This window comes from Listeria sp. Marseille-Q6474 (genome assembly GCF_946902005.1).
In the GTDB taxonomy this organism is placed as follows: Bacteria; Bacillota; Bacilli; order Lactobacillales; family Listeriaceae; genus Listeria; species Listeria innocua.
Genome location: NZ_CAMPPS010000002.1, coordinates 57672 through 519044, shown reverse-complemented (window position 1 = coordinate 519044; position 461373 = coordinate 57672). Strand labels below are relative to the sequence as shown.

The 461373-nt window shown below is 37.2% G+C and carries 455 protein-coding genes, 22 tRNA genes, 3 rRNA genes, 4 pseudogenes, 1 riboswitch and 2 other annotated features (2 of these 487 running past the window's edge); of the genes and pseudogenes, 115 read left to right on the top strand and 369 right to left on the bottom strand.

What is annotated here, in order from left to right:
* The 7 genes from OC533_RS13365 to pflB all read left to right on the top strand — a co-directional run.
* Nucleotides 1-865 carry the 3' portion of a GGDEF domain-containing protein gene (locus tag OC533_RS13365; protein WP_010991712.1) on the top strand. 275 nt of this gene lie to the left of the window's left edge, so the window shows 865 of its 1140 coding nt (coding positions 276-1140); its start codon lies beyond the left edge, outside the window; the stop codon is at nt 863-865.
* Between the two features lie 20 nt (nt 866-885).
* On the top strand, nt 886-2013 hold the full coding sequence (locus OC533_RS13360) for a GGDEF domain-containing protein (protein WP_003769421.1): 1128 nt from the start codon (nt 886-888) through the stop codon (nt 2011-2013).
* Nucleotides 2010-3014, top strand: a complete 1005-nt coding sequence (locus tag OC533_RS13355; RefSeq protein ID WP_010991713.1) for a glycosyl hydrolase family 8 — start codon at nt 2010-2012, stop codon at nt 3012-3014. Before OC533_RS13360 ends, OC533_RS13355 begins: the two co-directional genes overlap by 4 nt.
* A gap of 18 nt (nt 3015-3032) precedes the next feature.
* A complete protein-coding gene (locus tag OC533_RS13350; protein WP_003763099.1) occupies nt 3033-3716 on the top strand; it encodes an EAL domain-containing protein in 684 nt (227 codons plus the stop codon).
* A 108-nt stretch (nt 3717-3824) separates the two neighbouring features.
* The gene (locus OC533_RS13345) at nt 3825-5468 is read left to right on the top strand and encodes an NAD-dependent malic enzyme (RefSeq protein WP_194323694.1); all 1644 of its coding nucleotides are present in this window, start codon (nt 3825-3827) and stop codon (nt 5466-5468) included.
* Between the two features lie 2 nt (nt 5469-5470).
* A complete protein-coding gene (locus tag OC533_RS13340) occupies nt 5471-6478 on the top strand; it encodes a serine hydrolase domain-containing protein (protein ID WP_194323693.1) in 1008 nt (335 codons plus the stop codon).
* Between the two features lie 208 nt (nt 6479-6686).
* Nucleotides 6687-8966, top strand: a complete 2280-nt coding sequence (gene pflB, locus OC533_RS13335) for a formate C-acetyltransferase (RefSeq protein ID WP_003769430.1) — start codon at nt 6687-6689, stop codon at nt 8964-8966.
* Nucleotides 8967-9010: 44 nt separating this feature from the next.
* Here the strand turns inward: pflB and OC533_RS13330 are convergent, their stop codons facing one another.
* The 26 genes from OC533_RS13330 to OC533_RS13205 form a co-directional block, all read right to left on the bottom strand.
* Entirely contained in the window at nt 9011-10276 is a 1266-nt protein-coding gene (locus OC533_RS13330) for an NAD(P)/FAD-dependent oxidoreductase (protein WP_194323691.1), read from the bottom strand.
* A 111-nt stretch (nt 10277-10387) separates the two neighbouring features.
* Complete coding sequence (locus OC533_RS13325; protein ID WP_003767560.1) at nt 10388-11071, bottom strand: zinc metallopeptidase; 684 nt, start codon at nt 11069-11071, stop codon at nt 10388-10390.
* 85 nt (nt 11072-11156) lie between these two features.
* A complete protein-coding gene (locus OC533_RS13320) occupies nt 11157-11753 on the bottom strand; it encodes a DUF1405 domain-containing protein (RefSeq protein WP_003763109.1) in 597 nt (198 codons plus the stop codon).
* 87 nt (nt 11754-11840) lie between these two features.
* Nucleotides 11841-12386, bottom strand: a complete 546-nt coding sequence (locus tag OC533_RS13315; protein WP_003769437.1) for a ReoY family proteolytic degradation factor — start codon at nt 12384-12386, stop codon at nt 11841-11843.
* A 31-nt stretch (nt 12387-12417) separates the two neighbouring features.
* Nucleotides 12418-13671 carry a tetratricopeptide repeat protein gene (locus OC533_RS13310; protein WP_194323689.1) on the bottom strand — a complete coding sequence of 418 codons (1254 nt, stop codon included), beginning with the start codon at nt 13669-13671 and terminating at the stop codon, nt 12418-12420.
* Nucleotides 13672-13801: 130 nt separating this feature from the next.
* Nucleotides 13802-15088, bottom strand: coding sequence for a 3-phosphoshikimate 1-carboxyvinyltransferase (aroA, locus tag OC533_RS13305; protein WP_033532898.1), 1287 nt, complete (start codon nt 15086-15088; stop codon nt 13802-13804).
* 13 nt (nt 15089-15101) lie between these two features.
* Complete coding sequence (locus tag OC533_RS13300; protein ID WP_185510765.1) at nt 15102-16205, bottom strand: prephenate dehydrogenase; 1104 nt, start codon at nt 16203-16205, stop codon at nt 15102-15104.
* Between the two features lie 20 nt (nt 16206-16225).
* Nucleotides 16226-17308 (bottom strand): histidinol-phosphate transaminase, encoded by a 1083-nt coding sequence (gene hisC, locus OC533_RS13295; RefSeq protein WP_194323687.1) that lies wholly within the window; start codon nt 17306-17308, stop codon nt 16226-16228.
* A complete protein-coding gene (aroH, locus tag OC533_RS13290; protein ID WP_003763119.1) occupies nt 17308-17682 on the bottom strand; it encodes a chorismate mutase in 375 nt (124 codons plus the stop codon). The genes hisC and aroH overlap by 1 nt, the downstream gene beginning before the upstream one ends.
* Entirely contained in the window at nt 17679-18776 is a 1098-nt protein-coding gene (gene aroB, locus OC533_RS13285; protein ID WP_194323685.1) for a 3-dehydroquinate synthase, read from the bottom strand. Before aroB ends, aroH begins: the two co-directional genes overlap by 4 nt.
* 2 nt (nt 18777-18778) lie before the next feature.
* A complete protein-coding gene (gene aroC, locus OC533_RS13280) occupies nt 18779-19945 on the bottom strand; it encodes a chorismate synthase (RefSeq protein WP_003763121.1) in 1167 nt (388 codons plus the stop codon).
* Nucleotides 19946-20148: 203 nt separating this feature from the next.
* Nucleotides 20149-20592, bottom strand: coding sequence for a nucleoside-diphosphate kinase (ndk, locus tag OC533_RS13275; protein ID WP_003763122.1), 444 nt, complete (start codon nt 20590-20592; stop codon nt 20149-20151).
* Between the two features lie 19 nt (nt 20593-20611).
* Nucleotides 20612-21577, bottom strand: a complete 966-nt coding sequence (gene hepT, locus OC533_RS13270; protein WP_010991723.1) for a heptaprenyl diphosphate synthase component II — start codon at nt 21575-21577, stop codon at nt 20612-20614.
* Nucleotides 21578-21587: 10 nt separating this feature from the next.
* Nucleotides 21588-22301 (bottom strand): demethylmenaquinone methyltransferase, encoded by a 714-nt coding sequence (gene menG, locus OC533_RS13265; RefSeq protein WP_194323682.1) that lies wholly within the window; start codon nt 22299-22301, stop codon nt 21588-21590.
* 22 nt (nt 22302-22323) lie between these two features.
* Nucleotides 22324-23091 (bottom strand): heptaprenyl diphosphate synthase component 1, encoded by a 768-nt coding sequence (locus tag OC533_RS13260; RefSeq protein WP_003763127.1) that lies wholly within the window; start codon nt 23089-23091, stop codon nt 22324-22326.
* A gap of 58 nt (nt 23092-23149) precedes the next feature.
* Complete coding sequence (gene folE / locus OC533_RS13255; protein ID WP_003767576.1) at nt 23150-23719, bottom strand: GTP cyclohydrolase I FolE; 570 nt, start codon at nt 23717-23719, stop codon at nt 23150-23152.
* Between the two features lie 225 nt (nt 23720-23944).
* Nucleotides 23945-24241: an HU family DNA-binding protein gene (locus tag OC533_RS13250; RefSeq protein ID WP_003769455.1), complete on the bottom strand. Its 297-nt coding sequence runs from the start codon at nt 24239-24241 to the stop codon at nt 23945-23947.
* A 392-nt stretch (nt 24242-24633) separates the two neighbouring features.
* Nucleotides 24634-25614 carry a tyrosine-protein phosphatase gene (locus OC533_RS13245; RefSeq protein WP_003769456.1) on the bottom strand — a complete coding sequence of 327 codons (981 nt, stop codon included), beginning with the start codon at nt 25612-25614 and terminating at the stop codon, nt 24634-24636.
* Between the two features lie 102 nt (nt 25615-25716).
* Nucleotides 25717-26733, bottom strand: a complete 1017-nt coding sequence (locus OC533_RS13240) for an NAD(P)H-dependent glycerol-3-phosphate dehydrogenase (RefSeq protein WP_003763132.1) — start codon at nt 26731-26733, stop codon at nt 25717-25719.
* A 22-nt stretch (nt 26734-26755) separates the two neighbouring features.
* Nucleotides 26756-28066: a ribosome biogenesis GTPase Der gene (gene der, locus OC533_RS13235; protein ID WP_194323680.1), complete on the bottom strand. Its 1311-nt coding sequence runs from the start codon at nt 28064-28066 to the stop codon at nt 26756-26758.
* A gap of 143 nt (nt 28067-28209) precedes the next feature.
* Nucleotides 28210-29355 (bottom strand): 30S ribosomal protein S1, encoded by a 1146-nt coding sequence (gene rpsA / locus OC533_RS13230; protein WP_003763135.1) that lies wholly within the window; start codon nt 29353-29355, stop codon nt 28210-28212.
* A 359-nt stretch (nt 29356-29714) separates the two neighbouring features.
* Nucleotides 29715-30389 carry a (d)CMP kinase gene (gene cmk / locus OC533_RS13225; protein ID WP_070753703.1) on the bottom strand — a complete coding sequence of 225 codons (675 nt, stop codon included), beginning with the start codon at nt 30387-30389 and terminating at the stop codon, nt 29715-29717.
* Between the two features lie 15 nt (nt 30390-30404).
* Complete coding sequence (locus OC533_RS13220; protein WP_003763137.1) at nt 30405-31367, bottom strand: asparaginase; 963 nt, start codon at nt 31365-31367, stop codon at nt 30405-30407.
* Between the two features lie 80 nt (nt 31368-31447).
* Nucleotides 31448-32179 carry a LysM peptidoglycan-binding domain-containing protein gene (locus OC533_RS13215; protein WP_185482243.1) on the bottom strand — a complete coding sequence of 244 codons (732 nt, stop codon included), beginning with the start codon at nt 32177-32179 and terminating at the stop codon, nt 31448-31450.
* A 320-nt stretch (nt 32180-32499) separates the two neighbouring features.
* A complete protein-coding gene (locus OC533_RS13210) occupies nt 32500-33903 on the bottom strand; it encodes a RecQ family ATP-dependent DNA helicase (RefSeq protein ID WP_194323678.1) in 1404 nt (467 codons plus the stop codon).
* Nucleotides 33900-34907: a helix-turn-helix domain-containing protein gene (locus tag OC533_RS13205; RefSeq protein WP_194323676.1), complete on the bottom strand. Its 1008-nt coding sequence runs from the start codon at nt 34905-34907 to the stop codon at nt 33900-33902. Before OC533_RS13205 ends, OC533_RS13210 begins: the two co-directional genes overlap by 4 nt.
* A gap of 155 nt (nt 34908-35062) precedes the next feature.
* On the opposite strand from OC533_RS13205, the gene OC533_RS13200 reads away from it, so the two are divergent.
* Nucleotides 35063-35287, top strand: coding sequence for a ferredoxin (locus OC533_RS13200; RefSeq protein ID WP_003763144.1), 225 nt, complete (start codon nt 35063-35065; stop codon nt 35285-35287).
* 41 nt (nt 35288-35328) lie between these two features.
* Here the strand turns inward: OC533_RS13200 and OC533_RS13195 are convergent, their stop codons facing one another.
* From OC533_RS13195 to OC533_RS13125, 15 genes are all read right to left on the bottom strand, one after another.
* Nucleotides 35329-35940, bottom strand: a complete 612-nt coding sequence (locus OC533_RS13195; protein WP_010991730.1) for an ECF transporter S component — start codon at nt 35938-35940, stop codon at nt 35329-35331.
* A gap of 189 nt (nt 35941-36129) precedes the next feature.
* Nucleotides 36130-36252, bottom strand: a riboswitch (FMN riboswitch).
* A gap of 129 nt (nt 36253-36381) precedes the next feature.
* The gene (locus OC533_RS13190; RefSeq protein WP_070753706.1) at nt 36382-36900 is read right to left on the bottom strand and encodes an acyl-CoA thioesterase; all 519 of its coding nucleotides are present in this window, start codon (nt 36898-36900) and stop codon (nt 36382-36384) included.
* A gap of 15 nt (nt 36901-36915) precedes the next feature.
* A complete protein-coding gene (locus OC533_RS13185) occupies nt 36916-38706 on the bottom strand; it encodes an ATP-binding protein (protein WP_194323674.1) in 1791 nt (596 codons plus the stop codon).
* Nucleotides 38707-38803: 97 nt separating this feature from the next.
* Nucleotides 38804-39520, bottom strand: a complete 717-nt coding sequence (locus tag OC533_RS13180; protein WP_003767595.1) for a response regulator transcription factor — start codon at nt 39518-39520, stop codon at nt 38804-38806.
* A 184-nt stretch (nt 39521-39704) separates the two neighbouring features.
* Nucleotides 39705-40439, bottom strand: coding sequence for a pseudouridine synthase (locus OC533_RS13175; protein ID WP_003763153.1), 735 nt, complete (start codon nt 40437-40439; stop codon nt 39705-39707).
* 2 nt (nt 40440-40441) lie between these two features.
* Nucleotides 40442-41038: an SMC-Scp complex subunit ScpB gene (scpB, locus tag OC533_RS13170; RefSeq protein ID WP_003763154.1), complete on the bottom strand. Its 597-nt coding sequence runs from the start codon at nt 41036-41038 to the stop codon at nt 40442-40444.
* A complete protein-coding gene (locus tag OC533_RS13165) occupies nt 41035-41784 on the bottom strand; it encodes a segregation/condensation protein A (RefSeq protein ID WP_003767599.1) in 750 nt (249 codons plus the stop codon). Before OC533_RS13165 ends, scpB begins: the two co-directional genes overlap by 4 nt.
* Before the next feature lie 15 nt (nt 41785-41799).
* Nucleotides 41800-43110: a diaminopimelate decarboxylase gene (gene lysA, locus OC533_RS13160; protein WP_003763156.1), complete on the bottom strand. Its 1311-nt coding sequence runs from the start codon at nt 43108-43110 to the stop codon at nt 41800-41802.
* A 179-nt stretch (nt 43111-43289) separates the two neighbouring features.
* Nucleotides 43290-44108, bottom strand: a complete 819-nt coding sequence (locus OC533_RS13155) for a purine-nucleoside phosphorylase (protein ID WP_003763157.1) — start codon at nt 44106-44108, stop codon at nt 43290-43292.
* An 18-nt stretch (nt 44109-44126) separates the two neighbouring features.
* On the bottom strand, nt 44127-45311 hold the full coding sequence (gene deoB / locus OC533_RS13150; RefSeq protein WP_185482245.1) for a phosphopentomutase: 1185 nt from the start codon (nt 45309-45311) through the stop codon (nt 44127-44129).
* A 28-nt stretch (nt 45312-45339) separates the two neighbouring features.
* On the bottom strand, nt 45340-46233 hold the full coding sequence (gene xerD, locus OC533_RS13145; protein ID WP_003763158.1) for a site-specific tyrosine recombinase XerD: 894 nt from the start codon (nt 46231-46233) through the stop codon (nt 45340-45342).
* A gap of 145 nt (nt 46234-46378) precedes the next feature.
* Entirely contained in the window at nt 46379-46837 is a 459-nt protein-coding gene (gene fur, locus OC533_RS13140; protein ID WP_010991735.1) for a ferric iron uptake transcriptional regulator, read from the bottom strand.
* A 241-nt stretch (nt 46838-47078) separates the two neighbouring features.
* Nucleotides 47079-48101 (bottom strand): FecCD family ABC transporter permease, encoded by a 1023-nt coding sequence (locus OC533_RS13135; protein ID WP_003763165.1) that lies wholly within the window; start codon nt 48099-48101, stop codon nt 47079-47081.
* The gene (locus OC533_RS13130; protein ID WP_003767609.1) at nt 48101-49126 is read right to left on the bottom strand and encodes a FecCD family ABC transporter permease; all 1026 of its coding nucleotides are present in this window, start codon (nt 49124-49126) and stop codon (nt 48101-48103) included. The genes OC533_RS13135 and OC533_RS13130 overlap by 1 nt, the downstream gene beginning before the upstream one ends.
* Before the next feature lie 101 nt (nt 49127-49227).
* Complete coding sequence (locus OC533_RS13125) at nt 49228-50169, bottom strand: iron-hydroxamate ABC transporter substrate-binding protein (protein WP_010991737.1); 942 nt, start codon at nt 50167-50169, stop codon at nt 49228-49230.
* A gap of 165 nt (nt 50170-50334) precedes the next feature.
* On the opposite strand from OC533_RS13125, the gene OC533_RS13120 reads away from it, so the two are divergent.
* Both OC533_RS13120 and OC533_RS13115 read left to right on the top strand, forming a co-directional pair.
* Nucleotides 50335-51159, top strand: coding sequence for an ABC transporter ATP-binding protein (locus OC533_RS13120; protein ID WP_010991738.1), 825 nt, complete (start codon nt 50335-50337; stop codon nt 51157-51159).
* A complete protein-coding gene (locus OC533_RS13115; protein ID WP_003769486.1) occupies nt 51149-52147 on the top strand; it encodes an NAD(P)/FAD-dependent oxidoreductase in 999 nt (332 codons plus the stop codon). The genes OC533_RS13120 and OC533_RS13115 overlap by 11 nt, the downstream gene beginning before the upstream one ends.
* 15 nt (nt 52148-52162) lie before the next feature.
* On the opposite strand, the gene timR is transcribed toward OC533_RS13115, so the two are convergent.
* From timR to OC533_RS13095, 4 genes are all read right to left on the bottom strand, one after another.
* The gene (timR, locus tag OC533_RS13110; protein ID WP_070753709.1) at nt 52163-52783 is read right to left on the bottom strand and encodes a macrodiolide transporter TimAB transcriptional regulator TimA; all 621 of its coding nucleotides are present in this window, start codon (nt 52781-52783) and stop codon (nt 52163-52165) included.
* Nucleotides 52783-53598: a macrodiolide ABC transporter permease TimB gene (gene timB / locus OC533_RS13105; RefSeq protein ID WP_194323664.1), complete on the bottom strand. Its 816-nt coding sequence runs from the start codon at nt 53596-53598 to the stop codon at nt 52783-52785. Before timB ends, timR begins: the two co-directional genes overlap by 1 nt.
* On the bottom strand, nt 53595-54482 hold the full coding sequence (timA, locus tag OC533_RS13100) for a macrodiolide ABC transporter ATP-binding protein TimA (RefSeq protein ID WP_003763173.1): 888 nt from the start codon (nt 54480-54482) through the stop codon (nt 53595-53597). The genes timB and timA overlap by 4 nt, the downstream gene beginning before the upstream one ends.
* Before the next feature lie 577 nt (nt 54483-55059).
* Nucleotides 55060-55617 (bottom strand): NUDIX domain-containing protein, encoded by a 558-nt coding sequence (locus OC533_RS13095; RefSeq protein WP_194323662.1) that lies wholly within the window; start codon nt 55615-55617, stop codon nt 55060-55062.
* Nucleotides 55618-55893: 276 nt separating this feature from the next.
* On the opposite strand from OC533_RS13095, the gene OC533_RS13090 reads away from it, so the two are divergent.
* Nucleotides 55894-56553: a 5-bromo-4-chloroindolyl phosphate hydrolysis family protein gene (locus tag OC533_RS13090; protein WP_003763175.1), complete on the top strand. Its 660-nt coding sequence runs from the start codon at nt 55894-55896 to the stop codon at nt 56551-56553.
* Complete coding sequence (locus OC533_RS13085) at nt 56531-57730, top strand: toxic anion resistance protein (protein ID WP_003769495.1); 1200 nt, start codon at nt 56531-56533, stop codon at nt 57728-57730. Before OC533_RS13090 ends, OC533_RS13085 begins: the two co-directional genes overlap by 23 nt.
* 46 nt (nt 57731-57776) lie before the next feature.
* On the opposite strand, the gene OC533_RS13080 is transcribed toward OC533_RS13085, so the two are convergent.
* The 10 genes from OC533_RS13080 to rnz form a co-directional block, all read right to left on the bottom strand.
* The gene (locus tag OC533_RS13080) at nt 57777-58520 is read right to left on the bottom strand and encodes a creatininase family protein (RefSeq protein ID WP_194323660.1); all 744 of its coding nucleotides are present in this window, start codon (nt 58518-58520) and stop codon (nt 57777-57779) included.
* A 12-nt stretch (nt 58521-58532) separates the two neighbouring features.
* A complete protein-coding gene (locus tag OC533_RS13075) occupies nt 58533-59141 on the bottom strand; it encodes a bifunctional 4-hydroxy-2-oxoglutarate aldolase/2-dehydro-3-deoxy-phosphogluconate aldolase (RefSeq protein ID WP_185510742.1) in 609 nt (202 codons plus the stop codon).
* An 18-nt stretch (nt 59142-59159) separates the two neighbouring features.
* Entirely contained in the window at nt 59160-60077 is a 918-nt protein-coding gene (locus OC533_RS13070; RefSeq protein WP_045553869.1) for a phosphotriesterase, read from the bottom strand.
* Between the two features lie 22 nt (nt 60078-60099).
* Entirely contained in the window at nt 60100-61368 is a 1269-nt protein-coding gene (locus tag OC533_RS13065) for a PTS ascorbate transporter subunit IIC (protein WP_160464507.1), read from the bottom strand.
* A gap of 15 nt (nt 61369-61383) precedes the next feature.
* Nucleotides 61384-61665, bottom strand: coding sequence for a PTS sugar transporter subunit IIB (locus OC533_RS13060; RefSeq protein WP_045553871.1), 282 nt, complete (start codon nt 61663-61665; stop codon nt 61384-61386).
* Nucleotides 61665-62108: a PTS sugar transporter subunit IIA gene (locus tag OC533_RS13055; RefSeq protein ID WP_153648715.1), complete on the bottom strand. Its 444-nt coding sequence runs from the start codon at nt 62106-62108 to the stop codon at nt 61665-61667. Before OC533_RS13055 ends, OC533_RS13060 begins: the two co-directional genes overlap by 1 nt.
* Nucleotides 62109-62125: 17 nt before the next feature.
* Nucleotides 62126-62875 carry a GntR family transcriptional regulator gene (locus OC533_RS13050; protein ID WP_194323658.1) on the bottom strand — a complete coding sequence of 250 codons (750 nt, stop codon included), beginning with the start codon at nt 62873-62875 and terminating at the stop codon, nt 62126-62128.
* Between the two features lie 187 nt (nt 62876-63062).
* Nucleotides 63063-64133: a DNA polymerase IV gene (gene dinB, locus OC533_RS13045; protein ID WP_194323656.1), complete on the bottom strand. Its 1071-nt coding sequence runs from the start codon at nt 64131-64133 to the stop codon at nt 63063-63065.
* Nucleotides 64134-64241: 108 nt separating this feature from the next.
* The gene (locus tag OC533_RS13040) at nt 64242-65033 is read right to left on the bottom strand and encodes an SDR family NAD(P)-dependent oxidoreductase (protein WP_003769499.1); all 792 of its coding nucleotides are present in this window, start codon (nt 65031-65033) and stop codon (nt 64242-64244) included.
* Between the two features lie 4 nt (nt 65034-65037).
* Complete coding sequence (gene rnz / locus OC533_RS13035) at nt 65038-65958, bottom strand: ribonuclease Z (RefSeq protein ID WP_185538903.1); 921 nt, start codon at nt 65956-65958, stop codon at nt 65038-65040.
* Between the two features lie 299 nt (nt 65959-66257).
* Between rnz and zwf the strand changes: the two genes are divergently transcribed.
* The 3 genes from zwf to OC533_RS13020 all read left to right on the top strand — a co-directional run bounded on the left by zwf (nt 66258) and on the right by OC533_RS13020 (nt 68454).
* Entirely contained in the window at nt 66258-67733 is a 1476-nt protein-coding gene (gene zwf, locus OC533_RS13030; RefSeq protein ID WP_003767646.1) for a glucose-6-phosphate dehydrogenase, read from the top strand.
* A 118-nt stretch (nt 67734-67851) separates the two neighbouring features.
* Nucleotides 67852-68283, top strand: a complete 432-nt coding sequence (locus tag OC533_RS13025; protein ID WP_160464505.1) for a YueI family protein — start codon at nt 67852-67854, stop codon at nt 68281-68283.
* Nucleotides 68284-68316: 33 nt separating this feature from the next.
* Entirely contained in the window at nt 68317-68454 is a 138-nt protein-coding gene (locus OC533_RS13020; RefSeq protein WP_262265268.1) for a hypothetical protein, read from the top strand.
* Here the strand turns inward: OC533_RS13020 and OC533_RS13015 are convergent.
* Together OC533_RS13015 and OC533_RS13010 are read right to left on the bottom strand one after the other, a co-directional pair.
* On the bottom strand, nt 68437-68922 hold the full coding sequence (locus OC533_RS13015) for a DUF6884 domain-containing protein (protein WP_194323654.1): 486 nt from the start codon (nt 68920-68922) through the stop codon (nt 68437-68439). The genes OC533_RS13020 and OC533_RS13015 overlap by 18 nt on opposite strands.
* Nucleotides 68895-69422 (bottom strand): GNAT family N-acetyltransferase, encoded by a 528-nt coding sequence (locus tag OC533_RS13010; RefSeq protein WP_010991744.1) that lies wholly within the window; start codon nt 69420-69422, stop codon nt 68895-68897. The genes OC533_RS13015 and OC533_RS13010 overlap by 28 nt, the downstream gene beginning before the upstream one ends.
* A gap of 689 nt (nt 69423-70111) precedes the next feature.
* Between OC533_RS13010 and ilvD the strand changes: the two genes are divergently transcribed.
* From ilvD to budA, 10 genes are all read left to right on the top strand, one after another.
* Nucleotides 70112-71806 carry a dihydroxy-acid dehydratase gene (gene ilvD, locus OC533_RS13005; RefSeq protein ID WP_003769508.1) on the top strand — a complete coding sequence of 565 codons (1695 nt, stop codon included), beginning with the start codon at nt 70112-70114 and terminating at the stop codon, nt 71804-71806.
* 18 nt (nt 71807-71824) lie between these two features.
* A complete protein-coding gene (ilvB, locus tag OC533_RS13000; RefSeq protein WP_033532888.1) occupies nt 71825-73546 on the top strand; it encodes a biosynthetic-type acetolactate synthase large subunit in 1722 nt (573 codons plus the stop codon).
* Nucleotides 73547-74038, top strand: coding sequence for an acetolactate synthase small subunit (gene ilvN, locus OC533_RS12995; RefSeq protein WP_003723150.1), 492 nt, complete (start codon nt 73547-73549; stop codon nt 74036-74038). It abuts the gene before it with no gap.
* A 97-nt stretch (nt 74039-74135) separates the two neighbouring features.
* A complete protein-coding gene (gene ilvC, locus OC533_RS12990; protein WP_003727977.1) occupies nt 74136-75131 on the top strand; it encodes a ketol-acid reductoisomerase in 996 nt (331 codons plus the stop codon).
* 158 nt (nt 75132-75289) lie between these two features.
* Nucleotides 75290-76828, top strand: coding sequence for a 2-isopropylmalate synthase (locus OC533_RS12985; RefSeq protein WP_003769513.1), 1539 nt, complete (start codon nt 75290-75292; stop codon nt 76826-76828).
* A gap of 1 nt (nt 76829) precedes the next feature.
* Nucleotides 76830-77882, top strand: coding sequence for a 3-isopropylmalate dehydrogenase (leuB, locus tag OC533_RS12980; RefSeq protein WP_045553877.1), 1053 nt, complete (start codon nt 76830-76832; stop codon nt 77880-77882).
* 1 nt (nt 77883) lies between these two features.
* Nucleotides 77884-79272, top strand: coding sequence for a 3-isopropylmalate dehydratase large subunit (leuC, locus tag OC533_RS12975; RefSeq protein WP_070753719.1), 1389 nt, complete (start codon nt 77884-77886; stop codon nt 79270-79272).
* Entirely contained in the window at nt 79259-79840 is a 582-nt protein-coding gene (gene leuD / locus OC533_RS12970) for a 3-isopropylmalate dehydratase small subunit (protein WP_010991749.1), read from the top strand. Before leuC ends, leuD begins: the two co-directional genes overlap by 14 nt.
* An 18-nt stretch (nt 79841-79858) precedes the next feature.
* The gene (gene ilvA, locus OC533_RS12965) at nt 79859-81127 is read left to right on the top strand and encodes a threonine ammonia-lyase (RefSeq protein WP_194323758.1); all 1269 of its coding nucleotides are present in this window, start codon (nt 79859-79861) and stop codon (nt 81125-81127) included.
* Between the two features lie 191 nt (nt 81128-81318).
* Nucleotides 81319-82038: an acetolactate decarboxylase gene (gene budA / locus OC533_RS12960; RefSeq protein WP_003769517.1), complete on the top strand. Its 720-nt coding sequence runs from the start codon at nt 81319-81321 to the stop codon at nt 82036-82038.
* A gap of 40 nt (nt 82039-82078) precedes the next feature.
* On the opposite strand, the gene OC533_RS12955 is transcribed toward budA, so the two are convergent.
* The 23 genes from OC533_RS12955 to OC533_RS12845 all read right to left on the bottom strand — a co-directional run bounded on the left by OC533_RS12955 (nt 82079) and on the right by OC533_RS12845 (nt 109522).
* Nucleotides 82079-84370: an SH3 domain-containing protein gene (locus tag OC533_RS12955; RefSeq protein WP_194323651.1), complete on the bottom strand. Its 2292-nt coding sequence runs from the start codon at nt 84368-84370 to the stop codon at nt 82079-82081.
* A gap of 184 nt (nt 84371-84554) precedes the next feature.
* The gene (locus OC533_RS12950) at nt 84555-85856 is read right to left on the bottom strand and encodes a pyrimidine-nucleoside phosphorylase (RefSeq protein ID WP_003769518.1); all 1302 of its coding nucleotides are present in this window, start codon (nt 85854-85856) and stop codon (nt 84555-84557) included.
* A gap of 130 nt (nt 85857-85986) precedes the next feature.
* On the bottom strand, nt 85987-86997 hold the full coding sequence (locus OC533_RS12945; RefSeq protein ID WP_010991752.1) for a substrate-binding domain-containing protein: 1011 nt from the start codon (nt 86995-86997) through the stop codon (nt 85987-85989).
* Nucleotides 86998-87076: 79 nt separating this feature from the next.
* Nucleotides 87077-87748 carry a deoxyribose-phosphate aldolase gene (deoC, locus tag OC533_RS12940; protein WP_003763218.1) on the bottom strand — a complete coding sequence of 224 codons (672 nt, stop codon included), beginning with the start codon at nt 87746-87748 and terminating at the stop codon, nt 87077-87079.
* A 62-nt stretch (nt 87749-87810) separates the two neighbouring features.
* Nucleotides 87811-88758, bottom strand: coding sequence for a sugar-binding transcriptional regulator (locus OC533_RS12935; RefSeq protein ID WP_194323649.1), 948 nt, complete (start codon nt 88756-88758; stop codon nt 87811-87813).
* A gap of 95 nt (nt 88759-88853) precedes the next feature.
* Nucleotides 88854-89270, bottom strand: a complete 417-nt coding sequence (locus tag OC533_RS12930) for a PTS sugar transporter subunit IIA (RefSeq protein ID WP_003769526.1) — start codon at nt 89268-89270, stop codon at nt 88854-88856.
* 16 nt (nt 89271-89286) lie between these two features.
* The gene (locus OC533_RS12925) at nt 89287-90282 is read right to left on the bottom strand and encodes an SIS domain-containing protein (RefSeq protein WP_194323647.1); all 996 of its coding nucleotides are present in this window, start codon (nt 90280-90282) and stop codon (nt 89287-89289) included.
* Nucleotides 90283-90304: 22 nt separating this feature from the next.
* A complete protein-coding gene (locus OC533_RS12920) occupies nt 90305-91369 on the bottom strand; it encodes an SIS domain-containing protein (RefSeq protein ID WP_194323645.1) in 1065 nt (354 codons plus the stop codon).
* Nucleotides 91370-91381: 12 nt separating this feature from the next.
* Complete coding sequence (locus OC533_RS12915) at nt 91382-92203, bottom strand: PTS system mannose/fructose/sorbose family transporter subunit IID (protein ID WP_194322679.1); 822 nt, start codon at nt 92201-92203, stop codon at nt 91382-91384.
* Nucleotides 92184-93002, bottom strand: a complete 819-nt coding sequence (locus OC533_RS12910) for a PTS mannose/fructose/sorbose/N-acetylgalactosamine transporter subunit IIC (protein ID WP_194323643.1) — start codon at nt 93000-93002, stop codon at nt 92184-92186. The genes OC533_RS12915 and OC533_RS12910 overlap by 20 nt, the downstream gene beginning before the upstream one ends.
* Nucleotides 93003-93024: 22 nt before the next feature.
* Nucleotides 93025-93492: a PTS sugar transporter subunit IIB gene (locus OC533_RS12905; RefSeq protein WP_003767690.1), complete on the bottom strand. Its 468-nt coding sequence runs from the start codon at nt 93490-93492 to the stop codon at nt 93025-93027.
* Nucleotides 93493-93511: 19 nt separating this feature from the next.
* Nucleotides 93512-94213 (bottom strand): GntR family transcriptional regulator, encoded by a 702-nt coding sequence (locus OC533_RS12900; RefSeq protein ID WP_194323641.1) that lies wholly within the window; start codon nt 94211-94213, stop codon nt 93512-93514.
* Between the two features lie 2 nt (nt 94214-94215).
* Nucleotides 94216-94947 (bottom strand): GntR family transcriptional regulator, encoded by a 732-nt coding sequence (locus OC533_RS12895; RefSeq protein WP_185484459.1) that lies wholly within the window; start codon nt 94945-94947, stop codon nt 94216-94218.
* Between the two features lie 167 nt (nt 94948-95114).
* Nucleotides 95115-96110, bottom strand: coding sequence for an aldo/keto reductase (locus tag OC533_RS12890; RefSeq protein ID WP_033532882.1), 996 nt, complete (start codon nt 96108-96110; stop codon nt 95115-95117).
* A 115-nt stretch (nt 96111-96225) separates the two neighbouring features.
* Nucleotides 96226-97920 (bottom strand): acetolactate synthase AlsS, encoded by a 1695-nt coding sequence (alsS, locus tag OC533_RS12885; protein ID WP_003769540.1) that lies wholly within the window; start codon nt 97918-97920, stop codon nt 96226-96228.
* Between the two features lie 186 nt (nt 97921-98106).
* On the bottom strand, nt 98107-99564 hold the full coding sequence (locus tag OC533_RS12880) for an ABC transporter substrate-binding protein (protein WP_003769542.1): 1458 nt from the start codon (nt 99562-99564) through the stop codon (nt 98107-98109).
* An 18-nt stretch (nt 99565-99582) separates the two neighbouring features.
* On the bottom strand, nt 99583-100554 hold the full coding sequence (locus OC533_RS12875) for a carbohydrate ABC transporter permease (protein WP_003767695.1): 972 nt from the start codon (nt 100552-100554) through the stop codon (nt 99583-99585).
* An 18-nt stretch (nt 100555-100572) separates the two neighbouring features.
* Nucleotides 100573-101502 carry an ABC transporter permease gene (locus tag OC533_RS12870; RefSeq protein ID WP_010991761.1) on the bottom strand — a complete coding sequence of 310 codons (930 nt, stop codon included), beginning with the start codon at nt 101500-101502 and terminating at the stop codon, nt 100573-100575.
* 112 nt (nt 101503-101614) lie between these two features.
* A complete protein-coding gene (locus tag OC533_RS12865; RefSeq protein WP_194323637.1) occupies nt 101615-103099 on the bottom strand; it encodes a response regulator transcription factor in 1485 nt (494 codons plus the stop codon).
* Nucleotides 103099-104838 carry a sensor histidine kinase gene (locus OC533_RS12860; protein WP_194323756.1) on the bottom strand — a complete coding sequence of 580 codons (1740 nt, stop codon included), beginning with the start codon at nt 104836-104838 and terminating at the stop codon, nt 103099-103101. The genes OC533_RS12865 and OC533_RS12860 overlap by 1 nt, the downstream gene beginning before the upstream one ends.
* A gap of 56 nt (nt 104839-104894) precedes the next feature.
* Nucleotides 104895-105506 (bottom strand): YesL family protein, encoded by a 612-nt coding sequence (locus tag OC533_RS12855; RefSeq protein WP_194323635.1) that lies wholly within the window; start codon nt 105504-105506, stop codon nt 104895-104897.
* 59 nt (nt 105507-105565) lie between these two features.
* The gene (locus OC533_RS12850; protein ID WP_194323633.1) at nt 105566-106870 is read right to left on the bottom strand and encodes a glycoside hydrolase family 125 protein; all 1305 of its coding nucleotides are present in this window, start codon (nt 106868-106870) and stop codon (nt 105566-105568) included.
* A gap of 3 nt (nt 106871-106873) precedes the next feature.
* Nucleotides 106874-109522 (bottom strand): alpha-mannosidase, encoded by a 2649-nt coding sequence (locus OC533_RS12845; RefSeq protein WP_194323631.1) that lies wholly within the window; start codon nt 109520-109522, stop codon nt 106874-106876.
* Nucleotides 109523-109786: 264 nt separating this feature from the next.
* Between OC533_RS12845 and OC533_RS12840 the strand changes: the two genes are divergently transcribed.
* On the top strand, nt 109787-112885 hold the full coding sequence (locus OC533_RS12840; RefSeq protein WP_194323629.1) for an alpha-mannosidase: 3099 nt from the start codon (nt 109787-109789) through the stop codon (nt 112883-112885).
* 67 nt (nt 112886-112952) lie between these two features.
* Here OC533_RS12840 and cspB read toward each other — a convergent pair whose 3' ends face one another.
* The 7 genes from cspB to OC533_RS12805 form a co-directional block, all read right to left on the bottom strand.
* On the bottom strand, nt 112953-113153 hold the full coding sequence (cspB, locus tag OC533_RS12835) for a cold-shock protein CspB (RefSeq protein WP_003723180.1): 201 nt from the start codon (nt 113151-113153) through the stop codon (nt 112953-112955).
* Nucleotides 113154-113439: 286 nt separating this feature from the next.
* Nucleotides 113440-114135, bottom strand: coding sequence for a phosphatase PAP2 family protein (locus OC533_RS12830; RefSeq protein WP_045552888.1), 696 nt, complete (start codon nt 114133-114135; stop codon nt 113440-113442).
* A 13-nt stretch (nt 114136-114148) separates the two neighbouring features.
* A complete protein-coding gene (gene dapF, locus OC533_RS12825) occupies nt 114149-115138 on the bottom strand; it encodes a diaminopimelate epimerase (protein WP_153648705.1) in 990 nt (329 codons plus the stop codon).
* 111 nt (nt 115139-115249) lie between these two features.
* Entirely contained in the window at nt 115250-118015 is a 2766-nt protein-coding gene (gene ileS, locus OC533_RS12820) for an isoleucine--tRNA ligase (protein ID WP_194323626.1), read from the bottom strand.
* Between the two features lie 52 nt (nt 118016-118067).
* Nucleotides 118068-118301, bottom strand: a binding site (T-box leader).
* On the bottom strand, nt 118298-118825 hold the full coding sequence (divIVA, locus tag OC533_RS12815; protein WP_003725769.1) for a septum site-determining protein DivIVA: 528 nt from the start codon (nt 118823-118825) through the stop codon (nt 118298-118300). Its footprint overlaps the feature before it by 4 nt.
* 94 nt (nt 118826-118919) lie before the next feature.
* On the bottom strand, nt 118920-119441 hold the full coding sequence (locus tag OC533_RS12810) for a transcription repressor NadR (RefSeq protein ID WP_003727955.1): 522 nt from the start codon (nt 119439-119441) through the stop codon (nt 118920-118922).
* A 4-nt stretch (nt 119442-119445) separates the two neighbouring features.
* Complete coding sequence (locus tag OC533_RS12805; RefSeq protein WP_194323624.1) at nt 119446-120552, bottom strand: IscS subfamily cysteine desulfurase; 1107 nt, start codon at nt 120550-120552, stop codon at nt 119446-119448.
* 131 nt (nt 120553-120683) lie between these two features.
* On the opposite strand from OC533_RS12805, the gene nadB reads away from it, so the two are divergent.
* From nadB to nadA, 3 genes are read left to right on the top strand one after another with little or no spacing between them, the layout of a single operon-like run.
* Nucleotides 120684-122138: an L-aspartate oxidase gene (gene nadB / locus OC533_RS12800; RefSeq protein ID WP_194323622.1), complete on the top strand. Its 1455-nt coding sequence runs from the start codon at nt 120684-120686 to the stop codon at nt 122136-122138.
* A complete protein-coding gene (nadC, locus tag OC533_RS12795) occupies nt 122135-122980 on the top strand; it encodes a carboxylating nicotinate-nucleotide diphosphorylase (RefSeq protein ID WP_185590448.1) in 846 nt (281 codons plus the stop codon). The genes nadB and nadC overlap by 4 nt, the downstream gene beginning before the upstream one ends.
* Nucleotides 122977-124077, top strand: a complete 1101-nt coding sequence (nadA, locus tag OC533_RS12790; protein ID WP_194323620.1) for a quinolinate synthase NadA — start codon at nt 122977-122979, stop codon at nt 124075-124077. The genes nadC and nadA overlap by 4 nt, the downstream gene beginning before the upstream one ends.
* Before the next feature lie 33 nt (nt 124078-124110).
* Here the strand turns inward: nadA and OC533_RS12785 are convergent, their stop codons facing one another.
* From OC533_RS12785 to OC533_RS12710, 16 genes are all read right to left on the bottom strand, one after another.
* Nucleotides 124111-124887 (bottom strand): RNA-binding protein, encoded by a 777-nt coding sequence (locus tag OC533_RS12785; protein WP_033837754.1) that lies wholly within the window; start codon nt 124885-124887, stop codon nt 124111-124113.
* Nucleotides 124888-125012: 125 nt separating this feature from the next.
* On the bottom strand, nt 125013-125303 hold the full coding sequence (locus tag OC533_RS12780) for a YggT family protein (RefSeq protein WP_003763260.1): 291 nt from the start codon (nt 125301-125303) through the stop codon (nt 125013-125015).
* A gap of 22 nt (nt 125304-125325) precedes the next feature.
* Nucleotides 125326-125784, bottom strand: a complete 459-nt coding sequence (locus OC533_RS12775; protein WP_003763262.1) for a cell division protein SepF — start codon at nt 125782-125784, stop codon at nt 125326-125328.
* 3 nt (nt 125785-125787) lie between these two features.
* Entirely contained in the window at nt 125788-126477 is a 690-nt protein-coding gene (locus tag OC533_RS12770; RefSeq protein ID WP_194323618.1) for a YggS family pyridoxal phosphate-dependent enzyme, read from the bottom strand.
* A gap of 120 nt (nt 126478-126597) precedes the next feature.
* On the bottom strand, nt 126598-127776 hold the full coding sequence (gene ftsZ / locus OC533_RS12765; protein ID WP_003769589.1) for a cell division protein FtsZ: 1179 nt from the start codon (nt 127774-127776) through the stop codon (nt 126598-126600).
* Between the two features lie 66 nt (nt 127777-127842).
* Nucleotides 127843-129123 (bottom strand): cell division protein FtsA, encoded by a 1281-nt coding sequence (gene ftsA, locus OC533_RS12760; RefSeq protein ID WP_003767733.1) that lies wholly within the window; start codon nt 129121-129123, stop codon nt 127843-127845.
* A gap of 364 nt (nt 129124-129487) precedes the next feature.
* Nucleotides 129488-130300 carry a cell division protein FtsQ/DivIB gene (locus OC533_RS12755; RefSeq protein ID WP_194323616.1) on the bottom strand — a complete coding sequence of 271 codons (813 nt, stop codon included), beginning with the start codon at nt 130298-130300 and terminating at the stop codon, nt 129488-129490.
* Between the two features lie 22 nt (nt 130301-130322).
* On the bottom strand, nt 130323-131414 hold the full coding sequence (gene murG, locus OC533_RS12750) for an undecaprenyldiphospho-muramoylpentapeptide beta-N-acetylglucosaminyltransferase (protein ID WP_262265267.1): 1092 nt from the start codon (nt 131412-131414) through the stop codon (nt 130323-130325).
* Nucleotides 131411-132778: a UDP-N-acetylmuramoyl-L-alanine--D-glutamate ligase gene (gene murD / locus OC533_RS12745; protein ID WP_010991778.1), complete on the bottom strand. Its 1368-nt coding sequence runs from the start codon at nt 132776-132778 to the stop codon at nt 131411-131413. Before murD ends, murG begins: the two co-directional genes overlap by 4 nt.
* Before the next feature lie 138 nt (nt 132779-132916).
* Complete coding sequence (gene mraY, locus OC533_RS12740; protein ID WP_070753739.1) at nt 132917-133891, bottom strand: phospho-N-acetylmuramoyl-pentapeptide-transferase; 975 nt, start codon at nt 133889-133891, stop codon at nt 132917-132919.
* Nucleotides 133892-133937: 46 nt separating this feature from the next.
* Nucleotides 133938-135413, bottom strand: a complete 1476-nt coding sequence (locus tag OC533_RS12735) for a UDP-N-acetylmuramoyl-L-alanyl-D-glutamate--2,6-diaminopimelate ligase (protein ID WP_194323614.1) — start codon at nt 135411-135413, stop codon at nt 133938-133940.
* Nucleotides 135414-135584: 171 nt separating this feature from the next.
* A complete protein-coding gene (locus tag OC533_RS12730; RefSeq protein ID WP_003769597.1) occupies nt 135585-137843 on the bottom strand; it encodes a penicillin-binding protein in 2259 nt (752 codons plus the stop codon).
* Entirely contained in the window at nt 137840-138202 is a 363-nt protein-coding gene (gene ftsL / locus OC533_RS12725; RefSeq protein WP_003723754.1) for a cell division protein FtsL, read from the bottom strand. The genes OC533_RS12730 and ftsL overlap by 4 nt, the downstream gene beginning before the upstream one ends.
* Before the next feature lie 16 nt (nt 138203-138218).
* A complete protein-coding gene (rsmH, locus tag OC533_RS12720) occupies nt 138219-139157 on the bottom strand; it encodes a 16S rRNA (cytosine(1402)-N(4))-methyltransferase RsmH (RefSeq protein WP_003769598.1) in 939 nt (312 codons plus the stop codon).
* 12 nt (nt 139158-139169) lie between these two features.
* On the bottom strand, nt 139170-139601 hold the full coding sequence (gene mraZ, locus OC533_RS12715; RefSeq protein ID WP_003763280.1) for a division/cell wall cluster transcriptional repressor MraZ: 432 nt from the start codon (nt 139599-139601) through the stop codon (nt 139170-139172).
* Nucleotides 139602-139804: 203 nt separating this feature from the next.
* Nucleotides 139805-141052 carry an MDR family MFS transporter gene (locus OC533_RS12710; protein ID WP_185561452.1) on the bottom strand — a complete coding sequence of 416 codons (1248 nt, stop codon included), beginning with the start codon at nt 141050-141052 and terminating at the stop codon, nt 139805-139807.
* Nucleotides 141053-141166: 114 nt separating this feature from the next.
* Here OC533_RS12710 and OC533_RS12705 point away from each other — a divergent pair, with 114 nt between their 5' ends.
* Nucleotides 141167-142939 carry an SgrR family transcriptional regulator gene (locus OC533_RS12705; protein ID WP_194323613.1) on the top strand — a complete coding sequence of 591 codons (1773 nt, stop codon included), beginning with the start codon at nt 141167-141169 and terminating at the stop codon, nt 142937-142939.
* Here OC533_RS12705 and OC533_RS12700 read toward each other — a convergent pair.
* From OC533_RS12700 to OC533_RS12685, 4 genes are all read right to left on the bottom strand, one after another.
* Nucleotides 142911-143297 (bottom strand): DUF3397 domain-containing protein, encoded by a 387-nt coding sequence (locus OC533_RS12700; RefSeq protein WP_003769601.1) that lies wholly within the window; start codon nt 143295-143297, stop codon nt 142911-142913. The two genes, OC533_RS12705 and OC533_RS12700, sit on opposite strands and share 29 nt — an antisense overlap.
* Nucleotides 143290-144195, bottom strand: a complete 906-nt coding sequence (locus OC533_RS12695; protein ID WP_194323612.1) for a 2-dehydropantoate 2-reductase — start codon at nt 144193-144195, stop codon at nt 143290-143292. Before OC533_RS12695 ends, OC533_RS12700 begins: the two co-directional genes overlap by 8 nt.
* Before the next feature lie 149 nt (nt 144196-144344).
* Nucleotides 144345-144518 carry a 50S ribosomal protein L32 gene (gene rpmF / locus OC533_RS12690; RefSeq protein ID WP_003726143.1) on the bottom strand — a complete coding sequence of 58 codons (174 nt, stop codon included), beginning with the start codon at nt 144516-144518 and terminating at the stop codon, nt 144345-144347.
* A gap of 91 nt (nt 144519-144609) precedes the next feature.
* Entirely contained in the window at nt 144610-145146 is a 537-nt protein-coding gene (locus tag OC533_RS12685; protein ID WP_003769603.1) for a YceD family protein, read from the bottom strand.
* 129 nt (nt 145147-145275) lie between these two features.
* Here OC533_RS12685 and OC533_RS12680 point away from each other — a divergent pair, with 129 nt between their 5' ends.
* The gene (locus OC533_RS12680; protein WP_194323611.1) at nt 145276-146451 is read left to right on the top strand and encodes a nucleotidyltransferase; all 1176 of its coding nucleotides are present in this window, start codon (nt 145276-145278) and stop codon (nt 146449-146451) included.
* An 82-nt stretch (nt 146452-146533) separates the two neighbouring features.
* The gene (locus OC533_RS12675; protein ID WP_194323610.1) at nt 146534-148774 is read left to right on the top strand and encodes an ATP-binding cassette domain-containing protein; all 2241 of its coding nucleotides are present in this window, start codon (nt 146534-146536) and stop codon (nt 148772-148774) included.
* Between the two features lie 45 nt (nt 148775-148819).
* Here OC533_RS12675 and OC533_RS12670 read toward each other — a convergent pair whose 3' ends face one another.
* The 7 genes from OC533_RS12670 to cyoE all read right to left on the bottom strand — a co-directional run bounded on the left by OC533_RS12670 (nt 148820) and on the right by cyoE (nt 153934).
* Nucleotides 148820-149860 (bottom strand): SepM family pheromone-processing serine protease, encoded by a 1041-nt coding sequence (locus OC533_RS12670; protein ID WP_010991039.1) that lies wholly within the window; start codon nt 149858-149860, stop codon nt 148820-148822.
* A gap of 14 nt (nt 149861-149874) precedes the next feature.
* On the bottom strand, nt 149875-150360 hold the full coding sequence (gene coaD, locus OC533_RS12665; RefSeq protein WP_003767763.1) for a pantetheine-phosphate adenylyltransferase: 486 nt from the start codon (nt 150358-150360) through the stop codon (nt 149875-149877).
* 2 nt (nt 150361-150362) lie between these two features.
* Complete coding sequence (gene rsmD, locus OC533_RS12660; protein WP_185482281.1) at nt 150363-150920, bottom strand: 16S rRNA (guanine(966)-N(2))-methyltransferase RsmD; 558 nt, start codon at nt 150918-150920, stop codon at nt 150363-150365.
* Between the two features lie 96 nt (nt 150921-151016).
* Nucleotides 151017-151298, bottom strand: coding sequence for a YlbG family protein (locus OC533_RS12655; protein ID WP_003726138.1), 282 nt, complete (start codon nt 151296-151298; stop codon nt 151017-151019).
* A gap of 30 nt (nt 151299-151328) precedes the next feature.
* Nucleotides 151329-151778, bottom strand: a complete 450-nt coding sequence (locus tag OC533_RS12650) for a YlbF family regulator (RefSeq protein WP_185618262.1) — start codon at nt 151776-151778, stop codon at nt 151329-151331.
* 47 nt (nt 151779-151825) lie between these two features.
* The gene (locus OC533_RS12645) at nt 151826-152881 is read right to left on the bottom strand and encodes a CAP domain-containing protein (RefSeq protein WP_003763300.1); all 1056 of its coding nucleotides are present in this window, start codon (nt 152879-152881) and stop codon (nt 151826-151828) included.
* A 147-nt stretch (nt 152882-153028) separates the two neighbouring features.
* Complete coding sequence (gene cyoE / locus OC533_RS12640; RefSeq protein ID WP_033532863.1) at nt 153029-153934, bottom strand: heme o synthase; 906 nt, start codon at nt 153932-153934, stop codon at nt 153029-153031.
* Between the two features lie 235 nt (nt 153935-154169).
* On the opposite strand from cyoE, the gene OC533_RS12635 reads away from it, so the two are divergent.
* Together OC533_RS12635 and OC533_RS12630 are read left to right on the top strand one after the other, a co-directional pair.
* On the top strand, nt 154170-155087 hold the full coding sequence (locus OC533_RS12635; RefSeq protein WP_003723941.1) for a COX15/CtaA family protein: 918 nt from the start codon (nt 154170-154172) through the stop codon (nt 155085-155087).
* Between the two features lie 109 nt (nt 155088-155196).
* A complete protein-coding gene (locus OC533_RS12630; RefSeq protein ID WP_185550582.1) occupies nt 155197-155940 on the top strand; it encodes a potassium channel family protein in 744 nt (247 codons plus the stop codon).
* A gap of 5 nt (nt 155941-155945) precedes the next feature.
* Here the strand turns inward: OC533_RS12630 and OC533_RS12625 are convergent, their stop codons facing one another.
* Genes OC533_RS12625 through OC533_RS12615 form a run of 3 tightly spaced genes read right to left on the bottom strand, consistent with a single transcriptional unit; the run spans nt 155946 to nt 158861 of the window.
* Nucleotides 155946-156587 (bottom strand): MOSC domain-containing protein, encoded by a 642-nt coding sequence (locus OC533_RS12625; protein ID WP_194323609.1) that lies wholly within the window; start codon nt 156585-156587, stop codon nt 155946-155948.
* A gap of 18 nt (nt 156588-156605) precedes the next feature.
* Entirely contained in the window at nt 156606-157223 is a 618-nt protein-coding gene (locus OC533_RS12620; protein WP_010991044.1) for a YcnI family protein, read from the bottom strand.
* 12 nt (nt 157224-157235) lie between these two features.
* Nucleotides 157236-158861, bottom strand: a complete 1626-nt coding sequence (locus OC533_RS12615) for a copper resistance CopC/CopD family protein (RefSeq protein WP_194323608.1) — start codon at nt 158859-158861, stop codon at nt 157236-157238.
* Nucleotides 158862-159007: 146 nt separating this feature from the next.
* Between OC533_RS12615 and OC533_RS12610 the strand changes: the two genes are divergently transcribed.
* Nucleotides 159008-159199 carry a hypothetical protein gene (locus OC533_RS12610; protein ID WP_003763311.1) on the top strand — a complete coding sequence of 64 codons (192 nt, stop codon included), beginning with the start codon at nt 159008-159010 and terminating at the stop codon, nt 159197-159199.
* Between the two features lie 60 nt (nt 159200-159259).
* Nucleotides 159260-159646: a large conductance mechanosensitive channel protein MscL gene (gene mscL, locus OC533_RS12605; RefSeq protein ID WP_185547743.1), complete on the top strand. Its 387-nt coding sequence runs from the start codon at nt 159260-159262 to the stop codon at nt 159644-159646.
* A gap of 57 nt (nt 159647-159703) precedes the next feature.
* Here mscL and OC533_RS12600 read toward each other — a convergent pair whose 3' ends face one another.
* The 5 genes from OC533_RS12600 to groES form a co-directional block, all read right to left on the bottom strand.
* Nucleotides 159704-160096 carry a hypothetical protein gene (locus tag OC533_RS12600; RefSeq protein WP_003769625.1) on the bottom strand — a complete coding sequence of 131 codons (393 nt, stop codon included), beginning with the start codon at nt 160094-160096 and terminating at the stop codon, nt 159704-159706.
* Nucleotides 160097-160140: 44 nt separating this feature from the next.
* Nucleotides 160141-160350 carry a hypothetical protein gene (locus OC533_RS12595; protein ID WP_070753749.1) on the bottom strand — a complete coding sequence of 70 codons (210 nt, stop codon included), beginning with the start codon at nt 160348-160350 and terminating at the stop codon, nt 160141-160143.
* Between the two features lie 289 nt (nt 160351-160639).
* Nucleotides 160640-161038: a hypothetical protein gene (locus OC533_RS12590; RefSeq protein ID WP_070753750.1), complete on the bottom strand. Its 399-nt coding sequence runs from the start codon at nt 161036-161038 to the stop codon at nt 160640-160642.
* Nucleotides 161039-161155: 117 nt separating this feature from the next.
* Complete coding sequence (groL, locus tag OC533_RS12585) at nt 161156-162784, bottom strand: chaperonin GroEL (protein WP_003767780.1); 1629 nt, start codon at nt 162782-162784, stop codon at nt 161156-161158.
* A 32-nt stretch (nt 162785-162816) separates the two neighbouring features.
* Nucleotides 162817-163101, bottom strand: coding sequence for a co-chaperone GroES (gene groES / locus OC533_RS12580; RefSeq protein WP_003726504.1), 285 nt, complete (start codon nt 163099-163101; stop codon nt 162817-162819).
* Between the two features lie 232 nt (nt 163102-163333).
* Here groES and OC533_RS12575 point away from each other — a divergent pair, with 232 nt between their 5' ends.
* Complete coding sequence (locus tag OC533_RS12575; protein ID WP_194323607.1) at nt 163334-164020, top strand: CPBP family intramembrane glutamic endopeptidase; 687 nt, start codon at nt 163334-163336, stop codon at nt 164018-164020.
* A 1-nt stretch (nt 164021) separates the two neighbouring features.
* Nucleotides 164022-164226 (top strand): annotated as a pseudogene (locus OC533_RS12570) (DUF4305 domain-containing protein).
* A gap of 26 nt (nt 164227-164252) precedes the next feature.
* Here OC533_RS12570 and OC533_RS12565 read toward each other — a convergent pair.
* Nucleotides 164253-164900 (bottom strand): redox-sensing transcriptional repressor Rex, encoded by a 648-nt coding sequence (locus OC533_RS12565; RefSeq protein WP_003722329.1) that lies wholly within the window; start codon nt 164898-164900, stop codon nt 164253-164255.
* Nucleotides 164901-165210: 310 nt separating this feature from the next.
* On the opposite strand from OC533_RS12565, the gene OC533_RS12560 reads away from it, so the two are divergent.
* Nucleotides 165211-167163, top strand: a complete 1953-nt coding sequence (locus tag OC533_RS12560; protein ID WP_194330339.1) for an ABC-F family ATP-binding cassette domain-containing protein — start codon at nt 165211-165213, stop codon at nt 167161-167163.
* A 24-nt stretch (nt 167164-167187) separates the two neighbouring features.
* Nucleotides 167188-168147 carry an alpha/beta hydrolase gene (locus tag OC533_RS12555; RefSeq protein WP_194323605.1) on the top strand — a complete coding sequence of 320 codons (960 nt, stop codon included), beginning with the start codon at nt 167188-167190 and terminating at the stop codon, nt 168145-168147.
* 76 nt (nt 168148-168223) lie between these two features.
* On the opposite strand, the gene tsaD is transcribed toward OC533_RS12555, so the two are convergent.
* From tsaD to OC533_RS12505, 10 genes are all read right to left on the bottom strand, one after another.
* Nucleotides 168224-169246 carry a tRNA (adenosine(37)-N6)-threonylcarbamoyltransferase complex transferase subunit TsaD gene (gene tsaD / locus OC533_RS12550; RefSeq protein WP_003769636.1) on the bottom strand — a complete coding sequence of 341 codons (1023 nt, stop codon included), beginning with the start codon at nt 169244-169246 and terminating at the stop codon, nt 168224-168226.
* A complete protein-coding gene (gene rimI / locus OC533_RS12545; protein ID WP_003763328.1) occupies nt 169243-169698 on the bottom strand; it encodes a ribosomal protein S18-alanine N-acetyltransferase in 456 nt (151 codons plus the stop codon). Before rimI ends, tsaD begins: the two co-directional genes overlap by 4 nt.
* Entirely contained in the window at nt 169695-170387 is a 693-nt protein-coding gene (gene tsaB, locus OC533_RS12540; protein ID WP_185500995.1) for a tRNA (adenosine(37)-N6)-threonylcarbamoyltransferase complex dimerization subunit type 1 TsaB, read from the bottom strand. The genes rimI and tsaB overlap by 4 nt, the downstream gene beginning before the upstream one ends.
* Nucleotides 170384-170845 carry a tRNA (adenosine(37)-N6)-threonylcarbamoyltransferase complex ATPase subunit type 1 TsaE gene (gene tsaE / locus OC533_RS12535; protein ID WP_003763333.1) on the bottom strand — a complete coding sequence of 154 codons (462 nt, stop codon included), beginning with the start codon at nt 170843-170845 and terminating at the stop codon, nt 170384-170386. Before tsaE ends, tsaB begins: the two co-directional genes overlap by 4 nt.
* 105 nt (nt 170846-170950) lie before the next feature.
* Nucleotides 170951-172084 carry a hypothetical protein gene (locus tag OC533_RS12530; protein ID WP_070753756.1) on the bottom strand — a complete coding sequence of 378 codons (1134 nt, stop codon included), beginning with the start codon at nt 172082-172084 and terminating at the stop codon, nt 170951-170953.
* 147 nt (nt 172085-172231) lie between these two features.
* Nucleotides 172232-172612, bottom strand: coding sequence for a hypothetical protein (locus OC533_RS12525; protein ID WP_003763337.1), 381 nt, complete (start codon nt 172610-172612; stop codon nt 172232-172234).
* A 95-nt stretch (nt 172613-172707) separates the two neighbouring features.
* Nucleotides 172708-173064, bottom strand: a complete 357-nt coding sequence (crcB, locus tag OC533_RS12520; protein WP_070753757.1) for a fluoride efflux transporter CrcB — start codon at nt 173062-173064, stop codon at nt 172708-172710.
* A complete protein-coding gene (crcB, locus tag OC533_RS12515; RefSeq protein WP_194322660.1) occupies nt 173054-173443 on the bottom strand; it encodes a fluoride efflux transporter CrcB in 390 nt (129 codons plus the stop codon). The genes crcB (OC533_RS12520) and crcB (OC533_RS12515) overlap by 11 nt, the downstream gene beginning before the upstream one ends.
* 106 nt (nt 173444-173549) lie before the next feature.
* Nucleotides 173550-174176 (bottom strand): GyrI-like domain-containing protein, encoded by a 627-nt coding sequence (locus OC533_RS12510; RefSeq protein ID WP_194323604.1) that lies wholly within the window; start codon nt 174174-174176, stop codon nt 173550-173552.
* Entirely contained in the window at nt 174173-175066 is an 894-nt protein-coding gene (locus OC533_RS12505) for an aminoglycoside phosphotransferase family protein (protein WP_194323603.1), read from the bottom strand. The genes OC533_RS12510 and OC533_RS12505 overlap by 4 nt, the downstream gene beginning before the upstream one ends.
* 132 nt (nt 175067-175198) lie before the next feature.
* Here OC533_RS12505 and OC533_RS12500 point away from each other — a divergent pair.
* Nucleotides 175199-175282: transfer RNA gene (locus OC533_RS12500), tRNA-Leu, on the top strand.
* A gap of 126 nt (nt 175283-175408) precedes the next feature.
* Here OC533_RS12500 and OC533_RS12495 read toward each other — a convergent pair.
* From OC533_RS12495 to OC533_RS12480, 4 genes are all read right to left on the bottom strand, one after another.
* Entirely contained in the window at nt 175409-176689 is a 1281-nt protein-coding gene (locus OC533_RS12495; RefSeq protein ID WP_194323602.1) for a helix-turn-helix domain-containing protein, read from the bottom strand.
* A gap of 592 nt (nt 176690-177281) precedes the next feature.
* Nucleotides 177282-178613 (bottom strand): multidrug efflux MATE transporter FepA, encoded by a 1332-nt coding sequence (gene fepA / locus OC533_RS12490; RefSeq protein ID WP_003769656.1) that lies wholly within the window; start codon nt 178611-178613, stop codon nt 177282-177284.
* Nucleotides 178614-178627: 14 nt separating this feature from the next.
* A complete protein-coding gene (fepR, locus tag OC533_RS12485; protein ID WP_010991061.1) occupies nt 178628-179212 on the bottom strand; it encodes an efflux pump transcriptional regulator FepR in 585 nt (194 codons plus the stop codon).
* 109 nt (nt 179213-179321) lie between these two features.
* Entirely contained in the window at nt 179322-180365 is a 1044-nt protein-coding gene (locus tag OC533_RS12480) for an alpha/beta hydrolase (protein ID WP_003763352.1), read from the bottom strand.
* 214 nt (nt 180366-180579) lie between these two features.
* Here OC533_RS12480 and OC533_RS12475 point away from each other — a divergent pair, with 214 nt between their 5' ends.
* The 3 genes from OC533_RS12475 (at nt 180580) to OC533_RS12465 (ending at nt 184851) form a co-directional block, all read left to right on the top strand.
* The gene (locus OC533_RS12475) at nt 180580-181794 is read left to right on the top strand and encodes an argininosuccinate synthase (protein WP_003769660.1); all 1215 of its coding nucleotides are present in this window, start codon (nt 180580-180582) and stop codon (nt 181792-181794) included.
* Nucleotides 181795-181797: 3 nt separating this feature from the next.
* The gene (gene argH, locus OC533_RS12470; RefSeq protein WP_194323601.1) at nt 181798-183168 is read left to right on the top strand and encodes an argininosuccinate lyase; all 1371 of its coding nucleotides are present in this window, start codon (nt 181798-181800) and stop codon (nt 183166-183168) included.
* 159 nt (nt 183169-183327) lie between these two features.
* Complete coding sequence (locus tag OC533_RS12465) at nt 183328-184851, top strand: BCCT family transporter (RefSeq protein WP_003769664.1); 1524 nt, start codon at nt 183328-183330, stop codon at nt 184849-184851.
* A 43-nt stretch (nt 184852-184894) separates the two neighbouring features.
* On the opposite strand, the gene OC533_RS12460 is transcribed toward OC533_RS12465, so the two are convergent.
* The 8 genes and pseudogenes from OC533_RS12460 to OC533_RS12425 form a co-directional block, all read right to left on the bottom strand.
* Nucleotides 184895-185092: a hypothetical protein gene (locus OC533_RS12460; protein ID WP_003767814.1), complete on the bottom strand. Its 198-nt coding sequence runs from the start codon at nt 185090-185092 to the stop codon at nt 184895-184897.
* Between the two features lie 3 nt (nt 185093-185095).
* Nucleotides 185096-185746, bottom strand: a complete 651-nt coding sequence (locus tag OC533_RS12455) for a class II aldolase/adducin family protein (protein ID WP_003767817.1) — start codon at nt 185744-185746, stop codon at nt 185096-185098.
* Nucleotide 185747: 1 nt separating this feature from the next.
* Nucleotides 185748-186680 (bottom strand): 1-phosphofructokinase, encoded by a 933-nt coding sequence (locus OC533_RS12450; RefSeq protein ID WP_003763361.1) that lies wholly within the window; start codon nt 186678-186680, stop codon nt 185748-185750.
* A 17-nt stretch (nt 186681-186697) separates the two neighbouring features.
* The gene (locus tag OC533_RS12445; RefSeq protein ID WP_070753765.1) at nt 186698-188047 is read right to left on the bottom strand and encodes a PTS galactitol transporter subunit IIC; all 1350 of its coding nucleotides are present in this window, start codon (nt 188045-188047) and stop codon (nt 186698-186700) included.
* A gap of 27 nt (nt 188048-188074) precedes the next feature.
* Complete coding sequence (locus tag OC533_RS12440; RefSeq protein ID WP_003763365.1) at nt 188075-188350, bottom strand: PTS sugar transporter subunit IIB; 276 nt, start codon at nt 188348-188350, stop codon at nt 188075-188077.
* Nucleotides 188351-188355: 5 nt separating this feature from the next.
* Entirely contained in the window at nt 188356-188823 is a 468-nt protein-coding gene (locus OC533_RS12435; RefSeq protein WP_033837769.1) for a PTS sugar transporter subunit IIA, read from the bottom strand.
* A 7-nt stretch (nt 188824-188830) separates the two neighbouring features.
* A complete protein-coding gene (locus tag OC533_RS12430; RefSeq protein WP_070753766.1) occupies nt 188831-190837 on the bottom strand; it encodes a BglG family transcription antiterminator in 2007 nt (668 codons plus the stop codon).
* A 178-nt stretch (nt 190838-191015) separates the two neighbouring features.
* Nucleotides 191016-192460, bottom strand: a pseudogene (locus tag OC533_RS12425) (PLP-dependent aminotransferase family protein).
* Between the two features lie 123 nt (nt 192461-192583).
* On the opposite strand from OC533_RS12425, the gene pdxS reads away from it, so the two are divergent.
* Both pdxS and pdxT read left to right on the top strand, forming a co-directional pair.
* On the top strand, nt 192584-193471 hold the full coding sequence (gene pdxS, locus OC533_RS12420) for a pyridoxal 5'-phosphate synthase lyase subunit PdxS (RefSeq protein WP_031674752.1): 888 nt from the start codon (nt 192584-192586) through the stop codon (nt 193469-193471).
* Nucleotide 193472: 1 nt separating this feature from the next.
* Complete coding sequence (gene pdxT, locus OC533_RS12415; protein ID WP_194323599.1) at nt 193473-194039, top strand: pyridoxal 5'-phosphate synthase glutaminase subunit PdxT; 567 nt, start codon at nt 193473-193475, stop codon at nt 194037-194039.
* Between the two features lie 38 nt (nt 194040-194077).
* On the opposite strand, the gene pta is transcribed toward pdxT, so the two are convergent.
* The gene (pta, locus tag OC533_RS12410; protein ID WP_003769680.1) at nt 194078-195055 is read right to left on the bottom strand and encodes a phosphate acetyltransferase; all 978 of its coding nucleotides are present in this window, start codon (nt 195053-195055) and stop codon (nt 194078-194080) included.
* A 319-nt stretch (nt 195056-195374) separates the two neighbouring features.
* Between pta and OC533_RS12405 the strand changes: the two genes are divergently transcribed.
* From OC533_RS12405 to OC533_RS12395, 3 genes are read left to right on the top strand one after another with little or no spacing between them, the layout of a single operon-like run.
* Nucleotides 195375-195602: a FeoA family protein gene (locus OC533_RS12405; RefSeq protein ID WP_003722363.1), complete on the top strand. Its 228-nt coding sequence runs from the start codon at nt 195375-195377 to the stop codon at nt 195600-195602.
* Nucleotides 195599-197593 carry a ferrous iron transport protein B gene (feoB, locus tag OC533_RS12400; protein ID WP_160464461.1) on the top strand — a complete coding sequence of 665 codons (1995 nt, stop codon included), beginning with the start codon at nt 195599-195601 and terminating at the stop codon, nt 197591-197593. Before OC533_RS12405 ends, feoB begins: the two co-directional genes overlap by 4 nt.
* Before the next feature lie 6 nt (nt 197594-197599).
* Nucleotides 197600-197782 carry a FeoB-associated Cys-rich membrane protein gene (locus OC533_RS12395; protein WP_003769684.1) on the top strand — a complete coding sequence of 61 codons (183 nt, stop codon included), beginning with the start codon at nt 197600-197602 and terminating at the stop codon, nt 197780-197782.
* A gap of 30 nt (nt 197783-197812) precedes the next feature.
* On the opposite strand, the gene OC533_RS12390 is transcribed toward OC533_RS12395, so the two are convergent.
* Nucleotides 197813-198667, bottom strand: coding sequence for a metallophosphoesterase (locus tag OC533_RS12390; protein WP_194323598.1), 855 nt, complete (start codon nt 198665-198667; stop codon nt 197813-197815).
* A gap of 219 nt (nt 198668-198886) precedes the next feature.
* Here OC533_RS12390 and OC533_RS12385 point away from each other — a divergent pair, with 219 nt between their 5' ends.
* Genes OC533_RS12385 through OC533_RS12375 form a run of 3 tightly spaced genes read left to right on the top strand, consistent with a single transcriptional unit; the run spans nt 198887 to nt 201635 of the window.
* Nucleotides 198887-199648 (top strand): DeoR/GlpR family DNA-binding transcription regulator, encoded by a 762-nt coding sequence (locus tag OC533_RS12385; protein ID WP_194323597.1) that lies wholly within the window; start codon nt 198887-198889, stop codon nt 199646-199648.
* A gap of 5 nt (nt 199649-199653) precedes the next feature.
* Nucleotides 199654-200796, top strand: coding sequence for an N-acetylglucosamine-6-phosphate deacetylase (nagA, locus tag OC533_RS12380; RefSeq protein WP_194323596.1), 1143 nt, complete (start codon nt 199654-199656; stop codon nt 200794-200796).
* A 41-nt stretch (nt 200797-200837) separates the two neighbouring features.
* Complete coding sequence (locus tag OC533_RS12375) at nt 200838-201635, top strand: alpha/beta fold hydrolase (protein ID WP_194323595.1); 798 nt, start codon at nt 200838-200840, stop codon at nt 201633-201635.
* A 71-nt stretch (nt 201636-201706) separates the two neighbouring features.
* Here OC533_RS12375 and manA read toward each other — a convergent pair whose 3' ends face one another.
* The gene (gene manA / locus OC533_RS12370; RefSeq protein ID WP_194323594.1) at nt 201707-202663 is read right to left on the bottom strand and encodes a mannose-6-phosphate isomerase, class I; all 957 of its coding nucleotides are present in this window, start codon (nt 202661-202663) and stop codon (nt 201707-201709) included.
* Between the two features lie 79 nt (nt 202664-202742).
* Nucleotides 202743-203474: an NADPH-dependent oxidoreductase gene (locus OC533_RS12365; RefSeq protein ID WP_185547757.1), complete on the bottom strand. Its 732-nt coding sequence runs from the start codon at nt 203472-203474 to the stop codon at nt 202743-202745.
* A gap of 122 nt (nt 203475-203596) precedes the next feature.
* On the opposite strand from OC533_RS12365, the gene OC533_RS12360 reads away from it, so the two are divergent.
* From OC533_RS12360 to OC533_RS12345, 4 genes are all read left to right on the top strand, one after another.
* Complete coding sequence (locus OC533_RS12360) at nt 203597-203827, top strand: helix-turn-helix domain-containing protein (RefSeq protein WP_045552854.1); 231 nt, start codon at nt 203597-203599, stop codon at nt 203825-203827.
* An 82-nt stretch (nt 203828-203909) separates the two neighbouring features.
* Entirely contained in the window at nt 203910-204665 is a 756-nt protein-coding gene (gene hemQ, locus OC533_RS12355) for a hydrogen peroxide-dependent heme synthase (RefSeq protein ID WP_185482306.1), read from the top strand.
* A 199-nt stretch (nt 204666-204864) separates the two neighbouring features.
* Nucleotides 204865-205632 (top strand): ABC transporter ATP-binding protein, encoded by a 768-nt coding sequence (locus tag OC533_RS12350; RefSeq protein ID WP_070024723.1) that lies wholly within the window; start codon nt 204865-204867, stop codon nt 205630-205632.
* Entirely contained in the window at nt 205619-207559 is a 1941-nt protein-coding gene (locus OC533_RS12345; RefSeq protein ID WP_185550555.1) for an ABC transporter permease, read from the top strand. The genes OC533_RS12350 and OC533_RS12345 overlap by 14 nt, the downstream gene beginning before the upstream one ends.
* 16 nt (nt 207560-207575) lie before the next feature.
* On the opposite strand, the gene OC533_RS12340 is transcribed toward OC533_RS12345, so the two are convergent.
* Nucleotides 207576-208409, bottom strand: coding sequence for a hypothetical protein (locus tag OC533_RS12340; RefSeq protein WP_185625433.1), 834 nt, complete (start codon nt 208407-208409; stop codon nt 207576-207578).
* Nucleotides 208410-208470: 61 nt separating this feature from the next.
* Here OC533_RS12340 and OC533_RS12335 point away from each other — a divergent pair, with 61 nt between their 5' ends.
* On the top strand, nt 208471-208932 hold the full coding sequence (locus OC533_RS12335) for a GNAT family N-acetyltransferase (RefSeq protein WP_194323593.1): 462 nt from the start codon (nt 208471-208473) through the stop codon (nt 208930-208932).
* 36 nt (nt 208933-208968) lie between these two features.
* On the opposite strand, the gene glmM is transcribed toward OC533_RS12335, so the two are convergent.
* The 9 genes from glmM to OC533_RS12290 form a co-directional block, all read right to left on the bottom strand.
* Entirely contained in the window at nt 208969-210321 is a 1353-nt protein-coding gene (gene glmM, locus OC533_RS12330; RefSeq protein WP_003763407.1) for a phosphoglucosamine mutase, read from the bottom strand.
* A gap of 257 nt (nt 210322-210578) precedes the next feature.
* The gene (locus tag OC533_RS12325; protein WP_010991076.1) at nt 210579-211937 is read right to left on the bottom strand and encodes a YbbR-like domain-containing protein; all 1359 of its coding nucleotides are present in this window, start codon (nt 211935-211937) and stop codon (nt 210579-210581) included.
* Nucleotides 211937-212758 (bottom strand): diadenylate cyclase, encoded by an 822-nt coding sequence (gene dacA, locus OC533_RS12320; RefSeq protein ID WP_003763411.1) that lies wholly within the window; start codon nt 212756-212758, stop codon nt 211937-211939. Before dacA ends, OC533_RS12325 begins: the two co-directional genes overlap by 1 nt.
* Nucleotides 212759-212932: 174 nt before the next feature.
* On the bottom strand, nt 212933-215194 hold the full coding sequence (locus tag OC533_RS12315; RefSeq protein WP_194322644.1) for a glycoside hydrolase family 65 protein: 2262 nt from the start codon (nt 215192-215194) through the stop codon (nt 212933-212935).
* 15 nt (nt 215195-215209) lie between these two features.
* Nucleotides 215210-216043 carry a DUF1189 domain-containing protein gene (locus OC533_RS12310; protein WP_003763415.1) on the bottom strand — a complete coding sequence of 278 codons (834 nt, stop codon included), beginning with the start codon at nt 216041-216043 and terminating at the stop codon, nt 215210-215212.
* Between the two features lie 27 nt (nt 216044-216070).
* Nucleotides 216071-216922, bottom strand: coding sequence for a sugar ABC transporter permease (locus OC533_RS12305; RefSeq protein ID WP_194323591.1), 852 nt, complete (start codon nt 216920-216922; stop codon nt 216071-216073).
* Entirely contained in the window at nt 216923-218230 is a 1308-nt protein-coding gene (locus tag OC533_RS12300) for a sugar ABC transporter permease (protein WP_003767867.1), read from the bottom strand.
* A gap of 87 nt (nt 218231-218317) precedes the next feature.
* Complete coding sequence (locus OC533_RS12295) at nt 218318-219577, bottom strand: extracellular solute-binding protein (RefSeq protein WP_003724548.1); 1260 nt, start codon at nt 219575-219577, stop codon at nt 218318-218320.
* A gap of 212 nt (nt 219578-219789) precedes the next feature.
* Nucleotides 219790-221565: a glycoside hydrolase family 13 protein gene (locus tag OC533_RS12290; RefSeq protein WP_194323590.1), complete on the bottom strand. Its 1776-nt coding sequence runs from the start codon at nt 221563-221565 to the stop codon at nt 219790-219792.
* A 244-nt stretch (nt 221566-221809) separates the two neighbouring features.
* Between OC533_RS12290 and OC533_RS12285 the strand changes: the two genes are divergently transcribed.
* Nucleotides 221810-222445 (top strand): CPBP family intramembrane glutamic endopeptidase, encoded by a 636-nt coding sequence (locus OC533_RS12285; protein WP_003763419.1) that lies wholly within the window; start codon nt 221810-221812, stop codon nt 222443-222445.
* Nucleotides 222446-222481: 36 nt separating this feature from the next.
* Here OC533_RS12285 and OC533_RS12280 read toward each other — a convergent pair whose 3' ends face one another.
* From OC533_RS12280 to OC533_RS12270, 3 genes are all read right to left on the bottom strand, one after another.
* On the bottom strand, nt 222482-223447 hold the full coding sequence (locus tag OC533_RS12280; RefSeq protein WP_003763422.1) for a LacI family DNA-binding transcriptional regulator: 966 nt from the start codon (nt 223445-223447) through the stop codon (nt 222482-222484).
* Nucleotides 223448-223585: 138 nt separating this feature from the next.
* Complete coding sequence (locus tag OC533_RS12275; protein ID WP_003769712.1) at nt 223586-223822, bottom strand: hypothetical protein; 237 nt, start codon at nt 223820-223822, stop codon at nt 223586-223588.
* Nucleotides 223823-224418: 596 nt separating this feature from the next.
* Nucleotides 224419-226242 carry an APC family permease gene (locus OC533_RS12270; RefSeq protein ID WP_003767874.1) on the bottom strand — a complete coding sequence of 608 codons (1824 nt, stop codon included), beginning with the start codon at nt 226240-226242 and terminating at the stop codon, nt 224419-224421.
* A 335-nt stretch (nt 226243-226577) separates the two neighbouring features.
* Between OC533_RS12270 and OC533_RS12265 the strand changes: the two genes are divergently transcribed.
* From OC533_RS12265 to OC533_RS12245, 5 genes are all read left to right on the top strand, one after another.
* Nucleotides 226578-226649, top strand: a tRNA-Glu gene (locus OC533_RS12265).
* A 154-nt stretch (nt 226650-226803) separates the two neighbouring features.
* Nucleotides 226804-226877 (top strand) — tRNA-Thr (locus OC533_RS12260).
* Nucleotides 226878-226886: 9 nt separating this feature from the next.
* Nucleotides 226887-226970 (top strand) — tRNA-Tyr (locus OC533_RS12255).
* 11 nt (nt 226971-226981) lie between these two features.
* Nucleotides 226982-227053 (top strand) — tRNA-Gln (locus tag OC533_RS12250).
* Between the two features lie 9 nt (nt 227054-227062).
* Nucleotides 227063-227135, top strand: a tRNA-Lys gene (locus tag OC533_RS12245).
* A gap of 93 nt (nt 227136-227228) precedes the next feature.
* Here OC533_RS12245 and OC533_RS12240 read toward each other — a convergent pair.
* Nucleotides 227229-227930, bottom strand: a complete 702-nt coding sequence (locus OC533_RS12240; protein WP_070753781.1) for a Crp/Fnr family transcriptional regulator — start codon at nt 227928-227930, stop codon at nt 227229-227231.
* Between the two features lie 489 nt (nt 227931-228419).
* On the opposite strand from OC533_RS12240, the gene OC533_RS12235 reads away from it, so the two are divergent.
* The gene (locus OC533_RS12235) at nt 228420-229121 is read left to right on the top strand and encodes a Crp/Fnr family transcriptional regulator (protein ID WP_194323589.1); all 702 of its coding nucleotides are present in this window, start codon (nt 228420-228422) and stop codon (nt 229119-229121) included.
* Between the two features lie 41 nt (nt 229122-229162).
* Here the strand turns inward: OC533_RS12235 and OC533_RS12230 are convergent, their stop codons facing one another.
* Genes OC533_RS12230 through OC533_RS12205 form a run of 6 tightly spaced genes read right to left on the bottom strand, consistent with a single transcriptional unit; the run spans nt 229163 to nt 234325 of the window.
* Nucleotides 229163-230062, bottom strand: a complete 900-nt coding sequence (locus OC533_RS12230) for a ketose-bisphosphate aldolase (RefSeq protein WP_185505225.1) — start codon at nt 230060-230062, stop codon at nt 229163-229165.
* Between the two features lie 16 nt (nt 230063-230078).
* The gene (locus OC533_RS12225; RefSeq protein ID WP_194323588.1) at nt 230079-230933 is read right to left on the bottom strand and encodes a class II fructose-bisphosphate aldolase; all 855 of its coding nucleotides are present in this window, start codon (nt 230931-230933) and stop codon (nt 230079-230081) included.
* Nucleotides 230934-230950: 17 nt separating this feature from the next.
* Nucleotides 230951-232042: a PTS fructose transporter subunit IIC gene (locus OC533_RS12220; protein ID WP_010991084.1), complete on the bottom strand. Its 1092-nt coding sequence runs from the start codon at nt 232040-232042 to the stop codon at nt 230951-230953.
* A 16-nt stretch (nt 232043-232058) separates the two neighbouring features.
* Nucleotides 232059-232370, bottom strand: a complete 312-nt coding sequence (locus OC533_RS12215; RefSeq protein WP_003763437.1) for a PTS fructose transporter subunit IIB — start codon at nt 232368-232370, stop codon at nt 232059-232061.
* 12 nt (nt 232371-232382) lie between these two features.
* Nucleotides 232383-232856, bottom strand: coding sequence for a PTS sugar transporter subunit IIA (locus OC533_RS12210; RefSeq protein ID WP_262265266.1), 474 nt, complete (start codon nt 232854-232856; stop codon nt 232383-232385).
* Nucleotides 232857-232867: 11 nt separating this feature from the next.
* Nucleotides 232868-234325 (bottom strand): BglG family transcription antiterminator, encoded by a 1458-nt coding sequence (locus OC533_RS12205; RefSeq protein ID WP_185512909.1) that lies wholly within the window; start codon nt 234323-234325, stop codon nt 232868-232870.
* Between the two features lie 194 nt (nt 234326-234519).
* Between OC533_RS12205 and OC533_RS12200 the strand changes: the two genes are divergently transcribed.
* The 3 genes from OC533_RS12200 to OC533_RS12190 are packed head-to-tail and all read left to right on the top strand — an operon-like array spanning nt 234520 to nt 237140.
* Entirely contained in the window at nt 234520-235422 is a 903-nt protein-coding gene (locus tag OC533_RS12200; protein WP_194323587.1) for an ABC transporter ATP-binding protein, read from the top strand.
* Entirely contained in the window at nt 235415-236650 is a 1236-nt protein-coding gene (locus OC533_RS12195) for an ABC transporter permease (protein WP_185562632.1), read from the top strand. Before OC533_RS12200 ends, OC533_RS12195 begins: the two co-directional genes overlap by 8 nt.
* 16 nt (nt 236651-236666) lie before the next feature.
* Nucleotides 236667-237140, top strand: a complete 474-nt coding sequence (locus tag OC533_RS12190; protein WP_194323586.1) for a GNAT family N-acetyltransferase — start codon at nt 236667-236669, stop codon at nt 237138-237140.
* Between the two features lie 607 nt (nt 237141-237747).
* Here the strand turns inward: OC533_RS12190 and OC533_RS12185 are convergent.
* The 3 genes from OC533_RS12185 to OC533_RS12175 form a co-directional block, all read right to left on the bottom strand.
* Complete coding sequence (locus OC533_RS12185; protein WP_194323585.1) at nt 237748-238395, bottom strand: GntR family transcriptional regulator; 648 nt, start codon at nt 238393-238395, stop codon at nt 237748-237750.
* Between the two features lie 221 nt (nt 238396-238616).
* Nucleotides 238617-239633 (bottom strand): PTS transporter subunit IIC, encoded by a 1017-nt coding sequence (locus tag OC533_RS12180; RefSeq protein ID WP_070753789.1) that lies wholly within the window; start codon nt 239631-239633, stop codon nt 238617-238619.
* Nucleotides 239634-239701: 68 nt separating this feature from the next.
* Complete coding sequence (locus OC533_RS12175) at nt 239702-240556, bottom strand: LysR substrate-binding domain-containing protein (protein ID WP_003767899.1); 855 nt, start codon at nt 240554-240556, stop codon at nt 239702-239704.
* A 105-nt stretch (nt 240557-240661) separates the two neighbouring features.
* On the opposite strand from OC533_RS12175, the gene OC533_RS12170 reads away from it, so the two are divergent.
* Together OC533_RS12170 and OC533_RS12165 are read left to right on the top strand one after the other, a co-directional pair.
* Nucleotides 240662-241669, top strand: a complete 1008-nt coding sequence (locus tag OC533_RS12170) for a YeiH family protein (RefSeq protein WP_003724569.1) — start codon at nt 240662-240664, stop codon at nt 241667-241669.
* A 55-nt stretch (nt 241670-241724) separates the two neighbouring features.
* The gene (locus OC533_RS12165; protein WP_003769741.1) at nt 241725-242366 is read left to right on the top strand and encodes a DUF1361 domain-containing protein; all 642 of its coding nucleotides are present in this window, start codon (nt 241725-241727) and stop codon (nt 242364-242366) included.
* Between the two features lie 49 nt (nt 242367-242415).
* Here OC533_RS12165 and OC533_RS12160 read toward each other — a convergent pair whose 3' ends face one another.
* Complete coding sequence (locus OC533_RS12160; RefSeq protein ID WP_003763449.1) at nt 242416-242733, bottom strand: nucleoside triphosphate pyrophosphohydrolase family protein; 318 nt, start codon at nt 242731-242733, stop codon at nt 242416-242418.
* A 198-nt stretch (nt 242734-242931) separates the two neighbouring features.
* On the opposite strand from OC533_RS12160, the gene OC533_RS12155 reads away from it, so the two are divergent.
* Nucleotides 242932-243108, top strand: coding sequence for a hypothetical protein (locus OC533_RS12155; RefSeq protein ID WP_003722274.1), 177 nt, complete (start codon nt 242932-242934; stop codon nt 243106-243108).
* 44 nt (nt 243109-243152) lie between these two features.
* Here OC533_RS12155 and OC533_RS12150 read toward each other — a convergent pair whose 3' ends face one another.
* The 5 genes from OC533_RS12150 to OC533_RS12130 form a co-directional block, all read right to left on the bottom strand.
* On the bottom strand, nt 243153-243452 hold the full coding sequence (locus tag OC533_RS12150; protein WP_194323584.1) for a nucleotide pyrophosphohydrolase: 300 nt from the start codon (nt 243450-243452) through the stop codon (nt 243153-243155).
* Nucleotides 243453-243558: 106 nt separating this feature from the next.
* Nucleotides 243559-243885: a thioredoxin family protein gene (locus OC533_RS12145; protein ID WP_003722276.1), complete on the bottom strand. Its 327-nt coding sequence runs from the start codon at nt 243883-243885 to the stop codon at nt 243559-243561.
* A complete protein-coding gene (locus OC533_RS12140; RefSeq protein ID WP_003769743.1) occupies nt 243882-244319 on the bottom strand; it encodes a flavodoxin in 438 nt (145 codons plus the stop codon). The genes OC533_RS12145 and OC533_RS12140 overlap by 4 nt, the downstream gene beginning before the upstream one ends.
* Nucleotides 244316-245365, bottom strand: a complete 1050-nt coding sequence (locus OC533_RS12135; protein WP_003724573.1) for a ribonucleotide-diphosphate reductase subunit beta — start codon at nt 245363-245365, stop codon at nt 244316-244318. Before OC533_RS12135 ends, OC533_RS12140 begins: the two co-directional genes overlap by 4 nt.
* A gap of 55 nt (nt 245366-245420) precedes the next feature.
* Nucleotides 245421-247712: a ribonucleoside-diphosphate reductase subunit alpha gene (locus OC533_RS12130; RefSeq protein WP_010991092.1), complete on the bottom strand. Its 2292-nt coding sequence runs from the start codon at nt 247710-247712 to the stop codon at nt 245421-245423.
* 534 nt (nt 247713-248246) lie between these two features.
* Here OC533_RS12130 and OC533_RS12125 point away from each other — a divergent pair.
* On the top strand, nt 248247-248588 hold the full coding sequence (locus tag OC533_RS12125) for a YxeA family protein (protein WP_003769747.1): 342 nt from the start codon (nt 248247-248249) through the stop codon (nt 248586-248588).
* Between the two features lie 157 nt (nt 248589-248745).
* Here the strand turns inward: OC533_RS12125 and OC533_RS12120 are convergent, their stop codons facing one another.
* From OC533_RS12120 to OC533_RS12075, 10 genes are all read right to left on the bottom strand, one after another.
* Nucleotides 248746-248931, bottom strand: coding sequence for a CsbD family protein (locus OC533_RS12120; RefSeq protein ID WP_003722282.1), 186 nt, complete (start codon nt 248929-248931; stop codon nt 248746-248748).
* Between the two features lie 94 nt (nt 248932-249025).
* A complete protein-coding gene (locus OC533_RS12115) occupies nt 249026-250075 on the bottom strand; it encodes a Gfo/Idh/MocA family protein (protein ID WP_010991093.1) in 1050 nt (349 codons plus the stop codon).
* A 22-nt stretch (nt 250076-250097) separates the two neighbouring features.
* Nucleotides 250098-251066 (bottom strand): sugar phosphate isomerase/epimerase family protein, encoded by a 969-nt coding sequence (locus OC533_RS12110; RefSeq protein ID WP_003724577.1) that lies wholly within the window; start codon nt 251064-251066, stop codon nt 250098-250100.
* A gap of 2 nt (nt 251067-251068) precedes the next feature.
* Nucleotides 251069-251791 (bottom strand): ThuA domain-containing protein, encoded by a 723-nt coding sequence (locus OC533_RS12105; protein WP_003763466.1) that lies wholly within the window; start codon nt 251789-251791, stop codon nt 251069-251071.
* Between the two features lies 1 nt (nt 251792).
* On the bottom strand, nt 251793-252533 hold the full coding sequence (locus OC533_RS12100; protein ID WP_112120281.1) for a sugar phosphate isomerase/epimerase family protein: 741 nt from the start codon (nt 252531-252533) through the stop codon (nt 251793-251795).
* Nucleotides 252534-252548: 15 nt separating this feature from the next.
* Complete coding sequence (locus OC533_RS12095) at nt 252549-253625, bottom strand: Gfo/Idh/MocA family protein (RefSeq protein ID WP_003769755.1); 1077 nt, start codon at nt 253623-253625, stop codon at nt 252549-252551.
* A gap of 74 nt (nt 253626-253699) precedes the next feature.
* On the bottom strand, nt 253700-254578 hold the full coding sequence (locus tag OC533_RS12090) for a helix-turn-helix domain-containing protein (protein ID WP_033837785.1): 879 nt from the start codon (nt 254576-254578) through the stop codon (nt 253700-253702).
* A gap of 68 nt (nt 254579-254646) precedes the next feature.
* On the bottom strand, nt 254647-255342 hold the full coding sequence (locus tag OC533_RS12085) for a Crp/Fnr family transcriptional regulator (protein WP_003769759.1): 696 nt from the start codon (nt 255340-255342) through the stop codon (nt 254647-254649).
* A gap of 252 nt (nt 255343-255594) precedes the next feature.
* Nucleotides 255595-256266 carry a Crp/Fnr family transcriptional regulator gene (locus OC533_RS12080; protein ID WP_003763477.1) on the bottom strand — a complete coding sequence of 224 codons (672 nt, stop codon included), beginning with the start codon at nt 256264-256266 and terminating at the stop codon, nt 255595-255597.
* Nucleotides 256267-256330: 64 nt separating this feature from the next.
* A complete protein-coding gene (locus OC533_RS12075; RefSeq protein WP_033837788.1) occupies nt 256331-256948 on the bottom strand; it encodes an MBL fold metallo-hydrolase in 618 nt (205 codons plus the stop codon).
* 131 nt (nt 256949-257079) lie between these two features.
* On the opposite strand from OC533_RS12075, the gene OC533_RS12070 reads away from it, so the two are divergent.
* Complete coding sequence (locus OC533_RS12070) at nt 257080-257469, top strand: VOC family protein (RefSeq protein WP_010991098.1); 390 nt, start codon at nt 257080-257082, stop codon at nt 257467-257469.
* Between the two features lie 25 nt (nt 257470-257494).
* Nucleotides 257495-257653, top strand: coding sequence for a hypothetical protein (locus OC533_RS12065; RefSeq protein WP_003763485.1), 159 nt, complete (start codon nt 257495-257497; stop codon nt 257651-257653).
* A gap of 44 nt (nt 257654-257697) precedes the next feature.
* Here OC533_RS12065 and OC533_RS12060 read toward each other — a convergent pair whose 3' ends face one another.
* The 6 genes from OC533_RS12060 to OC533_RS12035 form a co-directional block, all read right to left on the bottom strand.
* Nucleotides 257698-258627, bottom strand: a complete 930-nt coding sequence (locus tag OC533_RS12060) for a DUF561 domain-containing protein (protein WP_010991099.1) — start codon at nt 258625-258627, stop codon at nt 257698-257700.
* A 21-nt stretch (nt 258628-258648) separates the two neighbouring features.
* Nucleotides 258649-259872 carry an OFA family MFS transporter gene (locus OC533_RS12055; RefSeq protein WP_003739530.1) on the bottom strand — a complete coding sequence of 408 codons (1224 nt, stop codon included), beginning with the start codon at nt 259870-259872 and terminating at the stop codon, nt 258649-258651.
* Nucleotides 259869-261452: an acyl CoA:acetate/3-ketoacid CoA transferase gene (locus tag OC533_RS12050; RefSeq protein WP_045553940.1), complete on the bottom strand. Its 1584-nt coding sequence runs from the start codon at nt 261450-261452 to the stop codon at nt 259869-259871. Before OC533_RS12050 ends, OC533_RS12055 begins: the two co-directional genes overlap by 4 nt.
* A 229-nt stretch (nt 261453-261681) precedes the next feature.
* Nucleotides 261682-263049 (bottom strand): sigma-54 interaction domain-containing protein, encoded by a 1368-nt coding sequence (locus tag OC533_RS12045; protein ID WP_185325109.1) that lies wholly within the window; start codon nt 263047-263049, stop codon nt 261682-261684.
* 105 nt (nt 263050-263154) lie between these two features.
* Nucleotides 263155-264228, bottom strand: a complete 1074-nt coding sequence (locus tag OC533_RS12040; RefSeq protein WP_070753797.1) for a GGDEF domain-containing protein — start codon at nt 264226-264228, stop codon at nt 263155-263157.
* Between the two features lie 177 nt (nt 264229-264405).
* Nucleotides 264406-265167 (bottom strand): SDR family oxidoreductase, encoded by a 762-nt coding sequence (locus OC533_RS12035; protein ID WP_010991103.1) that lies wholly within the window; start codon nt 265165-265167, stop codon nt 264406-264408.
* Nucleotides 265168-265351: 184 nt separating this feature from the next.
* On the opposite strand from OC533_RS12035, the gene OC533_RS12030 reads away from it, so the two are divergent.
* Both OC533_RS12030 and OC533_RS12025 read left to right on the top strand, forming a co-directional pair.
* The gene (locus tag OC533_RS12030; RefSeq protein ID WP_194323754.1) at nt 265352-265915 is read left to right on the top strand and encodes a TetR/AcrR family transcriptional regulator; all 564 of its coding nucleotides are present in this window, start codon (nt 265352-265354) and stop codon (nt 265913-265915) included.
* 105 nt (nt 265916-266020) lie between these two features.
* Nucleotides 266021-266368 (top strand): DUF4870 domain-containing protein, encoded by a 348-nt coding sequence (locus tag OC533_RS12025; protein ID WP_003724594.1) that lies wholly within the window; start codon nt 266021-266023, stop codon nt 266366-266368.
* A gap of 41 nt (nt 266369-266409) precedes the next feature.
* Here OC533_RS12025 and OC533_RS12020 read toward each other — a convergent pair whose 3' ends face one another.
* From OC533_RS12020 to OC533_RS11925, 20 genes are all read right to left on the bottom strand, one after another.
* Complete coding sequence (locus OC533_RS12020; protein ID WP_194323583.1) at nt 266410-270720, bottom strand: SpaA isopeptide-forming pilin-related protein; 4311 nt, start codon at nt 270718-270720, stop codon at nt 266410-266412.
* Nucleotides 270721-270990: 270 nt separating this feature from the next.
* Nucleotides 270991-276411, bottom strand: a complete 5421-nt coding sequence (locus OC533_RS12015; RefSeq protein ID WP_194323582.1) for a SpaA isopeptide-forming pilin-related protein — start codon at nt 276409-276411, stop codon at nt 270991-270993.
* Nucleotides 276412-276591: 180 nt separating this feature from the next.
* Nucleotides 276592-280047 (bottom strand): MucBP domain-containing protein, encoded by a 3456-nt coding sequence (locus tag OC533_RS12010; RefSeq protein WP_194323581.1) that lies wholly within the window; start codon nt 280045-280047, stop codon nt 276592-276594.
* A 192-nt stretch (nt 280048-280239) separates the two neighbouring features.
* Nucleotides 280240-280716 carry a siphovirus Gp157 family protein gene (locus OC533_RS12005; protein ID WP_185543768.1) on the bottom strand — a complete coding sequence of 159 codons (477 nt, stop codon included), beginning with the start codon at nt 280714-280716 and terminating at the stop codon, nt 280240-280242.
* Between the two features lie 60 nt (nt 280717-280776).
* Entirely contained in the window at nt 280777-281517 is a 741-nt protein-coding gene (gene srtB, locus OC533_RS12000) for a class B sortase (RefSeq protein WP_194323580.1), read from the bottom strand.
* Nucleotides 281518-281520: 3 nt separating this feature from the next.
* Complete coding sequence (locus OC533_RS11995) at nt 281521-282300, bottom strand: ABC transporter ATP-binding protein (protein ID WP_185482328.1); 780 nt, start codon at nt 282298-282300, stop codon at nt 281521-281523.
* A complete protein-coding gene (locus tag OC533_RS11990; protein WP_194323579.1) occupies nt 282281-283270 on the bottom strand; it encodes a FecCD family ABC transporter permease in 990 nt (329 codons plus the stop codon). The genes OC533_RS11995 and OC533_RS11990 overlap by 20 nt, the downstream gene beginning before the upstream one ends.
* Complete coding sequence (isdE, locus tag OC533_RS11985; RefSeq protein WP_194323578.1) at nt 283260-284132, bottom strand: heme ABC transporter substrate-binding protein IsdE; 873 nt, start codon at nt 284130-284132, stop codon at nt 283260-283262. Before isdE ends, OC533_RS11990 begins: the two co-directional genes overlap by 11 nt.
* An 86-nt stretch (nt 284133-284218) precedes the next feature.
* A complete protein-coding gene (locus tag OC533_RS11980; RefSeq protein ID WP_194323577.1) occupies nt 284219-285940 on the bottom strand; it encodes an NEAT domain-containing protein in 1722 nt (573 codons plus the stop codon).
* A 12-nt stretch (nt 285941-285952) separates the two neighbouring features.
* The gene (gene isdC, locus OC533_RS11975) at nt 285953-286579 is read right to left on the bottom strand and encodes a heme uptake protein IsdC (RefSeq protein ID WP_003763505.1); all 627 of its coding nucleotides are present in this window, start codon (nt 286577-286579) and stop codon (nt 285953-285955) included.
* A gap of 215 nt (nt 286580-286794) precedes the next feature.
* Nucleotides 286795-287061, bottom strand: a complete 267-nt coding sequence (locus OC533_RS11970) for a DUF3116 family protein (RefSeq protein ID WP_010991114.1) — start codon at nt 287059-287061, stop codon at nt 286795-286797.
* A gap of 310 nt (nt 287062-287371) precedes the next feature.
* Nucleotides 287372-289177, bottom strand: a complete 1806-nt coding sequence (gene pepF, locus OC533_RS11965) for an oligoendopeptidase F (RefSeq protein ID WP_010991115.1) — start codon at nt 289175-289177, stop codon at nt 287372-287374.
* A gap of 72 nt (nt 289178-289249) precedes the next feature.
* Nucleotides 289250-290365 (bottom strand): competence protein CoiA, encoded by a 1116-nt coding sequence (locus OC533_RS11960; RefSeq protein ID WP_194323576.1) that lies wholly within the window; start codon nt 290363-290365, stop codon nt 289250-289252.
* Between the two features lie 126 nt (nt 290366-290491).
* Nucleotides 290492-291145: an adaptor protein MecA gene (gene mecA / locus OC533_RS11955; RefSeq protein WP_003763512.1), complete on the bottom strand. Its 654-nt coding sequence runs from the start codon at nt 291143-291145 to the stop codon at nt 290492-290494.
* A 221-nt stretch (nt 291146-291366) separates the two neighbouring features.
* Nucleotides 291367-291762 carry a transcriptional regulator SpxA gene (gene spxA / locus OC533_RS11950; RefSeq protein WP_003720569.1) on the bottom strand — a complete coding sequence of 132 codons (396 nt, stop codon included), beginning with the start codon at nt 291760-291762 and terminating at the stop codon, nt 291367-291369.
* Between the two features lie 319 nt (nt 291763-292081).
* Nucleotides 292082-293050, bottom strand: coding sequence for an ABC transporter ATP-binding protein (locus OC533_RS11945; RefSeq protein ID WP_003763514.1), 969 nt, complete (start codon nt 293048-293050; stop codon nt 292082-292084).
* Complete coding sequence (locus OC533_RS11940) at nt 293047-294123, bottom strand: ABC transporter ATP-binding protein (protein ID WP_003722316.1); 1077 nt, start codon at nt 294121-294123, stop codon at nt 293047-293049. The genes OC533_RS11945 and OC533_RS11940 overlap by 4 nt, the downstream gene beginning before the upstream one ends.
* Nucleotides 294124-294140: 17 nt before the next feature.
* Nucleotides 294141-295175, bottom strand: coding sequence for an oligopeptide ABC transporter permease (opp3C, locus tag OC533_RS11935; RefSeq protein WP_003763518.1), 1035 nt, complete (start codon nt 295173-295175; stop codon nt 294141-294143).
* Entirely contained in the window at nt 295175-296104 is a 930-nt protein-coding gene (gene opp3b / locus OC533_RS11930; protein ID WP_003763520.1) for an oligopeptide ABC transporter permease, read from the bottom strand. Before opp3b ends, opp3C begins: the two co-directional genes overlap by 1 nt.
* 277 nt (nt 296105-296381) lie before the next feature.
* Complete coding sequence (locus OC533_RS11925) at nt 296382-298061, bottom strand: peptide ABC transporter substrate-binding protein (RefSeq protein ID WP_003769807.1); 1680 nt, start codon at nt 298059-298061, stop codon at nt 296382-296384.
* Nucleotides 298062-298684: 623 nt separating this feature from the next.
* Between OC533_RS11925 and OC533_RS11920 the strand changes: the two genes are divergently transcribed.
* Entirely contained in the window at nt 298685-299026 is a 342-nt protein-coding gene (locus OC533_RS11920; protein ID WP_185500960.1) for a DUF3899 domain-containing protein, read from the top strand.
* 44 nt (nt 299027-299070) lie between these two features.
* Nucleotides 299071-299299: a binding site (T-box leader), on the top strand.
* Between the two features lie 66 nt (nt 299300-299365).
* Nucleotides 299366-300361, top strand: a complete 996-nt coding sequence (gene trpS, locus OC533_RS11915; RefSeq protein WP_031649509.1) for a tryptophan--tRNA ligase — start codon at nt 299366-299368, stop codon at nt 300359-300361.
* A 49-nt stretch (nt 300362-300410) separates the two neighbouring features.
* On the opposite strand, the gene OC533_RS11910 is transcribed toward trpS, so the two are convergent.
* The 5 genes from OC533_RS11910 to OC533_RS11890 all read right to left on the bottom strand — a co-directional run bounded on the left by OC533_RS11910 (nt 300411) and on the right by OC533_RS11890 (nt 305008).
* Nucleotides 300411-300827: an organic hydroperoxide resistance protein gene (locus OC533_RS11910; protein ID WP_003767979.1), complete on the bottom strand. Its 417-nt coding sequence runs from the start codon at nt 300825-300827 to the stop codon at nt 300411-300413.
* Nucleotides 300811-301263: a MarR family winged helix-turn-helix transcriptional regulator gene (locus OC533_RS11905; RefSeq protein ID WP_010991119.1), complete on the bottom strand. Its 453-nt coding sequence runs from the start codon at nt 301261-301263 to the stop codon at nt 300811-300813. Before OC533_RS11905 ends, OC533_RS11910 begins: the two co-directional genes overlap by 17 nt.
* 119 nt (nt 301264-301382) lie before the next feature.
* Nucleotides 301383-302624 carry a beta-ketoacyl-ACP synthase II gene (fabF, locus tag OC533_RS11900; RefSeq protein WP_003767983.1) on the bottom strand — a complete coding sequence of 414 codons (1242 nt, stop codon included), beginning with the start codon at nt 302622-302624 and terminating at the stop codon, nt 301383-301385.
* 202 nt (nt 302625-302826) lie between these two features.
* Nucleotides 302827-303765: a 3-oxoacyl-ACP synthase III FabH gene (gene fabH, locus OC533_RS11895; RefSeq protein WP_003769815.1), complete on the bottom strand. Its 939-nt coding sequence runs from the start codon at nt 303763-303765 to the stop codon at nt 302827-302829.
* Nucleotides 303766-303880: 115 nt separating this feature from the next.
* Nucleotides 303881-305008 (bottom strand): GW domain-containing glycosaminoglycan-binding protein, encoded by a 1128-nt coding sequence (locus OC533_RS11890; protein ID WP_194323575.1) that lies wholly within the window; start codon nt 305006-305008, stop codon nt 303881-303883.
* A 322-nt stretch (nt 305009-305330) separates the two neighbouring features.
* Here OC533_RS11890 and OC533_RS11885 point away from each other — a divergent pair, with 322 nt between their 5' ends.
* A complete protein-coding gene (locus OC533_RS11885) occupies nt 305331-305519 on the top strand; it encodes a YjzD family protein (protein ID WP_003763532.1) in 189 nt (62 codons plus the stop codon).
* Between the two features lie 89 nt (nt 305520-305608).
* On the opposite strand, the gene gpmA is transcribed toward OC533_RS11885, so the two are convergent.
* The 8 genes from gpmA to hemE form a co-directional block, all read right to left on the bottom strand.
* Nucleotides 305609-306298 carry a 2,3-diphosphoglycerate-dependent phosphoglycerate mutase gene (gene gpmA / locus OC533_RS11880; protein ID WP_194322628.1) on the bottom strand — a complete coding sequence of 230 codons (690 nt, stop codon included), beginning with the start codon at nt 306296-306298 and terminating at the stop codon, nt 305609-305611.
* A gap of 90 nt (nt 306299-306388) precedes the next feature.
* A complete protein-coding gene (gene clpB, locus OC533_RS11875; RefSeq protein ID WP_070753809.1) occupies nt 306389-308989 on the bottom strand; it encodes an ATP-dependent chaperone ClpB in 2601 nt (866 codons plus the stop codon).
* Nucleotides 308990-309136: 147 nt separating this feature from the next.
* Nucleotides 309137-309814 carry a Bax inhibitor-1/YccA family protein gene (locus OC533_RS11870; RefSeq protein ID WP_010991122.1) on the bottom strand — a complete coding sequence of 226 codons (678 nt, stop codon included), beginning with the start codon at nt 309812-309814 and terminating at the stop codon, nt 309137-309139.
* A gap of 111 nt (nt 309815-309925) precedes the next feature.
* The gene (locus OC533_RS11865) at nt 309926-310696 is read right to left on the bottom strand and encodes a Cof-type HAD-IIB family hydrolase (protein WP_194323574.1); all 771 of its coding nucleotides are present in this window, start codon (nt 310694-310696) and stop codon (nt 309926-309928) included.
* Between the two features lie 63 nt (nt 310697-310759).
* Nucleotides 310760-311545, bottom strand: coding sequence for a GNAT family N-acetyltransferase (locus OC533_RS11860; RefSeq protein WP_160464411.1), 786 nt, complete (start codon nt 311543-311545; stop codon nt 310760-310762).
* Between the two features lie 121 nt (nt 311546-311666).
* Entirely contained in the window at nt 311667-312011 is a 345-nt protein-coding gene (locus OC533_RS11855; RefSeq protein WP_003769825.1) for a hypothetical protein, read from the bottom strand.
* A gap of 153 nt (nt 312012-312164) precedes the next feature.
* Complete coding sequence (hemH, locus tag OC533_RS11850; RefSeq protein ID WP_185325114.1) at nt 312165-313094, bottom strand: ferrochelatase; 930 nt, start codon at nt 313092-313094, stop codon at nt 312165-312167.
* Nucleotides 313095-313100: 6 nt separating this feature from the next.
* A complete protein-coding gene (hemE, locus tag OC533_RS11845; RefSeq protein WP_185539018.1) occupies nt 313101-314153 on the bottom strand; it encodes a uroporphyrinogen decarboxylase in 1053 nt (350 codons plus the stop codon).
* 196 nt (nt 314154-314349) lie between these two features.
* Here hemE and OC533_RS11840 point away from each other — a divergent pair, with 196 nt between their 5' ends.
* Nucleotides 314350-314853, top strand: a complete 504-nt coding sequence (locus tag OC533_RS11840; RefSeq protein ID WP_262265264.1) for an antibiotic biosynthesis monooxygenase family protein — start codon at nt 314350-314352, stop codon at nt 314851-314853.
* 38 nt (nt 314854-314891) lie between these two features.
* Here OC533_RS11840 and OC533_RS11835 read toward each other — a convergent pair whose 3' ends face one another.
* Both OC533_RS11835 and OC533_RS11830 read right to left on the bottom strand, forming a co-directional pair.
* Nucleotides 314892-316115 carry an ABC transporter permease gene (locus OC533_RS11835; protein ID WP_003769835.1) on the bottom strand — a complete coding sequence of 408 codons (1224 nt, stop codon included), beginning with the start codon at nt 316113-316115 and terminating at the stop codon, nt 314892-314894.
* Entirely contained in the window at nt 316099-316851 is a 753-nt protein-coding gene (locus tag OC533_RS11830) for an ABC transporter ATP-binding protein (RefSeq protein ID WP_003763559.1), read from the bottom strand. The genes OC533_RS11835 and OC533_RS11830 overlap by 17 nt, the downstream gene beginning before the upstream one ends.
* 160 nt (nt 316852-317011) lie before the next feature.
* Here OC533_RS11830 and OC533_RS11825 point away from each other — a divergent pair, with 160 nt between their 5' ends.
* The 4 genes from OC533_RS11825 (at nt 317012) to prsA2 (ending at nt 319537) form a co-directional block, all read left to right on the top strand.
* Nucleotides 317012-317434 (top strand): HIT family protein, encoded by a 423-nt coding sequence (locus OC533_RS11825; RefSeq protein WP_003763560.1) that lies wholly within the window; start codon nt 317012-317014, stop codon nt 317432-317434.
* Nucleotides 317435-317463: 29 nt separating this feature from the next.
* Complete coding sequence (locus OC533_RS11820; protein ID WP_003720598.1) at nt 317464-317826, top strand: YtxH domain-containing protein; 363 nt, start codon at nt 317464-317466, stop codon at nt 317824-317826.
* Nucleotides 317827-318005: 179 nt separating this feature from the next.
* Nucleotides 318006-318545, top strand: coding sequence for a DUF3267 domain-containing protein (locus OC533_RS11815; protein ID WP_003763561.1), 540 nt, complete (start codon nt 318006-318008; stop codon nt 318543-318545).
* A gap of 116 nt (nt 318546-318661) precedes the next feature.
* Complete coding sequence (prsA2, locus tag OC533_RS11810; RefSeq protein WP_003768004.1) at nt 318662-319537, top strand: posttranslocation chaperone PrsA2; 876 nt, start codon at nt 318662-318664, stop codon at nt 319535-319537.
* Between the two features lie 89 nt (nt 319538-319626).
* On the opposite strand, the gene yhaM is transcribed toward prsA2, so the two are convergent.
* The 10 genes from yhaM to OC533_RS11760 form a co-directional block, all read right to left on the bottom strand.
* Nucleotides 319627-320568 (bottom strand): 3'-5' exoribonuclease YhaM, encoded by a 942-nt coding sequence (gene yhaM / locus OC533_RS11805; protein WP_070753877.1) that lies wholly within the window; start codon nt 320566-320568, stop codon nt 319627-319629.
* A 44-nt stretch (nt 320569-320612) separates the two neighbouring features.
* Nucleotides 320613-323336, bottom strand: a complete 2724-nt coding sequence (locus OC533_RS11800; RefSeq protein ID WP_194323573.1) for an ATP-binding protein — start codon at nt 323334-323336, stop codon at nt 320613-320615.
* Nucleotides 323333-324568 (bottom strand): exonuclease SbcCD subunit D, encoded by a 1236-nt coding sequence (locus tag OC533_RS11795; RefSeq protein WP_194323572.1) that lies wholly within the window; start codon nt 324566-324568, stop codon nt 323333-323335. The genes OC533_RS11800 and OC533_RS11795 overlap by 4 nt, the downstream gene beginning before the upstream one ends.
* A gap of 142 nt (nt 324569-324710) precedes the next feature.
* A complete protein-coding gene (locus OC533_RS11790; protein ID WP_003763567.1) occupies nt 324711-325064 on the bottom strand; it encodes a YlbF/YmcA family competence regulator in 354 nt (117 codons plus the stop codon).
* A gap of 81 nt (nt 325065-325145) precedes the next feature.
* Nucleotides 325146-326279 carry a DUF445 domain-containing protein gene (locus tag OC533_RS11785; protein WP_070753819.1) on the bottom strand — a complete coding sequence of 378 codons (1134 nt, stop codon included), beginning with the start codon at nt 326277-326279 and terminating at the stop codon, nt 325146-325148.
* 103 nt (nt 326280-326382) lie between these two features.
* On the bottom strand, nt 326383-327750 hold the full coding sequence (gene fumC, locus OC533_RS11780) for a class II fumarate hydratase (RefSeq protein WP_194323571.1): 1368 nt from the start codon (nt 327748-327750) through the stop codon (nt 326383-326385).
* Nucleotides 327751-327819: 69 nt separating this feature from the next.
* The gene (locus OC533_RS11775; RefSeq protein ID WP_194323570.1) at nt 327820-328614 is read right to left on the bottom strand and encodes an ABC transporter permease subunit; all 795 of its coding nucleotides are present in this window, start codon (nt 328612-328614) and stop codon (nt 327820-327822) included.
* Nucleotides 328611-329516, bottom strand: coding sequence for an ATP-binding cassette domain-containing protein (locus OC533_RS11770; protein WP_194323569.1), 906 nt, complete (start codon nt 329514-329516; stop codon nt 328611-328613). The genes OC533_RS11775 and OC533_RS11770 overlap by 4 nt, the downstream gene beginning before the upstream one ends.
* A complete protein-coding gene (locus OC533_RS11765) occupies nt 329516-329713 on the bottom strand; it encodes a PLDc N-terminal domain-containing protein (RefSeq protein ID WP_003763578.1) in 198 nt (65 codons plus the stop codon). The genes OC533_RS11770 and OC533_RS11765 overlap by 1 nt, the downstream gene beginning before the upstream one ends.
* 105 nt (nt 329714-329818) lie before the next feature.
* Nucleotides 329819-331963, bottom strand: coding sequence for a penicillin-binding protein 1A (locus OC533_RS11760; protein WP_003769860.1), 2145 nt, complete (start codon nt 331961-331963; stop codon nt 329819-329821).
* A gap of 323 nt (nt 331964-332286) precedes the next feature.
* Here OC533_RS11760 and OC533_RS11755 point away from each other — a divergent pair, with 323 nt between their 5' ends.
* The 3 genes from OC533_RS11755 to OC533_RS11745 all read left to right on the top strand — a co-directional run bounded on the left by OC533_RS11755 (nt 332287) and on the right by OC533_RS11745 (nt 335206).
* On the top strand, nt 332287-332712 hold the full coding sequence (locus OC533_RS11755; RefSeq protein WP_003768022.1) for a low molecular weight phosphatase family protein: 426 nt from the start codon (nt 332287-332289) through the stop codon (nt 332710-332712).
* 62 nt (nt 332713-332774) lie between these two features.
* The gene (locus OC533_RS11750; protein WP_003768024.1) at nt 332775-333644 is read left to right on the top strand and encodes a cation diffusion facilitator family transporter; all 870 of its coding nucleotides are present in this window, start codon (nt 332775-332777) and stop codon (nt 333642-333644) included.
* A gap of 257 nt (nt 333645-333901) precedes the next feature.
* Nucleotides 333902-335206 carry a hemolysin family protein gene (locus tag OC533_RS11745; protein WP_003769865.1) on the top strand — a complete coding sequence of 435 codons (1305 nt, stop codon included), beginning with the start codon at nt 333902-333904 and terminating at the stop codon, nt 335204-335206.
* A gap of 40 nt (nt 335207-335246) precedes the next feature.
* Here OC533_RS11745 and OC533_RS11740 read toward each other — a convergent pair whose 3' ends face one another.
* Nucleotides 335247-336125 carry a LysR family transcriptional regulator gene (locus OC533_RS11740; protein WP_003763592.1) on the bottom strand — a complete coding sequence of 293 codons (879 nt, stop codon included), beginning with the start codon at nt 336123-336125 and terminating at the stop codon, nt 335247-335249.
* Nucleotides 336126-336425: 300 nt separating this feature from the next.
* Between OC533_RS11740 and OC533_RS11735 the strand changes: the two genes are divergently transcribed.
* The 5 genes from OC533_RS11735 (at nt 336426) to OC533_RS11715 (ending at nt 342798) form a co-directional block, all read left to right on the top strand.
* A complete protein-coding gene (locus tag OC533_RS11735; protein ID WP_262265263.1) occupies nt 336426-337280 on the top strand; it encodes a sugar phosphate isomerase/epimerase family protein in 855 nt (284 codons plus the stop codon).
* A 69-nt stretch (nt 337281-337349) separates the two neighbouring features.
* Nucleotides 337350-339275 (top strand): FAD-dependent oxidoreductase, encoded by a 1926-nt coding sequence (locus OC533_RS11730; RefSeq protein WP_010991131.1) that lies wholly within the window; start codon nt 337350-337352, stop codon nt 339273-339275.
* 59 nt (nt 339276-339334) lie between these two features.
* A complete protein-coding gene (gene aroE, locus OC533_RS11725) occupies nt 339335-340204 on the top strand; it encodes a shikimate dehydrogenase (protein WP_194323568.1) in 870 nt (289 codons plus the stop codon).
* Between the two features lie 32 nt (nt 340205-340236).
* Nucleotides 340237-341445, top strand: coding sequence for an MFS transporter (locus OC533_RS11720; RefSeq protein WP_003769874.1), 1209 nt, complete (start codon nt 340237-340239; stop codon nt 341443-341445).
* A gap of 159 nt (nt 341446-341604) precedes the next feature.
* Nucleotides 341605-342798 carry an MFS transporter gene (locus OC533_RS11715; protein ID WP_160464398.1) on the top strand — a complete coding sequence of 398 codons (1194 nt, stop codon included), beginning with the start codon at nt 341605-341607 and terminating at the stop codon, nt 342796-342798.
* Nucleotides 342799-342843: 45 nt separating this feature from the next.
* Here the strand turns inward: OC533_RS11715 and OC533_RS11710 are convergent, their stop codons facing one another.
* The 4 genes from OC533_RS11710 to OC533_RS11695 all read right to left on the bottom strand — a co-directional run bounded on the left by OC533_RS11710 (nt 342844) and on the right by OC533_RS11695 (nt 345743).
* The gene (locus tag OC533_RS11710; RefSeq protein WP_194323567.1) at nt 342844-343908 is read right to left on the bottom strand and encodes a hypothetical protein; all 1065 of its coding nucleotides are present in this window, start codon (nt 343906-343908) and stop codon (nt 342844-342846) included.
* Complete coding sequence (locus tag OC533_RS11705) at nt 343908-344783, bottom strand: ATP-binding cassette domain-containing protein (RefSeq protein ID WP_003763607.1); 876 nt, start codon at nt 344781-344783, stop codon at nt 343908-343910. Before OC533_RS11705 ends, OC533_RS11710 begins: the two co-directional genes overlap by 1 nt.
* Nucleotides 344780-345169: a GntR family transcriptional regulator gene (locus tag OC533_RS11700; protein WP_003763608.1), complete on the bottom strand. Its 390-nt coding sequence runs from the start codon at nt 345167-345169 to the stop codon at nt 344780-344782. Before OC533_RS11700 ends, OC533_RS11705 begins: the two co-directional genes overlap by 4 nt.
* 91 nt (nt 345170-345260) lie before the next feature.
* A complete protein-coding gene (locus OC533_RS11695; RefSeq protein ID WP_194323566.1) occupies nt 345261-345743 on the bottom strand; it encodes a methylated-DNA--[protein]-cysteine S-methyltransferase in 483 nt (160 codons plus the stop codon).
* A gap of 145 nt (nt 345744-345888) precedes the next feature.
* On the opposite strand from OC533_RS11695, the gene OC533_RS11690 reads away from it, so the two are divergent.
* Together OC533_RS11690 and OC533_RS11685 are read left to right on the top strand one after the other, a co-directional pair.
* The gene (locus tag OC533_RS11690; protein ID WP_185510580.1) at nt 345889-346443 is read left to right on the top strand and encodes a bifunctional transcriptional activator/DNA repair enzyme AdaA; all 555 of its coding nucleotides are present in this window, start codon (nt 345889-345891) and stop codon (nt 346441-346443) included.
* Nucleotides 346444-346464: 21 nt separating this feature from the next.
* Nucleotides 346465-347334 (top strand): RluA family pseudouridine synthase, encoded by an 870-nt coding sequence (locus OC533_RS11685; protein ID WP_003763612.1) that lies wholly within the window; start codon nt 346465-346467, stop codon nt 347332-347334.
* Nucleotides 347335-347346: 12 nt separating this feature from the next.
* Here OC533_RS11685 and OC533_RS11680 read toward each other — a convergent pair whose 3' ends face one another.
* From OC533_RS11680 to OC533_RS11670, 3 genes are read right to left on the bottom strand one after another with little or no spacing between them, the layout of a single operon-like run.
* Entirely contained in the window at nt 347347-347739 is a 393-nt protein-coding gene (locus OC533_RS11680; protein ID WP_003769883.1) for a VOC family protein, read from the bottom strand.
* A 1-nt stretch (nt 347740) separates the two neighbouring features.
* Nucleotides 347741-348397, bottom strand: a complete 657-nt coding sequence (locus tag OC533_RS11675) for a DNA alkylation repair protein (protein WP_194323565.1) — start codon at nt 348395-348397, stop codon at nt 347741-347743.
* Nucleotides 348394-349278 carry an aldo/keto reductase gene (locus OC533_RS11670; protein ID WP_010991138.1) on the bottom strand — a complete coding sequence of 295 codons (885 nt, stop codon included), beginning with the start codon at nt 349276-349278 and terminating at the stop codon, nt 348394-348396. The genes OC533_RS11675 and OC533_RS11670 overlap by 4 nt, the downstream gene beginning before the upstream one ends.
* 385 nt (nt 349279-349663) lie before the next feature.
* On the opposite strand from OC533_RS11670, the gene OC533_RS11665 reads away from it, so the two are divergent.
* The 5 genes from OC533_RS11665 to OC533_RS11645 all read left to right on the top strand — a co-directional run bounded on the left by OC533_RS11665 (nt 349664) and on the right by OC533_RS11645 (nt 354891).
* Nucleotides 349664-350284: a DUF47 domain-containing protein gene (locus tag OC533_RS11665; RefSeq protein WP_003723380.1), complete on the top strand. Its 621-nt coding sequence runs from the start codon at nt 349664-349666 to the stop codon at nt 350282-350284.
* A 13-nt stretch (nt 350285-350297) separates the two neighbouring features.
* Complete coding sequence (locus tag OC533_RS11660; RefSeq protein WP_003763620.1) at nt 350298-351296, top strand: inorganic phosphate transporter; 999 nt, start codon at nt 350298-350300, stop codon at nt 351294-351296.
* Between the two features lie 191 nt (nt 351297-351487).
* Nucleotides 351488-352948, top strand: a complete 1461-nt coding sequence (locus OC533_RS11655; protein ID WP_112120266.1) for an ABC transporter permease subunit — start codon at nt 351488-351490, stop codon at nt 352946-352948.
* Nucleotides 352941-353666 carry an amino acid ABC transporter ATP-binding protein gene (locus OC533_RS11650; RefSeq protein WP_003768064.1) on the top strand — a complete coding sequence of 242 codons (726 nt, stop codon included), beginning with the start codon at nt 352941-352943 and terminating at the stop codon, nt 353664-353666. Before OC533_RS11655 ends, OC533_RS11650 begins: the two co-directional genes overlap by 8 nt.
* Before the next feature lie 76 nt (nt 353667-353742).
* Nucleotides 353743-354891 (top strand): pyridoxal phosphate-dependent aminotransferase, encoded by a 1149-nt coding sequence (locus OC533_RS11645; protein WP_033533890.1) that lies wholly within the window; start codon nt 353743-353745, stop codon nt 354889-354891.
* A 43-nt stretch (nt 354892-354934) separates the two neighbouring features.
* Here the strand turns inward: OC533_RS11645 and OC533_RS11640 are convergent, their stop codons facing one another.
* Entirely contained in the window at nt 354935-355564 is a 630-nt protein-coding gene (locus OC533_RS11640) for an HAD family hydrolase (protein ID WP_003763627.1), read from the bottom strand.
* A 172-nt stretch (nt 355565-355736) separates the two neighbouring features.
* Between OC533_RS11640 and OC533_RS11635 the strand changes: the two genes are divergently transcribed.
* Both OC533_RS11635 and OC533_RS11630 read left to right on the top strand, forming a co-directional pair.
* Nucleotides 355737-357029: an NCS2 family permease gene (locus OC533_RS11635; protein ID WP_003767704.1), complete on the top strand. Its 1293-nt coding sequence runs from the start codon at nt 355737-355739 to the stop codon at nt 357027-357029.
* Nucleotides 357030-357138: 109 nt separating this feature from the next.
* Nucleotides 357139-357405, top strand: a complete 267-nt coding sequence (locus OC533_RS11630; RefSeq protein WP_003763633.1) for a hypothetical protein — start codon at nt 357139-357141, stop codon at nt 357403-357405.
* Between the two features lie 40 nt (nt 357406-357445).
* On the opposite strand, the gene OC533_RS11625 is transcribed toward OC533_RS11630, so the two are convergent.
* From OC533_RS11625 to OC533_RS11615, 3 genes and pseudogenes are all read right to left on the bottom strand, one after another.
* Nucleotides 357446-357967, bottom strand: a complete 522-nt coding sequence (locus OC533_RS11625; RefSeq protein WP_003723656.1) for a type 1 glutamine amidotransferase domain-containing protein — start codon at nt 357965-357967, stop codon at nt 357446-357448.
* Nucleotides 357968-358130: 163 nt separating this feature from the next.
* A pseudogene (locus OC533_RS11620) lies at nt 358131-358456 on the bottom strand (hypothetical protein).
* Nucleotides 358457-358468: 12 nt separating this feature from the next.
* Nucleotides 358469-358660, bottom strand: coding sequence for a hypothetical protein (locus tag OC533_RS11615; RefSeq protein WP_003763635.1), 192 nt, complete (start codon nt 358658-358660; stop codon nt 358469-358471).
* 151 nt (nt 358661-358811) lie between these two features.
* Here OC533_RS11615 and OC533_RS11610 point away from each other — a divergent pair, with 151 nt between their 5' ends.
* Nucleotides 358812-359165 carry a PTS lactose/cellobiose transporter subunit IIA gene (locus tag OC533_RS11610; protein WP_003763637.1) on the top strand — a complete coding sequence of 118 codons (354 nt, stop codon included), beginning with the start codon at nt 358812-358814 and terminating at the stop codon, nt 359163-359165.
* Here OC533_RS11610 and OC533_RS11605 read toward each other — a convergent pair.
* The 3 genes from OC533_RS11605 to yjfP all read right to left on the bottom strand — a co-directional run bounded on the left by OC533_RS11605 (nt 359162) and on the right by yjfP (nt 361240).
* Nucleotides 359162-360037, bottom strand: coding sequence for a GNAT family N-acetyltransferase (locus tag OC533_RS11605; protein WP_194323564.1), 876 nt, complete (start codon nt 360035-360037; stop codon nt 359162-359164). The genes OC533_RS11610 and OC533_RS11605 overlap by 4 nt on opposite strands.
* A gap of 77 nt (nt 360038-360114) precedes the next feature.
* Nucleotides 360115-360423, bottom strand: coding sequence for a metal-sulfur cluster assembly factor (locus OC533_RS11600; protein ID WP_003763640.1), 309 nt, complete (start codon nt 360421-360423; stop codon nt 360115-360117).
* A 64-nt stretch (nt 360424-360487) separates the two neighbouring features.
* Nucleotides 360488-361240: an esterase gene (gene yjfP / locus OC533_RS11595; RefSeq protein ID WP_003769897.1), complete on the bottom strand. Its 753-nt coding sequence runs from the start codon at nt 361238-361240 to the stop codon at nt 360488-360490.
* Between the two features lie 150 nt (nt 361241-361390).
* On the opposite strand from yjfP, the gene OC533_RS11590 reads away from it, so the two are divergent.
* Nucleotides 361391-362203 carry a Cof-type HAD-IIB family hydrolase gene (locus OC533_RS11590; protein WP_003763644.1) on the top strand — a complete coding sequence of 271 codons (813 nt, stop codon included), beginning with the start codon at nt 361391-361393 and terminating at the stop codon, nt 362201-362203.
* Nucleotides 362204-362279: 76 nt separating this feature from the next.
* Here the strand turns inward: OC533_RS11590 and OC533_RS11585 are convergent, their stop codons facing one another.
* The 6 genes from OC533_RS11585 to OC533_RS11560 form a co-directional block, all read right to left on the bottom strand.
* Nucleotides 362280-363182: a YitT family protein gene (locus OC533_RS11585; protein WP_010991142.1), complete on the bottom strand. Its 903-nt coding sequence runs from the start codon at nt 363180-363182 to the stop codon at nt 362280-362282.
* A gap of 83 nt (nt 363183-363265) precedes the next feature.
* Nucleotides 363266-363628, bottom strand: a complete 363-nt coding sequence (locus tag OC533_RS11580; RefSeq protein WP_194323563.1) for a YisL family protein — start codon at nt 363626-363628, stop codon at nt 363266-363268.
* Between the two features lie 19 nt (nt 363629-363647).
* Nucleotides 363648-364496: a fumarylacetoacetate hydrolase family protein gene (locus tag OC533_RS11575; protein WP_185500943.1), complete on the bottom strand. Its 849-nt coding sequence runs from the start codon at nt 364494-364496 to the stop codon at nt 363648-363650.
* Nucleotides 364497-368204 carry a helicase-exonuclease AddAB subunit AddA gene (gene addA / locus OC533_RS11570; protein ID WP_194323562.1) on the bottom strand — a complete coding sequence of 1236 codons (3708 nt, stop codon included), beginning with the start codon at nt 368202-368204 and terminating at the stop codon, nt 364497-364499.
* Nucleotide 368205: 1 nt separating this feature from the next.
* Nucleotides 368206-371679: a helicase-exonuclease AddAB subunit AddB gene (gene addB, locus OC533_RS11565; protein WP_070753848.1), complete on the bottom strand. Its 3474-nt coding sequence runs from the start codon at nt 371677-371679 to the stop codon at nt 368206-368208.
* Between the two features lie 149 nt (nt 371680-371828).
* A complete protein-coding gene (locus OC533_RS11560) occupies nt 371829-372185 on the bottom strand; it encodes an IDEAL domain-containing protein (protein WP_077904838.1) in 357 nt (118 codons plus the stop codon).
* Between the two features lie 129 nt (nt 372186-372314).
* On the opposite strand from OC533_RS11560, the pseudogene OC533_RS11555 reads away from it, so the two are divergent.
* Nucleotides 372315-372593: pseudogene (locus OC533_RS11555) on the top strand (competence protein ComK).
* Here the strand turns inward: OC533_RS11555 and OC533_RS11550 are convergent.
* From OC533_RS11550 to OC533_RS11295, 52 genes are all read right to left on the bottom strand, one after another.
* The gene (locus OC533_RS11550) at nt 372594-372791 is read right to left on the bottom strand and encodes a hypothetical protein (RefSeq protein WP_031645307.1); all 198 of its coding nucleotides are present in this window, start codon (nt 372789-372791) and stop codon (nt 372594-372596) included.
* Entirely contained in the window at nt 372788-373021 is a 234-nt protein-coding gene (locus OC533_RS11545) for a hypothetical protein (protein WP_021496257.1), read from the bottom strand. The genes OC533_RS11550 and OC533_RS11545 overlap by 4 nt, the downstream gene beginning before the upstream one ends.
* 251 nt (nt 373022-373272) lie before the next feature.
* Nucleotides 373273-373809 carry a GNAT family N-acetyltransferase gene (locus OC533_RS11540; protein ID WP_021496258.1) on the bottom strand — a complete coding sequence of 179 codons (537 nt, stop codon included), beginning with the start codon at nt 373807-373809 and terminating at the stop codon, nt 373273-373275.
* A complete protein-coding gene (locus OC533_RS11535) occupies nt 373809-373988 on the bottom strand; it encodes a hypothetical protein (RefSeq protein WP_021496259.1) in 180 nt (59 codons plus the stop codon). The genes OC533_RS11540 and OC533_RS11535 overlap by 1 nt, the downstream gene beginning before the upstream one ends.
* A 239-nt stretch (nt 373989-374227) precedes the next feature.
* Nucleotides 374228-375154, bottom strand: coding sequence for an N-acetylmuramoyl-L-alanine amidase family protein (locus OC533_RS11530; RefSeq protein WP_119734956.1), 927 nt, complete (start codon nt 375152-375154; stop codon nt 374228-374230).
* A 2-nt stretch (nt 375155-375156) separates the two neighbouring features.
* The gene (locus tag OC533_RS11525; protein ID WP_031645670.1) at nt 375157-375390 is read right to left on the bottom strand and encodes a hypothetical protein; all 234 of its coding nucleotides are present in this window, start codon (nt 375388-375390) and stop codon (nt 375157-375159) included.
* Entirely contained in the window at nt 375387-375644 is a 258-nt protein-coding gene (locus tag OC533_RS11520) for a phage holin (RefSeq protein ID WP_031645669.1), read from the bottom strand. Before OC533_RS11520 ends, OC533_RS11525 begins: the two co-directional genes overlap by 4 nt.
* Before the next feature lie 20 nt (nt 375645-375664).
* The gene (locus OC533_RS11515) at nt 375665-376069 is read right to left on the bottom strand and encodes a hypothetical protein (RefSeq protein WP_012582418.1); all 405 of its coding nucleotides are present in this window, start codon (nt 376067-376069) and stop codon (nt 375665-375667) included.
* Nucleotides 376048-376491: a hypothetical protein gene (locus OC533_RS11510; RefSeq protein WP_003743972.1), complete on the bottom strand. Its 444-nt coding sequence runs from the start codon at nt 376489-376491 to the stop codon at nt 376048-376050. The genes OC533_RS11515 and OC533_RS11510 overlap by 22 nt, the downstream gene beginning before the upstream one ends.
* Before the next feature lie 36 nt (nt 376492-376527).
* Entirely contained in the window at nt 376528-376686 is a 159-nt protein-coding gene (locus tag OC533_RS11505) for a CD1375 family protein (RefSeq protein WP_012582417.1), read from the bottom strand.
* Between the two features lie 4 nt (nt 376687-376690).
* Nucleotides 376691-376969, bottom strand: a complete 279-nt coding sequence (locus tag OC533_RS11500) for a hypothetical protein (protein WP_050897660.1) — start codon at nt 376967-376969, stop codon at nt 376691-376693.
* Nucleotides 376966-378051 (bottom strand): BppU family phage baseplate upper protein, encoded by a 1086-nt coding sequence (locus tag OC533_RS11495; RefSeq protein ID WP_119734954.1) that lies wholly within the window; start codon nt 378049-378051, stop codon nt 376966-376968. Before OC533_RS11495 ends, OC533_RS11500 begins: the two co-directional genes overlap by 4 nt.
* Nucleotides 378048-379076, bottom strand: a complete 1029-nt coding sequence (locus OC533_RS11490) for a hypothetical protein (protein WP_070215599.1) — start codon at nt 379074-379076, stop codon at nt 378048-378050. The genes OC533_RS11495 and OC533_RS11490 overlap by 4 nt, the downstream gene beginning before the upstream one ends.
* The gene (locus OC533_RS11485) at nt 379073-380086 is read right to left on the bottom strand and encodes a phage tail protein (RefSeq protein WP_003740854.1); all 1014 of its coding nucleotides are present in this window, start codon (nt 380084-380086) and stop codon (nt 379073-379075) included. Before OC533_RS11485 ends, OC533_RS11490 begins: the two co-directional genes overlap by 4 nt.
* A gap of 12 nt (nt 380087-380098) precedes the next feature.
* A complete protein-coding gene (locus OC533_RS11480; protein ID WP_031644700.1) occupies nt 380099-380923 on the bottom strand; it encodes a phage tail family protein in 825 nt (274 codons plus the stop codon).
* 3 nt (nt 380924-380926) lie between these two features.
* Nucleotides 380927-385726 carry a phage tail tape measure protein gene (locus OC533_RS11475; RefSeq protein WP_071349214.1) on the bottom strand — a complete coding sequence of 1600 codons (4800 nt, stop codon included), beginning with the start codon at nt 385724-385726 and terminating at the stop codon, nt 380927-380929.
* A 4-nt stretch (nt 385727-385730) separates the two neighbouring features.
* Nucleotides 385731-386006, bottom strand: coding sequence for a Gp15 family bacteriophage protein (locus tag OC533_RS11470; protein ID WP_031644303.1), 276 nt, complete (start codon nt 386004-386006; stop codon nt 385731-385733).
* 32 nt (nt 386007-386038) lie between these two features.
* Nucleotides 386039-386470, bottom strand: a complete 432-nt coding sequence (locus tag OC533_RS11465) for a hypothetical protein (protein WP_023548513.1) — start codon at nt 386468-386470, stop codon at nt 386039-386041.
* A 49-nt stretch (nt 386471-386519) separates the two neighbouring features.
* Nucleotides 386520-387206, bottom strand: a complete 687-nt coding sequence (locus OC533_RS11460) for a phage tail tube protein (RefSeq protein ID WP_010991154.1) — start codon at nt 387204-387206, stop codon at nt 386520-386522.
* A 4-nt stretch (nt 387207-387210) separates the two neighbouring features.
* Complete coding sequence (locus OC533_RS11455; protein WP_010991155.1) at nt 387211-387582, bottom strand: hypothetical protein; 372 nt, start codon at nt 387580-387582, stop codon at nt 387211-387213.
* Nucleotides 387579-387896, bottom strand: a complete 318-nt coding sequence (locus OC533_RS11450) for an HK97 gp10 family phage protein (RefSeq protein ID WP_023548511.1) — start codon at nt 387894-387896, stop codon at nt 387579-387581. The genes OC533_RS11455 and OC533_RS11450 overlap by 4 nt, the downstream gene beginning before the upstream one ends.
* The gene (locus OC533_RS11445) at nt 387886-388251 is read right to left on the bottom strand and encodes a hypothetical protein (RefSeq protein WP_023548509.1); all 366 of its coding nucleotides are present in this window, start codon (nt 388249-388251) and stop codon (nt 387886-387888) included. The genes OC533_RS11450 and OC533_RS11445 overlap by 11 nt, the downstream gene beginning before the upstream one ends.
* A complete protein-coding gene (locus OC533_RS11440; protein WP_012951937.1) occupies nt 388251-388604 on the bottom strand; it encodes a hypothetical protein in 354 nt (117 codons plus the stop codon). The genes OC533_RS11445 and OC533_RS11440 overlap by 1 nt, the downstream gene beginning before the upstream one ends.
* Nucleotides 388605-388772: a hypothetical protein gene (locus OC533_RS11435; protein WP_172425835.1), complete on the bottom strand. Its 168-nt coding sequence runs from the start codon at nt 388770-388772 to the stop codon at nt 388605-388607.
* Between the two features lie 19 nt (nt 388773-388791).
* Nucleotides 388792-389664, bottom strand: a complete 873-nt coding sequence (locus OC533_RS11430) for a hypothetical protein (protein WP_031659979.1) — start codon at nt 389662-389664, stop codon at nt 388792-388794.
* 22 nt (nt 389665-389686) lie between these two features.
* The gene (locus OC533_RS11425) at nt 389687-390241 is read right to left on the bottom strand and encodes a hypothetical protein (RefSeq protein ID WP_071349215.1); all 555 of its coding nucleotides are present in this window, start codon (nt 390239-390241) and stop codon (nt 389687-389689) included.
* A 95-nt stretch (nt 390242-390336) separates the two neighbouring features.
* Nucleotides 390337-391380, bottom strand: a complete 1044-nt coding sequence (locus tag OC533_RS11420; RefSeq protein ID WP_069029850.1) for a phage minor capsid protein — start codon at nt 391378-391380, stop codon at nt 390337-390339.
* A gap of 4 nt (nt 391381-391384) precedes the next feature.
* Nucleotides 391385-392941: a hypothetical protein gene (locus OC533_RS11415; RefSeq protein WP_031645955.1), complete on the bottom strand. Its 1557-nt coding sequence runs from the start codon at nt 392939-392941 to the stop codon at nt 391385-391387.
* A gap of 14 nt (nt 392942-392955) precedes the next feature.
* On the bottom strand, nt 392956-394275 hold the full coding sequence (locus tag OC533_RS11410; protein WP_077950702.1) for a PBSX family phage terminase large subunit: 1320 nt from the start codon (nt 394273-394275) through the stop codon (nt 392956-392958).
* Nucleotides 394268-395008, bottom strand: coding sequence for a phage terminase small subunit (gene terS / locus OC533_RS11405; RefSeq protein WP_003731713.1), 741 nt, complete (start codon nt 395006-395008; stop codon nt 394268-394270). Before terS ends, OC533_RS11410 begins: the two co-directional genes overlap by 8 nt.
* Nucleotides 395009-395047: 39 nt before the next feature.
* Nucleotides 395048-395275 (bottom strand): hypothetical protein, encoded by a 228-nt coding sequence (locus OC533_RS11400; RefSeq protein WP_119734953.1) that lies wholly within the window; start codon nt 395273-395275, stop codon nt 395048-395050.
* Between the two features lie 416 nt (nt 395276-395691).
* The gene (locus tag OC533_RS11395; RefSeq protein WP_187992169.1) at nt 395692-396264 is read right to left on the bottom strand and encodes a sigma-70 family RNA polymerase sigma factor; all 573 of its coding nucleotides are present in this window, start codon (nt 396262-396264) and stop codon (nt 395692-395694) included.
* Between the two features lie 87 nt (nt 396265-396351).
* On the bottom strand, nt 396352-396507 hold the full coding sequence (locus tag OC533_RS11390) for a hypothetical protein (RefSeq protein ID WP_003722548.1): 156 nt from the start codon (nt 396505-396507) through the stop codon (nt 396352-396354).
* Between the two features lie 18 nt (nt 396508-396525).
* On the bottom strand, nt 396526-396939 hold the full coding sequence (locus OC533_RS11385) for a DUF2481 family protein (RefSeq protein ID WP_070277871.1): 414 nt from the start codon (nt 396937-396939) through the stop codon (nt 396526-396528).
* A 3-nt stretch (nt 396940-396942) separates the two neighbouring features.
* Nucleotides 396943-397347: a DUF1064 domain-containing protein gene (locus OC533_RS11380; protein WP_070277872.1), complete on the bottom strand. Its 405-nt coding sequence runs from the start codon at nt 397345-397347 to the stop codon at nt 396943-396945.
* Nucleotides 397292-397474, bottom strand: coding sequence for a hypothetical protein (locus tag OC533_RS11375; protein ID WP_061112210.1), 183 nt, complete (start codon nt 397472-397474; stop codon nt 397292-397294). Before OC533_RS11375 ends, OC533_RS11380 begins: the two co-directional genes overlap by 56 nt.
* 18 nt (nt 397475-397492) lie before the next feature.
* Nucleotides 397493-397972 carry a single-stranded DNA-binding protein gene (gene ssb / locus OC533_RS11370; protein WP_194330349.1) on the bottom strand — a complete coding sequence of 160 codons (480 nt, stop codon included), beginning with the start codon at nt 397970-397972 and terminating at the stop codon, nt 397493-397495.
* Between the two features lie 25 nt (nt 397973-397997).
* On the bottom strand, nt 397998-398207 hold the full coding sequence (locus OC533_RS11365; protein ID WP_031667970.1) for a hypothetical protein: 210 nt from the start codon (nt 398205-398207) through the stop codon (nt 397998-398000).
* Nucleotides 398204-398605, bottom strand: a complete 402-nt coding sequence (locus tag OC533_RS11360; protein ID WP_194330350.1) for a hypothetical protein — start codon at nt 398603-398605, stop codon at nt 398204-398206. The genes OC533_RS11365 and OC533_RS11360 overlap by 4 nt, the downstream gene beginning before the upstream one ends.
* Entirely contained in the window at nt 398602-398745 is a 144-nt protein-coding gene (locus OC533_RS11355; RefSeq protein ID WP_194330354.1) for a hypothetical protein, read from the bottom strand. The genes OC533_RS11360 and OC533_RS11355 overlap by 4 nt, the downstream gene beginning before the upstream one ends.
* A complete protein-coding gene (locus tag OC533_RS11350; RefSeq protein ID WP_085400858.1) occupies nt 398742-398987 on the bottom strand; it encodes a hypothetical protein in 246 nt (81 codons plus the stop codon). Before OC533_RS11350 ends, OC533_RS11355 begins: the two co-directional genes overlap by 4 nt.
* A gap of 189 nt (nt 398988-399176) precedes the next feature.
* Nucleotides 399177-399737: a DUF1642 domain-containing protein gene (locus OC533_RS11345; RefSeq protein ID WP_262265261.1), complete on the bottom strand. Its 561-nt coding sequence runs from the start codon at nt 399735-399737 to the stop codon at nt 399177-399179.
* Nucleotides 399734-400414, bottom strand: coding sequence for a hypothetical protein (locus OC533_RS11340; RefSeq protein WP_147732789.1), 681 nt, complete (start codon nt 400412-400414; stop codon nt 399734-399736). The genes OC533_RS11345 and OC533_RS11340 overlap by 4 nt, the downstream gene beginning before the upstream one ends.
* Nucleotides 400415-400426: 12 nt before the next feature.
* Entirely contained in the window at nt 400427-401371 is a 945-nt protein-coding gene (locus OC533_RS11335; RefSeq protein WP_262265260.1) for a site-specific integrase, read from the bottom strand.
* A gap of 10 nt (nt 401372-401381) precedes the next feature.
* Nucleotides 401382-402095, bottom strand: a complete 714-nt coding sequence (locus OC533_RS11330; protein ID WP_198491457.1) for an N-6 DNA methylase — start codon at nt 402093-402095, stop codon at nt 401382-401384.
* On the bottom strand, nt 402092-403024 hold the full coding sequence (locus tag OC533_RS11325; RefSeq protein ID WP_262265259.1) for a DnaD domain-containing protein: 933 nt from the start codon (nt 403022-403024) through the stop codon (nt 402092-402094). Before OC533_RS11325 ends, OC533_RS11330 begins: the two co-directional genes overlap by 4 nt.
* Before the next feature lie 19 nt (nt 403025-403043).
* Entirely contained in the window at nt 403044-403859 is an 816-nt protein-coding gene (locus tag OC533_RS11320) for a recombinase RecT (protein ID WP_010991173.1), read from the bottom strand.
* A gap of 2 nt (nt 403860-403861) precedes the next feature.
* The gene (locus OC533_RS11315; RefSeq protein WP_262265258.1) at nt 403862-404821 is read right to left on the bottom strand and encodes a YqaJ viral recombinase family protein; all 960 of its coding nucleotides are present in this window, start codon (nt 404819-404821) and stop codon (nt 403862-403864) included.
* A gap of 232 nt (nt 404822-405053) precedes the next feature.
* Nucleotides 405054-405242 carry a gp45 family putative tail fiber system protein gene (locus OC533_RS11310; RefSeq protein WP_061385621.1) on the bottom strand — a complete coding sequence of 63 codons (189 nt, stop codon included), beginning with the start codon at nt 405240-405242 and terminating at the stop codon, nt 405054-405056.
* 108 nt (nt 405243-405350) lie between these two features.
* Complete coding sequence (locus tag OC533_RS11305) at nt 405351-405566, bottom strand: hypothetical protein (RefSeq protein WP_023552473.1); 216 nt, start codon at nt 405564-405566, stop codon at nt 405351-405353.
* Nucleotides 405563-406096: a hypothetical protein gene (locus tag OC533_RS11300; RefSeq protein ID WP_119734951.1), complete on the bottom strand. Its 534-nt coding sequence runs from the start codon at nt 406094-406096 to the stop codon at nt 405563-405565. The genes OC533_RS11305 and OC533_RS11300 overlap by 4 nt, the downstream gene beginning before the upstream one ends.
* A gap of 85 nt (nt 406097-406181) precedes the next feature.
* Entirely contained in the window at nt 406182-406991 is an 810-nt protein-coding gene (locus OC533_RS11295) for a phage antirepressor (protein WP_049962100.1), read from the bottom strand.
* Between the two features lie 62 nt (nt 406992-407053).
* On the opposite strand from OC533_RS11295, the gene OC533_RS11290 reads away from it, so the two are divergent.
* Entirely contained in the window at nt 407054-407263 is a 210-nt protein-coding gene (locus OC533_RS11290) for a hypothetical protein (RefSeq protein WP_003747299.1), read from the top strand.
* A 102-nt stretch (nt 407264-407365) separates the two neighbouring features.
* On the opposite strand, the gene OC533_RS11285 is transcribed toward OC533_RS11290, so the two are convergent.
* Nucleotides 407366-407566 carry a helix-turn-helix domain-containing protein gene (locus OC533_RS11285; RefSeq protein ID WP_003747297.1) on the bottom strand — a complete coding sequence of 67 codons (201 nt, stop codon included), beginning with the start codon at nt 407564-407566 and terminating at the stop codon, nt 407366-407368.
* 172 nt (nt 407567-407738) lie between these two features.
* Here OC533_RS11285 and OC533_RS11280 point away from each other — a divergent pair, with 172 nt between their 5' ends.
* The 6 genes from OC533_RS11280 (at nt 407739) to OC533_RS11255 (ending at nt 411322) form a co-directional block, all read left to right on the top strand.
* A complete protein-coding gene (locus OC533_RS11280) occupies nt 407739-408224 on the top strand; it encodes a helix-turn-helix domain-containing protein (RefSeq protein ID WP_003747295.1) in 486 nt (161 codons plus the stop codon).
* 156 nt (nt 408225-408380) lie between these two features.
* Nucleotides 408381-408548, top strand: a complete 168-nt coding sequence (locus tag OC533_RS11275; RefSeq protein ID WP_020975175.1) for a hypothetical protein — start codon at nt 408381-408383, stop codon at nt 408546-408548.
* Between the two features lie 54 nt (nt 408549-408602).
* The gene (locus tag OC533_RS11270; RefSeq protein ID WP_119734950.1) at nt 408603-408821 is read left to right on the top strand and encodes a zinc ribbon domain-containing protein; all 219 of its coding nucleotides are present in this window, start codon (nt 408603-408605) and stop codon (nt 408819-408821) included.
* Between the two features lie 14 nt (nt 408822-408835).
* Nucleotides 408836-409441 carry a hypothetical protein gene (locus OC533_RS11265; protein ID WP_031648686.1) on the top strand — a complete coding sequence of 202 codons (606 nt, stop codon included), beginning with the start codon at nt 408836-408838 and terminating at the stop codon, nt 409439-409441.
* A gap of 64 nt (nt 409442-409505) precedes the next feature.
* Nucleotides 409506-410864, top strand: coding sequence for a recombinase family protein (locus OC533_RS11260; protein ID WP_026750224.1), 1359 nt, complete (start codon nt 409506-409508; stop codon nt 410862-410864).
* Entirely contained in the window at nt 410855-411322 is a 468-nt protein-coding gene (locus tag OC533_RS11255) for a competence protein ComK (protein WP_045553630.1), read from the top strand. The genes OC533_RS11260 and OC533_RS11255 overlap by 10 nt, the downstream gene beginning before the upstream one ends.
* Before the next feature lie 47 nt (nt 411323-411369).
* On the opposite strand, the gene OC533_RS11250 is transcribed toward OC533_RS11255, so the two are convergent.
* The 4 genes from OC533_RS11250 to OC533_RS11235 form a co-directional block, all read right to left on the bottom strand.
* The gene (locus OC533_RS11250) at nt 411370-411717 is read right to left on the bottom strand and encodes a helix-turn-helix domain-containing protein (RefSeq protein ID WP_003749261.1); all 348 of its coding nucleotides are present in this window, start codon (nt 411715-411717) and stop codon (nt 411370-411372) included.
* Nucleotides 411718-411823: 106 nt separating this feature from the next.
* A complete protein-coding gene (locus OC533_RS11245; RefSeq protein WP_185561393.1) occupies nt 411824-413722 on the bottom strand; it encodes a fructose-specific PTS transporter subunit EIIC in 1899 nt (632 codons plus the stop codon).
* A 1-nt stretch (nt 413723) separates the two neighbouring features.
* Nucleotides 413724-414647 (bottom strand): 1-phosphofructokinase, encoded by a 924-nt coding sequence (gene pfkB, locus OC533_RS11240; RefSeq protein WP_160464385.1) that lies wholly within the window; start codon nt 414645-414647, stop codon nt 413724-413726.
* A complete protein-coding gene (locus tag OC533_RS11235) occupies nt 414644-415396 on the bottom strand; it encodes a DeoR/GlpR family DNA-binding transcription regulator (protein ID WP_010991186.1) in 753 nt (250 codons plus the stop codon). Before OC533_RS11235 ends, pfkB begins: the two co-directional genes overlap by 4 nt.
* A gap of 215 nt (nt 415397-415611) precedes the next feature.
* On the opposite strand from OC533_RS11235, the gene pepC reads away from it, so the two are divergent.
* Nucleotides 415612-416937: an aminopeptidase C gene (pepC, locus tag OC533_RS11230; RefSeq protein WP_194323561.1), complete on the top strand. Its 1326-nt coding sequence runs from the start codon at nt 415612-415614 to the stop codon at nt 416935-416937.
* Here the strand turns inward: pepC and OC533_RS11225 are convergent.
* The 13 genes from OC533_RS11225 to ssuE all read right to left on the bottom strand — a co-directional run bounded on the left by OC533_RS11225 (nt 416934) and on the right by ssuE (nt 427116).
* Nucleotides 416934-417377 (bottom strand): DUF523 domain-containing protein, encoded by a 444-nt coding sequence (locus tag OC533_RS11225; protein WP_003763672.1) that lies wholly within the window; start codon nt 417375-417377, stop codon nt 416934-416936. The two genes, pepC and OC533_RS11225, sit on opposite strands and share 4 nt — an antisense overlap.
* Nucleotides 417378-417456: 79 nt before the next feature.
* Nucleotides 417457-418368 carry a pseudouridine-5'-phosphate glycosidase gene (locus OC533_RS11220; RefSeq protein ID WP_003770033.1) on the bottom strand — a complete coding sequence of 304 codons (912 nt, stop codon included), beginning with the start codon at nt 418366-418368 and terminating at the stop codon, nt 417457-417459.
* The gene (locus tag OC533_RS11215) at nt 418365-419483 is read right to left on the bottom strand and encodes a carbohydrate kinase (RefSeq protein ID WP_010991188.1); all 1119 of its coding nucleotides are present in this window, start codon (nt 419481-419483) and stop codon (nt 418365-418367) included. The genes OC533_RS11220 and OC533_RS11215 overlap by 4 nt, the downstream gene beginning before the upstream one ends.
* 131 nt (nt 419484-419614) lie before the next feature.
* Entirely contained in the window at nt 419615-420316 is a 702-nt protein-coding gene (locus OC533_RS11210) for a pseudouridine synthase (protein ID WP_003763678.1), read from the bottom strand.
* 71 nt (nt 420317-420387) lie between these two features.
* Complete coding sequence (locus OC533_RS11205) at nt 420388-421710, bottom strand: LLM class flavin-dependent oxidoreductase (protein WP_185520705.1); 1323 nt, start codon at nt 421708-421710, stop codon at nt 420388-420390.
* The gene (locus OC533_RS11200) at nt 421707-421973 is read right to left on the bottom strand and encodes a glutaredoxin family protein (RefSeq protein ID WP_003763682.1); all 267 of its coding nucleotides are present in this window, start codon (nt 421971-421973) and stop codon (nt 421707-421709) included. The genes OC533_RS11205 and OC533_RS11200 overlap by 4 nt, the downstream gene beginning before the upstream one ends.
* Nucleotides 421966-422961, bottom strand: coding sequence for an LLM class flavin-dependent oxidoreductase (locus OC533_RS11195; protein WP_070753855.1), 996 nt, complete (start codon nt 422959-422961; stop codon nt 421966-421968). The genes OC533_RS11200 and OC533_RS11195 overlap by 8 nt, the downstream gene beginning before the upstream one ends.
* Nucleotides 422958-423737, bottom strand: coding sequence for an amino acid ABC transporter ATP-binding protein (locus OC533_RS11190; protein WP_003768096.1), 780 nt, complete (start codon nt 423735-423737; stop codon nt 422958-422960). The genes OC533_RS11195 and OC533_RS11190 overlap by 4 nt, the downstream gene beginning before the upstream one ends.
* Nucleotides 423734-424441, bottom strand: coding sequence for an amino acid ABC transporter permease (locus OC533_RS11185; protein WP_033837819.1), 708 nt, complete (start codon nt 424439-424441; stop codon nt 423734-423736). Before OC533_RS11185 ends, OC533_RS11190 begins: the two co-directional genes overlap by 4 nt.
* A 13-nt stretch (nt 424442-424454) precedes the next feature.
* On the bottom strand, nt 424455-425171 hold the full coding sequence (locus OC533_RS11180; protein ID WP_003763687.1) for an amino acid ABC transporter permease: 717 nt from the start codon (nt 425169-425171) through the stop codon (nt 424455-424457).
* 21 nt (nt 425172-425192) lie between these two features.
* The gene (locus tag OC533_RS11175; protein ID WP_033533877.1) at nt 425193-426002 is read right to left on the bottom strand and encodes an amino acid ABC transporter substrate-binding protein; all 810 of its coding nucleotides are present in this window, start codon (nt 426000-426002) and stop codon (nt 425193-425195) included.
* 16 nt (nt 426003-426018) lie between these two features.
* Nucleotides 426019-426555, bottom strand: a complete 537-nt coding sequence (locus OC533_RS11170; protein WP_003763689.1) for a GNAT family N-acetyltransferase — start codon at nt 426553-426555, stop codon at nt 426019-426021.
* Nucleotides 426556-426570: 15 nt separating this feature from the next.
* Nucleotides 426571-427116 (bottom strand): NADPH-dependent FMN reductase, encoded by a 546-nt coding sequence (gene ssuE / locus OC533_RS11165; RefSeq protein WP_045553984.1) that lies wholly within the window; start codon nt 427114-427116, stop codon nt 426571-426573.
* 241 nt (nt 427117-427357) lie between these two features.
* Here ssuE and OC533_RS11160 point away from each other — a divergent pair, with 241 nt between their 5' ends.
* Nucleotides 427358-428257, top strand: a complete 900-nt coding sequence (locus OC533_RS11160) for a LysR family transcriptional regulator (protein WP_045553624.1) — start codon at nt 427358-427360, stop codon at nt 428255-428257.
* A gap of 26 nt (nt 428258-428283) precedes the next feature.
* On the opposite strand, the gene OC533_RS11155 is transcribed toward OC533_RS11160, so the two are convergent.
* The 15 genes from OC533_RS11155 to OC533_RS11085 form a co-directional block, all read right to left on the bottom strand.
* Entirely contained in the window at nt 428284-430236 is a 1953-nt protein-coding gene (locus OC533_RS11155) for a Na+/H+ antiporter (protein ID WP_185590516.1), read from the bottom strand.
* 129 nt (nt 430237-430365) lie between these two features.
* Nucleotides 430366-431964: an amidohydrolase gene (locus tag OC533_RS11150; protein ID WP_194323560.1), complete on the bottom strand. Its 1599-nt coding sequence runs from the start codon at nt 431962-431964 to the stop codon at nt 430366-430368.
* Nucleotides 431965-431967: 3 nt separating this feature from the next.
* The gene (locus OC533_RS11145; protein WP_003763696.1) at nt 431968-433209 is read right to left on the bottom strand and encodes an MDR family MFS transporter; all 1242 of its coding nucleotides are present in this window, start codon (nt 433207-433209) and stop codon (nt 431968-431970) included.
* A 199-nt stretch (nt 433210-433408) separates the two neighbouring features.
* Nucleotides 433409-434020 carry a hypothetical protein gene (locus OC533_RS11140; RefSeq protein WP_003763700.1) on the bottom strand — a complete coding sequence of 204 codons (612 nt, stop codon included), beginning with the start codon at nt 434018-434020 and terminating at the stop codon, nt 433409-433411.
* A 189-nt stretch (nt 434021-434209) separates the two neighbouring features.
* The gene (locus OC533_RS11135) at nt 434210-434740 is read right to left on the bottom strand and encodes an HdeD family acid-resistance protein (protein WP_003770059.1); all 531 of its coding nucleotides are present in this window, start codon (nt 434738-434740) and stop codon (nt 434210-434212) included.
* A gap of 14 nt (nt 434741-434754) precedes the next feature.
* Nucleotides 434755-435486, bottom strand: a complete 732-nt coding sequence (locus OC533_RS11130) for a glucosamine-6-phosphate deaminase (protein WP_185500932.1) — start codon at nt 435484-435486, stop codon at nt 434755-434757.
* Between the two features lie 43 nt (nt 435487-435529).
* Nucleotides 435530-436375, bottom strand: coding sequence for a Cof-type HAD-IIB family hydrolase (locus OC533_RS11125; RefSeq protein WP_194323559.1), 846 nt, complete (start codon nt 436373-436375; stop codon nt 435530-435532).
* A gap of 122 nt (nt 436376-436497) precedes the next feature.
* On the bottom strand, nt 436498-437805 hold the full coding sequence (locus OC533_RS11120) for a 6-phospho-alpha-glucosidase (protein WP_010991200.1): 1308 nt from the start codon (nt 437803-437805) through the stop codon (nt 436498-436500).
* 21 nt (nt 437806-437826) lie between these two features.
* Nucleotides 437827-439743, bottom strand: a complete 1917-nt coding sequence (locus tag OC533_RS11115; protein ID WP_194323558.1) for a BglG family transcription antiterminator — start codon at nt 439741-439743, stop codon at nt 437827-437829.
* A 15-nt stretch (nt 439744-439758) separates the two neighbouring features.
* Nucleotides 439759-440505, bottom strand: coding sequence for a carbohydrate deacetylase (locus OC533_RS11110; RefSeq protein WP_003763710.1), 747 nt, complete (start codon nt 440503-440505; stop codon nt 439759-439761).
* Between the two features lie 13 nt (nt 440506-440518).
* Nucleotides 440519-440833 carry a PTS lactose/cellobiose transporter subunit IIA gene (locus OC533_RS11105; protein WP_003763713.1) on the bottom strand — a complete coding sequence of 105 codons (315 nt, stop codon included), beginning with the start codon at nt 440831-440833 and terminating at the stop codon, nt 440519-440521.
* Nucleotides 440833-441189, bottom strand: a complete 357-nt coding sequence (locus OC533_RS11100; protein ID WP_003763715.1) for a PTS sugar transporter subunit IIB — start codon at nt 441187-441189, stop codon at nt 440833-440835. The genes OC533_RS11105 and OC533_RS11100 overlap by 1 nt, the downstream gene beginning before the upstream one ends.
* A gap of 18 nt (nt 441190-441207) precedes the next feature.
* Complete coding sequence (locus OC533_RS11095) at nt 441208-442509, bottom strand: PTS sugar transporter subunit IIC (protein ID WP_070753869.1); 1302 nt, start codon at nt 442507-442509, stop codon at nt 441208-441210.
* A gap of 154 nt (nt 442510-442663) precedes the next feature.
* The gene (locus OC533_RS11090; RefSeq protein WP_194323557.1) at nt 442664-445447 is read right to left on the bottom strand and encodes a YhgE/Pip domain-containing protein; all 2784 of its coding nucleotides are present in this window, start codon (nt 445445-445447) and stop codon (nt 442664-442666) included.
* Between the two features lie 33 nt (nt 445448-445480).
* The gene (locus OC533_RS11085; protein WP_003723817.1) at nt 445481-445951 is read right to left on the bottom strand and encodes an Rrf2 family transcriptional regulator; all 471 of its coding nucleotides are present in this window, start codon (nt 445949-445951) and stop codon (nt 445481-445483) included.
* Nucleotides 445952-446341: 390 nt separating this feature from the next.
* On the opposite strand from OC533_RS11085, the gene gadC reads away from it, so the two are divergent.
* Together gadC and OC533_RS11075 are read left to right on the top strand one after the other, a co-directional pair.
* Complete coding sequence (gene gadC / locus OC533_RS11080; RefSeq protein ID WP_033533885.1) at nt 446342-447865, top strand: glutamate:gamma-aminobutyrate antiporter; 1524 nt, start codon at nt 446342-446344, stop codon at nt 447863-447865.
* Between the two features lie 12 nt (nt 447866-447877).
* On the top strand, nt 447878-449272 hold the full coding sequence (locus OC533_RS11075) for a glutamate decarboxylase (protein WP_194323555.1): 1395 nt from the start codon (nt 447878-447880) through the stop codon (nt 449270-449272).
* Between the two features lie 8 nt (nt 449273-449280).
* On the opposite strand, the gene OC533_RS11070 is transcribed toward OC533_RS11075, so the two are convergent.
* The 24 genes from OC533_RS11070 to yugI all read right to left on the bottom strand — a co-directional run bounded on the left by OC533_RS11070 (nt 449281) and on the right by yugI (nt 461098).
* Nucleotides 449281-450795 (bottom strand): helix-turn-helix domain-containing protein, encoded by a 1515-nt coding sequence (locus tag OC533_RS11070; protein WP_194323554.1) that lies wholly within the window; start codon nt 450793-450795, stop codon nt 449281-449283.
* Between the two features lie 187 nt (nt 450796-450982).
* Nucleotides 450983-451066: transfer RNA gene (locus tag OC533_RS11065), tRNA-Leu, on the bottom strand.
* Between the two features lie 45 nt (nt 451067-451111).
* Nucleotides 451112-451185, bottom strand: a tRNA-Cys gene (locus OC533_RS11060).
* Nucleotides 451186-451205: 20 nt separating this feature from the next.
* A tRNA-Gly gene (locus OC533_RS11055) sits at nt 451206-451277 on the bottom strand.
* A 5-nt stretch (nt 451278-451282) separates the two neighbouring features.
* Nucleotides 451283-451354, bottom strand: a tRNA-Gln gene (locus OC533_RS11050).
* Nucleotides 451355-451385: 31 nt separating this feature from the next.
* Nucleotides 451386-451458 (bottom strand) — tRNA-His (locus OC533_RS11045).
* Between the two features lie 14 nt (nt 451459-451472).
* Nucleotides 451473-451546: transfer RNA gene (locus tag OC533_RS11040), tRNA-Trp, on the bottom strand.
* 7 nt (nt 451547-451553) lie between these two features.
* Nucleotides 451554-451637: transfer RNA gene (locus tag OC533_RS11035), tRNA-Tyr, on the bottom strand.
* 22 nt (nt 451638-451659) lie between these two features.
* Nucleotides 451660-451732, bottom strand: a tRNA-Phe gene (locus tag OC533_RS11030).
* A 4-nt stretch (nt 451733-451736) separates the two neighbouring features.
* Nucleotides 451737-451812: transfer RNA gene (locus tag OC533_RS11025), tRNA-Asp, on the bottom strand.
* Between the two features lie 6 nt (nt 451813-451818).
* Nucleotides 451819-451892 (bottom strand) — tRNA-Met (locus OC533_RS11020).
* A gap of 21 nt (nt 451893-451913) precedes the next feature.
* Nucleotides 451914-451989: transfer RNA gene (locus OC533_RS11015), tRNA-Val, on the bottom strand.
* 56 nt (nt 451990-452045) lie between these two features.
* Nucleotides 452046-452117: transfer RNA gene (locus tag OC533_RS11010), tRNA-Glu, on the bottom strand.
* 36 nt (nt 452118-452153) lie between these two features.
* Nucleotides 452154-452242, bottom strand: a tRNA-Ser gene (locus OC533_RS11005).
* A gap of 6 nt (nt 452243-452248) precedes the next feature.
* Nucleotides 452249-452324, bottom strand: a tRNA-Asn gene (locus tag OC533_RS11000).
* Nucleotides 452325-452334: 10 nt separating this feature from the next.
* Nucleotides 452335-452450, bottom strand: a 5S ribosomal RNA gene (gene rrf / locus OC533_RS10995).
* A 77-nt stretch (nt 452451-452527) separates the two neighbouring features.
* Nucleotides 452528-455459: ribosomal RNA gene (locus tag OC533_RS10990) — 23S ribosomal RNA — on the bottom strand.
* Nucleotides 455460-455631: 172 nt separating this feature from the next.
* Nucleotides 455632-455707: transfer RNA gene (locus OC533_RS10985), tRNA-Ala, on the bottom strand.
* A 46-nt stretch (nt 455708-455753) separates the two neighbouring features.
* Nucleotides 455754-455827: transfer RNA gene (locus OC533_RS10980), tRNA-Ile, on the bottom strand.
* A 129-nt stretch (nt 455828-455956) separates the two neighbouring features.
* Nucleotides 455957-457506, bottom strand: a 16S ribosomal RNA gene (locus OC533_RS10975).
* Together the 16S, 23S and 5S rRNA genes with 16 tRNA genes alongside form the textbook arrangement of a ribosomal RNA operon.
* 363 nt (nt 457507-457869) lie before the next feature.
* Nucleotides 457870-458628, bottom strand: coding sequence for a DeoR/GlpR family DNA-binding transcription regulator (locus OC533_RS10970; RefSeq protein WP_003722392.1), 759 nt, complete (start codon nt 458626-458628; stop codon nt 457870-457872).
* 104 nt (nt 458629-458732) lie between these two features.
* Nucleotides 458733-460085, bottom strand: coding sequence for a glucose-6-phosphate isomerase (locus tag OC533_RS10965; protein ID WP_070752544.1), 1353 nt, complete (start codon nt 460083-460085; stop codon nt 458733-458735).
* Nucleotides 460086-460187: 102 nt separating this feature from the next.
* Nucleotides 460188-460595: an NUDIX hydrolase gene (locus tag OC533_RS10960; RefSeq protein ID WP_003763729.1), complete on the bottom strand. Its 408-nt coding sequence runs from the start codon at nt 460593-460595 to the stop codon at nt 460188-460190.
* Nucleotides 460596-460744: 149 nt separating this feature from the next.
* Nucleotides 460745-461098 (bottom strand): S1 domain-containing post-transcriptional regulator GSP13, encoded by a 354-nt coding sequence (yugI, locus tag OC533_RS10955; RefSeq protein ID WP_003763730.1) that lies wholly within the window; start codon nt 461096-461098, stop codon nt 460745-460747.
* Between the two features lie 153 nt (nt 461099-461251).
* Between yugI and OC533_RS10950 the strand changes: the two genes are divergently transcribed.
* Nucleotides 461252-461373 carry the 5' end (the start) of a MalY/PatB family protein gene (locus tag OC533_RS10950; RefSeq protein WP_194322917.1) on the top strand. 1045 nt of this gene lie beyond the right edge of the window, so only the first 122 of its 1167 coding nucleotides appear in the window; its start codon is at nt 461252-461254; its stop codon lies off the right edge, out of view.

Here is a 461373-nt window from a genome sequence, read left to right as displayed (position 1 = left end):
TCCAGCTACTATCGCGTTAGTACTCATTGTGGCAGGAAAACTCTTTCTTGGTGATGCTCTCTTTGCCAATTTAATTTATGTGTTTTTAATTATTGGTTTTCACTTTGTTTGTATGGAAGTAGCTAAATTACGTCTTAGCTCTGTTCAAAAAGTAGTACTCGTCAAACTTAGCGCTATTCCACTAATGCTTATTTATTTACATCAAAAAATACATCTTACATATACAATACATGATGTGCCAGTTTGGACACTCTATTTCTTGGTTTCTTTTTTTATTACCTTTATTATTATTTCAGCGGCTTATTATATTGATACATCAAATAAGCTGATTTATGAATTGCAGCAATCGACTATTCTTGATCCACTTACCGGTCTAACAAACTTTCGTCACTTTGAAAAAACGTTCGAAGCTGCTTTTCACTATGCTACTTTAAAAAAATCGAACTTAAGTTTAATTATTATTGATATTGATTATTTTAAACGGGTAAATGATACATATGGCCATTTAGTTGGAAATGGTGTTTTATCTACTTTTAGCCAAATGCTTTTAAAAATTAGTTTTCCACCAAATACGGTTATATCTCGCATTGGCGGGGAAGAATTCGCTATTATTTTGCCGAATATTAATGTCAGCGAAACAGAACACTTAGCAGAAAAAATCCGGCGTAAAGTCGAGAAAATTGATGTTCCGATAGCAACAACTGGCTCGGTTATTACCATTTCCGCTGGTATCGCAAATTATGATGGTAAAAATTATCCAAACGCTAACGAACTAATGCATGCAGCAGATCAAGCACTTTACAATGCAAAACGAAATGGACGAAATCAAGTACATATTCGTGAAACAACAGATCCAGTTATTTAATAAAAAGGAGATGAGTCCATTTGTTCGAGCTAGTTAATTCATACATAGACAGTTTAGCGCTCTTTCTTGCTATCCTTTTTATTCAAGGTATGTCTTTTCGAAAAATAAGACAATATCGTCCTAATTGGTTCCAAAATGGTAATAGACGATTTTTTCTCTCTATTCTTCTTGGTGTTTATTATGGTTTAGCAGGGATTTATTTTATCTATGAAGGTGCATATGAACATAATCCTGTTATTTATACGAATATGCGGATTTTAATATTGATGGTTACAGGTGTATTTGCTGGTCGTACTCCGCTTATTGTTGCTTATGTCGTAATGCTTTTCGGACGAATTAGTTTTGATATAGCATCGCCCGTTACTAGTCGCTACGTTATTTTAATGACACTTATTTTTGCGGCTTGTTTACTTATTACTTTTTGGAAAAAACAACGCTTTTCAAAATTTATTGCATTAATTATTTTAAACTTCCCAGCAATCCTCTATTATTTTGTGAATAATTTTGATGAAGGACGAATTTTGCGGGGCGTTGAAATTGTTGAATACTTCCTGCTATTTTTCGTCACTGCTTTGCTGGTATTTTATGCGTGCAATTATATTGATAAAAGTAATTTAGTTATCCAAAACTTGACCGAAACCGCGATGACCGATAGTCTAACCAACTTACCTAACATGCGATTTTTCACGCAACAGTTTGCTTGGATTTTTAATAAATCTCAAAAAAGAAAAAAAGCGTTATCCTTATTTATTATTGATATTGATCATTTTAAAGAAATTAATGATTTTCATGGACATCAAGCAGGAAATACTGTTTTAGCGCAGTTTAGTAGCATTCTCAAAAATCGAACCTTTCCACCAAGAACGATGTTTGCTCGAATTGGCGGAGAAGAATTCGCTGTTTTACTGCAAAATGTTGGAACAGAACAAGCTGCCTTAATTGCTGATTTTTTACGGGATGAAATTGAACGAGCTAAGTTTCCGTATAATCCAGTTAGTGGTAATGTAACGGTCTCCATCGGGGTTGCTTCTATGGGGTACAACTATAGAACGACCGAATCACTTTTTGAGGCTGCTGACCAAGCACTTTATCAAGCAAAGCAAAATGGGCGTAACCAAATTGCCATTCATCAGGAGGAAAGCGAATGAAGCGAACAATTATTATCACTTTTTTACTGCTCTTAATTGGCACAGGTATATACTTTTTCCTTCGCCCAGAACAAAAAGATACTCTAAGCGCACCTAAAGAGACAAAACCCACTTCAAGCTCAGTTCAAACTTACGTAAAAGAAAATTATATGACCAAAAACGGTTTAATTATTGATTACAAAAATGCCCAAGAACCGCATTATTTAGCCGAGAGCATCGGGCTTTATATGGAGTATTTAGTAGAAGTGAATGATAGCAAGACTTTCCAAGAACAAGTGGCTACTTTACAAAAACATTTTATAACAACAGACAATTTTATTAAATGGGAAGCGACTGATAGCACAACTACCAACGCTATTGTAGATGATTTTCGGATTACAGAAGCACTTTATCAAGCGAGTAAAAAATGGGACCATCAAGCGTATCAAACCCTTGCCGATACACTTATCTCCAACACGAAAAAATATAGCGCCGTTCAAGGGGTTCCAGTGGATTTCTATGATTTTGTTCATAAGAAAAAAGCAGATACACTTCATTTAAGTTATCTAAATATCCAAGCAATGCGCCACATTAACTATAGCGCAAAAGCCTATGCTCCTATCAAGAACGTCAGCGCCACTCCTTTTTTTACAGAAGTGTTTCAAAATGGACAATTTCAAAATGCTGACGCAAACGAAGTCAATATGATTGATCAAATGCTCATAGCTATCGCCTATTATGACGAAAATGGTACAGTTGAGCCAAATTTCGACCAATTTTTACAAACAGAACTGGCTTCAAAAGGAAAAATTTATGCCAGATATGATAGAGAAACAAAAGAGCCGAACTCTGAAAACGAATCTACTGCCGTTTATGCCTTTTTGACACAGTATTTTAACAAGACAAATCAAGCTAAAAATGGTAAAATCACCAAAGAGTTGTTAGAGAAAATGGACACGTCAAATCCTGAAACGACCCATTTTTTCGATTATATAAATAAAGAAATAACTCTTAAGAAATAACGGAAAGAAGTTGGACAAATGAAAAAGCCCTCCGTAAGTGAGATTATTGATCAAAACCTCTTTGATACAATATACGAACCGATTGTTGCTGTTTCAAATACACAAGTTTTCGGATATGAGTCACTCACCCGCTTAAAAACAAATCACTGGAACGCCATTAGTGATTTTATTGAAGAAGCGGAACAGGAAGGTCAGCAAAAAGCTTTTGAACTGCTCACGCTTCATAATGCAGTCAAACGCTTTGAAAAAGGTGAAAACACGCCATTATTTGTCAATATTTCCTATGATACATTTTTAGAAAATCAAGAAGAACTACACGATACCCTTCTTGATAACGGGAAAATAGTTTTTGAATTTTTGGAAACATCCAAGTTACCGCAAGAACGAATGAACGACTTAGAAAAACAACTACGCTTATTCCAGAAAAAACATGAGACTAAATTTGCTATTGATGATTTTGGCTCAGGTTACGCCGACTTGCATCGCGTATTTGCGCACCATTCTGACTTTGTAAAAACTGATCGCTTATTACTTCGAGATTTATTTGAAAGTGACGGCAAGAGAAACTTCTTTGAGCAACTTCATCATTACGTCAAAAAGCATCATAAATCCTTGATTGTTGAAGGAGTAGAAACAAAAGAACAGCTAAAGTTCCTTCAAGAAATTGGCATCCCCTATGCACAAGGTTACTATTTTCATTAATATGTAAAAAAAGAAAATCTGATTGGTTTCAGGTTTTCTTTTTTTGAATCAGTTGTTATTCTCCTTCCCCCCATGTAAAATAGAATAGAATGAAAAGGAGTGCTTGAAATGACTTTAAAATCAGGTTTTGACTATATGAATAACCCACTATTAAATAAAGGAACAGCTTTTACAAGTGAGGAAAGATTAAACTATAAATTAGACGGATTACTGCCGCCAATTATCGAAACAATCGAACAACAAGCTTTGCGCATCGAAAACCAACTAGAAAACTTAGAATCCCCTCTACATAAACACCAACTTTTAACAAACTTATACAACGAAAATCGCACACTTTATTATTACGTTGTTACCAAAAACGTGAGCGAATATTTGCCAATTATTTATACGCCAACGATTGGGGATGCGGTAATAAATTATCATACAGACTATACCGCGCCTGATGAAGCTTTATTTATTGATGCTTTTACACCCGAAAAACTAAGAGCATCTGTTGAAATTTATGCGCAAAACAATCCAAATATTGATATGATCGTGATTACAGATGGTGAAGGCGTGCTCGGCATTGGTGATTGGGGCGTGAACGGCGTCAAAATAGCAGTCGGAAAATTAGCGGTTTATACGGTTGCGGCTGGCCTTTCCCCTGACCGTGTTCTCCCAGTTGTAATTGATGCAGGAACAAATAACAAAACACTACTTGAAGACTCGCGTTACTTAGGGAATAAACGTCCGCGCCTGTCAGAAAGCGATTACGATACTTTTATCGCACAATTTGTGGAAGTCATGAGTGATGTTTTCCCAAGCGCTATCCTTCACTGGGAAGATTTTGGCCGGGCAAATGCAAGTCGTATCCTCCACAATTATCGTGATAAAATTTGTACGTTTAATGATGATATACAAGGAACTGGCGCGATGGTTGTTGCCGCTGCTCTTGCAACAATTAACGTTTCAAATATTCCTTTAAACAAACAAAAGATTATTATTTTCGGTGCTGGAACTGCTGGCATCGGTATTGCTGATCAACTCAGTGGTCAATTGATGCGCGAAACTGGCCTTCCTTTTGAAAGTGCCAAAAAACATTTTTACTTAATGGACCGTAGTGGTTTAGTGCTTGATAATATGACCGGCTTAACGGATGGTCAAAAGAAATATGCGCATCAAGCTTCTGACTGGGCTAGCGTGCCTACTGATACATTAGAACACTTAGTTGAAGCAATTCATCCAACGATGCTAATTGGCTGTTCTGGCGTTACTGGAGCCTTTAAAGAGAGCATCGTTAAAAAAATGGCGGAGCATACAGAACGACCAGCAATTTTGCCGCTGTCTAATCCAACCAAATTAGCTGAAGCAACTGCCGCAGATTTGATTAAATGGACAGATGGAAAAGCGCTAATTGTAACTGGAAGTCCGTCCAAACCCGTGACTTATCAAAATATTACCTATGAAATTGGTCAAGCTAATAACGCCCTTCTATATCCTGGGCTTGGACTTGGCGCACTTGTTACACGTTCTAAATTTATTACAGACGGAATGTTAGCCGCTGCATCAAGTGCCGTTAGTGATCAAATTTCTACAAACGAACTTGGAGCTGCCCTCTTACCACATGTTCGTACACTTAGAGAAACTTCCCGCGCGGTTGCTATTGCGGTAGCGAACCAAGCAATCAAAGAAAATATCCACCAAGTCGAGTTAGCAAGTGTCACAAAAGCTGTCGAACGTGAGATGTGGCAACCAACTTATAAAGGAGTTTAAGTATGTTTTATAAAACGAAGCAATTACTAGATCAACTTGTCCAAAACGGGTCCACTCCAGGAATTAGCTATCAAATCAAAACAAATAACCTCGAAGAAAATAGAATAATGGGTTTAAAGTCCGTTTTCCCTGAAGCACAAATCCTCCCTAGAACGACAGATAACATTTATGATATTGCTTCTTTGACCAAAGTAATTGCTACGACAATACGTGTATTACAACTTATTGAACAAAAACATCTCCAGTTAGAAGATCCAGTACAATCCTATCTTTCTGATTTTAAGTACGAAAATGTTACTATTTTACATTTACTCACCCATAGCTCTGGCCTTGCACAAAATATCCCTAACTACAAAATGGATGCTAGAGAAGATGTTAGAAGCTATGTTTTTGCAACGCCTCAAGTGAATTCACCTGGAACTCAGGTCACCTATGCTGATGCTAATTTTCTCTTGCTCGGTTATTTGATTAGTAAATTTGATGGAAATTATGAGCAATCAATTCAAAAAAACATCTTAGAACCGCTGAAAATGTCACACACTAGTTTTCATCCAACTGATAAAAGCCAAGTCATTCCAACTGAACTAGACCAAACGCGTGGTTTAATTCAAGGTGAAGTGCACGATTTCAAAGCCTGGACCGCCAAATCAGGCACTGGACACGCGGGACTTTTTAGCACACTCGCTGATCTTTCAAAATTTCGAGATGCGCTAATTTTACAAAACGGCGCCCCTATTCTTACTGAAAAAACACTACAAATAATGCAAATTAATCATACGCCTGAGCTAAACCGGACACGCGGGCTTGGCTGGGATCTCCGCGGTGACTCTGTTTTATATCATACAGGATTTACTGGCACTTTTATGGTGCTCGATTTACAAAATCAAGCAAGCCTCATCGTGTTATCTAATCGCGTTCATCCAAGCCGTGCCAACCCTAATTTTGTCTTAAAAAGAGATAGCATAGTCGATACTTTTTTAGAAGAAGTGACTGCAAATAAAGAAGTCTAGCCTTAACGCTAGGCTTTTTTTCTATAAAAAAACTGTATTAACACAGCCATTCAAAGCCTTTTTTAGTTATATAAAAGAAATTTATTTTCTTTCCATTTTTATATTGTTTTCGTTTTCACAAAGGAGTATGCTGTTCAATGAAGAAAGATTCTAAGAACAAGTTTCTGGTTGTAAGTGAAAAGAAACACAATTGAAGGAGGAAATAATAATGACAAAAGCATGGGATGGTTTTAAAGGAACCGCATGGCAAGAAAACATTAGTGTAGGACAATTTGTTCAAGACAACTACACTCCTTATGATGGCGATGAAAGCTTTTTAGAAAAGAGCACACCAAGAACAACTAAACTTAATGAAAAAATAAATAAACTTGTAGAAGAAATGGACGCAAAAGGTGGCGTTCTTGATATGGATAACGCAATCGTATCAAACGTTGCCTCTCACAAAGCTGGTTACGTGGACAAAGAAAATGAAGTAATCGTTGGTTTACAAACAGACAAACCTTTCAAATTAGCATTTATGCCAAATGGTGGTCTTAGAACTGCAGAACAATGTTTAACAGACAATGGCTATTCTATCGACCAAGAATTACATGACTTTTATGTAAAAAACCGTTCCACTGCAAATGATGGTATTTTTAGAGCATATACAGATGATATTAAACGTGCGCGTCACTCGCATATCGTTAGTGGTCTTCCCGATGCATACTCTCGCGGAAGAATCATCGGCTTATACCAAAAACCAGCACTTTACGGAGTGGATCGTTTAATCGCTGAAAAACAACAAGATTTGAAAAAAATTGCGATTTCTTCTGATGAAAATATTCGTCTACGTGAAGAAATCTGGTTACAAATCAAAGCACTTAAAGACTTAATCGTTTTAGGTAACGAATACGGTTTAGAACTCGGCCGTCCCGCTGAAAACGCAACCGAAGCTGTACAATGGACTTACATGGGCTACCTTGCTTCAATCAAACAAGCAAACGGTGCTGCAAGCTCATTTGGCCGTATTCCGATTTTCCTTGATATTTACATTCAACGTGATTTAGAAAAAGGAATTATCACAGAATTTGATGCGCAAGAATTAATCGAACAATTAACTTTAAAATTAAGAATGGTCCGTTTTGCAAGAACAGATGGTTACAACGAGCTTTACGCTTCCAACCCAACATTCGTAACAACTTCTATGGCTGGTATGGGCGCAGATGGTCGTCACCGCGTTACAAAAACAGATTATCGTTTCTTACACTGCTTAGATAACCTAGGAAACTCAGCAGAACCAAACTTAACTGTCCTATGGGATGCTCGTTTACCAGAAAGCTTTAAGGAATATTGTATGAAAATGAGTGTAAAACATTCCTCCATTCAATATGAAAATGATAAATTAATGCAAGAAGAAGGCTACGGCGATATGCAATGTATCAGCTGTTGTGTGAGCCCACTTAACCCAGAAGCAGACAAAGACAAAGGTGAAACTCATAACCTGCAATATTTCGGAGCTCGTGTCAACGTACTAAAATGTCTTCTAGGCGCTATCAACGGCGGTAAAGATGATCTTCATAAAAACCAAGTATTCGACGTTGTAGAACCAATTACAACTGAATACCTTGAATACGACGAAGTGCTAGATAAATTCGATAAATCAATGGACTGGTTAACAGACACTTATGTAGATGCAATGAACATCATTCACTTTATGACAGACAAATACAACTACGAAAGCATGCAAATGGCCTTCCTACCATCAAAAGTAACTGCCAACATGGGATTCGGTATTTGTGGATTCGCGAATGTAGTAGATAGCTTAAGTGCGATTAAATATGCCAAAGTAAAAACCATCCGCGATGAAGATGGCTTTGTATATGACTATGAAGTAGAAGGCGACTTCCCTCGTTACGGTGAAAATGATGACCGTGCCGATGACATTGCCGTAATGGTTCTAAAAATGTTCAAAGACAAATTAGACTCCCATAAACTTTACAAAGATAGTGAAGCAACTGTTTCTGTTTTAACAATCACTTCAAACGTTGCTTATTCTAAACAATGTGGTAACTCCCCAGTGCATAAAGGACCTGTATTCGATGAAAATGGTAAAATCATCAAAGAACCAGAATTCTTCAGCCCAGGAGCTAACCCTTCTAACAAAGCAAAAGGTGGTTTCTTAGATAACCTTGCCAGTCTTTCTAAATTACCATTCCACTATGCAAATGACGGAATTTCCTTAACTATCCAAGGAGCTCCAAAAATGTTCGGTAAAACAACCGAAGAACAACACCATAACCTCGTTGGTATTCTTGATGGTTACTTTACAAAAGGTGGTCAACACATCAACTTGAACGTTCTTAACCACGATGAAGTAATCGAAAAAATCAAAGCTGGTATCCCAGTAATCTTACGTATCAGCGGCTACTGCTTAAATACAAAAGATCTAAACGAAGAACAAAAAATGGAACTTTGCCAAAGAATGTTCCACGAAAAATTAATCGGTTAATAATAAAAAGTACCAAGCCTTAGAAAATAAGACTTGGTACTTTTTTATATGTTTGACACTTCCGCAGCATAAGCTCCAGCCGTGTGTCCAGTCACTAATGCACACGTAATATTATAACCACCCGTGTATCCATTAATATCAAGTATTTCCCCGCAGAAAAACAACCCTTCCATCAATTTAGACTGCATCTCTTTTGGTTTGATTTCCTTCACAGAAACTCCGCCGCCTGTTACAAATGCCTTCTCAAAATCAAGCGTGCCATTCACTTCAAAAGTAAAATCTTTTAATAACTGAATAAATTGCTCAATTTTTTTCGGGCTTACTTGTTTGTATTCAGCCGTCTCATCCAGTTCTACTTTTTCCAGTAAAAACAATAATAGTTTTTCTTGTAAAAGCGAACTTAATGAATTTTTCAATGCTTTTTTCGGATTTTCTTCTAGCAGCTTATAAACCTCTTTCGAAAGTTCCACAGCTGATACATTCGGGAACAAATCAAGACGCATTTTCACCGCACCCGCGCCCGTTTTCTTTAGTTCACGCAGGACAAACATACTACATCTAAGTGCTGCTGGTCCAGATACGCCAAAATGGGTAAAAATCATATCCATTTGATGCGTAATAATCGGCTTGCCTTTTGCATTTAAAACAGACAAAGATACATCCCGAAGCGACGTCCCTTGTAACACTTTTTGCTTAATAAAAGGCTCACTGGACGTAATCGGCACTTCTGTCGGATATAGCTCTGTAATCGTGTGTCCTGCTTTTTTCGCCCAAGCATAGCCATCTCCTGTTGAGCCCGTCCGAGGAACAGATTTACCACCCACTGCGACAATTACTGCGCTCGCTGAAATCTCTTGCCCGTCTTTTAGCGTCACACCTTTTACATGGCCATCCTCGTAATCCACTTGCTTCACAGCGGTTTGCATGTAGATTTTCACGCCAAGCTTTTCCATCCGCTGAATCATCGCCTCAGCAACAGAACGCGCGCTGTTTGATACCGGAAACATTCTGCCGTGATCTTCTTCTTTTAATGCTACACCAAGTCGTTCAAAAAAACGAATAATATCTTCATTATCAAACGCATGAAACGCACTATATAAAAAGCGACCGTTACCCGGAATATGTTTAATGATTTCTTCTGCTGGTCGTCTGTTCGTTACATTACAACGTCCGCCACCAGACATAATTAATTTACGTCCCAGTTTCGGTCCTTTTTCAATTAATAAAACTCGTTTGTTTTTCTCCGCTGCACTGATTGCTGCCATAAGTCCTGATGGTCCGCCACCAATGACAATTACATCATAATCCATTGTCCCGCTCCTTTACTTTATCCGAGTATAAGTATAGCAAGCATTCATCTCACTGCCAAGCTTTTTTCACCAAACAAAAACCCGAGAAAATTCTCAGGTTCGTCGTTTATTCTAATTTCGATTCATATTGGTAAAAATGAGGAGTAATCTTAGAAGTTCAAGTACCGCAACAGCCATTGCAGCAACGTATGTCATCGCCGCAGCACTAAGGACTTTTTTCGCTTGTGGAAGTTCCGATGATGATACTAGTCCGCCACTTTCTAATTGAACAAGCGCACGTTTACTAGCGTCAAACTCAACAGGCAGGGTAATTAATTGGAAAAGCACCCCTACTGCCATCAAAATAATCCCTAATAACATAAAACTAGCTACATTTGCGAGCATCCCGATAATGAGGAACACCCAAGAAATATTCGAACTAAACATCGTTACAGGAACGAGTGCGGAACGAAAACGCATAAACGCATAGTCTTGCTCATCTTGAATCGCGTGTCCTACTTCATGGGCTGCAACTGCTGCCCCAGCGATAGAACGACCGCGGAAATTAGCTTCAGAAAGAAACACGGCTTTTTTTCTAGGATCATAGTGGTCACTTAACATCCCTTTTGTTTCATGAACAGGAACGTTGGTTAATCCATTTGTATCCAAAATATGACGTGCAACCTCGGCACCAGTTAAACCATTTGCCACACCAACTTTGGAGTACTGGGCATAGGTAGTTTTAACTCGATACTGCGCCCAAAGAGGGATTGCTGCAACGATAATAAAATAAATAATATACTGACTAAACGACATCTAATCATCTTCCTCCTACTACAATTTTTCGGTAAATATCCTTATCTCTTAGTATAGATGAACCCGTACTAAGACTCAACATCTTTCACTCATGATGAGGAAATTCTAATGAACGGTGACCTTTTTTTATCGTTTTATCATATACAAGCCATAAAACCATAACCGTTAGCCAAAAAGTTGCATAACCGATTTCAGGTAAGTATTTTTCTAATCCCATATAAATCGGCATTTGTCCAAATAAATAATCAATCACATCATTATGAAACACCCAAACAGCCGCTATCATAAAATGCCCTATACGGAAACGATAAAATGGTGCATATAAAATCCCTTCTAGCGCCATAAAACCATGCGTTAAAATTAGAACGACACCAGCCCAAACAATCGTCTTTTGCTCAAACATATAAAAAATATTCATGCCAATTGCCCATAAACCATATTTTACTAAACAGACAAAAGCCAGTGCCTCCATTAGCGGCCAGTGCTTTTTGGCAAGAAAGGCTACTAAAGTTAGAGTGAAGAATAGAATCGCGGTTGGACTATCTGGGACAAATAGCCAAAAACGCGGCTCTGTAATTTGTAATTGTGGTAAATACCATATGTATCCGTAAATCGCCCCTAGTAAATTACCGAAAAACAGCAATCGTAAAAAAGAGCGATTTGCAAGTAAACTATAAAACAAATGATTCCAACTCCTTAAAAAATCCTAGCATAGCAATAAAATGAAGCACTATTTCACTCCATTTTATTACTAACTAGGATTTATTTCTTATTCTTTTTCTGTATCCATTTGCTGTAAAATACGAACGAGCTTATGGAATGTCGCTTCATCACGAGTATCAAGCGCTTCATCGATTTGTTGTAATAATTTTTCTCTTGAAAATTGGTGCACAGATTGATAAATAAGCGCATCCGCCATTTCTTTTTCCTCTTCAGCAAGCTTCACTGCCGCAAAAGGATTGTCTTCACGAACAAGGGCATATTCAGGTGAGGTCATTGCCTCTTCAAAATGAAGTTCGACATACAACTCCTCGTCCCAGTTTAGCCGAATATCATGAAAAGCTTTTTCTGGATCTGTTGTCATTATGTTACCTTTGAAAAATAGGAATGGTTCGGATTCAACCCCGTGAGCACTAAGCGAAAGCCCACGCGCACATCCTTCCAAATTATCAACAAAATGAACATATTTTACAATTTGATCATGGCCAGCAATATAATTTAAAACCCACATTGCTTCTCTAGTTTTCATCTGGTGTTTGTTTAAAAACCAGCGAATAAAATCTTTCTTCTCGTCTATTGAAATGGATGCCTTCATCTTTCCTCAGTCCCTTCCTTCATTCTTTTGATCAATCAAATAAAGATAAAATCTCAGTATCTTCTGGTTCAAGTTCTAAATAGCTACGCAAAACTTCTTGTGATTTCGCGTGTTCGCCTTCTTCTCTTAAAAATAAACCATATTCCTTTAAGAACGTAGGATTATTTGTAAAGTGTGGATAAGCGAGTTCATAATTTGCTTTTGCTTTATTATATTGTTCTGTTTCCTGATATGCAACACTTACGTCCCAGAAAATTTGTGGTTCAGAAATAACTTCTTCCCCGAGCCCTTCTACTAATTCAATGACACCTTCGTAGTTTTCTTTCGCAAGTAATAATTTGTTCAGTTGCATAATCGCTTCTGAGAACTCTTCATCAAGCACAATCGCTTGACGATAAAACTCTTCTGCTTCTTCCGGCAAACGAAGCGTAACCGCGAGTTTCCCTGCTTCTAAGAACATTTCTTTGTTGAATTCATCTTGCGTTAAACCATCTCTGAGTACTGCAATGGCTTTTTCTGGTTCACCATTTTCTTCGTAGCTTTTTGCTAAATAGGAATATAACGTTGTGTACGATGGATCATGTTCGCGCAAATGTTCCAAGGCGTGAATTGCTTTCGTGTAATCTTTTGCTTGATAAGCCGTTAATCCCATTCCAAAAAGTGTATCCACCGATTCTTTGTCTTCTAGAGCGCGCTCATAGTAGGGTAACGCTTCTTCAAATGCTCCGCTAGCTGCAAAAGCTTCAGCAATACGTTCATATACAGACACGGCGCCATTTGAGATAATCGTTAACCCTGCTTCTACAGCGGTTTGATAAGACTGTACAGCAGAAGCAAATCGTGCTTGTGATAAATAATATTCCCCTAAAGCAAAATCAATAATCGGCTCATTTGGCGCCATCTGTTTGGCTTCAAGTAATTTTTGTTCACTAACTTCAAACAAGCCTTGCATTTGATACAAATCAGCTAACACGAGTAAACTTTCAATGTAGGCTTCATCTTCTTTGTTTACTTTTTCTAAATAATCTTGCGCAGTATCCATATCGTCTTTTTCAAGTGCTACTTCGGCGGCACGGACAAGTAATTCGCCCTCATCTTTATATTTTGCTAACAGAAGTTCGTATAAATCTTCTGTTTCATCTAAAAATCCAAGTGCGAACAACTCTTCTGCTAAATAATATTGTTCCTCATCAGTCCCCGCTTGCACTACTTCATCAAAGTATTTCTTCGCAAGCGCCATATCTTCATGCTCTAACGCATGTAACATTTTATTAGCCAATTCCATTTCTGCACCTTCTTTAATTATAAGTCGTTTTTCTATTATACCATTACTTCCCTCATAAGAAAAAGTGATTGCCTCTCTTAAATAAAATACCAGCGCCGATGTATTTAGCACACAGCACTGGTAGTCATTATTATTTTAAAAGGGAGCGAATATCTTCAAAAAATGTTGGGTAAGAAACGGATACTGCTTCTGCTCGGTCTAACTCAACGTCACCATCTTCTACAAGAAGTGCCGCGATTTGAAGCATCATACCGATCCGGTGATCTCCGTAACTTGTCACGTTTGCCGCATGAAGTGGTGTTTTACCACGAATAATTAAGCCGTCTTCAGTTGGTGTAATGTCTGCGCCCATTTTGTTAAGTTCATTAGCAACCGCATCAATTCGGTTCGTTTCTTTTACTTTTAATTCTGCAGCATCTTTAATAATCGTTGTTCCTTCTGCTTGTGTTGCCAAAAGAGCGATAACAGGAATTTCGTCAATTAGACGAGGAATAATATCGCCACCAATTTCTGTTCCTTTTAACTCGCTAGATTTTACAACAACTGTACCCGCTAATTTACCGGTACTTCTGCTAGAATCTTTTACAACCAAACTACCACCCATTTGTTCTACAACATCAAAAATTCCTGTTCTTGTCGGATTTAAGCCAACATGTGTCAGTTCAATTTCACTGCCTGGCGTGATTAAGCCTGCTACAATAAAGAAAGCAGCGGAGGAAACATCACCTGGAACAGTCATTTCTTGTCCAATGAATTTTTGGCCGCCTTTGACACGAATCGTTAAACCGTCCATTTCAATTTCACCGCCAAATTGACGAATCATGTGTTCCGTATGGTCACGCGTTTTTTCTTTTTCATGGATAATCGTTTCACCTTCTGCTTGTAACGCTGCAAAAATAATCGCACTTTTTACTTGTGCACTCGCAACTGGCATGTGGTATTCCATTCGTTTTAATGATTGGTTACCGATAATAGAAATCGGCGCAAACTCAGAACCATCTTTACCATGCATTTTTGCGCCCATTTCTTGAAGTGGAAGCATAACGCGATTCATCGGACGTTTGGCAATTGATTCATCGCCTAAAATAACAGTATCAAAATCTCGTCCTGCTAAAATCCCCATCATTAAGCGAATAGTTGTCCCAGAGTTACCAATATCAAGTGGTCCCTCTGCTTGTTTTAACCCATCAAAGCCAGTACCATGAACAATAATTTCTTCATCGGTTTCTTCAATTTTTACGCCTAATGCTTTAAACGCCTTAATCGTTCCAAGGCAATCATCTGCACGTAAGAAATGACGAATGACCGTTTTTCCTTCTGCAATTGCCCCAAACATAATGCTGCGATGAGACATTGATTTATCGCCAGGGACTGTGATTTCGCCAACCAGTCCTTGTTTATTTGTAATTAATTTCATCGTCATTTCTCTCCTATTCGTAGTGGCATGTATAGTTACTTCTAGTTTCAATGCAACGTTTCGCCCGGTCCCTGTCTTCATCTGTTTGGAAAGTAATTTGTAACACCCCGAAAATATCTTCGCGTGTTTCCAAAATCTTGATGTTCGTTAAACTAATTTCTTCTTCGCCTAAATATCTAGTTACCTCAGAGATAACACCTGGATAGTCAGGTACATCAACAAACAAATCGTAAAAAGACGGAATTGCTCCACCTTGATGGACAGGCAGAGAATCTCGAAATTCTTTTGCACCATCGAAAAAGGCATAAATCGAATTTGCATCTTCACTCTCAAGCATTCTAAGCGCTTGATTCATACTATCTCGCCAAATGGTCAGTTGCTTCGTTAATGTTTTTTGATTACTAATAGAAATGTCCGTCCACATTCTTGGATCCGAGGAAGCGACCCGTGTTATATCACGAAAGCCTCCCGCAGCTAACCGGAATGCAGCAGGATGTTCCTCAGTAAAACTTTGCGTCTGATTGACTAAAGCTGCCGCTACGATATGTGGCAAGTGGCTTAACATACCTGTAATTTCATCATGTTCAGTTGGTGATAATACTAAAAACTTAGCATTTGTACCAGAAAGCCATTGTTTTAAATCAGCTACCTTAGCATCTGCTACGTCTTTTGTTGGTGTCAATAAATAATAGGCATTTTCAAACAATAGCTCTTTTGCCGCCCGTACGCCACTTTTATGCGAACCAGCCATTGGATGACCGCCGATAAAAGTAATACCACTTTCTCTAAGCGCCGTGGATGCTTCCATAATTGTTCCTTTTGTACTTCCTGTATCAGTAACAATCACATTTTTCTTTAAACGCAGCCCAGGCAAGCGTGTCAATAACTGTTCTGTTTCTTTTACTGGACAACAGAAAATAAGTAAATCTGCTTTTGGTCCATCTATTAAAATACTTTCGCCAATTTCATCAATGACTCCTAGAGACTTTCCAACTTCTAAGGAATGATAGGAAACGTCAATTCCGATGATATGTGCTTCTGGGTGTTTGGCTTTAATCGCAAGGGCAATAGAACCGCCAATTAACCCAAGCCCCACAATAACTACCGTCCCTTTCATTCAAAAACGCCTCCAAACACTTACAATAATTTTTCTAAAAGTGCAATTACCGCACTGTTATCTTCTTCTTTTCCGATTGTAATTCGAACAGCTGTTGGAAAACCAAGCGCTGCGCCAGAACGTGTAATATAGCCATTTTTTTCCAAATAGCTAAAAATAGTCCCAGCTTCAATCCCTAAATCTATTAAAACAAAGTTCCCATTCGCCGGATACAACTTAACTTTTTCAAAACGTTTAGCGAATGCTTCGTATTGTTTAATTCCATTTGCATTGGAAGTTCTGCATTCTTCAATAAAAGCTTGGTCCTTAATAGCTTCAATTGCTAATTTTTGCCCGATACTCGTTGTATTAAAAGGTGGACGAACAATGTTCAGTTGACGGATGATTTCTTTATCCGCAATACCATAACCAACTCGCGCACTTGCCAAACCATAAATCTTACTAAAAGTCCGAGTAATAATTAAATTTTTATAAGTACGTACTAGTTTTTCGTGTTTTTCAGGCTGAGGAGTAACATACTCAATATAGGCTTCATCGAGAACCACAAGGACATCGCTCGGTACTCTATCAAGAAAAGCTTGAATATCCGCTAATTCAATGTAATTTCCTGTTGGGTTATTCGGATTACAAATCCAAACAATCGTCGTTTTCTCATCAATAGCGTTTAACATACCTTCTAAATCATGTTCGCCGTCTTGAAGAAGAGGAATTTCTCTTACTTCCGCCCCTTCGATTAAAGCATTTTGACGATATTGTACAAACGTCGGAGTCGCCATAACAGTATTAGTTGTCGTATCAAGTAGAACCCGAGTTAACAGTTCGATTAATTCATCGACACCAGCTGTAAAAATCAACTCTTCTTCTTCCAATTGATAAAAATTGGCTACTTCTTTACGTAAACTAGAAGCCCAACCATCCGGATAAATTTCTGTTTCCACGCTTGAATTAGCTTGAATAGCTGCTACTTTTTTTGAAGTTCCAAGTGGGTTTTCATTCGATGAGAGTTTAGTAATTTTTGTTAAACCAAGCTCTGCCATTACTTCTTCTTCGCGTTTCCCAGGTTTATAAGAAGATAGTCCTGCAAGTGATTTTTTCCATTTCATTACGCATCCTCCTCTTTCACTAAATCTGGGCGCAATACTTTTGCCCCGTGTAAGTAGACATGATTAATTGCTGTAAGGGGCTTATGTAAATCTGTGAATACCATGAAACGAATACACATTGGGAGCGAATTCGGCACTGGAATTTCTTGCATTCCCATCACAGGAACATATTCAAAGCCGTGAGTTTCGCGCACTGCCTTCGCAGGAAATGCAGCAAAAATGTCTTCAGTCACCGTAATAATAACCGATGTAAGACTTTCACTATCCGTTATCCCATTTTGCGTCAGGATTTCCTCAAATAATTCTTTCGTTGCTGTATAAATTTCTTCTGGCGTATTACTTTCTATTGTCGTTGCCCCGCGAATTGCTCTCAAAATAAATCCCCTCCATTTCGCATCACGCTTTTGTAAGTGTCAAAAATCAATTCATCTTCTGCTTTAAAAATAACCGGTTTACCAATGTCTTCTAGTAAAACCATACTAATTTCATTAAAAGTTGTTTTTTTGTCATGACGCATATTTTCCAGTATGTTACTAAAAGGAACCGTCGCATCAAAAGTCGTATTGTAACCTAAACGTTCTAACCATGTAGTAAATGTTGCTAAATCGAAATCCAGTCCGTAAACCGTCTCACTCATCGTAAGCGCGTAAATCATACCATAAGTAATTGCCTCGCCGTGTAGCCATTTGCCAAAGTTACCGTAAGCTTCTAACGCATGCCCAAATGTATGACCAAAATTCAAATAAGCGCGCACACCTTGCTCCGTTTCATCTTGAGCAACAATATTCGCTTTAATCTCAATTCCACGCTGTAAAAACGGCGTCAAATCCTTCGTATAAAAGTCTTTTGGTTCCGTAAACGTGTCCATTAAGGCTGTTAGCAATGTATGATCACTAATAAGCGCATGTTTAATCATTTCTGCAAAACCAGAACGCATTTCTCTTTCTGGTAAAGTCGCAAAAAACTGCGTATCATAAATAACCGCTTCCGGCTGGTAAAAGTTGCCAATCATGTTTTTGCCAAGGGGATGATTAATTGCAACCTTGCCGCCGACCGCACTATCATGAGCAAGAACCGTTGTTGGTACTTGATAAAACGGAATTCCTCTCATATAAGTTGCAGCGACAAAACCACCTAAATCACCAATAACCCCTCCGCCAAAAGCGATTAAAACGGCTTTTCGATCAAGCCCAGTATCAATCATTTTTGTCATCACATCTTCATACACGCGAAATGTCTTTGCTTCTTCTCCGTTTGGTGCCACATAATAAGTGACTACAGGTAAATCAGCAAGTACTGCATCAAGTTTCGCTTTATGAAGATTTGCCACGTGTTCATCTGTTAAAACAAACACGTGGGAATATTTAGCTAAACTTTTTGTCCATTGTTCCTTAACATCTGTCAAGGCGAACTCATTTATATATACAGGATATGTTTTACTTTTAGCACGGACTGTAATTTCTGGCATGTTTAAAACTCCTTCGTTAAGTTTCGGTGTTCCTCCACATGTTTTTTTAGTGTATCAAAACGATCACCATCGAATTTTTCTAATACAGCAACTGCAACTTCCCAAGCGACTACAGCCTCAGCTACAACACTTGCAGCAGGTACTGCACAACTATCAGAACGTTCCACACTAGCATTAAATGTTTCTTTGGAATCAATATCCACACTTTGAAGTGGTTTGTATAACGTAGGGATTGGTTTCATTACCCCACGAACGACGATTGGCATACCATTTGTCATTCCGCCTTCAAATCCACCAAGATTATTTGTACGTCTAGTGTAACCATCTTCTTTACTCCATAAAATTTCATCCATTACTTCGCTACCAGGTTTTCTCGCAGCTTCAAAACCGACACCAAACTCAGCGCCTTTAAATGCATTGATACTTACGATTGCACGAGCGATTTTTGCATCTAATTTTTTGTCCCATTGCACGTAGCTTCCAAGTCCAGCTGGTACACCACCGACAACAACTTCCACAATTCCACCAATAGTGTCGCCATTTTTCTTGGCATCATCAATTTTTTGCATCATCTCTTCTGCAGCAACCTCGTCTAAACAACGAACTGGGGAAGCTTCGGATGTTTCTTGGATTTCCGAAACCGCGTAATCACGTTTCAAATTCGCACGAGTTCCGCCAATTTCAAGTACATGACCAGCAACTTCAATGCCTAGTTCATGCAATAGTTTTTTGGCAACGGCTCCTGCTGCAACGCGGACAGTTGTTTCACGCGCACTGGAGCGTTCTAATACGTTACGCATATCGTTGTGGCCATATTTCATGCCACCAACTAGATCCGCATGTCCCGGACGTGGACGAGATACGCGACGAGATTTTTCATTTTTTTCTGGAACTGGTTCAATGCTCATAACTGTTTCCCAATGTTTCCAGTCTTTATTTTCAACAAACATTGCTACAGGTGCGCCGAGTGTTTTACCATGGCGAATTCCTGCTGTGATTTGTACTTGGTCTTTTTCAATACGCATACGTGCACCGCGACCATGTCCACCTTGTCTTCTTTTTAGTTCTTTATTTACATCTTCTGCAAGTAGAGGCATTCCTGCTGGTAATCCTTCAATAATTGTCGTAAGCCCCGGTCCATGTGATTCTCCTGCCGTTAAGTATCTCATCTGCTCATCTCTCCTTTTTCTATTTCAGCTAGATTTTCTAGCGTTTATATTTTAGCGCTTTAAAGTATATGTGTAATATCTTAACATATGCCAAGCGAGAACACAATACTTTAGTCTCATTCTTTCATCATAACAAAAAACCGCGCCAAATGGTATTTTCTCTATGAAAAAAGAGCCTAGGTTTCCCTAAACTCTTACTTATTTTAAATCCAAGTATCTACTGCCTTTTCATAACTTAAAATTTCATGTGGTTCAAAAAATAACTGAATTTCCCGCTTGGCACTTTCAGGACTATCAGAACCATGAATGACATTTCTATTCGTATGTATTGCGTATTCCGCACGGATTGTTCCGGGATCGGCTTCAAGTGGATTCGTTTTTCCCATCATCCGGCGTGCTGTTTTAATCACATCATCGCCTTCTAAAACCATCGCAAATACAGGCCCAGAAGTGATAAATCCAATTAAATCCTCAAAAAAAGGTTTGCCGATATGTTCTGCGTAGTGCTGTTCTGCGAGGGTCCGATCAATCTGCATTAATTTACCAGCAACTAGCTTAATTCCTTTTTTCTCTATTTTTGCTACAATTTCCCCAATAAGTCCTCGTTCTACACCATCTGGCTTAACCATTACATAAGTTTGTTCCATTATAGAATCCTCCCTCACGTTAATAATTTCTTTTATCTAAAACACGGACAATTTGCTTCAGTGGCTTTAATTCAGGGACTTGTGGTAAAGAGTCAAGTGTTGCTACGGCTTTTTTTAGATAAGCTGTTGCGACATCTTCTGCTTTTTTTGCCCCTGATTTTTTTATTTCTTCCACTAAAACGGCAATTTCTTCTGCTTGCGTATCCTCAGTTACTTGGCTGATTCGTTTTTTAAGAAAAGGATCTTCCATTGCAAAAAATACTGGCAACGTCACATTTCCTTGACTCAAATCTTCTCCAGCCGGCTTACCAAGTTCTTTTTCAGTTCCAACGAAATCAAGTACATCATCCGTAATTTGAAACGCCATCCCCACGTAATATCCGAAACGATATAGTTTCTTGTAATCTGCTTCACTTTGACCAGAAACAACGCCACCAAGCCCACAACTAGCTGCTATTAATAATGCTGTTTTTCTTTTGATCCGTCGTAAATAATTACGCACACTTTGGTCAAAATTATATTTATCTTTAAGCTGTTCGATTTCACCGGTAGATAACTCAACTGTGACATGTGATAACATCTTGTGGGCAGCAACATCTTTAATTTCCGTCATATACTCTAACGACTTAGCAAACAGAAAGTCTCCAGTATACATCGCAATATGGTTCCCCCACTTGGATTTAATTGTCTCACGTCCGCGTCTTAAATCAGCATCATCTACCACATCATCATGAACAATCGATGCCATATGAATTAATTCAATCGCTACACCTGCATTTTTCACTGCTTCAAAATCCGCGTCAGGAGAAAGCCTTGCAGATAAACAGACGAACATCGGTCTGATTCGTTTTCCACCAGCTTCTAACAGATGAAGTGCCGCATCAGAAGTTGTTTCAGCAGCCGCGCCAGTAAGAGCTCTTTTTAGTTCTTTTTCAACTAAGTCAATGTCTTTTTGCATATTCGGGTATAAAAAGTTAAGTTTCATGCTTGCCACCTTATTGTTCCTTCTTTTTAAATCCAAAGTGGGTTGCACTTGCGCCGCCACTGTGTGAAATATATCTTACGTATGAAAATCCGGCTTCTTGAAACATTTCCGCAAGTCTTGCCATCCCTGGAAACTCGCGCGTTGATTCTTGTAACCAGCTATATTCTTTGTAACTTTTCGCAAAAAACTTTCCAAAAACAGGCATGACATATCGGAAATAAGCATTAAATACTTGTTTCCAACCTGGAATATTTGGTTGCGAGGTATCAATACATGCAAGTTGTCCGCCCGGTTTTAAGACACGATACATTTCACGAAGCACTTGCATATAATCAGGTACATTTCTAAGCCCAAAGCCAATTGTCACATAATCAAAACTATTATCTGGGAAAGGTAATTCCATCGCATTCCCGTGAATCAGCTCTACATTATGCAAATCTGCTTCTTTTACTTTTTCACGACCAACTTTTAGCATATTTTCACTAAAATCAAGTCCTGTCACATGACCTTCTGGACCAATTTCTTCCGCCATCATAATCGACCAATCTGCCGTTCCACAACAAATATCGAGAACATTTGTCCCTTTTTGAACACGCATTAGCTTCATCGTTTCTTTACGCCATTTCACATGTAGTTTAAAACTAATAACACTATTCATTCGGTCATAACTTGGGGAAATCTTCTCAAATACTTTATGTACTTTTTCTTCTTTAGTTTCCGTCATATCCCGAATCTCCTTCTATTTATCAGTCGTTAATAACTTCAATAATTCTTTTTTCAAGTATAGTAGAAAGCGGTTCAGACTCTTCTTTTAGTCGTTCCACTTCCATCTTCACGTCACGAATAATTGCTACTAACCAACTTTCAAAATTAGTGACAGCTTCTTTCGCAAAGTACCCATGGTCATAAGCACGCTTCAACCTAGACGCACCAATTTCTTGATAAGTCGCAAGTTCCATTTTAAGTCGTTTAAGTAAAAAGAACTGACAACCTAAAGCAATAAATGTTTCATCCTTCATAAAATACTTCGCAAACTTGGCAAAAATCGCCGCATTGGTCAAAGCAAGTTGTGTAAGATATTCTTCATCTGTCGCAACATGTAATTGGTAAATATTGGTTTTTGCTGTATTTGTTTCTTGAACACCACTTTGTAAGGCTCTGAGGAGTGGAATCATTTCTAATTCCGCAAGTGTCCGGTAATAGAGAGCACTATAAAAATCCCCAGCTAATACTGTTAACTCTTGTTCTTTCCGAGTTAGCTGTACAACATCACCTGGTTCATCAATTTTTTCATGCGTGTCATGAGCTAATATCATGTAAAGCGTTGCACTAACTACACGATACGCAGCAGCATCAGCCAAATCAGAGCCGGAAATCGCTTCATGAAGAAACAGCATTTGATCTTTGTCCATTTGCCCGCCTTCATTATTCTCTTGTAAATACTGATAGACTGCTTGCTCATGTACCAACTGCTCCACTTCCTTTAGCCCAGCCTCTCTCGCCTGATAAGTCATTTAACAATCCCCTTTGAATCTCCTTATTACGTAAAATAAATTATACCATAAAGGATATTTAATTATGCTTAATTAAAGCCAAAACTTCACTTCTAAGCTTATCGTCATTTTTAAAAGCGCCTCGTACTGCGCTTGTAATTGTTTTAGTTCCTGGTTTATTGACACCACGGATGGTCATGCACATATGCTCTGCTTCCATTATCACCATGACTCCCAGTGGTTTTAATTTATCCATCATAATTTCTGCAACAGTCGTAGTAATACGCTCTTGAAGTTGCGGACGACGACTCACATCATCCACTACACGAGCAAGTTTACTAAGCCCTGCAACTCGTCCATTTTGAGGCAAATAAGCCACATGTGCTACGCCAAAAAAAGGAACAAGATGATGTTCGCACATAGAGGAAAAACGAATATCTTTTACAAGCACTAGTTCTTCATGTTGTTCTTCAAAAATAGTATCGAAATGAACAGAAGGATCTTTCTTAAGTCCAGCAAAAACTTCTTCATACATACGAGCTACTCGCATTGGTGTATCAATTAGTCCTTCACGTTCTGGATTTTCTCCCACTGCTTCTAAAATAACTTTCACTGCGTCAGCAATCTTTTGTTTGTCTATTTGCTCCATCCTTAATTCCCCTATCTTTTTAGCATTATATACCTTGTATATCTTAACACAGCCGAACTTCAAGGTAAATTTAATTTGCTTAAATAAGAGATAATAATGATGTTTTACTATTTTGTTCTCTTTATTCCCTATTTCGTCTGGAAATAATCACCAAAAAAAAACTAGCCTAGCTTAATTATAAAATTAAGGCCAGACTAGAGTTAGTGCTTAAAAAGTCTATGTAACTTATTTAACAGCTTCTTTAAGCGCTTTACCAGGTTTGAACGCTGGTACTTTACTTGCAGGGATGTCGATTTCTTCTTTAGTACGAGGGTTACGGCCTTTACGGGCAGCACGTTCACGTACTTCAAAGTTACCAAATCCGATTAATTGAACTTTTTCACCTTTAGATAAAGAAGTTTGAATAGTTTCGAATACAGCTTCTACTGCTTTCGCTGCGTCTTTTTTAGAAAGATCAGCTAATTCAGCTACGCTATTTACTAAATCAGTTTTATTTGCCATTGTGTTTTTCACCTCCTTCACAGAATACTTCAAAATAAGCAGGCACTATGAGACACCTGTATTTCTCGTTTTTTTCCAAAAGTAAAATTAATTTTGGAATTTAAGGAGAATTGTGACTGAAATGGCTTAACTACAAGCCTTAACAGTAATTCTGATAAAAGATTATCACATAATCCCAGCAACTGCAAGGAATAATGCCAAACTGACACTGTTTCTTAACATTTTCAATCACATATGTTTTTCTCTTATGGCTTGAAAACGTGATAGTATCAACCTGTTAACCATAATACTAACTTGGAACCCTTAGAATAGCAAGCGATACCACCATAATTGGCTAAAATAGTTCTTTTTTCATAAAAATAGAAGCAAATTCAGAGCTATTACCTGACAACTCTAGGTTTCTGAGCCTAGTTTTATTCTAATAATTGTTGTTGGATGATGGCTTTTTCTTCCGCAGTAATTCCGATTCCTTTTTCCAAATAGCCATCTACTGAACCGAATTGTTTTTTCATTTCATCAAAGGCTATTTTCAAATATTCTGGACGAGCTTCTGCCATCGGACGAAAAGCTTCCAAGTCGATTTTTTCGTTTCCATTTGAAAAAAGTGACACAATCCCACCCATTTCTTGTAGAATGTTGTCCTGATAGCGGTTAGTGATTGCGTAATCGTCAAAAATCGTTTTTTCTGGTACATCTAGTAATGTTAATAAAAGTGCCGCTAAGACCCCTGTACGGTCTTTTCCAGCGGTGCAATGAAAAACAAATGGAAGACCCGCTTTAGCATCCGTTAATATCTCGCTAAAAATTTCTTTAAATCCGTCTACTGATTGCACAAATACACGGTAACTCTCCCCCATCAAAGGTTCATAGATCGCTTTGTCATTTGATACTGGGAGGGTCGTTTTTTCATTTTTTGCTGTACCGATTGGGATATGTTTATTAAGAACACCTTGGATTTCTGGAGTGGGTTGTGCCTGTACTTCAGAACTACTTCGCAAATCACAAATCCATTTAATATGTAACTTTTGGAGCAATGCGGCGTCTGCTTGATTTATGTTTACTAAATTGGAAGAACGATATAATTTACCCCATTTTACGTGATGCCCATGCTTCGTTTCGTAACCCCCCATATCTCGGAAGTTAAAAACACTTTCTAGCGGTAATATCCGTTCAGAAACAACTCTTTTGTCTCCGTTCGGTGCCTGTAAAAAGAAATAAACTGGAATGTCCTTTGTTTCAAAAGTATAATGTTTTGCTGCATTAGATACTTTAAAGACAGGTTCACTATTTGCCTCTAGTGACGGACTACTACTTACAAAAACCAACGTACCTTCGCTGACTTCTTCATTTTCCCATCTTAATGTTACGGCTTTATCTGTACGAGTAACTTCCATATTCTCCACCTACTTTTTCAAATTTGGCTCTTCTGCTTCATTTTAGCATAACTCATAAAAAAAGAGCCAACATAAGCGGAAAACTTATCTTGGCTCTCTCTATTAAAATGATTCTTTTTCGATTTTCTTTTTACGACCCATCAATAAATCAACGGCTTCTCGAGCATCTTTATTCTCGAATAAAATCGCGTAAATCGATTCGGTAATTGGCATATCAATATCTAGTTTTTTCGCCCAACCATGAACTGCTTTGGCTGTGCGCACACCTTCAACGACCATACCCATTTTTTCTAAAACTTCATCTAAATTCTCGCCTTTACCGAGCATGTTTCCAGCACGCCAATTACGTGAATGCACACTTGTACAAGTAACGATTAAGTCACCAATACCAGTTAGCCCGTAAAAGGTTTGTGGATTAGAGCCCACAGCAACTCCGAGACGAGTAATTTCAGCCATTCCGCGTGTCATTAGTGCCGCTTTAGCATTATCGCCGTATCCAAGGCCATCAGAGATTCCTGCGCCAAGTGCGATAATATTTTTAAGCGCCCCACCAATTTCAGCACCGATGACATCATCATTCGTATAAATACGTAAATTATTATTAATAAAACGATCTTGCACGATTTCTGCCGCTTTCAAATCTTTACAGCTAGCACAAAGCGTTGTTGGATGACGAAGAGCTACTTCTTCCGCGTGACTAGGCCCTGAAAGAACAACAAGAGCTTTACGTTTTGTAGCATCTACTTCTTCTTCAATTACTTCTGACATTCTAAGATTTGTTTCTGGTTCAATCCCTTTACTAACATGCACTAAAATAGTTGGTTCTTTCAGCGCTTCATTTAGCTGCTTACAAACCACACGCATTGCATTTGTTGGAATAGCAATCACGACAATTTCAGCACCATCTATAGCTTCATCAAGTGATAATGTCGCTTTTACCTCAGTTGGTAAAATAATATCTGGCAAATAGTGACTATTCGTGTGCGATTCGTTAATTTCATTCACAATTTTATCTAAGTTTCCCCAAATAACTGGTTTATGATTATTATCAGCTAGGACAAGTGCGAGTCCTGTTCCCCAACTTCCAGCGCCAAGAATAGCTACTTTTTTCTGTGTCATTATATTTTTCCTCCCGAAAACTTTACTTACGCTTACGAGCAATTACTCGAATTGGCGTACCATCAAACGGAAATGCTTCTCTAATCCGGTTTTCTAAGAAACGTTCATAAGAGAAATGCATTAGTTCTGGATCATTAACAAATACAACAAATGTTGGCGGTTTAACTGCCACTTGTGTTGTATAGAAGATTTTAAGTCGTTTACCTTTATCCATTGGTGATGGATTCATTGCAACTGCATCACTAATAACATCATTTAGCATACTAGATTGTACGCGTAATGAATGATTATCGCTTACTTGGTTAATTAGCGGGAATAAGTTGTTTAAGCGTTGTTTTGTTTTAGCAGATACGAAAACAATTGGTGCATAGCTTAAGAATTGGAACTGCTCCCGAATATCTTCTGTCCATACATTAATTGTTTTTTCATCTTTGTTAATTGCATCCCATTTGTTCACTACAATAATGATAGCGCGTCCGGCATCATGCGCATATCCAGCAATTCGCTTATCTTGCTCACGAATACCTTCTTCTGCGTTGATAACCACAAGAACAACATCGGAGCGTTCAATTGCTCTCATTGCACGTAAAACACTATATTTCTCTGTGCTTTCATACACTTTCCCACGTTTTCTCATTCCGGCTGTATCAATCATGACATAATCCTGACCATCAAATGTATAAGTAGTATCAATTGCATCACGAGTAGTTCCCGCAATGTCAGAAACAATGACGCGGTCTTCGCCAAGAAGTGCGTTTAGAATAGATGATTTACCAACATTTGGCCGACCAATCAAACTAAATTTCACTGTTTCATCTGGGTATTCTTCCTCGTCTTCTTTTGGAAAATGAGCACGAACAGCATCAAGCATATCACCAAGCCCTAGTCCATGAGAACCAGAAATTGGATACGGCTCACCAAACCCAAGAGAATAAAAGTCATAAATCTGATCACGCATTTCTGGGTTATCTACTTTATTAATCGCTAAAACAATTGGTTTATTAGACCGGTAAAGAATTTTTGCTACTTGTTCGTCTGCATCGGTAACCCCTTCACGACCATTGGTAATAAAAATAATTACGTCTGCTTCATCAATTGCGATTTCCGCTTGTGCGCGAATTTGCTCTAAGAATGGTTCGTCGGAAAGATCAATACCACCTGTATCAATAATGTTAAATTCTTTTCCAAGCCATTCCGCTGAATTATATATGCGGTCACGTGTCACACCGGGAACATCTTCCACTATGGAAACACGTTCACCAACGATTCTGTTAAAAATAGTCGATTTGCCAACGTTTGGACGTCCGACAATCGCTACAACTGGTTTTGCCATTATTTCACCTTCTTTTTTCTCGAATCCTATTTATCAAACTTTCTTTAGTTTATCAGTAAAACAGCTTACTGGCAATGAAAAGTTCGATGTGAAAAATAAAAAGAGCCTATGGGAACAGTCTCCCTAGGCTCTTTTACGAACAATTATTTATCGTCGTTTTGAAGTCCTTTTAATTTATCACCAATTAAATCGCTCATTTGGAATCCAGTACTTTCTTCTGGAAGTTCATAATCAGCTTCTTCAACTGGAGCATCTTGCAAGTCTTTAATACTTAAAGATAAACGTTTGTCATCTTCATTAACTTCTAGTACTTTTACTTCTACTGTTTGACCTTCTGAAAGGACTTCTTGTGGTGTTCCAATATGTTCGTGGGAGATTTGAGAAATATGAACCAAACCTTCTACGCCAGGGAAAATTTCCACAAAAGCTCCAAAAGTTACTAAACGAACTACTTTTCCTTCTAAAACAGAACCAACTGGCGCTTTTTCAGAAATACCATCCCAAGGTCCTGGTAAAGTTGCTTTAATAGAAAGTGAAATGCGTTCATTTTCAGGATCAATCCCGATAACTTTTACCTTAACTTTTTGACCTTCTTCTAACGCTTCTTGCGGTGTAGCTATATGTTTATAAGAAATTTGTGAAATATGAACAAGTCCGTCTACCCCACCAATATCAACAAATGCGCCAAAGTTAGCTAAACGTTGAACAGTACCTTCAATCACGTCGCCTTCTTTGATTTCATTTAATAGTGCTTGTTTTTGGTTAGCTTTTTCATTTTCCACAACTGCACGGTGACTTAAAATTACTCGGTTGTTTTCTGGTTCAAATTCTACTACTTTGAAAGTAAGGGTTGTACCTTTATAATCTGCAAAATCTTCCACAAAATGATCTTCTACTAAAGAAGCGGGAACAAAAGCACGTACTCCAAGGTCAACTACTAATCCGCCTTTAACAACATCACTGACAACTGCTTCGAACACTTCACCAGACTCAAATTTAGCTTTAATATCATCAGACGCTTTTTCTGCATCCACTTTTCTTTTAGATAAAACAAGTACATCGTCTTCTACTTTAGTGACAATCAAATCAAGTGTGTCGCCTACGCTTACAACGTCAGAAGCTGTCTCCACATGTATATTGGAAAGTTCACTTATTGGAACGACACCATCAAGTTTGCTATCGGGAATACCAACATAAACTTGTTTATCTTCCACGCTTGTAACTGTGCCAGTGACTTTGTCTCCTTCTTCAAAATTTCTAACTTCCACATCAAATAAATCTTCAGACATGTGTAGCCCTCCATTCGTTAGTCGAATTTTAGGAATTTCTAATTCAGAAGCAACTTTTCACGTTTGCCTCATCCGCTTGACTAGTTTTCCTCAATAGGCAATTTCTAATTAAATAAAGAAAAATAACAAATACACCCTCAGTAAAACTTATCTTCCAGCTAGAAAATCCTTTCAAGATACTTTTCACAAAGTAAAAAATCTCTCTTATAACATCCTACAAATCCAAACATTTGTCAAGCTCTTTTAAGGGGGTTAAATTGCCTATAGACCGTGAAATCGCTCACCTTGTTTAGACTTTCACGGTTAAATTAAAATAGTGCTACATTTCCATTTAGTTCTGAAAATGTAGCACTTTTTCATTAATTTTGGATTTTTTGTTCAGCAAGTGAAAGAATTTTATTTGCGACTTCATCAATTGACATCGATGTTGTATCTACTTCAATAGCATCGTCTGCTTTTTTTAAAGGAGAATGCTCACGAGTATAATCTAAGTGATCTCGTTCTTCAATTTCTTTCTTTAATTGATTTAAATCGCCAGCAAAACCTTTTGCCATATTTTCTTTATAGCGTCGTTCTGCTCGTTCTTCTACGCTGGCTAGCAAGAAAATTTTAAGTTCTGCGTTTGGAAGTACAGCAGTTCCAATATCACGACCATCCATGACAATTCCGCCTTCTGTTGCAAAAACTTGCTGACGTTCTTGAAGTGCTTCTCGAATAGCTGGATGTGCGGCAACGATAGAAACATGATTAGTTACTTCTAGTGAACGAATTACATCTGTTACATTCTCTTCATTTACAAATACTTGTTGTACTTCACCAGGTTCGAAACGAATCACCGTTTTTTTAAGTAAAGCATCAATTGCCATTTCGTCTTCGTACGCCACTTTATTTTTTAGCGCAATATATGTAACCGCTCGATACATAGCTCCCGTATCAATATAAACAAAACGCAATTTTTTCGCAACAATTTTTGCTACTGTACTTTTACCCGCTGCAGCTGGCCCATCAATTGCGATACATATTTTCTTCGTCATAGAATAAAACTCCTTTTATCTGAAATTGGTTTGATTGATCTCTTCTTGGGACGCTAAAAGCACCATTAATTTCATCCGCGCTTTTTTGCTATCATAATCTTTTCCTAAAATAACACCTCGATTGTATAAATCAAACGTGCTACCTTCGTAGTCATATGTAGTATAAACATTTCCTTCTTCCGCGCTCGTCGTAATAACAACAGGAATGTTCGCATCTAAAGCCCGAATAATTGCTGGCATCATTTTCGGAGCAACTTGTCCCCGTCCTACACCTTCAAGTACGATTCCTGAAACGCCACTATCAATTGCTGCATCAATGAATAGACCATCTGCACCAAGGTAGCATTTAATAACTACTACTTCCGGTAAATCAAGGCGAATATCAAAACACTCGTGTTCAAGTGGCTTTTGATAAAGAAAAACTTGATCGTTATCAATAATTCCCAGATAACCAAATCCAAATGCACTAAAACCTTGAATATTCGATGCATGCACTTTTTTGACATAGCGTGCGGCAAAAATACGTTCATTAAAAACTACTACTGTACCAGCTTGTCGTAGATTCACTTCGCAGGCTGTATAAATAGCATGGCGAATGTTCACGTAAGCATCTGTCCCTGGTTCTTCTGGCGCTCGTTGCGAACCGGTAACAACAATTGGTCTTGCATCAGTTACAGCAAGGTCAAGGAAATAAGCTGTTTCTTCCAGTGAATCAGTACCATGCGTTACAACTATACCATCATATGTTTCATCCATAAAAATAGATTCTATTAATTGTTTTAAACTAATAAGATCTGCGAGTGCAATGTGCATAGAAGGAAGTTGAAAAGTTGAATAAATATCAATTTGGATTTCTGTTGGTAATTGGCATAATGCAGCTAATTCTTCTCCAGATAATTCTCCTGATGCAAGTTTTCCTGATGCTGTTTTTTTACTTGCAATCGTACCGCCTGTTGTAATTAGTGCTACTTTTGCCATAATCATATCCCCCTACATTTTTCCATTTAAACAAACAAATGAGTCTCGGAAGCGTTTCCCAGACCCATTCAGTGTTGTTATTACTGTGGAATTGTTAAAACTGTACCAACTGGAACATTGTTACTACCAAGCCCATTTGCTTGTTTGATTTTCTCAACACCAGCAGCAGCCCCAGCTTGTCCATAAGTAGAACGCGCTATGCTGTAAAGAGTATCTCCTGCTTTAACTGTATGAGAACCTCCAGCTTTCTTTTGTGTTGATTCAGTTGCTTTTTTCTGAGCGGCTTCTGCTGCTGCTTTTTCTTTAGCAGCTTTGTCTGCAGCGGCCTTCTCTGCGGCAGCTTTTTCTTCTGCGGCTTCTTGTTCTTTCTTAGCGGCTGCGGCTTTAGCAGCTTCATCTTCTTGAGATTTTTTATCTGCAGCAGCTTTCTCTTCTGCTGCTTTCTTTTCTTCTGCAGCTTTTTCAGCAGCGGCTTTTTCTTCTGCGGCTTTTTTAGCTTTTTCTTTTTCTGCTTTGGTTTGTGTGTTGTCAGAAACATTAACTGTCGATTCAGTCTCTGTTTTCACTTCATTAGTTGATCCCATATTTTGTACTGTTACAAATACAATTACTATAACGATTGGAATTAATAAGAAAAACACAATCAATAAATTAAGCAATGGGTATCTAAAAATAGTTTTCTTTTTTCCTTTTCTGCTATCAGAACGGGACAGCATCGGCGGTTCATTGTTAAATTCGTCTTGTCCTTCAGAATTCATATCATAATCAGCCGGTTCTTCATATTCCCGTTTACTTTTTCTTGTTTTTGCCACTCAAAGTTCCTCCTTTAGTGCTTTCTAATATTATCCTATGCACTATTATTGGCACAGAGAAGTGTTACATAAGATGTTAATAAATGAAATACCTTTGAAATAATTATAACCATAAAAGCAATATACAACAACACTTAAACCGCTTTTTTAGAAGAAAAAAGCAATAATCATTATAATTTAGTACTTCTGGCATATAAGCTTTTTTTATTTCACACAGATTACTGAACAAAATAATAACAATTTTTCCGCCAATAAACAAGTCTTTTTTTTACAAAAAATGTGAAATAAGCTACTTTTTGTCAAAATTCGTAACTTAATATCTATTGAAGTAGATAAGATAAGTAATTTTCCCAAGTCAAAACTTCTTTGGCGCTTGTTTTTTCTTCTTTTTCAAAACTTATTGTAAAGGTACTATCTAAATCGCAGCAATTTTCTGGTGTTACTTCTAGCGGACTTTCTTCAAAATAACGCATAATATAGTTTCTACGGCACTCTTCTTCATGTAAGTATCCGATAAATTGTTGTAAATTAGCTCTTTTCCAGCTTTTGCGATATTCCATTTTGGTTGTTAATTCGGCTGTAGTTAAACCACTTTTTTGGTAATAATCAATAAAGCGTTGTTCTGCTTCTGGAAGAGTTTTAAGTTGTTCTTTCGATAGATGCATAAGATTAACATCTGGTATGTCTTGATCTGCTAACTGCATTTGGATAAATTCATCGCCACTAGCATACAGTAAAATTGCAATACTACCCTTTCCGTCACGACCAGCTCTGCCAATTTCCTGCAAATAAGCTTCTAAGTCTGCTGGCATGTGATAATGAATAACAAAACGAATATCTGACTTGTCTATTCCCATTCCAAAAGCACTTGTTGCACAAATAATATCTAACTGCCCATAAACAAATTGTTGCTGAATCACAATTCTATCTTCCGTTTCCATATCACCATGATAGTAGGCTACATTTAATCCTAATACTTCATTCAACTCTTGCGCAGTACTTTCAGCTAGTTTCTTACTAGAAAAATAAATAATTCCTGGCGTTTTTAGCTTGGAAACTAGTTCATATAGACGTTCTTTTTTAGAAAGTTGATTGGTAAATTTTTCCACTTGCAAATAAATATTAGGACGGTTAACGGAATAAATCACTTGTTCACAGTCGTTTAGACGCAATTGTTTTAATATATCGGCTCGGACTTTTTTAGTTGCGGTGGCTGTAAGTACCATTGACACTGGAAATTTAGCATCTTCAATAAACTGTCCCAACATCAAATAATCAGGTCGAAAGTCATGCCCCCACTGAGAGATACAATGTGCTTCATCTATAACAAATAAGCTAATCTTTTGTTGTAGAAGCGTATTTTTGACGAATTCATTGTTTAACATCTCTGGAGATAAAAAGATAAATTTATATAAATGAATATTTGCAAGGATTTGTTGTTTTTCTTCTTTATTTAAAAAACTATTAAGCGCCGCAACACGTTTTTCACCGTGAGCTCGCATTCTCTCCATCTGATCCTGCATAAGTGAGAGTAGTGGAGACACAATCAACACTAGTCCGTCCATTAGATGTCCCGCTAACTGATAACAAACGGTTTTCCCGGTGCCGGTTGGTAGCATTGCAAAACAGTTTTTCTTAGCTAATGCTTTTTCAATTACTTCTTTTTGTCCAGGACGAAATTCATCAAAACCAAGATAGGTCTTTAATTCTTGTTCTAAATTCATTGTTCGTCCTCCTTACTAACGACAGCTAAGCGAATTTGATAATAATCTAAATCTGGAAATGCAGCTTTTATGTCGCGAAGTAAATGCCAGTTTCTCGAATTAATTGTTTGGATTAATTCTTCCTCAGGTAAATAAGGAACTTTTGCTTCTTTCAAAGTAGCTCTAATTTCCACAAAATGGTCTTGTATCGTACTTGTTTTTAAATTTCGGATTCGTTCAATCATCTCCAAATCCATTCCTTTTGCCCATAGTGTATAAGTTTTTATAGCAGAAGACGTTAGGCTCATCAGCTCATTCGGTATTAAACTAGCTAAAAGTGGCCACTCCTCTTCGCTTTCTTTTATGGCAGCAATCAAGCGATGAAGTTCATGTAACACTTCAAAATAAACATCCCACTTCTCTAGTTGATATTTAGTAGCAATTTGTTCTGTTGTATAGCCCATTAGTTTCCCGCCAGAAAATCGTTCCACTAAAAATTCTGGTCTACTTACAGCCAAGCTATTAAACCACTTGATGAGTTCAATATATAATCTGTCAGCAAGATCCTCTTGTTGCTGGTTTTGTAGCCAAATTTTGATAAATTGCTGTACTTTCTTATCGCGGATAACTGGTAAATAATATTTCTCAGCATGGTGTTTATTACTAACAACTTGAACTGCAAGGCGTAAATGGGCGAAAAAGGCAAAAACTTGTTGTTGAAAAGCAAATCCATGAAAAGAAGGATAGCTCATTTCAAACGAAACATTCGGCTTCTGTTCCACTGTATAGCCATTTTCAGTAACAGTAATTATACCTTGTCGCATTAATTCTTTAAGTCTTGTTTCTAAATAATTTAATTTCAAATTTGGTACTAGTCCAAATAAATGCTGCATTTGAAAAAGATGAGCATCCTGAACAGCTTGACCAGTTCTTCTACCAGCCAAAATAGTATGTAAAAATGGCGATTTTCTAGGAGTAATACTCTTTTCTAAAATTGTTGCAATATAATTATCTAGCTTATCCAAGACGTTCTCACCACCTTTTTTTCTAACATCAATCATACCACAGAAACACTTGTTCTACATTACTTTTCCCGAAAAAAACTTTATCAAAATATGTTACAATAGAAAAAGAAAAAATCTTGCTTCAAACTGTTATTTTAGAAAGGAAGCGTAGAAAATTGAAGTATTGTCTCGTTGAAAAAGACACTTGTATTGCTTGTGGTGCTTGTTCTATTCACGCTCCAGATGTTTTTGATTATGATACAGAAGGTCTTGCCTATAATTTATTAGATAATAATACTGGAACAAAAGAAATCCCAGAAGACTTAGAAGAAATGGTTATTGACGCTGAATTTGCTTGTCCTTCCCTTTCGATTAAGGTTTCTGATTCTCCGTTCCATTAAAAAATCCGTGAGTCGCAGTGGACTCACGGATTTTATTTATGTTAATGACTTGTTTCCTGCTGTCTTTTTTCAAATTTACGACGTTCTTTTACAGTTTGGTTTTTAGCAATCCATTTTTTAAGTCTAGAGTACAGTATCAAGAATACAGCACTAACGATGACTCCTTTTAATAAGCTAAAGGGTATAATCGTATATGTGACTAACCAAGCAACATCTGTATCCGCCGGAAGTCCACCAAGTTTAATGTAAAATGGTAATAATACAAAATAATTAAATATCACCATTGCGCCTGTCATTACTAACGTTCCAACTGCTGTTGAAAGCACCATTCCTTTTGTTGAGCGGAACCAGTGAAATAAATAATAAATCGGTAATACATAAAAAATACCATTAATAAAATTGGCTAATTCTCCAACCGGAACCCCGACTGGACTACCTGACACAATGTAAAGCAGGACATTTTTGATTAGTTCTACTAAAATCACTGCGAGTGGTCCGAATAATAAGCCACCAATCAAAGCTGGAATATCACTAAAATCGAGCTTTAAAAATGGCGCACTCGGTAGCAGCGGAAATTGTAGCATCATTAAAATAAATGCTAAAGTACCAAGAACCGCCACACTTACAAAAACCTTCATTGAATAATTCTTCATTGTCATTTCTCCCTTGATGTTCACCAAGAAGCGAGTGACATCACTAAACGAATGCAACCCAAGCAAATAAAAAACCTCAACTAAAAAAAGTCGAGGGAGAGTTTGTGATTAATTAAACAAGCACTGAATACTCAAATAAGCATCACAGCTTGCTAACACATGCTCGTGAAGACAAACGAAAAGGTCTGCCAACATCTTCTCCCATCCAGACTATACTGTCGGTCCTGGAATTACACCAGAGTCAACTGCTAAGAAAGCAGATCGTGGACTTTAACCACCGGTCGGGAATTGCACCCTGCCCCGAAGATGAACGAATATTTTATTACAATTTTCATTTTACCATGAAAATATTTTTTCGCAAGTCCTTTTGTATATTTTTTCACGTAAGCGCTTTCTTGGTTGCAAAAATAAAAACCAGATGATTATCTGGTTTTTATCTATTTACCATGGAATATTCGTAGACAATGATTCCGCTAATGATTGATTTTCTTTTAAACGAATTTTACGCGCAATGCTTCTCGCTTCTGCTCCAGCGTGGATTCTTTTTTGTTCTTCTGTTTCTGGTTTAACAAGAGGTACTTCCACTGTTTTACCATCTTTATCTAGCGCAACAAAAGTTAGAAAAGAAGTGGCTGCTAAATAGCGTTCCCCTGTTTTTAAGTTTTCCGCAATGATTTTAACAAAAATTTCCATGGAGCTTCTACCTGTTGAGGCAACATAGGACTCTAGGCAAACAGAATGGTCGTTTTTAATTGGCTTTAAAAAGTCCACCGAGTCAGTCGAAGCTGTTACGATTTCTGTGCGACAATGACGAGATGCACTGATAGAAGCAGTATCGTCAATATACGTCATTAATCTTCCACCAAAGAGTGTATTATGATTATTTGTATCGGATGGAAACACCCGACTAGTTTTAATTACTAAAGATTCTTTACAAAATTTCGTTTGTCTATTTTCCATGATTTTCGCTCCAATCTATTTATACAAAGGCAAGGTAATGATAAAGTCTGATCCTTTACCTAGCACACTTTCTACTGAAATTTTTCCGTTATGAGCTTCTACGATGTTTTTTACAATTGCAAGGCCAATCCCTGTCCCCACAGCTTTTCCGCGTTTTCTAGCCTTATCTACTTTATAAAAACGCTCGAATAGGTATGGAATGTCTTCTTCAGCAATACCACTACCATTATCGGATACTGTAATTACAAGATTATTTCTTGTTTCATCAATTGTTTGTTTTAAAATAACTTTTCCAGCGTAGCCCTCTTTCCCGGTGTGGCGGATAGCATTCATGATTAAATTAATTAACACTTGCTCCATCCGGTCGGGGTCATAGGAATACTCTAAATCTGGTGTTTCAAGTTCTAAGCCAAGTTCTACAAAGTTTTCTTTCGCAAGAACATCAAAATTAGCGATTACTTTTCGTAGTAATGGAGCTAGAGGTAATTTTTGATTGTCCATTTGATTAAAACCGGCTTCCATTCTTGCAAGGTCGAGCATATCATTAACTAATCGACCAATGCGAAGGGATTCGTCATAAATAATTTGTGCAAATTCCCGCACTTCTTCATCCGACTGAGCAACTCCATCAATAATCGCTTCACTGTAACCTTGAAGCATAGAAATAGGCGTTCTAAGCTCATGCGACACATTGTTAACAAAATCGCTCTTCATTTTCTCAAGCTGTTTCTCTTCTGTCATATCACGAATAACTGCAACAATACTTCGAACATGCTCACCTGTATATAATAATGTCAAAATTGCTACATACGTCCGGTCAGAAAAAGTTATTTCGCCCACTTGCGATTCTTTTTTGTCTAAAGTATCATTCAATAAATCATTTAAAGCTGTTGGTATCAGTACTTTTTCCGTATTCTCAGGTGAGAAAAACCAATTATGTAAAAATTCTTCTGCAGGTGGATTACTTAAAATAATCGTTTTATCTACACTGAATTTAATTACCCCATCTGCCATTCCTACTAAAATATTAGATAATTGCTCTTTTTCTTGGCGAAGGGCACTAATGTTATATTTTAATTGTTTAGCCATATCATTAAACGCGACCCCGAGTTCACCGATTTCATCATGCGTGTAAGTCGGAACACGATTATCAAAATTTCCTTTTGAAACAGCTATGGCGATTTTTTTCATTTCACGAAGAGGAAAAGCCATTCTAGATGAGAAGACAAAAGATAAAATCGAAGTAATAACAATAGCTATGATACCTGAAACAATAAGTGTTCTCATCGTTTTTTGATTCACTTTTAAAATATCATGATACGATTGGTAAACATAAACAACACCGGATTCTCCGTTACTTAAAACAAACTTCTGTGCAGAAATTTCGACAGGTAAGGAGCTATCTTCTGTTTTGAAATTATACTTCATTGTAATGCTGTTATCTTTTTCTAAAGCTTTATCTAAAACTTTATCATGAATGAGTTTGTTTGCAGATGCGCTAGAAACCGTGTCAGGAGATTGAGATTGATAAATATTCTTTCCGTTTTCTTCAATAATGACGCCCATTGTATTATCAAGTAATGTCAGTGCGGAATCATTATCATTTTCGTTGGAGATAACTTCATCGTTTTCTTTCATAATGGTGATAATACTTGATGTCGTCTCTTCTAACTCTTTTGTAATATGAGCCATATTATTTTTTTCATAAATCATCGCCACTAAGAATCCCGATATAACTAAAATCCCAATCAATAATAAAATGATTGTACTCCATATTTTGCCAACGATACTATTCCAAATCCTCATCTATCTCACCTCACTTCACAAAAAAATAACGAACAAAGCACGTGCGGCATAACACTTGCCGATTAAACGTCTTTGCCCGCTATCTTAATACTCGTCATTAATCTTCTGGAACTTCGAATTTATAGCCAAGGCCCCATACTGTAACAATCATTCTAGCAGCGTCTTCAGATACATCATGTAGTTTTTCACGAAGGCGTTTTACGTGCGTATCAATTGTACGCAAATCACCAAAGAATTCATAACGCCACACTTCTTTTAAAAGTGATTCACGGTCGAAAACTTTATCTGGAGATTTAGCTAAATAATAAAGTAAATCATATTCTTTCGGTGTTAGGCCAATTTCTTTTCCATCTACAATAACACGATGAGCTTCATTATCAATTTTCAAATGTGGGAATGTAATAATGTCTCCTGGTGTACCTCCAGCAGCTTCTTCAGATGATTGTTTTGCACGACGAAGAACAGCTTTAACGCGTAGCACTACTTCCCGAGGGCTGAACGGTTTAACGATGTAATCATCTGCTCCCACTTCAAAGCCTTGCACACGGTTAGCTTCTTCTCCTTTTGCAGTCAACATAACAACTGGTGTAGATTTATATTCCCTTAATTCACGACAAACTTCGATACCATCTTTACCTGGCATCATTAAATCAAGCAGGATCACTTCATAATTGTTGTTCAGTGCCATGTTTAATGCTTGATCACCATCACTAGCTTCTTCAATACGATAGTTTTCTCTTTCAAGATACATCTTAAGAAGGCGGCGTATCCGGTCCTCATCATCCACAACAAGCACTCTAACTTGTTCACTCATAAGTACTCATCCCCTAACTCTCATTTACATAAAAACGCATCATTTAAATTCAAATAATTAAATGGAATTTCTCGTACCCACATACGGAAAACCATACAATTGCCTATACCAAATTTACTACGATTTAAATTATACATGTTTTTCACAAAACACGCTATCAGAAAGTATATTTTATGTCGAAATGTCACTTTTTATTCTTGCCAAATCTCGCTTCTGTTTTTAATTGTTTTACTTCATGATGTGATAATTCTCTTCTTTCACCCGCATTTAAACCACGTAAATTCAAGAAAGAATATTCTTCGCGCGCTAGTTTTTGTACTTCAAAACCGACTGCTTCGAACATTTTACGAACTTGGCGGTTTCGTCCTTCATGGATAGTGATTTCAACTATCGCTTTGTCTTTTGCTTTATCAGAAGAACGTACTTTTACTTTTGCTGGAGCGGTTTTACGACCATCGATAACAACTCCGCGCTCTAACTCACGAATAACTTCTCGTTCTGGAATTCCTTTAATCCGAGCAATATAAGTTTTGGACACTTCATTTTTAGGATGCATTAGCAAGTTCGCAAAGTCACCGTCATTTGTCATTAATAATAAGCCAGATGTATCATAATCAAGTCTTCCAACTGGATAAAGTCGTTCTGGAATATCTGTAAAATAATCCGCTACCGTCGTGCGTCCCTTGTCATCTGTTACAGCTGACACCGTTCCTCTTGGTTTATAAAAAAGGAAATAGCGGTGTTCTTCTTTTGTAAGTTGGATTCCCTCAACTTCAATTCGTTCGGTTCCTGAAACCTTGACACCAAGTTCTGTAACTACTTTCCCATTTACTGTTACTTTACCTTCTTGAATAAGTTTCTCTGCTTTTCTTCTAGAAGTTACTCCCGCATTCGCAATCACTTTTTGTAAACGTTCCATTCTTATTCCTCCTCCTGTTCTTTACTTTGGTTAAACCGGTCAAAAAACAGGTCCATTTCGCTTTGATCTGGGTCTTCTGCTTCTGGGTCAGCAAGCTTCGGCAAATCGTCTAAAGAATTCAGCCCGAATGCATCCAAAAACTCACTTGTAGTCACGTATAGTTTTGCGCGTCCTGCCCCGTCCACGCGACCTTTATCAGTAACTAATCCTTTTGCAACAAGCGTTCTAATCGGTCCATCTGTTTGCACACCGCGAACTTCATCTACTTCCATTCGGGTCACAGGCTGGCGATACGCAATGATTGCCAACGTTTCTAAGGATGCTTGTGATAAAACTGTATTGCTCGGAACTTCCACTAATTTCCGTAAAAATTCCGCATGTGCTTTTTTCGTAGCTAATTGGAAAGTTCCAGCAAGCTCTAGTAAAATCAGCCCTCTGTCCGCATTTCCATTATATCGTTCACTTAAAAGCTCTAATAAATTGAGTGCTTCAATATGCGTGATTTCCATGACTTCCGTTAATTGTTCTGTTGAAAGACCTGCATCCCCCGCTGCAAAAAGCAAGCTCTCTAATACGCCTAATTGTTCTTCTCTGTTCACGATAGTTCTTCCCCTTTACCTTGCACATATAAATCTGCAAAACTTGCTGATTGCTCTACTTCGACTAATTTTCGTTTCATTAACTCCAGCAGAGCTAAAAAAGTCACGACAAGTTGTTCTTTTGTCTGTTCTTCAAATAGTTCATCGAAACGTAAACGGTGATTTGTTTGTTGATGTAGTTTTCCGAGTACGGAATTCATTCTATCATCAATCGAAATTTCTTGGGTTGTAATTCTTGTGTGCAGTGGTTTATTTAATTTCTTGCGTCGTAGCATCTTGTTAAAAGCACTTAACATATCATTTAACGATACATCGAGTTCCGCCACTTTGGTTCCGTCGTCATACTCGGCCAAATCCATTGGTGGTTTACTAAAATAAAAGCTACGTTCGGCTTCTTTTTCTTTCAGTTCTTTTGCGGCTTCTTTAAATCGTTTGTATTCCATTAGTTTTTCAACTAAAGCGTCACGTGGATCTTCTTCCTCTTCTAGTGTATCATAATCGATTTCTAGTTCTTGTTTTGGAAGAAGCATTTTACTTTTAATTGCTAGCAAAGTAGCGGCCATTACTAAATATTCGCTTGCAACATCTAATTCCATTTCTTGCATTGTATGAACAAATTCCATATATTGATCCGTGATTTCAGCCATTGGAATATCATAAATATCGACTTCTAGTTGACCAATTAAATGAAGTAATAAGTCAAGCGGACCTTCAAAAGCTTCTACTTTAAAATTCATTTCTACCATGTTTGTCCCGCCCTACTATAATGAAAGATCATTTTGTACTAAATTTTCATAAGTTTCGCGGGCAACGATTAATTTATCCATTCCGTTTTCCACAAAAACTACTGGTGGTCGTGGAATTCGGTTATAATTACTTGCCATCGCATAACCGTAAGCCCCGGTACAAAATACTGCTAAAATTTCGCCAGCATCTGATTTTGGTAACGGTAAATCCCAAATTAACATATCACCAGACTCACAACATTTTCCTGCAATAGCTACCGTTTCTTCGGCAACTTTTTCTGGATTTGCTGCAAGAACAGCATCGTAGTGCGCATCGTATAATGCTGGGCGAATATTATCCGACATACCGCCGTCTACTGCAATATAATTCCGAATACCCGGAACTTCTTTACGAGAGCCAACTTTATAAAGAGTTGTTCCAGCTTCACCAACGAGCGAACGACCCGGTTCAATCCAAATTTCAGGAATAGCAATATCATTACTATTAGCAACATCACGCACTTCATCCATGATTTGACGCACATATTCACTTGGTTCAAGTGGCTCATCTTCAGCAGTATAACGCACACCAAAACCACCGCCAAGATTAAGAACTTTGGAATCAAAACCGAGTGTTCCGTGCCATTCTACTAATTTATCCATAATTCGACGAGCTGCGAGTTTAAAACCTGTTGTTTCAAAAATTTGCGATCCAATATGACAATGAAGCCCAATTAAGTCAAATGAAGCACTTGCATGAAGCACTTGCTTAATTGCTTTTTCAGCCTGCCCGTTTGTAAGACCAAATCCAAATTTCGAATCATCTTGTCCAGTTAAAATATAATCATGTGTATGAGCTTCAATCCCTGGAGTCACGCGAATTAAAACAGCGGCTTTTTCATTTCGTTCTATTAATATATCTTCTAATAAACTAATTTCATAATAATTATCAATAACAAAGCAACCAATCCCATAATCAAGCGCCATATGTATTTCTTCAGCACTTTTGTTATTTCCGTGAAAGTGAATTCTTTCAGGAGGGAAATTCGCTTTAATGGCTGTATAGAGTTCGCCGCCCGATACAACATCAAGAGACAAGCCTTCTTCCGCCATTAATTGGTAAATTGCTACAGCAGAAAACGCTTTACTCGCATAAGCTACTTGGGCTTTTACACCCAACTCTTCAAAGGTTTTCTTAAATCCTCTTGCTCGGTCACGGATTAGCGCTACATCATAAACGTACAGCGGCGTACCATATTTTTCAGTAAGCTTTAAAGTGTCCACCCCTCCAATTTCGAGATGTCCTTCTGCATTTACATTCATTGTTCCAAGCCGTTCAAACGTCACGCCAATCCCACCTTTACATTATAGATTTTTAAAAGTTCTTTTATATAGTAGCATACTAAGAAGCCGAGCGACAATAACTATCTGAAAATATTATCAAATACATAAAAAACTCAGCCCATATTCATTATTTCTCGCTTCAGAAAATAACGAATTTGGGCTGAGATTAGCTACCAATTATTTTAAGAAATTTTAGCAACAATTGCTTTTACATATTGTAAAAACGTGCTACGAACTTGGTCAGTTGTTTCAATTACTTCTGTATGAGAAAGTGGTTGGTCGAGAATCCCCGCCGCCATATTCGTAATACAAGAAATACCAAGCACTCGTAATCCAGCGTGGTTAGCAACGATTACTTCTGGCACTGTCGACATTCCAACAGCATCTGCTCCAAGTGTTCTCATCATTTGAATTTCAGCAGGTGTTTCGTATGTTGGACCGCTAAATCCAGCATATACACCTTCACGAATCGTTAAATTAAGTTCTTGTGCAATTAATCTAGCATCGACACGTAACGCCAAGTTATAAGCTTCAGACATATCTGGGAAACGAGGGCCAAAATGTTCGTCATTTGGTCCAATAAGTGGGTTAGTTCCAGTAAAGTTAATATGGTCAGAAATTAACATCAAGTCTCCAGCAGAATACAGTTCATTCACGCCACCAGCAGCATTAGTAACGATAAGTAATTCAACACCTAATTCTTTCATTACACGAACCGGGAAAGTAACATCTTGCATGGAATATCCTTCATAAAAATGGAAACGACCTTGCATCGCTACTACTTCTTTTCCTTCTAATTCACCAAAAACGAATTGCCCTGCATGACCTTCAACTGTAGAAACAGGAAAGTGTGGAATCTCGCTGTATGATAGTTTTGTTGGATTGTTTACTTCATCTGCTAATACACCTAGACCCGATCCAAGAATTAAACCAACCGTTGGCGCCCCAGTGTAATTTTCTCTAATTTTCGCAACAGCTTCATTTACTTTTTCTAAACTCATTGTTGTTCCTCCTCTTTCCTATTTCAAATCTTTTAAGAAGCTTTTTCCGTATTCAGGCATTTTTACATCAAAATTGTCCGCTACTGTTGCACCAAGATCAGCAAAAGTTTGGCGTAATTCTAATTCAGAACCGCCGTTTTTAAAGCGCGGAGAGTATACAAGTAAAGGTACAAATTCACGAGTGTGGTCTGTTCCAGAGTATGTTGGGTCATTTCCGTGATCTGCTGTAATAATTAAAAGATCATCATCTGTTAATTTCTCCATCACTTCTACTAAGCGACCATCAAAATCGACAAGTGCATCCGCATAACCTTGAGGATCACGACGGTGACCGAACAGTGCATCAAAGTCAACTAAATTAAGGAAACTCATACCATTAAAATCTTTATCTAACACATCGATAAATTGGTCCATTCCATCCATGTTTGATTTTGTACGGATAGATTCAGTTACACCTTCTCCGTCAAAAATGTCCGAAATTTTACCAATCGCAATGACATCTTTCCCACCATCTTTTAAAGCATCCATTACTGTTGGTTTAAAAGGTTTTAGGGCATAATCGTGACGGTTTGGAGTTCTGACAAACGCGCCAGGTTCACCAACAAATGGACGAGCAATAATGCGACCAAGCATATACGGATCGTCTAATGTAATTTCACGACAGAATTCACAGATTTCATATAGCTCTTCTAAAGGAACAACATCTTCATGCGCAGCGATTTGTAATACAGAGTCAGCAGAAGTGTACACAATTAGCGCACCTGTTTTCACATGTTCTTCCCCAAGTTCCGCCATAATTTCTGTACCACTAGCAGGCTTGTTGCCGATTACTTTACGGCCAGTTTTTGCTTCAATTTGGTTGATTAAATCGTCTGGAAATCCATCAGGAAATACGCGGAAAGGCGTATCAATATAAAGTCCCATAATTTCCCAGTGACCTGTCATTGTATCTTTTCCATTAGAAGCCTCTTGCATTTTTGTATAATAAGCAAGTGGTTTTTCAGCTTTTTCAATTCCTTCGATTTCACGGATATTGGATAATCCTAATTTGCCCATTTCAGGCATTTTTAAGCCGCCAACGTGTTTTGCAATATGACCAAATGTATCCACATCGAAATCACCAAATTTAGCAGCATCTGGTGCTTCCCCAATACCAACTGAATCCATTACAATAACATGTACTCGTTTAAATTTATCTGGCATATTTACTCATCCTTTTCAACTTTATTTTTTAAGCGCGCGGGTGAAATTGTTTGTAAACATCTTTAAGCCGCAGTTTTGTTACATGGGTATAAATTTGTGTGGTGGAGATGTCGGCGTGGCCAAGAAGCTCTTGCACCGACCTTAAATCAGCCCCGTTTTCAAGTAAATGAGTAGCAAATGAATGACGCAATGTATGCGGTGTAATCGGCTTTTCGATGCCCGACTCCTTCGCGATTCCTTTTAAAATTTTCCAGAATCCTTGTCTTGTCAGTCCTTGCCCGTGGTGATTTAAGAACACAAAATCATTCCGGTATTTCGGTCTTCTAAGTTTAGGTCTTGCTTCTTCTAAATATTGTTCCAACACAGTGGTTGCTGTTTTTCCAAGCGGGATAATTCGTTCTTTATCACCTTTACCAATCGTTTGAATAAAGCCCATTTGAAGATGTAAATCATCCATTTTAAGCTTTACAAGTTCGGTTACACGAAGCCCCGTCGCGTATAAAATTTCTAGCATCGCTTGGTCTCTGAGTCCGAGCGGAGTGCTAGTATCTGATGAACTAAGTAATTTTTCTACATCATCTAAGTTTAAAACTTTTGGTAGGCTTTGCGCTTGTTTTGGCGTTTCAATTTGAATCATTGGATCGTGCGACATTTTTCCATCATGCATTAAATAATGAAAAAAAGATCGCAGCGAAGCAATATATCGTGCTACGCTTCTTGGTGATTTTCCTTCTTTTCTAGCAAATGCCATGAATCCAACTATATCGTTTCGTTCGAGTGTATCCGGGTCCGTTAAAGTTCTAGAGGTATCCATGTATGAAACAAAATAGTGTAAATCTCGTTCGTAAGCTTTTATTGTATTCGCGGATAAGCCTTTCTCTACAATTAAAAAGTGTAAAAAATCATCAATCAAATCATTCATAAGCATTTCCTCCACAAATCCTATTCTACCATGTTCCTTCCTCAGTGAAAACGTTTAAGCGATGAAAAAAACTTATAATACTTTTCGCACAATTCAGTCCATCTTTTTTGCCAATAAAAAAAGTTTGAGATATATAATCCCAAACTCAACTATTATTTTTTTTAGATTTTTGTCTGCAATCTGCGCAAATCCCTTGGAAAGTTAAACGATGATCTTTTACAAGGAAATTCCATTTTGATTCCACGATTTTTTCCACATCTTCTAGTAAATCTTCTTGAATTTCTTCCACAGATCCACATTCCAAACAAACAAGATGATGATGGAAATGTTTGGCGCCTTCTTGTCTCAAGTCATAACGAGATACACCGTCACCAAAATTAATTTTATCTACCACGCGTAGTTCTGTTAAAAGCTCCAATGTTCTGTAAACTGTTGCTAGGCCAGTGTCAGGCGCAATATCTTTCACACGCAAGAAAACTTCCTCAGCACTTAAATGATCTTTTTCATTTTCCAGTAAAACGCGAACAGTAGCTTCTCGCTGTGGGGTTAATTTATAACTAGCATCATGAAGTTGTGCTTTAATGCGTCCAATACGACCTTCCATTATGGTTCCTCCCTTAGTTGCGATAACAAGTTGTCGTTCTAAATTATCATCATTATCATTTAACAATAAATACAGTTTATAATAATTATAATTAAAATGCAAGTTCAAAATCCACTTATCACTTTAAAAATGGCACCTAGACAATTCCTATTTCTTATGTTTACTAAGATAGCACAAAAGCAATAGGCTGTCTACAATGATTATCAATTACTAGTTAATTTCTCGTTATTAATAATAATTATTATTTAGCTTTAGCAAGAAGAAACAAGAAGTACGGGGCTCCAATGATTGCGACAACAATTCCCGCAAAGATTTCGGAAGGTTGAATAATCAAGCGGCCAATCGTATCAGCGAGTAGTAACAATAGCCCCCCTGATAAAGCCGCCGTAACCATTACCCAACGATGCGCTGAGCCAACAAGTTTTCTAGCAATGTGAGGGCCTATTAAACCAATAAATGCAATCCCGCCGCTAACAGAGACACAAGCCGCTGCTAAACCAACCGCTACTATTAATAGAACAAATTTTTCGCGTTCCACTCGGACACCTAGCCCGGTTGCCACTTGATCGCCAAATGACAGTACATCGAGTGTTTTTACTTTCATAAAAGCAATCGCACCAAGCACAATCAACCACGGCAAAAGCGCATAAACATATTGCCAACTCGAAGCCCATATATTTCCAGCCATCCATTCAGCATAACGCTGGTAATTTTGCGGATCAAGTCGAACAGTCAAGAGCGTAATCAAAGCAGCAATCGCAGCTGCAACAGCAATCCCTGTAAGTAACAAACGATTAGGAAGTAACCCCTCACTCCTACTATAAGAAAGCCCATATACAACAAATGCCGTTAAAATAGCTCCGACAAATCCAATAAATGGCATAAATAAAACCGGTACATCCATCGTTGAGGGAAAGAAGGAAATATAAAGCATAACTGCCAAACCTGCTCCGTTGTTAATTCCAAGAATCCCCGGATCAGCCAGCCCATTTCCAGAAATACCTTGTAAAATCGTTCCCGAAACCGCAAGTCCTGCACCCACTAAAAGCGCAATAACAATACGTGGCAACCGAAATTCTGACACAATCAGTTGCGTTCCCGCATCCGCCATTCCAAAGAAAGACTTAATCACTTCTATAAAAGGTAATTTCGAATACCCAGCATTGACACTATATGTAAACGTACAAAATATAAGCACACTTAAAATAATTAAAGTCCAAATACGCCGTGATTTCTTTCGTTTTTCAGCAACAGTCATATACATTATAAGTTCCTCCTTTCTTTACGAGCTACATATAGGAAGAAAGGAACCCCAATTAATGCAAAAATAACACTAATCGGCGTTTCATATGGAGGATTAATTGTTCGGGCAACAATATCTGCTGCTAAAGTCAAAAACGCCCCAACTACAGCCGAACAAGGAATAATAAAGCGATAATCCACCCCGACTAAAAAACGTACCAAATGCGGCACAATCAATCCGATAAAGCCAACCGGACCAACAACTGAAACTGCAAGTCCTGCTAAAATTAAAACAACTACCATCGAAGCTATTTTAACAAAAGTCGTTTTTTCACCAAGACCAACTGCAATATCATCACCTAAACTTAAAATCGTAATTGATTTGCTTAATAAAATTGCCGCAATAAGCGCACCGAGTAACCACGGCCAAATTGCCGCAAGCTGACTCCATTTCACACCAGCGACGCCTCCCGCATACCAAAACGCCAAATCTTGACTCAGCTGAAAATAGATCGCAAGCCCTTCACTAAGCGCCGTAAGAAGCGAACTCACCGCTGCCCCCGCAAGTACTAATCGTGTAGGAGACATCGCACTTCCAGCAATGGAACTTACTCCAAAAACCAAGAACGCTCCAATCGCTGCACCAACAAAAGAAAATATAATTAGCGAGTTATAACTAAGCCATGGCATAAAAGCAAAACACACAGCTACCATAAACGTCGATCCAGCATTCAGTCCAAGCAAACCAGAATCAGCCAGTGGATTGCGCGTAATCCCTTGCATAATTGCTCCTGCCACCGCAAATGCTGCTCCAATCGCCATATCAGCTATCACACGAGGAACTCGCAAACTCCGAATAATCTGATGCTGAGTGTCCGAACTATTATAATGAAAAAGCGCGTCCCAAACCGTGCTCAAATTAATATTAGCCGCTCCTACTGCAATCCCGAATAACGCTAGAATAAGAAGCAACAAAATCCCACCCGAAAGTATGAATATAGCAACAGTCGGTCTTGTATTCATTTTTATCTGTTTTGACTTATCCATCTGTACATGTTCCTTCCATCTAAATTATCCGCTCATTTTTAGTGATAATAATTATCAATCGCAAAGAAAATTATATCAATATCATTCACTAAGCGCAATCTTTAGTTGGATTCAAGTAACTTCTCGACAACAATATCCAACTGCCCTTCTACTGCTAAAGGATCATAATAAAACATCGTGTCAAAATCCATTTGATAGACATTTCCCGCTTTAAATGTCGGTAAATTTTTCCAAATTGGTGAGTTGGTTAAATCTTTTAAAGTTTTCTCTCCGTCTTTAGCACTTCCAGAAGAAGTATTTGTCACAAACATTCTATCCGCTGCAAACTCAGGTAATACTTCTAATGAAATTTTTTGCCAGTCTTGTCCGTCCAATACATCCGTTTGAATTTTAGCTGGTGCTTTCAGTTGTAAGGCATTATAAATCGCTTGACCTCCGCGCCCCATATTTTGCCCCATTACATAAAAATCTTTATCTTGAACTTCATAAATGCCCACCGTTTCATTCGGCTTTAATTTTCCTGCTAATTTTTCTCTGCTTTCCTTCGCTTTTTGATGAAATTTATCTAGCCAAGCTTCTCCAGCTTTCTTTTCACCAACTAAATCTGCAATTTGGCGCACATCTTCTTCCACATTTTTAGAAGTCGCATACGGGATTAACACAGTTGGCGCAATTTTGGACATTTTTTCATATTCATCTTCTTTGGAAACAACAATTAAATCTGGTTTTAATTCTGCCACTTTTTCTGCTGAAACTGGATCACCAATATCTGTAATTCCTTCCACTTTTCCTTTCAAAAACGGATTTTCGATTTGTTTCGCTCTAGCCCCAACTGGCTTTATCCCAAGCAAAACAATATTTCCTAGATATTCCGATGCTACAATGCGTTTTGGATGTGCCGGAATTTCTACTTTCTTCCCATTTGCCATTGTATATGTACGCATTTCAACCTTGTCATTTCCTGCCGTTTTATCATCTCCACAAGCAGCCAAAACTACTGTAGTTAAAAGCATTAATACGAGTAAACTTAAACCTTTTTTCAAATGAACCCCTCCTGTAACTGATAACAATTCTCAGTTAGTATAGCAACTTTGTTCTTAAAGTGCAAATCCTCTCTGACAAAGTATCACTTGCATCTTTAACGTAAAAACTCTATACTTAACCATTGAGAATGATTATCACCTTAACTTTAAATTGGAGCGATGAAAATGAAAGACCTTCATACAGATAACTTACAAATTTCATACGACAAACGAATCATTGTTGATGGTTTAGATATAGCCATTCCTGCTAATAAAATAACTGCCTTAGTTGGGGCAAATGGTTCCGGGAAATCAACTATTTTAAAGACGATGTCCCGCTTGATGAAACCTAGCAAAGGTGCTGTTTATTTAGACGGCAAGAAAATTCATAATGAACCGACACGAGAAATTGCCAAACAATTAGCTATTTTACCACAAAATCCTTCAGCACCTGATGGTTTGACGGTGTTTGAATTAATTTCTTATGGCCGCTCTCCGCATCAAAGCAGTTTTAAATCAATTACCGCAAAAGATCGGGAAATTATTTTCTGGTCATTGCGTGTAACGAATTTAACTGAATTTGCGGACCGACCGATTGACAGTTTATCAGGCGGACAACGCCAACGTGCTTGGATAGCAATGTCGCTCGCGCAAGAAACAGACGTACTATTCCTCGATGAACCGACAACCTTTTTAGACATGACTCACCAACTAGACGTCCTTAACCTACTCAAACAATTAAATCAATCAGAAAACCGTACAATCGTGATGGTTGTTCATGATTTAAATCACGCATCTCGTTACGCTCATCATATGATTGCTATTAAAGAAGGAAAAGTAGTTGCAGAAGGTTCGCCAGTTAACGTAATGACTGAAGAAACGTTAGAAGACGTATTTAATATTAAAGCCGATATTTTAATTGACCCACGCAGCGGTGTTCCTCTTTGTCTCCCATACGAAACTTGCAACGGATGCGAAATTGTAAAGGAGCTTGATTCCATTGCCAAATGAAGTGTATGATGTAACGATTATTGGCGGCGGTCCAATTGGGCTATTTTCCGCATTTTATAGTGGTTTACGTTCCATGAAAACAAAAATTATTGATGCTGAACCAGATGTTGGTGGCAAAGTCCGCTACTTTTTCCCGGAAAAAATTATTCGTGATATTGGTGGAATTCCAGCTATTACTGGAGCTAATCTCGTTGCCAATTTAAAAGAGCAAGCAGAAACTTTTCACCCTACTATTGTATGTAATGAACGAGTAGTTGATGTAACTAAACTAACTGATGGCGTGTTTCAACTAACTTCACATAATGGGAGTATTCATTTTTCTAAAACGGTTGTTATCGCAACAGGAAGCGGCACTTTTGAAGTCAATAAATTAGAAGCGATGCATGTGGACGATTTCCCGCTAGCCATCAATTATGACGTTAAAAACCTTGAACAATTTCGCGACAAAATCGTTACGGTTTCTGGTGGCGGAAATTCCGCTATTGACTGGGCGCAAACACTTGAACCAATTGCAAAAAAAGTGCATTTAATATATCGTGGCGAAGATTTTAAAGCGCATGAAGAAAGTGTTCGTGAACTTAAAAATTCCCGCGTTGAAATTCATATCCATCATGAAATCAAGGAATTAATCGGAGCAAATAATCAACTAGCAAGTATAAACATTTGCTGTAACCAAACACAAGTTACTAAAACGATTGAAACAGAAGCACTTTTTATTAATCACGGTGTCAAAGTTGACCTTGGAACGATGGCTGAATGGGGCTTTGAACTAGCAGATTTCGGTATTGTTGTTGATGACGAAATGAAAACGACTGTACCAGGTATTTTTGCTTGTGGAGATAGCGCGACCTATTCACGAAAAATCCGCATTATCGCAGCTGGATTACATGAAGGTCCTATTGCGATTAATAGCGCCAAAAAATATTTAGAACCTACCGCAAGAGACGAAGCAATGATTAGTACCCATCACGAAAGCTTTATTGGTTAAAAAAAGGATTCGGGCTCACTCGCCCAAATCCTTTTTTTCTTCACATATACCAAATTCGACAATTCGCATCATTTCCGTAAAATCATTGGCAAGTGGAATAAAATCTTCCATCGTCGCATTCGGATGTCTTTGCAAAAACACCGTACTTTTCTCTGTAATATGCTGAAAAAGTGCTTCCATCACTTTTCGCGCCGCATCCATGTTCACATCTTTTTTTAACTGCATTTCGTTTAAAACTTGATTCATTTGCGCTTCAGACCGCTCAATTGCCTTATCGAAAAAGCCATCTAATTTACCTTTCAATTCTGGCGGTGGATTTCCGTAAGCTTGCATAATCAAACCAAAAATCGCAGGATATTTACGATTAAAATCCAGTTTCATTTTCGTTGACCAAATCGCCATCTCGACAAAATCACTCCATCGTTTCTCTTCCAAACTAACCTCATTCGTCGCAAAATCAACCGCGTAAGACACTGCCGCAATATAAAGTTTTTCTTTAGAGCCAAAATAATGAAAAATAAGCCCTTTGGAAACGCCCGCTTTTGCACAAATTTTATTAGTACTAGCTGCCTGATAGCCTTTTTCTGTAAATTCTTCCATCGCCGCTTCTAAAATTTTTAGTCGTTTTTCATCCATTATACTTTCAAATCCTTTTTCTTATAAAGAACAAAAGTAGCTGCTACCGCTACAATAATCACCGCGCAGGAAATTAGTGCATTCGTTCCAGTAATCCCTTTGTCCATAATTTCTGATGGAATCGCATAATTGATTGGCGAAAAGTATTTGAAAAAGTCAACATTATCATTTAATCCGGCCATTATACCTAAAATATAAGTTAAGAAAACAAGAGCAAGAGCGACGGGAGAAGCTTGTTTAGCGGAACGTAACACTGCTGACACCATAAAGCCCACACTCATAAATACAGCTGCAACAAGTAACTCACTCGAAAATACTCGAACAAGCTCCGTCACTAAATTCCCGCTATCTACCCCACTTGGTTTTAAAACAAGAACGAGCACAACAGAAGCCACAAACGTAATCAACCAAAAAGCCACGAAAGATAATAAATTCCCAACCATTTTCCAAAACACAAGACTAGCCCGAGTAATCGGCTGGGCATATAAAAATTCAATTGTGCCATCTGTTTCTTCTTTTATTAAAGCCTGTGCACCAATCAATGCTGCATATACGCATGCCGCAATAAAAATATACTGAAAAACATACGCAAAATAAGCATCAATATTCGTTAAATCCGCCATCGAATCCATATGCAAAATTTTCATCATATCTTGCGGAAGTGCATTCATCTTCGTATTCACTAAATCTTGCATACCGCTACTTTGCATACTAGGGAAGAAAGCCATAAACACACCTAAAATCACAATTACTACAACGGACCAAACAACAAGGCTTTTTATTCTTGTTTTCCATTCAATGTGTAAGATGTTCATTTGATTTCTCCCCCTTCATATAGTGTCATAAATTTATCTTCTAATTCCTGATTTGTAATCGTTAAATCCGTAATTTCTTTTTCCTGTAATAGTGGCAAAATTGTTTTAATATCATCGTCAAAAATAAGTCGTGCTTTACCTGTTTCATTTTCGATAATTCTTGCACCCGCATTCGTTAATTTTTCTAGGGGCAAATTCGTCCCTTTGAGCGCAATCACTTTGCCGGTCATTTGCTGATTGGCGATGTCTTCCACCGCGATAATGTTCCCGTTTCGAATAAAAGCCGCTCTCGTGCAGTATTCTTGAACCTCACGTAAATTATGACTTGAAAGGAAAATCGTCATCCCCTCTTTATTTCGCTCGGTCATTTCTTTAAATAAATAATGTTGCATCAAAGGATCAAGGCCGTTTGTTGGTTCATCCAAAATAAATAATTGCGGTTCAGTTATAAGTCCAGCCACAATCGCTACTTTCTTCTTATTTCCAAGCGACATTTCACCAAAGCGTTTTTTCGGATCAATCGAAAACATTTCATAATATCTATTCATTTTTTGTGTTGCATTTTTGATTTGATGGAATTTAGCAGCATAGTGGATAATATCATTTGCAGTCATTTGTGGATAATAGCGAACTTCACTAGGGACATATCCGACCATTTTCTTAATCTCTGCTGACTGTTTCACTACATCTTTTCCGAGAACCGTGGCACTTCCGCTGGTTGCATAAATAAAATTCAATAAGACTTTGATAGTTGTTGATTTCCCAGCTCCATTCGGACCGATAAAACCGTATAATTCGCCTTCATTTACCGACAAATTCACATTTTCAATTGCTCGTTTTTTATGGTAATTTTTTGTGAGCGACTCCACTTTAATTGCTTCCATGTTCTCTCCTCCACACTTAAATTGACCACTTGGTCAACTTGAGTATAACCACTTTTGACCAGGTAGTCAATCAAAAACTATAATCAATAATAGTATCCAAATTACTGTTTTTCATGCTATCTAAAGTCTTTAAATTCCCAATTTTAGCTTGATAATACTAATTTCAATAATCGCTTTATTACGGATAGAATAACTAGGTTCCAGGTGATATACTATAAGTACGTAAGCAAGTTTATGGTGGTGGCTAGCTCTTTCAACATGAAAGGGGGATGCCTATGGCTTTTTTGTTAGGAACTCCTGGAAAGGATAACCCATGACCGTTTATGAAGCACTCTCTTTTGCAGTCGCTTTTACAACTTTAATGTTGTTACTAAACAGTCAAAATAACACAAAAAAATAACCACTCATAAACTTTGGACGGTTTAGTGGTTATTTTTATAATCTATTAAGCTAGCTGCCACCTTAAATGGGGCTTACATTTGAGGGTCATGTTCTTGCATGGCTCTCTTTTCATGTTTATGATACCACATTTCCATTCTTTATGCCAAGTATTCCCAAAGAAGTTTTTTCATCCGATTTATTCGTTTTCTTCTATTAATAGTTGTAATTTCCAGTGCTGTATCGCGTACATTGTTTTTGCGTCATGAATGAATTGTTGTGCTATTAACTGTTCTGCTTCTTCCATCGTTACTTTGACTAAATTAATAAATTCATCTGCATCTTGCGCTAGAGGGTGTTCCATTTTCCGAAGATCCCGTGCTACATAAATATGTAAAAGTTCACTAGCAAACCCAGGTGATGTATAAAAAGAAGTGAGATACGTTAAATCATCTGACTGAAAACCAGTTTCTTCTTCTAGTTCCCGTTTTGCGGTCACGAGCGGATCTTCCCCCGGCTCCATTTTACCGGCTGGAATTTCGATAATGTTTTTTTCGAGTGGCTTTCGGAATTGCTCTACTAAGTACATTCTTCCATCTGCTGAAAAAGGTATAATTGCCACAGCTCCAGGATGCTTGACAATTTCGCGCTTGCTCCTTTCCCCATTTGGCAACTCTACATCATCTACTTGCAATTCAATAACATTTCCACTAAAAATCTTTTCTGTATGAAGTGTTTTTTCCTCTAGTGAGTCCATTTCTGCCACCTACTTCTCGTTTTTTTTCATTATAACATAACTAAGTCCGAGTTTAATTTACATCGCACGACTGATAACATCTGTTTTCTAAATATGGTATGATAAGAACAAATAAAGGACACTTTCTAAAATATAAAAACCATGCTACTTGCTTAGTGCTCACATACTAAATATACTTAAATGGTAGTTACATTCCATCAATCTTTATTTTTAGAAAAATATACTATTAAGAAAAAGCGGACCTTTTAAACAGGTACTTAAAGGAGAAGATGTATAATGACCGTTTTTAAAAAGATATTAGCATTCACAGGTTCTATTTTACTTGTCATTATTTTGGGTGGTATTCTTACTTCACTTATCCATAGTGGCTTGGTAATTGCAACAATTGTTATCGCTGTTGCAGCTATCCTATTTTTCTTTTCATCTAAAGCTGGAGACCGGGCGCAAATGATTGCAACTGGATTAACCAAGAAAGAATATAAATATATTCGTACTAACTTAGAAGAAGCTCGTGTGAAAATTATCCGCCTTCAAAAAATCATGACACAAAACAAAGCGCTATATTCTTTCCAAGAGCGCAACAAAACACTTTTACTTACTAAAAGAATATACGGCATCGTAAAAGAAGAACCTAAACGTTTTTATGAAGCAGAAGATTTCTTTTTCTCTCATCTTGACTCTTTAGTAGAGCTCACCGAAAAATATGCTTTCTTAGAAAAACAACCTGTAAAAGACAAGAAAATTTATCAAACGCTTTCTGATACACGCACACTTTTAAATGATTTAAGTCGTGTTATTGAAAAGGATTTATTTACACTTTTGAATCAAGATGTAAACAATCTCGATTTTGAATTAGAAGTAGCGAAAAACTCCATTTCCAAACAGAAAAAGAAATTCGAAAGGGGTACAAAAGATGACCGAGAACAAGCCAAGTGAAGAAACAAATGAATTAAAAGATTTAGTAGTGGAGAAAGAGTTTAACCAAACATTAGATGATCTTCTAGCTAACCCATTCGGATCAGACGGCGAATCAGCTGCAAGTATCGTAAATAACGAAACAGATGCGGCTCCCCGCTTAGTAGATATGCTTACAGAAACAAATAAAAAACAAGCGTTAGAGTTATCCAAACAAATCGAACCTGGAAATCAAGCAGCGATTCTTGGTTACGGAGCACCTGCCCAAGCTAAACTGCATGACTTTTCTCACTCGATGTTAGCTCATGTGCAAAAGCAAGATGTTGGACCAATTGGCGATATTATTAGTGATTTAATGTTCCGCTTGCAAGAAGCCGACCCAGATGAACTAGCTGCTCGCAACAAAAATGTCTTCACAAAAATGTTCCACCGAGTTAAACAATCCATCAATGAAATTACTTCTAAATATCAAAAAATTGGTACCCAAATTGACCGCATCGCGTTGAAACTGGAACATTCCAAAAAGCGTTTAATGGAAGATAACTCTTTCCTAGAACAGCTTTATGATAAAAATAAAGATTACTTCCAAGCACTTAACATTTACATTGCTGCTGGAGAATTAAAATTAGAAGAAATTAATACAAAAATGCTCCCAGAACTTCGCAAAAAAGCAGAACAAACTGGCGATCAAATGGATTATCAAGAAGTAAATGATTTAACACAATTTGCGGATCGACTTGATAAGCGTGTATATGACTTACGCTTAAGTCGCCAAATCACTATCCAACAAGCGCCGCAAATCCGTTTAATCCAAAACACAAACCAAGCACTCGCTGAAAAAATTCAGTCTTCCATTATGACTGCAATTCCACTTTGGAAAAACCAAGTAGCCATCGCGCTTACGTTGCTTCGTCAACAACAAGCCGTAGCCGCTCAACGCCAAGTTTCTGAAACAACGAACGAACTTCTAAAACGAAATGCCGATATGCTAAAAACAAACGCAATCGAAACAGCGCGTGAAAACGAAAGAGGTATCGTTGACATCGAAACGCTTAAAGAAACTCAGTCCAGCTTAATTGAAACCTTGCAAGAAACACTTAAAATCCAACAAGAAGGCCGTGCTAAACGTGCCGTAGCTGAGAAAGAACTAGTTACAATGGAGCAAGAACTGAAAGAACGTTTACTGGAAATGAAATAAATGAAAAACCACTCTTCCGAAAAAGAGTGGTTTTTTTAATACCTTTTTATTTAGTTAAATAACTATAACCTTCTAAAAGAAGTGCAGCCATCTTCTCTGCAAATAGTTGTATCATCTGTTCCCCTTTCTCCTCTGTGGCAAGGCTAGCATCCCCATATACACCACTTTTGCTTAAATCACCTAGCGAAATAGTTGATTTTCCGTAAAGGGTTGGTTTTTCAGGATATTCTCTAACCGCTTTTTTCATCTGCACTAATTCTTTTTTAGTCGCAAGCATTAAAGAGGTTTCAAATTCACAGGCATGAATCATTCCATGCCATGTACCAGACTCACAACTCTTTTCCATTACTTCAGAAAGAGACGGATAAAACAGATACATAACGGGCATTTCTAGCTCATCTGCTAATTCTCTAACAGCATATTTCATCGAGTTATTGTTAGAATCATGTCCATTTATTAAGACAAGCATTTTGACACCATAGCGAGAAACACTGTGTGCGACATCCTTAATAATTGCTTCGACATGATGTTGTTGAATAGAAATCGTTCCTGGAATATCACGCCATACCCAAGAATAGCCAAAGGGCATTGGCGGAATCACTATTGCTCCTGTTTTTTCCGATACCAATTCAGCTAAATGCTCTGCTAAAAATATATCGACCCCAAGTGGTAAATGATGTCCATGTTGCTCTGTTGCTCCGAGTGGTAAAATTGCGACTGGAAAATCAGTTATCGCTTTTTCCACTTCATCTCGTGTCATGTTTATTATTTTGTTGGCTGATTGCACCATTTTACATCCATCCTATCTTTGAAAAGCTTTTGCATTTTCTCTTATTTGATTGAGCATAGCCTTTGTGGCACCGCGTGGAACAAGTTCACTTCCAATAGCGTAAGAATCACACCCGGCCGCTTTAAATTCTGCGATATTTCCTGAATCTACCCCGCCAACTGCCATTAGATGAATATTAGGGAATGGACCTCTTAAATTTTTAATGTAAGTCGGTCCAAGTGTTCCAGCCGGAAAAACTTTAAAAATTTCTACGCCTAATTGTATTCCTTCCATAATTTCGCCTGGAGAAAATACTCCTGGAAAAACAGCTATGTCTTGTTTTATGCATTCTTCTACAATACTTTTTTCAAAACCTGGAGTAATAATAAACGTTGCTCCTGCTTGTTTCACCTTTTGAATTTGCTTTTTTTCTACTACTGTACCAGCTCCAATTGTCAATTGCTTAGCTGAAAAATGCTGACTTAAGGCTTCTAAACAAGCTAATCCTTTTGTTTCATTACTTAACGAGACTTCTAGCGTTGTAATCCCTTCTTCTAAAAGTAATTCTACAATCGGAATAACATCTTCTTTTGCTACATCCCGAATAATTGCCATCAATTGGTCTTTCTCCATAGTTAACAAATCACACGCACTCCTTTATTAAAATTTGGCTAGCCAGTTTGCTGGATTATCATAAAATATAGCTTGTATTTGTTGCTCCGTTACGCCTTCTTCTAAAAGCCTTGGAATAAATTTTGTTTTTATAAAACGGAATCCCGGACCACCACCATATGCGTGCAGATAACTTTTTCTTCCCATATCTCCCGAGATGAGCAATTTATCCCCAAAACCATTTTCAAGCATATTTTTCACTAGTTCAACTCGTGTGCTATCTGGATAGTATTTTACTTTTCCACAGCCATCAAACTGAACATACGCTCCTTTTTCAGCTAATTTCAGATGATAGTATGGATCTGCATTACGGTCGCTATGCCCAACAGCTACAAGTTCCATATCCACGCCTTCTTCTTCTAATATAGCAAGCATTTCTTGTCCCATAGTGCCCGCTTCTGTATGCAACCAAATTGGTGCACCTGTTTCTTTTTGAGCCCATGCAACAGCTCGTGTTACTTTGTCTTCTAATGGATGAACGAGGTTGTACCATGAACCTGACTTCAAAATGCCTGCACGAGCATCGGATCCATCCATTCCATTTTCAATATCATAAATTAATCGATCTGTAATTTGTTCGATGCTTTCCTCCTGCACCCACTCCGGGAAATAAATATGTTTATTAAATCCTGTAACACCAAGAACATTCACACCAGATTCTTCAGACATAGCTTTTAGTTTATTTCCATCACGGCCATAATCCAGTGTTGAAGCATCTACGAGTGTTTGACCTCCAATAGATTGAAATGTTTTTAATTCTTCTAAGGAGGACTCATAATCGGTTAATTCAAAATCACGATCTTTCTGAACTGGTGGAGGACAACACCACAAATGTTCATGAGAGTATGTGAAACCAAGGCTTTCTTTCGAAATGTCACCAAGAACCGTTCTAATTTTCTTTTCCATTTAAAACCATCTCCTATATTTTTTAAAGTGCTATCCCAAATAGTGTTCCAATTAATCGAATAATGACGATAACAATAATTGCATCCGTCGAAGCGAACCATAAGCCTTGAATACCATAGCCATCTAATCCTAAAATTGGATAAGCAATTGCTACAATCATTTGAAAAATAAATCCTAATAATAAACCAGCAATAATGGCTCCTCGTCTACCACCCATTGCATTTCCGAATACACCAGCTGCTCCGCCCATAAAAAACAATCCAATAACAGATGGGAGCACGACAACTGGAAGCATGGTAGAAACTAGTGTCGCTCCAAGCCCTCCGACTACTGCACATAAAAAACCAATGGTCGTTGCAGTAGGTGCGAATGAATAGAAAATGGGAACATCAAGAGCTGGAATTGCACCGGGAACAATTTTTTCGCTAATACCCTTAAAAGCAGGAACTAATTCACCTAAAAACATCCGTACTCCTTGAAGTAGTATTAATATTCCGACAACAAAAGTGAATGCTTGCAATATTGCGAATAATACATTACTTTGTGTGCCAGCTAGTTCTTTCATCACCGGTTCATCCACAAAGAAAGATGTAAAGATATAAATCACTGCCATGACAATCCCCATTAAAACAGACATTTCTTTCAAAAAATCTAGTTTTTTAGGAACTTTTAAGTCCTCTGTAGAATTAGCTTTATTTCCTAATTTCCCTCCAAGCCAACCGGTTGCCCAGACAAGGGAGCTGCCCCAAAAGCCAAAACCGACTTGATCATTTCCTGTCACTTTACGTACAAAAGGTTGTGCGAGAGCTGGAAAAACAATACTCGAAATACCTTGCGCGATAGAACCAAACAAAATAATTTGCCAGCTATTAAAGCCCATTTGATCAAATACAATGGCCATTGTTGCTGCGAAGGAAAACATCATATGCCCAGTTAAGAAGATATATTTCCATCTGGTCGTTCTAGCAAGAATAACATTAATAATAAAACCAAATACAAGAATTAAAGATGTTTCCGTACCTAAAATTTGCTGAACAGCAGCTGCAATAGCATTATCTTCTGCTACCACCCCTTTAAGTTGAAAAGCATTTTCAAACATTGTGCTAAATGGAATTAGACTTCCAACAATAATCGCGGACCCTTGCTGTAACATAATAAAACCAAAAATCGTTTTTAATGTTCCTTTTACAATATCAGAACCGGTTTTCCTTAAGGCAATTAACCCAATAGCTGCTATAATTCCTAAAATAAAAGCGGGCGTAGAAAAAATTTCTGTGATGAAAGTAAGCATCTCCATCCTCCTTTTTTATGAAACAAAGTATTGTTTGATAGCTGGCAGAACTTTTTCTTCTATTTCTTTCTTATCGAGAATATTAATGATTGGGACAACTTTGACTTCTTCCTCTGCTAATTCTTTGGCTATTTCACTGGAAGCAACAATAATGTCGCACTTTCTTCCCTTCGCACTACTTAAATCCGTTGCTTCCCCTCCAACTGTAAAGCCATGTTTTTTTGCCATATCTTGAATTTCCATGAGTAACATCAAGCTAGTTCCAAATCCCATTCCGCAAACCGTTAAAATTTCCACTACTTTTCCTCCTTATTTATGGTACATAAGATTTCCGCTTTATCGGTACTTGTTTTTAATATTTTCAGCTTATCTTCATCGGTTAATAATACACTAAGGGCTTGGAGCATTTTGATGTGAAAATTTGTATCTACACCACCAATTGCGATAACAAGAGTCACATCGTCATTGGCTGGATGCCCAAATTTGATTGGTTTTTTCAAACGAACAATTGACATACATTGTTTTCTTACTCCGTGTTCGGGCCGTGCATGCGGAATTGCAATATGTGGTGCTAAGACTATATAGGGTCCTAATTTTTCATAACTAGCAACCATCGCATCTACATAACTAGATAAAGCGCTCTCAGTTTTCACCAAGAGGTTTCCAGCAGCTCTGATAGCATCTACCGGACTTTCTACCTCCACATCCAATTCAATTTGTTCTAAAGTAATTGGTAACAATACGTCTCCCTCCTTTTCTATATGATATGTTTTTTAGTTCTACCTTCTAATTCAGCCAAATATTGGTACCTATCTCCGCGAGCTACCATATCTACCACTTCCACTGGGGTATTGCCTTTCATATAGGAAGTACGTCGAACATGAAGCACCGCAGAGTCTTCTGGAACTGCGAGCAAGGCAGATTCAATGGGCGTAGATAATCTTGCTGTAATAATTTCATCTGCATGTACTAAACTAATATGATAAATTTCTTCCAAATCATGGTAAAGGGAATCTGATTTCAAACCATTTTCTAGTAAACCAGGAACATATTTGGCTCGTAAATAATTAATCATAATTGCAACAGGTTCACCATCAATTTCTCTCACGCGTCTAATACAAGTTACTTCTTCATTCTTGCCTAATTGAAGCGCTGTACGGATTTTTTTTGATGGGATTGCTGCAGAAATTTCTACACTGATAGTCTTAGATTCCTTATGTTGTAATTTCATTTCTTCTGACCAACTAAAAATCCGTCCAAGTCCTTGTGTAGTCTTTGTTTGACTCACAAATGTTCCTTTGCCTTGCTGTTTACTTACAATCCCCTCATTTACCAGCTCTTCTATCGCTTTTCGAACTGTCATCCTGCTAACATGATACATCTTTTCAATTTCTGTTTCTGTCAAAAGTAAATCTCCAACAGACATATCTTGTTCAATTTTCTCTTGTAGTTGATTTTTCAGTTGCATATAAAGTGGTATAGAAGATGATTTATTTAATTTTTTCATATTAGTTTCATTCCTCCCGAAAAGTTATCTTTTGATTCATTATAACATTTGCAATAATATAATCAAGAAACATTATAACCTTTCGTCGTTTTCAGTGTATAACATCATGATGAATTAGTCAAGATTTTTTTAAAGGTTATAATCTATAGGCATAAAAAAAGAAAAGGTTGGATGGCCTTTTCTTTTTTTAAAGTCCTTCTAAACGTAAATTCTCAAAATAAACGGGTTTTAAATTGGTTACGGTAAGTCCAATCAAGCGAATACTGTCCTGACCAGTATAGCTTTCTCTTAAAAGAAGGGCTGCCGCTTGATAAATTTGATTTGCATCATTGGTATATTCGTTTAAAGTAAGGCGCTTAGTAATGGTTGTAAAGTCACTGTAGCGTAGTTTTAGTACTACCGTCTTGCCATGTTTTTGTAATTTGATAAGCCGTTCTTCTACTTTTTTGGCGAATTGCATCAGGCTTTGTTCGAGAATTCGGCTATCTAAGACATTAAATTCAAAAGTGGTTTCTTTACCGACAGATTTGCGATCACGATGCGGATTCACAATGTTGTTAGAACGACCTCGAACGTGTCGATATAAATGATAGCCATGTTTGTGTAATTCGCGAATAAGGTCCCACTCGCTCCACTTCTTCAAATCCGCTCCCGTTTCAATTCCTAAACGGTGTAATTTTTCTGCGGTTACTTTTCCTACCCCATAAAATTTAGTGACTGGTATTTGTTCTAAAAAGGCTTCTGCTTCTTCGGGTGTAACTACCGTAATGCCAGCAGGTTTCTTAAAATCAGAAGCGATTTTTGCGATAAATTTATTAAATGATACGCCGGCAGAAGCAGTTAGACCAAGCTCGCGGTAAATCGTCTGCTGGATTTCACGTGCAACTATTGTGGCGGATTTCATTCCTTTTTTATTTTCAGTTACATCCAAATAAGCTTCATCTAAAGAGAGTGGTTCGATAATATCCGTATATCTGGAAAAGATTTCGCGGATTTGATTAGAAACCTCTACATAATGAGGCATATTGCCGTGAATAAAAATACCGTTCGGGCAAAGTTTAGCGGCTTGTCTGGTGGGCATAGCTGAATGCACACCGAATTTGCGCGCTTCATAAGAACAAGTCGCAACGACTCCGCGTTTATTAGGATCCCCGCCAATAATAAGCGGCTTTCCTCGGAACTCAGGATGGTCGCGTTGTTCTACAGATGCATAAAAAGCGTCCATATCAATATGAATAATTTTTCTACTCGTATCCATAACTGCATCTCCCTTAAAACGAACAAGCGTTCTTATTCAATTATAAAGGTTAAACTCATTAATTACAAGAAAAAAATACCCTATTTTCATAAGGTATTTTCTTCTGATTTATTTCTTTAAAAATGCCCCTTTACCGAAGAATTCGATAACTTGTGGCATTACTTGATAAAGTCGTGTCGCAATATTCATTACAAAAGGTAAATTGATTTCGCGGCGCTTAGTTCCCATAATTTGCACTGTTTTACGCGCAACCTTTTCTGGCTGTAACACTAATTTGCCAACTGTTTCTAAATAGTTTCCTGATTTATCCGCTACATCGAAAAAGTTTGTGGCAATTGGGCCAGGATTGATTGTTGTAACATGGATTTTGTCTGGCATTAGTTCTAAACGAAGTGCATTAGAAAAACCTAAAACCGCATATTTCGTTGCTGAGTAAACAGTTGATTTTGGTGTAGCTATTTTAGCAGCTTGGGAAGCAATATTAATAATATGTCCTGCTTTGCGTGCTTGCATTTGCGGTAAAATCAGTTGTGTAAGTTGAATTAAGCCAAGTACATTCGTATCAAACATTTTTTCAATTGTCTCAAATGGAATATCTACCGCGTTTTCAAATAAACCAAAGCCTGCACAGTTGACTAACACGTCAATTTGATACGATGCATTTATCTCTGCGCTGACTTGTTTCACTTGCTCGAAATCCGTCATATCTAAAGTAAAATAAGTCGCTTCTACTGAAAAATTATCATGTATATCTTTTTGTAACTCTAGTAATTTTTCCGTACTTCTGGCTGTTATAATAACATTGCCACCGGACGCAGCAACTTGTCTTGCAATTTCAGCGCCAAGACCGTTAGAAGCCCCGGTAATTAATACCGTTTTATTCTTCAAAAAAGGGTTCATTTTGTCACTCTCCTACTTGAAAAACAGCTAAGTCATAAGCTATTTCAGTATTTTCAAAAACAGTTTTTGCTTCTATTAATAACTCTTTACTTGCATCTCGATCATATCTTGAGCTGATATGGGTTAAAATTAATTTTTTGACATTGGCAGCTTTAGCAAGGGTTGCCGCTTGAAGCGTTGTCGAATGCATATATTCTCCTGCCATTTTTGCTTTATCACCTTCAAATGTTGCTTCATGAACCAAAATATCGGCGTTCATTGCCAATTCTAGTTCGCTAATAGTTTCTTTTGTATCACCAAAAATACTAATAATCTTCCCTTTTTGTGGCTCACCGATATAATTTTTACCATCGATTACGCGTCCATCAGCTAATGTTACGATTTCGCCGTTTTTTAGCTTTTGAAAAACTGGTCCCGCTTCGACACCGTCTGCTTTTAGTTTTTCAGCATTAAGTGCGCCTTGTTTATCTTTTTCAACAATGCGGTAACCAAAACTGCGTACGCCGTGGTCAAGATCGTCAGCTGTAACTATAAACATCTCATCTTCAAAAATCACACCTGGCTCTATTTCTTCAAAATTGATTTTATATGTAAGCCTTGTTCCACTGAGTCTTAAGGAAGTTTCGACATATTCGGCTATTCCAGCTGGGCCATAAATAGTCAAATCGGAATCTCCACCTTGAAAAGAACGGCTACTTAATAAGCCGGGTAGTCCAAAAATATGGTCTCCGTGCATGTGAGTAATAAATATTTTTTCTAGCTTGCTAAGTTTGATATGGCTTCGCAAAACTTGATGTTGGGTTGCTTCCCCGCAATCAAAAAGCCAAATTGCGTTTCGTTCATTTAACATTGAAAGTGCGATGGATGTGACATTACGGCCTCGCGACGGTACGCCTGCTCCAGTTCCTAAAAAAACAAGTTCCATTTTGTTCCATTCCCTTCCCAGTTCGTGTCTTATTTTATCACATTCTTAATCGAACAGGAAATAAACATTTTCATGCTAAAAACCCTTATAATTCAGAAATAACTGTCAAATTAAAAAAATATTCGAACCAAACAGTTGCACAAATGCTTCTTTATGGATAAAATAGTATGGACTAATGAGGAAAATTAATAGCTCATTTAATAAGGCCTTTTTTTGTGGGTTCTTTTCAAACTAAGAAATCTTTTTCTTAGCAGTTAATTTTTTGCCATTAAGAGAATAAGAAAGAGGGTAAATGACGTATGACAGATGAGTTAGAACAAAAAGCACTGATTACTATTTTTGGCGGTACGGGAGATTTGGCAAATCGCAAACTTTACCCTTCGCTATATCATTTGTACAGTAAGGGATCTCTTGGCGACAATTTTGCTGTAATTGGAACGGCTCGTCGTGAATGGAGTAACGATTTCTTCCGTGATAAAGTAAAAGAGTCTATCAAAGACATTGACGGTTCCGAAAAAGACGCGGATGCATTTGCTTCTCATTTCTACTATCAATCCCATGATGTAACAAATAAAGAATCTTATGTAACTTTAAAAGATTTGTCTGATGAATTAGACGCTAAATATGAATTAGGTGGTAATCGCCTTTTCTATCTTGCAATGGCACCGAACTTCTTTGGAACGATTGCTAGCCGCATTAAATCTGAAGGTTTTGTAGACACAGACGGTTTCCATCGTTTAATTATCGAAAAACCATTTGGTCATGATTTAGCTAGTGCGGAAGAATTAAATAATTCGCTTCGTCAAGCTTTCAAGGAAGATGAAATTTATCGTATTGACCATTATTTAGGAAAAGAAATGATCCAAAATATCTCGGTTATTCGTTTTGCCAATTCTATCATTGAATCGCTTTGGAATAATCGTTACATTGATAACATCCAAGTTACTTTGACAGAAGTGCTCGGAGTTGAAGACCGAGGACGTTATTATGACGAAAGTGGCGCACTACGAGACATGGTTCAAAACCATATTCTCCAAATCGTTTCTTTACTTGCGATGGAGCCGCCAATTAACTTAACGACACGCGAGATTCGTCATGAAAAAGTTCGCGCGCTTCGTTCGTTACGCGTTTTTGAAGGTAAAGAGGTTCACCAAAACTTTATTCGTGGTCAATACGGGCCTGGTGAAGTAGGTGGCAAAGAACTTAAAGGCTATCGTCAAGAAGATAATGTGGATCCTCATTCCAATACGGAAACATTCGTTGCAGCTAAACTTGAAATCGATAACTTCCGCTGGGCTGGTGTTCCATTTTATATTCGTACTGGTAAACGTCTTGCGAAGAAAACAACACAAATTGCTATTCAGTTCAAAGATGTACCACTGAATTTATTCGGGCAACAACAATCGCTTGGTGGTAACGTACTTGTTATTCATATCCAACCGGACGAAGGTATTACACTTCATTTGAATGTAAAAGAACCTGGTCAAGGAATGGTTACAATGCCAGTTAACTTAAATTACATTCATTCTTCTCCAGATGGTATGAATACACCTGAAGCTTATGAAAAATTAATTTTAGACTGCCTACGCGGTGATGCAACTTACTTCTCTCACTGGGATGAAGTATCGCTATCATGGAACTTTATCGACCATGTGGCAGATGTTTGGACAAATACTAAAGACCACTTCCCTAACTACAAATCCGGTTCGATGGGTCCAAAAGAAGCAGACGACCTTATCCAACGTGACGGATTCCAGTGGTTCCCAATCGATTAATCAAAAAACCAGAAATATGGCTATTTTAGCCTGTTTCTGGTTTTCTTTGTTTACTTGCAAAAACCCCTATGCATGTTAGAATAGAGAGGAAAACTAACTAGTTAAAGGAGCTCATATAATGGCTGAAAATATTGATGACTACCTAGAAAAAGGCATGTATGGGGCAAAAGAAATTAATCCCGCTGAGAAGAAGAAATACTTAGGAACTTACCGCGAACGAGTATTAGTTGCGCTCACAAAAGAAGAAGTTTTAACCCAAGAATATCTTCCAGAACTAGAAAAAGCAATACTAGAAAACAGTGACTCAAAGCTTTTGTTAAATGGATTACTGCACTATAATTCTCTGCGCCCTTACATTAAGCTAGCGGAAAAATGTAAACATGAATTTTCTATCGTCAGTCGTTTGGAAGGTGAAACAGATATTTATCTCGTCCTTGCCTGTCAAAAAGCGGTCAATAAAGAAGATATTCATTTGTATAAGGAAGAACAAGAAAACGGCGAAGAAGAACCTACCTCGTTACTCGAGAAGGTTCGTAAACTATTTAATTAAGTTTTTCCGTGTAAACATATAGGAGGTCGATCTATGCTACACCTTATTACTGTATCACTCGCTATTTTAATGGCACTACAAACCATATATTTCTTCATTCGGAAAAACGTCAATATGGGAGTTATGTTTTTACTAATAACTGCCGCCCTTCTTCTACTTAGCGCAATTTAGTGGAACATTCGTCGCGACAGCTTGCTTTAACTCTTGTTGCATAATACCAATTCCAGTCGCACCTTCAAGTGGAAAACTGAATGGCTGTTTACCATCAGTAATACTCATTAGTAACCCTCTGAATTTTTTGCCGCCTAACATCGGGATTGGTTCAGAAGGGTTTATTTGTAGTTGCTTCCACTGTTCTTTCAGTTCATCAAGCTGAATTGTGTCTCCCCCTACCCCTTTCATCGTAAAACGGACATCATAGGTTTTTGCAACAATATCATCTGGTCTTAAAAATCCATATTTTGGGGATAAAATCAAATAATTATCCGCAAACTGTTCCGCATAAGCTTTACTTAAACGATGAAACGTTCCGGTATACACTTCACTTGCCTTAACTGGACCAACATCTGGAAACTTATCCCAAATTTTCGGTTTTCCTGAGGCGATAATAATCAGGTTTGTTTTATTGGATATTCCCACATCATCACTCTTCCTTGTTTCTCTTCAGTATCTTTTTCTTTAATATGTACAAAATGATTATGCTTTAGTACTTGGATAGAAGCTTCGTTTTGCTCATAACATCTAGCAAATATGCGGTTAATGACAGGTTGATGTTCTAACCAATCAATCATACTAATGAGCGCTTCTGACATATATCCTTTATTTTGATAATCTGGGACAATACTGTAGCCAATTTCGATTTCTCCCGTTTCATCTGGGTTTCCTTGTCCGCCAATTTCACCGATAATCTTATTTTCTGTTTTTAACACGACCAAACGTGTCCATTTGATCATTTTATCGTCTTTTTTTACATTTTCTAATACATATGGCAAATAAAAAAAGAAATCAATTCCGGGCCAGTCAGGCGACACGTGGTAGCCGCTTGTTTTTTCTAAAGCTTCTGTCCCATTTATCGTTGCTTGAATCATTTCTAATGTGTAGTTTATTAAAATTAATCGATCTGTTTCCAAATTATCCACAGCAAAAACCTGACTTTCCTACTAATTTATTACTTTCAATTTAGCAGAATTTGCTATAAAAACGCAACTAATGTGTGATTTTTTATCCAAAATATTAATTAATTCGAGTAAAACTATAAAAATAAAACTATTCTGACTATATACTTGACCTTTCATTTTTGAATGCGCTTCCATTTAAGTTATAAGTCAAATATAAGACCAGGTACTAATTTAGTATAAAAGAGTAAGTTGCTTGAATTGTGCAAACTGACGGAAAACTTTCAAAATAACAATTGACAATCGCATGGCAACCATATATATTAAATAATAACATAACATTTCTTGATATTAATTTTTTTCAAAAATGTGCGACTAATCGGAAATCTAAAACCATTTAACGAAGGGGATAATGACTTATGAAAACGACCAAATCAGTCATTACAATTTTATTACTCTAAAAGGACTTTGAGCACTGTAGAAATTTACAGTAGTTTGAGTCCTGTTTACGTTAAATGGGATTCTGGCAAAGCATCCCATTGTTTTCATCATTGGGGTGCTTTTTCTTTAGCTAGATTTCAAGGTTTAAGCATAGAAAAGTAACTATCAAGCAAGCAACTACTTATTCATATATATTAATGCCACGCTATTTTGCAAATTCTAAAAATTCAGCGTCGGCAAATAATTCTTAATTAGAAATGGGGTAAAGTCATATGCGTAGTGACAAAATTAAAAAAGGTGTTGAACAGGCTCCAGCAAGAAGTTTGCTGCATGCCACAGGTCAAATCAAAAGTCCAGGTGATATGGATAAACCATTTATCGCTATTTGTAACTCTTACATTGATATTGTGCCAGGTCATGTTCATTTGCGAGAACTTGCGGATGTGGCTAAAGAAGCTATTAGAGAAGCTGGCGGTATCCCATTTGAATTTAATACGATTGGTGTAGATGACGGCATTGCTATGGGGCATATCGGTATGCGTTACTCCCTCCCTTCTCGTGAGGTTATTGCTGATGCGGCTGAAACTGTTATTAATGCACACTGGTTTGATGGTGTTTTCTACATTCCAAACTGTGACAAAATCACACCAGGTATGCTACTTGCTTCTGTCCGTACAAATGTACCTGCTATCTTCTGTTCTGGTGGTCCTATGAAAGCTGGATTATCCGCTCACGGAAAAGCCCTTACTCTTTCTTCCGTTTTTGAAGCGGTTGGTGCTTTTAAAGAAGGCAGTATGTCACAAGAAGATTTCCTTGATATGGAAGCAAACGCGTGTCCGACTTGCGGCTCGTGTGCAGGAATGTTCACTGCAAACTCAATGAACTGTTTAATGGAAATCCTCGGTATGGCTGTTCCGGGAAATGGTACAACGCTTGCTGTTTCGGATGCACGCCGAGAACTTATTAGAGAGTCAGCATTCCATTTAATGGATTTAGTGAAAAAAGATATTCGGCCTCGTGACATTATTACTAAAGATGCGATAGATGACGCATTTGCTCTAGACATGGCAATGGGTGGCTCTACAAATACTGTTTTACATACACTCGCCCTTGCAAATGAAGCTGGGATTGAAGATTACGATTTGGAACGTATCAATGACATCGCTAAACGCGTCCCTTACCTTTCCAAAATCGCCCCTTCTTCTTCTTACTCGATGCATGATGTTCATGAAGCTGGCGGCGTTTCTGCCATTATTAAAGAACTTGTTGATCTTGGCGGCGCTATTCATCCAGACCGCATAACGGTTACTGGAAAGACAATTAGAGAAAATGTTGCTGATGCAAAAATTAATAATACAGACGTTATCCATCCAAAAGAAAATCCTTATAGCCCGGTTGGTGGACTTTCGATGTTGTTTGGAAATATCGCACCAAAAGGAGCCACTATTAAAGTTGGTGGTGTAGATCCTTCTGTACAAGTTTTCAAAGGAGAAGCTATTTGCTTTAGCTCTCATGATGAGGCGGTTGAAGCCATTGATAATCATACGGTTCGCGAAGGTCATGTAGTAGTTATTCGCTATGAAGGTCCAAAAGGCGGACCAGGAATGCCAGAAATGCTAGCTCCAACATCTAGTATTGTTGGCCGCGGTTTAGGTAAAGACGTCGCACTCATTACAGATGGCCGTTTCTCCGGAGCAACACGCGGGATTGCAGTTGGTCACATTTCTCCTGAAGCTGCTGCTGGTGGTCCAATCGCACTTGTTCACGACGGAGATATTATCACAATTGATTTACCAAATCGGACGTTAAATGTAGATGTTCCAGATGAAGTTTTAGAAGAAAGAAGAAAAGAATTACCGAAATTTAAAGCCAAAGTAAAAACTGGTTATCTTGCAAGATATACTGCACTCGTAACAAGTGCTCACACTGGTGGTATTTTGCAAATTCCAGAAGATTTAATCGACTAAAAAAATGAGGTGATAAGCGTGATTGATACGACGAAGACAAATGAAAAAGCGACAAAAAAGCTAAATAAAAGTGGAGCTGAACTTTTAATTGACTCCTTGAAAAAACAACAAGTCGAAATGATTTTTGGGTATCCAGGTGGCGCTGTTTTACCTCTTTATGATGCCTTTTATGACTGTGATATTCCGCATATTTTAACGAGGCATGAACAAGGAGCGATTCATGCTGCTGAAGGTTATGCCCGCGTAACCGGTAAACCTGGTGTCGTTGTTGTAACGAGTGGACCTGGTGCAACAAATGTATTAACTGGTATTGCAGATGCGATGAGTGATTCTATTCCTTTAGTTATTTTTACAGGCCAAGTTCATACGCCTGGTATCGGAAAAGACGCTTTCCAAGAAGCAGATATGATTGGACTCACCATCCCAATTACTAAATACAACTACCAAGTTCGTGATGTTCGTGACTTACCAAAAATTGTCAACGAAGCTTTTCATATCGCAAATACTGGTCGTAAAGGTCCTGTTGTTGTTGATATTCCAAAAGATATGGGTATTACTCAAACGGACACGGTTCGTCCTGATACGATTGACTTGCCAGGTTATCAACCGACTTATTCACCTAATCCACTGCAACTCGAAAAATTAATGCAAGCTCTTTCTGCTCGGAGTAAGCCTCTTATTCTTGCAGGAGCTGGTGTGAACCATGCTAGAGCTACGGCTGAATTACTCGAATTTGCTGAACGTTATCAAATTCCTGTTGTTAATACACTGCTCGGTCTAGGCAGTTTCCCGCAAAACCATGATTTATTTCTTGGTATGGGAGGAATGCACGGTTCTTACGCAGCAAATATGGCGTTAACTGACTGCGATTTACTCATTAACTTTGGTTCAAGATTTGATGATCGCCTTGCTAGCGCGCCAAAAGATTTTGCTACGAAAGCAACCATTGCTCATATCGACATTGATCCCGCTGAAATCGGCAAAATTATCGAAACCCAAATTCCAATTGTTGCCGACATCAATGAAACACTCACACAACTACTACAAATGGAACTTCCGGTTCACCCAGATACATCTCATTGGTACAAATTAAATATGACTCGTAAAAACCGTCATCCATTTAATTTTGATAGAACGAAAAAAGCGGAAATTAAACCACAGCGTGTAATTGAACTTATTGGTGAAATTACGCAAGGTGAGGCACTTGTTTCTACCGATGTTGGACAGCATCAAATGTGGACAGCTCAGTTCTATCCGTTCCAATTTGATCACCAAATTATTACAAGTGGTGGTCTTGGCACGATGGGCTTTGGCTTTCCAGCAGCTGTCGGTGCACAACTTGCTTTCCCTGACAAAACAGTAGTCGCGGTTGTTGGTGATGGTGGTTTCCAAATGACTAACCAAGAACTAGCAATTTTAAACGATTATCAGATTAATGTAAAAACAGTCATTATCAATAACGGGTCTCTTGGAATGGTTCGTCAGTGGCAAGAAAAATTCCACGGTGAAAGATATTCCCATTCGATTTTCACGAGTCAACCTGATTTTGTGAAACTGTCTGAAGCATATGGGGTTAAAGGCGTTCGTTTGACAAATCCTGAAACGCTTGAAAAAGATTTAAGAAAAGCATTCGCGCACCCTGGCCCAATTGTCATTGACGTTCATGTTGCAAAAGATGAACTAGTACTTCCAATGGTTCCAAGCGGTAAACCAAATCACCAAATGGAAGGAGTGGAATAAATGCGCCGAATCATTACTGCTACAGTGAATAACTCATCTGGCGTACTAAATCGTATTACTGGGGTTATCTCCAGACGCCAATATAATATCGATAGCATCTCTGTTGGCTGGACCGAAATCCCGAATGTTTCTCGGATTACCATCGTCGTCCATGTCGACTCACTATACGAAATTGAACAAGTAACCAAACAGCTTAACAAACAAATCGATGTGCTTAAAGTAAGTGATATTACTGATGACGCGCACATTGAACGTGAACTCGCTCTACTTAAAATCAACTCCCCTGCTGCTTTACGTTCTGAGCTAAACGCAGTAATCGAACCATTTCGCGCCACCGTCATTGATGTCGGTACTAAAAATGTCGTCATTCAAGTAACTGGTACAAGTGAAAAAATTGATGCTTTCGTTGATACTGTTCGACCATATGGCATTAAACAAATGGCTAGAACAGGTGTAACTGGCTTTACAAGAAGTCCTAAAAAAATGGGCTAAAATCATTAACTACAGAGCAATTCGTTGCTTTGCTAGCATCAGAACAGCACATCGCTCTTCTGAAATATAAAAAGAAACTAGTTGGAGGTTAGGAAAAATGACAAAAGTTTATTATGAAGATGCAGTAAAAAATAACGCACTAGAAGGTAAAACAGTAGCAGTAATCGGGTACGGTTCACAAGGCCATGCGCATTCTCAAAACCTACGTGACAATGGCAATAACGTTATTATCGGAATTCGCGAAGGTAAATCTGCCGAATCTGCGAGAAATGATGGCTTTGATGTTTATTCTGTTAGTGAAGCGGCTGAAAAAGCAGACGTTATTATGATTCTTTTGCCAGATGAAACACAAGGTGAAACGTATGAAAATGAAATCAAGCCTAACCTAAAAGCTGGCAATGCACTTGTTTTCGCTCATGGTTTTAATATTCATTTTGACGTAATTAATCCTCCAAGCGATGTGGATGTTTTCCTAGTAGCTCCAAAAGGTCCTGGTCACTTGGTTCGCCGTACTTTTGTCGAAGGTGGCGCTGTTCCTTCCCTATTCGCTATTTACCAAGATGCAACTGGAAATGCACGTGATACGGCTCTTTCTTACGCAAAAGGTATCGGCGCAACTCGTGCTGGCGTTATCGAAACCACTTTCAAAGAAGAAACCGAAACCGATCTATTTGGTGAACAAGCAGTTCTTTGTGGTGGTGCAACTCATCTTATCCAAGCTGGATTTGAAACACTTGTAGAAGCTGGCTACCAACCAGAACTTGCTTATTTTGAAGTACTACACGAAATGAAGCTAATTGTTGATTTGATGTATGAAGGCGGCATGGAAAAAATGCGCCACTCGATCTCCAATACAGCAGAATATGGTGATTATGTTTCCGGTCCTCGTGTTGTTACAGCTGATACGAAAAAAGCAATGAAAGAAGTACTTACCGACATTCAAAATGGTAACTTTGCTAAATCATTCATTGACGACAATAAAAATGGTTTTAAAGAATTCCATAGAATGCGCAAAGAACAACAAGGTCATCAAATCGAAAAAGTTGGTGCTGAACTTCGTGAAATGATGCCATTTGTTAAACCACAACATTAATACTTAATTCGGATTGCTAGGTGAGAATTCTCGCCTAGCAACCGTTTATCCTTTTTCAATATGAGTTTAAGCAAGAACGTGTTTCTTCCCTAAACTGATACTGAAAGCAGGAAAAATCCACGCTTCCCTATCTAATATAAAACAAGAGGTGAAATCGAATGAAGAAAATCCAGTTTTTTGATACTACACTTAGAGATGGCGAACAAACCCCTGGAGTTAATTTTGACGTAAAGGAGAAAATCCAGATTGCCTTACAACTCGAAAAACTTGGAATTGATGTGATTGAAGCCGGCTTTCCGATTTCTTCTCCTGGAGATTTTGAATGCGTCAAGGCAATTGCAAAAGCGATTAAACATTGTTCTGTAACAGGGCTAGCACGCTGTGTTGAAGCGGATATTGACCGCGCGGAAGAAGCGCTTAAAGACGCAGTTTCCCCGCAAATACATATCTTCTTAGCAACGAGCGATGTGCATATGGAATACAAATTAAAAATGAGTCGGGCGGAAGTTCTTGCTTCCATTAAACACCACATTAGTTATGCTAGACAAAAATTTGACGTTGTACAGTTTTCACCAGAAGATGCAACGCGCTCAGATCGTGCTTTTCTTATTGAAGCAGTTCAAACCGCGATTGATGCTGGAGCTACCGTTATTAACATTCCAGATACAGTCGGATACACTAATCCAACTGAATTCGGACAATTGTTTCAAGATTTGCGCCGGGAAATAAAACAGTTTGATGATATTATTTTCGCATCCCACTGTCATGATGACCTTGGAATGGCTACGGCTAACGCACTCGCTGCAATTGAAAACGGTGCGAGACGCGTTGAAGGTACAATTAACGGCATCGGTGAACGTGCTGGAAATACGGCGCTAGAAGAAGTTGCCGTCGCACTTCACATCCGCAAAGATTTTTATCAAGCAGAAACAAATATTGTCTTGAATCAATTTAAAAACTCAAGTGATCTAATTAGTCGTTTGTCTGGTATGCCAGTTCCTCGTAATAAAGCCGTAATAGGTGGAAATGCATACGCACATGAATCCGGTATTCATCAAGATGGCGTTCTAAAAAACCCAGATACGTATGAAATCATCACCCCTGCTCTTGTTGGTGTTGATAAAAATTCTCTTCCTCTTGGCAAACTTTCTGGGAAACATGCCTTCAATACACGAATGGAAGAAATGGGTTATACGCTAAGTGAACAAGAACAAAAAGATGCTTTTAAACGTTTCAAACAACTTGCTGATGCAAAAAAAGACGTGACCGAAGAAGACTTGCATGCGTTAATTCTTGGTCAATCTTCTGAATCTCATGATGCTTTCGAATTAAAACATTTACAAGTACAGTACGTTACTGGCGGTGTCCAAGGCGCTATTGTACGGATTGAAGAACGTGATGGCGCGTTAATAGAAGATGCAGCAACTGGCTCAGGAAGCATTGAAGCCATTTATAATACTATTAACCGACTAATGAAACAAGATATTGAATTAACCGATTATCGTATTCAAGCGATTACAGCAGGCCAAGATGCCCAAGCAGAAGTCCATGTCGTCATTAAAGATGATAATGGCACTGAATTCCATGGTATCGGTATCGATTTTGATGTTTTAACAGCTAGTGCTAAAGCTTATTTGCAAGCATCCGGAAAAAGCAAAACTACAAGTAAGCAAGCAGATTTCGAGGAGGTAAAGTAACGTGGCATATAAAATTACTTCCTTAGCTGGCGACGGAATTGGACCGGAAATTATGGCTTCCGGAATCAAAATACTAGAAGCTATCGCTGCGAAATACAATCATACGTTTGAAATTGAATCACACCCTTTTGGAGGAGCCGGAATTGATGCAGCAGGCGATCCAATCCCGCCTGAAACTTTAAAAGCATGCCAAGATGCCGACGCAATTTTACTTGGGGCAATCGGTGGTCCTAAGTGGGATAATGCGCCTAAACGGCCTGAAGACGGCTTACTTGCACTTAGAAAAGCGCTTGGTCTTTTTGCTAACATCCGCCCTATTCAAGTCCCTAGTTCGATAACACATCTTTCTCCTTTAAAAAAGGAAATTGTTGAAAATACTGATTTTGTTGTTGTTCGTGAGTTAACTGGTGGACTTTACTTTGGGGAACCAAAACATTGGGATGATGTAGCTGCTGTTGATTCTTTAACCTATACTCGCGTGGAAATCGAACGAATTATAGAAAAGGCATTCGAAATTGCATCGACAAGAAATAAAAAAGTAACTTCTGTTGATAAAGCAAATGTGCTAGCTTCAAGTAAATTATGGCGCAAAATTGCTGAAGAAGTAGCAAGTCGTCATCCAGATATTACACTAGAGCACCTGTATGTTGATGCGGCTGCGATGCTAATGATTCAGCGTCCAACGACATTCGATGTTATCGTAACCGAAAATTTATTCGGTGATATTTTAAGTGATGAAGCGTCTGTTATCACTGGATCACTTGGGATGCTCCCTTCTGCTAGTCACGCTGAAAATGGACCTTCTTTATACGAACCAATTCACGGATCTGCACCAGACATTGCTAATCAAAATATCGCCAATCCAATGTCAATGATTTCTTCTGTGTCAATGATGCTCCGTCAATCTTTTTCACTTTTTAAAGAGGCAGATGCGATTGATGCGGCTACAGCAAGAACGATGCAAGCTGGATTTTTAACCGCTGATCTTGGAGGTAATACTTCCACAACCGATTTTACAAATGAAGTTCTAAAACAAATTGAAGGAGGAGAATAAAATGGGGAAAACACTTTTTGATAAACTTTGGAACCGCCATGTCATTTATGGTAAAGAAGGTGAACCGCAATTATTATATGTTGACCTTCATTTGATTCATGAAGTTACTTCTCCTCAAGCGTTTGAAGGACTTAGAATGGAAAATCGACCACTGCGGAGACCAGATAAAACATTTGCTACAATGGATCATAATGTTCCTACTGAAGACATTTTCAACATTCAAGATTTAGTTGCTAAAAAGCAAATTGAAGCACTACAAACTAACTGCGAAGAATTCGGGGTAACACTAGCTGATATGGGTAGCGACCGTCAAGGAATCGTGCATATGGTTGGACCTGAAACTGGTCTTACTCAACCTGGAAAAGTGATTGTATGTGGAGATTCGCATACTGCGACACATGGTGCTTTTGGCGCGATTGGCTTTGGGATTGGTTCCAGTGAAGTAGAGCATGTTTTTGCGACCCAAACTATTTGGCAACAAAAACCAAAATCTATGGGTATTGAAATTAATGGAAAACTTCCCAAAGGCGTTTATGCAAAAGATATAATTTTGCATTTGATTGCCACATATGGCGTCGCTTTTGGAACAGGTTATGCGGTTGAATATTATGGCGAAACGATTCGCAATATGTCGATGGAAGAACGTATGACGATTTGTAATATGGCTATTGAAGGTGGCGCAAAAATGGGCATGATGGCGCCAGACCAAACTACTTTTGAATATGTTAGCGGTCGTGAATATGCTCCTTCTGACATGGAAAAAGCCATTCGTGATTGGGAAACGCTTAAAACTGATCCTGATGCGGAATATGACCTTCATATCGAAATGGATGCAAGCATTTTAGAACCATACGTCACTTGGGGAACAAATCCAGAGATGGGTGTCCCTTTTTCAAAAGCATTTCCGGAAATTAAAGATATGAACTATGAGCGAGCTTATGAATATATGGGGCTAAAACCCGGCCAAACAGCAGAGCAAATTGAACTTGGTTATGTGTTTATCGGTTCTTGTACGAATGCTCGGCTGTCTGATTTAGAAGAAGCAGCTCGTATCGTTAAAGGAAATAAAGTAAAAAATAATATTCGGGCACTAGTCGTTCCTGGTTCTCGCCAAGTTCGTAATGCTGCAGAAGCAATCGGCCTTGATAAGATATTTAAAGATGCCGGTTTTGAATGGCGTGAACCTGGTTGTTCGATGTGTCTCGGAATGAATCCCGACCAAGTTCCAGACGGGGTCCACTGTGCTTCTACTTCGAATCGTAATTTTGAAGGGCGCCAAGGTAAAGGAGCACGTACCCATCTCGTTTCACCAGCAATGGCTGCAGCGGCGGCAATCAACGGACACTTTATCGATATTCGAAAGGAGGCGGTTATTAGTGGAGGCAATTAAAGTACACATTGGTAAAACGGTTGCACTAATGAACGATAATATTGACACCGATCAAATTATTCCAAAAAGTTTCCTAAAGCGAATTGAACGGACTGGTTTTGGCGAATTTCTATTTGATAGTTGGCGCTACCTTCCGAATCGGAAACCAAACCCGGATTTTCCGCTCAATGCTCCTGACCGTCAAGAAGCAACGATATTAATTACAGGAGATAATTTTGGTTGCGGCTCTTCTCGTGAACATGCGGCATGGGCGCTACTTGATTACCGTTTCCGAGTGATTATCGCTGGAAGTTATAGTGATATTTTTTATATGAATTGTACGAAAAATGGCGTTCTTCCTATTGTTCTTCCTAGAGAAGCTCGTGAAAAATTAGCGAAAATCACTGCCGAGGAAAAAGTGACGATTGACTTGCCAAAACAACAAGTCATTAGTTCAGTTGGTACCTATCCATTTGAGATTGATGCTACATGGAAAAATAAATTTATTAATGGGCTGGATGATATTGCGATTACTTTTGAACATATTGACGCGATTAAAGCCTATGAGCAAAAAGTGGATTCCATATAAGAAAAGGTAGTGAGGATGATGGAGTTAGTTGATTTATTAGTGACAGAAGAAGATGTCGAAAAAGCCTATGTTGTATTAAAACCAGTTGTCAAGCATACCCCGCTTGAATACGATTTTTACCTGTCAGAAAAATATCATTGCAATGTATATTTGAAACGTGAAGATTTACAACGGGTGCGTTCTTTTAAATTACGTGGGGCTTTTTATGCCATTTCTCGACTGTCAGCAGAACAGTTAGAAAAAGGAGTCGCCTGTGCAAGCGCTGGAAATCATGCTCAAGGAGTCGCCTATACTTGCAAACGTATGACGGTTCCGGCAACGATTTTCATGCCAACTACGACCCCTCAACAAAAAGTATCGCAAGTGAAATTTTTCGGTGGAAGTAATGTGGAGGTTGTTTTAGTTGGTGACACGTTTGATGCATCTGCTACTGCCGCAAAAGAATTCGCAGCAGAACATGGCCAGACATTTATCCCGCCGTTTGATGATCCAGATATTATCGCAGGCCAAGGATCGCTCGCGGTTGAAATGGTAAAAGATTTAAATAAAGCACATGAGCAAGCGGATTATGTTTTTGCAGGTATTGGTGGCGGCGGCTTAATTAGCGGTGTGGCATCTTATTTAAAAGCGAAAAGTCCAATCACAAAAATTATCGGTGTAGAACCAGCTGGCGCGCCTTCGATGACAGAAGCATTAAAACAAAATCAAGTCGTGACTTTAGATAGAATCGATAAATTTGTCGACGGAGCTGCAGTAAAAGAAGTTGGAAGCTTAACATTTCAGCATGCAAAAGTCTTAGTTGATGAAGTGACAACCGTTTCTGAAGGAGCAGTTTGTTCAACGATTTTAGATATGTATACGAAGCAAGCGATTGTCGCCGAACCAGCTGGTGCTCTTTCCGTTGCTGCTCTCGAAACTTATCGTGAGGAAATCAAAGATAAAACAGTAGTCTGTATCGTTAGTGGTGGAAATAACGATATTAATCGAATGCAAGAAATTGAAGAACGTTCCCTACTTCATGAAGGATTAAAACATTATTTCATCGTCAACTTCTCTCAACGCCCTGGTGCTCTAAAAGAGTTTGTAAATGATGTTCTTGGACCGCATGATGATATTACGAAATTCGAATATACGAAAAAAGTAAATCGAGGCAATGGACCTGTTATCATCGGTGTACTTTTACAAGATAAGAATGATTATGAAGGTTTGCTTGACCGGGTTGCTGCTTTTGATCCGAGTTATATACCGATTAATGATAACCAAACACTTTACACCTTACTTGTCTAAAATGGGTTCTCGCATGAAGCGGGAGCCTATTTATATTACAGTTTATCTGTCTGTTATAGTAACAGTTTATTTTGAAAACCGGTTTAAAATCTTTTGTTTAAGGATATAAAGTAGTATAATGAACATATAGAAATTAGACTGTATTATTTAAAAGCAACTTTTTATATATAACAATTCAAGGAGTGGCAATGATGGACACAGTAAGAAAAAATCGATTATTTCAGCATTCTACAATGGCAGCACTTGTTGGTGGTCTTTTTAGCGGAACGACAAGTTTTAAAGAATTACTACAACACGGTGACCTCGGTATAGGAACGCTTGACCAATTTGATGGCGAACTGATTATTTTGGACGGGGAAGCTTTTCAAATACGCTCGGACGGTCAAGCTTATAAAGTAAAACCGGAAGACACAACACCTTATGCGAGCACTACTTTTTTTGAAGCCGATACGTCTTTTACTGTTTCAGAACCTACTTCTAAACAAACTGTGGAAGAAAAAATCGCCGAATTAGTGCAAGGACCGAACGTTTTTTACGCGGTGAAAATGACTGGGAATTTCCGTTATGTGGACACTCGTGTTGTTCCAAAACAACAAAGACCATATCCGCCACTTATTGAAGCGGTAAAGGAACAGCCAACGTATCATTTTGAGTATATTACTGGTACAATTGTTGGTTTTTGGACACCTGCTTATATTAGTGGTATTGGGGTCTCTGGCTATCACGTACATTTTATTGATGATATGCGCAAAATCGGTGGTCACGTATTTGATTACGAAATGCTTGAAGGTACTGTTGAGGTTGCACAACAAACTGAATTCGAACTTCAGTTACCACAAACAACAGAATTTCTTAGAAGCGATTTAAGCACACCGGATATGTTAGAACAGATTGAAGCAGCGGAAAATTAATAAAAAAACTCCTCTAAAAAGTTTTAGAGGAGTTCTTTTTTTATTTTGCTGTTAAAGTTAAATAATCATCTGTTAGTGGCATATAGCCTGTTTTACTTTGATACGTTACTTTGTACCAAATACCATCATTTGTATCCATTTCTACTTTTACCGGAGTACCCGCAGGAATAACTTGAACTATGTCGCTATCCCATTTAGATTCACCACGTAAATTTAAATCTCCTACTGCATAATACGTTTTCAAGTTCAATGGTTTTTCGACTAAATAGTTATCACTTAAAATCATATAACCTTTTTTACCACCGTAAGTTACTTCATACCAACCATTGATACTTGTTTTCGAATTAATAGTTACTTTTTCACCTTTTTCTACTACTTGAGAAATTTCACTATCCCATTTTGCTTCGCTACGTAAGTTTAAATTATCTTTTGCATAATAAGTTTTTAACACAGCAGTTTCAGATAAATATAAATCATTTAGCGGCATATAACCTGTTTTATTTTGATAAGTTACTTTGTACCAAGGACCATCACTTGTGTTCATTTCAACTTTTACTTTAGCGCCTTCAGGTACCACTTGGCTTATGCTGCTGTCCCATTTAGATTCACTACGTAAATTTAATGTGTTAACTGCGTAATATGTTTTCAAATCTAGTGGTTCTGCTACAAGATAATTATTATTTAAAATCATATAGCCTTTCTTACCACCGTATGTTACTTCATACCAGCCATCGATACTTGTTTTCGAATTGACTGTTACTTTTTCACCTTTTTCTACTTTTTGAGTAACTTCACTATCCCATTTTGCTTCGCTACGTAAGTTTAAATTATCTTTTGCATAATAGGTTTTTAACACAGCGGTTTCAGATAAATATAAATCATTTAGTGGCATATAACCTGTTTTATTGTCATAGGTTACTTTAAACCAATTGCCAACATTCGTGTCCATTTCGACTTTGACAGCTCTACCTTCTGGAACCACTTGACTTATGCTACTATCCCATTTCGCCTCACTACGTAAATTTAAGCTACTCACCGCATAATAGGTTTTCATATTAAGCGCTTTTTCGACTAAATAGTTATCATTTAAGATCATGTAACCTTTTTTACCACCATAAGTTACTTGATACCAACCATTTACACTTGTTTTTAAATTAACTGTTACTTTTTCACCTTTTTGTACTTTTTGAGCAACGTCGCTATCCCAAGTTGCTTTTGTTCTTAGGTTTAAATTATCTTTAGCATAATACGTTTTTAGAACAGTAGTTTTGGATAAGTAATCATCTGTTAGCGGGATGTAACCTGTTTGGTTTTGATATGTTACTTTATACCAAGGGCCACTATTTGTATCCATTTCTACTTTTACAGCTCTGCCTTCTGGTACAACTAAGCTGATGCTACTATCCCAGTTTGCTGCACTACGCAGATTTAAGGTACCAACCGCATAATACGTTTCCATATTCAAGGGATTTTCTACTAAGTAATTATTATTTAAAATCATATAGCCTGTTTTTCCGCCGTATGTTACTTGATACCAACCATTCACATTAGTTTTAAGGTTCACAGTAACTTTTTCACCTTTTTGTACTTTTTGAGCTACATCGCTATCCCATGTTGCTTTCGTTCTTAAGTTTATATTATCCTTGGCATAGTATGTTTTTATCACAGGTGTATCGGAGAAATAATTAGTTGTATTTAACATATAACCTTTAGTATTATTATATGTTACCATGCACCAACCATTTTTATCACTGTCTAGGTCAATAGATACTTTAGCGCCTTGTGGAACTTTTCCAGCTACTGAACTATCCCAGTTATTGCTAGATCGTAAATTTAAATCTGACACAGCATAGGCGGATTTAGATCCTTTTTTCTCGGAGAAATTGAAGGGTCTTGCGTATCCAACAAAGCGCTGTTTCCAATATGTAGCACTAAGATTATCAATTTTTACTCCGTTGTCTTGAGCATTAATCATTTGGCCATTACCTATGTATATACCAACATGATTTTGCCCTGTGAAATATACTAAGTCTCCCGGTTTTTGATCGCCATTTTTCACTTTATCAGCATTTGAATATTGAGACGTTGAATTCCTAGCAATTGTTACACCGGTTACCGCTTTATAGACATACTGCGTGTACCCTGAGCAATCGAAAGTATTCGGTCCTGTTGCTCCCCATGTATATGGTTTACCTAAATGTTTTTTAGCTTCTGCATAAAGCTCTTCAAATGTTTTATTTGTATTGGTTGCTGCACTTGCTTTAATTGTGAATGGGCTAAACAATCCCAGTACAATAGCAAAAATGCACAATACAGATATAATTCTTTTCATTTTTCCATCTCCCTTTATTTATGTTTCAAGGTAAAAACGATCGAGTTCTGCAATCGTTTTCATCTTGAAAAATAATTATATCACAAAGGTTTGTGAAAAAAGTATCATTATTAAAAATTTCTTCAACAAAAAAACTGTAAAAATTTCTTTAGGAAGAGCTAAAGAATTTTTACAGTTAAAATTTTTATTCTGTAATAATTTTATGAATGAGTGTTGGTGCTGTTGCTTGGTCAGCGATTTTGATGTTTTCGTAGATTTTTGCTTTTACATTTTCTACGTCTTCTTGGTCGGCAAAAATCGTTACGAGTGAATCGCCTTCTTTGACTTGATCGCCTACTTTTTTGCGTAGCATTAAACCTACTGCTAGGTTAATTTCGTCTTCTTTTGTTGCACGACCGGCGCCTAGAATCATTGCTGCGATTCCAATTTCATCAGCAACGATTTGACTTACGAAACCGGATGTTTTAGCGGGTACTTCGATTTGGTATTTTGCTTGTGGGAGTTTTTCTGGGTGGTCAACAATACTTGCATCGCCACCTTGATTAGAAAGGAAGGTTTTGAATTTCTCTAGTGCTGCTCCGTTTTCGATTACTTCGATTAGTTTAGCGCGAGCTTCATCTAAGGTTTCAGCTTGTTTAGCAAGTACGACCATTTGGCTTCCGAGTACGAGAACTAATTCAGTTAAGTCTTCTGGACCTTGACCTTTTAATGTATCAATAGCTTCTTTTACTTCTAAAGCGTTTCCGATTGCTTCACCAAGTGGTTGAGACATATCAGAAATAACTGCCATTGTATTTCTACCAACGTTATTACCGATGCGAACCATTGCATGTGCTAGGTTTTCTGCATCTTCGTCGGTTTTCATAAACGCACCAGCACCAGTTTTAACATCAAGTACGATTGCATCTGCACCGGCTGCGATTTTTTTACTCATAATGGAGCTTGCAATGAGTGGGATAGAGTTCACGGTTCCTGTTACATCACGAAGCGCGTACATTTTTTTATCAGCTGGAGTAAGGTTACCTGATTGTCCGATAACAGCTACTTTGTCGCGGTTTACTAAGTTAATGAAATCTTTTTTATCTAGTTCAATATGGAAACCTTCGATGGATTCTAATTTATCAATAGTGCCTCCAGTGTGACCTAGGCCGCGTCCAGACATTTTGGCAACTGGAACACCAACTGCTGCTACAAGTGGAGCAAGGACAAGTGTTGTTGTATCACCAACGCCACCAGTACTATGTTTGTCGACTTTGATGCCCTCGATTGCAGATAGATCAATCGTGTCGCCAGATCCTACCATTGCCATTGTTAAATCTGCGCGTTCTTGATCGTTCATATCTTGGAAAAAGATTGCCATGGCTAGAGCACTTGCTTGATAATCTGGAATTTCCCCATTTGTATAGCCATCAATGAAAAACTGAATTTCTTCTGTTGATAAAGCTTTGCCGTCCCTCTTCTTGGAAATAATATCCACCATTCTCATTTCTCTTCACCCTTTCTTTTTGTCCACTTTAGCATTTTATGTACCTTTATTGAGAACGGTTACACTTTTTAAGTAAACCGTTTTACTAAACAAGAACATGTGCTTAACATGCTCACTATATCGTACTCGCTCACTTCTTGTCAATACTTTTTGTACTACTGCGTTCGATTAGAGAAATATCAAGTAAGCGGTTCTCTAATTTCTCGGTTGGATTTTGGAGATTTTTTAGTAAAAGTTCTGCGGCAATTTCGCCAATACCATAGACTGGTTGGCGAATGGTTGTAAGTGGAGGGGTCATGTATTCGGAAAGTTCTATATCATCAAACCCGATAACGCTTAGTTCTTTAGGGATGTGAATATTGTTTTCTAATGCTGCGCGGTAAGTCCCCATTGCCATTAGATCATTGGTAGCAAAAATGGCGCTAATATTTTCTTGCAGTAATTTTTGCGAGGCGATATAGCCACCGTGCATCGTTTGGTCTCCGCTCACAATCCAGCCATCTTCTACAGTAAGTTGATAATCTTTCATACAAGCCAAATAACCTTCATAGCGTTCATGTACGTTATAAAAAGATGTATCAGAAATGATGATTCCGATATTCGTATGGCCCAGTTCAATTAAATGTTCTGTTGCCATATAACCGCCTTTGAAATCATCAATTGCGATATTTCCTTCTTGTCTAGGATTGCGCTGCCGGTCGAGTAATATATACGGCGACCGCTTCTCTTCCATGCGTTTAATAACACCTGAGAGCAGAATATTAGGGCTGGCGATAATTAAGCCATCGACAGCCCGGTGTAATAATTCTTCTACGTATAAATCTTCTCGTTCTTTATCATTAGAAGAGTTACAGAGCATAATCATATAACCTTCTTTATTTAAGTAATCTTCTGCCCCTTTGACCATTTGGGAAAAAAATGGATCGGTTACTTCTGGGACAATCATTCCAATTGTGTTCGTGTGACTAACAATCATGTTTTTTGCGAAAAAGTTTGGTTTGTAAGACATCTCTTTTGCTGTTTTCAGGACTTTTTCACGGGTTAAATCGCTAAATCGTTCCCCTTTACCATTCAAAATTTGAGAAATCGTCGTAATTGAAACGCCTGTCTTTTCTGCTATTTCGCGGATGGTTGCAGCCATTTAAACTCCCCCAGTCAGATTATCTATTCTCCTTATTTTGCCACATTTAAGAATAATAATAAAGGGGTTTCATCCAAAATTAGTAATTATCTGGTTTAGCTGGTTTTTCGCCGGAAACAATTGCGACACCTGCACTTGCGCCGATACGAGTTGCGCCTGCTTCAATCATTTTTTCCACGTCTTCTTTTGTACGAACTCCGCCAGATGCTTTTACGCCGATGTTTGGTCCAACAGTTTTGCGCATTAAAGCGATATCTTCGGCAGTTGCGCCACCTGTGGAGAATCCAGTGGATGTTTTAACGAAGTCTGTTCCTGCTTTTACAGCGATTTCACATGCGCGAACTTTTTCTTCGTCTGTTAATAGGCAAGTTTCAATAATTACTTTTACTAAGGCTTTCCCTTTGGCAGCATCAACTACAGCACGAATATCACGTTCTACTAATTCATCGTCTTTGTCTTTTAATGCGCCGATATTAATAACCATATCCACTTCTTTAGCGCCGTTTTCGATGGCATTTTTCACTTCAAAAGCTTTTACTTCTGGTGTATTTGCTCCAAGTGGGAAACCGATAACTGTACATACAACAGATTCTGCTCCTGAAAGCTGTTCAGCGGATAATTTCACCCAAGTTGGATTCACGCATACGGAAGCAAAACCATATTCTCTTGCTTCTTTTGTTAATGTTAAAATTTGTTCTTTCGTTGTGTCTGGTTTTAAAGCAGTGTGATCGATCATTTTGGCAATTGTCATTATAAAAACTCCTTTAAAATTGGATTTGACTTTATCATATCGCACTACAGAACATTTGTAAACTAATTGCTGAAATTTTGTTCAAGTAGTTGTTTTGCTGTAAATTGGTCGGTAATAAAATGGTTGGCATAACCGCCACGGAGCGCGCCATGAATTGCTTTTATTTTCCGTTCTCCGCCTGCGACAAGAATAGCTGTTTCTTTTTGTTTTAAATCTTGTAAGTCAATGCCGATAGTCCGTTCATTCATTTTTTCGTCAGCAATTTCGCCGTCGATAGTGAAAAATCGAGAACAAATATCGCCAACAGCTTTTTCTTTTAAGCGCATTTTTTCTTCGTCTGAAAAGTATCCTAATCGGAAAAGTAATGCCTCTTCGCGTACTGTCCCTACTGTAAAAATGGCGATATTAGCTTTTTTGCCGAGTTCGATGATATTTTTTATATGACGGTCGGCTTCTACCATTTGTTTCGCAAGCGGGTTATCTAGGACGACGGGAAGCGGGAGCGATACTGGTGCTGTATCATAAGCTGCACCGAAAAGAGCGAGCGTTTCGGCAGCATAGGTATTGACATCTGAATGACTCACGCCACCTTTTAGCTGGACGACTTTGATTTCTGCTTTTAGTGGAGGAAGTTTTTGGGCAATCTTGTACATGGTTGTTCCCCAGCTCACACCTAGAATATCGCCATCGTGGATAATTTCTTCTAAATATTCTGCTGCACTTTGGCTAATTTGTTTAGAGATTTCGCTATAGTCATTGGTTTGACTGAAAGCGACTGTTACATTTTTAAGGTGGTATTTTTCCTTTAATGCGTTTGCTAGTTCGGTAAGGTTAGAAAATGGATCTTGTACTTCGATTTTAACGTATCCTTTTGTTTTCGCATTTTGGAGTAATCTGGAAACAGTTGGTCTAGAAACACCTAGACGTGTGGCGATTTCTTGTTGACCGAGATCGGATTGATAATAAAGTCTCGCAACCTCAATACTCAGCTGTTCTTTTTGTTTATCCATTTCATCCCTCCATCTTTTTCTTTTTAGTATAACGTATGAAGGAGGATAGTTCGAGAGGGAAGATAAAAAAAGACAGCCGCGGCTGTCTTTTTTTCTTAAAAGTCTTCTTCTATTTCTTCAAGCGGCGCGGCATATTCATAAATCCCTAGCCGGCCAGTTTCGGCGACTTGATTCGCTAGTTCTTTTAAAGGTAGCATTTCCCGGCTTAGGAATGCTTCTAATAAAAGAGGTATATTCACACCTGCAACTAGTTCCACTTCATTAAAGTTTTCAAGTAATCGAACGAGGACATTAAACGGGGTTCCGCCTTTTAAATCAGTTAGAAATAAAAGCCCTTCTGATACATCAAGTTTAGCTACCTCATTAACTATTTTCATCTGCAAATTTTCCGCAGATTCATTTACTTCAAAAGGAACAAAACTTGTATTTTCTTGTTTACCACAAATCATCTCAGCAGATTGAATGAGCTCTTTTGCGGCGTTTCCATGGGTACAAACAAAAATTGCTTTCATTTTCTAAACCGCCTTTTTAATAGTCTAACTGACGATAATATCTTCTGATTTCCATTGGGTGGCAGTTAATTTTTTCCACGTGGACATCGATTCGGTTATTAACTGCGTGGATAATAAATGGCGATAAAGCCCCTCTGAATTTAGCGGAAATACCAGGCATATCGTAATCTTTTGCATCAATAACTGTATAATTAGCGCAAATTTGTGGAATAAAATCAACCACTCGCTCACTTAAAAAACGCTGGCTATCTTCCGTCACATAAATAGTAACTGGTGTATCGCGTTCTACAATTTCAAACATCCCGTGGAAAAACTCATGCGATTCAATCGATTTCGTTTTAATCCAGTGTTGTTCTTCCCAGTAGCACATTGCGTAAGAATAAGTTGCGCCCCACTGGTTCCCCGCGCCAACAAAATAATGAATGTCATCTTCGTGGTGTTTAAGAGCAAATTCTTGTCCAAATTTATCAGCAGCTTTTTCTACTTCGACAATGCCTTTAGCAAAATGTTGGTCCATTTCTTGATAAAACGCATCGTAATCATCAAATTCACCTGCTAAGTACATAAAACGATCTGCTACCATGAAGAATTTCAATTGCTCGTTTAACGGATATGAAATTAGGTGGTCCACTAAAGTAGCTAGTTCTGCTTCTGCTTTATCAATAAATCCAAAAACAGTTGCGCCAATTTCATTACATTTTTTCACTGCATCAACTACTTCTTGCGTGCTTCCTGTTACTGACGAAATGACAACAAGCGTATCTTTCGTGACGCGTTTATTACCAGTTGTTAAAAATACAGCAGCATTCTCATAAAACGTTTCTAATGCTGTTTTTTCTTTCATATGCACAACAGCTTGCATTGCAGATGCGTAGGTTCCCCCAATGCCAAGCCAGCAAATATTGCTAAATCCTCGGTTGTGAATTTGGTCAACTACTTCATTAATTTGCGGGCGTAATTTTAACGCCCCTTCCATATTTTCTCTTACTTTTTGTTCATCAAATTTTAGCACTGCTCATTCCTACTTTCTTTGATTAAATTTTAGATTTAGTTATTTCGTCAAATTCCGGGAAAGCTGATACTTCTAAATTAATGCCTTTTTCCTTAGAAATTTTAAAAGATAATAAGTGAACTGGGATTGTCATAAATAGCGGTGTTAGCAGTTCAGCTGTATTTAGGCCGAGTAATAAATCATCCGTACTTTCGCCGCCAGTGTTCGCATAAATTGTTCGGATTTTCCCAATATGTCCTTTTAAAAATTGTTTAAGTTTGTCCGCACGATTTTCTAACAAACCATGTGGCTCAATGAAAATAATATAGTCACGGGCGGATAATCCAATGTAAGGGCCATGCATGTATTCCTCTAATTCTTTTCCAAAAGAGGTAATTCGGATGGTTTCCGTTACTTTTGTTTCTCCCTCACGCGCCACGCCATAAGTAGCACCATATCCAATGAAAAAGATTCGTTCCGCTTCCATTAATTCATTAAAATGGGCTTCAATCCATTTTTCTGATTGCGCGATAGCTTTTGGTAAATGAGCGGTGATTTTTTGTAATTCCGCTATTTCCGATTGATAGGTTGTTTCTGTAATTTTTGTTTGCAATAAGGCCATTTCGAGTGCGATTAAATTTAGCATTAAAATCGTGGCACTATATCCAAGGGTGACATAAGGCATCTCTTCTATGCCCATTCCAAGGTCGATCGTATGCGTTCCTGCTTTTGCAATTGGGCTTGTTAAATCACTCGTTAATGTGAAAACATTGCCACCCTGACGCTCGATTTCTTCTACAAGATGGATGGTAGAATAACTATGTCCACCTTGTGATATGGCGATATATAATGTGTTTTTGTTTAAATGAAGCATGTAGTTAGCTGCTGTAGATGGTTCTTCTACATAAACCGGTATAGCTAGTTTCGCCGACATGTATAACTGTGCCGCAAACGCTGCATTAGAACTTGAGCCTGTGGCGAAAATTACGATAGCTTCATAGTCCGCATGCTTCATTTGAATGATGTCTTGTAAAAGTTCCTTCCGATTTCGGATAATATTTTCATACACTTCTTGTTCTGACCGGATATAGTAATCCATATTTTTCATTTTTTCACCTACTTATTTTAATAGACCTGTAAATGCTCCTAAAATACCAATACCAGCAATTAAAAGCAGAATCCAATGCGCTTTTAGACCTTTTTTATCTAACCAAAAGATAAAGAAAGTGAAGCCGAGTGCGAGTATGCCTGGAACAATTCCATCAAAAACGCTTTGGATTGTAACAGCCTCGTCGCCAGAACCGAATTTCATTGGCATATTGATTGTTACCATCGTGGCGACCATAGCTCCCACTACACCAAGACCTATAATAGAAGCGCCGTATGACAGTTTATCCATCAAACCAGTCTTTTGAATTTTTTCAATAAAATTAGCTCCAATGTTATAACCGATGAATAATCCATAATAACGTGTCAGAATAGCTGGAATATTGAAAATAAGAAGGAACAAAATCGGTCCTAATATATTACCTTGAAGCGCAAGTGAGGTCCCAATACCTGTTGCAATTACGCGTAAAGTTCCCCAGAAAAACGAATCACCAATTCCGCTTAACGGTCCCATTAAAGCTACTTTTATATTATTGATAGAATCAGTGTCAAAATTATTATCTTTCGCTGATTGTTCTTCCATCGCAATCGAAATCCCGAGTGGAAAAGTGGAAAGCCAAGGTGTTACATTATAAAATTCTAAATGTCTTTGATAAGAAGAAATTCGTTTGTCTTTATCATTTTTAAAAATTTTATTTAAAGCTGGTAACATGGAAAAGCCGTAACCTAAGTTGGATTGTCGTTCATAGTTCCATGACCATTCCATCGTGAACGAACGCCAGAAAACTTTCATTAAGTCTTTTTTTGTTAATACATCAGAATTCTTCATCTTCATAGTTAATACCTCCATCATTCGCAAGTGCTGGCTCTGTATTATTGTTCGTTGGTCCATTGTCATTTTTTAGAGTTGCATAACCTGTTAAAATTAGTGCTAAACAAGCTCCGAAAATCGCTACTCCAGTTACAGGTACTTTCAAGTAAACGGCTAAAGCAAAGCCAAATACGAAAAATACTGCATTCTTCTTATTGACCATTAATTTTAGTAGCAAAGCAAAACCGTATGCTGGTAGTAAACCTGTCGCGATACCTAGGCCGGCTATAACAAAGGCTGGAATGGCATCAAGTACGCTTTGAATCACTGGACTTCCAACTAAATAGGACGTTGCAACAATGATACCGATTGGTAAGTTAATTGATAAAAACCCACCTAGTAATTGCATTCGGCTAATCCCTCTTGAATTTCCCTCGAGTGCGTATTTATCGGCTTTATGAACAAAGTATGGTAGTACGAAAATAAAGCATAGATTTTTTACGACAAGTACTAAAGAGGCGATTGGAATACCAAGTGCTAATGCTACGGCTGTACTTTCACCAGTTGCAATTGCAAAGGCAGTTCCTAAAATACTTCCTGAAATAATTTCTGGTGGAATGGATGCACCGATAGAAAACGATCCTACAAAAGCTAATTCCAAAGTCGCCCCCATAATAATTCCCATTTGTACATCGCCCATGATGAGACCGGCGAGCGTACAAGTCACAAGTGGTCTTGATAGCATCGATGAACCAAATAAATATTCTCCATTTGCAAGCATTGCTGCAAGTGCAAGCAAAATCGCTGTTCCAAACTGTTCCATAATTTATCCCTTCTTTCGTCTTTTATGCTTCAAAGGTTACTTTTTTCTCATTTGGCACTTGTTGCATAAATACATCAATTTTTTCTTTTTGAAGCTCTGTTAGTTTTTCTACTTCTTCAGGGGTTAAATTGACTGCTTTCGAATAGTTAGATGTCCCTTCTCGTTGTTTAGTTCCGCCGAGATTTAGCATTGGGATTTTTCCGTTTGTGCCTTGAATTAGTTTGTAAGCGTCTTCAACAGATTCCACGACAATAAGTAAATTATACTTATCAGTCACTCCTGAATTAATTGAGTCAATACTTTCAGCGATACTTTTCATTACTAGTTTTGCGGCCTCAGGTTTAGCTAAACGGATTGCCGACTTGCGGAAATCGTCCGCTGCTACCCCATCATTTGCCACTAAAATTGTATTTACATCTAAAGCATTGAACCAAGATACCGCAACTTGCCCATGTAGTAAACGATGGTCTACTCTTAGAAATTGAATCATTTTTTCTTCCTCCTTATTGTTAGTTAAAATCAACTACATATTTGGTTGACTCAGCATCTTCATAATGATATTGGATGGCAATTGGCATGTCATTTTCCGCATAAAAAACGCTGCTTAATTTAAAAACAGGATCATTTTCATTTAAATGCATATTTTTGATTTGCTCATTCCCAGCTAAAATAAGTTGAAGTTCCTGCTCAAGCTCAAATAATTTATATTTACCTGAATTAACAAGCTCTATAATATTAATAATTTGAAAATCCTTCGCTTGTAAATCAGGGTATAAACTTAGTGGTAAAATTAAGCGATCTAGTGTGACACCGTGCTCGCTTTTTTGTACAAACTTAATGGAGTAAACTAGCTCATTTTCTTTCATTCTGAATATTTCTGCGTAAAATTTCCCAGCTTTACGAATGTAAAAGTCTTTAATGTCTTTCTTTAAATTTTCATTGGTATCATTTTTCATAACACCTGTCATTTCTAAAATATTTTGCGCGGTTAATTTTGGTTGCACGTAAAGTCCTACTCCATTTTTACGCACGACGAGACCTTCCTCCACTAATAAATCTACCGCGCGACGGATTGTGGTTCGGCTACTGGAATAAATTTCTTGTAGCGCAGTTTCGTTTGGCATAAGCATTCCCGTTTTATATTCATCACGATTAATACTATCTTTTATTTTCGAAGCAATTACTTCAAATAATGGTTTTTTAGCTGCCATGTTCACTCGTCCTCCAAGTAATCAAATATATTTTTCGCATTAATTTTGTATTTGATTTGATTACCGATTAGATATTGTTTGCTGTACTCAAACGGTTCATCATTTTGGTCAAATGCTTTACTCACAACTTCAAAAAGCGGGGTGTTTAGGGGTACCTTCAAAGCTTCTGCCAGTTTTTCGTTTGCGGATACAAAACGTAATTCTTCGCGCCCATAAGTAGGTTTGATACCAAATTCTTCTTCTAAAACGCTGTAGAGTGAGGAATTATTTAAATCAATTTTCTCAATTCCAGAAAATCTAGCGCTGTCTACAAATGAAATCTCATAAGAAAACGGCTTTTCTGCAACGATTCTTCGCCGAACTAGTTTAAATACAGGCTTATCTTCATCAAGTGTCAAAAAGCGATTTACTTTATCTACACCTTCAACTATTTCTTGGGATAATACCTCGACTCTTTGCTCGCCAGGGAGTTGACTACTCATGGAATTCATTTTCAAAATGTTGATTGTTTGCTTTTGGTTAATTTCGATGCCTTTACGGTTTCTTTTTTGGATTACTGCTTCTTTTTCGAGCGTATCGAGTGATCTTCTAAGTGTGGTTCGGCTGACACCTAGTTCATTCTCAAGGGCTCGTTCTGATGGGAAGCTTGTTTCTCCTACTGCTACTTTTTCTTGAATAAGCTGTCTTAATTGTTCTTCACTTTGCACAGCTGGCGATAAGTCCTTATACTCCATGTCTCCACCTCTTATTTTAAAATCGTCTATAACATTTAAGTTTATAAAAGATACAGCTTTAACTATTTTTAATACCACTTTATTGTAAACGGTTGCAAATTATTTGTCAATAGCCTTTTCCATAAAAAAAGCACGAGTTAGTTTTTTCTAACTCATGCTCCATATTTTTATTTACTTGTAGGGAGGGCGCCAACGACTGGATGCGGGATATATAGTTCTTCTAAATAATTAACTTCCGCTTCCGTTAATTTAATATCTAGCGCTCCAATTGCGCTTTCCAAATGACTTTCTTTTTGAGCACCGATAATTGGTGAAGTGATTTCATCTTTATTTAACAACCACGCTAAAGCAATTTTATCTCGGGATACTTCATGTTTTAGAGCAAGTTCAGCTACGCGTTCAATAATTCCTTTATCCGAATTCATCATGCCGTCGTATTTAGATTTTTGAATTGGGTCTGTTTCTGAACGATTAGTTGTTTCTGCAAAATCACGCGTTAACCGACCTGATGCTAGTGGGCTGTAAGGTGTAATCGCGATTTTTTCATCCCGGCAAAATGGAATCATTTCTCGTTCTTCTTCTCGGTAAATCATGTTGTAATGGTTCTGCATGGAAACGAATTTTGTCCACCCATTTCTTTCTGCGACGCGTTGTGCTTTTTGGAACTGCCAAGCGTACATCGCACTTGCACCGATATAGCGTGCTTTACCCGACTTAACGACATCATGTAAAGCTTCCATTGTTTCCTCGATTGGGGTATTTTCATCAAAGCGGTGAATGATATATAAATCAACATAATCTGTTTCTAAGCGTTTTAAACTATGGTCAATTTCACTTAAAATTGTTTTTCTAGATAAACCGCCGCTATTCGGACGATCAGGGCGCATCGTTTGGTGTACTTTTGTGGCTAAGACAATATCATCTCGGTTAGCATAATCTTTGAGTGCTCGGCCAACAATTTTTTCACTTTCGCCGTAAGAATAAATATTTGCAGTATCAAAGAAGTTAATGCCCAGATCAAGCGCTTTTTTTATAATTGGACGACTATTCGCTTCATCCAAAACCCATTTGTGGATCCATTTATCTTTGTCGCCAAAGCCCATTGTTCCTAAACAAATTTTCGAAACATCCATCCCAGTATTGCCAAATTTCACATATTCCATTGAAAACCCTCCTAGTTAATTTCTAGTACTATTACAGCATATACCTTGAAGCTCACTCCAAGTCAACCTTTAACTAAAAAAAATCTCCCGGAAAGTCCGAGAGATTTTTTGCTTTTTAATAAAATTGGTCTGGTAGTAATGTTTCACCGAGTTTAATGTTGTCGCGGTAATCAATTGGAATATCTACAACGACTGGGCCTTCTGTTTCAAGCGCTTCTTTTAATACGTCGCTAAGTTCTGACGGTTTAGTTACACGAAGTCCTTTTGCACCGAAGCTTTCGGCGAATTTAACAATATCGACGTCGCCAAAACGAACAGCTGCTTCTTTGCCGTATTTCATTTTTTGTTGGAAAGCGACCATGTCATAGCTTCCGTCATTCCACACAAGATGCACTAATGGAGCACGCAAGCGGACAGCTGTTTCTAATTCCATTGCTGAAAATAGGAAGCCACCATCGCCTGAAATAGATACGACTTTTTCGCCTGGATGCACTAGTGTAGCTGCAATCCCCCAAGGAAGAGCGACACCAAGCGTTTGCATACCATTACTAAATAGTAAACGGCGTGGTTCATAAGAGCGGAAGTGACGCGCCATCCAAATGTAGTGCGAGCCAACATCGACTGTCACAGTTACATTATCATCAATCGCCGAACGAAGCGTTTGAATGACAGATAACGGATGCACCCGATTTGTTTCATCACTTTCTGGCGGTACATCTCTTTCTTCTAATTGCGCATGAAGTTCTTTTAAAGTTTCAAGTTCTTTATCAGCTAATTCCAAACCACTAAATTTCGCATTAACACGATCTAATGTAAGTGCAATGTTTCCGACTAATTCGGTCACTGGTTGATAATAATGGTCAATATCAGCACGGATGTCATCTAAATGTACAATCGTTCTATCGCCTGAAGCATTCCAAGCTTTCGGATCGTATTCAATTGGATCATAACCTACTGTAATAACTAAATCGGCTTTATTTAGCAAAATATCACCTGGTTGATTGCGGAAGAGACCGACACGTCCAAAGAAGTTATCTTCTAAATCACGTGAAATTACTCCTGCTGCTTGGAAAGTTTCTACTACTGGGATACTTGTTTTTTGCAGTAAACGACGAATGGCGCCTGTTACTTCTGGACTTGAGGCACGCATACCTAATAACAATACTGGTAATTTCGCTTTTTTCAAACGAGCAACTAATTTAGCGACTTGTTCTTTAGAAGCTGGTCCATTTTCTGGTTTAGCAAGTGGACGAATTGCTTTTACAGGTACATTTGGTTCGTTCACAATATCTTGTGGTAAACTTACGAAAGCCGCGCCTTGGTTCGGTTCTGCCGCTGAACGAAATGCGTTAGTGATTGCTTCTGGAATACTTTCAGCGTGAACTACTTCTTCGCTATATTTTGTAATCGGACGGAAAAGTGCAGCGTTATCCATCGATTGGTGGGTTCTTTTTAGACGATCTTGTCTAGTTACGTTCCCCGCAATCGCGACTACAGGATCCCCTTCTGCTGTTGCGGTTACAAGTCCTGTTGCAAGGTTCGAAGCTCCAGGTCCACTAGTTACAAGCACAACACCAGGTTTACCAGTTAAACGACCGATAGCTGCAGCCATAAAAGCAGCATTTTGCTCATGACGACTAACGATTAATTCTGGCCCGCGCTCTTCCATTACATCGAAAACTTTATCAATTTTCGCACCCGGAATACCGAAAACATGCGTCACTCCTTGATTAATTAAACTATCAACAACTAAGTCTGCCCCTGATTTACCTTTTGTTTGGTCTTTTTCATGCTTTTCCATCTTTATCATCCTTTTGTTATATAAATTATTTATATTTAAGTAGTACAGATTATAATAAAATCTCATTCACTAGACTCATTATACTACTCAAATGAATTATTGCAAGATTACTGACTCAAAAACTGTTATATAATTACATAAAAACTGTTATACAAAAAAAGAAAGAACTTAGTCAAACTAAGTCCTTTCCGGTTCTTATTCTTGTGTGGCGCGGTATTCGTCGTATTGTTTTTGCATTTCTTTCATTACTTTTTTCATACCCGCATCGTTTAATTTAGCTTTAAATTTCTCGGTGTATTCTACTGGATCGACTGTTCCGGTTAGAAGCGCTGGGGCAAATTCATTACAAACATTTGTAATTGAAGCGATTTCTGTTCTTACTTTAGATGAGTCAAAATAGAAACCTAAGCCCGGTGATGCTACTGATTTTTTATTAAATGTTTTAAATTGATCCCATTTATCAGCTGGTTCATCTTCATATAATTTAAGGATAAAGTGATTTCCTAGTGCATAAGTTGGCATGCTATAACGTTCCACACGTGCTGGTAAATCTTGAATTTTACCATCATCTAACTCTTTATAATGGGTGCCTTCAATTCCTTTATCAACCAAATTGCGTAAATATTCATCTGTGTTTAGTAAATCAAGGAATTTCACTGCTTCTTCAGGATGTTGACTTGTCACGGATACAGCTTGAATTGCGCCTGTGACTGAGTTATTTTTAATGATTGGTGTTTCGGCAATTGGTTGTGTGACTACTTTATATTTACCACCTGTATTTTTATCCCAAATGTTTTCTGCGTATGGTTGGTATTTCTCAATACGTACAAACCAGTTTTCTTTATCGTAAGACCATGGATCAGTTGAAGTGGCAATATCTTTAGTAACATAACCTTTTTGGTAGAAGCTATGAAGCGATTTTAAGGTTTCTAATGTATCTGGTTGTTCATAGAAGTTAACGATTTTACCAGTATCTTCGTATTGATTCACGGCAAATGGAAGTGGCACAGCGTTATCGATTAAATAATCATATGAAAATGCTGGCTTAAAGTCTTTATTCCCGCCAATTGGTGTGATGCTTGGTTCGTTTTCTTTAATTGTTTTTAACATTGGTTCTAAATCGCTGAAGTTTTTTACTTTCGATATGTCCATTTTATATTTATCTACTAGATTTTTATTGAAAACATAGACTTGTTGTTCGCCGACTTCTTTGTTGGAAGGTACACCGTAAATATTGCCGTCAATCGTTGCTCCTTCCCAAAGAACTTCATTTAATTCAGCTTTCATTTTCTTGCCTTCTTTATCTAGATATTTATTTAATGGCAAGAATGCACCTTTTTGCGAATAAGAAACGAATTCTCCTGCTGCTGAATAGGCAATATCAAAGTTTTCTCCGGAGTTAATAACTGTTTGCATCCGTTTGCCGTAGTCACCCCAGTCAATTTGTGTCATTTCTACTTTGACACCAATTTTTTCTTCAGTATATTTATTTACTTCTTTCATTACTTCTTCCGTGTCTTTTTGTGGTGTCCCAATCATGTACCACTTCAGTGTCGGAACTTCATTTGCATCAGCTTTCTCATCGCTTCCGCACGCACCTAAAACTAGTAGCAAGCAAAGTGATGCGATGATTACTCCCCATTTCTTTTTCATTAAATTCCCTCCATCTTTTTATTCTTTTACGCCGCCAATTGTGAGTCCACTAATGAAGTATTTTTGGAAAAACGGATAGGTAATCGCGATTGGTAAAGTTGAAATAACAACCATCGCCATTTTTGCCCCGTCTTGAGGAATGGACTTAAATGCGCCGGCAGTATAAGCAATTTCTGAGTTTTGCCGCATAAATTCTAAATTGTTTTCAATTTTCATAAGCAGAGATTGTAATGGAACTAAATTTGGATTATCAATATAAAGTGATGCTTGGAACCAGTCATTCCAGTAACCGAGTGTAGAGAAAAGCGCGATTGTCGCAAGTCCCGGTAAGGAAAGCGGCACAACCATTTGTAAAAAGATCCTTAGTTCCCCAGCGCCCTCAATCCGCGCCGCTTCAAGGATTGGTTCCGGAATCGACCGTAAGAAAAATGTACGCATAATCATAATGTAAAAAGCATTCATTGCTAGTGGTAAAATCATTGCCCAAATACTATTTCGTAAGTGCAAAAATTGTGTCATAACGATATAAGCTGGCACCATCCCGCCACTAAACAGCATCGTGAAGAAGGCAATAAATGTGAATTGACGGCGATACTTAAATTGTGGTCTGGATATTGCATAAGAATAAAGAGCAATCATTGCAACACTACACACAGTACCTATAACTGTAACTAAAATCGTGATGCCATATGACTGTAAAAGCTGACCTTTCATCTTCCATAAATATTCGTACGCTTCCATGCTCCACTCTTTCGGTATTAGTTGAAAGCCATTTGCCGCCAGAGATGTTTCACTCGAAAAAGAAATAACAATAATATATAAAAATGGAAAAATACAGATGAGCGCTAAGAAAGCGAGCATAACATTCATCGCCACATTCATCTTTTTGCCAAAACCGATAATATCTTTTGCCGGCTTGTTTTTTGCTGGTTTTTCCATTTCGCCTCGCACTTGTTCTATTTCACTCACTGCTTCAAGCTGTTCTGCCAAAGCGTCTCGCCTCCTTTTTTAAAATAAGCCATATTCTGGGTTTATTTTTTTCACGATGTAGTTAGTGAGTAACACTAGAATAAAGCCGACAATCGACTGATAGAAACCAGCTGCCGCACTCATACTCATATCACCGAGCGACGTTAAGCCTCGGTATACATATGTATCAATAACATCCGTCACCGGATAAAGTGGCCCTGAATTTCGCGGTAATTGATAAAACAACCCGAAATCCGAATTAAAAATCTTCCCGACATTCAAAATCGTTAAAATAACCATCAGTGGTGTTAGTGCTGGAATCGTTACATGTCTAATTTGTTGCCATTTACCAGCGCCGTCAATCATTGCGGCCTCGTAGTATGTTCGGTCAATTCCAGCTATTGCAGCAAGGTAGACAATACTTCCATAGCCAAGCCCTTTCCAGACATTCATCATGATTAAAATAAATGGCCAATACTTCGGATCGTTATACCACGAAACAGGATCTTGCCCGAATGCAAGTAAAATATTGTTCATCAGTCCGCTATCTTCACTTAAAAAGCTAAATAAGAAATAACTCACAACAACCCATGATAAGAAATGCGGGAAAAGCATTCCTGTTTGATAAATTTTTGCTCCTCGTTTATTTAGTAAGCTGTTAAAGACAATCGCAAGTGCCACGCCAAGAAACAGCCCAACGATAATAAATACTAAATTATAAAGGACGGTGTTTCGGGTAATAATAAAAGCGTCGTTTGTTTGGAATAGGAATTTAAAATTTTCAAGCCCCACCCAGTCGCTGTTCATAATACTGGATAAAAAACCTTTCCCATCAATCTTGTAATCTTTGAACGCAATAACTGTACCAAACATTGGTAAGTATGAGAAAACCAGAAACCATAGAAGGCCCGGAAGTACCATTAATAGCCAAATCCGATTAGCTCGAATTTGTGATAAAACTTTTTTCAATCCATCCACCCCTCTTTTTTGTAAGTGCTTTCAACATCTTTAGTTTATCGTTTTTAAGGGTGTTAAAATAGTTGCGGATGTTTAGATTTATAGACAAATATTAGAAATAATTTTATTGATGGATTTTCCGGTAACGATTTGGTGTTTCGCCAGTATGTTTTTTAAACTGTCTATAGAAATAGGCCATATCTGTATAGCCGGATTTCCCAGCAATAATCGTTAAATTATCTTTTGTTTGCAGCAACTCTTCCTTCGCATAGTTTACTCGGTAGCGATTCAAATAATCCGTAAAATGCTCACCCATTTCTTTTTGGAAAAGTTGCCCAAGATAGACTGCATTAATGTGAAAATCGTTGCCAAGCGTTTTTAAGGACATACCTTCTGAAAAATGTTCGGTAATATACGACAATACATTTTGGATTATAGGGCTTTTCGATTCATCGGTTTGTTTTTTACGATTGTAATAACGAATCGCATAGGTGAGTGTTGCTTCTTCTAGCCCTTCAATACTTGTTTCTTCTGCGATTCGCCCCATTGACTCGCTTAATTCTTTAGGGTCTGATTCTGCCATCATCACGAGCAGTTCATTCAAAATATGGAGCATTTGATGTGGATCGCTTTCTAATTTATGATCGTTCCATTCTTTAAAAAAGTTGTTAATCCATGCTTTGATTTCTTTTTCATTATTCATTACGAGTAGTTTTGCAAGTTGATGTTGTTTTCTTTTTGGTCGCCAAGTGTGTTTCGTTCTTTTTTGGTAGGCAATCAAGCTGCCGGACTCTTTTACAAGCCGTTCTGGAAGTAATCTCGTCAGTTGTCGGAATGCTTGCGGATACATCATTTCCCCTTGTACTTTTTCGCTAACAAAGATATAAAAAGCTTCGTTTGAAATATGTTGCTTTATATCTTGATGGATCGCTAAAATTTGTTCGGATATAGAGGTTTGTTCGGTTATTCCTAAGATGATTTCATTTTCTGGAGTAAGTAGCATAAATGGATAGGTGCGCCGGTAGTGTTCAGAAAGCTTTTTCCATTCAGCCATGTCGGTTTCTTTAGTTGGTTGAATCTGGATGAGGACGGCGCTCTCGTTTTGATTTAAAGTCATCTCGTATAACGCAAGTCGCTCTTCCCATTCTTCTTTATTAATTCGTAAATTTAGCCAGCGCCAAATCGTATTGTCCCGTAAAATGTAGTACGCTTCTTCCCTTGGTACGACATTATCTGTCACTTGTTTTTTCTCTATTTGTACGAATGTTTCTTTTAATTCTTGTTCGTTTAAAGGTTTTAATAAATAATTTTCGATTCCCGCTGAAAGTCCACGTTTTATATAATGAAAATCTTCAAACCCAGAAAGAACGACGGTTTTAGTAGTCGGTTGGCGTTTTTTCCATGCATCGATTAATTCTAAACCATTCATCACAGGCATTTCTATATCTGTTAAAAGGACATCCACTTCTTGATCCGCAAATAACTCTAGGGCTAGTGCGCCATTTTTGGCTGTCCCGACAATTTCAATGTTTTGCTCAAACTCTGGAATAATGCTTTCTAAACCTTTAAGGATAAGGGGTTCGTCGTCTACTAGTACTATTTTTAGCATCACTTTTCTCCTCCCGTATTTTGAGGTACTTGAAATAGAATGATCGTACCTTCATTTGGCTTGCTTGTAATCGTTAATGAGTAAGCTTCACCATATAAAAGTTGCAGTCGTTTGTTTAAATTAGCTAGACCGATGTGGCTTGTTTCAGCTTTACTTTCAATCGTTACTTGCACTTCTTTTAGTTTTTCCGCGTCCATTCCTTTGCCATTATCTTTTATTTGAAATTGTAAATTGTTATTTTCCGCCGTGACCGTAATTGTAACTACTGGATGTTGGTTTTCTTTATAGGCATATTTGAAAAAATTCTCAATGAGCGGCTGCAGGGCAAATCGTGGAATATGGGTATGATTAAAACGTTTTTCAATATGGATTTCTAACTTAATCGGCTGTTCATGGCGCATTTCCATAAAACGAACATATTGTTTTACATAATTGATTTCTTCGCCTAAAGTCGTGATTTCGCGGTGGTTAGCAGTATAGCGTAGTAACGTCGCAAGTTGGTAAATCATATCACTTGTTTCTTTTGCTCCTTCTACGCGCGCATTCATTCTAATTGCTTCTAAAGAATTATAAAGAAAATGAGGTTGCATTTGCCCTTGAAGCGCTTTGAGTCGCGCTTTTTGTTCTTCCATTTCAAGACTATAGACCTTCTTCACATAAGCATCGAGATTTTCAGTCATATGGTTAAATCGCTCACTAATCATCGTCAGTTCATCCCCATTATTATCGACAGGTAGTTTTGCATCAAGCGTTCCATTTTCCACTCGGTTCATCCCACCAATAATTGTCAAAATCCGCTTGGAGTAGCGCCTGCTTATTACAAAATTAACGCTAATAGAAAAAATAACGAGTAACAAACCAATCCCAAATAAGGTCAACTCGATTAGTGGCGCGCTATCATCCGTGACACGATATAAAAATGTATTATTTTTTAAGCCAGTAGTTTCATCCTCTGTTTTTTGAAAGTATATTTTCTTATTATCTACATTCATCCAGCCTTGTTTTTCGGGTGGGGTTATTTGTTTTGCAGGATGATTGGAATATAACTCGGCCCCTTTTGTATTATTTATTTGGAAAATCGAGTTTTTATAATCTTTCGTAATCCATTTGTTTAAAAAGGTTGGATCAATATAAAGTAATAGATAGCCCATTTGTTTTAATGTACTCGGATCGTTAATCGGCTGTTTCACGACAATTTTATTTTCTATCGTATAAAAATTTCCTTGTTTCGATGCTTGACTGGCAATATTTTCTTCACCATATGTATCAACAGTTTCTTTCCATTCACGGTAACGACTCGGAAATGTATAGGAGTAGCTTCCGTCATCTGAAATAAGCTGCAAAGCAATAATATCTTCATCATACGAAAAATAAGACTGTAAATAGGTTTGCATATCTACAGAATAAAAATTTTTACTTTTAAAATAGTTGTCGATATTTTGCTCGGTGTAGCTATCGTAATCATTCGTCATCGCAATTTGAACATCTTGCATCAAATCACTATTGCGGTAAATATCTTGGGTTAAACTAATTAACGCCTTTTGCTTTTCAGTTAAAGCTTCCAACTGCTTGCTGGCGATGGTTTCTGCGCGCTGAAGATTTGTATCTAGCTGAATATTGGTATAGTACTTGTAAATGAAAAAAAGCAACAAGCTCACGGTAAAAAGACTTGTTAAAGAAAAAATTAATAACATCCTTTTAAAAACGCGCTTACGTGGTAATTCTTGTGTCATTCTAATTCATTGCCCCCTTTTCCTTTCTGATTATTGCATACTATCAAAAATAATGTAAGGGGTTACTTTGGCTCCATCTGTTTAAAACGTTGCAAGTTGATTTTCATTATCCAATAACTTGGTAAAACACCCGAAATAAACAAAATAAAAGCTGGCATTTTAGAAATCAACCAGGCACAAAAAACAAGGCCAACCACAATCATAAAGGTATTTTTAAAACTAGTAATGGCAAGTAAGAATGCTTGACCAACATAAGCGCGAACATTTTTCATTTGGAAGTGAACAAATACGGTAAAATACTGTAAAAAGGCAATACCAACGAGAAAAAGTAAGAACATCAAGAAAAAGTATAAAATGGTCGACCAAAATCCTTGCATCAGTTCAAAAACAATCCGTAAATCAGCATAAAGAAATATCCCAATGGCTGCAAAAATCCCACCTGCTAAATTAGCAGAAACAAATACTTGCTTATAAGTTTGCCAAGCTGATTTCCAAACAGGCGCGTCTAAATCACCTCTCGCCCATTTTCTCGTAATCGTAAAAAGAGCAACTGTCGCTGGCATAAATCCAAGCACAATCCCGCCTATTAATACAAGGAAAAGCCATACTAAATTCGTCCAAACAAGCCGTATTATCCAATCACTAATAACTGAGAATTTATCAATAAGTTTCATTCTTTTTTCTCCTTTGATAGTAAGAGAAAGCCTGAGTTTTTCGCCCAGACTTTTCTTTTTTATTTACTTAATGGGCTTCCTTTTACATATACACCACATAAACTTAGAACAAATTCGCTAAACATCGCATTCGACCAAGCAAACCAGTCGCGAGTGAATTCAGCTGGGTTTGAAGCGTTAACTCCTTCATGCATGTAATCCGTTCCACCATCACCAGCTATTAACATCTCTAAAATAGCTTGTTTCTCGCTTTCTGTTTCTGCGGTTAAACCTTCAATGCTGAGCGCAATCGGCCATACATAATGATCCGGCGTATGAGGGCTACCAATTCCAGTAAGGACGCTACCTTCTACAAAATAAGGATTTTCTCGGCTTAAAATGAGTTTTCTAGTCGCTTGATATGCTGGATCATTTTTTTCACAAAAACCTAGATACGGCGCAGCGAGTAAGCTCGGTACATTGGCATCATCCATAAATAACTTGCGCCCAGTTCCGTCAACTTCATAAGCATAAACATCGCCGTAATACGGGTGCGCTTGTTTAGCGTATGTTTCAATTCCAGTTGCGACTTCTTCTCTTAACTCCGAACTAGCTTGGATTAATTCCTTATCGTCCGAATAAAACTGTGCCGCTATTTCTTGGACGTAATCCATCACTACGACCAAAAACATATTACTCGGCACAAGATAACCGTACATACACGCATCATCGCTTGGTCTAAAGCCACTCCAAGACATTCCTGTATAACTTACATCTGTTCCTTTTCCATCATTATTTAAAGTATCTGATTGACGCACATTTTCTCGTTCAAAACGATATGGGCTTTGCTCCGTATGCTTTTGTTCCGTTTTAAATACATCGATAATCTGGTGTAAAGCCTGCCTGAATTCCTCGGTAAAATGACCCGTGTGATTAGTACTTTTCCATAATAGATAAGCTAACTGGACTGGGTAGCAAAGTGAATCAATTTCATACTTACGCTCCCAGACAAGGTCTGTCATCTCTGTTTTATCTTGTTGAAAACCGGCACCATTCGCAGTTTTATTAAAAGCATTCGCATAAGGATCATGAAGAATATATTTTGTTTGCAGTTTTACGAGATTTTCAATTAATGTCGCCATCTCTTCATCTTCTTCTGCAACAATTAAATAAGGGCGGATTTGGCTCGTTGAATCGCGTAACCACATAGCTGGAATATCACCTGTAATAACAAACGGAAGCCCTTCTTCTGTTTCCTCTAAAGTAGTTGTATAGGTGTTAGTAAAACATTTTTCAAACATGCGATGTAATTTTTCGTTTTCTGGAAAAGTCGTTTTTACTATATCAATCCATTTGTTAAAACTTGTTGGTACTTTCTTTGTCATGAATTACACTCCTTTTAATGTGATAATTTCGTTTGGTTTAACGGTAAATTGATTTTTTGCATCTCCTGCTTTTTCTTCTAAAATGGTTGATTTTCTCCACAGATTAACCGTGTTTAATAGTTTTGGCTCGGATCCGGTTTGATAGAAACGAATAATTGGTTGATTGTCTTTTGCTAGTTTAAATGCGGAAAAAACAAGTCCGTCTGCTACTTTCCATTTCGCAAAATCTTTTGTTTCTGCAAGAATTTTTTCTTTTGATGATGACGGGTGTTGAATGGCAAAAGTAGGTGTTAAGAGTGCGTTAACTTGTGCAGGGACGTTGACGCTTGATTCGTCTGTTAAGAATACATGGAACTCGGCTGTGATTTCGCGGTGGCATTCTGCTTCATATGCTGGGAAATCACCCCAATCGCCAATTTCTGATACTGCGCGTAACAGTGTTAGTTCCAATCTGTCCCCTTGGTCGCTTACTTCATATTCCGGTAAGTCGAGGCTTGCAACAACGATATTTCCACTAGTAACAAAACCTTGTTTCCGGTTATCATTAGCAGGATTTGTCCATTCTTCCACTTGTTTATTCGCGCGCGTTACTACTTCAAAAACACTGCCCGCTTGATGTGTTTCTGTTTGTTTCCCAGTTGGTAAAAGTACGCGAAGGCGATGGTCATCCACCTGGTTATCTAGTTTAACGCGAACAGTTAGTTGCTTATCATGTTTATTCAGCGTCAATTCTGTAGTGATTTTAAAAGTAGTACGATTGTCTGAACGATGTGACGTCCGGTCCGGATGCCATACTAGTCGGCGTTTTTCTTCAGCAAATGTCGCACTTGCGCTTACTGGAATTTCTATTTCATGTTTAATTTCGATTGTCTTTCCAAGCTTATCTTCACGCAACACGCGAATTTCTGGTTTTGAATTAAAGGTATTTATACGTAAATTATCACCTGTTTCTTTAAACATATACTCGTTACCAATATCGCCAACATCCTCATATGCCCCAAGCCCCGCGACTTCTACAGCCGTCTCTTTATCCAAAATGGAGTAAGTTCCGTTCGGCGCGATTTCTACTTTTAAATATTGATTTTCTAACTGTAAGTCCCCTGTTAGCTCTTTTTCGTCATCCGAAACTGCGACCGGATGCGCATAGATTGTTTGGTACCCAACTGCTGGTAAATGTTCGACAGTAAAGGTTAGTTTATACTTTCTTGCAAAATAAGAATCGCGGAATTTTCGTTCTGGTAAATCATAGTTAAAATGAATACCAAGTGGCTCAACTACAACCGGAATTTCCTCCCCATTACTTGTTTCCATCCGAAAACTTTGTTCGGGAAGTTTTGCTAATTCATCTGGTATCAATTCAAAATGCATCTCAGAAAAATGAATCGCGTCTGTTTCAAGTTCAAGTTCGACAGTTCTAGTTGCTTCTACCCCGCCTGCATGGAAAACTGTAATTGGAATACCCGCATCATTCGTTGCGATTTGTTCCGTTATTTTACGTGCTGCGCTTTGAATAATCGCCATAGTTGTTTGTTCCACTTTTTCAAAACGAGCTTCCATTTCGCGGTGTACTTCATCCAAACTACATCCTGTAATGCTGTCATGGATTTGATTTTCCATGAGTAATTTCCAAGCAAAAGCCAGATATTCATGCGGATAACTAACACCAGCTTCTGTTGCCATTACCGAAATCGGTTCAGCTAAACGCTCTAATAAACGTTCAATTTTAGCATTGGCTTGCTTCAAATAAATACGCGAGGAAGCTGTATTAGCAAGCGTTGACCAACCATCCGATTGTTGGCTTGTTAATTCTCCGTGAACTGTTTGTAATTTTTCAGGTTCAAGCCCGGCTTTGACAGCATCTTGGTATTTTTCAAAATGACTATGAATAAAATCAACCTCTGGATACAGTTCCCGTGCTACTTCAAGAGCTTCCGCTAAATCTGTTTGGACAGGCTGGTGGTCACAACCGTTCATAAATAACCATTCATCTGTTGACGCAAATCGTTCCACGTCTGCCAATTTTTTATCCCAGAAAATTTTTGCTGCTTCTTTATCAGTTGGAATTTCATTACCATTGGAATACCAATTAGCGAGTAAAATTCCTAAAACTTTCGAACCGTCCGGGCTTTCCCAGAACATCTCTGAATATTTCGAGGCAAAAGCACTATCAAATACTTGGTTATTAAAGCCAGTTGGGTTAACACCTCGTCCAAAAACAACCGTGTCAAAACCAGCTTGACGCATTAATTGCGGCACTTGACCATATAAACCAAACGTATCCGGAAAATAACCAATTTTTTCCGCTTGACCGAATTCTTCTGCCATTTCTAAACCATATTGCAAATTACGAATATTCGCTTCTCCACTCGTCAAAAAAGCATCTTGTAACATATACCAAGGGCCGATTCGTAATTTTCCATCAGCAACCAGTTGTTTCATTTTTTCTCTTTTAGCAGGTTTTACAGCTAAATAATCCTCTAACATAATCATTTGTCCATCCATATGAAAATGATTAAAACCAGCTTCTTTATCAAGTAAATCTTCTACTTCATCCATAAGTGTAACGAGCCTAAATCTTAGGCTTTCCAGTGGTAAAAACCATTCTCTGTCCCAATGAGAATGCGATATAATATGCGCTTTCTTTCTAGTCATTTTGCCCCTCCAAATATCCTTTTTGTATTCGCTTTCAAGCTAAGTATAGTAAGGGCTAAAGCGAATTGCAATGCTACGCCAAAAACTACTATGAATAATCCATTTTCCCTTGATTTGTCCATTTCAAAAAAGCTTATTCCTTACCGCTCTAAAGATGAGAAAAACAACCCTGCCAAATTCCCTCCAAAAGCCAAATTGACTTCTTTTCCCGCTATGATATATTGAAACCGTTCTAGACAAAAAAGAAAGGATTTGAGTATATAGATGTTTTTCACAAAAGATAAACTACGCGGTAGACTAGATGAAGTCGCCCTTTACCGCTATGAAAAAACGCATCCGATTCAGAAGTTCCAAGCAGCTGAGGATATGGACGGAAACATTGCAGCGCGTCCTCAAACTGTCATTTATGATAACGAATTAACTATTGGAGAAAACTGGGCCGGCCGCGATCGCTACGTCTGGTTAAAAACAACGATTACCTTCCCCAGTGCCAAAGAAGGTACTCGCTTAATCGGTTACTTTGATTTTGGCAATACTGGCGACGGTCATAATTCTGGCTTTGAATCCTTATTATTCGTAAACGGCGAACCATTCCAAGGCGTCGATCAAAATCACCAAGAAGTTCTTTTTCCAGATAGTTTTGCCGGAAAAACGACCGAACTTGTCTTTCGTTTATGGTCTGGTCTTGAAGGAGGCGGCGTTCCTTCCATCCAAACACATCAGTTAAAAGAGGCATTTATTGGTTATTTAAACCTCGTGATTGACGATTTATATTTTACGAGTAAAGCTACCTTAAAAACACTCGATCAACTGGAAGAAAATAATCCGACATACGCTCCCCTGCTTCAAGCTATTAACCGCGCTTACCTAGCGATTGATTGGGGAACACCAGGCTCTAACCAAAATCTTTCCTCCATGGAAAACGCCAACCAAATCTTGCAAGCAGCAATAAAAGAACTGCCGAAAAACTTTCCTATCAAAGTAGCAGCAGTTGGACATACCCATATCGATGTAGCATGGCTATGGCGTTTAAAACATACCCGCGAAAAAGCAGCACGATCATTCTCGACCGTGCTCCATTTAATGGAAGATTATCCTGAATACTTATTTTTGCAATCACAGCCCCAACTGTACGCCTACATCAAAGAAGATTATCCAGAAATTTATGCCAAAATAAAAGCTAAAATCGAGGAAGGCAACTGGGAAGCTGATGGCGGAATGTGGCTTGAAGCCGATTGTAATATCCCTAGCGGAGAATCACTCGTCAGACAAATGCTCTACGGTCAGAAATTTTTACGCGAAGAGTTTGGCAAACCTTCTAGTTTTCTATGGTTACCTGATGTATTTGGTTATAGCTGGGCCTTGCCGCAAATTCTCCGTAAATCAGGCATCAAAACTTTTATGACGACTAAAATTAGTTGGAATCAATATAACCGAATGCCGCATGATACGTTCCAGTGGCGCGGTATTGACGGCACAGAAATCCTAACTCACTTCATCACCGCACCAGAAAAAAACAGCCGAATTTCTACTTATAACGGTAAAATGACCGCGCGTGAACTGGTGGGACTTTGGGATAAATATCAAGATAAAGAAATAAACCAAGAATTATTACTTGCTTATGGTTACGGCGATGGAGGTGGCGGGGTAAATCGCGAAATGCTCGAGATGCGTCGCCGCTATGATAAAATGCCAGGAATCCCTGAAGTAAAACCAAAAAGCGCTACCGATTATTTTAATAATTTACATGAAACGATTCAGAGCACTGATCAATACGTCCACACTTGGAACGGCGAACTTTACTTTGAATACCACCGCGGAACTTACACCAGCCAAGCCTTCACGAAAAAAATGAACCGTAAAATCGAGCTTGGTTTAAGAAATAGCGAATGGCTTTCTGTTTTAGCGAACTTAAAAGCAGGAACTACTTACCCAACCGAAAAATTAGCGAACATTTGGCAGATATTACTTCGAAACCAGTTTCACGATATTATCCCTGGCTCTTCTATCAAAGAAGTATATGATGATGCGCTAATTGAGTATACTGAAGCACTCACCGAAAACAATGCGATTATCTCTACACAACTGGAAAAATTAACCCAGCCGGCTTCTGAAAAAATTACGCTATGGAATAGTTCCACTTGGAATCGTCCGCGCTATATCGAAATTAAAGCTGATAATCCTGCTAGCAACTTAGCCTTTTATGATCAAAAAAATAAGCCACTCCCTGCACAAAAATTAGCAAATGGCGCGTGGCTCATCCAGCACCATCACTTGCCAGCGCTCGGTGCCACAAGCATTTCCATTAAAGAAACATCTAGTGAGCTAGCAAAATCGCCTTTCACTTACAAAGACAAACAATTAGAAACACCCTATTATCAAATAACTTGGAATGAAAACGGTCAATTCACTTCCATTTTTGACAAAAAAAATAACCGCCAAGTATTAGCAGAAAACGCGAGTGGTAATGTATTTCAATTATTTGAAGATAAGCCGATGTGGCATGATGCTTGGGATATTGATCTATTTTATCAAGAAAAACAAAAGGAAATAACCACATTAGACTCTTTTGAAGTAATCAATAATGGACCACTTGAACTCACTATTAAACAGGTGCTTCACTCAGAGAAATCACAAATTACGCAGTGGATTCATTTTTACCACGAGAGCCCTGAAATCAGATTTGAAACAGAAGTGGATTGGCGTGACCGTAACCAGTTGCTGAAAGTCGCTTTCCCTGTTTCCGTTCATGCCAGTGAAGCTAGTTATGATATTCAATTTGGTAATGTAAAACGACCGACACACTGGAACACAAGCTGGGATTATGCTCGTTTTGAAACAGTTGGGCATCAGTGGGCCGATCTTTCTGAGAAAAATTACGGGGTTAGTTTGCTAAACGATTCCAAATACGGCTATGATATTAAAGACTCGACGATTCGACTAACCTTACTCAAAGCAGCTGGATACCCTGACCCAGAAGCCGATTTAGGTCTTCACCAGTTCACGTATTCCCTTTTTCCACACCAAGGAGATTTCTTAGACGGAGAAACAGTCCAAACTGCTTGGGAATTAAACAACCCGATTTTCACATCTAAAGGAGAAATCGAACCATTCTCGCTTTTCCAAGTTACTAATCCTTATGTGATGATTGATAGCGTCAAACAAGCTGAGGACGGTAATGGTCTTATCATCCGGCTGCATGAATTCGCAGGCACACACGGCGAAGTGACGCTAACTAGCGATTATGCTATTACTTCCATCACAGAATGTAACTTACTGGAGGAAAACGAAACAACACTTGAAACAGCAACATTTACCATTACTCCTTTTGAAATTAAAACTTACCGAATTTATCTGCAATAAAAAAACACGCAGCAAGGCTTCTCCCTAAGAAGTCCGCTGCGTGTTTTATTAGTTTAACGTGATCAGATTAAAGTTTAGTAACTTTTTCTGCTTGTGGGCCACGTTGGCCTTCAACGATTTCAAATTCAACGCTTTGACCTTCGTCTAAAGTTTTGAATCCTTCACCTTCGATAGCACTGAAGTGTACGAATACATCATCTCCGCCTTCTACTTCGATGAAACCGAAACCTTTTTCACTATTAAACCATTTAACTGTACCTGTTTGCATATTTCACAAACCTCCAAAAATTTTCTTAATATGTTTCTTTTACTAACGAAAAAGATGTTAACAACAAGCTAATCATTTTTTCAATTACAAAATTCACATATTAGCAAAGATACTCATTTACATCAATATCCTTGCTAATACATAAATAGACTTCCTGCAACACTTATATATTAACGCCAACGGACAAATAAATCAAGTGAAAAAGTCGCACGGTTACAAAATAGAGTATTCAGTTTATTAACTAAAAAACCCTGCTATAAGTCAATTCTTATAACAAGGTTTTCTATTAATCGACAATACTTTTATCTTTAATACGCCATTTCACAAGTAAATTATGTAACGGTTTACGCACTAAGAAATAAACGCCTAAAGAAATGAGTACAGAAGCCGTACCAAGTAAAAATCCGCCCAGTACATCTGTTGGGAAATGCACGCCTAAATAAACACGTGTATACATTACAAACAAGATAAATCCATAGCCGATAATTCCGATAACGATTTTTTGCCACATTTTTGGCACTGTGAAAATTAAGAACATCGCTGCAAGTCCGTAGAAAACCGCCGTAGCAGTCGCATGTCCACTAGGAAAACTAAAACCTGACTCATCTATTAACCAGTTAACGCTATCTGGACGTGTACGAGCAACTAATGTTTTCAAGACTAGATTAAGGACAACACCACAAGCAAGCATCGTTCCTCCAAACCATAGTCCAACAACAAATTTTCTTAAAAAGAATAGGATAAGAACAACAACAATAGTTAAAATAATAGTTGTTTCTGCACTACCTAAATTGGTCACTAGTTTAACGATAGCTGTTTTATCAGGTTGAATCCCGCCGCGAATCTTTTCAATCCAGCTTAGATCAAAACGTGCTACCCAGTTACTTTCTGTCGCAATGGCTGCTGCGATTGTAATAAATAAAATCAGACAAAATCCGCCAATAACGAATAGCGGTGTCGCTTTTTTTCGATTTGTATTCATGGTTAACTCCTTTTCATTCGGTTGTTTTTAAAAATTGCTTTACTTCTTTTACAAGCTCTTGATACTGCGCTTGTTCTGGTGTCGCTTCATTTGTAAGTTCAGTTACAGTGCCTCTTTCGTAGCTAACTGACCCCGTGCTAACAAATGTTGCATTACCAATTAATTGTAGCGAAATTTCACCAGCTTCGTCTTTTTTGGCAGTCACTTGTACTCGGCCACCATCATTATAAACATTAAGTGGTGTTTCAAAAGTATCCTTATCTAACATTTTTTTAATTAAACTACAAGCTGACATCGCTGTCCCGCATGCATTCGTAAAACCTACGCCGCGTTCAAATGTCCGCACATAAATCGCATCATCGCTTAATCGTTTCACAAAACTAACATTGACACCATCTGGAAAATAAGGATTTTCGCTGTTTAAATAACTCGCTAAAGTTTCTTGTTTATCCGAATCTAACACAGTTTGGTCCACAAACGTAATCAAGTGTGGATTTGGAACAGACACAGCAGAAAAAGCTAGTTCCGAATCTAGTTCAGGAACGACTTGATTAAATAATTTTTCCACACCGACATTCATTGGTAAACTTTCTGCATTAAATTTAACTGGAGAAATTTCAACTTGGTACGTTGGTATATCAAAACCAAGTGAAGTTGCTTTTTTGACATCCAGTACCGCTTTCATTGTTTCGACTTTTGCTTCTGTTAACGCGTGCTTTTCAAGTAAATAACGAGCTACCGTTCTTAGGCCATTCCCGCACATCGACGCAATTGATCCATCCGAATTAACGACGCGCATTTGGCCAATTGGTCCAGCTTCATTACTTTTTGTGACATATAAAATACCATCTGCCCCACCAAGCGAATGCTCTCTATCACAAAGCTTTATTGCAAAATCAGCACGTTTCGCATCCGACCAATCCATAATTTGATTTTCTTCTTCATCAACTAAGAAAAAATCGTTTTGCGAACCATGTACTTTTGTAAAGTGAATTGTTGCCATTCCTTCAAGCAACCTCCTTTATTTGGAATTACGTCTATAATACCACATCTTAAATTAAAAAAGCTTGGGGAACCTCCTTTTTAAACTACTAGGATTTTCCCCAAGCGAGCATTAAGCTTCGTAGTGTTTTACAACAATATCAGCACAGCGGCCACAAAGTGTTGGATATTTTGGATTTACGCCTACATCTTTTTTCACTACACGGCAACGTTCACAAGTTTCGCCTTCCGCTACTGTAATTTGAACAGCTACTTGATTTGATTTAAATGCAGATTCTGGCGCATTTTCCAAACCTTCCACAAGTTCAAAATCAGAAACGATGAATAGTTGTGCAAAATCGCCTTCTAATGAATCAAACAATGTTTTCGCTTCTCCGTCTACATATAGAGTTACTTTTGCAAGCATTGATTTACCGATAAGTTTTTCATTACGAGCGAATTCTAGCGCTTTTTGGACGTTATCACGGATTTGCATGAATGCGTCCCATTTCGCAGTAATTTCTTCACTATCAGCTAATACTTTTACATCTGGTAAATCTTGTAAATGAATACTTTCCGCGCCTTCACCAATCAAGCTATTCCAAACTTCTTCCGTCGTATGCGGTAAAATTGGAGCAAGTAGTTTTGTCAAAGTAACAACCGCTTCATAAAAGACAGTTTGCATAGCACGACGATCATGACTATCCGCTGCTTCAATGTAAACAACATCTTTGGCAAAGTCCATATAAAATTGGCTTAATTCTACTGTACAGAAATTATTGATTTGGTGGTAAATAGTAGAGAATTCAAACGCTTCATAGCTATCCTTCACATTTTTCACTAAATCGTTTAATTTAATCAGCATGTATTTATCTACTTCACGTAAGTTTTCATAAGAAACACCGTTAGTAGTTGGATTGAAGTCATTGATGTTTCCAAGTAAGAAACGCATTGTGTTACGGATTTTACGGTACACTTCGGATACTTGTTTTAAGATTTCATCACTAACACGAACATCAGCTTGATAATCCACAGAAGCAACCCAAAGACGAACAATATCCGCTCCAAGTTGTTTAATTACTTTGCCTGGAAGTAAAGTATTTCCAAGTGATTTACTCATTTTACGGCCTTCACCATCCAGTGCAAAACCATGACTTAGCACATTACGATAAGGTGCTTCGCCAGTGATTGCTACAGCTGTTGTTAAGGATGAGTTGAACCAACCACGATATTGGTCAGAGCCTTCCATGTACAAATCAGCCGGACGACTTAATTCTGGACGAGCATTTAATACGGCTTGATGACTTGAACCAGAATCAAACCAAACATCCATAATATCCGTTTCTTTTGTAAATTCGCCATTTGGGCTACCTGGATGTGTAAACCCAGCTGGTAATAAGTCTTTCACATCACGCTCAAACCAAACGTTCGAACCATGCTCACGGAACAGTTCTGAAATATGGTTGATTGTTTCGTCTGTGATAATCGCTTCCCCGTTTTCCGCATAGAAAATAGGTAGCGGAACGCCCCACGCACGTTGACGAGAAATAACCCAGTCGCCGCGGTCGCGAACCATATTGAATAGACGTGTTTCACCCCAAGCAGGAGTCCAGTTAACACCTTTAACAGCAGCGAGTAAATCATCACGGAATGCGTCAATTGAAGCAAACCACTGCGCTGTAGCACGGAAAATAACTGGTTTTTTCGTACGCCAATCATGTGGATAAGAGTGAGTGATGAATTCCATTTTTAGTAATGCGCCCACTTCTTCTAATTTTTCTGTTACCATTTTATTCGCTGTATCGTAAAATACGCCTTCAAATCCTGGAGCTTCTTCTGTGAATACGCCACGATCATCTAGTGGAGCAAGAATTTCTAAATCGTATTTTTTCCCGATTAAAAAGTCATCTTCCCCGTGTCCAGGAGCCGTATGAACCGCACCAGTACCGGCTTCAGCAGTGGCATGTTCGCCGTTCATTACTAAAGAGTCACGGTCATAGAATGGGTGTTTAGTTACAACGCGGTCAAGTTCAGAACCACGAACTGTTTTAACAACTGTCGCATCTTCAAAGCCTAGTTTTTCACGTAAGCTTGGTAAAAGTGCTTCTGCTACAACATATTTTTCACCCGCGGATTCAATTACTACATAATCCAAATCAGGGTTAACAGTAATACCCATGTTTGCAGGAATTGTCCAAGGAGTTGTTGTCCAGATAACGATATTCGTACCTTCATCTAGTACACCTTTTCCGTCTGTTACTTTGAAAGCCACGAAAATCGAAGCAGATGTTTTATCTTGATATTCGATTTCTGCTTCTGCAAGCGCAGATTCACTAGAAGGAGACCAATAAACAGGTTTTTTACCTTTGTAAATGTAACCTTTTTTCGCCATTTCACCGAATACTTTGATTTGCTCTGCTTCGTATTCTGGTAAAAGTGTAATGTAAGGATTTTCCCAGTCGCCGTTAATTCCAAGGCGTTTGAAACCTGTACGTTGGCCGTCTACTTGCGTCATCGCATATTCGGCACACAGTTTACGGAATTCAGCGATCGACATTTCTTTCCGTTTAACACCTTTTTTGGCGATAGCTGTCTCGATTGGTAGTCCGTGTGTATCCCAACCAGGAACATACGGGGAACTGAAGCCAGCCATTGATTTATAACGAACGATAATATCTTTGATTGTTTTATTTAACGCATGCCCCATATGAAGCTCTCCGTTTGCGTAGGGAGGGCCATCATGTAAAATATACGCCTTGCGTCCAGCATTTTTTTCTTGAATTTTCTCATATAGCTTTTCTTCTTCCCATTTTGCTTGCCATTCAGGTTCTTTGTTTGGCAAATTTCCACGCATTGGAAAATCTGTTTTTGGCATTAATAACGTATCTTTATATTCCATACTCTCTTCTCCTTTAAAACTTTATTTTTAAACACAAAAAAATCTCTCCCAAAAAAGGGACGAGATTCGCGGTACCACCCTTGTTGACATGCATGTTAATTGCTTGCCCACTTCATTAATGCCATAACGCCGGCTCGCGCTAACACTTACTCAAGCAGTTGCTTTTTCGGGTTAGAACTAAAGAGTGATTTCGATTTTTTAGAGGATAGCTGGTCTCACACCTTGCACCAACTCGCTTTGTATCCTATATCTAAAAAATTTACTTGTCTCTTATAATCGTTTTTAACGTTCTTCTGATTCAGCAGCTTCGACTTCTTTAATAGACGCTAGTTCTGTTGCATCTACATCGTAAGCCATCATTTGCTGCCAGTCTTCACTTTTAATTAAATCCATTTGCGCTTCTACTAACATACGAAGACGCTCGCGGAATACTTTAGATTGGCGTTTTAGGTCTTCAATTTCAATCGCGATTTTACGAGCTTTAGAAAGTGAGTCGCTTAAAATTCGGTCTGCATTTTTTTCAGCTTCACGGATAATAAGTTTTGCTTCTTTTTCAGCGGAAGCTTTCACTTCTTCGGCAGCTGTTTGTGCCACGATTAATGATTTGTTTAATGTTTCTTCAATGTTTGTAAAATGACCTAAACGTTCTTCACTATTATTTAAAGTGTCCTCAATACGCTTTTTCTCTTTGATAACTTGTTCATAATCTTTAATGATTTGATCGAGGAAGTCATTTACTTCGTCTTCGTCATAACCTCTAAAACCACGGGTAAACTCTTTGTTATGTATATCCAGCGGCGATAATGGCATATCTAGCACCTCCATACGACTATTGTTTATAAATACCTAACATACATTCTACCATAGTTACTAGCTTTTTCCTAGAATTTATATTGAAAAATGGTTAGATTAAAAATCCAGCTTTATCTAGCGCCTTAATCGCTTGCTCTAATTGTTCTTTCGTATCTGCTTCAATCGTATGTAAATGGGTTCCGTCCGTTAAACCAGAAAGCATCGTTGCTCCTGTTGTTTGCAATTTCCGCACAAATTTTTCTACATCAAAACGGCTTTTTAAATGCAGTGAAGCGGTGATTTCGCCGTAGATTGGATGATCCACAATTACATCAATAATGGAAACACCGTGATCCACCAAAATATTTAGTTCCTCGGCAGCTTGTTCTTTCGTATGTTTTACAGCGATAACGCGTCTTTCACCTGTATAACTCGTTTCTTTCGCATAAATATAACCTTGTGGAGTAGCCATAATTGGTTCATTGCCAGCTTTTAACAAAGAAATATCTTGAACAATCACTTGGCGGCTAACATTTGTTTTCTGTGCTAATTGATTTCCAGAAATTGGAGCCTCAGCTTCTTTCAGCCATTTTAAAATCATTTGCCTACGCGTATCACCTAATATTTTTTTCATCTTATCACCTTTTTCGTAGTAATTTATCGATTTCCTCTTTAAAAATAATACTATCGTTTAATTCATTTTCTTTTCCAAAAGATAGCCGGATAAAACGGTTTGCTTCTTCTGTTGTTTTTCCAGTAGCGATTAATGTTCTGGACGGAGCTAAATCACGTAAACTACATGCGCTCGTCGTCGAGATTTGAATATCTGCTTCGTTTAAAGCAAGTAAAGCTTCCTGACCTTGCATATTTGGCAAAGTAAGTCCTAAAATAAACGGCGATGTATTTGGTCCACCTTCGACTTTCACCCGCGTTTCTAATGTGTCGCAAATCGCAGCTTTTAGTTTCAAAGCTCTAATCGCTTCTTGCTCTCTATTTTCCATTATATCATAGGCAGCAGTTGTAAAGGCAGCAATAGCTGGAACATTTACCGTCCCCGGTCTAAAGCCAAATTCATGATGTACATCTGGCAAAACTGCCTGCAAAGGAGAATCTGGTTTCATAAAAAGTATTCCAGCCCCTTTTGGTCCATAAATTTTATGCGATGAAATACTAAAACTAGTGACATCACTTAAATCTAAATCAAGTTTTCCAAAAGATTGAACAATATCGGTATGAAAAAAGACACCTGCTTTTTTAGCAATGTGAGCTAGTTCGGCGATTGGTTGGATGGTTCCGATTTCCGAATTAACATGTTGAATAATAATAAGCCCCGTCTCAGCAGAAATCATTTTTTCTAAAGTAGCTGGATTTACTTGCCCAAACGAATCAACTGGTAATGCTTTCATACGACACTTCCCCGCTTGTTCGAGTGCCATTAGTTGCTGCCAAACAGAAGCGTGTTCCAGCGGACTTACGAGCACTTCTTTCTTATCAGTTGTATGGAGTAGCGTTTGGATGGCGATTTGATTACTCTCTGTTCCACCACTCGTAAATAAAACCCCTCGGTTTGGAACATGTAATAACTCAGCAAAACTTTCCCGACATTTTTCTAAAAGGGCTGCTGATTTCGTCCCGGCATCGTGTAAACTTTCCGAATTAGCGAAGAATTCTCGCGAGGCATCCATAAAAACTTGTAAGGATGTTTCACTCATTTTCGTAGTTGCTGCATGGTCAAAGTAAATCATCTCTTTATCTCTCCCTTAAAATTTTATACTTGAATTTAGTTTGATTTTGTGTGATTATAGATGACAAGACAACTGTATATTCATTAAGAAGTATACAATTAATCGAACCTACTATGCAAGAGGTGGAAACAATGACAAAAGAACGAGTTATTATCATTGGGAGCGGTATCGCAGGTTGCACTGCTGCCCTCAGATTAATGCAGGACTATGATGTGACAATAATCACAAAAGCGCATAAAGAAGAAAGTAACTCTATGCTCGCTCAAGGTGGTGTCGCCGCGGCTATATCAAAAAGCGATACACCAAAAAAACATTTTAGCGATACCTTTAAAGCTGGTTGTTTTCATAATAAAGTTCGCGCTGTAAACCAACTTGTGACTTGTGGTCCGATTGTGATCCAAAAATTAATAAAAGAAGGAATGACTTTCGACAAAAAAGATGGCGAACTTTCGCTTGGATTAGAAGGCGCGCACCAACTGCCTCGTATTTTGCATTCTGGAGGGGATCAAACTGGCAAATTTCTTACTACATTTTTACAAGAAAAATTGACAAATGTTAACTGGCAAGAGCAAAAAATGGCTATAGAGATTATTAAATATGACAGTAGAGCAATTGGGGTTCACTGTTTAGATAAAGAAAACCAGCTACATACTTATTACGGCGAACATATTATTTTAGCAAGTGGCGGACTCGGACAACTTTTTCCTGTAACCACTAATGCTGCAACTATTTCTGGAGATGGCTTGGCTCTTGCTTACCGAGCTGGTGCGACACTATCCGACATGGAATTTATTCAGTTCCACCCAACCTTGCTTTTTCTAAACGGGCGTTGTCATGACTTAATTTCTGAGGCAGTTCGCGGCGAAGGAGCTACACTTATTCGCGTGGATGGTTCTGCTATTATGGAAACCGTGCATCCACTGGCAGATCTCGCTCCACGTGATGTCGTTGCAGCCACACTTTTTGAAGAAATTGAGCGTGGCAACCAAGTGTTTCTTGATATTACTAAGGTGGCTCATTTTGAGAAGCGATTTCCTGCAATTACAGCCAGCTTAGACGAGCACCAAGTACCATTTCGCGAAACAAAACGAATTCCAGTTCATCCAGGTGCGCATTTTTTAATGGGTGGTGTTCGAACGGATTTGAACGGCAAGACGAATATCCCTCATCTTTATGCCATTGGAGAAGTGGCAAATGCAGGTGTACACGGCGCCAATCGTCTCGCCAGCAACTCCCTTCTTGAAACACTTGTTTTTGGTGAAAAAGTAGCGGAATATATTCACACGCAAAAAACTAATCGAATAATAGCTCCAGAGAATCCCCCCACTTATCAACCAACAATGCCCCATTTACCTGAAAAACATATACTCCAAGAAAAAATTTGGGAAACATTAGGAATCACACGAAAATCTGAGAAAATCACTGAATTTCTCCATTGGTTAGAAACTTTTGATTACGCTAACCACACGAGGGAAACAGCTGAAATAAGTCATATGATTATTACCTCAAAATTAATTGCCGAAAGCGCCATAAAACGAACTGAAAGCCTTGGCGCACATAGAATTTTAAAAGGAGTAACAAAATGAACTCAATACTTATGAATCAAGCAATTCAAGCATTTTTATTAGAAGATATTGGTCAGCATGATTTAAGCTCAGATAGTATTTTCTCCAGTGAAACAATGGGAGAAGGCGTTTTTATTGCTAAGGAAACAGGTATTCTTTGTGGCATCGCTATCCCGCCCAAAGTATATGAAATCCTTGGTGGAAACGTGCATTTTGAAGCCGTAAAAAAAGATGGTGACACAATTAAAAAAGGAGATATTATCGCGACTGTCTCGGCCCCTGTTCGCACTTTACTTTCCGGTGAGCGTGTTATTTTAAATTTAATGCAACGAATGAGTGGTATTGCTACCCAAACCCATATTGCCGTAAAACAGTTAGACGATTCGACTATTCGAATTTGTGATACAAGAAAAACAGCGCCTGGTCTTCGTGCCTTCGATAAATACGCCGTGCAGAGCGGTGGCGGCTTTAACCACCGAAATGGTCTGTACGATGGAGTCATGCTAAAAGATAACCATATCGCCTTCTCTGGTGGTATAACCGAAGCTGTTTCTACCGTTCGTGAAAAACTGGGACATATGGTAAAAATCGAAGTCGAAACAGAAACTGCCTCACAAGTAAAAGAAGCCGTTCAAGCTGGTGCAGACATCATTATGTTTGATAACCGCACACCAGAAGAAATCAAACAACTTGTTAAACTAGTGCCAGACCACATTACTACGGAGATTTCCGGCAATATCACTTTAGATAATATTAATCATTATAAAGGCTCTGGTGCGAATTATATTTCTTTAGGATCACTAACGCATTCGGTTCGCGCTCTTGATATTAGTTTTAATAGTAAAGGAGGTATAAAAGCATGAATTTACTTGAAACAGTGGAACAAGATACGATGCCTGCTCGTTATAAACATATGACCTCGCAAGAAATGATAGCTCGTGTGACAGAAATCAAAGCACAGCTCGGTGAAGACCTTTTTATTCCTTGCCATCATTATCAAAAAGATGAAGTCGTTCCTTTTGCAGATGCAATTGGCGACTCTTTACAGTTAGCACAAATTGCTGCAAATAATAAAAAGGCAAAACATATCGTTTTTTGTGGTGTTCATTTTATGGCTGAAACAGCAGATATGCTTACGACAAATGAGCAAATTGTGACGTTACCGGATATGCGCGCTGGCTGTTCGATGGCGGATATGGCAGATATTCATCAATTAACCAACGCATGGCCCAAACTACAACATCTGTTTGGTGATACTATTTTGCCAGTTACTTATATTAATTCCACCGCTGCAATTAAATCCTTCGTCGGCGAGCATGGTGGTACAACAGTTACATCCAGTAATGCAACCAAGATTGTTTCGTGGGCACTTCAGCAAAAAGAGCGGATTTTCTTTCTTCCAGACCAGCATCTAGGTCGGAATACAGCTTTTGAACTAGGCATCCCGTTAGAACAAATGGCCATTTGGAATCCGATAAAAAACGAACTGGAATACGACGGTAACCTAGATGATTGTAAAGTAATTTTATGGAAAGGCTACTGCTCCGTCCACCAACATTTTACAGTTAAAAATATCGAAAACATTCGTAAAAATCATCCTAACATGCGAATTATTGTTCATCCTGAATGTACGCATGAAGTCGTTTCACTAGCAGATGACTCTGGATCAACGAAAAAAATTGTGACGGAAATAAGTAACGCAGCACCTGGCAGCGAATGGGCTGTCGGCACAGAAGCCAATCTGGTCGGTCGCATTATTCAAGAAAATCCCGATAAGAAAATCGTCTCGCTCAATCCTTTTATGTGTCCGTGTATGACAATGAATCGAATCGACTTACCTCATTTACTTTGGACACTCGAGGCTATTCAAAACGGCGAACAAAGAAATCAAATCAAAGTGGATGAACATACAACCAAATTTGCGCTAAAAGCATTAGAAAGAATGCTGCAATTAAGCTAATAAAAAAACGAAAGCAGTGGCTGCTTTCGTTTTTTATTTTAAATAACCAATTTCAATTCGAATTTTATCTTTTTTCGTCCTACCACCAGTCGATAATACCTTCACTCTTCCGTATCCACGAGCTGATAATACGTCTTCTTCCTCGCATTCAAAATCCGGATTTTCCACTGTTTTCCAGTTTACTTTTACAAGGCCCGCGGTGACTAATTGTTTTGCCTTCTGCCTAGAGATATGGTGCGCATTACTAATAATAACATCGAGTCGCATACTAGAAACAGTTAGGCCCATTTCTTCCCAAACAACTGGCGCGTAGACAGCATTTGCCAAGTCAGTTTCTTCTAACATCACATTCACTTTACCGATTTTTTCAAGCTGTAATGTTAAATAATCCTTCATCGTACTTTCTACTAATAACTGCCATTCACTACCATTATTTAAAATATCACCAAAAATATCTCGTTTCATTCCAAGCGACATTAATGTACCGAGAATTTTTTGATGCGTGAGTGTCGTGAATTTCACCGGGTAGCGAATATGGAACAAAGCCACCTCAAAATCAGCTTCTGTTGGGGTATAATAATCAGGATAAATCAGTGCGCGCCGACGTTCTGCATGCGGAACCCCACCAAAAAATTGGACGCCAATATGCTCATAACCACCAATTACTGTCTCGGTAATATAACGTTGCCTCGGGTCCAAAAAATCCGTTAGTTGCGGTGTATATTCATTTTCAACTTGCATCGTAATTCCTAATATCTTATCAATAAATGCGTATTCTTCCGCGCGAAAATGCTGATATATTCCATCCATCATCGTTTCTCCCTTTCAATCCGTTCCAAGTCTTTAGCCCTATTATACCATGAAAACAGCTGCTACTCTGATAATCTTGCTTCATTATTCAAAAAAAGCCACCCATTAGAAAACGGGTGTGCTTTTTAAAATAGCATTGGAATAACGTACACTTGAATTAGTCCAGTTAAAACTCTCATCGCATATTGGAAAATGAAATAAGCCACAAGGGACGAAATATCAAACATACCAATCGGCGGAATAATTCTTCTAAAAGGCTCTAAAATCGGTTCAAAAATACGTGCTAAAAATTGACCGATTTTCGATTCTCTTGCACCTGGAAACCAGCTCATCAAGAAATAAATAAACATTAGTGTTGGCAACCATCTAATAACAAATAAAATGACTTCCACCACTTGATATAAAATACTTTGCAATCTAGTTTACACCTCTAATTCATTACATAAAGTTTTGTTCATCAAGCATTTCGGAAATAGAGCCATTTACTTCAACGTTATCTGGAGTACATAAGAAAATATTATTTCCAACACGTTGAATATCTCCACCTAACGCATAAACAGTACCGCTTAAGAAATCAACAATACGTGTCGCTTGGTCATGGCTAATGCGTTGTAAGTTTACAACAACCGTTTTATAATCTTTTAAGTAATCCGCAAGTTCTTGGGCTTCTGCATATACTCGCGGTTCTGCGAGTACCATACGACTAGAAAACTGTGCTCCCTGCATACTAACCACCTTCGCATCTTCTTCTTCAACGGCATAAAAACGATTTTTACTAGGTTTTTCTTTCTTCGTTTTCTTTTGCATAGGTTCTGGTTCCCTCGCTACTTCTTCTTCATAATATTCTTCCTCTTCATCTAAGAAAAAGAATGACTTAAATTTATTCGATAGTCCCATTTGTTACACCTCCATATTATCGTCACTCACCAAAGCTCTTCCTACTCGTATAAATGTAGCACCTTCTGTAATCGCAATTCCGTAGTCGTTTGTCATCCCCATAGATAACTCAGTACACGGAATATTTTTTAACTGAAGCGCATGAATTTCTTGCTGCAATTGCTTTAACTCATGAAATACGTGATGCAGCTCTTTGTCACTATTTGTAATAGGTGCCATTGTCATTAAACCAACAACCTCAATAAAATTGAAATCTGCTTCTTGTAAAAACGACAACGCCTCTTCTTTTGAAAAGCCATGTTTGCTTTCTTCCCCAGAAATATTTACTTGTAAGAAACATTTAATTGGTTTTGTCGCTCGCTTTTCAATTTCTTTTGCAAGAGAAGATCGGTCAAGCGAATGCAAATAATCGATTTCTGGTAAAACATCTTTTACTTTACGTGTTTGTAAAGAGCCGATGTAGTGCCAACAAATGTCATCCTTATCCGCAAGTTCTCTAGTTTTGTCTAGAAATACATCTGCCCGATTTTCACCAAAGTGACGAATTCCTAAATCATACAGCTCTGTGATTCCAGCTACATCAATCGTTTTTGTAACAGCTACTAAAGTTACATCTGTCTGTTGACGATTGCTTTTTTCACAAGATTGTTTTATTTGTGCAGTTACTTTTTCTAAATTAGCTTGTTTTGTCATTTGTTTAATCACCTTATATAATTCCCGAAGCGCTTCATTTAAAACGCTTCTTGTTATAATCAGATACCCGGTCACTTAATCACGCATTAACAGTGGCCGGGTGAAATTGTGTTATAAGTATTATCCGCGACGGTTACGGTTACGGATAAATGCAGGTACATCAACGTCTGAACTATTTTGTTGTGGTTCAGCTTGTGGTTGTTCGTGTACCGGATTATTTCCTTGTTGCGGTGCATTTTGCGCGTAATCATTTTGCGGCTCATCTTGCACAGCATAGCTTGGACGATTCACTTGAATGGATTGGTTAGGACGACGATTCGCTTGCGCTTGTTGTTGCGCTTGTTTTTCTTCATCAAAACCTGTTGCAATAACCGTTACAATCAATTCATCTTTTAATTCATCGTTAATAACAGAACCGAAGATCATGTTTACATCTTCATCAGAAGCGCTAGAAACGATTTCTGCTGCTTCTTGTACTTCATAAAGACTAAGGTTAGATCCACCAGTAATGTTCATTAGAACGCCTTTAGCTCCATCAACGGAAGTTTCAAGAAGTGGCGAAGAAATGGCTTTTTTAGCAGCTTCTGCGGCACGGTTTTCACCAGTTGCAATACCGATACCCATAAGTGCAGAACCGCGATTAGTCATAATTGTTTTTACATCGGCAAAGTCTAAGTTAATTAAACCAGGAACGGCAATCAAATCAGAAATCCCTTGTACCCCTTGACGTAAAACATTATCTGCTTCACGGAAAGCTTCAAGCATTGGCGTATTTTTATCAACAATTTGAAGTAAACGGTCGTTAGGGATAACAATTAAAGTATCCACCGCTTCTTTCATTGCTTCTGTTCCAGTTAGGGCTTGTTTCGTACGTTTTGGTCCTTCAAAACCAAATGGTCGTGTAACAACACCTACAGTTAAAGCGCCCATTTCTTTAGCGATTTGAGCGATAACAGGTGCAGCACCAGTTCCAGTTCCGCCGCCCATTCCAGCAGTTACGAATACCATATCAGAGCCTTTTAAAGCTTCTTCAATTTGTTCGCGACTTTCTTCTGCTGCTTTTTTACCAATTTCAGGTACAGCTCCCGCGCCTAAACCACGCGTTAATTTTGTACCGATTTGTAATTTTGTTTCTGCTTTTGCTAAATTAAGTGCTTGAGCGTCTGTATTAACGGAGATAAATTCTACTCCTTGAACACCATGCTCAATCATACGGTTTACAGCGTTGTTACCGCCGCCGCCAACACCGATTACTTTAATTGTTGCCAAACTTTCTGAACTAGTGTCAAATTCTAACATATTATTGCCTCCTATTTGCCGATTTATACGATTTGTTTTTCTTGCTGCCTTACCAGCTATTCGCTTTTATTCAAAAAATGCGCCGAAAAAATTCTTCATTTTTGTTGATACTTTTTCGTCATCTGATTTTTTTGGTTTTTGTTTAGGTTGTTTTGGTTTTGGTGCTTCGTCATCATAACGAGGCTCACTTGCGGTGCTACTTACATCGCGACCTTCTAATTCAGCCATTTGGTAAGCATATTTAATCAAACCTACTGCTGTTGTGAAGGATGGTTCGCGAACACCGATATAATCAGGAATCGCCAGTCTAACATGTGCTGCCAATGTTTTCCCTGCTAAATCAATAGCTCCTGGAATCGCCATTGAGCCACCAGTTAATACATAGCCTCCTGGAAGATGCGTTTTACCTACGCGGTTCAATTCTTCTACAACTAATTGGAAAATTTCTTCCATACGAGCTTCGATAATATCCGCTACTTCTACTTGTGTAAAATGTTGTTTTTGGTCACTACCGATAACATCAATTGCAAAAACTTCATCCGGAGAAGCATCATCATAAAATGCGTAACCGTGCTCTAATTTAACACGATCTGCATTGGCTGTAGATGTATTTAGTCCAAGCGATAAGTCTTTAGTGATATTATCTCCACCCACTGGAATAACACCAGTGTAAGTTAACCTTCCTTGCTCAAACACGCTAACAGTTGTCGTTCCTGCACCAATATTCACAAGAGCAGTACCGAATTCTTTATCGTCTTCAGATAAAGAGATAGATGCCTCAGCAAGTGGTTGTAAAGCAATATCAGAAATCTCTAGACCAGCACGTTCCACACAACGTAACGTATTATGTAAAATTGTTTTTGAGCCAGTGATTAGTGTGCCTTCCATTTCTAAACGAACACCAATCATTCCACGTGGATCGGTAATCCCAGTTAAACCATCCACAACAAATTGATCAGGAATAGTATTAATAATTTCTCGTTCAGGAGATAGAGGAACGACTTGAGCGGCATCCATCACATTCCAGACATCTTCATCTGTAATTTCCCGGTTTTCGCTACCTACTGCCACAATTCCTCGGCAAGCTTCTAAATGTACCTGACTCGATACTACCCCAACGATTACTTGAGAAATTTCAACGCCAACCATTCTTTCTGCTTGTTCAATTGCCTTTTTAATGGATTCTACAGTCTTGTCTATGTCGATAATAATCCCTTTTTTAATTCCGGATGACTCGACATTCCCAACACCGATAATATTGAGTCTATCGTCAGCCATTTCCGCGATGATTACTTTCACAGAAGCTGTTCCAATGTCCAAACTTACATAAATTTCGCTATCACCCATTTATCGGCACCTCCTTTTATTCTAGTCATTTAAAGTATAATATTTCATTTTTTATACCGAGCAAAGCCGGTTTTTTTTACTTGCTTGAAAAAGCGGTGTTACTTCTTTATTTATATGGCGTCAGTGTAGAATGATTCCCCATTCTGCCTAACATACAAAATCACTTATTTACAGTCTACACTAAGAAAGAAGGTAATAAAAGCACAAAGAACAATTTTTGGCAAATTCTTAAGATATTTTTTTCATTTTATTCAAAAAGCGAACAAGTGTTGGTATCGCAAGCTTGCAGGTCATCATTTTGTCACCTTTTTGACATATCTGTTAAGTGCTAGTTCGCCAAAAATGCGAGAGAAGAAACAAGTCTTTATTCGTTTTCTTTTTTCTTCTCCACGGCTTTTTCTTCGGCAGCTTTTTTTTCGGCGTTTTGTTGATAATAACTTTGGAAATAAGAACCTACTTCAATATCAATCACGCCTTTTTGTCCTTTCGCTAGTTGAGCGACAATTGCTGGATAATGCTGCATCTTTTCTGCAAAACTACTTATATCAGCTGAAACTTGATTGCCATCATTCATATATAATTCAATATGATTTTGATCGGTTTTCGTAGGACTATAAATCACTTCGGAAATAGAATTCACTACATCTTTTGGTAATTTGTTAATTTGCGCTACCATTTTTTCGAGCGTTTTACCATTTTTAAAATTCTGGAACAGTAAGTCGTTCCCTATTGGAAATTGTCTTGGTTGGTCTGTTAGCATAATGCCATTTTCAAGGACATCATAGTATTTACCGTCATTTTGTTGGTAACCAATCGTTTTATATTCTGTAATGTTAATTTTCACATCATTTAGGCCATCTTTAGAAACGGTTGCGCTTTTTATTAACGTGTTTTTTTCGAGCGTTTCTTCGGTTTTTCCGTTTCTTATTCCAAGGACAAATTCACCGGCAGTAAGCCCGCTTTCTTTACGAACTTCATTTTCAGTTAGTTGTTTATTTCCACTTACAGCAATTTTATCTAACTTACTCAGTGGGGAAAGGAAATAAAGTGTAATTAAGATTAAAATCGCAAAAATTCCGATTAAAATGGCTAAATGTCTTATTAACTTTTTTTTGCGGTATTTTTTTAATTCAGGTATACGGTTTTCGATGGAAACTACTCGTTTGTTTTCAGCCATTTTATTCGCCCCCTTCTGCAATTTATTTCATAATACTAAGGACTGTTTCTACCAGTTTTTGAGCTGCATCTGGGCGCCCCATTTGTTTAGCACTTAATTTCATACTATTTAATTTTGCTTCATCTGTTAAAATAGCATCTACTGTCGCCATTAAATCCGTCTCTTTTAATTCAGACTCGGTAATAACCACAGCCGCATTATTTTTTTCTAACGCGCGTGCATTATATTCTTGATGATTCGCGGTCACATAAGGGCTAGGTATTAAAATACTTGGCACCCCAAGCGCTGTAAGTTCAGCTATTGTAGTCGCTCCTGCTCTTGAAACAACAAGTGTCACAGCATTTAAAATCTTAGGCATATCATAAATAAATGGTTGAACACTAATATGATTCCCTAAATTCATCTCTCCTAAAGAATCTTTTATCTTTTCAAAATGGACATCACCTGTCACATACAACAATTGAAAATCTCGTTTATTCCATTCCGGCAAGATTGCTTCCACAGCTTCATTTATACCTCGAGCACCTCTACTACCTCCAAAAACAAGCACAGTAGGTTTTCCTGAAACTAAACCATATGCTTCTAGTGCGCCTTCACCGTCCACACCAACTACTTCTGAAGCTCGTGGATTTCCAGTGAAAACAATTTTCTCAGAAGCAAACGAATCACTTACTTCTTCAAAACAAATCGCGACTTTATCTGTGTAACGGCTTAAAAATTTATTTGTTAAACCAGCAACACTATTTTGTTCATGGATTAAAGTAGGTATTTTAAGCTTAGCGGCTGCATAAACCACAGGACCGCAAACATAACCCCCAGTTCCAATTACGACATCTGGTTTAAATTCCCGTAGAATTTGCTTGCTTTTTTTAGCTCCACTTAGAAAACGCATGACTGTTTTGATATTTTCAAGAGATAATGAACGTTTAAACCCGGTAATTTCTATTGATTCGAAAGGAATACCTTCTCGTTTAACGATTCCTGCTTCTAAGCCTTTTTCTGTTCCAATGTATAAAAATTCCGCTTCTGGATGTACTTTTTTTAATTCTCGGATGAAAGCAAGTGCTGGATAAACGTGACCTCCAGTACCACCACCGCTTATTGCTACTTTCATTTTTCCACCTCTTCTATTAGTTCACTGATTGCGTCCATGTAGGCATTTCCGCGAACTTCGAATGTCCGGTATTGATCCCAACTTGCACAAGCCGGTGAAAGTAAGATTATATCTCCTGGTGCTGACTCGCGATATGCAACCGGAACAGCTGCCTCTACATCATCCACATAATGCACTTCAATTCCTGCAATTTTCCCTACTCGACCAATTTTATCTGCCGTTTCACCAAAAACAATAAGTGATTTCACATTTTTGAAAAATGGTAGCAATTCGTCGAACGAGTTTCCGCGGTCCAGTCCTCCAGCAAGTAATACTACTGGATTTTTAAAACCTTTCAATGCGCTTTGAGTTGCTAGAATATTAGTTGCTTTAGAATCGTTATAAAATTTACGTCCTTGCCATTCCACTACAAATTGAGTTCGGTGCTCGACGCCTTTAAATGTTTCAAGGACATACATAATTTCTTCATTTGTCACACCTAATGTTTTGGCTACTGCTACAGATGCTAAAATGTTTTCTAAATTATGCTCTCCCGGAAGTAAAATGCTATCACGGGATCCGATTACTTCATCGTCAAACATAATATTGCCATTTTGGACGTAGCTTCCTTGTTCTAAGCGCTGCGTTGTTGAGAACGGAATAACTTGTGCCTTTGTTTGTTTAGTTAAATTCTTCAATTCTTCTTGATCCCAATTAATTACTAAGAAATCGTCTGCTGTTTGATTTTGTTGAATGTGCCATTTTGCTTGTACATATTCACTGCGGTCTGTATGGTAGTCTAGATGCGCTTCATAGATATTTGTAATTACAGAAATATGTGGCTTAAATGTTTGTACACCCATTAATTGGAAGGAAGATAATTCCATCGAAATATATTGATCGCTTGTTGCGTTTTCTGCAACAGCTGATGCCGGAAAACCGATGTTTCCTGCAAGCAAAGAGCTATTTTCTTTGTGTGCATTTAACATATGGTGAATAATCGTTGTTGTAGTAGTTTTCCCGTTAGTTCCAGTAATACCAACTATCGGCGCTTCAGAAATTTGGTAAGCTAACTCTACTTCTGTAATAACTGGAATTTTGAGTTTTAAAGCTTTTTCAATCATCGGGTTGTTATACGGGATCCCCGGGTTTTTAATTACGAGTTCAAATCCTTCATCTAATAATTCAATCGGATGCGATCCACAAATAACTTTAATCCCTTGTTCAAGTAATCCTTGTGCTTCTGGATTTTCACTAAAAGGTTTTTGATCGTTTACTGTGACGAATGCTCCTAATTTATGCATAATTGTTGCCGCGCTAACACCACTTCTTGCAAGACCTAAAACAAGCACTTTTTTGTGATGGTACATTTCAATTTTTTTCATTTCCTTTGGTTCCCCCATTTATATCAAAATTGGCGGTCGATTCTATGAGATTCACAAAAACGACGGAAAGCGCCAACCAGATTCTGTAAAAAACAGCCAACTAGAGACGCTTTTGCCGCAAAAATCACGGCGCTTTATTTAAAAGATAACAACACAGACTGAAATAATTGCTCCGATTAATCCGATTCCCCAGAACGTTAAAACAACACGCCACTCGGACCAACCACCAAGTTCGAAATGATGATGAATTGGTGTCATACGGAAAATTCGTTTTCCTCCCGTTGCCTTAAAGTAAAATACTTGTAAAATAACAGATGCAGTTTCAATAACGAAAATAATTCCGATTAAAAGTAGTAACCATTCTTGATGCACTAAAATCGAAACAGCTGCGATACTCCCACCTAGAGCAAGTGAACCAGTATCTCCCATGAAAATTTTCGCTGGGTTTTTATTAAATAGAAGAAATCCAAGCATTCCGCCTACAATCGCGAAACAGAAAATCGCTACATCCATTTGTTCTTGGTAAAAAGCAATCACACCAAAAGCAGAGAATGCAATAACAGATAGACCAGAAACAAGTCCGTCTAAACCATCTGTTAAATTAACTGCATTGGAGAAACCAACTAACCAGAACAAGATAAAGATAACGAAGAACCACCCGAGATCAATTTCTGTATTCGTAAATGGAATCTTAAGCGTTTCTGCAAAATCACTAAAATGATATACCAGATAGAATAAAATCGAAATCGCAACTTGACCTAAAAACTTCTGCTTCGAAGTGAGGCCTAAGTTACGTTTTTGAACTACTTTGATATAGTCGTCCAGAAAACCTAATGCGCCAAATAATGCCAGCGTAATGAATAGTAGCCAAGTAGCCGCACTAACTTCACCACTGATGAATGAAAAAATCAAAAAGCTAATGAGCATGGCAGTAATAAAAATAACCGCACCCATAGTTGGTGTTCCTGATTTCTTTTCGTGCATTTTCGGGCCTTCATCCCGAATACTTTGGCCAAATTTTAATTTCACCAAGAAAGGTATAAATAGTGGGACACCTATCACCGTAATGATAAAAGCCACTGCAAAAGTTGATACTAACATGTATAAAGACACAATAAATTCTCCCCAATCTGTTTGTCAAAGCACTTCACTTCATATTTTATGCGAGTCCGAGTTTTTTTTCAATAGCTATTCGAGCTTCTACGCGATCATCGAAATCAATAACCTCATCACCAATCACTTGATAATCTTCATGCCCTTTACCAGCAATCAGAATAACATCCCCTGCTTCTGCCATATTTACTGCATAACGAATGGCATCGCGACGGTTCTCATGAACAACGTATGAATCGCTCCCTGGAACACCTTGAATCATATCTTCAATAATCGCATGTGGGTCTTCACTACGCGGATTATCTGATGTAAAAATTGGATTTGTCGCATAGTCAACAGCAATTTTTGCCATTTGTGGTCGTTTTCCTTTATCACGGTCACCACCACATCCTACGACAACAAAGACACGTTTTTCGGCAAATTCATCAATCGTTTGTAGAACATTTAACAAGCTGTCAGGTGTATGAGAATAATCCACTATTACTGGAAAATCTTGTCCTGCATTTACGAGCTCAAAACGTCCTTTTACCCCTGGAATGCTCTCAACCGTTGCAATTGCATTTATAACTGGAATACGTAGCGCAAAACTTGTAGCAATCGCGGCTAATACATTATATACGCTGAAATTTCCAATCATTTTTATTTTTAATGCGAAATCTCCAACTGGTGTTTTTAAATCAAAAGTTGAGCCATGGCTTGTAATTTGAATGTTAGATGCGCTAAAATCAGCCGGTTCTTTTATCCCAAAAGTTATAATGTGCGCGGCTGTTGCTGTTTGCATTCGAACGCTTTCTTTATCATCTGCATTTAAAACAGCAATTTTGGGATTACTCAAGTTATAACTGTTACCAAGCTGCGCGAACAATAAGCTCTTAGCGTAAGCATATTCTTCCATTGTATGGTGATAATCTAAATGATCTTGAGATAAATTCATAAATACTGCTACGTCATAATCTGAACCGTATACGCGGCCCTGAACTAATGCGTGAGAAGAGACTTCCATTACTGCTGTACTCACACCACTCAGAAGCATATCGCGAAAAGTTTCTTGCAAGGTTAGGCTGTCTGGCGTCGTATTTTTTGTTTCTAAAATTTCATCGCCAATTTTACGATACATCGTACCAATCAAGCCAGTTTGCTCGCCGTTTTCGCGAACAATTTGTTCTACTAAATGGCTAACGGTTGTTTTACCATTTGTCCCTGTAATCCCAACTAGTTTTAACGCTTGGGTTGGAGAACCATAAAAGTAATCCGCTAACATTGCCATTGCTCGTTTAGAATCTCTAACATAGAGAACTGGCACGGAAACATCTAATTTTTTTTCAGCGACAATTGCTACTGCACCAAGCTGAACGGCGCGGTCAGCGAACTGATGTCCGTCCACTATTTCTCCATCTATACAAATAAATAAGGTACCCGGTTGTACTTTTCTACTATCTTGCGCAATTTGGTTAACTTCAATTGCTACACTTGCTTCTCCAGTATAGACCGGGATAGCTTGCATTAGTTCTTTTAACTTCATTCTTGCCATCTCCTCAAACTTATTCTTTCTGTTAGTTTTGCTAAAATCAAAAAGAATCCTTTTCTATCTTAGCAAAAACAACAAAGTATATCTACCACGACTAAAGACATAGATTGCTTTTAAAGTTAGAAGTATGCCACTTTACTCAGCTGACATACTTCTATCTTCCTATTATTCATTCAGTAAATCACCTATACCTGCATTTTCTCGAATGTCTGTCGCTTTTTTATTTTGCTCCGCTGTATCTTGGTCATGATTTTGGTTAAAGTCACCAATTTGTTCTGGCGAGGCGAGCGTTATTTTCATTTTCGTTTCACTATTGATTACGCTACCCGCCGAAACGCTTTGACTTTTCACATAACCATTTCCACTAAACTCAAAAGGAATACCAGTGATTTCTGAGACTTTTAGCGCGTCAACTTTCGACCAATTCACCATATCTGGAGCAGTCATATCTCCATCAGTCATCAGAATTACTTTTTGTCCTTGCATGATTTCGCTATTTGCTAGTGGAAGTTGTTGAACAATTTTTTTGCCATTACCAACAACTACGGGTTCAAGCCCTTTGTCTTGTACAGCTTTTTTAGCTTCGTCTACTGTTTTTTCAGCTACAACAGGAACTTTTTCACTGGCTAGTTTTTCAACATCGCCCGGTTTAATGTTCATGTATTGTAAGCTGTTTTTCATTACAGGATTAAATACTTCGGAAACTGCTTCCCCACCTGTTTGGCTACCAGATAATTGCGGTTGTTGCATGGTCACATATATCACGAGTTCAGGATTATCAGCAGGTGCCATTCCTAAGAAAGAAAAAATATAATTTTCTGCCCCAGTCATGTACTTACCTGTTTTTGAATCTGGAATTTGTGATGTTCCTGTTTTACCAGCTACATCATAACCAGGAATCGCATATAGTTTACCTGTTCCGTTTCGACCGCTAATAACATTTTTTAGTTCATCTCGAGTTTTCTTAGCTGTTTCGGCGCTGATTGGTTTTCCAGCGATTTTGGTTTTTGTTTCTGTCTCTTCTCCAGTATTCGTATCTTTGACGCTTGAAACCACATAAGGCTCTTTCATCGTGCCGTCACTTGCAATAGCAGATGCGGCTTGAATCATTTGCATCATCGAAACTGTTGTCCCTTGACCGAAGACAGTTGTTACTTTTTCAATCGGGTAGTTATAAAGAATTTTTCCTTTTGTTTCATTTGGTAAAGCAATGCCTGTTTTCTTGCCAAAACCAAATTTATCTAAATAGGTTTTAAATGTATCAGTGCCCATTTTGTTTAGCAGTTTAGCGAACGCAACGTTACTTGAACGTTCTACGCCTTCGCGGTATGGAATCGAGCCCCATCCATTCCCATTATTATGGTCATGAATTGCGATATCGCCAACTTTATAGGAACCTGATTGATAGTATTCGTTTGGATTATAAACGTTTTTATCAATAGCAGATGCTAAAGAGATGATTTTCATTACGGAACCTGGTTCATAAGCATATTCTACTGGTAAATCTTGCCAAATGCTCGAACTGTTTCCAGTAATTGTCGACCTGTCAGCCGGATTAAATGAAGGACGTTGACTAATTGCCAAAATCTCTCCTGTTTTCGGATCTGCAACTACGGCCATCATATTTTTCGGTTTATATTTTGCATCGACAGTTGTCATTGTATCTTCTAAAAAGGTTTGGATTTTTTTGTCCAATGTTAAGGTAATATCCTTACCGTCTTTTGCTTCTGTTACTTTGTTTTTTGAGTCAGGCAAAATATAGCCCATTCGGTCGGTGCTATAATCGATTTTCCCATTTTTGCCTGTTAGTATATCGTTATAGCTGGATTCAATTCCCATTTTACCTTCTAATTTGGTAGTGTTTTTTTCTTCTTCTTGTTGCGCAAAGCCGATTAATTGTGTCGCGAAAGTACCATTAGGATAGAAACGTTCTGATTGACGAGTAAATTCAATGCCTGGTAAATTTTCTTTGTCGATTTTAGCTTTTGTTTCTGTAGAAATATTTTTCCCCGCAGAGCCAAATTCAACTTGGTATTTACCTTTTTCATTGAGTTTATCTAGAATATCAGATTCGTCCATAGGAATATATTTTGCAAGAATACGAGCTGTTTTTTCTTCATCAACTACTCGCATCGGATTTTTCGTTGTTTTGGATAATTTATCACTAACTACCGCTGCAATCGTGTAAGAAGCCGTATCCTCTGCTAGCACTTCTCCTTTTCGATCTAAAATGGAGCCGCGTTTTGCTTCGAGAACACTGCTTTTTAAATGTTGTTTAGATGCTTTAGCTGCTAGCGGAACCCCATTTGCTTCTCCCGTAATTTGCAAATAAAGAAAACGGCCAGAAACTAAGAGAAAGAGAATTGTGAAAAAGATAAAAAGCACAAGAGCTCCCCTTCTCATGTTACCTATACGCCGTTTCATTGACCATCTACCACTTTCACATTATCGCCATCAAGTTTTAACCCTTTTTCTTTAGCGATTTTCAAAATACGTTCATATCTTCCTAAATCTTTTACTTCTACTTTTAAGTCTTCATTTGATTTTTGTTGTTCGAGAATTTTTGTTTCTTTTGTTTGAATTTCTTGGTTCACTGTATAAATTTGAGCTTGTACACTGATGATTCGAAAAGCAACAACTAAAACAATCGCAAGCGCAATCGTGATGATTACTTTTTCTCCAAGTGTCATTTGACCACGTTTTAGGATTTGTTTTTTAGGCTGTTCCGCTTCTCTATGTACTCTATTTGGCTCGAGATTTGATTTATAGGCGACATTGCTCACATTTTTTCAACTCCTGCTATTTAATAATTTTTTCGATTACACGTAATTTTGCAGAACGTGCTCGGTTGTTTTGTTCCAGTTCCTCTTCACTTGGTACGATTGGCTTTCTTGTAGCAAGTTTGAAATCTGGTTTATATTCATCTGGAATGACTGGAAGACCTGGTGGTAAATCTGGTCCTTTTGTCGCTTCTTGGAATAAGTGTTTTGTTATGCGGTCTTCTAATGAATGAAACGTGATTACGCTAATTCTGCCGCCTGGTTTTAATAATGTTAAGGCATTTTCAAGAGAATCTTCTACCGCACCAAGTTCATCGTTAACGGCAATTCGGATTGCTTGAAAAGTACGTTTCCCTGGATGTCCGCCTTTTCTTCTTGCTGGCGCCGGGATAGCTGTTTTGATGATGTCTACTAGTTCGCCGGTTGTTTCAATAGGTTTTACTTCACGACGACGTTCGATTTCACGAGCAATTTGTTTAGAGAATTTTTCTTCGCCGTATTGGAAAAAGATGCGAATCAAGTCTTGGTAAGACCATTCGTTAACAACTTTTTTCGCCGTCAGTTCTTGCTCTTGATCCATACGCATATCAAGCGCTGCATCTTGGTGATAACTAAAGCCGCGTTCTCTTTCGTCTAATTGAGGGGAAGAAACACCTAAATCATATAAAATCCCATCAACCGCTTCAATTCCGCGCTCGTTCAAAGCTTCTTTCATATAGCGGAAATTTGATTTAATAAAAGTTACTCTATCGCTATATTCTGCTAGTTTAATTTTTGCATTATCAATTGCTGTTTGATCTTGGTCAAAAGCAAATAAGTGCCCTTGTTCATTAAGCTTATTTAGTAAATACTCTGAGTGACCTGCGCCGCCAAGTGTTGCATCGACATAGATTCCGTCTGGTTTTACTTCAAGCATATCGACTGTTTCATGTAGTAGTACGGTTTCGTGCTTAAACATGCAAATTCCCCCTTAAATATCAAAGCCAATCATATTTTCAGCTAAATCAGCAAAGGACTCTTCTGCCTCGTTAAAGACATTATCCCACTCTGATTTACTCCAAATTTCAATACGACTTGAAACCCCGATAATTACTGTTTCTTTTTCCAAATCCGCATACTGTAGTAAGTTGGATGGAATATTTATCCGGCCTTGTTTGTCTAGTTCGCATTCAGACGCACCGGAAAAGAAGAAACGTGTAAAGGAACGAGCATCTTTCTTAGTAAGTGGTAAGGTTTGGAGCTTTTCTTCAAGCTTTTTCCATTCCTCTTGTGGATAAGCAAATAAACACTTATCAAGTCCTCGGGTTATAACAAAATTATCCCCCAAAAGCTCACGGAATTTAGCTGGCACAATTAATCTGCCCTTTATATCGATGTTATGTTGATATTCTCCCATGAACATTAGACTTCACCCACTTTCCTAAATACCACTTTACCACATCTCCCCACTTCGCACCACCCAAAACCTAAAAAAGTGTAAAAAAAAATCACTCTACTATTTAAGTAGAATGATCAAACCCTTATTTAAAGCCATTTTAACTACAATTCCTTTTTTAAAATGATTGTGGGGCCGGGTGGAGGGATTCCCCACTTCTCACCTAAAAACTATTTTGCTAATACTTTTTTCCAACCCGATTTTAATGCAGTTGCGGAAAAAACAATACTTAAAACCCCTAGTAAAATCGTAAAAGTCGCCATACCATACTTACCAATAAAAGGTGCAAATACAAGGCTCACTGAACCAATCATTTTACCAATTTGGAAAATAATACCGTTAAACGCCATATATGCCCCGCGTCTGTTATCGTCCACAATTGCGGCTAAAATCGTTTGACGCGTAGGCACGTAAAGCAACTCTCCAATAGAAAGAACTGCCGTCGCTAGTAGTAAAACGGCTAGATTATTCGCAAAAGCACACACCGCAAAACCTATAGCAAATAAAGTAAACCCAACGTACATAATAGGTTGTTGCGCTCTTTTTGTTACGAACCTTGCAACCGGAACTGTGAAAAGAACGATAAACAAAGTATTCACTGCCGTTAAAACGCTGACTATTTGTACGCCATTTAGAGTAATGTTTCCGAGTGGACCGAAATGAACGAGCAAAGCCTGAAAATCTTCAGCTAAACGTACGGAAATGTAATTGCTCCGTTGAAATTCAATCGACATAACTGCAATTCCACCAATAGTATATAGAAGAAAACGGTAATCATGTAACACTTGCCCATAATTTTTAAGCATTCCTACTAACCCGTAAGATCCTTTTTCTAACACTGCTTTTTGCTTTAATGTTTCTGAAATCAAGCTTATAGTAAGCCATGCAGTGACGAATGACATAATGAAGAGCGCAACGAGTAACGGAAATAAGTAATCCACGAAAAACCAACCACCTACAATAATCCCTATCATCATAGATAAATTATTTGCCCAGTAACTAACCGAATACATAAAAGAACGATTTTCCGGCGTACTTACATCAATCAACATCGCTTCTCCAGCAGGATTTATGAGTCCTTGCGCCACACCAATAAGAAGTAGCATCACAAACGTTATCCATGGTGAATGGAAAATCGGCGAATTACAAAGCACCATTCCTAGAAAGGCAAATACTTTAAGAAGTTCCCCTGCCACCATCAGTTTTTTACGACCAATAATATCCGCCAAATGCCCGCCATACATACCCGCAAGAAACTGCGCCAATACATTAATCATCAAGAGAATTCCCGCGACCTTACTATTAATTTCCATTGAAAAATAAATTGCCATAAAAGGAAAAATCATTGACCCGATTATTTTACTTAAAAATTGAATCAATATCCGCGCACGAATATTTGGATGTAACTCTTTAAACATGGAATCCCCTCCATTGCAATTTTTCTGACTTCTCTGTTAGTATAAAAGGGAAACAGAAAGATAAAAAGGGTATTTAAAAACATAAATTGTCCCCTTTTAGATTGGAGCTGGCTCATGGACAAAGATTATTTCACTATGCGCGCGCATTTATATGAACAAACTACAGATTTAGAAGTACCTTTTAAACTAAATAATTTAGCAGATATTTGGTTTTGTACTACTAAAAATGCCAAGCGAAAATTGCAGCAATACCAATCAAAGAACATGCTCACTTATTTACCGGGGCTTGGTCGCGGAAATGTTTCACGGCTTATTTTTTCGAAACAATTAGAAGATGAAGTTCTGGAAGTTTTGGAGCAAAGTTTAGCAAAAGATGCATTTAGCGATATATTATTTCTACTACAATTACCAATACCAAAAAGTTGGTTTTCGAGTATATCTACTGAAATTCAGCACATGTTTGGTTTACAAGTAACAGAAAATCAGCAAGAAATACTCCGCTCTATTGTCCGGCGCAAACTTACTACGCTTGATCCGCTGCAAACCTCTGTTTCAATGGAAGCTTTTTTAATTACACAAATCAGTGATACTCTTGTAAAATATGATGAACAAAAAAAGACCATCATTCCCCATATTGCCCATAATTGGAAAGTTTCCGATGATTACACAGAATGGACTTTTTATTTACGAAAAAGTGTTTTATTTCATCATGGGCGTATGCTTGATAGTGAAGACGTCAAGCACACCCTACTCCGTTCGAAGGAAACAAATTCGGTAAGCGCCTGGCAACTAAAATCAATTAAAGCAATTCAATGTGGAAATAAATTTACCATTACGATTTATTTAAACAAGCCAGATCCTTTTTTCATTCGCTATTTATGTACTGCCAATATGGCGATTTTGCCACGCGACGTGGTTTTTGATGAATACAAATGGATTTCAACGGGGCCTTTTCGGATAGTAGAGCGAAATGACGAACGCCTAGTCTTAGAAGCATTTGACGCTTATTTCTTAGAGCGCCCTCTTCTTGACCGAGTAGAATTTTGGACAGCTCAAACCGGAGACACTTTAACAAACATTCCGATGCAGTTTACTTCCGTTGATTACGAGGAAAATAAAGCTTATGTTGAACGTCGCAAACTAGGTGTCGGTGTCAACTTTATTTGTTTTAATACCCATCGGCAAGGCGTCCCGCAACATCCAGCTTTTCGCGAAGCAATTTATCAACTAATAGACTGCCAAATAGCTAGTGAGCAAGGTTTCGAAAATTACGGCACAATCGCTTCGAATTACTTTCCAGAAAAATCGATTGCTCCTATTAAAAACCCTGACAAAATTGCCGACTTATTAAAAGAAGCAAATTACCAAGGAGAAAAAGTCATATTTGCAACAACACAGCATCCTACCGCTTTAAAAGAATCGAAATGGATTCGTGACCGGGCGGCACAATTCGGAATTACGCTTGAGCAAAAAATCATAACTCATCATGAAGCTTCTTATTCAAATGTACCAAAAGAGGAAACGGACTTGATGATGATGGGAGAAATTCCAGCTTCTGATAACGAGATGGCTTATTTGGATTTCTTAAATAACCCTTACCTTTTACCACAACAGCTACTTAATCCAAGTATTCTCCTCGAACTTTCGAAAAAATTAGATGCAATGAAATTAGAAAAAAGCGCCTCCAAAAGAGACGCTTTGCAAACGAATATCGATCGTTATCTAACCGAAAATAACTATTTAATTTATTTACATCATCCAGAAAAAAGCCAATCGCTCCATTCCATGATAAAAGGTATTGCAGAAAATCCATATGGCTACTTTGATTTAAGTAAAGTATGGATTGAAACAAAACCGCTTAAAAAAGTAAAATCAAACTATAAATAATGCCATATAAATAAAAAACGACATATAGTAAGGCGAAAATGAAGAAACAAAGTCTCCAGTAACCACGAAGGATTTTGCGAAACTGAATCTCGCCTTCTTTTTTTGCAGCTAACACCACAATAACGATGCCTAAGATAAATAAAAACAACAAAATATAAAGTAAAAACGAACGGTTAAAGATAACAATCATAAAAAAGTGTACCGCGATAATTAAGAAAATTGTCGATAAATCCGCTGCCAACATAATTCTCCGTTGCGGTTTCCGAAATTTAAAACGCGCTAAAAACAAAGTAAGTACAAATACCACTACGGGTAAAATAATAATAATAGCAGTTGAATTAGTTAACCAATCAAACATGACGTTCTCCTTCCAATCCTTTAATAATCTGGTAAAGTGTCCGAAGTGTAGGAAGGGAAGTTTCTGTTTGGTCCCCTTTTTCTAAAATTGGTAGCACAATCCCATCAATTTCTGTCATACGTTCATTCATACAGTCAAGTGCCATCGAAGAAAAGTTAAGCGCAGTCGTTCGGCAAATCGTCTCAACTTTCTCTAATGCATTTTCTATCGGTAAGACAGTTTCAACTTCATTTACTACCCTTATTAACAAACGATGCCATTCTTGATTTTCTAAAAGTTTCCCATTTTGAACACCAAGTACCGCTGTTAAAGGGTTAATCACTGCATTGATAAATAATTTTTCTTGGATAATTGCTTGATAATTCGCATGTTTTTCAATCGGAAAAGCTGGGCTAGACGTTAGTAATTCTTTTAGGTAGTCATTCAGTTCTCCTTGGAAAATGCTATATTTTGTTCGGCCGTGTCCGCGCCAAATAACGGTCGTATCATCCTCGCGACCTGCCCCGTGCTCGCTAATGCCTAATAAAATCGTGCGTGTTGTCCCAAGCTCACTTAAGCGTTCTAGATGTCCGGCGCCATTTTGAATGAATAAAATCGGGATTTTTGTCGGTAGTTTTTGAAGTATTGGTATTATTTCATTTAAGGAATACTGCTTTACGGCGATAATTAGTAACTGTTGTTTAATTAACTGTTCTTCTTCGGTAATCTGTGCTGCATGAATATGTATATTTTTTGTTGTTTCATTGTCTATTAATGAAATTCCTTTTTGATTTAATAAATCCGCTTGTTCTTTTCGATGTGTAAAAAGGGTGAGCATAGATTTATCAGCGAAATTAGCTGCGTATAACAGTCCCATTGCTCCCGCGCCAATAATCCCAACATTTATTTGGTTTTCCATTGATTTCAGCTCCATATTGGTTGATGCTTTTATTTTATCAGAAGTGGCGATTCTTTGCACTTTTGCGCGCAAACAAAAACCTCGAAAGACCCATGGCGTCTTTCGAGGTTCGTCTTCAACAAGTGAAACGTCACTTGTTTTTAACAATATTAGCTGTTTGCTACATCTTTGCCATCATATTGTCCACATTCTGGACATACGTGATGGGAAAGTCTGTATTCGCCGCAATTCGAGCATTCGTTCATGCCCGGAAGTTGAAGTTTAACGTGTGTACGACGCTTACGCTTTTTGGCTTTTGAAGTTCTTCTAAAAGGTACTGCCATTTCCTTACACCTCCTTGACGATAACTAAGTACTTGTATCGTTAATCTAAGAAAAATAAATTCCTTAATATATTCCAGCTTCACGGGGAAGTTTAGTCTTCTTTTTTCTCATCGAAAAAATCGGCTAATCCCGCAAGACGAGGATCCACTTTTGGTTCTTTTGCTATTTGTTCTAGTAGGTTACCTTCTTCTGTTTTCATTTCCCATTCTTTGCCTCGTGGAAGCTTACTCATTTCGAGTGCGTCTTCACTGAAAACTTGCATCGGAATTTCAACTAGTAAAAGTTCTTCTACTACAGGGGTTAAATCGACCATATCCTGTTCCATCACATGCCAAGATTCATCTAGAACTTGTTCTTTGGATTTCACAAAGGTTTCCGTCGCATGCACTTCATAAGGATAAATAACATCCTCAAGTGTACGAGCACATGGAAGTGTCCACTCGCCTTTCATTGTAAGGTTAGCAGTAACTTCTTCTGGGTGTACAATTAGTTCCCCAGTTACTTGTACGGGGCTTGCATCACGAACGTCTATATTGTTCTCTTGAAAGAACTTTTTTAGGTCAGCTTTTTCATTAATCGTGAAGTTGCTGTCACGATATTTTTTCAATTGACTGATAGACCATTTCATCCTACATCACTCCAAGCGCAACACAAAATATTATAGCTTTTTTAAAGGCTTTTGTCAATGGTTTTTCAGGGACCGAAACTAGCGGCTGAATTTTATGCTAAAATAGATTATCTAAAGGAGGGAACCGAAATGAAAGCAACTGGAATTGTGGTCGAATATAACCCTTTTCATAATGGCCACCAGTTACATTTAAATAAGGCACGTGAACTTACAAAAAGCGATGTGGTAATTGCGGTAATGAGTGGTTCTTTTGTACAACGCGGCGAGCCAGCAATTATACCTAAATGGGAACGAACGAAAATGGCCCTTGCAGCTGGCGTCGATATGGTTATTGAGCTCCCTGTTTCGTTTGCGACACAACATGCGACTATTTTTGCAGAAGAGTCTATTCGACTATTAGATGCGCTTCATATAGATACACTTTTTTTCGGAAGTGAGCACGGGGTTAGTGAAGATTTTTCTACTGCTGCTAAAACAGTTGTTGAGAACGAAGCCGCTTTTAATGAAGCCATTCAGCTTGCTTTAGGTGATAAGAAAACATCGTATGCGAGAGCTTATACAGAAGCTTTTACACGTTTATTTGGAAAAGAACTACTGGATCTCACTAAGCCTAATAACATTCTCGGTTTCCACTACGCACTCGCTATTCAAAAACAAAATCCTTCGATTGCACTTCAAACGATGCCGCGTGAACATTCCGGCTATCACGATGTGGAAGCAAGCCATGATTATATTGCTAGTGCAACCGCGATTCGAAAGTTACTCCTTGCTGGGAATTTAGAAGAAGCTAGTCGCTACCTTCCCGATTCCTCTATAGAAGTTTTAAATAATTATCGCGGACCATTTTTATCGTTTGAAGATTATTGGCCGCTTCTAAAGTTTCGTTTAATCCAAGCTAATTCGGATGAGCTTGAAGGGATTCGCGGTGTTAGTGAAGGAATTCAAAATCGAATGCAACTTGCGGCAAAAAAAGCGCATAGTTTTTCAGATTTTATTGAAATAATGAAAACAAAACGTTACAGCAACGCACGATTACAACGAACGGCGTTACAAATTTTATTAAATGCCCAAAATACGCCTCCAGCAGAGCCCTACATCCGAGTTCTCGGAATGAGTAAAGCTGGTCAAAAATATTTATCGCTCCATAAAAAAAATATTTCGCTGCCAATTGTTACGACAGTTTCTAAAGCAGAACCAAGTCTTTTAAAAGAAGATTTACGGGCGACAGACATTTATACGCTAATAAATGGATTAGAAGATTATCAAGCGGGCGACTTTCATACTCCACCAATTCTAACCTTGTAAAACTTTACAAGGTTTTTGGTTGACTTTCATCGTTCTATTTTGCTAAGATGTTTGTCCGACTCAAAAAACAGGAGGTATGTGTATGGTACAAGAATATATTCGATTAAGAGGAGCTCGTGAAAACAATCTCCGGAACATTTCCCTAGATATACCAAAACGAAAAATCACTATTTTTACGGGAGTATCTGGTTCTGGGAAATCTTCTATTGTATTTGAAACTATTGCCACAGAATCGCAAAGACAGCTAAACGAAACATACAGCGCTTATCTTCGTAATTTCCTACCGAAGTATACGCAACCGGACGCAGATTCAATTGAGAACCTCTCCACCTCTGTTATTATTGATCAAAAACGACTTGGCGGTAACTCCCGCTCCACCCTTGGTACCATCACAGATATTAATTCCATTTTGCGCTTACTTTTCTCGCGTGTGGGAAAACCTAGTATCGGTACAGCAAATCTATTTTCATTTAATGATCCTGCTGGCATGTGCCCTGACTGCCATGGTGTTGGTCAAAAAGTATCTGTTGATCTAGTCAAATTACTCGATCCAAATAAATCACTTAAAGAAGGCGCCATCTTATTTCCGACGTTTTCAGTAGACTCATGGTACTGGAATTCCTATGCTTATTCCGGCTTTTTTGATGTGAACAAAAAAATAAAAGATTATACCGAAGAAGAATATGACATGCTTTTAAACGGGAAAGATGTGAAAGTCTTTTTAGAAACACCAATGGGTAGCATGAACGCAACATACGAGGGCTTAATCCCTAAATTCAATCGGCTTTACATTCAAAAAGAAGGCGAAATGTCTGCTTCTACTAAAAAACGAGTAGATAAATTCACTCATATTGCCCCGTGCACAACTTGCGAAGGTACGAGACTTTCGAAAGAAGCATTATCTTGTAAAATAAACGGCGCGAATATTGCTGACTATACCGCGATGCAGTTAGATGAACTCAAAGAAACACTTACTAGCATAAAAGACCAAGTAGCAGCTCCGATGGTCAAAAGTGTAACAGAACGGGTGCAACATTTAATTGATATTGGGCTTGGTTATATGACACTAGACCGGCAAACAGCTTCTCTTTCTGGCGGGGAGTCACAACGCGTCAAGATGATTCGTCATTTGAACAGTAGCTTAACTGACTTGCTTTACATTTTCGATGAGCCAAGTATTGGGCTCCATCCTCGTGATGTTCATCGTTTAAATGACTTACTCGTTAAATTACGTGATAAAGGAAATACGATTCTCGTCGTCGAACATGATCCTGATGTAATCAAAATTGCCGATCATATTGTCGACGTAGGTCCGCACGCTGGAAAACATGGCGGTGAGATTCAGTTCGTTGGAAGTTACCCAGATTTACTCAAGTCGGATACTTTAACAGGCCGTTTCCTCAATCGCCACTTGCCAATTAATGATAAACCACGCGCACCAAAAGGCTTTTTATCTACTGAAAAAAGCAGTCGTTTTAACTTAAAAGATATTCAAGCTACTATTCCAAAAGAAGTACTTACAGTGATAACTGGTGTGGCAGGTTCTGGGAAGAGTACATTAATTCATTCTGTTTTCCTAAAAGAATATCCAGATGCCATTGTTATTGACCAGTCCGCTGCTCATGCGAATATCCGCTCCAATCCAGCAACATATACGGGCATTATGGATCCAATCAGAAAAGCATTCGGAAAAGAAAACGATGTGAGCCCTTCACTATTTAGTTATAATTCGAAAGGCGCCTGCGAAAACTGTAAAGGCCTTGGCTTTACAACGATGGATTTAGCTTTTATGGACTCGATTCGTACACCTTGTGAAGTCTGTCATGGCAAACGATTCCAAGATTCCGTTTTACAGTATAAGCTTGATGGAAAATCGATTAGTGATGTACTAGAATTAACCGTTTCAGAAGCCCTTGAATTCTTTACAGATAAAAAAATCTTGAAGAAAATTACGGCAATGGAAGAAGTTGGAATTGGCTATGTTACACTGGGCCAAGCACTTAGCACACTTTCTGGCGGAGAATGCCAACGCTTAAAACTTGCCAATGAGCTCCATAAAAAAGGATCCATTTACATTATGGATGAACCAACAACTGGGCTTCATATGTCAGACATTGAACACATTCTGTCTATTATTCACTCTCTTGTAAATAAGGGAAATACGGTGATTGTGATTGAACATAATGTTGATATTATTCGAAATGCTGACTGGATTATCGACCTTGGTCCAGAAGGCGGAAGTTCAGGTGGGCAAATTCTATTTGAAGGCGCGCCACTCGATTTATTAAAAAACAAACAATCGTTAACTGCGAAATATCTTTAATATGAAAAAAGCCGTTTTGTCTATACTCAGACAAAACGGCTTTTTTTATTGTAGTTTTTCTAAATAATCAACAGCATCTTGGAATGTTTTCACTGGGACAATTTTCATTTTAGAGTCAATGTCTTTCGCTGTTTTAACTGCTGTATCGTAATTGCTTTCAATGCTTGGATCGCTTTTTTTCATTTCTTTTGTAATTGGATCTTTCGGAGCAAAGAAGATTTTCGCGCCACTTTTATCTGCTGCGACAACTTTTTGGTCAATTCCACCAATTCTTCCTACAGTTCCATCAGGATCAATCGTTCCAGTTCCAGCGATTTTTTTGCCATCTGTTAAATCATTTTTTTGGAAGCGACTGTAAATTTCTAGACTGAACATTAAACCAGCAGATGGTCCGCCGATTTTTTCAGAGTCGATTTTCACAGTTGGGTCTGCAGTGATTTTTTCATCATCCACTAGTGTGATACCAATTCCTGGCGTGCCTTTTTTATCGATAGCTGTTAGTTTAATACTTGCTTCTTCATTTTTATTGCCATGTTTGTATTTGATTTTGACAGTGTCACCCACTTTTTTGCTGTGGATGTAGTCAATAAATTCTTGGCTTGATTTAAAAGATTGTCCGTCAATTTCAGTAATTAAATCTCCCGCATGAAGGATACCTGCTGCTGGGACGTCCTCTTTTACACTTAATACGTATACACCATCATAAGTAACTTTGACTTTTTGGTCCGCTGCTTTATATGCGACTTGGATGGCATTGTTTTTTGATTCGTTCATCATTTGCATTTGGCGAACGTTGTATTCTTCATCTGTTTCGTTGTCGTATTTAATATCACTGTCTTTTTCTAATTCATGATATGGCAGGAATTTAGCTGTCATATATGTATAAATATTAGCTTTTCCCATTGCAATCGTAACTAGGCTGAGTGAACCGTCTTTTTTATTTGGATGGTCATCTACCGTAACGAGTGGTGCAAGTTCTTCCGTTCCACCAGGTTTTGAAATATAATACGGAACCGGAATAAAAAAGCCCGCTATAATAATGATTAACAGCACTATCGCCGTTATTTTTTTCCACTCTTTACGCATTATCTGTCCATCTCCTACTTATTGAATTTTGCTTTTACCGCTTTGTTTACGACTTCAGGTACAAGTTCACGAATATCACCTTGATACTGCGCCACTTCTTTTACCATACTTGAACTTAAAAACGAGTATTTCGTATTAGTCATAACAAAAAAAGTTTCAATGTCTGCATTAAGTGTGCGGTTCATCGAAGCTATTTGCATCTCGTACTCAAAATCACTTACTGCTCTGAGTCCTCTGACAATAGCAGTAGCCCCGCGTTTAGCAGCATAATCAACTGTTAATCCACTCGCACTTTCCACGTGAACATTTGGTAAATGAGCCGTTACTTGTTTAATCATTTCCATTCGCTCTTCTACGGTAAAAAGTGGTTTTTTAGACGAATTATTTAAAACGGATACGTAAAGTACATCGAATATTTTCGCTGCACGTTCAATAATATCTAAATGTCCATTTGTAATTGGGTCAAATGTTCCGGGAATAACAGCAATTTTGTTTCCCATTTCTACGCCTCCTGAAATTCAAATATGGATAAAACAGTAATTCCGTAAGAAACCGATTTGATTTTCTCAAATTTACCAATTTTATCTGGCATTACTGCTTCTTTATCATGCTCGCAAACAATTCTTCCATTTTCACTAACTAGCTCTAATTTTTCTAAGGCTATAAGTAATTTTTCTAGTTGTTGTTTTTTATAGGGCGGATCTAAGAATACTAGGTCAAATTTCCACTCGTTTTTATGAAGCAATTTGAGTGCTCGTTCGGCGTCATTTCGGTATACTTCTGCGCGCTCTGTGAAATGGCAACCTTCAATATTTTGACGGATTGTTTTAATTGCTAGTGTCGCTTGGTCAATAAAAACTGCGCGCTCCGCACCTCGACTCAGTGCTTCGATTCCAAGTCCGCCACTTCCGGCAAATAAGTCGAGAACAATATCGCCATCAAAGAATGGACCGATAATCGAAAATAAGGATTCTTTTACTTTATCTGTCGTTGGTCTTGTATTGTTTCCTGGAACAGCTTTTAAAGCGTGTCCTTTTCGTTCTCCTGCAATGACTCTCATGTTTTTGCACAACCTTTACTTCAATGTCTTTTTTACTTTATCATAAATAGGTGCAAAAAAACAGCAAGACTAGTTGAAATAGTCTCGCCGTTTTGATTAAATACTGATTTGCACATCTTCGTTTTTATGTTCGTACATCATTTCTTTTTTGGATTCGTATTCTGTTTTTAAGAACGGACGGAAAGACATTTCCACGCGTTTCACATAATGAAAACGAGAAACTTTGTTAGAGATATCTTCTACTTCGGCCATATCACAATATAATACCGCATATTTCAACTTGCGCGATACATAATGAACATTTCCAAATCGCTTCAAAGATCTAACTTGTTTAAGATGATTCATCCAAACGACGATAGCTTGTCTATCATTTTCCATTGTTTAAGCCCCTTCTTTTTAGGATAAGCTTTACGCTGAACAACCGCAGCCTCCCCCGCTGCCACATCCACCTGTAGAACAAGCAGATTTTGTTTCAAAAAACGGATTACCGGTTGGTACTTTGATATTTTCTGAAACTGCACTTGCGAGAAGCAAACTGATTTCGTCCAAGAGAGATTGCAAATCCATCTCTGCCCGGCGAAAAGCTGCCACATTTTGATCCATATCGACTTCGCGTTTATAAGCACGAGTCTTTCTGGTTACTTCTTTATAATCAGGATGATACCGGCCGAACCGTTGTACTTCCTCATATTGTTCTTTTATTCGTATAAACTGACGAATATTTTTTTGTGAATTGGCGTCATTTAGTAATACTTGTCTAGTATGCTTATAATTCTGTGCTTCTTCGGAGTCTAGAATCATGCTAGCAAGCTCATCTGATAAATCGAGTAGCGCCATATTTTCCATTGTAGCGAGCAATCTAGCCACCTCCATCTTACTTACTTTTTCATTATACCATAGAACGATTATTTAATAATAAAATTTTGCGTATAGTACTTCTGATAAGTTCCCGCACCCATATAGGTATAAGAACCATCTAGTAAGTTTTCTCTATGTCCTTTAGAGTTAAGCCAACCTTCAACAGCTGCGGCACTGTCTATATAGTTGTAAGCGATGTTTTCGCCCGCTTTAGTATATTTTACATTACCGGCACTTAATCGCTTGCTTAAATCCCCTTGCGTCGGTGAAGTATGATCAAAATAATCATTTTTCTTCATATCGACACTATGACCATAGGCGACTTTTGCGACTTCCTCATCCCACGCCACTTCTTCTATACCGTAGCGGTCGCGAATGACATTTGTAATTTCTAACACTTGTTTACTAGAAGCTTGGTCAATCGCATTCCAATCTTCTTGGGATAATTTCTCTTCATAAATTTCGCCTTGATAAGATAATTCATAAGGTCGCATTTTTATGAAAGCTAATTTATTCAAGTAGCGGACACTAACTAGTTTTGACTTAAATTTATCAAAATTTAGTTGCGCATACACGCCACTTCCGATATTAACAATTGGTCGAGCATTTAAATCTTCTTCGGAAAGTTCGAATTTATAATAGCTATCTTTGTAATTAAAAGATATTTCTGATTGTAAATTCGCGTCAGTAAATACTTTTTCTGTCGACATTCCGATTGAATAAGGCATGACGTTTAAATCTTGTCCGAGCGCATAAATAGTTTGAACGACATTATTTGTCACTCCAACTAACATGTAACTAGTTCCTGGTTGACTGTAAACGTAATTATCATAACCGTATGCTGTTTTATCAACACGTACCGGGTCGCCAAATTCTTTTTTTAACTCGCTTACGTTTTTATTTATAAACCTCGCCAAGCTAGAACTATCTTGCACTTGTTTCGGATTTTCATTTGTTGTTTTTTTATCATCAGGAAAATCGGATTTTGTAGCAGTATCTTCGGCCGTATTTTTTTCAACTGATTTACTAAAAAAAAGATCTGTGTTATATCCAATGAACAGGCAAATGATTAATAGCACAGCTACTCGCATAATAAACTTCACATTTTGCCCTCCTCGGCAGTATTTGGTTTATCTTGATGTAACTTTCATTTTACCAATTCTAGTATCATTTGAAAAGCTTTAAAAACCATAAAAAAACAATTACGAAAATCCGCGACAAAATGCGGTTCTCCGTAATTGCAGTTATTTTTATAAGAAAATCGAAATAACGACCATCGCAACAAATAAAATTGTCATGTAGTTTAGCGAGTAAACAAACATCCATTTTGCCCATTTGATGCTGTCGTTCATTTTAAATCCGTAAATGCTTAGTGCAAGCCAACCGATATTAAGTAAGGTTGCTAAAATAACATATACAAGCCCTAAATCAAACATAAAGAATGGCAATACGGTTAATAAAATCACCCAGAAAAACATGCTTTTTTTTGTGCGTTCAATCCCTTTTACAACAGGTAACATTGGGATTCCAGCCGCAGCATATTCTTCTTTCCGTTTAATAGCAATCGCATAAAAATGCGGTGGTTGCCAGCAAAACATCACAAGAAATAGCATAATTGGCACAATACTAAATGATGGTTCAACTGCAAACCAACCAATTAACGGCGGTACAGCTCCTGAAAAACTACCAATTACGGTATTACTAACTAATTTTCTTTTCGCATAAAGTGAATAAACGACTACATACAAAAAGACCCCAATAACACCAAGAACCCCTGCTTGCCAAGTCGTCATAAATAACATAATTGTTCCGACGACACCTAGCACAAGTGCAACCATCAGTGCACGTTTACCAGAAATTTTCCCGGTCATCGTTGGTCTGTTTTTCGTTCTTTCCATAATTCCGTCAATATCACGGTCAATGACATTGTTAAAAGCGCCCGAAGCAGCGACAATAAGTGCCGAACCGACGATAGTAAAAAATATTACATCTACATTTTGAATAAAAGAAATTCCATTTAACTGAAAGGCTAGCCACATACCTGTAAAAGCAGTAATCGTATTAGAATTAACGATTCCGATTTTCACAAGCTCGGTAAAATCACGGACAGTAAATCTACTCGAAGTTAACTCCCCAGTCTTTTCTATCTGATTCAATTTTTCTCCCCCTAACACTTGCTGATATAAACCAGTGATTGCGAACTGATACATATCCTATACCCTTATTATGTGAAAAATACGCACCCTTTGTCAATAAATCGGCTTTAATCTTGTACGCTTTACTTCTTTAAATAAACACGCTACAATTAGTTTGATGTGTACTCATGAACTTATACATATAAACAAATTTTAGTAAAATCTCACACGCATCTAAAGGAGAGATTGGTAGATAATGAAAAAATTCTTAAAAGTTTGGTCCGTACTCACGATTATTTGTATGACAGTCGTTGTGTTTGGCGGGGCGCTGGTGACGAAAACTGGTTCAGCAGATGGTTGTGGTAATAGCTGGCCACTTTGTAATGGACAATTAGTTCGTTTAACAGATGTTACCCCGGAAAAACTCATTGAATTCATGCACCGAATGACAACGGGAATCAGTTCGATTTTTGTTATTGTATTAGCGATTTGTGCTTGGATTTATATGAAAAATCGTCGTGAAACAAAACCGCTTGCAATTATCGCTGTGTTATTTTTAATTATTCAAGCGTTAATGGGAATGGCAGCAGTTGTATGGGGACAAAATCCGTACATCATGGCACTCCACTTTGGTATTTCCATCATTTGTTATGCGTCGATTGTGTTACTTGCCTTAATGATTTTTGAGGTGGACAGGAAATTTGATGCTAGAAACCTTGTAATGGGGACAAAATTACGAATTAATATATACGCGCTAACGATTTACACGTATTTAGCCGTTTATACTGGTGCACTTGTACGCCACGAAAAAGCAAGTATGGCTGTTCCGGTTTGGCCGTTTGAAAATGGGCACTTTATTATGCCTACTTCGGTGCAAGATTATGTTCAGTATTTCCACAGGTTAGCCGCATTTATTTTAATTGTTTGGTTGCTTTATGTAACTTGGCTTGTGTTCCGTGATTATAGAAGATACCGCGTGTTAACTTTTAGTATGGTATTGTCGCTTGTGTTTATCGCTCTTCAAGCGGTTACTGGTGCGCTTTCTGTTTATACAGGAGTGAACTTATATATCGCACTGGCACACAGCTTAATTATTACAATGCTCTTCGCCTTACTTTGCTACCTATGCTTACTCGCATCAAGAAGTAAAAGTAATCGGCTACGAATTAAATAAAGAAAGCAGCTGATGACCAAAAATCATCAGCTGTTTTTGTTTTATCTACAGTTTTCAGCCGTTTTTATGCTAAAATAAGTGAGAGTATAAGTCAAACGAGGTGAATAACTTGGATAAAACAAAGAGAAAAATGATTTATGAGATTTTTATGCTTGGTCTCATACTACTTTCCCTTGCCCTATTGCCGTACAGAAACAACTTTACTTTTATTTTAAATTGGATTATTTGGGTGATATTTACATTAGATTATTTTGTTAGGTTTCACCGAGCAGATGATAAGTGGCATTATGTAAAAACGCATCCTTTCCAGCTGATTGCAATTATTCCTTTTTACGGTGGGTTCAGAGCGGCGCGGATTGTAAGTTTTGTCCATCTTCTAAGTATTACTGCGATGGGAAGACGTTATATTATGCCAATTTATAGCTTTTTCCGTTCCAATGGATTAAGTCGATTTTTAATGATTTTTGTGTTACTCGTGATTATTATTCCTGTTCCAATGGTTTTTATTGAACCTGAAATAAACAACTATCCTGATGCACTTTGGTGGGCAATCGTTACGGCGACTACAGTAGGCTATGGCGATATTGTTCCAGTCACACCAATCGGGCGAATTTTGGCATCGATAATGATGCTATTTGGGATAGCGTTTATTGGGATGATAACTAGTACTTTAACCAACTTTTTCCGCGCTAAAAAAACGTCTACTTCTAGCACACAACGCGCAAGTAAAATCACCCAATTAATTGCCGATACGCCTGATTTAACGAAAGAAGAAATTGCAGTAGTTGAGCAATTTTTAACACTGAGAAAAAATGAATTAATAAAAGAGACCAAAAAAAGTGATAGCGAATGACGCTATCACTTTTTTATTAGCTTTTCGACTTGATTCCGGTAACGTTCGGATAAAGCCTGAACAGCTAAAATCCGCTCAAAGTCTTCTTGTGTGCCTTTTTTATGCAATACTTTTTCATGACAAAAGGCAACTGTTACTCCGTGCGACTCTTGGTGAATTTGTTTCATTTCAGCTGATTCACTAATTTCCCCTGGGGTAATTGTTCGGCACAGATAACCTGTTAAACCCGTTTCGCGAATTGCTTTATAGAGATCTGGTATTCCATTAAATTTCTCAATCGTGCTACACGGATTTCGTGCTTCTGTTACTTGTATTACGGTTTCTCCAATTTGAAATTTATCACCGATTTGGACCGTACTTTCTAACATATTAGTGACAATGAGATTCTCACCAAACGCGGTTACTTGTAATTCTTCCTCGAACATTTCAGTCCATTTTGCGTAATGCTCATATGGGTAAATACATACGGTTCGATCCGCGCCACCGTGATATTTCAAATTATGAGGTGCATCGTTTTCAAAGCCATTCATAGTTAATTGGGCTTTTTTAACGAGCTTTTTTTCAATTCCAGTCATCATTCGTTTATTATTTGGAAGGGTTAAATTTTTTGGTTTTCCAACTGCTAAATGGATGATTTTCGGTTTCATCTGTTTACTCCTTTGATGTTATTTTTTTCGACTTAAGATAGCAAGAATGCTTGTAATTAATGCGAGCACACCAATGGCAAGCGCCGTCCATAGCAAAATGGTATTGTCATTAGACTCACTTGTATCCCCAGCAGTATTCTCGGCTCCTGCAACCATTTCTCCGTGTGAGCCAGTTGTTTGTTTGGATGAATCTTTCAAAATTTTCGTTGTTGCATGAGGGGTTTCGGAATCTTCTGCGCCAACCCACTCGACAATAGAACCATCTTCATAATATTGGTAGGCATTCCAAGCAACTTCTCCTTCTTCACTTGGATTTTTGGCGATAAAACTAAAACGTTGGAATTGACCTTTTTCAATCCCGCTGCCTTCCGTTTGCCATGTCACTGTACTGTTTTTCTTATCTACTGTAGTCGTCCAGCCGGGAACTGGTTCATATGATTCGAATGAAACACCTTTCGCTACTTTTAAAACGATTTTCTTTGATGCAGCGTCTTTTTCGGAAGGTACTTTCATTGTATAAGTTTCCCAAGAGTCAACAGTGGACTCACTTGGTAAAACTGACACATGCGCACTTGCCTCAAATGGAATAATAAAAACTGCTAATAAAACGACGAGCGAACTAATAATTTTTTTCATTGTTTTTCCCCTTTACTGTGTAATATTGGTTGTAAATGTTTGATTAATATCGGTAAAATCTTTCGTTAGGCCATGGACCGTAATTTCCCATTTTCCAGTTTGGTTAATATAAAGTCCTTCTGCAAAATATTGGTTCTCATTTGCAAGTTTTGCTTGGAAAGTGGCTTTTTCATCAGTTTTAGTAGATTTTGTTGTGATAGTCACTTGTTCGAAATCTGTTTTGGTTGCTCCATCTGCGGAAGTAAAGGTGATGATAAATTGGTTTTGACCGACTGTCGCTGGCTCTACTCGTAAATTGATTTTTGCATTTTCGCCTTCTGCTGTAATTGTTTCGTCAAATGCTTTTGGCGCAGGTGGTGGCGGGGTTTGTACGTTTGTTAAAACACTTGCGACGATAAGAATGATTGTCCCGATGATAAGTTCAATTAATATCGTTTTAAATGGCAACTTCTTGTTTTTGAGTTTGAGATAGATGTAATGTCCTAGACCTAATAATGCCATTAGTAAAAATAGACCGATTTTGAAAAGAAGAATTTTGCCGTAGTTGGTTGTAAATAAATTAGACATTTGACCAATGTTCATCACTGCCATAAGTAAGCCACTAACTAGTATTGAAGCTACCGCGATGATTGCTATAATGGCAAATCTGCTCCAAACTTCACGTGCTTTTCCGGTTTTCGGTAATACGAATAATAGTACTAAAATACCGCCAACCCAAACACTTGCTGCAATCATATGAAGCATATCTGCTGTGATACTTACTATTTTATCGGCACTCGCTGCAGCATGTCCATTCTGAGCCTTCGCAAAAATCAAATAACCAATTAATGCACTCTCTGTCAGAAGCGCGAACCAGCTCCATTGTTTATTTTTACGAACCATAATAACAGTAAAAATAACAAGCACGAGCCATGAGATAAGCTCACTAAGCCAAATATAGCCGGTTTTCGTCGTTAAGAAAGCCGCTAATTTATCGGGCTGGAAACTTTCGCTAATAGAAACACCTGTTGTAATGCTCGTTTGTACAAAAAGTTGCATTAGTAGCGCCGTGCCAAGAAAGGCGAGCGCAAACCAGATTATTTTCTTTAAACGCGTCGTAATTTTTGCTGTTAATTGCTCTTTTCGCGGATAAAGTCCTAGTCCAAAAACAAGCATCCCGATAAACAATGAAAATCCTATATAAAGTATTGCTTTTTGAACGGAACTAATTTGCAGATCGAAAGCATTTGATGGTACTTCGGTGCTTTGGAATGTCGCTTTTGTATCACCTAATTTAAATGATATGACGCCACTTACCGCGTGGCCGTCAGCAGAAACAACTCGCCACGATACGGAATAGACGTCTGCTTTTAATTCAGCTGGCAAGGAAGCTTCCACCATATGATCATTCTTCTTAGAAACAGCTGTCTTCCCTGTCTCAACCCGCTTTCCACTTGAATCTTTTACTTCTATTAAAGGAAAATCCGCTTCAATTTCTTCATTAAACACGAGCGTTACTTTTTCTGGCGCTGTTTTTATATGCGATTGATCGGCTGGGTTTGAATTTTCCAAATAAGCATGCGCTGAAACATGCTGAACTGGCACAATTAATATGTATAATACGATTAAAATAAAACTGATCCTTTTAAATAATTTCATTTGCTGCTCCTTTTTCGAACGAACGGTTTTACTCTTTTTAACTTATCACGTGCAAGAATTGAATGGAAATAATTGGCTCACTCGCTATTGCAAAAGATATAGCGATTATGGCATAGTGAAAGAAAAGGAAAAGGGGGATTTTATCTATGCTTCGTTATATTGAATTATTTTTTATGTTTGCTTTTGTTACACTCATCACGATGTGGCTTCAAGCACTCTTAGCTAAATGGAAACCAAATATTCTGGGCTCTTTCTGGCTTCGAACACTTACTTTTATTATTATTGGTTATGCTTTAATGGCCCCGACACTATACATCGGCAGTTTATTACTAAAATAAGTTCAGTTGCTTTCACATCGCAGTTAGATGTTTTATACTGAGATGTGGGAGGTGAATTTTATGAAAAAAATGTTAGTTGAATTTAGAGACTTCGCGTTAAAAGGGAATGTACTAGATCTTGCGGTGGCCGTTGTTATTGGGGCTGCTTTCGGAAAAATCGTTTCATCTTTAGTAGATAACATCATCATGCCATTCGTTGGTGTACTCCTCGGTGGTCTTGATTTCTCAGATTTAAGCTTCAAAGTTGGAAAATCAGTCATTCAATATGGTGCATTTATTCAATCCATCGTGGACTTTGTCATCATCGCTTTTGCCATTTTTATTTTTGTCAAAGTACTTACTAGTTTTATCAAGAAAAAAGAACAACCAACCGAAGAGGCACCAGTACCTCCAACAGAAGAATACTTAAAAGAAATTCGCGATTTATTAAAAGAACAACAAAAATAAGCACATAAAAAAACAGGAACCTACGTCATTTATTTCTGACTAAAGGTTCCTGTTTTTTTATTGTTGTTGTTTCTTTAATTGTACCGCTAAGAACATTTCTACCACCGCGACTACTAAGAAGATAATTTGTAAAATAAATACATAACCGATAATGAGTATTTGAACAACCATCCAGACTGCGAGTACGGCTGCTGCTGCAAACATAACTTCTTTTGTTCGTGGTAATTTTTTCAGTAAATAAATTAGTGCTGCTAAATGGAATAACCCAACAAATATGAATAAAAATATGCCTGGGATTAAATAATCGACAAACGGTGAACCATCAAGCAATCCGGTCGAAAGTGATAAAAGACTACCACTAGGCTTAAAAACCATCGATAATCCCCCATAAATTGCCCCAAATGCTGTAAAACCAACTATTAAAATACTACTTATACGTGTCCAGTTCATGGCGTTCTCCTAGTCGTTTTTCTAGTAGTATACCACGAAAATTATCATTCTGCCGTTTTTCTTCGTTTTATTTTTTTGATTAAATCGATCAGTACAAAAACAGCAATTCCGCATGCGACAACTGTTGTAAGATACCAAGCTGGCCCAGATTCCGCGCGCTCTCCAAGCCAATAAGTCACCGTTTTCGGATTAAAAAATGCAAAGCAAATCGCACAAAATGCAATAATTCGACCAATAATGGAATTTTCTCTCATAGCAAGTGCATCTCCTTTTCTTTTATTATAACAATAGTTTAGAGATAAATTCTTACTTTTTTGGTCCCAAAATTGTTCGCTTCATGACAAGTTTTGGTTTATCGCAAAAAAAACTATGACACGCAGATACCCTGTCATAGCTACCTTAATTATTGGTCATTTTTACTAGCAGTCCTCTTTCCTTTCTAAATCCTCATACTAGAATTGACACCTATAATTTGACTGTTGATGTAAGTCCCTCCCTATAATGAAACGAGTAATTTACCATCAAAAAAGCTGGTTAATTAAGTCATAATATATTATCTGGCTCTTTAAAAAACTTTTTTTGCTTTTGATGAATCTTTTTACATGTAGATAATAAGAATTTTTTTGTCACTTCTTGGTAAGTTTCAAAATCCAGTCCAAAAATTGGTTCTAACATTTCCACGGTAACTAATTCAACCACTCTCTTGTCCTCACTAATTGCCATTTCTTCCATAAAAGTGAATATCCTATCTCTTAATGTATTATTAAAATCTTTTTCTGTTAACGTGAGATTTAATAACATCCAAAGTGCTGGAAAATAAAAATAAGGGGAGTCTCCTAACTCCGCAGATAATTTTTTTTGCTCACTACTTTTTGTATATTTGTTAATTTCTGGAAATATTTCGTCTACTGTTAGATTTATCGTTTCATAATGTAATTCCAATTTTGTTTTTCACCTCTATACTTGAAAATAAAAGTATTTTTTATTATTAATTTAAGATAAAAAAAGTCTCTGAAAAAGAATTCAGAGACCTTTTTGAAATGTTAGCTGCTGTTACTCTTACATCATACCGCCCATGCCGCCCATACCCATATCTGGGCCTGCTGCTGGACCGTTTTCATCTGGTTGATCTGCTACAACAGCTTCTGTAGTTAATAGAAGTGCTGCAACGGATGAAGCGTTTTGTAATGCGGAACGAGTAACTTTTGTTGGATCAACAATACCAGCGTCAATCATGTTTACCCATTCGCCATTAGCTGCGTTGAAACCAACGCCAACTGCTTCGTGTTTCAAGCGTTCTACGATAACGGAACCTTCAAGTCCAGCGTTATGTGCGATTTGACGAACTGGTTCTTCTAGAGAACGAAGCACGATGTTGATACCTGTTTCTACGTCACCTTCTGCTTCAAGTGCTGCTACTTTATTGTAAATACTTACAAGAGCAGTACCACCACCAGCTACGATACCTTCTTCTACTGCTGCACGAGTAGAGTTAAGGGCATCTTCAATACGTAATTTACGTTCTTTTAGCTCTGTTTCAGTTGCAGCGCCGACTTTAACAACAGCTACTCCACCTGCAAGTTTTGCTAAGCGTTCTTGTAATTTTTCTCTATCAAATTCAGAAGTAGTTTCTTCCATTTGCGCACGGATTTGGTTTACGCGAGCGCTGATTTGTGTGGAATCGCCTGCTCCTTCTACGATTGTTGTATCATCTTTTGTTACAACTACTTTGTTAGCTGTTCCAAGTTGATCAACTGTTGCTGTTTTCAGCTCTAAACCTAGGTCTTCTGTGATTACTTGTCCACCAGTTAAAACAGCAATATCTTCTAGCATTGCTTTACGGCGGTCACCGAAACCAGGAGCTTTCACTGCAACTACGTTAAATGTTCCGCGAAGTTTGTTTAGTACTAGAGTTGCTTGAGCTTCTCCTTCAACATCTTCCGCGATAATTAGCATTGGACGACCTTGTTGAACAACTTGTTCTAAAACTGGTAAGATTTCTTGGATGTTGTTGATTTTTTTATCTGTAATTAAAATGTATGGTTTTTCAAGGACTGCTTCCATTTTGTCAGAATCAGTTACCATGTAAGGGCTAGTGTAGCCACGGTCAAATTGCATACCTTCTACTACGTCTAATTCTGTTGCAAAGCCTTTGGATTCTTCAATAGTAATAACGCCATCGTTACCAACACGTTCCATTGCTTCTGCGATTAATTTACCAACTTCTTCATCACCAGAAGAAATGGCAGCAACTTGAGCGATAGACTCTTTGCTTTCAATTGGTTTAGAGATAGCTTTTAATTCTTCAATAGCAGTTGCTACGGCTTTTTCGATACCACGACGTACGCCTACTGGATTTGCTCCAGCTGTTACGTTTTTCAAGCCTTCTTGAATCATTGCTTGCGCTAAAACGGTAGCAGTTGTAGTTCCGTCCCCAGCAACATCATTGGTTTTAGAAGCAACTTCAGATACAAGTTTTGCGCCCATGTTTTCAAATGGGTCTTCTAATTCGATTTCTTTTGCAATCGTTACACCATCATTTGTAATTAACGGAGAACCGAATTTTTTTTCTAAAACAACATTACGACCTTTTGGGCCAAGCGTTACTTTTACTGCGTTTGCTAGTTGGTCGACACCACGTAACATGGCACGACGAGCATCTTCACTAAATTTAATATCTTTTGCCATTTTATATTTCCCTCCGATTATTTCTTTTTTTATTATTTAGTAATTGCTAAAATATCACTTTCACGTAAAATCAGATAGTCAGTTCCTTCATACGTCACTTCTGTTCCAGAGTATTTTGCGAAGATAACCGTGTCACCTTCTGCAACTTCAAGTGGTTCTTTTGTGCCGTTATCTAGCACACGACCTGAACCGACTGCAACAATTTTCCCTGATTGCGGTTTTTCTTTAGCAGAGTCTGGTAATACAATCCCACTCGCTGTTTTTTCCTCTGCTTCAAGTACTTCAATTACAACACGATCTCCTAATGGTTTTAACAATGTAAATGACCTCCTCTGATATAATTACATTTTTCATTTTAGCACTCGACACATTAGAGTGCTAATACAGTTATTATGATACCAAACTAAATAAAAATTGCAAGCAAAAACGTTTAAAAATTAAAGAATTCTTATTTGCGGTAAAGCGTGATAACTAGTACAATAAGAAGAGCTATTTCCGCTATTTTTAAGCATTTAGCTGGAGCTTGTTTTTAGAAGGGATGCGTATTTTTTGGCTAAACGTTATATTACGATTGTATTAGTTTATTTATTATTACTATTTTCTGCATCTATTGGAATTCCGATTGTTCAACATATTTTACTTAGTATGACTACGATTTCTACAGCGGATGCTCAAACTTATGGGGTAATTACATGGTCGATTTTTTCTAATTTATTATCACTCGCCATTATTATTCCAATGCTTTATAGAAAACCAAAAGAAAATAAAATCGAACTCGGTGAAAAAACTGCGCCATTTCTGAGTATTGTGTGGATTATTGGTGGAGTGATTGGGTTATACGTAGCACAATTTATTTGTAGCATTATTCTAACGCTAATTTCTGGGAATATTGGTGAATCGGCAAACACAGAATTACTTGTTGATTTAACTAGATCGGCGCCTATTTTCTTGATTTTCATTTCAGTTCTCGGGCCAATTTTAGAAGAGCTTGTTTTTAGAAAAGTGGTTTTTGGTGGGCTGAGTAATGTGATGAACATTCATGTGGCGGCAGTTATTAGTTCGCTCTTCTTTGGGCTACTTCACGGGGATATTTCCTTTTTACTTACTTATTTTGTCATCGGATTAATTCTTTGTTTTCTTTATACGAAAACGAAACGAATTGCTGTTTCGATGGGCGCACATATTTTAATGAATACCATTGTTTTGCTCGTGAGTCTTGGAATCATTGGAGGATAATATGAAAAATTCATTAATAAAGCAAAGTTTTCTTTATTTTGCGCTTGGTCTTGTATTTGTCTATTTCGTTATTGTTCGAGTGGCTGAATATGGTTATGATCTTGTTGCCTATATACTTATACTCATGATGTTAATTGATTTTGGTATTGGTATTGGCCTTATTATCACTGGGCTTAAAAGACGTAAAAAAAACCTGTAGAAAGTAAGTGTTGCTTACCTTCTACAGGTTTTTTTATTCTGTTTTCGCTGGATAGTTTTCCAGGAAATAGATTAACGTTTGTAATTCCGTTGTAAGATCGATATGGTGCACACGAACTTGTTTTGGAACGCTAATACGAGCTGGCGTAAAGTTTAGAATACCTTTAACATCTGCTTCAATTAAACGATCTACAGTTACTTGCGCTTCGTCAGCTGGAACTGTCAGAATAACTACTTCCACACCATTTTCACGAACAATTTCTTCCATATCATTTAAGTGATAAATTGGAATGTCTTGTTGAACACTACCAACTTTCGCTGGGTCTACATCAAATGCAGCAACGATTTTGATATTATTGTTTTTCATGAAATTATAATGTAATAATGCTGTACCTAGGTTACCTACACCGATTAGTGCAACATTTGTCTGTTTGTCCTGACTAAGTGTTTTGCTGAAAAAGTCGAGTATGTAAGAAACGTTATACCCGTATCCTTTCTTACCTAATGCGCCAAAGTACGAAAAATCACGTCGAATAGTCGCTGAATCAACTTTCACCGCTTCACTTAATTCCGCAGATGATACTCGTTCCTTACCTGATTCATCTAGGTATTTCAAGTAACGATGATATAATGGTAAGCGTTTTGCTGTCGCTTGTGGAATTTTTGTTGTTTCCTCCATCATGCCTTCTGTCCCTTCTTCTTTTAAATTTTTTCTGAAGTTGAAGCTTTTGTGAACTGTACTTCCTTTCACATGCTTGCTTATATACTATAAACATTTCACAAGGAATGCACAAACTTTTTGCTCATGATTTTCAAGCAATAGTTTGTCCCGCAAAATATCTAGTGTTTTCCTTCTTTTCCATTCTACGCTAAAATCACAAATAATGCGAGTGTTTTCACAATCTACCTTATACGTGAAGCCCTTCTTCTCTCATTGCGATTACTTGGCTTTTAAGATAAACTAGTAAGGAGAACGTTCGAGGAGAGAGATTATGATATTATTACAAGTTCAGCAAATTTCTAAATTCTTCGGTGCAGAAGTTATTTTAGATAATATTAAATTAGAAGTAAAAACAGGCGACCGAATTGCCTTAGTTGGCCGAAATGGCGCTGGTAAATCTACTTTACTTAAAATTATCGCTGGAAAAATGAGTTATGACGGCGGAACAATTTCTAAACCTAAAAGTGTCGAAATTGGCTATTTGGCTCAAAATACTGGCCTTGAATCCACGAAAACAATTTGGGATGAAATGTTAAGTGTTTTTAATTCACTTAGAAAAATGGAAGCAGATTTACGCAAAATGGAGCTTCGTCTTGGGGAACCTGAGCTTTATAATAATCCGGAAAAATATCAAGCATTGATGACCGATTACGATACTTTGCAACATACTTTTAAAGAAGTTGGTGGGTATACGTATGAAGCAGAAATCCGTTCCGTTTTAAACGGTTTACGCTTTTATCCAGAAGATTATGAAGTAGAAATCGCCTCACTCAGTGGTGGGCAAAAAACAAGGCTTGCACTGGCTAAGTTATTACTCGCGAAACAGGATATTCTTGTTCTCGATGAACCGACAAACCATTTAGACATTGAAACACTAGCATGGTTAGAAACATATTTGCAAAACTATCATGGTTCTTTACTTATCGTTTCTCATGACCGCTATTTCCTAGATAAAGTCGTTAACCAAGTATACGAAATTAGCCGCACAAGAATTGATCACTACAAAGGAAATTACAGTTCATTTGTTAGTCAAAAACAAGCTAAACTTGAACAAATGTGGAAAGAATTCGATAAACAACAAAAACAAATTTCCAAGCTAGAAGATTTTGTCGCTAGAAATATCGTTCGCGCTTCTACAACTAAGCGAGCTCAGAGCAGAAGAAAACAATTAGAAAAAATGGATGTACTCGCTCGACCTCAAGGCGACGAAAAATCGGCTCATTTTGGCTTCCAATTTGAAAAGCAAACTGGTAAAGATGTTTTAATGGTAGATGAATTAAGTATTGGTTACGCCAAAGACAAGCGCATCGCTTCCAATCTAACATTCGAAATGAAACGTCAAGATAGTCTAGCGCTCGTTGGTCCAAACGGAATCGGTAAATCTACCCTTCTTAAAACACTTATTCGTGATATTCCAGCTCTTAGCGGTGAATTTCATTTTGGAGCAGGTGTCAAAATCGGTTACTATGACCAAGAACAAGCTAAACTAACATCCAACAAAACTGTTTTGATGGAACTTTGGGATGATTATCCAGAATTAAATGAAGTGAACGTTCGAACAACACTGGGTAATTTCTTATTTTCAGATGATGACGTCCTAAAAAACGTTCAATCCCTTAGTGGTGGTGAAAAAGCTAGACTCGCTCTTGCAAAACTTACTTTACTTGAAGCCAACGTGCTAATTCTCGATGAACCTACCAACCATTTAGACATTGAAAGTAAAGAAGTTTTAGAAGCTGCTTTGATCGATTTTGAAGGAACGATTCTATTTGTTTCTCATGACCGTTACTTTATTAATCGCATCGCTTCAAAAGTAGTAGAACTAGCTCCAGAAAAAGCGACCGTTTTCCTTGGCGATTATGATTATTATCAGGAAAAAATCGCCGAAGCAAAAGAACTAGCGCGCCTTGATGCAGAAGATCGTCGTAAAAAAGGGGAACCTGTCGAAGCAACTGCCTCGGTTAGAAAACTAAATTATCAAGAAGAAAAAGAACAGCAAAAACTACTTCGTCAAAGAAAACGCAAACTAGAAGAAGTAGAAAAGTCTATGGAAGAAACAGATGAAAAAATCGCCGAACTAGAACTTCAATTAACCAAACCGGAAATTTTTCAAGACCATGAGAAAGCTTTTGAAATTACGCAGGAACTTGATGTGGTAAAAGCACGTGGTGAAAAATTGATGGAGGAATGGGAAAAAGTAAGCGAAGAACTAGAATCTATGTAATCTACATAAAAAAAGGAGCTAACAATGAAAAAGATTTTAATTATTTCTGGTTCAATTATCCTTGGGTTACTTGTAATTATTAGTATTTGCGCAAGTTTTTACTTATATAGCTATGCGCTATCTCGTGATAATTCAAGTATGAATGATAAACCGACTGCAGATCAAACTACAGAAACAGCCAAACTCGCGAAGAAAAATCGCCAAGAAAATACCGCTTGGATGGAGCAACAACGTCTAACAAAATGGACAGAAACCTCAGCAGATGGCTTGAAATTAGTCGCTAATTATTTAGAAGCACCCTCACCTTCCAATACAACCATTATTTTGGCACATGGTTATCGAGGGAAAAGCGGCAAAGTCGAAATGGCTGGTCTAGCAAGGATGTATAATCAAAAATTCGGCTACAATGTATTAATGCCTGACGCAAGAGCACACGGCGAAAGTGAAGGGAAAAATATAGGCTTTGGTTGGCCAGAACGTAAAGATTATGTTCAGTGGACAAACCAAGTACTTGATAAAAATGGCGATGATACAGAAATTGTCCTTCATGGTGTTTCCATGGGGAGTTCCACCGTCCTCATGACAAGTGCCGAAAAGCTGCCGAAACAAGTAAAAAGTATTATCGCGGATTGTGGCTATACTTCCATGGACGCCGAACTATCTTATCAATTAAAAGCAATGTTTCATTTACCGAAATTCCCAATCATTCCAATGGCTAGCCTTATCAATAAAGTAAAAGAAGGTTTCTTTTTCAGTGAAGCAAGTGCGATTAATGCCGTAGCTGAAACTGATTTACCTATTTTCTATATTCACGGCGATTCAGATGCATTTGTCCCTACTTCTATGGTAGAAGAACTATATGACGCCACCAAAAGCTACAAGGAAAAATGGGTTGTAAAAGGCGCTGAACATGGTCAAGCATTCACTGTTGAGCCAGAAACTTACGAAGAAAAAGTACGACAATTTTTAAGTAAAACAATGTAAAAAAAGACTGTAATCAAAGTGAGAAATTACTTTGATTGCAGTCTGGGGCATGCGGAATTTAACTCCGCATGCTTTTTTAAATGTCTTCCAGCAATAAACCTGGATTTGCATTCATATCATAATTGCTTCGTTTTCCTTGTAAGAAACTCACTGTCCCTGCAGCGGCAATCATAGCCGCATTATCACCACATAACGATAACGGCGGAATAATCAGCTCGGTATCCGGAAGTTCTAATTTTACTTCTTGAATAAGTCGCTCTCTTAAACCTTGATTTGCCGCCACTCCTCCAGCAAGAAGCAATTGTTTCACGCCATGTTGTTTAGCTGCGCGAATCGTCTTACTTACTAAAACATCGACTACACTAGCTTGAAAACTAGCTGCCATGTCATTAGGATTTGGTTCTTCCCCGCGCTGTCTTAAATTATGCAACGTATTAATAAAAGAAGACTTCAACCCGCTAAAACTAAAGTCAAACGAACCATCATCCATCATCGCCCGCGGAAAATGGAACGTGTCTTCACCATCTTTTGCAAGTTTATCAATTTGAACACCACCTGGATAAGCTAAACCAAGTGTACGCGCCACTTTATCGTATGCTTCGCCAGCCGCATCATCTCTTGTTTCCCCGATAATTTCAAATTCATTATCTGCTTTCATTAAAACAAGTTCTGTATGCCCACCACTGACAACTAACGATAAAAGCGGAAATTGAAATTCTGTTTCAAAGCGATTCGCATAAATATGTCCAGCAATATGATGCACACCAACTAAAGGCAAATTATGCATAAAAGCAAGTGTTTTTGCAGCATTGACGCCAATTAGAAGTGCACCGACTAAACCAGGTCCTTCAGTTACCGCCACCCCGTCTAAATCATCCATCGTTACATTGGCTTGTTTTAAAGCTTCTTCAATCACAAGCGTAATTTGTTCCACATGATGACGAGATGCAATTTCTGGAACCACACCACCGAATCGCTTATGACTTTCAATTTGCGAAGCCACAACGCTAGATACTATTTCACAACCATTTTTCACAACAGAAGCAGCTGTTTCATCACAGCTCGATTCTATCCCAAGAATTAATGTATTTTTTTTCATAAGTCCACCCACATCACTAGCGCATCTTCTTTCGTATCCGGATAATAGTTTTTCCGAATGGCGCCGTCTTGAAATCCTAATTTCTTGTAAAGCCCTTGTGCTACATCGTTTGAAACGCGAACTTCTAATGTCATCCGGACAACACCGCGCTCTTTTGCAACACGAATCATTTCCCGTAAAAGTGCCTCGCCGTAGTGATTACCTTGAAAATCGGGATGAATCGCAATATTCGTAATGTGCCCTTCATCTAGCACCAGCCATACACCCGCGTACCCGACAACTTGATCCTTATAAGTCGCAAGTAAATAGTAGGCATATTGATTAATAATAAATTCATTTCGAAAAGCGGCTTCTGTCCAAGGTACTGTAAATGCAGCATTTTCTACATTCATAATACTTTTTAAATCCGCAACAGTTGCCTCTCGAAATACTAAGGCCGCGTCCAAACTCACTCAGAACCCCTCGATTCCAACCATTTGCTTTCCGCTTCTGCCAGTTTTAAGTAATCTGGAACAAAATTGTCTGCTGGTTCACCGTCCAAGTTTTCCGCCAGTTTTACAAGCGAGCTGGCCCGCGCATAAGTATAATCAGCTTGACCAAATACCGCTCGTTCCCCTAAAACTTCCGTCACAGTAAGACGAATTTGTTCCGTTAACGTGCCAACAAATAAAATCGCTTCCTTCTCCGCCGTTAATTGTTCAAGTAAATCAGTAAGCGCAATGTGGCTATCCGCTACAATGTTTTTCATTACACCGTCACTTGCACGATAAACACCCGCATACACATTCATACGACGAGCATCCATCAAAGCAACGACTTTTCCAGGGAAGTATAAACCATTTTCTGCTAAAAGTGCTAAGGAAGAAATCCCGACAATTGGAATTCCAGCATCCCACGCCATTGTTTTCGCAACGGTTACACCAATCCGAAGCCCTGTATAAGAACCGGGACCTTTAGCAACAGCGATTTTTTCTATATCAGTTGGTTTTACGGCACATTCTTCCATTAAAGCAGCAATCGCCGGAAGTAATCGCACGCTATGATTTTTTTTCAAATTCGTCGTATATTCACCAAGAACAACACCTTCATTAAAAAGTGCTATCGTCATCGTATCTGAAGACGTATCAATTCCAAGTATCATTTCCCAAAAACCTCCATCGCCAGTTGCTCATATCTTTCTCCAACTGGCTTCACTATCATCTTGCGCGTATTCTCATCTATATGAAAAAGCTTAATTTCCAAGTATTCTTCCGGTAAATCCTCCCGAACAAACTGCGCCCATTCAACCACACTCACACCCGCTCCGTAAAAATATTCTTCCAAACCGAGCTCATCAGTTGAAGCATCCTCCAAGCGGTATACATCCATATGATAAAGTGGCAAGCGCCCTTTTTTATATTCGCGGATAATCGTAAATGTCGGACTTTTAATCATTTGCGGAATTAAAAGGCCTTCCCCAAGACCTTTTGTAAAAGTAGTTTTCCCCGCGCCGAGATCGCCTTCAAGTAAAATCACATCTCCGGCTGCTAATTGTTCGCCGAGTTGTTTTGCGAGAAGCCTTGTCTCTCTTTCATTTGTCATTATTAATTCGAATTCCATTACCTCACCCGTCCATCATTTTCTCTACATATCATACCACAAAGCCGCGCCAAAATAAAAATCAAAAAAACGCAACGACCTAAGCCGCTGCGTCTTTCGGATGAATTAATAACCAGTTCCAGTTAAATCCATTCCACCGTACATTTTCATGGTAACTTCAGTAATAATTTTATTTAATTCTTCGCTCGATATAAGTTGGTCTTTGGTTGGGAAATCTGCTATTGGAACAAATTTCTCCGCTTTTGTTTTCACAGTAAAACTAATTGATTGCTCTGCATTAGCATCGGATTTGTCATCGATTTTGGTTTTAAGGGTGATTGCATCAAATGAATTGTCTTTGCCAGGTTTTACAGAAACTTTAATATGAATGCTCGTATCTTTATTGTCTTTTAAAGATTTAGCTGCGTCTTTTATGCTTGATTGCATTTCTGTATAAGTCGTATCAAAATCTGTTACCGCTTCTGAACCTTGGCTTTCTACAATAACTTTAAAGTCTGCTTTTACTTTTTCATCGTCCATCATTTTTGCTACTTGATTCATCATATTAGCAAGATCAGCGTTTGTAAGTGTGATTGTAAGTGTGCCATCATCCGCTTCTTTAAAACGATCTTTTTCTAAACCACTGAAATAACTATCAATTAATTTAGTCGTTTTTTTATTTAAATCTTTGGAGGCTGCTTCCATTTCTTTTGTGTTAGCAGCAGTCTTAGCTTCTGATTTGCCTGTTAATGAACTTGTTAATTCTTCCGTGCTAAGATATTTGTTTTTTAAATCTGGGTATTCGGTATTAATTTGTGACCACATGCCACCAGTTGATTGGTCTAAATAACTTAGTAATGAAGCATCTGGCTGAACAATAGTTTTAAGTGGAATAAAGACATTACCTGTTTTGCTGTCTAATAAGAAGTCCAAATTAATGGAAACTGGAAGTAAATTATTCGTGGAAGTTAAGTTTAATTTAGTTTCTGATTTTTTTGCTGTCTTATCTGTTGAAGTTGTCATTGAAAGCTTAATATCTTTTAAAATCCCCATCGTTTGAGCGCTGGAATCAGCACTCGCAACATCTATATCGGTTACGGCAAAAGAAGTTGTATATGTAGATTGATCCGGTACATTAGTTGCATTTTTCATGGTTTGAACAAATTTTTCTTGCGGTGTTTTCGCTGCTGAATTTCCACCACAAGCACTGATTACTAACGCTAAAGCTAACAAAATTGAAAATAATATCCCTTTTTTCATAGTTCTCCCCCTGTATCGTTAATACATTTAAACTAACACAATTTAAGTACAGAAAACAAGGAGATTTATAGATTATTCACTAGTTAGTCACAATTAACTTAACTTTTCACTTAGTTAATAAAAAAACGCCCCTAAAAAGGGAACGTTTTATTTTGGCGTTACTTTTAATGAAGTTGCATTTTCAGAAATTTTCCCTGGTGCCGGTGAAGTTACATTTGTGCCTTGTGGGAATGTAGCTTTAATCGTATCACCATCTTTAATATCCGAAAGTTTCATCGTCTTACCAGTGGTGGCATTTGTTACCGCCGTATTGCTATTAACCGTTACAATTAGTTCGCTCGCATAATTATTTTTTTCGCCGCTCCATGTTAACGTGCCATTTACAGTTAATTGTTTATTATTTTCTAATAAACTAGCATCTGTCACTGTTCCATCAAGGACTAAAGCAGGAACTACTTCCTGATTACAGCCTGCCAAAAATATTACGACTAGTAAAACCGACCAGATTACCTTCTTAAAACCTGTCATCTCTTGTTCTCGTCCTCTCTGAAGCTTTTCGTTCTTTCTAGCATAGCATCTTGCGTAAATACAGGCAATCGTTTTCTTATTTTCTTAAACAATTCTTATACACCAAGCATGATTCCGATAAAAGCTGCGATTAAACCACATAAATAAGTCAAACCAACATATGAAAATAACACCTGAAAATTCGTCTTCCACTTTAATTCCATACTCTCTACTTTAAAAGTCGAAAATGTCGTGTATCCGCCCATAAAACCCGTGCCTAAAAAAAGCTGCCACATTGGCCCAAGCGCAGTAGAAACAAGAAATCCTAGCAAAAATGATCCTGTGATATTTATAAAAAAAGTCGCATAAGGAAAATCCGTTTTCCATTTACTTTTGACAAATACAGAAATACCATAACGCAACATCGCACCAAGGCTTGCACCAAAACCGACAAGCAAGAAATTAATCAACATGATGCGCACCTCGCCTCAAGAGCTTATTACTAAATCTTCTACCAAACTTCACCATCACAAGCCCACCAATTAAGCTCACCAAAATATAACTAATAGCTAACACCACTTCACCTTGTTGCAACAATTCTATCGTATCTACACTAAATGCCGAAAAAGTCGTGAATGCCCCAATAAACCCTGTACCAATCCCGTTTAAGAGCACCAATGAAATACGCGATTTTTCCGCCAAAAAAGGCATTATGAAAGCTAATAAAAAACAACCTATTAGATTAACTGCTAAAGTCGCATAAGGGAAATCTCCGCCGCCAAGCCATAAATTCATCGCATACCGGCACATTCCGCCTAACGCCCCAAAAATCCCAACATATAAAAAATACATCTTTAAAGACCCCACTTCACAAAAAAACTGCCCTGAAATATTTACATTCCGGGCAGTCGCCTTTGTCCTATTTCTTCTATACTATAACGCAAAACATTCCAATTATTCAACTCACTGGAAGTCGAAGGATGGTCTTCATTTTTTCTGGATTTGCTTTTCGTGGATCGCTCAAATAGATTTCATGATGTCTCCGAATAGCTCCGGTGTCGTTCCGAAGCCCTTCTATTTCCATAAATTGATGCATTTCCGCCACAGTATGCACTTCCTCGCTGAATGGCCCCACATGCATCATTTGCACACATTCCCCTTCCTCAAAACGAACCAATTTCACGCGACTCGTATCAACGTCAGGCTTTTTCTTCCTTGCAACCTCTTTCGCCCACTCCAACACTTCTTCGGTAACAAAATCTGGTTGTCTAAGAATCGATGTCCAAAGCCACGCATCTCTGTCCTTTAAATCAAACTTCCCTTCAGACCACCAAAAACCTTCCAGCGGCGGTACAACAAAATCCGAGTAACCATCCAGACGCGTCTCGCCCATCTTGCTCATTTTAATCGTGTACGCAATCGCATAAAGTGACTGCACTGCCTTTTGATACTCCTCTCCGTCCGGATCGCCTTTCCCATCCACCATCAAAAAATTCATTTCCGGAACAAAAATACGCTCTGGTTTTCTTTTAGGCGCATAGAATTTCTTTTCCTCTTTTTTAAAATCAATTTTCTTTTCAGTCATTTGAATTCCTCCTCGTTCATCCAGTCTGGCATCAGCTTCTGAAAATTATCATGACTAGCTGCCGTCTTTGCTGCATAATTCATTAACTTATTAAAATTACGAGATTCATTTTTTGCCGCCCAATTAACGGCCGAAGTAATATGCATCGCTGTGTAAAGCGCATAAAGATTCCAAAAATCCGTAACTTCTTCTTTATCAAGATAGCCTAAAATATTTCCTCGTGCAAAAGGTATACTGACCTCTGTTGTAAAAAAGCCGATTTTAGCTAAATCAAAAAAAGGATCCCCGAACTCTAGCCGATTAAAATCAATTAGCCCCGCAAACTTTTTGTTCTTTAAAATAATATTCGCTGGATGAAAATCTCCATGTTGTAAACAAACCGGTCTATTTTTTAATCTAGCTATATTCTCATAAACAAACTGTTCGGTTTCTGTTAAAAAAGAAGCTGTTATTTCTAATTCTTTTAATTCCTCCACTTTTCGTTTAAATTTAACTGTTTGAAAATCCAACCAGTTCATTTTTGGTATATCTAGCGGTATTTTATGAACTTCTCGTAAAATTTCCCCTGCTGAAAAACCAGCCTTAAACTGTTCGGAATGTGATAATCTAAACATGCCATTTTCCGCATCTTCACCGCGCACATAACCAATAATCATATAGCCTTCTCCGCCAGTAAAGCCAAAATCATATGCTCGTGGAACAAATGGAGTTTGAGAACCTAACGCTTGGATTATTTCAAATTCTTGCTTTCGTGTTTGGAGTAACTCTTTTGGAAAAACACGTACAAGATAGGTTTCATCCACCTGATATTTCTTATCGATAGAAAAACCCTTTTTTATTTCTGAAACCACTTTCGCATTACGCAACATTTTCAATTGGGTCACATCCATAATTAGCTCTCCCTCCAATAAATTCGCTATTCTCCATTATACAAGAATACGCTTACTTTTTTCCAATTATCTATGCAGAATTTATTGACAAAATAATAGAATCAATATTATAATTAGTTTTGCTACGCATACGCGGTCGTGGCGGAATCGGCAGACGCGCTAGGTTGAGGGCCTAGTGGGGTAAAACCCGTGGAGGTTCAAGTCCTCTCGGCCGCATAGAGAACTACAAGTAGGTTTCGTAATTGTTCATACAGTTACGAAACCTTTTTTGATAGAACAAATGACACCTCAATGAAAAAAGGAAAACCACGTTAACTACTGAACTGATCTTCCTTTTTTATACTAAGCTAAAATATTATATGCCATTTTATATTTCGTTGAGTCAGCGAAGTGCTTACTTGCGTGTTTTTTTACGCGTTCAATTAATGCTGGATCATTGGATTCATCAATTTTTTTAAGCAAGCCTAACATTTTCTTTTCATAGCTAGATTGCTTGTTTTGATGGTACAGCAGTAATGTTTCCGTATAGGTTACAAAAAAATTGATTTCCATTACTTGCTCAGTTACTTTGTTAATAATAGCCAGTAAATTACTTGTTTCTAATACTGACCCTTGTTCAGCAAAAATAACCATCAGTTCTGTAATTACAAGGTAGTCATTGTTATTAAAACCTATCTCAGAAGCCTCATGCGCCATTAATTCCTCGTATAAACAAACTATCTTTTCATCGAATAACTCATGATTACCCTCGACTCTTTCTATTTCTGCCAGCTTAAAGCGAACAAGAAAATAATACATTGTTTTAGCTTCTGGATACATGTTAAAAAATACTAGCACTTCTTCAAATTTCCGCTTTGCTTCAGTCATAAAGCCAATTTGAAAGTTTATATAACCATACAAATATAAAATGGCCGTAATCCTTTCTTGGTCTCTGCTCGGGAATCTCTTAATTAAGTTCCAGGCACATTCAATGTGTTTTAAAGCAGGTTCATAGTTATTTAGACATATGTAATTAATACAAAGCCCCACTTGAAAAACCACTTGAAACGCAGCTTTATCAGTTAAATCAATGCTTTTTTCCCAGTACTCCACTGCCAATTGATAGTCGCAAGTAGCATGAGAATGTTTCACAGCTTGCCCATAGTAATAATAACTAAGCAAATCCGGTGGGAATGAGTCCACTACACGCTTTTCATTACTATTTAAATACGTTCTTTCTATTTCTCTAGCTTTAGAAAATTCCCATGTTTTATAGTAAAAACCTGCTTGAAGCCAGTAAAAACTAAGTTCTATAACAGGAGATTCACACAGTAAATCGACATTCGCAGCTATTTTATCAAGTCTATCTTCCACTTCTTTTGTATTCGAAAAAACAAGTAACTCAAATATCTGCTTGAGTTCTTGTAATAATTCTTTATTTAAATCCTCATTGCCTATTAAAAGAGCTTCTTCCGGTATTTCCAGACGTTTCGCTATATGCATTAACGTTTCAAAAGAAGCCACTTTCACACCATTCTCTATATTAGCTAAATAAGGGACGGAAATGATTCCTTTAGCCGCCTCTTTTAAAGTAAGTTGTTTTATTTTACGGATATTTCTAATTCGTAAACCGATTAAATCCATGATGTCACCGCCATTACTTAGAAAACTTTTCTTTTAATTATATACATTTATTTTTAGAAAACAAATACCCTATTTAATAGTTTTAGCTTCTTTTCATAACGAATGTTTTTTCGGTTATAATTATCCAGTCTTACACAAGGCTTAAAATCAGTACTAGACTTGATTTCAAGCATCTTTACACGCTTCACTAATTTGCCATATTTAATGTTTTTCTTTACGTTCGCCATTAGCTTTTTACACCAATGGCAAAGTAAAGACATTAAAAAATTCCTTGAATCGCTATTATTTTATTTTGCATTATCTGTAAAATTATCCCTCATACATTTCCCTACAGAGTTTCCATTGCTCCCACATGCAACTATAAAACAGCAAAGTAAAACAGGATTCCTAAAACACTCAGGAGTCCATAAAATAGTAACTATTCATTCCCTTTTTAAAGCATTCCTACGTAAACGGAAACGTAGAACAATATTTTACCATTTAAATCGCCATACTGAGGAAAAAGGAAACAAATGGAAATATACTCTTTTTAATCTTATTTTTTTGCCAAATCATCCTAAAAAGACGAAGATACTAGATCTCCGTCTTTGTTTTATTTAAATAAGATATGTTTCTTCTTCATGTAAAATACAATCGAAATAGCTACAATCATTTCTGAAATTGGAATTGCTAACCAAACACCTGGAATGCCAATAATTGGTGGCAAAATAAGCAAGAAAATCACCATGAAAATAATTTCTCGTGAAATCGTAATCCATGTTGCCATTTTGACTTTATCAGAAGTTTGGAAGTAAGTCATCATAACAAAGTTAAAGCCCATAAATAAGTAAGCTGAATAGAATAACTTAATTCCGTTACTTGCAAGTTCTCGAATTTCTGCACTAAAGTTTCCGAACATCGAAACGAGCAGATTAGAACCAAATAATCCAACTAATAAGAAAGCAACCCCAGTACCAAATGCTACGACAATCGCAATTTTCAAGGTTTCAATTTCTTTTTCTCTCGCCCTTGCCCCGCGGTAATAACTAATAAGTGGCTGAATCGCTGAACCCATACCAAGGAACAACATTAAAATCACACTATGGGTATAATTTAAAACCGAGAATGCTGCAACTCCTGCAGTACCAGCAATCGCTGCGATGGAAATATTATATCCGAAAGTAAATACTGACACGCCAACTTCTGCTAAAAAACTTGGCAAGCCGATGCCCAGTGTTTTTTTGAAAAAAGCTTTATTCCAATTCACTTTTACAAATTTCAAGCGACTGGATTTTTTAAAGAAATGGGTAGTTAGGATAAGCACACCGATAATAATAGCAATCATCGTAGCAAGTGCAGATCCGGTTACGCCCCATTCAAATACAAATAAGAATAAATAATTCAAAATAACATTACTGATTGCTGTAACAATAAGGGCAATCATTGATAAATTCGGATCACCATCATTACGAACAAAAATACTTAAAATATTTTCAAGTGTAAGTGCAAAACCGAAAATAAGTAATATATTCATATATTCCAGTACATAACCAATCGTTTCATCATTCGCGCCTAAAAAATATGCCAGTGGTACTTTAAAAATAAAAGCGAGGATTGCAATAACCACCGTAATCGATACAACTGCTAAAATCGCATTCGTAAAAATTGATTGCGCTTTAGGAACATTTTTTTCTCCAATAGCAAACGAAAACTGGGTCGCGGCTCCAATCCCAATCCAAATCGAAATGGCTGTAAAAATCGTAAATACGGGTACAGCAATATTTATCCCTGCAAGCGCCACTCCGCCGAGCTTATGCCCAACAAAAATTCCATCAATTACAATATTCAAAGACATTAATAACATTCCGACCAAGGAAGGAACTAAATATCTAAAATAAATCTTTTTAACTGAATCTGTTTCTAATATTTCTATATTCTTTGCCATGTTACACCTCTAAATTAAGCTTTTAGCGTAATTCCTCTCCAGAAAATTTGCCATAAAGCTGTGATTTTCTTTTTTGTCCGTTCGGGGTCGTTCACATAAACAATGTCCACGATAACCGCGTCAAGAATTCCCATGTACGCTTCTTTCATCGTTTCGACATCTTGCATTGGAATCAACTTTTGTTCAATCCAATCGCTAAATAAATCAGTGAAATCTTGTTCCATTTGCAAAATATTCTCGGTAATATCTGCCTGAACAATATCATACAAATGTTTCGGCGGATAAAACCCGTATCGCAACCAAAATTGGTAAGCTTCATCGGTATCATATAATTCCTTCACACCAAAAAGTAAACTAGATAACACTAAGTCGGGCCTAGATAAATCACTATCTCGAAGTTTCGCTCGGTAGTAATCAATTTCTGTAGACTTCGCGTCCTTCATAATAGATAAAAACAAATCATCCTTATCTTTAAAATGAGAATAGATGGATTGTTTCTTTAGCCCTACAACTCCTGCAATATCAGCAAGGGATGTCCCTTCAAAACCATTATTTGCAAAAAGTGTCAGTGCTGCTTGCTTTATTTCTTCTTTTCTCATCTTTTCACCCCTCTCATAAAACTGACGACCGTTCGTAAGTCATTCTCTCATGAAAAAAATTCTTTGTCAATAAAAAAATCCACTCTCGTGAAAGAGTGGATTCAAAGATTTATTTTTCTTCTAAAAACTCGCTAATCAATTCGTAAGTCTCATCAGTTGCTTCGGATGTTGTTGTCATAAAGCCGTGTGGAACTTTTTCAAAACGTTTCGCAAATACTTCTACACCAGCATCTTTTAATTTCTTCGCATATGCTTCTCCTTGATCTCTTAGTGGATCAAATTCAGCAGTTGCGATGAAGGTTTTAGGAAGACCAGCTAAGTCTTTACTACGAATTGGTGCAATCAGCGGATCATATTTACGGTCGCTTGAGTTCGCAATATATAATTTAAAGAATTTGTCTAAAGATTCTTTTGTAAGTACATATCCTTCCGCAAATTCATCCATTGACGGATAAAGCACTGAAGCATCACGACTGAAAATATCCGTTGCTGGATAAAGTAAAATTTGTGCCGTAACATTTGGTTTTCCTTTGGCTTTGGCAATTTGGGTCACTACTGTTGCTAAGTTTCCGCCTACGCTATCCCCTGCGACAATAATATCGGAGGATTTAGCACGTAAACTAGTACGGTGATTTTGTACCCAAAGTAATGCTGCATAAGCATCTTCCACTGCTGCCGGGAAAGGATTTTCTGGTGCTAGTCGGTAGTCAACTGTGACAACGCGAGCACCTGTTGTTTGTACAAGTTTTCTTGCAATCGCATCATGTGTTTGCAAACCACCTAACACAAATCCGCCACCATGATAATAAACGATAATCTCGAATGGTCCGTCCTCTTTTGGCGTATAAATCCGAATCGGAATTTTACCAGCTGGACCGTCAATTTTTTTATTTTCGACATCGCCTATTTCAATATCTTTAGCAGAAGGCAATGCTTTTGTCGCAAGTCTCATATATTTATATCGCGAGTCTACATCTGACAATGGTGAAGTATTTTTTACAAATTCCTGGGAAGCCTCATCTAAATTCTCAAGTACCTCGGGATCATATTCTTTTTTCCCAACCGCTTTTTTGTAAATAAAGAAAACGATTACTAACGGAAGTAGAATAATTCCTGCAAAACCAATGGCAATCCATTTTATTGCATTTTTCATATTCGTTCAACTCCTTCAATATAACTTCAATATCAAGTATAGCAGTTTTACGAACAGGAACCAATTTATTACTATTTGAAATGGCTATTTTTCTTGTGAAATGTATTTTTAATCATAATGATGAATATTTTAAAATAAAAAGGTTGATATATGATAGTATAGGTGTTAATATAAATACAAATGTTTGTATATTTATGAATAGGGGATGTTTACAATGACGAAAGAAAAAATCGTATTAGCTTACTCTGGTGGGTTAGATACTTCTGTTGCAATTCAGTGGTTAGTGGAATCAGGTTATGAAGTTATCGCATGTTGTTTAGACGTTGGTGAAGGGAAAAATTTGGATTTTATTAAAGAAAAAGCGATTACTGTCGGCGCAAGTGCATCTTATACAATTGATGCCAAGGAAGAATTTGCCGAAAACTTTGCTTTAATCGCCCTTCAAGCTCATGCCTATTATGAAGGAAAATATCCACTTATTTCTGCTTTAAGTCGTCCTTTAATCGCGAAAAAATTAGTAGAAGTAGCTCGTCAAGAAGGCGCATCTGCTATCGCTCATGGTTGTACTGGTAAAGGAAATGACCAAGTTCGGTTTGAAGTTGCGATTCATGCTCTTGCTCCTGATTTAAAAGTCGTTTCCCCTGTCCGGGACTGGAAATGGTCTAGAGAAGAAGAAATCAATTACGCCAAAGAACATAACATCCCCGTTCCAATTGATTTAGATAATCCTTTCTCGATTGACCAAAACCTTTGGGGCAGAAGTAACGAATGTGGTGTGCTTGAAAACCCATGGACAACGCCACCAGAAGCGGCTTACGACTTAACAGTTAGCTTAGAAGATGCACCTGACACGGCGGATATTGTCGAAATTACATTTGATGCTGGTATTCCTATTTCTCTTAATGGCGAAAATATGAGCCTAGCAAATTTAATTCTTACTTTAAACGAAATTGCTGGAAAACATGGCGTTGGTAGAATTGACCATATCGAAAATCGTTTAGTTGGTATTAAATCACGTGAAGTATACGAATGTCCCGCCGCAGTCACTTTGATTACTGCACATAAAGAATTAGAAGATTTAACTTTTGTTCGTGAAGTGGCACATTTCAAACCTATTATTGAACAAAAAATCAGCGAAACAATTTACAATGGCTTATGGTTTTCGCCTTTAACAGAAGCATTAATTGCCTTCTTAAAATCCACGCAAAAATTCGTGAACGGTACGATTCGCGTAAAACTATTTAAAGGTCATGCCATCGTCGAAGGAAGAAAATCACCGAATTCGCTTTATGATGAAAATTTAGCAACCTATACTTCTTCCGATACATTCGATCAAGATGCTGCTGTTGGTTTCATCAAGCTATTTGGACTACCAACGAAAGTGAGCGCAGAAGTCAATTCAAAAGTTACAATAACAACTGAGGTGTAAAAAATGGAAAAACTATGGGGCGGACGTTTTCAAGGGAAAAGTGAAGCATGGATTGATGACTTTGGTGCTTCGATTTCTTTTGATCAAAAAATGGCGAAAGAAGACTTGGCGGGAAGCTTGGCACATGTCGCAATGCTAGCAAAATGTGGTATTATTTCTGATTCTGAGGCGAGTGAAATTACCGCTGGGCTAAAAATCCTCCAAGAAAAATTAGCGCTTGGGGAACTGGAATTTAGTACTGTAAACGAAGATATTCATTTAAATATCGAAAAACTATTACACGAGGAAATCGGGCCTGTCGCGGGAAAACTTCATACGGCGCGTAGTCGGAATGACCAAGTTGCAACAGACATGCATTTGTATTTAAAAGAAGCAGTCGCAGAAATTATTCAATCGTTAAAACATTTGCGCGCGGTGCTTGTCCAAAAAGCGGAGGTGAACGTCGAAACGATTATGCCTGGCTATACACACTTGCAACACGCCCAACCCATCTCTTTTGCGCATCATTTATTAGCTTATTTTGGTATGTTTACACGTGATTTAGAGCGTTTAGAAGAAAGCGTCAAACGGATTGATATTTCGCCACTTGGGTCTGCGGCGCTCGCTGGAACGACTTTTCCAATTGATCGGGCCTATAGCGCTGAACTTCTTGATTTTTCCGCTGTTTATGAAAATAGCTTGGACGGCGTGAGCGATCGTGATTTTATTATCGAGTTTCTTAGTAACAGTTCTATTTTAATGATGCATTTATCGCGTTTTTGTGAAGAATTGATACTTTGGACGAGCCATGAGTTTAAATTTGTGGAATTAACGGACGCTTTTTCAACGGGAAGTTCGATTATGCCGCAAAAGAAAAATCCTGATATGGCCGAATTAATTCGCGGGAAAACAGGTCGTGTTTACGGAAACCTTTTCGGCATGTTAACAGTTTTAAAGGGGCTGCCGCTCGCTTATAATAAAGATTTACAAGAAGATAAAGAAGGCATGTTTGATACATTGGAGACGGTTCAGACAAGCTTAGATATTTTCGCGGGAATGATTGAAACGATGAAGATCAATGCAGATATAATGGAAGAATCGACGCAAAAAGATTTTTCCAATGCGACCGAACTAGCGGATTATCTCGCGAAAAAAGGCGTTCCATTTAGAGAAGCGCATGAGATTGTTGGGAAATTGGTGCTTGAATGTACGCAAAATGGGATTTATTTGCAAGACGTCGCACTTAGCCACTACCAAGAAATCCATCCGCTTATTGAGGAAGACATTTATACTGTTCTTGCTTCAAAAACAGCGGTTCAAAAGAGAAATTCATATGGCGGTACGGGGTTTGATCAAATCCACGTTGCACTCGCCAATGCGAAAAAAACATTATAAAGTTGGCTGGAATGCATAGATGCGTTCCAGCTTTTTAATTCCAGCAGACTTTGTGGTTTGATTTGTCAGAGCAGTACTTTTTTTGTTACTATAAAATAGATGTTACCTTTGTGCTAACATGGGGAAATACATACTTAGACTATAAAGGGAAGTGATGCAATGAAAAAATTAACGAACGTCTTTTGGGGAGCTAGTCTATTAGTTCTCATAGCAGTTTTGTTTGGTGCTTTTTTGCCAGAACAATTTGAAACTCTTACAACAAATGTCCAAAGATTTTTAACAAGTAATTTCGGTTGGTACTACCTTTTTGTAGTCGCAATCATTATCATTTTTTGCATATTTTTAATATTAAGCCCGATTGGCTCTATTCGACTCGGGAAACCCGGCGAGAAACCAGGATATAGTAATAAGTCATGGTTCGCAATGTTGTTTAGTGCCGGCATGGGAATTGGACTTGTATTCTGGGGAGCTGCTGAACCGCTATCCCATTTTGCCGTTCAAGCCCCTGGTGGTGAAGTTGGCTCTCAAGCTGCAATGAAAGATGCGCTTCGTTATTCTTTTTTTCATTGGGGAATTTCCGCTTGGTCCATTTATGCAATAGTTGCCTTAGCGCTAGCTTACTTTAAGTTTCGAAAGGATACTCCTGGTCTAATAAGCGCCACACTTTATCCGATATTAGGTAAACATGCGAAAGGACCACTTGGACAATTAATCGATATTATCGCTGTTTTCGCTACGGTTATCGGAGTAGCAACCACGCTTGGACTTGGAGCTCAGCAAATCAATGGCGGTCTTACATATTTATTTCATGTCCCTAACAACTTTACAGTGCAACTAATCATCATTGTCATTGTCACTGTTTTATTTTTATTATCAGCAATGTCTGGCTTAGATAAAGGAATTCAGTTATTAAGTAATGTGAATATTTATGTCGCTGGCGTATTACTTATTCTAACGTTAATTCTAGGACCTACGCTTTTCATTATGAATAACTTCACTAATTCGTTTGGTGATTATTTACAGAACATTATCCAAATGAGTTTCCAAACTGCACCAAATGCGCCTGATGCTAGAAAATGGATTGATTCATGGACCATTTTTTACTGGGCATGGTGGCTATCGTGGTCTCCATTTGTCGGTATCTTTATTGCCAGAATTTCACGCGGTCGAACGATTCGTCAATTTTTATTAGGTGTTATCGTGCTTCCTGCGTTAGTTAGTATTTTCTGGTTTGCAGTGTTTGGTGGTTCGGCGATTTTTGTCGATCAATACAAAGATACAGCTCTTTCCACTTTGGCGACCGAACAAGTCCTTTTTGGGGTATTTGATCAATTTCCATTTGGCATCGTATTATCTATTGTTGCGATGATTTTAATTGCCGTGTTCTTCATTACTTCTGCCGATTCTGCGACCTTTGTTTTAGGTATGCAAACGACTGGTGGCTCTTTAAACCCACCAAACTCGGTAAAAGTAACATGGGGGCTTTTACAGTCTGGAATAGCGAGTGTACTTCTTTATGCAGGCGGTCTAACAGCGCTACAAAACGCATCAATTATTGCCGCTTTTCCATTTTCGATAGTGATTATCTTAATGATAGTTTCACTGTTTGTTTCTTTAACAAAAGAACAAGAAAAACTCGGCCTGTATGTTCGACCGAAAAAATCACAACGTTCCAAACTATAATAAAAAGGGATGAAAATCTAGTTTTAGATTTTCATCCCTTTTTTCATCCTTTTTTCTGCTTTGCCGCGATTATTTCACGATAGCTACGTGTTTTTTTAGGATATTTTTTCCGAAAGAAATGTTGCGATACTACTGCTAAAACAAGTGATATGGCAGTAATTGGAATAGAACTTCTAAAAATACCGACCATTAGTAATAAAGCACTGGCAAATAAGGTTGCATTAAAAAGGAATTTTTCCATTAGTTACTCCTCCAAATTATAATTTAATTCGCGGTCATGAGCTAATTTTTTAATACCTAAAGCATCAAAGACCATCGCTTTTTCTGCAATATAAGCATTATATTCAATCCGTTCCAACATATCATATGCTTTATGCAGGGATGTTTCTAAAACAACAATGCCGTGTTTATTTAATAAACTCGCACTAGGAACAGCTTTTTCACCAAGTTCGATGACATGTTTACGTACGATTTCAGCAAGTTCTGGACTAGTCGCTGGTGCAAATTCAAGTGTTGGAATGCGACCGATTTTTTGCGTCGCTTCTGTTAAATTCGGAAGTTCCATACCAAGAGTTGCAAATAACATCGATTCTTTTGGATGAGCATGAAGGACACAGCCAATTTTTGGATTTTCTACATAGCAGGCACGGTGCAAGTTAATTTCTCGCGTAATTCTTCCGTCTCCTTCTACGACTTCATTATTGTTATCTACTACAAGAATTTCATATGGGGAAAGATCGCAAAGTTTTGCTTGGCTCATCAGCGTTGGTGTCATAATAATATGCTCATTATTCATGCGCACACTTACATTTCCTCCCGCAGCATTTGTTTCAAAGCGGTCAAACATCGTCTTCACTATTTTGGCTAAATCTTCACGTTCTTTTTGGTATAACATATTATCTCTCCTCCAATTGTATAATACTTACTTGATTCTTGAGTTTTCCAGCGGCTTCTAAATCAAAGCTCGAACTGTCTTGTTGCATGACTTTACTGGCTGAACAACCTGTCGCAACTTTTAATGTTTCTGTAATTGGCATGTTCATCGCAAGTCCTGCAATAAATGCCCCGACAAACACGTCGCCAGCCCCAGTATCATTTCGTTCCTGCACTTTCGGTGGAATAACTTGATACAATTTGCCATTATGTGCGCAAATGGACCCTTTTGCTCCAAGTGAAACGACCAGGTAAGGGATCTTTTCGGCTAAAGTGCGGATATTTTCTTCGAGTGAATTCGTTTTTTCGTCTAAAATGGCGATTACTTCATCTTCATTTGGTTTAATGAAATCGACGCCCATTTCGACAGCTAAATTTAAATATTCACCAGAGTTATCACATCCGAGAAAAGCCCCTGTTGCTTTGACAGTTCTTAGTAGTTCTTTAAAATCAGATAATGTATAATGAGGAGGCGGGGATCCAGCAATCACCACCATATCCTCTTTTTTAACTTTTTTAGCGATTTGTTTTAAAAGATTGTCTTTGTTGGTCTGACTTACGGTAAAACCAGCTTCAGGTATCATCGTGCTGCCATTCGTGTCATCACTTAAGACGACGAAGCATTCTCTTGTCGAAGTTCCAGCTTCTACAAGGAAATCATGGTTGATATGTTTTTCTTTTAGAATGGCATATAGTTTGTCGAGATTGTCTGATCCCGCAATTCCAAGTGCTTCATTTTTAATTCCAAATTTGGATAACACTCCTGAAACATGAAGCCCCTTTCCCCCGCAATCAAATTCTGTTTTTATGACTCGATTTGTCTTCCTTTTTTCTAACTCCCCACGAATGAAAAGCAACCGGTCAATAGCTGGATTTAATGTTATCGTGTAAATCATCTCATCACTCCTATTTCTTAAGAGCTAGCTTTTTCTAGTTCAATTGTTCGTTTTTTCATCATTTTCACGTAAAATACTAGTAATACTACCCAAATTGCGACAAAAATAAATCCTAAAATAGTGAACTGACTTGCTTCTGCAAAAATATAACGGAATACTGGATATTCAAGCGTACTCCAAGTAATTTGTTGTCCAGCTTTGAGGGAAATCGCGCCTGTAGAATGCGCTAAATCCGTGATTGTTCCTGCGAAGAAAGTAGATACATATAAGAAAATCGGCGTTGTAATCGTTCCAAGAATAATCATACGAATCAAGTTCCCACCTGTTACAATCAGAGCCGGCGCGCACAAGGAAATATTTAAAATCCCAGCGAACGGTAATACGCCATTTCCTGGTAGAATAAGCGCGAAAATAAGTGTAACTGGTACCATAAGGACGATTGCCACCCATACTTCACTACACCCTGCCAAAATTGGCCAATCTAGCCCAATAAAAAGTTCACGATTTTTAAATTTACGTTTCATAAATTCAGAAATACCATCAGATAATGGTGATAAAGCTTGCATAAATAGTTTCGCAACCATTGGGAAAAGTGTTAATGCAGCTGCTGCTTGCATGGCTAACATCAACGTTTTTGCTACATCATATCCTGCTGCAATCCCTAAAAGTCCACCGATAATAAAGCCCATCACATGGTTTTCTGCAAAAATACCAATTTTGTCTTTTAACGCGTTGGCATCCATGTCTTTACGTAGTGCTGGGATTTTCTTCAGTAGCCAGTCAATTGGCATTAAGAAAATACAGAAAATCATCATACCATGGGAAACTGTTACACCCGGAATGCCGTTTAATTCTTGAATTTGACGTTGGTTGGCATCACATAGAATAAGTTCAGTAACAATTTGAATTCCGGCAACGATAAATGCTAAATAAACATTTTGCGTTACACCAATAATAAGTACAGCTGTCAAAATTTTACCCCAAACATTCCATAAATCGACGTTCAAGGTTTTTGTTTTATTGATGACAAGCATAATAGCATTAATCCCCAGTTGTAGAGGGAACATCAGGAAGGCAAATGGCCATGCCCAAGCAAGTGTCGCCATTGAGGTCCATCCACCATCTAAAATGCTTAAATTAATTCCTGTTCGTTCTGCAAGACCTTGTGCTGCAGGCGTTAAAGCTTCAATCATAAAGCCAATAACGATATTCATCCCAAGGAAAGCAACCCCGAGGATAATCCCCGCACTTACCGCATCTCTTACTTTCATTCGTACAATAAGCCCAATAATAATCATCAGTGCTGGAACAAAAACGGCAGCTCCAAGATTCAAAATAAACTGTATAACTGATTGTAATGACTCCATTTTTTCACGCTCCCTGTTTTGTCTTGTTTATTTTAAGGCGTTAAGTAATTTTTCTGTTTCTTCGTCCATGCCCATGCCAGTTAAGAACGCAATACCATTTAATGTTGGAATATCAAATTCCTTGTTCGCTTTAGTAATCGCCACATATACATCACTCGTTTTAATATGTTGGTCTAATGATTTAATGTCTACTGCTTCTACTGTTGCGCGAACTCCTTTTTCTTTTAAAATACGTTCTACTTTAGAGGCAACTGTTTGACTTGTTGCCACTCCTGATCCACACGCTACGATAACTTTTTTCACTGTAATCACTCTCCAAATTGTTTTTTTAGAAAATCACATAATGCGCTGCTATCATTTATTTCCTTTATTTGTTCCACAAAGTCTGCTTCCATAAATTTTTCCATGATACTTGAAAGCAGTGGAACTTGATCTTTTGGATTTTTAATACCTAACATGAAAATTACTTCAACATCAATCCATTTCTCACTTGATCCCATTTGAATAAAAGGAATTGGTGTAGAAAGCTTGTTTACGAGTACAAAAGGTCGTTTTACATAAATCGTATCGGTATGAGGAATTGCGATTTTGATACCATTCATCTCAAGTCCAGTAGGGAAAATAACTTCTCGGTTTGTTACTGCTTCTCTAAAAGTCGCCTCTACATACTGCTCTTTTTCTAAAATATTGCTAGTACATTCAAAAAGTTCTGCCTGACTCTCGTAGCTTGAATTTATCAGGGTTAACTCTTTTTGAAACAAATCATGGTAATCCACGTGACGCTCACCCCCTTTCAAGGATTTCAACGATTTTCTTTTTGTTAGTAGAAGCGAGAAGTTCCGCTAATTTCTCTGGTTGTAAGAAAATTTCGTTCAATTTTAGTAATAATGGTATGTGTTTGTTTTGTTCGGACGGTGCTAGTGCGATCATGATTTTGACTGCTTCATTCATTGGTGTTCTTGTGTCCGCTTTCATTATCATCAACTGAATATCCTGCTTTATTACACCATTTACTGGCTTGGCGTGGGGCAAATAAATATTCGGTCCGATCATCATCTGCTCATAGTTTTGATAGAATATCTCTTCACAAGTGCTAATGTAGCTAGCCGCCACTGTTCCTCGTTCTAACATTGGTGAAAATGCTGCAAAAACAAGTTCTTCCCACTTGAGTGGCGTTTCTAAAAAATGAATTTGTTCTGGGGTAATCTGCATCTTTTCTGGCTCTTTTTTCTCAGCAGGTTGCTCTTTTTTACTAAAAAATGATTCTACTTTTTCTTGAACCAAATGGATATTTTCTTCAGGAATATCATCTTTTAACATAGCGAGCAGTTCTTTGGTTTTTTTATGGCTGTCCATTTCAATGGCTTTATCAACTTGTTCTCTGAGGATTTGCCGACTATCTTTACTTAAAATCGACGGAATAACAAAAATGGTCGCACTGCTTTGAACGGGCACAGTTGTAAAAACAAAATCAATATCACGTGCCACTGAATTTAATTGCCGAACCGCATAAGCTCCTTGAAAATCAATATTTGGGAACATCATTTTCAAGTTTTCTAAGAGTAGTTTGGAGATGGATGTACCGCTTTTGCACAGAACGACGGCGCGGAAAATTGGCTGCTCTGTTTCTTCAATTTGATACATCCATCCAAGAACTATCATAGAAAGATACACGATTTCCTCCTCTGACCACTTATGACCAACGAGCTTTTCAAATGGTTTCGAGGCTTTTTCTACAATGTTAAATGTTGGAGTATATTCTTTAATAAATTGTTTTTTAAGTGGATTATTGATTTGAAAACCTAAAATCGTCCGGTAAATTGCTGGTCTAACATGTAAAATCACTTTTTCTTTAAACTCATTTTTCTTCATGATTTCAGTTGCAAAATACATTTCAAGTAATCCGATGAACTCATCAACTGCATAGGCAATTTCTTCACTGTCTGAGAAATGAAGTGCCGACTCGACTAAGTTCGAAGCAAGTACTTGTAGCGATAGGTAAAGCAAATCATTTTCACTTAAAAAGTCATAACCCCAAAACATTTCTTTCATTATCGGGAACTCACGGGTATTTTTGATGTCGTACATTTCAATTTTAAAAGTCCATTTCCTATTCGTTACTTTGGCCCGCTTGATGATGCCGTGGAGAATATAGGGCAATTCTTCCATTTGCTCATCGGTGAATGTAATTTGGAGCTTACTTTCGACTTTTTCCAGCCGTTTCTTTAGTAAAAAGACTTCGCTTACGGTAATGAGTTTTTTTTCATCCAGCACGAATTTTCCGTATGGGGTTTGAACGACTTCGCGAATCAGTTCTGCCAGTAAATTACGAATCAGAAATTCCGAACCCGAAACCGCATAGCCATCTTTTCGTGAATAATCAAGTTGAATTTCAAACTCATGCAAGCTTTCTTTAATGCTTTTTACATCGGTTAACATCGTGTTTTTACTTACATAAACATAGTCTGCAAGTGCGCCGAGTGACATGTAATGATTATGAAGCAGTAATTTAATCATGATGAGTTTGCGACGAATATTTACCTCATAAAACGAAAATAGCTGTTGTTCTTCCGCAGTTAAAAGCCGGTAACAAGCTTCCCTACATACATCTGTAACAAAAATCATGTCATGGTCAATTAAAATTGGTTCTGACTTTAGTAGATGGTTTATTTGTGTAATCTGTGCGCCAATTGCTTCTTTGGATACTTTAAAATTCTTGGAAACATTTCTAAGATTCACTTGCCGATTCAAGAGCAGATAAGTAATTAATTCCTTACAATCCTGTTCCATCTACTTTCCCTCCCTTATATTAATAGTAAATGATAACCCTTACATAAAAATGATGATTCATCACAACTTCTCTTTTGGCAGAAAGATTTATTGTGATGAATGATATTTTAGGGTTACTTTCTATTATAGATTAGAAGGTTTTCAAGGGGAATATGAAAAAGTGCGAATCAGCCTTCAATCAAGCTTCATCGCACTTTTTTCTATTAATATTTGCTTTATTATTTTTGCTACTTGTCTTGAATCGTCCTGCTCAAGTCGGGCATATGTTACGCGAATAACCGCCCCTTTTACCCCGAATAAAAACCCGGGCATCACTAGTAAATCGTTCGCTAAAAAAATATCAAACTCACGAATGGAGCGAAATTCTACCGGTAATTTCACCCATAAATGAAAGCCCCCTTTTGGCCTGATGAATTCTAGTTCGTTTGGTAAAATTTCCTCTAGCGCCGCAATCAAATTATCTCTACGCACTTCTAAAACTTGATGTAATTGCTTTAAATGTTCTCTATATCCAGCCGTATTTAAAACGCTATTAGCTAATACTTGCGGGAAAATACTTAGTCCAAAATCCATCTCTTGTCTTGCGAGAGCTAGTCGTTCAATCACTGCTGTCGGTCCGATTAGCCACCCAATCCGTGTAGTTGATCCCATTATTTTAGAGAGTGAGCCAATATATAAAACATTATCTGAATCTAGTTGTTTTAAAGGAGCGGGAATTTCACTATCAAGTGCTGCCAGTTCTGAAAACGGATCATCCTCTACAATCGGGATTTGCAAATGAGCGCAAACTTTCACGAGTTCCTTGCGCCGTTTTAAACTCATTACAAGTCCAGTTGGATTTTGAAAAGTTGGATTAACAAAAACCATTTTAACTCGATGCTTATGATATAAATCGCGTAATTCAGAAATAATCACACCATCATCATCCATTGGTAAGGCAAAAATCCGCAAGCCCGCAGATTGAAATAACGATAGTGAATAAAAGTAAGACGGCGACTCAATCGCCACGGCATCTCCCGGTTTTAATAAACATTGTGTAATTAAAAATAACGCTTGCTGCGCTCCCGATGTAATAAAAATTTGTTCCGGGCGTGCATTTAAACCATAGGCATCATGCATTTGCCTTTGAACGGTTTCACGTAGCGGTCTGTAGCCAGCTTCGTCTTCCAGTTGTTCTTCGGCAATAAAAGACTGCCACGAAAGACTTGGCGTTTCCATCTTAGGAGTCATTTCAAGTGGAAGCTCCCCTGTCGAAGCATCAATCACTTGTTCCGAATCCGCGCGTTCCATTACACCTGTTTGCCTAATATAAGGAACAGCTGGTGTAAAACCACCTTGCGTTAAATAGTGGCGCCAATTCGTTGACTGCCCCGCAAAAAGCCCCCACTTTTCCGCATTCACTATTGTTCCACTTCCTTGCTTCCGGACGATAACAGCCCGGGCAGTAAGCTCATCAAGTGCCCGAACGACTGTCGACCGATTCACACCAAAAAGTTCTGCCAACTGCCTTTCTGGAGGTAATTTTTCTTCTGGTAAAAGTTCGCCGTTCATAATTTTTGTTTCTATTAAATCAACAATTTGTAAATAAATCGGTAAATTAGAATTTCCAGTAAGTTTCCACATCTACTACACCCCTTTTAAAATTGGATGGAGAAAACAACATCCAATTGGCTGTTTTTACGAAATGGCTTTTAGCTTATCATAATAATCAGGTATTTTCAATTAACTTTGATGGAGGTTATTAATATGGAGAAAAAAGTTGGTACAGACCGTGTAAAACGTGGAATGGCGCAAATGCAAAAAGGCGGCGTCATTATGGATGTTGTAAATGCTGAACAGGCAAAAATCGCTGAAGAAGCTGGTGCAGTAGCAGTTATGGCACTTGAACGTGTTCCTTCTGACATTCGTGCAGCTGGTGGCGTCGCTCGTATGGCTGATCCTCGTATTGTGGAAGAAGTAATGAATGCAGTTTCTATCCCTGTTATGGCAAAAGCTCGAATTGGTCATATTACAGAAGCACGTGTCCTCGAAGCAATGGGCGTCGACTATATTGATGAAAGCGAAGTATTAACCCCGGCCGACGATGAATTCCATTTACTTAAATCAGACTTCACAGTTCCTTTCGTATGTGGTTGCCGTGATATAGGTGAAGCGCTCCGCCGTATTGGTGAAGGTGCTGCCATGCTCCGTACAAAAGGCGAACCCGGAACAGGAAATATCGTCGAAGCAGTCCGCCATATGCGCCAAGTAAATGGCCAAATCCGCCAAATTGCAGGCATGACAGATGATGAATTAATGGTTGCCGCTAAAAATTTCGGTGCCCCTTATGAACTTGTAAAAGAAATTAAAACGCTAGGTAAACTTCCGGTCGTTAACTTTGCCGCTGGTGGTGTTGCGACTCCAGCTGATGCAGCTTTAATGATGGAACTCGGAGCAGACGGTGTTTTCGTTGGATCAGGTATTTTCAAATCCGATAACCCTGCCAAATTTGCCAGTGCGATTGTTCAAGCTACTACCTACTATACAGACTATGAATTAATCGGAAAATTGTCCAAAGAGCTAGGTTCCCCGATGAAAGGAATCGAAATGTCTCGTCTTAATCCAGAAGACAGAATGCAAGATCGGAGTTTTTAATATGAAAAAAATTGGTGTCCTTGCGCTTCAAGGTGCAGTTGATGAACATATTCAAATGATTGAATCAGCCGGTGCTCTTGCTTTTAAAGTAAAACATTCAAGTGATTTAGGTGGGCTTGACGGACTTGTTTTACCAGGTGGCGAAAGTACAACGATGCGCAAGATTATGAAACGTTATGATTTAATGGAACCTGTTAAAGCATTTGCCAAGGAAGGTAAAGCTATCTTTGGGACTTGTGCGGGGCTTGTGCTTTTGTCAAAAGAAATTGAAGGTGGCGAAGAAAGTTTAGGTTTAATAGACGCAACGGCAGTACGTAACGGTTTTGGTCGTCAGAAAGAAAGTTTTGAGGCAGAATTAACTGTCGAAGTATTTGATGATTCGCCTTTTGAAGCCGTATTTATTCGCGCGCCTTACTTAATTGAACCGAGTGATGAAGTGTCCGTGCTCGCAACCGTTGAAAACCGAATTGTAGCTGCTAAACAAGCCAACATTTTAGTCACTGCATTCCATCCTGAACTAACTAACGACAATCGCTTGATGAAGTACTTCCTCGAAAAAATGGTATAAAAAAAGCAGTAGACAATTTAGTCTACTGCTTTTGCATTTTATTTATTCACTGCTTGCGCTGCTGTAATTAATGTTAAGTTATAAACGTCATCTGTATTACAACCACGAGATAAATCATTAACTGGTGCATTCAAGCCTTGTAAAATTGGTCCAACTGCTTCAAAATTACCTAAACGTTGCGCAATTTTGTAACCAATGTTGCCTGCTTCTAGGCTTGGGAAGATAAATACATTTGCATCCCCTTTAATAACGGATCCTGGCGCTTTTTTCTCCGCAACAGTTGGAACAAATGCCGCGTCAAATTGGAATTCACCATCAAGCGTTAATTCAGGTGCTTTTTCTTTTGCAATAGCAGTTGCTTCAACCACTTTTTCCGTTTCATCGGATTTTGCAGAACCTTTTGTAGAGAAACTTAACATTGCAACACGTGGATCAATGCCGAAGATTTCTGCTGTTTCCGCACTTACAATCGCATTTTCCGCTAAGTCCGCTGCAACTGGTGCAATGTTGATAGCTACATCACTGAATAAGTAACGTTCCTCGCCACGAACCATAATCATCGCGCCGGCAACTTTACTTACACCTGGTTTTGTTTTAATAATTTGTAGTGCTGGACGAACAGTGTCACCAGTAGAGTGAGCCGCGCCACTTACAAGACCTTCTGCTTTTCCAGTGTATACAAGCATTGTTCCAAAATAGTTTGGATCAACGAGCATTTTACGAGCAGCTTCTTCCGTTGCTTTCCCTTTACGACGCTCTACAAATGCAGCCACTAATTCATCAAAAAGTGGATCAGTCGCAGGATCATGAATAGTAATCCCTTCAACAGAAACGCCAATTTCTTTTGCTTTTGCTTCAATTTCAGCTTTGTTTCCAAGTAAAATTGGTGTTACGATATTTTCCTTTTGCAGACGTGCAGCTGCTCCGACAATACGTTCGTCAGTTCCTTCTGGCAATACAATGCGCACGTTTTTCCCAGTAACTTGTCCTTTGATAGTAGTAAATAATTCACTCATGTACTATTTTCCTCCATTAATATAAATGTTATAGTTACCATTTTACTATAAAAACTACCAACTTGATAGAAAAAAAGCGATTAAAAACAGCTCCAGCACTTATTTCCGTGTATCAATACAGAGGTAAAAAGGCATGCTATTCAGTTAGAAGAGCACTGTCCCATTAGGAAATTTTTTTGCTGTTATACCCTACTATTTTGCTACTTTCCGAACAAATTCAAGAAAATACTTCATATTAAATTGCATTCGTGATAAAATGAACATAGTTGATAATGATTATCATGTTCACTACATAACATAAAAGGAGGCCTACGAGCTTATGCAATTAAATGAAACTGCTGTCGGCGAAAAAGTTCGCATCTCAGAGTTAAAAATCGAGAATGCGATGCTTAAACGCCGCTTACTTGCGCTTGGTTGCGACGAAGGTTGTGATATTTGTATCAAACAAAAAGGACTATTTGGTGGTCCATGCACTTTTGAAACAAAAGGACAATATATTAGTATTAGACAATGTGATGCTTGTGCCATTATGGTGGAACGCAGATGAGTCAAAATACATATTGCATACTCGGAAACCCGAACACTGGTAAAACTTCTTTATTTAATGCACTAACTGGCTCTTATGAATATGTAGGAAACTGGAGCGGAGTAACCGTTGAAAAGAAAGTTGGTACTTTACGTTCTAAAACAGGAAAATTAATTGATTTACCCGGTATTTATGACTTAAACCCTATCTCTCGTGATGAAACAGTTGTCACTAGATTTTTACTTGAAGAAAAATTCGATTGCATGTTAAACATTGTCGATTCCTCACAAATTGAACGCAATTTAAATTTAACTGTTCAACTGCTTGAGTACGGCGCGCCTGTTGTGATGGGACTTAACATGATAGATGTAGCTGCTGGACGCGGCATTCATTTAAACATCCAAAACTTAGCAAAAAAACTACGCATTCCGATTTTGCCAGTAGTTGCGCGTTCTGGAAAAGGAACCGAGGATATTTTATCTACTTTATCTGAAAAGCACGTGGCACCAGCGATTCCGCTTGTTTTACAATACGGCGAACCAGCTGAGAAAGCAATCAAAGAAATTCAGGCTTTAACAAAAGAACTGATTCCTGCTAAACAATCGCGCTGGTTAGCAATTCAATTTCTTTCCAAAAATGAAGTAACGGAAGCATTTTTAGCATCTAATTCAGCGTTTGAACAGTTACAACAAATCCGTGCTGAGTTAGAAAGTGAACTCAACGGCAAACTAGAAAATCATTTCCACCAAGTGCGCGCGAGTTATATTCATGATATTTGTTTGACCTCAGTCGAATACACGCGCAATTCGGATATTCCACTATCAGACAAACTCGATAAAATTTTTACACATAAATTATTAGGTATTCCGATTTTCTTAGGAATTATGTGGTTGATTTTCCAGATAACCTTTACTTGGGTTGGCGCCCCGCTCTCAGACATGCTTGATGGTTTTATCGGCGGATCGCTTACGGACTGGGTGACATCTTTCTTAACAACTATTGGTGCGTCTGGGTTTATCATTGATTTGGTCGCGGATGGCATCATCGCTGGTGTTGGTGGGGTTCTTGTCTTCGTTCCTCAAATCTTGGTTATTTTCTTCTTTATTTCCGTCTTAGAGGATTCTGGATATATGGCCAGAATAGCAGTTGTTATGGACCGAGTAATGGAAATTTTCGGCTTAAATGGTAAAGCTTTTATTCCAATGATTATTGGTTTTGGTTGTAACGTACCCGGGATTATGGCTGCACGGTCAATTGAAGAATCCAAAGAGCGTACACTCACGATTCTTGTTTCACCATTTATGTCTTGTTCGGCACGTCTTCCTGTTTATGCTCTTTTTGTAGGCGTGTTTTTCGAGAAACATCAAGCGCTTGTTGTCCTTTCTCTTTACGTTATTGGTATTTTAATGGCGCTGATAGTTACTAAAATTCTTTCAAAAACATTGCTTAAAAAAGATAATTCCGTATTCGTCGTTGAGCTACCTCCGTATCGTTTACCTTCACTCAAAACGTTATGGCGCAGCACTTGGGAAAAAGGAAAAGGATTCTTGCGTAAAGCAGGCACATTTATTTTTGCAGGTTCGGTTATTATTTGGTTGTTAAACTACGCAGGACCATCCGGACTCGATGTACCAATGGGCGAAAGTTTCTTAGCAATCATTGGTGGAATGCTAGCACCACTGCTCGTTCCTTTAGGATTTGGTACTTGGCAAGCTGGCGCGACACTGATTCCTGGTTTTCTAGCAAAAGAAGTAGTCGTTTCTACAATGGCGATTATTTATGCAGTTGGAGAAAGTTCGCTTGGCAGCATCGTTAGCACCTTCTATACGCCACTTTCGGCTTATTGCTTTATGTTGTTCATCTTGCTTTATATTCCGTGTTTAGCAACGGTTGCGGCGATTCGAAAAGAAACTAGTTCGTGGAAATGGACCGCATTCTCTGTCGCTTATCCACTTGTTACAGCTTACGTGTTAGTATTTCTTGTTTATCAAATCGGCAGTCTATTCGTTTAAGAGAGGATGTTTTTCGTGAGTATTATCGTTAATTTATTACTTGGCGGAGCAATTTTTGGTTATACTATTTACGCGATTATAAAATTTGTAAAACGTAGCAAAGAAGGAAAATGCGGCGGCTGCGAACTCGAAAAAGCTTGTAATTGCGAGTCAGACGAACATACGAATTTGGATCATATATTTAAATAGCAAAAAAGAGCCTTGGTGAAGGCTCTTTTTTTATTTCGTCTCCGGTTTTATCGTAACCGCAACAATTTCATATGGATTCCCTAACCGCGGAAAAGCTTTTTGATGAAAACTACCCGCGCCAAGTCCAGCAGAAATTATCATCGTCTTCCCATCTTTCGAATGCTCACCGTAAACATACTCCGGCAACAGTGTTCGCTGTGGTCCGGGAGCTATCGCACCAATATTTGTATATGGAATCCGCACAATCCCGCCATGCGTATGACCACTTAAGGTTAAATCAAAGCCATTTTCCACATAAAGCTCAAAATAATCCGGCATATGTGACAAAAGAATTTGATAGTACTGCGAATCTTGCTGCGTTTTTATCTCCGCTATACCTTCTTTATAATAAGGATAATCATAATCTAAATTCGCACTACTCCGCAAACCAGACATCTGAAATTTCTGCCCGCCCACATCGATAGTAGCTGTTTTATCTTCTAAGTTAACTACACCCATTTTTTCTAAAAAAGGCTTGTAATCGTCCTCATAGGCATTTTTAACATCGTATTCGTGGTTTCCGGGCGAATAATACACAGGCGCAATCTTCGTAAGCTTTTTAATAAGTTCTTTAGGAACACTATCCCCTTGTTTATCAAAAAGATCCCCAGTAATCGCAATCACATCTGGATTTAAATTTGCCACTTTATCTAACAATTTTTCATTTTTATCGCCAAATTCACTAAAATGCAAATCCGATAATTGCACAAGTTTAATCTCTTTTTCAATTTTAGTAGAGCTCACTTCATATTTTTTCACCGTTAGCCTAGTCCCAAGAAACCAGCCCACCACTAAAAGCACGATAATAATACTAACTAAAATAACCCATTTCATCTTTATAGCCATTTTTTCACCTCTATGTTGCTGTTTTTGATGCTTTTACACAATTACTACCATTATAACCTAGATTTCAAAACACACGAAGAAAAAACTGCTAGAACTAGTTTCTCCCTTAAGTCAAAAATTATAATTTGACATAAACATAATTAGGTATATAATTAACTTATAAAAACTTATTTAAAATAAAAATAAACTTAAAATAAATTATAAAAGGTGGCGGAAATCATGAATCAAAAAGAAAGAATAGTGGAAGCACTGAAGCTACTAGAGAACAAGAAAACTATTTCTCAGGAAGAACTCATGCGAATTTTTTCCATTTCAAAAGATACGGCAAGGCGTGATATTTTAAAATTAGTCGAAAGCGGACTCGCAGAACGCTATCCAGGTGGGGTTTCACTACCAATTTTAAAACCTCAAATAGAAAGTTATACAAGTAGATTAGTGAAGCAGAGTGAACAGAAACAAGCAATTGCCTCAGCTGCTGGCGAAGTAATAAAAGATCATATGACTATCTATTTAGATGTTTCAACCACAGTTCATTTTTTGGCTTCCGACCTTGAGCAAAATGATTTATTGGTTGTGACTAATTCTATGGATAATGCAATCGCAGCATCTCAGAATGAAGCTAATAAAGTATACTTGCTTGGCGGTTTTTTCAACTTCCATTCACGTGTATTATCCGGCGAGCCCGTTTTAGGCCAACTCAAACAATTTAACTTTGACGTTGCTTTTATTGGCGGTGCTGGGCTAACGGAACAAGGTATCTTTTATTCCGAACTTACAGATGTCTACCTAAAGCAAGAGATTATCAGAAATTCCGAAAAAGTATACCTGTTAATTGATCATACGAAAGTGAATACAAAGACTGCATTCAAGCTTGATTTTTCTGGAATTGATGCCGTCATAACAAATGAGCCCCTGCCAAAAGATTTGATGCAACACCTTATTTCTAAAGAAGTAGAAGTTATATCTTTGAAAGGATTGTGAAAATAATGGCGATTATCAAAAACGTAAAAGTTTACAAAGAAAATGAATTAATCAATGCAACAGTTATTACAGAAGGCAATCTGATAGCAGAAGTTTTTCCAACCAGTAAAATTATTCCTGAACAATATTCAACAGAGCAAATTTTTGATGGAAATGGTCAGTTGCTCATACCTGGAATGATTGACGTTCATATCCATGGGGCAAAGAATTACGATATGATGGATGGTTCAACAGAAAGCATCCAAGCTGTATCAATGGCTTGTGCGGAAACAGGATGTACTAGTTTTTTAGTCACATCGGTAAGTTCCTCTTTGGAAGATTTGATTCAAATGATTAAGCAAACAAAAAAAGTGGTTGGAAAAGAGCAAGGTGCTAAAATTGCAGGAATTCACTTAGAAGGCCCCTACCTCAATATAGAAAAAAAGGGCATGCAAAATCCAGCTTATTTAAGACACCCTGACTTAAAAGAAATGAAACAAATTTTTGATGAAGCAGATGGTCTGATTAAAATGGTAACGATTGCGCCAGAATTGCCCGGTGGTATCGAACTCATTGACTTCTTGAAAAAAAGAGGAGTTGTTATTGCAATTGCGCATTCCAATGCAACTTATGAAGAGGCGCAAGATGCTTTTGAAAAAGGAGCAACACATATAACTCATTGCTTCAATGCTATGCCAGCAATCCATCACCGCGCACCAGGACTTGTTACAGCGGCTTTGGAAAATGATGCGGTAAGCGTTCAAACTATCGTAGACGGGGTCCATCTTCATCCTGGAATTGTGCGTCTCATCCATAAAATTAAAGGACCAGATAAGATTGTTCTCACAACTGATGCCCTTCAAGCTATGGGAGTTGGCGACGGCGAGTATATTTTTGGCGGTCACCAAGTAACTGTTAAGGAAGGAATCGCACGCTTACAAGACGGAACGCTAGCTTCAAGCACCGTGACAATGAATAAATCGTTAAGGTTAAGTAATGAATTTGGTATTAGCTTACAAGACTCGATACAAATGGCCACAAGTACACCCGCAGAAATCCTAGGTATGAAAAAATTCGGTCGCATTGAAAAAGGCTATATCGCTGACTTAGTTTTACTCGATGAGAAATTCGAGGTTCTAACTACATGGATTAATGGTGAAAAATACTAAACGCGCTGGATTAATACCATCAAAGGAGTGGTTTATAAACGATGCCATTATTTAAACACGAAGGAACTTACTTTAACTATGAAATACAAGGAGAAGGTATCCCCTTTTTGTTTCTTCATGGACTAGGTGATAATTTAAAATTTGCTTTTGACACATTTAACAATGATGAAAAAATCCAATTAATTTCATTGGATCAAAGAGGTCATGGGAAAAGTGGACATGATTCCAGAAAACTTAGCTACGATAGCTTGGCGAGTGATGCACTAGCGTTAATGGATTATTTAGGCATACAGCATTTTTATGTCGGCGGATTATCTATGGGGGCTGGCGTTGCGGTGAATTTAGCAGTCCATGCAGCAAATAAAGTGATGGGGCTTATATTACTTAGGAGCTCTGCGACAGATGATCCCATGAAAAAACAAGTGATAGAATGGTTTAATACCGTAAGTATATATTTACCTAAAAAAAATGGTTCACAGTTATTTGAGCAAGACCCGTTATTTCCATCGATAAAAGATACCTACCCTAAAGCAATTGATACTTTTAAGCGATATTTTGAAGACGTCGCCTCTGTTAATTACTATAAAAAATTTATTGATATACCTAGAGATAGGCCAATAAAAAGCAAAAATGAATTAACTAATGTGACGATGCCCACACTGATACTTGCAAATAACTATGATGTGATTCACCCGTTGGAATACAGTTTATTTTATGCACGTAATATAGAAAACGCAAAGTATTATGAACTCACGCCTAAGACTGTTGATGCAGAGAAACATAAACTCGAAATAGATACCTATATTAATACATTCATCTTAAGTAACTCAAAAAAGTAGCCCGCAATTCCATAGAAATAAAAAAAGCAGAAATCTTGTATAGTTTTTATACAAAGATTTCTGCTTATTTGTTATTTTACAGGAGGTGTAGAAACAATTGCTGTGATTTTGCCAGCTATTTCCCAAGATTTCACTTCATTTGGTAATACGAAATGATCTCCTTTTTTAATAGCCTGTTCGTTGCCATCAATCGTAAGTACTGCTTCTCCGTCTAAAATACTCACTAACGTGTAAGGCGCTTTAGCCGTAAATTCAGCCGTGCCATCCACTTCCCATTTATAAACGCTAAAGAAGTCATTCGATACAAAAGTAGTTTCGGTTAAACCATCGCGTGTTTCTGTTTTAATATCTAACTTCGCATCCACATGTGGCGCAGTTGTAACGTCGATTGCTTTATCTAAATGAAGTTCGCGCAAGTTTCCTTCTGCGTCTTTACGGTCGTAGTCATATACACGGTAAGTTGTGTCAGAGCTTTGTTGCGTTTCAAGTACTAAAGTGCCAGTACCTAGCGCATGAATCGTGCCACTTGGAACATAATAAAATTCACCCGGTTTAATCGCTACTTTACGAAGCAATTTATCCCATTCGCCATTTTTTGCCCAGCTAGCGAATTCTTCTCTGCTTGCTGCTTTATGTCCATAAATTAATTCCGCACCCGGAGCGCAGTCAATAATATACCAGCATTCCGTTTTTCCAAGTTCCCCGTTTTCATGTACTTTGGCATATTCGTCATTTGGATGAACTTGTACAGAAAGATCCGTATTTGCATCCAAGATTTTTGTAAGTAATGGAAAAACAGCTTCTTTCGGATTACCAAAAAGTTCTGGTTTTTCTTGCCATAATTCAGCTAAAGTTTTCCCTTTATATTCCCCGTTTTTGATGACAGAAGGACCATTTGGATGAGCGGAAATCGCCCAGTCTTCTCCGGTCGTTTTGGACGGAATATCGTAACCAAAGTAATCATGTAATTTCGTTCCACCCCAAATTCGATCTTGAAAAACAGGGTTTAAAAATAATGCTTCTTTCATTATACACTTACCTCCATTCCAGCGATTTTGCTGGGTTTTGTCACTTAAAAGTATATACTAATAACCGCTAAGATGCTAGTTATTTTCCGCCTAAAAAGCCTCTTTCTTTTATTTGTTCTGTTAAATTCGGATAATACGGCTTATCATAAAATTTTGCTAAACGTTCGGTATAAGACACAAAACCTTCCCGCTCAGAAAAAGGAATGATTTCTTGGTCATAAGCTTCAAGTAAAGGCATAACATCAGTTTGGTACGTTTCTTCAAAATAAACGGCTTCTTTCGGCAAGCGAGGTTTTACGGGAGCTTCTACATCCGGAACCCCGATACAAAGCCCAACGACCGGCATGACATATTTTGGTAAAGCAAGAAACTCAGAAGTAGCTGTAATATTTCTCCGTAAACCACCAATACAAATTGTCCCATAATCAAGCGACTCAGCGGCTGTTAAAGCATTTTGCATACACAAACCTATATCCGTTGCCGCAACCATCAACAAATCTTCTTCACTAGCAATTTGGAAACTTTTGCCGTGCAGCTCACTTGCCACTTTTACGCGGTGGAAATCTGCTACAAAACAAAGAAATACTGAACATTCAGCTATGTATGGTTGATTCCCGCAAAGTTCTGCCATTTTGTTTTTACGTTCTTGGTCTTTAATCGCAATAATGGAATAATGCTGTCCATTAATCCACGACGGGGCTGCTTGAGCTGCTCGAATAATAGCATCGAGCTTTTCTTCGGGAATTTCGATACCCTGTTTATATTTCCGAAAAGAACGATGATTTCTGAGTAAAGTTAATACGTCATTCATATTTGTACCTCCTAGATTTATCATTTAGTTAAAGTATAGCTTGTTTTTCAGCAATTGTTAATGTTTTCTCTTGTATTTCTATCAGATATTTTCTACACTTAAAGAAAAAGAGGTGAAAAGATGTGCGCCAACAACAAATAGATTTTAAATGGCTAGAAGAAAACTTCCTGACTACAAATGAAGCCGCGACTTACTTAGGCATATCTAAGCAAGCTCTCCTTTCCTTAGCAAAACGCGATTTACTCCCGTTTACAAAAAAAGGAAATATGGTTCTCTTTCACCGAATAGATATTGAACTTCGGTTAGAAAGCCAGCAAAGTTTACGCAAAAAATACCGCCCTTTTGAAACCTAATTTCACAAACAGCGAAACGGACGAACCACTTCTGATATGTTACACTCTAGTTAGTGATATTCTAAACAAGGAGTGATACATAATGAATGAAGCAGTAAAAACTTTAGATGGATGGTTTTGTCTACATGATTTTCGTTCGATTGACTGGGCAGCGTGGCGTGAATTAAATCCAGGAAATCAAGAACTTATGTTAAATGAGCTAAGCCACTTTTTAAGCGATATGGAAATCACAAAAAATATCGGTGAAGGTGAACATACCATTTACAGCATTCTTGGCCAAAAAGCGGATTTAGTATTCTTCACTTTACGTGATTCCTTAGAGGCTTTAAATGAAGTCGAGAACCGTTTTAATAAATTAGCCATTGCCGACTACTTATTACCAACGTATTCCTACATATCTGTTGTGGAATTAAGTAACTATCTTGCATCTCATATGGCTGGCGGCGAAGATCCTTACCAAAATAAAGGCGTTCGTGCGAGGCTTTACCCAGCTCTTCCGCCTAAAAAACACATTTGTTTCTATCCTATGAGTAAAAAACGTGACGGCGCCGATAATTGGTATATGCTTCCAATGGAAGAACGCCAAAAACTTATCCGCGATCACGGTCTTATTGGCAGAAGCTATGCTGGAAAAGTACAACAGATTATCGGTGGCTCCATCGGTTTTGATGACTACGAATGGGGTGTGACCTTATTTTCAGATGATGCACTAGAATTCAAACGAATCGTGACAGAAATGCGTTTTGATGAAGCAAGTGCCCGTTATGCTGAATTTGGTTCCTTCTTCATCGGAAATCTTCTGCCATCAGAAAATCTCTCCAAATTATTTACCGTTTAAAGAAATACAAGCTGGAATTCCCTTTAATAAGTCTTTTTCCAAAGATTTATTGAGACGGATTCCAGTTTTTTATTTCACAAAACTAACAATTTTGTAAGGATATCTTCCGTAATTGTCATTTGATACGATGGAACCACTCCTTTTTAAACGATAGAATGATACATATACTAAATGAATCTAGTTTTAAGGAGAGAAAATAATGGAGACAGTTCTACAAGCAAAAAATGTAAGAAAAATTTATGGAAGCAAAGGAAATGTGTATACTGCACTTGAAAATATCAGTATTGATATTAAAGAAGGCGAATTTACAGGTATTATGGGGCCTTCTGGAGCTGGTAAGTCTACTTTACTTAACGTTTTATCTACTATTGATAAGCCAACTTCTGGTGAGATTATGATTTCTGGACAAGAACTTGAAAACATGAATGAACAACAAATGTCTACTTTCCGCCGTGATAAACTAGGTTTTATTTTCCAAGATTACAACTTACTAGATACTCTCACAATCCGTGAAAATATTATCCTTCCGCTTGCACTAGCAAAACGCCCAGTCAAAGAAATGGAAGAGAAATTAGCAATTATTAGTGAAAAATTCGGTATTACAGAAATTCTTGATAAATACCCAAGTGAAATCTCTGGTGGTCAAAAACAACGTACAGCTGCCTCACGTGCAATTATTACTTCACCTAGTTTGATTTTTGCCGATGAGCCAACTGGAGCACTTGATTCCAAATCTGCAACCAACTTACTTGAAAGCTTACGTGACTTAAATGAACAAGACAAAGCTACCATTATGATGGTTACACACGATGCATTTGCAGCAAGTTTCTGCAAACGAATTTTATTTATTAAAGACGGAGAATTATATACAGAAATCTATCGTGGAACAAAAACACGTAAGGAGTTCTTCCAAAAAATTCTAGACGTCCTTGCAAAACTGGGGGGCGACACAGATGACGTTATTTGATTTAGCGAAGAAAAATATTAGACATAATTTTGTACATTACTTTTTATATTTCGCATCGATGATTTTCAGCATTATGATTTATTTTACCTTCCTTGTTCTTTCGAAGGATCCATCAGTCGTAGCTAGAATTGACCAATCTTCTAAGTTATCAACCGCGTTTTCTAGCTCCTCTGTCATTTTGCTTATATTCGTAGCAATTTTCATTCTTTATTCCAACAACTTCTTCACAAGAAAACGGAAAAAAGAAATCGGTCTTTATTCTTTACTCGGCCTTCGTAAAAAAGAAATTGGTCGGATGTTATTTTATGAAAATTTCATTATGGGTCTTGGCGCATTAGTAATTGGTATTTTGGCTGGTACACTGCTTTCGAAAATTTTCGTAACGATCTTACTTAACTTAATTAATCTCGATAGTATTGGCGGTTTTGCCTTTTCATGGGGAGCAGTTTTACAAACAAGTATTGTTTTTATTATCATTACTTTGTTTACTTCTTTCACAGGCTACCGAATTATCTATCGTACAACATTGCTAGACTTATTCCACTCCGAATCAAAACGCGAAAAAAGCCCAAAACCTTCTTTTATTTTGGCGCTACTTTCCATCGTATTAATCGCACTTGGTTACTTCATCGCTGGGCAACCGCTTGATTCTAAAAATTCATTATGGGCGCAATTAGGTTTTTCTATCGGAGCACTTGTTATTTTAGCTTCAGTAATTATTGGTACGTCTTTGTTTATTACCTTTTTCTTACCATATTTACTTACAAAGCTAAGAAACAACAAACGGATTTTTTATAAAGGTAGTAATATCATTTCTACCTCTCAGTTGAACTTTAGAATTTCATCCAATGCAAAAACGTTAATTATTATTTCTATTTTAAGTGCAACGACCTTGTCTGCTATTGGAACGATAAGCAGTATATACTATCAAGCAAATACATCAGCAAACACTTCTGCACCATCAAGTTTTGAGTATCAAGTTCCATCAGACAAAGCACTAAATGATAAAATCGTGAAAACAGCTGAAAGTGACTCTGATCACCCAGTTGAGTACGAACAAAAGAGCACTTACTACACTGTCAAGGCAGAAGGAACTCGACCAGACTTTGTAGAATATGATATAAATGAAGGTTTCCCTGTTATTTCTCAATCTGAATATAATTCACTTGTTAAAAAACAAGGCAACCCAGAAAATGCAGCTAATTTAAAAGCTAATGAAGCACAAATGGTACTTTCAGTCACTTATGATGAAAAAGCGCAAAAACAAATGATTGGCGAAAAATATACATTAGCTTCACCAAGCAAACCAAATGTTGAAATTAAATCAGTTGTTCAAAATTCACCAATTGCTTCCGTTATGGGCTTACTCGTTCTTCCTGATGAAAGAGTTGCCATGATAGGGACTGATAAGAATATCCCATCTCAAACAGTTGAATCTATTACTGTAAAAGATGCAAAACAAGCGCAAGATTTAGATAAAAAAATGCAGTCACTAGTTCCAAAAGATAGCAATCTCATTTCTTACGCAGCTACTTATCAACAAATCATCACAGTAACCGGTGTACTTCTATTTATCGGTATGTTTATCGGTTTTGTTTTCCTAGCAGCGACAGGAAGTATTATCTACTTCAAACAGCTTACAGAAGCATATAACGACATCGGTACATTTGACATCTTGAAGAAAATTGGTCTTACTAAAAAAGACATCCGCAAAATTCTTGCTAAACAATTACTCGTTGTATTCTTGATTCCATTAGTTATCGGAATTGCGCACAGTAGTTTTGCACTTGTTGGACTTTCACATATGCTGGCACTAGATTTAACACTACCAGTTGTGATTTCTACCGGTGTCTACACATTAATGTACATTGTTTATTACTTTGTTACTCTAAATAGCTATACGAACATTGTTTTCGGTAAAAAATAATAAAAAAGTCCTCTAATTATTTAGAGGACTTTTTTGCGATATAAGCAAAGATACTAGAGAGAAAAGCGGATGCTCCCATTAAAAATTGCATTCCAAAGACTTGCCTTTCATTACTACCAAACGTAATTGATAAATTTTCTTTTGCAAAATCAATCCAGTTTGTTACAGATAAATAATTCGTAAGTAAAATGAAAGCTGCTCCCATAAGAATTCCAATTAATAACAGCGAGACTTTACGCCATGCCAGTACTGCTACAACCAAGAAAATCACGGCTACAAAACAAGCAAAGTAAGCATCAAGTGAAGTTGTAAATAAATAGCCTTCTTTAATACTGTCCGAATGTAGTTGTTTAAAAATCGTTACTGCCGCAAAAATTGCCGTAACAGCACCAATAATCGCGAAAAAGCCAGCTGCGTAACGCCATTTATTTTTCCAAGACTGATCTTCGCTTCCCTCTTTTAAAGAGAATTTCGGGCCAATTAATAACGCGATTAACACTAAAATACTACTGATAACTAGTAACGTTCCTGACCACTCAAACGGCTGCGCATATTCCAATTTCGCAAAAATTCTTAGTTGGTAATAATACACCGAAAACGCTTGAAATAAAGCAAAACAACTGATTAAAATAATACTTACTAATCGAAGCTTCTCTCTTTTAATGAGACCAAAACCAACAATAAATAATGCTAAACCAAAAATAAGTAACATCCAATAATTCCAAACAAATGTAAAGCTATCTTTCTCTGCACTAAAATATCCAACCATGGCGCTCACAAAGCTGTAAAGTTGAGTCACACCTAGCGCAATTAGCAAACTACCACATATTCCTCTTAATTTTTCAGGCAATTTGCCCACTTCCCTTCCTATTTAAGTTTTCCCATGTTACTCTAAAACCGAGGTGATAAAAATGAACTGGACCATTTGGGATAAAACACAACCTGCCCCACTAGAACTATTACTAGAAGCTGATCCGAGTGAAGACCAAATTGCGAAATACCTTGATAAATCACGCGTTTTCCAACTAAATGATACCGATAAAACAATCGGCGTCGTTTGCTTGCTTCCATTAAATAATAAGCAACTTGAAATTATGAATATTGCTGTTCTACCTACCCAGAGAAATCAAGGAATTGGTAAAAAACTCCTTGAAAAAGCGTTTGATTTTGCTTTACAAAACAACTTCACTGAAATCATTGTTAAAACAGGTAATTCAAGTATTGACCAACTTGCTTTTTATCAAAAAAACGGCTTTCGGATGCAACAAATTGTTCCAAATTATTTTATAGAACATTATAAAGGGCAAAACATTATCGAAAACGGTATTGCTTGCGTAGATCAAATCATTCTTTCGAAAGAAATAAAATCCTGATGAAGTTTATATCATCAGGATTTTTTGTTTGTAGTTTTAATCGTTAAGTGCCATTTCTGAACGAACAACCGCTGAAATACGTTCACAATATTCGTCTGTTGCTTCTTTTGTCGCAGCTTCCACCATGACTCTTACTAATGGTTCTGTACCAGATGGACGAACAAGCACGCGACCATTTCCAGCCATTTCAGCTTCTACTTCACTAATTACTTTACTTACTTTTGGATTATCTGTTACATGATTTTTATCACTTACACGGATATTTTCCAGTTTTTGCGGGAATGTTTTCATTTCTGAAGCAAGTTCAGATAATTTTTTCCCAGTTGCTTTCATAACGTTAATTAATTGAATTCCGGAAAGCAGGCCATCACCAGTTGTATTATGATCTAAGAAAATAATATGACCAGATTGTTCTCCGCCAAGGTTATAATTACCTTCGCGCATTGCTTCTACAACATAACGGTCACCAACAGCTGTTTGAACATCTTCAATTTCAAGTTCTCTTAAGCCTTTATAGAAGCCTAAGTTACTCATAACAGTGGAAACGATTGTATTGCTATTTAATAGACCTTGTTCACGTAAGTATTTCGCGCAAATAAACATAATTTTATCGCCATCGACAATTTGACCGATTTCATCAATTGCAATCACGCGGTCTCCGTCACCATCAAAGGCTAAACCAACATCTGCTTTTTTGTCTAATACAAATGCAGCTAAGGCTTCTGGATGTGTAGAACCAACACCATCGTTAATATTTAAGCCGTTTGGAGAAGCACCCATTGAGCTAATATCGGCATCTAAATCAGCAAATAAATGTGTTGCTAAGCCAGAAGTTGCTCCATTTGCACAGTCTAATGCAATATGATAACCATTGAAGTCATTCTCGATTGTTTGTTTTAAGTATTGAATATATTTTTGTTTACCTTCAAAGTAATCGCTAACTGTTCCTAGACCTTCACCGCTTGGACGAGGTAGTGTATCCTCTGCTGTATCAAGTAATTGTTCAATTTCTTCTTCTTGATCGTCTGACAGTTTAAAGCCGTCTGAACCGAAGAACTTAATTCCATTATCATCTACTGGATTATGGCTTGCAGAAATCATGACGCTGGCAGAAGCTCCTTGCGCTTTTGTTAAATAAGCGACACCAGGAGTTGAAATGACACCTAAACGCATAACTTCAATTCCTACAGATACAAGTCCTGCAATTAAAGCGGATTCAAGCATTTCTCCAGATATACGTGTATCACGAGCAACAAGAACGCGCGGGTGTTCACCAACGTGACGAGTTAAAACATACCCACCCATTCGACCTAATCTGAATGCAAGTTCTGGTGTTAATTCTGAGTTTGCAACCCCTCTAACTCCATCCGTACCAAAATATTTACCCATTTTATTACTCTCCTTCTAAGTCATTCATTATCTAAATGATTTTTGTTTGTCGTTTTAGTTTTACTTTTTTTTCAAATGCTGGTTCTCTTTTTTGTTAAGTCTCAACCATACATTTGTTATTATACCTTTTTTAAGAAAAAATTTCATCTCTCTATAATAAAACGTTGGCATTAGTAACTTTTCAAACTATTCTATGTATATGAAGCTTTTGTAAAAAAGCAGGAGTATGAGACACGCTGGCCCCACACTCCTCAGGTTTATGTGTTTTTGGAAGGCACTGTATTTTGTGCTTCTTTTTCGGTAATAATAAAATCAGCTTTTTTAGGATTGATGACATAAGCCACGTTATCTGGTAAACCGTTTAGTTCTAGTGGAATGCTGTAACTGCCAGCTTTACTTTTACTAAGGTTAGCAATAACGCTTAAATCTTTTGCGGTTATGTCATCTAATACTTTTTTCTCCCCGGTGATGGTTACAGAAACTTTGCCATTTGCTGGCGTTAACATCTGGGCATCGAAAGTATTTTTCAGACCACTCATATATACTTGCATATTAGAAAAAGATTTTGATGTTTTGGAATCATTCGTTTCAGAATCATCCGTCGCATCGTTATTATTTGCTTCTGTGTTTTGATTATTATTTGATGTGGTCGCTCCATTATTTGCTTCAGACTTTTTTACGGTTTTTATTTTAACCTCAATGGTCGTAGGTTGTACTGATTTAGCGCCTGTTGGAACTGGTACAGTAATTTCTTTGACCGTATCTGCTTTTATTTTTGTAACATCAATCGGGATTTCAATCTCTTTAATCTTGTCAAGGACCGCATCGTCACCTACGACAACCACTTCTGATTTATCAGGTGTCATGCTTGAAATCTCTATATCGCTTTCTGGTGTTCCTTCTTGCTTGATTTTAACCGGTACTGATTTCCCGACTTTCTCAACCGGCACAGTCACTTCAACCTCTTGCGGACTGACCTCTACATCCAGCTTATTCAGGTTACTATCAAAAACGGATACTGTCGCCTTGTCGGTAAATTCCGATTTATGCTTACCATCACTTTCGAGGGTCGCTTTGACATAAGCGATTTGTTCGATCGTGTCTTTTGCACCTGTAATGGAAACTTTTTTAGGATCGATAATCGGCGTTCCTGCTTGATAACCATCTGCAATAACAGATTTACTTAACTCTACATCTACAGAGAATTTCTTCGTTACTTTTTCTTGAACATTTACGTTAACAGTAGCTGGATTGACTTTAACTTTAAGTCGGTCAGATACGTCTTTTACTTGGAGTTTAACTTCCTGCGTTCCAATCGATGCATTTTTCAAATCTGCATATACGGTGAAATCTTGTTGTGCTTTAGCTGATTGAACGATACTTCTTGGTCCTGAAAGCGTAACAGTGACTGTTTCTGGAATGCCTGAAATGTATAAATTCGTTTTATCATAATATACTTTGACAGGAACATTCTCAATGACCTCAGAATCACTTGAAGAAGTCGTTGAAAAAGTGGTGGCGTTATTATTATTTGCATTAACTGACGTAAAAAGGATGGCTGCGAGTAACAAGGCTATAATCCGAATCGACCATTTATTATTTAAAATTCGATCCATCATTCGCTTTTGCCTCCTTTCCATTTAGAAAAGATAGAAGGTTTCTTTTGCGTTACTGTGACAAGCTCTTTTAGAAGAATTTTATGTAACTCTTCTTCTGAAACATCACGGAAAAGTTCTCCGCCTTTAGTAAGGGAAATTCCGCCTGTTTCTTCGGAGACAACAATTGTAATACTGTCTGTCACTTCACTAATCCCTAGAGCAGCCCTGTGACGCGTCCCAAGTTCTTTGGATAAAAATGGACTGTCAGAAAGTGGTAAATAACTTGCTGCTGATGCAATCTCATTTCCTTTGATAATTACCGCACCATCATGAAGCGGTGTATTTGGAATAAAAATATTAATTAATAATTGAGAGGAAATTTTTGCATTGAGTGGAATTCCAGTTTCGATATAATCATCCATTCCGGTATCGCGTGCTACTGAAATTAGCGCACCAATACGACGTTTCGCCATATATTGGGTAGATTTTTCAATAGATTCAATCAGATGGTGTTGCTCTCGCTCAATTCTAGAACCGTAACGAGTAAAAATATTGCCTCGACCAAGTGTCTCTAAAGCACGGCGTAATTCCGGTTGGAAGATAATTATAATTGCAAGGAATCCCCAAGTAAGCATCTGATCCGTAATCCATTCTACTGTTTGGAGACCAAAAAATCCGCTTAATAATTTAACTGCAATGATAATAAAAATACCTTTTAATAATTGTACTGCTTTCGTACCTCGGATTAACATGATCACTTTATAAATTACAAACCATACGACAAGAATATCTACAATATTTGCTAGATAATGCAATATCGACATATTGGAAAAATCCATCACTTCACCTCCGTGCCTCTTGAAAACCATTTATGATCACATGGTTCACTTTCTTTATTATAGCATAAGAGTGCAGGCGGAAAAAGCAATCATCCCGCTAAAAATTGGAAAGATTTGTTAAAGAAAAAAATTGCCAAAAACAGTTTTCATTGTTTTTGGCAATTTTATTTTTGGTTATATTTCTACTGTTACAGCCGTTTCCAGCAAATATTTTTTCTTATACATTTCTAAATGAATTGGTTCTCCGTGACATAATTTAACAGTTACTTGTCCTACTTCTACTTTCACTTCTAATAAGCGGTCGCGGAAGTTAATTTTGAAGCGGTAGTTGTCCCATCCATTAGGTAAAAATGGCGCAAAACTTAACTCACCTGATGTTACTCGCATTCCGGCAAAACCTTGTACAATGGATAACCAGCTTCCTGCCATTGATGTAATGTGGAGGCCATCTTCTGTATCATTGTTAATATTATCTAGGTCAAGCCTTGCTGTGCGTTTGTAAAGTTCTACAGCTTTATCATATTTACCAAGTTCCGCAGCTAACACCGCATGAACAGCTGGTGACAAACTTGATTCATGTACAGTTAGTGGTTCATAAAATTCAAAGTTGCGTTGTTTCGTATCAAAATCAAAGTCATCATAGAATAAATATAAACCTTGAAGTACATCTGCTTGTTTAATGAAGCAAGACCGTAAAATTTTATCCCAAGACCAGTTTTGATTAATTGGCATATCCTCTGGTTTTAACGTATCAGTGGAACGTAACTCTTTGTCTAAAAATGTATCGTGTTGCACAAAAATCTGCCATTTTTCATCAAAAGGATAGTACATCCGGTGCTCGATGTCTTCCCATTTTGCGATTTCGTACTCGGTCACACCTAAACGTTTTTTTGTCGCTGTATCTAGGTTTTCTAGCGTATATCGAATAGTCCAAGCTGCAATATAGTTGGTATACCAGTTATTGCTAACATTATTATCGTATTCATTTGGTCCAGTAACACCGTGAATCATATATTTATCTAAGCGATCCGATAAATGCACTCGATCAGCCCAAAAACGAGTAATTTCAGTTAACACTTCGATACCATCTGTTTTTAAATAAGAGTCATCACCAGTGTAATTCGTATAGTTATAAATCGCGTAGGCAATCGCGCCATTTCGGTGAATCTCTTCAAAGGTAATTTCCCATTCATTGTGGCACTCTACTCCTGTAAAAGTAACCATCGGATAAAGTGCGCCACCTAAGCCGATTTTCTCCGCATTGATTTTGGCACCATCTAATTGATTATGGCGATATTTAAGTAAGTTATGGCTAACCGACTTATCTGTTAGTGATAAATACATTGGTAGAGCAAATGCTTCTGTATCCCAGTAAGTCGCCCCGCCGTATTTTTCTCCAGTGAAACCTTTAGGACCAATATTTAATCTAGCATCTTCCCCGTAGTAAGTCGCAAATAATTGGAAAATATTAAAACGAATGCCTTGTTGAGCGGAATCATCTCCTGCTATTTCCACATCTGCTTTATCCCAGCGTTCGCGCCATCCTGCGATATGCGCTTCTAAAAGTTCTTCATATGTTTTTGTTGCTATATTTTTTAAGATTTCCTCTCCGGCTTGAAGAAGTTCACTTTCCTCAAAATCACGAGAAGTTGTAATTACTACACGTTTTTCAATTTGCGCTACTTCATTTTCTTTTAAATCAAATTGATAGCGATTTTCCGCATAAAGTGTTTTTGTTTGGTTTGTTTCATTTGCCGTATTAGTCTTATTTTCCATTACTGCAGAAACGGTGAAGCGCGGTGTACCAAAGTTATTTGGAATTGTTTTAGTTACAAGTGAGCCGCGACTTTCTGAGGAAGATTCTGCAACTTCTTGCCAAAACATTTCTTCGTAGTTGGCATCTTCATTTTGCACATTACCATCTAAAAAGGACGTTAATTCTACTTTTGCCGCATTTAAAGCTTCCACATGATAGCGAATTACTGCCAGTTCTTTCGTAGCTACACTTAGAAATCGTTCCGCTGAAATTCGAAACGTCTTATTATTTTTAACTACTGTGAACTGGCGTCTTAACACGCCTTTTTCCATATCTAGCACAAGTTCAAAATCGCTTACTTCATCTACAAATAAATCGAGTTTTTCACCGTCAAGACGTACTTCAATCCCGATAAAATTAAGGCCATTAATGACCTTTCCAAAATAATCTGGGTAGCCATTTTTCCACCAACCAACTCTTGTTTTATCTGGAAACCACACGCCTGCATAATAAGTTCCAATATGGCCGTCGCCGGAGTATCCTTCTTCAAAATTCCCGCGCATCCCCATGTATCCATTACCGAGTGAAGTTAGGCTTTCTTGCAAACGTTTATTTTCTTTATCTAGTTTGGTTGTCCGTAATGTCCATGGTTCGATTTCAAATAATTGCTTCTGTGCCATACTAAAACCTCCTAATTAGCGACTAGCAGCCATACTTTTTTCACTAGTCTTATAAAATCTTGTCTTTAAAAATGTCCATGCTATCATTAACACCATTCCAAGTGACTGAACAGCCATAATAATCGTAATATCAAAGTAGATAAAACCGATAATACAAGCCGCAATCACAGGAATACCAAGTGCATTTAGCGTTAAATTAAATGATTCTTTAAAGGAAGCAATACGAGAAAAACTGCTCCGTTTTGTCATCCAAATGAAAAGTGTCGTGAAAATAGCTAACATCAGCGAGCTAACGAAAATAATTGAGCCAATCATCAGTACCATTGATAAGAAAACAAATGCTTGATTCTCTAAGTACCACTGCGCCGAAACCCAGTCTACTAGCGATTCACCAGAAGTGATTTCACTTAATGTGGCATCTTTTGGATAGCTCACTTCAAATGTGTAGCCACTTGCATCTGTAAGCGTCATTTCTCGGTCTTTGAAATTAATGATATTTTTAGCTCCGGCAAGTTCTGCCTTCGTTAAATTTACACCAGCCACGCCATTAGCCGATTTTTCGACGATATGCGCATTTTTGTCAGTTAATTCTCCGTTTTCGAGCGAAAGACCACTAAGTTCCGTCGCGAATTGATCTGTACCAAGTGTCGCCATTTCGGGCATTAAACTTGGTAAATCAAAACTCGACTGATTAGCAAAATGTGCTGATACAGGTAGTAATAGGAGCGCATTTAAGAAAATAAACACGATAACCATTTGCCAGAATTTCAGTACTTTCCGACCTTCAAAAATCGCATTTGGTCCTAGTGTACTTTTTACATATTGAATGATAAACGGAACTTTTTTCATTGGTATCACAGCCTTTTTAAAAATCAATTATCCTTTTGTTCCACCAGCAGTTAAGCCAGAAACAAAATTCTTTTGTAAGAAGAAGAACAGTAAACAAATTGGTAGCGCGGCTAGAATTGCTCCTGCTGCGAATAATGCTACTTTTTGTTGTTGCGGGTTAGCGATAAATGTTTGAAGTCCAACAGCTATCGTTAAGTTTTCTGGAGTTCTTAGTAGGAATTTAGCAAGTAAGAAATCTCCGAATGGTCCCATAAATGCCCATAAAGCTTGAACCGCAATCATCGGTCTTACAAGTGGTAAGATGATTTGAGCGAAAATCCGGAAATGTCCTGCGCCGTCAAGCTTGGCGGATTCATCTAAATCCCGTGGTACTGTATCGAAATATCCCTTCATCAGCCACGTGTTCATCGGGATACCGCCACCGATGTAAATCAATGTTAAGAACCAATATTGATCAAGTGCGCCAAGTAGCATTGCTAACACGTAGAAAGCTGTTAAAGCCGCCATTGTTGGCACCATTTGAATAATCAAGAAAAACACCAAACTATTTTTACGTCCTTTAAAACGGTAACGGCTATATGTATAACCAGCAAGCGTCACAATCGTTACTTGCATAATCATCGTTACAACCGCGATAATCAATGTATTTTTATACCAATCAAGATACAATGTTTCATTAAATAGTCTAGAAAAGTTATTCAACGTCCAGCTATCCGACCACTCAAGCGTAAATGCTGCGATATTCCCTGGTTTGAAGGCAGAAGATGCTGTGATTAGAATCGGATACAAAATAATAATCGTTAGCACGGTTAAAAATAAATACGTGAAAAACTGTGTTAAAAACTTTGTTGTCCGCTGATCTTTCATAAAGTCTCTCATTTACATCATCTCCTCGTTCCCAAAGGCATTCGTTTTCTTAAAGGCAATCATCGAAACCGTGATAACGATAATTGAGATAAGTAACGTCACAGCAGCGGCTACAGCGTATTGCGGCGAAGTACCAGTTGTTAGTTTATAAATCCATGAAATTAAAATATCGGTCGATCCAGCGCCTGCTCCGACACTTCCGGGACCACCTTCATTGAATAAGTAAATAATCGAAAAGTTATTAAAGTTAAACGTATATTGTGTAATAAATACCGGAGCTGTTACAAATAAAATCATCGGTAATGTAATTTTACGGAAACGTTGTATTGCGCTCGCTCCGTCGATTCTAGCTGCTTCGTAAAGTTCACCTGGAATCGCTTGAAGAACACCTGTTACCATGACATAAATATACGGGAAACCAAGCCAACCTTGAATGCTAATTAGCGCCACTTTTGTCCAGAAAGGATCTGTTTTCCAAGCAATCGCATTGATATCAACAAATGGAAGATGATTCAGTAACGGAATGACTTGTGAGTTGATTGCACCAATACTGTCGTTAAACATATTGGAAAAACTCATAATTGTAATAAAAGCTGGTACCGCCCAAGGAAGTAAGAAAACTACTCCGAAAAGACGTTTCCCTTTAATAAAGCTTTGGTTCGCAACAATCGCTGTGAACACCCCGACAACAATTTGCAAGGAAGTCGCACAAATCGTCCAAACAAGTGTCCAAGAAAATACACTTAGGAACGTGTCGCGGTACGAACTTAGGAAGAAAATATTAAAGAAGTTCTTAAATCCAACCCAGTCAATTAAGTTCGCTGGCGGAATATGGTAAAAATCGTAGTTGGTAAATGCCATGAAAAGAGTAACAAGAACTGGGAAAATAATAACAAAAGTCATGACTAAGTATGCAGGTAATGTAAGTAAGTACGGGAAACCTTTGTCGAGCATATTTTTTATAATAGCAAGAGCGGAACGGTTAACAGTTTCACCTAGATTCCACTGCATAGCCACGCGTCTTGCATCGAAAATATTTATAAACCAAAAGCCTATAAATAGTAATGTCACAATTAATTGTAAAGTACCTTCAATCATTAAAAATAAGGAATGGTCTACACCTGGTACAGATCCAAGTGTTACAAGGCCAATCAGTGCATTTAGCCCAACTGCAAAAAATTCTATGATAAACAAAGCAAATAGTGCGAAAAAGACAATCCCTTTAAAATTTTGCTTATTATAAAATTGACCAAGTCCCGGAATGATTGATAACAAAGTCGCTTGACGAACATTTTTAATTTGTTTTTGTTCTAGTTTCATTTTGTTACCCTCAATTCTAGATATAGATTCACTAGCTAAGTTGAAAAAAATGGCGGAGCGCGCTATCTTTGCCCCGCCAAATCATTATTATTTAGTATATTTTTGCGTTACGTTATCTTCAATTACTTTTACTGCATCGTCAGCTGATTGTTGCGGAGTTTTCGAACCAGAAGCTGCATCAAACATTAAGTTTTCAGCACCAGTCCAAACTTCCGACATTTCTGGAATATTTGGCATTGGTTGCGCATTTTTGTATTGTTCAATAACGGCATTAGTTAATTCGTCATTTTTCGATTTCGCTGTATCACGTGCTTTTAAGTTAGCTGGTACTTCATTTGTCATATCATATAAAGTTTCTTGATTTTTTTGGTTAGTCACATAATCCAACCATTTTTGAGCTACATCTTTGTTTTTAGAATAGTTACTTACAACCCAACCTTTACCGCCTGCAAATGGAGAATACTCTTTACCATTGTTTAGTGTTGGGATTTTTGCTACGCCGTAATTAATTTTTGCTTCTTTGTAGTTTGCTGCTGACCAAGGACCGCCTAGAATTGCTGCTGCTTTACCTTTAACAAATTGATCTTGGATAAAGTCATCTGCACTCTTATTGTCTTGCATACCTTTTGGCCATACATCTTGGAACCATTTTGTTGCGTAAGTAATTCCTTCAACAGAACCTTTATTGTTTAAACCGATGTCTTTTGGATTTGTACCTTCATCGCCGAATACATAACCGCCGTATCCTGCAAGTAGTCCGTAAGAGAAGTAGAAATCAGTCCATTTTGCTAAGAAACCAGTATTTTTTCCTTTTTCAGAAGTGAAGGCAAAACGAGAATCTTTTGAAAGTGTTTCTAAATCTTTAAATGTTGCTGGAGCTTTGTCGAGTAAATCTTTATTGTAGTAAAGTACTAGTGTTTCAATAATTGCTGGAGCGCCGTAAATTTTATCGTCAATTGTTACTTGTTTTTGGTCTTTTTCATCGTAATCGTCTTTATTACCAAGTTTTACTTCAGCTAAATGTCCTTGTTGGCCTAAGCTTCCAATTCTATCAAATGCGGACATCATTACGTCTGGAGCAGTTCCAGCAGGTCCATCAAGTGGAAGAGCTTCTAATGTTTCGAACATGTCTTTTTCGACTACTTTTACTTTTACGTCATTGTCTTTTTCAAAATCACCTTTTATTTTGTTCACGTAGTCTTTATAGCCTGCGTCAACGGAAACGGTTAATGTTTTTTCATCAGATGAGCCCGATTTACTAGTGTCTTTTCCACCACCACATGCTGCTAAGCTTAAAGCCATTACTAAAACCGCCGAAACTATTCCCACTTTTTTGAAACGCTTCATTTACTTTTCCTCCTCTTTATGAAAAAAGCCGCTCTTTAATGTCTGATTTCTAAGTCCCCATCTTTTTTCAATTCTTTTTAAAGTTTGTGAATTAGGTTAACCTATGCATTTATTATATGCTGATTTCGAAAGCGTTTACAAGGAGATTTCACATGTTACCGATAACAACATTTTTTCGGTAAACATGTGAAAAATTCCTTTACGCCATTGATTTAGCTGTTTTCTTTAATAACAAGAAATCCTTTTGCTGGGACGACAAGATTTTCTGTTACAGCTCGGTTGTTCCAAATATCTGTCGCTGTATTTTTAAATGAAATTGTGAAATCCTTATCTTCTTTTGCTTGGTTGAAAAGGAAATGCAGTTTTTCACCATTTAATTCTTTAGAAAATGCTGTAATGCCCGTTTCGCTACTTGCACCTAGCCAAGTTAATTCGCCGGATGTAATAATTGCTTGGTTATCTTTTCTAAGCGCAATTAATTTTTTCGTAAATGCTAACATATCTTGGTTTTGTTTTGCTTCGTCCCATTCCATACATTTACGACAACCAGGGTCATTTCCGCCGTCCATACCGATTTCAGTTCCGTAATAAATACACGGCGAACCAGTGTGTGCGAACATGAAGGCAAGTGCTTGTTTCACCTTATCCTCATCATTATTAGCACGTGTTAAAATGCGCGCTGTATCATGGCTATCAAGCATATTGAACATTACTTCATTCACTTGATTAGGATAGCGCATATATTGTTCATTAATACCAGAAACCATTTGCTCCGGCGTGATTTTTTCTTCAATAAAGTTTTCGATAATCGTTTGTGTAAATGGATAGTTCATAACGGCGTGGAATTCATCTCCTAGCAACCAAATCCACGAATCATGCCAAATTTCACCAAGAATGTAAATATCTTCTTTTTCCGCTTGGACAGCCTTTTTAAATTCTTTCCAGAAAGCATGATCTACTTCATTAGCAACATCTAAACGCCAGCCATCAATATCAAATTCGCGAATCCAGTAAGTTGCAATATCAAGAAGATACTTTTGAACTTCCGGGTTGGCAGTATTTAATTTTGGCATATGTGTCGTGAATGCAAATGTATCGTAGGAAAGTGTTGATTGTCCTTCGATATTCCCATTTTCATTTTGACGAACTGGGAAACTATGAATATGGAACCAGTCGCGATATGCGGATTTTTCTTCTTTCTCGACAACATCTTGCCACTCTAGAGAAGTGTCCCCAATATGATTGAACACCGCATCAAGCATAATACGAATACCGCGTTTATGCGCTTCTTGAACTAATTTTCTAAAGGTTTCTTTATCACCAAAATGCGGATCAATCTTTTTATAATCAATTGTGTCGTATTTATGGTTGGTCGGTGCTTCAAAAACAGGCGTTAAATATACCCCATTGATGCCAAGCTCTGCTAAATAATCTAAGTGCTGAATGATTCCTTCAAGATCTCCACCGAAAAAGTCTGTTGTGTTCGGATCTTTACTTCCCCACGGCAAGGCATTTTCTGGAGAAATAGCTGGATTCCCATTTGCAAAACGTTCTGGGAAAATCTGGTACCAAATGGTATTTCCAACCCATTCAGGCGCTTCAAATGTATCTACTGCATGGATAAACGGAAATTTAAAGTAATAATCCATCGTAGCTAAATTCGCTTCAGTCGGCTCAAAAAAGCCACGTCCGCCGTAAAATGTTGTTTCGCCTTCTGTATCTGTTAGTAAAAAGCCATATTGAAGGCGTCTATGTTCTGGTGTTATCGCGAAAAACCAATAATCATGCTCTTCGGTCTCTGCAATTTTGCGCATCGAATAGGATTCACTTTGCCATTTTTCGTTTTTCCATAAGTAAGGGTCGGCAGCAATTAAAGTAACTTTGCTAATATCTAAGCGTTTCGTTCTAATTCTAATATGTAGTGTTTTAGCGTCATAACTATAAGCATAGCTACTCGCTGGTTGATGATAAATCCCTGCTTTTTCCATTTTTTCTCCTCCTATATCACCTATCGTTCTATTTCAAATTAGCATTTCCATTAAAGCGTTTGCAACCTTTTCTCGCTCGTTAACGGTAACAAGATTTTTCGGTACTTTAACATATTATAGAAGAAAGCCAATTCTCTCTCCTCCTTTAAAGTGACAAATTAGTAACTTTACTGATTTAAAGTAAAGAGCTATAATAACTCATGGACTAATGAGAGTCATTATTAAGGTCTAAAAGGAGGATAAAATGGAAAATACTTTAAGCTTAAAAAAACAAGGGTATTGGTTATTTTCCAGCGCAATCATTATTGGTGTTCTTTTTCTTCTTTTGCCACACATCATTTCCAATATTGGAGTGTTAGAATTCATAGGCGCGTTTTTCAATGCACTATGCATGGGAATTATTGCTTTTATCATACTTAAAGCAGAATTTCTCGATTGGTTTAAACATTTTAGTTTCAAATGGATAATTATTGGTGCTCCAGCATTAATTATTATCAGCTCTATTTTCAACATTGCCTGGGCTTACTTTGCAGGAAGTACTACTGAAAATGGTATCAACAGTGTGCTTACATGGTCTTATGTTTTTACAAGTATTCCGTTCATGTTACTTGGCGAAGAATTGCTATCGATTAGTTTACTCTACGCCGCTTGGAAAAAATGGAATTGGAAATTTTGGCAAGCTTCCTTATTATGTGCCTTGCTTTTTGCAACCTGGCACTTAACTTCTTATGATTTTAATTTCCTACAATGCATCATTACGTTAGCACCAGCTAGACTCATTTTGAACTACTTATTCAAAAAAACCAACTCCATTTGGGTTACTTTCATCGTTCACTTCATTTTTGATTTCATTGCATTTCTACCAGTTTTACTCAAATAAAAAAGACGCTAGGAATAAAGATTCCTAGCGTTTTTATTACTCTTCTTTTCCAGTTGTAGAAGCTCGTATCAGTAATTCTGGAGTAAATAATAGGTTTCCTTGAGGTTTTCCGTGATCATTAATTTTAGCAAGTAACATCTTTGCAAGCTCTTCCCCCATTTCAACAACGGGTGATCGAACGGTAGTGATTTTTGGCGAAGAAATTCGGTCTAAGAAAACACCATCAAAGCCTGTTACAGCAATATTTTCACCAAAGCGACGACCAAAAGCTGCTGCTGCACGAACAACACCTATCGCGATTCGATCCGATGCGCACACAATCGCAATTTTTTCAGAGTTATAACGTAATAATTCAAATGCTTTTTCTTCGGCAACACTCGAGCTATTTGCAATAAAATAACTTTCCGGCTCAAGTCCATGTTTTCGCACCACTTCTTCGTAACCTTCTAAACGTGATTTCATAAATTGTTCATCAAGCAAATCAATCCCTAAAAAAACAATGCGCGAAAAGCCAATTTCTACCACGTGCTCCGTTGCAAGCGCCGTTCCTTTTTTATTATCTACATCTATAGAATCATAGCCGCGTTTATTCTCACCATAAAAAATAACTGGTTTATCAATATCTAAAAGTCCTAATTCATAATCTTTATCACGTATTCCCGTGACAATAAGCCCGTCATAAGCTCCAATATTCCTGGATCTTTGTGTAACGAGTTGAAGCGAATAATAATACTTATCTAACTCTCGACTAATTCCTGTTAATAAATTCATATAATAAGGTTCAACTGTATCAATTTCTTCTAAAATCAAAAATTTAATAACTTGTGTCCTATTTTGAACAAGCGCCCTAGCAGCATAGTTTGGTACATACTCTAGAGCTTCCATTGCACTATAAACAAGCATTTTCAGTTCATCTGAGACTTGATCTGGATGATTAATAACTCGTGAAACTGTCATTTTGGAGACATTTGCCCGTTTCGCAACATCTGCTAAAGTCGCCATCTCCAACCTCCTCCATTCATAATCTTCCTTATTGTACCATCTTTTACACAAAAAAAAATAAGAATTAACCCACAAAAAAAGCATTCTCCCCAAAAACGCGAAAATGCTTGGTTTATTATAATTATGTAATGACTCATTTTAAAGTGTTTGCCACTTTTTTTGAGAAACTCTACGTTCCTTTGTTTGTTGATAAGCTTTAATAATAACGCGACATAATTGATGTGCTCCGCCGATTAAAACTCCAATAGCGATAGCCACGAGCGTAGTTGTCAGAAAACTAATAAATGGAAAACTAGATGTATTCATAGCAGCGATTCCCAATATAAAAACGATAATAGTAGGTAGTACATAATACCTAATGTCCTGTTCCTGCATCCCAAGCGCTCCTTTACTAAATTAATGACTCCTATCAACTACTGAAATTATAACGCGAAAACCGGCTTTTTTCAAGGCTTGGAAGGAATTTCAAAGTTAGCTCAAAAAAGTGAGAATGGCTCTATGTAGGGCTTTTACTACCCACTAAAAATCCACTCAATCTGAATTCATCAAAAAGAAAAATTTGTTACCACTTTGTAACATTAATTAAGTCCTTTTACTTATTTTGCATACAGCTAATATTTATTCATTTATATATATAAGTATTACTTTTTATTTAATGATAGATTCATTTATAGCTTCGTATTTTTTATAATATATACAAAAAAAGTTTCCCACTTTTATAGCGGGCAACTTTTTTTATTTTTCATGAAAAAATCTTTTTTTGGCTTAAAATGGAATTTATTTTCGTTTTCTGCTCGCAAAAGAAGGTTTTTGCTTAGGGTAAAAAAGCATTTTCTTTCTTTTTGTGCTCTTAAAATCTTATTTTCCACTTTTTACAAATCCGTTTCATCCAGCTATGCTTATATTGTTCCATTATAAAAACGGAAGAGCATCCCCCTCTTCCCCCGAAGGTCTCTTCCGTTTTTCTCTTGTTATTCTTTTAAATGATATGGATATGTTGAAACAACGACATCTCTTTTCATTAGAAGTCTTGTACGAATTAATAGGCTTGTTTGATTATGAAGGACATTTTGCCAACCTTTTCTAGGGATAAATTGTGGAATTAACACCGTAAGTGAGTAGTTATCTTGATCTGCTTTTTGTTTTGCTGTATCAATAAATTTCATTAATGGATCTGAAATCGATCGATACGGAGAATAAAGATTAGCCATACGCACTTCCGGATGAACTCTATTCCATCTCTCAACAAATTCTTTTTCCTGCTTTTTATCAATAGAAATATGAACAGCAATGACTGTATCACCAATAGACTTAGCATACTGTAATGCTCCTTCTACAACTTTGGTGGTATCCGATACACAAATGATAACGGCATTTCCTTTGAAGTCAGGCAAGTCCATTGTTTCGTCAATTCTAAGTTGTGGTCCTACTTTACGATAATGGTGTCTAGTACGATGGAAAACATAAATCATAATCGGCATAAATACAAATACAGGCCATACAGATTCAATTCTCGTTAAGAATAATACTAGAAGCACGGTAAATGAAATAGACGCACCAAGTAAGTTAGCTGATAAAGACTTCTTCCAGCCTTTCGGGCGCTGTTTCCACCATTTTACAATCATGCCTGTTTGCGACAGAGTGAATGGTATGAAAACCCCTACAGAATATAACGGAATTAGTAACTCTGTTTTCCCTTTAAATAATATAATTAGCAAGATAGATCCCACTGCTAGAGTAATAATTCCATTGGAATAACCTAACCGATCCCCTCTAGCTAAATACATTCTCGGCATAAATTTATCTTTAGCTAAGTTAAAAGCTAACATTGGGAATGCTGAAAATCCTGTATTAGCTGCTAAAACTAAGATAAGTGCCGTTGTAGCTTGAATGAAATAAAACATAAAGTTTCTGCCGAATACATTTTCAGCAATTTGTGATAGCACCGTTACTTTCAATTCGGGTACAGTTCCATAAACAAAGGCTAAAACCGTAATCCCTACAAAGAAGAAACCTAGTAGTCCGGCCATTAAGGTTAATGTCTTAGCCGCATTTTTAGGTCTCGGTTCTTTAAACAAAGGCACAGCATTTGAAATAGCTTCAATACCAGTCAAAGAAGCCGATCCGGAAGCAAATGCTCTTAATAGTAGAAAGATTGTTACACCTTGTACGTGAGTTCCTACTGCGGCTGTTTCATGACTTGCATCCATACCAGTTAATACTTTAAATAAACCTGTAAAAATAAGAGCGATAATAGAAAAAACGAATAAATAGACTGGAATGGCAAGTAAACTAGCTGATTCAGTGATTCCTCTAAGATTAATGATTGTTACACCAACAACAAGTAATACGGCTATTGGCACTGCAAAAGGATATAATGATGGCACTGCTGAGACAATTGCATCTGTACCTGAAGACACACTTACAGCAACTGTAAGCATATAATCTACTAGTAAAGATCCTCCGGCAATTAATCCAGCGTTATTTCCTAAATTTTCTCTTGAAACAATATAGGCTCCACCACCATGCGGATAAGAGTAAATAATTTGTTTATAAGATAAATTCAGTGCAAACAAAAGAACAAGGACACAAAGTGCGATTGGTAATGAATACCACATAGCTGCAGCACTCACAGTCACAAGTACCAACAAAATCTGTTCCGTACCATATGCAATAGAAGAAAGTGCATCTGACGACAGAACGGCTAAAGCTTTTAATTTCCCCAATTTTTGGTCTCCAGCTTCTGATGTTTTCAGAGGGCGGCCGATTAATAATCTTTTTAGCGGCGATGCCATTATATTCCCTACCTTTTTTATGTGATTTTTTAGCTAACTCCAAGTTGACCAGACACATTATAGCACAGCTGATTTTAGATTGTAATACTAATTTGTATTATTTTATACACCTAATCATTCCCTACTCGAATAGTCGTTCATAGAGCTTCCTTTTTCGTTTATTCCAGCTAAATATTTTTTTCATATGCCTTTCAATATACATACCCATTAATAAGATAAATAACCCGTAATTCATACTTTTATTTTCAGAAAAAAAAGAATTTAATTTGGGTATTTACAAATGATAACCTTTTTTTATATAATAGTTTCTAGCGGTAAAAAACTTTTATTTAAATGGCCCGTTGGTCAAGCGGTTAAGACACCGCCCTTTCACGGCGGTAACACGGGTTCGAATCCCGTACGGGTCACTTTTAATCAAAAAAAGCAGCTTGAAAAATAAATTTCATTTTTTTGAAAAAAAAGCTGGTAAAAATACTAAAAATGTTATATCATGTATTAGTATCTGTTTTAAAGAATTAATTATGCAAGAGATTTCGATTTGCCAGTAGAGAGCGATTCTTCGCCGACTTAGCTCAATCTGGTAGAGCAACTGAATCGTAATCAGTAGGTTGCGGGTTCAATTCCTGCAGTCGGCATTTTATAGCGGAGGGGTAGCGAAGTGGCTAAACGCGGCGGACTGTAAATCCGCTCCTTCGGGTTCGGTGGTTCGAATCCACTCCCCTCCACCATTTTCTATTATTGGGCTATAGCCAAGCGGTAAGGCAACGGATTTTGATTCCGTCATGCGCTGGTTCGAATCCAGCTAGCCCAGTCATATTTAGAGCCGTTAGCTCAGTTGGTAGAGCATCTGACTTTTAATCAGAGGGTCGCTGGTTCGAACCCAGCACGGCTCATCCTTAATGAACAAGAAAAGAATTCTTTTCTTGTTTTTTTATACAAAAAAATCATTTAGCATTTAAACAATGCTAAATGATTTTTTCGTTTCACTACGTAGATGTTGCTTTAGTTCGAATTCTACTGCAGCTGCCTTCGTAATTTTTTAACAAAATAAAAGACTTCGAATTTTCTGCTAAAAAACCAGTTTCTATCAGTTTTCCACACAAATGTGTAACCGAGCGTACTGAAAGGTTGGCGTAATTAGCAATTAACTTCCTTGTAAAACACTTTGGAATACGAACCATGCCTTCTTTTTCTGTTCCAAAAAAACTCCCTAATTGTTCTAAAGACTCCCTTAATCGACTTTCTCCATTCCCACGCATTAAGTTGCATTTCGCGATTAAAACATTTTCATGATTACGATTATTAAGATATAAATAGAGCCACCCCTCTTGCATCCCAATAATCGAACAAAAGATATCCTCCTTATCGAATTCATACGCTGTAACCGTTTCGATGACTTTTGCTGTATAGACATTAGCTTCCGCCATAAAATAGTCATTTAACCCAGCAATTTGGTTGGAGCCTAGAAAGCTTACTACATTTTTTTCCTTTTCTAATGAAACAATCCCTTTTTCAATAAAGTAAACCTTTGTATTTATAATATCTTCTGTTAATAAAATTGTATTGGTTGAAATTTTTGTTTTTTTATACGGGATCCTGTTATCAATTAAAGTTTGTAAAAATCGTTTATAACCAAATTCTTCTTCTAATACTTTTTTACTATATAAATCTTCAAATAGCGATTGCATGTCTTGTCATCTCATTTCTATTTTGTGTCTTAAGCAAATAGTTTTACAATGCGATGAGTGGCTTCTTACAAGTGATGATACTACCAAACACTTTTAAAAGAAACCCAACAACAAAACCAAACTTCCACCTTTTAGCAACTATTTTTGACTTTTTCGTCACATTTAAAACTTATTCACTAAGTAAATTATTTTCTCTGTTTTTCTTGATATTTATATTATATTCCTTGTTAGATAACGCCTAAATTTGTTCAAAATTATTACTTTGATATTTAAGTCAAAAATAGTATTTAACTGAATACTATTTTTGACTTATATTGTAGTTTTCACCTGTTTTTCCAGCTAATTATGAACCTTTTATGAATATTTGTAGCTAGCCTAATTGTTCTTTTATAATGGTTATTCTGTGGAAAATATGCTCCTACAAGAATATTTGTGATTACGTTTACTGTAGAATAATAAGGGAATTTAAGGTAAAAAGGGGGAAGTCATATGTATTTGAAAGAAACGTTGGATCAATTTACTTCTATTAATAATATACTTAAATTACTAAAAAAAAATCCTGGCTTTAATAAATATTGTATCCAAGAACGCCTCCCGAAAGAAACCGTTATTACATCTGACAAAAGAAGAAAATATATCTACATAATAGAAGATGGCTTTATGAAACTTGTTTTTGAAGGGACGAATAAACATAACTTCTCTTATATCTTACAAAAAGGCGCCTTTCCTCATCTCCCTGTATATACCGAGGATATTCCTAAACATATGATGCTAATAGCGCTAACAGATGTAGTTTGGTGGAAAATCGAATTTCAATTTTTTAAGGAAATGATGGAATTAGAGGATCCTAGAAATTATATAATGCTACATCAACTTGCTGAAACGCGAAGAAGACTTTATATCATCGCCGTCCAAGAAAAATTAAGTTCCCGCGAAAGTGTTTATTTTTCTTTAAATACGATGATTGATTACGGCTTACGTGTTTCTGAAAAAGCAGTCGAGTTGCCTAAATTTTTAACCTATCAAATCCTTGCTGACAACTCGAACACTTCAAAAAGTTACACATCCAAAGTACTTAGTAATCTACGTGAAAAAGGGATTTTAGAATCACAAAAAAAGCCTTGGCGCATTAATGACGTCCAAAAGCTACAAGAATTGATTGATGCGGAAGCTTTACTCGCAATATTATAGAAAAAAACTAAGAGTAGTAGCTACTCTTAGTTTTTTTCTGTTTAGATTTCGTCACTCCGCCAAGCTTCTGTACCTGCTAATTGGTACTTTTGCACTTGATTAACAGACTGGAATAGTTCCATTTTATATTTTACCACTGCTTTTGCAGCATCAATACAGTCTGGATAAATCGCGTTAGCATCCCATAATTCCGTTGTACTTAAAATTTCGCGACATTTTTTATAGAAAGCATATTTATAGTCACTGGAAATGTTGACTTTTTGGATTCCGATTTTAACTGCTGCAGCAATTTCAGCGTCAGGATTTGCCGAGCCACCATGGAGCACGAGTGGTATATTAACTAGGTCTTTGATTTCTTGTAAAATATCGAGGCGTAATTTAGGCTCTTTGTCTTTTGGATAAATCCCATGAGCCGTTCCAATAGCTACAGCGAGCGTATCGACACCTGTTCGCGAAATATATTCTTCCGCTTCTTCCGGTTTCGTATAAATAATTTCACTAACGCCACCTTCAATACTATTACCAGTTTTCCCAATAGTTCCAAGCTCTCCTTCTACGGAAACGCCTAATCGGTGGCAAACATCCACGACTTCTTTTGTTACGCGAATATTTTCTTCAAATGGTAATAGTGAGCCATCAATCATGACAGAACTAAAACCACAGCGAACAGCTCGCATCACATCACTCATATTATCACCGTGATCCAAATGAAGGACAAATGGTACAGGGCTATTTTTAATTCGTGCTAAAACATACTGGAAAAAATCATCTTTTGTAAAATCAAGTTCTGTTGGGTGCACAGCGATAATCGCTGGAGCATTGTTTTTTTCAGCTTCTTCTACCACTACGCGTAAAAAATTACTATCGGCTACATTAAATGCTCCTACCGCGAATTTATTTTCTTTGGCTACTTCTAATAATTGCTTCATATTTACTAACATCTTTTCATTTCTCCTTTTAAAGTGATTTTCCAGTAGAACCGGATAATTGAATATAATATTGCACAACTTCTTTGCCGGCTGTAATCGTATCGCTAATTAAGTCAACATAATTAATCGTTGACGTTTCTTCTAAATTAGTTTTTATTTTATCGACTTGAGCCTTCATGAAGTCTGAGCCAACGTTGATTTTATTGATACCAAGCCGAATGGATTCCAAAATGTTTTCCTCACCACAACCAGAACCTCCGTGTAAAACAAGTGGCATATTAGTCGCGGCTTTAATTTCTCGAACAATGTCAAACTGAAAAGCGGGCGTAAACCCTTCTGGATAATCACCGTGCGAAGAGCCATAAGAAATTGCGAGCGCATCAATTCCAGTCTGGTTAGCAAAATCGATAGCTACCTTAGGATCCGTATACATAGCTTGATTTGTATAATTATCCCCTGTTACAGCGCCAATATTTCCAACTTCGGCTTCAACACTAGCGTTATAAGTTTCTGCAAATTCGACCATTTTTTTCGTAATTGCAACGTTTTCTTCATAAGGATAACTGGAAGCATCCATCATCACGCTTGAAAAACCATCTTCTAAACATTGCTTTACGATGGCAACATCCTGCCCGTGATCTAAGTTAATCGCTACTTCTACACTTGCTTCTTCTGCCATTTTTATAATAGGTTTCGTTAAAAAACGGCTTCCTAAGTGGCTTGTTAAATGATCTTGAAGCAAGTCAATAATAATTGGTGCACGAAGTTCTTGAGCAGCATCAATGACCGCCCGCGCTGTTTCTAAATTAAAACAATTAATTGCCATGACAGCGTAACGTCCTTCGTTTGCACGCTTTAAAATCCCTTTCATCGAAACATACATTTTTATATCTCCTCGCCTTATGAAATTTTAATTCCAGACAAATCGACTTCTTCCTCTTCTATAGCTTGATCTGCAATTAACTCTTCTTCTTTTGTTGGCTCTCGTTTTAAGATCAGTAGCATTGCTGCGGTCACACAAGTTCCAATCAATAGTGCCAAACAGAATAAAATCGGTTCGTTCATTGCCGGGACGATGAACATTCCGCCTGATGGTACTGGTGAACCAATACCCCATGTCATACTAAGACCTCCGCCAACTGCAGCCCCAAGCGTACAAGAAATAATGACGCGTATCGGATCAACGGCAGCAATCGGAATAACGCCTTCTGTAATCATACAAATTCCCATTGGAAAAGCGATTTTGATATTATCTTCTTCTGATTTTGTATATTTTCTCTTTTTAATTAATTTCGAGATTACCCAAGATAGAGTTACTCCAAATGGCGGTACCATCGAAGCTAGAATTTTTACGGCTTCTGGTTCTTTAACTCCCTCTAGCAGTAATCCATCCGCGAATAAAGAAGCTACTTTATTTACCGGTCCACCAAAATCAAATGCCGCCATAGCACCGAGCACTGCTCCGAAAACAAATCGCATGCTTCCTTGCATTCCTTGTAAGAAGCTTGTCATCGCCTCCGTGGCCCAAACGATTGGTACACCTACAACAAAATACATTAGCAACCCGATAACTAAACTACTAATAAGCGGAATAATCATCATTGGCATTAAACCTTGTGCCCACTTTGGTACTTTTAAATATTTCACTAGTATTAGTACAAAATAACCTACTAAGTACCCGCCGAGCATGCCACCCAAGAACCCTGCACCAATTGAGTTGGCGATAAGTCCCATTAACAATCCAGGAGCAATCCCTGGCCTATCTGCTATCGAATAGGCAATCGCCCCTGCAATAACTGGCGCAAGTAACCCCATACCTAGAACCCCGAGAGAAACGAGTGCATCAGGAATAGAATACGGTGCTTTATAGTTTTCAATCACTTGCCCATTTGTTAAATTTCCAATGGCAATAAGTAACCCCGAGGCAACAACTAACGGTAACATATACGAAATCGCTGTAAGTGCATGTTTTTTGATTTGCAGTTTTTTCATCATGCCAGTTCACTCCCTAGTTATTTATTTCGTTGTCTATTTTGTTAATAATTTGTTTTGGTGCTTTAATCGCTAAGTCTGTGGGTATTTCAACAATACGCTTCCCTTTAAAACGATCTTTGCCGTTAATTTTAATGTCAGCTGCGATAATAACGACATCCGCATTTTTCACTTGTTCTGCTGAAAGTTCGTCTTCAATCCCAATTGTTCCTTGTGTTTCAATATGAATAGTATGTCCAAGTGCAATACCAGCTTTCGTTAGTTTTTCTTTTGCGATATACGTATGCGCAATTCCTGATGTACAAGCAGCAATTCCAATAATATTCATGTCAAACTCCTCCTAATCTTGGTTTTTTGCTAACAATTTAATAAAAGCTTCTTTTGTTGGGACAGTTTGAAACTGGCTTATCACCTCATCATCTGCGAGTAAAATCGCTACTTTTTGAAGCAGCTTAATGTGTGTTGCCGTGGCATCTGAATTTTTCACGGCGAAAAGGATAATGATATTGACTGGTTTATCATCAAGTGACTCCCACTCTACCGGTTTTTTTGTTCTACCGACAGCAATGGACGTATTTATGACGCTTGCTGATTTCCCGTGTGGAATTGCTACACCTTCCCCGAGCCCCGTTTTACCTTCTTCTTCGCGGTACAGCACATCCGCTATAAAAGCTTTTTTGTCCACTACTGCACCTGTTTCGACAAGTAAATCTGTTAATTCTTCAATTACTTCTAATTTTGTCGTTGCTTGTAACTCTAAATTTACAAGTGCTGGACTTATTACTTTGCTTATATCTAATTCTTGAATATCCATCGATTCGCCTCCTATAAACTTTCCATCAATTTTTTCACCATCATTTTATCTTTTTCTGTAAACATCGCGCTTACAAGTAATGAAGGGATTTCTTTTGTACTTTCTGCGTTGATTGTTGTTAGAATAAAGTCAATATTCTGATAGTCTTGCAAGCTATTTTTGAATCTAGTAGATGATAAAACGTCTACTATTTCGACATCTGGAAAAGCTTTTTGGACCTTTACTTTTAAAAGTTCTGACGTTCCGATACCGCTTGAACACATAATAATAATTCGTTTTACAAGAGGTGACTCTTCTATGTGTTTGGCGAAATAGATCGTTATATAACCGACTTCATCATCTGATATGGTATTTAACTTAAAGGTCTCCGCCACATCCCGAGCGGTTTCTTTAATAATGTCAAACAGCTGTCCGTACTCTAATTTAATATCGCTTAATAAGTTGTTTTTTATGTTTATTTGATGATTCATTCGGTTCACCATTGGCTTCATATGACTAAGTAATTCGATTTTTAATTGCTTTTTATTAATAGGCATATCGATTTTCGCGGCAACTTGATTAATATAAAAATCAGTCATTTCCTCCACGATTGGTAAAACATTACTCGAGATTAATTCAATTTCATGATTAAACCGAGAAGAAATTAAGTATTGTAAAAAGTTGAATGTTTCGCGTTTCGGTAATTTCATTTTTAAGTATTGTTCGATTGATTCAATGGCTTCTACAGCAATAGTATGCAGTTTTTCATTTGTCACTAAGTAAATCTCGTTTGTTTCGTCAAAATCTTCCACTTCTCCTTGGCGAAAACGATTAATTAGAATGTACAAATGGGAAAAAATATTAATATCATACGGATACGGAATGCTAATCATTAACTTATTTTCAATAATTTCCATTTGCCTAACGATAAACTGTACATCGGCATTATTGAGATTACTGTATTCTGTCTTTAAATCGTCGTAACTAGATAAGTCTAAGTTGTTGATGACTTCATTGATTGCGATACGAATGTTTTCTTCTGTACCAACAACGCGGATCTCTTTTTGCTTTTTTTCAAGAGCTAAATGGTATTTCTCGATAGATTGATTTAATAGCGCAAAATCATTTTTTATCGAATTATAACCAACGTAATAACCTTCATATAGTTTGGCAATATTTAAGTACTTAGGTGATTTAAACAATATTTGAAGTAAAATCTTTTCACGACGCTCGGATGGTGTATAACCGAAAATATCACTGGTTGTTTCTAATTTCGCCTGAATATATGCTTTATAATTCAGTTTGTAACCACGGCCTTTTTCCGAAATAATAATCTCTTTTTCATCAGTGGCGCTATTGATATTTTTAATTTTACGGTAAATTGTTTTAGAGGAAACTTCGAGCATTAGAGCAAGTTGATTCGCTGTTAAAAAATCATTTTTCGTTAAAAATAAGTTAATTAATGCACGCTCCGTTTTGGTTAGAAGCATTTCATCACCTCCCTCTACGGTCTATTATACACAAATAAAAGAAAACGGTTACAACAAGTTATGTCCACTACACTAGACAATTTTTTGACGAAGTTTGTGAATGTAGCTTTAGAAATTAACTTCCCTTTTAAGAAGACAATCTTCTAGTAAAACCGTATAATGAAATTTGAGAAGACTCAGAAAGGGGTGCTTTTGTGACACTTGAACTACATAATGTTACGAAGAAGTTTGGGGAAAAAATCGCAGTTAATGATTTATCTTTTCGAGTAGAACCAGGGAAAATACTCGGAATAATTGGTCAAAATGGTGCTGGTAAAACAACTACTTTCCGGCTAATTTTACATTTTTTAGAAGCAACTTCAGGAAAAATCACTTGGGATGGTAAGGAAGTAAGCAGAATTGATCCAAATATCATCGGCTACTTACCAGAAGAACGTGGTTTATATCCTAACGTTACGATTGAAGAACAATTAATTTTTTTTGCTGAACTAAAAGGTTATCCGAAGCAAAAAATAAAAGCAGAAATCGATAACTGGTTGGAACGCTCAGAAATTGTCGGTAAAAAAACGGACTTAATTAAAACATTATCCAAAGGAAATCAACAAAAAATACAACTTCTAAGCACGATCATTCATCAACCTAAACTAGTTATTTTAGATGAACCATTCAGCGGGCTGGATCCTGTTAATGCAGAGATTTTGAAAAAGTTTGTATTCGACCTGCGTGCATCCGGAGCAGCGATTATATTCTCGAGTCACCGGATGGAAAATGTGGAAGAACTTTGTGATTCTCTTTTAATGCTGAAAAAAGGAAGTACGGTGCTTCAAGGTACGACTGAATCCGTGAAATCTGTTTTTGGTCGCAAACGTATTTTAATTGAATCTACTCATACGGCAGAAGAACTAGCTATTTTACCTGGTGTGCTAAATGTCCAACAGCATCGTGACGGTGTTCTCCAACTTGAAATTGCTAACGAAACAGATGCAGAAAAGATTTTTGAATATGTGACAAAGGATGGCTTCATCCAAACTTTCAGCCTCCAAGCTCCAACGCTTGAAGAAATTTTCAAATGGAAAGCGGGTGAATCTAATGAGTAAATTTTGGGTGATAACAAAGCAAGTTTACAAAAGACGTGTCAAAACCAAATCCTTTTTAATTTCACTTTTGTTTCCTGTTTTAATCGCCGCATTGATTGCTGGCATTCCAAAAATGGTAGACTATTTCGACTCTACTAAAACTATGACAAAAATTGCTGTACTTTCTGATGATCCGGTTTTCTCCCAGTCGCTCGCTAAGGACAAGAGCCATTTTAAAGTAAATACTACCATTAAAGACAAAAAATCAGCTCAGTCCGCTTTAAAAAACGGTAAAATTGATGGATTCGTCTCTATTACTCAAAAAAATGACACGGTTAGCGCAGTTTATACCACGCAAGAAACAGCAGGCCAAGATGTTTTAACCCGTTTAACAGAAGACCTCACCGCAACAAAGATTGCTGAAAAAGCGGCCGCCTATAAAATCACCAATGAGCAATTACAATCCATTACTTCTCCTGTCTCTGTGACAAATGATTTAGAATCAAATAATCAATTGACTAACCACGAAAAAGACGTGATGAGCGCAGCAGTATTGATTTTAACACTCGTTATTTTTATTTTCGTTATGAGTTATGCAAATATTGTTGCTTCTGAAATCGCGACAGAGAAGGGTACACGAATAATGGAAGTTATTTTATCAAGTGTATCTGCTAGAACGCACTTATTTGCTAAACTAACAGCCATTATCTTTATGCTTCTCACCCAAATTGGCTTTTATGTCGTTTGCGGAGCCATCGTTCTTATTGCTGGACGAAATACGGATATGGTCCAAAATGTTTTAGATCAAATTGCTGTTTTCCCAGCTTACTATCTTGTTTTAAACTTAGTATTTGTTATTTTAGGTTTACTGTTATACATTTTACTCGCAGCAATGATTGGTTCGATGGTGCCAAATGTAGAAACAGTTGCTCAGTTTATTTATCCAATGACGATTCTCGCGATTATTGGTTACTGGGGTTCCATAGCAGCTGCTAATGCTCCGGATAATTTACTTGTTATTATCGGCTCGTATATTCCAACTTTTTCACCGATGATGATGTTAGCGCGGATGGACTTATTATCTGTTTCAACGGTTGGTATTTTTAGTTCATTAGCAATTTTAGTCGCAAGTGTCGTTGGGGCATTTTTCTTAACTGTTCGTCTTTATCAAGGAAATGTGCTGCTTTACAGTAATGACGGCCTATGGAAAACTTGGAAAACCTCCCTTTCCTACGCGAAAAGAAAATAAAGAGAGTTGGTAAATTATGCAAATCAGACTATCTAAAAGAAAAGACTCGGCTTCAATGATTGAATTAGAACATTTAGTGTGGACACCCGGGACGACGCCTGGTGATGTCCGTTTCGATAGTGAAGCTGAATTTTTATTAAAGAATCCACCTGGCTCCAAAATAGTCGTTGAAAAAGATGAAAAAATAATTGGCATTCTCGGCTATAAATCCCCTACCCCTCTGCCCTCCAATAAACATGTAGTAGAGATAGATATTGCCGTTCACCCAGATTATCAACGTGAAGGCATCGGTCAACTTTTAATGGACAAAATGAAAGAAGTCGCACGCGAAAAAGGTTTTATAAAAATCTCGCTACGGGTGCTGTCAATTAACCAAAAAGCGATTCGTTTTTATGAAAAAAATGGTTTTAAACAAGAAGGTCGACTCGAAAAAGAGTTTATTATTCAAGATAAATATGTAGACGATATTTTAATGGCTTATTTCCTCTGACAAAAGACCCTATTTAAGACTACAACTATGACTTTATAATCATTTTTAGATTAAAGCGTTTACATTTTTTTAGAACGGTTATATATAGAGTACAACGAACAAAAAAAGGTGATGCGAATGACAAAAACTTGGTGTACAAGCTGATTTTTTTCTCAGCTTTGTCATATGCCGGCAAAACGTCTGGTGAAGGATTTTAGTGTCAAGCAACTACGGTTAGTTTACAGGAGGAAGGCGAGGAGTATACGCCGCGTCAAGGACTTTACGCTAACTTAGTTGTAGGAAGACGGAATTTCGTTACGTCGCTCGTTTATCAATATTTTTTATCCTCACTACATTGGTAAATAAGCGAATAAAGTATCGTATCATTCATGGCCACTATTTGGACAAGTTACGGGCGCTCATTTATTCGTAAGTTAGAATATCTTGAGAAGTAAGTAGCAAGACAAAGAATTCGCCTACTTGTTTGAAAATGCCTCACCGTTTTCCGAATGTTGTATGTTTATTCAGAAACATCCAGACATGGTCCGGCCCATCAGATGAGTGGCAAGACAAGCTCATCCGAAAAGAAAAACCCCGTGTGGCGAATTTGCCATACGGGGTTTTTCGATTAGGAAAATAAGATTGAGATATTTTTATCGTAGAATTTTTGAATGACTAAGTGGCATTTTTCAAAATCTTTCGCTTCTAAAGAGAGCACTAACTGTTCTAGTGAGTCTGCTAAATCTATCATAAAAGCTTCAAAACACAATTTTTCATTGTTATCCTTCATATTTAAAATTGTCTGGTTAAGAATATCGATATTTCTTTCAAGTGCTGGCATTCCAGTATAGTGAATCATACAACCATAAAAGTTTTTCACGTGATTACTAAATACACTTATATCCTGCTCCCTAGCAGCTAGCTTAATATAAACTAACTCGTTACGAAGACACGTTGCGCATACTTCTGCGTTTTTTTCTTGAAGTTTTTGTACCGCATAATTGAGATGAAAAAAAGCTAACTTTAAACGAGATTTTTCGCGATGCTCAGCTTCACTATGGATTGCCACTGAAAAACCTTTTTCTCCAGAGTTTTTGCAAATAATACCACTTTTATGTAAACATTGGAGCGCACCAAAAGCTACTCGTTTGCTGACTTGAAATCGTTTCATGATGTCTTCTATGTCCACTTTATCGCCATTTTCCAAAGTGTTAGTCATAATCTCATTCTTGATTTCTGCGTATATAGGATCTGCAACAAATCCACTTTTTTCCATAATTTGAACCTCTTTAATTTTGATTGCTTACAATGTTATATTTTACACGAAAAAATTCCATTTAGATATGATTTTTCCGAAAAAAATGTGTACATTCTGTTACAAGAAAGATAGTTGTAACAGAAGAAATTAGCTGACATGTTGAAAAAATAACGACAATATGTATAGTTATCATTGCAACATAAAAAGTAGGACTATACAGCCCTACTTTTTACCTGAATTTACTGCAATTCAATCGTTAAATCACCTGTTTTCAAGCGTTCCTTTTTAATAAGAAACGGTCTGACAACAAGTGCAATAACACCTGGCAAGACAACTGCTACCAAAATAAAAGCAGCCAGTGTGCTGAATCCGTAATTTGCTATTAAATAAAGTGGTGCAACAAAGGCACATAATCCGAGACCAGCGACTTCACTTGCGGCTTGGATATGGAACACCATCACGCCAAGAGGTCCAGCAATCAGAGTTGTTAAGAGTGGTACTAACATGAGGCTAGGTTTTCTAATGATGTTAGGTGTTTGTAATTTTGGTGTACAGATAAGTTGGGCAAAAAATGCGCCCCAGTTATTATCTCGGTAACTTAATACCGCAAATGACACGAATTGAACCGAACAACCAATCAACGCCGCAGCACTTGCTGTTGGATCCAGTTGAAGCGCAATCGCGAGCGCAGCAGAGGAAGCCGGGCTAAGAATAAGTAATCCAAACACAAAAGCGATAGCCATTGATGAAATCAGCGGTGAGCCACCAATTAACGAGCTAATTCCAAGACTTACAGAAGCCAAAATCGGCGCCATAATCTTTGCAAATAAAATACCGCTTAGTCCGCCCGCGAGAAGTGAAACACCAGGAATTAAAATCATATCAAATTTTGTTTTCCCAGTTACTCTTTTCCCAGTCCAAACTGCAACAATAACAGCTAAAATAGCTCCGACTGGTTCTCCGCTAGTAATAGCAACTCCGCCACCAGCTAACGTCGCCACTGCCCCGCCGCCAATAACAGCAGAGGCTGCCGCACTTATCGTCACAAGCGTATTTGCGTGTAAGCACATCGCAATACCAACACCAATTCCCGGAATTAACATCGTTTTACCAATTGCGCCAACTGTAACAAGAAATGAAAGTCCTGTCATCTGCCCAATTGTCTGCAAAAGAAGTCCAATTCCAAGCGTTACAAGAACCGCATTCGCAATCCCCATAGAAGCCTTATAGGAACGATCTATAAAATATTCTTTCATTGCTTCTCCCTTTCTAAAATGTATTCTTTCTCATTGTAATCACTAGTTAATTAAAAAGCTAGTTTTATTTACCGATTTTCCTTTAAAAATGTTAAAAAGGTTTCAGCAATTCGATTTTCAAGTCTTTGTCTGTTTTTTAGTACCGAAAACTTCCGCATTAAGCTCCCAGCCTCATTAAATGTCTGCAGTTTTCCCGCTGTAATTTCTGCTTGAACAACACACTTAGAAATAACTGTGTAGCCCATCCCTTCAAGAACCATTTGTTTGACCGCCATATTACTCCAGGCAACAACCTTTTCAGCGACGTTCCAGCCATTGGTACTTAATACATGATCCAAATATTCACGCGTTCCTGAACCTTCTTCTCGCGCAATCCAAGTCGCCCCTTGCTCGATTTCTGTAAGCGAACCATCTGCTCGACCAACGATACACATTTCATCATCCGAAAAAGCACTTATCTCCAAATCTTTCTTACTAACCTGGCCTTCAATCAGCCCTGTGTCCACTTGAAGAAGTTCAACTTTGTCAGCAATTTTTGCGGTATTTTCAATGATAAGTTCTATTGTAATATCCGGATAAAGAGCATGAAATTTCGCAATCACTTCTGGCAGATAATACTCTCCTATCGTAAAACTAGCACCAATGCGAAGCCGACCTTTTAAATGATGGTGATATAAACTTATTTCATCTTCCACTTGTTTATATAGTCCTTCTAATTGCTTGGCACGGTGGTATAAAATTTCTCCTGTTGCTGTTAAAATAAACTTTTTAGCCTGTCTGTATATAAGTTCTGTTTCGTAAAGCTCTTCTAATTTCTTTAATTGCAACGATACTGCGGGTTGCGAAATGTGTAATTCTTCAGCTGCTTTTGTAAAACTTTGTAATTCTACTACTCGGATATATGTTCTTAATGCCTCATCCATCGTAACACCTCCATAAAAATAACTTATCAATAATATAATTAATATAAATTTTACTAATAAAATCAAGAATGGTAAAGTAAAAGTATAAACGAAAGGGGGATGAATATGAGTCAAATTTTATTTAAAACGAAGACTTTTTGGTATGGTATTGCGCTTACTTTCTGTATTGCTACCTTATCTTATTTTTTAGCGAAGTTACCATTTTTAATGATTCTCGGACAACTTGTAACTGCTATTTTAATTGGTATTATCATTCGTGCACTTTTCCCAGTTCCGGAAAAATGGTTTACTGGTATTCAGTTTTCCAACAAGGTCATTCTTCGTGCCGGGATTATTTTACTTGGTTTTCGCTTGAACTTAGTTGATATTTATCATGCTGGCTGGCGCGTGTTTCTAATTGCTGCCTTATGCCTAAGCTTCGGTATTACTATTGTTTATTTCTTAGCTAAACTTTTTGGAGTGGATAAAAAACTAGCTATTTTGGTCGCTTGTGGTACGGGGATTTGTGGTGCCGCTGCAGTAGTTGCGATTTCTCCACAAGTAAAAGCTGATAACAACCAAACGGCTGTCGCTGCTACGATTATTGCATTACTTGGAACTATTTTCACCGTTATCTATACGTTGATTTATCCAATTCTGCCACTTGGACCAGATGGTTATGGGATTTTTGCAGGTGCTACACTTCATGAAATTGCCCACGTTATTGCAGCTGCAGATCCAGGCGGCTCATCTGCTGTCGATATGGCGGTTATCGTCAAATTAACACGTGTAGCCTTACTTGTTCCAGTCTGCTTTGTTGTCGCAAAAATGGTTAATGCTGGGACTAAAAATCGCTTTTCATGGGCTGAACTTCCTGTACCATGGTTTATTTTCGGCTTTTTAGCAACTAGTGCAATTAATAGCTTTGGAATTATTCCAACATCTGTAACCGATTTTCTTGTCATCTGCGCATATTTCCTCATTGCTATGTCAATGGGCGGACTTGGTTTAAATGTCCACTTACCATCGTTCGGAAAAATGGGTGGAAAACCTTTTGCTGCGGCGTTAATCGGTTCTGTTTTCCTTTCAGCATTTGGTCTAGCTTTAGTACTTTTGTTTCATTTAGCAGGTTAAGATGTCCTCGTCACCTCGATTTGTGATACAATAGCAAACACGAGGTGACTATTTCATGACGAAAGCAATTTGGACTTGCCGAGCGTTCTTACTCGGATACTTTCTTGTGCTGCATTTCACTGCAGATACTTACACTTTTCTAATTTTAAATGTCGGGCTTGCTTATATACCTTTCGAAATAGCTGTATTTCTCACAAAAAAACCTCGCGTCTGGTGGATTTTTTGGCCACTAGGAGTTGTTTGGCTAGTATTTTTCCCAAATGCACCGTATCTTTTAACTGATTTACTTCATTTACAACGTTTAGAAATTTACGGGGCAGAAGGAATACTTTCAACAGCACCTTGGTTATGGCGACATTTCACTTATATTATCGTCGGTGTGTTCTTTGGATTATTTATTGGATTCTGGTCTTTCGCAAAAATGCTTGCTGAAATAAGAAGACGATTTAATTGGACTAGTTTACTAAGTTATCAATTACTTTTGATTGGGTTAATTTTATTATCTAGTTATGCGATATACATTGGACGGTTCTCTCGTTTACATTCCATCCATTTACTTACGCAGCCAATTGATTCATTGCAAATTATGTTAAGTGTTTTTCACTGGCCATTTTGGAATTTTGTCTTTTACTTTTCGATTATCCAATATGTAATTTATACGCTATTTAGCAGGTTTTCTAGCTCACTAAAAAACTAAAAACGTTTGTATTTTAGGAAAATTAATTTTCTTAAATACAAACGTTTTTTTAATCGATATGGAGCTTACTTCGCTCTTTTGAAAAACCTTGAGGATAACGACGCTTTAGTTTCTCGATATTTAATTCTGCTACTGTTTCCATGCTTATATCTGCCCATTTAGCAATTTGCGATACGTACCAAAGTACATCTCCTAGCTCTTTTGTTAGAGACTCCTTATCTAAATCATGTCCATGAAAAGCATATTTCTTAATCAAATCGGCAACTTCACCGGCCTCTCCAGTAATACCAAGTCCGTAATTTGTTAGTGCCTGTTCGTGTGTTGCAGCAGTTCTGTTTGCTAAAATTTGATACTCTTTAAAATCCATATGTTTTCCTCCTTGCTTCTCTCACTTTCTTACTATAACAGATAAATTTTTTCCTTTGCAGTCTTGACTATTTCCAACTTATGCGAACTGGTGCTCTATCAATGCATTTCATCTTTAAAAATTTTTTATCTTTAAAGTCTTATTTTTTTCAGATAATTCCTATATAATAGAGATAAGATTTCTGAAAGGAGTTTTCAAATGAAACTAGCTGGCTTAGTGTTACTTCTGATTGGTTTGATTGGTTTTGGCTTTTCGTTTAGCATTACCGGACTTATCGGTTTTGGTGTATGTATCATTTCTATTATTTTAGTTATAGCAGGAATTTTTACAATGATTCGTTCCAAAAAACGCCGTAAACGTTCTTATTCCTATTAAAATAAAAAGCTGCTTTATCATTATTTGGTAAAGCAGCTTTTTTTCTATTTTTTCGGCCAAGTTCTCATACGATTTTCTGCTAACTTCATTCGAACAAGTTCCTCGCCGTCCGCTCCCATACTCTCTGCAATTTGAAGAGCATAGATAAGCACATCAGCTACTTCTTTTAAAAGTTCTTCACGATTTTCTTTTAGCGCTATTTCATCTGTTTTCCACTGAAAGCATTCAAGTAATTCTGATGCTTCAAGTGACAACGAAATTGCTAAATCTTTTGGATGATTGTATTGATCTAGCCAATCACGTTCTTTTAGAAAAGCAGTAATTTCATCTTGTAATTGTCTCACTGTTTTAGCTCCTTTAGAAGAATTTATTTGTGAAAAAAATTGCAAACTCTTATAAAAAAATGAGCACCAAGCCACCTATTTATAAGGAGACTTGCTACTCATTAAATTATGCGTTTAATGAAACTGCTTCTTCAATTTTGTTTGGTGGGATAAATCCGTTTAAACGGTGGATTTCTTCGCCGCCTTTGTATAGTACAAGTGTTGGCGTTTGTTGTACATCACGATCAAAAAAGAAGTTTTCGCCCATTTCTTCTAATTTTACTTTTAATACTTTCACTTTGCTTGCGATTTCAGAGTTTTTGAATTCAGCAAACGAAAGATCAAGCATTTTACAATTAGGACAATTATCTTTCCAATAATCTACATATACTAATTCTTCCCCATTAATATGAGCTTGGAACTCTTCAGGTGATTTAATTTCAATACTTGTCATTTGATTCCACTCCTTAACGCTAAAATTTTCTTGACCCAATTGTCTATATCAGCCACATCTTGTTCTGTGTGTGGCATTTGCTCTATTTTTAAAGTTGGGTAGCTTGTGCCGAAGTATTTTGCCATTCGGTCAACAGCCCCGCAATAAAACTCCATACCCCATTGTGTTTCCCCAGTGCCAAAAATGGCTACATTCTTGGGCTTAACGGCTAGTTCCGCGATAAAATCTTTCATATCCGGCGGCGTTCTTCCGTAGTCGACTGTCCATGCCCCCAACACGTACAAGTCAAAATCCTCATCAAGCGGATACTCGGCTAGAGGAGATACGCGAAAGGACACAACTTCATGTCCTTCGCTTTGTAAAATCTCTTCAATTTCATCAGCCACCATTTTCGTATTGCCGCTTAGAGAATCATAGGCTAACAAAATTCTCATAAATCGTCGAATCCGTTATCCATATTCGTTTTTTTATAGCTTGAATTGCGCATTTCGAAAAAGTCGGTTTTTGTTTCTGTAAAGTTATCTGCGTAGGCTTTAATCCATGTCATTGTGTTATCACTATGTCCTGGATAAAGTTCTGGAATACCAAGCATTCCTAGCATTTTGTTGGCACGATATTTCACGTAGTCAACCATTTCTTCCACATCAATACCTTCAATACCTTGTAGTACTTCTTCAGACCATTCTGTTTCAAGTTCAACAGCGTGGCGGAAAGCATCATGCGTATATTCTACTAGCTCTTCTGTTTGTAATTCTGGGTTTTCCCCAAGGATTGCCCGGATTACTTCTGAAATGAACTTCGAGTGAGCTAGTTCATCACGATTAATAAAGCTAATGATTTTCCCTGTCCCTGTCATTTTATTTTGACGAACAAGGTTGTAGAAGTAAGCAAAGCCACTGTAGAAATTAATTCCTTCTAAAATAGACGATTGAATTAAAGCTTTTACAAGTGTTTCACCTGTTTTATTATTCATGAAATCATCATATGCGTCCATGATTGGCTCGTTACGTTTAATAATGGTTGGATGTGTTCTCGCAAGTTCAAAAACGCGATTTTGTTCTTGTAAATTTGTAATAGAAGCAAGTACATACGAATAACTTTCATTATGGATAACTTCTTGTTGCGCGATAATTGCTGCATTCGCATGAACTGCTGGATCGGTAATGTATTCCGCAATATTATAAATAAAACGTGTTTGCGGCGAATCAAGTGTTGCTAGCAAACCAATGATTGCATCAAAAGCATATTTTTCTTGTTCTGAAAGAGCGGGATATTGTTTTGCATCGCTTTTCATATCTACTTCATCTGGAATCCAGTAGTTAGTAGAAAGTTCTTTATAAGCACGGTAGAAAGATGGATACGGGATGTCATTCCAATTCAAAATCCCGCTAGTTTCTCCGTTTATGATTGAAGTAGAACGATTAGGAAATAAAGGTTCTAAAATTTTAATACGTGTCAGTTGTTCTTTTTGGTTAGCCATCTAGGCAAGCCCTCCCTTTCTTATTGTGTTATCGATAAAATGTTTTAGAGATTTATCAGCTTGAGCACCATTCACACTCTTCAACATCAATATCGTTGGAGCGGACATAGTAAGTTGTTTTCAGTCCTTCATTCCAAGCAGTCATGTGTAGTTCAAGTAGTTTACTTGCTTTAATACCACTTGGTACATAGAAGTTAAAGCTTAGTGATTGGTCTACGTGACGTTGACGACGACCGTTTTGACGTACACTTGCGAATTGGTCAACTTTGTAAGCACCTTTTTCGTAGTATGGGTATGTGCTTAGGTTTAAGTCCGGTGCAATTACTGGACGACGGTAGTCTTTTTTCTCTTCATAATAGAATGCGCTGTAAATTGGATCAATCGAAGCAGTTGAACCAGCGATTTGCGCAGTACTCATATTTGGTGCAACAGCTACAAGGTAAGCATTACGCAAGCCTTTTTCTGCTACTTCTTTCGCTAATTCTTGCCATTCAGGTGAGTTATAGTTACGACGTGCAAAATATTCTCCAGTGTTCCAGTCGCTGCCTTTGAAGACTTTATAAGCACCTTTTTCTTGAGCTAATTTGTTACTAGCGCGAATAGCTAAATAGTTAATTTGTTCATATAATTCATCGGCATATTTCTCAGCTTCTTCTGAGTCCCAAGCGATATTTTTAAGAGCAAGTAGGTGATGCCAACCAAATGTTCCAAGTCCGATAGAACGGTATTTTTGGTTTGTAATAGTAGCTTGCGGTACTGGTAGTTCGTTTAAGTCGATAACGTTATCTAACATACGTACTTCTACTTCGATTAAACGTTCTAAAGTACCTTCTTCAGCAACAACTGCACGACCTAGGTTAACAGAAGATAAGTTACATACAACAAAATCTCCCGCTTGTTTTGTAATGACGATTTGATCTCCAGAAATAATTTCTTGAATCATTTTTGTCGGGCTCATATTTTGCATGATTTCAGTACACAAGTTACTAGAATATACCATGCCTTCATGTTTATTAGGGTTCATTCTATTTACTTCATCACGGTAAAACATGAATGGATTCCCTGTTTCTAATTGACTCATCATGACACGTTTCATGATATCAATTGCTTTAACGATTTTTTTACTAATTGTTTCATCAGCTACTAATTCGTCATATTTTTCGCGGAAAGTACCTTCGCCTTTTGATTCATCGTAGAAATCTTGTAGGTACCAGCCTTTTTTCGCTTTTACTTCATGTGGATCGAATAAATACCATTCGCCGCGACGTTCTACAGCTTCCATGAAAATATCAGGGATACAAACCGCAGTGAACACATCATGTGCGCGCAAACGTTGGTCACCATTGTTTAATCGCAAATCAAGGAAAGATTCAATATCTTTATGGAAAACGTCTAAATAAACTGCAATCGCTCCTTTACGTTGACCTAATTGATCTACGCTAACTGCGGTATTGTTTAATTGTTTAATCCAAGGAATAACGCCACCACTTGCGCCTTTTACGCCGCGGATAGCAGCTCCTGTTGAACGAACATAACCAAGATATGCTCCAACACCGCCGCCGTGCTTAGAAACGCGAGCAACGTCTGTATTACTATCGTAAATCCCTTGTAAGCTATCATCTACTGTATCAATGAAGCAACTAGACAATTGTCCGCCAACTTTTCCAGCGTTTGCAAGTGTCGGAGTCGCAACTGTCATATATAGATTACTTAGCGCCCAGTAAGCTTCTTCAACTAGCTTCATACGCTTTTCTTTTGGTTCGTTTTGCATTAAATAAAGTGCGATAGTTAACCAGCGTTCTTGCGGTAACTCATACACATTACGTTCGGAGTCAGTTGCTAAATAACGTGTCGCAAGTAAATACAAACCATTATAAGTAAATAATTTATCTTTTTCAGGGTCAATTAATTTCCCTGCAGCAATTAAATCTTCTTTAGAATAATTTTTTAGGATATTACCAGAATAAATACCACGCTCGCCTAAACTTTCTTGAAGTCCAACGTATGAACCATATTTATCATCGTCATTATAAAAACGATTTTTACTCGCTTTTTTATATAATTTATTTAAATAAAGACGTGCCGCGAAATGTTCCCATTCAGGAATATGAATATCAGTACGAGCTTCTGCTTCCCTAATTAGATAATCGACTAATTCATCAGCCGCATAATCTTCCTTCTTCTCAACAAAATTAAAAACCTTACGTTTGTAATCTTCTAAATCAAGTTTTGGAAATTCTTCATGGATTTTCTCTAAATATCCATCCAATCGGCTTTTGTCAAAAGGTAGCTTTCTGTTTCCCCCGTCTTTTACTATGTAAGTTGTCATTTGCAATCCCCATTTCATCCTTTTTTCCTCGTTGTAAAAATATCTGATTCATTTTGCGCTTTTTCATTCGTCCGCTGAACTATTTATGGTCGTTCCATGGAGCAAAAAAATTAACTTTTAAAGGAGCAAATTCCCCTCAATAAAAGTTAAAAGGCGATGAAGCAATATTTCGCTTTCGATACTATATATAGTATAACTTTTTCATTGTGAATGCAAGATATAGTGCTTTGATTTTATCTGTGAAATCTCCAAAACGACGATTACAACAAGGTTTTTAGCAAATAAAAAAATTTTTCGAGTGAATTCATGTGTTTTCTTGCACATTTATTCTCTTAAAAAGCCACTACTTATAGTGTCTATTTTTTTCTTCATTTCTACATTTAGTAGGTAAAAAAACTGTTTTTTATAACTTCACAAACTTATGATTCGATTTCGTCACCATTCTGACAAAATTGTAAGGTTACATGAGGATATTGTTAGTTAACAAACAGGATATTATTCTGTATTCATTGTAAACTTAATGTAATAAAGCAAAGGAAGGATGAGGGAGAAATGTTTACTAAAAAAAGAGTTTTGATGGTGTTAGCGGCAGTTCTTCTAGCTGTCTGTGCTATTTGGGAGTATGCGATGCCAACCGATGCCGCAGTCAAATCCTATTACCTTAAAGTAGAAGAAACTGGTAAAGCTGTAACAAAAAATCAATTTAAAGGTTATAAATATGTTTCCAAAGTCTATGATGATAAAGGAAAACAAAAAAACATTACATTTTATTCTGAAAAGAAATTAGCTAAAGACGACCAGTTTAAAGTATTAATCGGCGAAAACAAAATGGTTGTTAACTATAAAAAAATCAAAAACGTCCCTGATAAAATTAAATACCTAGCTGAAAAATAAAAAACACTTTGTTCTAGCCTAATTAATAGGCTAAACAAAGTGTTTTTTTATTGAACGCTGAATCCGACTCCGCGTAAACCTATCTCGTTTGAAACAAAACCTTTTGCCATTAATTGACAAAAAAACAGGCTTGAAAATTTCAAGCCTGTTTTTTAACTTATTCGGATAATTTCTTTTTAGCGTCGCCCGTTTTATCTTCTACTTCGCCTTTAGCTTTTTGAGCTTTACCTTCTACTTGTTTGCCTTTATCATCTGTTGCTTTACCGAACTTGTCTTTTGCGTCACCTACTACTTTGTCTTTAAGTCCTTTTGCTTTGTCTTTCATACCTTTATCTTCGCTCATTGATATTGCCTCCTAATTAGAATTTATTTTCTAATGAAGAATCTTTATCTCCATAGTAGTGTTTTCCACATTATAGAAAGCTAAAACATCTTTTTTAAATAGAATGAACGGTTCGATTGGTCTCAGCCGCTTCAAATATGGCTTCAATCAATTTTAAAACTTGATAAACTTCTTCGTTTTGAACGATTGGTTCACTCGTATTATTTAAAACATCGACAAAGTTATTATAGAAAGATGGAGCTAATTTGGCAGGTGCCGGAAGTGATAATGTATTGGTTGCTTCTTCGCTTGGTGGTGCCATTGTTTTTGTCAGTCCTTGCCCTGCTTTAATTGGCGTTGGCTCTGAAGTTTTAGCAAGTGCGGTTGGTTTGACGATTTCCCCACTTAGATCCCAATCGTGGATAATTCCGGTTCCTTCAGTGCCTTTGACATACCAGCGAGGTAGTTTAATGAAGTTCGTTGTGCCTACTTCGATTTGAGCAGTAATACCATTTTCAAAAGTAATGAACGTTACGAAGCCATCATCGACTTCATCCCCAAGCGCAAAACTTAAATTAGCAGATACGGACTTCACATTGCTATCCACTAGGAATAACAATTGGTCAAGTAAATGTACGCCCCAATCAAGTACCATCCCGCCGCCATGTGCTTTCAAATGACGCCAATCTCCTGGAATACCATTTGCTCCGTGGACACGTGATTCTAGGTGGAACATTTCACCAATCGTTTTTTGTTCGAACATTTCTTTAATAATAAGGAAATCTTCGTCCCAACGTCTATTTTGATGAACCATAAAATGTTTATTTACTCTTTTAGCCACGTCCATAATTGCTAGTAAATCTTCACTTGTCATTGTTACTGGCTTTTCACAAACAACGTGTTTCCCTGCTTCAAGTGCGCTAATTGCAAGCTCTTTATGGCTATCGTTTGGTGTTGCAATAAGAACAGCATCTACTTTTTCGTCTGCTAAAACAGCTTCATAACTTTCATAGATTTTTAAACCTTTTTGAGCGGCGGCTTCGCGTTTTTCTGCTAGAATGTCGAATACGCCATGAACTTCTAAATTATCAGCAGCCGATGCAAGCGTTACATGATAGCTTCCCATCCCGCCGTAACCAACAATTACTAATTGATATTTTTTCATTCCAAGACATCCTTTCTTATTGTTACGCCCACCACATATCCAGTGGTTTGTCTTTAATTAAGATCGATTGTAAGTTTGTAACAGCACGATCGAAGCCTTCGTCAATCGACATTAATGGATCTTCGTGTTCGATGCTGACTACATAATCATAACCATATGTTCGAAGCGCGCTCATAATATCCGACCATTCTGTCAAACTATGACCACAACCAACCGAACGGAATGTCCAACTTCTTGTTTGAACGTCGCCATATGGTTGCATATCAGTCAAACCGTACATATTGATATTATCTTGATCTAAATACGTATCTTTGGCATGGAAATGATGGATTGCTCCAGCTTTCCCTAAGATTTTGATAGCGCCAACTGGGTCAATTCCTTGCCACCATAAATGACTTGGATCTAAATTAACACCGATTGCATCATTTGTTTCTTCACGCAGTTTTAAAATGGTATATGGTGTATGACATAAGAAACCACCGTGCAATTCGATACCAATTTTAACACCAGAAGCCGCTGCAAGTTCGCCAATTTCTTTCCAGTAAGGAATTAGCTTAGTTTCCCATTGCCATGTTTTAATATCGCTATAAACAGTCGGCCAAGGAATTACCGGCCAGTTCGGCGCTTTGGCATCGTCACTATCTCCCGCTGTTCCAGAAAATGTATTAACAACCGGAACGTTCATTAAAGAAGCTAGTTTGATTGATTTGCGCAAAATTTCATCAGATGCAGCCGCTTCTTCTTTATTGGGAGAAATCGGGTTATCGTGGCAACTAAAAGCACTAATTGTTAATCCTCGACTAGTAAATTTTTCTAAATATTCCTTACGAGCTGCTTCACTCGCTAAAAGTTCATCGGTTGGACAGTGATGATTCCCAGGGTTCCCGCCAGTCCCGATTTCGACAGCATCAAGTCCTGCCGCTTTTACTTTATCTAACATTTCATCTAATGATAAATTTGCAAATAATGGTGTAAATACGCCTAATTTCATGTTTATTTCCTCCCTATTTTTTCAAGTGGTTGATGATTTCCATATTTTGGATATGTTTTTCGACCTTCTGCACACCAGTGAACGCCGTTAATAATTACTTGTTGAATATCCGGGTGATGATACGTTGGATAAGATTCATGACCTGGTTGGAAGTAGAAAATCCGCCCATTGCCTCTTTTATATGTGATACCACTTCGGAAAACTTCTCCGCCTTCAAACCATCCTAAGAAAATGAGTTCATCGGGGGCTGGTATATCAAAATGCTCGCCGTACATTTCTTCTTCATCTAATTCAATAAATTCACCAATACCTTTTGCGATTGGATGCGTCGGGTCAACTACCCAAAGACGCTCCCTTTCATTTGCTTCACGCCATTTTAAATCACAACTCGTGCCCATTAAACGCATAAAGATTTTTGACATATGTCCAGAATGAAGTACGATAAGCCCCATACCTTCTAAAACACGTTTTTGCACACGATCGACAATTTTATCTTCTACGCGGTCGTGCCCCATATGTCCCCACCAGATTAGAACATCTGTATTCGCTAAAACTTCTTCTGTAAGCCCATGTTCCGGTTCTTCCAACGTAGCTGTTTTCGTATCAATTCCTGCTTTTTCTAGGAAACTAGCAATTTGTCCATGAATTCCATCTGGATAAATTGCAAGTACAGCATCATCTTCTTTTTCGTGTAAAAATTCGTTCCACACTGTCACACGCGTCATATTATTTCTCCTCCAATACATTCGCTAAATACGTATAACCTTTTGCAACACTTGTTAACGGATCTTCAACAAATGCTTCTTGCTCAATAATTAGCCATTCTGTTCCTGCATTAAGCGCTGTTTTCACGTATCCTGGAACATCGAGAATTCCTTCGCCGATAATGGTGCTTTCTTTATTCGTTTTCGCTTTATCTTTAATATGGATTAGCGGTACTCGATTACGATATTTTTCGATAAAAGGAATGACTCCTACACCAGCGTACTCTATCCAGTAAGTATCTAATTCTGCAACCATTTCAGGAACATTCTCAAGCAAATTGTCCAAAATGATTTTGCCATCTAATTTTTCTAATTCGTGAGCGTGATTATGATAGCCAAACGCCATTCCGGATTGTCGGATTGCTTTTCCGATGTTACTTAGCTCTACGCTGAATTCAAGCCATCCTTCTTTTGAGTCAAAATCGGCATATGGACAAATAATGTATTTATTACCTAATTCTCGTTCGAAAAGAATGACGTTTTCTAAATTGGCTTGAAGCTCTTCTTTACTAATATGTGATCCCGCTACTTCTAGTCCAAGTTCGGCTAATTTCGCTTTGATTTCACTCGCGGATTTACCATAATAGCCAGCAAATTCCACACCGTCATAACCCATTTCCGCCACTTTTTCTAAAGTTCCAAAGAAATCGTCTTCACAAGCTTCCTTAACACTCCATAACTGCAAAGCTATTTTTGCTTTCATAAAAGCACTTCCTCCTTAATTAAAATAAACTGGTTGTCCTGTTTTTGAGGATTCATAGATAGCTTCTAAAATTTGTGTTACAACAAGAGCTTGCTCAGGTTTTACAACTGGATCAGTATCATTTAAAATCGCCTCTAACCATTGTTCTGCTTCGATTAATGCTGGATCATCACCTGTTCCATCGTAAAAATCAACGCCGCCTGCTTCTAATTGGATTTTCTTTTCATACATTTGGCTGTGTGCCTCACCATTAATTCGTAATCCATCTTCCATATCAGCGCCACCTTCTGTTCCCGAAAGTGATGTTCTCGCTTCACCAACATCTAATGTGTTTAGCGCCCAGCTTGCTTCTAAAACAATCGTTGCGCCATTTTCCATAGTGATAAAACCAAATGCAGAATCTTCTACTGTAAATTTACTTGGATCCCATGAACCCCACGCATTCGCTGCATTTTCTTTTTTCGCAAGTTTATGGTAGCTATTTCCTACGACATATTTTGGTTTATAGTTGTCCATCATCCAAAGTGTTAAATCAAGTGCGTGTGTGCCAATATCAATAAGTGGTCCGCCACCTTGAGCTTCTTCGTCCAAGAACACGCCCCAAGTTGGTACTGCCCGGCGACGAATCGCTTTAGCTTTTGCATAATAAATATCGCCTAATTCACCATTTTCGCAAACTTGGTGCAAGTAATCAGAGTCTTTACGGAATCTATTTTGGTAACCAATTGTTAGTTTTTTCCCTGTACGATTAGCAGCTTCAATCATGCTTTTCGCTTCTGCTGTTGTTTTTGCCATTGGTTTCTCACACATAACATGTTTTCCAGCTTCCATAGCCGCAATAGAAATTTCTGCATGAGAAATATTTGGTGTACAAACATGGATGACATCAATGGATTTATCTTGGAGTAATTCTACATAGTTTGTGTATACGCTTGCATTTTCGCTGCCAAATTCTTTTGCTGCCGCTTCCGCTTTTTCTAGAACAATATCACAAAAAGCAACCATTTCTGCTTTCTCAGCTTTTAATAAACTTGGCATATGCTTCCCGTTTGCAATGCCTCCACAACCAATAATTCCAACTTTTAATGTCATAATAAAAAACCTCCAATAGTTTTGATAGTTACATCATACAAAACTACTGAAGGTAATTCTTCCTATTTTATTGCTTAATTATTCCCGTATATTGTCTTCCTGTATTTAAGAGGCGCTACCCCCATCGCTCTTTTGAAAGCATGGTGGAATGTTTTAACGCTACTAAATCCAGCAAGTTCAGCTACTTCGGTTACAGGGAACGCTTCATTTAGCAACATCCATTTCGCTTTATTTAAACGGTAATCATTTAAAAAAGTCACAAACGTCATACCAGTATTTCGCTTGAAAAATTTCGTGAAATAATACGTACTAAATCCAGTATAATCCGCAACTTCTTGTAAGCTAACTGGTTCTTGATAATGTTTTTCTACATATGAAAAAATCTGATCTAGCTTTTGGAGTGTTTCTTTTGATTTAAGTACAGCTTGTTCGGAAATGACGCTATCAGGTTGCGTTTTTTTCTGTGGTATTTCGCGGTAAATTAAACCAATAATCGCTAGCAGATCGGCTTTAAGAATATAATGTTTACCCAGGGAATCATTACTCGATTCTAAATGGATATTTCTAATAAGCGATTGGACCTTCGCCGTCGTTTCTTCTGGCCATTCTCGGCTTAAATGAGCCATCTCCGTGAGCATTTCTCGAAGGGTGCCATTTTGTCCGTCCATTTGCATTTCTTCTTGAAATAGGCTTAAATCAAATTGAATAACAATACGCTCACTATTTGGTGAAGCTAAAAAATAATGTACATCTCCACCATTAATGATTTGAATTTCTCCTTCATTAAGTTGGATGGGCATATCATTTACTCCAAGGTTTAAACTGCCTTTTAGTGCATAAATAATCTCAATTTCTTTATGCCAATGAGGATAAACAAGGACTTCTCCTTCATTAACAAAAGATCGAAACGGAAATGCTTTATTTAATTCTGGAATTTCCAAGTATTCACTCATTGCGGAACTCCTTTTTTCTTTCATTTTAGCATAAAAAAGAAGACAGCCGGTAGACTATCTTCTTTTATTTATAAAATTAAAGATTCATATGGAATTTCATTGAATAGTTTTTCTACATTGATAATTACAGGAATTTTAGTATTTAATAAATATCCTTCTTTTTTGAGTTCGCTAAGAGTTAGACTAAGATATTCTCTTGTGATTCCCATAAATTTAGATAAAAATGTAGTTGATAATTCTTGGGGTATTTGAATATTGTCACCGTTTGAAATGCCATATTCATAGCCAATCGCAGCAATCACGTGCTTGACGCGATCTTTTACTTTGAGTGTGTTAAGTAAACAGCGACGTTGCAGGATCATAATTTCTTTTTTAGATTGAAAAAGCATAAATTCTTCAATGCTCACATGTTTTTCCACCATAAAAATAAAAAAATCTCTATCAACTGCAGTAATCACACTAGAACTAGGCGATAATAATTTTGCGCTAATATTACGTTTTAAATCTGAGGACATAAAAGATGAAAAATTGCATACATCACCATGTTTCAGTAATTGATCGTATCCTATATAATCATCTATTTGTGTTCCTTTCATAACAATCCCTTTTTCAACAAAATAGATCCCTGTTACAAAATCAACATCAAACAGCTCGTTTTTAGAAAGCTTAATACTCATACTATGTTTAGCAAAATCTCCAGACTTCTTACAAAAATGAAGCGGATTGGTCAAGATTTCATGTTGTCTTTTTTCTAATGTGTTCATTGCAAATTCCTCCTCTAAAGTATAATATCACAGAATGAAAACACCCTAGAGAAGGCTTAAACCAAATAAAATAACGTTATTATCAAAAAACAAGATTTTTTTTACTATTACGCATTAAAAATAAACATTTTTTAGGCGAAAAACAGCTAAATAAGTACTTTTTGTGACAGTTTTTCTCACGTTTTTTTAGATGTTTTTTTAAATTTTCCACCTTTTATGCACAGAAAATCAATAAATATTAAGTTTTATAAATTATAGTTCATCGATTTTTTTTATTACCCACGGTTTATGGCTATCGTCTAAAATTCCTTCTTTTCTTAGTTTGAGTACGATAATATTCGTGTACTCTCTTGTCGTATTTGCGTATTGAGCCAAAATAGAATTATTAATTTCATCTGGCAAAATAAAATCTTTATCTTTTGTTACTCGTCCCATGTACAAACCAATTTCTTTCAGACAAGCTCTAATGCGAAGTTCCTTTTTCATAAAAGTACGTTTGCTAGCTTTAAAATAAACTTTTCTTGTATAAAGTAAATTCGATAATAAAAATTTAGCTTTTTGATTATTTTCGTCTAACACTCGTCCTACAAAATCAGGATCAAGCACCCAGCAACGAACTTGCGTTAAACACCGTAAAAAAGCGTCTTCCGGTTCCTCTTTGATTAGCGGAATTAAATTGATGGCAATCTCACCACCAACAAAACTAATAATGCCAAAGTCGCCATATTCATTTTTGAGACAATAGGCAAAATATCCACTTTCAACTAAGTAAATCTTGAAGTTTTTGTTGTCGTTCATTTTGATTTCTTTGCCTCTTGGGAAAATTTCTTGGTAGCAATATTCATGAAAGTCTATATCTTTTTTTAGTAATTGGAGTAGGGCTTTAGTTGTTGTATCTTTGAAAATTTCTTCATCTGAATGCATGTTCTAACATCCTCTCTATTAAATTACAAAAAAACTGCAGACTAGGTGCTTCTGCAAGTTCTTTTTAGTTGAAATATGGGTTTGTTTTCTTTTCATGACCGATTGTAGTTGCATCTCCGTGTCCTGAATACGCTGGCAAATCGTCTGGCAGTACAAATAACTCTGTTTTAATACTATTGATTAACGTGTCAAAGTCACCTGTATATAAGTCAGTTCGGCCAATGCTTCCTTTGAAGAGCGCGTCACCAACCACTGCAAAATCATCGAAAATAAAACTTACGCTACCGATAGAGTGTCCTGGTGTTGGCACCACTTTAAAACGAAAACCTTCTATATTATAGTCACCTAATGTAAATTCGTATTCAGCAGGTTGTGCAACAATTGCTTTTCCCGCGATATGCGCAGATAGGTTTAAATCTGGATTTGAAAGCCATTCTTGTTCTAACGGGCTAACATATACCGGAATTTGATAAGTCGAGCGAATTTCTTCTAAAGCGCCAATATGATCATAATGACAATGCGTCAGTAAGACAGCAATTGGTTTCACTCCCAAACTAGCAATTTCCGCTTCAATTTTATTAGCTTCGTCGCCCGGATCAACAATTAAAGCTAAATTATTTTGATAAATGATATAACAATTTTCTTGGATTATTCCTGTCATAATTCGTTTGATTTTTGTCATTTCACTTCCGCCTTTCTTCACATTCATCATTATACCGAAAAACTGGCTTTACTTCCATCAATATTCCTTGTTTGTATTCACTTCCGAGATATACTACAATGAAGAAAGAAGTTTAAAAGGAGGAAGAAAAAATGACTGCAAAAATGTTACATACGTGTATCCGCGTAAAAAATCTGACTGAATCCATTGCTTTTTATGAAAAAGCATTAGGGTTAAAAGAAGTTCGTCGTAAAGATTTCCCTGATTTCGAATTTACTTTAGTTTATATGGCGTTTGAAGAAGGCGGTTTTGAACTAGAATTAACTTACAACTATGATCAAAAAGAAGCTTACGATTTAGGAAACGGCTATGGTCATTTAGCTGTTGGTGTTCCTGATGTACGTGCTTTACTTGAGGAACATAAAGAAGCTGGCTACACTGTCACAGACTTAAAAGGACTTCCAGGCGAAGATCCATTCTATTACTTCTTAACAGATCCAGATGGTTATAAAACAGAAATCATTCAAGATGGCGCTTTATAATTAGGAAGAGAACTGGAGACTTCTAATGATAAAATATTTCATAATTATTTTAATTGCATTAGCCATCAATGGGATTAGTTTTCTATTCCATAATGATGTAGCTAATCTTATCGCTGTTATCATTACAGCAGTATTGCTCGTTTATTTAATGGTAGATTTAACCAAAATGTATCGACGCAAATGAAAAAGGGCCAGCAAAATCTAATAGATTTTGCTGGCTCTTTTTTATTATTGAATGACTAGGTTACTTGCTACTTGTTTAGATTCTTTCATAAGGTTTTCGATAATATCACTTGTGGAACGAATTTCAGTTAACATTCCGCAAATTTGCCCAGCCATAACGGAACCATTTTCAACGTCACCTTCATGGACTGCTTTTCTAAGAGAGCCAAGTGTTAATTCTTCTAATTTATCTCTAGAAGCATTTTCGTTTTCTAGTTCTACATATTTCTTAATCATTGGGTTTTTAATACTTCTAACTGGCGCACCATTTCGGCGGCCTGTTACAGTTGTACTCGTATCAGTGGCATCAAGTACAGCTTGTTTGAAGCTAGCAGGAACAGGACATTCCTCAGCAACAAGGAAAAGTGTGCCGATTTGGACACCGCTTGCGCCTAACGCATAAACAGCTGCCATCCCGTGGCCATCTGCAATACCGCCTGCTGCAATGACTGGGATATTTACTGCTGAAACGACTTGACGAACTAGCGCCATCGTTGTTGTTTCTCCAACATGTCCCCCTGCTTCTGTACCCTCTGCAACAACTGCATCGACACCGATTTCTTCCATTTTTTGTGCAATTTTTACAGATGGGATAACGGCGATAACTTTAATTCCAGCTGCTTTAAATTTTTCCATAAATGGTTTAGGTGTTCCTGCCCCAGTTGTAACAACGCGCACATCTTCTTCAATAATGACATCGACAAGTTCTGGACAATTTGGCATCATCAGCATGATATTTACAGCGAACGGTTTCGTTGTTTTTTCTTTACAAAGGCGAATTTGTTCTCGTAACGTGTCTGCTGACATTCCACCTGATGCGATAATTCCTAGCCCACCTGCATTTGATACCGCGGAAGCTAATTCATATGTGGCAATTTGTGCCATTGCCCCTTGTAAAATTGGATATTTGATTTGTAGCATTTCAGTTAAACTCATTTTCTTTTCTCCTCTCTATTTTTACGCTAATTCTTTCGTTGGTTGTTTTTTCTCACGTAATTTATAAACAATATTAATACAAAGTCCTACAGCAGCAAGTGCGATAGCTATATAGAAAGCTTGTGTGAAGTCGCCACCGTTTTGACCGGCGATTTGAGCTGCCATTTTTGGTGCAAAGAAGGCTGCTGTGGAATAACCAATGAAGACGATTCCGTAGTTGACACCTTGATTTTTCGGACCATAATTTTCCATAACGATAGATGGGAAAACGCCCATTGTTCCACCAAAGCAAAGCCCCAGCCCAATGATTCCGATAACAAACCCAACAACCGATTGAAGCGTTGCAAGTGCTAGTAAAGATAAAGCAATAACTGTATAGATAATCATTAATGTATTAGATCTACCTAGACGGTCAGATACAGCGCCCCAAACTACTCGGCCTAAACAGTTGCTTAGTGAATAAATACTAACGTAAGCAGCAGCCGATGCAGCCGTTAAGCCAAACATATTTTGACCAATTAAAGATGCATTAGAAGCAATCATCAAACCTGAGAATGCGCCAATACCTAGCATTAAAAGAATCAGGTAAAAAGTAACTGTTCGAACCATTCCAGTCCAAGGTACATTTACCATACCAGCTGCATTTCCAGCAGGTGGTGTCCAGCCTTTTGGTGCATAACCAGCTGGTGCGACGCGAATAAGGAAACTACATCCAATGACAACTGCGATATAAACAGCTCCCATAATTTTAAATGCTGTCATTACGTTATATGTTTCAATTAAGTGGTTCGCAATCGGTGCAGCAATAATTGTCGCTCCACCCATTCCTGCAGTAATAAGTCCAGAAGCAAGACCACGTTTATCTGGGAAAAGACGAATCGTGTTACTAAGACATCCTGAATACGCAAAACCTTGTCCAAGGCCAGCAAGAACACCATAAGACAAGTAAAGCATCGTCGTTGAAGTAGCAAAACCTGTCAGTGCAAAACCAAGCCCAAAGAGGATTCCCCCAATTAAAATGGCCCATTTCGCTTTTCCTTTATCCGTTAAAATCCCACCTAAAATAGTTGGAATCGGTCCAATCGCTGCATTAATTGTAAATGCCATCATAACCTGTGGAATTGTCCAACCATGAGCAGCACTAAGCGGTCCAGCAAAAACACTGAATGCATATACCGCACCTGTACAAAGCAGAACACCAACAGAGCCAATCAAGACTCCCCAACGGTTTATTTCTTTTGTCATATAGATACTCCCTCTCTTGTTTGTTTTTCAATAATAGCTTTTAAGCCACCCCATTGTTCGCTAAACATACCGCTATCCATTACTTTTAAATCACTCGCAATAACGGGTTCGAATTCCATTTGTCCAAGAATATCTTTTTCTAAATCAACGCCTGGTGCGATTTCTGTTAGAACCATTTTGCCATTTTCTAAACGGAATACAGCTCGCTCTGTCACATAGAGAATTGTTTGGTCGGTCGTTGAAGCATATTCACCACTAAATGTGATTTGTTGAACTTGTTTGATAAACTTTTTAGCTTTTCCTTCTTGTAAAATCTCTAGTTTGCCGTCAGCTACTCGCGTCTTTAATCCACCTGCTGTAAAAGTTCCGGCAAAAATTAATTTTTTCGCTGATTGGGAGATGTTAATAAATCCACCACAGCCAGCAACTCTTGAGCCAAACTTGCTGACATTCACATTACCGGATTCGTCGGTTTGCGCCAAACCAAGTACGGATAAATCAAGTCCGCCACCATCGTAAAAATCGAACTGCGAATGATGATCGACAATAGCTTCACTGTTATACGCATGACCGAAATCTGCTAAACCAGCTGGAACACCGCCAACAGATCCTGCTTCGGTTGTTAGTATTAATTGGTCACTCACGCCTTCTTCCGCTGCAACAGTAGAAACGTTTACTGGAATTCCTACACCTAAATTTAGAATGGTTTGTGGTTCTAGTTCTGCTGCTGAACGACGCGCAATCACTTTACGGTCATCTAACGCAAGTGGCTCAATATCGCCAAGAGGAACTTGAATGTGTCCAGAAAATGCTGGATTGTACTGCGTATTTTCAGTTTGGAAATGATTTTCTGGTTCTGAAATAACAATATGATCAACTAAAATTCCTGGAACTCTTACATCTTTAGGGTTAAGCGATCCTTTTTTCGCAACAGATTCTACTTGAGCGATAACAATTCCGCCTGAATTTCGAACTGCCTGCGCGATTGGCAAGACTTCCATATGTAAGCCTTCTTTTTCTAACGTTAAGTTGCCAAATTCATCTGCCACAGTCCCACGAATGAGCGCAACTTGAATTGGAAAACTTGGATAAAATAGCCATTCTTCGTCGTGAATCGTCAATAGCTCTACTAAGTTATCTTTAGAACTCGCGGACATTTTTGCCCCTTCAATACGCGGGTCTACAAATGTTCCCATACCAATTTTTGTAATAACGCCTGGTCGCTTAGCTGCGATTTCCCGGTAAAGTTGCGTAATTACACCTTGTGGCAAATTGTATGCTTCACATTTGTCTTCCTCAATTAGTTTCGCCATTTTAGGAGAAGCAATCGCAATTCCACCAATCCAGCGTTTAATTAATCCTTCATGTCCCCAGTGACTCATTCCTTTTTCCCTGCGATCACCAAGCGCACTAGCATGCATAACGGTTAGATTACGCGGAGCCCCTTCTTCTAAAAAACGCTTTTCAACCGCGATAGCCATTTCTTCATTAACACAAGCTAAACCGAAACCACTAAAAGCTACAGTATCGCCATCTTTTATTAATTTTGCTGCTTCACTTGCTTTTATTACTTTTGACAAATTCCTCACTCCTTATTGTTCAATTATTCACATATATTTGTAATGATACGCACTTACTTATAAAGCAACTTTCATGCCAACATTTAAAATGGCTTTATATCAACCTTTATAAATTTAAACATTATTAATCGTCGCAAAAAAGCGACATAAAAATTAGCGCTCTTACAAAAAACAGTCGCGAAAACGCAACAAAAAAACCTAATCGACATATCCGATTAGGTTTTCTAAATTAATGAAGTGTTTTTAGTTTTCGATATAAAACAGAGCGATGAATCCCAAGCACACTAGCCGCTTTTGTCACGTTTCCATCACTTTCTTCGAGCACTCGCAATATAAAGTGTTTTTCTACGTCTTGTAAATAATCTTTTAAATGAAGTGATTCTTTTTTCGTTTGCTCTTTAAAATGTAAGTCTAACGCAAAATCATCTGTTTCAGACACTGCCACTTCTTTATTTCCAGACATAACAACTAAGCGTTCAATCTGGTTTCTAAGTTCACGTACATTTCCTGGCCAGTTATGGGAAAGTAATTCTTTCGTTTTGTCGCCACTTAACTGAAAATCTTTTTGGTACTTTTGATTAAATTTTTGAATAAACTGACGCGCAAGACCAATAATATCTTGCGGTCGCTCTCTGAGTGCTGGAATGTGAACAGGCACTACATTAATACGATAATATAAATCACGCCTAAACGTTCCTTTTTCAACCATTTCACCAAGGTTTCGATTTGTCGCTGAAATAAGTCTAAAGCGCCGTTTCGTCTCAGTTGTTGAGCCCAGTCTTCTTACTTCACCAGTTTCAAGCACTCGGAGCATTTTTGCTTGAAGCTCTAGTGGCATTTCAGAAATTTCATCTAAAAATAATGTGCCGCCATCAGCTAGTTCAAGCATTCCGGGTTTTTCAATATCCGCACCGGTAAATGAACCTTTTTCATGTCCGAAAAGCTCAGATTCAAATAATGCTTTTGGGATTGCCGCACAGTTAATCGAGATAAATGGTCCAGCAGCTTGTTCACTTTTTTCATGAATATAGCGCGATAAGACTTCTTTACCAGTACCAGACTCCCCGTATAATAAGACTTTACTGTCAAACGGGGCTATTTGATTGCACACTCGAACTATCTGCTTCATCGCGACGCTCTCCGCTACTATCACGGTGCCATCATTTTCTTTATAATCTTCAAGAAGAAGTGACTCTTTATTGCCCGAAATTGCCTCACCACGCCATGTTTTAAAACTATCTGGTTGTGTTTCATCTGACATCGTAACAACTAAATGTACGGTGCCATCTGGATAGAGAATTGGCGTAGAAGTCGAACGAATACTAAAACCTTTCTTCGTATTGATAACTTTTGTTTTCTTTTGTTTGGTTCGGATTGCTTCTAGCGTGACAGAATCATTGTACACACCGTCTTCCACTAAGTCCCTTACATTACAACGAAGTAATTCTTCAAGCGACATTCCGACCGTAAGCGCAGTGAATTTATTAGAAATTAAAATATTACCGTCTGCATCTGTGACAAAAAGCGTCGTCGGCATGTCCTTATTTAATTCACCAAATGACTGTACTCCCAGCAAGTTATCCATTAAGTCAAACATTAAAAGCTCATCCTTTTGGACTAGTTTCCTAGTTATTTGCTCATCATTACACAATCTATTATAACATAAGACGTCTGCTAGAAGTACTCGTTTTTTTGCGACAAGCTAATTTCCATCTGCAATACAAACACGATTTCGTCCGGTTAATTTTGCTTTATACAGGGCTTCATCGGCAGATTTAAACAAACCTTCACTTGTATTAGCACCATCTTTACTACTGCTAACCCCAACTGAAATCGTAATTTTCACTAGTTTTCCACTCGGTATCATAAAATCGTGCTCTTCCGTTTCTTTTCGCACTTGTTCAGCAAAAAAATTACCTTTTTCAATCGGACAATCTAATAAGACAATGGAAAATTCTTCCCCGCCGTTTCTAAATGCTTCCGAACCATCTGATGTGTTTCGTTTTAAAATAATAGCTAATTGTTTCAAAATGGCATCACCAGCGTCATGGCCGTATGTATCGTTAATATTTTTAAAGTAATCTATATCAATTAACATTAATGTCACTTGTCTACTTCCGGCGTCCATCACATGGTTGATTTTTTCATCAAATTGCCTTACATTCGATAACCGCGTCAGATAATCGAGCGTAGAGTCTTGTTCGTATTTTTGGAACAATTGCTTTGATTTAATCATATTCTTCATTAAACCTGCGGAAACAGCGCCAATTACAAGCGCAATCGATACAAATGTAAACATATTAACCCAGAAGTCTGGCTCTTTTGCTAAAATCAAATGTAAGTTAATGACTACAAAACCGCACGCAATAATATTCAAAATAAAAACGCCCCAAATATTATATTTTTCTAAGCGTTTGCTAAAAAGAGCTGTTATAATGCCAATCAACATCATGATTACACCAGCCATCACTGCTGCAGAATTCACTGAAATTAAAAAGCGTGAAGCTGTAATAATGACCGCCGAAACAATTGCCGGAATGGGCCCGCCGTAAAAGCCCACCATAATAATAGGAATATGACGCAAATCAACAATGACATTATTTGAAATCGGTATCCCAAAAATCATTAGTGCAAATCCTAGCAGCCCTGCCCATACACCTATCACCATTTTTCTATTTATCGATAATTCTTTCGTAATTGGCTCTTTATAGACTAAAGAAATAATATAAAATCCTGCGAGTAATATCGCTGCATTACTTACCAACTGTTCAACCAAAAAGCATCCCCGCCTTTCACTTTGTTATTTAATACCCCATTATGCTCACAACTATTCATTCTCTCTATACAAAGAAACAACCCCTAAATGCGAAGTTGTTAAAAAATATCCATCTTTTTATTTTCTCATAAAAAATCCGCAAAAGAAAATAATTCTCTCATGCGGATTTGTTATTTTTTAGTAAGCTGTCCAACCAGCGTCTGCTGTAATTACCGTTCCGTTTACAAAACTAGCATCATCCGAAGCTAAAAATAAAGCTACTTTGGCGATTTCAGAAGCATCACCAGCTCGTGGATTTGTTCCCATTCCAATCATAGCACGTTCTTGCCCAAATTGATCTGGAGCATAAATAGTAGTACCAATATTTGTATTTACAGCTCCAGGTGCTATAGCATTACAGCGAATATTTTTATTAGCATACTGGAAACCAACATTTTTTGTAAAACCAACGACAGCATGTTTAGAAGCTGTATACGCTGCCCCTGCTCTTGAGCCAAACAAGCCTCCAGCAGATGCGATATTAACGATAACTCCCTGTCCTTTTTCTTCAAAGATATGAAGTGCTTTTCTAGTTGCTCGCATTACTCCAGTTGTATTTATCGCAAACACTTTATCCCAAAGCTCATCTGTTAATTCGCCGGCTGGGACAAAATTATCCATGATGCCCGCATTGTTTACTAAAATATCTAACGTTCCGTATGTCTCAGTAGCTTTGTTAATCATGCTTTCAATATCGTCTTGTTTCGTGACATTCGCAACAACCGCAAGTGCTGTCCCTTGTTCGTCTTCAATTAATGCTACTGTTTTTTGTGCCGCTTCTAAATTTAAATCCGCAACAACAACCTTCGCCCCTTCTTTCGCAAAAAGAACCGCAATTTGTTGCCCCATTCCAGAAGCTGCCCCTGTTACAACTGCTACTTTTCCAGCTAATTTCCCCATTATTACTTCCTCCTTCACTTTTGATACGCTAAAAAGGATAAAATTTCACTCCTTCTTATTTCAATTATAGCCCCGATATAAAGCGCTTTCAATATGTAAAGAAAGCCTGTTTTGTTGATTAAGCAACACTTTTGCGTTATATGTATAGTAATAGGAAATTTTTCTCGGATGGGAGTTTCAAATGATGGATAGAAGGATTAAAAAAACAAAGCAAGCCTTAAACCAAGCTTTATTCACTCTTCTTGATGATAAACCTTTTCAACAGATTACGATTACGGATATTGTTACAGTAGCAGATGTTAACCGAGGCACGTTCTATAAACATTACCGTGACAAAGAAGAACTTTTAGATAGCATCATTGATGAAGTGCTGGCTGATTTACAAAAAGCGTATCAAGACCCTTATACACATAAGACGCCTTTTTCCATTCAAACACTTACGCCTTCCATGATAAAAATTTTTGATCATGTTTATGGTCATCAAGCTTTTTATACACAAGTTATAAAATCGACAATCCGTCCCAGTTTTCAAAATCAAGTTTGTGACGTTATTCGGGAACTGATTTTAAATGACTTTGACTACTCAGCTGACAGTTCGAGTATAGAGCCCGTGTTACTTGCGTCTTATCAAGCACATGCGATTTTCGGCATGATTGTTTTTGGGGCCGAAGAAAATTTTGCTCATTCGCCAGCGTTTATGTCAGAGCAACTTCTTCATATTATTCAGGCTAAAAACAAAGTCGTATAATTCTTACATATTTGTTATATTATTTTCCTTCTTTGTAACTTGAAACGAGGGCTTCATAATCCTAGCCTTGCTATAATAAAGACATCTTAGAAAGGTGTGTTGATTATGAATGATCATCGTATTTTAAATGCTTTAAGTTATTTTAGTATCCTCTTTGCACCAGTTATTGTGCCCGTATTGATTTGGATTTTTGCTAAATCAGAGGATGTTACTCATCATGCTAAAGTTGCATTACTAACTCACATTATTCCGACTATCGCTGGTGTTCTATGTTTCTCCAGTGTTTTCGTTACAGCTTTGACAAATGGCGGCTTACTCGCAAATGTATCATTTTTCGTTACTGGTAGCTTATTTATATTTACACTAATAGCTATTGTTGGACTGTTTATCTTTAATATTGTTCGAGGTATTCAAATGCTTTTAACAAAAAATGAAGAAGATGCTTGGATTTAAATGAAAAAGCTATCCTAAATTTCTTAGGATAGCTTTTTTTGCTATTTTATTTGTTTAGGTTTTCTTAAGAAGAATACTCCAGCAACACTAACAAACAATCCAGTGAATAGCATTGTATAAGGGAACTCATCTCCTGTAGAAGGAAGTTTTCTCTTATTATTTGGTGATTTGTTGGTTGTTTTAATATTTTGTTTTATAGGTTTTGGCTCTGCTACTGTAGCTGATTCTGTTAGCTGTTCTGTTGGTTTTGATGGTTCAGTAGGTTCCACAGTAATCGGCATTGCCTTTTTCTCATAGACAAAGGTTATTTCTTGTGAAGTTTCTTTATACATACCTTTTTTGTTAGCGGGATCTTTAACCAATGTATGGCCAACGATTTCTTTAGCTTTCACACTGTATTCTTCACCAACATTTCCAGTATGCACTTCCTTGTCATTTAATTGATTGCCGTCTACATCTATAAAGTTAACTATAATTGTACCAATTTTTTTCTTGTTGGTTTTGCTTACTTTCTCTACTTCTGATTGGTTAAAATCAATTGTGAAATTAATTGGTGTCGCGTCTAATTGGTAACCAGTTGGCGCTTTGGTTTCAATTAACTTATAGTCACCGGGTGCTAAATCAGCTACACTAATTTCTCCATTATCGTCTGTTACGAGATTCTCACGGACTAGCGTTTCGTCCTCGTTTCGCAACTCAAATGTGGCGTCAGCTAGCTTGGCATTTGTTGCACTATCTTTTTTCGTTAGCACTACCGTGCCTGTTTTTGGTGTATTTGTTTTGCTTACTTTCGCTGCTTCTGACTGGTTAAAATCAATCGTGAAATTAACTGGTGTCGCGTCTAATTGGTAACCAGTTGGTGCTTTGGTTTCAATTAACTTATAGTCACCGGGTGCTAAATCGGTTATTTCTATATTACCGCTCGCATCTGTTGTTAGTTTTTCTTTTAGTTTTGACCCAGTGGCGTTTTGTAATTCAAACTCGGCATCTGCTAATACTTCATGTGATGCACTGTCCTTTTTCGTTAAAATAACATTGCCTTTTTTCATTGCATTCTTGATGGTTAAAAGAAGTTCCTCACCAGATGAACTTACAGTAATTTCTTTTCCTTCTTTGTATTCATCCCTAATGTTGTAACCTTCTGGTGCTTTGGTTTCAACTAATTTATACTTTCCAGATTGAATACCATCTAGTAAAATTTCACCTTCTGAATTAGTTGTTATTTCTTGTCCAGATTTTTCACCATCTAGTGTGTAAAGCTGAAATTTTGCGCCTTCTAATTTCTTCGTAGTATCGTCTTCATCCACTTTTGTGATTTTAATCGTACCAATCGTTGCAATACCTGATCCAGTTCCCACAGTAAAGACTGGTGATACTGCCACATTTCTCTTTTTAAAAAACATTGGGACATTACTAAAATCTTCTGCTTCTACCGTAGTTTCGTTAGAAATTGGTCCTGAAAGTAAACTTATTGTGCTGTAGTTTACTTTGATTGGCGCCATTGCAGTATAGTTTTTAAATTGAATGGTAAAGGTATTTCCTTCAAAAGTAATATCATAATTTTCTTCGTTTATCGGTTCGTTCGTTTTTGTATTAATTACTTGAAAACTATTTTTAATAAACTGAGCACCCGTATTTCCTTGTTCCAATCGATTGGTAATAACTGGATTAGACAGTGTTCTTTCTGGAGTAATATTCAAAAGTTCCATATTCCAATTCACTTTATTTCCAAATGTACTATCTATGTTTCCAGCTACCTTAATAACTTCATTTTGCAAAAAAGCAAACTCTTTCGTTTCGTATATTTGTTCATCTGCTCCATTATCTGAAACGATAGCTTTATTGTTTACCCACTGTGAGAAAAACCAATTATCTTTTGGTTTTGTTTTATATTTAACAAATACACGATTAGTATCTAAATTACCAAATTCTAAATGTATTTTATTGGCTGATGTGTCTATTTTGGTTGGATAATTAGCATCCCCAACTTGTGCTAAAGTCCCTTTTATCTCTAGAGGAATACTCAAGTCGGTCAGCTCGGATGAATTAACTACATTACGATACTGTAAAGATCCCTCTACAAAGGTTGTACCATCCAGAAATTCATCATCTAAAACCAATTTATTATATTTTTTCCCCATTGCATTGACAGATACAATCCAATTTATTTCACCAGTTGCCGGGTTCCATTTGCCGACCTTCCCACCGTTAGCTAAAATACTAGTTTCCGGTGTTGCTTCTGCCTTTATTGTTTCTGAATACTGGGTTAAACTACCGTCAAAATATGAAAACGAGGCTTTATTATTTAGCGTGTTTGCTCCATCAGTTAAATCAATTTTTGTTTTCATTTTCACAACAATTTTATTATCTGTTGTCGCATAGTTACCGATAAGTTTAATTTTAAAACCATCTGGCGTGACGTCTTTTTGGATGGTGAAGTCTCTACCTTCAGTTAATATGTTATAGCCTGAATCAGAAGGATAAGCGTACACACTGTAGCTGATTAAACTTTTTACACCTGTAGAAAACTCGTCAACGATATTAATATTTTGCATATTAATACCTTCCGAATTAACTGTAATAGTCCAATCCATTGTATTATTATAATAATCAATCTCTCCAGCTTCTTTTTTTAGTAAGTCTGGCTTGAAATCAAAGTTTTCTGTTGCTTTAACACCTTTTTCATCCGTTACTTCATTTTTAATTTTTCGTGGACTAAAATCGGTTAGTTTTGTAGAATACGTTACTTGATACGCTTTTTTATCTGTTTTCTTGTAGTTCATATTAAAACTACCGTTATCTGATATAGTCGAAACAGTCCAATCATTAGACGCATCCTCGCCTATTACTACTTCTCCTGATTCTTCATTAAAAGTGACTTGCTTGATTTTCAAAGAACCTGCGACATAACTAACATTATCGTCTGTTAATACATCTTTTAAAACCGTATCAGGTGTCAAATTTGCTAAATCATAATTAACATTAATTGTCCAATCAATACATTGAGTTACAGGGTTATAAACTGCTTTTTTAGTTAAATGATCATATGCTTTTATTGTTACTGAAATGGTCATACTTCCATTTGATAACATGCCAGAGCTTCCAACTGTTGTTGCTGAAGTCCCTAAAGTAGTCAAAGACGTATTTGTCTTATCAATGGAACGCTCATAGGTAACTTGATATCCTTTTGCTTTTAGACCTTCTTTTAATTTAATTGTTAATCCTGAAGGTGCATAAATCAATTCATAATCTGTACCCTCGGTAAGTAATTGCTTTGAGCCAATGAAAGTTCCTTTAGCACTAATATCTGTTGAGTAAACCTTAATACTACTTCTATTAATAATAGTTGAACCCCCATAAGCAGTGTCCGATAGTCTAAGTTCCCCTAACTCATTAGTTTCTTTTGTTAAATTAAATCTTGCGTCCACAGTAGCTTTATCCGGATTAAGTTTACTCGGCGTTGCTTCGAGTATTACCTGTGTAGCCTTGTCTACTTCAGGAATAATTTCTAACTGATAATTTGTATTACCACCCGCCGTATTAAACACTGCTTCCTGACTTGTTTTATCTGTCTCAGAGAAACTTTTTAGCGCCGTACTAAGCTCAATATCATAATTACCTTCTTGCACACCATCTTTCAAAAAAGTAATAGTTAATTCCCGAGTGCTTGCATTCAGATCCCATTTCGCTTCAGTTGAAGGCAAGAAATCTCCTGTTAAATTAGTCGTTCCAAAGTTGAATGTATCTGGTAAAACCGTTTTAAATGTATCTCCAGCTTTGTAGTTTTTCCCTGAGAAAGTAAAATTCATTTTCAGGACTACTGCTCCACCATTTTTTATACGGGTAGTCGCACTAAGTTCATTTCCAGTTCCATTTTCTACCTTTACTGCAGTAAAAATATTATCTGTTATAACTGCTTTCAGATTCCCTTTTTTAGAGGGCTGTTCTGTAACAGATGGAATTTTTTCTGCTTCGTTTTTGCTTGAAATAGAAGTTATAACCTCTTCTTTATCAGCTAAGGTGACGTTATAAGTTTGTTCGTCTAAAGTATACCCAGGGGCTGCCTTCTTTTCCTTAACAATATATTCTCCTTCTGAAAGTGAATGATCTACAATTGTCCCGTAATCTATTATAGAAACTTCTTTTGTTTCTCCAGTTTTTTTATTTTTAATTTCAAAAGAAGAACCATTGATTTTTTCTTTTGTATCTTTATCTTCTTTAATTATTTTAAGCGTTTTCACTTTTGTTTTTTCATCAACAATGGCTGCTAATACTGGCGAAACATTTTGAAAAACGAGTAAACCAATAATTGCAGCGATAAAAAAATTTCTCCATTTTACCATATATTTCATTAAGCTGTTTTCCTCCTATGCAAGCTACGTCTGTTGTATAAGACCTATGACTCGTTGAATTATAACAAAAGACGAGGAGTCGAAAATGTTCTTAAAGAACGAAAAAGTAAATTTATTATGTCTTTTTGGTGAACAAAAATAGTATACTTTTTATTAAAAATATACTTTTTCAATACTAAACCCTCTTTTTCTGCATTATAAGATGGAATTTTTTTCTATATATAATAGATAAAAAAGTCGCTATCCTGTTAAGAATAGCGACTACAATTATTAATCATTTACTTTTTTTGATTTTCTTAGTAAGAAAAGTCCAAGTGCACTAGCGAATAATCCTGTAATGATTAGATTAGCTAGTGAATTATCTCCTGTTGAAGGGAGACTTTGTGCTTTTTTCACTGTAGCTGGTTTTGAAGGGTTTACTGTTGGTTTTACTGGTTTTGTTGGTTTAGAAGGATTAATTGGTTTGGTAGGGTCGACAACGAGTGGTGATTTATTTTTCTCATATACAAAGGTTACTTTTTGATCTGCTTCTTTGTATAGGCCAACTTTATTCGTAGGGTCTTTCGTTAGTTTATAACCCGCGATAGATTTCGCTTTAGTTATATATTTCTCCCCGACTAAACCTGTATGAATCTCTTGTTCTGCTAATACATTTCCTTTTGTATCAACAAATTCAGCTATTACCTTGCCGCTTACAATAGTTTTAATATTTGTTTTAGTTACTTGAAGCACTTGATTTTGATTAAAATCGATTTTCACATCGACTGGAACGGTATCTAATTCATAACCTTTTGGTGCTTTTGTTTCAATTAATTGATAATCACCAGGAGCTAAATTAGTTATTTCCAGTTTACCAGAAGCATCTGTTGTTAGATTTTCTGTGACGTTATTATCTGCGTCTACTAATTTGAATGTTGCGTCTGCAAGAGGGACTTTTGTTTGCCCATCAGTTTTAGTTAACACAACAGATCCAGTAGACATTTTATTCGTTTTAGTCACTTGAACTGCATCTTTTTGGTTAAATTCAATGGTGAATTCAACTGGTGTTGCATCAAGTTCATAACCTGTTGGTGCTTTTGTTTCTACTAATTGGTAGTCGCCTGGTGCTAAGTTATCAATTTGCAACTGACCATTTGCTTCTGTCACTACTTTATCTTTCAAACTGACACCAAGTTTTGTTTGTAATTCGAACTCTGCCCCAGCTAAATTACTTTTTGATTTACTATCTAGTTTAGTAAGAACTACACTACCAGTTTTCGCAACATTTTCTTTCGTTACTTTGACTGCAGTTGCTTGGTTAAATTCGATAGTAAATGTAACTGGTGTAGCATCTAATTCGTAGCCTGTTGGTGCTTTTGTTTCTACAAACTTGTAATCGCCTGGTGCTAAATCAGCTACTTCTATCTCACCACTTGCATTCGTAGTAAGATTATCTTTTACTTTAGTTCCAGTAGCAGTTTGTAGTTCAAATTCCGCATCAGATAGCGCTGCTTTTGTTACGCTGTCTTGTTTTGTTAGAACTACGCTACCCGCTTTGGCGGTGTTTTCTTTTGTTACAACTGCTGCCTTGTCTTGGTTAAATTCAATGGTGAATTCGCTTGGGGTTGCATCTAATACATAGCCTGCCGCAGCTTTTGTTTCTACAAATTGATAATCCCCTGGTGCTAAATCGTTTACTTCGATTTTACCGTCAGCATCTGTTACTAAGTTTTCCGATACTTTTGTTCCGTCTGCTTTTTGTAATTCAAATTCAGCTCCGGCTATCGTAGCTTTTGTTACGCTATCTTGTTTTGTTAGAACTACGCTACCAGCTTTGGCTGTGTTTTCTTTTGTTACAACTGCTGCTTTATCTTGGTTAAATTCAATTGTGAATTCGCTTGGTGTTGAATCTAATACATAGCCTGCCGCAGCTTTTGTTTCTACAAATTGATAATCCCCTGGTGCTAAATCATTTACTTCGATTTTACCGTCAGCATCTGTTACTAAGTTTTCGGATACTTTAGTTCCGTCTGCTTTTTGTAATTCAAATTCTGCTCCGGCTATCGTAGCTTTTGTTGCGCTGTCTTGTTTTGTTAGAACTACGCTGCCAGCTTTGGCTGTGTTTTCTTTTGTTACAACTACTGCCGCTGTTTGGTTGAATTCCACCGTGAATTTCGTTGGTGTTGCATCAAGTACATAGCCTGTTGGTGCTTTCGTTTCTACAAATTGATAATCCCCTGGTGCTAAATCGTTTACTTCGATTTTACCGTCTGCGTCTGTTACTAAGTTTTCGGATACTTTAGTTCCGTCTGCTGTTTGCAATTCGAATTCTGCGCCAGAGATAGCATCTTTTGTTGCACTATCTTCTTTTTGCAGAACCGCGCTACCAGTTTGTTCTGTGTTTTCAATTGTAACGCTCGTCGCTACATCAGCAGTAATCGTGATTTCTTTACCATCTTTGTATTCATCACTAATTGTATATCCTGTTGGCGCTGCTGTTTCAACTAGTTTATATTTTCCTGATTGAAGGCCGTCCATGACGATTTTCCCTTCTGAATCAGTTGTTGCTTCTTGCCCAGCTTTATCTCCTTCAGGCGTGTAAAGTTGGAATTTAGCTCCTGTTAGTTTTTTCGTATTATCTTTTTTATCAACTTTGGTAATTTCAAGTGAACCAATTGTCGCCGTCCCGCTGCCACTACCAATGGTGAAGGCTGGAGAAATATTCGTTGTTCTAGATTTGTATGACATTGGGAGACTACCATAGTCAGGTGATGCTGTTGTAGCCGTGTTACTAATCAAACCTGACATCAAACTAACTGTACTATAGGTTACTTTGATTGGGTCTGTTGCTTTGTAATCTTTAAACTGGATGGTGAAATCTTTATCTGTAAACGTTATATCATAGTATTTTGAGTCAATATCGTCCCCAGTTGTTTCATTAATTACTCTAAAACTACTTTTTACAACTTGCGCTCCTGTTGTTCCGTTTTTCATCGTATCAGTAATTGTTGGGTTATTAATAGGACGATCTTTTGAAATATTATTAAGTGTTACAGTCCAGTTAACTTTATTATTATAAGTTGAATCAATGGAAGCTGTTTTTGTCATCGCATTGAAAACTTTACTCGCATAGGCTTGATAAGAATATGTGTGCTTATCTGTACCATTATCAGTAACTTCTGCTATATTCGTCACATATTTATAGAAATACCAATTTTCATCTGGTTTTGTACTATATTTAATAAATACACGAGTGTTGTCTAAATTGGCAAATTCTAAATGTATTTTATTGCCAGTTGTATCTACTTTGGTTGGATAATTTTTATCCCCTGCTTTGGCCAATGTCCCAGTAGAATTAAGTGGAATTTGTAAACTCATCATTTCAGTTGATGACTCCACATTACGATATTGTAAAGAGCCTTCTACATATGTTAATCCAGTCGGGATTGTGTCATCAAAAATCAAGTTATCGTAGCTTTTCGCCATCGCATTTGCAGAAACAATCCAATCTATATTTCCTGTTGTTGAATTGTACGCACCGTATTTCCCACCATTTGTCATCATTTTCGCATCTGGTGTAGCTGAAGCAGTTATTTCTTCCACATATTTGATAGTTCCCCCATCATAGTAAGATATAAACGCTTTATTATCAATCGTCTTCGTCACATCAGACAAATCAATATTAGTAACAATATCTACTACAATTTTTTTATCTGTAGAAGCATAATCACCAATTAATTGTATATAAAACCCTGCTGGAGTGACATTCTCATTAATAGTAAAGTCTTTTCCTTCTGTTAATACTACGCTAGTGAAATTATCTGTATAAGCACGAACAGTATAGCTTTTCAGGCTTTTTATACCTGTAGAAAATTTATCTGTAATGTTGAGGTTATCCATTTTAATTTTGTCTGAGTTAGCAGTGATTTTCCAACTCATTGTATTATTGAAGTAATCAATGCTTCCTGCTTCTTTTTTCAGCAAATCAGGTTGAATAGCAATGGTTGCATCAGCTGAAACGCCATTTTCATCCGTAATTTCATTTTTAATTTTACGATCTTTAAAATCAGTTATTTTAGTAGAATAAGTGATTTGATATGCGTTTGTATTAGTGTTTTTATACGTTAAATTAAAATTCCCATTATTTGAGATTGTTGATGTTGTCCAGTCGCTTGATGCATCACTACCAATAATTGGCACACCAGTTGTCGTATTAAATGTTACGCGTTTGATTTTGAGTGAATCTGCAACATACTCTACATCATTATCTGCTAACACATCGGTAAGTACAGTAGTAGGAGAAATTTCATCTTGGTCATAGTTGAAATTAATTACCCAATCAATACTTTGTGTCGTACCATTATAAGTAGCTTTTTTCTCCAAATGTTTGTAATTGGTCATCGCTAAATAGACATAAGAAGAATTAGTTGATAGTATACCAGAATCTCCAACCGTGTAAGCTTGGGTAGACATGTACGAAAGTGAATCACTTGGTTTATTGATTGTGCGGTCATATGTTACTTGGTAGCCTTTCCCAGCAAGCCCACCATTAAGCGAAACTACTAAAGCTGTCGAAGAATATGTCAATGTATAATCTGTGCCTTCTACAAGTAATTTTTTCGTACCAATGAAGGTTCCCCCAGCACTAACATCACTCGAATATACTTTGATGCTATCTTTATCAATAGTTGTTGTTCCACCGGAAGCATAGTCTGTAAGTTTCAACTCACCTTTAGCATCTTTTTCTTTGGTTAAGTTGAACTTGGCATCCACTTGACCTTTTGTCGGATTTACTACCCCTGGATTCGCCGTAATTCCTACAGTTGTTGGGTAGTTAACTACTGGTACAACTTCGATTTGATAAATAGTATCTTTACCTGCTGTTTTGAATACCACTTCTTGTATCGTTTCTTCTGTTGAGGTAAATACTTTGAAAGCCGTACTGATATTCACATCATAATCGCCTTCTTGAATACCATCTTTTAAGAAAGTAATCGTAAGTTCACGCGTTGTAACGTCAAGCGTCCATTCTGCTTCTGTGGAAGGTAAGAAGTTCCCACTTAGGTTTTTATTCCCAAAGTTGAAAGCATCTGGTAAAACGGTTGTAAACGTATCCCCCGCTTTGTAATTTTTTCCAGAGAATGCAAAATTCATGTTAAGCACAACACCGCTACCATTTTGAATCCGGTCTGAAGTGTTGATTTCATCGCCATTTCCGTCTTTAAGCGTTACTTTGTTGAAAATATTGTCCGTAATAGCTGCTTTTAGATTTGCATTTTGTGTTGATTTTTTAACCGGTGTTGGCGTTGCCGCTTCTTTCGTTGTTTCTTCTTGCACTTTTGCTGAAACCGAAGTAATCACTTCTTCTTTTTCTGCTAAAGTTACACTATATTCCTTTTCATCTAGTGTGTAGCCTTTTGGTGCAACTTTTTCTTTAACAAGATAGTCACCAGGTAAAAGAGAATCCATAGTCGCTTCACCATTTGCACTGATTGTTAAATCGTTTGTTTCACCCGTTTCTTTATTCTTGATCTCAAAGGTAGAACCATTGATTTTTTCTTTTGTATCTTTATCTTCTTTGATTATTTTTAATGTTGTTTTTGCTGTTTCATCGTCTGTCATTGTAGCTAGTACAGGTGAAACATTTTGGAATACTAGTAATCCAATAACCATTGCAATAACTAGTTTTTTCCATTGTCTGATATTTTTCACTGCGTTTTGTCCTCCTATAATCTATTTCTAACTGTTGTTAAATCCCTTATAGACTTGTTGAATTGTAACAAACAAATGCACCCAATAATCACTTTTTGCGAAAATATAAAATAATATGTGTCTTTTTAGTGAACAAAACTAATCATAAACACCTAAAAAACGTTTAAAACACTGGTGAAATCATTTTTTCTTCATAATCACAAAAGTGCTTGATAGCAATAGCATTCCAAGAATAAACCATAAATTAGTTTTCTTAGAATCTCCCGTTTGTGGTAGTTTTGCCGATTTTTCCACGTTGTCAGCCCCTTTATTAGAGGATATTGAAAACGTGCTGGCTTTTTCATACACATACGTTACTCTTTGTGAGGTGTTCGAAAATTTCCCCGATGCATTTTTAGGTGTTTGATACAATTTATATCCCGAGATTTTTTTTGCTGAAGTTCGATAACTTGAATTTAATTTTCCAGTTAAAACAATCGAATCAGCTATTTTTTCACCATTTTTATCGACATAATCGACAATGATGTTTCCGGCTGTCACTTTTTGATAAACAAAAGTAACTGTCTGTGCTTTTTCGTTAAATGTTCCACTTACATTCGCGGGTGTTTTTACAAGGGTGTAGTTAGTAATTTTCTTCTGTTTTGCAGTGAATTTTTCTCCGTAAGCTCCTGTTAGTGTTTCTGGGCTGGCAATTTGTTTGTGGTTTTGATCAACATATTGCACCGTAACTGGCGCAACACTATCATCTAAAGCCACTCCTACTTGGGCCGGCTCAATTACTTGAGAATTATTTACAGCAACAGCAAAAGAATTCCATGCAGCTCGGTCTTCTTTTTTTGTTTGCTGATTTAAAAGTTCCTTATCTATTTGGTTTTTCTTTGGTGTTTTTAAATCAAATTGAATTTTCATGGAGTTCCCAGGAATCCACTCAATACCTTCTTTTAGCTCCATTTTAAAAGAGTGAATTTTAGACCAATCTTGTACTTCTGAAGCGGTTAACCAATCTGCTTCTGTTGCTTCTCGGTTATCAACTAGAGGTTCTGAACCAGTTGGATAAATCGTGTGCTTATCGAGAACGCCCGCACGTTTAGGGTTTTTGGCAGTACTATATTTTACTTCAACCTTATCTTTCCATTCATTTGGAATTGCTACTGCTTTCGTTAGCTCCAAATTGAATTTACTACCACGTTCGCTGTTATCTGTAATTCCTAAATCTTTTTCACTTGGTAAAACATCCATTAATACCATGTTGGCTATTTTTTCGTCTGAATCATTTTCTAGTAATAATTGATACGATACGATGGAATTTGTTGTAGCATTTGCCAATCCGCTGTACCCTTTATCGAGATTACCCTTAGCTTTTTTACTAATTTTCAAATGATTACTCGTATTTAAAATGTAATGGTTTCCTGATGTGATTCTAGACTCTTCCGAATTGCCATTTTGATTAATGTCATTTGAGTCGATTTCCATTTTTGTATCAGAAATGGTTGGAGTTCCTGTCACTTCTGGCACATTAAAATCTGTATCCTGCAAGAACCCAAACATTTCAACAGACATATTACTTGGTGTGTCTTTTGATACGTTCACATTAATTTTTGCTGTTAATTTTTCTGCTGGTAAAAGCGTCTTTTTGTCCCATTTGACTTTTAGTAATTGGCGTCCTGAATTTTGGTAATTACTATTTAACACGCTAACATTAAAGCCTTGTTGATCCGTGTTTTTCATTTTTACGCCAGAAGGTAAAAGAACCATCGCTTCAAAAGGACCTGTTAACCTTGAAATAGAAGCTTTATTGCTTTCTAAATTAACTGAAACTGAATTATCGCCCACGTTAATCAAATTTCCATCGGTATCATCAAATGCCACCGATCCTTGTACAAATTTATTTTTCCCAATTGGTTGCGGTATGATTTGAGCCGTCCGGTCTCCAGCATATTTTTGCCAATTTTCCGGCCAAGGATTTGTATCATCGAAGTAATGGATATAACCTTGACTATCTGCGCCGTACATATTAATTTTCGTGGTATTTCTAACTTCTCCCACATAGCCTTCTTTGACTGTTGTAAAGAAAGATAAATCTGCGCTGTACATGCCAGCTGGTGCATATGTGAAATGAAGCCATACTTTACTCACATGTTTATCATCTGGAATTCCAAGATCTTTTCTTGAATACATTTTGCTCAGCTCTATATCTTCTTTTAACGTAGTCCAGTCATTATCACCATCATATTTTACGAGTAAATTATATTTAGGTGATTTTTTCAGCTGCGGCCAACCAGGATAATTAACATTTGGTTTAAAATAAAAATCGCCACTTCGGAAATAATCCAGATTTAAATTATCATCAATATTGTAGTAAACATCATAGTAGATGAAGTCATAGGAAGGTGAGTCATTCATTGCCGAATTTAGCATCAAACTAAAACCTAATTTCGCACTATCATATGCTTTTATATCTGGATTTCCAGTCACAGTAGCAATTCCCCAATTTTCATCGACTGGCCCTCTGTGTGCTGGAGCATAAACACTCCCGATAGTCGGCGGAATTGTCGCTGGATCGCTTGCAGAAACTGAAACTGATGCTTTTGAAGTATCCACAATGCTATCAGTTAAAGTAATAAAGTTCGTTGTTGCAACCGCTTTGTTTTCTACAGTCGAAAAATTCGGTATGCTTGTTTGAAAGAACGTTCTAATTTGGAAAGTCTTATTAAGTAAACTAGTTGCTTTTTCTTGTTCCAAATATGTAGGTGCTGCAATTTCCCAAGTTAGTTTTTGTCCTTCGATTTTTGTTGGCTCCGGTGTATCCCCTGCTACTCCCAAATAATCTAGCTTATCCGCTAACGTATATTCAATAATAATTTTCTTTCCTTCTTCAATAAAAAGGCTCCCTGTAGACTTTTTCGGTATATTTAAGTTGAAAGACCAAATCCCAATATCTCCTTGGCTTGGATTATTATTGATACTATTTTCCACTTTCGTAAATTCATTTGACAAAGCTGTTGTGGCTGTTGCATTCACGGTTGTTTCAGCTTGCTCCGTTACTTTTTCTGATAAATTATCCGCGCTAAATTCCCCTGTTACTTCTAATTTCGTTCCATTTGGCGTATAACCATTTTTCGTAGACAGCTTGAGAATGACTTTATCAACCACACCACTATTTAGTGTTTGATATTTGTATACAAGCTGACGAGTTGTTTTGTTATAACTTGGTGCTACTCCGGCAATCTTAAGTTCACTTAATGATTGAGTGAATTCCCCATTTTTCGGTAAATTGATTACCAATTTAGCATTTTTATAACTTGTGTTTGGTCCAGTTATTTTTAAATAGATGTTATAGTTCACTGTCTGACCAGACTCAATCACGTCTTTTTGAGAATTAATACTAAAGTCCCCAGAATAATTCCCAGTTGGAAATGATTTTGTGCTTATTGGTTCATTTACTGTCGTTTCTTTCAAAGGCTCTGTTGTAGTTTCATTTGAAGTCGTTTCCTGCGTAACCTTTTCTTCCGTAGCTGCTTCCCCTACGTTCGTTTCAACTCCTTCTTTGTCTTCTGCCCAAACAGAAAATGGAAGAAGTGACACTATAAGCAAAGTACAAATTAATATAGTTACTAATTTTTTCAAACGATTCACATCCGCTCCTCCTTTGTTTACTTAACATTAATTATTTCATAGGAGGAAACCGCGAAATGTTCCCAAGATGCAAAAAAAGGGACAGTTTGTTACAAAAATGTGAACTATCTTACGTTTTTACTTATTTAAATAGTTATTATTAACAAAAACAACCAAAATCATTAAAAACTTTAACGATTTTGGTTGTTTTATTTATCTTATTCGAATCGATTCGCTTTCTACTAATCTAGCACCTTCTACTTCTTCACCAGATTTTAGTATTTCTGCAATTCGCTTTTTATCAATTTTAGGTTCTTGTAGTAAAAAGAACGGTTTTAGCAAAGCTTCATCCACAATTTCGACACTCGCTGGATTCTTCTGTATTTGAATCGTGAAAAGTGTGCTATTTATTTTTCTAATTTCCATTCGTTCCATTTCTGTTTGTAAATAGTTTTTTAATTTCTGAACATTATTTTCTAATGCTTGTTTTCGTTTTAAAAGCCGTTTTGCTTCTTTTCCTGCCATTTCGGCATCTGCTGCTAATGATTTAATTATTTTAACGATATTTTCTGCTTTATCATGAAAACCATCTGTGAGCGCATCTAACGTATCTTCCACAGCCTCGGTTTTATTTTCTTCCAAAAGTTCTTGCACCCGTAAATAATTATCGGTTAATTGATATAATTTCATCGTTCGCACCCTTTCAAAAAAATAAAAAAGCCCCAAAAATCATCCTATTTTGGCGCTTTCTCATTTTGCTACTAGTTTTCCTTGAATAACCATGCGTCCTTTTTCATAATCTTTTGCAGTATCGCAAGTAGAAAGTGTAATAATTCGGTCCTTGCCGCTTACTTTGACATCTGATTGATAAATAGATTGTTGCTTCACTTTTTGCAGATAATTGTCAAAGTCTTTTGGTTCTGGAAATTCCGTTTCAATATAATAGAAATCAGTCGTCGTTTCATACACAGCAAAAATTTCTACTTCATAATTCGCAAGGCCTGATTCATACGAAAATGTTGGATGTGCCGTCAAGAAATCTTTGTCCAAATATTTTCGTAAATCCGCAAACATCGAGCCATCCTTCATATTATGCCCGTAAATAATCGTATTCTTGTCCAAAAACTCATTCGTATTCCGATAATCTTTAAAAATACTTCCCGCTCTTGCTTTTTCATTTTTGTAATTATGATGCAAATAATAGTCATTGTCCGTACTTTGCAAAATCGGGTAATCAATTTCTGTATCAGCAATCGTTAGCCAACCAGCCATATCCTTGTTCAATTTTTTCAAAGCTTTAAGTTCATCTCTCACTTCGCCGTTCACATTAGTCGTAGTCACTTCTTTCGTGTAGACTGCCTTCGCATCATCTAAAATTGTACGGTTATGGTTATTTTCATAAAGTTCTGCACCGATTTTCCAACCAGAAAAAAGAAACACAGCTAATACAACTAAAGTCAGGCTTTTCCCCAAAAACGACTTCATTTTCACGTTCTAAAACTCCTTTCGCTTCTGAGGAACAATGTATTTCCCTGTTTTCGCGTCACAAAGCACCTCTGCAACAACTCCATACGTTTCTGCTATTAGCTCTGTTGTTAGTAAAGTCTCAGGATTCCCTTTCGCTACCACTTCTCCGTTTTTCATAACAACTAAATGATCGCTATACGTAAGCGCTTGGTTCAAATCATGTAAAATCATAACAATAGTCAAATTTCCCTCTTGATTCAAACGCTTTACCAACTCTAAAATCTCCAATTGAAAGTACATATCAAGAAATGTCGTCGGCTCATCCAAAAGCAAAATAGGCGTATCTTGCGCTAAAGCAGTCGCAATGAAAACACGTTGGCGTTCCCCACCAGACAAACTATCAACAAATTTCTCTGCTTTTTCACTTAGCTCCGTTTGCTTCAAAGCTTTTTCTACAGCTAAGTCATCCGCTTTTGTTCGTGTCATTCGCCAATTTTTATAAGGTAGCCGTCCAAAATAAAGCAATTCTTTGACCGTCAATTCACTCGGAAGAATATTATTTTGATGAACAATTGCTACGTTTTGCGCAAATTCTTTCGCTTTCCATTCAAAAATCGATTTTCCTTCTAATAAAACTTCACCAGAATTAGGAGAAAGAAGTCTAGCCAAAATTTCTAACAAAGTAGATTTCCCACTACCATTTGGCCCAACAATCGTATTGATTTTATTTTTTTGGATAGTAAATGAGACATTTTTCAAAATCGCATCTGTTCCATTATAACTAAAACTAACGTCCCTTACTTCCATAAAATTCACCCTTTCGCATTAAAAAGATTAAGAATGGACCGCCGATAATGAGCATAATCACTGAAGCTGGAATTTCCATTTGTTGAAATAACGTTCTGCCAAGTGTATCAGCAAATAATAGCAATAAAGCGCCAAATAAAATCGAGAATGGAACTAAAACTTGATAATTTCCACCAACTAATTTTCTAGCAATATGAGGTACGAGTAAACCTACAAACGCTATAACACCGACGACTGCTGTTGTAATTGAAGCAAGTAGGACAGCAATCAGCGCAAGCCATATCCTCGTTTTATTAACTGGAACGCCAAAACCTCTAGCCATTTTATTCTCAAGACCTAATACATTACACCATTTAGCAAGTACCAGCGCGCAAATAAGCCCAATCGTTACATAGATTACCAATGTCTCAACATCAGACCATTTTTTCATTGCAAGGCTAGCTGCACTGCTCGCAGATTGGCTAGAAACAAGGGCTACTTGAGATGATAACGCATCACTCAACCCCGTAAAAACCGCGTTAATTGCAATACCTATTATAATGAAGCGAAGTGGATTAAAATCAGAACGATAACTAAATAAAAAGACTAAAAAACAAGCAAGAGCCCCACCAATAAAAGAAAAAAGTGGCAACCAAAAATACAATTCCGGTAAAAATAAAATGATAACAAAACTAAAAAACTTCGCCCCCGCTGAAATACCAATCACACCAGCATCAGCAAGTGGATTTCTCATCACAGCTTGAAGTAACAAGCCAGAAACCGAAAGCGCCGCCCCAGCGAGCAAGGCAATAATAATCCGCGGAAAACGCAAATCAATTACAACATCCACCATCTCATTTCCACCACTAAAAAGGCCTCTTAAAAAAGTCGGAATAGACATCTGCAAACTTCCCGCCTGAACAGCCCATAAAATTGTCCCAAAGAGCAAAACAACAACTGCACCAAAATAGCTTTTTTGTTTAATTGTCATAAAGCATCTTTTCCATTTCGCGCAGTGCTTCTGGAGCGTTTAAACTAGCCGTCATTCCAAATAAATTTTCATCCAAGTCATATACACGATTATTTTTCACAGCATCAAAATGTTTCCAAATATCATTTGTTTTAAATTCCTCATCGAACATTTTTACTACTTCTGCGGGCATACCATGTGCAGCTCGTAAAATAATATCTGGATTAGCGCTTTGTAAGTATTCTGTATTAGAAGCCAAGTATTCTACCTTTTGGTTCGTAATCACATTTTCTCCACCAGCAAGTTTGACCAAGTCGCCAATATAAGCATTTTCAGTTACAACTAAATAACTTCCCGGAACGCCCATAAGTATTAATACTGTCGGCTTTTTCTTTTTAGCTACATTCGCCTTCACCTTGTCAATCTCACTTGTTAAATTGTTATTTAGTTTACTCGCTTCCTTGGTGCGATCAAATTCTGTACCAAGTTTCTTAATTTCAGCCTGCATAGAATCAATACTTGTAAAATCTAAAAAGTCCGCGTTTAAATTGGCCCCCTCAAAACCCGCTTTTAAGTCGGCTTCTAGCGTTTTTGTGGAAAGAACCATATCTGGCTTTAACATCCGAATAACTTCTAAATCCGGCCCCATAGGCGACCCAGTTTCCTTTACATCAGCATATCGTTCCGGAAGTTTTTTAGAACTAGTTGGAATTCCAACAAGCGGCAAGTCCAGTTTATCCATAATTTCCGTAATTGCTACAGTAGTCGCGACAATTTTGGGATTATTCTCCGGTTTTTGTTCGGACTTTTGAACCGCTTCTTCATTCCCGCAACCAACTAAAAAAAGTAATAACGCCAATAATAGGACAGCTATTTTTTTCATCACTTATTCCCCCATTTATAAAATAAAATCGGTAAAGCGAGTTAAGCAAAGGATAACCCCAACCTAACTCGCTTTTACCAGTTTTATTAACTCAATCTTTTACGTTTTAATCGATATGCTAAATAAAGGAAGGAAGCTCCAAATAATGTAATGTACCATGCCATACTCGATGAATCACTAGTTTTCGCATTTTTTTCAGCTTTGTTATTTGTTGTCGCTGTTTTTTGAACTGAATTTGTATCATCAAAATCTGGTTTTGCTAATTTTGGTCCAGCATTATTATTATTCGCTAAATTGCTAGTATTCAGGTCATCATTTTTCACAGGTTCTTGTAACGTTACATCCTTCCCTGTAATATCTTTGATTGATGCAGGATCTAATTTAACTTGAACAGTATATTCATGGTCATAAGAGAAACCTGGCATATTTTCAATTAATACATGCGTTTTTACATCCGTATTAGCCGTACCATCTTTCACAGGATATTTTACAGTTCTGGTATTTTTGTTAATATCACCAGAAACAACTTCCATATCCTTCCAAACGCCATTTTGTTTATACTGGAAAGTCTTAATCCAACTACTATTTGTTAAAGTTAAATAAACATATGGTTGATTATTTTCTACTTTGATTATAGCTGGTTTCATCACGTAACTTTCCATCATGGAAGTTTCATTAGTTCCATCTTTAAAAACATCAAAATCTATCGAGTACGTATGATTGTTTAGTAAATTTTTAGGGTCAACTACTACTGGTTTGCTTGGTGTCGTAGGCGGTGTTGTCACTGGAGGATTAGTAGTGCCTGGATCTGGGTCTGGTTTCGTTACTGGTGGATTTGTTTCACCTGGATCTACTGGAGGTGTTACATCACTACCCGGGTAAGAACTCGCCGCTTGTGCTTTCGTTGTATCAAAAACATATCGGAAATCAGCTTGCCCTTTATATACAGAACCATTGAATGGTGCTTCATAATTTACATGAGCCGCAAGTGGTTGATTTAAGTCCTCCACTTCAAATTCAACAATTCGTGTGTTAGCGTCTTTATCTTCTGAAACCACTTTTACATCTTGCAAAGCTCCAGAAATTTGTGTTTTTAAAGCTGTTACTGTTTTATTATCATTAACTGTCATTGCAACAGTTTTCTTACCATTTTTCACTTTCAACCATGCAGGATTATCAAAATAATTTTGCATACTTGAATTACTGTCATCATTTGCTTTTTTCGCTACAAACGGAATCGTATAAATTCCATCTGCCAGAGTTACCGGTGTAGTAACAGCCGGTTCAGAAATAACTTTGAACGTACTCGGATCAATTGTTAAGTCCACTTGATACCAATGATCGTAACTAATTGCATCTACTTTAATGTGCATATAAGAATAAATAATATCATCTAAAGAACTAAGCTTGAATTTCTCTACACGTGTATTATTCGCTGCATCCGTACTAACAGTTTGAACATCTTGGTAGCTATCTTGATAAACTTCTGCTTGTGCTGGTTTTGCAGGACGAGTTCCATCTTTTGAAACCGCCATTGTTTGCCAATAGTTACTGTTTGTAATAGTTAAGTACATATATGGTTGATCATTTTCAACTTTAATTGTAGCAGTATGGTCAATATATTTATCCGCTTCTGAAGATTCTTTCGTTGTCTTACCAGTGTTATCTTTATAAAAATTCACTTGAACCTGATACTCCCCGCCATCTTTTAAACGAGAATCAGCCGCACTGGCAAATCCAGGTATCAATTGAAAAATAAGTGTCAAAGCTAAAAATGCTACTAAACCTTTTTTCCATAATTTCTTCATAATAATCCCCCTTTATTTAAAAATCGCACGTCTTTTAAGTAAAACTAACCCTGTCCCCGCTGCCACAAAAATAATTCCATATAAAAACATTTTGCTAGAATCACTAGACTTTGGATTTGCTACTTTATTATTTGAATCACTTGTAGTTGCTGGCGTTGTTGTACCATTATTATCTGAAGATTTCACAGCTGCACCCGATGATTTAACTGCCCCTTCATCAAAACGTAACTGGATTTGATATTCATGATGATAATTTAACCCGTCATCATCAATATCCACTTTAATTTTTGCATTAACAGGACTACTCAAAGTTGATACTGGGAATGACACTTTTCTAGTATCACTCGCTGTGTTTTTTGAAGTTACACTAACCGCATTTCCCTCAACCCACAGACCAGTAATCCACTTACTATGATTTACTTGCAAACTAACAGTAGATTTCCCTCCATTTACTGTCACTGTTGCAGGCTTGTCAAAATAGTCATTCGCCATTGATACTGAATCACTATCCCCTTGAAGCACTGTATAATCAACCGAATAAGTTCCGTCTTTAAGAGCAGCTTGTGCCGTTACACCAGCTGAAAGAAAAGAAAAACTAAACAAAACTACAAAAGCAACTAAGGCTAATACTTTTTTCACTCTTAACTCTCCCTTCTTTATTAAAAAACATCTATTTATAAAAAACCCCCACAGACATTTGTGGAGTAAAAGATTATGTAAAATTCATACGTCAACTATCATTTTAATTGATAATGATTATCATTGTCAACCACATTTTATTTTTCAACAGCCTTCACAACAAAAAAATCCATGGATGGCAACGTTTGTCCACGGATTAATAAATATTTACTGTTCTACTCATTCTCACTTATCTTGAGAAAATGTTCATATAACAATTCACCTTTTAAAGTTATTGTATATCTTTTTTCTGTAATATTGTTGTTTCTCGTTAAATATCCATTTTCTTCCAACCAGTACAGTGTAAGTAATACTTCATTCTTTGTATAATTGCGAAGATCCCCAAAATCAATCACTTCAAGCGACATATCATTAATTTTTGTATCTACACTTCTAGCAAAAAGAAGGACTTCTCGTAACAACTTTTCATCTTCAAATTCCATTTTTAATCCTCCTTTAATTCTAAGTTAGTAAACATAAATAACGTAAAAAGCCGTAGCTAAATGCCACGGCTCCTTACAGCGCAATCAAAAGGAGAAATTCACACAATCAAATAAAGGGGGTATTTGTTTGTGATTTATTTCACGGTTATAATATACCATATAACCTTACATAATTCAATAGTTCACATATCGTTTTTTATACTTATTCTTTATCCTACCACTCGAACGCTTCTACTACCCAAAAACATAAAAAAAGACACGATGCATATCATCTGCAACCGTGTCTTTTTTTAGTAATTTTCACAATGTATTATTTGACTAGTTTTTCTAATTCATCTAATCTTTGTTCAAAAACTTTTAACGCGTCATCCACAGGGTTCGGTGTTGCCATATCGACACCTGCTTTTTTCAACACATCAATTGGATAATCAGAACTTCCTGCTTTCAAAAAGTCAATATAAGCTGTTACCGCCTCTTGACCTTCAGTTAAAATTTTCGCACTTAAAGCTGATGCTGCCGAAAACCCAGTCGCATATTGGAAAACATAATAGTTCATGTAAAAATGTGGAATACGAGACCATTCATAACCAATTTCAGCATCATAAACAATTGCATCACCATAATATTTCTTATTAATATCAAAGTAAGTTTCTGTTAAATAATCAGCTGTTAAAGCAACTCCTTCTTGATCTGCTTGATGAATAGCATGCTCAAACTCAGCAAATTGCGTTTGACGGAATACAGTTCCTTTAAATCCATCTAAATAATGATTTAACAAATAAGCGCGTACTTTCGGATCATCATATTTTTTCAAAAGATAGTCCGTCAGTAAATTCTCATTAGTCGTAGAAGCAACTTCTGCTAAGAAAATCGAATAATCTCCATAAACAAATGGTTGATTCTTCCTTGTATAGTAACTGTGAACACTATGTCCAAGTTCATGAGCTAGCGTATAAACATTATTAATATTATCTTGCCAATTCAATAAAATATATGGATTTGTGCTATATGAACCAGAAGAGTATGCCCCGCTTCGTTTACCTTTATTTTCCATCACATCAATCCAGCGGCTATCAAAAGCTTCTTTTAAAATCGATTGATATTCATCCCCAAGTGGCTTCAAGGCTTCAAGGACAATCTCTTTTGCTTCCTCATAAGTGAATTCCAAATTAACATCATCAGAAAGCGGTGTATAAAGATCATACATATGAAGTTCTTCTAATCCAAGCAATTCTTTACGTAATTTTACATAGCGATGAAGTAAACTAGCATTATTGTTTACTGATTTTAATAAAGAGTCATAAACTGTCTCCGGAATATGATTTCCTGAAAGTGCTGCCTCACGAGCGGACTTATATCCACGTGTAGAAGCATAAAAATTAGATTTTTTCACTTGCCCGTTTAAAGTAGATGCTAAGGTATTCTTTAATCCTTCATAAACAGAATACACACCAAGAAACGCGTCTTTACGAACACGCGGGTCATTACTTTCTAACAACTTACCATAACGACCATGCGTGATTTCAATCTCTTCGCCATTTTCATCTTTAATTGTAGGGAACTTCATGTCCGCATTATTTAATGTGTTAAACGTATTAGAAGAACTACCCAAAACTTCGCCAGCATTCGCTAATAATGCCTCTTCTTTTTCACTTAAAATATAAGGTCGGCTTAAGTTTAATTCCTCTAATAAGTGTGCATATAGTTGCAAATCTTTATTTTCATTTAAAAATTGTTTTAAAACACTCTCATCCATCGCTAAAATTTCAGGATCATAATAAGATAATGCAGACATTAGTTTTGTAACTAAACTTCCTGCCCGACTATGTAATCCTTGGTATTTCGCATTAGCTGTATCCTGGTCCATTTTCAAATGAGCATAAACATATAAATTACTAATTAAATCATAAGCTTTATCACGAAATTGTAGTGCTTCATAAAGCGTTTGGCTACTTTCCGCTAGACGACCTTTAAATTGATCGCTTTCTTCTGTGATTTTTTGTAATTCTGTAAAGGCTTTTTCCCAAGCCTCATCATTTGGATAAATAGTAGTCAAATCCCAAGTTAAATTTTCTGGTACTTCTTCTCTTAAAGGTAATGCATTCGTTTTACTCAATATAAAAACCCCCAACCATAGTCATTTTGTTTTTATTATGAGCCAAAATAACTAAAAATGCAAAACAGATGTTTACACCCGACTCACGCGATTACCAGAAAAAGTCATAACTCGCTTCACTCGGTATCGTTTTTCTGGCACTACTGATAATACTCCTACGCTTATTAAGTAAGCAATATATGATTTTCCTAATTTCAAGCATTCATTTGGAGAAAGCCAAATTGTCATTATTTGTGTTACTACTGATCGAAACTTCTCTAAAAAACATTCTTCACTAAAAGTATCGCCTTTTTCCAACATATTAAAAAACGTTTCCCATAAATCGAATTGCCATTCTACAGCAGGAGTCATGACTAAAAATTGTTCTTCTAAATCCACACCAATTTCTTTCGGTAAATAATGCAAATAATAACCTGCACTATATAATTTTTGCATGAATTGTCCATGTTTTTTGAACTTCGCGTAGTAAAAGCATATTTTCTGTCTTTCTAATTCTCTATCTCGCTTTACATATGCATGGCGTGTAATAATTCGAGCTATTTTCTGCTTCCATTCATTCATCGGTGCTTTGCTAGAAAATTTCATCTCACTAGCAAAAAAGCGATTACCTTTTTCAAATGTCAGATGATAATAAAGAGTAGTTACCTTATCGCTTGCAGAATAATGCCAAAAATGATAACCCAACTTCTGCTCAAATTGAATAAACGCTTGTTGAAAAATAGTGAGACTAATACGTCCTTTTTCTTTTTTTATTGTCTGACCGAGTATCCAATGAACTTCTAAGCCAATTGATAAGTAGTCCATCGTCCGCTGAATCATTTCACTAATTGGGACCGATGATCTTTGAAATTCGATTACAATAGCATCACTCACATAAATATCCGCTTGCCGGCTAATTGCAGGAAAATAATGCTCTAATTCAACAGGAATGCCTTGAAAGCCAAACCAAGCCATAATTTGCCTCTTAGCTAATAAATGCTCCTCACTCTCTCCTTCAGAAGCAAATGCACACTTAGTCGCCTTCTCATGAGCGAAATGCGGTATTTTAATCTCGCCGGCTTTTATCATTACAGGACTATCACATGATTTACAAAACAATCTTTCTTCTTGCTTGATTCGCTCTACATTCATCTTTGTAATAGTAAAAGTATCTCCATTGTTGTTCTTAGCTGTAAAAATAAATATCACTCTCCTATTAGCTCTTTAATACTAATATTCGACATCTTACAGCTTTATTCCTGCTTTATTTTTAAAATCGCAAAAAAGACCCATTTGGTTGATTTTCCAACTCAAATGGGTCCTCTAAATAAAGTTTTAGAAATATTTTCTTACTTGCTTTAATGCAGGAACGTCAAAGATTACTTTTCCGTATTCAGCTAGCATATAACCAGTTAAATTCGACTCTAAACCGTACTCAAGCAAAATACTAACGGCATTGTCAATGTTAGATTCATCATACTTATTCTCAGGAAATTCTACGTTCAAATAATACTTCCCTTGATACGAATATAGCTTAGTTACTAAATTTTCCAGTCCTGTTGCACGTGAAAGTGAAATGAGATCTTCAAAATCACGGAACTCTAAAATAAACTCTAGCGTATCATCTTCTCCAAGTGATTCTTTCTTCACTGGATTGAAGTTTTCTTCGAGTAGTTTTTCGATTTTTTCTTCTGCAAGCTCATCTGGGGAGCTAAGCGTGACGTCAAAACCGTCCTCGCCTTTTCCACCAATTGTAGCTTTTGTTACGAATACTTCTAAGCCATGTTTTAAGGCTTGGACTTGTATCCAGAGCGGACCTTCAGGAGAGAACTCTTCTTCATATTTCAGCTCATCCATCATATCCCAGAAAAGTTCTTCACTTTTCTCGCGGTCATACCAAACATCTTCTTGATTAAAACCACGCTCTTCCAAATCCAGATAAGAGATATAAAACTTGATAGTATCCTCATTAATTCGTTCAATTTCCATCGTCACACTCTCCCTTCCTTCTTAGTCATTGACAATGAAGGGTGAAACTTAATTGGTTAAATTCATTGTAGCTCATATTACAAAATAGTACCACCATTTTTCCTTGGTGGATTATTATCTTAGCTGAAAAACGAAAAAAATTCAAGAACAATTACTTAAATTACAAAAAAAGTGCCAAGAATCCAATTGAATGGAATTCTCGGCAACCACTTTTATCAATCTTAGTTAACCATTTTTTGCGCTTCACGTAGTTGATACGTACGTACACGGCGCGGTAAGAAACGGCGAATTTCATCTTCATTGTACCCAACTTGCAAACGTTTTTCATCAATAATGATAGGACGTCTTAATAAGCCAGGATTTTTCTGGATTAATTCAAATAGTTGTTGCAAAGGAAGACTATCTAAATCCACGTTCAATTTTTGGAAAGTTTTTGAACGAGTGGAGATAATTTCATCTGTACCATCCTCAGTCATACGAAGAATTTCTTTAATTTCATCCAAACTAAGTGGTTCAGAAAAAATGTTTCTTTCCTTATAAGGGATATCATGTTCTTCCAACCATGCACGAGCTTTTCGGCAAGATGTGCAACTAGGTGAAGTGTATAACGTTACCATTAGACATTCACACTCCTTATCGGGTATTGTTTCATTCATATAACGAAATTCTAGCAATATCTCTATTTGGAAAATTCATTAAAGAACTTACACTTCATTATACACTAATTTTGTGAAATTCTATATACTAATTTTAAAATTTTTCTTTCCAAATATGTAAAACCATTGTTAGCAAGCCGTTATGTATATGATACCCCTACTATAACTTGTTTAAACTAAAATCACATGAAAAAAACAGCTTTTTTATGAGAATTTCATGAGAATTTTAATTTTGTAAAAAAACACCAATCAGATTTTACCCTGATTGATGTTTTTATTTTTACTTAACAGCAGCTTCAGCAGTTAGTTTAGCATGCTTTTCTTTATACATAACTTCTTCTTCTTCTGAACAATAAACAAAGTGTCCAGGAGCAATTTCGCGCATTTTAATTTCATCGCCATCTTTGTAATTATGGATAGTTGGATCATATGCTTTACGCACACGAGTACGTTCATAATTTGGATCTGGCAGTGGAATAGCGGATAAGAGTGACTCAGTATAAGGATGTAGCGGTGCATGATATAAATCATTTGCAGGCGCTAGCTCTACTAATTTACCGAAGTACATTACGCCAATACGATCACTAATGTATTTAACCATTGATAAATCGTGGGCAATGAATAGGTAAGTTAGATTTTTTTCTTTTTGTAATTGACGTAATAAGTTAACTACTTGTGCTTGGATAGATACATCCAGTGCAGAAATAGGCTCATCGGCAATAATAAATTCTGGTTGAACTGCAAGCGCACGAGCAATACCGATACGTTGACGTTGACCACCGGAAAATTCATGTGGGTAACGACCTGCATGTTCTTTGCTTAGTCCAACTGTTTCAAGTAGCTCATATACTTGTTGGTTCGTTTCTTCAGGCGTTTTAGCAAGGCCATGAATACGAATACCTTCAGCAATGATATCTTTAACTTTCATACGCGGATTTAAAGACGCATATGGATCTTGGAAAATCATTTGCATTTTACGACGGAATTCAAGCATTTCTTTACGGCTTTTACGTGCATGCACATCTTTACCGTTATAAATAACTTCTCCACCAGTTGCATCATACAAACGAATAATCGTACGTCCAGTTGTAGATTTACCACAACCAGATTCACCTACTAAACCAAGTGTTTCACCTTTATAAATATCAAAAGAAATATCATCAACAGCACGTACTTCGCTTGCAGTACCTTTGTTAAAGTATTGCTTTAGATTATGAATCTCTAATAATTTTTCTTTTTGTTCAGTCATTCTACTTCTACCCCTTTCGCATGGACAGCTTGCATGCCAGGATGAAGTTCCGCAAACTGTTCTTGGCGACGTAATACAGCATCAGGAGGCGTTACTTCAGGTGCATCAGGATGAAGCAACCATGTAGCCGCATAATGTGTATCTGACACCTTAAATAGTGGTGGCTCTTCTTCAAGGTCAATTTGCATTGCGTATTTATTACGCGCAGCAAATGCGTCCCCTTTTGGAGGATGAAGTAAGTCTGGTGGCGTACCTGGAATAACAAATAATTCTTCATCGTCTGTATCCAAAGTAGGCATAGAACTAATTAATCCCCATGTATAAGGATGTTGTGGATTATAGAAAATTTCATCGACTGTACCGATTTCTACAATTTTACCACCATACATAACAGCAACACGGTCTGCAACATTCGCAACCACGCCAAGGTCATGGGTAATGAAGATAATCGATGTATCAATTTTTTTCTGTAAGTCTTTCATTAAATCCAAAATTTGCGCTTGGATTGTAACGTCTAATGCTGTTGTTGGTTCATCAGCAATTAGAATTTGCGGGTTACATGCAAGTGAAATCGCGATAACAACCCGTTGACGCATCCCACCAGAAAATTGGTGAGGATATTGTTTAATTCTTTCTTCTGCATTTGCAATACCAACTAATTGAAGTAAACGAAGAGCTGTTTTATGAGCTTCATGTTTACTAATTTTTTGGTGTTTAATAAGTGGTTCAGAAATTTGTTTTCCAATTGTCATCGTTGGATTCAAGGATGTCATTGGATCTTGGAAAATCATAGCTATATCTTTCCCACGAATTTTTTGCATTTGTTTTTCGTGAGCTTTAGCGATATCCATTCCGTTAAATAAAATTTGGCCACTTTTAATTTCTGAGTTACCTTCTGGAAGTAAACGCATAATCGATTTTGTCGTTACTGATTTACCAGAACCAGATTCGCCAACAATCGCTAAGGTTTCCCCTTTATATAAGTCAAAATTAACTCCACGAATCGCCTTAACTTCTCCGGCATATGTGTGGAATGAAATATTTAAATCTTTAACTTCTAATAGCTTTTCCATTTTTCCTCACCTCTCTTTTAATCGCGCATTTTAGGATCAAAGGCATCACGCAAGCCATCTGCAATTAAGTTAAATGCAATCATGATGATACAAAGTACAATACATGGATAAAGAATCATATACGGTAATACTTGTAATGTTTTATATCCATCATTTACCAAGACACCAAGAGATGCTGCTGGCGCTGGAAGACCTAACCCAATAAAGCTTAGGAAGGCTTCAAAGAAAATCGCACTAGGAATACTAAACATAATGTTAATGATAATAATCCCAGAAATATTTGGTATTAAGTGTTTTACAAGAATTTTCGGAGTAGATTCTCCTAGAGTCATGGAAGCCATAACAAATTCTTGGTTTTTAAGTTTTAAGACTTGTCCCCTGACTACCCGAGCCATCGTTATCCAACTGGTCATGGCAATTGCTATGATAATGGAAACAATCCCTGGATCAAGTATCAGCATCATTAAGATAACAACAACTAAGTTTGGAATTGCACCAATAACTTCTAGAATACGTTGCATAACGTTATCTACTCGACCACCAACATAACCGGAAATCAATCCGTAAGTTACACCAATGATTAAATCACATAGTGCTGCAACAACAGCAATAATAAGTGATACACGTGTACCAGCCCAAATACGAGCAAATTGGTCACGTCCGAGTGTATCACTACCTAACCAGTAGTAAGTACCCTCTTTAATGTTATTTTGTTTATAAATATCAACGTCTTCTCCACCAATGGATTGATGACCATTCCAAAATGGCATATTTTCAAATCCTTGAACTTTCGGTGGAAGACTTGCATTTTCAGTAATTTGTCTATTAATATCATTTTTTGGTCCTAGATTTTGTGATAAATAAGGGCCAACAATCGCCATGATAATAACAAGGGCTAATACAATAAGTGAAACTAAAGCCGCTTTATTTTTACGAATACGAAGCCAAGAATCTTGCATAAATGTTAAACTTGGACGATTAATTTTTTCCGCTTCTGCATCAAGGATGTGTGCTGGCTGGAATCTTTCTTTTGCAATTTTATGTTCTGCCATTATTTTCTACCTCCAGACACACGGATTCGTGGATCAATCAATCCGTAAAGAATATCTACTACCAAGATAACAAATACAAGCATAGCAGCAAATAATAATGTAGTTCCCATAATTACTGGATAGTCATTCATTTGAATAGAAGAAACGAACTGACTTCCGATACCTGGGATACTATAGATGTTTTCAATAACAAGGGAACCAGTCATCAGTGCAACCGATAATGGTCCTAAAACAGTAATTAAAGGAATAAGTGCATTACGAATCGCATGTTTTACTGCTACTTCAGTTCTGCTATTCCCTTTTGCTTTTGCAAGTAGAACATAATCAGATGCAAATACATCGATTAATTCTGTTCTCATAAAACGAGCTGCTGTTGCAAGTGGGAACATAGCAAGTGCGAACGCTGGCAAAATTGTATCTGCAAACGAACCCCAACCTGCCACTGGGAAAATTTGTAATTTAGCTCCTAACCAGTATTGCAACACAGTCGCAAATACAAATGATGGAACTGATTTACCTAATATTGCTATAAATGTACTCGTATAATCCGGCCACCTATTTTGATACATGGCCGCTACGACCCCAAGTAAAATACCAAAGATAACACCAAAAACCATTGCCTCAAGTGCTAATTGGACAGATGGACCAATCAGTGCACCTAAAATCTCAGACACTGGTCTATTATCAAGTTGGAAGGAAACACCAAGATCTCCTTTTACCAAACCTGTCATATAATTTAAGTATTGGACTGGAATTGAATCATTTAGTCCATACTTTTCATTCATCATGTGAATTTGTTCGTCAGATAGTTTCTCCTGATTACGGTAAGGCGTACCAGGCAAGAATTTCATAAGAACAAACGTAACCGAAGCAATGATGAATAACGTTATAAGCATATATAATACTCTTTTTAACGTATATTTAACCATCTATCTCTACACCTCCCAGTTTTAATAAATATATAAAAAAGTTATTCCTAACCAAATTCGCAAGTTTAGTGAGCCTTTTTCTTCGTTTCTAAACTTTTATTGCAAAAGTGCAAATTAGTTAGGAAAAAAACTTCATTTTTCGAATGTTAGGTTCTAGATAAACTAGAAAAGGATACTTTAATTTTTTATTATAACACATCAAAATCATCAGCAAAAGGAGAGAGCATATCGAAATATACTCTCTCTTTCCGTCAAGCATTTCTTAAAGACTAATATTTTATTTAGTCAAGTATGTTTCTTTGTAAGTGTAGTCTGGACCAAATGGATTTTTTTGCAAGTTTTTAATGTAGTCTTTTTGTAGGTATGCAGTAGAACGTTGATAAAGTGGTTGAACAGCTACATCATCCGTAAGAAGGATTTTTTCTGCTTTAACCATTTCATCCCAACGTTTTTGTTCGTCAGCTGCATAAGTTACAGACGCATCATTTAAAATCTTGTCATAGTCTTTGTTAGAATAACTCATTCTGTTTTGTGCACCATCAGTTACGAATAGATCTAAGAAAGTGGATGGATCTTGATAGTCAGGACCCCAGCCGCTCATAGAGAAGTCGTAATCTTGGTTTTGGTCATTTTGTAAACGAACTTTAAATGGTACGTTTTTAAGTTTAACTGTAAGACCATCTAAGTTCTTTTGTAGTTGGTCTTGAATGAATTCAGAAGATTTTCTCGCATTTTCAGTATCATCACTAGTGAATTCAACTGTAATTTCGTTAACTCCTAATTCTTTCAAACCAGCTTTCCATGCTTTTTGTGCTTCTTTTACATCATATTCTAAATGTGCACCAGATTCTTTTGTATAATCTTCTTTGTTACCTGGATCAAAAGTGAATCCTTCTGGTACAAGATTGTTTGCAGGTTTAGATCCGTTTTTAAGAACTGTGTCAGTGTACGATTGTTTGTCAATCGCAAGTGCAATAGCTTTACGGATGTTTTTGTTAGCAAATACTGTGTCTTTGCCAGCACGTTTTTGGTTAAATTTAATGTAGAAAGTTGAAGAATCGTTCACTGTTACATAGTCTTTATTGTTTTTGTTTTGAGCTGCATAATCAGCACTTAATACTGTGCGGTCAACTTTGTCAGTGTTGTATAAGTTAAGTCCAGTACCGGAGTCTTGAACAACTTGTACGTTGATTTGTTTCAACTTAACTTTATCTTTATCCCAATATTTATCATTTTTTACGTAAGTCCATTTTTTGTTTGTTCCAGTCCAATCTTTAAGTTGGAAAGGTCCGTTGAATAACATGTTGTCACTATTTTGTGCATATTTTTCGCCTTTTTCCGTAACGAATTTTTCGTTAAGTGGGAAGAAAGTTGGGAATGCGAATAGTGAGTTAATGTAAGCAGTTGGTTTAGAAAGAGTAACTTCTAAAGTATAATCATCTACTGCTTTAATTCCTAATTCTTCAGGTTTTTTCTTGCCAGCTACGATATCGCCACCGTTTTTGATTGCATCAAATAGGTAAGAATATGTTGCTGCAGTGTTAGGGTCAACCGCACGACGCCATGAGTAAACATAGTCATTTGCAGTTACAGGATCTCCGTTAGACCATTTTGCATCTTCACGAAGTTTGATAGTATAAACTGTTTTGTCATCGCTAATTTTTGGCTCTTCAGCAGCACCGGCAATGGCAGGAATACCATCTTTGTTAAGCGCATATAGACCTTCGTTTGTTTGGTTTACAACGTTTAAACCAACTTGGTCATCCGCTTTTGTGCTGTCTGCAGAAGGAATTAATGCACTTTCTGTCAAGTTAAGTACTTGCTCTCCTGAAGCTTTTCCTGAGTTTGAGCCTTTTTTGTCGTCGGATTTGGAATCTGATCCGCCTCCACATGCTACCAAGACTAAGCTTAGTAATAGTGTTAATCCAAGTGTAAGAAATAATTTAGATTTTTTCACTAAGTAGACCTCCCTTTTTTATTTTTCTGAAAAATTGTTTCGATACCTATTATACTCTAAGAATTCTGGCTTTGTAAATTATTTTTACAAGATAAATGAAAACAAGGATGAAAGATACAAGTTATTAAAATATTAAGGCAAAATTGAAATTGCGCGAAAAATCTGAACAGAGATTGTTACGCTATCCATTATTTTGCAATAACTAGAATTAATTATGTATACTTTGCTAAACCTTTTGATTAAGTTTTCAGAAAACATAACCATTTAAATTGATAAATTTACAATCGACTTGGCCAGTTATGTATAAATCCAACGAAGCCATCTTTTTCTGTATAAGAAAAAATATCGAACCCCTTTAAAATTTAAAGGATTATTATATTTATATACTTTTTTTGAGCTGTTGTCTAGATAAAAATATCAAAAATTTAATTAAATTTTGTAATAAATTCGAAAAACGTTGGTATAGTGGGATTTTTTTGTTAATAATATGTAAAGACAGTTTAGGGATTTTTTTGCAGAAAAGGTCTAATTTCTAACATTGCATGATAGCTTCCTTCTATCATATAGTGTTTCTGTTAGAATTGTGATAAAGTGAATTATGAATTTTAATTAGAGGTGAAGTTATGTTTTTACGAATTACTATTTATACACTTATTCAAGAAGCTATTGTATTTGGGATCCTGCTTTTTGGAAAAAATGGTGTAAGTTTAAGCGGTTATATAGACGTCGCGTTTCTCGTCTCACTCATTACATTATTAATTGGTTTGCTAGTTTATATTATGAGGAGCGGTTTTTTAGACCGAGTTCATAACGGCTTCCGAAGTATTTCTCGTAAAATCAAACGTGAAGAAGAAAATGAGTTCTCGGATATGCTCCTTTCAGAACTTGTTGGGCTACAGTATACTGGGATTTTAATTAGCGCACTGTTTGTTATGCTCTCCAGTATTCTCTGTATGTTTTTATGATTGACAAGCCGTTTTGTAAACTGATAAAATGAACTTAATATAACTGATGCGTTAATAAGAAGAATAGTACATTTTGTTGCTTTGTAATAGAGAGTCTGTGGTTGGTGAAAACAGATAAAGCGCAAAATCGAATGGACTTCTGAGGACTGTTTGTGAAAGAAAAGTAGCAAGCAGCGGCTAAAGACCGTTATCTTCTTTAATAGAGTTTTTCTATTACTAAGAGCCTTTAAGAGGTACTTAGGGTGGCACCGCGGATAACCGTTCGTCCCTAAACATTTATATGTTGGGATGGACGGTTTTTTATTTTCGCAATCAGTGAAAAAATTGGAGGAATACAAAATGAAAAAAGTAATATTTTCCGGCATTCAACCTAGTGGACAACTAACTTTAGGAAATTATATTGGCGCTTTAAAACAGTTTGGACAGTTTCAAGATGAATATGAATGTTTTTATTGTATCGTAGACGAACACGCTATTACGGTACCTCAAGATCGACTAAAACTACGCGAACAAACAAGAAGCCTTGCTGCTCTTTATTTAGCCGTTGGACTTGATCCTGAAAAAGCAACATTATTTATTCAATCTGAGGTTGCAGCCCACGCACAAGCTGCTTGGATTTTACAGTGTAACGTTTATATTGGCGAATTAGAACGCATGACACAGTTTAAAGATAAATCAGACGGTAAAGCTGGTGTGAGTGCTGGACTGTTAACTTACCCTCCATTAATGGCTGCGGATATTCTACTTTATCAAACAAATTTAGTACCTGTTGGTGAAGACCAAAAACAACATATTGAGTTAACTCGTGATTTAGCAGAAAGATTCAATAAAAAGCATGCTGATATTTTCACGATGCCAGAAGTATTTATCCCTAAACAAGGCGCTAGAGTTATGTCGCTTCAAGACCCAACGAAAAAAATGAGTAAATCTGATGCAAACTTAAAAAATGCGATTTTCTTATTAGATCCACCTGCTACAATCAGAAAAAAAATCAAAAGCGCTGTTACTGACTCTAGTGGTATCATTGAATATAACAAAGAAGAAAAACCTGGTGTCTCTAACTTACTAACGATCTATTCCGTTATTACTGGTGAAACAATCGCTAATATAGAAGAAAAATATGTTGGTAAAGGCTATGGTGACTTTAAAACAGATTTAGCAGAGTTAGTTGTTGCTGAACTTGAGCCAATCCAAGAACGATATTACGCTTACTTAGAATCTGAAGAACTGGATAATATTTTAGATGCAGGGGCAGAAAAAGCGGCTCGTGTTGCTAATAAAACATTGAAGAAAATGGAAAATGGTGTCGGACTAGGACGCAAACGCAGAAAATAAATAAAAGGCGAATACTTGGATAACCAAGTATTCGCCTTTTTACTATTAATTAACCTACTTTAATTTCCACATCAATGTTACCGCGAGTAGCTTTAGAGTAAGGGCAAACTTCATGTGCTTTTTTAAGAAGTTCTTCTGTTTTTTCTTTATCTTGTCCTTCAATAGTTCCTTCTAATAATACTCCGATTTTGAAACCATTGTCTTCTGGGTCGCTATACAAGCTAACAGTCGCTGTTACAGTACTTTTAGCTTCAATTCCAGCTTTTCCAAGTACTAATTCTAATGCACTATTGAAACAAGCTCCATATCCTGCTGCAAATAATTGTTCAGGGTTTGTTCCACCGCCGCCGTCTCCACCAAGTTCTGTTGGTGCTGAGATGTCAAAATAAAATACGTTATCTGGAGAATGTACTTCACCGCTTCTTCCACCAGTGTTAATAACCGTTGTTTCATAAAGTTTTTTCATTTCCTATTCCTCCTAATTGATTAGTAAGTGCTTGTAATTTAGTAAGTAATTGTGTGTAATCTTGTTCCTCGAAACCTAGTAATTGAAGGCAAGTGTCCACGCTTTTTAACACAGCGGGTTGTATTTCTATTGCTTTTTCTGTTAGTTCAATATAGACACGGCGTTCATCTTCCGGATGACGACTCCGTGTTACATATCCCAAATTCTCCATTCGTTTTAACATTGGTGTTAATGTCCCGCTGTCTAAAGCTAATCTTTTTCCAAGATCAGTAACCGTTTGTTTTTCACCTTCCCATAAAACAAGTAACGTAATATATTGTGGATAGGTAAGTTGGAACGGATCTAGTGCTTCGCGGTAGAGTTTGGTAAATTGTTTGGATGCATTGTAAACAGAAAAACAAAGCTGTTCCTCTAATATACGCGTGTTCGTGTCCAACATGTTCTCCTCCTTTTAAGTTGTGTACAATTTAATTTTATACAACTTTATTAATTAAAGCTAGTTTTTTGCTCAAAAAAAGCCTTGATTCCATTTTAGGAAACAAGGCTTTAGTTATTTTAGTCTTCTATTCTTTTGAATACTAGTGTCGCATTGTGGCCACCGAAGCCAAAAGAGTTAGACATTACGACATTTACTTCTGCTTCACGAGCTTTGTTTGGAACATAATCCAAGTCACATACTTCATCTTGATTTTCCAAGTGGATTGTTGGCGCGATAATATTATCACGAATACTTAATAAAGCAAAAATAGCTTCAATACCACCTGATGCACCTAAAGTATGTCCTGTCATTGATTTGGTAGAGCTAATAGCCAATTTCTTCGCATGCTCACCGAACACAGTTTTAATCGCTTGTGTTTCGTATTCATCATTGTAAGGAGTACTTGTTCCGTGCGCGTTAATGTAGTCAACTTTGTCAGGAGTAAGTCCCGCATCGTCAATCGCCATTTTCATTGCACGTGCAGCGCCTTCACCATTTGGCGCTGGTGCAGTAATATGATATGCATCACCTGTTGCACCGTAACCAACAACTTCTGCATAAATTTTAGCACCACGAGCTTTTGCATGTTCATATTCTTCTAAAATCACAACCCCAGCACCTTCACCAATAATAAAACCATCACGGTCTTTATCAAATGGACGACATGCTGTTTCTGGGTCTGGATTTAATGATAAAGCTTTATTTGCTGTAAATCCTGCTAATGACATTTTTGTAATTGGTGCCTCTGCTCCACCAGTAATCATTGCATCTGCATCCCCGCGTTCGATAACTTTAAATGCGTCACCGATAGAGTTAGTTGCAGTTGCACATGCCGTTACTGTAGTAGAGTTAATTCCTTTTGCTCCAAAACGAATCGAAACTTGTCCTGAACCCATATCTGGAATCATCATTGGTACAAAGAACGGACTAACGCGACGATGTCCACGATTTAGGAAAACTTCATATTGCGTTTCGAATGTTTCCATTCCACCGATACCGGATCCAATCCATACACCAACACGAGTGGCATTGGAATCATCAATAATTAAGCCAGAATCTTGTACAGCCATTTCAGCACTTGCAATGGCATAGTGGGTGAAACGGTCCATTTTACGAGCTTCTTTTTTCTCTAAATATTTTTCTACATCAAAGTCTTTTAATTCTGCTGCAATTTTAACCGGAAAGTCATCCGGATTAAGTCTTGTCATTTCTGCAACACCATTGACACCTTTTTTTGCGTTTTCCCACGAAGTTTCTGCATCATTCCCAATTGGTGTAACTGCTCCAATACCAGTAACAACTACTCTTCTTCTATCCATTTACTCATCTCCTTATTTTGCAATTCATAAAAAACAACTTCTGTCTATACGACAGCAGCTAGTATAAAATTAAGGCTTTATTTAAAATAAAAATATTGCATAAACAAAATAAACCAAAAGCCTGCTCTATTATAACATAAATAAAGAAGAGTTGCCCTAACTAAAATAAACGTTAGGGCAACTTTCCTTTTGACGTATTTTTTTATTTACCCCAACGAATGATTAGGGCGCCCCATGTTAAGCCGCCACCAAAGCCGACAAGTAACACGTTATCATTATCTTTAATACGACCTTCTTCAACTGCATCCACTAAAGCAAGCGCAATAGAAGATGATGATGTATTTCCATATTTATGAACTGTTTTCATTAGTTTCTCTTCTGGAAGATTTAAACGTTCACGAGAAGCTTCCATAATACGAATATTAGCTTGGTGCGGAATTAGTAAATCTAAGTCTTCTTTTTCAAGTCCAGCACTTTCTAGTACGCGTAATGAAGCCTCACCCATTTGACGAACTGCGAAACGGAACACTTCACGTCCGTTCATATAGATTTTTTTGTTTTCGTCTAAGTTCAAGTATTTACCTCCAGAACCGTCCGAACCTAAGTCAAAGGAAAGTAAACCGTGGTCATCTGATACAGGACCCATAACAACTGCTCCTGCTCCATCACCGAATAATACTGCTGTTGCGCGGTCGTCCCAGTTAGTAATTTTAGATAATTTATCTGCACCAACTACAACAATATTTTTATACGCGCCAGTTTTAATGAATTGAGCTGCAGTAACAACCCCAAATGTGAATCCAGCACACGCTGCTTCAACATCCATTCCCGCAGCATTTTTTGCTCCTAAGCGATCTTGGATAATATTGGCAACGGATGGAAATGTTGCTTCTTGTGTCACAGTTGCAACGATAAACAAATCAATATCATCTGGAGTAAGACCAGCATTTTCAATTGCTACTTTTGCTGCTTCATATGCTAAATCATGTGTATACTCATCGTCACGAGCAATTCTTCTCTCTTCAATTCCAGTACGAGTACGAATCCACTCATCAGACGTTTCCATCATTTTTTCTAAATCAAAGTTTGTTAATATTTTTTCAGGTACGTATTTACCTACTCCTAAAATTCCTGCGTTCATGTGTTCTCCTCCATATCAAACTACATCAGGATAAAAGTTCTTCTCCTGGATATTTTTATGACCTGGTGCTAATTTTAACAGAGAAACTCCAATTACGCAATTGGATTGCTACTTTTTATTTTACTTCAAGTGCTTTATTTGGATTATTTTCAGCAAATCCACCAGCTTTAGACCAGCCAATTATTTTACCATCATCTGATTTGATACGGTACCAATACTCATTTTTCACATCTGCTCGGCGGTCAATATCTAGTTCTTGACCTAAATAATCATTTAAATCTGCTACGACTTTAGAATTATCTTCTACAGGGTATGCATAGATTTTTTGGTCTGAGTCAGTTACATATTTATCTAGTTTCATATTTGTTTCATTTTGAGGGGTGTAAAAAATAGTCACTGCATTACTATTTATCCATCCAATTGATTTGCCTTGGTCTTGAAGTTGATACCAAGTGCCTTTTTCGGTAACTGCTTTTTGAGTTATTCGTAGCGTTTTATTTTGGTAATCTTTGGCACTTCCTACTTGTTCTGCACCTTTTGTGTTATAAGGTTTTGTCCAAATAATTTCGTTAGCGGGTTTTGTAATTTCAGCATAAGCCAATTGGCTCTCTGATGAGGTTACTGTATCGTAAATTTGATCATAATCATCTAAATTATATGTTTCTATAGTAGAAATTAGTTTTTCTGCATAAGTCGGGTCAGTTGCATATCCAGCATCTTGAATCGCATGGGCTGCTTTTTTATAGTCTGTTTCTCCGATAACCGCAGAATATAAATCTGGATTTCCAGATACTCCATTAATAAAAAGTTGTGCATGATCGACTAATGATGATTTTTTATCAGGGTATTTTCTGAAATCAGCTTGTGTATGATAAGCTTTTCCATTGCTAAATTCTTGTGTACCCATTGAAACTGAACTTCCTTCATAGCTGCCTTTAATTCCAAACAAGTTGTTAGCAGAAGTTGATAAGCCACTTTCACCCCAATTGGATTCTAAGATGGCTTGAGCTAAAGTAACACTCGTTAATATTTTTTCTTCTTTTTGTAAATCTTGTGCATCGCTAGCAATTGATTGTATAAATTGCTGTTGTGATAAAGTCATTCCTGCCTGACTCACTGCGGTTTGGCTTGCTTCTGCCGCTCCTACGTTAGCAAAAGGTAACAAAGTGGAACTTACGATAGCACTTGCTAGTAAAATCTGCGTGAATTTCTTTTTCATTATCAGTTGGCACTTCCTATACAAATTAGTTAATTCCCCAATTTAAATGGCTCTGTCTCTGTTAACCTTCTTCATTCTAGCATTTTCATTCTGAGAACTTACTAACTTTTTGATGAAAGGTTTATCATAAAAGTTAGTAAATGGCTAGTTCAAAGGATTTGAGCACACCTGTTTACTTTTGACAATATTATGTCATTCCATTTAACCCTCTTTACACTACTATTCTCCGTTTGGTGAATTATTCCTCCCTGTTTTTCGATAATCGTATTTTCAAAAGATATATGATTGGATAATCAAGTTTTATGTGCTAAAATGTATAATGAAATAGATGAAATGGGGTGTAAGGATGCGTTACGTGGTGACTGTGTTTTGGGTATTCTTACTTTCTTTAATGGCTGAATTCGTTCTTTCTTCCATGTTATATGTATCATTTGATATGACGCGGGCTATTATTTTAACAGTAGGGTTATCCTTCTTCATTATTTTAATCACTTTCTTGATGCCTAAAGATAGCGAAGTTTATGACTTTAAGTAAACATCCAACTTTCTGATAGCGAGAACTCACTTTTCGAGTGCAGCTCAAAAAAAGAACCTCTTTCCACATGTTGGAAAGAGGTTCTTTTTTTATTTATCCAAGTAATATTTATTAACTGGTTTTAAATCATCGTTTAATTCATATACAAGCGGTACACCTGTTGGGATTTCAAGTTCCATAATTTCGTCATCACTAATACCTTCTAAGAATTTTACCAAGGCGCGTAAACTATTACCATGAGCTGCAATAACTACACGACGTCCTGCTTTAATTTCTGGTGCAATTGTATCCATCCAGTAAGGAATAACTCGTTCTAAGGTTACTTTCAAGTTTTCGCCTGATGGAATTGCATGGGTATCAAGAAGTTGATAACGGCGATCATTTTTCGCTTGTCTTTCGTCGTTTTCTTCTAATAATGGTGGAAGAGTATCGTAGCTTCTGCGCCATTTTTGTACTTGGTCTGCGCCGTATTTTTCAGCAGTTTCTTGTTTATTAAGCCCTTGAAGCGCTCCGTAATGTCGTTCGTTTAAACGCCATGATTTATGGACTGGAATCCACATTTGATCAGATTCTTCTAAAACATAATTAAGCGTTTTAATAGCTCTAGTTAAAACGGAAGTAAAAGCTACATCAAATTCCAAGCCTGCTTCTTTAATACGTTTCCCCGCTGTCATTGCTTCTACAACGCCTTCTTCTGATAAGTCAACATCATGCCAACCAGTAAATAAATTCAATTTGTTCCATTCACTTTGACCATGACGAATTAATACTAATTTCATCTTCCTCATCCTTCCATTTTCGCTTATTTTCTAAACGACTAATCCAACAAAAGTTTTCCCTTTCGAGTCGTGAATCAAACATTTTCCATGTTATTCTGTGACTTTAAAAGTAAATTCTTTATCTTGTAAATCAATTTCAACGGAAGAATGCGGCATAATTTTACCAGATACAATTTCTCTTGCAAGCGGCGTTTCGACATGACGCACAATATATCGTTTCAGCGGACGCGCACCGTATACTGGGTCATATGCTTCTTCTGCAATAAAGGCTTTTGCGTTATCTGAAATAGTAATCGTAATTTCTTGATCAGCAAGGCGAATTTGAAGTTCTTCTACTAATTTTTCTACAATGCCTTTAATATCAGCGAGTGTAAGTGGTTTAAATAGAATAATATCATCTACCCGGTTTAAAAATTCTGGTTTAAATTCACTTTGCAAAATTTGCATTACGTCTGATTCTAGTTCAGGCGAGATTTCACCTTCTTCGGTTCTTTCAAGTAATAAATTAGAGCCGATATTAGACGTCATAATGATTACGGTGTTTTTAAAGTCAATTAAGCGCCCTTGTGAATCCGTAATCCGACCATCATCAAGCACTTGTAAAAGGATATTAAATACGTCTGGATGGGCTTTTTCGATTTCATCAAGTAAGACAATCGAATATGGGTTGCGTCTTACAGCTTCGGTAAGTTGTCCGCCTTCCTCATATCCAACATAACCTGGAGGAGCCCCGACAAGTCTTGATACGGAATGTTTCTCCATGTATTCAGACATATCAATTCGAATCATATGATCTTCAGAATCAAACATATTATAGGCTAATGCTTTGGCTAGTTCCGTTTTACCAACACCGGTTGGGCCTAAGAAAATAAAGGATCCGATTGGTCGTTTTGGATCTTTAATCCCCGCACGAGCACGTAATACTGCATCACTAACTAATTGAACCGCGTCGTCTTGACCAATTACTTTTTGATGAAGGACATCGGCTAATTTAAGCAGTTTTTCGCGTTCTCCTTCTACTAACTTAGTCACTGGTATTCCAGTCCATCGTCCAACAATTTCAGCGATTTCATTTTCTGTTACTTCTTCTTGTAAAATTCGATCTTCTTGGGCTGTTTTTTCGCGATTTTCCGTTTCTAATGCTAATAATTCTTTTTCTACTGCTGGAATTTTACCGTGGCGAAGTTCAGCAGCTTTATTTAAATCGTAGTTGTTCTCTGCTTCTTCTAATTCATGACGCAGATGATCGATTTGTTCACGAACTTCACGAATTTTACTGATTTCGCTTTTTTCGGATTCCCATTTAGACTTCATTTTATTTGCTTCTTCTTTATAGTCAGCTAGTTCTCGCTGTAACATCTCTAAGCGCCGTTCACTTGCTGGGTCTTTTTCTTCTTTTAATGCCGCTTCTTCAATTTCTAGCTGCATGACTTTTCTTGTTACTTCATCAAGTTCACTTGGCATAGAGTCAATTTCGACGCGAATAGTTGCACACGCTTCATCTACTAAATCAATTGCTTTATCCGGTAAAAAACGATCCGTAATGTAACGATTAGAAAGGCTAGCTGCGGCAACTAAGGCATTATCATGAATATTTACGCCATGATGGATTTCAAAACGTTCTTTTAAACCACGTAAAATGGAAACTGTATCTTCCACTGTTGGCTCTGGAACAAGTACTTTTTGGAAACGTCTTTCTAGTGCCGCATCTTTTTCGATATATTGGCGGTATTCGTCTAAAGTTGTTGCGCCGATACAGTGAAGTTCACCTCTTGCAAGCATAGGTTTTAACATGTTTCCAGCATCCATAGCTCCATCTGTTTTACCTGCGCCGACAATTGTGTGAATTTCATCTATAAATAGTAAAATTTGACCATCACTTTGTTTTACTTCTTGGAGTACTGCTTTTAAACGTTCTTCAAATTCACCACGATACTTAGCCCCAGCAATAAGGGAACCAATATCAAGGGAAATAATTGTTTTATCTTTCAATCCTTCTGGAACGTCTTTTCTGACAATACGTTGTGCTAAACCTTCCACAATTGCTGTTTTACCAACACCTGGTTCACCAATTAGAACTGGATTATTTTTTGTTTTTCTTGATAAAATTCGGATGACATTACGAATTTCTGCGTCGCGTCCAATCACTGGATCAAGTTTCCCGCTTCTTACTTCCGCGACTAAATCTCGTCCATATTTTGTTAAAGCTTCATAGTTTTCCTCTGCATTTTGAGAAGTCACTTTTTTCCCTCCTCTGATTTTTAAAATTGCTTCGTTAATTTGTTTTTTAGATTTATTTTGCTTTTTTAATTCGGCTGTGATGGGATTTGACTTTTGGTCCATTACAGCTAAGATAAGATGTTCTGTCGATACAAAATCATCGTCTAATTGTTTCTGTTCTTTTTCTGCATCTCTCATTAGTTGGAAAAGTGCTTGACTCATTGCTTGGCCATAGTTCACTCCGCTTCCTGAAACAACAGGGATTTTTCTTAAAGATTCGTCTACTACTTTTTGAAGTGCCTCAACATTAACTTCTGCTACATCATATACGCGTTTTGCAAAGTCACTCTCCGTTAATAACACTTTAAAAACATGTATAACGTCAATTTCTTGATGTTCTGATGCAATAGCTAGATTTTGTGCGTCCGCAATTGTTTGCTGGACTTGTTGGGTAAATTTTTGTAAATCCATTTTTTGTCCTCCTTATAAAAGATAAGTCTGACCTTTTTTGACCTTAACTTTATTATAGTTTTTTATCTTGCTTTTGTCTAACAAAAACCATCTTTTTTTATAGAAAAAGACCTACCAATTTTTAGGTTGGCAGATCTTCAGAATTTCTTAATCACGACCTGTAAATAGGCGGAGTAAGAACATGAATAAGTTAAGGAAATCAAGGTATAAATTTAGCGCAAGCATTGGCACATCTGCAAGTTCCACATCGCGCTTCATAATTTGGTTAAAATCATACAAAATGTATAATGAGAAAATAATTGTCCCACCTGCTGAAATAATTGTTGTCAGCATAGAACCTAATGGTAAAAATACTCCTGCAAAACTAAAGATGATAAGAATAATAATCGCAGCGAATAATGCGCTACTTAAGAAAGATAAGTCTCTTTTCATTTTTGCGCCAATAAAAGCTAGTGTTGTGAATGTAATGGTTGCTGTAACAAAAGCCATCAGAACGGCGGCACCTTGTCCTGCACCAAAATAATATGTCAAAGTTGGTCCAAGCGTTAAGCCTGTGACAAACGCAAATGCTAGTACTACTGGGTACCCCACCACTTTATTAATTGTTTTACTTCGACGCACTACCATTGCTGTGATAAGTAACGCGACTTCTAACACGACAAGAGGCAAATAAAGTTCTGGACTTAATTTACTCCCAATCGCAGCACCGATAGATGCAAGTAGCAAAGAAAATACAAACCAATTAAGTATTTTTTGCATAATAATTTGTTTATTTGTTCTTTTCTCTGTGTTTACTCGCTCGGATGTTGGATTGATTTCGTTCATGAACATTTCTCCTCTTCAATTGATTAGTTTTATTATATCAAAATAATTATTACAATTCTATCGGTCTTGCGTTGGAAATTTCATAAAAAAAGAAGCGCACGAGGCACTTCTCTAAATTAGATCAAATTGTTTCAAGCCTAACATTATTCCATCGCTATTGTTGTCTTTCGTTACAAAGTTAGCTTTTTCTTTTAATAAAGGTACAGCGTTTTCCATTGCAATCGCATAATCCACAGCGCCAAACATCTCTAAGTCGTTCATGCCATCTCCAAAAGCATAGGTTGGAACATCTTGATAGCCCATAACTTCAAGTAGTTTCGAAATACCGACAGCTTTAGATCCGCCATTTCTTAAGACGTCATTACTAAATGGTGTATTGCGAACGAATTGTAATTCTGGAAAACGTTCTGGAAAATAGTCATCACCTGACTCGAGTAAAAGAAGCGCCATATTGATAGTTTCTTCTTTATACATATTCGGTCTTACTTCTGGCATTGGCTCGCCTAAAAAATCATAATGCGCTTTTACAACTGGTGTACTTGCAGTTGCGCCAATTCTTTTATCATTATAATAGCAAACCTCTACATTTTGTGATTTAGCTTCTTCCGTCAAACGAGCAAGCAAATCAGCATCAAGCACATCTTCGTACACTTTTTCTCCTTCAAAAATAGCCATTTGTCCGTTCATCATTACTGCGGATTCAATGCCGGTAATTTTCATTTGATGACTGATTTCTATAAGTGTCCGACCAGTAGCAATGACAGGAATAACATTATTTTCTCGAAGTTTATCAAGTGCTTGAAGTGAGGTATCAAGTACTTTGGATTCACTATTCAACAGTGTTCCATCCATATCAAAAAAACAAATTCCACGTGGTTTCACATTATTCATCCTTTACTAACATAATATATCCATCATACCAATCTTACGGATGCAAAGTAAAGGTTATTTATACATAACAAAATCTCCTGTGTGCTCAAAACCAAGGCGGTGATATATTTCACCAGCAACTGGGTTATCATAAAACAAACATGGTTTCTTTCCTTCTGCTAATACATCGCAACATAATTTTTTTAGAAGCGTACTTGCAAAACCGCGTTGTCGATATCCATCACTTGTCGCTACACCTGTAATCATTGCTGAAAAGGAATTTTCTGCCGATGTTTCTGCTACGGCAACTACTTCTTGGTCTTGTTCAATATAATAAATTCGTTTAACGCCTTTTTCAATTTGGCGAATAATTAATTCTTCGTTTTCGTCGCGTGAACCAAATTCTTTAATGTGTTTGCGCATTTTAATAATTGGTGCCACGTCTTCCGCTACCGCCGTTCTAACGATAACATCTTGATTCACTGGAATACGATTTACATGTTCGCATTCGCAAAAATAAGTATCTTGTCTTTTCTCGGCAAGTCCTGGTAAAAATGGTTCTAGTTCTTTTGTGACACGAGACATCCCGCTAACTTCATACTTGTCATGTGTAGCAATAATTTCCGAAAAAGCTTTTGCATTAAAATTAGCGTCTTTTGAATAGGGTAAGAAAAACGTATCGAATCGAAGTAACAATGCATGTAATTTACCTGCAGAATCGAATTCGCCCCAAAGATCTTGCACATCACTCTCATAACCAAAATTTTCGATGTCCCCAATAATAAATAAATTTTGGGTTGCTTCGGGTTTTAAAAGTGCCATTACTTCTTCATTATCAGATACAGTTAGTTTTCTAATCATGTGTCACACTCCTATTTTGAAAATTGTCTTCATTTTACGTGAGTTAGTGAGGTTCGTCAAGCCCTGAATCTTTCTGTTTTATGCCATATAAAAAAGCTCGGGATGATTAGTCCCAAGCTTTTTATGATTCGTAATGAATTTCGCCAATTTTTAACATTAAGCTGATAGCATTGAATTTCTCGTCTCCAAGATGCATTTTGTTTGTATCTTGAAAAGTGATAGGTGCTGCTGTAATCGCTTCTTTTGGTTGTTCAAAGAATTTTTCGTCTAATGTCAAACTTTCTGTAATTTGTGTTATGTATTTTTGGAATTTATTTTCGTTTCTCATTTTCCCAATCATTAATGCTTTCAAAGTGTTTTGGGAAATCCCGACTGCAAGCGCGAATGTTCTATGAGTATATCCATTTATTTTCATATAAAGTGACAAATTAGTGGCAATTCTTTGTTTTTCTGCCTTGTTTTTCATTTGGGTGAACCTCCTGTCTTTCTATAGTTATCATTATGCCCGGCAAAGATGAGAATCTGATTAAAACTTCATAGTATTTAGCTAAAAATATTGAAACCGTTTTCTTTCTTTATAAAAAAAGTGCCGGAATAACGAGTATCCCGGCGCCTTTTTTTATTTTGTGTATGCATCCCAAACGACCGTTCTTAAGACTTCTAAAAATTCAGGGTCAGCATTTGGCATTGGAGGTCGATGGTAAGCTGCACCAACTTCATCTGTTACTACTTTACATTCATAATCATTATCATAAAGTACTTCTAAATGTTCTGCGACAAAACCAACTGGCGTATAAATAAAATGTTTGTATTTTTCTCGGCCATGAAGTTCTCTTGTTAAATCTTGTACATCAGGTCCAAGCCAAGGTTCCCCGGTTTTCCCTTCACTTTGCCAACCTAGCGCATAATGAGGTACTGCTACTTTATCAAAAATTAAATCCGCTGTTTCTTGAAGTTGGTCTGGATACGGATCGTTATGTTGTTTAATTTTCTCTGGTAAACTGTGTGCGGAAACAATTAACACAGTGTCTATTAATTCCTCTGCTGGAATTTGTTTAGCTGTTTCATTAATTCTATCAGCCCACATTTGAATGAATTTTGGTTGTTTGTACCAATCATTAATTGCTTGAATATGAATACCGCCCAATTTATCAGCAGCATCTTTTGCTCTTTTGTTATATGCTTCGACACTAAAACTGGAATAATGTGGCGCTAAAACGATAGAAATAGCTTCTTCTATACCATCTTTATGCATTGCTTCAACCGCGTCCTCAATGAATGGTTCGATGTGTTTTAAACCGATATACGCTTTAAATTCTACTTCATCTTGTGCGTCATTTAATGCTTTTTCTAGTCCATAGGCTTGTGCTTCGGTGATTTTCGCGAGTGGTGAAAGGCCTCCGATAGCGTGGTATCTTCCTCGTAAATCTGCAATCATTTCTTCACTTGGCTTATGTCCGTGACGAATATCTGTGTAGTAACGTTCAATATCTTCGTCTTTATACGGAGTCCCGTATGCCATTACAAGTAAACCTACTTTTTTAGTCATTTTTCATCATCCTTTTTTTAATAGAATTTCGCTTCTTTCGTGGATGTACTTAGTTAATTTTTTTAGCATTTCTGGTGGTACTTCTGGAAAAACACCGTGTCCTAAGTTGAAAATGTATCCTGGTTCTAGTATACCTTCTTGCAAAATTCGTTCCGTTTCTGCTAGACATTTTTCTGGTGCAAGAAGTGTGGATGGGTCTAGATTTCCTTGAATTGCTTTTGTTGGTACTTTTTGTCTAGCAGTTGTAATCGTTTCACGCCAATCTACACCGACTACATCTAGTGGCATTGTTTCCCACTCTGCTAAAAGATGACTCGCCCCAACCGCTTGCATAATAATCGGTGTTGTTGGATGAACAGCTTTCACTTCTTTAACGATCATTTCAATGACAGGTCGGATGTACTGCGCATAATCCGCACGGCTAAGTGCTCCTACCCAAGAATCAAACAATTGAACAGCAGAAGCCCCGGCGTTAATTTGCGCTATTAAATAATTCGCAGTCATGCGTCCAAGTTTTTCCATTAAAATTGCCCAAACTTCTGGTTCACGGTACATAAAACTTTTTGTTTGGTGATAATTTTTCGATGGACCACCTTCTATCATATAACTTGCAAGTGTGAAAGGTGCTCCAGCAAATCCAATTAAAGGTACATCTAACATATCATCAGCTAGTAATTTTATCGTATCAAGCACATAAGGCACTTCAATTTCCGGTTTAAAAATCGTCAGTTTCTCGACATCTTGGAAAGTTCTAATTGGATTATGTATGACTGGACCAATGCCTGACTTAATCTCTACATCTACTCCCATCCCCGGAAGTGGTGTCATAATATCTTTATATAAAATTGCTGCATCGACTCCGTATTGATCTACTGGTAATTTAGTAACATAAGCACATATTTCTGGTTGATGAGTAATTTCAAATAGCGAATATTTTTCTTTTAATTTACGATATTCTGGTTGAGATCTCCCTGCTTGTCTCATGTACCAAACCGGAATTCGGTCCACTTGTTCTTTTCGCGCTGCTTTTAAAAATAAATCGTTCGTTATTTTTGTCATTGAGTCGCTTCCCTTCTTTGTTCATTTACACACAATAGGCAACAGAACAATAAATAACTTCTCCAGATAAAAGGATACTAGAAATCTTGTATAAAACCAAACAAATTGCCTATCTGCTGTTTCAATTATGAAAAACGTGGAAAATAAAGGTGTAATCATTTATCTTAATTGAATAAAACTGAAAGAAGGACTTATCATGAAAAAAGTATTTATCACAACTGGAACAGAACATTATCTTCGTCAACTAATGGAAAACTATATTGGCGAGAATGTGACACTTCTGCAAAACTTTTCGCAATCTCTTTTGTATCAAGAGTCAACTGGAGAAAATCTTTTCCAAGAAGGTAAAGAGTATCGAGTTTTACAAAGTAGTGGTTCTTTAAAAGGTTTTGGAATTGTTGTGTTTGAATATATTCAACTTCGCGATGAAGAGATTCCGATTTTCTTACAAATGTATCAACATGCTAGCTTACATTTTAGTGAAACACCTGGGTTACAAAGCACCAAACTTACCAAAGCGATGAATACAAATCAGTTTTTAATTGTTTCTTTTTGGGATTCCGAAGTTTTCTTTCAAGAATGGAAAAAAACTCCTTTACACAAAGAAATTACAAGCATCATGAAAAAAAATAATACGCAAGTTGGTTTCTCACATGAAGATATTTATCATTATCCAGAATTCTCACATGATGCTAAATAAGAAAAAGCGATTTGGACCAAAAATCCAAATCGCTTTTTTTATTCGTACATTTTTTTCATTCTGATTGGAGCATAAAGAAAAGTAAAAATCGCTACAAAAGCTAAATTTATTCCTAATATCACCATCCCGCCGATTGTTCCATTTTGGGCAATTCCAATAAGGCTAAAGAGTATTGCTTGGCCAAGTAGTAAAATTCGTAAAAAGTGAATAAAACTACGGTGGCGATAAGCATCATCAATCGGATAAAGACGTAACATAATTTGTGCATCATAATGTTTTAGCATCGGGATAAATTGAAAGCCAGTTAAATATAAGAATAACAATGAAAAAATAATATTCAAATAAAATCCTTGCACAAAAACGAGCAGAATAACAGCAATTACAGTGAGCCTAACGTAAAGTCCGATGTATTCATTCGTTCTTACAAAAGTGCGGCTAAACAAATAAGCAAATGTTTTTCTTTTCGCATAAGGAATTGGCTGATATAAGAAATCAAGATAGTTCCGTCTACGAACCGTCCCTCGTAAGTGTGGTACATCCGTAAATAAATTAACCAAACGATAGAAACGATTCATTCGCGCTTCTTCTTTATCTACTAAATATTCCCATCTAAGCGTCACTTTAGACGTTTTCTTCTTAATCCAGTAATAACTCGCTAAAATTACAACTAGAACAAGCGGAATCGAAATAAAAGGCGCAGAAATTAACGAAATATAAATTAAAATAGCATTTACAATAACGCGAACAAACATCCATGTCGTATCAGCATCTTCCAATTTCATACTTTCAAAGCCAAAATAAATATTCCAAGCTTTAAGTAAAGCAAGCACGATAAATAATGTAAAGAACTGGCTATAAGGTATTCCTGTCACTTCTACATACATAGGCATACAAATACCGAGAACGATTACGAATACATACAATTGCATAAAGAAACTGGCTATTTTTGCTTGAGAAAAATAAGCATCCATTGCTTTTTCTTGAACGATTAAGTAAACTACGTCCGGTTTTTGTAGGAGCGTTGCGACTGGGCTAATTGCAATAGAAGCTGTAAGTAAAATAACCATCAGCGGAATAACTGGGAAACTCGGCTCAAGCGTTTTCACCCAACCTGCGTAATAAAAAATACCGGCACCAAGCCCAATGATAAGAACAAACAGCAGATGATCATTAAACATATAACGGAGATAGCGCATTACTTCTGTAGTATAAGCGCTAAAACGTTCCTTCCAGAGCGCTTTACTGTCAAATATCATCTTCATCAGCTTCCTCTTCCTTTGTCAACTGGATGTAAATTTCATCAAGTGAAGCTCCTGGCATTTCAAAGTTCGTTTGTAAATCTTTCAAAGTGCCTTCTGCGCGAATTTCACCTTGATGAATAATGATAAAAGTATCGCAATATTTTTCAGCTGTCGCCAAAATATGCGTTGACATTAAAATACTTGCTCCCTCACTTCGCATTTCATCCATCCAATTAAGTAGTGACTGGATTCCAAGTGGATCAAGCCCAACAAAAGGTTCGTCAATAATATATAATTTAGGCTCAATTAAAAAAGCCGACATAATCATTACTTTCTGTTTCATCCCTTTAGAAAAATGCGCTGGAAACCAATTCAGTTTTTTCTCTAAGCGAAATTCTTTTAAAAGTGGGGGCATTCTTTCTTGTAATTCTTCTTGTGACAGACCATAAGCCATTCCGGTTAATTCTAGATGTTCTTTTAATGTTAATTCTTCATATAATACCGGGGTTTCTGGGATATAAGAAAATTGCTTTCTATATGTTTCTGTATCTTCCACTAATTGGTGACCGTTGATTTTAATTGTCCCTTGTTTTGGATGCATTAAGCCAGTTATGTGTTTAATGGTTGTACTTTTTCCTGCTCCGTTTAGGCCGATTAATCCAACAATTTGTTTTTCTTCAATCGCAAATGAAATATCTTTTAGGACTGGTCGCTTTGTATACCCGCCCGTTAGGTGTTCTACTTCTACTAAAGCCATTTCCATACCTCCTTACGTATCTTTAGTTAATAATAGCATATTCATCCCTTGAACTGTCAAAATAATCCATTGTCCACTATCTCATACATGCTTTTGACTCGTTTTTATGTTAAATTAAAGTAGTACATAATTAATATGTTGTGAAAGGTGGTCATACTTAATGGACGATTGCATTTTCTGCAAGATAGTTCGCGGTGAAATCCCTTCTGCCAAAGTGTATGAAGATGATGAAGTATACGCATTCCTTGATTTAGGACAAGTCACAGAAGGTCATACACTCGTAATTCCTAAAAAACATGCTAGGAACACATTCGATTTACCTGAAGAGACGGCTGCTGAATTATTCCGCCGCGTGCCAAAAATCGCGCGAGCTTTAAAAGAAGCTTTACCGCTACAGGGATTAAATATTTTAAATAATAATGAAGAAGTAGCTTACCAATCGGTTTTTCATTGTCATATCCATTTAATACCAAGGTATAGCAAATCAGACGACTTTGGGTTAAAATGGAAAGATAACGCAGACTGGTATACACAAGAACGTTACCAAGAAATTGCTGAACTTATTGCAGCAAAAGTAGACTAAAATGACTTTATGGATGGAGTGGAGTATAAATGAATAAAAAATCACTTATTTTTGGTATTTTAGCTGGTGGGGCAATTGGAGCCGCAGCCTCGGTATTATTTGCTCCAAAATCCGGCAATGAACTTCGAAAAGATATTGTTGCTAAATCAGGTGAAGCAAGTGTCATTTTAAAAGAACTAGCATACAATGCAAATGAACTTATTCAATCCGTTCAAGTTCTTGGCACAGAAGGCTCAACACTACTTAAAGATGTTTCTTCAGATATTATGGAATCTGTTTCTAAGTGGAACGAGGAAATGGAACCTGAAAAGAAACGCTTAAAAGACGAAATTAAAGATATGCAAAAAACAATTTCTGATTTAGAAAAAACACTCAAAAAAGATAATAAATAAGTATAAAAACTGGGCGCTTGCTCAGTTTTTTTCTGTGCTTAAAATCACCTTCATAAAAACGTCAAAATTAGGCAATTATTTATTAAAAAAAGGGTTGAATTTTATTCCAATTGAGCATACAATACTATGGTGCCTTCTGACGGAGCACTATTTTAGCTTTAACTGGAGGAAAGTTTACAATGCGCTGCTTAAAATCAATCAACACAGAGCGACGAGATGAGTTTAATCGACTTTTCCTAAAAGGTATCCTTGTTTGGCTAGCTGCCGTATGTATTTGTTTTTTAACACAACATTTAATGTACCCCGGCCAACTTACAAATGATTATCAATTCATGAGCTTTTTGGGTATTGTTTTAATTTATCCGATTCATAAGTTGCTTCATATTATTGGGTGCTTTAAATATCGCGAAGGTACAGTCATTCAGTGGCGTATCCATTTCTTTATTCTTCCCTGTATAAAATTAAATATTAAACGGATAATTCCAAAATGGCATTACATCTTTTCATTAATTTTGCCTTTTGTCGTTATCACTACTATTCTAATCACTTTAATGCTTATAACTCCAATTGGGCACTCGGGAATGTTCCTAATTTTATTATCTGTCCACTTTGGAATGAGCTTTTCTGATTTTACTCACATTAAAAAACTATGGAAAATGCCAAAGAATTGTTTTGTAGAAAGTGCAGAACGTGGCTTTTCGATTTTAATTTCTGACTAAACCATAAGAATATCATTAAATTTCTTTCATCTTTTCTTTTTATCTTTAATTTATGTTATGATAGTTATTGTGTTAAGCGGGAATTATTCCAACAACTAAGGAGTGTGTTTTATTTAATGAAGAAGAAATTAATTCTTGGACTTGTCATGATGATGGCATTGTTCAGTCTAGCAGCGTGTGGTGGCGGCGGTAATGTCGTTAAGACTGATTCTGGCGACGTAACGCAAGATGAGCTTTACGACGCAATGAAAGATAAATATGGTTCTGAGTTTGTACAACAACTTACTTTCGAAAAAATCCTTGGTGATAAATACAAAGTAAGCGACGAAGATGTTGATAAAAAATTCAAAGAGTACAAATCCCAATACGGCGATCAATTCTCTGCAGTTTTAGCTCAAAGTGGCTTAACTGAGAAATCATTCAAAAGCCAACTTAAGTACAACTTGTTAGTTCAAAAAGCAACTGAAGCTAATGCTGATACTAGCGATAAAGCACTTAAAGAGTACTACAAAACTTGGCAACCAGATATTACTGTAAGCCATATTCTAGTAGCTGATGAAAACAAAGCCAAAGAAGTTGAACAAAAACTTAAAGACGGCGCAAAATTTGCTGATTTAGCAAAAGAATATTCTACAGATACTGCTACTAAAGAAAACGGTGGCCAATTAGCACCATTTGGTTCTGGTAAAATGGATCCTGCATTTGAAAAAGCAGCTTATGCCCTTAAAAACAAAGGCGACATCAGCGCTCCAGTAAAAACTCAATATGGATACCACATCATCCAAATGGACAAACCAGCTACAAAAACAACTTTTGATAAAGATAAAAAAGCTGTTAAAGAATCTTACCTTGCATCCCAATTAACTACAGAAAACATGCAAAAAACGCTTAAAAAAGAATACAAAGATGCTAACGTAAAAGTTGAAGACAAAGACTTGAAAGATGCTTTCAAAGATTTTGACGGTTCTGCTTCAAAAGATTCATCTAAATAAGTAAATAAAAACACGATTGGAACTAGTTTCCAATCGTGTTTTTTTATATAGAAAAGCTGTTCAGTTACGCTCCCTGAACAGCTTTTCTGTTATTCAAAAGTTGGATTATAAAAGGAACGATTATCTAACCCAAATACTCTTTCACTAAATTCGCCTGGTTTGGTATGTTTTAATACTTTATCCATCATATTTAGCGAAGCATCCATTAAATCAATTTGATGTAAAATTTCAGCTTCACGAACTAGTGGAGGTTTCGGACTTCCCCACTCGCCTTTACCATGATGAGACAACAGTACGTGTTTTAAGACAACTACTTCTTCTCCATCAATCGATAGCTCTTCAGCAATTTTACTTACTTCCTCAACGACGATAGAAATATGTCCAATTAAGTTACCTTCAAGTGTATAAGTGGTCGAAACTGGTCCAGAAAGTTCAATTACTTTTCCTAAATCATGTAAAATAACACCAGCATAAAGTAGGTCGCGATTAACTGTCGGATATAAATCTGCCACTGATTTAGCTAAACGCAACATGGAAACCACGTGGAAACTTAATCCCGAAACAAATTCATGGTGATGGCGCATCGCAGCTGGATAATCATAAAAATCATCTTGATATTTTTTTAGCAAAGCTCGCGTAATTCTTTGCAAGTTTGCATTTTTCATTTCGAAAATATATTGGGTTATTTCGTCAGCCATTTCGTCTTTATTAATAGGTGCTGTCTCCATAAATTCACTAGCGCTAACGCCATCAAGTGGTGATGCTTGTCTGATTTGGCGGATTTTCAATTGCTTTCTTCCCCGATAATTTTGAATATCTCCCATAAGGTGAACAATTTGCTGCACCCCGTAATTGACTTCATCGCTTTCTTTTACATCCCAAAGTTTTGCTTCTAATTCACCTGATTTATCTTGTAAAACAAGGCTTAAAAATGGTTTTCCATTACTCGCCGTTCCTTTTACACTTGATTTAATTAGCAAGAATAGCTCAACTGTTTCTCCAACTTCATAGTCTAATAATCTTTTTTCCATTGTATCGCCTTCTTTCTTTCTGTAGTAAGAAGTTTCTCCAACCATTATAGCACGCGTATGTCTTCACTGGAAAAATATTTGCGAGTTTCTTGATGACATGTGAAAAAAATCACCTGATTTGTGCTTTTTCTTTTTTGGAGCAACTGCATCATTTGCACCATTCTAGCCGAGTCAAAATGAACAAAACCATCATCAATAATTATAGGTAATGGAAAATCTTTATGAATAACATCAATTAAGGCAAAACGGATTGCCAAATACAGTTGTTCTTTTGTTGCTTGACTCAATTCTTCTGGGAAAAATGAAACGACGTCTTTACTCTCGACTTGAATCCGGTTCTCTTGTAAGTACACTTTTGTGTAATTCCCATTCGTTAAATGGTTGAAATAGTCACTTGCTAAAGCTAATGTTTTTGGTAATTTTCCTTCTTGCAAACTCCGCATAGTTTCTTGAAGTATTTGAAGTGCTAGTTTAGTTTCTGTCCATTCTCGAGTCATTTGTTGCAATTTGCTTTTTTCTGAATAGAAGTCTTGCATGAGTGCAGCAAACATTCCACCCTCTTCTAAAGTTGCTATCTCATGATTTTTTGCAGCCAATGAGGCATGAATATTTTCTTGTTCTAATTCTATTTTGCGCAGTTTTTCTTCTAGTTGAAGCTCTTTTTCTTTAATGACTTCTTGCGCTGAAAACTGACTTAATGCTAGTCGCTTATCTGGTTCGAGTTGCGCTTCTAGTAGAATTAAACGTTCGCGCCATTGCTGTTCTTGTTTTACTCGCATTGCTTCTACACGGAATTCGTCTTCATTATTTACTTTGGCTTGTTCTAATAAGTCCGCTTTTTCCTTTTTAACAAGTAGTAGATCTTGTTTTACTAAATTTAATTGCATTGTAACTTGTTCCATTTTTTCTGCGAGTTTGGCGTTTTCGGTCAAATTATTTCGGTAATATAGCAAACCTTGGCGTAAGAAAGATATTTTTTCTTCAATATTAGCCGATTCTATAGGTGCATCTAGTTTTTCTAATCTGAGCTGGTATGAGTGTTGTTTTTCTGCTAATGGTTCTAATTTCAATGTCAGTTCTGCAGCTAATTGATTTTTTTCGCTATGTTCTTTGTAGGTTTGAACTATAGCCTCCCAGTTTTCATCTGGAAGTTCGTTAATCGCTAACGTATCAAATAAATGGTTTAGTTTTGATTGATAGTCGTATTGTGATTTGATTATTTTGCTTTGTCGTTCTTCTAATTGTGCTATTTGTGAAGCAATAATGTCCATTTCGCTCAGTAATTGTTGCCATTCTTGCCTGATTTTTTGCTGTTCTAAAAACGCTAAAATTTGTTGATTGCTAGAAGGCGCGGGTGTTTTAGTAAGAACTAATAAATAAACAGATATAAGAGCCGCTAGAAAAACAACAGCAACGCTCCAAATCGATTGGAAAATCACTAAAACTACTAAAGCTGCAAGAAAAATAGCAATAGCTACAATCGATTTAGTTACGGGTGTTTTTTCTTTTGAATTTATTTTTTCTTTTTCTTGTTGGAATCTTTTATTGTCCCACATATTTGTTTCTATTTTATCGATCTTTTGTTGCAATTTTTCTTCTGATTCTTGAGTAAGCTTTAATTCTAATTGAATATCATGCTGTTGTTGTTTGTTTAATTGCTCGAGTTCTTTTATTCGAAGTACTTTTTGATCTAGCTCTTTTGTCCATTTCATCGGTGTTTGTTTAGCATCCGTTTGATAGTACTTGATCTCTTTTTCTAAACTTTTTTGTTGTAATTCGCGCTCATTATAGGCGCCATAAGTTTCGATTAAATAGGTTATTTCTGCTTCGTTTTCAGCAAAAAAAGCAGTATGTTCGAAATTATTTTTGTTAATCAAGTTTTTTTGGCGTTCTTCTAATTGAATTAATTGATTTTGCCATTCTTTTTCTCTTAGTTGCAAATGTTCCAAACGGATAATACCATCTGGTGGAAAAGTAGCTTCGGTTAAAGGTACCGCTTTTTCACTTAGCGCCTTCCATTCTTGATAAATGGGCCATAAATCTAGCAAAGTATTTAGTGTATCTAGTTCGACACGAATAGCGGTTTTTTCTTCTTGTAATTCAGTTTGTCTTGCTCTTTCTTCCTCTTTTCCAACCAAAAGCAACTCATATTTTGCATTTTGTTTTTTTGCTTCTTGAAACGCTAATTGGCTATCTTTTACTTTTTTGAGTTGTTGATTGATTGCAGGATTTCTTCCGCTCGGTTTAAAAAGAGCTTCCAATTTTTTTTGTAATATTTCAGCCGTTTTTAAAAGCACATCTGATCCTGTTGTACCTGTGGCAAGCAAATATCGCTCAAATTCTTTTTTCTTCCATTGATGAATATTTTGTAGTCCATGAATATCAAAAGAAAAAATAGATTCAAACGTATTACGGTCGATTTCTCCAATAATTTCCGTTAATTTTTCTTCTCCAGCTACTTGGCCATCTCCGTAATAAATACGTACATCTCCAGTAGCTTTTCCTTTTAAACGTTCGACAATCACTTTACCCATAGGTGTATCCTCGAGCGTCAATCTCCCACCATAAGGTCCGCCGTTTTTAGGTTCCATACGTGGAATAGATTGTTGTCTAGTTGGGAAACCAAATAAAATACTATGTATAAAAGCCATAATAGTCGATTTTCCAGCTTCATTTTCTCCAAAAATAACTTGAAAATCCGAAATATGATTAAAATGAGCATCGGACCATTTGCCATAACCAACTATATCAATGGACGTTATTCTCATTTCTCATCACCTTCCACTTCTTTAAGCACCGTTCCTAGTTCTGTCAAAGCTGCGTCTAACATTAACTGCCGATCTTCTTCTGATAAATCGTCTAAATATCTACTCACACCACTTTCAAAATATAGAGCCTCCACCGTTTGATAGAAAGCTGATTCATCTTGTAACTTTTCGAAAGCTTGAGTTATTTCTTTACTCGCTAAATGTTGCTCATGCCAGTTCTTTAAATCGCTTTGGTTTGTCAGTTCTATTGTGAGTTTATGAACCCAAACAAAGGTGCTTCCCGTTAAGTCTGTTTCTTCTTGAAGCATTTGTAGCCAGTCAGTTGTATTTATTTTTTGTTTATTGGCCATTTGAACAATAACATGCAGAAAAAAGGAATTACTCTGACCTTGGTATGTAGCTAAAAGTTTTGTGATTTCCCGGTAAAAAGTATTGAGTTCGCTATTTTCAGGCAAGGTAATGATTACTTCTTCCCAAATAATAGGGCTGGTTGCTATGAAATCAATGGTCGTATTTGACGCCGATAATGTGACAATACTGGCTCCTTTTTCACCTGACTCTTTGCGGTTCCGTCCTTGAATATTTCCCGGGTAATAAACGCTTGGTGATTCTGCTAACAATTGGCGTTTATGGATGTGTCCGAGCGCCCAGTAATCAAATCCTTTTTTAGTGATTTCCTGAATGCGAAATGGTGCGTAAACGTCATGGTCTTCACTGCTTGATAGTTCAGAACCATGTAAAAGCCCGATATGAAAATCTGCCTCTCCTTGTTTATTATATTCGTTTACACGGCTAGCACGAATGTGACGTTCTCCGTAGCTAAAGCCATAAATATGAACAATTGCTCCATTCTTTGTTTCCATGGCAGCCATTTCAACTTGTTCTGAAAAAACATGGACATTTCCAGGTAATTGAAGTTTTTCCTTATGTTTCTCTATAAAATCATGATTTCCGTGAATAATGAATGCTTTTATCCCAGCTTGCTCTAGTCGCTTCATTTCTTTTGAAAAACGAGCTTGAGCACGGACACTTTGATCCTCACTATCATAAATATCTCCTGCAATTAATACAAATTCCACCGCTTCTTTTATTGCTACAGTTATAATGCGTTCCAACGATTGAAATGTGCTTTCTTGTACGGCAGAAAAAAGTGGTTGTGGTAATGTCGAAAGCCCAATGAAAGGACTATCCAGATGCAAATCTGCTATGTGTAAAAATTTGATTTCTTTCATGACTTTCGCCTCCTTAAAAAACCGAATATACGTTCTTATTATACCTTACTATCTCTTTACTTACAAGCATTTCAAATAAAAAAATGGTTCTATTATTTGCTAAATAAATAACAAATAATAGAACCACTTCGATTAATGAAAATTAGTCGTTTGCTACGTTATATAGGTCTTGTAATGGCGTCATAATAATGCGATTTAGATCATTAATAATTGTGCTCATTGCTTGCTCTTTTTCCATTAATTTAACGATTAGTTCATTTTCTTGAACTTCTTGCGCTACTTGTTGTGCAACATTTACTGTTTCGTCGTCAATTTCTTGACCAGTCATTTGTTTTTCTTGGATTGTTACTTGAACATCACGGAAACGTTCGAATTTTGCTTTTGCATCCGCATTTTCGTTCACTTCACGGTATGCATCTTGTAAGCTGATGAATTCAGGTGTTTCACGAATTCCTTTGTCTAAATCATGTGCTACATCATAAATATTAACTGCCATTGATAAATCCTCCAAATATCTGTATTTGTCACTTCTGTTTCACTATAACAAAAAGTCGCATGTTATTCCAGTATAAAAGAACTAAATCCACATCGCGAGTATTCCTTGAATGATTCCGATAAATCCTCCTAAAATCCCGCCTAAATAGGTTATCATTTTTAATTCTCTGCCGGAAATCTCTACAACAAGTTTTTCGATTTCAGGTAATGAAAAAGTCGCTATTTGTGTTTCGACAAGTTTTGCTAAGTCCATTCGCTCCACTATTTCTGCACTATGAGTCGCTACAAAATCAAGCATTCGCTCTACTGCAAAAGGAATCATTTTTTCTGTAATGGCGGCTTCATAATTGCGTAGTATGCCTTGAATGGGTTGGTTAAATAGTTTTTCATGTGGAACAGCTTGAATAATTTCTGAAGTAAGCTGCCCTGCCAAATGTGCTTGTTTTTCTGTTGGAATAAGTTCTTGTAGCTCTTTTGCTTCAAAATTATGCCATTCAGTTGTTAGCAATTGGTTGATGATATTTTTAGTGTCTTCTTGGTTAATAAGTTTTAAGCCCTCTTGTTGAATTTTTTCTGAGAAACTATCGATATTGATGAACATTCTCGCCATGCTGCCCATTTTCCCATGTTCTTCAAAGAATTTTTGAAGCATTTGTTTAATCTGAATTTTGCCTGCTTCACTCGCTATAAAAACACTCATTTTACTCGTTATTCTTTCTGTTACATGAGGGAGTTTTTTAGTTAGTTCGTTTTCTAGCATAGAAGGAATTAACTCGCTCATTTGTGTTGATTGTTTTGTTGTTAAAAAGCGGCTAATTTCGATTTCTAGCGTTCTTTCTAACCATGAAATAGAGCGAACTTCTGCATTTTCGTATCCTAAATGGTGCAGTAATTCGTTCGGCGTTGTTTCTAATTTCATTTTTTCATGAAACATTTTTGTAATGGTTTCTGTTACTTCTCTTTGTAAATTCTCATCCAATAGTCTCGCGCGAATGGCATCCTCTGTTAGTAAATGACTTACCACTACTTTTCCAATGTGTTCTGCAAGTTCATCGCGCCTTTTTGGAATTAAGCCTGGTGTAAATGGTAAACGTTTATTAAATAGATAAATGGCTTTGTACGGACGAAAGAGCATTCGGATAGCGATATAATTCGTCATCGCCCCAATAAATCCGCCAATCACTGCCATTAAAAGTATCGTAAATAATACTGACATGTTTTGCATCTCCTAATATTTGTCTAGTAAAAGTGGTTTTATTATACGTGAAAAATCCCTAGACAACAATTGTTTCTAGGGAAGTTCATTCTAAAGTATGAGATTACAAATTAGTCATTTTTAGTGGGTCTATCCATAAATCGAATTCTTTTTCTGTTACAAAACCAGTTTTAATTGCTGCTTCTTTTAAAGTCGTATTTTCATCGAAGGCTAACTTGGCAATTTTGGCAGCTTTTTCGTAACCTATATGTGGATTCAAGGCTGTAACAAGCATCAGCGAATCATTTACTTTAGCTTCAATCACACTTTCATTGGCAGTTAGTCCTTCTAAACAATGAATTCGGAAGGAGCGCATACTATCAGAAAGTAATGTGATAGATTCTAAGAAATTAAAAATAATTACAGGCTTATAAACATTTAATTCAAAATTACCTTGGCTTGCTGCGATATTAATCGTTGTATCATTTCCCATTACTTGAGCGGCCACCATCGTAATTGCCTCACACTGTGTAGGGTTCACTTTTCCTGGCATGATGGAGCTGCCTGGTTCGTTAGCCGGGAGAGTTAGTTCACCAATGCCACTACGAGGACCACTTGCTAGTAGACGAATATCGTTAGCAATTTTCATTAAATCAGAAGCAAGGCTGCGAATGGCTCCATGGACGAAATTAATCGGGCTATGACTCGTTAAAGCGAAATATTTATTAGAATCAGAAGTAAAAGGATACCCAGTTTGTTTCCTTAGTTCTTCTGCAACTTTATCACCAAAATCTTTGGAGGCATTTAATCCCGTTCCAACTGCTGTCCCGCCAATTGCAAGTGGTAAAATTGCTTTCATACTAGACTCAAGGTAGTTTTTATTATTTGTCAGACACGCTTCCCAGCCACTAATTTCTTGCCCAAGCGTGAGTGGAGTTGCATCTTGCAAATGCGTTCTACCAATTTTAACGAGCTGCATATATTGATTTTTCTTCGTCGTTAAAACTTCTTCCATTTTAGTTATCTCTGGTAAAAGTTTCGTTACTAAAGCTTGATAAGCAGCTATATGCATCGCTGTCGGAAATGTATCATTCGAGCTTTGCGACATGTTAACATCATCATTTGGATGAACTTTTTCCTCACCTAAAGTTAAATTGGCAACGTGCGCAATAACTTCATTAACGTTCATATTGCTTTGCGTTCCGCTTCCCGTTTGCCAAACGACTAAAGGAAAATGTTCATCTAGTTCGCCTTGAATGATTTGATCACAAACGTTTCCGATTGCTACCGATTTCGCTTCGGATAACTTTCCTTCTAAGGCATTCACTTTAGCCGCAGCTTTTTTCAACTGAGCAAAAGCGTAGATAATTTCTTTCGGCATATAATTATCACCAATAGCAAAGTTTCTTCTACTTCGCTCTGTTTGGGCTCCCCAGTACTTAGCTGGATCAACTGAAATTTCTCCAAGTGTATCACGTTCAATTCGTTCCATTTTGCCACCCCTTTTTATTCTATTTTATTATATTCCGGATGTTTACGCAAAACCAACAAATAATGTTCGCTATTCTGTTTTTTGAAGTGGTTTTATTTTAATCATTACAATGGTGAGAATTATTAATAAAGCGATCCAAGCTATTGAAATGAACAGTGTTGGTATAAAGTAGTCCATTGTTTTTTCTGACATTATTAGCATGGTTGCATTTTTGCTTAAGTAAGCAGGATTAAACATTTGTATCCAACCGCCAAAACCGCTAATGACACCTAAGAGAATGGCTGTAAATACGCTAATCATTGCAACTACGGCATTGCTATCAAATACAGCACTGGCGAAAACGACCAAACTAATAACAAAAACAAACCAAAGTGCGTAGACAAAAAATCCTTCGATCAAAGAATTCATATCTAAATCGCCAAATAAAAAATACGTATAATATGCTGCTAAAACATAACCAATGAATAATGAACTTAAGCCAACAATACACTGCATAACCCACTTGGATAGGACATATTCTACGGCTGATACTGGTCTAGTCATAATAAAAGCAAGCATCCCTCTAGAACGATCATTTTGAATACAAGCCATCGCTACGACAATCATAATGATAACTCCAATTTGATCAAACTGAGAGCCAAGTGTTTGCGACATTACTTCTTGCGCTGATTGATTTCCCATCAAGGCCACTACTTGCTCCGTTTCTGCGCCAGTTCCAACCGCTTTAAGTATTTCTGGTAAAAAATAAAGCATTAATGGTTGTGTAAGTCCAAGAAGTGCAAAGACAATTGGCATCCAAATGATTTTCAAACTCCGCCGCTGTTCTAACCATTCTTTTCCGAGTAAAGCACTAAAATGCGTCATTGTCTCACCTTCTCCATAAAAATTTCTTCTAGGCTTTGGTGTCTGTTTTCTACGCGAATCAGTTCACCTTTCGTTTTTAATAGTGCTTCTAAAATAGCTTCTGAGCCAGCTTTTTTATTTGTAGCATACACTTGATAAACCATGCCAGCCTTTTCGATTTTTTCAATATCCTTATTTTGATTAAGAAGCGCTAGCCAGGCTTCCTCATCTCCAATAAATTCAACATCAAATACCGGGGAACTTTCTTCTTGCATAAGCTGTTCAACTGTTTTATCCGCAACTAATTCACCATTTTTGATAATTGCAATGCGGTCACAAATCTCTTCCGCATCTTTTAAAATATGAGTTGAAAACAAAATTGTCATTTCACTTTTCAGTTTTTCTAAAAGCACGATAATTTCCCGGCGACCAATTGGATCAAGTGCGGATACCGGTTCGTCCAAAACAAGCAATTCCGGTCGATGTAAAATTGCCTGAGCGATCCCAAGACGTTGCCGCATTCCTCCTGAATAGGTGCTAATTTTTTTGTGAGTACTATCTGCTAATCCGACTAGTAGTAAGACTTCTTTGATTCGCTCTTCTAAATCTTGTTTTTTCATGTTAGACAGTTTTCCCATAAAACGAAGACATTCTAATGCGCTCATCCAACCATAAAATTCTGGATATTGTGGTAAAAAACCAATTTTCTCACGCACTAACTTTGCTTCTTGGCCATCTAGTTTAATTTGACCCTCGTCTTGCGCTAAGATTTGGACAATCATGTTAATCATTGTCGACTTACCCGCGCCATTTGGTCCGATTAAAGCTACACATTCTTTATTATTTATAGTTAGATCGATTCCTTTAATAACCCATTTTCCGTTATATTTTTTCTTTAGTCCTTGGATTTCTAAATTTTTCATTAGCTTTCATCCTCTTTTCGCCCAAAAATAAAATATGCAATTGGACCAAAGATATTAATAAATATAATGACAATTAACCAAATAATAGGGTTTTTACGTGTTTGCCAATTTTTAGCTAAATCTATAATCGCTGTTAAAAGTAAGGCTAAATAAAGAATTATTACGGGAATTAGTAATGCTATTTGCGTTTTATCCAATGTATTCACCTCATTTATTTGTTATACTCATTGTATAACAGTTATAATATTAAAGCAATATAAAAAAGCACATTTTACTAAGAATAAAGTAAAATGTGCTTTTTATTAGTTGCCGATAGAATCAATTAAGTTTCCAATACCATCTGAAACTTTTCCGCCAAATTCTTTTACTTTCTCGGCGCCTTTTTTAATCGTTTCGCCTGCTTCACCTGCTTTGTCTTTTACGCCACTCCAGAAGTCGCTGCCACTATTATTGTCGGATTCTTCTTCTTGTTTTTTCGCAGCAGTTTCTTGTGCAGCACTTTTAGTATCAAAGTCAGCAGATTTTTGGTAACGCAAGCCACTGTTCATTACATAATGAGCTAGGCTTGATACCCCGGCAGAGCTTGTTGTAGTGAGGTAATGGTCTTTGTCTGTTTTATCAAATCCCATCCAAACAGCGCCAACTAAATTAGGCGTGTAACCTACAAACCACTGATCTTTTGTCCCATTAGTATCATTGAAAGGAACTTGAGTCGAACCAGTTTTACCTGCCATTTCGTGACCGGAAACTGCTGCACTCTGACCAGTCCCTGTATTGATTACGTCAAGTAACATCGATGTCATTTCTGTTGAAACAGTTTTTGAGATAATTTGTTTTGTTTTTGGAACATTTTCATAAACGGTATTTCCTGATGGATCAACAATTTTAGTAATGATATGCGATTCTGGTTTTGCGCCGTTATTGGCAAACGTAGCATAGGCAGTAGCCATTTCAACAGGCGAGGCACCTTTACTCATACCACCGAGCGCTAATCCAAGTGTTTGGTCTTTTTCTGGTACTTCGATGCCAAATTTTTCTACAGATTTAACACCTTTGTCAATACCGATTTGATCTAACAACCAGACCGCTGGCGCATTGATTGAGTTTGCCACCGCTTTGTACATTGGGACTTCTCCATTATAAATTCCGCCTACGTTGGTTGGAGTATAGTTTCCTTTGTACGTTACTTTTTCATCTTTTAACATCGAATCGACATTATAACCCGATTGAAGTGCTGGCGTATAGACAGCGAGTGGTTTCATCGTAGAACCTGGCTGAGCCTTCATTTGCGTAGCTCTGTTAAATCCACGGAAAACGTGCTCTCCTCGTCCACCAACAAGCGCTCTAATTCCTCCTGTTGCTGGATCCATTAGAACAGCTCCTGATTGGACAAGCGTGCCATCGTTCGCATTTCTAGGGAATAAAGAATCGTTATTATACACTTTTTCTAAAGAGGTTTGATAGTTTTGATCTAATTCCGTATAGATTTTATAGCCTTTTTGCATAATTTCATCTTGAGTGATGTCAGCTTCATTTACTGCTTCATTGATAACTGCATCAACATACCAAGGATATTTGTTTGCAAGTGGATCTTTTGATTGGTCATTTAAAACGATTTTGGTCGCTTTATATTTATCACCTTCTGCTTTGGTTATATCGCCGGTTTCAACCATAGCATTAAGTACCATGTTCCGTCGATTAGTTGCCTTTTCAATATGTTGATACGGGTCATAGGCGCTCGGTGCTTGGAGCAGTCCCGCAATAGTCGCAGCTTCCGGGATATTTAAATCAGCTGCTGGCTTTCCAAAGTATTTCAAAGAAGCGTTCTCAACACCCCACTCCCCGTTTCCAAAGTAAGAGCGGTTTAAGTACATTTCCATAATTTCATCTTTGGAGTAGGTTTTTTCAATCTCTCGAGCCATAAAAATTTCCTTCGCTTTTCGCGTAAAGGTCTGTTCTTGGGTTAGCAAGGCATTTTTGGCAAGCTGTTGTGTGATAGTACTACCACCACCTGAAATTCCCCCGTTAGTAATCAGGTTAACTCCAGCACGAGCGATTCCTTTTAAGTCAAAGCCCTTGTGTTCATAAAAACGTCGGTCTTCAATGGATACGACTGCATTTTGGAGATTTTTAGAGATTTTATCAATTGATACAAAGGTTGCGTCGGTCGATGACAATTCTCCTGCTTTATCTCCGTCTTTATCGTAAACAATCGTGGCTGATTCTAAGCCTTTTTTCAAAGCATCTATATCTGCGGACTTAGCTACTACAACAAGATAAATAATAAAACTTAATAAAAATACGAGTCCTGCAAGTAAAAAAATCTTGCCAATATGTTTGTTTTTCCAGAAGCGTCTAAATTTCCGCCATAAGGTGCTAATCCATTTTCCAATAAATCCAAAGAATGATTTAATGTATTTAATGAGTTGTTGTTTAAATTTGTCCATGTAACTCTCCTATCTTTCTACACGGTATTAAAGAAAACTGTAAACACAGTTATACACGTATTTTACGTTAAAACACAATTTTATGCCACCAACTTTAGACCGATTTTTGTAATATTTTTGTAATAATCCATATTTCCTACACATTTATTTACTTCTTTTTTACAATTTCTTCATTTTAATGTTTCCAGTAGTTTAAAAAGGGTAGATATTAATGTTACCATTACTAGTGTTTTGGTAATAATAATCGCCTATATACTGTGTACAACTAGTAATGGCAGCAAGTTTTACATGGGTTCATTAATAAGCCGGAAAGGATTTGGAATATGACGCAAAAGCTGATCTACTTTTTATCACAAACGCATATTCGAAGTGCCATTGCTGAAGCTTGGGCGAAGAAACTTTCACTTAGCAATGTCAAATTCATTAGCGGTTCTTGGCATAAATCCAAAGCAACTCCATTTATTGCAGAAGCGTTGAATGAGTTTGCGATTGAGCCACCTGAAAGCTTGTCTTATTCCCCTAGCTCTGAACTACTGGCAGATGCTGATCTCATTGTAACAATTTATGATTCTGCACATGAAACTGCACCACAATTTCCTGCTAACATACAAGAAAAAATTATTTATTGGGACATTGATGATCCAGAACAAGAAATAGCGTTACCCAAAAAATGGGCGAGTTATCAAGAAGTCTGTGATAACATTGCCTTATCTGTAAAAAATTTAGAGCACGTATTGATAGAGGCTTAGATTTCGTTGTCCCGCCACTCGTAGGCGGGACTTTTATGTTAAAAGAAAGGGGTATACATACTATGGACGGATATAATGATTTAAAAAAAGCAGAAAAAGCCGCCTTTTTAAGTATATTTGCTTACTTATTTCTTTCCGTTTTAAAAATTGCAGCTGGTCATTTCGGAAATTCTGATGCATTACTTGCAGATGGATTAAATAACACAACAGATATAGTCGCATCCGTTGCTCTTCTTATTGGCCTTAGAATTTCACGCATTCCACCTGACGCCGATCATTCTTATGGTCACCGGCGAACAGAAACAATTAGTTCCTTAATTGCATCCATTATTATGTTTTTAGTTGGTGTTCAAGTCATTTGGAGTTCTATTGTTCATATTATTGAAAAGGAATTCACTGCACCTTCCATGTTGACTGCTATTGTAGCACTTTTTTCAGGTGTATTCATGTATGCTATTTATTTATATAATCATAGACTCGCGAAAAAACTTGATAGTCAGGCGGTCCGAGCTGCTGCTTATGATAATCGCTCGGATGCATTTGTTAGTTTTGGCGCATTCATTGGAATTATCGGAGCAGTACTTGGAGTTCCGTGGCTCGATTCAGTGACAGCCTTTTTAGTTGGTGTTTTAATTGTTTATACGGCTGTCAAAATCTTTTATGATGCAGCTCATACACTAACAGATGGCTTTGATGTATCCAAATTAGAAACAATTCACGATTTAATCGCTTCTGTCCCCGATGTCAAAAAAGTTATTGATATAAAGGCGCGGATGAATGGAAATCGTATTTGGATTGATGCAACTATCGCAGTTGACCCAGATTTAAATGTAGTAAAAAGCCATGAAATCACTGAAATTGTTGAACAAAAAATCCGTAATGAATACGAAGGTGCATTTACGTTAGTCCATATTGAACCTTTTTTTGAATAATATTCATTGTCAATAATCGTAAAGTCAACTATAATTTAGATTAAAGTATCATTTGCTGGGAGGGAATATTCGATGGGGCAGAGAAACTAATTCACTTAAATTATCTAACTAGAATGAAAAGTATGCAGCAATACATTGGAGGAGTTCTCTTCCAGAGCCGTTTTTTTCTTCTATATAGATAGTTTTATCATAAGCTTATTTATATTAAATTAGGAGGTGTTTGCCTTAGCAGAAACAGTTTCTGCCAAGGCGATTTATTGATATTAACCATTAAATTTTTAATTATAGCTTTACTTATTGCTATATCGGCGTTTTTCGTGGCAACGGAATTTGCGATTGTAAAAATGCGACCGAGCCGTTTGGACCAATTAATTGCAGAGAAAGATAAACGTGCGGTTCTTGCTAGACATATTTACAATCATTTGAACGCTTACTTATCGGCCTGCCAACTCGGGATAACGATTAGTTCTCTTGGACTTGGTTGGTTAGGGGAATCTACGGTTGAAGCTGCATTGCATCCATTATTCAGCTTGCTAGAACTACCACAATCTGCTATTACGATTCTTTCGTTCACTATAGCCTTTCTTTTTATCACGTTCTTACACGTGGTTGTCGGGGAACTTGTACCGAAAACACTTGCGATTGATAAAACTGAAACGGTTGCTCTTGCGGTAGCACGTCCACTGCATATTTTTTATAAAGTGATGTTCCCGTTCATTTGGATTTTAAATGGTTCTGCGGTTTTCATCGCGCGTTTATTCGGCTTAGAGCCAGCTTCTGAACATGAAATCGCTCATACAGAAGACGAGTTAAAAATAATCGTTGGCGAAAGTTATAAGAGCGGTGAAATCAATCAATCAGAATTCCGTTATGTGAATAAGATTTTTGATTTTGACGAACGTATGGCGAAAGAAGTCATGATTCCGCGAACGGAGATTGTAACGGTTGATACGGGATCTACTATCGGCGAATTATCCGACATTATGCAAAATGAGCGTTATACGCGCTATCCAGTTATTGATGGCGATAAGGACCACGTTATTGGTGTACTTAATTTAAAAGAAATTTTGTCAGCATATGTGGAACACGGATCGAATCCAAGTTTTAGTATTGATCCTTACGTAAAACCAATTATTCGTGTGATTGAAACAATTCCAATTAAAGAATTGCTTTTCCGAATGCAGCGCGAACGCTCCCATATTGCGATTTTACTTGACGAATATGGCGGTACTTCCGGGCTCGTTACGGTAGAAGATATTGTCGAGGAAATCGTTGGTGATATTCGCGATGAATTTGATGCTGATGAAATTCCAGAAATCCGTAAAATCAAAGACGGTCACTACATTGTTGACGCAAAACTTCTGATTGATGAAGTAAATAATATTTTAGGTACTGAAATCGAGGAAGAAGAAGTTGACACAATCGGCGGCTGGTTCTTAACACAAAATTATGAAGTAGAAGTTGGGGACGAAATCGATTACGATGGCTTTATTTTCCGCGTGAAACAAGGCGAACCCCATCATATTGAATATATCGAGATTATCAAAAAAACAAATGACTAATAATAAAGGTAGCTATCCTCTCACTTGGATAGCTACCTTTTTAAATGCGATGTTCTAGCATAAATTGTTTGAATCGCTCTGCTGCTGGAGTTAACGTTTGGTTTTTTACAACCGCTAAATAAAAGAAACGTTCCCAGTTTGGACTTCTAATTGGTAAAACTTTAACGTCCACATAATTTAAAATCGGCATATTTGGAACAACGGCAATCCCAAAATTTTGCGCAACCATCCCTGCAATCACTTGATCTACTTCGATTTCATAGGCAATTTTGTAATCCTCGCCAATTTTTCTAAATAAATCATCAATAATTGGTCGTAAGCCGCTTTTCTTTGAGAAAGCAATATGCGGGTATGGCACGGTTTCAATTAAATCAATCCAATCTTTTTCAGCTAATGGATGACTTTTTGGTACAATCAGCACTAATTCTTGTTTTGCAATCGGCGTAAAATGGATATTTCGTTCATTCTCGAGCTTAGAGCATATCCCAATATCGTATTTCTTTTCTTTTAGTCCTTGAATAATATCAATCGAAACACCCGTATGAAAAACGAAATCAATTTTCTTTTCTGGTTCTGTTTGTATGAATTCTTGAACAAGCTTAGGCACAAGTGAGGTTCCAAGCGTTTGTAAAAATGCTAAATCAATCTGCCCTTCTCCGTTTGCGGCTTTTTTGGTAGTCGCTACTCCGGCATCAATCATGTCTAACGATTCTTCTACATAATCCAGAAACACTTTTCCCGCCTTGCTTAATCCAATGTTTCGGCCCTCTTTTTCAAATAAAGGTATACCTAATTCTTGTTCTAACGAAGAAATTGCGTGACTTAAACTCGGTTGAGTGATGAGTAATTTTTCAGCTGCTTTTGTGTAATGTTCCATGTGCGCCAATGTGACGAAATAACGTAAATGGTGTAAATTCATGGCTTCTCTCCTTACTAAAAATTATCTATGCAATTTATCTATCAATTAATAGAATAATACCAATTTGTTTTTATGGAATAGTCATAATACAATTAGACTGTAGTTACACCAGCAGAACAAACTATTCCTTAAAAACCAATATACGGTAGAATACGTTAACTGTCCAGTTGAAATTTCAAACATTGAAGGCGTTATCACATCAGCGATATTTAATGAACGGGAATTTATTTTTTTACTGGTGTTTGTGAAAATATTATCAAAGTTTCTTGTAATTTTTATTCTAGAGAGGAGATAATTTTTATGACAAATGCAAATGGCGACCTAAAAAAATGCCCAATCACGATTAGCTCTTACACGCTTGGAACGGAGGTATCTTTTCCTGAACGAGTGAGAATCGCAGCAGAAAATGGTTTTGATGGAATTGGCTTACGTGCAGAAAACTATGTAGATGCATTAGCCGCTGGATTAACTGATGAAGATATGTTGCGGATTTTAGATGAGCATAACATCAAAGTAACAGAAGTAGAATACATAACTCAGTGGGGAACCGCCGAGGACCGCACAGCCGAACAGCAAAAGAAAGAACAAACTACTTTCCACATGGCGCGTTTATTCGGCGTCAAACATATTAACTGCGGTTTGCTTGAAAAAATCCCCGAAGAACAAATCATTACGGCACTCGGTGAATTGTGTGACCGTGCGGAAGAATTAATTATCGGTTTAGAGTTTATGCCATACAGTGGTGTAGCAGACTTAGCAGCAGCTTGGCGTGTAGCTGAAGCATGTGGCAGGGATAATGCACAACTAATTTGCGACACTTGGCACTGGGCTAGAGCAAACCAAACAGCAGAATCAATCAAAAATGTTCCCGCTGACCGGATTGTTTCCATCCAATTATGTGACGTACACGAAACACCTTACAAAGAACTTCGGGAAGAATCTCTCCATGACCGACTTGCTCCTGGCGAAGGATACGGCGATACAGTCGGTTTTGCTCGAATCTTGAAAGAGCATAGCGTTAACCCCCGTGTTATGGGCGTTGAAGTTATATCAGACTCCATGGTAGAAACTGGTTTAGAATATGCTGCCATCAAAGTATATAATGCCACGAAAAAAGTATTAGACGAAGCATGGCCAGAAATTTCTCCCAAATAATAAAATAATTAAACATGTGAAAAAAGTAACGTAACAAGAAGATTCTACCTTGAAAGGGAAGTGTTTTTTTTGAAATTTAATTCGATGTTCTCACCGATTGATATCGGGCCTATGAGAGTACCAAATCGTTTTGTTGTATCTCCAATGTGTAATAACTATGCGAATACAGATGGCACTTTAACAGATACTTCATTAGCCTATTATAAAGAACGTGCGCTTGGTGGCTTTGGTCTAATTACTTTTGAAGCGACCGTTGTAGATGTTCGGGCAAAAGGCGGCGCAAATAAAGCATGTCTTTATAGCGATCATCAAATTGCCAGTTTTAAACGAGTGATAGATGCTTGTCATGACGCGGGTGCCAAAATCTCTGTGCAATTACAACACGCTGGACCTGAAGGAAATTCTAAAGTTTCTGGTTATCCTTTAAAAGCAGCTTCCGCCATCGCTTCAGCAGAAGGACGCAATACACCGGAAGCCATTTCACGGGAAGAACTTTATGAATTAATTGAACTTTACGGGGAAGCGGCTTTACGAGCAAAAAAAGCTGGGGCTGATGCAGTAGAAGTTCACTGCGCTCATGGTTATTTAGTAAGTAGTTTCCTATCTGGACGCACGAATAAACGTGTGGATGAATTCGGCGGCTGTTTTGAAAATAGAATGCGACTACCAAGACTAATTATCGAAAGCATTCGAAAACGTGTTGGTCATTCCATCGCAATCCTATGCCGAATTAACAGTACGGATGGCGTGGACGGCGGACTAAGTGTCCAAGATAGTGCGACGGTAGCTGCTTATTTGGAAGATTGTGGTTTAGATGGTTTGCATGTTTCTCGTAGCGTTCATATTCGCGATGAATACATGTGGGCTCCTACCGTGTTACACGCTGGTTTTAGTTCTGACCTTGTAACACAAATTAAACGCGCGGTTTCTATCCCAGTAATTACAGTTGGGCGTTTCACCGAGCCGCATTATGCTGAACTAATGGTTCGCGAAGGTCGGGCTGACTTAGTTGCTTTCGGACGACAATCGTTAGCTGATCCAGAAACACCGAATAAGGCGGCGGCTGGAAAACTAGACGAATTACTTCCTTGTATCGCTTGTCTTCAAGGTTGTGTCGCTAACATGTATGCTGGGAAACCTATTACATGTTTAGTGAATCCTCTACTCGGCCGCGAATCCGAAGCCTATTTGCCAAAAACACCTAGTAAAAAAGTTGTTGTTATCGGCGGTGGTGTTGGTGGGCTTTATGCTGGTTGGATGGCTGGCTCAAGAGGTCATGATGTAACAGTGTACGAAGCATCAGACATTATCGGTGGCCAAATGCGTTTAGCTGCCTATCCTCCAGGAAAAGGCGACCTAACTAATATGGTTCGCAGTTACATTAAAAAATGTGAGCAATTCGATGTGGAAATTAAAACCAATACACCTGTCACGCCTGAACTTATTCAAGATATTGCCCCAGATGCAGTTATTATTGCGACGGGCGCTACTCCACTCGTCTTACCAATTCCAGGTATTGAAGATTCCGGCTTAATCCACGCAGTCGACTTACTTGATGGCAAAGAATCTTGCGGCAAAAAAGTACTAGTTGTTGGCGGAGGTATGGTCGGTAGTGAGACTGCTGCATTTTTAGGTGAAGCTGGTCATGACGTAACAGTTGTCGAACTTCGTGATGAAGTCGGAGCGGATGTTATTTCTGAACACCGAAAATTCCTTATGCGCGATTTTGACGAGTATAAAATTAAAAGTATTACTAATGCAAAAGTGACGAGTTTCTTACCAGACGGGGTCACGTACTCCTTAGCTGATGAAAAAGAATACCGCATTGATGGTTTTGATTCTGTCGTACTTGCAATGGGATCAAGAGCTTACAATCCGCTTGAGGAAGCCATCAAGAAAATCGTCCCAGAAACTTATGTTATCGGTGATGCAGTCCGTGCGCGCCGAGCATTAGACGCAACAAAAGAAGCACTAGATGCCGTATTGCAATTATAATTTATGGTTGTACTCGCCGTTAAGCCGGCGAGTACAAACCTACTTGGAGGTATATGAACGTGGAAAAAAGAATTTCAGGATCAACTCGGCTTCTAAGTTTAATTGGTACACCCGTAGACCATTCAAAATCCCCAATCATGTATAATTATAGTTTTCAAAAAGCTGGTTTAGATTATGCGTATCTTGCATTTGATATTCCTGTAAGTAAAGTCGCTGATGCAATTGCTGCTATCAAGACTTTTAACCTGCGTGGCTCTAACGTAACCATGCCTTGTAAAAGTGAAGTTTTAAAATACATGGATGAACTTTCCCCTGCTGCGCGAATGATTGGTGCTGTAAATACCATTATAAATGAAGATGGGAAACTAACCGGACATATCACAGACGGTCTTGGTTTTGCTAGTAATTTACGGGATTCTGGTGTAGATGTGGAGGGCAAAAAAATGACCATCATCGGCGCTGGTGGTGCAGCAACAGCAATCCAAGTTCAGTGCGCACTTGATGGGGCCAAGGAAATCGCCATTTTTAATATTAAAGATGATTTTTATGAAAAAGCTAAACAAACGATTGCTTCTATTAAACAAGAAGTTCCTGACTGCATCGTACATATTTACGACTTAAATGACACAGCAAAATTACATGAGGAAATAGCAACTAGTGATATTTTAGTAAATGCTACACTCGTTGGTATGCATCCACATGAAAATGAAACGCCTGTCAAAGATACGACTGTCTTCAGAAAAGATTTAATCGTCACCGATGTTGTCTACAATCCAAAGAAAACCAGACTATTGCTAGATGCAGAAGCTGCTGGTTCAAAGACTGTAGGCGGACTAGGCATGCTTTTATGGCAAGGCGCAGAAGCATACAAACTGTTCACGGGTAAAGATATGCCTGTTTCAGAAGTAAAAGATTTATATTTTAACTAATAAATTCATCAGGATTTCGAGAGGAGAAAAAAATGAACGCAAAAAGATTTTATCCAACAGCAATTGCACTTTATTTTACTTATTTTATTCACGGTATTGGGGTATCCATTCTTGGCCAATACAAACAAGATTTCGCTGGAGTTTGGGGAGCCGATAAGCTTTCCGACGGTACATTTGATGTCAGTATGGTTATTGCTGTTATCGCAGCACTCGGCCTAGGACGTTTACTTACACTACCAATTTCCGGACCTTTTTCAGATAAATTCGGGCGTAAACCTTCCGCATTAATCGGTGTTGGTTTATACGCAATTTATTTCATCGGCTTAGCATTTGCACCGAATATGTATATTGCTTATGCCTTCGCTTTCGTAGGCGGGGCGGCGAATTCATTCTTAGACACTGCTGTAACACCATCCGTTCTAGAAATTTTCACTAAAAATGGCGCTATTGCCAATATGTTTACTAAATTCTCTATTTCGATTGGACAATTCGTATTACCTTTCGCTATTGGTATGGTAGCAGCGGCGAATATGTCTTTCCGTACATTATTTATTATTACGATGGCATTAATTGTTATCGACGGTTTAATTATCGCATTTATGCCATTCCCTCCAATGAATAACAATGTGGGCGGCGAAAAAGCAAAACCAGCGAAAATGAAATTCAATGCAACTAGTTGGGCAATCATAGGTATAGGTTTCACATGTACTTCCACTTTCCAACTATGGTTAAACTGTAACCAAGAGCTCGGAAAATTATATGGCATGGCTGATCCAAGTAAGATTCAATCATTCTACTCACTAGGTACTATGTGTGCTATTTTAATTACAGCTGTGCTCGTGAAAAAATTCATTTTACCAGTGCGCATTCTCATTATATATCCAGCAATTGCTACTTTAATGCTACTAATTATTTACATCGTCCAAACACCGACTATATGCTTAATTGGTGGATTTGTAATTGGATACGCTGCTGCTGGTGGGGTTCTTCAACTAGCTGTATCAACTGCCAATGAATTTTTCCCTACGAACAAAGGGAAAATCACTTCGATTGTTATGATTTCCTCAAGTCTTGCAAACTATATTGTTTTAAACATTGCGAGCTATATTACTAAAGCTGGTGGTATCGAAGGTCCGAAATATGTGTTATTATTCAATGTAGTGATCACAGTTATCGGAATCTTACTAGCAATCTTCGTCAATATGCGTTACAAAAATGAATCTAAAATTGCAACTAAATAAGAAACACTTCAACTGAGCATTCACTTGCTCAGTTGAACTTACATATCATTTGTGAATTAAAGCACAAACTTATGAGTTTTATCTATATAAAAGCTTTTAAAATAAGGGTATTTCTCATGAAAAGGTCTTCCAAAGTAACTACATAAAGGAGAGCAGATTATGAAAAATAAGTATTTATCTACTTCACTAGGACTTTATATGAACTATTTCGTTCATGGTATGGCGTTAATCATCATTGCACAAAATATTGATTTTTTATCTCAAAAATGGCATACAGATTTAGCTGGTGCTGCCGGCGTTGTGTCTTCATTTGGGATTGGTAAATTACTTGCTGTTTTTATATCGGGAAAACTATCAGATAAATTCGGTCGTAAATTATCCGTCATTCTCGGCGTATTTTTCTATATTGTTTTTTTAGGCGGTATTTTATTAAGTCCAAATACTATCATAGCCTATGCGTTCGGGATTTCAGCAGGAATTGCAAACTCTTTCCTTGATACAGGTACTTACCCAGCATTAATGGAAGCCTACCCTAAAAAAGCGGCATCAGCTAACATTGTTGTAAAAGCTTTTGTGCAAGCTGGTCAGTTTCTCTTACCATTTATGATTGCTTTTATTTTAGCAAATAACTTATGGTACGGCTGGAGTTTTATCGTGTTAATTGCGATTTTACTTATTAACTTACTGTATACGTTGACTCGTACGTTCCCTCCAATGACCGTTGGAAAACCGCTTGATTTCGAGAAAGAAATCGCTGAAGAGAAGAAAAAAGCATTTCATTTTAGCATTGATGAGATCTGTTTGATTCTCTTTGGATTTGTAGCACAGACGCTTCTATACATTATGAGTCAATGGATAGCAAAATACGGTTCTGAAGTTATTCATATGACTGATAATGCTTCTAGACTACTTGTGAGCTATGCAAGTGTTGGTGCTATTTTATGCGTATGTGTAACGTTTATTTTAGGAAATCGTGGGGTTAAAACACTTCATATTTTAATAACGTATGTAACGATGACGATGTTAGTTTCCTTCACGCTTTTTGCATTCCCAACTGAAATTGTCTGTCTAGTTGGTGCTTTCTTGCTTGGTTATTTCTCAGCTGGCGGTATTATCCAATTAGGTTTAACACTTCTCGCCGAAGTCTCTGCTCGTGGTAAAGGTTTTGTTACTAGCCTTTATACGATCGCTGAAGGCATTGCTGTTTTTGTTATTCCACTTATCGCTGCCGCTATTTCTAGGGTTGATATTGCTGCTATTTTCCTACTAAATGCTGGTATTGCATTATTCGGGTTAGCTCTTTTATTAATCGTATTTGCCAGAAAGAAAAAATTTGCTCGTGATCATATTTAAAAAAAGTATCGAGGTTGGGGAAATCCAACCTCGATACTTTTTTTGTTATAGTTTTTTTATAGTTTTCCATTTGTACATTAGGAACCAGAATGCTGTAGCAGTAACAATGAAAATTAAAATCATTTTTACGAGCAAAGTTACAGCTTGAGTGGTTGTTATCAGACTTTCATAATTAAATTTAGAGTAATGTCCGCCTAAACATATCGTGATATAAATGGAACCAATAATAAGTATCGGCATACGGAATTTGTTATTCATTAAGAATCTACCGTTATTTTCAAGGGAAGCTGTTTTTAAGGCATACCAGCCAATTATTATCATTAAAATGGATAGAGCAATAAGTACTATAAATTCGCTGATGACCATACTTCCACTTAAAAGCGGGGTTGGTAGTGCTGAAAACAACATAACCGCGCCGCCATCAACATCGGCCAATGATTTACCTTCCAAAAAGGCTTTAAATCCAACTATCAAATTAGTTGTTGCACCTGGAAACATGTAGAAAAAGCTCACTACTGCCCCTATAGCAACAACACCTGCAGCGATTATGTCTCCAACAAGATAACCAACAGCTATTGCTAAAGTGAAAGAGAATAAAAATAACAGTGAAAAAGATGCAATATACATACCAGAATCCGACACATTTGGTAAATATAACGCAGGAATTTGCTGATATATATACATAAATCTTAAGGAAATAATTAAAGGAACTATAATAAAGATGATTAATGAAGGAGTGAGTAATTTATGCCAGAATATCTGGTTTTTAGAATAAGGTAAGCCAAACGTAAAATAATCCATTTGCTTATTTTTTTCAAATACGGTTAACTTTAGCCCTAAAAACAAAAATACATAAAAGAACAAGGCTAAATTTCCTTCAAAATCATAAGGAGTTAAGCTTAAATCGATTTTAATTTCATTGGGCGTCAATTGTTGATCATCCACATTCACTTTTTGAAATTCTTCCGACTGGTAATACTTATAATTTTGATTAAACATATCTACTGTATTAGTAGCTGTCATTGCTTCTGAACCAATAAAGGCAATAACAATAAATAAAAATATCCATGCGTTTTGACGCCATTCTTTAAAGAGAAGCCCTGTACTCATTATTCTTCTCCCCCTTGTTCCTCTAGATGATAAACAAACAGGTCTTCTAATGTAACCGCAAGTTCATCCATGAAAATCGGTTTTTCTCGTTTTATAGCAGCATATAATTCTGTATTCATATCCCGGAATAAAATCGTATACACCCGCCCATATTTGTTAATCACTTTACCATTTTCAAGTAAAATAGTTGGTAATTTTTTGTTTTCAAAAGCAATTTGGATTTTGACTGCTTGTTCACGTAAAGTTTCAAGATGATAGGATTCTTCAATGCGATTTCCTTGTAAAATATGGATATAATCGGCAATTGGTTCTAAGTCGTTTAAACGGTGTGAAGATATTACAATACCTAATTTCCGACGTTCTACTTCTTCTAATAAAATCCCAGTAATTTTCTTTTGAGCGATAACATCTATACCTTCCATAGGTTCATCAAGTAAAATAAAATCTGCTCCAATACAAAGTGACAAAACTAAACCGAAAAGTGCTTTCATTCCTTTAGAATACGTTTGAAACTTAACATCCGTGGCAAGGTTGACTTGATTCATTAATAAATCAAATTTAGCTCCATCAAATAATGGATAAGTCTTTTGATAGAATTTTTTTATTGTTGGAATTTTGTAGCCATCCCAGCAGCCTAAGTTATCTTGTAGCATAAATATTTTTTGCTTTAGTTCGGGATTTTTACTTATCGGCTCATCTAAATAGACATCTCCTTCATCTGGAATGTAAAAACCCATCATTGTTCGAAAAAGTGTTGTTTTCCCGATGCCGTTTCGTCCAACTATGCCAACAATCTCTCCTGGATTCACTTCAAATGTTATCTTATCAAGCAAAAGCTTCCCATCAATTTTTTTACTTAACGAATCAACCCTCAAATTTTGTCACCTCCAATGATGTCCTGACTGTATTCAACAGATAATTTATGTATTTCTTCCACATTAATTCCAAGATAAACTAAATCTAAAATTATTTCTTTTAATTTTATTTTAGTTTCTGCTAACTTTTTTGGCGAACTGTTTTTTTCTGTTTGGTCCGCAATAAAGGTTCCTTTTCCTTTAACCGTGACGATTACTTCTTGACGTTCTAATTCTTGGTATGCTTTACTCACAGTGTTTGGATTCACTCCTATTCTGCTGGCGAATTCACGTATAGAAAGAATTTTTTCGCCTTCTTGAAGTATGCCTTTGACAACTTGTTCTTTAATTTTTTGGACGATCTGTTCATAAATTGGCAGTTGACTTTTCGTATTAATAGTAAACATCTCTCCCCCCACTTTCATGACTTTTAATTATAGAGAACTAATTGTACTAGTTATAATAGTACAGTACATATAAAAATAAATCAATTCCCTTTTAAAAAGAAAATTGATTTACATTCTTTTTTTCTAATGTTAATAGCGCTTGTTTCATTGGTATTCCGCCACTATACCCTGTTAGTTTCCCGCTTTTGCCGATGACTCGGTGGCACGGGATAATTACAAGTAATGGATTTTTTCCAATAGCTGTTCCGACTGCACGGACTGCTTTTGGACGATTAATTTGTTCAGCTATTTCTGTATAGGTTCTAGTTTCGCCATATGGAATCGTTTTTAAGGCTTCAAAAACTTCTAATTGTAATGCTGTTCCGGATAAATCAATAGGGGAAGTGAAATTAATGCTTTCTCCATTTAAATAAGCAAGTAGTTCTGCTTTATATTTCCTCATTTTCTCTGGGTCATGTATCGCTGATTGCAAGTTTTCCTTATTTTTCCCAACATAAAACAAACCTTTTTCAGTGGCGGCGAAATAAATTTTTTCTCCCGCAAAACGGATTGAATCATCATAGAACTTTTCCATTTTCTTCACCTCTTTCAACTATTAATTATACGCTTAACAAATTAGTTTTTCTATAATACCTAGTTGTAATAGCAAGATTAGAAAAGTTTTTCTCGCAATTTAACGCTATAACGTTTATGATTAAGAAGAAGTTGAGGTGATTACATTGTCAGATTATTACTTAACTAAAAAAAGATGGCAAGCAATTTCAACGAATGATCGCACTGCTGATGGTACTTTTTTCTATGGTGTGAAGACTACGAAAATATTTTGTTTTCCTTCTTGTAAATCGCGTTTACCTAAAAAAGAAAATATTGTTATCTTCCATAGTAAGGAAGAAGCCATTTCGCATGGTTTTCGTCCTTGTAAACGATGCAAATCTGGAGGGAAAAGTTTACCCGATACAGAATGGGTAGGTAACATTAAGGCTTACATTGAAGAAAATTTTGCAAAGCCATTAACCTTGCAAATTATTGCCGACGATTGTCACGGGAGCCCTTACCATCTCCATCGAACCTTTAAACGGATTACAAACATCACACCTATTACTTATTTAGACAATATTCGAATCGACTATGCAAAAAATCAGCTCCAAAACACAACCTTATCTATTGAACTTATTGGAAAAATGTCTGGTTTTCCTAATTCCTCCCATTTTTCTACTACTTTTAAAAGACATACAGCTTTATCGCCAAACCAATTTCGAAAAGAACAAAAATAAATTAGAACGGATGAAACTTATATGACGCATTTAACTTTACCTATTTTAGAAGACTGGGAAGGTCTTACTCTAACTGCTATTTTGCAAGAAAAATTTCACCTTGGAAAAAAAGCACGACATGAAATCAGAATGTCTCAAGATGTTTTACTGAATAATAAACCGCTAGACGACTGGAATACTCCGCTTTTTGTTGGCGCAAGTCTTTCTTTACCGATTATTTTGCACGATAAAATCCCGGTTTATGAATATGACTTAGAAATTATTTATGAAGATGATTTTTTACTAGTAGTTAATAAACCTGTTGGAATGAAAACTCACGCAAATGACAGCTACGAAACAGATACATGCGCAAATGCAGTGCAATATTATTTAGAAAAAACAGGACAAGAAGCAAATGCACTCGCTGTTCACCGGCTCGATCAAACCACTTCAGGATTAGTTCTTTTTGCTAAAAACAAGTTAGCTATCGCTGGATTATCGTGGCAAATGGAAAATAGAGCGATTCACCGGACTTATCTTGCTGCGGTTGATGGCACTTGGGGACTTGTGATGCAGACGATTAATAAACCTATTGGCGAAGACCGTCATCACGGCTCAAGACGCCAAATCAGTCCTTATGGTCAACCTGCCGTTACTCACGTTAAAGTTTTAGAAAATGACAATGAAAATAATACGTCTCTTGTAGAATGCCAAATCGAAACTGGCCGGACGCACCAAATCCGTGTTCACTTAAGCGGAATTGGTCATCCAATCATTGGCGATACGCTTTACGGCGGATCAAGTCGTGCAAACCGAATCATGTTACACGCAGAGAAATTACATCTTAATCATCCTTTCAAAGGCAAAGAAATGAATTTTTCCGCACCAGCTGGAGATGATTGGGTATTTTAAAAAGCCACAATATTAAATTGTGACTTCTGTACAAATCTCTACTTTCATACCGTCCGGATCTTCAAAAAACACAGCATAATGATTTTTACCACCCGCAAAAGGAAACCTGTCTTCGTATAGAAGCTTGATTCCTTTTGCTTTTAATTTAGCTCGAAAGTCATCCACACGTTCCTTTGTACCACCGTGAAAAGCTAAATGGTTAAGTCCAATTCGCTTACGATGATAACCCTCTGCCAGAAATGGCTCCTCGGCTTGCACAAAGACTAAATACGTCTCTCCAAATTTATAGCTAAATCCTTCATTCCACGTTTGATATAATTCATAAGAAAGCTCTTCTAACAGCTCCGACCAAAATAGCCGGCTTTTTTCGATATTAGCTACATAGATTTCCACATGATGTAACATTTCACGCCTCCCCGATATGTTTAAGCGCTTCTCTACGACTAAGTGGCGCAAGCGTATGGCTGTTTACAAAAACGCGAACTGCCTCACTATCTACTTTCGCATATTGTCTAAGCGCCCAACCGATTGCCTTCTGAATGAAAAACTCTTTAGAACCTAGCCATTTTTCACAATTTGCAAATAGGAGTTCAGCATTTGTTTCTTCTTTATATTTTAATTGAAATAAAATGGCCGTCCGAGCTAGCCAAATATTATCTCCGTTTATCCATGCTTCATTATAGGTAGGGATTAAATCGGGATATAGTTTGAAATGATTACTTACGACCGTTCCAGCTAAGCCATCTACCGTGTCCCACCATGATTTCGTCGTAACTAATTGCTCATAGATTTCAATTGCTTCACTGGCTTGTTTTTTACCATAGCGACTTAATAAATCAATTGCCGCGTATTGAAGTTCACGCTCTTCTTCTGCAAATAATTCCACAACAAGCTCTAGCAAATCATCCGGCATACCATTTTCTCTTAAAAAATCAGCTACTAATTTTTTTCGTTCAGTGGCTCTAATTCCTAAAAATGGGAATTGGTTTTTCATGTATGCTTCCATTGGCTTCGAATCTGCTACAGAACGATTAGCACGGAATAACGTTTGAATAGTCGTCATTCTTTTTCCCCACCTGTTAAATAAGCTCGTTCTCGTTCAATACTGCTTAAAAAATATTCTAAATCATCTGGGTCTGGCCCAACTCGTTTACCTGTTTCTAGTCGGTCGATTTTTTCCATGTCACTTGCATCCAACTGGAAGTATGAAAGTCGTGAATTTTCTTCAATACGGCTAGACGTAATCGACTTAGGAAAAATAATCGTATTTCGGTTCAAATGCCATTGCAAAATCACTTGGTCAACAGAAGCTTGATGTTTTTTCGCAATTTCTGTAATAACTGGATTTTGCATTAATATTCCTTTAGCAAGTGGCGACCAGGCAGCATGCGCGATATTCTGTTCCGCCAAATATTTTCGAAGGTCATTTTGCGGTAAAAGTGGATGGGTTTCTACTTGGTTTAAAACTGGTTTTTCATTGGCAGCAACCAATAAATCACTTAAATGATGTTGTTTAAAATTCGCAACCCCAATTGATTTAATAAGTTTTTCATCATGTAGTCGCTCCATTGCCCGCCATGAATCACGATATTTCCCTGCAACTGGCCAGTGAATTAAATATAAATCCAAATAATCCAACTTCAAATTTCGAAGCGTCCGTTCAAAAGCAAATAAGGTTTCATCATAACCAAGATCCCCATTCCACACTTTCGAGCTTATAAATAATTCTTCTCGTGGCACTGCACTATCCAAAATCGCTTGCCCAACAATTGCTTCATTATTATAAACTGCTGCTGTATCAAATAAACGATAACCAACCTCAATGGCTTTCTCCACAGCACCAGCGATAAATTCTTGCTCAGTCACTTGAAATACACCAAGTCCAATATAAGGAATTGTCTCATTCCCCGGTAGTATCATTCTGTCTTGTAAAGTTTTTGTCAAAACGAAACCCTCCTCACGAAAACTAATTGTGAACTTTTTCTCTTAAATGAATTATACACTATTTTCGCAAATTTATATTTTAAAACCAGTATACCGAAATGCGCCTTACTCTCCTAATAAAAAGACGCAAAAAATCTACTTTTTTTATTCATTTTCTTAAATACCTAAAAACAGCCATTGGAAACGCTGTCAGGTCGTTTATTTGCGCTTTCTGCAAAAAAAAGTTTCCTATTTATTCCCATCCTATGTTAGTATTAATTTGTGGTAAAGATCTATCAAATTTTTTATTTGTTTTTGTTAACTTATCGTTAAGAAAAAAGCTCCTTTTTTAAAGTAAAAGCGAGCTGATTATTAATGACCAAAAATGATCGGGGGAATTAAGAAAATGGCTTTTAAAAATAAAAAAGACCGTTTTGCTTCGTTGTTGCATGACATTGCAGTAAATTTACATGAAGGTGCAAATTTCTTTGCAACTTACAACATTAATTCGGTGGAGGATTTACATACTTTCTCGAATAAAATCAAAGAATATGAAACAGCTGGGGACTCCATGGTTCACAAAATGATTATGGAATTAAATGACGCTTTCATCACACCAATCGAACGCGAGGATATGTTAGAACTTACTAACCGCCTTGATGACGTGATGGATGCACTTGATGAGACAGCTTTCTCACTTGAAATCTGCCAAATCACTCATTACGATGAATACATGACTAAATTTATCCAAGCTATCCAAGCAAGCACTGTTGAAATTGAAAAAGCAGTTGACCTTGTTTTTGATAAAAAATTAAAAGATGTTCGTAAACTTGCGATTCAAATTAAAGATTACGAATCCCAATGTGATGATGTTTACCGCGAATCACTAATCCAACTTTTCCAAAACGAAAAAGATCCAATTAAACTTATTCGTCTAAGAGAAGTTTATGAAAAATTAGAAGACATTGCTGATAGTTGTCAAAGCGTTGCCAATACGCTTGAATCAATTGTCATGAAAAATGCGTAAGGGGCCTAGATAGATGGAAGGAATGTTTCTAATCACCCTTGTCATCGTACTTGCTGCGCTTGCATTTGACCTAATCAATGGGTTTCATGATACAGCCAACGCAATTGCGACTAGTGTCTCTACAAAAGCCTTAAAACCACGACATGCGATTATTCTTGCAGCAGTAATGAACTTTGTGGGTGCTATTTCATTCACAGGGGTTGCTAAAACTATTACAAAAGACATTGTTAACCCATTTGACTTAGATCACGGGGAACTTGTTATTTTAGCAGCATTACTTTCGGCAATCGCATGGAACTTAATTACTTGGTATTTCGGGATTCCTAGTAGTTCCTCTCATGCCTTGATTGGTTCCATTGCAGGTGCAGCTATTGCATCAGCCGGATTTGCAGCTATCGAATACAGTGGATTTACTAAAATCATTGTTGGTTTATTAGTATCTCCTGTACTTGCTTTCGTAGTCGGTTACACGATATATTCACTCTTCAAGATTTTCTTGAAGAACTTAAACTTAGCCACGACCAATCGGCGCTTCCGGATGATTCAAGTCGGTACAGCCGCGCTACAATCTTACACACACGGAACAAATGATGCACAAAAATCAATGGGGATTATCACAATGGCTTTAATTGCCAGTGGTTTCCAATCAACAGACGATGTGCAATTATGGGTTCAAGTATCCTGTGCGGTAGCTATGGCGATTGGTACAAGTATTGGTGGTTGGAAAATCATCAAAACAGTCGGCGGTAAAATCATGAAAATCAAACCCGTTAACGGTGTAGCAGCTGACTTAAGTTCTGTTATTATCATTTTCGGTGCCACTTTCATTCATTTACCAGTTAGTACAACACACGTAATCAGCTCTTCTATCCTTGGTGTTGGAACAGCTCACCGTGTTAAAGGAGTAAAATGGGATACTGCACAACGCATGATTATTACATGGGTTATCACACTTCCTATTTCTGCAACGATTGCAGCTCTTATCTTCTACGTACTAAGATTCGTCTTATAATTTATTTAGAGCCTTGTTATAGCAAGGCTCTTTTTATACATTTTTTTGAATAAAACTAATAAACACAAGAACAAATCATGTTTATTTTAAAAACTTATTGCATATTTACTCATTTTGATGTATTATAATAAACATCGATAATAACGATTCATTTATCATAAATTACTCAAATACTAGAGGGAGTTGTACTTATGCAGAAGCATGTATTACAAAAGTTCGCAGCAATTTTACTTATTTTTATATTTGTATTTTCTGGCTTCACAACAGTGTTCGCCGCTGATACACAAGATGAAACTTTAACTAAAATCCAAGAAAAAGGTGTTTTAACAGTTGGACTTTCCGCTGATTATCCGCCGTATGAATTCCATCAAACCATCGACGGTAAAGATAAGGTTGTCGGTTTTGATGTAAGTATCGCTGAAAAAATTGCCAAAGATTTAGACGTTAAATTAGATATTAAAGAAATGAACTTCGATAGTTTGCTCGGTTCACTAAAAACCGGCAAGATTGATATGATTATTTCTGGTATGTCACCAACTCCAGAACGTCAAAAAGAAGTTGATTTCTCTGACCCGTATATGTTTGTACAACAGCGCGTTGTGATTAGAAAAACGGATAAAGAGAAATTTACAAGTGTAAATGATTTTAATGGCGTTAAAGTTGGTGCCCAAAAACAAACAACCCAAGAAGAATTAGCCAAAAATGAACTAGTTGGTTCTGACGTTGTTTCACTTCAAAAAGTACCTGATTTAATTTTGAACCTTAAAAGCAACAAGCTCGATGCAGTAGTTTTAGAAGGACCAGTTGCAGAAGCTTATATTAGCCAGGATAAAACACTCGCATTAGCAGATATTAAATTTGTTAATGGTAGCAAAGAAACAGCCATTGCAATGCCAAAAGGTTCCACTGCTTTACAAGAAAAAGTCAACGCTTCTATTAAAGATATACAAGATACTGGCTTACTGAAGAAATATCAAAACGAAGCCAACAAATTAATGTTCCAAGACGGTAGTTTTTACGAGAAGTATGGTAATTACTTTATCACTGGTACATTGATTACGATTGCTCTTGCTGCAATTGGCGTATTATGTGGTGCCATTCTCGGCTCATTACTAGCTCTCATGAAACTTGCAAAAACAAGATGGTTACGCTGGCCAGCAGCTTGTTATATTGAATTTGTCCGTGGTACGCCACTTCTAATTCAAATTTTCATTGTCTTTTTCGGAACTCAAATTATCGGTATGGACGTATCCGCCTTTGTTTCTGGTTGTATCGCCCTATCGCTAAATAGTGCCGCTTATGTTGCTGAAATTATCCGCGCAGGTATTTCTGCTGTCAACAAAGGTCAAATGGAAGCAGCTCGTTCTCTTGGTATGACACAAGGAGCAAGCATGCGTTACATCATCTTGCCACAAGCCGTAAAAAATATTCTTCCTGCACTTGGGAATGAATTCGTTACTGTTATTAAGGAATCTTCCATCGTATCCGTCATTGGTGTAACAGAACTAATGTTTATGACTGGCGTAGTCCAAGGTGCAAGCTTCAAACCGTTTATACCACTAATCATCACATCATTAATTTACTTTGTACTAACATTTAGCTTGTCAAGACTACTAGGTGTTGCTGAAAGGAGAATGAGAACAAGTGATTAATATTAAAAACTTACACAAACATTTCGGTAAATTAGAAGTCTTAAAAGGCATTGACCTTGAAATCGCATCCGGAGAAGTGGTCGTAGTTATCGGCCCTTCCGGAAGCGGGAAAAGTACCTTCTTACGTTGCCTGAACTTATTAGAACAACCAACAACCGGCACGATTCTTTTTGAAAACAAAGACCTAATGGCAAAACAAACAAACGTCAACGAACTTCGTCAAAAAATGGGCATGGTTTTCCAAAACTTCAACTTATTCCCACATAAAAACGTCCTTGAAAACCTAATGCTAGCCCCAATGAAAGTAAAAAATGAAGATAGTACAGCAGCTAAAGAACATGCGCTTTCTCTACTTGAAAAAGTTGGCTTAGCTGATAAAGCAACTAGCTATCCTTCCCAGCTTTCTGGTGGACAACAACAACGGGTAGCCATTGCCAGAGCCCTTGCAATGAATCCTGACGTAATGCTATTCGATGAACCAACTTCCGCACTCGATCCCGAAATGGTCGGGGAAGTATTAAGCGTAATGAAGTCACTTGCTAAAGAAGGCATGACGATGGTTGTCGTCACACACGAAATGGGCTTCGCAAGAGAAGTTGCCGATCGCGTTGTCTTCATGGATGCCGGCGTGATTCAAGAACAAGGCACGCCCGAAGAAGTATTCGGAAACCCGCAAAACGATCGTACTAAAGACTTTTTAGGAAAAGTTTTAGCATAAACATAGATTACGTCTCACCTATTTCTCGGTGAGGCGTTTATCTGCACTTATAGAGAAAAGGAGCTAATTAAACATGATGAATAACTCAAAAATTGCTAAAAAACATCAACAAATGCCCGTTAATATCCTAGCTGATATTGGAACGCTTGCAAAAACAATGCCGGATATTCTAGATTTATCTATTGGCGACCCTGATTTAATCACAGATGCCTCGATTATTAATGCGGCTTTTGAAGACGTACGCGCTGGTCACACAAAATATACAGAATCTGGTGGGGATGTTGAATTAATTGACGCCATTCGTGGTTATTTCAGTCGCAATTATGATCTGTCTTTTGAACGAAGCCAAATCCGTGCCACAGTTGGCGCACTTCATGGTATGTATCTGACCTTGCAAACGATTTTAGATGACGGTGATGAAGTCATTATTCACGAACCATACTTCTCCCCTTATAAAGATCAAGTGTTAAACTCTGGTGGTACGCCAATCATTATTCCAACCTACGAAAAAGATGGTTTTGCCATTAATGTTGATATTTTAGAAGCAGCTATTACAAATAAAACCAAAGCTTTAATTTTAAATTCACCTAATAATCCAACCGGCGCTGTCTTTTCCCCAGAAACTTTTGAAAAAATCGCCAATCTAGCGAAAAAATATGACTTCTTTATTTTATCTGATGAAGTGTATGATGGTTTTAGTTTTTATGAAGACTTCGTACCGATGGCCAAATTCGCGCCCGATCATACAATCACGTTCGGAAGTATGTCAAAAAATTTCGCAATGACAGGTTGGCGCCTTGGGTATATGATTGCCCCTACCTATTTAAATGAAGCAGCAAAAATTATTAACGAAGGAATTACTTATTCAGCTCCGTCACCGTCCCAACGAGCTGCTATTTACGCTTTGAACCATTCTGAGACACTAATTCCTTTAGTAACAGAAACCTTCCAAAAACGCCTAGAATATATCGCAAAACGAGTAGCAGAAATTCCATATCTTTCCTTACACCCGCTAAAAGGATCCATTTATGCATTTATTAATATTTCTAAAACAAAAATGGATTCCGTTTCCTTTACAGAATACGTTTTAAAAGAAACACAAGTACTCGTTATTCCAGGGTTAGCTTTTGGTGAATCAGGTGATAATTACGTTCGCCTAGCCGCAACGCAAGATATTAGCGTACTAGAAGAAGCATTCAACCGTTTAGCCAAATTAACCTTCTAATAAAAAGAGCAAACTCGCTTCATCAGCAAGTTTGCTCTTTTTTTTATTTTAATTTGATTTCTGCAAAAGAAGAAACAACTGTTGCTTCTTTTGGAAAAGTGATATTTTTCGTCGCTTCATTAGGTACGATGTAAACTTTTAAACCCGCCTGTAGAGCTGATAACGCACCATTTTTCGAGTCTTCTATCGCGATTGCTTCTTCCGGCTTTACACCAAGGGCTTCCACTGCTTGTAAATAAAGTGCTGGATGTGGTTTAATTTCATCGACATGATCCGCCGTTTGTATCGTCTCAAAATCAGCTAAAATGCCCAGACGATCCAGCGTAGGCTCAATCCAATCAAATCCCGAACTCGTTGCAAGCCCAATTTTATAATCATTCGCTTTTACTTGTTCAAAAAATTCTTTAAAGCCATTACGAAAACCAAGTGATTGTTGCCCGAGATGACAAGCTTCCGCCACGGTAGTTAAAAATGCTTCTTTATCAAAAGCCCCGTTCGTTGCTTCCATCATATAGCTAATAATTGGTTCTTCACTTGTACCGATAATTTGCTGATAAATTTCATCTGGCAAATCAATATTGTACGTATCTTTCAAATATTTCATTGTCTCCGTGTACCATAAATTCTCCGTATCAAGCATAGTTCCATCAAAATCAAAAACAACTGCTTTCACATGCATCCCCCTAGTATAAGTGATACTTTCATTGTAACATAGATAAACTATTTAAGAAATCTTCCAAAAGGGGTTGCTTTTTTGGTAAAAAACGAATAATATTGAAGTTGTGGTTTTTAATGTTCGTTATTTACCATTAAGCATGATTTTAAAAAAGGAGTGAAACACACGCATGTTTCAATTAAAAGCAAACGGTACAGATGTAAAAACTGAAGTTATCTCTGGTTTTACTACATTCCTAACGATGGTATATATCGTAGTAGTTAACCCAGCCATTCTTTCCGCAGCAGGTGTTCCATTCAATACCGTATTTATGGCAACTATCATCTCTGCAGTCATTGGTACATTATGGATGGCGATTTTCGCTAACTATCCAATCGCAATTGCGCCAGGACTTGGTATGAATGCTTATTTCGTAACAGTAGTTACAACTCAAAAACTAGATTATTCGGTCGCATTCGCTGCGGTCTTTGTAGCAGGTATTATTTTCTTACTATTATCTTTAACACCGCTTCGTGAAAAAATCATTGAAGCCATTCCACATAATTTAAAAGCTGGGATTACTGCTGGTATTGGTTTATTTATCGCTTTCCTTGGCTTCCGTATGACAGGTATTATTGTTTCTAACGATTCTAACTTAGTAGGTTTAGGTGACTTACATTCCAAAGAAGCTATTTTAGCTATTGTTGGTCTTTTAATCACTTTAATCTTGCTTGCTTTAAATGTAAAAGGGGCTTTATTTATTGGGATGATTGCAACTGGTATCATCGCTTTTATCACAGGTGAACTTAAATTTACAGAAGGTATCGTCAAACTTCCGCCAATGCCAGAATTCGTCTTCACTAACCCTATTCACGCTTTTGGTGATGTGATGAGTTACGGGCTCTATGCTGTCGTCCTGTCCTTCTTACTTATAACGATTTTTGATACAACCGGAACAATGATTGGTGTTGCAAAAAAAGCTGGCCTAATGAAAGGCGAATCATTACCAAATGCGAAACAAGCATTAATGGCTGATGCGGTTGCAACAAGTGTTGGTTCTATGTTTGGTACAACTCCAACAAGTGCCTACATTGAATCTTCTGCTGGGGTTGCAACTGGTGGACGTACTGGTCTTACTACACTTACAGTAGCTATCTTGTTCATGGTGTCGGCATTCTTCGCTCCACTTGTTGGTGCTGTATCAGGAATTTCCGCTATCACTGCACCAGCTCTAATCATTGTTGGTAGCATGATGATTGGTGCTGTAAAAGAAATCGACTGGGATACACTAGATGAAGCTTTCCCTGCTTTCTTAGTTATTCTAGCTATGCCACTTACTTCAAGTATTGCTATCGGCTTAGCATTTGGTTTCATTTCTTACCCAGTATTAAAAGTATTTACTGGCAAATGGCGCGAACTTAACTGGTTCTTAATCGTTATCGCCGTATTATTCTTCATCCTCGTTGCATTTTTACCACATTAATAAACGACTAGCGTCTACCAAACTTAGGTAGGCGCTTTTTTATTGGACAAAAACTCACTCTTTTGCTATAAAGAAGAGAGAAACTAATTAGAAATGAGTTGAACTTGTCGTGTTTTTAAAATCACTGCTCGCTGGTGTCGCACTTGCTGTTGTAGTTTTCCTAGCAAGTTTTCTGATGCCTGACTACACTGTATCCACCTTATATTCCATCGTAACAACTATCATTGTTTTTGCCTCCATTATCTTATCTGCATTCGTATCCTTTGGTGGGCGTAGTGGAAATCCAAGTCGAAAAAGCCAATTACGCTGGAGTATCCTGCTTTTAGTTGCAGCAATTCCTAGCTTTATCGGCTTTATTATTACTTTTTACTTTTAAAATAAAAAGAAGCATTCCCAAAACGGAAATGCTTCTTTTTTTAATCTTCTAAAGCGGAAATGAACGCTGGTAAATATTCTGGTAGATCTGGCGGGCGGCGACTCGAAATAATGTGCCCGTCTGTTACAACTGGCTCATTATGCCAAATAGCTCCCGCATTAGTCATATCATCTTTAATTCCTGGCGTACTTGTTACATTTACACCTTCTAAAATTCCGGCAGAAACAAGTACCCAACCAGCGTGGCAAATTTGTCCGATTGGTTTTTTCGCTTTATCAAACGCGCGAACCAAATTAAGTACGCTGTCAAAACGACGCAGCTTATCTGGGGACCAACCACCTGGGACTAAGATTCCATCATAATCTTCTGCGCGAACAGAATCAAAATCATAATCAGAAGTAACAGGAACTCCGTACTTACCGTGATAAACTTTTTTAGCTTCCTCTGCAACTAAATGTACCGAAGCACCTGCCTCGCGTAATCTAAGCACCGGATACCATAGCTCTAAATCCTCAAAGTCTTCACTAACAAGTGCAATAACTTTTTTACCTTTTAAAGTCATATAAATCTCCTCCTATCCTCTTCTATAGTATAACAATAACTAGATTGTTATTAAATTATTCAGCCTATAAAAGAAGACAAAAAAAGACGCTCGAAATAAACATTTCCAGCGTTGCCATCATGTTCGGTCGTCTATGCATAACGGGATGAGGCATAGACATAAACTACACGGCCAATGAGATGAATGAAAACAAATAATGATTTTGGTGTCTAAACAGATGTCTGACTAGTTGCCATTCTATTGGAAGATGGATACACCAAAAGTCATTATAACCATGATAGGGTCTTATCCCCATGAAAATCACATTTATAAAATGAAACTTTCATCGAGGTAAAACTCTATCCTATAACTTATTTTACTATTCTTCTCAAAAAAAGCAAGTAAATAAATATAGATTTTTTGTGACGAACTTAAAAAAAACAAGAAAAGCTTTACTATTATCGCATACTTTTGTATAAAATAATTTTTTATAAATAAAAAGGAGACTATTACAGGCTCCTTTTAACCAAAGATTTCAACAATCATCCATGAAAAAATAGCGACTAATGGAATTAAAACCCATACATTGTGTCCAATCAGGCTAGGACGAGCAGCTGGTCTATCTTCGAGTAGTTGAATTCTTTCACGTAAATCGTGTACTTCTAGCTCTAAATCCTGCACTTTATCTTCTAGTTCATACAAACGTTCTTCCATTTTAATCCCTCCACACCTTTTTCTACATCTCATTATACGCTCAACGAAATGAAATACATCCTTCCATAGGCTGATTTATTGCTAATTTATTGTCATACCGTTCAGCCATTTGCTACAATAAAAGAAAACAATCAACTGTTGGGGTGGAAAAATGGAAATTCAAGTAGAAGAAGCTGTTGTAAAACTCATTTTACATGGGGGAAACACACGTAAAGAAGCATATAAAGCAATTGATTATGCTGAAAAATACCAATTTGATCAGGCAGACAAGCATTTGCAAATGGCCCAAGAACAGTTTCAAGAAGGTCACGTTTGGCAAACAAAACTAGTCTCGATTCGCGACACTGAAACCGTAGCACACCCGTCATTTTTATTAATTCATGGACAAGACCATTTAATGACTGCCCAAGCCGAACTACAACTAGCCAAAAGAATCATTGAACAATATAAACATCAACAAAACTTAGAAAAACGCCTAACAAAATTAGAAAATCAGCTAGCTTAAGCATGAGACGTAGCTGGAAATAAGAAATAAGATTCACTTGTAAGGATTTTCGGGCGCACAAATAATATATCTTCCGTCTCGATAATATATGCCGCGTCAATACGCGTATCTTTTTCAGGCGTAAATAAGAGATGTATAGTCATGATTCCGTCACTAAGCAAATAACTTAAAACTTCCACCACATCTAGTTTTTTGACACTAAAAATATCTAATACATATAAGTCCGTCTCTTCTCGCTCAAATAATACAATTGCATCTATTTCTTCTATATAGTAAATATCATTTTTTAAAGCTATCAATAAATAAAACATAAGCAAGTCTTCACTATTTTTCACAGCAAGCGTACTAGAAAGTGGTACTCGTTCGGATACAATACGCTGAATTAGCTGGAAATCGGTTTTATTATCGGGATTCAGCTTTTTTATTTTGGAAAATTTCTTTTTTAGACTACTAGCATCCACGGTAAAACTACTCTCTTCCACTCGCTCAAATCCAAACTTCGGATAAAAATCAAGCACAGAATCATTTGCAAAAAGATAAAGAAAATCATAGTCATGTTCATACTTAGTAATTACGTGATTCAATAACTGATTCATAAGCCCTTGGCCGCGATACTCTGGATGAGTCATTACTGTGCCTATTTGAAGCGCCTTGCAATCCTTCCCCTGATAAATCAAATCCATTTTATTGATAGAAACATTCGCAATGATTTCATTTTTATCCACATAAGAATAACAAATATATTTATCATTCCAAAACCCTTTTTGAAACCATTCTTCAAAATTAATATCAAACGTACTTTCTGCAAGTTTATTAAAACTATCACGGTACATTTTATTGTCTTTATAATCACTTATTAGTTCATAGTTCATTTAAAATCCCTCGATTCATTCGTATAAAAATAACAGGCACGACGCAACATACGCCCTACCTGTTAATTTTATTTAATTTAACGTATACCAAGTGCTATTTTTGCATAGCGTGACATACGATCTTTCGTCCAAGGTGGATTCCAAACAAGATTCACATTCGTATCTTTTACTTCTGGGATATCACTTAATGCCATTTGCACTTGCTCTGTTAAAATCCCTGCAAGTGGACAACCCATCGTCGTAAGCGTCATTGATACGGTACAAAGCCCATCTTCATCTAACTCAACATCGTATACAAGTCCAATGTTTACAATATCAATTCCAAGCTCCGGATCAATTACTTGTTCCAGCGCGCCCATTAGATTTTCTTTTAGTTGCTCATCCATGAAGCATATGCCTCCTTTTTGCAATTTTGTACATTTATTGTATCATATATGAGAATGATTTTCATTATAAGAATTTCTCAAAAAAGCTAACTCCTTGTAGCATTCCTTCAACTGAAACTTTGTGTTTTGCATTATCATCAATAATAAATTCGACATTGTCTGCTAAGCTCTCTTCAACCAATGTCTGATATAGTTTTTCACTGTACGCAAAGGGAACTACATCATCTTTTTTCCCGTGCCAAAGTAACAATGGGCGGTTATTAATTTTCGTAATGTTTTGGGTTAAATCGTATTTTTGTAAAGCTAAAATCCGTTCATCAACATCATAAGGAAAAGTTAATCCCTGGGCCAAAGCATATTTAGATAATTCTTTAGCAAAGTCAACATAATAAGCGCTTCCCATTAAACTAACTGCCACTTTAATATAATCATATTGTCCGAGTAAACCAAGGGATGTAATTGCTCCCATCGAAACTCCTCCAACACCAATACGGTTGGCATCTGTTTTCCCTGTTTTAATTAATTCCTCTGTAATGAGCGGAAATTCAGTAATATTCGTTTCAATAACATCCCAAAAATAAGTAGCTTGATCTTCCGGATTCGCGCCTTGAAGACGTTCCCCGTGTAACTTAGCATCAGGTAAAACCACCCTAAAACCTCGTTGTGCAAGCAAATACCCGTAATGTAAATAAAGTTCTTTTTGTGAAGTGAATCCGTGATAAAAAATAATAGTCGGTAACTCTTTTTCTGCATTTTCACGATTACTAATATGTAAAACTGGAATTCCCGCAATTAGTTCATTTTCTACTTGAATCATTGTGAAGCCTCATTTCTATAGGTTTTATTGAGTTATTGTAAAGAACGGAATCATTTACAAATAGGTAATAAACGTCTATCATTAACCTGTGCCCTTATTTTAGCATGAAGGGCAGTTATGAACTAACCATATGAATTAAAGGAGCAAACTATGTCTAAAAAATTAATCGTACTAGACCTTGATGGCACAACACTTAGAGATGATTTAACTATCTCCTCGCATACTAAAAACACATTAGAAAAAGCACGAATGGCCGGTCACGAAGTAATGATCGCAACAGGACGCCCTTACCGCATTAGTGGCTCGTATTATCATGAGCTTGAATTAACTACACCTATTGTAAATTTTAACGGTGCTGTTTATCATCATCCAAGACTCACTACTTTTGCTGAAGGCTATCATCACGCAATTGATTTACAAGTAGTTCGAGAATTGCTTGATTTCTCCAATGATTTTGCGCTAGATAATATTGCGGCTGAAGTAGAGGATAATGTCTTTTTGAAAGAACGCAATAATAGTGTACCAGAGACATTCCATTTAGGAACAGAAAATATTGTATTTGGAAATATTCGCGATGCCATTACATCAGATGCAACATCGCTATTATTTTTCGGTCAACTTGATCAACTAGATTTAATTAGTAAACATTTAGATGAATCACTTTCTGGCGTTATTTCTCACCATACTTGGGGAGCATCTGCTTGGCCAGCTGTAGAAATTATCAAGTTTGGCATTCATAAAGCAATCGGTGTCCAAGCTGCTGCAAAAACACTTGGCTTCGACCGTAAAGATATTATCGCTTTCGGTGACGAAACGAATGATTTACAGATGCTTGATTATGCCGGCGTTGGCGTTGCAATGGGTAATGCCGCTGAATCCGTGAAAAACGTCGCAAATGTTGTAACCGCGTCTAACCAGGATGACGGAATCGCTTTATATCTAGAAGAAAACTTAAACCTATAATAAAAAGCTGCAAGTATGGCCTTACAAAAGTTAGAATCTCTAATTTTTTGTTTCAACCATGACTTTGCAGCTTTTTTTACATCATTTTATTTTTATACATAGCTAGTGCTAATTTTTGGTCTGCTTCTGAACGAAAATCTCCAAATACACTCGAAGTTTCCATGACATTAATAAATGCTTTAGGGTCAAATTCTCCAACAATATGTGTAATGTCATATAGCTCATAACGCGTAATAACCATGATTAGCATAGCAACATCCTGTTTTGAATATCCACCCATCGCATCTACCACTGTTATTCCTCGTACCATATTTTCATGGATAGCTTTAATAACTGTTTCAGAATGCTGAGTCATAATCATCACAGTTAACTTTTGATGTCTAGTATGGATAATGTCAATTACTCTACTTTGTACATATAAAGAAATTAACGTATAAAGAGCAAAAGTCCAATCATAAGCAAATCCTGCCACAATAATGATAATACCGTTTAATAGTAAGAAATACTTCCCAAATGAACGCCCTGTTTTAATTGTAATATACATAGCTAAAATATCTAGACCGCCTGTCGAAATCCCAAATTTCAATGCTAACCCAACACCTACAGAAGCAATTAATGCTCCAAAAATCGCATTAAGTAAAATGTCATTTGAAACTTGTACTTCCGGAATAACAATTAAGAAAAAAGACATAAAAGCAACAGTTAAAAAGCTAAAAACAGTAAAGGATTTCCCTACTTTTAACCAACCTAAAATAGCAACAGGAATATTTAACAACAGAACAAGTAACCCTGTCGAAATCGAAATATTCATTGTATCACGTAACATGTCTGATCCTAGCTGCGCAACCCCATTTAATCCAGCAGCATAAACTTGAGCTGGTATTAAAAAGAAGTTCATACCAATTGCATTTAAAAGTGCTGCTATGATAGCAATAGCGGTTTTTTTAGCATATTCTTTATACACTAATTTTGAACTCATTTTCTTCTCTCCTTTTTTGGCCCTAACATAACATACCAACTTTCTAGAGAAAAGAGAAGTCTTTTTTATTATTTTTTTGATTTTTAATTAAATAATGGATAACCGCCTGATAAATAAAAGCCCAGTGATACGGTTATTACTACAACTATAATGAAAATCATTAAGAACATTCCCGTTGGCTTTTGTTGTTTTCTATAACTAAGCAACATTTCCACCACACCAATTACAATAATGCCCATTAAGATTTTAAATATAGCTAAAATCCAGCTTTCTTTCACACCGTACTGCACCATCATAATTCCACTTAATATGACTAAAATATAAAAAACTCGGTTAATCATTTGTAACATGGTAAATCCTTTAACAGATTTTGAATAGATTAGTAACGCTGTGACGGTTAAAACAACAATTGCTACCCAAGAAATTAAATGTACATATCCCCACATAATACTTCCTTCTTCCCTATTAAGATTTTCTAACTGTATTCATTAAAGTACCAATTTTATCAATTGTAATTTCCACTGTATCTCCGTCTTGTAAAAAGGTCGGAGGATTCATCCCGCTCCCTACACCACTTGGAGTCCCCGTTGCAATTATATCTCCTGGAAGTAAAGTATGACCTTTTGATAAATCAGAGATAATTTTCGCTAAATTGAAAATGAATTTTTCTGTAGAATCAGATTGTCTTACTTCACCGTTTACTTTTGTTTCAATATGGAAAATCGTTTCTTCATTAGGTTGATATTCAAGTACATACGGCCCAATTGGACAACTAGCATCAAGGCTCTTCCCAATATAAAATTGTTTATGTTTTTTCTGCAAATCTCTAGCTGTAATATCGTTCAAAATAGTAAACCCAAAAACAGATGATAAAGCTTCACTTTCAGATACATCTCTAATTTGTTCTCCAATTATAACCGCTAGTTCGCCTTCGTAATCTAGTTTTTTTGTTATATCTTGATGCAACTCAATCTCGCCATGATGTGGCAATAAGCTATTCGTACTTTTGGTGAAAACGAGAATATGTTCAGGCACATCCTCTTTACTTCCCATTTCTAATACATGATTATAATAATTTTTTCCCACTGCGATAATATTGTTAGGGGGCATAAAAGGTATTTGGATTTCTACATCTGCTAGGTCAATACTTTCCTTTGTCATCTTTATGTCCTGAACAGCAGGCTTTTCTTTAATAACATCTAATAAAGTAGCTGGCGGATCTTGAAAGATAGCTTGTGCAGGAATAATTTTATTTTCATTTACTAAAGCACCGTAATTATGTTGCCCTTTATAAGAATAGCTTAACCATTTCATTTAAATACCTTCCTCTATGTTTATTTGGCAAATATGTTGTCCGTCGAAAAAATATAAATATGCATGAGAAACTTTTTTTCCACTAATTGCTTGAATAGCTTCCGCATAAAGTTTAATTTGAATTTGATACCGGTCCTTCATTACTTTCTCAGCGGCTTCCCAGTTATCATATCGTCCTTCAATTTTATCTGTCTTGTAATCGATTAAAATAATGGAGTCTTCTTCCTCAATCATGCTATCAACAACACCTTGAATGAGCACGTGTTCATCAAGATTTGTTTGATTATATAATTTTGCTGCAGGAAGTAAGTAACTGAATGGAACTTCACGCTTCACTTTATCTTTTTTCTGCAAAACGGTTTTTCCTAGAGCTGATTCAAAGAACGCAATAATTTGATTAACATTGATAGCTTTAATTTGAGCTTCTGTAAGAATATCTTTTTCTCTCATTAATTGTAATAATGAGACTAAATCTTTTTCGGTCGGTTTATCATCTAATGGTACAGCTTGCATTAACGTATGCATTGCCGTCCCAATTTCCGTAGCTGACAACTTATTTTGTTGCAAAAATTTAGGTCGGTCTAAAGATACTTTTTGGAATTCTTTTAGGATAGATGTATCACTCCAACTATCTTGCAAAGAGAATTGTCTTTTAAGCTCTGTCACAGACTGCTTAGCACGAATTCCAGTGGCTTCCTCATCTTTATATTGGTAATGCATAAAACGCTCAATTTCATCCTTATATGGACTTTTAACTGGCACTTGCTTATGTGCTTTTACATTCTCCATCCAGTTATCTGATTTTTCCTTTTCCAAGTCATCAGTTAGGAACATTTCTTTCGTTTTAATTTCAACTTGAAGCTTCATATTAGTTGGCAGTGTTTTAATCTTTTCTTCGCACAATAATTCTTTAAAATGGCTGTGGCGGATTGTAGCATTTCCAATCCAATCTAAATAACACTTCGCTTTTGCTCGAATTGCTGCGGGTAAAATAGTTTCTTGTTGGTTACTTACTTGTAACCAATTTTTACTTGTTTTTTCAAAATCTGGAACAGTTGCAGTTAAAATTAGTTTTTCTTCCGCACGAGTAAGTGCAACGTATAAAACACGCATTTCTTCCGCAATCATTTCTCGGGATTTTTTTTGTTTAATCGCTTGTTGCATGATAGTTGGATAGACAATCATCTTTTCTATATCTCGATAATTAGAAGCAAAACCATAGTCTTTGTCTAAAAGTGTTTTACTATAAATGTCACGCATATTAAATTTTCTACTTAATCCTGAAACTATAACTACTGGAAACTCCAAACCTTTACTTGCATGAATCGTCATCATACGTACAACATCTTCTTTTTCGCCGAGTGTTTTTGCTGTACCTAGGTCATCTCCACGAACTTCTAATCGCTCAACAAAACGCACAAAACGGAATAATCCACGGAAAGAAGTTTTTTCATACTGATTCGCACGATCATACAAAGCGCGTAAATTAGCCTGACGTTGTTTTCCACCTGGTAACCCACCTACAAATTCATAGAAGTTTGTTTCTTGATAGATTTGCCAAATTAAGGCAGTCAAATTTTCCCGAATAGACAGTTCACGCCAATTGTTTAATTGTGTTATAAAACGACTAATTTTATTTGCGGCATCCGAAACCGTAATATCTTTATAGGCTAGCATCGCATCAAAAAAATAGCCTTTTTTCTTCGCCATCCGAATTTGTCCTAATTCTTCTTCATTTAAACCGATTATTGGAGAACGTAGAACTGCTGCTAGTGGAATATCTTGATATGGATTATCGATTACTTTCATTAGTGCAATCATTGTTGCTACTTCTGTCGTTTCGAAATAACCAGAATTATTATTGGCATAGAAAGGTATATCTTTTATTTTCATTGCTTCTTCCATATCTGGAGCACTCGTCATAGCTCTTGCTAGAATAACAATATCTCTGTATTGAATGGGTCTATTTTGTTGTAACTTTTTATCATAAATTGGGAACTTATTATCTATCATTTCTCTAATTTTTGTCGCAATAGCTCTTGATTCAACTTGATTTTTTTGCAACTCTTGTGGCGATAATTCATCCTCAGATTCTTTTTCTTCTGATTTCATATCAATTAACAAAAGTTCTGTTGCCATATTGTTAGCTTCAGGAAAACTAGCCCCTAAAGTTAACTCAGCCGCCTCATCATAATCGATTTCAGCAATATGCTTATCCATCAACTGATGAAAAATAAAGTTAGTAGCATCAAGAACTTCTTTCCTACTTCTAAAGTTTTGAGATAAATCTATTCGTATTCCGCTGCCTTCTCCGTCTTGCTGATATTCTTGATACTTTGCCATGAACAAAGTTGGTTCCGCTAGTCGAAAGCGATAAATCGATTGCTTTACATCCCCAACCATAAACAAGTTTCCTTTTGTATCATTCGAATTAGTGACAAGCAAAAGAATAGTTTCTTGTACCATATTAGTATCTTGATATTCATCAATCAATACTTCTTTGAACTGTTTTTTATAACTATTTGCCACGTCAGAAGGGGCGCCATTTTTCAAGAGTATTTTTAAAGCTAAATGCTCTAAGTCATTAAAGTCTAATACCCCACGTTGTTGCTTTTCCTCAAAAAAGTTTTCAGCAAATTTTTTCACTAATTCGCTTAACGTTTTAATATCTGGTTTCATTTTTTCTAAATCACTTAAATAATTTTCTTCTTCTCTTGAAAACCAATCTATTAAAACATTTTTCACTTCTTTTTTTGCAGCATCACGGAATTTCTTTGCTTCTTCTACATATTCTTCGTCAAAATCAGCTTTATTTTTAAGGGCAGGTATTCGTTTGAAATCAATGCTCTCAAAGCCAAATTTCACATCTTGCCAATTATCCCAGCTAATACTTGATAAAGTGTTAATTTGTGCTAAATCATTTTCTAGTGTGCTTAAATAAGGCGCTGGTCCATTATTTTCATTTGCATAATCTATCGCACTTAGCAGATAACTTTTAGCTTGGTTAATTCTAAGTTGAATATCCTCTTTAATAATTGGAAAATAAGGTAATTCTGTGATAGAAGCAATCGCTTGTGTATCGTAGAAACTTACCATTTGTTCTAACCATAAATCAGGGTTTGGATTTGCTCTAGAGAAATCATAAAGTTTCGAGATTAGCGTATGCAACTCAGCATCAGATCTATCCCCAGTAAACGATTCAACTAGATGAAAAAAGTCCTCATTATTTTCTATACTATATTCTTTTTCTAACAGGTCCTCTAAAACTTCATCACGAATCATACTGCTTTCGATGGGTTCAATCAAACGGAAATTAGGATCAATGTCGGCTTCAAAATAATGTTTTCGAATGATTTCCAAACAAAATGAATGCAAAGTCGATATGGAGGCATAGTTTAGTAAGGCGACTTGTTTTTTCAAATGTGCAGATTCCGGATTTTGCACTAATGCTTCTTCTAAACTTTTACCTATTCTATACTTCATTTCTGCAGCTGAAGCATTGGTAAAAGTTACAATTAACAATTCATCAACGTTTAGATTTTCTGTTTCATTTATTAGTTTTTCAATGATTCTTGTAACTAAAACAGCTGTCTTACCAGAGCCCGCAGCAGCTGCTACAAGAATATTGTTCCCATTTGCTTGGATGGCTTTCCACTGGTCATCAGTCCATAAAGCATCTTCTGGTTTGCTTGGTATATTTAAGCTCATACTACTGCGTCCCTCCTTCTATATCCATTTTTGTTAAAATCGTCTCTGTTTTTTCATTTGTTAAATGTCTATATTGATTACTCGTTAAAGATGGATCAAATCCACAAAATGAGCGAAATCCACAAAATTGACAAGGTGTTTTTTCTTTTAATTTATAAGGATTAATGGAAACAGCTCCATCTAGTATTTTATTTCCTGCTTCCTGATATTTTTGTCTTACAAATCGGCGCATTTTATCAAACTCTGCTTTAGTCGCGGTTCTGGAACGGGCGCTTAACTCTCCGTTTTGCTTAATTTCAGCTGGAATAATATTAGAAGACTTTCCTTTTTCCAGATTTGTATCCATAAGCGAAACAGCCACAGGATCCGATAAAATTAAGCCTTTCATTTTGGAACTTTTTTGCAGTTCTCGAGCAATTGCTTCATCACTCAATTCTTTCTCTGCTTGGACATATTGATTATGCATATGAAAGTACAGAACCCCAGCAGGCTCAGCAGTTTTGCCTATCATTTTTTGCGCATTTGTTACAACGATGTCTAAGTAAGTCAGCATTTGAAGAGCCAACCCGTAATAAACTTCAGTAAGAGCCAAATCATGTGAACTAGATTTATAATCAATGATTCGAAGGAAAGTACGATCATCTTGTTCAGCTGCATCAATTCTATCAATACGTCCTTGTAAAAGAAGTTCGCTATTTGATTGTAATGGGATTTTTAAAGGCGGAATATCTCCTTTCAATCCAAAATCCACTTCTAAACCAATTGGACGAAACGCACTGCTTTTCGCTTGTTCGTTTAAAACCGTAGTAGCTCTTGTAATAATTTGGAGTAGTTTATATTGAATATATTCCATCCGTTTTGAACTTAATAAAATTTCATGTTGAATCTTCGGAGCTAAAAATGTCATCGCAAGTTTAGCCATTTGCCGACATTCTTCTTCCGTTAAATTACCCCAATCTCGGTTAGTTCGTTTTAATTCAGCGGAAATCCATTCCATTGCCCCGTGGAAAATTTCTCCCATGTCTACAGCTTGTAGCTTATAATGAGCTCTTTCTTCTAATTTCAAGCCATATTGCGCAAAGTGTTGAAACTCACAACTAAAAAACTTCTCCATCCGCGAAACACTCGCATGAATATTTTCACCAAATAGGTTTTTAGCAGTTGTTTCTTGGAGTGGTTTGGTTTTATTTTCATAATAAAGGCTAGAAAGTACTTGTTTTGCTGCCTCGGATTCTTTGCTATCTTCAAAATAACTATTATAAGCATCCCACCATACATTTGATAAAGGATAGCCACGTTTATACATTTGTAATTGGCTTGTTAATAAGCCCAGTGTAGCTTGTTTAGAACGAATATAACTACTTTGTTCATTATCATTCAGTAAACTTGGGTCAGTTAAATAAACCGATTCATTTAAATTTTTGAATTGGCCTTTTATTTTTCTTAGATAATTCGACTCGCTAAGAACTTTCCCTTCTTCATCTGCAGCTGGATAACTAAGAAATAATTTGTCGCTTGGCAAACTCATTATTTTATAGGCTAATAAATCTTCTTCACCAATGTTATTTTTAGCAGATGGCTTTAAATTGCTATTTTCTACTCGCAAAGAATCGCGATCTTGATCTGACAAAATCCCTTTATCTTTTTGACGTAGTGGCATTACGCCATCATTCATTCCAATCGCAAAAATAACTTTCATGTTAAGCAACTTTGCATTTTCCATATCAGCTAAAACTACTTGATCTAAAGAAGGTGGTAGTAAAGAAAATTCTAGCGCATCCAAGCCTGTCGTAATTATTTCAGAAAAACTATTAACATCTAATTCTTCCTCACCTAAAACTTCTACAAATTCATCTAGCAGTTCTGATATTGAACTCCAAGCTTGTTCATGTTCTCTAGCAAGTTCCAAATAACCATTTTCTTCTGCTACTTGTCTCCATGATTCTAAATGTTCTACAGCTTTAACTTGCTCCAAATAATGATATAGAGCCATGGCGAACTCTATGCCTGTTTTTGCTTTTGTTATATTATTTTCTAATGTTGAAAGAGGCTCAACTATAAGATTCCTCATTTCATTAATAACACTTTGGGTTGCTAATTCTTCATCTGTTTGTGGCAAGACATTGGTAGAAAGTCCTCGAATTTTACGATAAATCCAATCGCCTTCTTTTTCCCATTTCCACTTATTTTGAATGCCGTTTTCGAGCACATAATTTTCAAGTATATCTGCTTTTCTTCTCATAATAGTCGCATTTTCAGCCACATCAAAGAAAAATTCTGTTTTAACTGCTTGGAAAATCGGCTCATATTTCCAATTAAATAAAATTGCATCAACACTAGAACGAATAAATTCAATAAATGGATGTTTAGCCATTGCTCGTTTTTTGTCTATAAAAATAGGAATGTCAAATGACTCCATTACTGTTTCACATAAAATATCATAATCACTTATGTTTCTAGTCAAAATGGCTATATCTCGGTATCTATAGCCATTTAATGTTAATTGCCGAATTTCGCGGGCAACACCTTCCATCTCAGCACGCCTATTATTAGCTTGATGGATGGTTAAATCATTTGCTCCACCTTCATATGACGAGTATTTATTTTCTCCCCAAGCGTTGGCTAAAAAGGCTAATGAGTCAGAGTTAGCTCGTTTGTTTTCTAAAAGAATTTTCTCTGGTTCCAATTGAATTTTGTTTAATTTAGCCATCTCTAATAAAGCAAAGTATGCTTCAGTGCTCGCTTTAAACATACTGAATTCTTCCAAACCTTTATGGATTTCAGGCACGTTTAAAGTTAACGATACTGTTACTTTATCGCATTTTTGCATAAGCTTTTCTATTACTGTTAACTCTTGTTTTGAAAAAGAAGTAAATCCATCAATAATTATTTCCGTTTGATTTAAATAATCACTCTCAATAATCTTATCTGCTAACAGTCTCAAATAATCTTCATTTTCAAGGAATTTTCCTGCTAATAATTCTTCATATTTTTGATAAATAAGTGAAATGTCATGTACTTTGCTAGATACACTTGTAGATAAATTTGCCGCACTCTTCTCTAATTCATCTACAGAAATTTCTTCTTGTTTCATTTCTTTAAATAACTTAGCCAGCTCTGAATAAAAGCCTTTTTTCGAAGTAGCTCTAGAGAAAATTTTCAACTTATCTTTTTGATCTAAAGCAGCTTTTCGAATAACCATCTCAATACCTTTTTGACTCAAAAAAGTTTTAGATAAGCCACCAGTTTCTTGAAGTATTTTCCAAGCAAGCCTACTAAAACTAAAAATCTGTGTCCCTAGCATTCCTGCCAAGTTTTGTTTGTTTAAAAAGCTTGTTTCCATTTGAAACGTCATTTGATCAGGGACGATAAAAATATACGTCTTAGAAGTTTTTTTGATTTTTTCGCCTACTTCATCCATCAAATGAGTAGTTTTACCTGTTCCTGCTTTACCAGCAATTATTTGAAGTGTCATACCCTCACCACCGAACATATGTTTTTATTTAGTTTACCATATTTGAGCAATCTGTCCAGAACTTTTTTCGAGGCTTTTTTTTCGTGAAAATTTATAAAACAGCTCAAAAAAACTAAGATAGCTCTTACTATCTTAGTTTTTCATATATTCTACTCAAAAGCCAGCATTTCCTGTTGGATTTTATTCATTTTTTCTGTTAGCTGCATAAATTTCGCTTTGTTCCTATTATCGAGAGCTTTATCAATTTCAGCTCTAAGTTGTTCTAATTTTCTCTCTTCTAGGAGCATCGTCAGGAAGCATTCGATAAAAACATTTGTTAATTCTTTTTCTCCTTTAAGGACACCCACTTGATTCATCAATGAATTAGAAAAATCACGCATTTCCACGACTACCACTCCTCCACTCATATTTATTACAATTTCGAAAAACTGTAACATGGCAAGAAAAAACAGAAAACGGCTTGAAAATACAACTTTACGAAAATCTAATGACTTGTAAATTACCATGTGCTATAATGACAAAAAATAACTCATAACTTACTTTGATGCTTCGTCGTTATTTGAAATTTTGTGCATTACGCAATAATTTCAGATTACTTCTTAGACATAAATACAAACATAGAGGAGTTGAATGAAATGAAAAAAGAACAAATTAGTACTCAGTTTTATGAAGTAAATCCCCACACAATGATTATTTTTCCAAAAAAATCTGGAAGTATAGTCTATTCAGAAATTTATGAAGTTGATTCTCATTATACTTCTAAATTTACCCCATTTGAGTTAATTAAAACCAGCTGTAACTTTTTCGGATCGAGTTATGATGGAAGAAGAAGAAACGAGATACCAAAAAAAGAACATCCTCTCAAAAGGATGTCTTTATTTTACTATTATATAGAAGAAACATTATTTCTGTGACTAATTATTAACAATAGATTGATGTTGTAAATACTCGTCATAGATAGTCTTTAAATCTATTTCATTCTTTTTTATACGCCTTTGCAAGGCTTTTAACTTTCTTGTTTCATATAATTCGGCAAACAGCTTTTCTATAGCTTTATCTTTTCCTTCTACGTAGCAGATGTATCTAAAATCATTAAAGCTATATAGTCTCATGTCATAACCTCGCAAAAAATAATATCTTCTATATTAATGTCAATTATTCGTTCGTCAAATCGCTGTAATTGAACTATATTTCTTTCATGGTCCAAATAAACAGGAACTACATACTTGTATCGCACATGATGATTGTTCTTAAAAAACAGTACTTCTATCGACCAATTGCGTTTGAGAGCATCTGCTAATACTATTGAATGTTCTAAAATATCATCAAATAAGTTATACATTTACTTCACCTCTTGCTAACATTATACGAACAAACGTTCTTAAAATCAAGTCTTAAAAAGTGTTGTGTTGCATAAAATTATATGTAATAATATTCACATGAACGATTTTCGTTCATTATTTCATTCAACTATTAGCTGTTTGACATCCCGTTTTTTACATCTGAACATAACAGCAACCTCGAATAAATTTTCGGGGTTTTTTTGCATAAAAAAAGCCCTAACGGTGGGTTAGGGTAGATTCCTGAACTATGTCATTCTATAACTTCACTGAATACTAAAGCCATATTTACATTAGCATCGGAGTGATTCCCAGTTTTTTCAAAACCAATTTTCTTGTAGAAGCCAACAGCCTCCTTAATTGAATACACTGTCAGTAGAGTTGCTCCTACATTAGGTAGAATTTTCAGTTTAATAAAAGTTATTAAGTAGTTCATTAACACAATGCCAACACCCTTCCTTTGATGATGTTTTTCAATAGCAAAGTGATGTATTTGTAACGCTGGTATAGATTTTCTATGAATCGTGAAATGTGGATGGCTAGGTAATTTCCCAGAAACAATAGATTTTTTTGTAATCTGTGCCCTATCTGATGTTAATGTAAAATAGCCTGCAACACTTCCATCAATAAAAAGAATAAAAGTTCGCGTTAAATTGCAAATGTGGTCACTTAGCGCATCATTGTGTAAATAAGAGTCAATATCAACATTTCCGCATGAGAACTCATTTACGGCTTGTTTTTCTGTGTCTGCAAGTCCTGAGATACTCTTCATTTCTATATTTAGTTTCATTAAACTTTATAAATTTCACCATCAATTTTTATTTCTTTGATGGCTTTAAGATTGTGTTTAGTTTTTCTAACATTACTATTACGAGTTGTTGCTTTTCTATCAATTCTACTCATGAATTCGCTATATTCTTTTTGGTTATTAAACGAAAAGGCTGTATTTTTTATAGTTGTAGTTGCCATTTTCATCCCTCCAAGTTTTAAGTTCTTATATACTATATTATACACAATAAGCGTATTTGTAAACCTTTTTTTAAATCCAAATCACCTTAAACGGCTTTTAAATGCTTTTAAACGTGCTTAACAGCTACAAAATGATGTTATCTTAATTTTAGCTTATTTATTAGCTTTTAAAGTATCACAAAAGTATCTTTTTATAAAACAAAAAGACCCCCTAGCGCACTGCTAAGAGGTCTTTAAAATTATTTCAAGAAGTAGTTTGCTGTGTAATACCAGCCATCTTTTTCGTACCAGAGTTCCAAATAACCTTTCTTGTTATCATACCAAGCCAATTTTGTATTAGGAGCATACCATTTAATTTTGCCACTATTTAGTTTTGTGTTATTCCAGACTGGAATACGCAGGTCTTTCGCGCTTTTAATTCGAACTTTGATGCGACCTTTTGCGTCTTTTTTAGTTACAACATCGCAAAAGCTCTTATACATGTAGTATAATTTGTCGTTGATGTACGTCTTGTACCAGTATTGATTATGTTCATATACTAAGAACTCAGTTCCTGATTTATACATGCGCGCTGGATTTGATTTAAAGTCCATTTTTGGCAATAGTGGCGCGCTGTCAACGATTTTCCCATCATGTCTGTTTGGATTTTTAGATGTAATACGCTTATACTCATCGATAATTGCTTGTTGTAGCGACGGCCAACGTTTTTCAGCTAAAACACGATGTGGACAATATTTTCCGCTCCAATCTTGATGCTTTTTAACTGTATCTTTCGAAGCCACAATTCCTTGCTGTACGCATAGCCCTGCAATATACTTGATTGCATTTTGCTCTGATTTTGTATATTTGGAACCTCCAGATTTGCTGTAACAAATCTCTACACCGATTGTATTCCTGTTTCCGTATCCATTTCCACCATCACCACAGTGCCAAGCGTTACGATCGAATGGCACAACTTGAATGGCTTCTTTATCATCTACTGCAACATGAAAGCTAACTTCGTTATTGTTGTTTTTACAGTAATCTGTCTCATTTTGTGCTGTAGCATCATTGTACGTATTGTGTACAGTAATTTTTTTTGCCTTCATCACATTTGGTGCTTTGATGCTATATTTTGAGCTAGAGACTAGATTTTGTCTAAAAGGTACCCCGTTAACTGTAGCCATTCCTATTCCACCCCTTTGATTTCATTTTCTCGGAATCCCTGTGTTATTCTTTCGTTATCAATATAAAAAGAGACAAAGAATAAATCTTTATCTCCTTCATCACGAACTGTCTTTGTGATTATTCCTTTGTACTTACTTTTATCAATGATGTTTTTTGCTGTCTCGTCTAGCTGCTTATCATTCTTTACGCTATCTGTATCAATCACTTTTACTTTTTGCCCTTTACTAAATTTCATTTGTCTCCATCCTTTCTATTTTGAACTAGTTCACTATCACTTGTACCAGGTGTTGTCGGGTCATTAATTACACCTAAAACACCTAACAGCAGAAACACGCTATTAATCATGTCTAGCGCTTCGCTATTCATCGTTTCCGCAGGAATTGTCACACTAAACCAGCCTAGTACTTGTTGTACTAAAACAAGAATTAGCGGGATGACAGATACCCAAAATACTTTTGATTTCAATCGTACTTTCCAGTTAATTTTCATTGTTTTTTCTCACCTCCTTATTATTTCCAAAGCATAGGCGCTAAAGTAATAATCGTTGTGATTACTGCCCCTATCAATCCGATAATTGCTACTGTCACGCCTACATCACTCGTTTTTGCTTTTTCTTCATTTTCCGATTTCGCTTTAATTTCGGTTAGTTCGATATCGTGGTCATGTAGATGAATAGTAGTATCACTTGCAAAGCGGTCCAAAGTTGTCGCTGTTCTTTCTGTATTTTTTGCAATTTGATCTAGCGAGAGCGAGAGCGGTACAACAATATCTTTTAAATCATTCAAATCGTCACCTAATCCATCCACTTTATTCTCTATCTTTTCGATGTCTTTGGAGACTTCTGTTTTCAACTTACTTTCATGCTCTAATAATTCTAATCTTGTTACGTAACCTAATTGTTTTTCAGCTTCCACAGTTCGAAACCTCCCACTCCCGCGATGAATAAATTAAAACACGCACTCAAACCATAGCGAACTGGGAGCAACCACTGCGACTGACCTTCCGCGCTAGCAGATGCATAAAGAAATAATATAAATACACCTATGATTCCCCCAATTAGCATATTTATATATTTTGCTTTACTTGTTTGGAATATCGATATTAAAATCAAAACAGAACTTACTATGAAAAATAAGCCCCATGTATCCATGTTCATTAAACCATCCATCAGCTTGTAAGTATCACTTCCTTCAGCAACCGCGTCCCCTTTTAGTATTAAAAATGCGCCTGTTGCAAAACTAAACAGTGACACTTGCAATGAAAAAAGGATGCTAAAAACATCCTTATATGACTTTTCCAGCAATTGTTTTTTGAGGTTTTCCCACCATTTTCTCATCCACTCCACTTCCTATTTTTTGACATGAAAATAAGCCTATTCGGCTTCTGTTTCTTCTGATTGTATTCGTTCTTGTTCTAATCTCAATTCTTCCACTTTCTTTTTAACTTGATTACGTAATGTGGAAGGCACTTCTTCGATTTCTTTCCTTCCGTTCATCACTAGATTTACATAAATTGGTATCATATACGCCATTTTTTCACCCTAAATTACTTTCAAATAGTGCGGCTAAGGCCTCTTGGGTGAGTAGTAATTCCTCTCTTATTTTTTCGATTTCAGTTTGTTCAGGATGGATTTCATCTTGAAGCTTTTCGTATTGCTCTTGATCAAGAATAGCTTTTTTATTTATTACTTTTACACAAAATAACTTATTTACTGTACTTTCATCCGCTAATACATCAATAGTATTTTCTTCTTTTGAGTTACTCCATCCGTCAATGTATCCGTCTTTACCAACTGTTACATAGTGTATATTCATAGAAGAGCCACTACCTTTCTCATTACCGCCTGATTGTTTGTTCCAGTAGAATTGTCGTCTGAACCAGTTAATTGAGTTGCTGAAACGTATAAATATTTGTGAACTGGACTATTATCCATCATTGCGTCAAAATTATGCCCGCCGTATGTTTCTTTTGTTACTATCTGTGTACACCAATAGTAATCACGTGCTGCACCAGCACTATATTTAGACCAATAAATAATCCACGCCTTGCATTGGTTAAGAGGAATCGACGGTGTTACCGTCTGTGATGCTGACATATAAAATGAGCCAGTCCAAACAGTTTGCGTAATCTTGCTGTCAGAATATGCCTTCGCATCAGCTAAAGCTTGAGCTGCTTTTAAGCTCGCATCTGCTTTAGCGTCACTAAGCGCTTTATCTGCTTTAGACTGTGCGCTAGATACTGTCTCTTTAGCATTCCAGTTCGTTTTATCTGTTGGTGTAACATGAATATCCGCATTATTTACATGTGCATTTAAGTCTGTTTTTTGTGCGAATTGTGCGGGCTGCATAGCATCAAATTGTGTTTTTAAATCATCCGCTTTTTTATCTACGTCATCTAATTTAGTGTTTAATCTCTCGAAAGATTCATCGAATATTTTTTCGTAATCATCCCAGCGCTCTACGTAGTATTCTGATACTGGGAAAAAGTCGCTATCTATTAATGCTTTTTTTATCTCAAAACTGAATTTATACACCCGCATCGCTTGAGTGTTTTTGTATTTTATATATAATTCAGCAATAGCAGTGCCAGCATGAGATATTTGGGAGTCTGTAAGTGCGTATTCTGCAATTCCTCGCACTCCATCGGTGATTGTTGGTTTCACAAGATACTTGCTCTCTGACTCTGTTCCTTTCGCTAAAATCATAGCAAGCTCTAATTCAGCAGCAGACGATAATACTAAATCTTGATTATCTTTATCTATATTAAAAATAAGTCTAGCTGTTCCACCTGTATCTTGCGTATAAAAAACAGCTTTTTGAAGTGGTTTATCTTCTTCTGTTGTGACGTTAAAATCATATATTCCGTTTTTGTGAATAACGTTTTCAGTTTCAGTCATGTTCTAACCACTCCTCCGCCACTAAGACGTGTTGGAATATCCGCTTCCCAAGTTCCGCTATTAAGATTGAAGATATCAGCTGACTGAGGATACAAACCAATCGCACTTTTTGCTCCATGTGTGGTGTTTTGCACTTCAACTCTTGCAGTGTTATAACCGCGAACATCAACGTTCTGCGAAGCGAAGTAACAACCGTTGATATCAGCAGAACAAGCATCTATGAATACGGCTGTAAACGGGTCTATCGCTTTAGTATTGAAAGCCATTCTGCATTTTGTAATCCTTACAAATCCGCAGCGTATAGCCTTGATAAAATAGTTTTTCGTTGTTCCTGCAGTATTTGTTTGTTCTATTCCAGCAATATAAATATATCCAGATGTATCAGATACTGAAATACTTCTGATTTGACAAGTAGTAGGACCAGCCGCAGGATCAACTGTTTCATAATTAGAAGATAGAATATATAATGTTACACCTGATAATGGCGGTATAATCACATCTTCATCATAGCGTCCAGGATTAATCCACAAGCGTAATGTATTACTATTAAATACACGTGGGAAATTCATGGTAGCTTTGTTAATTGTTTTAAATGGCTTATTTTTTTCTCCAGTCCCTGCAGTATCATCCCCTGAAACGGAATCCACATAGACCTCAATTGAACCAGCATCCAGACCATACAGACGATTTAGCATATATAATACTTGCTCATTTGTTAGTTCAATACTCGTTATTCTCGTCATCATGTTCTTTAAACTATCTGCAAGAGAATCTAAGTCACTATCTAATCTATCTTTCGCTAATTCAAATATTTTATTCTGTAACTTAGAAACCCTTAAATCAACAACTTCATTGCTAGAATTACCACCGGATGCAATAACCAAATTTGTAATTCTTTTTCGCAGATGTTCTATTTCATAATCAGATAAATTTAATCCATTCTCGATTATTTCCCAGTTATCATTTATCTTTTTCATAAATTCATATCCTTGCAATAAATCGTCTAATCTATTTAAATCTCTCATTTTTTAACCCCCTTCTTTACTTCTTTTAAATGTGCCAATGTTTTCGATAATGTCCCTTTCACACTATTTATTGATACAACTGGTGTTTTAGTTGATTGAGGATAAAGCGTTATCTTTTGAATTCTACTATAGACATCAATATTTTTTCCGCGAACATATCCTGCATTTCCTAGCCCGACACGCTCCACTTTTTTCTTATGAATATTCCCTTTAGTAAATTGCACATAGTCAAGAGTAATAGAAATATCCGGAACATCTTGCAATGTTTCTTTTAATCTTGCTTTTAAATTTGCTGTAGTAGTAGAATCATCACTATACTTAGCAGCGTCAATAATGCCATAAATATCAGCGTTCGGACTCGTATACGTAGTTGTAACAATAGGATTACCATTATCTCCCGATTTACCATCTCCAGATATTCTAGTTGCTAGGTTTGTACTGTCATTTGTAAATGAAAGTTTATTTATATTAAACCCATCTACAAATATAAATGCATTCTCAATACCTATTTTTTTCCGAATAACAATATGATAATTTGTCACTTCGAATTCTGCTTTAAAATTCACTAAAATATTATTTAAAAGAACATTCAAAGCAAAATCATTTCCAAGGCTTTCAAAATCAAAAGAAGAAAAAGAGTCCAAAATTTCATAGGTGAATTTTGTCCCACTAACAATAAAGTCCATACACGACTTTATTGTTTGGCTTCCCTTAAGTTCAGAAGTGAGTAACTTATTATTTAGATCCTTTACAATGTGAAGACATTGTACATTATAGCCAATCGTGTCTCCTGAACCAATGCATGAAAACATCTCAATTCTATACATTTCTTTGCTTTCCACTTCAGTAATCACACATTTTTCTGTGATCATATCGAATGCTCTTTCGTTATACTTTCTATACACTGTAAAATTTAAATCAGGTACTGTATTTATTTCGAAATTATTTTCTAAAATACTATGATTAGTAAGAGGTTCACTATTACCATATAAATCTGTAACTTCTAACATTTCTCCACCTCTTTACATGTAATAATAAAAACGAAAATCGAACGATATTTCTAAAGGACCCGTACTCCCCATGATTTCAATCTCATTCCATCCGGGAGCTAAACCAATTGTTGATTTTTCAGTGTCGCCATATATACCGGCTCCATTAAGCAAAGAGTAAACTTGATTAATTTCCAATTCATCCGTACGCGTTGTTATTCCTTTGTAAGACCATACTTGACCAGTAGTTTTATTATTTATCCTTAGCCCCTCTGATGCCCCTTTATAGCGAATTATAAAAGGGTATCTTTCTGGATTAATTGCTATATCTGAAGCGTTATATACCTTAAATTTGTTTGTATCAAAAACATATTCTGCTGTTTCGGACGATGGGATATTTTGTCCTAGGCTCCATTTTCTATTGCTAAATTTAAACCCATCTAAAGTAGAACCTACACTTTCAGAAAGACCTTGCGCGCAAACAAAAGTCCCCGCGATATCACAGATTGGTGCCCCTCCCTTTTGCTGAATGTTTAAAGACTCTACTTTTACTGGCCAACGAACCGTTTCATGCCTTTCATCAATGACATAAATTTCTTCTTTCCCACTTATAAATTTAATGAATTCGTTTCTTTTTAAGATGTATTCAGCGTAATTACTACATACTAAGATTAGTTGAAAAGTTATATCTCGCTTTGCTAAAACACTACCCATGTCAATCTCACCGTCAAATGTTTCCATGGAAACTCTTTCCGTTGTGAAGTTGGGACCAGGAACATTAAATTCTTTCACATCAACTTTATTTTCTCTAGTGATATACTTTGTTCCATCTTGTCTCTCAAATATTAGTCCATACATCTATTAACCACCTGCCTTCACTCTCGATATAATTGTTTTAGCGTTTAATAGCGTATCAATATCATTTATTAACCACGATGCGACTGGCGTACTGCTATCATCCGGTAATACTAAATTCACTTGAATAGGTTGTGCATTTGCTACAATGTTTTTTTGATTGCTCACTAATTTATTGCTATCTGACTGATATGCATTTATTGCTTGTGTGTTTGGTGTCACTGGAACATCGATGCGCGGAATCGAATTAGTAAGATTTTTACTCATTCTAGCTGCTTCTATGCTAATGATATTAGCATTCTTCCGCATGCCTACGCCTACTCCCGCAATAACTTGAAAACCTACTTCGTTTTCCATTTTTCTTGAAGGCGAATGAATATCTAGTTCTTTTTTTATTGTATTCTCAATTGTTTTAGCTATATTGGATGATTCTTTTTGTAAAGGACCATTCATGTTTTTAAAACCAGTTATAATCCCTGCAACAGTTTGAGTACCAAGAATTGAACCAGCGGTTTTAAATTGTTTTGCGTCTCCTAACTCTTTTAACCATGTATTTTTTGCACTTGCAATGTCTGTAGTCGCTTTTTTATTAGCTGCTAAAATAGCTTTATCCATAGTAGCCTTTTCAGATTTAGATCCATCTAATCCAATAGCATTTGCGTTTTTATGTTTTTTAGACCATTCAGCTTGATATGCTTGGAGTTCTTTATCAGACATATTTGCGATTGCGCTAATTTGTCCAGTAGCACTTAAACCTTGTTCTCTAAGTTCATTAACCAAGCCATCATTAACTTTACGTTTTTTGAGTTTATTTATTAAAGCGATAAATTCATCTTGTTGCTGTGTCTGGGTCTTCAAATTTGCTAATAAATCACTACCGGCATATTTATCTGTTTTGGCCCTATCAAATAAACTTATTTGGCTATAAGCGCTTTCTTGATTAGCTTTTAAAGCATCGTTGTATGTCTTCTTAGCTTCGCTTATGCTTGCTTTTGCTTCATCGTTAGCTTTTTTCACGTTATCATAGTACTTTTGCGTAGATGATTTAACTGCTTGATTAAGCTTAGTTTTTTGCGTACTAATTTCTTTATTTGCAGCAGCTATATTAGTCCTTATTTTACGTGTCTGCGCCTCATTTAAGGTATATTGCTTATTAATCTGCTTAAGCTTATTAATATATCCTTGTGCATTAATTGCCCCCGTTTTATAATCCGTCTGTACATTAGCAATCTTATTATTTACATTTTTGGCATACGCAGTTTGTTTAGATGTGCCTTTTGCATAACGCGGTACGTTTTTCAAAGCTTTAGCTGTTTTATCCCCTCGCAATACCTCAGTACCTCGTGGTAGATTGAGAAGAACATTGCGTCCCTTTGGAATAAAACTATTACCGTCTGGCGTAGTAATCATTTCTTCGTAATTGCTTCCTTTTGCATCATTTACCAGAGCTGGTCCGCCACTATGGTTATTTGTTCCAGTTGCTAAACCTTGGACACCTGATGGTGCCTTGCCGTTCGTTTTATACGCAATTTCTAAAACTTTTTGTTGTCTTTGAGGTATTTTTCCCCAATCCGCAATCATGTTATTAAGTAAATCTCTAACAGTATCAGCATTAGTAAGCGCAGTAAATGTTTTTTTGCTTACTTTTGTACCATTGTATGAATAAATATTATTTTTGCCTTCTTGAACCTTACTCAATAAATCCCTATTGTTCGCATAAAGATTTTTAAGGTTTATTTTTTGACCGTTATACTCAACAATTACATTTTTACCTTGCTCGATTTTTGTTTTAACATCTGTATTTGTTGCAAGCAATGATTTTAAATCTACTTTTGTACCATTATAATCAACAATCATCCCTTTAGATGAGTTTAGTTTTTTTAACACATCAGAATTATCAACTACTAAAGTTTTCATAGATGGAGGTAATTTGTCCCAAACTCCCATGTCTTGTAGGGCTTTTTGTAGCGCAAGGCTAGTATCTGCATTCGCAATCATACTTTTTTGTTCAGGCTTCAATTTATCCCAAACACCTAAATCTGACAACGCGTTAGCTACATGTATAGAGTCCTCATAACTTACAATTAATTTCTTTTCGTTGAAAGTCATCTTATCCCAACGACCACTTTCAATACTTGCAGTTGCAATAGTTTTCTTTGCATCTGTGGTTAATTTTGCTTCTTTCATGATGAATTTCAGATTATTCCAACCTTCATTAGACTTGGCGGCATCCAGCACAACTTGATTTAAATTTGTTTTTACTTCCCCAGTTTTAGGATCTAAAACTAAGTCGCTCCAAGCTAAATCTGCTTTGCTTGCTCCATCACCAATTAACTTACTAGCATCACTAACCCCGCCTGCAGCTTCTTGTACATTACGAGTGAATTCGTCATAACTTAAACCCATTTCATCTAACGCGTGTTTTATATTTTTTTGAGCTACATCGCTACTTACACCTAATTTATCATATAGTTGTTCTTGTGTTTTAATCCACGCAGTAACACTTGAACGAACTGTACTATCACGTTCCCTATCCATTTGATTTATAGAATCGTTATAGGATTTTTTATCAATCAGCCCGTCATCGTATGCTTTTTTGAGCTCTTTCTTTTGTTTACTTGTTGAGTCGATTGTTTTTTTAGTTATTTTGTTTAAGTAGTCCGATTGTTCAACAAGCGCATCCTGATTAAGAGACTCAACTTCACCATTCATCGCTTTAATAATTTGCTTTTTCTTGCTTTCATTTAATCCCAAGCTCTCTACTTGCTCAATTTGCATTGCTTTATAAATATTATTAACTGTTTTAGATTCCTCAGAAGTTAAGTTTCTGTGTTTTTCGGCAGCCGATTTATAGATATCTTCAATTTCTTTATATTGAGCATTAACATTCGCTTTACGTTCATTAGCTCTTTTCTCAGAGTCTTTCATTGAATTGTCTAAGATAGCTTGAACTGCAGGAGAAAATTCTTCATATGACTTTTTAAAACCATTTAACGCATCATCTGTATTTTTCTTTATTTCATCTGCCATGTTTTTAAATGCTGTTACTACACGCTTGCTGTCATCTGTCGCACCTGTTGCAAAGGTATCTAGTGCAAGCTTACCCTCTGATGCAAATTCATTGAATTTACCCATCGACTTATCTGCCTCGGCACCAATATCATAACCCCATGTTTTTATACGTTCTTCGCTTTCTTCGATTTTGCTTATATGTTTATCCAGTGCATAAATTCCTACACCAATCAAAGCCGCGCCTGCTAAACCAATGACAGCTGGCAACGCTCCAAACGATCCCGCTAATCCTGCCGCTGCCAAACTAGTTCCTTCTACCGCTGTTGTAGTAGCCCCAAACCCAGCTGCCAAAGGAGCTAATTTACTCCCTAAACCTAAAATCTTACCTAAGCCCGCGAATCCTTTTATTAATCCGCCAGTCATTGATACTAGTTTTCCGCCAATCATCAGCACAGGACCAGTGGCTGCTAAAATCCCAGCCCATTTTATGATACTTTGTTGTTGCGCGCCGGAAAGGTCATTAAATTTATCAATCATTTTATTAGCCCACTCGATGATAGGAGTGAGGGCGGGCATTAATTTTTGTCCTACATTCTGTTCTAACACCTCAAGCGAAGCTTTGAATTGATCCACACCAAATTTACCAGCTTTTCGCATATTATCAGCAACTTGTTTAGTATATCCATTTGCTTCATCAGCGCCCTTAGAATATTTACGTAGAGAATCGCCTCCCGCTTCTAAAAGTGTATTAACAGCTGATAAAGGTTCACGTCCGAAAATCATCGTCAAGAAAGAGTTTTTCTGTGTTTTTGTCATTTTCTTTGTTTTATCATTAATGTCATCCAAGAGCGTTGGTAAAGTTTTCATATTGCCGTTGTTATCTTCAATTGTTAATCCAACTGCAGACATTGCTTCTGCAGCTGATTTTGAAGGTTTAAGCAAACTTGTAAGCATCCCCCGTAAGCCGGTACCCGCCTTTTGCCCTTCAATACCGCGGTTAGAAAGCAAACCAACAGCTGCTGCTGTATCTGTAAGTGAATATCCTAGTGAATGCGAAATAGGACCGACATAGTTCATTGCTGTTCCCATATCAGAGAATCCAGCCGCTGTTTTATCAGCTACATATGTTAGCACGTCAGCAACTTTGTTTGTGTATTCCATCTGCTTATTTGTGTCTTTAGAAATCATTCCAAATTGTTCTAATGTTGATGTTGTAACAGACATTACTGTTTCGAAATCATCGCCAGATGCACGAGCAGCGTTAAAAATCGCAGGCATAGACGCCATTGTTTGATTAATATCGTAGCCTTTTTTAACCATTTCTTTCATACCGAGCATAGTTTGCTCAGAAGCTACCCCATACTTGACACTAGCTTTCTGTGCATAATCAAAAACTTGTGTATAACGATCGCCAAACTCTTTCGCTGATTCATCAGATTCACGCAATAAAGAGTTAACTTCTGTCACTTCATTATCAAAATCAAGATACGCTTTTGTTGATTTAACCATGCCAGCAACGATAGGAGCCGTAAATCCAACGGTCATTGCGGTTCCAACTTTAGTTAACTTTTGCCCTGATTTTTCAAGCATATTTCCGAATTGTTCAACTTTGACGATAGATGAATCAAGACCTTTAACATTAATGTTTTTCTTATTGATTTTGTCGATATTGTCAGATGCTTTTTGCCCTTTCTTCGCAAAATTATCCATATCCTTATCGATTTTGTTCATCTGGTTTTTATAGCCATTTTCGCGTATTTTTATATCGTAATAAATTTCTCCCGCTTTACTCATGTTTTCACCCCTCTTTCAGCTTGCTGTTAGCTCTCAAAGCCTTTTCTAATCCTTCTTCATTAGAAGCAGCATCCTCAAAATATCCACGCTTTAACATGATTCGATTTTGCTTTATTTTTTCTTTCAGCAAATGTTTTGGCACTTTGCTTCGTTCAGTCATTCGAATTTCAAGAGTTGTCATAAATGGCGTTTCCCCACCTAAATTCATTAGATATGTCCGGAATTCTGAAAAAGTCATATTTGACAATTCTTTGCGCAATCTGATACCGTAATACGACAAAAAAGAAGACTCGATTAAATCAAAGTCTTCAACTATTCCGTAATACTGTTTTCCTGTGGCTTCCCCTCGTCACTTTCCTCGCTCATATCGCTTTCAAATAATTTAGCTATAATGTATTCAATAAGCCCCTCGTAGACTTTAGTTGGCAATGTTTTAGAATTGATTTCTTCTCTGTCTTCTTTGCTGAAAAAAATAGCAAAAATATCATCGTTCGTTGCTACAATTCCATCTGTGATAGTCATTAACAATTCATGCATGTTTTCATTATTTGGTATTGTATGTTCGTCATCACTTTCATCAGCTTTTAGTTTAGGCGCAAGAACTTGTCCTAAAATTTTGGGGGCTTCATCCAAAAGCGCACTGTACTTAATGTGTGCTTGTGCCGAAATGTCCGCATAATACTTTTTCCCGTTAATTTCCAAAGGAAGTTTTACTTCATTCTCGTTAAAATTAAATGATTTCATTTTTGTCCTCCAAATTAGTAAAAGCCCTCACTCAGAGGGCTTCGTATTTTTAAGCATCCGTTACAGTTACTGAAACATCTTTGAAAATAGAAGGCTTGCTAACTGTCTTAACTTTAACTGTGATAGCACTCGTTGTTTTTGCAACTCCTGTTAAAGTTCCATCACTAGCTACTGTTGCTTTTGCTTCATCAGATGAAGTGAATGTTACATCTTGTGGAGCTCCTGATGGCAGTACTCCTGCTGTAATTTTAATAGTTTCTCCAACTTTTACAGTTTTAGAGGCGCTATCTACCGTTACGCTTGTTGGCTCAATGGTAGGCGCCGGCGTAAAAACCGGCGTACCATTTGAATTCTGTGTGGCAGAAAATGAACCAATATCGTTCGCACCACCACCACCGAAATCATTAATCCCGATTGGTCCAGTGATTTCATACTTAGAGCCTGCTGGGAATTTAACCACAATTGTTTTTTCAGCTTCAGACCCAACTTTATCCCAAGTTTCACGTAATTCATTTTGTCCTGGATCTGATTCATTGTATTTCCCATCCAAACCTAACTCCATAGCAGCACCTGTTTTTACCGCACGTTCAAATACCTCACCAATTGTTGTATATTGTTCCACATTTGAGTTCAGTGAAATGTCTAAAGTTTCTAAGTCTTTGATCGAAACACCATCTCCGCTTTCCCCTGAATCTTTAACCGAAATTTCTAATTGTTTAACTGCATAAGTTGCCATTAACTTACATCTCCTTTTCAAATAATATTGTTAGTTGGTAAATCAAGCGACCATCATCGTCATAATCGACTTGTCCGCCGCTTGCTACATCTGTTGCTACTACCTTCTGATTTTGGATATTCAGCTCAGAAGGGTTTGTTAAAAGAAAGTAGTTACGTAATAAATCGTATGTTCGTTTGCATTGAATTGTGTTTTTGTCATAAATTAAAAAGCCGATGCTCTCACGAACACGACTTTGCGTTTGTACTTGCTTGTTTTGAAATGTCGGTGCTTCATTAATTACTACCATTGAATCAAGCCCTGTTTGTTTAATGAATCCAAGTGTTTTTATATCTGGGAATGTTTTTTTGAAATGCACTACTAAATCCTCAATCATAAGCGCATCCCACCTTCTACAATTTGGTTAATACTCTGAATTCCATAACTTACAGCCATTTCGTACCAACGTGGATTCCGACGATTTTCATAATATTGTCTGCGGGCATAAGGAGTTAAACTAAACACTCTAGCTACAATTGAATTTTTTTGGATGATAATTTTAAAGGCCGAACTTCGTCGCAAGTCTCCATACAAAATCGGAGTAACAGGCTGTGCTAATTCAACCAATTCTTCCCCAGCCTTTGCAGCCGTTGACAAAGCTTTATTATGAATATCATCTATGACTGTATCTTTAAAACTACTAAAGCTCATGCTCGGTCACCTCTCCTACGACAATTTCAAAATGATGTATACTACCGTCGGGATTCGGCGGGAAAGATACGCTCTGGACCTCACCTTTGATTGAACAATAGCCAGGAATAACAAAAGATACATTGTCCCCTTCGTTTACAACAAAATCTAATTTGTTGCAAAATAAGTTAATAATATATCTTATGTTTAACCCTTCCTGTGTTTTATTTACGAGCTTTTCAAACTCATAGCGAAACATTGATTTATTAATTGCATCTGGTAAAAGATTTCCAAAGTCATCGCGCCCACTATTACTAGTTATAGTAACTTCTGTGTTTAGGATAGCTTCTGGAATAGGTGGTAATTGAAAGCTCATTAACAGCCACCTACTCCCGCATAAAGCCAGCCACTAGATAAAAGCAAATCCATCACTTTGTCTGGAACGTCAGGTATAAAGTTGTTCGAGTTTTGTGATTGACCACCCATAGTTAATTTGCCTAGTGTAAAGTTACCAATGCCAATAAACTCACCATATTTCTTGATATGTTCACACTGCCATGCAACAGCTTGCTTAATATCATCATCTACATTGTCAAGGTCTACGATATTCGGCATAATTTGCTTGTCAATTGCTACAGAAGCGGCTTTTATTAAATTATCCGCTTCTGTTGGTTCGATACTTAAGTTTGTTAGACTAGCTAACTCACTTGGTGTAATATACGTTTTCATTTACTCACCCTCTTTATTTTTGGGCTCCTTTTTACTCTTGGGTGGCGATTTTTCTGGTTCTTTTTCTGGTTCTTTATACTCGAACTCTTCAAAACCATCAATTTTCAATTGATTGATTAATACAACATCGTCTGTATTGTAAACGACATTTTCTTTTTTTAATTGCATTTCCCTAACCTCCTTCTCCTTAGACTTCTGTAGAAGCGATTAAGCCATCTTTTTGTTGGTCCAACACAAAAATGTCGTGGTATACACGATATTGATACAACCAGCCATCACCTTGTCCTACAGAGCCAGGTGCGTGCAAATAGATAGAAGCGTGTTTTGCGCCGCCAACAACAGTACCTTTATTTACAAGTAAGAAATTCAGTTTCTTCGCACCTGCAGCTGGTTTGTAACCATCTGTAAAATCAAAAGTATCATAGAAACGATCTTCCGCTTCTACCTCAACAATACGTGTACCATCAATAGCCGTAATACGCGTTTCGATGGATGAAGGACCAATGTTTTGCACATTAATAGCTCGAACAAAATCATCACTAAGTTCTAATGCTGCCATAACATCTGGCGAAACATACATAACAAGATTCTGAGTTCCGTATTTCTTCACTTTTCGAATTGCCGCTTTTAATTTTGTGAACACATTATCTTTAGTGATTTCTTCCGCAACCGAATTACTATTTGTTTTCGCTGCTGTTGCTAACTTAGAAAATCTATAAGCGTCCATTTCTGGTCCAGCATGCCGAGAATTAAACTCTTTAGTAACATTCGCAGCAGAAAGCGCTTGACCTGTTTCGTCCACATCCATAACATCTACAAAGAATTCTACATCACGATCAAAATCAATCGTATAAGATTTATTTGTGTTTGAAGCAGAACCTTCGTTATATCCTTTATTTCTTGTATGTGCTTTAAGTCCTGTTGTTGTGATAGTTTGAATCTTAAACGTTTTTGCATCTAACCATAAAAGGTTAGGTGTTTCTAATTCATTTGTGTAAGTGCCAAAGACTAACTTCTGGTCGAGCTCCTTACCGTACTTGTCTACATAGTTAATAGCCATTTTGCTATCTCTCCTTTTCTAATTATGAATTTAATGCTTGAATGAATGGGTCTATGGCACTTGGCTCACTTGCATTGCCCAGTCCTGCCCCAATCGGTGGAGGCGTGTTACCTTCATCAGATTTTGCAATCCATTCTGGATATTGCTCTGCGAATTTCGCTAAGTTGTCGTCATTTCGCTCTTCATCCCCAAAAAGCTTCGTAAACGCTTCGTAACGTTCTTCTTTTACGCCGCTTTCTTTTAACTTACTGTGCCACTCTGCCGTTTGTTCTTTCTGAACATATTCATCCAGCTTTGATAGTGCCTCGTCTTTCTCTTTTTGAAGTTTTTTCAATGCCTTTTCAGATGAATCATGTTCGCCCACTTGATCGTTAAGCTGATTAATTTGGTCGTTTAACTTCGTGATTTCTTCCTCATGCGCGCTTTTGATGGTTTCAATCTCTCCATTAAATTTCTTTTTTTCAGCCGCTAAGCGATTCTTTACAATTTCATCCAGTTCCGCTTGGGTAAAAGTCTTATCGTCTCCCCCTTCAGCAAAATGTTGGATGTCAAACTTGCGCTGTAAATAATTCTTCATATTTCCTCCTTTTTAAGCTCTGAGTGAGCCATCCCTGTCTATTAGTTGCCGGCAGGTAGGCAAGATTTTTATATCAAGCCAAACAAAAAAAGCGTTCATTTAGACGCTTTTATAATTTCTCTATCCAATTCTCTCTCTAAGAATCGATTGTTATTCAAATGGTCTTGCAAAGCTTCTTCCCATTGTCTTACTTTCCCAGCTGTATATTGTTTAGAGGGACCTTCTGCAAGTATATCTTTTGTTTTCCAATCACGAATGCCGCGCTCGTAGTACCGTTGCTTGCTTTGCGCTTCGTATTCTTCTTCATCATATGGTATAGGCTCGTCTGTTTCGTCACCTTCAAAATACGAATATAAAAAATGGTGGCAATTGGGATGAAACAAACCATCATTTTCCGCTTCTTGTAATGTTTTATATTCATTGCTTTCGTAGTTAACTGATAGCACTTCTCCTTGCCAAGGAGCACAACGCGGACAACTTCTTACGTGAGCTGACACTTGAACTAATTCGTGCTCATATCTTCCAAGAACACGTTTCATGGCATTTAAACCAACATTAAAAAAAGCACCTCTTGAAGCCATTTCCATGTAAGCTCCTGGTCGGTACTTTCTTCCAGACTGATCTATAACATTTCTTATGCCATCACCTAAAACATTAATAAGTGATGTTGCGATAGCATATTTTAAAATTCCATTGCTATCTTTTGTTTCCTTAACCACTTGTTTGTACTTGGAGGGCGCGATTTTTTGCCAATAATTAGCCATATCTTCCGAAATTTGGATAAGTGCATCACTTTCAGATAAATAGTCGTCATTTTGTATATCAACCTCTTTCTTAGTTTGATATCTAGCTTCCATTTCGTCCTCGTATTCATTCACGCAATCAAGATAAACACTATACGTTAGTTTATCTATTTTATTTCTCGTTTCGTCTTTGAAAATACTTATATGTGCTTTCAATTCTCTTTTAAACTTTATCAAACGCGACTGCTGAATGAATTTCCATTTAGTTGGATTCTTAGCGCCATGCATAACATGCTTCTTTATCAGCAAAAGCAACTCTATTTCGGCATTATTAAAGTGGTTTCGTAAGATAGATGCTTCTTTTTCGAAATCCACTGGTGCATGGTGATGGCTCATCTAATCACCCGCCTTTCGTTTCCATTCCCCCAATTGCTTCCGGGTCAGGAACCTCTCCGATTGCGTTTTCTAAATAGATGCGTTTTACTTCCGCTTGAATTTCTTCATCTTCCCATTTTGGGTGGATTAATTTCACCTTTTCTTCTACACTCATAGCTAATGCACTGTTCATATTATTTAATGTGCTAGATAATTCATTCAGATTAACAGACATTGGATCTGGAAACTCAATTATTACCCTGATTTCATCACGCATTATTGCTTTTTCTTTATTGTTTGTTCCGCCAGTTAGCAAATATAGGAAGTCCCAAAGCATCTGTTCGTAAACATTTTGAATAAGGCGTTTTTTCTTCTCAATTTTACGCACTGTCGCGTCTTGTAAACTCCAAATTTCGGTCGCCTTAACTTCTCTATTACCTAGATTAAAAGTAGCGGGATTATAACCAGATTTCGAAACAGCTTTCTGAGCAAAATATTCCATCGTTTCGCGATAACTACCGTCTCGGAAGTCTCCTTGCATGAATTGAATCATGTCATTTAACTTCGCTCCAGCATCTAACGTTCCTTTGAATTGCATAAAGTAGTCTTCATCTACATTCATGGACCATTCTTCTTTATCTGTGCTCTTATTAACTTTTTTCCTAAACATTCGTTCGCTAGCCGCTATTTTTGTTTTTGTTTTCTCTCCTTCGCGCATATAAACAGTGAAAAAGTAATCTACGGCAAATAAATAATTGGTACATTGCGATAAGTCAGATTCCCCAAGATTAAGATGTGGGTATCTAGTATTGCTTGGGCTATTATTTATTAAATAAGCGCCCAAGCTCTTTAAACCAATTGATACAGAATGATTCAATTGAATATCATTTGTGTACAGATAGCTTGTAATCTGTTCTGGTAGTCTTTCCGCACTGATAGGAGTAGTTTTATCGCCATCGATTTTAATAACAGAATATGTTACAAAACCTCCAGATAATTTTTTCCCTTCATTGTCCCATTGTTTTATTTCTCTGCTTTCAACTAAATAATAAATATCTGCTTTATTGCTTGTGGGTATTTCCTCAAAGAAATTAAAACGAAATGGCTCATTGTTTTTAAAATCTATCCAAAATTGGCTGGAGCTATGAACGCTAAGAGATGGTCGCCCATTTAAAATGTTAATCTTTACAGCGGATACTCCGCTCCCCCCTGCTAATTCAACAATTTTCACGCTCTTACTATCAAAATTATCAATCCGTAATGCTTCTTTCAGTTGCTTTGTTAAGTTTTCATCCTTACTGCCATTAACCCCTGTTACATCAATACTTAAAGGCTTTCCAGATATATACTCAGCCGCAACAACAACTATCTCATTGCCTGTTCCGGAATTCATTAACTTATCGTGCACTGTTGGCACATATCCTTGAGCCCACAACGAAGTTAAATAGGAGTCTTTGCTCCATTCTTTTTGATTATCTGGAATAAGCGGCAGATATTTTGGTATTAACTCCGGTTCGCTTCCATTAGGTTTTCCATTTAGCCAGCCTTTAATAAAACGTGTCATTACACTCCAAACACCCATTTAATCACTCCTTTCTATATATCTTCATAATTCCTATAAAAGTAGTTTGTAGCATATCTGCTCGTGTCCATCGCATGGTTATTCTTATCAACTGGCTTTCCACTGTTCTCGTCGCGTACATACATACCAATTTCTTGTAGCCAACTGTAATGGTCATATTGATCGTTAAGTTGTTCAACAAGCAAGTAACGCCTTTCACTTAATAGCGACTGCATCCGCTCAATTCCAACCTCTATACCTTGCGCTTTACCTGTCACATCATGAGCATTGTTGTCTGCTCCTGCCGTATCAACACCAACCTTTTCCAGTTCTTCACGTAGCCAGCGACAGGCAGGGTCAATAAAAACAGGCTCATTTACTGGTACTTCATACTCTTTCATACACCATTGAATGAATTGTTTTATCTCAACGGCATAGGTTGAACCAGCTTTTACTTCTCCTGTATCCCTACCACTGTGATAATAGGATGCAACTTGATTAAATTTGTATTTATAATGTCCGTCAGACGCATGCTCTGTAATTACATAGCACTCACAAACAGTAGCATCTTGTTGTCCTCCATCACCAAAAAAGACCATCTCAATTGGATGCCCTTCTAATTTGGGTATTTGGTTTTTCTGCATATCAAATGTTTCGTAAATAATACCTTTTGGCAAAACTCGTTTACCATACCAGTCACGTTGCAAAAGGTAAGAGGAGTGTTTGACTTCGTTATATATTTCTTGTTTCCGTTCTTCTGAAAGAGCTGGATTATCCTTCGCAGTCCAATGCCGCCATTTGTAGCGACCTGACTTTTCATAGTTAGAAAAGATTTCTAACACTGGATGATTCGGTGCAGGTGGGTTCAATTCAGCTAAATGAAATCTATTTTTCGCTGCAAAGGTCCGTCGAAAACATTCTTCAATAAAATCTTTGTGAAGCAAATTGATTTCTAAAAACGTAACAGTACCCAATGACATACCAGTAATAGCACCCACGCTATTTACTTTCCCGCCACCTTTATAATAGATTTTCTTTGGACCGTTTGGAGAATGTATAAGCAAATGATCCCCATGCTCGTCGTGTTTCATTTCTGCAAGATTACCGAATATGTGCATCAATCCAAATCCATCGCCATCCATGAATAAGCGAAAGGCTTGTTCTTGGTTAAATGCAGCAACTAAGTGATTTTGATCTTCGGAAATAGAATAGATATAAGCCATTTTAAAGATATCGGCAGTAGTTTTACCGGATCGCGGAGTTCCTTCGTTGACTTCAAGCGTCACACCCCGAAAAGGGAATGTAATAGTTTCCTGTTGTTTGGGCGTAAATACTAGCTCATCAATTTTACTCAAGGTCTCCGTTTCCTCCTTTGGCAACATCTAATAGTTTATTAAGCAATGTAGTATCTTTTTCAGCGCCTTTAATAAGAGCTGTGCGGGCCTGTATATTATCTGTTGATGCAATAATTTGATTAAGCTTAGCTTTGCGTTCATCTTGCTCATCAGCAATGGCAATAAATTGCTTAATTAACCCACTTAGTGTAGACATCGCACGACTTTGTGCATTTAAAAAATTCGCCTGTTTATCCCAAGCGAATTGATACTCATATTTATCAGAACCACTATCTCCAAACCCCGCTTGTGTTTGAACTTTAGTTTCATCTTCGGAATTTTCCACCCACATAATTTTCTGTGCTCGAATAATAGCGGCGTATTGTATTTGTATCTGCCCCCAAATTAAATCAGCTGGTTCTTGTTGGTCCATCATACTAATAATATCTATCGTATCATCCGGAAGATATTTAGAATACAGTCCGTGTGTACGTGCGTTTTGATTCCCTTTAGGAGCAGCGCCGCCTTTGTTGTTCTTAGCATTCCCGTTCCCTTTCATTGAATAGTAACGCTCCTTTTGATTCGTAACGTTACTATTACTGTTATCACTCCAGTTATCTTCCGATTTCCATTTCCTAATCTGTGATGGTTTACAATTTAACTTACTGGCAATTTCCACAAGTGGCATTGTCTTATCTGAATCAAGCCACATTTTCTTTGCTATATCTCTGTTTGGGTTTCTTGCTCTAGCCACTCACTTCCACCACCTCGCATTCTGTGTTTGTTTCGCTAATTAATTATTATCTTTAATCGTTCCTACAATGATGCTTAGAGCTTCTAAATAATCACTCTTAGCTTGTTCAAAAGTCTTACCATTTAGCGTAGCTAATCGTTCTATTTTCATGTAATGAATCTGGGCTAACGCAAAGCTTTGTTCTTGTTCTGAACCAGCAATATTTATTTTAAATTCTGGCTCTTTTCCTTTTACCTCTGTTATTCCTGCTTTTATAATTTCCCTCATGTAATTAACCCCTTCTTCGTTTTTTATTATATACTCGGCAAGGATTTGCACCTTGCATGAACTAATTAATTTGTTTTACAGGAGTTTTAAGCTAAGACATACGTTTCTTAGCCACATTAGTTCTATCCTGTGCTTCGTCTACCTGTTCCGCCACGAGTATAAACTGTTAACGTACAGCATAACGCCACAAGCGTGTTTTACATCCAGTGTGGATAGGATATGAGATTGAACAGAAGTGTCGTCATCTGTTGAGACTAGTGGCCAGATACAAAGCCTCTGCCAGGCAACATAGCAATCTCCTGCTATATCATCATAAGATTATAAATGAGAAGTGGAGCGCAGACTCAATATAAGATTTTATTTTTGTAATCATCTTCACTTCTCATATATAGGTGGCAGGTGTGCGGCAAAAATTACTAAATTGCCATGCAGAACAAACTTCCGTCGATTTGTTGTTGTATTTTTTCTTCTCCTCGGTGCAAGTATGATCGTACAGAACGAATGCTTATCTCTAATTCGTCGCTAATTTGAGATAAAGATAAATTTTTTTCATGTTTTAATAAAAATACTTTTTTCTCTTGCACCGACATTGTAGACATAGCATCTTCCATCCGGATTTTATCCCATTCTGAAATCTTCGGCTCATTATCTTCAAACTCATAAGCATTTCCATGCTCTTGTACAAACCATCGTCGCATCGTTTCTACATCAGTAACATTTACCTCTCTTTGTAAGCCAGAACGTCGGTGGATTGCTCTCCGTGGCGCTGGTTCATGTCCTAATTCCATCCAGTCTATTGAGAACTGCAAACTGTCTATAATACTATTTAATTTCGACATCGTATTTTTTACCGGCATTTCTTGAAAAACTCTTTTTTGTCCCGCTTCTAATGGAGGGCGTTTTTCAGCATCAATTCTTTTTTGCAGATTAGCTTTTACTTTTTGCACATCTTGTAAAGCTCCTCTGTACTCATTAATTAATTCTTGCATTCTCGTCACTCTCCCCAATGATTAATAAAAAAAGGACGTCACGACAGATTTAACTGTTCATGACGTCCTTCGATTTTTTCGACCAGACTATTTATTTAGTTTTATTGTTTGTACATTTTCGGCAGTGGTAGGTTTGCCGTGGCTCCATGTTATGGTAGTTTTTCCGAAGCCGTTTTCAGGTGGTTTTGTTATTAACTTTTCTTCTCCATTTACGCGAGTATACACACCATCTTCTTTTTTCATAAAATCGCCCCCTAAAAATCATTTATCCGTCCAATTTTCCCTAGCGATTCTGTGTAAATCGTAAACAAAATTCTTTCGGTAATATGAGCGATTTTCTCTAATTGCTACAAAATTATCCATTTTCGATTTAGATACATTAAAGAAATCAGCTATTTCCGATTGTGTTAGCCCCGCATGTCGCAATTTAACAAATTCAATAATGTTCATATTTTCCCAATTCCTATTTCCGACTATCGCTCTTGCTTCCTTCTTCATCCAAGTACGCATTTTCTCTTCTGTATTAGTATTCATTAAATCGTTTAACTCTTTTTGCAACACTTCCCTGTCAGCAAAAGGTAAATTTTCGTTTATTAAATAACTAATTATCTCCCGTTGCCTCTCTTTATTCTCTGTCATCTCTAATACTTTCTCTGTCATCTCTAATACTGCCATTTTTCACACCTCCACGAAATTTCGTCCTTTCTGTTTCAAACACTTAATTGATTGCATATAACGCATTTCAAAAAGTTTTTGCTTGATTCGAAACTCTTTTGTTAACATGCCTTTGATGTCGATTAATTCCTCGTGACCATCTTTGTATCGAACGAGAAAATCAGCTCTATATTTAATCGCATGATACTTTTTCCCATTCTTTACAAATGAGTCCTGCAAAATAAACTCTGGCTGTAAATCGAAACTCACTACTTCACCAGTCATTTTTAATAGTTTCAATTGCTGATAATATGCTGCTTCTGCTTTGCTATCGAACTTTATATCGTCAATAACAACTTTCTTCGCATTATATTTACTTCGCGTACTCGTTCGCTTCGTTAATGACGTACGCGGTATACTTCGCCTCAATTTCTTCGTCCCCCATTTGTTCGATTTCGCTAATTTGATAGTTTGTGACTTCTGCAATCGCATTAGCCATTTGTCTGATGCCCATTGATCTATTTCTCAACTTTTTTATTGCTGTTTCTGCTGTCATTTTTATTCACCCTTTCCCTTAAAATGGCAAATCATCTTCGTTAATATCAATCGGCTTACCTTCGTTTGCAAATGAATCGCTCTTCTGGCTCGTATCCGCTCGATATGAGCTTGTTTTATTGTTATTTGAATAATTAGCTTGGTTTTGGTAATTATTCGATGTAGCGCCTTCTGTGTGGTTTCTGGACTCTAAGAATTGAACTGATTCAGCTACTACTTCTGTAACGAAAACGCGTTTGCCGTCGCTGTCCTCATAATTACGAGTCTGTACGCGTCCATCAACGCCCGCCATACTTCCTTTCTTCAAAAAATTAGCAACGTTTTCGGCTGGTTTACGCCAAACAACACAATTAATGAAATCAGCTTCTTGTTCTCCTTGTGCATTTTTAAATGGGCGATTTACTGCTAATGTAAAAGTCGCAACTGCCACGCCAGCCGGAGTGTAACGTAATTCAGGGTCTTTTGTTAATCGTCCTACAAGTACTACACGGTTCATCATTTGCCTTCCTCCTCCTTCAAAACAATCAACAATCAATTGATTGTTTTAAATTAGTTACTTCTACAACCATCGCGACATCAGAACTTAATTCATTCGCTTGTCTATCCGCTTCTTTAAACTCAGTAAACTTGATTGCTTCGCTAAAATCGTTTGTGGTTTTAACTTTTTTTGACTCTTCATCCCAAGATTCCAAATACTTTCCTTCTTCAACATACAATGAGTAAATTTTTGTCATTTACCTTCCTCCTCAATATCTTTAATATCCGGTCGTTCTCCGTGAGTTTCAACCATATATTTTTTCGCTTTTTCAACTTCTTTTCTAAATTTATCTAATCCATTTGCTTTAATTTTTTTCTGGATTAAAGGAATCACATTATCTTTATAATATTCGATTGCTTTATCTCGAGTGTCTGAAATAAAAATGTCTATCACGCTGATTGGAATACTTAGTAATTTAGCGCCACTTTCAACCTCACTAACCTGTATAAAATCTTTGTTTTTCTTATTGAACACACATATTGCAAAGTTTATTTCGTCAATAGTCACTTGCATTCCAGTCTGTTCAATCCAGCCAGCTACCGTCGCAATCTGGAACACTTTATCTTTTTCAGATATTTTTATTGTGCTAGTCATTTGCCTTCCTCCTCAAAAATCTCAAAGCACCCTTTTACCTCTTCTACTCCAACGAACATGATAAACGGACCTTTAAATCCTCCGTTCTCATCAACTTCATTTAATTCTTCGATAAAGTCTCTAAAGCCAATCGCTCTCATGCTATCGTCCCTTCCTTCGCCTTATGTTTGAATTTAAATTCAGATAGTTCATACAATCCACACTCGCCATTCTCTTTTTCTAACACAGCATATACGCCCGATTCTGCGTATATTGTTTCTGGGATAGTAACAAATTTGTGAAAGTATGCTATTTCACCTGTTTCTTTGTAGCGATAAGATGGTCTGATATCTGTTTTTTCTTCGTAGTACTCTTCTCTTTTTAAAAGGATTACTTCTCTCATGCTTCACCCTCCTTTCAAATTCAGCAAAGATATAAACTCTATCACGATTTGCCTCAGGATAATGTACTACTTGAAACTGCACGGAAACTGGTCTTTTATTATTTCTGATGATGTATTCATTCAACAATTCCAGCGCTTCCTTATCATCATCCACAAAAGATTTGAAATAAGTAGAAATATCAAATGATTTCATTCTTCTTCACCCTCCAAATCCCTAACAGGAACAGCAAACTGCCAATAACGTTCATCCATTTCTTTGATTTTTGCTTCTGTAAATTGTGTTTTAAAAATGTCATTTTGAACACTATCACTTAAAGACCGACGACCATCATTTCGTACATTGAGATACCCCAAAGAATTAGTAATAAGTTGTACATAATAAAGCGGTTCTTTCTCGACTTCGTAGCCGTCCATCCACGCGCGGGCGAGTAGTTCTTGATTATCAGCTGATGAAATTAACCATCCGTACATTTCATCAGGCATACCTGCATTGCCATAATCTAACAAACAAGCTAAATCGTATTCTCTTTGTTCACAGTGATTTATCCAGTCATCGGCAAATCGCGGAACTATTACCAGTTCTGGTTCTTTCGCTTTCACAAGATACTTTTGTGGCTTCGTAACTGTCACCGGAAATTCGTCAATCTGCACTTTGCACTTTTGCGTGTCGTTATATACTTCTTCTACTGTCCCAACGCGCTTTTTGCTTCTTAAAATGAGTTCTACTCTGTCTCCTACTTTTAAATTCATGCTTGTTCCTCCTTGATTTTTTTAGAGTTAATATAATGCGAATAGGTCGCATCTGCTTCTTTTCGCCAACCATTTATCTCGTTTTTTGATTCCCTTCTATAATTGATTCTGTGATTTCTTATATAGTTTTTAACTAAGCAATAAGACAAATTCATTTCTGCTGAAATCTCTTTGATTGTGTACCCTTGATTTCCAAGATGACGAATCATTTTGTCATCTTCTTTAGACATGTGTTTGTTTGTCAGTCCTAACAGTACCTTTCTTGCCGCTACAGAGGCTTTTGTTCTTCTTAATCGTTCAGCTAATTGGTCATTCGACATAATAATATAATTATTTTTTAGTATCTCATCTTCTTTTTTGGTCCACGGACGCCTAATAAAAGAAACTGAAGAATCTCTTTTTCTTAACTTCACTAGTCTGTTTATAACTGCATCTTTTGTACGTCCTAAAAATTCGGCAGCTTTGCTAATATTGTCGTCGTTTTCATAAACAAAATACTCTAAATAAATATCCTCATCTTCTGTCCACTCCGAGTTTTTACTGATTCCAAGTCGCGCCGCTTTGTTTTTTATTGAATGATAAGAGCGATTTAAAAAATTAGCTATTATTTCAGTGTCTACGTATTCGTAATTATTCTGTAAAACTCTGATTTCCTCATCCGTCCAATTTTTTCGCATCTAATCACCTCACTACGCAATCTGCATCAAAACAGATAACATTTTTTGATCATCTTTCTTTTGTAATTCGTCTAACACATGCGCATAGGTTTCTTGTGTGACACCTACATCAGCATGTCCTAATCGTGCTGAAATCGTATGAATCGAAACACCTTCTGCCAGCAATACGCTTGCATGCGTATGCCGTAATGCGTGAAAGCTAATCTGTGTAATTCCTGTTTCTTTGCATTTAGCAGCTAAAAAATTGTTGATGGTTGAATTGAATTGACGTTTGTAAGTGCCGTCTTCAAATTTTTCAACAAAAATGGGTTCGTTTTCTGGTAAATCTTTTATCAGTTGTTTGAACTGCCCGACAATCTGCCAATCAATTTTAATGGTCCTTACTGACGACAATGTTTTCGTTTTAGCAAATCCCTTGTTATATTTGTAATCCCATGTTTTGTTGATAGATATAGTCTGTGCTGTCCAATCAAAATCTGCTGGAGTGATAGCTAAAGCTTCTGCATAGCGCATTCCGGTCTTAGCTACGAGCATTACGAACCATCCAAATCCAATTTGGCTCGTATCGAGTGATTGTAATAACTTCGATAACTCCTCTTTCTGTAAGAATTTCTGCTTTTTCGCTCTTGTCGGTTCTGCTCCTTTTATAACAACTCTATAAGTCGGGTCTTTATCTATTAATCCATCGTGAAACAAATCTTTAATGCACGCTTTCACATGATGATGAAAATCTTTAACTGTCTGTTTCTCATGTGTTTCAGCATAAACATTAATAATTCGTTGATATTCTCGTCTGTCAAAATCTGAGATAAAAAGTTTTGGGCATATATCTCGAAGTTGTTTTGCTGCATTATAATATTTAGCTAGTGTTATTTTTGCAATTGCTCCAACTTTATACACTTCGACCCACTCTTCAAAATAGTCACAAAATAGTATTTCTTTTTGCTTCTTAGTCATGTTCTCCCTCCTAAAAAAGTTTCAATTGTGATGCTTCTTCGTCCTCTATTTCTAACTCATTTAAATATCTATCAGCTACTGAAAGAGGGCTTTCTATATGTTCGATAACTGGTTCTAGCCATTTATGAATATTAAATTCCTTCTCTACGGTTTTACTGTGTGGCATGATGTTAAAAGAACTAAAATTTAATAAATCGTCTTTATCGTTTTGAATGAAATACACTTGTTTCGCTTCTCTTGTTAGCGCATCCCCGTGAATAACTGTTGCGTTCATTCCTCTAATTAATAAATTGAAAAGAAGGAAAGGTAACGCACGATCTGATAATTCTTCACATTGATATAGATACATAGATGGCAGATAATCAAACGGCGAATATTTCAGACAATCTTCATACCATTTGCAAATCGTTAAACTACCTGTTCCGGCAGCAACGTCTAATCTTGTTCCGCCCTGACTGTCTGTTAATCCTCGTACCAGTTGTGAGGCAACATTACTTATTGCAGTTGGTGTAAAATCTTGTGCATATTTCTTTTTATTCGCATGCTCTTCTTCAAAATAGACGTGAAACCAATCTTTTTCTAAATGCGTATCATGTTGTAAAAACTGCTTAAATATCTCTTCTCGCTTTTCTCTATCAAACAATATTTTCATTAGCGCATCAGATGCTTGATATGATTCTTTTATTCCGATTAAATTATTAATTGTTTCCGTTGTTAGTGTCACGCTTGCACCTCGCTCCTAGCCGCTAATTTCGCTTTAATTTCAGCGACTTTCTTTTCTAAGTCTTCGCTTGATTCTGTTGTTGAAGTTTCTTGTTTTGTTTGTTTCTGCTCTTTGTCGAACCAATCTGGCAATACTTCTTCTTTAACTGGTTTGTTGTATTTGTTGTAAGCGGGCTTGTTATATTTTTGCTCTAACTCTATCTGTCGTTGTTTTTCCGCTGCATCAACATCAGCAATTGTTTTAAATCCTCTGCTTTCCCAGTTTTTAAGAATCTTATTAACGTAAGCGTAATTTCGTTTGTTTGCTCCTTGTTCAGAAGTAACCTCCAAAGCCTTCATGACAATTTCTCGATTACCTGCAAAATCATCTACCCAAGCAAGTAGCTTTTCCATTTCAACTGGAAGCATCATTCCGAATCCATTTTGTTCCCAAAAATCTTTGAAATTTAAATCGCTGTTGTTGTTAATATCTTTCTTTAATTCTTTAATTCTTAAGTTCTTTAATTCTTGTTTATGTCCCTTTCGTTGTACCATTTGATGTTCTTTCGTTGTATCTTCCGTTGTGTCAATCGTTGTCCCTTTAGTTGTTCTTATTTCCTCAGAAATACCTTGAAAGTCGTTGTAATTACTGATTTCATACGTTGTCCCTTTTTGTCTACTTTTAGTTATCGTTATCATGTCATTTTTTTTCAATAGTTCTAAGAACTTTCGAACCTGTTTTCTGTCCGCATTCCATCGATTTGAAAGCCATAATTCAGATGTATGTTTTTGTCCTCTTTTTATCGTTATTAACTCTCCGTTTATCAAAATATCCCTATCTTGGTGATTGGCTAAAAGGAGCAAATCCAACCACCATTTTAAATATTTTTCATTCTCCCAAATCCAATGTTCTTGTAGAGAACGATAAATTTTTATCCAACCACTAGACATGCTCCTTTTCTCCTTTCATTTAGATCATTGACCCTTGAACCTCCGAACCAGCTTCTAACGTGTCAGACGGCGTTATGGGCGCATCTATGATATCTGGTATTGATTCATCTTCTGTAACGTCTTTTCGTTCTCTCGGCTCTGCTTCGTCCTCTGTAACCGCTGTTTGCATATCGATGGATAAAATCCCCCATTTACTTAACATGTTTCTAAGAACGGTCTTTTTAGCCATCGCATCATAATCTTTTTTCCATCCAAAATCTGATTTACTAAATTTCTGTTTATGTGCTTCAATTTCTTTACGAGTCCAATAGACCGTTTTTTCAAAGCCATTAATTAACTGGAAATAGCCACAGTAGCCAACCACTTTTTCACTTGTATTGTTGTCTAAATCTAGTTCGATTTCTTCCGTAAGTCGGTTCCATTTCAGTAGCTCACCTTCGCGCACTTCGATAACATTAATGCTTTTATATTGTCCTGTGCGTAGTGCTAACTGGATGTATCCTTTATAACCAAGCTGAAACTGTGCTCTGCCTTTGTAAGGAACAATCCACGCATAGCCTAAATTTTTGTCAATTGGTAAATCTAGTGTTGCAGCAACCATGGCGGAAGTAACAACTGTCATAGGGTCAGTTTTTTGTAAATAGTCGTCACCATTATAAAGATTTAAAAGGGAAGTTAAAAATTGAGGCGCTTTTTTATCTAGTACCTTTTCGAATTTCTTACGCATTGTCGGTGCTTCTAGCAAACCTTTTAAGTCTAATGATTGTGCGCTTGCTACTTGCCCTCCATTTTGTTTATTTGCTAATTGATTTTTTAATTCATCGTTAGTTGCCATTATTATTTATTCTCCTTCACTGCAAATTTTCTATAACTAGTTTCTTTACGTAATTTTTTGTAAATGTCTGGATGTTCTTCTTTTAAACGTTTAGTGTCTACTCTTGAGGTAATAACAGGCTTCCAAGTAATCGTAAATTCGTCTGCGATGCCTGTTTCAGCTTCTTTTAAATCATTCTTGATATTATTATCAATTTCTTTCTTTCGTGTCTCTAAAAGCTTTATATCGCGTTCTAAATTTGCTCTTTCAGCCAAAAATTCGTTGTATTTTTTTGATAAAATAACTTGTTTAGCTTCTGACTTAGCAAAACGATCTTTTAAATATTTTTCTGCGGCACTTGAACCGTCTAGTGCCGGCGCTACATGTCCTTTTACGTTCGTTTCCCAAAAATCTAACTCAAAAGCAATTATTTGATTGATTAACTCGTCATCGCGTTCAATTTCTTTCCAAATGAATTTATTTCCTCCAATTAGAACAGCTACATAGGCTTTACTTTTACCTGTGACCGCTAAATAGTGTTGTATTTGCACTAGATAAGTCGCTGGTACTTCGTCAGCTTCCCATTCTTTTGATAAGTATGCTGATGCTGTTTTACATTCCAAAATAGCGTCTTCACCAACCACAAACCTATCAACGTTTGCCAACATAAAATCATGCTCTGGATGTTGATACATCATGTTACTACGTCTTACTTTCTTTCCAGTTCGCTTTTCGAATTCTTTTGCTACAACTTCCTCCATTTGATTTCCCCAATATGCAGCTTCGCCCGCTGATTCATCGGGCAAAACTTGGTCAGTCTTATCTAGCCACAACTCAAAAGCTGTTTTATATTGATTTAAACCCATGATAATTCCTGCATCGCTACCGCCAATGCCTAGGCGCCTAGTCAGCAACCATTGTGTTCTATTCATGTCTTTCACGCTTGCTAAAACGTTCATAGTCTTTTCTTTTGCCACAGCCATATATGTTACCTCCATTGATTTTTTAATGGACCTGAGGTATAATTTTCTTAAGGTAATATCTCAAATCCTTAAAGCGCGCACTGCTATGCGTGCTTTTTTAATGTCTAAAACCATCATCCCAAAAATCGTCCACAATCATCGGATTCTCAACCATGTTTATCACTTCCTCTCAGCCAATATCCCGCAATCACTGACATAAACGACACGAAAATCATTACCATAAATACATCCATTATCTTGTGACCTCCTCGTAACCCTTTAGTTTTAATTCTTCGATATAGTCCGTCATGTTGTCGCACCCTGTTTCGGTTAATGGGATTTTCTGCTGAAATGCCGGGTTAGCTATCATTTTTGTTTTACTATTTGTATGAATTTCGCTATCTCCGAAGTTTGTTGTCTTTCTGAAAACTCTTTCTGTCATTGTTGTAGCCCTCCTAAATTAAAATTAGAATTAAAATCAAATTGCATAAGTTTATTAATGCTAACGCCGATGCTATTATGACTAAGATGCTGAATATAATTTGACCTTTCATAGTGCGCGCCTCGGTATAATAATTTCGCGCAAATGCCCATTTACCAGCTCTTTAGTGACTTCATACTTTTTATTAAATGTTTCAGCTCTTTTTTTACGCTCAGATTCATCAATCTTTTTAAATCGCTCTTTTACAATGTTGTTTATTTCTGTGAAATTAATACCCTTCGACTCGTAACCTTCGTAATTAGCCGATACTAAAACTTCGCTCATTTTCCACAACTCCTTACTAGTCCAGATTTTTGATAATATTGATCACGTTTGTTTAAAACTTGTTGTAAATCTATGTTGAAAGCTTTCGCAATACTTGCGTTCAGAGTTAAAGCAGATGCAACTACATCTGTTATTTCTGAAATAGCTTGTTTTGCGGCTTCTCGTTGTAGCATGTCACCTTTTCTCAAGCTATATGTCATCGTTTCTAAGCCGTTTTTTAGCGTGTTTATTGCTTCTTCAACTTCTAGTTCAAAGCGGTTAGTTAACGAAGCGTGGTGATTGTCTAAGCCGTCGAAAAGTGGAGGTATCATTCCGTTTGAAAATTCATGTGCGAATAAATAGGTGCTTTCTGGTTCATTGTAGCTATCAATTAACTGTTCTGCTTGTTCAAGTGAAACTGTTCGTTTTCCTTTTATCTGATTACTTATTAGTGCTGGTGTTACATAACTATCAATCGCTAGCTCTTTTTGCGTGCGAGTTTCTGCTAAAACTTGCATCGCGGTTGGCGCTGATGTTGATTTTTGAAACATAATATCTCAATCCTTTTTGTTTATTTTTTAACCACTAATTAACAACTTATCGTTATATACTATTGTTAGTCGCTCCCCGTGACTATTAGTTGTTTGCATGAGCGTCGTTGTGGTAGGCGGCGCTTAAATTATGACTTGATTGTTCTAAGAACTTATTTACAAAGTAAAGTTGTCCTTTGCCTGTAACTTTTGCTGTAATTGCTGTTTGCGCTCCACTTGACCTTACAATCGCTGTTTCTTTAATCTTAAACAGTCCCAGTTCCATACTTTTTTGCGTAGGGCGATTGTAATCCGTGCCTTTTCTCGAAATGAGATATCCTCTTTGGCGCATCCATTCAAATAGTCTTTTCTCCCCAATATCGATGCCGTTTTGTTGGATTAGCTTAGCTAAATCTCTTATTAAAATGGTTCCTCTTGCATCGCTTACAGCTTCAGCAAACATCACTTTCGGCTTTTGTATTTCTAATCTTTGTTCCGCTTCTATCCGCTTCGTTTTTTCTTCTTTTAAATTTGTTGCTAGTTTGATTAGAAAATCAGGGTCAGTGATTGCTTTTTCTATTGTGTCATTTGTCATGTAAGCACCATGCTTACGAACAGATGGCAATACTTCCGAAGTAACCCAGTCTTGAAATCTTTCAGCAGATTCTAGTTTTGATTTAAAAATCAACTGATATAGACCCGCTTCATTTATAGCGGTTAAATTCTGGCTTCCTCCAAGGGAGTCGTGTTTCACGACCCCCTTGTTTTTAAGGAAAACATGGCGTTTTAATGCATCGCGGCTATTTGAATATCCCAATACTTTTGCCACGTCTTTGCCGATAAAATGAGGCTCGTTTTCAATAAATACTGTTCTTACTTCATTTCCTTCAAAGTTGAAGATTTGTAAATTTGACATTTTGTTCTCCTTTCTGTTCGCCCTTTCACAATGTTATAGTTTTATAAGGGGAGGTGATACATATGACGTTAAAAATAATGACTAAATCTGGTAGAACAATTGATATAGCGGAATTCGTGGAAATATCATATTATTTAAATGAAAGACGCTCTATATCAAAAGAGAATTTTTCTCAGTTGCACCTAAGTGATTCTACTACTTTCAATTTTATTGGCACTAATTGCGCTTCATTAAAAGGAGCGGAGATCGAATCCATTATTTTAATTGGTTAGTTTCTCAATGCTAAAGCTCTTTACTTCATTGAGCTTTAGCATTACTTTTTCTTTACATAAGTCCACTTAAAGCATGTTCACCTCTTCCTACACTCGTCCTATTCAATATGAATAGATTTGGTTTAAAATTTTTTCTGGCTCAACATTAAATTCTTTTGCAATAATCATTAATTGATCTGCTTTCAAAGCTGTTTTCCCTTCTTCTATCTTCTGATAACTGCTAACACTTTTATATCCAAGTAATTTTGCCATGTGCACCATCGTAACGCCTTTTTGTTTCCGTAAATTTTTCAAATTTGACATTACCATCACCTCTCTATTCAATTTGAATAACTTTATATTTATATAATACTTATTCTAAATGAATAAGTCAAGATATTTTTATTCTTTTTGGGTATATTTTTATCAAAACGGCGTAATATCTACTCGTTTATGCTATTATTTTATTCGTAAGGAGTAAATTGGGGGAATTATTATGAAAACTTTATCAAAAAAGTTAGAGTACCTTAGAAATAGTAAAGGATGGTCTAAGGTAGAAGTAGCTAAAAGATTAGGCATGAAAGCGTCATCCACCTACTCTAATTGGGAGTATGGTAACAGAGAACCTGATATTGATACATTAAAACGTATAGCGGACTTATATGGAGTAAGTGTAGATTACTTGATAGGTAGAGATAAAAATAACCTCGCTGACACAATCGCAGCTCATATAGATCCCAACGCAACAGAAGAGGAATTGGAAGAAATACTCGCTTATATAGAAGAAAAACAAAAAGAGTACAGAAACGAGAAAGAAGTAAACATTACAGAGAAAGCCGCTGAAAAGGATAAAGAGGTGAATAAATTCGTGGAGGAAAACCCTGATTTTAAAGCGGTAGCTGCTCGAGTGATGGACGATGAAGAAGCTGTTAAAGCAGTCAAGACATTTATAGAATATTACGAACAACAAAAAAACAAGTAATATGTAATTTATTTACTCTCAAGCTACTTGACATGTAACTTAATTGCTTGTTATTAAAGTTAATTATTAACATTGTGTGAAAACGTGATATATTTCACGAAAATTATGTATAATATAAGTGCAACGTTGCAATAAAAAACAACGGGGTATAAATACATGAAAACTTTAGATGAACTGAACGTAAAACATGATATAGTGATACTAGAACACGAATTTACTTCTTGTTCATTCACTTTAAAAAAAGAAATTTTCATAGTTATTGATAGTAGATTAAGTCGAAGCGAAAAATTGGAAGACATCGCAAGGCTTTTGAATAAAATATAACTATGTAACCAGTTCGCGGCCGCGGGTTGGTACATATAAAAGGGAGATGGAAAAATGTATTGTCCGAATTGCGGTCATGCATTAGATAACAGGGAAGCTGAATGTCCTGGCTGTTTAGCTCCAATAACTTATCAAACAAGCAACAACGAAAAAGCGCAAAAAGTCGGCGCTTTTATGGAAGAATCTGGTAAATTAATGTCAGGATGTGGTTGTTTAATGACATTATTAATAACTGTTCCTGTCATAGTAATTTTAATAATTATGTTTTTATAAAAGGGAGATGCGGGATGAGCAAGTATAGACGCTTGTTAAAAAAATGGTGGTTTTGGTTAATTTTTTTAGTAGTTATCATTGGCGTTGTTTCTTTATTTTGGTATACTCAATCATATAATTCTGAATGGGGAAAAGGGTTATCAAAGGAAGACAAAGAGGTATTGGAAAAGGCAAATAAATCAACAAACGAATATAATAAATTTGCAAAAGAAGCTAAATCGGGCATCAAATCGTTTAATAATGATGCAACAATTAATCCACAAATAGTAATTAAACCTTTTACTAAAATGGGAGACAAGATTATCGAAAACTCAGATGAATTTATTAAACATTACGATGAGTATTCTGTCTCTATCCAAAATATCTTAAAAGATGATTATAATAATATACAAAAACTTAGAGATGACGTTGTTGCACAACAAGAAGAAATTATAAGTATTTACTCAAATGCTCATAATTATAACAGAGAATTATCCGCAGTTGAATCTAAAATAGTAGAAAATATATATCAAGAAATGAATAAAGAACAAAAAGAAAGCCTAGGATTAAAAAATCATGAATTTAAAAAAAATGCTGAGTTAAGTGATAAAGCAAGAAAATTAATATTTAGTGGTAATTAAAAGAGAGCCATTAGGCTTTTCTTTTTACCAAAAAAAAGAACGTATGTGCGAAAGGAGAACGGAAATGAAGGCAGCTATTTATATACGCGTATCTACTCAAGAACAAATAGAGAATTACTCTATACAAGCTCAAACTGAAAAGCTAACAGCCTTGTGCCGCTCGAAGGACTGGGACGTATACGATATTTTCATAGACGGCGGATACAGCGGTTCAAACATGAATCGCCCTGCATTAAATGAAATGCTAAGTAAATTACATGAAATTGATGCTGTAGTCGTATATCGATTAGATAGACTATCCCGCTCGCAAAGAGATACGATAACGCTTATTGAAGAATACTTCTTAAAAAACAATGTAGAATTTGTTAGTTTGTCTGAAACTCTTGACACCTCTAGTCCATTTGGGCGCGCGATGATTGGTATATTGTCCGTGTTCGCTCAATTAGAGCGCGAAACTATACGAGATCGAATGGTAATGGGTAAAATTAAGCGTATTGAAGCAGGTCTTCCTTTAACGACTGCAAAAGGTAGAACATTCGGCTATGATGTTATAGATACTAAATTATATATTAATGAAGAAGAAGCAAAACAATTACAAATGATTTATGATATTTTTGAGGAAGAAAAAAGCATTACCACTTTACAGAAGAGGCTAAAAAAATTAGGATTCAAAGTGAAATCATATAGCAGTTACAACAATTGGCTGACTAATGATTTATACTGTGGCTATGTATCTTATGCGGATAAAGTGCATACAAAAGGTGTTCATGAGCCTATTATTTCAGAGGAACAATTTTATCGAGTTCAAGAAATTTTTTCTCGCATGGGTAAAAATCCAAATATGAATAGAGATTCAGCATCACTTCTAAACAATTTGGTAGTGTGTGGAAAATGTGGGTTGGGTTATGTTCATCGGAGAAAAGATACTGTTTCCCGTGGAAAAAAATATCATTATAGATATTATAGTTGCAAGACTTACAAGCATACTCATGAACTCGAAAAATGCGGGAATAAAATTTGGAGAGCTGACAAACTAGAAGAACTAATTATTGATCGCGTGAATAACTATAGTTTCGCTTCTAGGAATGTAGATAAAGAAGACGAATTAGATAGCTTAAACGAAAAACTTAAAACAGAACACGCAAAAAAGAAGCGGCTGTTTGATTTATATATCAGTGGTTCTTACGAAGTTTCAGAACTCGATGGTATGATGGCTGATATTGATGCTCAAATTAATTATTATGAAGCACAAATAGAAGCTAACGAAGAATTGAAGAAAAACAAAAAGATACAAGAAAATTTAGCTGATTTAGCAACAGTTGATTTTGACTCTTTAGAGTTTAGAGAAAAACAACTTTATTTAAAATCACTAATTAATAAAATTTATATCGACGGTGAACAAGTTACTATTGAATGGCTCTAGTAGCTTGTTTATTTAGCTTATTTAGTACCTCGTTTTCTCTCGTTGGACGTAAAGAGGGAACAAAGCATCTAATAGGTGTCACTCATAAGCCGCCTATTATTATTGACCCTGTCACTTCTACCTATGTATTCCCTACTGTCGCGCCAAGTTCAACAGATTGTATTTGGATTTTCCCACAGCATATTAAGGATTATCATGCAATTGGATATAACCATACGTTGATAAAGTTTTCTAATTTACAGACTTTTGAAATTGATATGTCGTTAGCCTCTTTCAATAACCAAATTGCTAGAACCTCCATGCTACATATGAAGTTCTCACAAAAAATGCGAACAATGGAGAGCAATTTCCCTTCGATGAATATGTTTTTTCCTCCAGCTACACTCGCCGCTGAATCCAGGCGTTATTATAACACTATGCTTTCTGAAAAAGACGATTCAAAAGACCCGGAACAATAAAATTAAAAACCAGATATACGCATTGTATATCTGGTTTCCTTCTTAAATTATTTCTTATTCTCAATCGCATCTGCAATTCGTTTTAACATTAATAATTCTTCTTCTGAATATGTATAAGGCAATTCCAGATACCATTTCTCAAGCTCTGGGTTTCCAATTAAAGGAAAAGCATTTACTGAATTTTTTTCCCGTAAACCCGCTACATCATCTAATAAAAAATCTGTTGTAGTCCCAAGAATTTCTGCTAATTTAGCCAAAATAAAGATTGGCGGTCGGTGGTTATCATTTTCATATTTACTGATAGTTGAAGCTGTAGTTCCAATTTTTGCCGCTAATTGTTTTTGAGTTAATCTATTTTTCTTTCGTAAATGAATTAATTTTTCTCCAAATTCCAATACGCCCACCTCTCTTCCTTTTCATTATAGCAATTTTTTAGGAAGAATTCGAGAAATCACATAAAAAGAAATCGCCTTTTTAAATTCAAAAGACGATTCCTCTCTATTATACTGTTGGTTTTTTGCGTAATACTCCGATTAATGCTGCACTTATTATAGTTCCAATCACGATTGCGATAAGGTAGAACCACGGTTGAGATACTAAGAAGATAACAAAAACGCCTCCGTGTGGTGCTAATACTTTAATATTTAAAAACATAACAATTGCCCCAGTTATTGCACTTCCTGCGATAAAACTTGGAATCATTCGAAGTGGATCTGCTGCTGCAAATGGGATGGCACCTTCTGTAATGAATGACGCGCCTAAAATAGAGTTCGTTAGCCCTGCATCACGTTCTTGTGCAGTAAATTTGTTTCTAAAAATAAGAGTTGCTACGAATGTTGCTAGCGGTGGCACCATACCAGCAGCCATTGTAGCCGCCATAATCGCGCTACCACCTGTTGCAACACTTGCTGCAAGCGTTCCAGTTGCAAAAATATAAGCCGCTTTGTTAATTGGTCCACCTAAGTCAGCAGCCATCATTGCTCCTAAAAGTAAGCCTAGAATAACCGCATTTGTTCCACTTAAGCTATTTAAGAAGTCATTTAACCATGTATTTAATGCACTCATTGGAACGTTTAATAGTAACATCAATAGTCCGACAATTAGTACAGATAGCACCGGATAAAATAGTACTACTTTAATTCCATCTAAAGTTTTTGGTAATTTTTTCAGCATAACTTTAATTAACTCGACTGCATAACCAGCAAGAAAACCACCTACTAAAGCACCAAGGAAACCTGCTCCACCAACAGATGCAACTCCACCTGCTACGAAACCAGCTACAAGACCTGGTCTATCTGATATACTGTATGCGATATAACCCGCGAACACTGGAAGCATAAATCCGAATGCAACATCACCAATTTGTTTTAATAATGCTGGAATTTCGTTATATGATCCTAATTTTGCAAGTTGATCTTGTGGTACACCTAAAATTTGATCAAGCATAAATGCGATTGCAATTGCGATCCCGCCACCAATTACAAATGGTAACATATGAGAAACGCCGCTCATTAAATGTTTATAAATTTGTTGACCAATGGAAAGGCCATCTGTACTTTCTGTTGCTTCGCTACCCGATTCTGCTTTATAAACTGGTGCATTCCCTGAGATAGCTTCTTTAATAAGCTCTTCTGGTTTATGAATTCCTGCTGCAACTGGTTTTGCAATTAAATGTTTTCCATCAAAACGAGGCATATCAACTTGTACATCAGCTGCGATGATAACTCCATCAGCCTCAGCAATTTCTTTATCAGTTAAGCGATTTTCTACTCCTCTTGAACCATTTGTTTCTACTTTAATTCGAACGCCTAATTTGTTTGCTGTTTCTTGTAACTTTTCTGCAGCCATATAGGTATGTGCAATACCAGTTGGACAAGCAGTAACCGCGACAACAGTTTTGCCAGTATCATTAGAAGATGTAGGAGCAACAACTGTTTCTTCTGCATCACCTTGCTCGTTGTTGAAGAGAGTGATTACTTCGTCTGGTGTTTTTGCATCTTTTAACGATTGAACAAATGCTGGATGAACTAATAACCTTGAAAGTGCTGCCAGCGTTTCTAAGTGAGTTGCATTTGCACCATCTGGAGCCGCAATCATAAAGAACAAATGAGCAGGTTGACCATCTAAGGAGTTATAATCTAATCCTTTTTCACTTTTCGCAAAGACTACAGTTGGTTCATTAACTGCTTTTGTTTTTGCATGTGGCATTGCAATTCCTTCGCCAACTCCAGTAGAGCTTTGGGCTTCACGGTTCATTATCGCTTCTTTAAAAAGTACCTCGTCATTAATTTTCCCGTTGCTTTTAAGTGAAGCAATCATTTCATCAATGGCAGCTTCTTTTGTTGTAGCTTGTAATGACATAATCATAACGTCTTTGCTGAGTAAGTCTGTAATTCTCATTTTAGTGCCTCCCTGTTATTTTAGTTATCTTCACTTGCGGTAATAATTCATTAATTAAATCTTTTTCTGCTAAATCTGTTGAAAATGCTGTTGCGCCCCCAGTTGCAACGCCTGCAGCAAATGATTTAACTGGATCGTTAGTTTTATCGAAAGTTCCAACGAATCCGGCAATCATTGAATCACCAGCTCCAACTGAATTTTTAAGTTCTCCTTTTAAGGCATCAGCGAAATAAACATCTTCTCCTGTAAAAAGTAGAGCTCCGTCGCCAGCCATGGATACGATTACATGTTGTGCGCCTAATTCTAGGCATTTCTTTCCATAAGGAATGAGATCTTCTACACTATCTAACTTAACACCAAATAGTTCTGCCAGTTCGTGGTGATTTGGTTTAATAAGGATTGGACGATTTGGTAATGCATCTAGTAGTTCTTGTCCAGTCGTATCAATCATGAAGTTAGCTTGTTTTTCTTTACAGATTTGGATTATTTTATCGTAGAAATCATTTCCTAGTGAAGGTGGTACACTTCCAGATAGAATAACGATGTCACCAGCAGTTACCTTATCCATCACTTCTAAAAATTCTTTGATTTCATTTTCAGAGATTGCAGGTCCTAAACCATTAATTTCTGTTTCTTCTCCGTGTTTTAGTTTGATATTAATACGAGTATCATCTTTTACTGTTACAAAGCCAGTTTGTATGCCTTCATTTTTAAGCCAGTCTTTGATAAATCCACCTGTAAATCCACCTAAAAACCCTGTAGCAAGGCTCGGTACATTCAATTGATTTAGAACTCTGCTGACGTTGATACCTTTGCCACCAGGTAATTTATAATCTTGTTTCATGCGATTAAGTTCGCCAAGTTTTAGTTGGTCGATTTGCACAATATAATCAATTGAAGGGTTTAAAGTAATTGTATAAATCATTTTTCTACCTCGATTATTTTAGTTTTTTGGATAAAGGATTTTCTTACTTCTGAAGGAATATAGTCTGTTACAATAGTAGCTTCATCTATTGAAAACATTTTTGAAAAATTAACTTCATTGAATTTCGTATGGTCTGCTACAACAAAAACGCGATCAGCACGCTCTTTGGCAGCACGTTTTACAAATGCTTCTTCCATATCTGGTGTCGTATAGCCATGCTCCGGATGCATAGCGTTAGTTCCAATAAAAGCTTTGTCAAAATGATAATTTTTAATATTATCCAAGGCAACTGCGCCAATAATTGCTTTTGTATGCACTTTCATTTTGCCACCTAAAAGATAAGCATCAATATTTTGACGAACTAGTTCTTCAATATGGGTTAGTCCATTTGTAACTACAGTAATATTTCGATTTGCTAAGTGAGTAATTAATTCCAGTGTCGTGGAGCCTGCATCTAAATAGATACAATCATTTTCTTCCACTAAACTAGCGCAATATGCTGCGATTTCTTTTTTGCTTTGAATGTTTTTGAATGATTTCTCATTCATGCTTGGTTCTTGGTTATGAGAAATAACAAGTTTTGCACCACCGTGTACACGTTCGATTAATCCTTGTTCCTCTAATTCGATTAAATCACGACGAATAGTTGACTCCGAGGTATCCAGTCCTTCAACTAATTCTTGTAATTTAATAACACCAAGCTTTTCAATACTCTCCATAATAAGTTGTTTTCGCTCTGCATTTAACATTCTTACTCCTCCATCCAAAGTTAGTTTATCATCTTTATCTTTCAAAATCAACCGTTTTCATTCAAAAACATTCATTTATAATCAAATTCATTCATATTATATCATGAAAACCGCCGAAAACCTTCATAATAGTTCAGATAGTTGTTTTCTTATACACTTTTTATTTTTAGCAGTATACTTAATTAGAAGCAATGTTCTATAGAGGAGGAATAAAAATGAGTACTGAAATAACGTTTGATCAATTAGAAAGTTTTTCCAAAAAATGGCGTGAAAATCCTGATAAGTTGGTTTTCCAAGCTAGCATTATGAAAAATGGGATTAAAGCAGCAACAGAAAATCCTGTATCAAAAGCAACAGTACAACCGGTTTTTTCTCATGAGGTTCATACAGATAAAGTTTCCAACCAACAGCAAAGTGGAAGATGTTGGATGTTTGCAGCATTAAATACGTTTCGACATAAATTAAATGGGACACTTGGTCTAAAAGATTTTGAGTTGTCGCAGAACTATACTAACTTTTGGGATAAATTAGAGAAAGCTAATTATTTTTTAGAGAACATTATTGAAACAGCGAATGAAGATGAGGATAGCCGATTAGTTTCATGGTTACTTGATACCCCTCAACAAGATGGCGGTCAGTGGGATATGCTTGTTTCGATTATTGAAAAATATGGGGTTGTTCCGAAATCTGCTATGCCTGAAACTTTTCAAAGTAGTAAGTCTGCGGATTTAAATCACCTATTAAATGAAAGACTTCGTACGGATGCAGTTATTTTAAGAAAAGCTGTTAAAGAGCAGAAAGATACTGCTGGATTGAAGGAAGAAATGCTTGCTGAAGTTTACCAGCTTTTAGTTATGACTCTGGGTGAACCGCCGAAAGTGTTTGATTTTGAATATCGAAATAAAGACAATGAGTTTAAACAAGATTTACAAATTACGCCTAAAGAATTTTATAAACGCTATGTAGATATGGATTTGAAGGATTATATCCCGCTTATCAATGCGCCAACTAAAGATAAACCTTTTAATCAAGCATTTACAGTCGATTATTTAGGAAATATTGTAAATGGGACGCCTATTAAGTATTTGAATGTGGAAATGGATGTATTAAAAAAAGCCGCCGCAGATCAAATCAAAGACGGTGAGACTGTTTGGTTCGGTTGTGATGTAGGTCAGCTTTCAGAACGAACTACTGGTATTATGGATACTGATATTTTCTTACTAAATCAGGCTTTTGGATTTAAAACAGCTATGACGAAAGCAGAACGCCTCGATTATAAACATAGTATGCTCACTCACGCGATGGTTCTAACTGGGGTTAACATTGCTAATAATGAAGTTAATCGTTGGAAAGTGGAAAATAGTTGGGGAGAAAAGATTGGTAACAATGGATATTTTGTTGCTAGTGATGCTTGGATGGATGAGTTTACATTCCAAGTGGTTGTCCATAAAAAATATTTATCTAAAGAATTGATTGAAGCATTTAGCAATGAGCCAATTGCGCTAAAACCTTGGGATCCAATGGGCTCGCTTGCACTTTAAATTGTAAATTCTGAGATGATTTTGATTCCATTCATTTGAAAAAGAGCTGCTGCTACGCCGGTACCATCTTTTATTTTTCCAGAGAAGGTGCCGTCGTAAATAGCACAGCTTCCACAAGAAGGACTTTTTTCCTTCATAATTATTTGAGTAATACCGAGTTCTTTCATTTTAGTCAAAGTTAAACTCGCTCCGTTTTTATATTCTTCTGTTACATCTATTCCTTGATTATCCATTACTTTAGCACGACCTAGCCAGACGTCTTTACCATCTCCGCCTACTATTTCAGCTGGATTTCTTGGTATTTCCAAACCACCTGCAACTTCAGGACAAAAAGGAATCGCCTCTCCGTTTTCAACCATTTGTTTTATTTTGGTAATTTCTTTATCTTTCCCGTCATATCTACAAGCAATTCCTGCCAAACATGCGCTTACGGCAATCATTTATATTCCTCCTTTATTTTTAAATTTATTTTAACATAAAAAAGCTGCCACCACTTAAAGGCGACAGCTCTATTGATTATTAGATATTTTGATAAGCTACGGCGATTTGAGTACCGATTAGTGCGTTGTGTTTTACTAGTTCGATATTTGCTTCTAAGCTCTTACCGTCTGTTAGTTCTTTTACTTTGCCAAGAAGGAATGGTGTAACGTCTTTTCCGTGGATGTGGTTTTCTTCTGCTTCTTTAAGTGCAGTTTGGATAACATCGTTAATTACTTTTTCATCCATTGCAAATTCTTCTGGGATTGGGTTTGTGATTACAGCGCCACCTTCAATTTTTAGATCCCATTTTGCTTTAAGGGACTCAGCGATAACTTCTGGAGCATCTGCACGTAATGTTAATTCTACATCGCTTGAACGAGTATAGAATGCTGGAAGTACGTCTGTTTGGTAACCAATTACTGGAACGCCTTTTGTTTCTAAGTATTCCATTGTTAAGTTTAAGTCTAAGATAGATTTTGCTCCAGCACATACTACTGCTACATTTGTTTTCGCTAACTCTTCTAAATCAGCAGAAACGTCCATTGTTGTTTCGGCACCGCGATGAACTCCGCCGATTCCACCAGTTACAAAGATACCGATTTCTGCTAATTCAGCACAGATCATCGTTGCAGCTACTGTTGTTGCTCCTAGTTGTTTTGTAGCAATAAGGTAGCCAATATCACGACGAGAAACTTTTGCTACATTGCTGCTTTTTGCAAATAGTTCTAGTTCTTCATCAGAAAGACCGATTTTAATTTTACCGTCGATTAAAGCGATTGTTGCAGGTACCGCGCCGTTATCACGGATAATTTGTTCTACGTCACGAGCCATTTCAACGTTTTGTGGGTAAGGCATGCCGTGAGAGATGATTGTGGATTCTAAGGCTACGATAGCTTTTCCTTCTGCTTTTGCTTGTTTTACTTCTTCGGATAATGATAGATAATTTTTCATTTGAATTCCTCCAGATCTTTTTGTAGTTGGGATGTTGATAAATTTTGGCGAACAGTGTATTCAGATTCGAGTGTTCGCGCAGCATTTACGCTCCCTGCTTTTAAAATTTCTTGTAAAGATTTTCCTTCTAACCATGCATAAATTACCGCAGAACAAAATGCATCTCCTGCTCCTGTCACATCTACAATGTTTTCAATGACAATAGCGGGTTCAAAGATAATGCCTTCTGCGTTGTTTGCTGCAACCGCACCTTTACTGCCATTTGTAACGATGACATTTTTTACGCCTAAATCTAGCCATTTTTGTGCAGCTAAGCGCCAGTCTTCATCGTTTTCAATGGTCATTTCTAGGTGAGTTTCTGATTCATCTCGGTTGCATATTAGCCAAGTCACGTGATCCAAACGTTCTGGTAAATGAGACATTTTAGGTGAGGAAACGGGAACTAAGACTAATGGGATGGAATTAATTTCGGCAAAACTTCCAAGGTATTCTAATGTTTCTTTTGGACAATTTAAATCGGCAATAATGGCGCTCGCTTGACTTAGCAAGCCTTCGTTTTTCGCTAGTACATCTGGGGTTAAGTGATCGTATGCATCCATGTCCGCTAGTGCAACGAGCAAATCTCCATTGTTTTCGAGTACGGCTGTATAAGAACCTGTTGCGATGCTTGGAAATGCAGTGACATAATCTAAGTTCATATATGTATTACTGGCATTTTTGACAGCTTCCCAGTCGGAGTCTGTTCCACAAGCAGTGAGTAATATAACTTCTTTTCCAAGGCGACCAAGGTTTTCACCAACGTTCCTAGCAACTCCGCCAGCACTTTGTGTTGAGCGCACCGGATTAGATGTAGCTAGCTGGGCCTTGTCTTTAATGTAAAACTTCCGATCGACGTTCGCTCCACCTATACAAACGATTTGTTTTGCTTCATTTAAAATATAGGCTTTTCCTAAAATACGACCTTTTTTAATAAGGCCAGAAATAAGGTTCGCTACTGTCGGTCTTGATAAATCAAGTATATCAGCAAGTTCTTGTTGAGAAATGTAAGGATTTTTACGGATGGAATTGAAAATTATCTCTTCCTTTTCGTTCATTTTCGCTTTATTATTCTCCACGATATAATGCACCTCCATTCCAAACTTTTGTTTTAATTCCAAACACATGTTTATTATATATGTAAATGCTTTCTTTTGCAATCTAAAAAACGAAAATCTACTTCTTTTAGGAAGAAAATTTTCGTTTATCGTTATTTATTTTGAAGGATAAGCAGCTCGTTTTCAGTCAGTGGGCGGTATTCACCGAGTTCAAGAGATTCATCTAGTTGTAAGTTCCCCATTGAAATTCGTTTTAAATAGCTGACTGTTTTCCCGCGAGCAGCGAACATTCTTTTTACTTGGTGGAATTTTCCTTCTTGGATAGTTACTTTTATTTCGTTCGGAGTGATAATTTCTAAATGAGCTGGTTTACAGGTGTAGCCGTCATCGAGAGTGACGCCAGCACTGAAGGCTTCTACATCCTCCGCTGTAACCTCGCCATCAATTTTAGCATAATATGTTTTATCAATATGCTTTTTAGGTGAAAGTAAATTGTGAGCGAGCGTGCCATCATTAGTTATAATAAGTAATCCTTCTGTGTCTTTGTCCAAACGACCGACCGGAAATGGATTAGTGAGCGTGTCTTCTTGCTCGAGTAAATCAATGACGGTTTCTGACAGATTATCCTCGGTTGCACTCACGACATTTTGGGGTTTATGAAGCATAAAATATACGAATTCTTGGTAAATGACAGGAGTTCCGTGAACAGTAACTTGATCTTTATCTGGATTCACTTGGGTCTTACTGTCTTTTTGAATCGTTCCATTTACGACAACTGCCCCGGATTTAAGCAGTGGTTTCACTTCTTTACGACTCCCGAAACCTGTGTGGGACAATAATTTATCTAAGCGCATGGTTTGGCTCCTTTTTTCTTTTATTGTAACAAAAAAACGAAGATCCTTAAAGGCGCTCCGTTTTCTTTCTATTATTTGATCTTGACGGCTTGTTTATTTTTTGGTATTTCAAGACCTAGGTTGCCTCTTAAGGTTGTGGCTGGATATTCGTTTCGATACAATCCTCGACTTTGTAAAAGCGGAATAACTTGCTCGACAAATGTTTCAAAAGTACCTGGGATGTCAGACGCGATGATAAATCCATCTGCCGCCTCATTTTGAAACCAAATTTCGATTAAATCAGCTACTTGTTCTTTTGTTCCTATAAAAGGTGTTTTCGGGGTGGCTGCTTCGGTCGCTACTTGGCGCAGGGTTAGATTGCGCTCTTTTGCTTCTTTTTTGATTCGATCCGTCGTACTTTGAAAAGCATTTTTACCGATGTCGCCAAGGTCGGGGAAAGGTTCATCTAGTTCAAATTGGCTTAAATCATAATCATCGAAATAACGCGCGAGATAGGTGACGGCATTTTCAATCGGAATAAGATTGGCAAATTCGGTGTATTTCTGCTCGGCTTCTTCTAGAGTATCCGCTACAATTGGGCTAATTCCTGGGAAAATCCTGATCTCTGCTGCATTTCTGCCAGCTTTTTCAGCACGAGTTTTCACATCTTGATAGAATTGAATAGCTTCTTCAAGCGAATCTGAATGCGTAAAAATAGCTTCTGCGTTTTGGGCTGCAAAATCCCGACCTGTGCTAGATGCTCCCGCTTGAAAAACGACCGGTTCTCCTTGTTTGGAGCGGCCGATATTTAACGGTCCTTCCACTTGAAAATACTCACCTTGATGATTCAAACGATGTAATTTTTCTGGATTAAAAAATTCGCCGGTTTCTTTATTATAAGTAAAAGCGTCTTCTTCCCATGAATTCCATAGTCCGCGAACTACCTTTAAATGTTCTGCCGCAATGCTATATCTGTCGCTGTGGGTCGGGAGGTTTTTCTTGCTATGATTTCGTGCTGCTCCTTCTTGCGGAGAAGTGACCAAATTCCAGCCAGCTCGACCACCACTAATATGATCTAATGAGGAAAGTTGCCTTGCGAGCGTGAATGGTTCCGTAAATGATGTCGAAAATGTTCCAACTAGACCGATATTTTCTGTAGACTCTGCTAAAGCGGATAAAATAGTAATCGGCTCAAAACGATTAAGAAAATGCGGAATAGATTTTTCAGAAATAAAAAGACCATCCGCAATAAATACAAAACTAAATAGGCCTTGTTCTGCAATTTTTGCACGAGTTTTATAAAAATCTAAATCTGTACTTGCTGCTGGGTTAATATCTGGGTGGCGCCAACCATCTGTTGTGCCGCCAACGCCGTGAATGATTGCGCCAAACTGGATTGTATCTTTTCTAGTCATTTTACTTCCTCCTTTTGTAGTAAAGCTTTTTCTAAGTATTCGATACCGATTTCGGTTACTGCTTGGTAAGTCCCTTTTTCTATGTCACCAATTTCTACTACTGGAACGTGGCGGATACCGTATTTGGCTTGCAGTACTTCTCGTAAGTAATCATGATCTGTGACGTCAATATCTTGGAAGACAATATTTTGCTCGGTTAAATAATCTTTCACATCTTTACAGTAGTGACACCCTACTTTACTCCAAACAACGACATTAGCCATGGACAACTTCCTCCTTTATCGATTCACTTAATAATTGGTACGAATAGCGTTTGATTTCCGCAGATTTGACAGGTGTTAAAACGACAAAATCTTGAATATTATATTTTTTTGAAAGTCGGGTAATTTCTTCTCCAACGTCTTGTTTCGTTCCAGTTATTGCTCCAATTTTTTGTGTAATAAATCGATATGGTTGGCTGATGTCTTTCACGTAGGCTTCTGCTTGTTCACGTGAACCGACATTTACTCTCCGCCCGTCCGAAAGCTCTACTTTAATTGATTCTCGCTCTGGAATATGACGGTCTGCAGCAGCTTTTGTTTCAGCTACAACAACAATTGGCGCTAATTGAAAACTTGCTTGTTGGTTAATTTGATACTGCTCAAATGTATCCCGTGCTTCTTTTAAAACTTCCTCTTCGCCGTTAATAAAATAAGCAAACACAAAAGAAATCCCAAGTTCTGCAGCTTGCCTTGCACTTGCTACACTTCCGCCAAGTAAAAAGATTTCCGGATTATTTTCTGGTAGTGGTTTTGCTTCGACTTTGGAATCATTTTTCCGTGTAACAAAATCGACTAATTCTATCAATTTAGCATCAAATGTTTGAATAGGCTTTGCAAAGTCTTTCTGAAGGGCATCGGTCGCTGGTTGAAATCCGCCGGGCGCTTTGCCGACACCAAGGGAAATCCGTCCTGGCGCTAAGTTTTCAAGCACGTGAAATTGTTCAGCAACTTTATATGGACTATAATGTTGCAGCATTACGCCACCGGATGCGAGCTTAATAGTAGTTGTTTTTGCCGCAATATATCCTAAAAGAACTTCCGGCGCAGCTCCGGCTATTTCGTCTGAATTATGATGTTCAGCAACCCAAAAACGATAAAAGCCAAGTTGTTCTGCAAGCTCTGCAAGTTCTACAGTGTTTTGTAAAGCCTCACTAGGACGGTCGCCGGGATTAATAATACTTTGATCCAAAATGCTAAGTCGAATAGTCATATGACACGCTCCTTTTTCACTTCTTTGATTTCATATAAGTAATCGGCCGAAACTCGGTGTAAAAAGCGTTTTGTTCGTTCTTCTTTTGTGTGATTGAATACTTCATCTGGCGTGCCTTGTTCGACAATGAGACCTCCGTCCATAAAGACGACTTGATCTGCGACGCGTTTTGCGAACTCCATTTCATGTGTGACAACAATCATTGTCGCACCGGCACGAGCGATTTCTAACATTACTTCTAAAACTTCACCGACAAGTTCCGGGTCAAGCGCTGCGGTAGGTTCATCAAATAAAATTACATCTGGATTAATCGCGAGCGCACGTGCAATGCCAACGCGCTGTTTTTGTCCGCCTGAGAGTTGGGAAGGATATGCGCTAAACTTATCGGCTAGCCCTACCTTTGTTAGCTCCCGCTCAGCAATCTCTCGCGCAATTTTTTTCGGAATTTTTCTAGCAACAGTGAGTCCTTCCATTACATTTTGAATGACAGTTTTATGGGAAAATAGATTGTATTGTTGAAAGACCATTGCGGTATTTTTTCGTAATTGTAATACTTCTTTTTTGGAAGGTTTCTTGCAGTTAATTATTTGGTCATGCATTGAAATTTCACCGTTTTCAGGACGTTCCAGTAAGTTTAAGCAACGTAAAAAAGTGGTTTTCCCTGAGCCACTTGGACCAAGAATCGTCACTACTTCTCCTTTTTTTACGGTTAAATCTATTCCTTTTAAAACTTGATTTTGTCCAAAGCTTTTTTGAATATTTTTAATGGTAATCATACTGTCCCTCCTTGATATTTAGCGATATTCTTTTCCAAAATATAATTAATTGCTTCTATTAGAATAGTTAAGAACCAATAAATCAGTGCTGCACCAATGAATGCTTCGAGAAAAGCGTAATTATCAGAAGCTACAATCGTGGCCATTCCAGTGATTTCTGGGACCGCGACGATAGCTGCAATCGAAGTTGTATGCAAAAATCCGATGCATAAATTAGTAAAATTCGGTAGCGAAGTCATAAACGCTTGAGGTAACAGCACTTTACGAATCGCTTGACCATGCGTATATCCCATAGAATAAGCGGCTTCCATTTGGCCAATATCAACAGCAATAATACCAGACCGTAAAATCTCCGTTAGGTAAGCTCCCGCCGTGAAGGATAACGCGATTATCACAAACACCACAACCGGGATTTTATTTGCTGATATGCTTAAATCAAGCGACTTACTTAAAAAATCGACAATGAGCGGAATTCCTAAATAAATCAGCATTATATGTAAAATCGCTGGTGTGCTTCGAAAAAAAGACACATAAAACTTGGCAATTGGTTCCAAAAAACGGACATGGTACATCCGGATGAGCGTTAGTAAAATAGCGATTATAAAACCGAACAATATCGGAAAGAATGTCATCGCAAGTGTTAATGGTATCGTTTTTAGCATCGCCATTACGGCTGTTCCAATAAAAGGCACATCAAGCGGCATCATCATCTCTCCTTTAAAGTTCTATATCAAAAATACTGGTAAATCTGGTATTCTCTTTTTTAACTCGTTTTTCAATCCATTTGAAAGAATATTCAAGTAGCACTGCGGTAATATAGTAAATAATAGATAACGAAATATAAACTTCAAGGGCGTGATTGCTCAGCGTAATTAAGGTTTGGCCTCTACCTGACATATCCATCACACCTATCGAAAAAGCTAGCGAAGTATCTTTCAAATACCCAATTACTAAATTCCCAAAATTCGGCAATGCTTGATAAAGTGCTTGAGGCAAAATGATACGTAAAAATGTTTGGCGTCCGTTCAGCCCGACACTATAAGCTGCCTCCGCTTGGCCAGCATCTACACTATTTACACCAGCCCGAATCACCTCTGCAATGGTCGCCGCACTACTTAATGCATACGTTGCAATGGCGGCATAAAGTGGATCCATTTGCGATAAATCAATCCCAAATACGCTAGAAAGTGCTGGAATTCCGTAAAAAACAATAAATAATTGCACCATAATCGGTGTTCCGCGAAAAAATGAAATATATACGCGAGCAAATTGATTTAAAACAGGGATCTGATAAATTCTTGGTAATGATAAAATAACCCCTAATATAAAACCGAAAATAAGCGAGAGTGCCAAGATATATAACGTAATTGGTAAATAACCCGCTAACGTCGGAATAAAATCAGCAATCATTTTCACATCAAACGCTTTATCCATTTAAATGGCACCCCCTATTTTTTAATATTGTTCTTTTGAATAATCTGCACCAAGCCATTTTTCACTCAATTTTTTTAATGTCCCGTCATCAATGATGGATTGAAGTGCTTTATCTACGTCTTTGCTCAATTCAGTTTCATTTTTACCAAGCATGAAATATACCTTTGCATTCGATAAAACATCGCCTACTACTTTTTCTTTGATGGGGCTTGTTTTATTTTGGAAATCTACTGCAAAAGGTGTGGAAATCGTTGCATCAGCGCGACCTGTTTTTAGTTGGTTGGCTGCATCATTAGAACCTTGTCCTTCATAAGCGATTTCAAAATTATTGCCTTGTTCTTCATTGATTTTCTTTAAAACGAGTGCGCCATTTGACGTCGCACTTGTGATAACACGTTTTCCAGCTAAATCTTTTGTGCCATTTATGCTGTTATTACTATCTAATACGGTTAACTGTAATGGGAAATTATTATAGGCTACATCGTTAAATAAAAATTTCTTCTCGCGTTCTTTGCTTTTTTCCATTTGATGCGCTACAATATCTACTTTTCCGGCACCAAGACTAACGAGTAAATTAGAAAAATCCATCGTTTTAAACTTGAATTTATAGCCTGGTAAACGTTTATCAATTTCTTTCACTAGTTCAACGTCATAACCTGTTAATTTGCCATTTTCATCTAAAAAGCAAACATTAGGAAACTGCGTGCCTGTCCCGACCGTAATCGTTTGAACTTTTTTATTAGCTGCTTCTGGTTCATCTTTCGCTCCGCATGCGCTTAATGTTAACGCGGCTACAAGAGCCAGTGCCAAAACTCCATATTTCTTTTTCATTCTTTCTCCCCCTTTTTTATGTCCAGCTAGGTATTCCGAGTAATGTGGCATCGAATTTTTCCGGAATTAAAATTTTCCGCATCATCACGCCGACATCGCCGTCCTCTTCATGTTCAAAATAAACTTCATAGCCGCGGCGCAAGTACATATCAAGTAGCCACGGATGTTTTCTTGCAGAAGTACCAAGCGTAAGTGCCGGAGCTTTAAGTGTATCGCGAAGTACCCGTTCTTCTACATACGTTAATAATTTATCACCAATCCCTTGTCCCGCTAATTCTGGTGCTGTTGCAAACCACCAAACAAATGGATATTTAGAGGGAGGCGAACTACTCTCCCATGGAAAACGAACAGTAATTGTAGAAATTAATTTACCATTCCGCTCTAAAACAAAAGCCGAAGAATTAACGATATTTTCGGTAACCATCGCTAAATCTGCATTAGTAGAAGGCCAATCGATTCCCAGTTCTTTCACGGACTTAAAAGCACTCGATAACAATTCCAAAAACTCCGGCGCATCTTCCACAGTCGCCACTCTAAAAATATCTTCTGCCATTTTCTACTCGCCTCCTTAAACTTCCACTGAATTTTGATTTAATAACGAAATGAACTGATTTAATGCACTATCTAGTCGTTCTTTCGCCGTAATTTCAATTTCATAAAGCCCGTCACCAAGCCGTTCAATTTGCTTATCGACCGTAAATTGACCTTTTAAAATTATTTCAGCCCCCAGCTCTTTTAAAACTGGATCTAGCGCGTATTGTAATGCAAGTAAATGTCCATTTGATCCGCCAAGCCCGAGCGGTAAAACTACTTTCCCTTTTAAAGCCTTAAGCGGCAAAAGATCTAAATAAGCTTTTAACACGCCTGAATATGCGGCTTTAAAAATGGGTGTTGCGATAATAACGCCAGAGCTGGACTCAATTTCACTATTTGCTAAATGAATATCAGGATGCGTGAAATCGGCAGTTACTAACGCTTCTGCTTGAATTTTGTGCACTTCGATGATTTTAACTTCCGTACCATTATTCGCTAATTGATTTGCTGCTAGTTGAATTAAACCGTTCAGCCGAGATTCCGTTTTGATTCCTCCAGCAATAATTGTCACTTTTCCCATCAAATCGCCCCTTTTAATTCCCATCAACTTACTTGGTTTTTAGATATTAGCTATACTATAAAGTAAAAGATTCTGTTTGGCTAATCAAAAAAACTAATAGCTAACCACAGTAATACTAATACTTCTGCTCTAATCCGCATTATTCCTATGAATTTTATCAGATTAATAAATTGCTTCTGGCTATTTTACGGTGTATACTGTTAGAAATATCAAAAAACTCCAATATGAAGGGGGAATTATATTGGAATTTAGAACCATCAAAACTTTTTATACGGTAGTAAATACGGGAAGTTTTCAGCGGGCCGCAGAAGTATTAAATTATTCGCAGCCGACTATTTCAATGCGAATTAAACAGCTGGAACAAGATTTGGACGTGCAGTTATTTGAACGGGGAAAAACCTTAAAACTAACCCACGCTGGTAGATTGTTTTATGAAAGAGCGGGTCAGCTAATTGCTCAATATGAAGTGCTGGATCACACAATATTTGATTTAAAAAATGGCAATGCCGGCCTTATTAAAATAGGAATCTCAGAACCTAGCGCGAGCCTCGTCTTACCACAAATTTTAAAACAATTTTTAACCGATTTTCCAAAGCTAATGGTGAATGTTTCTGTAGATGATGCCAATACATGTAGCCAAAAACTGATTGATGGGGAAATTGATTTTGCCATTTGCGGGGAACCTGAGCTAATTTTGGAGAATTTTTATTTTCCATTTTTCCATGATACGCTTGATTTGATTGTGTCAGAAAACCATCCTTTAGCTTCTCGGGAATCTGTAGAATTGCTTGATTTACGCGATGAATGCTTTATTTTCACGCCAGCAAATTGCCCGATTCGCATCCAAATTGAGCAACATTTAAAACGTGCCATTGGTAGTGATTATAAAAAAATGGAACTCACTAGTAGCATGTCTCATAAGTATTTTGTCCGCGAAAACGTTGGTGTTTCTATCTTTACGAGCACAGCACATTCCGAGCTCCTAGAAGGAACCGTTCGTATTCCAATTAAAAACTTACCTATTTCACCTCCAATTGGTCTTTTAACTAATCAAAAAGAAAAAGACTTTGATAGTACAACAAAAGAATTTATTGATCGAATTATTTATTATTTTGATGATAAAAAAAGACAGTTAGACTAAATAAATAGTCTAACTGTCTTTTTTCGTTAAAATTCTAGTTGGAAACTTGCTTCGATTGCAAGGAGATTATCTCGGTAAACTTTCATTTCCTTCCTCGTAATCGTCCCTTTTTCAAAATAATGTTGAATTGTTTCCCGTTCAATTTGAGAAGCTAAATCGATTGTTGTTTGTAGTTCTTCATTATCTGTTTCTTTTTTATGTTTGCCGCTACCTAATGCTCGTTCAAAATTCATTAAATAGATGGAAATAACTTCAGGGTTAAATTCGTTTTTATCGAGCTCATTTAGCTTTTGAACGACGAATTGATTATTTTCAGTTTGAAGTTTAGCTCGCTCCTTCCTACGTTCTTCAAAAGAAAGAGGTACTATGCGAAAATCACGAATACTATGACTTAAAAGCTGACGATATCTCATTCTCGCCCGATATTTTTGAGCTCTTGTTTGGACATAAAGTCGTTTCCCGAGCCGCATCATAAGCGACAACCCAACCCCAGTGTCAATTTTCCGCTCAAATACGAGTCTTCTTGTATTTTCAAGTTGCCATTCTTGCGTTAAACGTCGAAGTTCTTTCTCAGTAGCACTCACTTCTTTATGTTCCATTAACGAAAAAATTCGGCCGTTATACATTTTTAATACATTATTCATTTCTACTTCATTCTCGTCTGTTTTATAACGTTGTAATTGGCCGACAACATCTCGTAATAGCGCAATTGCAGTAGTATGATCGGCTACTACAACATCTTTTTTAGCTGCAAAAAGAGGCAGTGTGAAGTTAGCTAAAAGTAGTGTCGTAATAATTACTCCAGCAGCAATAAAAATCAATAAATCACGTTCAGGAAAAGCATTGCCCTGACCTAAGACAAATGGTAAGGATAGCGCACTGACTAACGTAATCGTTCCTCGTACACCTGCTACAGTATACAAAAACGTATTTTTTAGCCTGCTCACTAAATCTGCATGGGGATTTTCCTCGTAATTGCGGAAAAACAAAATCCATAAGAACCGAAGCGCAAGTAGTAAAAACGTTATTCCGAAAATATATAGGAACAACATGCTTTTATGTATCCCTGTATCTTCCCAAATAGCTGTCATAATTTGCGGCAGCTGAGTCCCAAGTAAAACAAACACAAGGCCATTAAGACTAAAAATAATTACTGACCAAGTATTTTTAGAAAGCAAATTGAGTTGCGCCATTTCAGGATTGATCCTTTTATAACTAAACGAATGCACCATTCCCCCACTGACCACAGCCAAAATACCATTGACGCCAATATTTTCTGCCACCATAAAAATTAAAAAAGGCAGCAAAATTTCCATTAACATAAAAGAAGTCATGTTTTCAATACCGAGTTGGCGCAGACCACGCATTAGCATGATTTTCAGTAAACTAAGCACCACTCCAAGCGCAATCCCGCCTAGCGAAAGCAGCAAAAAACTAGTTCCAGCAGACATAAAGGAGAATGTTCCCGTCACAAGCGCTAAGACTGCGAATTGAAAGGAAACAAGTCCAGAAGCATCATTGATAAGCGATTCTCCTTCTAAAATATGCATAATTTTATGTGGAACCCTTACTTTTTCCGCTAGTGCACCAACCGCGACCGCATCAGTTGGCGCTAGTGCTGCAGCAAGTGCAAATGCAGCCGCAAAAGGTATCGCTGGAATTAAGTAATGAATAAAAGCTCCTAAAACCCCAACCGTTACAAACACTAGGCCAATTGATAATGATAAAATTGCTTTCCGATTTTTCCATAACGATTTTTTATCCGTCCTAGCCCCGTCATTAAAAAGTATCGGAGCCATAAATAGTAATAAAAACAACTCAGGATTTATATCCATCGTATGATCCCCGAGCGGAATCGCCAAAATAATCCCTAGTAGTACTTGAATTAAAGGTACCGCAATACTTGGCAAAAATCGACTTAACACATTTGATAAAAAAACTGCACTTAACATTAATAAAATCAGTTCAAAAATCTCCATTAATACATCCCTCGTTCCCGGTTCCACGCCATGCTAATTCGTCCTTTAGCAAGGCATTTGATCCGTTCTCATACTAACAAAAATATTTTCCGAGAACATCCGTCTCTGTATGGAGTTTTTCGCGTTTACTTACTTTTTTTTATAAACTACTTGTTCATTTACAACTGTCATCATAACTTCTAGATGACGAAGATTCGCAGGTTTTATTTGGAAAGGATCTTCTGCTAAAATCGTAAAATCCGCTACAAATCCAGGGGCAATTTGACCACGGGTAGTCGTTTTATAACTTGCAAACGCAGCCCCTTTTGTATAAAGTTCGATTGCTTCATATACGGTAAGTGACTCTTCCGGCCAATATTTCACACCATTCAAATCCGCATTAGCCGTTCTTGTAACAGCTGCATGGATCCCCCAAAACGGATTAGGCACTTCAATCGGAGCATCACTACCTCCAGCTAATGGAAAGCCTGCTCGTAAAAGCGAATTCCAAGCAAAAGCAAGTGGCGGATGATTTTCACCAAGCACATCGATAGCCCACGGGAGATCACTAGCCATAAACTGTGGCTGTACATCAAATAATATCGATAAGCCCTCCGCTTCTGCTATTAACTCTTTTGTAAGCCAAGGTGTGTGAATTAATCTATCGTATTGTCCTTCTTTGGGTGGGTTTGCTCGTAAAGTTCGAATAACATTAGCAAAAGCTTGGTCGCCTAAAATATGAATTGCTACAGGTAAACCCGCTTTTCTTGCTGACTGAACTAAATCCTCAAAAGCCTCATCGGAATGAATTTGTAGTCCTTTTTCATTCGGGTTATCAGCGTATCCCGCACTCATTAGCGCCGTACGCGAACCAACTGTGCCGTCATAGAAAATTTTCATTGCCCCTAATTCTAAAAAGTCGTCGCCACTCATAAAACTTTCTTTAGATGCTGAAAAATTAGCTAGTTCGGCATGGTGAATTAACAAATGTGCGCGAAATGGCAATCGATTTGCTCCCACCGTATTCCGAAAAGCAGCAAAAGTAGATTCAAATCCCGTAAAATAATGTAAGTCTTCCGAATGCGCACCGGTTATACCTTTAGACCATAAATCGGTTATCGCAATTTTTAACCACGCGTTTAATTCAGCAGGTGTCGCCGCCGGAAACGCATCTATAGCAAGCGTTGTCGCATTATCTCTTAAAATACCAGTAAAATTCCCAGCTTTATCACGAACAATTTCACCACCGCCATCAAAACCGTTTTCCGAAAAGTTTTCGATATGCGCTTTTAAAGCCGAATTAATCGACACACTATGGTAATCAATCCGTCTAACTAAAATTGGATTGGTTGTACTTACCCCATCCAAATCAGCTAAAGAAATCAATGTTTGTTCATCTGACCATTTATTTTCATCATAACCTTCTACAAACAACCATTCTTCACTTGCAAGCTGCTTTGTTCGTTCAAGAATAAGCGCTAATGCCTCTTTTTTAGTGGTTGTCTGGTTTAAGTTCAGCCGTTCTAAAGCTTGTCCGTACCATAACAAATGGATATGCGCATCAACAAATCCCGGAAAAACTACTTTACCTTCCAAATCGATTGTTTCATCAATTTCAGTAGCATATTGTTTTTTGAGGTCCGCTACTTCACCGACCGCATGAATTTGACCATTTTGTGTTAACACAGCAGAAACTTGCTCCCCTTCTGCTGTCATTTGATAAAATGTGCCGTTTTCCCATAATTTCATTTTCTATTCCCCCTGATTGATGGAAATTTTCAAGGCAGCTTTTTCTTGTTGATCCTTTTTCTGTAAAATTTGTTGTAAGGTAATGCTAACAAGCGCACATCCGAGTAAAATAAATGCGCCAATGAATAAAGCTTTGATGCCGCCTAAATGTTGAACTACAATCGCTCCTAAAAATGGCGCGAGCATGCGAGCGGCTGTAGCCATTCCGTTCACTAAGCCTTGATATAAACCGGCCGCTCCTTTTGGTGCAAGTTGATAAGCAATGGTTGGAATCGCTGGCCAAGCAAACATTTCGCCGAGTGTTAAGAAAATCATCCCTAACACAAAACCACTATATACGCTTGCATTCATTGCGACAACAAAAGATAAAATAAATAAGACAATACCGATATAAATTTGTGCCAGTAAGTATTTTTTAAATCTATTAACAACTGGAATTAAAACTAATTGCCCCAGTACAATAAGAGCGCCGTTTAAACTCCATAAATTACCGTATTCGCTAGATGTCACACCTTTTATTTCCGTCATATAAGTAGAAAGATTGGACTGCCACTGTACGTGTGGTAATTGGCAGAGTAAGTATGTCAGTAATAGTAGCACAAAAGAACATAATGCGAGCTTCGTTGGAAATTCTCGTTTAGCTCCTTTTTTACGATGTTTTGTCTCTACATTAACTTTTTCTGATTTCCAGTCAATTTTGTGGAAGAAAAAGAAAAAATAGCCAGCAAATATAATTGCAAATACAAAAGAACCAATATATACGTGGCTCATTCCTTGTTTTGCTAATAGTCCTGCAAGAAGCGGTCCTACTGCAACCCCGATATTTTGAGCAACATAAATCGCATTAAATCCTGTTCTCCCACCAGTTGGATGCGTTAATCCTGCCGCTGCGTAAAGCCCTGAGAATACCATTCCCATCGCAATACCAACCGCCCATAAATTCCAAATAAAGAACGGAAATCCGTGGAAGAAACATAATGAAGCTGTTGAGAGTACTAATATTATCGTACCAATTGTAAGTGAAATAAAGCCTGAAAAACGGTCAAAAATAAGTCCGCCGATAATACTTGAAATAATTCCTACACCTGAGTTAATCAACAATACCAGTGAAGCATCCGTGGTTGACATACCCAACTCTTGCGTCATATAAATCATATTAAAAGGCCAAATAAATGATAGCCCTGTATATAGTAACACCATTCCAATAATAACAATCCATAAATCCTTTGGTAACCATTTCGTCATTTCCTACACTTTCCCTTCTTAAAAACTAACCTTTTTTAGGTTATCACAACCACGCTCTTTCGAAAAGAAAAAGTTCATCAAAAAACCACCTAGCAAATTTTGCTGGTGGCTAATAAGGGACTGGCAATAATTCCCTATCATGGTTATTCTAAGTGTACTATGAATTGCGTCATTTGTCTGTGAAAATGTTAGAAATATTTTAATTATTTTTTTCTAGTATTAAATCATATTCTAAGTTTCTTAAATAAGAGTGAAATTGAGATACATTTATTTCAAAATAATAGCCTAATTCAAAAAGAATATGTCGCTCTTTCAATTCATTTAATTGGGCAATATAGGACTCTTTGGGAAGTATTTGCATAATCTCTTGACGAAAATACCCTTGTGCGATTTTCCAAGAAGTAGTATGAAGTCTATCCGGCATTTTTTTAATGAACCATTGGATACAATCCTTTGTTTCCCGTTTCAAAAAGTTCATTTCTATTGCTGTTAGATCTTCCAGCTTCACTTTATCCATGTTTTTCACTATATCAGCAACATATGTTAAAGGAATTTTCCAAGCAACGGTCTTACATAAGGGGTGGATTTTTGTCTTTTCTCGAATAAAACCAAGAACGCTTCCTTTCCCCCAAGAACTATTTTTTTCTGCGTATTGCGTTACGCTACCTTCATCAATCGCGTAAACAAATTCATTATTTTCAGGACAATCAATAATATCATCCTTGTTCCAATACACCAATTCAGCTACTTCTTGAAACTTCGGATTACTAGTCAAAGTAAAAATCAACTCCGTAGTAAACATTCCCATCATTTATCCCGCCTCCTCAAAATCATTGCGAAATTGCAACTTCTTTAATCATAATAAAAAAAGAGCGAGAGATAAGTTCTTAAAGAACCATCTTCTCGCTTCTTATGTCTATTTTGTGACAGAATTACCACTCCACTTTTAAAAATGTTATATTTTTAACATTTTTAGATAAAACAGGATAAAAAATTAGCATTATTTCCGATGTTCTCCTTTTCTAATAACCCACCAAAGGGATAGACAAGTGATTCCTTGGAAGACAAAAAACAGTCCTAAAATAATTCCGATTGCAATCGCTACTAATGTATTCGTGAACAACGAAATAACAGCAATAACAATTCCTAAAATCCCCATTATGAGCAGTAAAGTCCAGCCCGGGAAACCTTTTACAGCAAAAGCAGTTAAAATTCGTAAAATCGCTGAGGCTAATATCCAAATGGCAAAGATGATAATAAAAATACGTTCGGCCATATTCGATTCAAAAATAGCAAAACCACCTACCAAGATCGATAATATCCCATCTAGCATAATCCATTTAGAAATGCTCCAATATTTACGTTCGCCAAAGTAAGAAATTACTTCATTAATTCCATTTAGCACTAAAATAATTCCGATAAAAATAGTTAGCGCTTGAAGAGAAGTACTCGGGTTAAACATTAAATAAATGCCAAGCCCAATCATTGCTATGCCGAGAATTAATACAAAATAAGTATATAATTTCCTCATATTTCCACTCCCTTTTAATGGTTAGTAAGTAAAGATCCAGCCGCCTCATCAATAATGAAGACAACGTTTGGATGGTTTCGTAATATAGAAGCCGGACAATCTACGCTAATAGGACCTTCTAACAACCCTTTAACCGCCTCTGCTTTACGTTCACCAGAAGCTGTTACTAAGATTTGTTTTGCATCCATCATATCCGCAAGTCCCAGTGTAAGCATTTGCGATGGTGCTTCATCTTCTGTTAGATTGTTATACATGATAGTACTTTTAATAGTAGATTCATCGCTATCTGCTAAAAATAAGCGGGCATCAAATGGTGTACCAGGCTCGTTTGCACCAAGATGGCCATTTACTCCTAGTCCTAAAATTTGTAAATCCCGCTCGTTTTCTTCTAAAATTTTCTTGTAACGAGCAATCTCATCCGTAAAATCATCTAAGCTTCCATCTAATAATTCTACTCTTTTTGGCATTTTGGTTATTAAATCATAAAATTTTTGATGCATATATGTATAGACGGTAAAAGATGCATCTCTTTTAGCCACATATTCATCAAGATTCATTAAAAATACTTTTTCAATCGGGATTTCACCAGCGTTAATTTCTTTTACAAGCCCTGCAAACATTCCATCGAAACTCGCTCCTGTAGTTGTGTTAATGACTGGGTTGTCATTTTCAGTAATTACTTGTTTTACCACTTTGAGAGCTTCTCGTGACATTTCTTCATATGTTTTTGTTTTAATTAATTTCATCAAAAATCCTCCTCCATACTACTCATTACCCATACAATATATTCTAAATCAAACCATGTTTTTCGAAACTTAAATATAATCCATCTTCATCAACCGATTTAGTAACTTCATCAGCAAGGATTTTCAACTCTTCTTTAGCATTTCCCATCGCAATACCAGTTTCACAATACGTAAGCATTTCTGCATCATTCATACCATCGCCAATAGCCATGGTATCTTTTTTATTCGCACCAATATGTTCTAACAGAAACTCAATCGCTGTTGCTTTATGAATATCCGGAACCATCAATTCGCCACTGTCATCTCCAAAAATTGGAACCGTACAATGTAAGACTTCAAATTTACCACTAAATTCTTTTTTAATTTCTTCAAATGGCACATCTTTATTTTCTAAAAAACATGCTTTATTAACATCTGAGCGGTAAAGGTTCGTTTCACCGTAAGTTAAACTTTCCATAAACGGATGTGGGTTATTAATTTTTTTCTCACGTGCTATTGGATCATTTTCCACATCGCCGTAAACTAAATTATCTAAGTGGGCTTCTAAGTTTTCACTAGCAAACAATCCACCATTTGATTCCAAATAAAAATCTAAATTCTTTTCGTGGAAAAAATCAACCATATGAACGACATCAGCATCTGATACTTTTTTATGATAAATAGTTTCATTGTCTACTTCGATATAACCCCCACCAGCACCAATAATTCCATCAAATCCAATGGATAAAATTGATTCATAAAGCTCTGGTTTGGACCGACCAGTACATAAATAAACTTGATGCTCATTACTTCTTGCTTTTAATATTGCTTCTCTTGCCGATTCTGGTACAAGCCCATCATCACTCACTAGTGTGCCATCTACGTCTACAAATACTATTTTTTTCGTCATGTAATACCTCTTTTCGTCTGTTAATAGTTTAATTATAGCATTTCTTTCATAGGAAGGCGTTCAATTATATAACAAAAAAACATCGAATAGTAAAAACTGTTACCATTCGATGTTTTTTTATTTTATTTTAAAACTGGCCAAAATGCTTTATTTTCAATAATCATTTCATCCAACACTTTTTTAGCTACTGTTGCATTTGGAACTGATTGATTAAGTGTAAATGCTTGTAATGCTTTTTGATAAGAATTTTCAAAGTAAGCATCTACGAGTAATTTTTCTGCTGCAACTTGTGCTTCCATTAAACCCTTATGGAAATCTCCAATCGCAGGTAAGGCAATAGCTTCTACACCTGTCGCCCCAACATAAGCTGGTACTTCAACAACCGCATCACTTCGTAAGTTTGGAATAGAGCCTTTATTTTCAACAATTAGCATAAAGCGACTTTTCTCGTCATTTAATAGGGACGTAGCAATATCAACAATATATAAACCATGCACGCCAAAGTAGAAATCAAGCACATCTTCTTTTTCTTTATTACGGATTTTATCGGCCATTTCTTGAGTTTTTTGCTCGCGACCGTCCATTACTGTGTTAGCACGCGTATAGTTTGGATCTGCATAATCTACGTACATATCCGGATACAAATAATATTCTAAATAATTATTTGGTAAGTTATCTGGGAAGTTTTGCACCATGAAGCGAATCATATTAAATGCGCGGTTCCAACTTGGATCTTCTTCTTTAATTTCTTGCACTTTTAATTTCTCTAAAAGCTCTGGCATAATATCACGTTTCAATGATTTATCATAAATTTTTGTATACCAACCAAAGTGATTCAAACCGTAGTAAGTTGCAACCCAATTATCGCGGTCATATCCGTAATTTTTCGCTAGCGTGTCTTCAATACCAATTGTCATATCACAAACATTAATCATTCGAATGCCCGGGAATTGTCTACGTACCGCTTCAGAAATAATTGTTTCCGGATTCGTATAATTTAAAATCCAAGCTTCTGGAGCGTATTTTTGAATAAAGCCAACTAATTCTAAAAGTGGGCCAATGCTGCGAAGTCCATATGAAAATCCGCCAAGTCCACATGTTTCTTGGCCGACTAAGCCATGTTTAAGTGGGATTTTCTCATCTTTTTCACGCATTTTAAGTCCACCAACACGAATTTGTGAGAAGATAAAATTAGCGCCAGTAAAGGCTTCTTCTGGGTTTGTTGTCTGAACTAGCTTAATACTTGAAAAGCCTTGTTGTTCTAGCATATATTGCAGAATTAGAAACATGTTTTCATTTCTAGATGCTTCAATATCGTATAAACGGATTTCACTTACTGGAAGTCTTTCTTGTCCATTAAGCACTGCTTGAATAATTCCTGGCGTATAAGTACTTCCACCACCGGCGATAGTAATAATTTGTTTTTGCATGCCTTTCACTCCTTAAAAAACTTACTCATTATTGTTATAAATAGTTTGTAATAACTCCACGCATTCACGATAAGTGCTACATTTGCTTATTTGTTCTACATACGATTTATTAGAAGCTATTAACGATAAAAAATCATTGATTAATGGCGCTTCCGTTCCATCTAATTCTTCAATCATTGGAATCATAATTAGACTAACCTTGTGATTATCCCAGGTAATTGGCTTTTTCATAATGCAAATAAAAATACCACTTTTAATCGCAACATTTTTAATTGGATGAGGTAAAGCAATCCCTGTTGGTATAGCCGTTGAAAATAACTGTTCCCGGCTAAATAATTTTTCTGTAAAACTAGTTGGTACATATCCTTTACTTATACAATATTCACTTAAAAAATCAATTGCATTATATTTCTGATCATATTCATAATTGGTCAAAAATAAATCTTCATGTAAATATTTTTCTTTAATATAAGCAAATTTTTTCATTTTATTAGCTTCTATCGTTGCCGAAAGCTGTTTTTTTATTGTTACTTCCTCAATTAAACCGATATTGTTGGATAAGACAATACACGGGACTTCCGCAGGCAAATCAATTTTTTTAGTAGAAATACACAAATCAACATCTACATTTTCTGATAGTAGTAATTGACACTGTGTATTATCGGTAATCTCTATAACTTCTACGTTTACGGGTCGTAGTACTTCTGCTAATTGCTCTCGTAAGTAATACATCGCAGCTTTACCTTCTAGAACAATGAGTGCAATCCGTACCACTTGGTTAAGTTGATGTTTAGCTTCTATTTTGCGGTAGTATTGGTATAAATACATTACGAGTAGAATAATTTCTTCTTGATTGAGAATTACTCCTAGACGCTCTAATAACTTTTCTCCGATGAAAATGGCAATATCTAGTAAGTAACTGTACTGCTGCGTGATGATATGTGTCACTTGATTTTTAATGACAATACCTCTTTTAGCCCTCTCAAGTGCGATAAAAATATGTTTTGTCATATCGCTAGTTACTTCTAAGTCTGTTGTAAAATCTATGAGATAAACGTGCTTAATTTCTTCCAGAATTAGTAAAATTTCTTGATAAAGTTCGCCTTCTAAAACCATTTTCGTAGTGACTTGATTTTCAAAATTGTTCATCGCAACAATTTTTTCATATTCAGTCAAAATAAATTGTTTCATTTCAACAGAAATCCCATAACCCGCTTCCTGCTCTATCGCATCAAAGAGCTCTCTCAAAAACGGGTTATCGATTTCTGTAACAGTTGATTGTTCTGGATGTTTTTTTAAGAAGCCACTGCTATAAATTATTTGCGTTAGTAAGATTGTTTCATCAAAATACTTTAAAACAATCTTATGTTTATTGATTATTTTTGATAATATTTGGTGGATTTTTTCATTATTAATTTCTGGAAAACAATTGGTGATTAAAATCGTTTTTAGCGACTCATCTAGCTTTGCGATACGGTTTAATAATTCCATTTTCGTAGTTGGTGTGGCACTTATAGCATAAATACCGTCACTAGAATGAATGACTACATCTAAACCTAATAATTGTTCAAAGTAGCCCCGCAACCACTGAATATCACGTTGGATGGTAGATTCTGATGTGTATGTTTCGGTTGCATATTCATATATATCTACTCCATCATCTACAAGTAATTTCTTAATTAATTGCGCCATCCGGTTTTGTTCAAATCCAGCTTCTTCCTCAACGTCAACCGGAAAAGGTTTCTCCATATTATAGGCATATCCTAACTTTTTAGAAGTAAAGATAAAGTCCTCTCCTATATTTTCTTTAATAACGCGTATATCATTTCTAATTGTCCGGTCACTTATTTGGAATAAATCCGCTAATTTTTTTCCAAGCAACCAATTATTCTCATTATATAGCGTGCTTAAAATATTTTTTTGACGTTGATTAAGCATTTTTAATCACCTATTTCATTTTTTTGGAATATCATGATAGGAAATTAATTCTACATTATTTTCGTTTAAAAACTGGCGCATTCTCGGTGAAATTAAACTTTCTAATTCATTCGCGCGTGGCGTAGAGAATGTTGAATTTTCCAGAATAAAAGTATCTAGATAACCAGGATGTGTCATGATTTCAACATAATCATAACACAAAATAGAAGCTGCATTGTCATAAATATAGTCTAAGTTATCATATGCACCGTACGGGATTTCAAGCGGTTTTTCCCACATAAATTCGACATGTTCAAAACCTTTTGTATCATGATTTCTAAGTGGTATCCCAATTTCTTCTGCTAGCCTTTTCGCGGCACTCGTAACGGCTGGATAAATATCTGTTGAAAATAAATGGCTATCCAAGTGGCTTGGCTTTTTCTTCATAAACTCCGTAAAACGATGATATTGTGCTTTAAACTCTTGGTAAACCTCTTCTTCGTTGTAAGGATATTCAGGAGTAGTAAATTTAGGCTTTATTAATTCGCCGTCTTCATTCACTAAAGTTGCTCCATTTGTTAGAGGTTTACCAAGCGTCAAATTAAGATGCAAGCCAATTCCGAGCATAGGTGTTTTTTTAGATAACTCTACCGCATGTTCAAAAGCTGGCATAGTAACCATTAACGTTGTAGAAGTTAATACACCTAAATTATGCGCATCAATAATTCCATAATTGATAGCTCTTGTGAACCCAAAGTCATCTGCGTTGATAATTAGCTTCATAGCTTTTCTCTCCTTACTTTTCATCTAAACGCTTATACAGATTAAGCACGGATTTAACTAAGTCAGAGTATACAAAAGCATTCATTAGATGATCTTGTGCGTGAATCAGCAGTAAAGAAAGTTCTTTAGAGCTACCGTTTGCTTCTTCTTGAATCAAAGACGTTTGAACATGATGTGCTTCTCTTAAAGATTGATTTGCTTGCTCGATACATGCTTCTGCTTCTGCAAATTCACTTTTTTCAGCGTGTTGAACGGCTTTTAGAAACAAGGAAGACGCATCTCCTGCACTTGATATTATTTTAAAAGATTGTAATTCAGTGCCTTCCATTAGTTTCCCTCCGTCGTAAATGTATTCGTTCCAGCTTCTTTAATTTTTTTAAATGCAGCAATAAGAATTGGTACTGCATTCATATTGCCATAATCTTCTTTATCAATTACTTCTACAGGAACTTTTAACCCGCGTTCTGTTGTAGCTTCTATTACTTGTTCATATGCCATTGATAATTGCGGTCCGAGTAAAACAATAGACACGTTATCTAGGTGGTCAGAATATTCATCTTTCCCCCAAGCTTCAATTGTAATTCCTTTATTCTTAAACTTTTCTGATGCCGCAATAGCCTCTTCCATCTTTTTCACTAAAATGGAGGTGGATAATCCGCCAAAACATACTAACATAATTTTCATGTCTATCGTCCTTTCATACTAAAAATCAAAATCATCTAGACTAGCTTCTTGGTCCCCGCTATTTTCTTGTACAAGCGCTTCTTTTTCAGCAATTTTAAAGAATGGATAGTAAATAAGCGCTGAACAAATCAAGATAAGTCCAAGTACAATAATGTATCTCCAGTCAAAAGATGCAACAATGGCACCGATTGGAACTGGTACATATGGAGAAACCATCGTAAATGGATTCATAAGACCTAGCTTGATTGAGAACCAACCAATTAATGCTGCAATTTGTGGCGCAACCATCATTGGAATAAAGAATCTCGGGTTTAAAACAATCGGAACACCAAACATTACAGGTTCATTAATACTGAAAAATGTTGGAATTAATGCCAATCTTCCAAGCGTCTTATAACGTTTAGATTTAGAGAACATCATAATAACAACGAGCGCGCCTGTTACTCCTGCTCCTGTTACCCCAACGATACTCCACATAAAGTCTGGAGTGAAAATAAGCATGGAAGAAAGTGGTTCACCTTTTGCAAGTGCTGCTGCATTCGCGTCTACGTTTTGGAAAGCTACACTTAACCAAACCGGCGCCATTACAGAATATCCGTGAATACCAAACCACCATAATAATTGTTGGATAAAGATAATCAACATAATTCCAGGTAGCGTGTTTACAAGCGAAGTCAGTGGTGAGAATAACGTTTGAATAAGCTCAACTACGCGAATACCGCTAAGTGTTTCAACCCCAAAGCTTAAAATCGCTACGATTAAAACCGAGAATAAAATCGGCCATAAATTTTCAAAAGATCGTAAAATCGGCGTTGGAACACCCTGACCTAAATTAATCGTGAATTTCAATTTATTTTTAAAAATGTGTAGAATTTCTACAGATAATAAACTAATTACTAAAGCTACAAAAATACCTTCGCCGGCAAGATAAGTTACATCACTTCCGCCAGCTTCAAGTGGTCTTACTGCTACTACAACAAAACTCATTAAGGCTGTTACAATCGCCCCAATATCCCACAAATTGCGTTCTTTTGCATAATAATATGCTACGAAAATTGCTACATAGACAGACATCAATCCAAAGGTAGCAAAATGAATCGGGGAGGTAATGTTATTAATATATTCAGCAACAGCAGCAATCCAACTAGGTAGTTTTGGGATTCCTCCTAATTGCTGGAACAATACCGGGACTGCACCAACTAAAGTTATTGGAACAAGTGCCATCATTCCTTGACGTATTGCCTTCATCTGGGTGTTACTTTCTAATACTTTTGCAAATGGTAATAGCCATTTTGACAGAAATCGTTCTAATGCTTTCATTAATTTTCATTTCCTTTCACTAAGCTGTTATACGTTCATGATAGCGCATACAAAAATACCTCACAATTAATCTTATTTCCTAAGCATAGGAAATCCTTTTTAATACAAAAAAATCCCTATAAAGTAATTGCTACTTTATAGGGATTTCGCTATTTTAGTTTTCTAAAGCCATTAATTTTTGATTATCATCAAGTGCCGATTCATGTGCATCATGGCGTTTTTTCAAGTGACTCATTGATAGGTATAGTAAACCGATACATGCAATCATAATAATTGTAAGAACGAGCATCGACATACTGTATACATTTGGTCCCATACCTGCTGCCAGTGACTCTCTAAAGGCATAAATCGAATAAGTCATTGGTAAGAACGGATGGATTAAATTGAAGAACCATCCAGTAAGTGGCATTGGGAATGTTCCGCCTGAACCCGCTAATTGAACAATGAGTAATACCATCGCGATAAAACGACCTGGATTATCAAATGTCATAGCAAGAAGCATGATAAGGAACATGTAAGCAAGTGCCGTAATAATCGCTGTTCCGAAGAATTCAACAATGCTATCTGGTCTTAGTCCTAGTGCAATCATGATACCACCTTCAAGAAGTGCCATCGCAACTGCTGCGACAAAACCAAGTGATACTTTACTTAACCACCATTTATAAGCTGGTTGCCCTTCCATCGAAACACGTCTAATTGGCATGATGAAGTTAAAGACAAGTGCACCAACATATAGAGCTAGTGATAACACATATGGTGCTAATGCGTGACCGTAATTACTTACGTGCGTATATTCATTATGTGCAAGTTTTGTTGGAGCTGCAATCATGTTAAATGTTTTGTCTGTTGCTTTTGTATCTTTCACTTGTTGTGCTCCGTCTGCTAGTTTGTCTGTTAATTCTGTGCTACCGTCTGTTAATTTAGTTAGTCCATCACCTAATTGGAAGGAACCGTTCGCTAGTTTAGAAGAACCATCAGCAATTTTAGAAGATCCGTCTGCTAGTTGTCCTACGCCTGAAACTAGTTTAGGTGAGTTAGCTGATAATTGGTTTAAACCGCCTGCTAATTGGCTTGAACCTGCTTGTAGTTGATTTACGCCTCCAGCAAGTGTTGGAACTTTAGCAGCTAATTGGTTTGTTCCGCCTTGTAACTCTTTTGCACCTGAACGTAATGCGTCTGAATTGCTTGCAAGTTTATTACTTCCATCATTTAACTGACTTAAGCCGTTTTCCATATTTGAACTACCGGCAGCAAGTTGTCCTACGCCTGAAGTTAAAGTTGGGATTTGGTTATTAAGTTCATTTGTTCCTGCAACTAATTTTGCATTGCCGGCTTGTGCAGATTTTAGTCCAGCTGTTAATTGGTTCGCGCCACCGAGTAAAGTTTGACTGCCTGAACCATTAATTGCTTGATGGATACCATTAAATGCTTCGGTAGTTCCACCATGAACTGCTTTATAACCAGCTGAAATTTTCGCTACACCAGTTTGCAATTCAGTTACTTGTGTTTGAATTGTCGCTAAATCAAGACCTGATAAGCCGCTTTGTAGTTTTTCTACAGTCGCTACTTGAGTGGCAGATTTTTGTGATTCTTTGTCTAAATCAGCTTGAATTGCATCAATAATTTTTTGTTTATCTTCTGCGCTCACACCGTTTGTTGCATTAATTTTTGCTTTAATTGCTTCGGCATCGAAGTTCGCATTGGATTTAATAAAAGTTAAACCATTTTGTAAATCAGTTAAGCTTTTTTGAAGAGCTTGTAATTGTTTAGCGAGTGCTGCATCTTCACCGTTTACGTTTTGATTTAATTGGTCGATACCTTGTTGTAAATCATTCATACCTTGTTTTAATTGAGCTATTTTACCTTGGCTATTAGTTAAATTACCATCTAGTTCTTTTAATCCTGCTGAAAGTTTATTACTACCATCAACTAGTGAATTTAAGCCAGTTGCCAGACTTTTTTGACCGTCGTTTAATTGCGTTACACCAGATGCAAGAGCTGGTACGCTGCCATTCATTTTGTTTAAACCATCAGAAAGGGCAGTAGAACCATTGTATGCTTGGTTAATTCCACCAGAAAGTGTATCTACGCCTGATGTGTATGTCGAAACTCCGCTTGATAATTTTGTTGCTCCACCGTCAAGTGCAGCCACACCGTCTTTAAGTGGTCCTACACCAGCAGCAAGCGTTGAAACACCAGCATTTAGTTTATCGCCACCAGCGGCCGCAGTGTTCACGCCATCTGTGTAAGTTTTTAAACCAACTTCTAACGTATTAGCGCCATCTTTGAACGTTAAAGAGCTATCTGCGAGCGTTTTTAAATTAGTAGAAATCGTTTTATTACCTTCTTGTGATTTCACGAGGCCATCTTTAATTTTTCCAGAGCCATCAGCAGCTTGGGCGAACCCGTCACCAGACTCTTTAATTTTATCAAAAATTGCTTCCGCGTATGATTTTGTTACCTCAGCAGAAACCTCGCTTTTCAGTTGTTTAGCTCCTTGTTCACTCACAACTTGACCTAAATAGTTAAGCGAGCCGTTTGTTTTATAGGATAATTCCATTTTTTTCGGATCTTTATCTAAAACGGATGCTGCATTTTTAGAGAAATCTTTTGGAATTGTGACAACCATATAATATTTGCCATCTTTTAAGCCTTGTTCAGCGTCTTCTTTGGAAAGGAAATTCCAATCGAGTTCTTTGTTGCTTTTCAGTTTTGTTACTAACTGATCGCCAACATCCATTGTTTGACCGTTATAATCAACTGGTCTGTCATTGTTAACTACCGCTACTGGTAAATCCCCTGTTTTGCCGTACGGATCCCAGACGGATTTTAAGAAAAAGCTTGCATATAAAAGTGGAATAAACAGAATAACTACAAATGATAAAAGTAGTATTTTGTTTTTAAATAATTTTTTCCACTCATTTTTTACCATATCCATTTTATTACCGCACTTCTTTCTTTTAAAGATTTATTACGCTTCGTTCCAATCTATGATAGTGGTTCGTTCTTTCCCAATAACTTGCTCTACTAAAACAGATAATTTTTGTGAGTATAAATAATTAGCGTATTCTTTATCAGCGTTTCTAAAAGCACTTGTAATGGTGTGAATACCGGACTCGGCAAATTCATGATAGTCAGAGAAAACAGTGTGGATTAAGTCTGAATCTGGGTATGTATCGATTTTCCCTTCCACTGCCTCTACAATGTCCAGCAAATTAATTTCTTCAGGGTCTTTAGCAAGCGTGAAACCACCGTTATTACCCGAAACTGAATTAATCAGCCCGCTAACGACTAGCTTCCTTAAAATTTTACTAATATAAGACGGCGACGAATCACGCAAACGGTGATGAATAGTTACGGAAGAAATGGGAACATCTACCTTCTGGGTGTACAACATCGTCATAATACAAAAAACCTGATCCATACTTTTGCTCAACTTCATAATAAAAATCCTCCCTCTTCCCATTATTACCTTTCAATATCTTTAATGGACATTTAACATCTATATACAATACACCCATTTTTTTTAAAGTGCAAGAGTTTTTTACTGAAAATGGAAAAAAATTTAATGAATGCGTTTGCCGTGAATAAAACAACCGCAAGTACTGTCTCAAAAATTTTCCTTAGCTAAGAAAAAAACTGGAATAATTTTCGAAAACAAACGTGCTAATCTTATACATGTTCCAACAAACAATGACTTAGGAGGTGCTTTTCTCGTGTTAACTGATGATGTTCCAAAAAAATCACATTTACCATTAATTAAGCATCATTCTAATTATCTATAGCTTGGTTTAGCAGTGTTCGCAAACAAAATTTATGGAGGTAATACACAATGTCTAAACAAGCAAAGTCTTTAACCTTATTCGGTTTTTTTGCCATTACGGCTTCGATGGTTATGACAGTTTATGAATATCCAACATTTGCCACTTCCGGCTTTCATCTCGTATTTTTCTTACTTCTTGGCGGATTTTTATGGTTCTTACCTGTCGCTTTATGTGCAGCAGAAATGGCGACAGTTGATGGATGGCAAGAAGGCGGTATTTTTTCTTGGGTCGGTAACACGCTCGGGGAACGTTTTGGTTTTGCCGCAATCTTCTTTCAGTGGTTTCAAATAACGGTCGGATTCGTGACAATGATTTACTTTATTCTCGGCGCGCTATCGTATGTATTTGATTTTCCCGCGCTCGAATCGAACCCTTTTATTAAATTTATCGGTGTTTTAATCATTTTCTGGGGCCTTACTTTTTCTCAACTGGGTGGTACGAAAAACACTGCTAAAATCGCGAAATTTGGTTTTATTATCGGTATTCTCATCCCAGCAATCATTTTATTTATCCTAGGTATTGCTTATGTTGCTGGCGGAAATCCCCTTCATGTCACTTTTTCCAAAGAGGCGTTTATTCCGGATTTCTCAAAAGCTTCAACATTAGTCATCTTCGTGTCATTTATTCTCGCTTACATGGGTGTTGAAGCTTCCGCGAGCCACGTAAATGAAATGACCAATCCAAAACGCGATTATCCACTAGCAATGATTATGCTCGTTATTTTAGCCATCGCGCTAAATACAATCGGCGGCTTAACAATTTCCGCTGTTTTACCTTTAAAAGATTTATCACTTAGCTCCGGCGTCGTGCAAACATTCCAAGCATTAATTTTACATTTTGGTTCCGGCTTAGGTTGGGCAGTAAAACTGATTGCCATCATGATCGCGCTAGGTGTCATGGGTGAAGTCAGTGCATGGGTAGTTGGCCCGTCACGCGGAATGTATACTGCAGCAGAACAAGGCTTACTTCCTGAAAAAATGAAAAAAGTAAATAAACACGGAGTCCCTGTTCCACTTATTATGGTTCAAGGTGTCGTCGTTACTATTTGGGCAGCTATTCTCACATTTGGTGGTGGCGGTAATAATTTATCATTCCTAACTGCGATTTCCTTAACAGTGGTCATTTATTTAGTCGGCTATTTACTCTTTTTCATCGGCTACTTAGTACTTATTTTCAAAAAATCGAGCTTAAAACGTACCTACCAAATCCCTGGTGGCAAAATTGTTAAAGTGATTGTGGCGCTAATCGGCTTAGTAACATCTATTTTCGCTTTATGTATCTCATTTGTTCCACCAGCATCAATCGCCGCAAAAAGCGACACGACATACATGGTGATCTTATCAATCAGCTTTATCGTCACCGTACTAATTCCATTCATCATCTATGCTGTGCACGATAAAAAAGACATCTCACCGAAAGATATTACTCACTTAGACTCAAGCGACATCAATAAATTCACCCACCCAAGAGCTCGCGGCGAACACATTATTAACCCTGATGATAAACATATTATGAATCAAGACAAATTATAGGAGGAAAAAATCATGTTATATAGTAAAGAAAATAAAGAAAGTTATTTAGAACCAGTTTTCGGATCAAGTGCAGAGGATCGTGATATTCCTAAATATACCCTTGCGAAAGAACCTCTCGAACCTCGAATTGCTTATCGTTTAGTAAAAGACGAACTTTTAGATGAAGGTTCCGCCCGTCAAAACCTAGCGACCTTCTGCCAAACATATATGGAAGACGAAGCAACCAAATTAATGTCCGAAACCTTAGAAAAAAATGCGATTGATAAATCCGAATATCCGCGAACAGCTGAACTTGAAAATCGTTGCGTCAATATTATCGCTGACTTATGGCATGCACCTAAAGACCAAAAATTCATGGGAACTTCCACAATCGGCTCTAGTGAAGCGTGCATGCTCGGCGGAATGGCGATGAAATTTGCTTGGAGAAAACGCGCCGAAAAACTCGGTCTAGATATTTATGCAAAAAAACCAAATCTAGTTATCTCATCCGGCTATCAAGTGTGTTGGGAAAAATTCTGTGTCTACTGGGATATCGATATGCGTGTTGTTCCAATGGATAAAGACCACATGCAACTCAATACCGACCAAGTGCTTGATTACGTAGACGAATATACAATCGGCGTTGTCGGCATCCTCGGCATTACTTATACAGGCCGCTACGACGACATCTTCGCACTTAACGAAAAATTAGAAGAATATAATAGCAAAACAGATTATAAAGTTTACATTCACGTTGACGCAGCAAGTGGCGGTTTCTTCACTCCATTTGTCGAACCTGACATCATCTGGGACTTCCGTTTGAAAAACGTTATCTCCATTAATACTTCCGGTCACAAATACGGTCTCGTTTATCCAGGTATCGGTTGGGTCTTGTGGAAAGATGAAAGCTACTTACCAGAAGAACTCATCTTTAAAGTCAGCTATCTTGGCGGAGAAATGCCAACCATGCAAATCAATTTCTCTCGTAGCGCCAGCCACATCATCGGCCAATACTACAATTTCTTACGCTACGGCTTTGAAGGCTATCGCACCATTCACCAAAAAACAAGCGACGTCGCCCAATACCTTGCCCACGCAGTTGAACAAACCGGCTACTTCGATATATACAACGACGGCTCCCATTTACCAATCGTTTGCTATAAATTAAAAGATAATGCCGATGTAAAATGGACACTGTACGATTTAGCCGACCGTCTACAAATGCGCGGCTGGCAAGTTCCCGCATATCCACTACCAAAAAGCTTAGAAAACATCATCATCCAACGTTACGTTTGCCGCGCCGACCTCGGTTTCAACATGGCAGAAGAATTTATCCAAGACTTCCAAGCTTCTATTGAAGAACTAAATAGCGCCCATATCCTTTTCCACGATACCCAACAATCCGGCGTTCACGGTTTTACACATTAAGAAAAAGGCTAGCCTCTCAAATAGGCTAGCCTTTTTTCATGTTCTTTTCTTCTAAGCGACTGAATCGCATTTTCCACATCTATTAAATCCCGGTCAAAAAAAGCCAGCGAAACCGGAATAACAGTCTCTTGCACCGCCTCTTTCAATTCCATTTCGCAGTTCGGGTGACAAAGCACAATCGTCGGCTCATCTATTTCCGCCAAAACCTCATTTAACTCCCTCGTCGAATTAAACATCGTCTCATGCACCTTCACCTTCCGCCCAAGTTCCTGCTCCACCTGAAACTTACACGACTCAAAATTAATCAAATTAAACGAGAAAATACAGACTTGCACTGGATTATTCCATTTATAAATAAGCGGATATAAGTGAATCGTCAAATAATTAATATGTGAGTCAATTAACATTGCACGATGCCCACTAATTTCATTCCAACGCTCAAGAACATTTTTCACAACCAAATAAAGCGGCTGATATTTTTTATCCAACAACCGCTCATTACTTGGAATAAGACCTTGCAAATTAAATAACGTCTTCTTCAAAAAATAACAAAGCGCTGCCCGAAATAACGAGTGATTGACCACTTCTGACCCAAAATACTCCTCAAACAAATCTATTAAAGATTGTAAATCAGCATCTTTCAATATCAATTCATTAAATTGCTCCAATTCCACCTTTTTCATAGAAGCATCAATAATACTGAAATTAGTCGAATAATAAATCAACATCAAATACAAATAATCATTATAAGAAAATGCCAAGCCGAGCTCTTTTTCAAGCGTTTCTTTACTACTTTTGCGAACCATAACAAGAAACCTTGAAGACTCAATATATTTCTGGCACTGTTCATCCAAAATAATCGCACTCGTCGGAATATCCCTTTTAAAAACCATCGAAATAAGCGACCTAAAATACTCGTGACCTTCCGCATTATGCGCTACTGCATCAATATTAATCCGTAAATTCAAAGTAGCCATAAAATCATCAATCATTTTCTTTTCATGATCCAGTAACGGATAAATACGAACACCATATTCTGCTTGAAGAAGCGCAATCAAATATCGAACCCGGTACTCCTTTCCAGTAATCCGATTATTTTCAAGCGATAAATCAATATCCCTCAAAAACTCCTCCACCTTATGTTTCAACCGATACGCATGCGAATGAGAAATAAAATATTCATCCATAAAATCGGTAAACTTATGCTCCTCCACATTCGTAACAAAAAACGCCAAACACTTCAAAAACATCGAGTTATCATAAAGCTTATATAAAACTTGCCGCTCGGTTGCCCCATTTTGCAACCTACATTGATACACCCAATTATCCGCACATTCTTTCATCTGAATAACAATCAAGCCATCCAATTCTTCATTTAACGTATGAATATCCGATCGCACCGTCACACGCGAAGTCCCCATATATTCCGCAATTTCATCTAAATTCGTATGCTTATTCTTAAGTAGAAAATCACAAATCAAACATTTTCTTTTGATATCCTTTTCAATATAATTCGTAAGCATAACTACCCTCTCCATGGACGATTAATAAACAATAACTTTTCCAACATTTTTCATGTTAAAACAATCACAAAATAATGTCAAAGAAATAATCATTCTCTTTTGATGAATAAATATTATCATTTTTATTTGCATTCTACTTCTACAGATAGAAAAACATCAACGTAAATTTACGTTGATGTTTTATCAATACCGGCGGCCGGGGTCGAACCGGCACGCCCTTGCGGGCACAGGATTTTGAGTCCAGCGCGTCTGCCAATTCCGCCACGCCGGCGTAACAATATATTAAATTATAACTTTAAAACATTAATTATGCAAATGGAGGCGCCAACCGGATTTGAACCGGTGATAAAGGTTTTGCAGACCTCTGCCTTACCACTTGGCTATGGCGCCGCACAATATTCAACTAAAAAAGCGGAAGACGGGGTTCGAACCCGCGACCCCCACCTTGGCAAGGTGATGTTCTACCGCTGAACTACTTCCGCATTAACTGGGCCAGCTGGATTCGAACCAACGCATGACGGAGTCAAAGTCCGTTGCCTTACCGCTTGGCTATGGCCCAACAATTATAATAGTTTTATAAAAACAAAAAGGGCGGATGATGGGAATCGAACCCACGAATGCCTGAACCACAATCAGGTGCGTTAACCACTTCGCCACATCCGCCATTATTTTATATATGGCAGGGGCAGTAGGAATCGAACCCACACTGGAGGTTTTGGAGACCTCAGTTCTACCTTTAAACTATGCCCCTATAATAATGGTGGAGGGGAGTGGATTCGAACCACCGAACCCGAAGGAGCGGATTTACAGTCCGCCGCGTTTAGCCACTTCGCTACCCCTCCATATTAAATAAAAGAAAAAAAGTGGCTTGGGACAGAATCGAACTGCCGACACCTTGAGCTTCAATCAAGTGCTCTACCAACTGAGCTACCAAGCCATAATGGCGGTCCCGACGGGATTTGAACCCGCGATCTCCTGCGTGACAGGCAGGCATGTTAACCCCTACACCACGGAACCACTCTATTGCGGGGGCAGGATTTGAACCTACGACCTTCGGGTTATGAGCCCGACGAGCTACCAGACTGCTCCACCCCGCGACAATATTATTATAAAACTAATGGTGGAGGTTAACGGGATCGAACCGCTGACCCTCTGCTTGTAAGGCAGATGCTCTCCCAGCTGAGCTAAACCTCCATAATTACTATTCTACTCTAAAAACATGAAATTGTCTCTAATAGATTAGTAAAAAATGACCCGTACGGGAATCGAACCCGTGTTACCGCCGTGAAAGGGCGGTGTCTTAACCGCTTGACCAACGGGCCTTAGTAAGAAAATGTTACTTTATTATTACGTGTAAACGGAGAGCAAGGGATTCGAACCCTTGAGACAGCTTACACCGCCTACACGGTTTCCAACCGTGCTCCTTCGGCCACTCGGACAGCTCTCCAGAAAATGGCTCCACAGGCAGGACTCGAACCTGCGACCGATCGGTTAACAGCCGATTGCTCTACCAACTGAGCTACTGTGGAATAATAAATTGCCCGGCAGCGACCTACTCTCGCAGGGGGAAGCCCCCAACTACCATTGGCGCAGAGAAGCTTAACTACCGTGTTCGGGATGGGAACGGGTGTGACCTTCTCGCCATAACTACCAGACAATATGAAGTTGTTGAAAGATTGCTCTCTCAAAACTAGAGAAGAAAGGGTTCAGTTAGGTAACTTCGTTTCATTTTTTGGTTAAGTCCTCGATCGATTAGTATTTGTCCGCTCCATGTATCGCTACACTTCCACTCCAAACCTATCTACCTGATCATCTTTCAGGGATCTTACTTTCCGAAGAAATGGGAAATCTCATCTTGAGGGGGGCTTCACGCTTAGATGCTTTCAGCGTTTATCCCTGCCACACATAGCTACCCAGCGATGCTCCTGGCGGAACAACTGGTACACCAGCGGTGTGTCCATCCCGGTCCTCTCGTACTAAGGACAGCTCCTCTCAAATTTCCTGCGCCCGCGACGGATAGGGACCGAACTGTCTCACGACGTTCTGAACCCAGCTCGCGTGCCGCTTTAATGGGCGAACAGCCCAACCCTTGGGACCGACTACAGCCCCAGGATGCGACGAGCCGACATCGAGGTGCCAAACCTCCCCGTCGATGTGGACTCTTGGGGGAGATAAGCCTGTTATCCCCGGGGTAGCTTTTATCCGTTGAGCGATGGCCCTTCCATGCGGAACCACCGGATCACTAAGCCCGACTTTCGTCCCTGCTCGACTTGTCAGTCTCGCAGTCAAGCTCCCTTGTGCCTTTACACTCTGCGAATGATTTCCATCCATTCTGAGGGAACCTTTGGGCGCCTCCGTTACTCTTTAGGAGGCGACCGCCCCAGTCAAACTGCCCACCTGACACTGTCTCCCCACGCGCTTAGCGTGGCGGGTTAGAATGGTCATACAGCCAGGGTAGTATCCCACCATTGCCTCCTCGTATGCTAGCGCACACGTCTCTTCGGCTCCTACCTATCCTGTACAAGCGGTACAAACATTCCATATCAGGTTGCAGTAAAGCTCCACGGGGTCTTTCCGTCCTGTCGCGGGTAACCTGCATCTTCACAGGTACTATAATTTCACCGAGTCTCTCGTTGAGACAGTGCCCAGATCGTTGCGCCTTTCGTGCGGGTCGGAACTTACCCGACAAGGAATTTCGCTACCTTAGGACCGTTATAGTTACGGCCGCCGTTTACTGGGGCTTCAATTCGTACCTTCGCCGAAGCTAAGCACTCCTCTTAACCTTCCAGCACCGGGCAGGCGTCAGCCCCTATACGTCACCTTACGGTTTTGCAGAGACCTGTGTTTTTGCTAAACAGTCGCCTGGGCCTATTCACTGCGGCTCTCTCGGGCTTGCACCCTAATAGAGCACCCCTTCTCCCGAAGTTACGGGGTCATTTTGCCGAGTTCCTTAACGAGAGTTCTCTCGCTCACCTTAGGATTCTCTCCTCATCTACCTGTGTCGGTTTGCGGTACGGGCAGTACTACTCTTCCTAGAGGCTTTTCTTGACAGCGTGAAATCAGGAACTTCCGTACTTAATTTCCTTCCCCATCACAGCTCATGCTTCGCAAGAAGCGGATTTGCCTACTTCTCACACTCACTGCTTGGACGCACATTTCCATTCGTGCGATTCCCTATCCTTCTGTGTCACCCCATCGGTTAAACAATTAGCACTGGTACAGGAATCTCTACCTGTTGTCCATCGCCTACGCCTATCGGCCTCGGCTTAGGTCCCGACTAACCCTGAGCGGACGAGCCTTCCTCAGGAAACCTTAGATATTCGGTGGAAGGGATTCTCACCCTTCTTTCGCTACTCATACCGGCATTCTCACTTCTAAGCGCTCCACCAGTCCTTCCGGTCTGACTTCACCGCCCTTAGAACGCTCTCCTACCACGAACCTCCGAAGAGGTTCATCCACAGTTTCGGTAATATGTTTAGCCCCGGTACATTTTCGGCGCGGGGTCACTCGACCAGTGAGCTATTACGCACTCTTTCAATGGTGGCTGCTTCTAAGCCAACATCCTGGTTGTCTAAGCAACCCCACATCCTTTTCCACTTAACATATATTTGGGGACCTTAACTGGTGGTCTGGGCTGTTTCCCTTTCGACTACGGATCTTATCACTCGCAGTCTGACTCCCGAGTATAAGTACATGGCATTCGGAGTTTATCTGAATTCGGTAACCCGAGAAGGGCCCCTAGTCCAAACAGTGCTCTACCTCCATGACTCTTTACCTCGAGGCTAGCCCTAAAGCTATTTCGGAGAGAACCAGCTATCTCCAAGTTCGATTGGAATTTCTCCGCTACCCACACCTCATCCCCGCACTTTTCAACGTGCGTGGGTTCGGACCTCCAGTAAGTATTACCTTACCTTCATCCTGGACATGGGTAGATCACCTGGTTTCGGGTCTACGACCTGTTACTTATGCGCCCTATTCAGACTCGCTTTCGCTACGGCTCCGCTTTTTCCGCTTAACCTTGCAACAAATCGTAACTCGCCGGTTCATTCTACAAAAGGCACGCTATCACCCATTAACGGGCTCTAACTACTTGTAGGCACACGGTTTCAGGAACTGTTTCACTCCCCTTCCGGGGTGCTTTTCACCTTTCCCTCACGGTACTGGTTCACTATCGGTCACTAGGGAGTATTTAGCCTTGGGAGATGGTCCTCCCGGATTCCGACGGAATTTCACGTGTTCCGCCGTACTCAGGATCCACTCTGGAGGGAAAGCCATTTCAACTACCGGGCTGTTACCGTCTTTGGCGGGCCTTTCCAGACCGCTTCATTTATAACTTTCTTTTGTAACTCCGTATAGAGTGTCCTACAACCCCAAGAAGCAAGCTTCTTGGTTTGGGCTCTTTCCGTTTCGCTCGCCGCTACTCAGGAAATCGATTTTTCTTTCTCTTCCTCCAGGTACTTAGATGTTTCAGTTCCCTGGGTCTGCCTTCCTCACGCTATGTATTCACGTAAGGATACTATCCGACTAAAGATAGTGGGTTCCCCCATTCGGAAATCTCTGGATCAACGCTTACGTACAGCTCCCCAAAGCATATCGGTGTTAGTCCCGTCCTTCTTCGGCTCCTAGTGCCAAGGCATCCACCGTGCGCCCTTTCTAACTTAACCAATTTACTTCTACGAAGTAAAGGTTGTTTTTCTGATGTTCCGTATCAGCGATGATACTTCTTATCAGATGAAAGATTCACTTTCAGATGATTCTCGGTTACTTGTGTCATAAATAATAAATTATCTATGCTAACTTTACTAACTTTCTTATCTAGTTTTCAAAGAACAATTTTGGTGGAGCCTAGCGGGATCGAACCGCTGACCTCCTGCGTGCAAAGCAGGCGCTCTCCCAGCTGAGCTAAGGCCCCTAAAAGGAATTAAATTGAATGTTTTCTTCGTGTCAGAAAGAAAAAGTGGGCCTAAATGGACTCGAACCATCGACCTCACGCTTATCAGGCGTGCGCTCTAACCAGCTGAGCTATAGGCCCGTCAAAAATGTAGTGGCGCTATGCTCCATGCATGTTGCCTTGCGTACTTTATCTGACATACAAGAGAGTGACCTCTCAAAACTGAACAAATAGAGAAGAACGAAAACTCACAGGTTTCCTTTTCCTTAGAAAGGAGGTGATCCAGCCGCACCTTCCGATACGGCTACCTTGTTACGACTTCACCCCAATTATCTGTCCCACCTTCGGCGGCTGGCTCCATAAAGGTTACCCTACCGACTTCGGGTGTTACAAACTCTCGTGGTGTGACGGGCGGTGTGTACAAGGCCCGGGAACGTATTCACCGTGGCATGCTGATCCACGATTACTAGCGATTCCGGCTTCATGTAGGCGAGTTGCAGCCTACAATCCGAACTGAGAATGGTTTTATGGGATTGGCTCCACCTCGCGGCTTCGCGACCCTTTGTACCATCCATTGTAGCACGTGTGTAGCCCAGGTCATAAGGGGCATGATGATTTGACGTCATCCCCACCTTCCTCCGGCTTGCACCGGCAGTCACTTTAGAGTGCCCAACTAAATGCTGGCAACTAAAATCAAGGGTTGCGCTCGTTGCGGGACTTAACCCAACATCTCACGACACGAGCTGACGACAACCATGCACCACCTGTCACTTTGTCCCCGAAGGGAAAGCTCTGTCTCCAGAGTGGTCAAAGGATGTCAAGACCTGGTAAGGTTCTTCGCGTTGCTTCGAATTAAACCACATGCTCCACCGCTTGTGCGGGCCCCCGTCAATTCCTTTGAGTTTCAACCTTGCGGTCGTACTCCCCAGGCGGAGTGCTTAATGCGTTAGCTGCAGCACTAAGGGGCGGAAACCCCCTAACACTTAGCACTCATCGTTTACGGCGTGGACTACCAGGGTATCTAATCCTGTTTGCTCCCCACGCTTTCGCGCCTCAGCGTCAGTTACAGACCAGAGAGTCGCCTTCGCCACTGGTGTTCCTCCACATATCTACGCATTTCACCGCTACACGTGGAATTCCACTCTCCTCTTCTGCACTCCAGTCTTCCAGTTTCCAATGACCCTCCCCGGTTAAGCCGGGGGCTTTCACATCAGACTTAAAAGACCGCCTGCGCGCGCTTTACGCCCAATAAATCCGGACAACGCTTGCCACCTACGTATTACCGCGGCTGCTGGCACGTAGTTAGCCGTGGCTTTCTGGTTAGATACCGTCAAGGGACAAGCAGTTACTCTTATCCTTGTTCTTCTCTAACAACAGTACTTTACGATCCGAAAACCTTCTTCATACACGCGGCGTTGCTCCGTCAGACTTTCGTCCATTGCGGAAGATTCCCTACTGCTGCCTCCCGTAGGAGTCTGGGCCGTGTCTCAGTCCCAGTGTGGCCGATCACCCTCTCAGGTCGGCTATGCATCGTTGCCTTGGTAGGCCATTACCCTACCAACTAGCTAATGCACCGCGGGCCCATCTGTAAGCGATAGCCGAAACCATCTTTCAAGAGCGTGGCATGCGCCACACTCTATCATTCGGTATTAGCCCCGGTTTCCCGGAGTTATCCCCAACTTACAGGCAGGTTGCCCACGTGTTACTCACCCGTCCGCCACTAACTTTGGAAGAGCAAGCTCTTCCTCCGTTCGTTCGACTTGCATGTATTAGGCACGCCGCCAGCGTTCGTCCTGAGCCAGGATCAAACTCTCTTTAAAATATAAATTGAATTTGAATACTTATTCAACACCGTGAATAAGATTCCTTGCGTCAAATTGACTTCGCTAGCAATTAAATTACTAGTTTGTTTTTGTTGAAAACAGCTTTCTGTTTTCTGCCCTGCGATTACCAGTGAGACTTTACGTCTCATTGCTTTTCGTCTTCTTTTTTGTTCAGTTTTCAAAGGTCAGTTTCTTTTGCTGCTAAAGCGTTTGTCCGTATCAGCAACGTTTATAAATATACCAAGATTTTTGCCTTTCGTCAATACTTTTTACAAAGTTTTTTAAATAAAGATGAAAAAAGATTAATTTAGTGTATAAATTGATGTTAGGACAATGTTTTTTAGTCAAAACTAAAAGGCTTTAAGTTGTATAAATTTGCATTCCTTTTTCTTCAAATTGTTCTTTCAAGACTGGATCTATTTCTTTTCCAGTGATGATAGAAGATATTTCATCTAGAGCTGCGTATTTGTATAAGGAGATCCGACCGAACTTGGTGTGATCTGTTACTAGGATTACTTCATCGGCTGAGTGGAGCATTTGTTGTTTGGCTGGGATTAGATATTCATCGTAGTGCATTAACCCCTTATCAATATCAAGCGCCGGTGTGGTTACGAAGGCTTTATGTACGTGAATACTCTGTAAGGTTCCGCTCGTTATCATACCGTTAAGAATGAATGTTTCCGGATAAATGACTCCACCTGTCACGATTACTTTGGACGGGGAAAAGCGCATTATGGAAGCTACGTTAATATCATTTGTTATTACGGTTAATTTGGAGCGGTCTTTTAATGCTGTTGCGATATGGCCGGTTGTTGTGCCGGCGTCTAGGATGATTGTGTCCCCGTCTTTAACCATTGTTGCTGCTAATGTAGCGATGCGTTGTTTTTCTTCATAGCGCACTTCACTACGTTTTTTCCAGTTAGGTTCAGAAACTACTTTTTCTTCTATCATAACTCCGCCATGGGTTCTTTTTAGTTTTTTGTCTTTTTCAAGTGATGTTAAATCGCGGCGAATGGTTGCTTCGTGAACTTCAAAATGTTTAGCTAGTTCGCTAACGGTTGCTATTTTTCGGCTTTTGACATATTGGACAATGGCGCGTTTACGTTCGATAGATAGCACTTCTTCCCCTCCTTTTGTTTAACTATATGGTAACTCCAATAGAAAAAAATCGCAAACAATCAAAAAACCTTGGAGCGATTGGCCCCAAGGTTTGGAAATGAAAATTAATCGTTTAAGCGTTTTTCTAGTTCTGCTTTTTTGTCTTCGAAGCCTGGTTTGCCAAGTAATGCGAACATGTTAGCTTTATATGCTTCTACTCCTGGTTGGTCAAATGGATTTACGCCATTTAGGTAACCGCTGATAGCTACAGCTTTTTCAAAGAAGTATACTAGGTAGCCGAAAGTATAAGCATCTAGTTCTGGTACTTCTACAACAAAGTTTGGAACTTCGCCGTCTGTATGTGCTAAAAGAGTTCCTTCGAATGCTTTTGTATTAACGAAATCAACTGTTTCGCCAGCAAGGTAATTTAAGCCATCTAAATCTACTTCTTCTTTATTGATAGTTAAATTGTGGCGTGGTTTGTCCACTTTGATAACTGTTTCAAAAAGGTTACGACGGCCGTCTTGGATATATTGACCGATAGAATGTAAATCTGTAGAGAAGTTAGCGCTCGATGGGTAAATTCCTTTTTTGTCTTTACCTTCACTTTCGCCGAATAATTGTTTCCACCATTCGTTGAAATATTGTAACCCAGGTTCGTAGCTGATTAGAAGTTCAGTTACTTTTCCTTTACGGTAAAGAACGTTACGAGCTGCTGCGTATTGGTATGCAATGTTATTTTTCAGTTCAGGTTTGTCGAAATCTTTGCTTGCTGCTGCTGCTCCGTTCATAAGCGCATCAATATCTACACCACTCACTGCGATTGGAAGTAAACCTACTGCAGTTAAAACGGAGAAACGTCCACCAACGTCATCTGGAACGACAAATGTTTCGTAGCCTTCGTTGTCAGCTAATGTTTTTAGAGCACCTTTTGCTTTATCAGTTGTAGCGTAAATGCGTTTTTTCGCGCCTTCTTCGCCGTATTTTTTGATTAGAAGTTCTTTGAAAACACGGAAAGCGATTGCTGGCTCTGTAGTTGTTCCGGATTTAGAAATAACGTTAACAGAGAAGTCGCGGTCGCCAACTACTTCGATTAAGTCATGTAAGTAAGAGGAACTAATGCTATTTCCTGCAAAGAATACTTGAGGTGTTTTACGAGCACCTTTTTCAAGTACATTATAGAAGGAATGATTTAGAGTTTCGATTGCAGCACGTGCTCCAAGGTAAGAACCACCGATACCGATAACGATTAATACGTCAGAATCGCTGTGGATTTTTTCTGTTGCTTTTTTGATACGAGCAAATTCTTCTTTGTCGTAATCTGTTGGTAAGTTAATCCAACCAAGCGCGTCACTACCAGCACCTGTACCATTATGTAATGAATCATGAGCTGCTTTTACTGCTGGTTCAAGATAATCAAGTTCGCGTTCTTCAAAAAAACGGAGCGCTTTGGAATAATCAAATTTAATATGTGTCATTGTTTTCCCTCCAAATTTTAAAAAAGTTTCTTTATTAACTTTATATCAATCAATGCTTTTTAGCAAGGATAGACCTTGTGAAATTTAAGCCTTTTTGAAAAATTAGGTATAGTTTTCATATAAGACTCCCTCGCTTCTGACTAGTTCATTTAAAGATAATTGGTCTATAGGTAATAGATCGTCAGCAAGTGGAATTGGTATCCATTTTACTCGGAAGACATTGTCGTCGTTTGAAAAAGTCGCCATCTCACCAACTGGTTTTGCTCGAAAAACAAATGTACAAACGTGTTCCCATGTAGCACGGCGCTCTTTGCAATGTAAAATTGACTCTATTTCTATATCAATATTTGTTTGTTCTTTTACTTTACTTGCGAGTGCTTCTTCCATCGTTTGGTCTGTTTCGACATGTCCTCCTGGAAAAGTCCAAGCTAAATTGCGGTTTCTAACTATTAATATCTCATCTTTCTTCTCGTTGTACACAAATGCTTGCACATGAATAGATCTTTTCACGTAAATCCCCCTTTTTTGACTATTTTATACAAATGAATAAATTGAAAATTACTACTAACTATTCCCTTTTTCTAAAATTTTAGTCAATTAAATTTATCAGCCTAGCAATTTATCCCAAAAAGGGCATTATACCAAGCTGATGGAGATTTTTATTTATCTGCTTTTTTAATCCATTCTTCTAATTTATCTCGTAATGTGTTGAAACCTTCATCATTTTCGCCAGATGATACGGTTTTTTTCTTAGCCGGTTGTTCTTTTGGTGCTTCTTCAGTCGCTCTAATAGAAAGACTGATTTTGTTTTTTTCTTCATCAATGTCGAGTATTTTTACTTTTACCTCTTGGCCAACTTCTAGAAAATCATGGATATCTTTTACAAAACCATGTGTTATTTCTGAAATATGAACTAAGCCTTGTGTAGAATTATCTAATGCTACAAATGCACCGTAGCTTTGAATTCCGGCAATTTTCCCAGAAACTACTTCTCCCACCTTGAATGTACTCATCCTCATTCCACCTACTTTCAACCTTACAATATTTTATAAATTATAACACTTAGGCGAAACTTTAACAATTATTCTAAATCCTTGTATGGTGAGCTTTAAAGGTGAAATTTATGCTATAATTGAGTCGAATGAAAGAGAAGGAGCGTGACATAATTGAGTCAATTTGATGAAGTCATTCCGCGGATTGGAACTAATTCAGAAAAGTGGGATGGGGCAGAAGAATTATTTGGCAGAAAAGATATTATTCCAATGTGGGTAGCTGATATGGATTTCCG

Coding starts and splice junctions, on each gene's coding strand:
- OC533_RS13355 (WP_010991713.1), top strand. CDS start 2,010: ATGAAGCGAACAATTATTATCACTTTTTTACTGCTCTTAATTGGCACA.
- OC533_RS13350 (WP_003763099.1), top strand. CDS start 3,033: ATGAAAAAGCCCTCCGTAAGTGAGATTATTGATCAAAACCTCTTTGAT.
- OC533_RS13345 (WP_194323694.1), top strand. CDS start 3,825: ATGACTTTAAAATCAGGTTTTGACTATATGAATAACCCACTATTAAAT.
- OC533_RS13340 (WP_194323693.1), top strand. CDS start 5,471: ATGTTTTATAAAACGAAGCAATTACTAGATCAACTTGTCCAAAACGGG.
- pflB (WP_003769430.1), top strand. CDS start 6,687: ATGACAAAAGCATGGGATGGTTTTAAAGGAACCGCATGGCAAGAAAAC.
- OC533_RS13330 (WP_194323691.1), bottom strand. CDS start 10,276: ATGGATTATGATGTAATTGTCATTGGTGGCGGACCATCAGGACTTATG.
- OC533_RS13325 (WP_003767560.1), bottom strand. CDS start 11,071: ATGTCGTTTAGTCAGTATATTATTTATTTTATTATCGTTGCAGCAATC.
- OC533_RS13315 (WP_003769437.1), bottom strand. CDS start 12,386: ATGAAGGCATCCATTTCAATAGACGAGAAGAAAGATTTTATTCGCTGG.
- OC533_RS13310 (WP_194323689.1), bottom strand. CDS start 13,671: ATGGAATTGGCTAATAAAATGTTACATGCGTTAGAGCATGAAGATATG.
- aroA (WP_033532898.1), bottom strand. CDS start 15,088: ATGAAATTAATTACAAATAAACAAGGACTGGTTGGCGAAATCACAGTC.
- OC533_RS13300 (WP_185510765.1), bottom strand. CDS start 16,205: ATGAAAGGGACGGTAGTTATTGTGGGGCTTGGGTTAATTGGCGGTTCT.
- hisC (WP_194323687.1), bottom strand. CDS start 17,308: ATGAAATGGAAAAAATCACTTGCAGGACTATCTTCTTATAAACCTGGG.
- aroB (WP_194323685.1), bottom strand. CDS start 18,776: ATGCCAGAAATTACAGTCCGTGCTAAAAGTAAAACATATCCTGTATAT.
- aroC (WP_003763121.1), bottom strand. CDS start 19,945: ATGAGATACTTAACGGCAGGAGAATCACATGGACCGGGGCTTACGACA.
- ndk (WP_003763122.1), bottom strand. CDS start 20,592: ATGGAACAAACTTATGTAATGGTTAAGCCAGATGGTGTAGAACGAGGA.
- hepT (WP_010991723.1), bottom strand. CDS start 21,577: ATGAAACTTAACTTTTTATACCCGAATATGCAAAAAGACATTGACTTA.
- menG (WP_194323682.1), bottom strand. CDS start 22,301: ATGACGGAAACTAAAGAAGAAAAAGTACATAAAGTATTTGAGAAGATT.
- OC533_RS13260 (WP_003763127.1), bottom strand. CDS start 23,091: ATGACTTATCAGGCGAGAGAGGCTGGGCTAAAGGAAGTGGAGCAGTTG.
- folE (WP_003767576.1), bottom strand. CDS start 23,719: ATGGAGCAAATAGACAAACAAAAGATTGCTGACGCAGTGAAAGTTATT.
- OC533_RS13245 (WP_003769456.1), bottom strand. CDS start 25,614: ATGGAAGTTACTCGTACAGATAAAGCCGTAACATTAAGATGGGAAAAT.
- OC533_RS13240 (WP_003763132.1), bottom strand. CDS start 26,733: ATGACACAGAAAAAAGTAGCTATTCTTGGCGCTGGAAGTTGGGGAACA.
- der (WP_194323680.1), bottom strand. CDS start 28,066: ATGGCAAAACCAGTTGTAGCGATTGTCGGACGTCCAAACGTTGGCAAA.
- rpsA (WP_003763135.1), bottom strand. CDS start 29,355: ATGTCTGAAGATTTATTTGATGTGGAAGTTAGAAATTTTGAAGAAGGA.
- cmk (WP_070753703.1), bottom strand. CDS start 30,389: ATGACGAAGAAAATATGTATCGCAATTGATGGGCCAGCTGCAGCGGGT.
- OC533_RS13220 (WP_003763137.1), bottom strand. CDS start 31,367: ATGGCAAAAGTAGCACTAATTACAACAGGCGGTACGATTGCAAGTAAA.
- OC533_RS13210 (WP_194323678.1), bottom strand. CDS start 33,903: ATGAATTTAGAACAAGAATTAAAGACCTATCTTGGTTTTGATGAATTT.
- OC533_RS13195 (WP_010991730.1), bottom strand. CDS start 35,940: ATGAAGAATTATTCAATGAAGGTTTTTGTAAGTGTGGCGGTTCTTGGT.
- OC533_RS13190 (WP_070753706.1), bottom strand. CDS start 36,900: ATGGAAAATAGACAAACGAAATTTTGTAAAGAATCTTTAGTAATTAAA.
- OC533_RS13185 (WP_194323674.1), bottom strand. CDS start 38,706: ATGAGGATTTGGAATAGTATCGTTGGCAAAATATGGAGTACAATCATT.
- OC533_RS13180 (WP_003767595.1), bottom strand. CDS start 39,520: ATGAGTGAACAAGTTAGAGTGCTTGTTGTGGATGATGAGGACCGGATA.
- OC533_RS13175 (WP_003763153.1), bottom strand. CDS start 40,439: ATGGAACGTTTACAAAAAGTGATTGCGAATGCGGGAGTAACTTCTAGA.
- OC533_RS13165 (WP_003767599.1), bottom strand. CDS start 41,784: ATGGTAGAAATGAATTTTAAAGTAGAAGCTTTTGAAGGTCCGCTTGAC.
- OC533_RS13155 (WP_003763157.1), bottom strand. CDS start 44,108: ATGAGTTTAGAAAAAGTAAATGAAGCTGTTGCGAAAATTAGAGAAAAT.
- deoB (WP_185482245.1), bottom strand. CDS start 45,311: ATGCCAGATAAATTTAAACGAGTACATGTTATTGTAATGGATTCAGTT.
- xerD (WP_003763158.1), bottom strand. CDS start 46,233: ATGAATGATTTGATTGATGATTTTTTACACTTTTTAATTGTAGAGAAA.
- fur (WP_010991735.1), bottom strand. CDS start 46,837: ATGGAAGGTCGTATTGGACGCATTAAAGCACAACTTCATGATGCTAGT.
- OC533_RS13135 (WP_003763165.1), bottom strand. CDS start 48,101: ATGTATATGACTGTTGCTGAAAAACGAAAGAAATCACGGCGTATTTGG.
- OC533_RS13130 (WP_003767609.1), bottom strand. CDS start 49,126: ATGGATAAGTCAAAACAGATAAAAATGAATACAAGACCGACTGTTGCT.
- OC533_RS13120 (WP_010991738.1), top strand. CDS start 50,335: ATGAAAGACCTTCATACAGATAACTTACAAATTTCATACGACAAACGA.
- timR (WP_070753709.1), bottom strand. CDS start 52,783: ATGGATGAAAAACGACTAAAAATTTTAGAAGCGGCGATGGAAGAATTT.
- timB (WP_194323664.1), bottom strand. CDS start 53,598: ATGAACATCTTACACATTGAATGGAAAACAAGAATAAAAAGCCTTGTT.
- timA (WP_003763173.1), bottom strand. CDS start 54,482: ATGGAAGCAATTAAAGTGGAGTCGCTCACAAAAAATTACCATAAAAAA.
- OC533_RS13095 (WP_194323662.1), bottom strand. CDS start 55,617: ATGGACTCACTAGAGGAAAAAACACTTCATACAGAAAAGATTTTTAGT.
- OC533_RS13090 (WP_003763175.1), top strand. CDS start 55,894: ATGACCGTTTTTAAAAAGATATTAGCATTCACAGGTTCTATTTTACTT.
- OC533_RS13085 (WP_003769495.1), top strand. CDS start 56,531: ATGACCGAGAACAAGCCAAGTGAAGAAACAAATGAATTAAAAGATTTA.
- OC533_RS13080 (WP_194323660.1), bottom strand. CDS start 58,520: ATGGTGCAATCAGCCAACAAAATAATAAACATGACACGAGATGAAGTG.
- OC533_RS13070 (WP_045553869.1), bottom strand. CDS start 60,077: ATGGAAAAGAAAATTAGAACGGTTCTTGGTGACATTTCGAAAGAAAGC.
- OC533_RS13065 (WP_160464507.1), bottom strand. CDS start 61,368: ATGCTTACTTTCATCACAGAAATTTTTTCTACGCCCGCTTTTATTTTA.
- OC533_RS13050 (WP_194323658.1), bottom strand. CDS start 62,875: ATGAAAAAATTAAATAAATCATCTTCTATACCACTTTATATGCAACTG.
- dinB (WP_194323656.1), bottom strand. CDS start 64,133: ATGGATACGAGTAGAAAAATTATTCATATTGATATGGACGCTTTTTAT.
- OC533_RS13040 (WP_003769499.1), bottom strand. CDS start 65,033: ATGAACCCTTTTTTGAAGAATAAAACGGTATTAATTACCGGGGCTTCT.
- rnz (WP_185538903.1), bottom strand. CDS start 65,958: ATGGAACTTGTTTTTTTAGGAACTGGAGCAGGCGTACCGTCGCGAGGC.
- zwf (WP_003767646.1), top strand. CDS start 66,258: ATGACAGATGAGTTAGAACAAAAAGCACTGATTACTATTTTTGGCGGT.
- OC533_RS13025 (WP_160464505.1), top strand. CDS start 67,852: ATGGCTGAAAATATTGATGACTACCTAGAAAAAGGCATGTATGGGGCA.
- OC533_RS13020 (WP_262265268.1), top strand. CDS start 68,317: ATGCTACACCTTATTACTGTATCACTCGCTATTTTAATGGCACTACAA.
- ilvD (WP_003769508.1), top strand. CDS start 70,112: ATGCGTAGTGACAAAATTAAAAAAGGTGTTGAACAGGCTCCAGCAAGA.
- ilvN (WP_003723150.1), top strand. CDS start 73,547: ATGCGCCGAATCATTACTGCTACAGTGAATAACTCATCTGGCGTACTA.
- ilvC (WP_003727977.1), top strand. CDS start 74,136: ATGACAAAAGTTTATTATGAAGATGCAGTAAAAAATAACGCACTAGAA.
- OC533_RS12985 (WP_003769513.1), top strand. CDS start 75,290: ATGAAGAAAATCCAGTTTTTTGATACTACACTTAGAGATGGCGAACAA.
- leuC (WP_070753719.1), top strand. CDS start 77,884: ATGGGGAAAACACTTTTTGATAAACTTTGGAACCGCCATGTCATTTAT.
- ilvA (WP_194323758.1), top strand. CDS start 79,859: ATGGAGTTAGTTGATTTATTAGTGACAGAAGAAGATGTCGAAAAAGCC.
- budA (WP_003769517.1), top strand. CDS start 81,319: ATGGACACAGTAAGAAAAAATCGATTATTTCAGCATTCTACAATGGCA.
- OC533_RS12955 (WP_194323651.1), bottom strand. CDS start 84,370: ATGAAAAGAATTATATCTGTATTGTGCATTTTTGCTATTGTACTGGGA.
- OC533_RS12950 (WP_003769518.1), bottom strand. CDS start 85,856: ATGAGAATGGTGGATATTATTTCCAAGAAGAGGGACGGCAAAGCTTTA.
- OC533_RS12945 (WP_010991752.1), bottom strand. CDS start 86,997: ATGGCTGCAACCATCCGCGAAATAGCAGAAAAGACAGGCGTTTCAATT.
- deoC (WP_003763218.1), bottom strand. CDS start 87,748: ATGACAATTGCCAAAATGATCGATCACACTGCTTTAAAACCAGACACA.
- OC533_RS12935 (WP_194323649.1), bottom strand. CDS start 88,758: ATGGATAAACAAAAAGAACAGCTGAGTATTGAGGTTGCGAGACTTTAT.
- OC533_RS12930 (WP_003769526.1), bottom strand. CDS start 89,270: ATGAAAGCAATTTTTGTTTGTACCCATGGAAACGCCGCAAAAGAGCTC.
- OC533_RS12920 (WP_194323645.1), bottom strand. CDS start 91,369: ATGAAAAATATGGATTACTATATCCGGTCAGAACAAGAAGTGTATGAA.
- OC533_RS12915 (WP_194322679.1), bottom strand. CDS start 92,203: ATGAAGATGAAGAATTCTGATGTATTAACAAAAAAAGACTTAATGAAA.
- OC533_RS12910 (WP_194323643.1), bottom strand. CDS start 93,002: ATGGAACAGTTTGGAACAGCGATTTTGCTTGCACTTGCAGCAATGCTT.
- OC533_RS12905 (WP_003767690.1), bottom strand. CDS start 93,492: ATGATTCAATTTCTAAGAGTAGACCATCGTTTACTACATGGGCAAGTT.
- OC533_RS12900 (WP_194323641.1), bottom strand. CDS start 94,213: ATGGCAGCTAAAAAACCATTATTTGAAGTAATTGCTTCGAAAATAAAA.
- OC533_RS12895 (WP_185484459.1), bottom strand. CDS start 94,947: ATGGAGTATAAGGACTTATCGCCAGCTGTGCAAAGTGAAGAACAATTA.
- OC533_RS12890 (WP_033532882.1), bottom strand. CDS start 96,110: ATGGAATATGTGAAATTTGGCAATACTGGGATGGATGTTTCGAAAATT.
- alsS (WP_003769540.1), bottom strand. CDS start 97,920: ATGATAAAGATGGAAAAGCATGAAAAAGACCAAACAAAAGGTAAATCA.
- OC533_RS12880 (WP_003769542.1), bottom strand. CDS start 99,564: ATGAAAAAGAAATGGGGAGTAATCATCGCATCACTTTGCTTGCTACTA.
- OC533_RS12865 (WP_194323637.1), bottom strand. CDS start 103,099: ATGCTAAAAATAGTACTAGTAGACGACGAACCCCTTATCCTTAAAGGT.
- OC533_RS12855 (WP_194323635.1), bottom strand. CDS start 105,506: ATGAAACTTATTGATAAATTCTCAGTTATTAGTGATTGGATAATACGG.
- OC533_RS12850 (WP_194323633.1), bottom strand. CDS start 106,870: ATGACAAAGAAAGTACCAACAAGTTTTAACAAATGGATTGATATAGTA.
- OC533_RS12845 (WP_194323631.1), bottom strand. CDS start 109,522: ATGACTAGAAAGAAAGCGCATATTATATCGCATTCTCATTGGGACAGA.
- OC533_RS12840 (WP_194323629.1), top strand. CDS start 109,787: ATGTTTTTCACAAAAGATAAACTACGCGGTAGACTAGATGAAGTCGCC.
- cspB (WP_003723180.1), bottom strand. CDS start 113,153: ATGCAAACAGGTACAGTTAAATGGTTTAATAGTGAAAAAGGTTTCGGT.
- OC533_RS12830 (WP_045552888.1), bottom strand. CDS start 114,135: ATGAATACAAATCGAAAAAAAGCGACACCGCTATTCGTTATTGGCGGA.
- dapF (WP_153648705.1), bottom strand. CDS start 115,138: ATGGCAACAATTCACTTTACAAAAGTACATGGTTCGCAAAACGATTTT.
- ileS (WP_194323626.1), bottom strand. CDS start 118,015: ATGGAATATAAAGATACGTTATTAATGCCAAAAACAGATTTTCCAATG.
- divIVA (WP_003725769.1), bottom strand. CDS start 118,825: ATGCCATTATCGCCGCTGGATATACATAACAAAGAGTTTACCCGTGGT.
- OC533_RS12810 (WP_003727955.1), bottom strand. CDS start 119,441: ATGAAAAAAATATTAGGTGATACGCGTAGGCAAATGATTTTAAAATGG.
- OC533_RS12805 (WP_194323624.1), bottom strand. CDS start 120,552: ATGATTTACTTTGACCATGCAGCAACTACGAAAATGAGTGAAACATCC.
- nadB (WP_194323622.1), top strand. CDS start 120,684: ATGACAAAAGAACGAGTTATTATCATTGGGAGCGGTATCGCAGGTTGC.
- nadC (WP_185590448.1), top strand. CDS start 122,135: ATGAACTCAATACTTATGAATCAAGCAATTCAAGCATTTTTATTAGAA.
- nadA (WP_194323620.1), top strand. CDS start 122,977: ATGAATTTACTTGAAACAGTGGAACAAGATACGATGCCTGCTCGTTAT.
- OC533_RS12785 (WP_033837754.1), bottom strand. CDS start 124,887: ATGGATGGAATATATCAGCATTTTCGCGCGGAAGAATACGCATTTATT.
- OC533_RS12775 (WP_003763262.1), bottom strand. CDS start 125,784: ATGGGACTATCGAATAAATTTAAGTCATTCTTTTTCTTAGATGAAGAG.
- OC533_RS12770 (WP_194323618.1), bottom strand. CDS start 126,477: ATGACAAAACAAGCTAATTTAGAAAAAGTAACTGCACAAATAAAACAA.
- ftsZ (WP_003769589.1), bottom strand. CDS start 127,776: ATGTTAGAATTTGACACTAGTTCAGAAAGTTTGGCAACAATTAAAGTA.
- ftsA (WP_003767733.1), bottom strand. CDS start 129,123: ATGGGTGATAGCGAAATTTATGTAAGTTTGGACATTGGAACAGCTTCT.
- OC533_RS12755 (WP_194323616.1), bottom strand. CDS start 130,300: ATGGCTGAAAACAAACGAGTAGTTTCCATCGAAAACCGTATACCTGAA.
- murG (WP_262265267.1), bottom strand. CDS start 131,414: ATGAAAGTAGCAATAAGCGGTGGTGGTACTGGAGGTCACGTTTATCCA.
- murD (WP_010991778.1), bottom strand. CDS start 132,778: ATGAAAAAAATTGAAATGTACCATCACAAAAAAGTGCTTGTTTTAGGT.
- OC533_RS12735 (WP_194323614.1), bottom strand. CDS start 135,413: ATGAAGTTAAAAGAACTAATGCAAGCTATCCCGGTCTATACTGGAGAA.
- OC533_RS12730 (WP_003769597.1), bottom strand. CDS start 137,843: ATGAAACGGCGTATAGGTAACATGAGAAGGGGAGCTCTTGTGCTTTTT.
- rsmH (WP_003769598.1), bottom strand. CDS start 139,157: ATGTTTAAGCACGAAACCGTACTACTACATGAAACAGTCGATATGCTT.
- mraZ (WP_003763280.1), bottom strand. CDS start 139,601: ATGTTCATGGGAGAATATCAACATAACATCGATATAAAGGGCAGATTA.
- OC533_RS12710 (WP_185561452.1), bottom strand. CDS start 141,052: ATGTTTAAAGAGTTACATCCAAATATTCGTGCGCGGATATTGATTCAA.
- OC533_RS12705 (WP_194323613.1), top strand. CDS start 141,167: ATGGACAAAGATTATTTCACTATGCGCGCGCATTTATATGAACAAACT.
- OC533_RS12700 (WP_003769601.1), bottom strand. CDS start 143,297: ATGTTTGATTGGTTAACTAATTCAACTGCTATTATTATTATTTTACCC.
- OC533_RS12695 (WP_194323612.1), bottom strand. CDS start 144,195: ATGGAAAACCAAATAAATGTTGGGATTATTGGCGCGGGAGCAATGGGA.
- rpmF (WP_003726143.1), bottom strand. CDS start 144,518: ATGGCAGTACCTTTTAGAAGAACTTCAAAAGCCAAAAAGCGTAAGCGT.
- OC533_RS12685 (WP_003769603.1), bottom strand. CDS start 145,146: ATGAAATGGTCTATCAGTCAATTGAAAAAATATCGTGACAGCAACTTC.
- OC533_RS12680 (WP_194323611.1), top strand. CDS start 145,276: ATGAAAGCAACTGGAATTGTGGTCGAATATAACCCTTTTCATAATGGC.
- OC533_RS12675 (WP_194323610.1), top strand. CDS start 146,534: ATGGTACAAGAATATATTCGATTAAGAGGAGCTCGTGAAAACAATCTC.
- OC533_RS12670 (WP_010991039.1), bottom strand. CDS start 149,860: ATGCGTAAAGAGTGGAAAAAAATAACGGCGATAGTGCTGTTAATCATT.
- coaD (WP_003767763.1), bottom strand. CDS start 150,360: ATGGGAAACAAAATTGCTGTTATTCCCGGAACATTTGACCCAATTACA.
- rsmD (WP_185482281.1), bottom strand. CDS start 150,920: ATGAGAGTCATTGCAGGAGAACGAAAAGGACACGCTTTAAAAGCTGTT.
- OC533_RS12655 (WP_003726138.1), bottom strand. CDS start 151,298: ATGGAAAATGATAGACAAGCTATCGTCGTTTGGATGAATCATCTTAAA.
- OC533_RS12635 (WP_003723941.1), top strand. CDS start 154,170: ATGAAAAAATTCTTAAAAGTTTGGTCCGTACTCACGATTATTTGTATG.
- OC533_RS12625 (WP_194323609.1), bottom strand. CDS start 156,587: ATGAAACCGAAAATCATCCATTTAGCAGTTGGAAAACCAAAAAATTTA.
- OC533_RS12620 (WP_010991044.1), bottom strand. CDS start 157,223: ATGAAAAAAATTATTAGTTCGCTCGTCGTTTTATTAGCAGTTTTTATT.
- OC533_RS12615 (WP_194323608.1), bottom strand. CDS start 158,861: ATGAAATTATTTAAAAGGATCAGTTTTATTTTAATCGTATTATACATA.
- OC533_RS12610 (WP_003763311.1), top strand. CDS start 159,008: ATGCTTCGTTATATTGAATTATTTTTTATGTTTGCTTTTGTTACACTC.
- mscL (WP_185547743.1), top strand. CDS start 159,260: ATGAAAAAAATGTTAGTTGAATTTAGAGACTTCGCGTTAAAAGGGAAT.
- OC533_RS12600 (WP_003769625.1), bottom strand. CDS start 160,096: ATGAACTGGACACGTATAAGTAGTATTTTAATAGTTGGTTTTACAGCA.
- OC533_RS12595 (WP_070753749.1), bottom strand. CDS start 160,350: ATGAGAGAAAATTCCATTATTGGTCGAATTATTGCATTTTGTGCGATT.
- groL (WP_003767780.1), bottom strand. CDS start 162,784: ATGGCAAAAGATATTAAATTTAGTGAAGATGCTCGTCGTGCCATGTTA.
- OC533_RS12565 (WP_003722329.1), bottom strand. CDS start 164,900: ATGATGGAGGAAACAACAAAAATTCCACAAGCGACAGCAAAACGCTTA.
- OC533_RS12560 (WP_194330339.1), top strand. CDS start 165,211: ATGATATTATTACAAGTTCAGCAAATTTCTAAATTCTTCGGTGCAGAA.
- OC533_RS12555 (WP_194323605.1), top strand. CDS start 167,188: ATGAAAAAGATTTTAATTATTTCTGGTTCAATTATCCTTGGGTTACTT.
- tsaD (WP_003769636.1), bottom strand. CDS start 169,246: ATGAAAAAAAATACATTAATTCTTGGGATAGAATCGAGCTGTGATGAA.
- tsaB (WP_185500995.1), bottom strand. CDS start 170,387: ATGATACTTGGAATTGATACGTCTTCAGATACGATGACGATAGCACTT.
- tsaE (WP_003763333.1), bottom strand. CDS start 170,845: ATGGAATTCGAATTAATAATGACAAATGAAAGAGAGACAAGGCTTCTC.
- OC533_RS12530 (WP_070753756.1), bottom strand. CDS start 172,084: ATGAAAAAAGGGATATTATTTTCAATTTTGTTAGCTTTAGCGTTAGTA.
- OC533_RS12525 (WP_003763337.1), bottom strand. CDS start 172,612: ATGACAGGTTTTAAGAAGGTAATCTGGTCGGTTTTACTAGTCGTAATA.
- crcB (WP_070753757.1), bottom strand. CDS start 173,064: ATGTTGATTAATTTCTTGCTTGTCGGTTTTGGTGCAAGCCTTGGTGCG.
- crcB (WP_194322660.1), bottom strand. CDS start 173,443: ATGTATTTTTTATATGTTGGGATTTTTGGGGCGTTAGGCGGAATGTGC.
- OC533_RS12510 (WP_194323604.1), bottom strand. CDS start 174,176: ATGACTGAAAAGAAAATTGATTTTAAAAAAGAGGAAAAGAAATTCTAT.
- OC533_RS12505 (WP_194323603.1), bottom strand. CDS start 175,066: ATGGATGTGACCCAATTGAAAATGTTGCGTAATGCGAAAGTGGTTTCA.
- OC533_RS12495 (WP_194323602.1), bottom strand. CDS start 176,689: ATGGATTTAATCGGTTTACGAATTAGAAATATCCGTAAAATAAAACAA.
- fepA (WP_003769656.1), bottom strand. CDS start 178,613: ATGGCAAAGAATATAGAAATATTAGAAACAGATTCAGTTAAAAAGATT.
- fepR (WP_010991061.1), bottom strand. CDS start 179,212: ATGAGAAAAGAAGAAATAAAGCAAGCAGCACTGACACTTTTTGCAAAT.
- OC533_RS12480 (WP_003763352.1), bottom strand. CDS start 180,365: ATGAAAAATGCAATAAAATGGATTGCCATTGGTTTTGCAGGAATTATT.
- OC533_RS12475 (WP_003769660.1), top strand. CDS start 180,580: ATGACGAAAGAAAAAATCGTATTAGCTTACTCTGGTGGGTTAGATACT.
- argH (WP_194323601.1), top strand. CDS start 181,798: ATGGAAAAACTATGGGGCGGACGTTTTCAAGGGAAAAGTGAAGCATGG.
- OC533_RS12465 (WP_003769664.1), top strand. CDS start 183,328: ATGAAAAAATTAACGAACGTCTTTTGGGGAGCTAGTCTATTAGTTCTC.
- OC533_RS12460 (WP_003767814.1), bottom strand. CDS start 185,092: ATGGAAAAATTCCTTTTTAATGCAACCTTATTTGCCAGTGCTTTATTA.
- OC533_RS12455 (WP_003767817.1), bottom strand. CDS start 185,746: ATGTTATACCAAAAAGAACGTGAAGATTTAGCCAAAATAGTGAAGACG.
- OC533_RS12450 (WP_003763361.1), bottom strand. CDS start 186,680: ATGATTTACACGATAACATTAAATCCAGCTATTGACCGGTTGCTTTTC.
- OC533_RS12445 (WP_070753765.1), bottom strand. CDS start 188,047: ATGGAGTCATTACAATCAGTTATACAGTTTATTTTGAATCTTGGAGCT.
- OC533_RS12430 (WP_070753766.1), bottom strand. CDS start 190,837: ATGGAACAGGATTGTAAGGAATTAATTACTTATCTGCTCTTGAATCGG.
- pdxS (WP_031674752.1), top strand. CDS start 192,584: ATGGAGAAAAAAGTTGGTACAGACCGTGTAAAACGTGGAATGGCGCAA.
- pdxT (WP_194323599.1), top strand. CDS start 193,473: ATGAAAAAAATTGGTGTCCTTGCGCTTCAAGGTGCAGTTGATGAACAT.
- pta (WP_003769680.1), bottom strand. CDS start 195,055: ATGAGTGAATTATTTACTACTATCAAAGGACAAGTTACTGGGAAAAAC.
- OC533_RS12405 (WP_003722363.1), top strand. CDS start 195,375: ATGCAATTAAATGAAACTGCTGTCGGCGAAAAAGTTCGCATCTCAGAG.
- feoB (WP_160464461.1), top strand. CDS start 195,599: ATGAGTCAAAATACATATTGCATACTCGGAAACCCGAACACTGGTAAA.
- OC533_RS12395 (WP_003769684.1), top strand. CDS start 197,600: ATGTTTTTCGTGAGTATTATCGTTAATTTATTACTTGGCGGAGCAATT.
- OC533_RS12390 (WP_194323598.1), bottom strand. CDS start 198,667: ATGGCTATAAAGATGAAATGGGTTATTTTAGTTAGTATTATTATCGTG.
- OC533_RS12385 (WP_194323597.1), top strand. CDS start 198,887: ATGAATCAAAAAGAAAGAATAGTGGAAGCACTGAAGCTACTAGAGAAC.
- nagA (WP_194323596.1), top strand. CDS start 199,654: ATGGCGATTATCAAAAACGTAAAAGTTTACAAAGAAAATGAATTAATC.
- OC533_RS12375 (WP_194323595.1), top strand. CDS start 200,838: ATGCCATTATTTAAACACGAAGGAACTTACTTTAACTATGAAATACAA.
- manA (WP_194323594.1), bottom strand. CDS start 202,663: ATGAAAGAAGCATTATTTTTAAACCCTGTTTTTCAAGATCGAATTTGG.
- OC533_RS12365 (WP_185547757.1), bottom strand. CDS start 203,474: ATGAATGACGTATTAACTTTACTCAGAAATCATCGTTCTTTTCGGAAA.
- hemQ (WP_185482306.1), top strand. CDS start 203,910: ATGAATGAAGCAGTAAAAACTTTAGATGGATGGTTTTGTCTACATGAT.
- OC533_RS12350 (WP_070024723.1), top strand. CDS start 204,865: ATGGAGACAGTTCTACAAGCAAAAAATGTAAGAAAAATTTATGGAAGC.
- OC533_RS12345 (WP_185550555.1), top strand. CDS start 205,619: ATGACGTTATTTGATTTAGCGAAGAAAAATATTAGACATAATTTTGTA.
- OC533_RS12335 (WP_194323593.1), top strand. CDS start 208,471: ATGAACTGGACCATTTGGGATAAAACACAACCTGCCCCACTAGAACTA.
- glmM (WP_003763407.1), bottom strand. CDS start 210,321: ATGGGTAAATATTTTGGTACGGATGGAGTTAGAGGGGTTGCAAACTCA.
- OC533_RS12325 (WP_010991076.1), bottom strand. CDS start 211,937: ATGGATCGAATTTTAAATAATAAATGGTCGATTCGGATTATAGCCTTG.
- dacA (WP_003763411.1), bottom strand. CDS start 212,758: ATGGATTTTTCCAATATGTCGATATTGCATTATCTAGCAAATATTGTA.
- OC533_RS12315 (WP_194322644.1), bottom strand. CDS start 215,194: ATGGCACAGAAGCAATTATTTGAAATCGAACCATGGACATTACGGACA.
- OC533_RS12310 (WP_003763415.1), bottom strand. CDS start 216,043: ATGAAAAAAGTTCCGTTTATCATTCAATATGTAAAAAGTACACTAGGA.
- OC533_RS12305 (WP_194323591.1), bottom strand. CDS start 216,922: ATGAGAGACTTTATGAAAGATCAGCGGACAACAAAGTTTTTAACACAG.
- OC533_RS12300 (WP_003767867.1), bottom strand. CDS start 218,230: ATGAAACTAGAACAAAAACAAATTAAAAATGTTCGTCAAGCGACTTTG.
- OC533_RS12295 (WP_003724548.1), bottom strand. CDS start 219,577: ATGAAGCGTTTCAAAAAAGTGGGAATAGTTTCGGCGGTTTTAGTAATG.
- OC533_RS12290 (WP_194323590.1), bottom strand. CDS start 221,565: ATGGAAAAAGCAGGGATTTATCATCAACCAGCGAGTAGCTATGCTTAT.
- OC533_RS12285 (WP_003763419.1), top strand. CDS start 221,810: ATGGAAAATACTTTAAGCTTAAAAAAACAAGGGTATTGGTTATTTTCC.
- OC533_RS12280 (WP_003763422.1), bottom strand. CDS start 223,447: ATGGCGACTTTAGCAGATGTTGCGAAACGGGCAAATGTCTCCAAAATG.
- OC533_RS12275 (WP_003769712.1), bottom strand. CDS start 223,822: ATGCAGGAACAGGACATTAGGTATTATGTACTACCTACTATTATCGTT.
- OC533_RS12270 (WP_003767874.1), bottom strand. CDS start 226,242: ATGGCATCGCCGCTAAAAAGATTATTAATCGGCCGCCCTCTGAAAACA.
- OC533_RS12240 (WP_070753781.1), bottom strand. CDS start 227,930: ATGCAATCGCTATTTGAAGATTTATATAGTAAAAAAGTATTAGAAGAA.
- OC533_RS12235 (WP_194323589.1), top strand. CDS start 228,420: ATGTATTTGAAAGAAACGTTGGATCAATTTACTTCTATTAATAATATA.
- OC533_RS12230 (WP_185505225.1), bottom strand. CDS start 230,062: ATGTTAGTAAATATGAAGCAATTATTAGAAGTAGCCAAAGAAAATAAA.
- OC533_RS12225 (WP_194323588.1), bottom strand. CDS start 230,933: ATGTATGTTTCGATGAAAGGGATTTTAAAGCGTGCAAACGAAGGACGT.
- OC533_RS12220 (WP_010991084.1), bottom strand. CDS start 232,042: ATGAAAAAACTGCAAATCAAAAAACATGCACTTACAGCGATTTCGTAT.
- OC533_RS12215 (WP_003763437.1), bottom strand. CDS start 232,370: ATGAATATTATTGGAATTGCTGCTTGTACATCAGGAATTGCGCATACG.
- OC533_RS12210 (WP_262265266.1), bottom strand. CDS start 232,856: ATGGATATTCAAGAATTAGATATAAGCAAAGTAATAAGTCCAGCACTT.
- OC533_RS12205 (WP_185512909.1), bottom strand. CDS start 234,325: ATGCTTCTAACCAAAACGGAGCGTGCATTAATTAACTTATTTTTAACG.
- OC533_RS12195 (WP_185562632.1), top strand. CDS start 235,415: ATGAGTAAATTTTGGGTGATAACAAAGCAAGTTTACAAAAGACGTGTC.
- OC533_RS12190 (WP_194323586.1), top strand. CDS start 236,667: ATGCAAATCAGACTATCTAAAAGAAAAGACTCGGCTTCAATGATTGAA.
- OC533_RS12185 (WP_194323585.1), bottom strand. CDS start 238,395: ATGGAAAAAAGTGGATTTGTTGCAGATCCTATATACGCAGAAATCAAG.
- OC533_RS12180 (WP_070753789.1), bottom strand. CDS start 239,633: ATGAAAGAATATTTTATAGATCGTTCCTATAAGGCTTCTATGGGGATT.
- OC533_RS12175 (WP_003767899.1), bottom strand. CDS start 240,556: ATGGATGAGGCATTAAGAACATATATCCGAGTAGTAGAATTACAAAGT.
- OC533_RS12170 (WP_003724569.1), top strand. CDS start 240,662: ATGAGTCAAATTTTATTTAAAACGAAGACTTTTTGGTATGGTATTGCG.
- OC533_RS12165 (WP_003769741.1), top strand. CDS start 241,725: ATGACGAAAGCAATTTGGACTTGCCGAGCGTTCTTACTCGGATACTTT.
- OC533_RS12160 (WP_003763449.1), bottom strand. CDS start 242,733: ATGGATTTTAAAGAGTATCAAATTTTAGCAAACAGAACTGCTGCAACA.
- OC533_RS12155 (WP_003722274.1), top strand. CDS start 242,932: ATGAAACTAGCTGGCTTAGTGTTACTTCTGATTGGTTTGATTGGTTTT.
- OC533_RS12145 (WP_003722276.1), bottom strand. CDS start 243,885: ATGACAAGTATTGAAATTAAATCACCTGAAGAGTTCCAAGCTCATATT.
- OC533_RS12140 (WP_003769743.1), bottom strand. CDS start 244,319: ATGAGAATTTTGTTAGCCTATGATTCTCTAAGCGGCAATACGAAAATG.
- OC533_RS12135 (WP_003724573.1), bottom strand. CDS start 245,365: ATGGCTAACCAAAAAGAACAACTGACACGTATTAAAATTTTAGAACCT.
- OC533_RS12130 (WP_010991092.1), bottom strand. CDS start 247,712: ATGAAATGGGGATTGCAAATGACAACTTACATAGTAAAAGACGGGGGA.
- OC533_RS12125 (WP_003769747.1), top strand. CDS start 248,247: ATGTTTACTAAAAAAAGAGTTTTGATGGTGTTAGCGGCAGTTCTTCTA.
- OC533_RS12120 (WP_003722282.1), bottom strand. CDS start 248,931: ATGAGCGAAGATAAAGGTATGAAAGACAAAGCAAAAGGACTTAAAGAC.
- OC533_RS12115 (WP_010991093.1), bottom strand. CDS start 250,075: ATGAAAAAATATCAATTAGTAATTGTTGGTTACGGCGGGATGGGAAGC.
- OC533_RS12110 (WP_003724577.1), bottom strand. CDS start 251,066: ATGAAATTAGGCGTATTTACACCATTATTTGCAAATTTATCATTAGAT.
- OC533_RS12105 (WP_003763466.1), bottom strand. CDS start 251,791: ATGACGCGTGTGACAGTGTGGAACGAATTTTTACACGAAAAAGAAGAT.
- OC533_RS12100 (WP_112120281.1), bottom strand. CDS start 252,533: ATGAAAGCAAAAATAGCTTTGCAGTTATGGAGTGTTAAGGAAGCTTGT.
- OC533_RS12095 (WP_003769755.1), bottom strand. CDS start 253,625: ATGACATTAAAAGTTGGAATTATTGGTTGTGGAGGCATTGCAAACGGG.
- OC533_RS12090 (WP_033837785.1), bottom strand. CDS start 254,578: ATGAGTGAATACTTGGAAATTCCAGAATTAAATAAAGCATTTCCGTTT.
- OC533_RS12085 (WP_003769759.1), bottom strand. CDS start 255,342: ATGAACACATTAGAAAAAAGACAACATGAAATCTTGACCAATCCGCTT.
- OC533_RS12080 (WP_003763477.1), bottom strand. CDS start 256,266: ATGCATTCAGATGAAGAAATTTTCAAAGATACAACAACTAAAGCCCTA.
- OC533_RS12075 (WP_033837788.1), bottom strand. CDS start 256,948: ATGACAAAAATCAAACGAATTATGACAGGAATAATCCAAGAAAATTGT.
- OC533_RS12070 (WP_010991098.1), top strand. CDS start 257,080: ATGACTGCAAAAATGTTACATACGTGTATCCGCGTAAAAAATCTGACT.
- OC533_RS12065 (WP_003763485.1), top strand. CDS start 257,495: ATGATAAAATATTTCATAATTATTTTAATTGCATTAGCCATCAATGGG.
- OC533_RS12060 (WP_010991099.1), bottom strand. CDS start 258,627: ATGAGTTTAACTGAAATGCTACAAATCAAATATCCAATTTTACAAGGG.
- OC533_RS12055 (WP_003739530.1), bottom strand. CDS start 259,872: ATGACAAAAGAAATAAACCGTTGGGGAGTCTTGATTGGCTCTGTTGGT.
- OC533_RS12045 (WP_185325109.1), bottom strand. CDS start 263,049: ATGTTTGACTTAATGGATAACTTGCTGGGAGTACAGTCATTTGGTGAA.
- OC533_RS12035 (WP_010991103.1), bottom strand. CDS start 265,167: ATGGGGAAATTAGCTGGAAAAGTAGCAGTTGTAACAGGGGCAGCTTCT.
- OC533_RS12030 (WP_194323754.1), top strand. CDS start 265,352: ATGGATAGAAGGATTAAAAAAACAAAGCAAGCCTTAAACCAAGCTTTA.
- OC533_RS12025 (WP_003724594.1), top strand. CDS start 266,021: ATGAATGATCATCGTATTTTAAATGCTTTAAGTTATTTTAGTATCCTC.
- OC533_RS12020 (WP_194323583.1), bottom strand. CDS start 270,720: ATGAAATATATGGTAAAATGGAGAAATTTTTTTATCGCTGCAATTATT.
- OC533_RS12005 (WP_185543768.1), bottom strand. CDS start 280,716: ATGAAATTATATCAATTAACCGATAATTATTTACGGGTGCAAGAACTT.
- OC533_RS11995 (WP_185482328.1), bottom strand. CDS start 282,300: ATGGAAGTAAGGGACGTTAGTTTTAGTTATAATGGAACAGATGCGATT.
- OC533_RS11990 (WP_194323579.1), bottom strand. CDS start 283,270: ATGACAATTAAACAAAAAAGCTATTTTGGTGCAGTTGTTGTTTTGCTC.
- isdE (WP_194323578.1), bottom strand. CDS start 284,132: ATGAAAAAAATAGCTGTCCTATTATTGGCGTTATTACTTTTTTTAGTT.
- OC533_RS11980 (WP_194323577.1), bottom strand. CDS start 285,940: ATGAAGAAATTATGGAAAAAAGGTTTAGTAGCATTTTTAGCTTTGACA.
- OC533_RS11970 (WP_010991114.1), bottom strand. CDS start 287,061: ATGGAATTTGAAGATGAAAAGTTGTTACGAGAAGTCCTTCTTTTTGCT.
- mecA (WP_003763512.1), bottom strand. CDS start 291,145: ATGGAAATTGAACGAATTAATGAGGATACTATCAAGTTTTATATCTCT.
- spxA (WP_003720569.1), bottom strand. CDS start 291,762: ATGGTAACGTTATACACTTCACCTAGTTGCACATCTTGCCGAAAAGCT.
- OC533_RS11945 (WP_003763514.1), bottom strand. CDS start 293,050: ATGACTGAACAAAAAGAAAAATTATTAGAGATTCATAATCTAAAGCAA.
- OC533_RS11940 (WP_003722316.1), bottom strand. CDS start 294,123: ATGGAAAAGCTATTAGAAGTTAAAGATTTAAATATTTCATTCCACACA.
- opp3C (WP_003763518.1), bottom strand. CDS start 295,175: ATGGCAGAACATAAAATTGCAAAAGAAAGATTCCAGCCAGCACACATC.
- opp3b (WP_003763520.1), bottom strand. CDS start 296,104: ATGGTTAAATATACGTTAAAAAGAGTATTATATATGCTTATAACGTTA.
- OC533_RS11920 (WP_185500960.1), top strand. CDS start 298,685: ATGTTTTTACGAATTACTATTTATACACTTATTCAAGAAGCTATTGTA.
- trpS (WP_031649509.1), top strand. CDS start 299,366: ATGAAAAAAGTAATATTTTCCGGCATTCAACCTAGTGGACAACTAACT.
- OC533_RS11910 (WP_003767979.1), bottom strand. CDS start 300,827: ATGAAAAAACTTTATGAAACAACGGTTATTAACACTGGTGGAAGAAGC.
- fabF (WP_003767983.1), bottom strand. CDS start 302,624: ATGGATAGAAGAAGAGTAGTTGTTACTGGTATTGGAGCAGTTACACCA.
- fabH (WP_003769815.1), bottom strand. CDS start 303,765: ATGAACGCAGGAATTTTAGGAGTAGGTAAATACGTACCTGAAAAAATA.
- OC533_RS11885 (WP_003763532.1), top strand. CDS start 305,331: ATGCGTTACGTGGTGACTGTGTTTTGGGTATTCTTACTTTCTTTAATG.
- gpmA (WP_194322628.1), bottom strand. CDS start 306,298: ATGAAATTAGTATTAATTCGTCATGGTCAAAGTGAATGGAACAAATTG.
- clpB (WP_070753809.1), bottom strand. CDS start 308,989: ATGGATTTACAAAAATTTACCCAACAAGTCCAGCAAACAATTGCGGAC.
- OC533_RS11870 (WP_010991122.1), bottom strand. CDS start 309,814: ATGAACGAAATCAATCCAACATCCGAGCGAGTAAACACAGAGAAAAGA.
- OC533_RS11860 (WP_160464411.1), bottom strand. CDS start 311,545: ATGATTAGAAAACTAACTGTATCTGATAATGAAGAAGTAATGGCACTT.
- OC533_RS11855 (WP_003769825.1), bottom strand. CDS start 312,011: ATGAAAAACAAGGCAGAAAAACAAAGAATTGCCACTAATTTGTCACTT.
- hemH (WP_185325114.1), bottom strand. CDS start 313,094: ATGACTAAAAAAGTAGGTTTACTTGTAATGGCATACGGGACTCCGTAT.
- hemE (WP_185539018.1), bottom strand. CDS start 314,153: ATGACAAAAATAACGAACGATTTATTTTTAAAAGCAGCGCGAAAAGAA.
- OC533_RS11840 (WP_262265264.1), top strand. CDS start 314,350: ATGAAAAAAGTATTTATCACAACTGGAACAGAACATTATCTTCGTCAA.
- OC533_RS11835 (WP_003769835.1), bottom strand. CDS start 316,115: ATGAAGATGATATTTGACAGTAAAGCGCTCTGGAAGGAACGTTTTAGC.
- OC533_RS11830 (WP_003763559.1), bottom strand. CDS start 316,851: ATGGCTTTAGTAGAAGTAGAACACCTAACGGGCGGGTATACAAAGCGA.
- OC533_RS11825 (WP_003763560.1), top strand. CDS start 317,012: ATGGACGATTGCATTTTCTGCAAGATAGTTCGCGGTGAAATCCCTTCT.
- OC533_RS11820 (WP_003720598.1), top strand. CDS start 317,464: ATGAATAAAAAATCACTTATTTTTGGTATTTTAGCTGGTGGGGCAATT.
- OC533_RS11815 (WP_003763561.1), top strand. CDS start 318,006: ATGCGCTGCTTAAAATCAATCAACACAGAGCGACGAGATGAGTTTAAT.
- prsA2 (WP_003768004.1), top strand. CDS start 318,662: ATGAAGAAGAAATTAATTCTTGGACTTGTCATGATGATGGCATTGTTC.
- yhaM (WP_070753877.1), bottom strand. CDS start 320,568: ATGGAAAAAAGATTATTAGACTATGAAGTTGGAGAAACAGTTGAGCTA.
- OC533_RS11800 (WP_194323573.1), bottom strand. CDS start 323,336: ATGAGAATAACGTCCATTGATATAGTTGGTTATGGCAAATGGTCCGAT.
- OC533_RS11795 (WP_194323572.1), bottom strand. CDS start 324,568: ATGAAAGAAATCAAATTTTTACACATAGCAGATTTGCATCTGGATAGT.
- OC533_RS11790 (WP_003763567.1), bottom strand. CDS start 325,064: ATGGCAGTTAATATTTATGATGTAGCACATGATTTAGACAAAGGAATT.
- OC533_RS11785 (WP_070753819.1), bottom strand. CDS start 326,279: ATGTCAGTATTATTTACGATACTTTTAATGGCAGTGATTGGCGGATTT.
- fumC (WP_194323571.1), bottom strand. CDS start 327,750: ATGGAACGAATTGAACGTGATACACTTGGAGAAATTTCAGTTGATCCA.
- OC533_RS11775 (WP_194323570.1), bottom strand. CDS start 328,614: ATGACGCATTTTAGTGCTTTACTCGGAAAAGAATGGTTAGAACAGCGG.
- OC533_RS11770 (WP_194323569.1), bottom strand. CDS start 329,516: ATGAAAAATTTAGAAATCCAAGGACTAAAGAAAAAATATAACGGAAAA.
- OC533_RS11760 (WP_003769860.1), bottom strand. CDS start 331,963: ATGGACAAATTTAAACAACAACTCATTAAATACATTAAATCATTCTTT.
- OC533_RS11755 (WP_003768022.1), top strand. CDS start 332,287: ATGACGCAAAAGCTGATCTACTTTTTATCACAAACGCATATTCGAAGT.
- OC533_RS11750 (WP_003768024.1), top strand. CDS start 332,775: ATGGACGGATATAATGATTTAAAAAAAGCAGAAAAAGCCGCCTTTTTA.
- OC533_RS11740 (WP_003763592.1), bottom strand. CDS start 336,125: ATGAATTTACACCATTTACGTTATTTCGTCACATTGGCGCACATGGAA.
- OC533_RS11735 (WP_262265263.1), top strand. CDS start 336,426: ATGACAAATGCAAATGGCGACCTAAAAAAATGCCCAATCACGATTAGC.
- OC533_RS11720 (WP_003769874.1), top strand. CDS start 340,237: ATGAACGCAAAAAGATTTTATCCAACAGCAATTGCACTTTATTTTACT.
- OC533_RS11715 (WP_160464398.1), top strand. CDS start 341,605: ATGAAAAATAAGTATTTATCTACTTCACTAGGACTTTATATGAACTAT.
- OC533_RS11710 (WP_194323567.1), bottom strand. CDS start 343,908: ATGAGTACAGGGCTTCTCTTTAAAGAATGGCGTCAAAACGCATGGATA.
- OC533_RS11700 (WP_003763608.1), bottom strand. CDS start 345,169: ATGTTTACTATTAATACGAAAAGTCAACTGCCAATTTATGAACAGATC.
- OC533_RS11695 (WP_194323566.1), bottom strand. CDS start 345,743: ATGGAAAAGTTCTATGATGATTCAATCCGTTTTGCGGGAGAAAAAATT.
- OC533_RS11685 (WP_003763612.1), top strand. CDS start 346,465: ATGACGCATTTAACTTTACCTATTTTAGAAGACTGGGAAGGTCTTACT.
- OC533_RS11680 (WP_003769883.1), bottom strand. CDS start 347,739: ATGTTACATCATGTGGAAATCTATGTAGCTAATATCGAAAAAAGCCGG.
- OC533_RS11675 (WP_194323565.1), bottom strand. CDS start 348,397: ATGACGACTATTCAAACGTTATTCCGTGCTAATCGTTCTGTAGCAGAT.
- OC533_RS11665 (WP_003723380.1), top strand. CDS start 349,664: ATGGCTTTTAAAAATAAAAAAGACCGTTTTGCTTCGTTGTTGCATGAC.
- OC533_RS11660 (WP_003763620.1), top strand. CDS start 350,298: ATGGAAGGAATGTTTCTAATCACCCTTGTCATCGTACTTGCTGCGCTT.
- OC533_RS11655 (WP_112120266.1), top strand. CDS start 351,488: ATGCAGAAGCATGTATTACAAAAGTTCGCAGCAATTTTACTTATTTTT.
- OC533_RS11645 (WP_033533890.1), top strand. CDS start 353,743: ATGAATAACTCAAAAATTGCTAAAAAACATCAACAAATGCCCGTTAAT.
- OC533_RS11635 (WP_003767704.1), top strand. CDS start 355,737: ATGTTTCAATTAAAAGCAAACGGTACAGATGTAAAAACTGAAGTTATC.
- OC533_RS11625 (WP_003723656.1), bottom strand. CDS start 357,967: ATGACTTTAAAAGGTAAAAAAGTTATTGCACTTGTTAGTGAAGACTTT.
- OC533_RS11615 (WP_003763635.1), bottom strand. CDS start 358,660: ATGGAAGAACGTTTGTATGAACTAGAAGATAAAGTGCAGGATTTAGAG.
- OC533_RS11610 (WP_003763637.1), top strand. CDS start 358,812: ATGGAAATTCAAGTAGAAGAAGCTGTTGTAAAACTCATTTTACATGGG.
- OC533_RS11605 (WP_194323564.1), bottom strand. CDS start 360,037: ATGAACTATGAACTAATAAGTGATTATAAAGACAATAAAATGTACCGT.
- OC533_RS11600 (WP_003763640.1), bottom strand. CDS start 360,423: ATGGATGAGCAACTAAAAGAAAATCTAATGGGCGCGCTGGAACAAGTA.
- yjfP (WP_003769897.1), bottom strand. CDS start 361,240: ATGATTCAAGTAGAAAATGAACTAATTGCGGGAATTCCAGTTTTACAT.
- OC533_RS11590 (WP_003763644.1), top strand. CDS start 361,391: ATGTCTAAAAAATTAATCGTACTAGACCTTGATGGCACAACACTTAGA.
- OC533_RS11585 (WP_010991142.1), bottom strand. CDS start 363,182: ATGAGTTCAAAATTAGTGTATAAAGAATATGCTAAAAAAACCGCTATT.
- OC533_RS11580 (WP_194323563.1), bottom strand. CDS start 363,628: ATGTGGGGATATGTACATTTAATTTCTTGGGTAGCAATTGTTGTTTTA.
- OC533_RS11575 (WP_185500943.1), bottom strand. CDS start 364,496: ATGAAATGGTTAAGCTATTCTTATAAAGGGCAACATAATTACGGTGCT.
- addA (WP_194323562.1), bottom strand. CDS start 368,204: ATGAGCTTAAATATACCAAGCAAACCAGAAGATGCTTTATGGACTGAT.
- addB (WP_070753848.1), bottom strand. CDS start 371,679: ATGACACTTCAAATAATTGCTGGTAAAGCAGGAACAGGTAAAACTACT.
- OC533_RS11560 (WP_077904838.1), bottom strand. CDS start 372,185: ATGGTAATTTACAAGTCATTAGATTTTCGTAAAGTTGTATTTTCAAGC.
- OC533_RS11550 (WP_031645307.1), bottom strand. CDS start 372,791: ATGAGACTATATAGCTTTAATGATTTTAGATACATCTGCTACGTAGAA.
- OC533_RS11545 (WP_021496257.1), bottom strand. CDS start 373,021: ATGTATAACTTATTTGATGATATTTTAGAACATTCAATAGTATTAGCA.
- OC533_RS11540 (WP_021496258.1), bottom strand. CDS start 373,809: ATGAAACTAAATATAGAAATGAAGAGTATCTCAGGACTTGCAGACACA.
- OC533_RS11535 (WP_021496259.1), bottom strand. CDS start 373,988: ATGGCAACTACAACTATAAAAAATACAGCCTTTTCGTTTAATAACCAA.
- OC533_RS11530 (WP_119734956.1), bottom strand. CDS start 375,154: ATGGCTACAGTTAACGGGGTACCTTTTAGACAAAATCTAGTCTCTAGC.
- OC533_RS11525 (WP_031645670.1), bottom strand. CDS start 375,390: ATGAAATTTAGTAAAGGGCAAAAAGTAAAAGTGATTGATACAGATAGC.
- OC533_RS11520 (WP_031645669.1), bottom strand. CDS start 375,644: ATGAAAATTAACTGGAAAGTACGATTGAAATCAAAAGTATTTTGGGTA.
- OC533_RS11510 (WP_003743972.1), bottom strand. CDS start 376,491: ATGAGAAAATGGTGGGAAAACCTCAAAAAACAATTGCTGGAAAAGTCA.
- OC533_RS11505 (WP_012582417.1), bottom strand. CDS start 376,686: ATGGCGTATATGATACCAATTTATGTAAATCTAGTGATGAACGGAAGG.
- OC533_RS11500 (WP_050897660.1), bottom strand. CDS start 376,969: ATGAATATACACTATGTAACAGTTGGTAAAGACGGATACATTGACGGA.
- OC533_RS11495 (WP_119734954.1), bottom strand. CDS start 378,051: ATGACTGAAACTGAAAACGTTATTCACAAAAACGGAATATATGATTTT.
- OC533_RS11490 (WP_070215599.1), bottom strand. CDS start 379,076: ATGAGAGATTTAAATAGATTAGACGATTTATTGCAAGGATATGAATTT.
- OC533_RS11485 (WP_003740854.1), bottom strand. CDS start 380,086: ATGTTAGAAGTTACAGATTTATATGGTAATAGTGAACCTCTTACTAAT.
- OC533_RS11480 (WP_031644700.1), bottom strand. CDS start 380,923: ATGTATGGACTAATATTTGAGAGACAAGATGGAACAAAGTATATCACT.
- OC533_RS11475 (WP_071349214.1), bottom strand. CDS start 385,726: ATGAGTAAAGCGGGAGAAATTTATTACGATATAAAAATACGCGAAAAT.
- OC533_RS11465 (WP_023548513.1), bottom strand. CDS start 386,470: ATGAAATCATTTAATTTTAACGAGAATGAAGTAAAACTTCCTTTGGAA.
- OC533_RS11460 (WP_010991154.1), bottom strand. CDS start 387,206: ATGGCAACTTATGCAGTTAAACAATTAGAAATTTCGGTTAAAGATTCA.
- OC533_RS11455 (WP_010991155.1), bottom strand. CDS start 387,582: ATGATTGAGGATTTAGTAGTGCATTTCAAAAAAACATTCCCAGATATA.
- OC533_RS11450 (WP_023548511.1), bottom strand. CDS start 387,896: ATGAGCTTTAGTAGTTTTAAAGATACAGTCATAGATGATATTCATAAT.
- OC533_RS11445 (WP_023548509.1), bottom strand. CDS start 388,251: ATGAGCTTTCAATTACCACCTATTCCAGAAGCTATCCTAAACACAGAA.
- OC533_RS11440 (WP_012951937.1), bottom strand. CDS start 388,604: ATGAAAACGTATATTACACCAAGTGAGTTAGCTAGTCTAACAAACTTA.
- OC533_RS11435 (WP_172425835.1), bottom strand. CDS start 388,772: ATGCAATTAAAAAAAGAAAATGTCGTTTACAATACAGACGATGTTGTA.
- OC533_RS11430 (WP_031659979.1), bottom strand. CDS start 389,664: ATGGCTATTAACTATGTAGACAAGTACGGTAAGGAGCTCGACCAGAAG.
- OC533_RS11425 (WP_071349215.1), bottom strand. CDS start 390,241: ATGAAGAATTATTTACAGCGCAAGTTTGACATCCAACATTTTGCTGAA.
- OC533_RS11420 (WP_069029850.1), bottom strand. CDS start 391,380: ATGAGCCATCACCATGCACCAGTGGATTTCGAAAAAGAAGCATCTATC.
- OC533_RS11415 (WP_031645955.1), bottom strand. CDS start 392,941: ATGGGTGTTTGGAGTGTAATGACACGTTTTATTAAAGGCTGGCTAAAT.
- OC533_RS11400 (WP_119734953.1), bottom strand. CDS start 395,275: ATGAGGGAAATTATAAAAGCAGGAATAACAGAGGTAAAAGGAAAAGAG.
- OC533_RS11395 (WP_187992169.1), bottom strand. CDS start 396,264: ATGCAAGAATTAATTAATGAGTACAGAGGAGCTTTACAAGATGTGCAA.
- OC533_RS11390 (WP_003722548.1), bottom strand. CDS start 396,507: ATGAAAAAAGAAGATGGTGTGTATACTCGCGTAAATGGAGAAGAAAAG.
- OC533_RS11385 (WP_070277871.1), bottom strand. CDS start 396,939: ATGGCAGTATTAGAGATGACAGAGAAAGTATTAGAGATGACAGAGAAT.
- OC533_RS11375 (WP_061112210.1), bottom strand. CDS start 397,474: ATGACAGCAGAAACAGCAATAAAAAAGTTGAGAAATAGATCAATGGGC.
- ssb (WP_194330349.1), bottom strand. CDS start 397,972: ATGATGAACCGTGTAGTACTTGTAGGACGATTAACAAAAGACCCTGAA.
- OC533_RS11365 (WP_031667970.1), bottom strand. CDS start 398,207: ATGACAAAAATTTACTCATTGTATGTTGAAGAAGGAAAGTATTTGGAA.
- OC533_RS11360 (WP_194330350.1), bottom strand. CDS start 398,605: ATGACTAGCACAATAAAAATATCTGAAAAAGATAAAGTGTTCCAGATT.
- OC533_RS11355 (WP_194330354.1), bottom strand. CDS start 398,745: ATGAGAGCGATTGGCTTTAGAGACTTTATCGAAGAATTAAATGAAGTT.
- OC533_RS11350 (WP_085400858.1), bottom strand. CDS start 398,987: ATGAGAGAAGTAATCCTTTTAAAAAGAGAAGAGTACTACGAAGAAAAA.
- OC533_RS11345 (WP_262265261.1), bottom strand. CDS start 399,737: ATGAATTTAAAAGTAGGAGACAGAGTAGAACTCATTTTAAGAAGCAAA.
- OC533_RS11340 (WP_147732789.1), bottom strand. CDS start 400,414: ATGCGAAAAAATTGGACGGATGAGGAAATCAGAGTTTTACAGAATAAT.
- OC533_RS11335 (WP_262265260.1), bottom strand. CDS start 401,371: ATGACTAAGAAGCAAAAAGAAATACTATTTTGTGACTATTTTGAAGAG.
- OC533_RS11325 (WP_262265259.1), bottom strand. CDS start 403,024: ATGTCTAGTGGTTGGATAAAAATTTATCGTTCTCTACAAGAACATTGG.
- OC533_RS11320 (WP_010991173.1), bottom strand. CDS start 403,859: ATGGCAACTAACGATGAATTAAAAAATCAATTAGCAAATAAACAAAAT.
- OC533_RS11315 (WP_262265258.1), bottom strand. CDS start 404,821: ATGGCTGTGGCAAAAGAAAAGACTATGAACGTTTTAGCAAGCGTGAAA.
- OC533_RS11310 (WP_061385621.1), bottom strand. CDS start 405,242: ATGACAGAAAGAGTTTTCAGAAAGACAACAAACTTCGGAGATAGCGAA.
- OC533_RS11305 (WP_023552473.1), bottom strand. CDS start 405,566: ATGAGCGAAGTTTTAGTATCGGCTAATTACGAAGGTTACGAGTCGAAG.
- OC533_RS11300 (WP_119734951.1), bottom strand. CDS start 406,096: ATGTTTCAAAAATCAACATCAGCGCCAACCGCGATGCAAGTTTTAGCA.
- OC533_RS11295 (WP_049962100.1), bottom strand. CDS start 406,991: ATGTCAAATTTACAAATCTTCAACTTTGAAGGAAATGAAGTAAGAACA.
- OC533_RS11290 (WP_003747299.1), top strand. CDS start 407,054: ATGACGTTAAAAATAATGACTAAATCTGGTAGAACAATTGATATAGCG.
- OC533_RS11285 (WP_003747297.1), bottom strand. CDS start 407,566: ATGTCAAATTTGAAAAATTTACGGAAACAAAAAGGCGTTACGATGGTG.
- OC533_RS11280 (WP_003747295.1), top strand. CDS start 407,739: ATGAAAACTTTATCAAAAAAGTTAGAGTACCTTAGAAATAGTAAAGGA.
- OC533_RS11275 (WP_020975175.1), top strand. CDS start 408,381: ATGAAAACTTTAGATGAACTGAACGTAAAACATGATATAGTGATACTA.
- OC533_RS11270 (WP_119734950.1), top strand. CDS start 408,603: ATGTATTGTCCGAATTGCGGTCATGCATTAGATAACAGGGAAGCTGAA.
- OC533_RS11265 (WP_031648686.1), top strand. CDS start 408,836: ATGAGCAAGTATAGACGCTTGTTAAAAAAATGGTGGTTTTGGTTAATT.
- OC533_RS11260 (WP_026750224.1), top strand. CDS start 409,506: ATGAAGGCAGCTATTTATATACGCGTATCTACTCAAGAACAAATAGAG.
- OC533_RS11255 (WP_045553630.1), top strand. CDS start 410,855: ATGGCTCTAGTAGCTTGTTTATTTAGCTTATTTAGTACCTCGTTTTCT.
- OC533_RS11245 (WP_185561393.1), bottom strand. CDS start 413,722: ATGAGAATTACAGACTTACTCAGCAAAGACGTTATGATTATGTCATTA.
- pfkB (WP_160464385.1), bottom strand. CDS start 414,647: ATGATTTATACAATTACTTTAAACCCTTCAATTGATTATATTGTGCAA.
- OC533_RS11235 (WP_010991186.1), bottom strand. CDS start 415,396: ATGTTAAATGCAGAGCGAAAACAACTTATTATGGAGAGTATTGAAAAG.
- pepC (WP_194323561.1), top strand. CDS start 415,612: ATGAGTACTGAAATAACGTTTGATCAATTAGAAAGTTTTTCCAAAAAA.
- OC533_RS11225 (WP_003763672.1), bottom strand. CDS start 417,377: ATGATTGCCGTAAGCGCATGTTTGGCAGGAATTGCTTGTAGATATGAC.
- OC533_RS11220 (WP_003770033.1), bottom strand. CDS start 418,368: ATGAAAAATTATCTATCATTATCCGAAGAAGTAAAACAAGCAAAAGCA.
- OC533_RS11210 (WP_003763678.1), bottom strand. CDS start 420,316: ATGCGCTTAGATAAATTATTGTCCCACACAGGTTTCGGGAGTCGTAAA.
- OC533_RS11205 (WP_185520705.1), bottom strand. CDS start 421,710: ATGACTAGAAAAGATACAATCCAGTTTGGCGCAATCATTCACGGCGTT.
- OC533_RS11200 (WP_003763682.1), bottom strand. CDS start 421,973: ATGGCTAATGTCGTTGTTTGGAGTAAAGTAGGGTGTCACTACTGTAAA.
- OC533_RS11195 (WP_070753855.1), bottom strand. CDS start 422,961: ATGACTATTCGACTTAGCATTTTGGATCAAAGTATTATTAATCCCGGC.
- OC533_RS11190 (WP_003768096.1), bottom strand. CDS start 423,737: ATGATTACCATTAAAAATATTCAAAAAAGCTTTGGACAAAATCAAGTT.
- OC533_RS11185 (WP_033837819.1), bottom strand. CDS start 424,441: ATGCCGCTTGATGTGCCTTTTATTGGAACAGCCGTAATGGCGATGCTA.
- OC533_RS11180 (WP_003763687.1), bottom strand. CDS start 425,171: ATGGATAAAGCGTTTGATGTGAAAATGATTGCTGATTTTATTCCGACG.
- OC533_RS11175 (WP_033533877.1), bottom strand. CDS start 426,002: ATGAAAAAGAAATATGGAGTTTTGGCACTGGCTCTTGTAGCCGCGTTA.
- OC533_RS11170 (WP_003763689.1), bottom strand. CDS start 426,555: ATGGCAGAAGATATTTTTAGAGTGGCGACTGTGGAAGATGCGCCGGAG.
- ssuE (WP_045553984.1), bottom strand. CDS start 427,116: ATGGGAAAAGTGACAATTATTGCTGGAGGAATCAAAACGGAATCTCGG.
- OC533_RS11155 (WP_185590516.1), bottom strand. CDS start 430,236: ATGGAGATTTTTGAACTGATTTTATTAATGTTAAGTGCAGTTTTTTTA.
- OC533_RS11150 (WP_194323560.1), bottom strand. CDS start 431,964: ATGAAATTATGGGAAAACGGCACATTTTATCAAATGACAGCAGAAGGG.
- OC533_RS11145 (WP_003763696.1), bottom strand. CDS start 433,209: ATGACGAAATGGTTACCAAAGGATTTATGGATTGTTATTATTGGAATG.
- OC533_RS11140 (WP_003763700.1), bottom strand. CDS start 434,020: ATGATGGGAATGTTTACTACGGAGTTGATTTTTACTTTGACTAGTAAT.
- OC533_RS11135 (WP_003770059.1), bottom strand. CDS start 434,740: ATGAGGAAATTATATACTTATTTTGTATTAATTCTCGGCATAGCAATG.
- OC533_RS11130 (WP_185500932.1), bottom strand. CDS start 435,486: ATGAAATTAATTAAAACAAAAACATATGAAGAAATGTCACGAGAAGCT.
- OC533_RS11125 (WP_194323559.1), bottom strand. CDS start 436,375: ATGACGAAAAAAATAGTATTTGTAGACGTAGATGGCACACTAGTGAGT.
- OC533_RS11120 (WP_010991200.1), bottom strand. CDS start 437,805: ATGCAAAAACAAATTATTACTATCGCCGGTGGTGGAAGTACTTATACG.
- OC533_RS11115 (WP_194323558.1), bottom strand. CDS start 439,743: ATGCTTAATCAACGTCAAAAAAATATTTTAAGCACGCTATATAATGAG.
- OC533_RS11110 (WP_003763710.1), bottom strand. CDS start 440,505: ATGAAGCTAATTATCAACGCAGATGACTTTGGGTTCACAAGAGCTATC.
- OC533_RS11105 (WP_003763713.1), bottom strand. CDS start 440,833: ATGGAAGGCACTGAATTACAATCTTTTAAAATAATATCAAGTGCAGGA.
- OC533_RS11100 (WP_003763715.1), bottom strand. CDS start 441,189: ATGAAAATTATGTTAGTATGTTTTGGCGGATTATCCACCTCCATTTTA.
- OC533_RS11095 (WP_070753869.1), bottom strand. CDS start 442,509: ATGAAAGCATTAGAACGATTTCTGTCAAAATGGCTATTACCATTTGCA.
- OC533_RS11090 (WP_194323557.1), bottom strand. CDS start 445,447: ATGGATATGGTAAAAAATGAGTGGAAAAAATTATTTAAAAACAAAATA.
- OC533_RS11085 (WP_003723817.1), bottom strand. CDS start 445,951: ATGAAGTTGAGCAAAAGTATGGATCAGGTTTTTTGTATTATGACGATG.
- gadC (WP_033533885.1), top strand. CDS start 446,342: ATGTCTAAACAAGCAAAGTCTTTAACCTTATTCGGTTTTTTTGCCATT.
- OC533_RS11075 (WP_194323555.1), top strand. CDS start 447,878: ATGTTATATAGTAAAGAAAATAAAGAAAGTTATTTAGAACCAGTTTTC.
- OC533_RS11070 (WP_194323554.1), bottom strand. CDS start 450,795: ATGCTTACGAATTATATTGAAAAGGATATCAAAAGAAAATGTTTGATT.
- OC533_RS10965 (WP_070752544.1), bottom strand. CDS start 460,085: ATGACACATATTAAATTTGATTATTCCAAAGCGCTCCGTTTTTTTGAA.
- yugI (WP_003763730.1), bottom strand. CDS start 461,098: ATGAGTACATTCAAGGTGGGAGAAGTAGTTTCTGGGAAAATTGCCGGA.